Origin of the sequence: Streptomyces cadmiisoli (assembly GCF_003261055.1) — a bacterium.
In the GTDB taxonomy this organism is placed as follows: Bacteria; Actinomycetota; Actinomycetes; order Streptomycetales; family Streptomycetaceae; genus Streptomyces; species Streptomyces cadmiisoli.
Window position 1 is genome coordinate 228,381 of record NZ_CP030074.1, and the last position, 461,373, is coordinate 689,753.

332 protein-coding genes, 1 tRNA gene and 21 pseudogenes (2 of these 354 running past the window's edge) are annotated in these 461,373 nt (G+C 69.7%); 201 read left to right on the forward strand and 153 right to left on the reverse strand.

What is annotated here, in order from left to right; translation table 11 throughout:
* The 6 genes from DN051_RS41870 to DN051_RS41895 all read left to right on the forward strand — a co-directional run.
* Positions 1-81: the final stretch of an ABC transporter substrate-binding protein gene (locus DN051_RS41870; protein WP_053762973.1), read on the forward strand. Its footprint begins 1,260 nt before the window's first position; only the last 81 of its 1,341 coding nucleotides appear in the window; its start codon lies off the left edge, out of view; it ends in the stop codon at positions 79-81.
* 277 nt (positions 82-358) lie between these two features.
* Entirely contained in the window at positions 359-1,285 is a 927-nt protein-coding gene (locus tag DN051_RS41875) for a MurR/RpiR family transcriptional regulator (RefSeq protein WP_199840433.1), read from the forward strand.
* A gap of 208 nt (positions 1,286-1,493) precedes the next feature.
* Positions 1,494-3,245, forward strand: a complete 1,752-nt coding sequence (locus DN051_RS41880) for a glycoside hydrolase family 35 protein (protein ID WP_199315045.1) — start codon at positions 1,494-1,496, stop codon at positions 3,243-3,245.
* A 138-nt stretch (positions 3,246-3,383) separates the two neighbouring features.
* Positions 3,384-5,639: an FAD-dependent oxidoreductase gene (locus DN051_RS41885; RefSeq protein ID WP_053757195.1), complete on the forward strand. Its 2,256-nt coding sequence runs from the start codon at positions 3,384-3,386 to the stop codon at positions 5,637-5,639.
* A gap of 2 nt (positions 5,640-5,641) precedes the next feature.
* Positions 5,642-7,681: a beta-galactosidase gene (locus DN051_RS41890; RefSeq protein WP_079000437.1), complete on the forward strand. Its 2,040-nt coding sequence runs from the start codon at positions 5,642-5,644 to the stop codon at positions 7,679-7,681.
* A gap of 434 nt (positions 7,682-8,115) precedes the next feature.
* Positions 8,116-9,183, forward strand: coding sequence for a spherulation-specific family 4 protein (locus DN051_RS41895; RefSeq protein ID WP_112443028.1), 1,068 nt, complete (start codon positions 8,116-8,118; stop codon positions 9,181-9,183).
* A gap of 156 nt (positions 9,184-9,339) precedes the next feature.
* Here DN051_RS41895 and DN051_RS41900 read toward each other — a convergent pair whose 3' ends face one another.
* Positions 9,340-10,527, reverse strand: coding sequence for an RICIN domain-containing protein (locus tag DN051_RS41900; protein ID WP_053757193.1), 1,188 nt, complete (start codon positions 10,525-10,527; stop codon positions 9,340-9,342).
* A gap of 286 nt (positions 10,528-10,813) precedes the next feature.
* On the opposite strand from DN051_RS41900, the gene DN051_RS41905 reads away from it, so the two are divergent.
* Positions 10,814-11,239: an ATP-binding protein gene (locus DN051_RS41905; RefSeq protein ID WP_063797232.1), complete on the forward strand. Its 426-nt coding sequence runs from the start codon at positions 10,814-10,816 to the stop codon at positions 11,237-11,239.
* Between the two features lie 28 nt (positions 11,240-11,267).
* On the opposite strand, the gene DN051_RS41910 is transcribed toward DN051_RS41905, so the two are convergent.
* The 3 genes from DN051_RS41910 to DN051_RS41920 all read right to left on the reverse strand — a co-directional run bounded on the left by DN051_RS41910 (position 11,268) and on the right by DN051_RS41920 (position 15,928).
* Complete coding sequence (locus DN051_RS41910) at positions 11,268-12,806, reverse strand: DNA primase family protein (protein WP_112443029.1); 1,539 nt, start codon at positions 12,804-12,806, stop codon at positions 11,268-11,270.
* A gap of 1,059 nt (positions 12,807-13,865) precedes the next feature.
* The gene (locus tag DN051_RS41915; protein ID WP_342781609.1) at positions 13,866-15,050 is read right to left on the reverse strand and encodes a sensor histidine kinase; all 1,185 of its coding nucleotides are present in this window, start codon (positions 15,048-15,050) and stop codon (positions 13,866-13,868) included.
* A 206-nt stretch (positions 15,051-15,256) separates the two neighbouring features.
* Positions 15,257-15,928, reverse strand: a complete 672-nt coding sequence (locus tag DN051_RS41920) for a response regulator transcription factor (protein WP_112443030.1) — start codon at positions 15,926-15,928, stop codon at positions 15,257-15,259.
* Between the two features lie 104 nt (positions 15,929-16,032).
* Between DN051_RS41920 and DN051_RS41925 the strand changes: the two genes are divergently transcribed.
* Genes DN051_RS41925 through DN051_RS41940 form a run of 4 tightly spaced genes read left to right on the forward strand, consistent with a single transcriptional unit; the run spans position 16,033 to position 19,679 of the window.
* Complete coding sequence (locus tag DN051_RS41925) at positions 16,033-16,566, forward strand: hypothetical protein (protein ID WP_162625175.1); 534 nt, start codon at positions 16,033-16,035, stop codon at positions 16,564-16,566.
* Positions 16,567-16,591: 25 nt separating this feature from the next.
* The gene (locus DN051_RS41930; RefSeq protein WP_112443032.1) at positions 16,592-17,656 is read left to right on the forward strand and encodes a peptidoglycan-binding protein; all 1,065 of its coding nucleotides are present in this window, start codon (positions 16,592-16,594) and stop codon (positions 17,654-17,656) included.
* Positions 17,653-18,474, forward strand: a complete 822-nt coding sequence (locus DN051_RS41935) for an ABC transporter ATP-binding protein (protein WP_112443033.1) — start codon at positions 17,653-17,655, stop codon at positions 18,472-18,474. The genes DN051_RS41930 and DN051_RS41935 overlap by 4 nt, the downstream gene beginning before the upstream one ends.
* Complete coding sequence (locus DN051_RS41940; RefSeq protein WP_053763441.1) at positions 18,471-19,679, forward strand: ABC transporter permease; 1,209 nt, start codon at positions 18,471-18,473, stop codon at positions 19,677-19,679. Before DN051_RS41935 ends, DN051_RS41940 begins: the two co-directional genes overlap by 4 nt.
* Positions 19,680-19,788: 109 nt before the next feature.
* Here the strand turns inward: DN051_RS41940 and DN051_RS41945 are convergent, their stop codons facing one another.
* The 8 genes from DN051_RS41945 to DN051_RS41980 form a co-directional block, all read right to left on the reverse strand.
* Entirely contained in the window at positions 19,789-20,652 is an 864-nt protein-coding gene (locus DN051_RS41945; protein ID WP_162625176.1) for a hypothetical protein, read from the reverse strand.
* A 247-nt stretch (positions 20,653-20,899) separates the two neighbouring features.
* Entirely contained in the window at positions 20,900-22,402 is a 1,503-nt protein-coding gene (locus tag DN051_RS41950; RefSeq protein ID WP_112443035.1) for a hypothetical protein, read from the reverse strand.
* Between the two features lie 170 nt (positions 22,403-22,572).
* Positions 22,573-23,625 carry a methyltransferase domain-containing protein gene (locus DN051_RS41955; RefSeq protein ID WP_342781617.1) on the reverse strand — a complete coding sequence of 351 codons (1,053 nt, stop codon included), beginning with the start codon at positions 23,623-23,625 and terminating at the stop codon, positions 22,573-22,575.
* Between the two features lie 21 nt (positions 23,626-23,646).
* Positions 23,647-24,627: an MvdC/MvdD family ATP grasp protein gene (locus DN051_RS41960; RefSeq protein ID WP_162625177.1), complete on the reverse strand. Its 981-nt coding sequence runs from the start codon at positions 24,625-24,627 to the stop codon at positions 23,647-23,649.
* Entirely contained in the window at positions 24,624-24,845 is a 222-nt protein-coding gene (locus DN051_RS41965) for a hypothetical protein (protein WP_053763446.1), read from the reverse strand. Before DN051_RS41965 ends, DN051_RS41960 begins: the two co-directional genes overlap by 4 nt.
* Before the next feature lie 92 nt (positions 24,846-24,937).
* Entirely contained in the window at positions 24,938-25,189 is a 252-nt protein-coding gene (locus DN051_RS41970) for a hypothetical protein (RefSeq protein WP_112443037.1), read from the reverse strand.
* Positions 25,186-25,614, reverse strand: a complete 429-nt coding sequence (locus DN051_RS41975; RefSeq protein WP_112443038.1) for a DUF6415 family natural product biosynthesis protein — start codon at positions 25,612-25,614, stop codon at positions 25,186-25,188. The genes DN051_RS41970 and DN051_RS41975 overlap by 4 nt, the downstream gene beginning before the upstream one ends.
* Complete coding sequence (locus DN051_RS41980) at positions 25,611-26,087, reverse strand: ATP-binding protein (protein ID WP_112443039.1); 477 nt, start codon at positions 26,085-26,087, stop codon at positions 25,611-25,613. Before DN051_RS41980 ends, DN051_RS41975 begins: the two co-directional genes overlap by 4 nt.
* A gap of 191 nt (positions 26,088-26,278) precedes the next feature.
* Here DN051_RS41980 and DN051_RS41985 point away from each other — a divergent pair, with 191 nt between their 5' ends.
* From DN051_RS41985 to DN051_RS45565, 3 genes are all read left to right on the forward strand, one after another.
* Entirely contained in the window at positions 26,279-27,541 is a 1,263-nt protein-coding gene (locus tag DN051_RS41985; RefSeq protein ID WP_484420473.1) for an NsdA family TPR-like regulatory protein, read from the forward strand.
* Complete coding sequence (locus DN051_RS41990; protein ID WP_053763451.1) at positions 27,538-28,104, forward strand: N-acetyltransferase; 567 nt, start codon at positions 27,538-27,540, stop codon at positions 28,102-28,104. The genes DN051_RS41985 and DN051_RS41990 overlap by 4 nt, the downstream gene beginning before the upstream one ends.
* A 141-nt stretch (positions 28,105-28,245) precedes the next feature.
* Positions 28,246-28,401 carry a hypothetical protein gene (locus DN051_RS45565; protein ID WP_159054291.1) on the forward strand — a complete coding sequence of 52 codons (156 nt, stop codon included), beginning with the start codon at positions 28,246-28,248 and terminating at the stop codon, positions 28,399-28,401.
* An 85-nt stretch (positions 28,402-28,486) separates the two neighbouring features.
* On the opposite strand, the gene DN051_RS41995 is transcribed toward DN051_RS45565, so the two are convergent.
* Together DN051_RS41995 and DN051_RS42000 are read right to left on the reverse strand one after the other, a co-directional pair.
* Positions 28,487-30,649 (reverse strand): transglycosylase domain-containing protein, encoded by a 2,163-nt coding sequence (locus tag DN051_RS41995; protein ID WP_112443040.1) that lies wholly within the window; start codon positions 30,647-30,649, stop codon positions 28,487-28,489.
* Between the two features lie 326 nt (positions 30,650-30,975).
* A complete protein-coding gene (locus DN051_RS42000) occupies positions 30,976-32,298 on the reverse strand; it encodes an RNA-guided endonuclease InsQ/TnpB family protein (RefSeq protein ID WP_112443041.1) in 1,323 nt (440 codons plus the stop codon).
* Between DN051_RS42000 and DN051_RS48025 the strand changes: the two genes are divergently transcribed.
* Positions 32,257-32,544, forward strand: coding sequence for a transposase (locus DN051_RS48025; protein WP_112443380.1), 288 nt, complete (start codon positions 32,257-32,259; stop codon positions 32,542-32,544). The genes DN051_RS42000 and DN051_RS48025 overlap by 42 nt on opposite strands.
* On the opposite strand, the gene DN051_RS42010 is transcribed toward DN051_RS48025, so the two are convergent.
* Complete coding sequence (locus DN051_RS42010; protein WP_281289084.1) at positions 32,516-33,484, reverse strand: aldo/keto reductase; 969 nt, start codon at positions 33,482-33,484, stop codon at positions 32,516-32,518. The genes DN051_RS48025 and DN051_RS42010 overlap by 29 nt on opposite strands.
* 462 nt (positions 33,485-33,946) lie before the next feature.
* Here DN051_RS42010 and DN051_RS42020 point away from each other — a divergent pair, with 462 nt between their 5' ends.
* From DN051_RS42020 to DN051_RS42030, 3 genes are all read left to right on the forward strand, one after another.
* A complete protein-coding gene (locus DN051_RS42020; protein ID WP_053763454.1) occupies positions 33,947-34,792 on the forward strand; it encodes an endo alpha-1,4 polygalactosaminidase in 846 nt (281 codons plus the stop codon).
* A 386-nt stretch (positions 34,793-35,178) separates the two neighbouring features.
* Positions 35,179-36,051 (forward strand): formylglycine-generating enzyme family protein, encoded by an 873-nt coding sequence (locus DN051_RS42025; protein WP_425471816.1) that lies wholly within the window; start codon positions 35,179-35,181, stop codon positions 36,049-36,051.
* 252 nt (positions 36,052-36,303) lie between these two features.
* Positions 36,304-37,767 (forward strand): RICIN domain-containing protein, encoded by a 1,464-nt coding sequence (locus DN051_RS42030; RefSeq protein WP_112443043.1) that lies wholly within the window; start codon positions 36,304-36,306, stop codon positions 37,765-37,767.
* Positions 37,768-38,025: 258 nt separating this feature from the next.
* Here DN051_RS42030 and DN051_RS42035 read toward each other — a convergent pair whose 3' ends face one another.
* The 3 genes from DN051_RS42035 to DN051_RS42045 all read right to left on the reverse strand — a co-directional run bounded on the left by DN051_RS42035 (position 38,026) and on the right by DN051_RS42045 (position 43,899).
* A complete protein-coding gene (locus DN051_RS42035; RefSeq protein ID WP_053763456.1) occupies positions 38,026-39,936 on the reverse strand; it encodes a LamG domain-containing protein in 1,911 nt (636 codons plus the stop codon).
* Between the two features lie 30 nt (positions 39,937-39,966).
* Positions 39,967-40,869, reverse strand: coding sequence for an MHYT domain-containing protein (locus DN051_RS42040; RefSeq protein ID WP_112443044.1), 903 nt, complete (start codon positions 40,867-40,869; stop codon positions 39,967-39,969).
* Between the two features lie 294 nt (positions 40,870-41,163).
* Positions 41,164-43,899: a LuxR family transcriptional regulator gene (locus DN051_RS42045; protein WP_112443045.1), complete on the reverse strand. Its 2,736-nt coding sequence runs from the start codon at positions 43,897-43,899 to the stop codon at positions 41,164-41,166.
* Positions 43,900-44,768: 869 nt separating this feature from the next.
* On the opposite strand from DN051_RS42045, the gene DN051_RS42050 reads away from it, so the two are divergent.
* The 16 genes and pseudogenes from DN051_RS42050 (at position 44,769) to DN051_RS42125 (ending at position 62,596) form a co-directional block, all read left to right on the forward strand.
* On the forward strand, positions 44,769-45,362 hold the full coding sequence (locus DN051_RS42050) for a hypothetical protein (protein WP_112443046.1): 594 nt from the start codon (positions 44,769-44,771) through the stop codon (positions 45,360-45,362).
* A complete protein-coding gene (locus DN051_RS42055) occupies positions 45,359-46,573 on the forward strand; it encodes a peptidoglycan-binding protein (RefSeq protein WP_112443047.1) in 1,215 nt (404 codons plus the stop codon). Before DN051_RS42050 ends, DN051_RS42055 begins: the two co-directional genes overlap by 4 nt.
* Positions 46,574-46,623: 50 nt before the next feature.
* Positions 46,624-47,334, forward strand: a complete 711-nt coding sequence (locus DN051_RS42060) for an ABC transporter ATP-binding protein (protein ID WP_053763637.1) — start codon at positions 46,624-46,626, stop codon at positions 47,332-47,334.
* Positions 47,331-48,533 carry an ABC transporter permease gene (locus DN051_RS42065; protein ID WP_112443048.1) on the forward strand — a complete coding sequence of 401 codons (1,203 nt, stop codon included), beginning with the start codon at positions 47,331-47,333 and terminating at the stop codon, positions 48,531-48,533. Before DN051_RS42060 ends, DN051_RS42065 begins: the two co-directional genes overlap by 4 nt.
* A 116-nt stretch (positions 48,534-48,649) precedes the next feature.
* On the forward strand, positions 48,650-49,315 hold the full coding sequence (locus tag DN051_RS42070) for a response regulator transcription factor (RefSeq protein WP_053763462.1): 666 nt from the start codon (positions 48,650-48,652) through the stop codon (positions 49,313-49,315).
* The gene (locus DN051_RS42080) at positions 49,312-50,721 is read left to right on the forward strand and encodes a sensor histidine kinase (RefSeq protein WP_162625179.1); all 1,410 of its coding nucleotides are present in this window, start codon (positions 49,312-49,314) and stop codon (positions 50,719-50,721) included. Before DN051_RS42070 ends, DN051_RS42080 begins: the two co-directional genes overlap by 4 nt.
* Positions 50,722-51,081: 360 nt before the next feature.
* A complete protein-coding gene (locus DN051_RS42085) occupies positions 51,082-52,152 on the forward strand; it encodes a Gfo/Idh/MocA family protein (protein WP_079001973.1) in 1,071 nt (356 codons plus the stop codon).
* A 75-nt stretch (positions 52,153-52,227) separates the two neighbouring features.
* Positions 52,228-53,244, forward strand: coding sequence for an NAD-dependent epimerase/dehydratase family protein (locus DN051_RS42090; RefSeq protein ID WP_053763464.1), 1,017 nt, complete (start codon positions 52,228-52,230; stop codon positions 53,242-53,244).
* Positions 53,245-53,403: 159 nt separating this feature from the next.
* Positions 53,404-53,964 carry a hypothetical protein gene (locus tag DN051_RS42095; protein WP_079001975.1) on the forward strand — a complete coding sequence of 187 codons (561 nt, stop codon included), beginning with the start codon at positions 53,404-53,406 and terminating at the stop codon, positions 53,962-53,964.
* Positions 53,934-55,349 (forward strand): hypothetical protein, encoded by a 1,416-nt coding sequence (locus DN051_RS42100; protein WP_112443050.1) that lies wholly within the window; start codon positions 53,934-53,936, stop codon positions 55,347-55,349. Before DN051_RS42095 ends, DN051_RS42100 begins: the two co-directional genes overlap by 31 nt.
* Entirely contained in the window at positions 55,346-56,896 is a 1,551-nt protein-coding gene (locus tag DN051_RS42105) for a vWA domain-containing protein (protein ID WP_246041267.1), read from the forward strand. The genes DN051_RS42100 and DN051_RS42105 overlap by 4 nt, the downstream gene beginning before the upstream one ends.
* Positions 56,897-56,962: 66 nt before the next feature.
* Positions 56,963-58,075, forward strand: a complete 1,113-nt coding sequence (locus DN051_RS42110; protein WP_112443051.1) for an ATP-binding protein — start codon at positions 56,963-56,965, stop codon at positions 58,073-58,075.
* A gap of 131 nt (positions 58,076-58,206) precedes the next feature.
* Positions 58,207-61,021, forward strand: a pseudogene (locus tag DN051_RS42115) (DUF5682 family protein).
* Between the two features lie 199 nt (positions 61,022-61,220).
* Positions 61,221-61,796, forward strand: a complete 576-nt coding sequence (locus tag DN051_RS42120) for a transcriptional regulator (protein ID WP_112443052.1) — start codon at positions 61,221-61,223, stop codon at positions 61,794-61,796.
* 177 nt (positions 61,797-61,973) lie between these two features.
* Entirely contained in the window at positions 61,974-62,099 is a 126-nt protein-coding gene (locus DN051_RS47395) for a hypothetical protein (RefSeq protein WP_281289085.1), read from the forward strand.
* The gene (locus DN051_RS42125) at positions 62,096-62,596 is read left to right on the forward strand and encodes a hypothetical protein (RefSeq protein ID WP_112443053.1); all 501 of its coding nucleotides are present in this window, start codon (positions 62,096-62,098) and stop codon (positions 62,594-62,596) included. The genes DN051_RS47395 and DN051_RS42125 overlap by 4 nt, the downstream gene beginning before the upstream one ends.
* Positions 62,597-62,621: 25 nt before the next feature.
* Here the strand turns inward: DN051_RS42125 and DN051_RS42130 are convergent, their stop codons facing one another.
* On the reverse strand, positions 62,622-64,226 hold the full coding sequence (locus DN051_RS42130; protein WP_112443054.1) for an FAD-binding oxidoreductase: 1,605 nt from the start codon (positions 64,224-64,226) through the stop codon (positions 62,622-62,624).
* Between the two features lie 83 nt (positions 64,227-64,309).
* Between DN051_RS42130 and DN051_RS42135 the strand changes: the two genes are divergently transcribed.
* The 4 genes and pseudogenes from DN051_RS42135 to DN051_RS42150 form a co-directional block, all read left to right on the forward strand.
* Positions 64,310-64,906 (forward strand): TetR/AcrR family transcriptional regulator, encoded by a 597-nt coding sequence (locus tag DN051_RS42135; protein WP_112443055.1) that lies wholly within the window; start codon positions 64,310-64,312, stop codon positions 64,904-64,906.
* 162 nt (positions 64,907-65,068) lie between these two features.
* A complete protein-coding gene (locus tag DN051_RS42140; RefSeq protein WP_053763640.1) occupies positions 65,069-65,464 on the forward strand; it encodes a hypothetical protein in 396 nt (131 codons plus the stop codon).
* Positions 65,461-66,162 (forward strand): nucleotidyl transferase AbiEii/AbiGii toxin family protein, encoded by a 702-nt coding sequence (locus tag DN051_RS42145; RefSeq protein WP_053763472.1) that lies wholly within the window; start codon positions 65,461-65,463, stop codon positions 66,160-66,162. The genes DN051_RS42140 and DN051_RS42145 overlap by 4 nt, the downstream gene beginning before the upstream one ends.
* Positions 66,163-66,176: 14 nt before the next feature.
* A pseudogene (locus tag DN051_RS42150) lies at positions 66,177-66,383 on the forward strand (IS630 family transposase); the annotation flags it as partial.
* Positions 66,384-66,810: 427 nt separating this feature from the next.
* Here the strand turns inward: DN051_RS42150 and DN051_RS42155 are convergent.
* Positions 66,811-67,386, reverse strand: a complete 576-nt coding sequence (locus tag DN051_RS42155; protein WP_112443056.1) for a GNAT family N-acetyltransferase — start codon at positions 67,384-67,386, stop codon at positions 66,811-66,813.
* Positions 67,383-68,693, reverse strand: coding sequence for an NsdA family TPR-like regulatory protein (locus tag DN051_RS42160; protein ID WP_112443057.1), 1,311 nt, complete (start codon positions 68,691-68,693; stop codon positions 67,383-67,385). The genes DN051_RS42155 and DN051_RS42160 overlap by 4 nt, the downstream gene beginning before the upstream one ends.
* A gap of 194 nt (positions 68,694-68,887) precedes the next feature.
* Here DN051_RS42160 and DN051_RS42165 point away from each other — a divergent pair, with 194 nt between their 5' ends.
* The 11 genes from DN051_RS42165 to DN051_RS42215 all read left to right on the forward strand — a co-directional run bounded on the left by DN051_RS42165 (position 68,888) and on the right by DN051_RS42215 (position 79,593).
* Complete coding sequence (locus tag DN051_RS42165) at positions 68,888-69,346, forward strand: ATP-binding protein (protein ID WP_112443058.1); 459 nt, start codon at positions 68,888-68,890, stop codon at positions 69,344-69,346.
* Positions 69,343-69,906 (forward strand): hypothetical protein, encoded by a 564-nt coding sequence (locus DN051_RS42170; RefSeq protein WP_112443059.1) that lies wholly within the window; start codon positions 69,343-69,345, stop codon positions 69,904-69,906. Before DN051_RS42165 ends, DN051_RS42170 begins: the two co-directional genes overlap by 4 nt.
* Positions 69,907-70,286: 380 nt before the next feature.
* Complete coding sequence (locus DN051_RS47400) at positions 70,287-70,421, forward strand: hypothetical protein (protein WP_281289086.1); 135 nt, start codon at positions 70,287-70,289, stop codon at positions 70,419-70,421.
* Between the two features lie 76 nt (positions 70,422-70,497).
* Positions 70,498-70,797, forward strand: a complete 300-nt coding sequence (locus DN051_RS42175; protein ID WP_112443060.1) for a TfuA-like protein — start codon at positions 70,498-70,500, stop codon at positions 70,795-70,797.
* Positions 70,798-70,930: 133 nt separating this feature from the next.
* A complete protein-coding gene (locus tag DN051_RS42180) occupies positions 70,931-71,389 on the forward strand; it encodes a lactococcin 972 family bacteriocin (protein WP_112443061.1) in 459 nt (152 codons plus the stop codon).
* 73 nt (positions 71,390-71,462) lie between these two features.
* Complete coding sequence (locus DN051_RS42185; protein ID WP_112443062.1) at positions 71,463-72,101, forward strand: hypothetical protein; 639 nt, start codon at positions 71,463-71,465, stop codon at positions 72,099-72,101.
* A 729-nt stretch (positions 72,102-72,830) separates the two neighbouring features.
* Positions 72,831-73,679: a hypothetical protein gene (locus DN051_RS42195; RefSeq protein WP_246041269.1), complete on the forward strand. Its 849-nt coding sequence runs from the start codon at positions 72,831-72,833 to the stop codon at positions 73,677-73,679.
* Positions 73,676-75,898 carry a bifunctional serine/threonine-protein kinase/ABC transporter substrate-binding protein gene (locus DN051_RS42200; protein WP_112443064.1) on the forward strand — a complete coding sequence of 741 codons (2,223 nt, stop codon included), beginning with the start codon at positions 73,676-73,678 and terminating at the stop codon, positions 75,896-75,898. The genes DN051_RS42195 and DN051_RS42200 overlap by 4 nt, the downstream gene beginning before the upstream one ends.
* A complete protein-coding gene (locus DN051_RS42205) occupies positions 75,898-78,153 on the forward strand; it encodes a bifunctional serine/threonine-protein kinase/ABC transporter substrate-binding protein (protein WP_112443384.1) in 2,256 nt (751 codons plus the stop codon). The genes DN051_RS42200 and DN051_RS42205 overlap by 1 nt, the downstream gene beginning before the upstream one ends.
* Positions 78,154-78,293: 140 nt before the next feature.
* The gene (locus DN051_RS42210) at positions 78,294-78,809 is read left to right on the forward strand and encodes a SigE family RNA polymerase sigma factor (RefSeq protein ID WP_053763479.1); all 516 of its coding nucleotides are present in this window, start codon (positions 78,294-78,296) and stop codon (positions 78,807-78,809) included.
* Positions 78,799-79,593: a hypothetical protein gene (locus tag DN051_RS42215; protein ID WP_112443065.1), complete on the forward strand. Its 795-nt coding sequence runs from the start codon at positions 78,799-78,801 to the stop codon at positions 79,591-79,593. The genes DN051_RS42210 and DN051_RS42215 overlap by 11 nt, the downstream gene beginning before the upstream one ends.
* Before the next feature lie 185 nt (positions 79,594-79,778).
* Here the strand turns inward: DN051_RS42215 and DN051_RS42220 are convergent, their stop codons facing one another.
* Entirely contained in the window at positions 79,779-80,906 is a 1,128-nt protein-coding gene (locus tag DN051_RS42220; RefSeq protein WP_112443066.1) for an alkene reductase, read from the reverse strand.
* 67 nt (positions 80,907-80,973) lie between these two features.
* On the opposite strand from DN051_RS42220, the gene DN051_RS42225 reads away from it, so the two are divergent.
* Complete coding sequence (locus DN051_RS42225; RefSeq protein WP_053763482.1) at positions 80,974-81,330, forward strand: MerR family transcriptional regulator; 357 nt, start codon at positions 80,974-80,976, stop codon at positions 81,328-81,330.
* Between the two features lie 42 nt (positions 81,331-81,372).
* Here the strand turns inward: DN051_RS42225 and DN051_RS42230 are convergent, their stop codons facing one another.
* From DN051_RS42230 to DN051_RS42250, 5 genes are all read right to left on the reverse strand, one after another.
* Positions 81,373-82,977 carry a transglycosylase domain-containing protein gene (locus tag DN051_RS42230; RefSeq protein WP_112443067.1) on the reverse strand — a complete coding sequence of 535 codons (1,605 nt, stop codon included), beginning with the start codon at positions 82,975-82,977 and terminating at the stop codon, positions 81,373-81,375.
* Complete coding sequence (locus tag DN051_RS42235) at positions 82,974-83,630, reverse strand: hypothetical protein (protein WP_112443068.1); 657 nt, start codon at positions 83,628-83,630, stop codon at positions 82,974-82,976. The genes DN051_RS42230 and DN051_RS42235 overlap by 4 nt, the downstream gene beginning before the upstream one ends.
* Complete coding sequence (locus DN051_RS42240; protein WP_162625180.1) at positions 83,627-84,097, reverse strand: sigma-70 family RNA polymerase sigma factor; 471 nt, start codon at positions 84,095-84,097, stop codon at positions 83,627-83,629. The genes DN051_RS42235 and DN051_RS42240 overlap by 4 nt, the downstream gene beginning before the upstream one ends.
* Positions 84,098-84,402: 305 nt before the next feature.
* Positions 84,403-85,362 carry a hypothetical protein gene (locus tag DN051_RS42245; RefSeq protein ID WP_053763486.1) on the reverse strand — a complete coding sequence of 320 codons (960 nt, stop codon included), beginning with the start codon at positions 85,360-85,362 and terminating at the stop codon, positions 84,403-84,405.
* Positions 85,363-85,822: 460 nt separating this feature from the next.
* The gene (locus tag DN051_RS42250; protein WP_112443070.1) at positions 85,823-86,806 is read right to left on the reverse strand and encodes an SDR family NAD(P)-dependent oxidoreductase; all 984 of its coding nucleotides are present in this window, start codon (positions 86,804-86,806) and stop codon (positions 85,823-85,825) included.
* Positions 86,807-87,068: 262 nt separating this feature from the next.
* Here DN051_RS42250 and DN051_RS42255 point away from each other — a divergent pair, with 262 nt between their 5' ends.
* Complete coding sequence (locus DN051_RS42255; RefSeq protein ID WP_246041270.1) at positions 87,069-87,704, forward strand: TetR/AcrR family transcriptional regulator; 636 nt, start codon at positions 87,069-87,071, stop codon at positions 87,702-87,704.
* A gap of 43 nt (positions 87,705-87,747) precedes the next feature.
* Here DN051_RS42255 and DN051_RS42260 read toward each other — a convergent pair whose 3' ends face one another.
* Together DN051_RS42260 and DN051_RS42265 are read right to left on the reverse strand one after the other, a co-directional pair.
* Positions 87,748-89,172, reverse strand: coding sequence for an MFS transporter (locus DN051_RS42260; protein WP_246041271.1), 1,425 nt, complete (start codon positions 89,170-89,172; stop codon positions 87,748-87,750).
* The gene (locus DN051_RS42265) at positions 89,165-91,078 is read right to left on the reverse strand and encodes a glycoside hydrolase family 15 protein (RefSeq protein WP_112443073.1); all 1,914 of its coding nucleotides are present in this window, start codon (positions 91,076-91,078) and stop codon (positions 89,165-89,167) included. The genes DN051_RS42260 and DN051_RS42265 overlap by 8 nt, the downstream gene beginning before the upstream one ends.
* 205 nt (positions 91,079-91,283) lie before the next feature.
* Between DN051_RS42265 and DN051_RS42270 the strand changes: the two genes are divergently transcribed.
* Positions 91,284-92,927, forward strand: coding sequence for an alpha/beta hydrolase (locus tag DN051_RS42270; RefSeq protein ID WP_053763487.1), 1,644 nt, complete (start codon positions 91,284-91,286; stop codon positions 92,925-92,927).
* A 111-nt stretch (positions 92,928-93,038) separates the two neighbouring features.
* Positions 93,039-93,860, forward strand: a complete 822-nt coding sequence (locus tag DN051_RS42275; RefSeq protein ID WP_053763488.1) for a lipase family protein — start codon at positions 93,039-93,041, stop codon at positions 93,858-93,860.
* A 118-nt stretch (positions 93,861-93,978) separates the two neighbouring features.
* On the opposite strand, the gene DN051_RS42280 is transcribed toward DN051_RS42275, so the two are convergent.
* Entirely contained in the window at positions 93,979-96,156 is a 2,178-nt protein-coding gene (locus DN051_RS42280; protein ID WP_162625182.1) for a DUF8189 domain-containing protein, read from the reverse strand.
* Positions 96,157-96,722: 566 nt separating this feature from the next.
* Between DN051_RS42280 and DN051_RS42285 the strand changes: the two genes are divergently transcribed.
* A complete protein-coding gene (locus tag DN051_RS42285) occupies positions 96,723-98,159 on the forward strand; it encodes a Gfo/Idh/MocA family protein (protein ID WP_112443075.1) in 1,437 nt (478 codons plus the stop codon).
* A gap of 264 nt (positions 98,160-98,423) precedes the next feature.
* On the opposite strand, the gene DN051_RS42290 is transcribed toward DN051_RS42285, so the two are convergent.
* Together DN051_RS42290 and DN051_RS42295 are read right to left on the reverse strand one after the other, a co-directional pair.
* The gene (locus DN051_RS42290) at positions 98,424-99,248 is read right to left on the reverse strand and encodes a DeoR/GlpR family DNA-binding transcription regulator (protein WP_112443076.1); all 825 of its coding nucleotides are present in this window, start codon (positions 99,246-99,248) and stop codon (positions 98,424-98,426) included.
* A gap of 151 nt (positions 99,249-99,399) precedes the next feature.
* Positions 99,400-100,683: a M48 family metallopeptidase gene (locus tag DN051_RS42295; protein WP_053763492.1), complete on the reverse strand. Its 1,284-nt coding sequence runs from the start codon at positions 100,681-100,683 to the stop codon at positions 99,400-99,402.
* Between the two features lie 364 nt (positions 100,684-101,047).
* Here DN051_RS42295 and DN051_RS42300 point away from each other — a divergent pair, with 364 nt between their 5' ends.
* A complete protein-coding gene (locus DN051_RS42300; RefSeq protein WP_162625183.1) occupies positions 101,048-102,064 on the forward strand; it encodes an alcohol dehydrogenase catalytic domain-containing protein in 1,017 nt (338 codons plus the stop codon).
* A 176-nt stretch (positions 102,065-102,240) separates the two neighbouring features.
* Here the strand turns inward: DN051_RS42300 and DN051_RS42305 are convergent.
* Positions 102,241-102,465: pseudogene (locus DN051_RS42305) on the reverse strand (DUF6745 domain-containing protein); the annotation flags it as partial.
* Positions 102,466-102,650: 185 nt separating this feature from the next.
* Between DN051_RS42305 and DN051_RS42310 the strand changes: the two are divergent.
* Positions 102,651-103,022: pseudogene (locus DN051_RS42310) on the forward strand (DUF6745 domain-containing protein); the annotation flags it as partial.
* Positions 103,023-103,065: 43 nt separating this feature from the next.
* On the opposite strand, the gene DN051_RS42315 reads toward DN051_RS42310, so the two are convergent.
* Both DN051_RS42315 and DN051_RS48030 read right to left on the reverse strand, forming a co-directional pair.
* Positions 103,066-103,569 (reverse strand): IS607 family transposase, encoded by a 504-nt coding sequence (locus DN051_RS42315; protein ID WP_246041272.1) that lies wholly within the window; start codon positions 103,567-103,569, stop codon positions 103,066-103,068.
* Between the two features lie 170 nt (positions 103,570-103,739).
* A pseudogene (locus tag DN051_RS48030) lies at positions 103,740-105,087 on the reverse strand (IS701 family transposase).
* A 227-nt stretch (positions 105,088-105,314) separates the two neighbouring features.
* Here DN051_RS48030 and DN051_RS42325 point away from each other — a divergent pair.
* Positions 105,315-106,274 (forward strand): IS5 family transposase, encoded by a 960-nt coding sequence (locus tag DN051_RS42325; RefSeq protein WP_246041273.1) that lies wholly within the window; start codon positions 105,315-105,317, stop codon positions 106,272-106,274.
* Here the strand turns inward: DN051_RS42325 and DN051_RS42330 are convergent.
* Complete coding sequence (locus DN051_RS42330; protein WP_112443079.1) at positions 106,189-106,689, reverse strand: hypothetical protein; 501 nt, start codon at positions 106,687-106,689, stop codon at positions 106,189-106,191. The two genes, DN051_RS42325 and DN051_RS42330, sit on opposite strands and share 86 nt — an antisense overlap.
* Positions 106,690-107,402: 713 nt before the next feature.
* Between DN051_RS42330 and ltrA (DN051_RS42335) the strand changes: the two genes are divergently transcribed.
* Positions 107,403-108,785 (forward strand): group II intron reverse transcriptase/maturase, encoded by a 1,383-nt coding sequence (gene ltrA / locus DN051_RS42335; RefSeq protein ID WP_112443080.1) that lies wholly within the window; start codon positions 107,403-107,405, stop codon positions 108,783-108,785.
* Positions 108,786-108,989: 204 nt separating this feature from the next.
* Positions 108,990-110,363, forward strand: a complete 1,374-nt coding sequence (locus DN051_RS42340; RefSeq protein ID WP_112443081.1) for an IS1380 family transposase — start codon at positions 108,990-108,992, stop codon at positions 110,361-110,363.
* Between the two features lie 204 nt (positions 110,364-110,567).
* Here the strand turns inward: DN051_RS42340 and DN051_RS42345 are convergent, their stop codons facing one another.
* The 7 genes from DN051_RS42345 to DN051_RS42375 form a co-directional block, all read right to left on the reverse strand.
* On the reverse strand, positions 110,568-111,839 hold the full coding sequence (locus DN051_RS42345; protein WP_246041274.1) for a cytochrome P450 family protein: 1,272 nt from the start codon (positions 111,837-111,839) through the stop codon (positions 110,568-110,570).
* 52 nt (positions 111,840-111,891) lie between these two features.
* A complete protein-coding gene (locus tag DN051_RS42350) occupies positions 111,892-113,196 on the reverse strand; it encodes a CaiB/BaiF CoA transferase family protein (RefSeq protein WP_112443385.1) in 1,305 nt (434 codons plus the stop codon).
* 95 nt (positions 113,197-113,291) lie between these two features.
* The gene (gene cimA, locus DN051_RS42355) at positions 113,292-114,962 is read right to left on the reverse strand and encodes a citramalate synthase (protein WP_112443083.1); all 1,671 of its coding nucleotides are present in this window, start codon (positions 114,960-114,962) and stop codon (positions 113,292-113,294) included.
* A 21-nt stretch (positions 114,963-114,983) separates the two neighbouring features.
* Positions 114,984-116,819 carry an asparagine synthase (glutamine-hydrolyzing) gene (gene asnB, locus DN051_RS42360; protein WP_112443084.1) on the reverse strand — a complete coding sequence of 612 codons (1,836 nt, stop codon included), beginning with the start codon at positions 116,817-116,819 and terminating at the stop codon, positions 114,984-114,986.
* Between the two features lie 69 nt (positions 116,820-116,888).
* Complete coding sequence (locus DN051_RS42365) at positions 116,889-118,553, reverse strand: serine hydrolase domain-containing protein (protein WP_112443085.1); 1,665 nt, start codon at positions 118,551-118,553, stop codon at positions 116,889-116,891.
* A 6-nt stretch (positions 118,554-118,559) separates the two neighbouring features.
* On the reverse strand, positions 118,560-119,705 hold the full coding sequence (locus tag DN051_RS42370) for a Gfo/Idh/MocA family protein (RefSeq protein ID WP_112443086.1): 1,146 nt from the start codon (positions 119,703-119,705) through the stop codon (positions 118,560-118,562).
* 79 nt (positions 119,706-119,784) lie between these two features.
* Positions 119,785-121,002: a B12-binding domain-containing radical SAM protein gene (locus tag DN051_RS42375; protein WP_246041275.1), complete on the reverse strand. Its 1,218-nt coding sequence runs from the start codon at positions 121,000-121,002 to the stop codon at positions 119,785-119,787.
* A 677-nt stretch (positions 121,003-121,679) separates the two neighbouring features.
* Here DN051_RS42375 and DN051_RS42380 point away from each other — a divergent pair.
* The 10 genes and pseudogenes from DN051_RS42380 (at position 121,680) to DN051_RS48040 (ending at position 131,830) form a co-directional block, all read left to right on the forward strand.
* Positions 121,680-122,657, forward strand: coding sequence for a Gfo/Idh/MocA family oxidoreductase (locus tag DN051_RS42380; protein WP_162625184.1), 978 nt, complete (start codon positions 121,680-121,682; stop codon positions 122,655-122,657).
* Between the two features lie 264 nt (positions 122,658-122,921).
* Positions 122,922-124,301, forward strand: a complete 1,380-nt coding sequence (locus tag DN051_RS42385) for a phenylacetate--CoA ligase family protein (protein WP_112443089.1) — start codon at positions 122,922-122,924, stop codon at positions 124,299-124,301.
* Between the two features lies 1 nt (position 124,302).
* Positions 124,303-125,280 (forward strand): ABC transporter ATP-binding protein, encoded by a 978-nt coding sequence (locus tag DN051_RS42390; RefSeq protein WP_162625185.1) that lies wholly within the window; start codon positions 124,303-124,305, stop codon positions 125,278-125,280.
* Positions 125,261-126,052, forward strand: a complete 792-nt coding sequence (locus DN051_RS42395; protein WP_162625186.1) for an ABC transporter permease — start codon at positions 125,261-125,263, stop codon at positions 126,050-126,052. The genes DN051_RS42390 and DN051_RS42395 overlap by 20 nt, the downstream gene beginning before the upstream one ends.
* Before the next feature lie 208 nt (positions 126,053-126,260).
* Positions 126,261-126,842 (forward strand): ABC transporter permease, encoded by a 582-nt coding sequence (locus tag DN051_RS45580; RefSeq protein ID WP_162625187.1) that lies wholly within the window; start codon positions 126,261-126,263, stop codon positions 126,840-126,842.
* Between the two features lie 61 nt (positions 126,843-126,903).
* Entirely contained in the window at positions 126,904-128,529 is a 1,626-nt protein-coding gene (locus DN051_RS42400) for a hypothetical protein (RefSeq protein ID WP_112443092.1), read from the forward strand.
* 185 nt (positions 128,530-128,714) lie between these two features.
* On the forward strand, positions 128,715-129,797 hold the full coding sequence (locus DN051_RS42405) for an ISAs1 family transposase (protein WP_246041276.1): 1,083 nt from the start codon (positions 128,715-128,717) through the stop codon (positions 129,795-129,797).
* 13 nt (positions 129,798-129,810) lie between these two features.
* Positions 129,811-130,634: pseudogene (locus DN051_RS42410) on the forward strand (winged helix-turn-helix domain-containing protein); the annotation flags it as partial.
* 280 nt (positions 130,635-130,914) lie between these two features.
* A pseudogene (locus tag DN051_RS48035) lies at positions 130,915-131,271 on the forward strand (IS110 family transposase); the annotation flags it as partial.
* 322 nt (positions 131,272-131,593) lie between these two features.
* Entirely contained in the window at positions 131,594-131,830 is a 237-nt protein-coding gene (locus tag DN051_RS48040; RefSeq protein WP_425471817.1) for a transposase, read from the forward strand.
* A 22-nt stretch (positions 131,831-131,852) separates the two neighbouring features.
* Here DN051_RS48040 and DN051_RS42425 read toward each other — a convergent pair whose 3' ends face one another.
* The 4 genes and pseudogenes from DN051_RS42425 to DN051_RS42440 form a co-directional block, all read right to left on the reverse strand.
* Positions 131,853-132,620: a hypothetical protein gene (locus DN051_RS42425; RefSeq protein ID WP_162625188.1), complete on the reverse strand. Its 768-nt coding sequence runs from the start codon at positions 132,618-132,620 to the stop codon at positions 131,853-131,855.
* Entirely contained in the window at positions 132,596-132,892 is a 297-nt protein-coding gene (locus DN051_RS42430; protein WP_063797263.1) for a hypothetical protein, read from the reverse strand. Before DN051_RS42430 ends, DN051_RS42425 begins: the two co-directional genes overlap by 25 nt.
* A gap of 54 nt (positions 132,893-132,946) precedes the next feature.
* Positions 132,947-133,399, reverse strand: a pseudogene (locus tag DN051_RS42435) (transposase domain-containing protein); the annotation flags it as partial.
* Between the two features lie 173 nt (positions 133,400-133,572).
* Positions 133,573-134,472 (reverse strand): annotated as a pseudogene (locus DN051_RS42440) (IS3 family transposase); the annotation flags it as partial.
* 89 nt (positions 134,473-134,561) lie between these two features.
* Here DN051_RS42440 and DN051_RS48045 point away from each other — a divergent pair.
* A pseudogene (locus DN051_RS48045) lies at positions 134,562-135,101 on the forward strand (transposase); the annotation flags it as partial.
* Between the two features lie 283 nt (positions 135,102-135,384).
* Here the strand turns inward: DN051_RS48045 and ltrA (DN051_RS42450) are convergent.
* The 3 genes and pseudogenes from ltrA (DN051_RS42450) to DN051_RS42460 form a co-directional block, all read right to left on the reverse strand.
* Entirely contained in the window at positions 135,385-137,136 is a 1,752-nt protein-coding gene (gene ltrA / locus DN051_RS42450; protein WP_199314792.1) for a group II intron reverse transcriptase/maturase, read from the reverse strand.
* A gap of 649 nt (positions 137,137-137,785) precedes the next feature.
* Positions 137,786-138,546 (reverse strand): annotated as a pseudogene (locus DN051_RS47035) (IS5 family transposase); the annotation flags it as partial.
* Positions 138,547-139,162: 616 nt separating this feature from the next.
* Positions 139,163-141,103 (reverse strand): N-acetylmuramoyl-L-alanine amidase, encoded by a 1,941-nt coding sequence (locus DN051_RS42460; protein WP_112443096.1) that lies wholly within the window; start codon positions 141,101-141,103, stop codon positions 139,163-139,165.
* A 476-nt stretch (positions 141,104-141,579) separates the two neighbouring features.
* On the opposite strand from DN051_RS42460, the pseudogene DN051_RS42465 reads away from it, so the two are divergent.
* The 4 genes and pseudogenes from DN051_RS42465 (at position 141,580) to DN051_RS42480 (ending at position 146,065) form a co-directional block, all read left to right on the forward strand.
* Positions 141,580-142,378 (forward strand): annotated as a pseudogene (locus DN051_RS42465) (IS5 family transposase).
* Positions 142,379-142,677: 299 nt separating this feature from the next.
* A pseudogene (locus tag DN051_RS42470) lies at positions 142,678-143,509 on the forward strand (transposase); the annotation flags it as partial.
* Between the two features lie 46 nt (positions 143,510-143,555).
* Entirely contained in the window at positions 143,556-144,095 is a 540-nt protein-coding gene (locus tag DN051_RS45585) for a hypothetical protein (RefSeq protein ID WP_162625152.1), read from the forward strand.
* Positions 144,096-145,162: 1,067 nt separating this feature from the next.
* Positions 145,163-146,065: an AfsR/SARP family transcriptional regulator gene (locus DN051_RS42480; protein WP_112443098.1), complete on the forward strand. Its 903-nt coding sequence runs from the start codon at positions 145,163-145,165 to the stop codon at positions 146,063-146,065.
* Between the two features lie 8 nt (positions 146,066-146,073).
* Here DN051_RS42480 and DN051_RS48050 read toward each other — a convergent pair.
* Both DN051_RS48050 and DN051_RS42490 read right to left on the reverse strand, forming a co-directional pair.
* Positions 146,074-146,384 (reverse strand): annotated as a pseudogene (locus DN051_RS48050) (transposase); the annotation flags it as partial.
* 17 nt (positions 146,385-146,401) lie between these two features.
* Positions 146,402-147,331 (reverse strand): IS110 family RNA-guided transposase, encoded by a 930-nt coding sequence (locus DN051_RS42490; RefSeq protein WP_246041279.1) that lies wholly within the window; start codon positions 147,329-147,331, stop codon positions 146,402-146,404.
* A 226-nt stretch (positions 147,332-147,557) separates the two neighbouring features.
* Here DN051_RS42490 and DN051_RS42495 point away from each other — a divergent pair, with 226 nt between their 5' ends.
* Positions 147,558-148,805, forward strand: a complete 1,248-nt coding sequence (locus DN051_RS42495; RefSeq protein WP_112443099.1) for an IS110 family RNA-guided transposase — start codon at positions 147,558-147,560, stop codon at positions 148,803-148,805.
* 21 nt (positions 148,806-148,826) lie between these two features.
* Here the strand turns inward: DN051_RS42495 and DN051_RS45590 are convergent, their stop codons facing one another.
* The 4 genes and pseudogenes from DN051_RS45590 to DN051_RS42510 form a co-directional block, all read right to left on the reverse strand.
* On the reverse strand, positions 148,827-148,997 hold the full coding sequence (locus DN051_RS45590; RefSeq protein WP_162625153.1) for a hypothetical protein: 171 nt from the start codon (positions 148,995-148,997) through the stop codon (positions 148,827-148,829).
* Positions 148,998-149,238: 241 nt separating this feature from the next.
* Positions 149,239-149,538 (reverse strand): annotated as a pseudogene (locus tag DN051_RS42500) (IS110 family transposase); the annotation flags it as partial.
* Positions 149,539-150,403: 865 nt separating this feature from the next.
* Positions 150,404-151,492 carry a DUF6745 domain-containing protein gene (locus tag DN051_RS42505; RefSeq protein ID WP_079001981.1) on the reverse strand — a complete coding sequence of 363 codons (1,089 nt, stop codon included), beginning with the start codon at positions 151,490-151,492 and terminating at the stop codon, positions 150,404-150,406.
* Between the two features lie 204 nt (positions 151,493-151,696).
* A complete protein-coding gene (locus tag DN051_RS42510) occupies positions 151,697-152,026 on the reverse strand; it encodes a hypothetical protein (protein WP_053763494.1) in 330 nt (109 codons plus the stop codon).
* 220 nt (positions 152,027-152,246) lie between these two features.
* Between DN051_RS42510 and DN051_RS42515 the strand changes: the two genes are divergently transcribed.
* The 7 genes from DN051_RS42515 to DN051_RS42545 all read left to right on the forward strand — a co-directional run bounded on the left by DN051_RS42515 (position 152,247) and on the right by DN051_RS42545 (position 159,967).
* Positions 152,247-153,230, forward strand: a complete 984-nt coding sequence (locus DN051_RS42515) for an STM4015 family protein (protein ID WP_112443100.1) — start codon at positions 152,247-152,249, stop codon at positions 153,228-153,230.
* A complete protein-coding gene (locus tag DN051_RS42520) occupies positions 153,227-154,381 on the forward strand; it encodes an STM4014 family protein (RefSeq protein ID WP_112443101.1) in 1,155 nt (384 codons plus the stop codon). Before DN051_RS42515 ends, DN051_RS42520 begins: the two co-directional genes overlap by 4 nt.
* A 301-nt stretch (positions 154,382-154,682) precedes the next feature.
* Complete coding sequence (locus DN051_RS42525) at positions 154,683-155,540, forward strand: STM4013/SEN3800 family hydrolase (RefSeq protein ID WP_112443387.1); 858 nt, start codon at positions 154,683-154,685, stop codon at positions 155,538-155,540.
* Entirely contained in the window at positions 155,537-156,970 is a 1,434-nt protein-coding gene (locus DN051_RS42530) for an STM4012 family radical SAM protein (RefSeq protein WP_112443102.1), read from the forward strand. Before DN051_RS42525 ends, DN051_RS42530 begins: the two co-directional genes overlap by 4 nt.
* Positions 156,971-156,980: 10 nt before the next feature.
* On the forward strand, positions 156,981-157,889 hold the full coding sequence (locus DN051_RS42535; RefSeq protein ID WP_112443103.1) for an STM4011 family radical SAM protein: 909 nt from the start codon (positions 156,981-156,983) through the stop codon (positions 157,887-157,889).
* Positions 157,886-158,596, forward strand: a complete 711-nt coding sequence (locus tag DN051_RS42540; protein WP_112443104.1) for a sulfite exporter TauE/SafE family protein — start codon at positions 157,886-157,888, stop codon at positions 158,594-158,596. The genes DN051_RS42535 and DN051_RS42540 overlap by 4 nt, the downstream gene beginning before the upstream one ends.
* 177 nt (positions 158,597-158,773) lie before the next feature.
* The gene (locus DN051_RS42545; RefSeq protein ID WP_246041280.1) at positions 158,774-159,967 is read left to right on the forward strand and encodes a PP2C family protein-serine/threonine phosphatase; all 1,194 of its coding nucleotides are present in this window, start codon (positions 158,774-158,776) and stop codon (positions 159,965-159,967) included.
* An 86-nt stretch (positions 159,968-160,053) separates the two neighbouring features.
* On the opposite strand, the gene DN051_RS42550 is transcribed toward DN051_RS42545, so the two are convergent.
* Together DN051_RS42550 and DN051_RS42555 are read right to left on the reverse strand one after the other, a co-directional pair.
* Positions 160,054-160,548, reverse strand: coding sequence for a DUF6415 family natural product biosynthesis protein (locus DN051_RS42550; protein WP_112443105.1), 495 nt, complete (start codon positions 160,546-160,548; stop codon positions 160,054-160,056).
* 149 nt (positions 160,549-160,697) lie between these two features.
* Positions 160,698-161,882 (reverse strand): helix-turn-helix domain-containing protein, encoded by a 1,185-nt coding sequence (locus DN051_RS42555; RefSeq protein ID WP_112443106.1) that lies wholly within the window; start codon positions 161,880-161,882, stop codon positions 160,698-160,700.
* A 116-nt stretch (positions 161,883-161,998) separates the two neighbouring features.
* On the opposite strand from DN051_RS42555, the gene DN051_RS42560 reads away from it, so the two are divergent.
* From DN051_RS42560 to DN051_RS42585, 6 genes are all read left to right on the forward strand, one after another.
* The gene (locus DN051_RS42560; RefSeq protein ID WP_112443107.1) at positions 161,999-162,577 is read left to right on the forward strand and encodes a flavoprotein; all 579 of its coding nucleotides are present in this window, start codon (positions 161,999-162,001) and stop codon (positions 162,575-162,577) included.
* Positions 162,578-162,724: 147 nt separating this feature from the next.
* The gene (locus tag DN051_RS42565; RefSeq protein WP_112443108.1) at positions 162,725-165,364 is read left to right on the forward strand and encodes a SpoIIE family protein phosphatase; all 2,640 of its coding nucleotides are present in this window, start codon (positions 162,725-162,727) and stop codon (positions 165,362-165,364) included.
* Positions 165,365-165,510: 146 nt separating this feature from the next.
* Positions 165,511-167,007: a glycoside hydrolase gene (locus DN051_RS42570; protein ID WP_112443109.1), complete on the forward strand. Its 1,497-nt coding sequence runs from the start codon at positions 165,511-165,513 to the stop codon at positions 167,005-167,007.
* Positions 167,008-167,395: 388 nt separating this feature from the next.
* Positions 167,396-167,902, forward strand: a complete 507-nt coding sequence (locus DN051_RS42575; RefSeq protein ID WP_112443110.1) for a SigE family RNA polymerase sigma factor — start codon at positions 167,396-167,398, stop codon at positions 167,900-167,902.
* On the forward strand, positions 167,896-168,321 hold the full coding sequence (locus tag DN051_RS42580; protein WP_112443111.1) for a hypothetical protein: 426 nt from the start codon (positions 167,896-167,898) through the stop codon (positions 168,319-168,321). The genes DN051_RS42575 and DN051_RS42580 overlap by 7 nt, the downstream gene beginning before the upstream one ends.
* Before the next feature lie 24 nt (positions 168,322-168,345).
* Positions 168,346-169,800 (forward strand): DUF2079 domain-containing protein, encoded by a 1,455-nt coding sequence (locus DN051_RS42585; protein WP_112443112.1) that lies wholly within the window; start codon positions 168,346-168,348, stop codon positions 169,798-169,800.
* A gap of 44 nt (positions 169,801-169,844) precedes the next feature.
* Here the strand turns inward: DN051_RS42585 and DN051_RS42590 are convergent, their stop codons facing one another.
* The 3 genes from DN051_RS42590 to DN051_RS42600 form a co-directional block, all read right to left on the reverse strand.
* The gene (locus DN051_RS42590) at positions 169,845-170,774 is read right to left on the reverse strand and encodes an NADP-dependent oxidoreductase (protein ID WP_112443389.1); all 930 of its coding nucleotides are present in this window, start codon (positions 170,772-170,774) and stop codon (positions 169,845-169,847) included.
* 642 nt (positions 170,775-171,416) lie between these two features.
* The gene (locus DN051_RS42595; protein WP_112443113.1) at positions 171,417-172,835 is read right to left on the reverse strand and encodes a DEAD/DEAH box helicase; all 1,419 of its coding nucleotides are present in this window, start codon (positions 172,833-172,835) and stop codon (positions 171,417-171,419) included.
* Positions 172,836-173,257: 422 nt separating this feature from the next.
* A complete protein-coding gene (locus tag DN051_RS42600) occupies positions 173,258-174,004 on the reverse strand; it encodes a TetR/AcrR family transcriptional regulator (RefSeq protein WP_053763509.1) in 747 nt (248 codons plus the stop codon).
* Between the two features lie 113 nt (positions 174,005-174,117).
* On the opposite strand from DN051_RS42600, the gene DN051_RS42605 reads away from it, so the two are divergent.
* The gene (locus DN051_RS42605; RefSeq protein WP_112443114.1) at positions 174,118-175,053 is read left to right on the forward strand and encodes an arginase family protein; all 936 of its coding nucleotides are present in this window, start codon (positions 174,118-174,120) and stop codon (positions 175,051-175,053) included.
* A 301-nt stretch (positions 175,054-175,354) separates the two neighbouring features.
* On the opposite strand, the gene abc-f is transcribed toward DN051_RS42605, so the two are convergent.
* The gene (abc-f, locus tag DN051_RS42610) at positions 175,355-177,007 is read right to left on the reverse strand and encodes a ribosomal protection-like ABC-F family protein (protein WP_112443115.1); all 1,653 of its coding nucleotides are present in this window, start codon (positions 177,005-177,007) and stop codon (positions 175,355-175,357) included.
* A 408-nt stretch (positions 177,008-177,415) separates the two neighbouring features.
* On the opposite strand from abc-f, the gene DN051_RS42615 reads away from it, so the two are divergent.
* Both DN051_RS42615 and DN051_RS42620 read left to right on the forward strand, forming a co-directional pair.
* Positions 177,416-180,208: a helix-turn-helix transcriptional regulator gene (locus tag DN051_RS42615; protein ID WP_112443116.1), complete on the forward strand. Its 2,793-nt coding sequence runs from the start codon at positions 177,416-177,418 to the stop codon at positions 180,206-180,208.
* A 71-nt stretch (positions 180,209-180,279) separates the two neighbouring features.
* Complete coding sequence (locus DN051_RS42620) at positions 180,280-180,897, forward strand: TOPRIM nucleotidyl transferase/hydrolase domain-containing protein (RefSeq protein ID WP_112443117.1); 618 nt, start codon at positions 180,280-180,282, stop codon at positions 180,895-180,897.
* Positions 180,898-181,007: 110 nt separating this feature from the next.
* Here DN051_RS42620 and DN051_RS42625 read toward each other — a convergent pair whose 3' ends face one another.
* Complete coding sequence (locus DN051_RS42625; protein WP_112443118.1) at positions 181,008-181,658, reverse strand: HAD family acid phosphatase; 651 nt, start codon at positions 181,656-181,658, stop codon at positions 181,008-181,010.
* 435 nt (positions 181,659-182,093) lie between these two features.
* Here DN051_RS42625 and DN051_RS42630 point away from each other — a divergent pair, with 435 nt between their 5' ends.
* Positions 182,094-183,056 (forward strand): STM4015 family protein, encoded by a 963-nt coding sequence (locus DN051_RS42630; protein ID WP_112443119.1) that lies wholly within the window; start codon positions 182,094-182,096, stop codon positions 183,054-183,056.
* A 78-nt stretch (positions 183,057-183,134) separates the two neighbouring features.
* Here DN051_RS42630 and DN051_RS42635 read toward each other — a convergent pair whose 3' ends face one another.
* Positions 183,135-183,923, reverse strand: coding sequence for a carbonic anhydrase family protein (locus tag DN051_RS42635; protein ID WP_162625190.1), 789 nt, complete (start codon positions 183,921-183,923; stop codon positions 183,135-183,137).
* Between the two features lie 217 nt (positions 183,924-184,140).
* Here DN051_RS42635 and DN051_RS42640 point away from each other — a divergent pair, with 217 nt between their 5' ends.
* Positions 184,141-185,679: a family 43 glycosylhydrolase gene (locus DN051_RS42640; RefSeq protein WP_112443121.1), complete on the forward strand. Its 1,539-nt coding sequence runs from the start codon at positions 184,141-184,143 to the stop codon at positions 185,677-185,679.
* Between the two features lie 33 nt (positions 185,680-185,712).
* Here DN051_RS42640 and DN051_RS42645 read toward each other — a convergent pair whose 3' ends face one another.
* Entirely contained in the window at positions 185,713-188,328 is a 2,616-nt protein-coding gene (locus DN051_RS42645) for a DUF1963 domain-containing protein (protein WP_112443122.1), read from the reverse strand.
* Positions 188,329-188,691: 363 nt separating this feature from the next.
* Between DN051_RS42645 and DN051_RS42650 the strand changes: the two genes are divergently transcribed.
* The 4 genes from DN051_RS42650 (at position 188,692) to DN051_RS42665 (ending at position 194,275) form a co-directional block, all read left to right on the forward strand.
* Positions 188,692-190,116, forward strand: coding sequence for an MFS transporter (locus DN051_RS42650; RefSeq protein ID WP_162625191.1), 1,425 nt, complete (start codon positions 188,692-188,694; stop codon positions 190,114-190,116).
* 575 nt (positions 190,117-190,691) lie between these two features.
* Complete coding sequence (locus DN051_RS42655) at positions 190,692-191,393, forward strand: thymidylate kinase (protein ID WP_199315048.1); 702 nt, start codon at positions 190,692-190,694, stop codon at positions 191,391-191,393.
* A 237-nt stretch (positions 191,394-191,630) separates the two neighbouring features.
* On the forward strand, positions 191,631-193,895 hold the full coding sequence (locus DN051_RS42660; protein WP_112443124.1) for an FAD/NAD(P)-binding protein: 2,265 nt from the start codon (positions 191,631-191,633) through the stop codon (positions 193,893-193,895).
* 59 nt (positions 193,896-193,954) lie between these two features.
* A complete protein-coding gene (locus tag DN051_RS42665; protein WP_053763523.1) occupies positions 193,955-194,275 on the forward strand; it encodes a MazG-like family protein in 321 nt (106 codons plus the stop codon).
* 117 nt (positions 194,276-194,392) lie between these two features.
* On the opposite strand, the gene DN051_RS42670 is transcribed toward DN051_RS42665, so the two are convergent.
* From DN051_RS42670 to DN051_RS42705, 8 genes are all read right to left on the reverse strand, one after another.
* Positions 194,393-195,922: a glycoside hydrolase gene (locus DN051_RS42670; protein ID WP_112443125.1), complete on the reverse strand. Its 1,530-nt coding sequence runs from the start codon at positions 195,920-195,922 to the stop codon at positions 194,393-194,395.
* 193 nt (positions 195,923-196,115) lie between these two features.
* A complete protein-coding gene (locus tag DN051_RS42675) occupies positions 196,116-196,724 on the reverse strand; it encodes a GTP-binding protein (protein ID WP_112443126.1) in 609 nt (202 codons plus the stop codon).
* Entirely contained in the window at positions 196,711-197,070 is a 360-nt protein-coding gene (locus DN051_RS42680; protein ID WP_053763647.1) for a DUF742 domain-containing protein, read from the reverse strand. Before DN051_RS42680 ends, DN051_RS42675 begins: the two co-directional genes overlap by 14 nt.
* A gap of 1 nt (position 197,071) precedes the next feature.
* Positions 197,072-197,503 (reverse strand): roadblock/LC7 domain-containing protein, encoded by a 432-nt coding sequence (locus tag DN051_RS42685; RefSeq protein ID WP_053763526.1) that lies wholly within the window; start codon positions 197,501-197,503, stop codon positions 197,072-197,074.
* A 108-nt stretch (positions 197,504-197,611) separates the two neighbouring features.
* Positions 197,612-199,948 carry a sensor histidine kinase gene (locus DN051_RS42690; RefSeq protein WP_112443127.1) on the reverse strand — a complete coding sequence of 779 codons (2,337 nt, stop codon included), beginning with the start codon at positions 199,946-199,948 and terminating at the stop codon, positions 197,612-197,614.
* Positions 199,949-200,512: 564 nt separating this feature from the next.
* Positions 200,513-202,417, reverse strand: coding sequence for a ricin-type beta-trefoil lectin domain protein (locus tag DN051_RS42695; protein WP_112443128.1), 1,905 nt, complete (start codon positions 202,415-202,417; stop codon positions 200,513-200,515).
* Between the two features lie 247 nt (positions 202,418-202,664).
* On the reverse strand, positions 202,665-203,000 hold the full coding sequence (locus tag DN051_RS42700) for a hypothetical protein (RefSeq protein ID WP_053763528.1): 336 nt from the start codon (positions 202,998-203,000) through the stop codon (positions 202,665-202,667).
* Between the two features lie 563 nt (positions 203,001-203,563).
* A complete protein-coding gene (locus DN051_RS42705; protein ID WP_053763529.1) occupies positions 203,564-204,169 on the reverse strand; it encodes a hypothetical protein in 606 nt (201 codons plus the stop codon).
* A gap of 933 nt (positions 204,170-205,102) precedes the next feature.
* Here DN051_RS42705 and DN051_RS42710 point away from each other — a divergent pair.
* The gene (locus DN051_RS42710) at positions 205,103-205,561 is read left to right on the forward strand and encodes a MarR family winged helix-turn-helix transcriptional regulator (protein WP_053763530.1); all 459 of its coding nucleotides are present in this window, start codon (positions 205,103-205,105) and stop codon (positions 205,559-205,561) included.
* A gap of 109 nt (positions 205,562-205,670) precedes the next feature.
* Here DN051_RS42710 and DN051_RS48055 read toward each other — a convergent pair.
* A pseudogene (locus DN051_RS48055) lies at positions 205,671-205,940 on the reverse strand (YbaB/EbfC family nucleoid-associated protein); the annotation flags it as partial.
* 1,090 nt (positions 205,941-207,030) lie between these two features.
* Here DN051_RS48055 and DN051_RS42720 point away from each other — a divergent pair.
* The 5 genes from DN051_RS42720 to DN051_RS42740 all read left to right on the forward strand — a co-directional run bounded on the left by DN051_RS42720 (position 207,031) and on the right by DN051_RS42740 (position 214,343).
* Positions 207,031-208,536, forward strand: a complete 1,506-nt coding sequence (locus DN051_RS42720) for a PepSY-associated TM helix domain-containing protein (RefSeq protein ID WP_112443129.1) — start codon at positions 207,031-207,033, stop codon at positions 208,534-208,536.
* A gap of 505 nt (positions 208,537-209,041) precedes the next feature.
* Entirely contained in the window at positions 209,042-211,000 is a 1,959-nt protein-coding gene (locus tag DN051_RS42725) for a multicopper oxidase family protein (protein WP_246041282.1), read from the forward strand.
* Positions 211,001-211,437: 437 nt separating this feature from the next.
* Positions 211,438-211,962: a hypothetical protein gene (locus DN051_RS42730; RefSeq protein WP_112443131.1), complete on the forward strand. Its 525-nt coding sequence runs from the start codon at positions 211,438-211,440 to the stop codon at positions 211,960-211,962.
* Positions 211,963-212,266: 304 nt separating this feature from the next.
* A complete protein-coding gene (locus DN051_RS42735) occupies positions 212,267-213,256 on the forward strand; it encodes a nitrilase-related carbon-nitrogen hydrolase (RefSeq protein ID WP_112443132.1) in 990 nt (329 codons plus the stop codon).
* Positions 213,257-213,350: 94 nt separating this feature from the next.
* Entirely contained in the window at positions 213,351-214,343 is a 993-nt protein-coding gene (locus DN051_RS42740) for a YdcF family protein (RefSeq protein WP_112443133.1), read from the forward strand.
* A 37-nt stretch (positions 214,344-214,380) separates the two neighbouring features.
* Here the strand turns inward: DN051_RS42740 and DN051_RS42745 are convergent, their stop codons facing one another.
* Positions 214,381-216,144, reverse strand: a complete 1,764-nt coding sequence (locus DN051_RS42745; RefSeq protein WP_112443390.1) for a sensor histidine kinase — start codon at positions 216,142-216,144, stop codon at positions 214,381-214,383.
* 74 nt (positions 216,145-216,218) lie between these two features.
* Entirely contained in the window at positions 216,219-216,911 is a 693-nt protein-coding gene (locus tag DN051_RS42750; RefSeq protein ID WP_053763535.1) for a response regulator transcription factor, read from the reverse strand.
* Positions 216,912-217,235: 324 nt separating this feature from the next.
* On the opposite strand from DN051_RS42750, the gene DN051_RS42755 reads away from it, so the two are divergent.
* The 3 genes from DN051_RS42755 (at position 217,236) to DN051_RS42765 (ending at position 220,719) form a co-directional block, all read left to right on the forward strand.
* Complete coding sequence (locus tag DN051_RS42755; protein ID WP_112443134.1) at positions 217,236-218,450, forward strand: L,D-transpeptidase; 1,215 nt, start codon at positions 217,236-217,238, stop codon at positions 218,448-218,450.
* Between the two features lie 128 nt (positions 218,451-218,578).
* Entirely contained in the window at positions 218,579-219,463 is an 885-nt protein-coding gene (locus tag DN051_RS42760) for a L,D-transpeptidase family protein (protein ID WP_246041283.1), read from the forward strand.
* A gap of 116 nt (positions 219,464-219,579) precedes the next feature.
* Positions 219,580-220,719, forward strand: a complete 1,140-nt coding sequence (locus tag DN051_RS42765) for a glycosyltransferase (protein ID WP_112443135.1) — start codon at positions 219,580-219,582, stop codon at positions 220,717-220,719.
* 84 nt (positions 220,720-220,803) lie between these two features.
* Here DN051_RS42765 and DN051_RS42770 read toward each other — a convergent pair whose 3' ends face one another.
* Together DN051_RS42770 and DN051_RS42775 are read right to left on the reverse strand one after the other, a co-directional pair.
* On the reverse strand, positions 220,804-221,445 hold the full coding sequence (locus DN051_RS42770) for a response regulator (RefSeq protein ID WP_112443136.1): 642 nt from the start codon (positions 221,443-221,445) through the stop codon (positions 220,804-220,806).
* Positions 221,442-222,650: a histidine kinase gene (locus tag DN051_RS42775; RefSeq protein ID WP_112443137.1), complete on the reverse strand. Its 1,209-nt coding sequence runs from the start codon at positions 222,648-222,650 to the stop codon at positions 221,442-221,444. The genes DN051_RS42770 and DN051_RS42775 overlap by 4 nt, the downstream gene beginning before the upstream one ends.
* Before the next feature lie 218 nt (positions 222,651-222,868).
* On the opposite strand from DN051_RS42775, the gene DN051_RS42780 reads away from it, so the two are divergent.
* The 3 genes from DN051_RS42780 (at position 222,869) to DN051_RS42790 (ending at position 227,214) form a co-directional block, all read left to right on the forward strand.
* Entirely contained in the window at positions 222,869-223,654 is a 786-nt protein-coding gene (locus tag DN051_RS42780) for an ABC transporter ATP-binding protein (protein WP_112443138.1), read from the forward strand.
* Between the two features lie 2 nt (positions 223,655-223,656).
* Positions 223,657-226,191 (forward strand): FtsX-like permease family protein, encoded by a 2,535-nt coding sequence (locus DN051_RS42785; RefSeq protein WP_246041284.1) that lies wholly within the window; start codon positions 223,657-223,659, stop codon positions 226,189-226,191.
* A gap of 150 nt (positions 226,192-226,341) precedes the next feature.
* Positions 226,342-227,214, forward strand: a complete 873-nt coding sequence (locus DN051_RS42790) for a hypothetical protein (protein WP_053763543.1) — start codon at positions 226,342-226,344, stop codon at positions 227,212-227,214.
* A gap of 70 nt (positions 227,215-227,284) precedes the next feature.
* Here DN051_RS42790 and DN051_RS42795 read toward each other — a convergent pair whose 3' ends face one another.
* From DN051_RS42795 to DN051_RS42830, 8 genes are all read right to left on the reverse strand, one after another.
* Complete coding sequence (locus tag DN051_RS42795; protein WP_112443140.1) at positions 227,285-228,262, reverse strand: pyridoxamine 5'-phosphate oxidase family protein; 978 nt, start codon at positions 228,260-228,262, stop codon at positions 227,285-227,287.
* Entirely contained in the window at positions 228,259-228,945 is a 687-nt protein-coding gene (locus DN051_RS42800; protein ID WP_112443141.1) for a hemerythrin domain-containing protein, read from the reverse strand. Before DN051_RS42800 ends, DN051_RS42795 begins: the two co-directional genes overlap by 4 nt.
* 96 nt (positions 228,946-229,041) lie before the next feature.
* The gene (gene tatC, locus DN051_RS42805) at positions 229,042-229,923 is read right to left on the reverse strand and encodes a twin-arginine translocase subunit TatC (RefSeq protein WP_053763650.1); all 882 of its coding nucleotides are present in this window, start codon (positions 229,921-229,923) and stop codon (positions 229,042-229,044) included.
* A 65-nt stretch (positions 229,924-229,988) separates the two neighbouring features.
* Positions 229,989-230,264: a Sec-independent protein translocase subunit TatA gene (gene tatA / locus DN051_RS42810; RefSeq protein ID WP_112443142.1), complete on the reverse strand. Its 276-nt coding sequence runs from the start codon at positions 230,262-230,264 to the stop codon at positions 229,989-229,991.
* Between the two features lie 188 nt (positions 230,265-230,452).
* Positions 230,453-230,836, reverse strand: coding sequence for a sec-independent translocase (locus DN051_RS42815; RefSeq protein WP_112443143.1), 384 nt, complete (start codon positions 230,834-230,836; stop codon positions 230,453-230,455).
* A 226-nt stretch (positions 230,837-231,062) separates the two neighbouring features.
* Entirely contained in the window at positions 231,063-232,193 is a 1,131-nt protein-coding gene (locus tag DN051_RS42820; RefSeq protein WP_112443144.1) for an alpha/beta fold hydrolase, read from the reverse strand.
* Positions 232,194-232,359: 166 nt separating this feature from the next.
* Positions 232,360-232,833 carry a VOC family protein gene (locus DN051_RS42825; protein WP_053763547.1) on the reverse strand — a complete coding sequence of 158 codons (474 nt, stop codon included), beginning with the start codon at positions 232,831-232,833 and terminating at the stop codon, positions 232,360-232,362.
* Between the two features lie 398 nt (positions 232,834-233,231).
* A complete protein-coding gene (locus tag DN051_RS42830; protein WP_112443145.1) occupies positions 233,232-233,843 on the reverse strand; it encodes a CGNR zinc finger domain-containing protein in 612 nt (203 codons plus the stop codon).
* A 251-nt stretch (positions 233,844-234,094) separates the two neighbouring features.
* Here DN051_RS42830 and DN051_RS42835 point away from each other — a divergent pair, with 251 nt between their 5' ends.
* Positions 234,095-234,649, forward strand: a complete 555-nt coding sequence (locus DN051_RS42835) for a DM13 domain-containing protein (protein WP_112443146.1) — start codon at positions 234,095-234,097, stop codon at positions 234,647-234,649.
* Positions 234,650-234,713: 64 nt separating this feature from the next.
* Here DN051_RS42835 and DN051_RS42840 read toward each other — a convergent pair whose 3' ends face one another.
* The 4 genes from DN051_RS42840 to DN051_RS42855 form a co-directional block, all read right to left on the reverse strand.
* Positions 234,714-235,088 (reverse strand): toxin Doc, encoded by a 375-nt coding sequence (locus DN051_RS42840; RefSeq protein ID WP_112443147.1) that lies wholly within the window; start codon positions 235,086-235,088, stop codon positions 234,714-234,716.
* Positions 235,088-235,327: a hypothetical protein gene (locus tag DN051_RS42845; protein WP_053763551.1), complete on the reverse strand. Its 240-nt coding sequence runs from the start codon at positions 235,325-235,327 to the stop codon at positions 235,088-235,090. Before DN051_RS42845 ends, DN051_RS42840 begins: the two co-directional genes overlap by 1 nt.
* A 102-nt stretch (positions 235,328-235,429) precedes the next feature.
* Positions 235,430-237,907 (reverse strand): SpoIIE family protein phosphatase, encoded by a 2,478-nt coding sequence (locus tag DN051_RS42850; RefSeq protein WP_342781615.1) that lies wholly within the window; start codon positions 237,905-237,907, stop codon positions 235,430-235,432.
* Between the two features lie 176 nt (positions 237,908-238,083).
* Entirely contained in the window at positions 238,084-238,482 is a 399-nt protein-coding gene (locus DN051_RS42855) for a hypothetical protein (protein ID WP_053763553.1), read from the reverse strand.
* A 353-nt stretch (positions 238,483-238,835) separates the two neighbouring features.
* Between DN051_RS42855 and DN051_RS42860 the strand changes: the two genes are divergently transcribed.
* The 4 genes from DN051_RS42860 (at position 238,836) to DN051_RS42875 (ending at position 243,661) form a co-directional block, all read left to right on the forward strand.
* The gene (locus DN051_RS42860; RefSeq protein ID WP_112443148.1) at positions 238,836-240,515 is read left to right on the forward strand and encodes a cytochrome c biogenesis protein CcdA; all 1,680 of its coding nucleotides are present in this window, start codon (positions 238,836-238,838) and stop codon (positions 240,513-240,515) included.
* A 574-nt stretch (positions 240,516-241,089) separates the two neighbouring features.
* Positions 241,090-242,331, forward strand: coding sequence for an acyl-CoA dehydrogenase family protein (locus DN051_RS42865; RefSeq protein WP_112443149.1), 1,242 nt, complete (start codon positions 241,090-241,092; stop codon positions 242,329-242,331).
* Between the two features lie 54 nt (positions 242,332-242,385).
* Positions 242,386-242,637 (forward strand): hypothetical protein, encoded by a 252-nt coding sequence (locus tag DN051_RS42870; protein ID WP_112443150.1) that lies wholly within the window; start codon positions 242,386-242,388, stop codon positions 242,635-242,637.
* 40 nt (positions 242,638-242,677) lie between these two features.
* Positions 242,678-243,661 carry an NAD(P)H-dependent flavin oxidoreductase gene (locus DN051_RS42875; protein ID WP_053763652.1) on the forward strand — a complete coding sequence of 328 codons (984 nt, stop codon included), beginning with the start codon at positions 242,678-242,680 and terminating at the stop codon, positions 243,659-243,661.
* A gap of 152 nt (positions 243,662-243,813) precedes the next feature.
* On the opposite strand, the gene DN051_RS42880 is transcribed toward DN051_RS42875, so the two are convergent.
* From DN051_RS42880 to DN051_RS42895, 4 genes are all read right to left on the reverse strand, one after another.
* On the reverse strand, positions 243,814-244,605 hold the full coding sequence (locus DN051_RS42880; protein WP_112443151.1) for an ABC transporter permease: 792 nt from the start codon (positions 244,603-244,605) through the stop codon (positions 243,814-243,816).
* Positions 244,602-245,645 (reverse strand): ATP-binding cassette domain-containing protein, encoded by a 1,044-nt coding sequence (locus DN051_RS42885; RefSeq protein ID WP_425471823.1) that lies wholly within the window; start codon positions 245,643-245,645, stop codon positions 244,602-244,604. The genes DN051_RS42880 and DN051_RS42885 overlap by 4 nt, the downstream gene beginning before the upstream one ends.
* A gap of 177 nt (positions 245,646-245,822) precedes the next feature.
* Positions 245,823-246,671, reverse strand: a complete 849-nt coding sequence (locus DN051_RS42890) for a DUF4097 family beta strand repeat-containing protein (protein ID WP_053763563.1) — start codon at positions 246,669-246,671, stop codon at positions 245,823-245,825.
* 125 nt (positions 246,672-246,796) lie between these two features.
* Positions 246,797-247,315, reverse strand: coding sequence for a toxin-antitoxin system HicB family antitoxin (locus tag DN051_RS42895; protein ID WP_053763564.1), 519 nt, complete (start codon positions 247,313-247,315; stop codon positions 246,797-246,799).
* Positions 247,316-247,675: 360 nt separating this feature from the next.
* On the opposite strand from DN051_RS42895, the gene DN051_RS42900 reads away from it, so the two are divergent.
* The 7 genes from DN051_RS42900 to DN051_RS42930 all read left to right on the forward strand — a co-directional run bounded on the left by DN051_RS42900 (position 247,676) and on the right by DN051_RS42930 (position 252,862).
* Positions 247,676-248,035, forward strand: a complete 360-nt coding sequence (locus DN051_RS42900) for a DUF6204 family protein (RefSeq protein ID WP_053763565.1) — start codon at positions 247,676-247,678, stop codon at positions 248,033-248,035.
* Positions 248,036-248,512: 477 nt separating this feature from the next.
* A complete protein-coding gene (locus DN051_RS42905; RefSeq protein WP_112443152.1) occupies positions 248,513-248,728 on the forward strand; it encodes a hypothetical protein in 216 nt (71 codons plus the stop codon).
* A gap of 188 nt (positions 248,729-248,916) precedes the next feature.
* Complete coding sequence (locus DN051_RS42910) at positions 248,917-249,774, forward strand: GNAT family N-acetyltransferase (protein WP_112443153.1); 858 nt, start codon at positions 248,917-248,919, stop codon at positions 249,772-249,774.
* 451 nt (positions 249,775-250,225) lie between these two features.
* Positions 250,226-250,843 carry an NAD(P)H:quinone oxidoreductase gene (gene wrbA, locus DN051_RS42915; protein ID WP_112443154.1) on the forward strand — a complete coding sequence of 206 codons (618 nt, stop codon included), beginning with the start codon at positions 250,226-250,228 and terminating at the stop codon, positions 250,841-250,843.
* A gap of 466 nt (positions 250,844-251,309) precedes the next feature.
* Entirely contained in the window at positions 251,310-251,672 is a 363-nt protein-coding gene (locus tag DN051_RS42920; RefSeq protein ID WP_112443155.1) for a hypothetical protein, read from the forward strand.
* A gap of 112 nt (positions 251,673-251,784) precedes the next feature.
* A tRNA-Met gene (locus DN051_RS42925) sits at positions 251,785-251,858 on the forward strand.
* 722 nt (positions 251,859-252,580) lie between these two features.
* Positions 252,581-252,862, forward strand: a complete 282-nt coding sequence (locus DN051_RS42930) for a hypothetical protein (protein ID WP_053763570.1) — start codon at positions 252,581-252,583, stop codon at positions 252,860-252,862.
* 171 nt (positions 252,863-253,033) lie between these two features.
* Here the strand turns inward: DN051_RS42930 and DN051_RS42935 are convergent, their stop codons facing one another.
* The gene (locus DN051_RS42935; protein ID WP_159054293.1) at positions 253,034-253,708 is read right to left on the reverse strand and encodes a hypothetical protein; all 675 of its coding nucleotides are present in this window, start codon (positions 253,706-253,708) and stop codon (positions 253,034-253,036) included.
* A gap of 114 nt (positions 253,709-253,822) precedes the next feature.
* Entirely contained in the window at positions 253,823-254,683 is an 861-nt protein-coding gene (locus DN051_RS42940) for a helix-turn-helix domain-containing protein (RefSeq protein ID WP_234389088.1), read from the reverse strand.
* A 282-nt stretch (positions 254,684-254,965) separates the two neighbouring features.
* Between DN051_RS42940 and DN051_RS42945 the strand changes: the two genes are divergently transcribed.
* The 3 genes from DN051_RS42945 (at position 254,966) to DN051_RS42955 (ending at position 257,591) form a co-directional block, all read left to right on the forward strand.
* Positions 254,966-255,421 (forward strand): hypothetical protein, encoded by a 456-nt coding sequence (locus DN051_RS42945; protein ID WP_159054294.1) that lies wholly within the window; start codon positions 254,966-254,968, stop codon positions 255,419-255,421.
* 142 nt (positions 255,422-255,563) lie between these two features.
* Positions 255,564-256,679: a helix-turn-helix domain-containing protein gene (locus DN051_RS42950; protein WP_162625192.1), complete on the forward strand. Its 1,116-nt coding sequence runs from the start codon at positions 255,564-255,566 to the stop codon at positions 256,677-256,679.
* A gap of 12 nt (positions 256,680-256,691) precedes the next feature.
* On the forward strand, positions 256,692-257,591 hold the full coding sequence (locus DN051_RS42955; RefSeq protein WP_199315032.1) for an alpha/beta hydrolase: 900 nt from the start codon (positions 256,692-256,694) through the stop codon (positions 257,589-257,591).
* Positions 257,592-257,714: 123 nt separating this feature from the next.
* Here DN051_RS42955 and DN051_RS42960 read toward each other — a convergent pair whose 3' ends face one another.
* On the reverse strand, positions 257,715-258,488 hold the full coding sequence (locus DN051_RS42960; RefSeq protein ID WP_112443157.1) for a methyltransferase domain-containing protein: 774 nt from the start codon (positions 258,486-258,488) through the stop codon (positions 257,715-257,717).
* A gap of 578 nt (positions 258,489-259,066) precedes the next feature.
* On the opposite strand from DN051_RS42960, the gene DN051_RS42965 reads away from it, so the two are divergent.
* The 5 genes and pseudogenes from DN051_RS42965 (at position 259,067) to DN051_RS42985 (ending at position 264,993) form a co-directional block, all read left to right on the forward strand.
* Positions 259,067-260,527, forward strand: a complete 1,461-nt coding sequence (locus DN051_RS42965) for a sodium:solute symporter family protein (RefSeq protein ID WP_112443158.1) — start codon at positions 259,067-259,069, stop codon at positions 260,525-260,527.
* A 195-nt stretch (positions 260,528-260,722) separates the two neighbouring features.
* The gene (locus DN051_RS42970) at positions 260,723-261,121 is read left to right on the forward strand and encodes an acyl-CoA thioesterase (protein WP_112443159.1); all 399 of its coding nucleotides are present in this window, start codon (positions 260,723-260,725) and stop codon (positions 261,119-261,121) included.
* A gap of 1 nt (position 261,122) precedes the next feature.
* On the forward strand, positions 261,123-261,956 hold the full coding sequence (locus tag DN051_RS42975; protein ID WP_112443160.1) for a beta-keto acid cleavage family enzyme: 834 nt from the start codon (positions 261,123-261,125) through the stop codon (positions 261,954-261,956).
* Between the two features lie 503 nt (positions 261,957-262,459).
* A pseudogene (locus DN051_RS42980) lies at positions 262,460-263,436 on the forward strand (TauD/TfdA dioxygenase family protein).
* A 108-nt stretch (positions 263,437-263,544) separates the two neighbouring features.
* A complete protein-coding gene (locus DN051_RS42985; protein ID WP_112443161.1) occupies positions 263,545-264,993 on the forward strand; it encodes a WGR domain-containing protein in 1,449 nt (482 codons plus the stop codon).
* Between the two features lie 51 nt (positions 264,994-265,044).
* Here the strand turns inward: DN051_RS42985 and DN051_RS42990 are convergent, their stop codons facing one another.
* Both DN051_RS42990 and DN051_RS42995 read right to left on the reverse strand, forming a co-directional pair.
* Complete coding sequence (locus DN051_RS42990; protein WP_112443162.1) at positions 265,045-267,291, reverse strand: sulfatase family protein; 2,247 nt, start codon at positions 267,289-267,291, stop codon at positions 265,045-265,047.
* Positions 267,292-267,643: 352 nt separating this feature from the next.
* Complete coding sequence (locus tag DN051_RS42995) at positions 267,644-268,543, reverse strand: LysR family transcriptional regulator (protein ID WP_053763582.1); 900 nt, start codon at positions 268,541-268,543, stop codon at positions 267,644-267,646.
* Between the two features lie 108 nt (positions 268,544-268,651).
* On the opposite strand from DN051_RS42995, the gene DN051_RS43000 reads away from it, so the two are divergent.
* Entirely contained in the window at positions 268,652-269,695 is a 1,044-nt protein-coding gene (locus DN051_RS43000; RefSeq protein ID WP_112443163.1) for a zinc-dependent alcohol dehydrogenase family protein, read from the forward strand.
* A gap of 83 nt (positions 269,696-269,778) precedes the next feature.
* On the opposite strand, the gene DN051_RS43005 is transcribed toward DN051_RS43000, so the two are convergent.
* Both DN051_RS43005 and DN051_RS43010 read right to left on the reverse strand, forming a co-directional pair.
* Entirely contained in the window at positions 269,779-270,165 is a 387-nt protein-coding gene (locus tag DN051_RS43005) for a VOC family protein (protein WP_053763584.1), read from the reverse strand.
* A gap of 144 nt (positions 270,166-270,309) precedes the next feature.
* The gene (locus DN051_RS43010; protein WP_112443164.1) at positions 270,310-270,954 is read right to left on the reverse strand and encodes a hypothetical protein; all 645 of its coding nucleotides are present in this window, start codon (positions 270,952-270,954) and stop codon (positions 270,310-270,312) included.
* Between the two features lie 163 nt (positions 270,955-271,117).
* On the opposite strand from DN051_RS43010, the gene DN051_RS43015 reads away from it, so the two are divergent.
* Positions 271,118-271,762 carry a hypothetical protein gene (locus DN051_RS43015; RefSeq protein WP_159054295.1) on the forward strand — a complete coding sequence of 215 codons (645 nt, stop codon included), beginning with the start codon at positions 271,118-271,120 and terminating at the stop codon, positions 271,760-271,762.
* Positions 271,763-271,861: 99 nt separating this feature from the next.
* Positions 271,862-273,124, forward strand: a complete 1,263-nt coding sequence (locus DN051_RS43020) for an RICIN domain-containing protein (RefSeq protein WP_112443165.1) — start codon at positions 271,862-271,864, stop codon at positions 273,122-273,124.
* A gap of 9 nt (positions 273,125-273,133) precedes the next feature.
* Here DN051_RS43020 and DN051_RS43025 read toward each other — a convergent pair whose 3' ends face one another.
* The 3 genes from DN051_RS43025 to DN051_RS43035 form a co-directional block, all read right to left on the reverse strand.
* Positions 273,134-273,787: a response regulator gene (locus DN051_RS43025; protein WP_112443394.1), complete on the reverse strand. Its 654-nt coding sequence runs from the start codon at positions 273,785-273,787 to the stop codon at positions 273,134-273,136.
* A gap of 5 nt (positions 273,788-273,792) precedes the next feature.
* Positions 273,793-275,034: a sensor histidine kinase gene (locus tag DN051_RS43030; RefSeq protein ID WP_112443166.1), complete on the reverse strand. Its 1,242-nt coding sequence runs from the start codon at positions 275,032-275,034 to the stop codon at positions 273,793-273,795.
* Between the two features lie 121 nt (positions 275,035-275,155).
* Positions 275,156-276,316: an ABC transporter substrate-binding protein gene (locus DN051_RS43035; RefSeq protein WP_112443167.1), complete on the reverse strand. Its 1,161-nt coding sequence runs from the start codon at positions 276,314-276,316 to the stop codon at positions 275,156-275,158.
* 323 nt (positions 276,317-276,639) lie between these two features.
* On the opposite strand from DN051_RS43035, the gene DN051_RS43040 reads away from it, so the two are divergent.
* Entirely contained in the window at positions 276,640-277,608 is a 969-nt protein-coding gene (locus DN051_RS43040; protein WP_112443168.1) for a hypothetical protein, read from the forward strand.
* The gene (locus tag DN051_RS43045; protein ID WP_112443169.1) at positions 277,605-278,030 is read left to right on the forward strand and encodes an RNA polymerase sigma factor; all 426 of its coding nucleotides are present in this window, start codon (positions 277,605-277,607) and stop codon (positions 278,028-278,030) included. Before DN051_RS43040 ends, DN051_RS43045 begins: the two co-directional genes overlap by 4 nt.
* Before the next feature lie 80 nt (positions 278,031-278,110).
* On the opposite strand, the gene DN051_RS43050 is transcribed toward DN051_RS43045, so the two are convergent.
* Entirely contained in the window at positions 278,111-279,091 is a 981-nt protein-coding gene (locus DN051_RS43050) for a helix-turn-helix transcriptional regulator (protein ID WP_112443170.1), read from the reverse strand.
* 132 nt (positions 279,092-279,223) lie between these two features.
* Here DN051_RS43050 and DN051_RS43055 point away from each other — a divergent pair, with 132 nt between their 5' ends.
* Positions 279,224-279,964 carry an NIPSNAP family protein gene (locus DN051_RS43055; protein WP_112443171.1) on the forward strand — a complete coding sequence of 247 codons (741 nt, stop codon included), beginning with the start codon at positions 279,224-279,226 and terminating at the stop codon, positions 279,962-279,964.
* A gap of 372 nt (positions 279,965-280,336) precedes the next feature.
* Positions 280,337-281,197, forward strand: coding sequence for a serine hydrolase (locus tag DN051_RS43060; RefSeq protein WP_112443172.1), 861 nt, complete (start codon positions 280,337-280,339; stop codon positions 281,195-281,197).
* A gap of 155 nt (positions 281,198-281,352) precedes the next feature.
* On the opposite strand, the gene DN051_RS47040 is transcribed toward DN051_RS43060, so the two are convergent.
* Entirely contained in the window at positions 281,353-281,922 is a 570-nt protein-coding gene (locus tag DN051_RS47040) for a hypothetical protein (protein ID WP_246041200.1), read from the reverse strand.
* A gap of 269 nt (positions 281,923-282,191) precedes the next feature.
* Complete coding sequence (locus tag DN051_RS43070) at positions 282,192-282,461, reverse strand: hypothetical protein (RefSeq protein ID WP_053763595.1); 270 nt, start codon at positions 282,459-282,461, stop codon at positions 282,192-282,194.
* Positions 282,462-283,171: 710 nt separating this feature from the next.
* Here DN051_RS43070 and DN051_RS43075 point away from each other — a divergent pair.
* The 3 genes from DN051_RS43075 (at position 283,172) to DN051_RS43085 (ending at position 288,764) form a co-directional block, all read left to right on the forward strand.
* Complete coding sequence (locus tag DN051_RS43075) at positions 283,172-286,549, forward strand: S8 family serine peptidase (protein ID WP_246041201.1); 3,378 nt, start codon at positions 283,172-283,174, stop codon at positions 286,547-286,549.
* Positions 286,550-286,962: 413 nt separating this feature from the next.
* Complete coding sequence (locus tag DN051_RS43080) at positions 286,963-287,661, forward strand: RNA polymerase sigma factor (protein ID WP_112443174.1); 699 nt, start codon at positions 286,963-286,965, stop codon at positions 287,659-287,661.
* Positions 287,658-288,764, forward strand: coding sequence for a CU044_5270 family protein (locus tag DN051_RS43085; RefSeq protein ID WP_112443175.1), 1,107 nt, complete (start codon positions 287,658-287,660; stop codon positions 288,762-288,764). Before DN051_RS43080 ends, DN051_RS43085 begins: the two co-directional genes overlap by 4 nt.
* Before the next feature lie 168 nt (positions 288,765-288,932).
* Here the strand turns inward: DN051_RS43085 and DN051_RS43090 are convergent, their stop codons facing one another.
* A complete protein-coding gene (locus DN051_RS43090; protein ID WP_112443176.1) occupies positions 288,933-289,841 on the reverse strand; it encodes a PaaX family transcriptional regulator in 909 nt (302 codons plus the stop codon).
* A 319-nt stretch (positions 289,842-290,160) separates the two neighbouring features.
* On the opposite strand from DN051_RS43090, the gene DN051_RS43095 reads away from it, so the two are divergent.
* Both DN051_RS43095 and DN051_RS43100 read left to right on the forward strand, forming a co-directional pair.
* A complete protein-coding gene (locus tag DN051_RS43095) occupies positions 290,161-291,672 on the forward strand; it encodes an acyl-CoA synthetase (protein WP_112443177.1) in 1,512 nt (503 codons plus the stop codon).
* A 127-nt stretch (positions 291,673-291,799) separates the two neighbouring features.
* The gene (locus tag DN051_RS43100) at positions 291,800-292,939 is read left to right on the forward strand and encodes an acyl-CoA dehydrogenase family protein (RefSeq protein ID WP_112443178.1); all 1,140 of its coding nucleotides are present in this window, start codon (positions 291,800-291,802) and stop codon (positions 292,937-292,939) included.
* Positions 292,940-293,134: 195 nt separating this feature from the next.
* Here DN051_RS43100 and DN051_RS43105 read toward each other — a convergent pair whose 3' ends face one another.
* Positions 293,135-294,133, reverse strand: a complete 999-nt coding sequence (locus tag DN051_RS43105) for an NAD(P)H-dependent flavin oxidoreductase (protein ID WP_053763601.1) — start codon at positions 294,131-294,133, stop codon at positions 293,135-293,137.
* A gap of 248 nt (positions 294,134-294,381) precedes the next feature.
* Here DN051_RS43105 and DN051_RS43110 point away from each other — a divergent pair, with 248 nt between their 5' ends.
* The 6 genes from DN051_RS43110 (at position 294,382) to DN051_RS43140 (ending at position 303,438) form a co-directional block, all read left to right on the forward strand.
* The gene (locus DN051_RS43110) at positions 294,382-295,299 is read left to right on the forward strand and encodes a LysR family transcriptional regulator (RefSeq protein ID WP_112443179.1); all 918 of its coding nucleotides are present in this window, start codon (positions 294,382-294,384) and stop codon (positions 295,297-295,299) included.
* Between the two features lie 212 nt (positions 295,300-295,511).
* Positions 295,512-296,636: a hypothetical protein gene (locus DN051_RS43115; RefSeq protein WP_162625193.1), complete on the forward strand. Its 1,125-nt coding sequence runs from the start codon at positions 295,512-295,514 to the stop codon at positions 296,634-296,636.
* A 330-nt stretch (positions 296,637-296,966) separates the two neighbouring features.
* Positions 296,967-297,518, forward strand: coding sequence for a hypothetical protein (locus DN051_RS43125; protein WP_162625194.1), 552 nt, complete (start codon positions 296,967-296,969; stop codon positions 297,516-297,518).
* A gap of 58 nt (positions 297,519-297,576) precedes the next feature.
* A complete protein-coding gene (locus DN051_RS43130) occupies positions 297,577-298,389 on the forward strand; it encodes a class I SAM-dependent methyltransferase (RefSeq protein ID WP_112443182.1) in 813 nt (270 codons plus the stop codon).
* 637 nt (positions 298,390-299,026) lie between these two features.
* Positions 299,027-302,707, forward strand: a complete 3,681-nt coding sequence (locus tag DN051_RS43135; RefSeq protein ID WP_246041202.1) for a S8 family serine peptidase — start codon at positions 299,027-299,029, stop codon at positions 302,705-302,707.
* A 203-nt stretch (positions 302,708-302,910) separates the two neighbouring features.
* A complete protein-coding gene (locus DN051_RS43140) occupies positions 302,911-303,438 on the forward strand; it encodes a peptidylprolyl isomerase (RefSeq protein ID WP_112443183.1) in 528 nt (175 codons plus the stop codon).
* A 213-nt stretch (positions 303,439-303,651) separates the two neighbouring features.
* On the opposite strand, the gene DN051_RS43145 is transcribed toward DN051_RS43140, so the two are convergent.
* On the reverse strand, positions 303,652-305,226 hold the full coding sequence (locus DN051_RS43145; protein WP_246041203.1) for an ABC transporter substrate-binding protein: 1,575 nt from the start codon (positions 305,224-305,226) through the stop codon (positions 303,652-303,654).
* A gap of 1,137 nt (positions 305,227-306,363) precedes the next feature.
* Between DN051_RS43145 and DN051_RS43150 the strand changes: the two genes are divergently transcribed.
* The gene (locus DN051_RS43150) at positions 306,364-309,159 is read left to right on the forward strand and encodes a helix-turn-helix transcriptional regulator (protein ID WP_162625196.1); all 2,796 of its coding nucleotides are present in this window, start codon (positions 306,364-306,366) and stop codon (positions 309,157-309,159) included.
* Positions 309,160-309,180: 21 nt separating this feature from the next.
* On the opposite strand, the gene DN051_RS43155 is transcribed toward DN051_RS43150, so the two are convergent.
* Positions 309,181-309,816, reverse strand: a complete 636-nt coding sequence (locus tag DN051_RS43155; protein WP_053763609.1) for a helix-turn-helix transcriptional regulator — start codon at positions 309,814-309,816, stop codon at positions 309,181-309,183.
* Between the two features lie 612 nt (positions 309,817-310,428).
* Here DN051_RS43155 and DN051_RS43160 point away from each other — a divergent pair.
* Together DN051_RS43160 and DN051_RS43165 are read left to right on the forward strand one after the other, a co-directional pair.
* Positions 310,429-313,734, forward strand: a complete 3,306-nt coding sequence (locus DN051_RS43160) for a right-handed parallel beta-helix repeat-containing protein (protein WP_112443186.1) — start codon at positions 310,429-310,431, stop codon at positions 313,732-313,734.
* Positions 313,731-314,984: a S8 family serine peptidase gene (locus tag DN051_RS43165; RefSeq protein ID WP_162625197.1), complete on the forward strand. Its 1,254-nt coding sequence runs from the start codon at positions 313,731-313,733 to the stop codon at positions 314,982-314,984. The genes DN051_RS43160 and DN051_RS43165 overlap by 4 nt, the downstream gene beginning before the upstream one ends.
* 83 nt (positions 314,985-315,067) lie before the next feature.
* On the opposite strand, the gene eccCa is transcribed toward DN051_RS43165, so the two are convergent.
* Entirely contained in the window at positions 315,068-318,994 is a 3,927-nt protein-coding gene (gene eccCa, locus DN051_RS43170; RefSeq protein WP_112443397.1) for a type VII secretion protein EccCa, read from the reverse strand.
* 265 nt (positions 318,995-319,259) lie between these two features.
* Here eccCa and eccD point away from each other — a divergent pair, with 265 nt between their 5' ends.
* From eccD to DN051_RS43215, 9 genes are all read left to right on the forward strand, one after another.
* On the forward strand, positions 319,260-320,654 hold the full coding sequence (gene eccD / locus DN051_RS43175) for a type VII secretion integral membrane protein EccD (RefSeq protein WP_112443188.1): 1,395 nt from the start codon (positions 319,260-319,262) through the stop codon (positions 320,652-320,654).
* A gap of 20 nt (positions 320,655-320,674) precedes the next feature.
* Positions 320,675-322,156 (forward strand): type VII secretion protein EccB, encoded by a 1,482-nt coding sequence (gene eccB / locus DN051_RS43180; protein WP_112443189.1) that lies wholly within the window; start codon positions 320,675-320,677, stop codon positions 322,154-322,156.
* Between the two features lie 313 nt (positions 322,157-322,469).
* Positions 322,470-322,805, forward strand: a complete 336-nt coding sequence (locus tag DN051_RS43185) for a WXG100 family type VII secretion target (protein WP_159054298.1) — start codon at positions 322,470-322,472, stop codon at positions 322,803-322,805.
* A 67-nt stretch (positions 322,806-322,872) separates the two neighbouring features.
* Positions 322,873-323,190 carry a WXG100 family type VII secretion target gene (locus DN051_RS43190; protein WP_162625198.1) on the forward strand — a complete coding sequence of 106 codons (318 nt, stop codon included), beginning with the start codon at positions 322,873-322,875 and terminating at the stop codon, positions 323,188-323,190.
* 33 nt (positions 323,191-323,223) lie between these two features.
* Positions 323,224-323,733, forward strand: a complete 510-nt coding sequence (locus DN051_RS43195; RefSeq protein WP_112443191.1) for a type VII secretion system-associated protein — start codon at positions 323,224-323,226, stop codon at positions 323,731-323,733.
* 63 nt (positions 323,734-323,796) lie between these two features.
* Entirely contained in the window at positions 323,797-326,799 is a 3,003-nt protein-coding gene (locus DN051_RS47415; protein WP_112443192.1) for an AAWKG family protein, read from the forward strand.
* Positions 326,800-326,915: 116 nt separating this feature from the next.
* The gene (locus tag DN051_RS43205) at positions 326,916-327,371 is read left to right on the forward strand and encodes a YbaB/EbfC family nucleoid-associated protein (protein ID WP_112443193.1); all 456 of its coding nucleotides are present in this window, start codon (positions 326,916-326,918) and stop codon (positions 327,369-327,371) included.
* Between the two features lie 4 nt (positions 327,372-327,375).
* Entirely contained in the window at positions 327,376-327,714 is a 339-nt protein-coding gene (locus DN051_RS43210; RefSeq protein ID WP_112443194.1) for a hypothetical protein, read from the forward strand.
* A gap of 37 nt (positions 327,715-327,751) precedes the next feature.
* On the forward strand, positions 327,752-353,098 hold the full coding sequence (locus DN051_RS43215; protein WP_112443195.1) for an alpha/beta hydrolase: 25,347 nt from the start codon (positions 327,752-327,754) through the stop codon (positions 353,096-353,098).
* Between the two features lie 113 nt (positions 353,099-353,211).
* Here the strand turns inward: DN051_RS43215 and DN051_RS43220 are convergent, their stop codons facing one another.
* The gene (locus DN051_RS43220; protein ID WP_246041205.1) at positions 353,212-356,913 is read right to left on the reverse strand and encodes a S8 family serine peptidase; all 3,702 of its coding nucleotides are present in this window, start codon (positions 356,911-356,913) and stop codon (positions 353,212-353,214) included.
* 1,271 nt (positions 356,914-358,184) lie between these two features.
* On the opposite strand from DN051_RS43220, the gene DN051_RS43225 reads away from it, so the two are divergent.
* Positions 358,185-360,980, forward strand: a complete 2,796-nt coding sequence (locus DN051_RS43225; protein WP_112443196.1) for a DUF7824 domain-containing protein — start codon at positions 358,185-358,187, stop codon at positions 360,978-360,980.
* A gap of 59 nt (positions 360,981-361,039) precedes the next feature.
* Here DN051_RS43225 and DN051_RS43230 read toward each other — a convergent pair whose 3' ends face one another.
* Positions 361,040-363,460: a SpoIIE family protein phosphatase gene (locus DN051_RS43230; RefSeq protein ID WP_342781596.1), complete on the reverse strand. Its 2,421-nt coding sequence runs from the start codon at positions 363,458-363,460 to the stop codon at positions 361,040-361,042.
* A gap of 212 nt (positions 363,461-363,672) precedes the next feature.
* Positions 363,673-364,116: a hypothetical protein gene (locus DN051_RS43235; RefSeq protein WP_162625199.1), complete on the reverse strand. Its 444-nt coding sequence runs from the start codon at positions 364,114-364,116 to the stop codon at positions 363,673-363,675.
* 433 nt (positions 364,117-364,549) lie between these two features.
* Here DN051_RS43235 and DN051_RS43240 point away from each other — a divergent pair, with 433 nt between their 5' ends.
* Together DN051_RS43240 and DN051_RS43245 are read left to right on the forward strand one after the other, a co-directional pair.
* Entirely contained in the window at positions 364,550-365,194 is a 645-nt protein-coding gene (locus DN051_RS43240) for an SMI1/KNR4 family protein (RefSeq protein WP_112443199.1), read from the forward strand.
* Between the two features lie 390 nt (positions 365,195-365,584).
* Complete coding sequence (locus DN051_RS43245; protein ID WP_112443200.1) at positions 365,585-367,012, forward strand: ricin-type beta-trefoil lectin domain protein; 1,428 nt, start codon at positions 365,585-365,587, stop codon at positions 367,010-367,012.
* Between the two features lie 73 nt (positions 367,013-367,085).
* Here DN051_RS43245 and DN051_RS43250 read toward each other — a convergent pair whose 3' ends face one another.
* Positions 367,086-367,622: a cupin domain-containing protein gene (locus DN051_RS43250; protein ID WP_053763626.1), complete on the reverse strand. Its 537-nt coding sequence runs from the start codon at positions 367,620-367,622 to the stop codon at positions 367,086-367,088.
* A 584-nt stretch (positions 367,623-368,206) separates the two neighbouring features.
* Here DN051_RS43250 and DN051_RS47050 point away from each other — a divergent pair.
* Positions 368,207-368,596, forward strand: coding sequence for a nuclear transport factor 2 family protein (locus DN051_RS47050; protein WP_246041207.1), 390 nt, complete (start codon positions 368,207-368,209; stop codon positions 368,594-368,596).
* A gap of 71 nt (positions 368,597-368,667) precedes the next feature.
* Here DN051_RS47050 and DN051_RS43260 read toward each other — a convergent pair whose 3' ends face one another.
* The gene (locus DN051_RS43260; RefSeq protein WP_246041208.1) at positions 368,668-369,408 is read right to left on the reverse strand and encodes an MmyB family transcriptional regulator; all 741 of its coding nucleotides are present in this window, start codon (positions 369,406-369,408) and stop codon (positions 368,668-368,670) included.
* Between DN051_RS43260 and DN051_RS43265 the strand changes: the two genes are divergently transcribed.
* Together DN051_RS43265 and DN051_RS43270 are read left to right on the forward strand one after the other, a co-directional pair.
* Positions 369,289-369,900 (forward strand): SDR family oxidoreductase, encoded by a 612-nt coding sequence (locus DN051_RS43265; protein ID WP_425471808.1) that lies wholly within the window; start codon positions 369,289-369,291, stop codon positions 369,898-369,900. The two genes, DN051_RS43260 and DN051_RS43265, sit on opposite strands and share 120 nt — an antisense overlap.
* 438 nt (positions 369,901-370,338) lie before the next feature.
* Positions 370,339-371,520, forward strand: coding sequence for a metal-dependent hydrolase family protein (locus tag DN051_RS43270; RefSeq protein WP_246041209.1), 1,182 nt, complete (start codon positions 370,339-370,341; stop codon positions 371,518-371,520).
* A 136-nt stretch (positions 371,521-371,656) separates the two neighbouring features.
* Here the strand turns inward: DN051_RS43270 and yczE are convergent, their stop codons facing one another.
* Entirely contained in the window at positions 371,657-372,367 is a 711-nt protein-coding gene (gene yczE, locus DN051_RS43275) for a membrane protein YczE (protein WP_425471809.1), read from the reverse strand.
* A 61-nt stretch (positions 372,368-372,428) separates the two neighbouring features.
* Here yczE and yczR point away from each other — a divergent pair, with 61 nt between their 5' ends.
* Positions 372,429-373,820, forward strand: a complete 1,392-nt coding sequence (yczR, locus tag DN051_RS43280) for a MocR-like transcription factor YczR (protein ID WP_112443207.1) — start codon at positions 372,429-372,431, stop codon at positions 373,818-373,820.
* Positions 373,821-373,965: 145 nt separating this feature from the next.
* On the opposite strand, the gene DN051_RS43285 is transcribed toward yczR, so the two are convergent.
* From DN051_RS43285 to DN051_RS43295, 3 genes are all read right to left on the reverse strand, one after another.
* On the reverse strand, positions 373,966-377,454 hold the full coding sequence (locus DN051_RS43285; RefSeq protein ID WP_112443208.1) for a tetratricopeptide repeat protein: 3,489 nt from the start codon (positions 377,452-377,454) through the stop codon (positions 373,966-373,968).
* 186 nt (positions 377,455-377,640) lie between these two features.
* Positions 377,641-378,891: a GNAT family N-acetyltransferase gene (locus DN051_RS43290; protein WP_112443209.1), complete on the reverse strand. Its 1,251-nt coding sequence runs from the start codon at positions 378,889-378,891 to the stop codon at positions 377,641-377,643.
* 178 nt (positions 378,892-379,069) lie between these two features.
* Entirely contained in the window at positions 379,070-380,038 is a 969-nt protein-coding gene (locus tag DN051_RS43295; RefSeq protein WP_246041210.1) for a helix-turn-helix transcriptional regulator, read from the reverse strand.
* 259 nt (positions 380,039-380,297) lie between these two features.
* Between DN051_RS43295 and DN051_RS43300 the strand changes: the two genes are divergently transcribed.
* Together DN051_RS43300 and DN051_RS43305 are read left to right on the forward strand one after the other, a co-directional pair.
* Positions 380,298-381,692, forward strand: a complete 1,395-nt coding sequence (locus DN051_RS43300) for an ATP-grasp domain-containing protein (protein WP_246041211.1) — start codon at positions 380,298-380,300, stop codon at positions 381,690-381,692.
* Positions 381,689-382,933: an MFS transporter gene (locus DN051_RS43305; RefSeq protein WP_112443211.1), complete on the forward strand. Its 1,245-nt coding sequence runs from the start codon at positions 381,689-381,691 to the stop codon at positions 382,931-382,933. The genes DN051_RS43300 and DN051_RS43305 overlap by 4 nt, the downstream gene beginning before the upstream one ends.
* Before the next feature lie 146 nt (positions 382,934-383,079).
* On the opposite strand, the gene DN051_RS43310 is transcribed toward DN051_RS43305, so the two are convergent.
* On the reverse strand, positions 383,080-383,568 hold the full coding sequence (locus tag DN051_RS43310; RefSeq protein ID WP_246041212.1) for a sensor histidine kinase: 489 nt from the start codon (positions 383,566-383,568) through the stop codon (positions 383,080-383,082).
* Between the two features lie 161 nt (positions 383,569-383,729).
* Between DN051_RS43310 and DN051_RS43315 the strand changes: the two genes are divergently transcribed.
* From DN051_RS43315 to DN051_RS43325, 3 genes are all read left to right on the forward strand, one after another.
* Positions 383,730-384,296, forward strand: a complete 567-nt coding sequence (locus DN051_RS43315) for a DUF3152 domain-containing protein (protein ID WP_112443213.1) — start codon at positions 383,730-383,732, stop codon at positions 384,294-384,296.
* An 82-nt stretch (positions 384,297-384,378) separates the two neighbouring features.
* Positions 384,379-385,335: a phosphatase PAP2 family protein gene (locus tag DN051_RS43320; protein WP_112443214.1), complete on the forward strand. Its 957-nt coding sequence runs from the start codon at positions 384,379-384,381 to the stop codon at positions 385,333-385,335.
* 417 nt (positions 385,336-385,752) lie between these two features.
* A complete protein-coding gene (locus tag DN051_RS43325; RefSeq protein WP_112443215.1) occupies positions 385,753-386,031 on the forward strand; it encodes a hypothetical protein in 279 nt (92 codons plus the stop codon).
* A gap of 140 nt (positions 386,032-386,171) precedes the next feature.
* On the opposite strand, the gene DN051_RS43330 is transcribed toward DN051_RS43325, so the two are convergent.
* Entirely contained in the window at positions 386,172-386,792 is a 621-nt protein-coding gene (locus DN051_RS43330; protein ID WP_162625200.1) for a VanZ family protein, read from the reverse strand.
* A 238-nt stretch (positions 386,793-387,030) separates the two neighbouring features.
* Between DN051_RS43330 and DN051_RS43335 the strand changes: the two genes are divergently transcribed.
* Complete coding sequence (locus DN051_RS43335) at positions 387,031-387,507, forward strand: hypothetical protein (protein ID WP_246041213.1); 477 nt, start codon at positions 387,031-387,033, stop codon at positions 387,505-387,507.
* A 240-nt stretch (positions 387,508-387,747) separates the two neighbouring features.
* Here DN051_RS43335 and DN051_RS43340 read toward each other — a convergent pair whose 3' ends face one another.
* The 3 genes from DN051_RS43340 to DN051_RS43350 are packed head-to-tail and all read right to left on the reverse strand — an operon-like array spanning position 387,748 to position 389,382.
* Positions 387,748-388,599, reverse strand: coding sequence for a helix-turn-helix domain-containing protein (locus DN051_RS43340; RefSeq protein ID WP_112443217.1), 852 nt, complete (start codon positions 388,597-388,599; stop codon positions 387,748-387,750).
* 23 nt (positions 388,600-388,622) lie between these two features.
* The gene (locus tag DN051_RS43345) at positions 388,623-389,150 is read right to left on the reverse strand and encodes a DUF6879 family protein (protein WP_053757436.1); all 528 of its coding nucleotides are present in this window, start codon (positions 389,148-389,150) and stop codon (positions 388,623-388,625) included.
* Complete coding sequence (locus tag DN051_RS43350) at positions 389,122-389,382, reverse strand: hypothetical protein (RefSeq protein WP_053757435.1); 261 nt, start codon at positions 389,380-389,382, stop codon at positions 389,122-389,124. The genes DN051_RS43345 and DN051_RS43350 overlap by 29 nt, the downstream gene beginning before the upstream one ends.
* 940 nt (positions 389,383-390,322) lie before the next feature.
* Here DN051_RS43350 and DN051_RS43365 point away from each other — a divergent pair.
* From DN051_RS43365 to DN051_RS43390, 6 genes and pseudogenes are all read left to right on the forward strand, one after another.
* Entirely contained in the window at positions 390,323-390,901 is a 579-nt protein-coding gene (locus DN051_RS43365) for a hypothetical protein (RefSeq protein ID WP_112443218.1), read from the forward strand.
* A 44-nt stretch (positions 390,902-390,945) separates the two neighbouring features.
* Positions 390,946-391,515 (forward strand): YrhB domain-containing protein, encoded by a 570-nt coding sequence (locus tag DN051_RS43370; RefSeq protein WP_112443219.1) that lies wholly within the window; start codon positions 390,946-390,948, stop codon positions 391,513-391,515.
* A gap of 80 nt (positions 391,516-391,595) precedes the next feature.
* The gene (locus DN051_RS43375; RefSeq protein WP_246041214.1) at positions 391,596-392,066 is read left to right on the forward strand and encodes a hypothetical protein; all 471 of its coding nucleotides are present in this window, start codon (positions 391,596-391,598) and stop codon (positions 392,064-392,066) included.
* A gap of 235 nt (positions 392,067-392,301) precedes the next feature.
* The gene (locus tag DN051_RS43380) at positions 392,302-392,967 is read left to right on the forward strand and encodes a CHRD domain-containing protein (protein WP_112443402.1); all 666 of its coding nucleotides are present in this window, start codon (positions 392,302-392,304) and stop codon (positions 392,965-392,967) included.
* Positions 392,968-393,178: 211 nt separating this feature from the next.
* Positions 393,179-393,514 carry an ArsR/SmtB family transcription factor gene (locus tag DN051_RS43385; RefSeq protein WP_053757412.1) on the forward strand — a complete coding sequence of 112 codons (336 nt, stop codon included), beginning with the start codon at positions 393,179-393,181 and terminating at the stop codon, positions 393,512-393,514.
* Positions 393,514-393,996 (forward strand): annotated as a pseudogene (locus DN051_RS43390) (cation transporter); the annotation flags it as partial. The gene DN051_RS43385 and the pseudogene DN051_RS43390, both read left to right, overlap by 1 nt.
* A gap of 1,394 nt (positions 393,997-395,390) precedes the next feature.
* Here the strand turns inward: DN051_RS43390 and DN051_RS43395 are convergent.
* Positions 395,391-396,062 (reverse strand): SMI1/KNR4 family protein, encoded by a 672-nt coding sequence (locus DN051_RS43395; protein WP_162625201.1) that lies wholly within the window; start codon positions 396,060-396,062, stop codon positions 395,391-395,393.
* Positions 396,063-396,236: 174 nt separating this feature from the next.
* Between DN051_RS43395 and DN051_RS47650 the strand changes: the two genes are divergently transcribed.
* The 6 genes and pseudogenes from DN051_RS47650 (at position 396,237) to DN051_RS43420 (ending at position 401,576) form a co-directional block, all read left to right on the forward strand.
* On the forward strand, positions 396,237-396,347 hold the full coding sequence (locus tag DN051_RS47650; RefSeq protein WP_324612315.1) for a putative leader peptide: 111 nt from the start codon (positions 396,237-396,239) through the stop codon (positions 396,345-396,347).
* Positions 396,348-396,459: 112 nt separating this feature from the next.
* On the forward strand, positions 396,460-397,668 hold the full coding sequence (locus DN051_RS43400; RefSeq protein WP_112443221.1) for an LLM class flavin-dependent oxidoreductase: 1,209 nt from the start codon (positions 396,460-396,462) through the stop codon (positions 397,666-397,668).
* Positions 397,669-397,689: 21 nt separating this feature from the next.
* The gene (locus DN051_RS43405) at positions 397,690-399,063 is read left to right on the forward strand and encodes an NtaA/DmoA family FMN-dependent monooxygenase (RefSeq protein WP_112443222.1); all 1,374 of its coding nucleotides are present in this window, start codon (positions 397,690-397,692) and stop codon (positions 399,061-399,063) included.
* A 143-nt stretch (positions 399,064-399,206) separates the two neighbouring features.
* Positions 399,207-399,560 (forward strand): annotated as a pseudogene (locus tag DN051_RS43410) (LLM class flavin-dependent oxidoreductase); the annotation flags it as partial.
* Positions 399,553-400,680, forward strand: coding sequence for an LLM class flavin-dependent oxidoreductase (locus DN051_RS43415; RefSeq protein ID WP_112443224.1), 1,128 nt, complete (start codon positions 399,553-399,555; stop codon positions 400,678-400,680). The pseudogene DN051_RS43410 and the gene DN051_RS43415, both read left to right, overlap by 8 nt.
* A gap of 230 nt (positions 400,681-400,910) precedes the next feature.
* Complete coding sequence (locus DN051_RS43420) at positions 400,911-401,576, forward strand: CHRD domain-containing protein (protein WP_112443403.1); 666 nt, start codon at positions 400,911-400,913, stop codon at positions 401,574-401,576.
* A gap of 108 nt (positions 401,577-401,684) precedes the next feature.
* On the opposite strand, the gene DN051_RS43425 is transcribed toward DN051_RS43420, so the two are convergent.
* The 4 genes from DN051_RS43425 to DN051_RS43440 all read right to left on the reverse strand — a co-directional run bounded on the left by DN051_RS43425 (position 401,685) and on the right by DN051_RS43440 (position 406,618).
* The gene (locus tag DN051_RS43425) at positions 401,685-402,620 is read right to left on the reverse strand and encodes a sigma-70 family RNA polymerase sigma factor (RefSeq protein WP_053757703.1); all 936 of its coding nucleotides are present in this window, start codon (positions 402,618-402,620) and stop codon (positions 401,685-401,687) included.
* A gap of 10 nt (positions 402,621-402,630) precedes the next feature.
* Positions 402,631-403,821, reverse strand: a complete 1,191-nt coding sequence (locus DN051_RS43430; RefSeq protein WP_112443225.1) for an NAD(P)/FAD-dependent oxidoreductase — start codon at positions 403,819-403,821, stop codon at positions 402,631-402,633.
* A gap of 164 nt (positions 403,822-403,985) precedes the next feature.
* Positions 403,986-405,764, reverse strand: a complete 1,779-nt coding sequence (locus DN051_RS43435; protein WP_342781597.1) for a sensor histidine kinase — start codon at positions 405,762-405,764, stop codon at positions 403,986-403,988.
* A 113-nt stretch (positions 405,765-405,877) separates the two neighbouring features.
* Entirely contained in the window at positions 405,878-406,618 is a 741-nt protein-coding gene (locus DN051_RS43440) for a response regulator transcription factor (protein ID WP_053757705.1), read from the reverse strand.
* Between the two features lie 483 nt (positions 406,619-407,101).
* Between DN051_RS43440 and DN051_RS43445 the strand changes: the two genes are divergently transcribed.
* Complete coding sequence (locus tag DN051_RS43445) at positions 407,102-408,169, forward strand: NAD(P)-dependent alcohol dehydrogenase (RefSeq protein ID WP_199315050.1); 1,068 nt, start codon at positions 407,102-407,104, stop codon at positions 408,167-408,169.
* Positions 408,170-408,244: 75 nt separating this feature from the next.
* On the opposite strand, the gene DN051_RS43450 is transcribed toward DN051_RS43445, so the two are convergent.
* Positions 408,245-408,931 (reverse strand): acetate uptake transporter, encoded by a 687-nt coding sequence (locus tag DN051_RS43450; RefSeq protein WP_112443228.1) that lies wholly within the window; start codon positions 408,929-408,931, stop codon positions 408,245-408,247.
* A gap of 144 nt (positions 408,932-409,075) precedes the next feature.
* Positions 409,076-409,447, reverse strand: coding sequence for a hypothetical protein (locus DN051_RS45595; protein ID WP_162625202.1), 372 nt, complete (start codon positions 409,445-409,447; stop codon positions 409,076-409,078).
* Positions 409,448-409,643: 196 nt separating this feature from the next.
* Between DN051_RS45595 and DN051_RS43455 the strand changes: the two genes are divergently transcribed.
* Positions 409,644-410,336 (forward strand): type 1 glutamine amidotransferase domain-containing protein, encoded by a 693-nt coding sequence (locus DN051_RS43455; protein ID WP_053764254.1) that lies wholly within the window; start codon positions 409,644-409,646, stop codon positions 410,334-410,336.
* Between the two features lie 70 nt (positions 410,337-410,406).
* On the opposite strand, the gene DN051_RS47420 is transcribed toward DN051_RS43455, so the two are convergent.
* The 6 genes from DN051_RS47420 to DN051_RS43485 form a co-directional block, all read right to left on the reverse strand.
* The gene (locus tag DN051_RS47420; protein ID WP_281289073.1) at positions 410,407-414,045 is read right to left on the reverse strand and encodes a S8 family serine peptidase; all 3,639 of its coding nucleotides are present in this window, start codon (positions 414,043-414,045) and stop codon (positions 410,407-410,409) included.
* Positions 414,046-414,177: 132 nt separating this feature from the next.
* Entirely contained in the window at positions 414,178-417,804 is a 3,627-nt protein-coding gene (locus tag DN051_RS43465) for a S8 family serine peptidase (protein WP_112443229.1), read from the reverse strand.
* Positions 417,805-418,446: 642 nt separating this feature from the next.
* Entirely contained in the window at positions 418,447-419,484 is a 1,038-nt protein-coding gene (locus tag DN051_RS43470) for a helix-turn-helix domain-containing protein (RefSeq protein ID WP_246041215.1), read from the reverse strand.
* A 224-nt stretch (positions 419,485-419,708) separates the two neighbouring features.
* Positions 419,709-421,118: a serine/threonine-protein kinase gene (locus DN051_RS43475; RefSeq protein ID WP_112443231.1), complete on the reverse strand. Its 1,410-nt coding sequence runs from the start codon at positions 421,116-421,118 to the stop codon at positions 419,709-419,711.
* A gap of 521 nt (positions 421,119-421,639) precedes the next feature.
* Positions 421,640-422,197 carry a hypothetical protein gene (locus DN051_RS43480; protein ID WP_112443232.1) on the reverse strand — a complete coding sequence of 186 codons (558 nt, stop codon included), beginning with the start codon at positions 422,195-422,197 and terminating at the stop codon, positions 421,640-421,642.
* A gap of 283 nt (positions 422,198-422,480) precedes the next feature.
* The gene (locus DN051_RS43485; RefSeq protein ID WP_425471810.1) at positions 422,481-423,080 is read right to left on the reverse strand and encodes a CGNR zinc finger domain-containing protein; all 600 of its coding nucleotides are present in this window, start codon (positions 423,078-423,080) and stop codon (positions 422,481-422,483) included.
* 42 nt (positions 423,081-423,122) lie between these two features.
* On the opposite strand from DN051_RS43485, the gene DN051_RS43490 reads away from it, so the two are divergent.
* From DN051_RS43490 to DN051_RS43535, 9 genes are all read left to right on the forward strand, one after another.
* Positions 423,123-423,917 (forward strand): MBL fold metallo-hydrolase, encoded by a 795-nt coding sequence (locus tag DN051_RS43490; RefSeq protein WP_053764251.1) that lies wholly within the window; start codon positions 423,123-423,125, stop codon positions 423,915-423,917.
* A gap of 92 nt (positions 423,918-424,009) precedes the next feature.
* Positions 424,010-424,777, forward strand: coding sequence for an MIP/aquaporin family protein (locus DN051_RS43495; protein WP_246041216.1), 768 nt, complete (start codon positions 424,010-424,012; stop codon positions 424,775-424,777).
* 183 nt (positions 424,778-424,960) lie between these two features.
* Entirely contained in the window at positions 424,961-426,046 is a 1,086-nt protein-coding gene (locus DN051_RS43500; protein WP_162625204.1) for a trypsin-like serine peptidase, read from the forward strand.
* Positions 426,047-426,690: 644 nt separating this feature from the next.
* Positions 426,691-428,964: a M4 family metallopeptidase gene (locus DN051_RS43505; protein WP_246041217.1), complete on the forward strand. Its 2,274-nt coding sequence runs from the start codon at positions 426,691-426,693 to the stop codon at positions 428,962-428,964.
* A 636-nt stretch (positions 428,965-429,600) separates the two neighbouring features.
* Positions 429,601-431,529 (forward strand): maleylacetate reductase and hydroxyquinol 1,2-dioxygenase domain-containing protein, encoded by a 1,929-nt coding sequence (locus DN051_RS43515; protein WP_112443237.1) that lies wholly within the window; start codon positions 429,601-429,603, stop codon positions 431,527-431,529.
* A 16-nt stretch (positions 431,530-431,545) separates the two neighbouring features.
* Positions 431,546-433,309, forward strand: a complete 1,764-nt coding sequence (locus DN051_RS43520; protein WP_053756313.1) for an FAD-dependent oxidoreductase — start codon at positions 431,546-431,548, stop codon at positions 433,307-433,309.
* Positions 433,310-433,311: 2 nt separating this feature from the next.
* Positions 433,312-434,070: a CoA transferase subunit A gene (locus tag DN051_RS43525; RefSeq protein WP_053756321.1), complete on the forward strand. Its 759-nt coding sequence runs from the start codon at positions 433,312-433,314 to the stop codon at positions 434,068-434,070.
* On the forward strand, positions 434,067-434,708 hold the full coding sequence (locus DN051_RS43530) for a CoA transferase subunit B (RefSeq protein ID WP_053756314.1): 642 nt from the start codon (positions 434,067-434,069) through the stop codon (positions 434,706-434,708). Before DN051_RS43525 ends, DN051_RS43530 begins: the two co-directional genes overlap by 4 nt.
* Positions 434,705-435,895, forward strand: coding sequence for a thiolase family protein (locus DN051_RS43535; protein ID WP_112443238.1), 1,191 nt, complete (start codon positions 434,705-434,707; stop codon positions 435,893-435,895). The genes DN051_RS43530 and DN051_RS43535 overlap by 4 nt, the downstream gene beginning before the upstream one ends.
* Before the next feature lie 25 nt (positions 435,896-435,920).
* Here the strand turns inward: DN051_RS43535 and DN051_RS43540 are convergent, their stop codons facing one another.
* Entirely contained in the window at positions 435,921-436,793 is an 873-nt protein-coding gene (locus DN051_RS43540) for a helix-turn-helix domain-containing protein (protein WP_112443239.1), read from the reverse strand.
* Between the two features lie 145 nt (positions 436,794-436,938).
* Between DN051_RS43540 and DN051_RS43545 the strand changes: the two are divergent.
* Positions 436,939-437,074, forward strand: a pseudogene (locus tag DN051_RS43545) (GNAT family N-acetyltransferase); the annotation flags it as partial.
* A 12-nt stretch (positions 437,075-437,086) separates the two neighbouring features.
* Here the strand turns inward: DN051_RS43545 and DN051_RS43550 are convergent.
* Complete coding sequence (locus DN051_RS43550) at positions 437,087-437,551, reverse strand: MarR family winged helix-turn-helix transcriptional regulator (protein WP_112443240.1); 465 nt, start codon at positions 437,549-437,551, stop codon at positions 437,087-437,089.
* A 116-nt stretch (positions 437,552-437,667) separates the two neighbouring features.
* On the opposite strand from DN051_RS43550, the gene DN051_RS43555 reads away from it, so the two are divergent.
* A complete protein-coding gene (locus tag DN051_RS43555) occupies positions 437,668-438,432 on the forward strand; it encodes an SDR family NAD(P)-dependent oxidoreductase (protein WP_112443241.1) in 765 nt (254 codons plus the stop codon).
* A gap of 150 nt (positions 438,433-438,582) precedes the next feature.
* Here the strand turns inward: DN051_RS43555 and DN051_RS47425 are convergent, their stop codons facing one another.
* The 4 genes from DN051_RS47425 to DN051_RS43575 form a co-directional block, all read right to left on the reverse strand.
* Positions 438,583-442,293, reverse strand: coding sequence for a S8 family serine peptidase (locus DN051_RS47425; protein WP_162625205.1), 3,711 nt, complete (start codon positions 442,291-442,293; stop codon positions 438,583-438,585).
* A 541-nt stretch (positions 442,294-442,834) separates the two neighbouring features.
* The gene (locus tag DN051_RS43565; RefSeq protein ID WP_112438039.1) at positions 442,835-444,319 is read right to left on the reverse strand and encodes a dihydrolipoyl dehydrogenase family protein; all 1,485 of its coding nucleotides are present in this window, start codon (positions 444,317-444,319) and stop codon (positions 442,835-442,837) included.
* A 358-nt stretch (positions 444,320-444,677) separates the two neighbouring features.
* A complete protein-coding gene (locus tag DN051_RS43570) occupies positions 444,678-445,148 on the reverse strand; it encodes a VOC family protein (protein ID WP_112443243.1) in 471 nt (156 codons plus the stop codon).
* Positions 445,149-445,476: 328 nt separating this feature from the next.
* Positions 445,477-446,487, reverse strand: a complete 1,011-nt coding sequence (locus tag DN051_RS43575; protein WP_199315034.1) for an NADP-dependent oxidoreductase — start codon at positions 446,485-446,487, stop codon at positions 445,477-445,479.
* A gap of 109 nt (positions 446,488-446,596) precedes the next feature.
* On the opposite strand from DN051_RS43575, the gene DN051_RS43580 reads away from it, so the two are divergent.
* A complete protein-coding gene (locus DN051_RS43580; RefSeq protein ID WP_053756913.1) occupies positions 446,597-447,190 on the forward strand; it encodes a TetR/AcrR family transcriptional regulator in 594 nt (197 codons plus the stop codon).
* A gap of 445 nt (positions 447,191-447,635) precedes the next feature.
* Here DN051_RS43580 and DN051_RS43585 read toward each other — a convergent pair whose 3' ends face one another.
* The 3 genes from DN051_RS43585 to DN051_RS43595 form a co-directional block, all read right to left on the reverse strand.
* The gene (locus DN051_RS43585; RefSeq protein ID WP_112443244.1) at positions 447,636-448,298 is read right to left on the reverse strand and encodes a deoxynucleoside kinase; all 663 of its coding nucleotides are present in this window, start codon (positions 448,296-448,298) and stop codon (positions 447,636-447,638) included.
* A gap of 450 nt (positions 448,299-448,748) precedes the next feature.
* Positions 448,749-449,915: a hypothetical protein gene (locus DN051_RS43590; protein WP_162625206.1), complete on the reverse strand. Its 1,167-nt coding sequence runs from the start codon at positions 449,913-449,915 to the stop codon at positions 448,749-448,751.
* A 311-nt stretch (positions 449,916-450,226) separates the two neighbouring features.
* Positions 450,227-450,610, reverse strand: coding sequence for a hypothetical protein (locus DN051_RS43595; protein ID WP_112443246.1), 384 nt, complete (start codon positions 450,608-450,610; stop codon positions 450,227-450,229).
* Positions 450,611-450,856: 246 nt separating this feature from the next.
* Between DN051_RS43595 and DN051_RS43600 the strand changes: the two genes are divergently transcribed.
* Both DN051_RS43600 and DN051_RS47430 read left to right on the forward strand, forming a co-directional pair.
* Positions 450,857-451,144, forward strand: coding sequence for a hypothetical protein (locus tag DN051_RS43600; protein ID WP_159053909.1), 288 nt, complete (start codon positions 450,857-450,859; stop codon positions 451,142-451,144).
* A gap of 70 nt (positions 451,145-451,214) precedes the next feature.
* Positions 451,215-451,337: a hypothetical protein gene (locus DN051_RS47430; protein ID WP_281289074.1), complete on the forward strand. Its 123-nt coding sequence runs from the start codon at positions 451,215-451,217 to the stop codon at positions 451,335-451,337.
* On the opposite strand, the gene DN051_RS43605 is transcribed toward DN051_RS47430, so the two are convergent.
* The 4 genes from DN051_RS43605 to DN051_RS43620 all read right to left on the reverse strand — a co-directional run bounded on the left by DN051_RS43605 (position 451,327) and on the right by DN051_RS43620 (position 460,159).
* Positions 451,327-453,288, reverse strand: coding sequence for a YncE family protein (locus DN051_RS43605; protein ID WP_053756918.1), 1,962 nt, complete (start codon positions 453,286-453,288; stop codon positions 451,327-451,329). The genes DN051_RS47430 and DN051_RS43605 overlap by 11 nt on opposite strands.
* Before the next feature lie 343 nt (positions 453,289-453,631).
* On the reverse strand, positions 453,632-456,868 hold the full coding sequence (locus DN051_RS43610) for a Tat pathway signal protein (protein ID WP_112443247.1): 3,237 nt from the start codon (positions 456,866-456,868) through the stop codon (positions 453,632-453,634).
* Between the two features lie 265 nt (positions 456,869-457,133).
* Complete coding sequence (locus DN051_RS43615; protein ID WP_112443248.1) at positions 457,134-458,780, reverse strand: MFS transporter; 1,647 nt, start codon at positions 458,778-458,780, stop codon at positions 457,134-457,136.
* Between the two features lie 740 nt (positions 458,781-459,520).
* On the reverse strand, positions 459,521-460,159 hold the full coding sequence (locus tag DN051_RS43620) for a TetR/AcrR family transcriptional regulator (protein WP_053763746.1): 639 nt from the start codon (positions 460,157-460,159) through the stop codon (positions 459,521-459,523).
* Between the two features lie 116 nt (positions 460,160-460,275).
* Here DN051_RS43620 and DN051_RS47070 point away from each other — a divergent pair.
* A pseudogene (locus DN051_RS47070) lies at positions 460,276-460,437 on the forward strand (IS701 family transposase); the annotation flags it as partial.
* Between the two features lie 410 nt (positions 460,438-460,847).
* Here DN051_RS47070 and DN051_RS43625 read toward each other — a convergent pair.
* On the reverse strand, positions 460,848-461,373 hold the 3' portion of the coding sequence (locus DN051_RS43625; RefSeq protein WP_112443249.1) for a DUF4232 domain-containing protein. 203 nt of this gene lie beyond the right edge of the window; 526 of the gene's 729 nt are visible here — the last part of the coding sequence; its start codon lies off the right edge, out of view; it ends in the stop codon at positions 460,848-460,850.

Here is a 461,373-nt window from a genome sequence, read left to right on the forward strand (position 1 = left end):
TCGACGATCCTCAAGGGTCTGAAGAGCTGGGAGCAGGCGCTCGTCAGGTACGGGGAGGAGCAGGGATTCACCATCAACTAGCCCAACCCGCAGGGGAGTCGGCCGCCGTACCACGGCGGCCCTCCATCCCGCCGCGGACCGATCGTCCGGTGCGGGACCCCAGCCCCCAGGAGGGTAGAGTGTCGTGCGGTATGACACCGCCAGAGGTGACCCCTGTGGCGGTTCGACCGAAGCAGCCATTTCGTTCGGCGAGCGTCGAGACCGCGGCCGACCCATACCGCGGGAGCAGCCTGTGAGCCGCGACTCGGACTCGAGCCGTCGCCCCTCCAGGTCCCGGCCGTCCAAGAACGGTGCGGCGGTGCCCGCGGCCCATGGGGACCGGGTGGCCGACGGAGTCGACGAGGCCAGCCCGCTGGAACTGCTGCGATCGTCACTGCCCGGCCTCACCGGCGCCAAGCTCCGGGTGGCGCAGGTCATCCTCAGGGACCCGGCCGTGGTGGGCCGCAGCTCCATCACCTGGCTCGCCGGTGAGGCCCGTACGTCGGCGGCGACCATCACCCGGCTGTCGACGGCGCTGGGATTCGACGGCTTCCCCGAACTGCGCGCGGCGCTCGCCCGCGAGCACGGCCGCGGTGTCCAGGCCGGCTGGGAGAAGGACATCGGCTCGGCCATCACCCCGGACGATCCCGCCGACAAGGTCCTCAGCACGCTGGCGGCCAACCAGTTCAGCGCGGCACGCAACGCCATGGCCTCGGTGGACCTGGACGCCATGGCGCGGGTGGCGGACCGCATCGTGTCCGCCCAGCGTGTGCAGCTGTTCGGCGAATGGGGCGACGCGCCTCCGGCGTACGAGCTGTATCTGCGCCTGTTCCGCATCGGCATCCCCGTCTGGTACGACGAGGGCGCCTACTTCGCCCAGGTCGGGGCGAGCCTGCTGGCGCCGGGCGACGTGGCCCTGGTGATCTCCCGGTCGGGCGACAGCCCCATCGCCATGAAGTTCGCCGAGGTCGCCCGGGAACACGGTGCGATGACGGCGCTCATCACGGGCAACCCGCAGTCCCCCCTCGCGGCCGAGGTGGACGAGGCCCTGCACACCGGCACCGGGGTGGGCGGCTCGTGGACGGACTACTTCGCCGGACGCTCCAGTGACGCCTTGGTGGGCGCGCTGCTGTGGGCGCTCGTCGCCCAGCGGGTACCGGACCGTATCTACGACCGGATGAACCAGGGAGACACGCCCGCGCCGCGCAAGCGCAGCCAGGGCATCTTCGACAACCCCATGCACTGACCGCCCGACCGCCCCGGCTGCCGCACGGCGCCGCGCGCACCCCTTCGGCCGGCACGGCACGCCGCGGCGGCCCGGTCCGTCCCGCCGTACGACGGCATTCCGGCGTTCCCGCCGCGCACCGGCCCTCGGCCCACCGGGTGCCGCCCCCCTCGTGCGCCCCCGCCCCCGTCGCCACCCCCATGCCACAGACAGAGATCGAGACATCCTCATGCCCGAACTGAGCATCGCCGACGACGGCTTCCGCCTCGACGGCCGGCCCTTCCGCATCATCTCCGGCAGCCTCCACTACTTCCGGATCCATCCCGAGCAGTGGGCCGACCGGCTGCACAAGGCCCGCCTGATGGGGCTGAACACGGTCGACGTCTATGTGCCGTGGAACCTCCACCAGCCGCACCGCGACGGCCCCCTCGTCCTCGACGAGGGCCTCGACCTGCCCCGCTTCCTCGACCTCGCCGCCGCCGAGGGCCTGTGCGTACTGCTGCGCCCCGGCCCCTACATCTGCGCCGAATGGGAGGCGGGAGGCCTGCCTGCCTGGCTGCTCGTCGACCCCGACGTGCGTCTGCGCACGTCCGACCCGCGCTACCAGAAGCCGGTCGAGCAGTTCTTCGAGCTGCTGCTGCCGCACATCCGTCCCCGGCTGGCGACCGCGGGCGGGCCGGTCGTCGCGGTCCAGGTGGAGAACGAGTACGGCGCCTCCGGCCTGCGCGACAGGGCTCACCTCGACCACCTCGTCACCCTGCTGCGGTCGGGCGGCGTCGATGTCCCGCTGTTCACCTCCGACCAGGCGCGCGACCTGGCCGACGGCGGCATCCCGGGCGTGCTGCGGACGGTCAACTTCGGCCGCGGGGCGGGCGAGCACCTGCGCACCCTGCGCGAGCACCAGCCGCGGGGCCCGCTGATGTGCGGCGAGTTCTGGGCGGGCTGGTTCGACCGGTGGGGCGGCGGGCACAAGACGCGGCGCGACGAGGAGGTGCGCGACACCCTCGACGAGATCCTGGCCGCGGGCGCCTCCGTCAACATCTACATGTTCCACGGCGGCACCAACTTCGGCTTCACCAACGGCGCCAACGACAAGGGCCACTACCGGCCCACCGTCACCTCGTACGACTACGACGCCCCGCTCGACGAGGCGGGCGACCCCACCGGCAAGTACCGCCTGTTCCGCGAGACGATCGCCCGGTACGCGGACGTGCCCGAGGAACCCGTCCCGTCCGCCGGCGCCAAGCTGACCCTGCGCGGCATCCGCCTGCCGGAGCGCGCGTCCCTGCTCGCGCAGGCGGGCGCGCTCGGCGGCCCCACCCGGCGCGCGGAACGGCCGCTGTCCATGGAGGAGCTGGGCCAGGCCTTCGGCTTCGTCCTGTACGAGACGGAGCTGCCGGCCGCCGGTGACGGAGTGCTGTGCTTCGGCGAGGTGCGCGACCGCGCCCAGGTCCTCGTCGACGGTCAGCCGGTCGGCACCCTGGAACGGGAGAACCGCGAGCAGGCCATCGGCCTGCGGTCACCGGCCGCGGGCGCGCGGCTCACGGTCCTGGTCGAGAACCAGGGGCGGGTGAACTACGGCGCGGGTCTGCGCGACGGCAAGGGTCTCGTGGGACCGGTCACCTTCAACGAGCAGCCGCTGTCCGACTGGACCAGCACACCCCTGCCGCTGGACGCGCTCGGCGCCCTGTCGTTCTCGTCTGCCGCGGCCGGGACGGGTCCGGTGTTCCACCGGGGCACGTTCGAGGTGGCGGCCCCCGCGGACACCTTCCTCCACCTCCCGGGCTGGACCAAGGGCAACGTCTGGGTCAACGGCTTCGCGCTCGGCCGCTACTGGTCCCGCGGGCCGCAGCACTCCCTGTACGTGCCGGGTCCGGTGCTGCGCGCGGGCGCCAACGAGATCGTGGTGCTCGAACTGCACGGCACGCGGGCCGGCGTCGTGGACTTCCGCGACGCCCCCGACCTCGGCCCGGCCGAGTAGCGGAGACCTTCCGGGTGAGCGGGGTTCCCATATCCCGGCTGAAAATGTTTTGCGCAGAAGATTAATATGATCATGTTTCGTGATAATGTCTTTCGGGCGGGGGTTTCCGGGGGCACGAGCACGCGAGAAGGAGCTGGCATGCAGCGGCTATCGGTCGACACCGATGTAACCGTCGTCGGTGGAGGCCTCGCCGGCGTCGCGGCGGCCATCGGCGCCGCCCGCACCGGCGCCCGGGTCGCCCTGATCAACAACCGGCCGGTGCTCGGTGGCAACTCGAGCAGCGAGATCCGGGTGTGGGTCTGCGGCGCCACGGCGCACGGCGCGCAGAAGTACGCGCGTGAGACCGGCGTCATGGGCGAGCTGTTCCTGGAGAACCAGTACCGCAACCCCGAGGGCAACCCGTACCTCTGGGACCAGGTCGTGCTCGACGCCGTGCGCGCCGAGCCCGGGATCAGCCTCTACCTCAACACCGACGTGCGGGAGGTGGAGGCCGACGGCCCCGAGGACGGGCGCGCCGTGCGGGCCGTCACCGGATGGCAGATGGGCTCGGAGCGCATCATCCGCTTCACCAGCCCGGTGTTCGTCGACGCCACCGGCGACGGACTGGTGGGCGAGCAGGCCGGGGCCTGGTACCGCACCGGACGCGAGGCCGCCCACGAGTTCGGTGAGGAATGGGCCCCCGACCAGGCGGACTCCGACCTGCTGGGCAACACGATGTTCTTCTACACCAAGGACACCGGCGAACCCGTCCGGTTCGTACCGCCGTCCATCGCCAAGGACATCGGCTCCACCTCGATCGTCCGCAACCGGCCCATCAGCACCACGGCCAACGGCTGCGACTACTGGTGGATCGAGTACGGCGGACAGCTCGACACCGTCGCCGACTCCGAGGCGATCCGCGACGAACTGTGGGCCGTGATCTACGGCATCTGGGACCACATCAAGAACTCGGGAGAGTACGACGCGGACACCCTCACCCTGGAGTGGGTGGGCTCCGTGCCCGGCAAGCGGGAGTACCGGCGCTTCGTCGGGGACCACGTCCTCACCCAGCAGGACATCATCGAGCAGACCCGCTTCCGGGACGCCGTCGGCTTCGGCGGCTGGTCCATCGACCTGCACCCCGCGGGCGGCATGTACGCCGAGTCGGACGGATCCAAGCACCTGTTCTCGGCCGGCCTCTACCACATCCCCTTCCGCAGCCTGTACTCCCGCAACGTCGGCAACCTCCTGCTGGCCGGCCGCGACATCTCGGCCAGCCACGTGGCGTTCGGCACCACCCGGGTCATGGCGACCTGCGCGGTCACCGGCGAGGCCGCGGGCGTCGCGGCCGGGCTGTGCGTCCGGGACGGACTGACCCCCCGGCAGCTGGCGAACGACCACATCGACCTGCTGCAGCAGACGCTGCTGCGCCACGACGCCTCACTGCTCGGCGTCGCATGGCAGGACCCGGCCGACCTCGCCGCCTCCGCGCACGTCTCCGCCTCCAGCGAACTGCGCACCCTGCGCGTGGCGCCCCGGCCCGGCGAGCGGACCGGCCGGCAGTCCCTCGACGGCCACGACGTCGGGATCGTCCTGCCCGTCGAGCCCGCCCTCGAGGCGGTCGAACTGCTCCTCGACGCGTCGGAGGCGACGTCCGTGGAGCTGGAACTGTGGTCGACCGGCGGCGGGGAGAACCACATACCGGTCGACCAGCTCGGCACGACGCGGGTCGAACTGGTCCCGGGCGAGCAGTGGGTCAGGGCCCCGTTCTCCCACAAGGCCCCCGGCGGGCGGAACGTCGTCCTGGTGGTGCGGCGCAACCCCTCCGTGGCGCTGGTCGTCGTCGACCGGCCCGGCCCGTACGGGGTTCTGGGGCTGGTGAGCCGCACCCCGCGCACCCGCAGCGGACAGCCGCAGTCCAACGCCTGGTCCGCCGAGGAACTGCGCCGCAGGTGCCCGGCGACGGTGGTGCACGGGGACAGCGACGCCTACGGCGCGAGCCAGGTCACCGGCCCCTTGCAGCGCCCCTACGACGGCCCGCGCATGTGGTCGTCGGAGAGCCTCGCCGTCGACCCCGAGCCCTGGATCCGCCTCGACTGGGACCGGCCCCGGACCGTCGCCCGCGTCGACGCCATCCTCAACGACGACGTCGACCTGGACCTCGTCAACCTCCACCACCACCGGACCCCCTTCCCCGTCGTCCCCGAACTCGTACGGGACTACGACATCGAGGCGCTGGTGGACGGTGCCTGGCGCACGGTCGCCTCGGTGCGCGACAACCGCGAACGCCGCCGGTCGCACCTGCTGGACGAGCCGGTGGCGGCGACGGCCCTGCGGCTGGCCGTGCACGCCACCAACGGGTCGGAGTGGGCGACGGTGGTGGCGCTGCGCGTCTACGGGGCGGAACAGAGCTGACCGTGCCCGAGAACACTCCCGCCGCCGGGTCCGCCCGCCACCTCCTGCCGGGACTCGCCTTCGGCGGCGACTACAACCCCGAGCAGTGGCCCGAGGCCGTATGGCAGGAGGACGTCCGGCTGATGCGGCAGGCCGGCGTCAACCTGGTCAGCGTCGGCATCTTCTCCTGGGCCCTGCTGGAACCGAAGCAGGGGGCGTACGACTTCGGCTGGCTCGACCGGGTGCTCGACCTGCTGCACGAGCACGGCATCCGCGTCGATCTGGCCACCCCGACGGTGGCGCCGCCCGCCTGGTTCTACCGCGCCCACCCCGACGCGCTGCCCGTCACACGTGAGGGCGTGCGCCACTCCTTCGGCTCGCGCGGCGCCATCTGCCACAGCAACCCGGCCTACCGCGAGGCCGCCGCGAACATCACCACGAAGATCGCCGAACGCTACGCCGCCCACCCCGCGCTCGCGTTGTGGCACGTCCACAACGAGTACGGCGAACCGGTGAACGCCTGCTACTGCGACACCTGCGCCGCCCGCTTCCGCGACTGGCTCGCCGCGCGCCACGGCACCCTCGACGCCCTCAACGAGGCCTGGGGGACGGCCTTCTGGGGCCAGCGGTACACCGACTTCGAGCAGATAGACCCGCCGCGGCTGACCCCGGCGGTGTGCAACCCGGCGCAGCAGCTCGACCACAAGCGGTTCGCGGACGCCACCATGCGCGAGAACTTCTGCGCCGAGCGGGACATCCTGCACCGGCTCTCGCCCGGCGTGCCCGTCACGACCAACTTCATGGCCGCGCTCAGCCAGTGCGACTCCGTCGACTACTGGGCCTGGGGCCGCGAGGTCGACCTCGTCAGCAACGACCACTATCTGATCACCGACGGCCGCCGGACCCATGTCAACCTCGCGATGGCCGCCGACCTGACCCGCTCGGTCGCGGGCGGCGCCCCCTGGCTGCTGCTCGAACACTCCACCTCGGGCGTCAACTGGCAGCCCCACAACCCCGCCAAGGCCCCCGGAGAGATGGCCCGCAACTCCCTCGCGCACGTGGCGCGGGGCTCCGAGGGCGCCATGTTCTTCCAGTGGCGGCAGTCCCGGCGCGGCTCCGAGAAGTTCCACTCCGCGATGCTGCCGCAGGGCGGCACCGACACCCGCGTATGGCGTGAAGTGGTGCAGCTCGGCTCGGACATGGCGGCACTGGCCGGCCTGCGGGGCACCCGCACCGTGCCGGACGTGGCCATGGTCTGGGACTGGCACTCCTGGTGGGCGCAGAGCCTGGACGGGCAGCCCTCCGTCGACCACGACGCGCGCGAACGCGCGGACAGCTTCTACGAGGCGCTGTACGACCGGCACCTGACCGTCGACTTCGTCCATCCCGAGGCGGACCTGTCGTCCTATCCGCTGGTCGTGGTCCCGGCGCTCTACCTCACCTCCGAGAACGCGGGCGACAACCTGCGCCGCTACGTCGAGGACGGCGGCACCCTGGTCGTCTCCTACTTCTCCGGCATCGTGGACGAGAACGACGCCGTTCATCCCGGTGCCTACCCGGGAGCCCTGCGGGACGTGCTCGGGCTGACCGTCGAGGAGTGGTCACCGCTGCTGCCCGGCGACACGGTCAGGATCGCGGGCCCGGAGGGGGCGACACGGCGTGCGGACGTGTGGACCGAGTTCGTGGTGCCGCGCGGGGCGCGGACGGTGTGGACCTACGCCGACGGCCCGGCGGCCGCGAGACCGGCGGTCACCCGGCACCGTTCGGGCACCGGAACCGCCTGGTACATCTCCACCCGCCTGGACGTCCAGGGGCTCGGGGCGGTGCTGGAGGCGGCGTGCGAGGACGCGGGAGTCCCGCCGCGCGGGGCTCTGCCCCGGGACGTGGAGGTGGTGCGGCGCTCCGGCGAGGGCGGCGACCATCTGTTCGTGATCAACCATTCGCGGGAGCCGGCCATCGTTCCCCTGCCGGACGCCGGCACCGACCTGCTCACCGGTGAACCCGCCGCCGGCCTGCTCACCGTCCTGCCCGGTGCGGTCGCGGTGCTGCGGCTGGGCGGCTGACGCTGCCGGTCTCCCGGTGCGCGCCCGACGATTCGCTCCATAGAGGTTCACGTTCCGTGAGCGTTTCTCGGAGTGTGCCGTGGGCCGCGACCCGGGCGACCTCGTGGGCCGGTGCCCGGCCGGTTGGCCGTCCGGCACTCGATGACACGTGGCCTGACCTGCGAGAAGAGATCGGCCACCTGGTGTGGTGCGACGGGGGTACCGGGGATGCGAGGCAGGCGCGGCGACGCCACGACCGGCCCTCGTTCTCGTCCAACTCCCGTTGAATCGGCAAGAGTTGATTTCTAGTCTCTGAAGCGGAGGGAACCCCACCGCTTCGGTTGCAAGGGTGTCGCCGTCGTCAGGGTTCCCTTGGTGAATCCCGCCGCGCAGGCCCGCGACGCCGGCCCGCGCCGGGCCGCACCTCGAGTTTCCCCCACTCCCGAGGAACCCTCATGCGCCGTTCCACCCGGATTCTCGCCTGCGCCGCCGTCGTCGCGGCCGGTGCCACCTTCGCCGCCCTCCCCGCCATCGCCTCACAGGACGAGACCTCGTCGGCCGCCTCACCGGACGAGACGTCGTCGGCCGGCGCCTCACCGGAGGAGACCGCGTCGGCCAGTGCCTCACCGGACGGCACCCCGTCGGCCACCGCCTCACCGGACGGCACCCCGTCGGCCACCGCCTCACCGGACGGCACCCCGTCGGCCACCGCCTCACCGGACGAGACCCCGTCCCCCACCGCCACCGCGTCCGACCAGAAGGTCTCCGTACCGGCGTACTTCTACCCCGGCACCCCGGGCAGCTCCGGTGGTCCGTACTGGGACCGGCTGATAGCGAGCCGCGACACGGTCGGGCTGGCGGTGGCCAACCCGGACAACGGCCCCGGACAGGCCGTGAACACCGACTACACCGCGAAGATGCGGCAGGCCGAAGCCGCGGGCGTCGACGTCATCGGCTATGTGCGCACGGGCTACTTGGGCACCGCGCCGAACAACTTCACCACCCGGGAGGAGGGCTCCACCGATCCCGGCGTGTGGCTGAACCAGATCAAGAGGGACGTCGACGCCTGGTACACGATGTACGGCGCGGCGAACCTCGACGGCATCTTCTTCGACGAGGGAATGGCGCAGTGCGGTCCCGGCAACAAGTGGGCCGACCACTACGCGGAGCTCAAGAAGTACGTCGAGGGCACCTACGGCGCCGAGGCGATCGTCGTCGCCAATCCCGGTACGGGCACGCAGGAGTGCTTCAAGGACACCGCCGACACCCTCGTCACCTTCGAGGGCGACGAGGACGCGTATCGGCGACACCAACCGGAGGCGTGGGAGGCGAAGGTGCCGTCCGACAAGATCTGGCACCTCGTCTACGACGTGCCCGACGCGGCACGGATGTCCGAGGTCGTGGCCCTGTCCCGGGAGCGCAACGCCGGGCACGTCTACGTCACCCACGACATCCTCGACAACCCGTGGGACACGTTGCCGCCGGCCGCGTACTGGAACTCGCTGACCGGGCGGACCCCCTGACCGGCGCCCGACCGTCCGCACCTTGACGGCGGACGGCCTGCGCGCCGCCAGTGAACGCGGCCTGAGCAGGACATCCCCAGCGAGCGGAGCGGCCCGTGCCCGGCGGGACGGCATGGGCCGCGCCGCACCGCCGTGCCGGGCCCGCGGCGACTCGGATCAGCCGTAGGGCCGGGCCGGGGGCCGGATCAGGATCGGCACATCGGTGGCCCGGTGCCGGAGATGGCCGAAGAGGCCGTATCCGAAGAGGGTTCGCCGGCAGAACAACTGGCCGTCCCCGTCATCCGGTTCGGCGAGGGTGACGGGGCTGCCCGGCACCGGATCGCTCACCTGGAGGGCGAGCCGCGACTCCTTCGCGATGATGCGGTACACCGAGCCGTCCGGTGCTCCGGGCGTCGCGTCCGCCCCGGTGAAGGTGCGCACACGCTGATAGACGCCGTTCCGGTACTGCTGAAGCAGGAACTTCTGCGGGTCGCCGTCGTGCGGTTCGGCCTGGACCAGCGCGGCTCCCGGCTCCCCACCGGCCGTCTGCAAGGCCTTGCCCGAGTGGTGGACCATGATGCGGTGGTAGCCCGCGCCGTCCGGTTCGAAGAGGAAGTGGCCCCAGGTCCGGTAGGCGTCCCCGGTGACGAGCGCCGCGCCCTCGCCGATTCCCCGGTCCAGCGGCGGGCCGGGTCGGGAGAATCCGCGCGGATAGCCGTTCGCGGTGACGGCCCGCTTGCGGTCGTCGCGGCCGGCCCGGGGATTCAGGGCGCCGACGACCTCGTCCGTCAGCGGGCGCATCGCGAGAACGTGCCGGATCGCGCCGGCCAGACGGAAGGACGACCGCTCCACGCCCAGCCGCTCCGACTGCATGAGGGTCCCCGGGGAGGGATCGGTCAGGTCGCTGACCAGCGAGGTCCACACGTCGGACTCGGCGTGCTCCGCGGCGACCTCGGGCGTACGCCATGAGCTGTCGGTGGGCAGGCGCCACATCACGACCGAGAGCCGGGGGAACAAGGGCTGGTGCCCCGAGCGCCACCGGTCGGCGGCGTGGGTGCCGCGCCACAGACAAGCCCGGAGCCTGCCGGGCACCTGTTCCGCGATCCGGCGCCGCTGCTCCTCGCCCGACAGAGCGGGGAGCTCGTCGGCGTCTATGTCCCAGCCGAAAACGAGGGCGCCCGCCGCGCCGTGGAAATGTACGTTGAGCGAGCGCTCACCGATGTTGGGCCTGCGCAATACGGATCCGGGGCCCCGGGGACACCCGGAGCGGATGAACCGATATCCGCTGTCAGGTGGCCCGCCGGTGAGTTCGTCGATCACTCCCAGGGCGCGGCACCGGTCGTACAGCGCGGGCACGTCGGGCATTAGATCGGCTGCTTCTCGTAGGCTCATGATCGGCAGTAAACCAAGGGATTCCGATGCGGCCGAACAGTGCTCATCAGGCTGCGCATTTCTGCCGAAACTGTCGACCGCTGCGTACGGTCATGTGGCCTCTCCGAACAGTGACCGGCGCTTTTCGGTGAACCGTAGGGAAATTCCCTGAAGGAATGGTGGACACGCCGTGTCAGGCTGGGGACCGAGCGCTCCTGAATTGATCTGCTACCAACCGTTGCGTAATGAAACGAGTGGCTGGCGAATGATGGTGAAGCGAATGTCGGCCGGTTCCCTCCCGGCTTTCCCGGTCCGTACCGTGGCCCTGGCGGGCCAAATCCAGGCCTCCCGCCGTGCCCGGCACGCCCTGACGCAGTACCTGAGCCACCGAGGGCTGCTGCGGGGACCCGACGGACACCGCAGCGAGCAGGTGGAGTGCGCTCTTCTGGTGGTCTCCGAACTGGTCACGAACGCCTGCCGGCACACCCCGGGCCCTCGCTATCTGGGGATGGCCGTCAGAGGCGGATGTCTGCTGCTCGAAGTGAGCGACCGGAGCAGGACCATGCCCCGCGTCGTGCCTCCCGAGGAGCGGGGAGCGTCCGGGGGTTTCGGGTTCGGCCTCGTCGCGGCGCTGGCCGAGGACTGGACCGTGCGGACCAACAGCCTTGGCAAGGCGATCCGGGTGACCATCCCGCTGACGGCGTGAGCCACGGCCCTTCGTGTGACGGCGTGCGTCACTCCGACAGCAGGGCGATGCCGGGGTAGTACTTCCGGCCGTTGGATTTGATCATGTCTGCGGGGGTGGTGAGGCCGACTTCTTGTCGGACGCGTTGGGCGAAGACGCGGGCGTTGGCGGGGCGGATGCCTTCGGTGGTGCTGCACCAGGCGCTGTAGGCGGTGTAGAGGTGGCCTTGTTCGGTGCGGAGTTCGGTACCGTGTCCGGTTTCTGTGTTGGTGTTTTGGGTGCAGCATTCGGTGAGGAAGCGTCCGATGTGGTCTTCGGTGGCTGCGTAGGCGTGGGTGGCGATGCGGACGCGGTCGGGGCCGGCGAGGGTGTTGCGGGTGGTGAGGTATCGGTGTGCTCCGGTGAGGAGCCATTGGAGGATGCCGGGTCCTTCGTCGCGGACGAGTTCGAGGGCGAGGTTGTCGATTTTGGCTTCGTCGGGGACGACGCGTTCGAAGGGGATGAGGCGTATGCGGCGCCAGAAGGCGAAGCCGCCGGTGGAGACTTCGGGGCGGTGGTTGCCGAGGAGCCAGAGGTGGTGGGTGGGGGTGAAGGAGAAGAAGTCCTGGCGCATGCGGCGGGCTTTGATTTTGTCGCCGCCGGTGAGGAGGCGGACGCGGGCTTCGTCGAATTTGTCGTTGGGTTTGAGTTCGCTGCAGACGATGAGGCGTCGGCCGTGGAGTTCGGTGAGTTCGGTGGAGTGTTCGGAGAAGGAGCCGCGGTCCATGAGGAAGCCGGGTGGGGCGGCGTCGGCGTAGTCGCCGAGGATCTGCATCATCACGTCGAGCAGGACGGACTTGCCGTTCTTTCCCTCGCCGTGCAGGAACGGGAGCACTTGTGCGCCGACGTCGCCGGTGACGGAGTAACCGAGCAGCAGGTGCAGGAACTCGATCATCTCCCGCCCTTCCGCGTCCCCACCGAACGTGTCCGTCAAGAACCGGTGCCAGCGGGGGATCGGCATGTCCTGGGGAGCGACGCTGGTGGCACGGGAGTGACAGCCCTTCTCCGGATCGGGTGTGCGCAGCCGGCCGCTGTACAGATCCACCACTCCGGCCGGGGTGCACAGGGCGTAGGGGTCACCGTCCAGCTCGTCGGGGTCGATGGACAGGCTGGGAGAGGCCTTCGCCTGGGTCAGCAGGGCCTTCACACCCGCCGTGGAGAGGGTGCGTCGTTTGTGTGTCCGCAACTCCCGTTCGTTGAACACGCCGTTCGGATCGTGGTCGGGCATGGCTTCGGCCATTTCGCCGGCCGCCCACAGTGCGGCCTTCTCACCGCCCGTGCGCTTCCACCGGTAGCCGTCCCACGCGAACCAGCCCAGCCCGTCCACATGCCGGAACCGCCCACGGAACCGCTCCACGAACAGCTTCGCGTTCCCCCGGTCCGTCAACGTCCCGGGCAGCGCCGGGAGTTCCGTTCCTTCCGCCGTGCGTGAGGGCAGCTCTGCGTGGGGGGTGAGCGCGCGCGCAGGCGACCGCCCGGGCTCCGGATCCCGGGCGGGAGGGGCGGCGGCAGTGGCATCGAAAGCGGTCCCGCTCTGGGCGCTGCTCATCGAGATCCTTCGAGATGAATCGGCTGTACGGGTCCCGCGCGTAGACCGTCAGCGAAGGGGTGCGCGTCGTGCCGTCCGCGTCATTGCGGGGCCCGGTCACGGCTGTCGGGGTCTCACCGTGGGAAGGCACGTGATCGTCCTCGGGTCGGCTGGGGCGCAACGTCCGAGCCCCGGGGCCGTACCGCGACCGCGCATGCCGAAACCGCCGGACAGGGACCGTAGGGACTGGTATCCGGGCGAGTGTAGGACCTGTCGCGGGGGAAACGACCAACGCCTGCGACGCGTTCGGGGGGCGGTACGACATGGCGGGACGTCACCGGAAGAGACGGGTGGGGGCCGATGGGCGGATGTGACGGCTGTTCCGTTCGGCGTGTGGTGGTGTCGAACCGCGGCGCGGGGTCCGTTTCCGGTGCCGTGTGCCCGTGCGGGCGGATGGTGCGATGAACCGATTGCCGCGGGCAGGTGCTCGGTGCCCCGTTCCGTGCGGGCATTCGTTCGGTCCCTCACTCCGGTTCCGCGCCTTCTTCGCAGGTGAGAGGGGTTCGCGGGCTCGTTGTAGGGACTTGAGGGACCGGGATCTCGAATTAGACGCGGCGTAAGTTGGCTTGCGGGTGGGGGATCGCGAGTCGATGGGCGGACTTCTGTGCGACTACCGACGGGTAGCGCACGTCATAAGTATCGGATTCCGGTCCCTTCAGTCCCTGTGTCGCCGGGTGGAGGGCGCTGACCTGCACCTCGTCGGAGGGACTGAAGGGTCTGAGCAGGGATCCCCCCTGCGCGCCCGTTACTCATCATCGAGTGTCGACGGCGCCCGCGTGGGGTGGAGCGGGTCCTCGTCGGCGGGTGGGCTTCGGACGTCGTGATGCCGCCGCAGGCGTTCTGAGAGGACCGAAAAAGATTTCACTTTAAACCATAAGAGGGGTCGGGGGGCGATCCCCGCCGAGAGAAGTGCTCATCGAACCTGAGCGTTTCCGGGGCGCGGTCGGCGCTGTGCGGAGTTCAAGGCGGTTGCCCGGCCCGGAATTCAACAGTTTTGCGACGCCGTGTTGAAACCGCTGGTCAAGCCCGGTTCGCCGACGGCAACTGCCGGATCGGTGCCGTGCGTTGGGAGCTGGGCCCCACGCGTACCGTCAGACCGCCCCCGGGGTTGGCCCGCGCCTCGACCGGCAGGCCGTGCGCTCGGGCGATCGCGGCCACGATGGACAGGCCCAGGCCCACGCCCTCACCCGGTGCGTGACGACGTTCCTGAAGCCGGCGGAAAGGCTCGAAGAGCAGGGCGACGGTCGCCTCGGGCACCACCGGCCCGGTGTTGGACACCTCCAGGCCCAGGGCACCGGTGCGCACCCGTACCTCGCCGCCCGGCTGGTTGTACCGCACCGCGTTGCCGACCAGATTCTGCGCCAGCCGGTCCAGCAGTACGGCGTCGCCGACGGCCGGCAGGGACCGCAGTTCGGTGTGCACGCGCACATCACGCTCCGCCGCCAGGGGAGTCAGCGTGTGCACGGCCGTGGTGGCGATGTCCCGCAGGTCGACGGTCGTACGGCGCTGGAGTTCCTGTTCGGACACCGCCAGGAGCAACAGCCCCTCGATGAGCTGCTCCTGCCGCTCGGACGTCTCCACGAGCTTGGCCCGGATACGGGCCACGCGCTCCGGATCCGGTGAGCCCGCCAGCCCGACCTCGGCGGCCGTGCGCTGGAGCGCGAGAGGCGTGCGCAGTTCGTGCGCAGCGTTGGCCGCGAACCTCTTCTGTGCCTCGACCTGGTTCTCCAGCCGGTCGAGCATCTCGTCGAAGGTGTCCGCCAGCACCTTCAGTTCACCCGGCGGGCCGCGCAGCGCGATGCGTTCGTGGAGCGTCGTACCGGTGAGCCGGCGGGCCGTCTCCGTCAGGTGTCGTACGGGGCGCAGCACGCGGCCCGCCGTCCACCACGCGACCGGGACGGAGACGGCGGTGAGGGCGGCGAGACCGACCAGCGCGGCGGTGGCCAGTTCACGCGCCGCGGCGGATCGCAGCGAGTCGGTGAGCTGTTCCTGGGTGCGCTCGTCGAGTGTGCGGACGGTCCCCCCGTCGGGTGCGATCGGTCTCCGGGGGACGGGTGTGCCGGGGGGCGCGGTGAGACCCCGCGGCACGATCCCCCACGCGGTGCCGGACAGTCCTGTCACAGGGGCGCGCGCGACCTGTTGCATGCTCCGGTACAGATTCTGGCCCGCGAACACGTACACCAGGACGATGAGGCCACCCCCCACCACCAGGAGCATCGCGCAGCACAGCGCGGTGAGGCGGGCCCGCTCACCGGTCAGGATCCCCGCCCGTGCCCGTGCCCGTGCCCGTGCCCGTGCCCGTGTCTGTGTCTGAGTCTGGGGCTGTGCCTGAGTCTGGGGCTGTGCCTGAGTCTGCGCGTGTGGGTGTGTTTGTGACGGCGGTCGGCGGGAGCCGAGTCGCGGGAGGCCCGTCATTCGCCGGGCTCCACGGCGACGCGGTACCCCGCACCCGACACCGTCTCGATGACCACGGGCTCACCGAGCTTCGCCCGGAGCCGGCTGAGTGTCACCCGGACCGCGTTGGTGCGGTAACTGACGTGCTCCTCCCAGACCTGCTCCACGAGGTCGTCGTGGCTCACCACGGCACCGCCCGCCCGCAGCAGTGCCTCCAGCACCGCGAACTCCTTCGGCGACAGCCGCAGCGGGCGCCCGTGCCGCCGCGCCTGCCGGGCGGCGGTGTCCAGGGCGATACCCGAGCGCCGGATCACGGGCGGCAGCGCCGGTCGGGCCCGTCGGCCGAGCGCCAGCACCCGGGCCACCAACTCCTCGAAGGCGAACGGCTTGGCGAGGTAGTCGTCCGCGCCCAGGGACAGGCCCTCCACCCGGTCGTGGACCGTCCCGGAGGCCGTCAGCATCAGAATCCGCGTGACAGCCCCGGTGTGCACGATCCGGCGGCAGACGTCGTCGCCGTGCATGCCGGGCAGGTCCCGGTCCAGGACGAGCACGTCGTACACGTCGTCGTTCAGCCGCCGCACCGCCTCCAGACCGTCACCGGCCACGTCGGCGGCGATGGCGTTGGCACGCAGGCCCTCGGCGATCATTTCCGCGAGGAATTCCTCGTCCTCCACAACCAGGACTCTCATACCGCCCGTTGTACAGGAAGGCACCTTTCGGCGAGATAACAGAATCGGTGAGAGCGCTGTAACCGCCGCCTCGGGCATGGTGCCGCCATCCGGCGAGCCGCCGGATGGAAAGCGGCCCGGAGAGCCGGCCACCGGGCCGTGAAAAGGAGGCGGAAATGCGACGGAACAAGTTCGGATTCGCGACGGTCTGCGCGGTGTCCGCGATGACTTTGTGGCTGACCGGGTGCAGCGGTCAGGAATCGGACCAGGAAAAGAACTCCGGCGGGGATTCCGTGAGCGACAAGCGGGCAAAGGCGTATGACTGCCTTCGTGAGAAGGGCGCCGAAGTCAAGAGCGGCGTGTCGGGCGGCCTCGGCCAGATCCTGCCGGGCGAACTGTCGGCGAAGGAATTCCAGCAGGCACTGAAGGACTGCCAGGTCGCCGGGGGCGGGAGCGGGGCCGGGGCCGGTGGCGGCCTGTCGCCGAAGGCCAAGGAGCAGATGCTGGCGTTCGCCGCATGCATGCGCAAGGAGGGCTTCGACCATCCCGACCCGGAGTTCGTCGACGGTGCCGCGAAGATGCCCACGGTGAAGATCCCGGACAGCCGCAGGAGCGAGTACCAGGCGGCGAGCGCCGCGTGCTCCAAGGACTTCGGCTGACGCCGCTCGATCCGAGGACACGACCATGAAGCTCAGGAAACCGCTGCTCGCCGCCCTGGTGGCGGGCCTGGTCGCGACAGGCGGCCTGCTGACGGCCACCCTCGTCTCCGACACCTCCGGATCCACCGCCCAGGACGCCCCGGTACCGGTCCCGACCAGGACCGCCTCGGTCGTACGCCAGACCATGGTCAGCTCCACCGACGTCGAGGGCACGCTCGCCTTCTCGTCCCAGCGCAAGCTCACGGCCGGCGGACAGGGCACCTTCACCTGGCTGCCCGCAGCCGGGTCCACCGTCAAGCGGAACGGCAGGCTCTATGAGGTGGACGGCACCGCCGTGCGTCTGATGTACGGCGACAAACCCGCCTACCGCACCCTGAAGAAGGGCGACGAGGGCGCGGACGTGCGCCAGCTCAAGCAGAACCTCATCGCGCTGGGCTTCGGGTCCGGACTCGTGGCCGACGACGAGTTCACCGAGGGCACCGAGCGCGGCGTCGAGGCCTGGCAGGAGAGCCATGGCCTGAAGGAGACCGGCACGATCGGTCCCGAGCAGATCGCGTTCGCGCCCTCGGCGGTGAGGGTGCAGACGGCGCCGGCCACGCTCGGCGGGCGGTCCCAGCCCGGTGTGACGGTACTGACGACCACGAGCTCCGAACGTGTCGTGCAGTTCGACCTGGAGGTCTCCGAGGCGGACGACATCGGCACCGGGGACGTCGTGACCGTGCGGCTCCCCGACGGCAGGAGTGTGAAGGGCGAGGTCAGCTCGGTCGGCAGGACCGCCGAGGTCGACCGGCAGTCGGAGGACAAGACCCCGAAGGTGAAGATCACCGTCGAGCTGGACCGGCCCGGCCGGGTCGGGGGCATCGACAAGTCGCCGGTCACCGTGACGCTGTCGGGGGAACGCCGCAAGGACGTGCTGTCCGTGCCGGTCGAGTCGCTCCTGGCGCTGGAGAACGGCGGCTTCGGCGTCCGTGTCGTCGATGACGGCGAGGCCAGGGACGTACCGGTGGAGCTGGGCATCTTCGCCGACGGCCGGGTCGAGGTGTCGGGCGGCGGCCTGCGCGAGGGCATGAAGGTGGGTGTCCCGGCATGACGGACACCGGACACGCGGCGAACGCGGACGCCGTGGGCGGGGGTGCCACAGCACGCGACGGCGCCGTCGACAGGGCTGCCGAATCCGACCCGGAGGTCCTTGCTGGGCATACGGCGACGAGTGCGGAGGTGGTCGCCGAGCTGACGGGGGTGACCAAGGAGTACCCGGGCGGGGTGACCGCCCTCGGCGGTGTCGACCTCACCGTCACCGCCGGGGAACTGCTCGCCATCGTCGGCCCGTCCGGCTCCGGCAAGTCCACCCTGCTGCACATCCTCGGCACCCTGGACCGGCCCACCGCCGGCACGGTCGCCATCGCCGGGCACACGGTCGGCGACCTGTCCGACCGCCAGGTCTCCGCACTGCGCGCCCGGCACATCGGGTTCGTCTTCCAGTCCTTCCACCTCGTACCCGCGGCTACGGCGCTGGACAACGTCACCGAGGGACTGCGCTACTCCGGTCTGGCGCGTGCCGAGCGCCGGCGCCGGGGCAGGGCCGCCCTTGAGCGGGTGGGGCTGGCCGACCGCGTCGGGCACAGGCCGCACGCCCTCTCCGGGGGCCAGCAGCAGCGTGTGGCCATCGCGCGCGCGGTTGCCGGGCGGCCGAAGCTCCTCCTGGCCGACGAGCCGACCGGGGCGCTGGACTCCGCGTCCGGCAAGGCGGTGATGGAACTGCTCCACGAACTCAACGCCGACGGGGCGACCATCGCCGTCATCACACACGACCGGGAACTCGCCGAGTCCCTGCCGCGCCAGGTCCGCATCCTGGACGGGCGCGTCGTCGAGGACACCCGCAGGCGCGTTCCGGGCGGTGCCCGGTGAGCCGCGGGGACCGGCGTCTCGCCCCCGCCGGGCTGGGCCTGGCGGACGTCCTCCAGGTCGGGTCGGCGGGACTGCGGGGCCGGCCGATGCGGGTGGTCCTGTCCGCGCTGGGCATCGCCATCGGGATCGCCACGATGATCGCCGTGGTGGGGATCTCCGCCACCGGCCAGGCCGCGCTCATGCGGGAACTGGACCGGCTCGGCACGAACATGCTGGTGGTCAGGCCCGGGCAGTCGTTCGTTCCCGGTGAGGATGTGAAGCTCCCCGAGAGCGCGGTCCGGACCGTCGGCGCGATCGACGGCGTGGAGCAGGTCGGCGCGCTGGGCGGTCTCGACGGCGTGCACGTCTACCGCTCCGAGCACATCCCGAAGACGCAGACCGGAGGCATCGCCGTCCAGGCCGCCACGGAGAGCCTGAAGGAGACGCTGCGCGGCTCCATGGCGGCGGGCACCTGGCTCAACAAGGCCAACGGCCGCTACCCGGCCGTCGTGCTCGGGCACACGGCGGCGAAGCGGCTCGGCATCACCGAGAGCGGCCAACGGGTCTGGCTGGGCGGCCGGTACTTCACCGTCGTCGGCGTCCTCAACCCCCTGCCGATGGCCCCCGAGGTCGACGAATCCGCGCTGGTCGGCTGGGCGGGGGCCCGGACCTGGCTCGGCTTCGACGGTCATCCGACCGCCGTGTACGAGCGGTCCACCGACGACCGGGTCACGGCGGTGCAGGACCTGCTGCCCCGCACCGTCGATCCGCAGGCACCGCACGAGGTCGAGGTCTCCGACCCGTCGGAGGCGCTGAAGGCCAAGGCGGCCTCGGACGCCGCGTTCAACAGCCTGCTGCTCGGTCTCGGTGGTGTCGCCCTGCTGGTCGGCGGGGTCGGCATCGCCAACACCATGATCATCTCGGTGCTGGAGCGGAAGCACGAGATAGGTCTGCGAAGGTCGTTCGGAGCCACCCGGGGACAGATCCGGCTCCAGTTCGTCGTCGAGTCGCTGATGCTGTCCGGACTCGGCGGTCTGGCCGGGGTCGTGCTCGGGGCGCTGGCCACCGCGATCTACGCGATGACGGGCGGCATGCCCTGGACGGTGCCCGCGTGGGCGATGGGCGGCGGGGCCGGGGCGACCCTGGCCATCGGCACCCTCGCCGGGCTCTACCCGGCGGTCCGGGCCGCGCGACTGTCCCCGACGCTCGCCCTGCACGCGCCCTGAGCGCGCGGAGCGGTGCGCCCGGTCCGGGTTCCGTCCCCGCACGGAGGACGGAACCCGGACCGGGACGCCGGACGTCACGCGCAGACGCCCCGGGAGGCTGCCGCGCCGCTCACTTCAGCTTGCCGAGCTGCGCCTCGATCGCCTCCTCGGGCAGCCGGCCCTTGCCCTTGCCGCTGAAGTCGAAAACGACCGAGTTGGTCTTGACGAGCACCGGCCCCTTCTGGACCGCGGCGACCGTGAGGAACATGCTCATGCCCTGCTCGGATATCTCCAGCCGCCACGCGGAGGCGTCGTCGCCCCACTTGGTGGGGACCTTTGTGACGGAGGAGATGGGCATGGTCTCCATGCTGCCCGCCGCCTCCGGCTGGAAGGCCTCGGCGCCCTCCTTCGACATCGTGATCTCGAATCCGCCCGCGCAGGACCGGGCGGCCTTCGACACCGCGTCCCTCTCCTCCTTCGCGCCGGCCTCACCCGCGTAGGAAGACAGGGACAGGACGTCCATACGCATCTTCCCGAGGGCGTCGAAGCCGTCCTCCATCGCCTCGTCCAGCGCGGGCGGGCTGTCGAGTTCCTCCTTCTCCGGTGCTCCGGCCACCCCGGTGGTGCCCGCCGCGCCGACCGCGTCCTTTCCGGGCAGCGCGGCGAGCATCCCGGCCAGCGGCGTGCATTCGGGCTTGTCGGACGTGACGAAACCGCTGGTGTCCCCGCGGTAGGCCTTCGTCACCTTGGCCGAGTCGGAGGCCTTGATGTCGTAGCCGTCGAGTTCTCCCGGCTGGAGCAGCATGGTCGACAACTGCGCGCTGGTCGGCGGCTTTTCCCCGGTTGATTCCTGCGTCCCGGCGGAGGAACTCTCCTGCGTGGCGGCGCGGTCGGATCCCGTCGACTTCTTCTCCGTCTCCGCGCAGCCCGAGACAAGGAGGGCCAGTACCCCCACGGGAACGGCGAATGCTGTCCGGTGCAGCTGCGTTTTCACGAGGCGCCTTTCGCTCGACTTGAATTGCGTATGTGCCGCCACCGGGTGGTGGCGTACATGGCTGGGGACGCTAACGGGACCCACTGACAAAGCCGTCATGCTTCGACGGAGAGAAAGAGGCATTTGTCCGTCGGGGACCTCTGTTTGGTGCGCGTCGAGCCCTGCAAAGGGGTTGGAATTGCTCACGCCCATTGAGCATTTGGAGCCACGGCGGGACCGGTGCTGACGGCTGAATTGCCGGAGCGGTCTACTGCACCGGCCGCTTGAGGTCGTCGGCGACCAGACGGACCCCCAGCCCGAACGCGACGGACGTCGCCGACGCCCTTTCCAGGTGCTCCTTCCCGCTCGCCGCCACGCAGACCGACCCCCCGTCCCGTACCAGCGGCTCCAGCCGCCACAGCATCGAGCCGGGCTCGTCGTACCGCACCTCGGCGCCCACACCGGTCAACGCGTGGCCGGAGCCGTCGAAAGTGACCACGGCGGACGGCCGGGTGGTCCGCGTCCCGCTCGGCGCCGAGGCGACGCGCCGGTCGACCCGGTACCGGCGGCCCGCCACGGTGAAGGAACTCCGCAGACCGACGGCGTACGCGTCCACGGTGCAGGGGTGCGGGAGGAGGTGGTCCTTGGCCCGTACCTCCCAGGACGTCCCGTTCAGCGGGAAGGAGGCCGTGGCCAGGCTGCCCGGTCCGAGAGCCTGCGTCCCGTCGTGCCAGTTCACCCGGAACCCGCCGCCGATGAGGACATGTCCCTCCGGTGCGGCGGCGGAAGCCGACGGATGCGCCGCCACAGTGCCGCGCACGCGCCGGACGCTCAGCAGCCGCGAAGCCAGTTGCGCGGGACCGACACCGTCGACGGCCAGACCGATGGCGTATCCGGTCAAGGTGTGCGGCTGGGCGACGAGATGGTCCTTCGACGAAACCACCCAGGCGCCGCCGTCGGGGGAGGGGCAGGAAGCGGTGAGCAGCGCACCGTGCGGCTCTCCGTGGGTGACGGCACCACCGCCGACCACCACCATGTCGTCCGGCACGCCGATCCGCATGCCGAGGTGGAGGGGGTGACTGCCGTCGGAGTCACGGCGGAAGACGGCGGTCGTGATGAGCCCCGAGTCGTCCCGGCAACGGAACACCTCCTCGCCGCGGTCGTCACCGCGTGCCGGTCCTGTCGGCGCGGGGGTCCCGGAGGGCAGATCGAGCACCTCCCACAGTGTTTCCGCGGGCCACGGGGAGCCGAGCCACTTCAGACCGGGGCCGGTCGGGTGGGCCGTCAGGTCGTGCAGCAGGGCCCGGTCACCCGACAGGGCGCCGGACGGGTCGAGGACGTGCCAGGCTTCGTCACCGGGCCGGCACCAGGCCAGCACGTTGAACAGCTGGCGCGGCAGCAGCGCGCGCAGTTCGGTGGGCAGGCACGGCGTGAACCCGGTGAACTCCTCACCGTGGAACGGCCGGTGCGACGCCCCGCCGGACGGCTCGTCCAGCGCCGACAAGCCCCAGACGAGGGTGCCCGCCTCGCTGAACAGGACGTCGAAGTGGTGTCCGTCGTGGGCCATGGACAGCACCGGTCCGACGGAGACCGGCCGCGGTCCGTAGTGGTGCCGGCTCCCGTCGATCGACGGCCTCAGCGTGTAGACGGGCGGCCCTGACGGCGCGCCCTCGCCACTGTGCACGAGCGCGCTGACGGCGGCCAGCGCACGGCATCGGGCCAGCAGACGAGGGACGGCGGGCAGCATGCCGGTGACCAGGATCGGGTGCATGCCGCCAGCGAACCACCTGCCTCGACGACGGGAGACGGGCGAATCCGGCGAGGGCAGCGGGGCCATGGGGTTGCAACGTCGACTGCTCGTGCCTGATGAGCAATCGCTGGTACAGCGCCGGTTGATCGCTCGGTCGGCGGACGAGTGAAGCCGGTACCTGGACGCGGTGGCTATGGGCTGCTGGGCAGGGCCCAGCTCGGCCCGTCGGTTTCTCCGTACGAGACGGTTTGTCGGGTGGGCGTGATCGTCAGCCGAAAGTCTTCGCGAGCTGGTGCGTCCGCGAAGACCTTCGCCAGGCCCTCAACGACGTCCCAGAGCCTTTGCGGGCCGTACTGGCGGACGGCTCCGGAGACGTCCGCAATGGCGGTCGACCCATCAGAGGTCCACAGCCCTACCGCGCTGAGGTTCCCGTCATCGTCGCGCCAGGAGCACGAACTGTAGCCGGGCAGTGCCAGTGAGGCGGGGAACTTGAGCCGTCCGAAGAGATCCGCCGGCGGAAGGCTGCTGTCGGTCGGCGGCTGCTCTCTGGCCGTGTCGAACCGCGGAGGCGCTCCGTCGACCCGTCGAGCCATGAAGTGCGCTGGAGTGGCCAGGAAGGTGCCGACCGCGTGCCCCTCCCCCGTGACCGTGGCGCGTGCGATGCCGTATCCGAGAGGGGCGACGACCACAGCACCGGGAGCCGCCTGCTGCAGGAGCGGCCGGGGGATCATGTGCAACCCCACAGTGGCGATGATGCGGTCGTACGGCGCTCGTGTCGGGTAGCCCTCCGCGCCGTCGCCGACGGACACGGTCGGCTTCACCCCGACTGTGCGCAGATGCCGGAGGGCGGTCTCGACGAGGCCGGCGTCGATGTCGACGCTCGTCACGTCGGCGTCCGTGAGTCGGTGGCAGAGCAGGGCCAGGTTGTAGCCGGTGCCGGTGCCCAGCTCGAACACTCGGTGGCCCTCGGCGGCGTCCAGGGCTTCGAGCATTCTCAGCATGATGGATGGCTGGCTGGACGAGCTGGTGGGGACACCATGTCCGTCGAGCTGAGTGGTCAGCGCCGCATCGCTGTAGACCGAGTCCAGGTAGCTGGGGTCCCCCCCAGGCCACGGACTGCCATCCTCCTTCGGCGTTCTGCTGGAAGAAGCGGGGTACGAACACGTGGCGGGGAACGGCGGCGAACGCGTCGCTCCAGCGCCCGGCCGCGAGATCCGCGGCCATCTGCTGACGCGCGGAGGCAGAGGTGCCGCTGTCGGGCCAGGTCATTCGGTTGCTCCCATCAGGTATGCGGCGTGCGCCGCTGCGATCGGCAGACCCGTACGGTTCTCAACCCAGCCCCAGGTGCCGCAAGGGTTGTTCTCGAAGAACACCCACTGCCCCGCGGGCGTTACGGCGAAGTCGAAGGCGCCGAACGCGATGCCGTAGTAGGCGAGGAACCGGCGCACCCCGGTGGCGACATCGGCGGGGACGGCCACGGTGTCGTACTCGATGTGGTTGTAGTCGGTCCGCCAGTCGATACCGGCGGCTTTGCTGGTGGTGATCAGCTTGCCGCCGAAAACATCGCCGCCGACGGCGATCAGACGTACCTCGTACGCCTTGGTGATGTCTTCCTGGACGTAGTGGGCCGTCAGGCGGATGGTGTCGTCGAAGTCCTCCGAGTTGACGCGGTGGGTTGCGACCATCAGGCTGCGGTCTTCGCCGACGTCGAGCCGGCCGCCAAGGACGGGCTTGCAGATCAGCGGTCCGTCCACCTCCTTTGCGAAGGCTCGTGCCGCTTCGAGGTCGTTGGTGATGATGCTCCGCGGCACCATCAGCCCGCAACGCGTCGCGGCGACGAGTTGCTGAGGCTTGTGAGCCGCGACCCGGTCCGCGTGAGGGTCGTTGAGCCATCGAGCACCGGACAGAGCACTCAGGAGGTTGAGGATTGCGGCGTCGGCCTGGTTCTGCGCCCAAGTGGCGTAGGGCTCAGGGACGGAAGCGGCGATCTGCGGACGTGCGGGCCGCCTCCAGTAGACGGCCCGCACCTCTTCGAGCCGCACCGTCCGGCGCCCGTCGTCGATCGTCCCCGTCCAGCCCGATTCCTGGGGCAGGTGATTACCGGTGAGGGTGAGCCGCTGGGGGAACTCCGCGACGTCGAAACGCATCACGGGCACGTTGCGCCGGTTGAGCTGGTCGACGACCATGTCGGCCGCAGCGTCGAGCTGCTCAGCGACAACGAGCACAGGGCGGGCGGCGGCACTCATGACGCCGGCGCGAAGTACGGGTCGGAGACGTCGTCGCCCTTGCCGTCCAGGTTGGTGTCGGTCGTCGAAGCGGCCTGCGCCTTGGTGTGCCAGGGCTTGCCGTCGGCGGCCAGGTTGATCTGGCGCTCCTCGTGCCAGCGGACCCCGGCGATCGAGGTGGTCACCAGGCACGGCGGTGCTGCGGCGCGCGCGGCGAAGGGGATTTTCGCTGTGGTCATCATTCTTCCTCTCTACGGTGGGTGTCGGTACGACCTGTCTGGTGGCCCACCGGATCCGCTGGGCCATCGGACAGGGGTCTACGTGGAGAACCTCAGTGCGGATCGGTGTGCCTGGGGCACACCGATGGCCGGTTGGTGCAGATCGTGGCTCGGGTGCGGTCCTCGTCCCTGTAGTACAGCCGCGGTCCCGAGACGTGCGCCACGATCGTGAGCGTGCCGGCAGCCGCCTCGTCTTCCTCCCGCTGGCCGATGAAGGCAACTACGACGGACTCGGTCGGGGGGTGCACGGGACGGTTCTCTCTCGGGCTTCTGGGCGGGCTGTACGGGAAGGGAGGGACGATCACGCTGCCTCCTTGAGGCACTTGATCGCGGCGAGGCGCTCAAGGAGTTCGTTCACAGACCAGGCCATCCGGCGCAGTTGACCGACGGCTTGCCGGTGGTCCCCGGGCAGGTCATGGGCTCGTAGGTCGCGGGCCTGTCGGATCAGCCGGTCAGCTTCGACGTCCTTCTGACCGACTTCGGCGGCGATCGCGATGTCCACGAGCCTCATCAAGTGCCCGCGGAGCCGCCGAGCGTGGTCCTCGAGGTCTTCTTCCAGCGGGACGACGTCGTCCAGGACCGCGCCGACGTCGTCGAGTAAGCCCTCGCCGTCGAAGGGAGTCCACTGCCGCGCCTTGGCTAAGACGTCAGCCAGATCCTCGGGGACAAGAGGTGGCGTCCACGGTGTGGTGCGCTGTGTCCAGCGGGGGAGGGTGGCCGGCGGATTCACGGGCGCTCCTTGGACGGTACGCGCAGACTGCACCAAGTTTCGGCACCGTCCTTGCTGGTTCCCCAGGTCCCGCCGTTCTCGCTGGCCACGGCCTGGACGAGGGCGAGGCCTCGCCCGGATTCGGCGTCGTCGGTGGTCGGCTTGCGGGCGGCGTGACCCGGCATGCCGTCGATGACGGTGACGTGAAGGAATCCGTCCTGAAGTCCGAGGTGGAGGGTGATTTCCGTAGTGCCGCTGTGCATCAAGGCGTTGGTCAGCAGTTCGGAGACGATGAGCGCCACCTCGGTGCTCAAAGCCTCGAGTCCGCAGCTTCTGAGTCTGGCTGCCGCGATCCTTCGTATGGCCCTTACCCGAGAGGCGTCCTCCGCGCAGGGCAGAGCATCGCCGGAGCGGGGTGCGACCGCGATCCGCTGGTGCAGCACCTCGCCATCGCGGTGGACCGGGCGGGGCATCCGTAGGGCTGTCGTCGTCATCACGTCCTCTTGGGGCAGGAGGGGAGTGCGAGCAGGAGATGACCGCTGCCTGCTTGCCCTCCGTGTAGCCAGATAACCGCCGTTGGCCAGGCCATGGGGATGCCGTATTGGCACCCACTTGTGCGCATCGCCCCTGCCGTTTTGGCTGTCCCTTTACTCTTTGGGGACACCCCTCCTCATGACGTTCGGTCATGTCGGTTACACGTAACGACGCGTTAGCTGCGTGGCTGGCCGGGCACATGATGTCCGTCGGGGAGTTGACTTCCCTGGTCAACACGGCAATCGGTGACCTCACGGGCGCTTATGGAACCATCCATGACCGTCACGTGTTCAAGCTGCTCCGTGGCGAGCACAGGTCACCGAACGCCCTGCTGAGAACGGCTCTCGAGACAGTGACGGGTCGAACTGCCACGGAGTTAGGCTTCGTTCCTCGGGGGAGTACGGACCCGAAGCTCTCCCCAGCACCTGAGGACGACCCCGTGTATCGACGCGCTTTCCTGGCCGCGGCTGCTGCCGCTGGCGCATCCCTGACCGCGCCCACGAGTGCGCAACGCCGTCTTGGTTCAGCCGACGTCGATCGGATGAATGCCAAGCTGGCAGCCGTCGTCTCCATGGACAACAAGTACGGCGGCACGCTGGAGCTCCAGGAGCACGCGGCTGCACTCGCTGACGAAGCGGTACACCTGCAGAACACCCATACCGCGTCCAGTCGTATCCGGTCCGAGCTCTACGGGGTCGCCGCAGCATTCACCGCGAGTGCCATGTGGGCGGCCATCGACGGCCAGCGCCTCACGCAGGCTGAGCCCTACCTCAACAAGGCCGTCACGCTCGCCGGCCTCGCCAAGAACCGGTTCGTCCTCTACCGCGTCTGGGGCCACGCCGCCATCATGTACCGGCATCTCGGCCTCCCCACGGACGCCATCGCCGCCGGTGAAGCCGCCCGCGCCACGCCCATCACCCGCTGCGACCCTCTCTACGCTTCGTTGGCTATGGCCCGGCTGGCCACCTTCCATGCCGATCAGGGAGACGAGCGCGGCGCACTCCGCTCGATCGGGCTCGCACAAACCTCGTTCGACAGTGCCGACAGTGCGAAGCACCGCCCGCCGTGGATGGGCTTCTACGACCAGGCCGAGCTCGACAGCCTCGCCACCTTCGCCTTCCTGCGCCTCGGAAAGTGGGACGAAGCCGAGCGCCATGCACACCGATGCCTTGCCGGACTGCGGCCGGACCTCGAGCGGAACCACGCCCTGACGTACGCCAACCTCGCCCTTGCTCAGCTCGGCCAAGGCGACATCGAGCCTGCCGTCGCCTCAGCCCGTATCGTCCCGGCAGCAATGGCACGACACGGCCGCGTATCCATGCTCCTGAACGACTTCACGAACCGACTCACAGCCCTGGCACCGCGCAGCTCCGACACCACTGCGTGGCTCGAGCATCGGAAGGCAGCCGCATGAAGGGCACAACCCCTACCTACCACCGCACCAGCAACGTCTCAGAGGTTCGGGAGCTCATACTCGACATTCACGTGGAGGTGCGTGGCGAGTTCGGGCTGATGGACCGGCCCTTCTACCGGCGTGACCGGTTCGATGAACGCCTCACGGCGTATTCGTCCAGGCCAGGCTGGGAAGCAGTCGTCGCGTACCGTGCTGAGGAGCCGATCGGCTACGTATTTGCCGTGCCTCTCGGAGAGAACACTGGATGGTGGTCGGCGGAGCAGGAGCCCTTGCCGACCGACTATCTGAAGGAGGACGGCAAGCGCACACTCGCTCTCAACGAGATCCTCGTCCGGCGGCAGTGGCGCGGCGCTCGCGGCGCGGGAGTTGCTCGTTCTCTTCACGAAGAGTTGCTGTCGCGGCGCCGGGAGCAGCGCGTGACCCTGCTCGTCAATCCAGCGCTCTCCGATGGGCGACTCAAGGCCGTGTACGAGGCTTGGGGGTACAAGCAGATCGGCCGTCAGCAGCCGTTCGAGGATTCTCCGGTGTTCGCCACAATGATGCGAGAACCCCTGCGTCCGTAGTCAGGTCGACAGCACAGGGGATGCCCACAGCCCGCCTCGTCCTTGCCTGACCAGCACAGAAGTTGGGTGCGTCTTCTGCCCCTGAGCCGGGGGCACGTAGACCTCGCGGGGGACGGATGATCCCTTGGCCAGGTGCTGCGCGTGATCGCGTTCTTCGATTGTCTGGAGCGGCTGCGCGGTCTCACCGCGCCGGTCTCGGCCATCGGCGCCGAGCACGACCAGGTCGCCGGCGCTGCCGCCCAGCCGCTTCCATTTGCTGCGCGACGCTGCTCGAACCCGAACGGGTCGTCGCCCTGATCCACGCCGACGCCCCATGAGCGACGGCCACTTGGCGCCCCCGGACTCAGCGAACCCCCCGGCGGGAGTCCGATCGACCCGGCGGCTACCTTGCGTCGCGCACGCCGTCGTCCCCGCCGCGATCGAGGTCGCGGTCGCCATTGCGGTCGCGGCCACGCTCACGGTTGCCGTCGCCGGCGCCGTCTCCGCGGTCGTCCGGGATGTTCACGAGGGTGAAGTCGGGTGCCGCCTTGCCGGACAGCGCGCCGCTCATCATGTCGCGCCAGATCGGGCCGGGCACCGCGCCACCGAACACCTTGGAGTGCCACTGGCCACCGATCGAGATGTCGATCATCTTCCGCTCGTGGGCGGGGTCGCCGACCCACACGGCGCCGGCCATGTTCGGCGTGTAGCCCACGAACCAGGCGGCGTAGCGGAAGTCGGTGGTGCCCGTCTTGCCCGCGCTGGGACGGCCGTCGAGGCCCGCCTGCCTTCCTGTGCCGTCCTCGACGACTCCCCGCAGCAGGGTGTTGACGGTGTCGGCCGTGGTCTCGGACATCGCGCGTGAGCAGGCCGACTTCGGCACCTTCAAGGGCTCGCTCCTGTCGCCGACCTGCCGGGTGACGGACTCGACGGCGACCGGTGTGCAGTACATCCCGCGCGCCGCGAACGCGGCGTAGCCGCTCGCCATGGTCAGCGGCGACACCTCCTGGGTGCCGAGGGCGATGGACGGGGCCTGCTGCATCTCCCTGCCGTCCGCGCGCTCGACGCCCATCTTCTTCGCCATCCCGGTCACCGGGCAGATGCCGATCTCGCTGATCAGCTGCACGAAGTAGGTGTTGACGGACTTGGCCGTGGCCTCCGTCATGCCGTAGGGGCCGACCTCCGACTCGTTCTCGTTCTCGACCGGGACACCCGGTTCGTTCCAGGTCGCGCCGTCGCAGGCGGAGACCGGGGTCGGATAGTCCATCTCGTACGGCGAGGAATACCTCTTCGTCGCCGGTGTCCCCTGCTCCAGAGCGGCGGCGGCCACGATCGGCTTGAACGTGGACCCCGGCTGGTAGCCCGCGCCGCCGCCCTTGTCGGAGCCGACCGAGAGATTCAGGGTCGTCTCCTGCTTCTCGGTGTCGACGCCGTACGGCCGCGACTGGCCCATCGCCAGGATCCGGCCGGTGCCCGGCTCGACGACGGTGGCGGCCGTCGCGACGTCGTCGCTCTGATAGACGTGCTTGCGGACCGACGCCCGGACGGACTCCTGCGCCTGCGGGTCGAGGGTGGTGCGGATCGTGAGACCGCCCCGGTTCCAGAGCCTGGCCCGCTCCTCCTCGGTCCTGCCGAAGACCGGGTCGTCGAGGAACACCTGGCGTACGTAGTCGCAGAAGAAGCCCGCGTCCCTGACGGCGGTGATGCAGCCGTTCTGCGGGCGGCTGACCTTCAGACCCAGCGGCTGCTTCTTGGCCCGCTCGGCGTCGGCCGGGGATATGTCGCCGACCTCGGCCATCCGCTGCAGCACGAGGTTGCGCCGTTCGACGGCCTGCGCCTCGTTGTTGACCGGATCGTAGCGGCTGGGTGACTGCACCAGGCCCGCGAGCAGGGCGGCTTCCCGGAGTTCGAGGTCCTCGGCCGACTTGGAGAAGTAGCGCTGGGAGGCGGCCTCGACGCCGTAGGCCTGCTGGCCGAAGAACGTGATGTTCAGGTAGTTCTCGAGGATCTTCTTCTTGCCCAGCTCCTTCTCCACCTGGATCGCGAACTTCAGCTCGCGGATCTTGCGGCCGATGGTCTGCTGGGTGGCCTCGGCGACCTTCGTCGGGTCGTCGCCGGCCTCCTCCACGAAGACGTTCTTCACATACTGCTGGGTGAGCGTGGAGCCGCCCTGCGTGACCTCGCCGCTGCGCGCGTTGCGGTCGAGCGCGCGCAGGACACCCTTCAGGTCGACCGCGCCGTGCTCGTAGAAGCGGGAGTCCTCGATCGCGACGATCGCCTTGCGCACGTACGGCGACATCTGCTCGATGCCGACGACCGTGCGGTCACGTGAGTAGACGGTCGCGATCCGGCCGCCGTCGGCGTCCAGGATCGTGGTGCGCTGGCTGAGCGGCGGTGTCTTCATGTTCGCCGGGAGCTCGTCGAAGCTCTCCACCGAGCCCTTCGCCGCCAGGCCGAGGGCGCCCACGGCGGGCACCGCCAGACCGGCCATGACGGCTCCCGCGAGCACACTGGCACCGAGGAACTTGGCGGCTTCCCGCAGGGAGGTCGGGCGAGTGTTGTGCATGGAACGAACCTAAATGCGGTAATACGAACAATTCGTTGGAGCCCGGTTCATTGATCGTCCGCGATGAGCGTTCGCGCAAACCCGGGGCCACCGGTGCGCGTTTCCCCCGGAGCCGGAGCCGGAGCCGGAGCCGGAGCGGGGAAACAGGGCCGGGAATCAGGGCCGCGAAGCGGCGAAGAACGGCATGGAGTCCACCGGCGCTATCTCGACGTTCTTGCCGGTACGTGGCGCGTGGATGGCCTTGCCGTTCCCGACGTACAAGCCGTTGTGCTGCGTGTCGTTGTACCATTGAAGTGCTCTCCCGGCTGAAGCCGGGAGATTCCCTCCTACCTTGCGGTGGCGGGCTTGACGCGAAGAGCGCGCCTGACGACTGCCCTCCCGGCAGCCGGGATTGCCACGAGGCCGATCCGGTACAGATGCAGGATGTTTCGGGCTGCGTTCGAGTCGGCGTTCGCCGCCCAGCCGCAGTCGGGGTTCTTGCACACAAATGTGGCCTGGTCCTCCCGGCTGCCTGGGGTGGTGAAGCCGCATGCGGAGCAGCGCTGAGAGGTGCCGGGAGCGGGGACCTTGTACAGGGTGCCGCCGTGGCGGGCCGTCTTGTACGCCAGCATCGTCACGGTGCGGCCCCATGCCTCTTGGCTGATGGAGCGGTTCAGGCCGGATTTCTGCGCGACGTTCTTCCCTGGTTCTTCGATGGTGCCCTTGGCGCTCTTGACCATGTTGGTGATGTCCAGTTGCTCGACCACAATCGTGCCGTACCTACGGGCGAGCTCGGTGGTGGTCTGGTGCTGCCAGTCGGTGGCCCTGCGCTTGGCTCTCGCGCGAAGGCTTGCGATCTGGTCGTAGGTCCGCTTGAGCCGGTTTGAGGTCTGCTGGCCACTCTTGCGGAAGCTATTGCGGTGCGCGGCCCTGCGCTCCAGGCGAAGCAGCCTGGCCTTTTCATCGGGATTCAGCCACTTGTCTCGGTCGGAGGTTCCGTCGGGAAGCCGGGCCGGACGACCGTGGTTCTGGTGGTTCTCGTCGGACAGGGCGAGTGGGATGTTCACTCCGCAGTCGATGCCGACCTCCGGCCCCGTGTGAGGCTCGGGCTTGGATTCCACGACCTGTACACGGAAGGCGATATGCCAGCCGAGCACGTCCTTGATCAGCCGGGCGCCGGTGATCCGGTTCTCTGCGTTCGCCTTTTTCCCGACCGGGAGGTCCTTGGTCCAGCGGAAGCGGACGCGGCCTACCTTGGGAATGTTGACCATCCCCCAACGGCGGTGCACCCGCTTGATCTGGAGGTCGCGGCCCTGTGGGATGTCCACGGACATGACCGTACGGAAGCGGGCCTTGAAGTTCGGACCGTCAGCGCGGCCTTCCCAGCAATTTTTCCAGGCCTGGAAGTAGGTCTTCAGTACCCCCTGGGCGGCCTGCGCGGGAAGAACGGCGAGCCAGTCGATCTCCTTGCGGGCCTGGCGGATCGCCACGTCAGCCGCGGCAAGCGTGCGCTGGTCCTTCCGCAGCATCGTCCACCAGTCATGCATCAAGTTCCACAACGTGCGGGCGGCGTGGGCCTGACCGAACACGAGTCGGACCTGCACAGGCGTCAGTACCAGCCGGGCACGATGCCCGAACTGCCACCTGACCAGGTCGACTTCCGACGTCACGCACCCACTCTAACCATTGGTTCACGGCACCACGTTGGAATCCAAGTCCCGACGTACGTCCATTTGGTTGTCGTCACGAAGTACCGGCACAGCGTCTTCGCCGACACCATGCTCACCCGCTGCGACGCGATCATGCGCGATATGTGTACCAACTTCGAGGTCGCACGGAAGCAGTACAACGGGGAGGAAGAGCACGTGTATGTTCGTGTCCCGTGCCCTACGGCAACGCGGCGCCGCGGGCGGTGATCCAGAGGCCGTACCACTCCTCGTGGGTGAGTTCCGGCTCCCGTCGCGCGGCGTCGCCGCAGGCGCGGATGCGTTCCGGGCGGGCGCTTCCTATCACGGGCGCGATGCGTGCCGGGTGCCGCTGGAGCCACCAGAGCAGAATCGTTTCCGGGGTGGTGCCCTTCGCTTCGGCGAGCGAGGAGACGAGCCGGGCCGTCGCACGCTCGGCGGGCGTCTCCTCCAGGCCGGTGAAACGGCCCCGCGCCAGGGCGCTCCAGGCCTGGATCCGGATCCCGTTGGCCCGGCAGTGCTCCAAGGTGCCCAGGGGGAAGCCGACGTTCGCCGCTTCCGGGGTGTTCACCAGGACACCGGCCTCCAGCCAGTCCCGGTGATGGAGGCTCATCTCCAGTTGGTCGGCGACCAGGGGGAAGTCCAGATGGGCCTGGAGCAGCGCGATCTGGGCGGCGCTCATGTTGGACACCCCGAAGGCCCGCACCAGTTTCTGCCGGTGCAGTGCGGTCAGCGCGCGGGCCGTGTCCTCGGGATCGGCCAGCGGGTCCGGCCGGTGCAGCAGCAGGACGTCGATGAAGTCCGTACGCAGCCGGCCGAGGCTCCCCTCCACCTGGCGCACGATGGTCTCGCTCCGCAGGTCGTACATGCCCGGCAGGTCGCCGTCGGCCAGCCGGATACCGCACTTGGTCTGCAGGACGATGCGCTCCCGCAGGCCCGGCGCGCGGTCCAGGATCTCCCCGAACACCGCCTCGGACTTGCCGTGCCGGTAGATGTCGGCGTGGTCGAACACGGTGATGCCGCTGTCGAGCGCCGCTTCGACGGCGGCTTCCGCCTCCTTGATCTCCGTGGCGCCGTACGGGGTCGTGTCCCAGCCGCCGCCGAGGCCCATGCAGCCGTACAGCAGCCTTTCGTCGCCCGTGTACGGGCTCGTGTTCTGTCGCGTCGTCACGACGGACAGCCTCGCACGGACGTCTGCGACGCTCGTTCGGGGTGCCCTGAGTTCACGGCACAACGATCACTTCGGTTGTGCGGTGTCGGGAGGGGCCGGGCGGCGTCGTCGGAGGCCGCGTCGGGCGGATGACGGTGAGGCCGTGCCGAGACCGGTCGTGCCGTGCCCCGCGTGCGTCGGTGCCGTTGCCCCAGTTCATCGCTGTGATGGCAGAGGCGTGGGACGTGGCGGGCGGTTTCGTCGCGGCGCCCTTCGAGCCGTTGTTCCACGGGCGGTGCCCCCGGCCGCCGTACCAGTCGGTGATCACGAGATCGCGTGGAGTGACATTTCAGGATCCATGTGCTTTGTGGCCGCCGAACGGCCGCTCCTAGGGTGGCGGCAGCGTTCGCCCGGATCTTCCCGGGACGCTGATCCCCCCAACGCGCCGTCCCCACACGGCTCAACCTCCCGAAGGTCATGCCCATGCGCTCCCATCGCCGTTCCAGGACCGGGGTCATCACGGCCGGCCTCGCCGTCGCCGCCGCCCTCGGTACCGCCGCCACACTCCTCGGCTCCTTCCGGTCCGAGGCCGCCCCCGCCGTCACCCTTCCCCCGGTGAACGCGGGCTTCGACTACCAGATAGGCGGCGCCTACCCGCCAGCCCGTGGCGTGAAGGTCGTCACCCGCGACGTCAAGGAGTCGCCGGCCGAGGGCCTCTACAACATCTGCTACGTCAACGCCTTCCAGACCCAGCAGGAGGGCGACGTCGGCGGGCCGCAGGACTGGGACCGGAACCTGCTGCTGCGCGACGGCGACGGGACTCCGGTCGTCGACCCCGACTGGGACGAGGTGATCCTCGACATCTCCTCGCCCGCGAAGCGCGACCGGATCGCCAAGAAGATCAACGCGCAGATCGACGAGTGTGCCGCGAAGGGCTTCGACGCGGTCGAGCTGGACAACTACGACACCTACACCCGTGACGTGGCCGACGGCAGGATCACCGCCCGGCACGCGCAGCTCTACATACGGCTGCTGTCGCGGCACGCACACAGCAAGGGACTCGCTGTCGGCCAGAAGAACACCGTCGAACTCGCCTGGAACCGCAAGGCCAACGGGCTCGACTTCGCCATCGCCGAGGAGTGCGGCGACCCTCGCTGGACCGAGTGCGGCAAGTACGTCTCCGCCTTCGGGGACAACGCCGTCTTCATCGAGTACACGGACGCCGGGATGGGCAACGCGTGCGACTACGCGGACCGGGTGAGCGTGGTCCGTCGGGACGTCGAGGTCGCCGAGTCCGGCAGCGACGGGTACGTCCGCGCCACCTGCTGACGCGGACGTACCCGTCACTGCCGGCGTGTAGGGCACCGGTGGTGGGCGGGGCGCCGACAGCCCCGCCCACCCCGCACGTCAGACGGCGACTCTGGTGTCCGCCCCGCCCATGACTTCGGGTGCACACCGCGGCCGCCGAGTACGCCCGCGGGAAGCGCGGAACCTCCGCGGCCGCGGCGTCAAGTCGTGGGGGCGATCCTTTGCTGACCTCAGGGCGCGAGCTCGCCATGTTGGAGGTCGTCGGCGAGGATCGGCACGAACGGTGGAGCAGGAGGAGTCCATTGACTGCGCATGACACAGGCGCGACCGCCGACAGGGGCGGCCGCACCGTATCCCCGTGCTGCGCCCCCGCCGGACCGGACCGTCCGCGGCAGGTGACGCCCGCCGTGCCGCGCCCGGTGCGGGCCTCGCACCGGGGCATGGTGACCCTGCCCGGCGGCACGTTCCGCATGGGCAACGAGGACGCGTACGCCAACCCCGGCGACGGGGAGGGGCCGGTGCGCGAGGTCACCGTTTCGCCGTTCCGCATCGACGCCTGCGCCGTCACGAACGCGCAGTTCGCCGCGTTCGTGAAGGACACCGGCCATGTCACGGCCGCCGAGCGTTTCGGCTGGTCGTACGTCTTCGCGGGGTTCCTCACGCCCGAGACGGTGCGCGCGACCAGAGCGGCGGCCGGTACCCCGTGGTGGCGGGGTGTGGAGGGCGCCGCGTGGCGCACCCCCGAGGGGCCGGGCTCCGGCATCGGCGACCGGAACCGGCACCCGGTCGTCCACGTGACCTGGGACGACGCCCAGGCGTACGCCGCCTGGGCGGGCAAGCGGCTGCCGACCGAGGCCGAGTGGGAGTACGCGGCACGCGGCGGTCTCGATCAGGCCCGCTACCCCTGGGGCGACGAACTGACCCCGCGCGGCCGCTGGCGCTGCAACATCTGGCAGGGCGACTTCCCCGTCGTCAACACGGCCGACGACGGTCACATCGGCACCGCTCCCGTCGAGACGTACCGGCCCAACGCGTACGGCCTGTTCAACATGGTCGGCAATGTGTGGGAGTGGGTTTTCGACCGCTTCACCGCGTCCCACACCTCCGCGCCCGGAATCGATCCGCGCGGCCCGGAGGAAGGGGACAGCCGTGTGATGCGCGGCGGCTCCTACCTGTGCCACGACTCCTACTGCAACCGCTACCGGGCCGCCGCCCGCACCTCCAACACCCCGGATTCCAGCAGCGGCAACTGCGGCTTCCGCTGCGCGGCGGACGCGTGACCCACCGGGGTGCCGTTCAGGACGCGGCTGAGGGTAAGAACTGGCGATCATGCCGCTGACTGCTCACGGTTCCTGAGCAGTTGACGGGCTCCGGAGGCCCTTCCTTCTGGGGGCGTTGACGGCGTCCCCGTGCGCCCCTACTTTCTGCGCAAGGTTCAACATGAACTAACAAAAATCAAACTCTGGCGACATCGTGCACGGAGTGCGGGTCCGGGACGACACCCGCTCCGGCACCGATCGAAGGAGCCGCAGATGCTCAGACGCGCCATCATCCGGATGCTGGTCGCCGGTACGGCCTTGATCCCCCTGCTGACCGTGGGACCGTCCGCCCATGCGGCGCCGGTCACGGTGACCAACGCGACCCAGTTCCCCGACACCGACGGCAATCCGGTCCAAGCCCATGGCGGCGGAGTCATCAAGGTCGGCTCCGCGTATTACTGGTTCGGTGAGAACCGCCACGCGAACAACGACTTCAAGGCCGTCTCCGTGTACCGCTCGACCGATCTGAAGACCTGGGAATTCCGGCGTGACGTACTGACCCAGGCCAGCGATCCCGAGCTGGCCCTGGCCGGCATCGAACGGCCGAAGGTCATCTACAACAGCAGCACCGGCAAGTTCGTCATGTGGATGCACAAGGAGGCGAAGGGCGGGGACTACAAGGAGGCGCGCGCCGCCGTCGCCGTCTCCGACACGGTCGACGGTGACTACGACTGGCAGGGCAGCTTCCGCCCGCCGAGCGGCACCACGTCGCGGGACCAGACGCTGTTCAAGGACGACGACGGCACCGCGTACCAGATCTCCTCCGGCGACGGCAACGCCGACCTGATCATCTACCGGCTGAACGCGGACTACACCGGTTACGCGGCGGACGTCACACCGGTCAACCCCTGGGACGGCCGCTTCCGCGAGGCACCCGCGCTGTTCAAGCGCAACGGCGTCTACTTCATGCTGACGTCGGGCAACAGCGGCTGGGAGCCCAACCAGCAGCAGTACGCCACCGCCCGGAACATCAACGGGCCGTGGACCAGCATGTCCTCCGTCGGCGGCCCCACCGCCTACGGTTCCCAGACCGCGTTCGTGCTGCCGGTCCAGGGCACCTCCGGTACGTCGTACCTCTACATGGGCGACCGCTGGGGCAACTCCGGCCTCATCAACGGCACGGTCAACGACTCCCAGTACGTGTGGCTGCCGCTGTCCTTCCCCACCGCCACCACCATGGTCCTGCCGTGGTACCCGCAGGTGTCCATCGACACCGAGGCCGGCACCGTCAAGGGCGTCGGCGGCGGACCGCACTACACCCTCGCCGCCCGCCACAGCGGCAAGTGCGTGGACATCAGCGACAACTCCGCGAACAACAGCGTCGCCGCCCTCCAGTACACCTGCAACGGCGGACTCAACCAGCAGTGGCGCACGATCGACGCGGGCGGCGGATACGTCAGCGTCCTCGCCCAGCACAGCGGCAAGTGTCTGGAAGTGGGCGGCTCCTCCACCGCCGACGGCGCGGCCGTGAAGCAGTACCCCTGCAACTACGGCGCCGGCGGCGACCACCAGGACTGGCTGTTCCAGGACCAGGGCAACGGCCACTTCCGCCTGGTGAACCGCAACAGCGGCAAGTGTCTCGACGTGACCGGCGCCTCCGTCGCAGACGGCGCCCAGCTCATCCAGTACACCTGCGGCAGCGGCGCCAATCAGCAGTTCAAGCGCACCGCGGTGTGACGTCCCGGCACGGGTTCCGCCGCACCGTCCACTGACGACCCGTCAGGGGCGGTGCGGCGGGAGCGGCTCGCCCAGGGCCACATCGGGCCGGCCTCCCAGCGCTTCCGGATCGAGGCGGCACACGGCACGCTCACGTTCGCGCCGGCCGGGCGAGGCACGTCCGTGGAGGTCGGGCTGCCCTGTCCGCCTCTGCGGTGAGCGCAGTCCCTTGTCCGTACGGTGTACGTCCGTACGGCGTTCGTCTTCAGGCGTTCGTCTTCAGGCGTTCGGCCGGGCCTTCGCCAGCGCCGCGACCTCCCACGCGGCCAGCGCCCGGTCGTAGACACGCACGTCGTCGATGCCGCCCCGGAACCGGTCGGACGGCGCGCCCTCCCACTTGCCGCGGCCCACGCTGAAGGGGCCGCCGGCCGACCACGCGGGCGAGTGCTCGTCCATCTCCTGGAGGGAGCCGTCCACATAGAGCAGGAGTTCGTCGTCGTCCGCGTCGAACACCGCCGTCAGCAGCTGCCACCGGCCCACCGCGGGCGGGGCGAGGGACAGCGCGTCGCATTCGTCCTCGTCGACGGAGTCGGCGTGCCCCATGGCCAGGCGCCAGCGGTCGTCGTCGGCGCTGTACTGCAGGAAGAATCCGCTGACGTTCGTCCCGTCCTGCCCGGCGACCGTCTGGAAGGTGGACTTCGAGGTCAGGCGCACCCAGGCGGAGACCGTGAAGTTCCGCGCCGTGTCGATCACGGGTCCGTCGGACTGGACGTAGCCGGTCCCGCCGAACTCCATCGAGCCCTCGCGCTGCCCGCTCGACCGCGCGTCCCCGACGAAGCGGCCGCCGGGAGTGCCTCCCACGCGGCCCCGGCCGTCGTCGAAGTCCCAGCGAAGGTCGGCGCCCGGGACGGCCAGTGTGCGGACGGGGGGAGGGGACTGGCTCGGGCGCGGGCTGGGCTTCGGGCCCGGCGGCTTCTCGCGCGGAGGGTCCTTGCGGATCGGTGTCTTGTCCCTCTTGGTCTCGGGGGACGGCCCCGGGGTGGACGCGGCAGGACCGTCCGTCCCGGAGTAGCGGCGATCGCTGAACTGGGGCCGGGCGGCCACCTGCTCACCCGTTTCCTCGGTACCCGGGACGGCCAGCCAGGCGCCGAGGACGATCAGCGCGGCACCGGCGGACAGCGCACCGAGCGCGACCGGGTTGTTCCGCACCGTCCGCAGCCGGCCCGTAAGCAGGACACCTCGGCTCGGTCGCGTGCCGTGGCCCGGTTCGGGTACCGGCCCAGGTGCCGGCTGACGAAGCGTGCGGGCCCGGGACGCCTGGGCGCTCCGGTCGGAGAAGTAGCGGAAGCCGCCCCAGGGGATCAGCGTTTCGGCGAGCAGCGGGCCGAAGTTCCGCTCGCGCAGCTGGGACAGGTCGCGCAGCGCGTCGGAGCAGTCGAAGCACTCGGCCAGGTGCTCGTCGAGCCCGCTGCTGACGGAGGTGACGGCGGCGCGGCGGTGGTTGGCCTCGGACGCGGTGACGAGGATGCGGGTGAAGGGCCGGCAGGCCGGGGCCGCGTACTCGTCGAGCACCGCGATGAAGGTGTTCCGGAACTTCTCCTCCACGGCGGGTGTCCAGCCCTGGACCACGATCGGTTCGGCCCCCAGATGCCGGGCGACGGTTTCGGGGCCGTCCTGCTCGACGGCGGTGTGCCACAGGCCGACCCGGAGGCGGACCGGCAGTTGGTGGAAGGCCATCAGCAGGAGGGACTGCTCGTCCTCCTGACCGAGGGTGGCGTCCGGGCCCGTCAGCCACTCCAGCAGTTCGGCGCTGAGACGTTCCTGCCGGTTGTCGCGGGACCACTCGGCGGCGGTGCGCAGCACCGCGGCGAGTACATGCGGACGCCATGCCGTTTCGGAGCCGTTGCCCAGGAAGTCCCGTACGGCGGTCCTGTTCGCGGTGGAGGCGAGCAGGGCCGCACCCTGGGGTGTGGCCGTGCACCGGGCGGCGTAGGCGAGAGCGGCGTCGAGGTGACGACCGGTCAGTTCACGTCCGGCGGCATCGGCCTCGGGGCCGCTGCCCGCGGCCGTCCGGGCCAGGGTGAGGTCGCAGAATCCTGACACGGTCGCGGCGGGCTCGGGCGGTGGGGCCGTGCCGTCCCACCAGCCGGTTCGCTCCCGCTCTCCGTTCCGAGGCACGTACCGAGGCATGTGACATCTCCTCATTCGCTGTGCGACACGTCACCGGCGACCACGGTGTCCCGGTCTTTCGAAGGTGTGCGTGCCGGCGCCTCGCGCGGCGTGGTCCGGCTGCGTCGTGAGGTCCGCGGGGGGCGGCGGCACGCCGGGGCCGGGCCGCCGGTGGACGGCCCCGGTGGGGCGAACGGGGGCGGGGCCGAGCTCCTGTTCGTCCTCGCCCCCCACGACCAAGGGGTCGAACATGACGATGCAGGCCGTGAGCAGCATGAAGAACACGGGGCCCGTCAGCATGGGCAGCAGCGTGGACAGCGGGGAGTGCCCGTGCGAGTCGGGCGCGTGGCTGTCGGGGTGGTAGCTCAGTGCGGCCATCGAGGTGTAGTGCATACCGGACACGGCGACGGCCAGCACGAGACCGGCACCGAGAGACGCCCGGAAGCGGCGTGTCCTGACCGACGCCCGCAGCGCGGTGGTGGCGGCCCCGACGGCGATGGCCAGCGACAGCACCACCATGCTGGTGTCGAACCGGAAACTGCCGCTGGTGCGCATCGCGGCCATACCGACGTAGTGCATGCCCGCCACGCCGAGGCCGGTCACCGGCCCCGCCACCCACAGGGCAGGCGAGGTGGCTCCGGCGTACCCGACGACGAACACGCCCATGCCCACCACGACGACCGCGATGACCAGGCTGAGCACCGTCAGGCCCGTGTCGTAGGTGAGGTGGGTGTCCTCGATCGTGAAGCCCATCATGGCCATGAAGTGCATGGTCCATATGCCGCACCCGATGGACGCCCCGCCGAGGGCGAGCCAGCCCGGTTTCCAGCCGCGTCTGTGGTGCAGTGTCCGCACCATGCACCGCAGGCCGAGGGACGATCCCAGCCACGCCATGAGATATGCGGCCACCGGGGTGACCGCTCCGTACCTGAATCCGTCGATCTCGCCGGACATCCCTCTCGCTTCCAACTCGCTTTCCCGGAAGAGACTTTCGCGGGGCCCTGGCCGGATCAAGCCGGAGCCGGCGGCCGGTGCGCGCCTGGAGAAGGGGACGCGGTGCGGGGCCGGGCTGCCCTAGAGGGCATCCCGGCTGCTCACTGCCCGCATCGGATCGGCCCGCCGTGCGCGGGCACCACCCGGGACGCCTCCGGATGCCGTCGAACGGCCTTCGAAGTGATCACCGTTTTGATTGGTTCGAGGCCGGGCGCGGCGCTGCGGGGCCGCCAAGGGTGAGTCGCGCGCCGTGCTTCACATCTGGCGGGACTGCATCAGGTCGCGCAGTTCCCGGCGGCCGCTGATGTCGTTCCTCGCGTAGATGTTGCCCAGGTGGTACTCGACCGTCTTGACGCTGAGGTAGAGCCGCGCGGCGATCTCACGGTTCGTCCAGCCGAGCGCGACCAGGCCCGCGACGTCGCGCTCCCGGTCCGTCAAGGTCTCCCAGAAGTCCGCTCCGGCCACCGGCGCCGCGGTGCCGGCGTCCTCCAGCAGGGTGCCGCACTGCTGCCGGTACGGCTCGGCCCCGAGGCGCGCGAACACCTTCTCGGCGGTGCGCAGATGCTCACGGGCCCGTTCCGTCTCACCGGCCTCCATCAGCAGCGCGCCGAGGTCCTGCCGCATGAGCGCCTTGTACGCCACGGGGTCACCGCCGCGCGGCGGCACGGCGAGCCCTTCCTCGTACGCGGCGGCGCCCGCGGCCGGGTCGTCGGCGGCCGCGATGGCTCCCCTGACCCAGTGGACCACCACCGGAACGAGCGCGCCGCGCGGTTCCGCCGCCTCCAGTTCGTTCAGGACGGACCGCGCCCGGTCGAGATCACCGGTGCGCGCCGACGCCACCCCGAGCAGGGGCATGTGCCGCACGCTGTACAGGCGCGAACGACCCGTGTTGGCCAGCTCGTCCACGGCCGGGGCGAGAGCGGCGATCGTCTCCTCGAAGTCCCCCGCCGCGAACGCCACCGTCGCGCGAGTGGCCGCCAGATGGAAACTCGGCCCCGAGAAGTCCGCCGAGGCCTCCAGCGACAGCGCTTCCCGCAACGCGTCCCGGGCCGCCTCGGACCGGCCGCTGAAAGCGTGCAGCGTGGCGATGAAGCAGTGCAGATTGAAGAAGTCCGCCGGGCGGCCCGTGGTGTGCGCGATGTCCAGTGCGACGGAGAGGTTGCGCCGGGCCTCGTCCCACTCGCCGAGCGCGAGAAGACACCAGAGGCTGTGGGTCAGCGCCGTGACACTGCTGATCCGCGACACTCCCAGTTCGCGCCGCCGGGCCGCCGCCGAGAGATCGGACACGGCGCCGGTCAGATCACCCGAGAGCGCGCGGAACAGCCCGCGGTAGATGAGGGTGTCGGTGTGAGTGGCCGGAACGCGCGCGGGAAGTTCCGGCAGATGGTCGAGATGGCTCAGGCCGCGGCCCGGCCCGCCCAGGAGCGCGTGCGCGTACGCCCGGTTCGCCTCGGCCAGGCCCCGCACCACGTCGTCCGCCGCGTGCCGCAGAGCGAACTCGGAGGTGCTCAGCGCCTCCTGCCCCAGCCCGAGGGAACCCTTCGCCACCCCCAACTCGGCCGCGGCGTAGGCCGCCTGGGCCAGGTCGCCGCGCGCGGTGTAGGTGTCGCGGGCGAGGCTCAGGTAGGTGGAGGCCAGCGCGTCCCTGCCCTTGGCCAGACTCAACAGGCCCAGCGCCTCGTCCCGCTGCGGCCCCGGCGAGGTCCTGAGCACCGCGTCCTCGTGGCGCTGCGCGGTACGCGGCTGGCCCCCCGTGACCTGGAGCCGCACCGCCAGGAGCAGCGCGCCCTGCCGGCGCCGGCTGTCCGGGTCGACCTGGGACGACGCCACCAGATGGTCGGCGGCCAGCGCGGCATGACCGGCTCGCGCCTCATGTGCCGCGGCTCCGCGCAGATCGTCCGCCAGGGAGGCGTCGTACGTCTCGGTCGCCGCGACCCGATGGCGCCATGCCGCTGGCGGCTCCAGCAGTGCGGCGGCGCGCAGGTGCATCCGGTTGCGCTCCGGCCGGGGGATCGCCGCGTACAGCGCGTCCCGCTGGCCGACGTGCACCAGGTGCAGCGTGGGCACCTGGTCCGGCACCCACGTCGCCGCGTGCTGCTCCACCAGGATCTCCGCGTCGGCGCCGACCGAGTCCGAGTCGAGCAGCAGGCTCAGGAGCGGGACCGCGGCCGGGGTGTCGAGGACCGCGAGCATGTTCAGGATGGCCAGGCTTCTCGGAGGGAAGGCGCGGGACCACGCGCCGACGGCGTCGCTGAGGGACGAGGGCACGCGGATGGCGGCCGGATCGTCGGGCAGTTTCCCGCCGTACGCCCCGATCGCGGCCTCCAGGAAGAGGGGGTTGCCGTGGCTCCACACGGCGAGACTGCGCAGCCTCGCCTCGGAGTGCGGGCGCGCGGTGCGGTCCTCGACGAACTCCCGCGTCTCGGACGGCGTGAAACCGGTGAGCTGGATGCGGTCCGATTCCGGCACCAGGTCCGGCAGCCCCATGCTCTGCTCGGTGCGGGCCGCGTGCTGGGTGCAGATGACCGTCAGGATCCGCTCCGCGTCCTGGCGGAGCAGGGCGAACCCGATCGACTGGAGGGATTCGAGGTCGATCCGGTGGGCGTCGTCCAGCCAGAAGAGCACCGGGGAGGTTTCCTGCGACGTGTCGAGCAGGTCGATGACCGCGCCGCCTATGTCGAGCACCGACGACTGCGGGCCGACCGGTTCGTGCTCGTGAGCCGACAGATGCCCGGCTCCGTCGGCGAGGAGTCCGGTGACCGTGTAGAAGGGCAGATCGGCTTTCGGCGGGACGTCCCATGCCCTGAGGACCGTGAATTCCTTGGCGGCCATTTCCGCGAAATGGTCGACGAGCGCCGTCTTGCCCATCCCCGTCGCACCGGAGACCGTGACCACCCGGGGAATTCCACGGGCCGCCATTCGGGCCGCGTTCCGCAGGGTGCGCAGTTCCTCGGTGCGCCCGATGAACCGATGGCCTCGAGACTCGTCCATGCGCACCCCTCGATGCTGAGGCTCGGCGGGCTCAGCAGTTCTTCGCAGTCTACTGAATTCCGCTGTGCAGCCGGTGGAACGGCACGGTAGGGGCCGGTGAGGATCCTCCGATCGGAATCGCCATTCGCTTCCGAACCCTGACGGTTTCCGGACCGGTGCGCGTGATGAATTCCGGAACCCGGTCCCTTTGGTCCCTGCCCACCTGAAGTGAACACCCTCCCACCTGCACTTCTTCTATCGCGGTCGCGGCTGGTGGCCAGGGATTCACCGGCGTATGTCCGGAGCCCCGGCCGATGATGCCGGACCGGGTGTTTCGTGAACGTATGGAAAATCGCTGACCGGGACGCAATGGGCGGTTCGCTGGAATGGTGCCCGCGACCGGCCGCCGGCTTCCCCCTTCCCCCGGACCCCGGCGCCGGTCGCACCACATATTTCTTCTCGGCTCTGCGGCTTCGCGGCTTCGTGTCTGTGCGGTTTCGCGGCTTCGCGGCAGGAGCCGGCCACGGGAGGCTTTCATGAATGCGTCGGTTCACGGGCGAGACGTGACGGGGGACGCGGCCGGCGCCGTCGCGCTGCCGCAGCCGCGCCCCGACACGGGCGGCGAACCCGCACGCCGCAGGCGTCCGTCGGGCTGGCGGCGTTCGGTTCCGGCACTGGTCGCGGTTCCGCCGCCCTGAGAAGGCGGGCGGGCCCGCGCGCCGCACACCTTGCGAAAACGTAAGGAGATTTCCTGACCGGCGCGCAACAGGCGGTCCGGTCCAATGACGTTCGTGACCGGTCGCCGGCGACCTGCATCCCCCCAGGGTTCCGGCGCCGGTCACACCAAGTCGTAGCGGCTCCGTGAGCGGGGCCCGTTTCTGGAGGCATCCATGAATTCGTCGGTCCGCGCCTGGCGTCGGGGCCTGGCCACCACAGCCGCCGTGTTGTTGCTGGGCACGGGCGCGGTCGCCTGTGGTGGCGACGACAAGCCCGCCGCGAACGAGAGCTCGGCGGCCGACGCCGGCTCGAACGACGACGGGGCCGGTGGCGCGAACGCGGGCGCCGCGGACGACACCGGCGACGACGGTGCGTCGGGAAACTCCGACGGCGTCAAGTACGCCGCCTGTATGCGCGAGAACGGTGTGGATGTCGCGGACCCGAAGCCGGGTGAGCAGCCCCAGGTGCCCGAGGGAGTCGCGCGGTCCGTCCTGGACAAGGCGGAGGAGAAGTGCGGTGATGCGCCGGGTGGCCAGGAGGCCGGCAGCGGCGGACTGGCCGACGACCCGAAGCTGGAGGAACTCTCCCTCGCGAACCAGAAGTGCCTGCGTGAGAACGGCTACGAGGTGCCGGAGACCAAGGAAGGCCAGGGCGGTGCGCCGAAGATGCCGGGCGAGGACCCCGTCCTGGACCGGGCGATGGCGGCCTGCAAGGCGACGGGCGATGCGTTGAAGGACTACATCGAGCGGAAGATGGGGCAGAAGTGACGGAGGGAGAGCCGGACACGGTCCTCCTCAGGAAGGTGTCCGTCGACGAGGCGAAGGCCGCCCGGCCACAGGACGAGCCGGAAGCCGAGAACCTGGCCGAATCCCAGGCCGAATCCCAGGACGAATCCCAGGCCGAACCCCGGCGCCGGAAGCGCACGTCCGGGCGCCGCCGTGCCGTCCTCGTCGCGGTCGCGGCGGGCCTGGTCATCGCCACGGCACTCGCCACGGCGCTCGTCCTGGACGACACCGCGCCCGACAGGCCCGCGGCGCGCGAGAAGCTGCCGCCGGGGACCGAGCCGGTCGTCCGCGGCGATCTGGTGACCGAGGTGATGGCCACGGGGTCGGTGCGGTTCACCGGGGCCCGTGTCGTCAAGAACCATCTCACCGGCATCGTCACCTGGGTGCCGTCGGCGAACACCGTCGTCGAGCAGGGCAAGCGCCTGTACTCCGTCGACGACAAGCCCGTGTTCCTGCTGCGCGGCGAGCTGCCCGCCTGGCGGGAGTTCAAGCCCGACATGCCGGACGGCGAGGACGTCCGCATGCTGGAGCAGAACCTCGCGGAACTCGGCTACACCGACTTCACCGTCGACGAGGAGTACACCGAGAAGACCGAGGCCGCGGTGAAGCGGTGGCAGAAGAACAACGAGCTCCCGGCGAACGGGCGGATCGAGCTCGGCCGGGTGGTCTTCGCACCGGGCTCGGTGCGGATCGCCACCGCCGAGGTGCGGTCCGGTGATCCGGTCGCGCCCGCGCAGGACGTGCTCGAGGTGACCGGTTTCCAGCACCGGGTGTCGGCGGAGATCCCCTCGAAAGAACAGGATCTGGCCGTCAAGGGAGCCAAGGCCGAGATCGAACTCCCCGACGGCAAACGCATCGAGGGAACGGTCACCTCCGTCGGCGCCGAGAAGATGACCCAGGACAACACGAAGGTCGTCCCGATCACCGTGCGGCCGGAATCCGCACGGCAACTGGGCAGCGTGCAGAGCGCCGACGTCGTCGTGGTGCTCCAGCGCCTGGAGGCAGAGGACGTCCTGTTCGTGCCCGTCACCGCACTGCTTCCGGCGGAGGGCGGCGGATACGCGGTGCAACTCGTGAAGAACGGCAGGGTCACCGTGGTGAAGGTGAAGACGGGCGCGTTCGCCGAGGGACGGGCAGAGGTCAGCGGCCCCGGCATCGACGAGGACGCCCGAGTGGGGGTGCCGAAGCTGTGACCGCACTCCTCCACGACGAAGGGCAGGTCGCGTCCGGCGCCGCCGAACCCGTGGTGAGCCTGACCGACGTCGGCCGCTCCTACGGCAAGGGCCCGCACCGGGTCCATGCGCTCAGGGAGGTGACGACGGCCATCGCGCACGGTGAACTGGCCGCGGTCGTCGGCCCCTCCGGCTCCGGCAAGTCGACCCTGCTCAACCTGATCGGCACCCTCGACCGCCCCACCACGGGCCAAGTCGTGGTCGACGGCCAACGGGTCGACCGGCTCGACGACCGGAAGCTGTCCGCGCTGCGCGCGCACCGCATCGGCTTCGTCTTCCAGCAGTTCCACCTCTCCGGCGGCACCCGGGCCGTGGACAACGTCGCCGACGGACTGCTGTACACGGGCATGACCCGGCGCGGACGCCGCGACCGGGCCGCCGCCGCCCTGCACCGGGTCGGTCTCGGCCACCGCATGGACCACCGGCCGCACGAACTGTCCGGCGGCGAGCGGCAGCGCGTGGCCATCGCCCGCGCCGTGGTGGGCGATCCGGCGCTGCTGCTGGCGGACGAGCCGACCGGGGCACTGGACACCCGCTCCGGCGCCCTGGTGGTGGAACTGCTGCGCGAACTGAACGCCGCCGGCACCACCGTCGTCGTCATCACCCACGACACCGAGCTGGCGGCAAGCCTGCCGCGCCGGCTGGTCATGCGCGACGGTCGGCTCGTGGAGGACACGGGCGCCCGCGCGAACGGGCCACGACCGGCGCCGGAGTCCGAATGAAGCGCGACGCCACGAAGGGCTCACGGCTGCGGGGCGGGGATCTGCTGCGGCTCGGCGCCAACGGACTGCGCACCCGGCCGCTGCGCGCGGTGCTCTCCGCCGCCGGTATCGCCATCGGGATCGCCGCGATGATCTCCGTCCTCGGCATCTCGGAATCGAGCAGGGCGCATCTCGACGCCGAGCTGGACAAGCTCGGCACCAACCTGCTGACGGTGGTGCCGGGCCAGGACCCCGACACCGGCGAGATCGTGCCGCTGCCCACGACCACGGTGCGGACGATCGCCCGGGTCGAAGGCGTGGACACCGTCAGCGGCACCGGAAAGCTGGAGGACATCAGCGCCTACCGCAACGCGCGCGTCGACCCCGCGGAGTCGAACGCACTGGCCGTACTGGCCACCGACACCCGTCTGCTGAGGACCCTGGAGGCGTCCCTCAGCTGGGGAGGCTGGCTCGACCGGGCTCCGGAGCGCTACGCCACCACGGTCCTCGGCGAGCGGTCGGCGAGCCGGCTGGGCGTCACGGACCCCGGGGAACGCATCTGGATCAAGGACCGGTACTTCACGGTGCTCGGCGTCCTCGAACCGGTGCCGCTGGCCCCCGAACTCGACACGGCCGTCCTCGTCAACAACGAAGCCGCCGGGCGGTACCTCGGCTACGACGGCCACCCGACCACGGTGTACGAGCGCTCCGCCGACGAACTCGTGCAGACGGTGCGGGGCCTGCTGCCGCGCGCCGCCAACCCCGAGGACCCCCGGTTCGTCGCCGTGAGCCGGCCGTCGGACGCGCTGAAGGCCCGGCAGGCCGCCGAGGCCTCGTTCACCGGACTGCTCCTGGGGCTGGGCGCGGTCGCCCTGCTCGTCGGTGGGATCGGCGTGGCCAACACCATGGTCATCGCGGTCATGGAACGGCGCGGCGAGATCGGCCTGCGGCGCGCGCTGGGGGCCGCCCGGCGGCACATATCCCGGCAGTTTCTCATGGAAGCGCTGCTGCTCTCCTGCCTCGGCGGGCTCGGCGGAGCGGCCCTCGGCACGGGCGTGACCGCGGGTTATGCTCTCAGCCAGGGCTGGCCCACCGCGGTTCCCCTTCTGGCGCTGGCCGCAGGCGTCGCCGCCACAGCCCTGATCGGCGCGATCGCCGGACTGTATCCGGCCCTGCGCGCCGCCCGTACCCCTCCGACGGTCGCCCTCGCCGCACCGTAGCCGACGCCCCCGCCGGCCCCTTCCCGCGAGGAGCCGGACGGGGGCGTCCCGTGTCCGCCGGGCCGTACCGCCGGCGCCCAGACCACCTCCGCATCGAACGACCGGGAGGAGAGCACGTGCGCGTGCTGATTGTCGAAGACGAGCCGTTCATGGCGCAGGCCCTGGTGAACGGCCTGCGCCGGGAGGCCATCGCCGCCGACCACGCCCCCGACGGGCAGACCGCCCTGGAACAGATCGCCTCCCACGACTACGACGTGGTGGTCCTCGACCGCGACCTGCCCCGGGTGCACGGCGACGAGGTGTGCCGGCGCATCACCGAACAGCACAGCTCCGTGCGGGTCCTCATGCTCACCGCGGCGGCCTCCCTGGACGACCGGGTCGACGGGCTGCGCCTGGGCGCGGACGACTACCTGCCCAAACCGTTCGACTTCCCCGAGCTGGTCGCCCGGCTGCACGCCCTGCACCGCAGGTCCGGCTCACCGCCCCCACCCGTGCTGGAGTGGGCCGGCGTACGGCTGGACCCCTTCCGCCGGGAGGCGTACCGCGACGGCCGCTACCTGCGGCTGACCCGCAAGGAGTTCGCCGTACTGCATGTCCTGATGAGCGCCCAGGGCGGTGTGGTCAGTGCCGAGACCCTGCTGGAGAAGGCGTGGGACCAGCACGCCGACCCGTTCACCCAGGCGGTGCGCGTCACCATTTCCACCCTCCGCCGCAAACTCGGCGAGCCGGCCCTGCTGCACACCCGGACGGGCGCCGGCTACTTCCTGGGGCACTCCTCGTGAGCACCGCCCCGCGACTGTCCCGCCTGACCATCCGCACCCGCCTCACCCTCACGTACGGCGTGCTGTTCGCGGCCTCGGGCGCGGCCATGGTGGGGCTGCTGTACCTCTTCATGAGATACGGCCCGAACTACTCCGAGGCGCTCACGAAGTCGGCCGTGCCGACCCCGGACACCGGCACGGGCGGGGTGTCGCCGAGCCTGCCGCCCGGTACGGGCAAGGGAGCCTCGGGCGCGGCGACACCGAGCCTGCCGGCGGACCCGGGCGTCGCGGACCCGGGCGTCGCGGCCTCGGCCGGAGCGCGGCCGAGCCTGCCGCCCGACGTGGCCGGCACGGCCGCGGATCACGGCGCCGGCCTGCCGGCGGACGCGAGCACGGCCGTCTCCGGAGCGGGTTCCACCATGTACGCCAAGTCCACGCAGGGCTTCTGGTCGATGGAGGTGTCCACCAAGTCCGACTTCCTGCACGCGCTTCTCGTCTTCAGCGCCGTCGTCTTCCTGATCCTGTTGCTGATCTCCGTGGTCGTCGGCTGGTTCGTGGCCGGCCGGATGCTGGCCCCGCTGCAGAAGGTCACCGCGACCGCGCGCGGCATCGCCGGGTCCACCCTGCACGAGCGGATCGCGCTGACCGGACCGCGGGACGAGATCCGGGAACTCGCCGACACCTTCAACGCCATGCTGCGCCGTCTGGAGCAGGCCTTCGAGGCGCAGCGCCGGTTCGCGGCGAACGCCTCGCACGAGCTGCGCACCCCGCTGGCGAGCATGCGGACCATCCTCCAGGTGGCGCTCGCCTCACCGGAACCGGACGACCTGCGGACGGCCGGAGGACAGCTCCTGAGCCTCAACACACGGTCCACCGAGATCACCGAGGCGCTGCTGACCCTGGCCCGGGCCGATCACGGTGCGATCGAGCAGGAGCCGGTCGACCTGGGGGACGCCGCGCGGGAGCACTGCGCCCAGGTCGGGGCGCAGGCGCGGGAGGCCGGGGTGTGCCTGACCGGGCCGACGGGCGGCGCCCGGACGACGGGTGACGGGCGGCTGCTGCGGCAACTCGTCGGCAATCTCGTCGACAACGCGGTCAAGCACAACCACCGCGACGGCACCGCGACGGTGGCCGTGCACCGCTCGCAGGACGGACGGGTGCGGCTCACGGTGCGCAACTCCGGCCCGGAACTGAGCCGGGAGGAGGTCGACCGGGCCTTCGAGCCCTTCCACCGTCTCGACACCCGCACGCAGAACACCGACGGCCGTCCCGCCGGGCACGGTCTCGGACTCGCCATCGTGCGGTCCATCGTCCGCGCCCACAACGGCACGCTGCGGGCGAGACCGCTGACGCCCAACGGGCTGGAGGTGTCCGTCGATCTGCCGGGCGCGCCGGCAAAGACCGGCCGAACTGCTCAACAGGAGTGAGCAGTGTGGCGGCCCGGCCGCGGGACCGGCGGGCCGCCACAAGCCGCCCCGCCACCGCCCGGAGCATGCGCAGTAGCCCCGGACGGGGCGGACGGTGACGCCCCGGACGCCGTGACCACAGCCACCGGGGCTCCCCAGCAGGCACGCGGGACTCCAGTGGAGCAGCCGTCCCGGCGCGCCGTGTCCACCGACCCTGCCGGAGTCCCCGCGGCGGACACCCTGGGGTTTCTCCCTAGTCCCGCTCGGCGCGCCACCGGACCCGGCACCCGGTTGCGCCGCCGTTCAGTGATCCGCTTGCATGACAAAACCCTGCCCCGGCCCCACTGCCGAAGCCCCCACCTCGTTCGCGACAGGAGACCCATGCCGCAGCCCCGCCCGGCCGACGTCGACGCGCACGACCCCACCCGCCCCGTGCTGCCCGCGCCGCGCACCCCCTCTCCCCGCGACGCGCCGTCCGTGGGCTGGGGCGTGATAGCCCCGGGCGGCATAGCGGCCTCGTTCGTCGAGGCGTTGCGCGTGCACACCGAGCAGCGTGTGGTGGCGGTCGGATCGCGGGACCTCGCACGGGCCCGCGCCTTCGCGGACCGGTTCGGCATACCTGGGGCGTACGGCAGTTACGCCGAGGTGCTCGACGACGAGCGCGTGGACATCGTCTACGTCGCCTCGCCGCATTCCGGCCACTTCGAGCACGCCCTCCAGGCGATCGAGGCGGGCCGGCACGTGCTGGTGGAGAAGGCGTTCACACGCAACGCCCGCGAAGCGGAACGGCTGATCGAGGCCGCCCGGGAGCGGGGCGTGTTCCTCATGGAGGCCATGTGGACGCGTTTCCTGCCGCACATCGACGTCGTACGCCAGGTACTCGATGCCGGACTGCTCGGTGAGGTCAGGACGGTCACCGCGGACCACGGGCAGTACATGACCCCCGACGCGGCCAACCGCCTCTTCGCCCCCGAACTGGCCGGCGGAGCACTGCTGGACCTCGGTGTCTACCCGGTCTCGTTCGCGTCCATGGTGCTCGGCCCGTTCGCCTCGGTGACCGCCGTGGGCACCAAGGCCTTCACCGGCGTCGACGGGCAGGCGTCGATCGTCGTCAGCAGCGAAACCGGCGCGCACGGCGTCCTGAACACCAGCCTCTTCGCCCGCACTCCGACCACCGCGTCGATCTCCGGCACCCACGCCCGCCTGGAGATCGAGGGCGACTTCTACGCGCCCGCCACGGTCCGCCTGATCAGCCGCGACCACGGGCCGCTCGACTCCTACGTCCCCGCGCGGCGCACGGGCGGGCTGTGCTACGAGGCGGCCGAAGCGGCCCGCTGCGTCGCGGCGGGACGGACGGAGTCCGACCTGATGCCGCTCGACGAGACGCTGCGCGTCATGCGCGTCCTGGACAGCGTCCGCCGTGACCTGGGCGTCTCCTATCCCGGCGAGTGACCCGCCCGCGCGGGAGCGGCGCCCTGCGGCGCCGTGGCTCTCACACCCCCACAACGCGAGGAGTACGTACCCCTCATGACCACCAGTCGTCTCGAGGGCCGGAAGGTCCTCTTCATCGGCGGCACCGGCGTGATCAGTTCGGCCTGCGCCCGGCGGGCCGTCGAACTCGGCGCCGACCTCCACGTGCTGAACCGCGGTGTCTCCTCGGTCCGGCCGGTGCCCGACGGCGTCACCCTGATCACGGCCGACGTCCACGACACCGACCGGATGCGCGCCGTGGTGAAGCGCCACGAGTTCGATGTCGTCGTCAACTTCCTCAACTTCACGGCCGATCACATCGCCCGGGACGTCGACCTGTTCGGCGGACGCACCGGCCAGTACGTCTTCATCAGTTCGGCGGCCACGTACGAAAGGCCCGCCGGGCAACTGCCCCTGGAGGAGAGCGCGCCGCTGCGCAACCCCCACTCCGCCTACGCCCGCAACAAGATCGCCTGCGAGGAACTGCTCGCCGAGGCGCACCGTGAGCGGCAGCTCCCGGTCACCGTCGTACGCCCCTCGCACACCTACGACCGTACGGCCGTGCCCTTCGACGGGGGCTGGACGGCGGTGGAGCGCATGCGCCGGGGACAGGAGGTGCTGGTCCACGGTGACGGGACCTCGCTGTGGACGCTCACCCACCACACCGACTTCGCCGTCGGCTTCACCGGTCTCCTCGGCCATCCCGAAGCGCTCGGCGAGACGTTCCACATCACCGGCGACGAAGTGCTCAGCTGGGACCAGATCTACCGGGCGGTCGCCGCGGCGGCCGGCGTGGACGAACCGCGCCTCGTTCACGTGCCCTCCCACGCCATCGCCGCGGCCGACCCGAGGTGGGGCGAGGAACTGCTCGGCGACAAGGCGCACTCGATGACGTTCGACAACACGAAGGTCCGCCGGCTCGTGCCCGGGTTCACGACGTCCGTGCCCTTCTCCCGGGGTGCTCGCGAAATCGTCACCTGGTACGACGCGGACCCCGCCCGGCGCGTCGTGGACGCACGGTTCGACGCCCTCATGGACGTCCTGATCGACGCGCACCGGCCGGGCCGGCCGTAGCGCGACCACCAGCCACCCCGGATCCGGCTCACCGACCCCGCCGCCGGATCCGGGGTTCGCGCCCCGTGCGCGCACCGCCGCACCTGTGGGCGTCCGCCGTACGGCCTTTGGCCCTCTGCTTGATCGGCGTTGTCAGTCCCTCCCAGTAGGTTCTTTTGCATGCCGCCGCGGTCGCGGCGAGGAACGTCATTTCCGTGCAAAGGAGCTGGTGTGTCGTCAGGCTGGGAGCAATCGAGTACGGCGCGGGTGATATCGCCCGCCCGGCCGCGCAAGCTCGCCAAGGTCCCGTTCGTCGAGCTGGCCGACGGACGCCTCCAGGGCGTGGTCTCCAGCGGCTCGGACATCGGGCGGGTCTATGTCTCGTCGGTCGCGGCCGGCCAGTTCGCCTTCGCGTGCAGCACCAACAACAACCGGCCCTGCGGAGGCGCCCGGGGCGGGTTCTGCAACCACATCCGCGCCCTGATCGGTGAGGCCGTCCTCCAGTACGGCGCGGAGCGCGTCGCCCGCTATCTGCGGGCCGAGACCGACAGCGGCCAGGGGCCGGACGCGCACGCCATCGAGGCAGCCATGGCCGCCACCCGTCCCTCGCAGGCGGACAGCACGGCCGCGGCCGCGGTCTTCAACCGCTTCCTGCGCCACCTCGCCTACCTCGAACTCGACGCGGCCACCGCGCCCCTGCCCGAGATGCAGTGGTTCCCGCCGACGAGGGCGGTGGCCTGATGCGCGCCGACCTGCTCACCGAACCCGTCGACGGGCTCGACGAAGCCCTCGCCGCGGTCGACGCCTTCGACGGCGCCCTCGCCGCCGGACTGCTGCGGCCCCAGCCCGCCCAGGGCGCGGACCTCGCCCGGCTCGCGCACGCCGTGGCCGGATCACCGCTCGCGGCCAGGGTCACCGAGGCCGCCGAGAAGGCGGCGGCCGGCGCCGCCGACGAGGACCACTTCGTCGCCCTGGCCGCGGCCCGCGCCGCACTGCTCGGCTCCGTCCACGATGCGCTGACGGCCCGCGCCCACGAGGCGACCGGCCGGATCCCCGGCGACGAGACCGCCCCGGCACCCGCCGGGAGGCAGGAGGCCAACCTGCCGGCCGCCGCCCGCGCCTGGCTGTCCGACCTGGCACGTGCCGGCTGGCAGGGCATCGACCACGACCTGGTCGCCCAGTCGGCCCGCATCGTCGCCGCGATGCTCCCCGAACCGGAGCTGCGCCGCCTGGCCACTCTCCTGGACGGCTTCGCCGCCGAACTCGCCGCGTCCTGCCCGGGAGCGACCCTGGAACGGATCCCGGCACGCCGCTGGGCCGACCTGTGGTCGCGGGCGATGCTCCTCACCCTGTCCGGCTCCGGCACCCCGGCGACCGGCACCGCCACGGGCCGGCTGCTGCCGCTCGGCGTGGACCTGCACGAGCACGCCACCGCCGCCCAGGCCCAGGTCCACGCGGTGTTCGAACCCGCCGACGGCGGCCCGCCGCGCCTGGTGCGGGCGAGCGTGTCGGTACCGAAGCCGGACACGGTCGTCGCCGCCGGTGTGTGGCAGCTGCTGCGCCCGCACATGTCGCTGCTGTCCGCCGTCGGTGAGGGCCGCGCGATGGACGTGACCGACATGCCGCTCACCGTCGAGGGCGACCTGATCTGGAGCGACGAGCGGGCGCACGCCGGGGACGCCGCCGACGCCTTCGCCACCGCCCGAGTCGCCCTGCCCACCGCGGCGATGGCGGCGACCGCGCCCCTGGACCGTCATCCGGCGCGCATCGCGATGCCCGTGTTCCTCGACGGCTACACCGCTCAACAGGTCGACGGCGCCGTGACGTTCACCCTCGCCACGGGCACGGTCACCGTCGACACCGACCGGATCCCGGCCGCGGGGCCCCTGACCCCCGAGGCCGTCGCCGCGTCCGGCGCCTGCATCGGACTGCTGCGCTGGGACGCCGGATCGTTCACGGTCCAGCCGCTCGCCGTGGAGACCACGGTGCGCAAGAAGGCCGTCGCGGTGCACGCCGGGGCGTGGGCCGGAGGTACGACCGACAAGGCGGGCGTGAAGGCGGAGAAGGCCGCCACCGACGCCGTGGCCGTACTGCGGGAGCGGGCGGGAAGGCTGCTGCGCACATGACGAAGCACATCAACGGGCACATCGATGCCCACACGGACGGGCCCGGCGACGGACCCACGGACGGACACACGGCCGGGAACGCCGACGGGAACGCCGACGGCAGCACCGACCCGAACCCGTCCGACGTCGCGGAGGCGGCGGCGGGCGCTGCCGCCGCGGACTCCGACGAGAACCGCCGCCAGGTCCTGTACTGGAGGCTGCTGTCGCACCTGTTCGACCACGAGGAGCAGGCCACGCTGGAGACGGCGAGCCTCGCCGTCGTCGAGGACGTCGGTCTGCCGTCCGCCCTGCTCGACCCGAAGGCCTCCGTCGACTCCGTCGTGCAGCGGCACCCCGACCTGGCCGCCGAGTTCGACGGTCTGATGGCCGTGGAGCCGGACCCCGACGGCACCCGCGACCGGGCCGCCGAGGTGCGGCGCGCGGCCCTCGCGTCGAAGGTCCTGCTCAATGTCTTCGCCGCCGCCTCCGGCACGGTCACCGCCTCGCAGCTGGCCCGCTGGCAGTCGGACGCGGGCTGGCTGGAGCGCGCCCTGGGCTGCCGGCCCGGCGAACTGCGCGGCGGGCGCCGCGCGGGCGGCGACAGCGGAGCCGGCGGCGCGGGCGTCAGCCCCTTCGGCACCGGCGGCGGCACCACCCCCGATCTCAGCCGGCTCATTCCCGAGATCGGCCCGGAACTCGGCTCCATCGAGGCCGACCTCGTCAAGCGGATGCAACTGCGCGAGGTCCTCGCCGACCCGAAGCTCGCCGCGCAGCTCACCCCGAGCATGTCGCTGATCGAGCAGCTGCTGCGCGACAAGGACAACCTCTCGGGCGTCGCCCTGGCCAACGCGAAGTCACTGATCCGGCGCTTCGTCGACGAGGTGGCCGAAGTGCTGCGCACCCAGGTGGAGAAGGCGACGGTCGGTGCGATCGACCGTTCGATCCCGCCCAAGCGCGTCTTCCGCAACCTCGACCTCGACCGCACGATCTGGAAGAACCTCACCAACTGGGACCCCGAGGAGGAGCGGCTCTACGTCGACCGCCTCTACTACCGGCACACCGCCCGCAAGACGACACCGCAGCGGCTGATCGTCGTGGTGGACCAGTCGGGCTCGATGGTCGACTCGATGGTCAACTGCACCATCCTCGCCTCCATCTTCGCCGGGCTGCCCAAAGTGGACGTCCACCTCATCGCGTACGACACGCAGGCGCTCGACCTCACACCCTGGGTGCACGACCCCTTCGAGACGCTGCTGCGCACCAACCTCGGCGGCGGCACGGACGGCACGGTCGCCATGACGCTGGCCCAGCCGAAGATCGCCGAACCGCGCAACACCGTCGTGGTGTGGATCTCCGACTTCTACGAATGGCGCAGCGAGCCGCTGTTCGAGTCCATGGCGGCCATCCACCGCTCCGGAGCGAAGTTCATCCCGGTCGGATCCGTGACCAGCGCCGGCCGCGCGAGCGTCAACCCCTGGTTCCGTGACCGCTTCAAGGACCTCGGGACGCCGGTGCTCTCCGGCCACATCCGCAAGCTCGTCCACGAGCTCAAGGCGTTCCTCACCTGATTCGGCCCACGCCCAGGACGCCGCTTCTTGCTTCGCACCTTCACCTGACCACTGAAAGGCTTTGACATGTCCGAACTGCTGCGCGCCCCCGCCGAGATCAAGTACGCCGAGGAGCTGGACTGGCTGGAGTCGGTCGACGACGGTCCCAAGCCGTTCTCGTGGCGGCTGTCGCCGAAGATGGTCCGGCTGTTCGTCCTCGGGTCGGAGCGCGCCGACGGCCTCGACCGGGAGATCTCCCAGAAGTGGTTCGGCGACCGCAGCTTCGTGGAGCGTGCCATCGTCACCCTCGCCTCCGACCGGGGCCTGCTCCTGATCGGCGACCCCGGCACCGGCAAGAGCTGGCTGGCCGAGCTGCTGTCCGCGGCGATCTGCCGCAACTCCACGCTCGTCGTGCAGGGCACGGCCGGCACCACCGAGGACCACATCAAGTACTCCTGGAACGTCTCCATGGTGATCGCCAAGGGACAGTCCCGCGAGTCGATGATCCCCTCACCGATCATGAACGCGATGGAGACCGGCGCGATCGGCCGTTTCGAGGAACTGACCCGTTCCACCAGCGACGTCCAGGACGCGCTGATCTCGATCCTGTCGGAGAAGTACATCTCCGTCCCCGAGCTGGACAGCGACAACATCGTCTTCGCCAAGCCCGGCTTCTCCGTCATCGCCACCGCCAACAGCCGCGACCGCGGGGTCAACGACCTGTCCTCCGCGCTCAAGCGCCGCTTCAACTTCGTCCGCATCCCGGTGGTGACCAACAAGAAGAGCGAGGCGGAGATCGTCCGCTTCCGCACCGAGGAGCTGCTGCGCCGCCACCAGATCGAACTGGAGGTGCCGCCGACCCTGCTGGACGTGCTGCTGCAGAGCTTCGCCGACCTGCGCGCCTCCGCCGCCGCGGCGGGCAGCGACGACGAGAAACTGGAGTCGGCGCTGTCCACGGCCGAGCAGATCGGCGTCCTGGAGGACGCGATCCTGCACAGCAACTTCTTCGGCGAGCGCGCCCTGACCGCCCGCACCCTGGCCTCCTCGCTGGTCGGCTCGCTGGCCCGGCGCGAGCCCGAGGACCTCGCCATCTTCAACAAGTACCTGCACGGTGTGGTCGAGCCGCGCAGCAAGGAGGAGGGCGGCTCCTGGCCGGAGTTCCTCGACGGCGGCCGCGACGCGATCGCGACCCTGTCGTGAGCGGGCCAGACGTGAGTGGGCCAGACGTGAGCGGGCCAGACGTGAGTGGGCCAGACGTGAGCGGGCCAGACGTGAGTGGGCCAGACGTGAGCGGGCCAGACGTGAGTGGGCCAGACGTGAGCGGCCCTGTCATGAGTGGGCCTGTCGCGAGCGGCCCGCAGGAGGGCACGTTCACCGCGCTGCGCGGCCAGCTCCAGCAGGCCGCAGCGGAGTTCGCCGGCGGGCCCGACGCGCTGGAGGGCATCCTCCTCGGCATCGTCGACGACGTCGACCGCGCCGTACGCGAGCCGCTGGAGATCTTCCCGGTCTGCCACCACTCCCCGGCGTCCGCGCTCGCCATGGCGCGGCGCCTGCGGGAGAAGCAGCCGAAGGTCGTGTACCTGGAGCTGTGCGAGGACATGGCACCGCTGCTGACCGAGCTGCGCAACTGCCGGCTCCCGGTGGCCGTCCAGGCGTTCGCGAGCGAGGTCGACGGCTTCCCCGCCGAATGGTCCCCGCTGTCGGTGGTCGCCCCGATCACCGAGGCCTCGGCGGAGTACCAGGCGATCGCCTACGCCCTGGACACCCCCGGCGTCGAGCTGGTGCTCGTCGACCGTTCCTCCGACCACGTCTTCCAGTGGGACGCGCGGGCACGGCAGTCCGCCGAGCCGGCCGATCCGGACGCGCAGCCCGCCGAGGAGGACGCCGCGCTGCACGGCGACGCCCTCGGCGTGGAGATCGGCGACCTGCGTCCGCGCTTCGCCGCACTGGAGGAGCACCTGCTGCGCCACGGGCGGGTGCGGCACTGGTCGGAGTGGTGGCACCAGTACGTCGAGCTGCCGCTCGGCGACAGCGACCACGACACCTACCGCCAGGTCATGCTGCTGATCGGCAGCCTCTTCCGGCGCCTCGCCCCCGGCGACACCGACCGCGTCCGGGTCGACGAGGACCGCGAGCGCCACATGTGGACCCGGATGCGCGAACACCTCGCGGCCACCGGCACCGACCCCGCCGACTGTCTGTATGTGTGCGGCGCCTTCCACGCGGCCAGCCGGGTCGCGGAGTTCGGCGTCCACGGCACCGACACCTTCGAGATCGGCCCGCAGAGCGCCACCAAGTGGCAGCACGGACTGATCCCCTCCAGCCACGCGGCGATCGAGGCCCAGTTCGGCCTGGCGGGCGGCTCGGTGTCCATCGCCGCCACCCAGTGGACGAAGAACCTCAAACGCACGGGCGTACGGCCCTACCGGCTGGACGGGCAGGCCGGCACGAAGCGGTCGAAGGCCAAGAAGACCGCCGCGCCACCGGTTCCCGCACCCGCGGTCACCCCCGCGGACCGGCTCACCGGATTCCTCCAGCGCCCGCCCGTCCTCGACCACCTGGACGAGGCCGAACTGCTCGGCTGGTCCGTGGAGATCGTGCGCGCCGCCCGCCGCAACGGCTATCTCGCCTCCACCGCCGACGCCATCGCGGTCTTCGAGACGTCGATCCTGCTCGCCGGGATGCGAGACCGCGCCAGGCCCACGCCGTACGACTTCCAGGACGCCGCGGTCACCTGCATCGAGAAGGACGTCGTCCCGGGCCGGCGCGACGTGCGCCGCCTCGTCGAGATCATGATGGGCGGCGACCGCGTCGGCCAGGTCGGCTACGAATCCCTCCCGCCGCTCGCCCGCGACGTGCACGACCGGCTGGCTCCGCTGAACCTCAAGCTCCAGCAGCGCGGGGTGCAGCGGGCGCTGCTGGACATCGCCGGCCGGCCGGAGCTCCAGGCCTGCTCCGACGTCCTGTGGATGCTGCGCCACCTCATGCCGCAGGGCGCAGTACGGCCGATCATGGGCGAGCGCAAGCTCGGCGAACGGTCGATCCAGGAGTCCTGGGACCTGGCGCTGGGCACCCACCAGCGCGCGCTCATCGAGCTGGGCTACGAGGGCGTCAGCATCGAACAGGTCCTGGAGCAGCGCCTGCGCCGCGCCGCGTACGGTCCACAGGCGACCGCCGCCAAGGTGCTCGGGGCCGTCGAGGACGCCACGCTGTACCTGGGCAGCCGCCGCCTCGCCGACGAACTCGGCACCCACGCCCTGGCCGTGCTGACCACGGAACGCGGCGTCGACGGCGCCCCGGAGGTCCTGCAACGGGTCCGCCGCCTGCTGGCGTACTACCGGACCACCGAACCGGTGCTGCCGCCCTGGATCGAGTCCTTCGTCAAGGCCGGATACGCGCACTACTGCACCCTGCTGCCGACCGCGTTCACCGACGACGACGCGAGCGTGCGGCAGGTCGCGGCGATGCTGGGCTTCCTGTTCAGCATGGAGGGCCTGGCCCTGTCCCTGGGCTGCGACCGCACCCAGCTGGAGCTGGCGGTCGCCCAGTCGCACCCCGAGGACCCGTCGAAGGTCGCGCTGCTGTGGGCGGCCCGGACCCACCTGGGCACCCTGTCCCGCGCGGACCTTCGCGAGCGCTGCGACGAACTGCTCGGCAACCCCTTGGTCCTGCCGTCCTATCCGCGCTACCTCAGCGGCTTCCTGCACGCCCTGGTACCGCTGCCGGGTCTCACGGACTTCGTCGTGGAGGCGGTGTCGAACGCGTTCGCGCGGCTGCCGGACCCGGTGCTGCTGCCCTGGCTGCCGACGCTGATCACCACGCTGCGCGGCAGCGGCGCCGAGCTGGCCCCGCTGCTGATCCGGGAGGCCGGACGGATCTTCCCCGGCAAGCTCGCCGCGCTCGACGAGTGGGTGCCGCCGTGGCGCATGCAACAGGGCCCGGACTCCGGATTCGTGGCCCCGGCCGCGGACGGACCCCGGGGCGCCGCACTGCTCGCCGCCCACCCCGCGGCATGACGCGGTGGCGACGCTGCTGGGCTGCGACGGCACGTGGGACACCGCGGCACCCGGCCCGCGCGGCGCAGCCCTGCTCGACCGCCACCCGGACACGGCACAGGCACTGGAGGCGCTGCTGACCGGTCCGTGAACCGACGGAACGGGGGACGGCGGCGGAAGAACGGCTGAAGGTCCGGACCGCCGCCGTGAGCGGGCCTGCCGCACAGCGCGGCGGGCCCGTCCTCGTACGATCCACCACCGGGCACCGCCCCGGAACCACCCGTGGCCTACGATGCACAAGTCCGGCCGCGACGCGGCACCTTGAGCCGACGGAGCGGGAGGAAGCGAGCGTGCCCGAGCGGAACATGGAGTTCGGCAAGTACGGTGCCCGCGGCGTCCGAGGCCATCAGGCCGTCGCCCACCGGCTCGACACACTCGCCGGATTCGTCTCCACCCCGGTCACCGTCCGGCGCGGTCTGCTCGCCAGGCTGCACTACCTCACCCGCTCCGACCGTGCGCGTGCCGCCGCCCGCGAGGCGGGCCTCACGGTCACCGACCGCACCCTCAGGGCGTGGCTGGACGGCAGCCGCAACCCTTCCAGGCAGAACCTCGAACGTATCGAGACCGCCTACCGCGCGGTGCGCCGCCGCAACGTCGCCCGCCATCTCCTGGCGCGGCTGAACCGCCAGGGCCGCGGCACCCGGGTGGAGTTCCACCCCCTGGACCAGTCGCAGGTGGGCGGTCCGCGCCGGCGCGCGGTCACCTACCGGACCCTCAACGTCCGGCGGTGGGACCGCGTCGTGGCGGCCTGGGCGGCTGCCGACGACGGGGCACTCGACGAGGCGTGGATCAACGACGCGACCGTGGACCTCGGTTCGCAGTGGGGCCAGTACGAGTACATCACCGCCATCGGCTTCGCGGCGTAGCTACGACCGCAAGCCGTGGGACGGCGAGGTGCGGCGGCGGTGTGGAACTCCGACCGGGTCGCCTCCGATCGTTCCGTCGACGTTGTGGACGACGGCCCGGCACTGAGACCGCGCACCAGTATTACTGCCAGGTGCGGGTGTGGGACGACACCGCCCGCGCCTCCGCGTGGAGTCCCGGTGCGCTGGTGGGAGACGACGCTGCCCGAGGACGGCTGGCAGGGGCACTGGATCGACGCTCTCGGCGCTCTGCGGCCGGCCAATACGAGGTTGGTTCGGACGGTGGGCCAGGCGTACGAGCGGTGACCGACATCGTGCTCCTCAACGCCCGAGCGGATGCGACGACCGAGACGATCGCGAAGGACGCGAGTGTGGTTGCCGCCTCCGGCAAGGTCGTCGTCTGGCGCGGCGACGCCTGTCGCAAGGGCAGTTGCACACATGTCTACGACGTGGAGAAGCGCAAGAGCACCCGCACGCCCTCCTGCGAGGGCGGCGATCCCGTGGGCGTGGGCTCACTCGATCCCAGCGGACGCTGGTATGCCGGCGATCTGCGCACCGGCGGTCTGGCGATCCTCGACCTGGACCAAGGCACCTGCCGTGTGGTCGAGAACGTGTCCGCGCCTGACTCCGGCGACCTGGAGCAGACGTTCGCCGCCGCCTGGTCGGGGCCGAGCCTGATGTTGCTCGACCAGCGGTCCGGAACGCTCACCGTTGTGAACGCGGCCGACGGCAAGCTCGAGGAGCGCGCCGAACCGCTCCCGGTCGTCAACCAGGCCCAGATCTGGGGCACCGCCACGAACTGAGGGACCTGCCCTCATGAAGGCGGGGTCACCCCGCCGCCAGCAGTACCCCAGGGTTGAGGATGCCCGCCGGGTCGAGAGCGGTCTTCGCGGCGGTGAGGGCGGTGGCGAAGGGGGCGGGGCGCTGGCGGTCGTACCAGGGGCGGTGGTCGCGGCCGACCGCGTGGTGGTGGGTGATGGTGCCGCCGTGCGTCGCGATCGCCTCGGACACCGCGGCCTTGATGTCGTCCCACTGGGCGACGGTGCTGCCCCAGCGGCCGGGGGCGTAGATGCCGTAGTACGGCGCGGGGCCGTCCGGGTAGACATGGGTGAAGCGGCAGGTGACCACGCCCGTGCCGGTGACCTTGTGCATGGCCTGCCGGGCGGCTTCGGTGACGGCGTGGTGGAGTTCGTCGAACCTGTCCCACGTGCAGGCCGTCTCGAACGTCTCCGCGATCATCGCGTGCCGGGCGAGCGCGTCGCGTTGGTACGGCATGCGCAGGAACGACGCGCGCCAGGTGTCGCCGACGGCGTCCCCGCCGGCCGTGCCGCCCGTGCCGTCGTCGCCGTTCCCGCCGCGCTCGGCGGACGGCACGCCGCCGTGGTCGCGGCACAGCTCCAGCGCCCGCTCCAGCCGGTCGCGCACCGGATGGTCCGCGGACTCGAAGCCCAGGACGAGGACACCTCCGGGCGCGTTCACACCCGCGTGGATCAGCGCCTCGGCCGCGTCGAGCAGACGGCAGTTGGCGGGGTTCAGCCCGCTCTGCGCGACGGCCCGGGTCGCCGCCACCGCCGCGGCGTGGTCGGCGAAACGCACCGACGTCCTGGCGCGCCATCGCGGGCGCCGCTGAAGACGCATCCACGCCTCGGTGATGACGCCCAGCGTTCCCTCGCTGCCGAGGAGGAGGCGGTCCGGTGACGGCCCGGCGCCGGAGCCCGGCAGCCGCCGCGATTCGCTGACGCCGATCGGTGTGACCGCACGTATCGACTGGACCAGGTCGTCGATGTGCGTGTACAGCGTCGCGTAGTGGCCGCCGGCCCGGGTCGCGAGCCAGCCGCCCAGCGTCGAGAACTCGAACGACTGCGGGAAGTGCCGCAGCGTCAGATCGTGCGGCGCCAGCTGTTCCTCCAGGTGCGGGCCGAACACCCCGGCCTGGACGCGCGCCGCACGGCTGGTGACGTCGACCTCCAGGACCCGGTTCAGGCGTCCGAGGTCGACGGTGACCACGGGCCGGTCGTCGGAGCACCGCGGCTCGACACCGCCGACCACCGAGCTGCCGCCGCCGAACGCGATCACCGCGATGCCCTCACGTGTGCACCAGTCGAGCAGGTCGACCACGTCGCGCTCGTCGCGGGGGCGTGCCACGAGGTCGGGCACATGGCGCAGATCGCCGTGCAGGTTCCGCACCACGTCCCGGAACGCCTTGCCGTGCGCGTGCGCGGCCCGGTCGCCAGGGTCGGCGGAGCACAGTGCGGCGAGTGACGCCGGAGCGCTCACCCGGGGCTCCGGCAGCCCCAGCGCGGCGACGTCCGGTGGCTCGTGGCCCGCCAGCTCGCCGGGCACCAGGGCTCGCACCCGGTCCAGCAGCGTGTCCAGCTCCGCACCCCGGATCTCGTCCTCGACGTTTCCCCAGCCCCACCACGACCGCGTCATCACCGCTCCTCATCGAATCGGCCCATGAATTGACCCGTGGGTAAATTACCCTCCAGTCACTTCATCGGCTAGAGTTCGGCGCCATGAGCAGGGCCGGCACCAAGGGCGTCTCCCGCGCGGACCGGGAGCGGCAGATCATCGACGTCGCCGTGGAGCAGTTCGGTACGCACGGGTACACGCGCGTGTCCGTCGCCGCGGTCGCCCGGCGCGCGGGGATCTCCAAGCCGCTGATCTACAGCTACTTCGACTCCAAGGACGGCCTGTACCTGGCCTGCGTCCACCACGTCGGCCGCCTGCTGGTCGACTCCGTGGCCGCGGCGCAGATCCGCAGCGGGTCGACGGACCACGCGCTGGACACCCTGTCCGCGATCTTCGGCACGGTCGACCGCTGCCGGCACGCCTGGTCCGTGCTCTACGACCCCGCCCTGCCCTCGTCCGGCGACCCGCACGACGCCGCGCACCACTACCGGCGGCAGCTCTCGGCCATCGGAGCCGCCGGTACCGCCCGGCTCCTGGGCGCCGCCGGCCACGACGACCCGCTCGACCACGACCTGCTCAACCACGTCTGGCAGCACGCCGTCACCGCCGTCATGCGCTGGTGGTACGACCACCCCGAACAGTCCGCGGCCGAGATGACGGACCGCTGCGCCCGCCTGATCGGCGCGCTCGGCGCTCGCTGACGACCGGCTGACCCGGCGGCGTGTCGACCCGGCGGTCCAGGTCGTACGCGGAGGGGACCACGCCGGGGCGGGCCGCCGATGCCCCCGGCCCGCCCCCGAGACCGCCGCCCGAACGGGCGGGCCCGGGGTCCCGGCACCGCACCGGACGCCATAATGGGAGCCATGGCAGCCAGCAGCCCGCGGCCCGCGGCATCCCGGACCGCAGACCTCTCCGGCGCGTACGCCGAGGATCTCGCCCTGTACCGGGAGAAGTTCCGGCGGCGTCTGCCGGCGTCGCTGGACGAACTGCACGGCCCCACGCACGGCGTCGTGGACCTGCCGCTGCACGTCGCCTGGTCGGGGATGACCTCGTACGACCTGGACAAGCCGCGTCAGCGCATGGGCCTGTACCGCACCGTCCTGCACGAGGGACTGCACGACGACCTGCCGCGCCTCCTCGACCGGGACCTGCTCGTGCAGATGTGGCCGGTGCTGCGCACCCTCGTCGGCCGCACCGTGCGCACCGTGTGGGAGGACGCCTTCCCCCAGCTCGCCGACCGCGCCCGAGCCGCCGCATGACGGACATGCCGGAGCTGCACACGCGGCTCCTGGCGGACGTCATCGCCCTCGGCTCCCCCTATCCACTGGTCCTCACCGGCGGCTACGCCGTGCGGGCGCACCGCCTCGTGGACCGTCCGAGCCAGGATCTCGACGTCGCCACCGAGAGCCCGGAGCCGATGTCCGACATCGCGGCCACGCTCCGGGCCGGGCTGGAAGCGCGCGGCTGGCAGGTGCGGTCGCTGGAGACGGCGCCGCTGTCCGCCCGCTTCACCGTGTCCGACCCCGTCACCGGGCAGGAGTGCGAGGTCGACATCCTCAAGGAGATCTTCTGGCGTCCCATCGCCGACAGCCCGTACGGGCCCGTCCTCGCCGAGGAGGACGTCATCGGCACCAAGGTCCGCGCCCTCGGCGACCGGGGCGCGCCCCGTGACCTGATCGACGTGTTCGCGGCCTCCCGCCGCTGGACGACCACGGAACTCGAGGAGTTCGGCCGCCGCCACGCCCGGGGCCGCTTCGAACGCGAGGACCTCCAGGCCAACCTCGCGGGCGCCGAGTGGACCGACGACGAGGCGTTCGCCGCCTACGGCCTGGACGACGCCACCATCGCGGACCTGCGCGCCTGGGCCGTGGAGTGGGCCGACGACTTGGCCATGCGGATCGTGGAGGAATCGGGGGACCCGGAGCCCGACGCGTCCGACGACCCGGAGGCCGGCTGATGTTCTGCGCCAGCAATCCGCCTGAGCGGGCGGTGGTGTTGTGCGTGGACGAGAAGAGCCAGATCCGGGCCCTGGACCGGTCGCAGCTCGTCCTGCCAATGACGCCCGGCTGCCCGAGCGGCGTACGCATGACTACTTGCGGCACGGCATTACCAGCCTATTCGCCGCTTTCAACATCGCCGACGGTCGTCATCGGTGAACTCCACCGCCGCCAACGGGCGGTGAAAGACGGCATCAGTTTCACCCAGTACTCCGTCGGCACCCAGGCACCCAGGCACCCAAGGCGATGCAAGCCCGCCTTCTGGACCGTCAGCTGCCCAACCTTGGTGACGAACGGCAAGGCGGATCAGCGTCCCGGCTGCACCTGCCCGCGCATCGGGACCATCCGGGGTGGAAGACCGGGGCGGGGCGTACCCGTGTCCGGGGGTCAGGCGGCGGTCGTCCAGCAGTCGCAGGGGCAGGAGTCCGCCCACTGTTCCAGCAGCGCCGCCCACTGCTCGGAGTGCTCGCGGCTGGCCGGCTGGTTCATCAGGTTGCGGATGGCGTCGTTGAGGTGGTCCCGCGCAGGGCAGCAGACAATGCCCGCAGATCGGGGGAGTTGGGCATGCCCCCAAGGTACGGGCGGGGCTGACACCGCCCGTACGGTGATCAAGGGTTGGTAAGCGGATGCTGTTGCAGGTCGCGGACCATGCAGTCGTACAGGGGTGCGTCCTCCCACGGGTGGGAGGTGCCGAGGCGGTGGTATCCCCACGCCTGGTAGGCCAGGCGGGCCGGTGCGGCCTCGGGCTCGGGCCGTACGGTCAAGGTGACCCGCTCGGCATATACGTCCTTCAGGATGAGGCCGTGCAGGGTGGCGGCGACCCCGCGGCGGCGCCAGGCCTTGCGGACAGCCAGTTCGATGATCACAAACGTGCGCCGGCCGTCCTCGCGCGCCTGGTCGGGCGGGAGCTGGACGTCCTGGAGATTGGTCCACCACCGGGTGTCCGGGGCGAGGTAGTAGCCGTACGAGAAGGCCACGACATCCTGTCCGTCGTGGCAGAGCACCAGGCGCATGCCAGGGCGTTCGGCCTGGACGGCGTAGTGCTCGATGAACTCGGCGACGTCCCGGGGCCCCTCCAGGTAGGGCGGCTCTGCGTAGATCTCCTCGTACGCCGGGAGGAACGCGTCAATGGCGCTGCCAGCGTCCGCGCCCTCGTGTCGGGTGTAGGTCACCTCGGGCGTCATGCTGCCTTCCTCTCCTGCACGTAGTCCGTCAGTTCCTCAGCGGCCTGGCGGGCTGAGACGGCGTCGACGTCGCCGAGGAGGTCAACGACCTCAGTCAGCCGGCGCAGTACCCGCCCAGACTCGACCTCTTCCAGGTGGCCCAGGCTTTCGGTCGCCTGGGCGGCGCCCTCGTCGACCTCGCCGCAGCTCACCAGGCTCCGGGCCAGGGTGAGACGGTACAGGGCGCGATTGCGGCCGTAGGTGCGGTCCTGGTGGGCGAGGGCCGCTCGCAAGAACGCGACGGCGCGGTCGTGGTGGCCGGTCTCGGTGTAGTGCAGGCCCTGTGCGTAGTCCAGCTCGGCGTGGCCGTGGAAGGCCGCCCAGTCCGGGGAGGGGCACCCGCGGTCTGCTCGTTCCACCAGTCGCATGGACTCAGTGAGGCGTTGGCGGGCGGCGGAGTGGTCCCGCATGAGGGACAGGGCCCGGGCCTCCCGGGAGGCGATGAGGGACTGGATGATGGGCGAGCCGTAGCGGGTGGCCCGTTCCTGGGCGGCCCGGGCCAGGTCGTAACCGTCGCGGGGCCGTCCGGTGTAGCTGGCCTGCATACTCAGGGAGGCGAGCACGAGGATTTCCAGGGAGGTCTCCCGCACCATCGTGGCGGTGGTCAGGGCGTCTCCCCAGTAGGAAGTGGCCGCGTCCTGGTCGTCGGCGTCGTAGTGCAGCCAGGCGCAGTGCTCGGCGGTCTCGCCGGCGAGGAGGCGTAGCTGTCGGCCGATGGTTTCCGGGTAGTCCCGTGTGTTGATGACGCGGCGAACGCGGCACAAGTGCTTGACGGCCAGCGAGAGGACGTCGCCGCCGCCGTACGCGTCGTCCAAGTGGTACAGGGACCGGAGTCCTTCGCGTAGCTCCAGCACGTGGGTGGTGCCGACGGCGCCTGTACTGCTCGGTGGCGTGACGGTGGGCTCTCGGTGAGGTAAGGCGACGGCTGCGGCGGCGCCGATGGAGTCGGAGAGAAAGGCCCGTCGGTGCACGCTGGTGCCTTCCTTTGCGAGGGGCGTTGCTCCTCTCACGGTGACACCGGCTGGGGGGTTGAGGAAACCGAGCTCGGTCGGGTCTACGCCGAACATTGCATGGATGACTCGCCATGTCCGGGCCCTGGGGGTCGGGGGCGGCATCTCGTACTTCCAGCGGCGGACGTGACGCGGGGTCACCGTCATCGGATCGCCCAAGAGGTTGGCAGTCGCCTCAAAGGCCCGGACGAACTTGCCTGTTGTGTCCCAGCCCTGCGCGGTGCACGCCTGCTCGAACAGCGTCAGTTCCTCGGCCACGTCGTAACTCCGCTCGTCCGCCCGTCTACTGACCGTAGTCGGTACTGCGGACCGGGATGTCCTCTCGCGTCAGAATGTCCGCCGGAATGTCCGCCCGGACGTCCGCACGCCGGCATTGACCGGCTGTTGGCTTGTAGGGCGGGCCCCCTGGACCCGCCTCCGTAAATGCACGACAGCCGCTTGGGGGCTTCAGCATGGCGAGCATCACCACCCACGAGAGCGAGACGGTAGACCGGCTACGGCCGACCTGGCGGCCGGTCGCTTCAAGCACCGGTGCCCCGTCCTACAGCGGCGCGCTGCAGAGGGACGACCAAGCCGCGGAGGACGCCCGGAAGATCGTGGACATCGTGCTGGCCGTCTGGCGCCTGGAGCATCTCGCGGACGACGTGAAGCTGATCGCTTCGGAACTGGTGAGCAACGCCGCCCGGCACGCCAGGGGCACTGTGGTGCGGATGGTGGTGACCCGTACGGCCCGCTACCGGGTCCGCGTCGCGGTCACGGACAAGAGCCGAGACCTGCCGCAGCTTCAGATCGCGGACCCCCTGGCAGAGGCCGGCCGGGGCCTGTGCCTGGTCGACGCGCTGGCCAGCAACTGGGGCGTCATCCCCCTGCCCTGGGGCAAGCAGGTGTGGGCAGAGGTGACCGCACCATGACGACCGCCGCCGTCTTACGGCCGCCGTACCTGCCGCGCAAGGACATTCCCCTGGACCTGGTCCCCGTCGACGGCGCATGGAACGCCGTCACCGTGCCCGCCGCGTGGGGGCACCTCGTGCTGGACCTCCTGGCGGACCGCTCCGGGCCCCTCCTGGAGGACGAAACCGGCGGCCACCTGCTGTGGGTGATCCCGCCCGGCGCCGCGGACCGCTGGCCGGACGCCCCGGCGGCCGGGGTGGAGCTCCACCGCGAGGGCGACGAATTGCTGGTGTGCGGCCGGGAGGGCTACCGCTCCGGGATGCGCTGGCTGCGCGTGCCCACGACCAGCCGGTGGGACACAGCGCCCGGCTGCTGCGCCTGGGCCTGGAATGGGTGCTCGGGCCCCTCGCCGGGGCGCAGGCGGTACAGGTGTGCGTCTCCTGCGGCGCCCCGACCCGAGACGGCCGCCTCCTCGCCCGCAGCTTCGGTACTGCTGGGCCCGGCTGGGAGGTGCACGCCTGCCCGACGTGCTGGCGAGAGATCGCCTGCGGCGCCCCTGGCCTCCACCTCCGTGTGGTGAAGAAGGGCCCCCAATGACCCCTCGAACAGCGGTGGTCGTGTGCGCGGTTGCCCTTGTAGCGCTGCTGTCGGCGCTCGTGCTGGCCGCCCCCACCAGACCATCCGACCACCCGCCCCGGGCCGGTAGCGGCAGCTGACCGGCTCCCCATGCCCAGACCCGCGTCCTCGCGTGCGGTCCCCGGCCCGGGGTGGGTCATGCGTCCCGGCTGACCTCTCGGGGAGTGACGGCACCGGGACACCGGTTCCGGCCGCCGCCGACACGGCGGACGGGATCGCGCTCTGGACTCCGCGCCGGCTGGTCGTCATTGAGCAGCCGGCGCGGCAACCAACCCCGGGAGGCACCCGCCTCGCCGGGAGGACGGGATGGAAGGAACACCCGACATGGTGTCGAAGGCAGAGAACGCAGCGAAGACCACGGAGCAGGTCGCCGACGGCGCGGCCGTCGAGGAGTTGGTGGACACCGCCGCGGTCGTCCGCAGCGAGGACGTGGAGCAGGAGGAGTGCTACACGTTCTGACCCGGCTCGACGGCGGGCGCCCGGCCACACGGTGTGGCCGGGCGCCCGTCCCATCTGCGCACCTTTGGAGACCAACGTGATTCACGTCTTCACCGGGCCCACGTTGAGCCCGGACGACCCCGCCCTCCAGGGCGACGGCCTGCGGATCAGGCCTCCCATCAGGCACGGGGGCCTGTTCGACCCGGGGATCGAGGCCGGGGACACGGTCGTCATCATCGACGGCGTTTACCACCAGGCGCCGGCCGTGCGGCACAAGGAGAACGTTTGGACGCTGGGCCGGGGCGTCCGCGTCATCGGCGCGGCGAGCATCGGAGCCCTGCGGGCAGCGGAGTTGGGCGGCTGCGGCATGCTTGGCGTCGCGCTAACTACTGAATGAGCGTGCAAATCTCTCACGCCGATCGGCGGCATTTTTCAGCCAAGTGTTTTGGTGTCTCTTTGCCAGGATGCGCGGGTTGGGGGAAGATCCATTCGCTGCCCCCGTGACGGGGGCATCATGGGAGGGGAATTGCATGAAGGTTTCCGGTAGGTCTATGGCTTTCGCTCTGGCGGGTGGGCTCCTGGCTGCAGGCGTCCTTGCCGTCCCGGCTACTGCGAACGGCACCCAGGTTCCGGCCGTTGGCACCGTCACCGTCACGACTCACATCCAGGGTGATGGCACCCAGCCGCCTGCGGCACTGGGAGACCCCAAGGAATGGGGCGTAGTGGAGTTCACGGCTGACTCCACGGGAGGCGTCACGCCGATGACAGTCCTCGACATTGGTGGCGGAACATGGAGCTATGGAAAGAATCTCACCACTGATGGCCAGTACTGCTACTCGAATTACTACCACCCAACGGTGAAGCATGGGTCGACCGTGCAGGTGGCCAGCTGGGAGGACAAGCAGATAGTGGCCAAGGGCCTGTGGTCCTACGCCAATATCACCGCGGGTGCGGCGTACACGTGCAAGACCTACTACGCTAAGTACTAGTTCCTTCCGCCCCCGGCAGCCACTGCCGGGGGCGGAGTTCCTCTCCCTGAGGAATTGACCAAAGAATAGGGTCATGAAAATCGCACACTTTACGCGTTCTCGCATCGCTCCTATTGCGGCAATTCTCGGGGCAGGTGCACTGCTCGGCACGGTCGGCCCATTCGCAAGCAAATTCGACAATCTAGCCTGTCAGGCTGTAGGCGTCATATTTTCCGTGGGATGGTCGTGGGCATGCTTCGCCTTCCTGGTCGGTTACTCGCGGCGGTCAAGAATTGAGGCATCGCTGCTGGCGTCTTCGGCACTGGCAGTCGGCGTGGCCGTATATTACATTTTCAAGTTTCTGAGCCCCGACGTTCCGGCCGGGGGACACGTCATCTCTGGTGCAGGCGATGGCCTCTCCTCCAGGGCCCTGTTCTGGGGGGTGGCGGCTTTCGTCTTCGGTGCGCCCATTGGGCTCCTGGGGAGTATGGCGAGAACGCCCGGCATCGGCGGTCTCGGGTTCCGCCTGCTAGTCCCGTTGATCGCCTTCTTCGAGGCTTCCCTGCGGCTGACGGCGGAGGTAGACGACTCGCAGGGCCGGGTCGTCGAAATGGTCTGGGCTTCGGTGCGCGCGCTCTCGGCCGTGGCCGTAGTGCTTCTCGTAGGACATACAGTGTGGAACTGGTGGCACGGCCGGGGCACGCGGCAGCCTGCCCCGGCAAAGCGCCTCTGACGCATCACTGATACATAGGCTGGGCGGCCGGTCAGCGGTGGCCCCTGAGATCCCGTCTTGCATGGGACGGCCATGCGGCAACCGAGCTTGGGATGACTACGGTGCTGTGTCGCGCCGTCGGCGCTCTGTGATTGGCCCTGGCTGGGCTGCCCAACGGGTGAGGGGCACGTCCAGCTGCCTGTGCGGGGGCCTTTCCGGGCCAGGCGTAATGGAGGGGACCTCAGTACATCGAGGAGGGCGGAGACGCCCTGACCGAGGTTCTGGCACGGGCGAGGTGTCGGTACCCAGAGTGCGCCCCGTCGTGCGGAGCGCGTTCAGGGCGTGGGATCTGACCGCGGACGACGCGGAGCTGATCGCAAACCCCGTTCAGCACGCACATGACGACGTGGTGTGGCTGGCTGTCCGGCGTCTCGACGAGCAAGCCGTACAGATGGCCGTCATCGACAGATGTCACGCCGGGAACGTTCGAAGGCCCATGGGTCTCCTGGCCGTGAGCGACCGTGGACTCGCCAGCGTCGACCATTTTGCGACCCGCTGGGGAGTCGACCTGTGGCCGTGCGGCAAACGCGTCTGCGCAGACCTGGCGGTGACCCGCGCAATGTGACATCTCGTGTGACAGCCGTGGCACAGCTGTGCCACTTTCCGTCGATCGCCGGCTGCTGCAAGCACTTCGCTGCCTAGCATCGTCGCTGACGCTTCGGATGCCGACGAGCCAGGGGAGTTGCGGTGGTGAGAGGGGAAGTGGCGTGCCTCGGGCTGGTCGTGGCGGTGTGCGGGTCGCTGCTGGCCGGCTGTACTTCCGGCGGAGGTGACTCGTCGGGGGACGACGCCGCGGCAGGCGGCCGGGTCACGGTGACCGCCGATCCGTCGCCCCGCACCAGTGCCGGTCTGGATCCGGCCGGACTTCCGACGACCGCCACCCGGGCCGCCGCCCTCGTCCGGGAAGTCGTCGCGCAGCCCGCCGCGTTCGGTCCGGACACGGTCCGCAGCAGCCCGTACGAGAGCGATCCGCGCCGGTGGGCGGTGCTCGGGGAGGACTGCGTCTGGGAGCAGCGGGCGCGCCCGAGGAGCATCCTCGCCACGCTGACCCGCCACTACGAGGTTCCCGCGGGCGGCGGAAGAGGCCCCCTGCGGCTGACCGCCGTCGTCACGGCGCACCGCACCGCCGAGCGGGCCGATTGGGAGAACGCCGAGGTGCTGGAGGAAATGATGCGCTGCCCCTCCCAACTGCTGCGCGACGGCGAGGTCCTCGGGGAACTCACCGACGTCCCGGCCTACTTCGGTGAGGCCCTCAGCGGCTACGCCGACGACATCCTCACCGAGACCGGCAGCTACGCGAGCGACGAACTCGGCGGCCCCCACGCGTACGTCTGGTCGCAGACCCGGATCGGCCAGTTCACCCTCGCGGTCTCCGCCAAGGGCTCCGAGGGCTGGGCCGAGAGCGACCTCTTCGACCGGCTGAGGGACCCGCACTCCGGTATGCGCGCCGCCCTCAGGGCAGAGGTCGGGCGGGACGCCCCGGACGGCGGCGACCCGCCCTCGGCGCGGCCCGGCGGAACGGGGGACGACCGCCGATGACCGAGCGACTCACCGCGTTCGACCCGGCCCGGATCGGCGGGCACCGCCTGCTCGCGCGGCTCGGCGCGGGCGGCATGGGTGTCGTCTACCTCGGCCGCGCCGAGTCGGGGGACCTGGCGGCGGTCAAGGTGATCCTGCCGGAGTACGCCGACCAGCCCGAGTTCCGGGCCCGGTTCCGCCGCGAGGTGGCGGCCGCCCGGCGGGTTGACAGCCCGTGGGCCGTGCCGGTGACCGGCGCCGACCCGGACGCGGCGGCGCCCTGGCTGGCCACGGCGTTCGTGCCGGGTCCCTCGCTGGCCGAGGCCGTCGCCGCCTGCGGCCCGCTGCCGGTGCGCGGAGTTCTGGTCCTCGGCCGGATGCTGGCCCGCGCGCTGACCGCCGTACACAGGGCGGGACTCGTGCACCGCGACGTCAAGCCCGGCAACGTCCTCCTCGCGGTGGACGGCCCGCGCCTGATCGACTTCGGTATCGCGCGCGCACCCGAGGAGACGGCGCTCACCTCGGCCGACATGGTCGTCGGCACCCCCGGTTTCCTCGCGCCGGAGCAGGCACGGGCGGAGCCCGCCACCGCCGCCAGTGACGTCTTCGCCCTCGGCTGCCTCCTCGCGTACGCCGCCACCGGGCGCCCGCCTTTCGGCACCGGAGCCGTGGACGCCCTCCTCTACCGCACCGTGCACGACGAGCCCGACCTCGACGGCGTACCCGACGACCTGCGCGAGCTGCTGGAGCGCTGCCTCGCCAAGGACCCGGCCGCCCGGCCCACCGCCGACGAACTCGACCCGGCACTGGGTGCGGAGCCGACCGACGGCACCGGCGCGGACCGGGTGGCAGGAACTGCCGGGGGCACCGGTGCCGACCGTCCGGAATACACCGGTGAGGACACCTCCGGCAGCCCGCTCGACTGGCTGCCCGACGACGTCGTACGGCTCATCGCCGACCGCTCCGCCGCGATGCTCGCCCTGCCGGGCATCGAGGCCACCGCGCTCGACGCGGCGCCCGCAGGGCCGGTGACCGTCGAGCCGCCCGCTCCTGTAGCCCAGGACGCCCCGCCGCCGAGGCCCGTAGCGCGTCGAGCCTTCCTGCTCGGCGGCGGTGCCGCGCTCCTCGCCGCGGGCGGTGGTGCCGCGCTCTGGGCGAGCGGACGCGACGGCGACAGCCCTCCCGCGGCCCGCCGCTGGGTGCTCGGGGTGCAGGCCGACCTGACCGGCCCTCAGCAGGCGATCGGCACGGCGCAGGAACGGGCGGTGCGGCTGGCCGTCGAGCAGTTCAACTCCCGTAAGGACAGACCCTTCACACTGAGCCTCGTCGTCGGCGACGACCGGGGCGAGGAGAGCCGCGCCACCGCGATCGCCCGCGCCCTTGCGGCCGACCGCGACCTGCTCGCCGTCATCGGCTCGACCGGCGACGGGACGACCGGGGCGAGCCTCGACGAGTACGACGCACAGCGCGTCCCGCAGCTCACCGCATCCTCCGCACAGGAGGTCTACGGCACCTCGCAGCCCCGCCACTTCCTCCAGGCCGTCCCCGGATACGGGGTCTCGCCCGCCCTGATCGCCTTCCACCTGGACGCGCGGGGCGTCGAGCGCGCCGGGGTGCTGGTCGACCGGGACGGCGGCGTCGGGGCGTGGCAGATCGGCCACACCACGTTCCAGTCCCTCGGCGTCGTCAAGATCCCCGTCCAGCCCCGGGTGGTGCCCCGACTGGCCGAGGACATCGACCCGTTGGTCGCCGAGATGGCCGCCCGCAAGCCCGACGGCTTCGTCTACACGGGCACACCCGCCCGCGCCGCGGCCGTCGCGCGGGCCCTGGCACGGCTCGACTTCACCGGGGTGCGCGTCCTCGGTTACCCGGCCGCCGGCCAGGAGTTCCTCACCGCCGCCGGCCCCGCCGCCGAGGGCTGGGAGGTCTTCGCGCCGTACACCGATCCGCGGGCCGCTCCCGTGCGGGCCTTCGCCACCGCGTACCGCGAGCGCTACGGGTCCGCGCCCCCGTACTGGGCGGTCGAGGCCTACGACGTGGCCCGCATGGTCGTCGCCCGCCTGACCGCGGCCGGCGGCCGTCCCTCGCGGAGCGAGCTGTACGGCCTGCTGGCCAAGGGCACGTACAAAGGGCTCGCGCGGACGTACGCGTTCGAGGACGGCCTGCTGAAGGGCTACGACGTCTTCCGCTACGTCGTCGAGGACGGCCGGTATGCCTTCGCGGGCGAGGCGAGTCTGTGATGCGTGCGCTCACGGCCGACGACCCCGAGGACGTCGGAGGCCTTCAGCCGCTGGCCCGGCTGGGCGCGGGCGGCATGGGCGTGGTCTACCTGGCCCGGACGGCGGGCGGGGCGCTGGTCGCCCTGAAGGTGATCCGGGCCGAGCACGCGGCGGACCCGGCCTTCCGCGCCCGCTTCCGGCGCGAGGTCGCGGCCGTACGCGGCCTGACCGGACCCTGGCTGGTGCCGGTCGTGGCCGCCGACCCCGAGGCCCGGACACCCTGGCTGGCCACCGAGTTCGTCCCCGGGCCCGGCCTGAGCGAGGTGATCGACGGACACGGAGCGCTGCCCCTGGCCGCCGTACGGACCCTGGGATCCCGGCTCGCCGACGCACTGGCCGCCGTGCACGCGGCCGGACTCGTCCACCGCGACGTGAAACCGGGCAACGTCCTGCTCGCCCTGGACGGCCCCCGCCTCATCGACTTCGGCATCGCGCACACCGCGGGCGCCACCGCGCTCACCGCACCCGACGCCGTCGTCGGCACCCCCGGCTTTCTCTCCCCTGAGCAGGCACGGGCCCGCGCCGAGGAGGTGGGCCCGCCCAGCGACGTCTTCGCGCTGGGCTGCGTCCTCGCCCACGCGGCCGGCGCGCGGCGGCCGTTCGGCGCGGGGAACGCGGCGGGGGTCCTGTTCCGGACGGTGCACGAGGAGCCGGACCTCGCGGAGGTGCCCGCCGAGCTGCGGGCGCTGATCGGGGCCTGTCTGGCCAAGGATCCGGGTCTGCGGCCCACGGCCGCCCGGGTCGCGGCGGCGCTGCGGGACCCCAGGACGCGTCCGGTCCGGCACGGAGGGCCGGGGGAGGAGCGGACCGGGAACCACCTGCCGCCCGCCGTGCTGCGCATGGTCGCCGAACGGTCGGCGCGGGCACTGGACGTGCCCGCCCCGCGGCGGACACCCGGCCGACCGGCGGGCGACCACACGGCGCTCGGCCCGCCGCCCCCGCACGGGTCCCGCACCCGTGAGGGCGCAGGGGCGCCAGAAGCCGCAGAAGCCGCAGCGGCAGGGGAGTCCCGAACGGTACGGGAGTTGCGCGACGCACTCCCGCCGAACCGGCGCCGGGTGCTGCTGATGGGCGGCGCTGCGGCCGCCGTGGTGGCGGTCGGCGGCGGGATCACCGCATATCTGGCGGCCGGACGGAGAAGCGCCGGCGGCTCCGGCGACGGCCTCCCCGTGCACACGCTCGGCTTCCAGGCCGACATGACCGGGGACCAGCGGGCGGAGGGGGTGGCGCAGGAGCGCGGGGCGCGGCTCGCGGTGGAGCGGCACAACGCGCGGACCGGCATCACGTTCCGGCTCGCCCTCGACACCGTCGACGACCGGGGCGACGCGACCCGTGCCGAGCGCGCGGCACGGCGGTTCACCGAGGCCGGGGTGTGCGCCGTCCTCGGGCCGGTCACGGAGACCGCCGCGCGCGCCGCCGCCCCGGTGCACCGGGCGGCGGGCACGGCCATGGTGCTGGTCTCCCTGGACGACACCGGACTTGAATCGGCCGGGCGCATCCTGCGCGTCACCCGGGCGCCCGAGTCCCGACTCGCGATCCCGCTGGTCTCGTATCTGAGCGAGGACCGGCCGGTCGACCGAACCGCCGTGATCGACGACCGCGCGGCGGGTCCGTCGGGTCCCTCGCTCACCTCGGCACTCACGCGGGCCCGGCCCAACGAGGGCGCCACCGACGTGCGGTCCGTGGCGGCCGACAGCGACGACTTCCGCCCCGCCGTCCGTGCCGCGCTCGACGGAGGCGCCCAGGCCGTCGTCTTCAGCGGCACGTCGTCCGAGCGCGCCGCGCGCTGTGCCCGCGCGCTCGACGAGGCGGGCTTCACCGGTCCGCGCCTGGGCACCTGGCACATCATGCGGCCGGACTTCCTCCGGCAGGCCGAAGGCGCGGGGCGGGACTGGCTGTTCGCCGCTCCCTTCACCGACCCCGGCGGCGTCTCGCGCGACTTCCGGGCCGCCTACCGCGCGAAGTACGGGTCCGGGCCCGGCCGTTGGGCACCGGAGGCGTACGACGCGGTCGGATTGGTGGCGCGGGCGCTGACGGCCTTGGGCGGTACGGCCGACGTCACCCCGCCGGCCGTGGCGCAGCGCCTGTCCGGCATCACCCACCGTGGTATCGCCAAGACCCTCACCTTCGCGGACGGCACCTTCACCCCGGGGCCGGACGAGTCCTGCTTCCTCTTCGAGGCGCGGGGGAACACCTTCCGCCTTCTCGGGCGTTGATCCTCGCTGATCGATGGATCCCGGGGACCGTGTTCACCGTCTTCTCAGAGGGGTGTGCTTCGATGGGAGCGACCCGTGGGACCCATGGGCGGCAGGAAACGCCCGGGTCGCACGGGAAACCCGAGAATCCGGTGGAGGGCATGACCGAGGACGAGTTCGACGCTTTCTACGCGGCCGCGTTCCCCCGTCTGACCGGGCAGCTCTACGCCTTCACCGGGGACCTCAGCGAGGCCCAGGACGTGGTGCAGGAGGCGTTCGTCCAGGCCTGGGACCGGCGTCACAAGCTCCTGGTGGACGCGGCGCCCGAGGCGTGGATACGGACGGTCGCCATGCGCCTGGCGGTGAGCCGGTGGCGTCGCGCCAAGCGCTGGCTGGAACTGGTGCGCCGTACACCGCTTCCTGAGTCGACCCCCGGACCGGGCCCCGAACGCACCGCGCTGGTCACCGCGCTGCGTCAACTGCCCGAGACACAACGCATGGCGGTCGTGCTGCACCATCTGTGCGACCTGACCGTCGAGCAGGTAGCCTCCGAGACCGACGCGCCCGTGGGGACCGTCAAGGCCCGTCTGTCCCGTGGACGGGCGGCACTGGCCAGGCACCTCGCGGTGGACGAGGCCGCGGAGCCGACGTTGAGGGAGAGCGGCCGTGTCCGATGAACTCGCCAGGATGCTGCGCGAGTTGGCGGCACGGCACCAGCCTCCGCCGCCGGTGGACCCGGCCGAGATCCGGGCCCGCGCCCAGCGCCGCGGCCGACGCCGCAGGGCGAGCGCCGCGCTCGGTGTGACGACCGTGGCGGCTTGTGCGCTGACGGTGGCGGCCGCCCTCACACCGCCCGCCGAGGACGTCGCGCCCACGCGTCGTGTTCCGGCCACGGCGCCGGACACCTCGCGCACGCCCACCGCACTCTCCACGTCGCCGGGCTCCACGTCACCGCGCTCCACGCCACCGCGCTCCACGCCACCGCGCTCCACGTCGTCGTCGCCGCCGGTGGCCGACCTCCTCGACGTGAACCGGCTCACGCTGACGGTCGGAGACCGCGTGATGCGTGTGGACCCGCAGTACTTCGCGGCCCTGCGGCCCGGCCGCGACCTGATGGTGGCCGCCAAGTACGACGTGCTGCCTCCGTCGGCGTACACGACACCCAAGGGCTTGGCGAAGACCAAGATCCCGTACGTGGTCGAACTGCGCGGCGACGGCGAGTCACCCGTCTACGTCGGCGCCCTCCCGGCCGGCGCGAACGCCGCTTCCACGATCGACGGGAAGACCGGCTGGGTCGGACTGACCAGCGTGGACGCCGAGTGGTTCTACGCCCGTGTCCGCAAGGGGGACCACATCCGCGTCGTGGCGTCCGTCGCCGCCGGCACCTCCGAGCCGACCGCCGGCGCGGCGGACCGGGTCCCCGGGAGCACCGACGCGGGATCGTTCGCCGACGGGGGCTGACCGGAGAGGGCGCGGCCGTTCACGACGGGGCGGCCGGAGTGCCGTCAGTGCTGTCCTGACGTGTGTCCGCGGAGTTCCCTGCTGGTGGCCGGTGCCGTCGTCATGAACCCCTGCACCCCGGGGATTGCGGTGCACCGCATCGGCGCCCACGCCGTCCCTGCGGCACCGGCCTTCGTGGAGACCCTTCACCGGGCTTGGCACAACGAAGCCCCGGTCGCGGTGCCGGAACGTTCGTCCGCGAGCGTCGGGTAGTCGGTGTAGCCCCGCGCGCCCTGCGTGTAGAGGTGTTCCGTGTCGACCGGGGTGGCGAGCGGGTCGTCCGCGGCGATGCGGGCGGGCAGGTCCGGATGGGTGAGGAAGGCGCGCCCGTAGGACACCAGGTCCCCGTGGCCCTCGGCCAGCACGCGTTCGCCCTGGTACCGGGTGGTGGGCGCGTGGTTCTCGCCCACGTTGGCGATCAGGGTGCCGCTCCAGCGGGGGCGGAGGTCGGCCAGCGCGGGGTAGTCGTCATTGTCCGTGAGGTGGAGGTAGGCCAGGCCCAGCGGATCCAGCGTGTCCGTCAGCGCGCGGTAGACGGGGGCGGGGTCACGCTCGGACATGCCGAACTGCGGGTTGCCCGGCGAGAGCCGGAGCCCGAGCCGGTGCGCGCCGATCGCCTCGGCGACCGCGGTGACCAGTTCGACGGCGAACCGGGTCCGGTCGTGCCCGTACGCGTCCGTGCGCAGGTTGGTGTTGTCCGCGAGGAACTGGTGTGTCAGGTAGCTGTTGGCGCCGTGGATCTCCACGCCGTCGAACCCGGCTCGCAGGGCGTTGCGCGCGGCGGCCACGTGATCGTCGATCGCGGTACGGATGTCCTGTGCCGTCATCTCGCGCGGTACGGGCGCCTCGGCCGTACCGTCCTTGACGTGCACGGGTCCTGGGACGGGCACGGCGGACGGCCCGGCGGGGATGTCGCCGAGCAGCCGGGAGCGCGGGTGCCCCTGGCGTCCGCCGTGCATGAGCTGCGCGAAGATCCGCCCGCCGCGGGCGTGCACGGCCTCGGTCACCGCACGCCAGCCCGTGACGTGCGCCTCCGTCTCCAGCCCGGGGACGCGCCAGCCGCTCTGGCCCCGGCGGTGCGGCCAGATGCCCTCGGTGATGAGGAGTCCGGCTTCGGCGCGCTGCGCGTAGTAGTCGGCGACCACCGGGAGCGGTGCGCCGTCCTCCCGCGCGCGGTACCGGGTCATGGGCGCCATGACGAGACGGTTGGGCAGGTGGAGGGCGGCCGACGTGTACGGGGTGAGCAGCGGCGATACGGGCGCTGTGTTCGTCATGCGGGGCACCGTAAAATATGACACCGGTGTGAGATTCAACCCCGGCCCTCGTGGGGAAGCTGGATTCATGAAGATCGGCGAGCTGTCCCGGCGGACCGGGGCGAGTGTGCGCTCCCTGCGGTACTACGAGCAGAAGCGGTTGCTCGCCTCCGAGCGCAGCCCCGGCGGCCACCGGGAGTATCCGGAGGCCGCCGTAGACCGTGTGATCCTCATTCAGCACCTGCTGACCGCCGGGCTGAGCAGTGACAAGATCGCGGACGTTCTCCCCTGCATGCGCGACCACGACGGCGGACCGGCGGAGACGGCGACTCCATGGCTGCTCGAGCAACTGGAGGCGGAACGTACCCGGATCGACCGCTCGATCGAGGAACTGCGGTACACGCGCGACGTACTGGACGAGGTCATCGAGGCCGCGGCGGGCTGAAGGACCGCGGCCGGCCGTCGTGATCAGCGGTCGGCCGGTCGTTCAGGAGCGGCCGAGCTGCTCCCGCACCTCCTCCACGGCCGACATCGCGAACTTCTCGAACCCGTCGCCCAGCCGGGCCGGGCGGGGCGGGCGTTTGCCGCGCGCGGGATACTCGGCGAACAGCGACACCGTGACCGACAGCTTCGGGTCGGCCGCCGTGTGCCACAGGGTGCGGGTGCCGGGGCCGGTGCCCGCGCCGCCCGTGTGGGCGAACGTGGGCTGTTCGCCGGGCGGACGCGGCGCGGCCGTCATGACACCCCCACCCTCCGGCAGCACACGGACCGGTTTCGGCCGTGCGGTGTGCAGGGTGCGGCCGGCCCGGGTGACCTTCGAGACCGTGTACGGCTCGGCGTACGTCTGTTGCGCGGCGAGCGTCGCGTAGGCCGTGGCCAGCCGTAACGGCGACGGCGCCGCCGCCTTGCGCAGCGAGCCCAGAGGGCCGTCGGCGGTCAGGGGCGTCACCGGATCGACGGCCGTGCCCGCCTCCACCGCGCCCGACACGGCGTTGTTGAACGGCTGTTTCGTGTAGTCCGCGCCCCCGTACAGCACCCGGACCGCGCCGTCCCCGGGCACCACCGCCACCATCGCCGTGCGCAGCGCCGCCCCCCGTCGTGCGCGGGGCGCGTCGCGCACCCGCTCGGTCGTCGCGTCCTGCGCGGCCAGGTCGAACGTCGTACGGACCGTGTAGCCGCCCCGCGCCAACTCGTCCTGGCTGATGCCCAGCCGTTCGGCCGCCTCCGCCGCGGCGATGTCGATCAGGTACTGGCGCTGCCCCTCCGTCTCGCCCGGCGGGTAGAAGCGGAACGCCGGGAAGTGGGCGGCGGTGCGCTCCGCCGCCGAGATCAGGCCGGTGCCGCGCATCCCGTCCAGGACCCACTCCCAGCGGTTGCGCAGGGTCGCGGTGACCTTCGTGTCGGCGCCCACCCGCTCGTAGTACGACGGCAGGTTGATGACGGCCGCGAGCGCGGCGCCCTGGGCCAGTGTCAGATCGCGTGCGTCGACGCCGAAGTAGTTGCGTGCCGCCGACTGGATGCCCGCCGCGCCCCGCCCGAAGTACACGGTGTTGAGATAGCCCTCCAGGATCTCGTCCTTGGTGCGGGTGCGGTCCAGTTTGATCGCGATCAGCGCTTCCCGGGCCTTGCGGTCGAGTGACTGCTCGGGGCTCAGGAGCGCGTTCTTGACGTACTGCTGGGTGATCGTCGAGCCGCCCTGGCGCCCGCCGCCGCTGAGCGTCGCCACCGCCGCGCGGACCAGGGCGGTGGGTGAGACACCCGAGTCGGTGCGGAACGAGCGGTTCTCCGCGGCGATCACCGCGTCCCGTACCTGCCGGGGGACCTGCGACAGCGGTACGTCCTGGCGGTCCACCGGGCCGCGCCGTCCCAGGTAGTCCCCGTTCCTGTCGAGGAACACGGTGCTCTGGACGGCGGTCTCCGGGTGCGGCTTCGGGATGTCCGTCATCCGGTACGCGACGACGACCGCGCCGCACGCCGCGAGGGTCAGCGCCAGCAGGGTGACGAGCGCCCGCCGCAGCCAGCGCCCCCGGCGCCGGCGGGCGCGGACGAGCCAGTTCGGACGGCGCACCGCCACGCGCCGGAGCCGGATCACCGGGACACCCCGCCGCGGGCCAGGACGGTGCCGTCAGCGGCGTACACGGTGACGCGCGCCGCCTGCCGTTCGCGTGGGTCCGAGGGCGGGCGGCCGGTGGCGTACCAGACCGTCCAGCCGGGCTCTCCGGACAGGGTGAGCAGTGTGCCGGTGAGGGTGCCGGAGGGCGTCACCGTCTCGACGCGGGCCGCCGGCCGCTCGCCCCGGTACACACCGGTGAGCAGCAGACGGCCGTCCACGATCTCCGAGCGGAGGCTGACGGCCGTGCCGCCGCCCGGTTCAAGGGCCCGGGTGCCGTTCCGTGTCGACCACTTCGCCTCGTTCTTGGTCAGCCACACCTCGGCGCCGGGCAACGGCCGCACCCGCTCGCCGGCCGCCACCACCCGCACGGTGCCGGACGGTGCGGGAGTGTCGGGTGCCGACGGTCCGGCACCTCCGGGCAGGGTCAGGTCCGTGCCGGCGATGACCACCGCGGGCACGAGCAGCAGCAGGGAGCAGGCCACCAGCAGCGCCGTACGGCGTCTGCGGCGACGGGTGCGGCCCTCGCGCAGGATCGCGTCCAGCGGCGCGGTTGGCGGGGCGTCGAGGTCACCCACCGCGGCCCGGAACGCCTCGCGCACCCAGGTCTCGTGTGCGGTGTCGACATGGCTCATGGGCGTGCTCCCGCTCCGGAGGGAAAGGTGTCCTCCAGGGCGGCCAGGCCGCGCCGGAGGAGCGACGTGACGGTGCCGGTGGAACAGCCCAGCACCTGGGCGGTCTCCGACTTGCTCAGTCCTTCGCCGTAGCGCAGGACCAGGACCACGCGCTGCCGGGCTGGCAGTCCCGCCAGCGCCCGCAGCAGTGGCGAGGACTGCCCGGCGTCGGCGGGATGCCGCCGGGGCGGGCGCAGGTGGCGGCGTACCAGCGTCCGCCGCACATGGAAGTCCGCGTCGCCGCGCGGAATCCTGCGCCGGCGGGCGTACGTCTCCGCCAGCGTGCCGCGGGCCAGGTCCTCGGCCGCTCGCGGATCGCCCGTCAGGAGGTGGGCGGCCCGCAGCAGCCAGGGCCAGGTGTGCGCGGTGTAGGCGGCGAAGTCGTCGCGCGGGGAGGGCGGTTGCGGTGCAGAGGGTCGGCGGCTCACCTCGGCGGGCTGTTCCACCGGTAGGGCTGGCCGGCGGCCGGCGGCTCCGTGGCTGCGGCTGTCGTGGTCGTCATCGTGTTACCCCTGCGGTGTGTTCCTTGTGCGTGGTGCCGGGACCTGTACGCACGCCGCATGCGGACGGGTTGCACGCGAGACAGTGCAGCGGTCGGCCCACCGACGAGATCCGGCCAGGTCCCGGGTGCCGCGGTCACGCGTCGGTCCGAACCCGCGGGCTCCCGGGTGGTGCGGCGACGCGGAGCCGGGCCCGCACCCCGGGAGGTTCGGGCCCGGCGAGCGGCGGGCGCTTACTTCAGGGTGACGTTCACCTCGGACACCTCCGCCTTGAGGTCGGCGCCCCTGGCGCTGTTCACGACCTGGACGGCCTCGATCTGCGACACCTCGGGGATCGGATCGTTCCGCAGGTAGGCCGCGTACCGTCGCGCGACCTCGGTGAAGTCGACGTTGATCCGGGTCGTCCGGCCGGGTTCGATGCGCTGGCCGTACACGGTGACGCGGCAGCCGCTCGGCGCTCCCTCACCGTTCTTGCAGTTGTTGGTCCACAGCACGCCGTCCCGGTTCGGCCGGGAGAACGGGCCCGGGTCGTGGTGGACCACCGAGATCAGGTTCAGGCCGCGTGCGGTGCGGTAGATGAAGTCCGTGGTGAGGACGGCCCGTCGCTCGGCGCAGCGGAAGTCTCCGGACTGCTCCACCAGCGCGTCGTAGGAGACCTCGGCCCGGCCGTCCGAGAAGTTGTACTCCTTGCCGTCGGCGCGCCGCTTGAGCGAGCTGCCCACGTACTCGTAGGAGAACGCGACTTCCTTGAGTTCGCACTGGTCCCGGAGGTTCCTGGAGTTGTTCTGGAGCACCAGTTTCAGAGGCGAGCCGGACGGGCCCTGCACCTGGTGGTCGTAGCCGGGGTACTGGCGCAGCCTGTTCTCCTCCCAGCCGTACGTGACGAAACGCCAGGTGGGGCACTCCACCCCGCGCCGGGAGGCGTACCCGAACCAGGTGCACGAGCCGTCGACCCGGTTCCGGTTGTCGACGGCATCGCAGTCGCGGGAGTCGTTGCCGTAGTTGGTGCCGCCGGACTCGTTGGAGACGCTGTAGCAGCGCAGCTTGGGGCCCGGGTCGTACACGATCGACGAGGAGGGGGTCGTCGCGGCGGCCTCGCCCTCGTCCGAACTCGCGTAGGGGATCAGCAGCGCCACGAGGGCGGCGACGGCCGCGAGCGACCCGATGTGCCTGGTGCGGCGGTGGCTTCTCATGAGGTCTCCTCGCGTGCCGTTCCAGCGGGGGGTCCGGACAGCCATGACGGTGCCTCAAGCTATCGCCGCCGCGGGCGGCCGATGTGACGCCGACGCTGAACTCCGTCGCTGCCGAAAGCTGTTCGGGCGGCATCCGTGCAGAGCCGCGCAGCCCCGGGATCCGTGCGGACCGTCGCTCGCGATCGGCCCCCGGGCACAGGCGCTGAGCTGTGGTGATGTCGTTCCGGGGGTGCGGCGCGGTGGGTGCCCGGACAGTGCGCGGAAGGTGCGTCGGCGGTGGAGTACCGCGCTCGGAGAGCTGCCGGTGAGGGGACGAGATCGCGCACTCCGGATGATCTCTTCGCCCTCGGGCACGACCGGCCGGACAGGCGCAGAACCGCCGTCGTGGCCGTCCTCGGCCGAGCGCGGCCTTTGGTGTCTGTCGTGCGTCAGGCCTGCTCGCCCGCCGGTCGGCGGCCCTTCACACCGAGGTGGCCGAGGGGCCGGAATCCCGGGCCGCCGCCGCGAGCAGGTCGAGGGAGAGCTGCCACAGGCGGGTCGCGTGCCCGGCGTCCATCGCGTACGCGGCGACTCCGCGGCGGACACCGGGCCGGTGCGGTCCGGCCTTGTTGCAGTCCTCGAAGTACCGTCCGCTCACGCCGTCGACCAGCGGGGACGCGGCGAGCAGCACGGAGGTCGCGGCGCCCTGCTCGATGTCCTTCCAGGACACGTCGGTGCTGGTCGGATCGAACGAGGCCGGGCTGTTGGAGACGTCCCCGATGTGGCGCCCGAGCCGGGTGCTGGTGATCCGGCCGGGGTTGAGGGCGTTGACGGTGATCAGGTCGGCTGCCCAGCGGCGCGCCGCCTCCACCGCGAACAGGACGCCGGCGGTCTTGGACCGGCTGTACGCGGCCCACGGGTCGTACGGGCGCCGCTCGAAGTTGATGTCGTCGAAGTCCACGTCACCGTTGATGTGCCCGACCGAGCTGACGGCCACCACCCGGGCTCCGCGGGCCGCCGTGAGGGCGTCGTGCAGCCCGGTGGCGAGGGCGAAGTGGCCGAGGTGGTTGGTGGCGAACTGCATCTCCCAGCCCTCCTTCGTCCGCTGGAGCGGCGGCGCCATTACACCGGCGTTGAGGACCAGGATGTGCAGCGGCCCCCGCCAGGCATCCGTGAACGCACGCACCGAGGCCTGGTCGGCGAGGTCGAGTGTGCCGGCGCGTACCAGGCCCGCCCCGTTCGACGGCGAGATCTCCTCGGCGACCCGTGCGCCCACGGCCGGGTCCCGGACGCCGATGGTCACCTCGGCGCCGGCGGCGGCCAGCGCACGCGCGGTCTCGCGTCCGATGCCGGAGGCCGCGCCGGTGACGACGGCGCGCTTGCCGTCGAGGCGGACACCGGCCAGCACTTCGGTGGCGGTGGTGCGTGCCCCGAAGGGAGTGGTGATCAGAGGGCGGTCGGGCATGGCGTTCTCCAAGGAGGCGGTGGTGCCGGCCGGTGGGGCGGGGGCGACACGGTGGGGCCCGGTCGGCGAGGCCCGGGATCAGGTGGTGTCCGGCGGGTACGGCAGGTGTGATCGGCCCGTGGCGGCGGCGCTGGGGCCCGTATCCTCGTATCCGGAACGGGTTCCGGTTCTACGTTCGACGGTAAGCGGAACTGGTTCCGTTTACAAGCGGGGTCGCTACGGGACACGGATATGTACGGGACACGGATATGAGGGAGTCGATGTGACCGGGAACGACGGGGACGCCGCGCGGCCACGCAGGCCGCTGCGCGCCGACGCGCAGCGCAACGAGGACCGGCTGCTCGAGGCAGCGGCCGCCGCCTTCGCCCGCGACGGAGCGGGTGCCTCGGTCAAGGACATCGCCCGCCGGGCCGGCGTCGGCGTGGGCACGCTCTACCGCCGCTTCCCCTCCAAGGAACTGCTGATCGAGGCGACGTACCGGCACGACGTGCACCGTCTGTGCGAGGCGGCACCGCACCTGGCGGCCACGCGGCCACCGGTGGAGGCGCTGCGGACCTGGATGGAGGACTTCATCGACTTCATGGCCGCCAAGCAGGGCATGGCCGACGCGCTGCGCGTGGTCCTGACGGACGCCGGCGAGAAGCGGCACACCCGGACCCTGCTCGCCGACGCCCTCACCCACCTGCTCGGTGCCGGACAGGGCTTCTCGGTCGCACGGCCGGGGGTGGACGCCGAGGACGTGCTGATGGCGCTCGGCGGTATCAACCTCATGGCGGCCAGCGAGGAGCAACGCGAGCTGGCCACCCGGCTCATCGACCTGCTCCTGCACGGCATCGTGCAAGAACCGCCGCCGACCGCACCGGACCGGGCGGCGGCGGACAGCGGAGAACCACGCTGAAGGGCCCCACGGGAGTCGGGGCCTCGGCGCTGCGCGGCCGTCGTCAGTGCTGCGCCCGCGGAGCCGTGGTACCGGCGGCGGGCGTGCCCGCCGGGCGCGCTTCCTCGGGGAGCAGGGCTGCCGCGATCAGGCCCCCGACACTGAGGACCGCGAGGACGATCAGGGCCGCGGCGTAGGCGCCCCTGGTCAGGCCCGCGACCAGGATCGTGCCGGCGATGGCCGTGCCGAAGGACGAGCCGAGGTTCGACACACTGCGGGACAGGCCCGAGATCTCACCCTGTTGCGCCTCCGGGAAGCTCGACTGCACGACGTTGACCGAGGGGGTGAGCATGACGCCCAGGCCGAGTCCGACGAGTGCGAGTCCGGGGACGAAGGCCCAGGCGGTGGAGAAGGCGGCGGCCAGGGCGATCAGCACGACCACGCCGGCGATGCACATGAGGAACCCGGCCATGATGAGGGTCCGTTGCGTGTGGCGTGCGGCGAGTCGCTCGGCGCACAGGGAGGAGATCAGCAGGCCCAGCGTGGCGGCGGTGAAGATGACGCCGGTCTCGATGGCGTCGTAGCCGCGAACGACCTGGAGGTAGGCCGCCACCGTGAACGACGAGCCCATGAGCACCAGCCACTGGACGTTCTGGGTGACGAGCCCCAGGTTGGACCGGCGGACGCGGAACAGGGCGAGGCTCAGCAGCGGTTCCCGGCCGGCCGCCTCCTTGGCGCGAACGGAGCGGAAGAACCACCACAGCACGAGCGCGCCGAGCACCAGCAGGCCGATCGTGAGCCAGATGTTGTCGTCCGCGGCCAGGATGCCCATGACCACCAGAACGAGACCCGCGGCGGACAGCACGGCGCCGGCGGTGTCGAAGGAACGGGTCGGGTCGGGCGGCAGCGGATCGTCCATGCGCCGGCTGAGCAGGACGATCACAGCGATCACCAGGGCCTGGAACACGAACGCCGCGCGCCAGCTGATGGCGGTGGTGATCAGGCCGCCGATCAGCGGACCGGCGGCGGCACCGATGCCGCCCAGGGCCATGATGACGCCGAACGCCCGGGCGCGGGACGTCACATCGGGGTAGAGCAGGGTCGTGAGGATGTAGACGGGTGGGATGAGCAGGGCGGTGCCGATGCCTTCGAGGATCGAGTTGCCGAGGATCAGCACCCCGAGGCCCGGAGAGGCCGCGCTCAGCAGCGCCCCGATCGCATAGACGACGAGGCCCGTGAGGAAGCAGCGCTTGCGGCCGTAGCGGTCGGTCAGCTTCCCGCCGGGGATCATCAGCGCCGCCATCACCAGGAGGAACACGGTGATCGCGACCTGCACGCCCTGCACGGTGGTGTCCAGGTCTGCGCTGATGTCGTTGATCATGACGTTCATGTTGGAGCCGGCGAAGCTGCAGATGAACTGCGCGAGGGCCAGGGCGGCCAGCACCCGTCCGTGTCCGGCCGGCCGCCCCGACGGCTGCGCCTCAGGCACCCGGGTCGCCCCCGTCGGGGGCGTCCGCCGGCAACGTGATGCGTTGCAGTGCCAGCGGGCGCAGCGTGGCGGTCCGCGGCCCGGCATGGGCCTTGCTCAGCTCCTCGTCCAGCGCGATGGCCGCGCTGACCAGGGCGAGGTGGGTGAAGGCCTGGGGGAAATTGCCGAGTTGCTCGCCGGTCGGGCCGATCTCCTCGGCGAAGAGCCCGACGTGGTTGGCGTACGTGAGCATCTTGTCGAACGCGTAGCGGGCCTGGACGAGCCTGCCGCTGCGGGCCAGGGCCTCGACGTAGAAGAAGCTGCACAGGTTGAAGGTGCCCTCCGAGCCGCGCAGGCCGTCGGGGCTCGCCGAGGGGTCGTAGCGGTAGACCAGGCTGTCGCTGACCAGGTCCTCGTCCATCGCGTCGAGGGTGCTGAGCCAGGCCGGATCCTGCGGCGAGAGGAACCCGACCTGCGGCATCAGCAGCAGGGACGCGTCGAGTACGTCGCTGTCGTAGTGCTGCACGAAGGCCTGGCGCTTGTCGTTCCAGCCGCGCTCGACGATCTGCCGGAACACCGCGTCCCGGGTCTCGGTCCAGCGAGCGATGTCGGCCGGGCGGGAGAACCGGGTGGCCGCGCGCAGCGCGCGCTCGAACGCCACCCAGGTCATGAGCCGGCTGTACGTGAAGTTCTGCCGGCCGCCGCGGGTCTCCCAGATGCCTTCGTCCGGCCGGTCCCAATTGCCGGCGAGCCAGTCCAGAACGCCGCCGAGCGCGTCCCAGCCGCGGATCGCGCCGACGTCGTCGCCCACGAGGAGGGCGTCCGCGGCCTCACCGTAGATGTCCAGCTGGAGCTGGTCCATGGCCGCGTTGCCCGCCCGGACCGGGCGTGAGCCCCGATAGCCCTCGAGGTGGTCGAGGATCACCTCGTCCAGATGTGGGTCGCCGTCGATCCGGTACATGATCTGGAGCGGGTCGCCCGTGGCGGAGTCGCCGGCCTCGACACGGTCGCGCAGCCAGCGCCGGAAGGCGTGCGCCTCCTCGTGGAAGCCCAGGTTGATCAACGCTCTGACGGACAGTGCCGCGTCCCGGACCCAGGTGTAGCGGTAGTCCCAGTTGCGCTCGCCGCCGATCTGCTCCGGCAGTCCCATGGTGGCGGCGGCGACGGGCGCTCCGGTGGGGGCGTAGGTGAGCAGTTTGAGCGTGATCGCCGACCGGTTCACGATGTCCTGCCACCGGCCCCGGTAGGTGCAGGAGCTCAGCCACGACAGCCAGAAGTCCCGGCACGCCTCGAATCCGCCGGCCAGCGCGTCGACGGTGACGGGCTCGGGGGCGGGCGCGCCGCTCGCCGTGCTGGTCAGCTCGACCGCCGCCGCCTGGCCTGCCGTCAGCGTGAAGCGTGCCGTGATGTCGTCGCCCGACGACCGCAGCTGGACACCTGAGGTGGTCCGCAGGTGCAGGTCGGTGCCAGGACCGTGGAACACCGCCGCGTGGTGGTCGAGCCGGGTGAGGGTGTGCGGGGCGCGGCCGTAGTCGAACCGCGGCCGGCACGTGAAGGTGAACGGCAGGCTGCCCCGCATGACCCGGACGACCCTCACCAGGGTGTGCCGGTCCGTCGGCGTCGTGGAGTCGAGGGGCACCATGAAGTCGGCCACCTCACCCACGCCGTCGGGTGCCATGAACCGGGTGACCAGGATGGCGGTGTCGGCCAGATACAGCTGCCGCACCAGCATGCCGTCGCTGTCGCCGGGCTCCGCCGCGAGATGGCAGAACCCGCCGCGTTCACTGTCCAGCAGCGACGCGAAGACGCTGGGTGAGTCGAAGCGGGGTGTGCACCACCAGTCGACGGTTCCGCCGGCGGAGACCAGGGCGACGGTCTGCAGGTCGCCGACCATGCCGTGGTCGGCGATCGGGGGGTAGCGGTCCACGTGATCTCCCTCGTCGAGCCGGGACACGTCAGCGGCACAGGCGGACGCCCGCCCCCGACCCGCTCCCGTCGAGCGTTCACCGACGCGGTGCGTACCGCCTCACCCACCGGGGGTGAATCCGCGCCGCGGGACCGGCCGGCGGCGGCTCCGCCATTCGGCCCCCTCCGGCTCGCGGGCTCGCACGGCCGGCGGTGGTCTGGGCGGCATGCACATACCTGGACTGCCGGCGGGCCGCAGGAGAAGTGCCGCGGCCATCGCGGTGGTGACCTGCTCCCTGGCACTGGCCTGGCCGGACCCCATCGCCGCCGGCGGCGGGCCCACGCCGCCGCTGCCCGTCCCGAAGCTGGACTGGAAACCCTGTGTCCAGGGCAGTCCCTACGACTGCGCCACCGCGAAGGTGCCCCTGGACTACGACGAACCGGGCGGTCGCACCATCGACCTGGCCGTCATCAAGCGGAAGGCGACCGACCCGGGGCGGCGGATCGGCACCCTGTTCTTCAACCCCGGCGGACCCGGCGGACCGGGCACGATCCAGATGCCGCAGAACTACGACCGCTTCCCGCAGCAGGTGCGCGAGCGCTTCGACATCGTCAGCTGGGACACCCGCGGCGTCGGCAGCAGCACCGCGGTGGACTGCTTCGGGAGCGCCCGGGAGGCGGCGGCCTGGAACGAGAGCAAACCGGCCGGCATCCCGGTGGGCGCGGGCGAGCGGGCAACCTGGAAGACCGCGTACGAGGACCTGGCCCGGCGCTGCGAGAAACGCGACCCCGAACTGCTGCGGCACGTCGCGACCGCCGACACCGCGCGCGACCTCGACCAGCTGCGCCGTGCGGTGGGTGAACCCCGGCTCACGTACCGCGGACTGTCCTACGGCACGTTCCTCGGCGCCACCTACGCCAACCTCTTCCCCGACAAGGTCCGCGCCATGGTCCTCGACAGCAACTGGGACCCGACGGCCTGGACGAACAACGCCTCCGACGACGCCCGGCTCCCGACCTTCCTGCGCCTCGGCTCGGACCGCAGCGCGGCGGCCACCCTGGACAGCTTCCTCGCGCTGTGCGGGTCCGCCGGCACCGAGCGCTGCGCGTTCTCGGCGGGCAGTCCGGCCGCGACCCGGGACAAGTTCGACCGGCTGATGGCGCGGCTGCGCGAGCATCCCGTGGACACATGGACATACGGGCGCACGGTCGACGACCTGGTGAACGGCCTGTACGTGGTCCGGCCCCGCTGGACGGACCTCGCCGGCAGATTGCAGGAGCTGTGGCGGGGACGCGCCCCGCAGCCGACCACGCCTCCGCCGCCGCCACCGGTCCCGCATCCGAATCCGTATCTGGGTGAGGAACAGCCCACGGCGATCAGCTGCGCCGACAGCCCCAACCCGCGCGACCTCGACGCGTACCACCGGGCCGAGGAGGCCGCCGCCGCCCGCGCCGGCGACGTCGGACGCCTGTGGACCTGGGCCACCTACGGGTGCGCCGCCTGGCCGGAACTCGCCGCCGACCCCTACCTCGGCCCGTGGAACAAGCCGACGGCGCACCCCGTCCTGGTGATCGGTACGACCTTGGACCCGGCCACCCCCTACACGGGTGCGCAGGCCATGGCGCGGGAACTGGGCAGCGCCCGACTGCTCACCAACGTGGGGTACGGGCACACCGAACTCCTCAATCCCAGCGGCTGCGTCGCCGCGCACGAGACCCGATACCTGATCGACGGCACCCTGCCGCCGCCTGGTACCGAGTGCCGGCAGGACGGCACGCCCTTCGCCGCCCCCGACCCGCGCGGCGCGGTCGACGCCGGTGTGGGCACGACGGCCCACCTCGACTCCCTGCGGCCGGCGCCTTTCAGGTGAGTCGCGGGTGTGTCGGCCGGCCGGAGGCATATGCCGGAGGTAGGACGGGGGTGGTGCGGGCCCGCACTCGCCGCACCGCACTCTGACCAGCGCCGAGGAAGGGACCCACCCGTGGCCGCACCCGCCGCCATCGACCACCGCGCCGCCGGCTACAGCCTGGCGCACGCCTACAGCCTCGCCCAGGCCTCCGCCCTGGCGTACAAGGACGAGGCCGCCATCGAGCGGCAGGCGCGCGCCTGGGGGTTCGACCGGGTGCGCCACCACGAGACCCGGTTCACGCCGCCGTTCCCCCTCCAGGACACCCAGGCCTACACCATGGCCAGCGACCACATGGTCGTCACCGCGTTCCGGGGGACGGAGCCGATCCAGATCAAGGACTGGCTCACCGACGGCAACACGCCGCCACGCCAGGGCCCCGCCGGCACGGGATACGTCCACCACGGCTTCGCCGAGGCACTGGAGTCGATCTACCCCGACGTGAAGGACACGCTCGCGGAGTTCCGCACCGACGGGCAGAGCGTGTGGTTCACCGGTCACAGCCTCGGCGGCGCGCTGGCCATGCTCGCGGGCGCGCACCTGTACCTGGAGGAGCCCCGCCTCGCCGCGGACGGCGTCTACACCTTCGGCCAGCCCCGTACCTGCGACCGCAAGCTGGCCGCCGCGTACAACAAGGGCTTCGACAAGCGCATGTACCGCTTCGTCAACAACAACGACATCGTGCCGCTGCTCCCGCCGGAGCCCGCCTTCACGCATGTCGACTCGCTCAGGTACATCGACTCCCGTGGCAGGGTGCACGAGTCGATGCCCGTGATCGGGGCCTTCACGGACCGGGTGAAGGGGATGACCGCCGACGTCCTGGCCCCCGCGAGCGACGGAGTGCGCGACCACTTCATGGACAGCTATCTGAACGCGCTGAAGAAGAACCTCGACTGACCGCCCCGCCGAACGCCACACCGTACGGAAATACCGCCCCGCCGAACGCCGCTCCGTACGGAAACACCGTTCCCGGCGCCGCCCGTCGCGGCGCCGGGAACGGTGTGTTCCGGTGAGATCAGCGCGCGCTGACGACGCTGAACGTCCGTCCGTCGGGCAGCCCGGCGATCTTCACGCGGGTGGCGCCCAGGGCACGGCCGTACGGGCCCCACACCTGACCGAAGCGGGTCCAGTTGCCGCTCGGGTCGGCGGCCGCGTGCCAGGTGTTGCCGTCCAGGCCGATGGCCAGCAACTGGGTCGACCCGTCCGGGAGGGCGGTCAGGGCGACACCGGAGCCCTCCATGATGTCGCCCGGACTCCATTCCAGTCCGGTCCAGGGGCCGTTGGCGCCGTGCCGGGTGCGGGTCGTCCGGTAGACGCGGTCGTCGTTGCCGATCGCGGCGATCTGGATGACGTTGTCCCTCGAGACGGTCATCGACAGGTCCTTGCCGGCGAAGACCGGACCGCCGTTCGCGCCGGGCACGGTCTGCCAGCCCTGGGTGGGGATGTCCCACGACCCGTCGGCGCGGCGTTCCGAGATGCGCAGGTTGCCGTCGTTGCCGAAGGCCGCCACCTTGACGGCGCCGTCCGACAGGGCGGCGATGGCCACGTCCTTGGCCTTGAAGACACCGCCGTCAGGACCGGCGGGGGCGGCCCAGCCCGTCCAGGAACCGTCCGTGCGGCGCAGCTGGTGGAACAGGACGCCGTCCTTGTCGACGGCGACCGCCTGCGTCTCGCCGTTGGGCGTGCTCGTCAGGGCGATCGGACCGCCGTTGAACCGCTTGTCCGTCTCGTCGCTGTTGAGCCGGGCCCAGCCCTGCCACGAGCCGTTCGCGCGGCGGACGTTGTGGTACATCTTCCTGTCGGTGCCGTAGGCGAGGTACTGGAGCGAGCCGTCCGGCATCGCCGTCACCGCCTGCTCACCGCCCCCGAACTCCAGGGAGGTGTAGGCACCGGGCAGCGCCTCCGCCGCGGTCCAGCTGCCGTCGGCCCGGCGCTCGGTGCCGACCAGCGTGCCGGCCGCCGTGGTCGGGGTGTTGTTCGCGATGATGGCCGCGCTCATGTCGCCCGAGCCGATGAGCGTGCCGTTGTCGCGCCGGCCACCCATGTCGATCCAGTCGAGCTGGACGATGTTGGTGTTCTTGGCGATGGCGGACGTGCGCCATTCGCCCTCCAGCTTCTCCAGCAGCTCGATGTTGTGTTCGCGGGCCAGGTACAGCATGTACGGGATGCCGTCGGGCTTGTAGTCCATGCCGTTGTTGACGACGTCGTAGGCCGCGTCGGGGATGGCGAGCGTGGAGTCCACGTTCCCCGAGAGCGCGAAGAACTTGTTCGGGTCGCCCGTGCTGGTCTTCAGCACCTCGTCGTTGCGCTGGAGGGCCTTACGGCTGATCAGGTCGATGGCCGGGTTCGACGCGGTGGGGTTCGTTATCGCCTCCTTGATGAGGGAGCCGAAGTCCGCGTTCTCGAGGTAGCTGTTGCGGGTCTCCATCCGGGAGCCGGCGGGCCATATCCAGGGGTAGTCCGTACGGTTCCTGGTGTCGAGCAGAATGACGCTCGCGCCCGCCGCCCGGAACTGGTTGTACGTGGACGTGGGCGAGAGCTTGTCCCGGTCGGCCATCCGTGAGGTGCCGATCTTGTCGCCGAGGAGCCGCACGGCCTCCAGGTGGTCCTCGACGGCGGTGTCGCGCTCCTGCGAGGGGTCGGAGTCCGGCGGGACCGAGGTGCGCAGCTCGATCGTGACGATCTCGTCGGGGTGGTCGCGGATCCACTCGGCGATGTCGTTGATCTCGCCTCTGCGGCCGGTGGCGGGGTCGTCGAAGAACAGACCGCCCAGGGGGCCGCCGTGGTAGGTGTACCACTTGCCGTTCTGCTTGCACAGCCGCAGGTCGAGGTAGCGCGAGCCGCTGTTGAGCTGCTCCTTGATGGGCGTCATCTGCGTGATGGAGATGGCGGCGGCGATCTGCGGGAAGTCCCTGGCGAGCTGGGCCTGGCCGGCGGTGTCGCAGACCCCGGTCTTGTCGGTGATGCTCCAGGACCCGGCGTCGTGGCTGCCCGGCATCACGATCTTGTTGAGCGGACGGTCACCGATGACGTCTCTGATCTGCCACATCCACTGGCGCAGATTCAGGCTGTCGGGGTCCACCGGGGCCGCGGCGGCCGTGCCGGGGACACCGGCGATGGTCAGGCCGGCGGTGAGCGTGGCCAGCATCAGGGTCGTGGACGTCCCACGACGAAGCGAAACGTGACGGGTCATCTGTCTGCGCAATCCGTTCTCGAGGTCAGGACGCCCGAAGGGGCGTCACCGCACCGGCTCCGGAGGCGTCGTGAGAGCGCTCGCAGGGAGTGGGTGCCGGGCGAAACTATGCACCTTCTTACTGGTCAGGACAGTCGTGACCGTCGGCGAAGGATTTCGTGAAGATGGCGTGTCGGAGGGTCAACTCAGGCTCGGCCCAGAGGGCTTGAAAAGCGCTCGGCGCTGGTCGTCGACTGTCCTGAAAAACTGTCCTGCGCCGGACGCTGCGCTCCGCCGCGACGGGGCCGACTGTGCACCCGAGATGAGCACTTCCCTCGGACTCGGCTCGATTCGACCACCCCAGCGGCTCGATTCCGCGACCGTGCGCGCGCACTGAATCAGAGGCTCCGCTTACCGGTGACCCGAACCCCGTCGAACCGGGAAACGCCCGTCTGCGCACATCACACATGCTCGTTCTTGTTCACAACCACCGTCTAATGAACAACTATTGACACGGTAAAGCTGGTCCCGCCAGAGTCTTCAGCACCAGTGATGCCGATTCGCGGACCTGAGGAGCGTGCTTCCCCATGCCCGAAATCCCCGCAGTCTCAAGACGGTTGCTGCTCGGCGGAGCCCTGGCCACCGGCGCGACGGTGGCCGGCGTCGGCGCGGCACAGGCGGCGCCCCATGACGGGGCCGACCTGGCGGCCGGCCCCTCGCCCCGGCGCGGACCGGGCCAGAAGTCCATGATCAACGTCCCCTTCGAGGCACGCAGGACCGTGCGCGTCGGCGTCATCGGGCTCGGCAACCGGGGCTCAGCGATGAGCGAGGGCTGGTCCGTCGTGCCCGGCTGCACCGTCGCCGCCGTCTGCGACATCCGCGCGGACCGCGCCAAGCGCGTCGCGGACAAGCTCGTCTCCCAGGGCAAGCCGCGCCCCGCCGAGTACGGCGGCTCGGACGATTCGTACGAGCGGATGCTGCGCCGCGACGACATCGACCTCGTCTACATCGCCACGCCGTGGGAGTTCCACCACCGCCAGGGCCGGGCCGCGCTGCTCTCCGGCAAGCACGCGCTCGTCGAACTGCCCGTCGCCACCGAACTGGACGAGCTGTGGGACCTCGTCGACACCTCCGAGCGCACCCGCCGGCACCTGATCCTCTCGGAGAACTGCTCCTACGGCCGCAACGAGTTGGCCATGCTGAGGATGGCCCACGACGGCCTGTTCGGCGATGTCACCAACGGCCACGGCGGCTATCTGCACGATCTGCGGGAACTGCTCTTCTCCGACACGTACTACACGGACTCCTGGCGGCGCCGCTGGCACACCCGCAGCACCGGCTCCCTCTACCCGATGCACGGCCTCGCGCCGATCGCCGCCGCCATGGACGTCAACCGCGGCGACCGCATGACCGCGCTGCGCGCCACCGCGACCGAGCCCAGGGGCCTCGCCGACTACCGCGAGCGGTTCATCCCGAAGTCCCACCCCTCGTGGAAGGAGACCTACGTCAACGGTGACCTGGTCACCTGTCTGATCGACACCGCGAAGGGCCGGATCATCCGAGCCGAGCACGAAGTCAGCTCGCCCCGCCCCTACAGCCGGATCAACAGCCTCGCCGGCAGCCGCGGCATCTTCGAGGACTACGCGGGGACCTCGGCGACCGGTGGCCGCATCTATGTGGAACCCGACCACAGCGGCCACGCCTGGCGCGACTTCGACGCGTACCGCAAGGAGTTCGACCACTGGCTCTGGACGAAGATCGGCGACGACGCCGAGAACAACGGGGGCCACGGCGGCATGGACTACGTGCTCCAGTGGCGCACCGTCCAGCTGATGCGCGCCGGCCTCGTCCCCGACATCGACGTCTACGACTCGGCCGTGTGGTGCTCACCGGTGGCCCTGAGCGTGAAGTCCCTGGCCCTGGGCGGCCGTCCGGTGCAGATCCCCGACTTCACCAGGGGCGCGTGGGTGAACCGGCGCCCGGGCCTGGACACCGGACCGTCCGAGATGCCGCCCGTCGACTGAGCGCCGCCGCGCGAGCGGACCGGGGGCGCCCGGCCGGGGGATGCGGAGGCGCCGGGCGCTGCGGGCGTGAGTAGCCCGGCGGCGAGGGCGTCCCCCGGCCGGGTGCGGTCCGTGGGGTGGGGTCCGGGTGGGCGCCGATGTGTCGGGCGGCCGGCCGCGGCGTCACAGGGGCGGGACCGTGGCGGCCTGCCTCGGTGAGTTGGGCCGTCCAGGTGCGTGGAGCGGGCGTCGGGGGACGGGTGTGCCTGGCGGCCGTTCGCGGCGTCAGACGGCGTGGACCTTGATGCCCGCTTCGGTGAGCCGGGCCGCCATCTCGGACGACAGCCCCGAGTCCGTCACCAGGACGTCCACCCGGTCCAGTCCGCAGATCCGCGCGAAGGCGCGCCGGCCCATCTTCGAGGAGTCCGTGACCACGATGACGCGGCCCGCCCGCTCGACGAACAGCCGGCTGATGCCGGCCTCGTCCTCCTGATGGGTCATCACACCCAGGTGCGGGTCGACGCCGTCGACACCCAGGACGGCGACGTCGAGGACGACCTCGTTCATCACCCCGGCCGTCAGCGGGCCGACCAGCTCGTACGTCTGCGAGCGGGCGACCCCGCCGGTCACCACGATCTTGATCTGCGGGCGCACGGCCAGCTCGCCGGCGATGTTGAGCGCGTTGGTGACGACGGTCAGCGTCGGGCCGGCCGGGTCCGACGACTGCCGCCGCCCGCCCCCGGCGGAGCCGTCACCGCCACCCGCGCCCGCGCGCAGCGCCAGCGCCCGTGCCACCTCGGTCGTCGTGGTACCGCCGTTGAGGCCGACGACGTCTCCCTCCCCGATCAGCTCGGCGACGGCCGCGGCGATGCGGTGCTTCTCGGAGGCGTGCCGGGAGGACTTGTAGCGCAGCGGCAGTTCGTACGCCACACCGTGAGCGATGGCGCCACCACGTGTGCGGACCAGCATCTGCTGCTCGGCGAGCTCGTCGAGGTCCCGCCGGATCGTCGCGGGTGACACCTCGAGGGCCGTCGCCGCGTCCTCGACGTCCAGTCTGCCCTCGGCGGCCAGCAACTCCAGCAGTCTGCTCCACCGCTCGGGCTTGGACATCTGTCGGACTCCTTCGGGCATCGGACCTGCGCTGCCGACACGTTAAGCGACCGCGCACGAGCAGCCACAACGACGGAGGGAATCCTGCGCGAAGCTGCTCGCGATCCGGTGCTTCGGCGCAACCGGGCCCACGGGGCCACCCGGTGGCAGGCTATCCGTCGAAGCCGTCCCGGACGATGCGGCGGGCCACCGCGGTGCGGGCCCCGGCGAGTTCCGCGGCGATGCGGCGCTCCCGCTCCTCGTCCGTCACCACGGCGGCGGGCGCGGACGGGCCGACGAGCAGACAACTGCGCCGCAGATGTGTCGGCGGGTGCGTCGAGTCGACACTGTGCCCGCGCCGCGCACCGACCCGCCGCTGCCGCTCGTACTCGTACGGCGGGATCGACGCCATGTGCGCGGTGAGCAGCTCCCAGATCTGCTCCGCGCCCGCTTCGGCCCTGCGGGCGCCGCGCGGTCCGCCGAGGGCGGCCCGGTTGGCCTCCCGCCGCAGGGCGCCGCGGGCCGACGCCGTGACCAGGAGCCGGTCCATCAGCGCCACGGCCGCCTCGGTGGACGCGGCGCGGGCGGCCTCGCGGTCGGCCAGGTACTCGGCCCGCTGCGTGGCGCGCAGCGTCAGGTGGTCGAGCAGCGTCAGGACGCCGTGGAGGAACAGCTGGGGCACGACGTACAGCAGGTTGGTGACCATCTCCACCATGGACGGGTTGGGGATCGGCAGGAAGAAGTACCGCCAGGTGGTCAGGGAGTGGTACGCCGTCGACACGACCAGACTGTGGCGGGTGTCGCCGTTGCTGTAGTGGGCGAGTTCGTGGCCGAGCAGCGCCACTCTCTGCTGCGGGGTGAGGATCTCCCACAGGGGGATTCCCAGCGTCAGCACCCGCTGCCCGCGTACGCCCTGCACCATGACGCTCGCGTTGAGTTCCGCGTCGACCGCGACCCGGTCGACGCCGCGGGTGCCGACCACCTGGGCGACCTCGTCCACGAGCGCGTAGAGCTCGGGAGCGTCGTCGCGGCGCAGGACCGCATCTTCCGTCGGCATCCGCACCGCCCGCGGTCTGAGGGCCCACGCGAACATGAGCATCAGCGGTCCGCCGACCGTGCCCAGGCCGCCCCACCCGCGCACCAGCCACCAGACCCCGCCGAGGGCCAGGGCCACGGTGACGCCGTGCACCGTGAGCGCGATCCCGAAGGCGAGCAGGGAGGAGGCGTCGCGCCGGGCGCGCAGACTCCCCCCGTCCGTCACCTCGGCCAGCAGCTTCTCGCCGTGCCGCCGGGCCAGCGCCCGCCTCACCCGCTCCAGCCGGTCCCGCTGCGGCTCCGGCGGTTCCGGGTCCACGTTCCAGTCACACGCGGCGCACCAGGCGACGAACCTGGAGTCCACGAGGATCTCGGTTCCGCACTCCGGACATGCCTGCGACTTCTCCTCGACAGTGCGCACCGTTGCGCCCTCCCCCCACAGCGACCTCTCCCCAGAAGCCGCCTGTACATGACAGGCCGAAGTTGATCATCATGGCTCGTCGGGGTAAAGACGAGGTGGCCTCGTCGCATCCGTTCGTGATTCAACCGAGACGTCGGCCTGCCCGCCCACGACGAACATCGCGGTCGGCCACGCCGGTGAGCACGGCACGGCGCAGCCCACACAGCACGGCACGGCGCAGCCCACACAGCACGGCACGGCCCAGCCCGCACAGCACGGCGCAGTGCAGCCGCCACAGCACGGCCGGCACGGCGCAAGCGCCGTTCGCCGCAGTGATGACGTCTCCCGCTTGGACGGCCGGGCGCGGCTCGCCGACGCTGGATACATGCACGCAATCACCCTGAACCAGCCCGCACCCCTCGCCGAGAACCCTCTGCACTGGGGTGAGGTCCCCACTCCGTCCCCCGGCCCCGGTCAGCTGCTGATCGAGGTGGCCGCGTGCGGTGTGTGCCGCTCGAACCTCCACATGATCGAGGGCGACTGGGTGGACGGCGGTGTGCCCGGCATCTGCCCGATCATCCCCGGCCACGAGGTCACCGGCACGGTGGTCGCGGTCGGCGGGGACGTGGACGGCTTCACCACCGGGGACCGGGCCGGCGTACAGCCGCTGTGGTGGACCTGTGAGCAGTGCGCGTACTGCACATCGGGCCGCGAGCAACTGTGTCACCGGCGCAGAATCACCGGCGAGCACGTCGACGGTGGCTACGCCCAGTACCTGCTGTCCAACGCCGCCCACACCTACCACGTGCCCGACACCCTGGATCTCACCGAGGCCGCCCCGCTGTTCTGTCCCGGCATCACGGCCTACGGTGCCGTGCAGAAGCTCGACCTCGGCCCCGGCACCACCGTCGCCGTCTTCGGGCTCGGCGGCGTCGGACACATGGCGGTGCAGTTCGCCCGGCTGACCGGCGCGGACGTCATCGCCGTCGGCCGCAGCGCGGACCATCTGCGGGTGGCACGCGAGCTGGGTGCCACCCGGGTCGTGGACGCCTCGGCGGAAGACCCGGGACGGACACTCGCCGACTCGGTGGACGCCGCGATCACCTTCGCCCCGTCCGACACCGTCACCGAGCAGGCCCTCGCGGCGCTGGTCTGGGGCGGGACCCTCGTCGCCGGTGTTCCGCTGTCTGTCTCGGACTTCCCCTTCAACAAGGAGCAGACCGTCAAGGCTTCGCTCCTGGGCAACCGTGCGCAGATGAACGAGGTCCTGGCCCTGGCCGCCGAGGGCAAGGTCCGCTCGGTCGTGGACCGCTTCCCGCTGCGGGAGGCACCCGAGGTGCTCGGCATGCTGGCCGCGGGCAAGCTCCGCTCCAGGGCGGTCCTGGAGAACCGGGCCGCTTGAGGCGGGGCTCCACCGCCGGGGGCAGGGCGGCAAGGCGCCAGGGCGGCCGGAGTGCCCGTCGGGGCGGCACGGCGACAGGTCTGCGGAGGCGGCACGCCGTCAAGTCCGCGGGAGTGGGGCGCTGTCCGGCCCGCGGGAGCCGGCCGACCGCCCGGTCCGCGGGAGCCGGAGCGCCGTCAGGTCTGCCGGACCGGCATGTACTCCTGCGCGGTGACCCCGAAGGTCCACGCCACGCCCTCGCGCGCCGTCCTGGTGCCGGGCGGGACACGAAGCCAGTACGTGCGGAACGTGCCGTCCGGCTCCGCCGTGGAGTTCACGACCTCGACCATCGCCACGTCCTCGTCGCCGTCGAGGGCGATACGCCACAGCACGCCGGTCTCGTCCCGGTGCACGGGCTGCGCACGCGCTCGTTCGGCTTCCCACGGGCCGGTGCGCACCTCCTCGCGCACGCTCCGGCCGAGGTTCCCGGCGGTCTGCAGCGGGGCCACCGCGGCGCACGGGGATTCCGCCCACAGCACCTGGCGCGGCTCGGCGAGCCCGGCGGCCGATGTAGCAGCATCGGACCGAACTCCCCGTGCTCGCCCACCAGGCGCGGGAACCGACGCGAGCGCTGACGGACCGGATCCGGGCCGGGATCGTCGAGGAGTTGGGCGAGGACCCGCGGCTTCGGCTGCTGCTCCTCGACGCGGTCCTCGGCCAGCACGACGCCGCCTGGCTGGCCGCGCTCGCGGGCCGGGGTACCGCCCTGGACGGACTCGCCGAGGTGGCCCGGCACGCGGGCTGGTGGTGGCCTTACGAGGAGACGGTCGTGATCTGCGAGCGGCCGGTGGAGCTGCGCCGGGACGAGGCGGGCCGGCTCGACCGGGGCGACGGTCCGGCACTGGCCTTCCCGGACGGCTTCGCCCTGTACGCCTGGCGGGGCATGCCCGTGCCGGCGGACTTCCTCGCCGGCCTGGCATGGTACGCCTGCACCACGAAACCGGGCCGGGGCTGGAACCTCTTCACTCGGCGGCCTCCCCGGTAGCGACGGCCACCGCGCGGGCGGCCCGGTTCTTCGCCGCCCGCCGCCCGTACAGGCGCGCGCACATCGACGTCAGCACTTCGGTGATATCCAGCACCAGGTCGTCGGCGGTACCGGCGGGGTCATGGACGGCCAGGCGCCGTCCCGACACTGGCAGGAGGGCTTCGTGGAGCTCGACGCCGAACCGGGCCAGCCGGTCACGGTGCTCGCCCACGATCACCGCCGCGTCCGGGTCGGCCAGAGCCCGGTGCAGCTTGCGCGAACGCCCGCCCAACCCGGACCCCACCTCGGCGACGGCCAGGCCCAGCCCGTTCGCATCGGCCACGTCCCGGGCCGCCTGCCGGTTCAGATCGGTCTTCCGGTCGGCGGACGACACGCGGCCGTACGCCACCACCCGCCCGGACGGTTGGACGGCCCGCTTGTCGATCAGCCAAGTCCCGGACGGCGCCTGGAGGAAAGGAACAGGCGTCTTCCTGTATTTCACCTACCGCCAAGCCGTTTGGTAGCGCACGCCCTGCAGATGTGCCCACTCCGAAAGTTTCACGCGATCAAGATAGACAACTAGCGGTGGTTTGTTAGAGCGGGCAGTAGAGATCAATAGGTCTGCTGCTGCCGACAGTGTTGATCAGTTCCTGGAGTGCTGCCAGCGGGGGCTCAGTCGACCATGCCCGCCAGTAGCGTTGCAGCATGGCCCAGGGTGTCAGCCAGCCACGGACAGCCCGGAGTGCCTTGGGTCAGCGAGCCGGTTGGGGCTGCTGGGACCCCGGTTCTCCCCCTCTCTAACGGGCTTGGCAGTGCATCAGGCCCGGGTGGCTGGTCGGTCGCAGGAGGTGGGGGCGGGGCGAACCAGGTGTTCCAGCAGAAGTTGAACGCGCAGTTCAGGAGGGTCTGGTGGCGCCTGATGGCGGCATCGGAGCGGACCTGGAAGTCGGCCCAGCCGAGTTCGTCCTTGACCTGTTTGGAGCTCTGTGCCGGAGCCCGTAGATCCGCACGATCTCGGCAAGGTCAGCAGGCGGGTAGGGGGACTCGACGGCGCGCGGGCTGCCGGGGCGGGGGCAGGTCGGTGGCCAGGTATCAGGTTGCCTTCGCCGGCAGGGTGGCCGGGTCGGCAGTGGGCACCACCAGGCGGACGTTCCCGTCTGGGCCCCACCAGCCCAGCCGGGCCTCGGCGGCCCACCAGGTGGTGGTATGCCCGTCGCGGAAGGTGCGATCGATGCGTGACCAGTCCCCAGGATGTTCCGCATCCTGCCAAGTCAGGAGGCGGGCGGCGTCGGCGGGAGTGTGGGCGTCGGGGCCGTAGGCCCAGGTGCCGTGCCGGGACTTGAGGGCCATCACGAACGGCAGGCCGGCAGCGTGCAGGTCTGCACGGAAGCTGTTCTGGTCGTCGTAGGCGCAGTCGGCGGCCACCGCGCGGAAGTTCAGCCCGGCTGCCTTGGCCTGGGTGGCCAGGTCCGCCGCGATCTGCAGTTTGGTGCGAGAGTCAGGGTCGCTCTTACCGCCGGGGGAAGTGATGGGACGGAGTATAGGGACGGGCGTGCACCGGGTAGTAGACGCGCTCATCCGCCCAGCAGGTGGTCACGGTAACCACGCCACGGTCGATCTTCCCGACCGAGCCGAGATACTGCTTGCCCACATGCGCGGTCGCCGTCCCGTCCTTGCGGTCGCCGGAGTGATGCACCACCAGTACCCCGTCCGGGTGCGGGGCGGTGGCCGGGTCGGCCCGCAGCAGCTCCAGGCGACGGGCATTGACCGCACCCTGGCTCCAAGCCGACTGGGACAGGAAGAACTGCAGCCGCTGCACCGCCGCGTGCTGGGCACCGGCCACCGGTTTGGCGCTGGCCAGGCAGGTCAGCGTCTTGTTGCGCTCCCGGGGCAGCAGCAGCCCGGCCAGGTACTCACGAAACCCACGCTGCTGGGCCAGAGTGCCGAAGAGATCATCGAGGCGGACGGCGTACGCTTCCAGCGGACCGGGCGCGGGCGGACACCGCAGCCGCTTCGTCATCTCGGGCTTTCCAGACCGTAGTTGACGTCTTCACCTCACGGCCTACTCCAGCACGGACACGCCGTCAACAAGCCACCGCTGGCCTAAGAGGGCTTCTCGAAACCGGGTGTGGGCTGGGGGTTCCGTACGGGGGTGCTGTTCGGGTGATTGTGGATGCGCGGGGCATGAAAGCAGGGCCTCTCGGTAGCACAGAGGGTGTCTACGCCACTGCTCACCGGGAGGCCCTGTTGCCGCAGTTGTATCGGTCTCTTGCGAGAGAGTCCATTACGGACACGCGGACGTGTGACTGCTTCGCCCACAAGTACGGTAACGCCGCGGACAATCCGTCCGGCGGGCACTGCTATCCGACCGACATGAGGGAAGCGGAGTGGGTTGCGGTCCGCGACATGATCCCGAAACCGGCGTGGGCCGCGGGCCGGGGCGGCCGGCCGGAGGAGTACTGCCATCGCGACATACTCGACGCGATCCGGTATGTCGCGGACAACGGCGTGAAGTGGCCCGCGTTGCCTGCCGATTACCCGCCGTGGAAGGCGGTGCACCGGTTCTTCACCCGCTGGCGCAACCAAGAGCTGATCAACGAGTTCCACGACCGGCTCCGCGCCGCGACCCGTGAAGCGCAGGGCCGGGATGCGGAGCCGACGGCCGGGGCGATCGACTCGCAGTCCGCGAAGGGCACGTCCACGGTCGAGGCCGCGACCAGCGGCTATGACGGCGGGAAGAAAATCAAAGGACGCAAGCGGCACATCGTGGTGGACACCCTCGGCCTGATCCTCGCGGTCATGGTCACCCCCGCCTCGACGGGGGACCGGGACGCCGCCCAGGATCTTCTGGCTCAGGCCACGAGGCGGCATCACCGGCTCATGCGCGTGTGGGCGGACAGCGGATACACCGGCATGCTGGTGGGCTGGTGCGCAACCGTCCTGAACCTGATGCTCACAGTCATCCGCCGCAGCGACGACCAGAAAGGCTTCGTCGTGCTGCCCAAAAGGTGGATCGTCGAGCGGACCTTCGCCTGGCTGACCCGCTCCCGGCGCCTGACTCGCGACTACGAACGGCTGGCCGCGTCGTCGGAAGCGATGATCCTGTGGTCGATGACCACAGTCATGACCCGCCGCCTCGCCCATCACCCAAGGCGAACCGGCCCGGCACCGGCTCGTGCGCCCATCCCCGCGCAACGAGCCGCTTGAGCTTGCACCGCACACCCTCAACTTTCGCCGGAACCACCTTCAGCCCCAACAAGACTGTGATCTCCCGGCAGTTCAGTGGCTCACCACCGGTGGTCCGGCGCTCGGCCAGCAGGCCCATGACCTGTTGATACTCCGGCGCCAGCACCTCGGCCGACAGCCCCTCCCGCCAGACCGGAACCAGCGACCCGGGCTTCACCACCGCCGGCGTCCTGGCCCTGTTCCCCTCCGGTGTCATCCCCGCCACAGCCTGCTGGTCTGCCGTTTCACGAGCGTCCCACACCTCGCCGACCCGCCTGCGGGCAACCAGCCACTCGTCCCACTCCGACTGCGCCGCCTCCAACTCGGCCTGCAACTCCTCCACCCGCTTCCGGGCCGGACGCTCCCGCTCCTCCAGAAGCCCCAGCACCGACACCATCACACACCTCCAGCACGCCACCTCCACGGACGCACCGGACCTACCTCACCCACCCCGGCACTACGCCTGACCAGCACAAACCCAGCCCCACACTCAGTTTCGAGAAGCCCTCTAAGGCTAGCCTCGCGCTTTCGCGCGCCCAGCAGACTGGAGGTCTTGATGTTGTAAGTGATCTTCGGTCGTAAGCTCGTTGTCGCCTGCCGGTGGGAGTCCGGTCCGGGTAGCTGCCAGGAGGCCCGGTAGCAGACTGGCGGCGTCGGGGGGAAACGCCCGGCGTCGAAGCCCAGTGTCGAAAGCCCTTCAAAGGGGGAGCAAAGCAGCGGTCCGTAGCATGAAGCGAAGCCTGCGGCGTCGTTAGAGGCCCGTCTCTCGGGACGGGGACAGGGAGTGCCGAGCCCCCGAAATCAGGGCGAAGGCCATGGAAGCGGCGAAGATCCTGGAGATGCAGCCGTGAGGGACTCCCCGGCGTATGGGGCATGGAACGCTGCGACGGTGACAGCGGGAACTGGGGAGGCCCTCCCCGGCCCGGCGGCCTGCGGACAGCTGCCGTCGGAAGCTGCGCGTCCTATAACCGGGTGCACCCCGGGAAGTGGACGCGAGCCGGGTGGGCGTCGGAGGCGGCCGTAGTACCGCGATGAGCCGGGGGACAACACAACCCCCGGCCAGGGAAGGGCCGCTGCTTCGTCGATGCGTAGTCTGTCTGGAGGGACTTGGTGAGTGCCGCTACGGCTATTTCCGCCACGTCGGGATCCCTGAAGCTGGATCCGGTCCGAGCCTTGCAGCATGCGCTCTACCGGGCGGCCAAGGCCGAGCCCGGACGGCGGTTCCACGCGCTGGGGGACAAGGTCCACCGCAGGGACGTCCTGCGGCGCGCGTGGGCGATGGTGCGTCGGAACAACGGCGCTCCAGGCATTGACGCGACCACTCTCACGCAGGTCGAGGAGTACGGCATCGACCGGCTCCTTGACGAACTGGCCGCGGAACTCAAGGAAGGCCGCTGGCGGCCGTTGCCCGCGCGCCGGGTGTTCATTCCGAAACCCGGCACGACCGCGGAGCAGAGACCGCTGTCGATCCCTTCCGTGCGTGACCGGATCGTGCAGGCCGCGCTGAAGATCGTGCTCGAGCCGGTCTTCGAGGCCGACATGCTCCCGTGCTCGTTCGGGTTCAGGCCCAGGCGCGGGGCACACGATGCCCTCCAAGTCTTGATCGACGAGGCATGGCGGGGCAGGCGCTGGGTGGTGGAGACGGATATCGCCAACTGTTTCGAGGCGATTCCGCATGAGAAGTTGATGCAGGCGGTCGAGGAACGCGTCTGCGACCGGTCCGTCCTCAAACTTCTGCGCGCGATGCTGCGGGCCGGAGTGATGGAGGACGGGCAGGTCCGTCGGCCGGTGACCGGAACCCCGCAAGGCGGTGTGGTTTCACCGTTGATGGCGAACGTCTATCTGCACCGGCTGGACCGGGCATGGGACGCGCGTCGTCATGGGGTTCTGGTCCGTTACGCCGATGATGCCGTGGTGATGTGCACTACCCGCGAGCAGGCCGAAGCCGCCCCTGGGCAGCTGAAGGTCCTGCTGGACGACCTTGGCCTGAAGGCGAAGGCGGCCAAGACCAGGATCGTGCACTTGCAGGTCGGAGGCGAGGGAGTGGACTTCCTCGGCTTCCATCACCGGTGGGTCACGTCCCGGCCTCGCGGCGGGCGGCGTCCGATCGCCTTCCTCGCTCGCTGGCCCTCGGACAGGGCAGTGCAGCATGCCCGTGACCGGATCCGTGAACTCACGGAACGGCGCAGGATGCTGCGGCCGGTCAAAGTGATCGTGGAGGACGTGAACGCGTTCCTACGCGGATGGGGCGCGTATTTCCGGTTCGGGAACTCGGCCCATCACTTTGACCAGATCAGCTCGTACGCGCGGATGCGGATCGGCGGATTCATCGCCAAGAAGCACCGGCGCAGCCGGAAGTTCGGCTGGTCGGTGGTCGCTTACGCGGCCTCCGACTCGTTGGGGCTGGTCGCCCTGCACGGAACCGTTGTTGCACCCAGACCCTTTCGGGACTGGCGGGGCAGGCCGAATGCCGGCGGTGAACGGCGTCGGTGAGCCGTGTGCGGGAGAACCGCACGCACGGTTCGATGCGGCGGGGGCTGGAAACGGGGCGGACGTACTCCGCAACCGCGCCAGCCCCCGACCCTACACGAGGTGGGGTGTCCGAGGCTTGATCAAATAAGCGGAGAGTGCTCCTGACCTGCAACGATGGGACTTGTCTAGGGTCCTGTCGGCTGCACGGAAAGAAGCACTCTCCAAGTGAAGAAGCGTATCGGGTCGTACCCGCGTGTCCGCATCGAGGGCGGCCGGGCGGTGGTCTCGCAGGCCGGGGGCGTACTGCTGGTCGAGACCGTCCGCAAGGTCGGCTTGGACACCGCGATATCTGCGGCGCTGACGCCGTGGCGGAAGGCTCGGGCGGTGCACGATCCGGGCAAGATCCTGCTGGACGTGGCCTTGGCGGTCGCGTTGGGCGGGGACTGCCTCGCGGATGTCGCCATGCTGCGGGCCGAGCCGACCGTGTTCGGGCCGGTGGCCTCCGATCCGACCGTCTCCCGCCTCATCGACACCCTCGCAGCCTCCGGGGAAAGGCCCTTGCGGGCCATCCGTGCCGCGCGGGCTGAAGTCCGCCAACCTGTCTGGCGGTTGGCTGGCCGGGAAGCGCCTGATGCGGGCGGGACTGTGACCGTGGACCTCGACGGGGTGCTGATGATCGCGCACTCGGACAAGGAGGACGCCGCACCCACGTGGAAGCGAAGCTACGGCCACCACCCGCTGATGGGGTTCGTCGACCACGGACCGGGCGGCACGGGTGAACCGGTCGCGGCCCTGCTCAGACCGGGCAATGCGGGATCGAACGCGGCCACCGACCACATCACCGCCGCCCAACTGGCCCTGGCCCAGCTGCCGAAGGGGTACCGGCGCGGGCGCCGGACCCTGATCCGCACCGACTCCGCGGGCGGCACCCACGACTTCGTGGCCTGGCTCGCCCGGCGGGGACGGTGGCTGTCCTACTCGGTCGGCATGGTGATCACCGAGGCGATCCACCAGCATGTGCTGAAGGTTCCGGCCTCGGCCTGGACAGCGGCCGTCGAGGCGGATGGCGAGATCCGCGACGGTGCCTGGGTCGCTGAACTCACCGGCGACGTCCTGGACGGCTGGCCGGAGGGCATGCGGCTGATCGTCAGGAAAGAACGACCGCATCCCGGGGCCCAGTTGCGGCTCACGGATGCGGACGGCATGCGGCTGACCTGTTTCGCTACCAATACCTTGGGCCGGCCGATCGCCGGGCTCGAGCTCCGTCACCGGCTGCGGGCCCGGGCCGAGGACCGCATCCGCGCCGCGCGGGCCACCGGCCTGCGCAACCTGCCCCTGCACCACACGGCCCAGAACCGAATCTGGCTGGAGATCTTGCAGATCGCACTCGACCTGCAGGCCTGGATGCCCATGCTCGCCCTCACCGGCAAGGCCCGACTCTGGGAGCCCCGCCGCCTGCGGCTCCGCCTGTTCACCACGGCCGGACAACTCGTGACCACCGGCCGCCGGCGGATCCTCCGCCTGGCCCGGCACTGGCCCTGGACCAGCCATATCACCGCCGCCCTCGAACGGCTCGCACTCCTGCCGAACCCCGGATGACCAGCAGCCTTCCCGTCCCTACGAGAACAGCCCGACACCGGAGCAGTGGAACCCGGCGCCACCCCGAGACGACACTCGGGTCTTCAGCCTGCACAGCCTCAGCCCACGGCACGAAAACGGTCCACCGACTCCGTCGGCGGACCGTCACGAAACTTCGAGGCTAGACCAGCAAATTTCACCCAGCAGAGACAGGATGAAGGAGGATCAGTGAGTCTTGGGCAGTAAAGTGGAGCCGCCTGGATCCTTGCGATAGCGAACGGGAATTTTGAGTGCTCCGCGCATGATGCCTTTTGAGATCCAATCGATCTCATCATAGGGTACGGCAAGTTCCAGATGCTGGAGCCTGCGCAAGAGAATCTCCATAGCGACCCCGAACTCGAGCCTGGCCAGAGGTGCGCCCAGGCAATGATGTATGCCATGGCCGAAGGCGAGATGCCGTGACGCTTTACGGGTGACATCCAGGGTTCCTGGGACCCCGCTCCCGGGTACAGGCACATCCCGATTCGCTGAAGCAAGAGCCACCACCACGATGCTTCCCTTTTCGATCAGCGTCCCACCGATCTTAAGATCCTCTGCCGCGAACCGCAGCGTGGAAAGTTCCAATGGGCTGTCGTACCGGAGAAATTCTTCCGCTGCAGAGGCGATCAGGACCGGCTCGTTCCGTAGAATCTCTAGCTGGTCGGGGTGACACATCAACGCCATTATAGCGTTGCCCATGAGATTCACGGTTGTTTCATGGCCTGCGATGAGCAGGAGCTGCAACATGGAAAGGAGCTCCTGATCAGAAAGTCGGCTGTCATCGTCATCACGGGCAGCGATGAGAGCAGACGTGAGGTCATCCTCAGGATTCTTGCTCTTTTCGTCAATCAGTCCGGTCAGGAGTGCGCGAAGCTGCATGAATGCAGGCTCGCTCTGCGGTGTACCGACCGCAAGAGCGTCCCCCGTCAATTTCCGGAATTCATTGCGATGATGCTCGGGAACTCCGATAAGCTCCGCGATGACGGTAACGGGAAGCGGGGCTGTAAACTCGGACACCAGGTCCACTTGGCCCGAAGAAGGCCACGAGTCGATCAGCGAGTTTGCAATCTCTTCGATTCTCTGCCGAAGTTCCTGTACCCGTTTCGTTGTGAATGCTCCAGCTACGAGACGTCGAAGGCGAGTATGGTTCGGGGGGTCGGAGGCGAGCATGTGTCCGCCATTGACGTCATCATGATGAGTGACATAACCAGCGGCTTCGAGCGTAGCAATCGCGGGCGCAGGATGATTGCCCAGCGCTGGGTGGGTCAGGGCTTCACGAGCGGCCGCATAGCTGACGACCAACCAGCCCGGGAGACCTGAGCTCAAAGTGACTGGGTGCACCGGCCCCTTCTTCCGCAGTCGCTCAAATTGACGGATCGCGTCCGCCTTGAAGGCGGCATCCAAGGCAATGCGGTCTTCGGAATCTTCCGTCACTCGAACGTTCCCATAGTCGTTCACGATGGTGTCATTCCTTTCATACTGGATTCTCCACGAGGACATGCTAGAACCGTCAGATCACGTGACAATTCCGGAGACGGGCAAGATTTTGCTCGCTGATTCCCAATTCGCCGAGAACGGCGTCAGTATCCTTGCCCAGGTCGGGGCCAATCCAACGAGTGCACCCAGGTGCGTCGTTCAACTTGGGCACCACTCCGGGGAATGTCACTGGAGTTGGCCGACCATTGATTTCGACGGGATGGGACTCAAGCATTCCGCGCTCGTTGTAGTGTGCGTTCTCCAATATTTCCGCTGCAGTCAGAATCGCGTCTGCGGGAACCTGCGCCTGCTCAAGATCCTGCAGCACCATTTCAGATGATCTCCGAGCCGCCCATATCCCGATCGCAGCGTCCAATTCTTCCGCGCGCGAAACCCGGCCAGCATTATCGGCAAGCGATGATTCGCCAGCCAGGTCAGGGCGTCCTATCGCATCCATCAGACGCTTGAACACAGGTGTACTATTGCCGCTGATCACTACGTATACGCCATCCGCACAGCGGTATGTGTTCGACGGAACGATTCCCGCCAGTGCGCTTCCTGAACGCTGCGGAACAACACCGAAGGCATGAAAATCCGGGATCAGAGATTCAGTCAGCGAGAATACGGCTTCATAGAGCGCCACGTCGACCGACTCCCCCCGGCCTGTCGTTCCACGCTTGATCAGCCCCATCAGCGCACCGATCACCGCATAAAGGCTGGCTACCGAGTCTGCCAAGCTCACGCCGGCCCGCACCGGCGGCCTGTCGGGGAACCCCGCCAGGTTCCGCAGGCCACCGAACGCCTCGGCAACACCGCCAAACCCAGGCTTGTCCTTATACGGGCCCGATTGGCCATATCCAGAGATGCGAACCAGGACAAGGTCGGGACGGACGCCACGCAGAACATCCGGGCCCAACCCCCAGCGCTCAAGGGTGCCGGGCCTGAAGTTCTCCAGAACGATGTCGGATTCGCGCACCAGTCGCAAGCAGATATCCCTGCCCTCTTCCGTGCCCAAGTCGAGCGTCACGGACTTCTTGTTGCGGTTCAGAACGCGGAAGAGAAGCGACGTGTCTGAGGCGTGTAGGCGCCAGCGCCTCAACTCGTCTCCCGTGTTCGGACGCTCCACTTTGATGACATCGGCTCCGAAATCCGCCAGCAGCCGTCCGGCTGAAGGAGCGGCAATGAAGTTCCCCAATTCGAGAACTCGAACGCCATCCAGGGCCCCACTACCGGAATCAGTATTCCTGGTATCATTCACTGTCAGCCCTCTCTTACAGATCACGGCTCTTCCGAGCGAAAGACCGTCATTTAATGCGGCAGGTTTCTCGAACCCACGCATCACCTGATGAGTCCTCGCGGCCCTTCACACAGTTGTGCGTGCTCGACGCCGCCGGAAGTCGAATTTGATTAAGAATTGGATATTGTTTCAAACGTTCAGGCGCCTGGCCTAGGGTGCACTCGACGCGGCTTCCCTGCATTTGCATGACGCACAGTGAGAGCAAAGCAGTACACATCAGTCAATGCCTGACGAGAGGCCTCGGCGATAGTGGCGCCCACGCCCGTACAGCTCCACTCGCTTCCTGCGTCGGCAGCTCGCACATGCACCCGGACCCGAGCCCCAAGCGAATCGTCGGACAGGAACCGGACGGTGACACGCTTGAGGTCGATCCACTCAACAGCAGTGCCGAAGTGCTGCCCCAGCGCCTCGCGCAGTCCCTGATGCACGGACTCGATCGTGTCACTGGACTCGGCAGTACCCGTCACGAGACCCCCTGACGGGGTCCGAATCATTACTGCGCTGGTGATGACTGGTACCCCTTCCTGCACGTCGTGTCGCTCAACCGTGTGCGACTGCTCGACGGAAAACGGTCGTGCAGGTGACGGAAGGATGATGTCGCGCAACAGGAGCTCAAACGATGCGTCCGCATCCTGGTAGTCCTGTCCGCGCCCCTCCCTCTCCTTGACCGCGGCCGCTAGTCTCTGTGCCAAGCCCGGATGACGGCGCGTGTCGTATCCCAGTTGTGCACATTTGAGGTCCATTGTCGATCGACCCGCGAGTTCCGACACCACCATGCGCATGTCGTTGCCGACGCGCGAGGGTTCAACGTGCTGGTACATCTGCGGATCCACGGCGATCGCGGAGGCGTGGAGGCCGGCCTTGTGGGCAAACGCCGAGGAGCCGACGTACGGCTGGTGCGAAGCCGGAGAAATCCCGGCTGCTTCGGCGATGCGACGCGACACTTCCGTCGACCGGGACAGGGCGCCTGCGGGCAGTACCCGTAGGTCGTATTTCAGTTCCAGTGCCGACACCACGGAGAAAAGGTCTGCGTTTCCGACACGCTCACCGTAGCCGTTGGCGGTGCACTGCACATGAGTAGCTCCGGCGTCGACAGCCGCCAGCGTATTGGCAACGGCACAGCCGCTGTCGTCCTGAGCATGGATCCCGATACGCACGGATGTCCCCGCCAAGAGCTCGCGGACGGTGCCCAGTACCGCCCGGGGCAGTGTGCCGCCGTTGGTGTCGCACAGCACCACCACTTCCGCCCCCGCTTCCGTGGCGGTCCCGACGACGGCGGCCGCGTACGCGGGATTCGCGTGATGTCCGTCGAAGAAGTGCTCGCAGTCGACGAAGACGCGTCTCCCCTCACTCCGCAGGTGATCGATCGTGTCCGCGACCATGTCCAGGTTCTCCTGGAGGCTGGTTCCGAGTGCGTGGGTGACATGCCAATCGTGCGCTTTGGCGACCAAGGTCACCACTGGCGCCTCCGACCGCAGTAGCGCCGCGACCTGGGGATCCTGGGCGGCCCGTGTACAAGGCTTGCGTGTCGAGCCGAAGGCCACAAGTTGCGAGTGCCGGAGTAGCGCCCGTTTCGCCGCTTGTTGGAAGAAGGCCGTGTCCCGAGGGTTACTCCCCGGCCAGCCGCCCTCGATATAGCCCACCCCGTAGTCGTCCAGGAGCCGGGCGATGGTTATTTTGTCGCCGACGGTGAGGCTGATGCCGTCGCGCTGTGCGCCATCACGCAACGTTGTGTCCAGGACCTGGAAGCCTTCACCTGACTCCCCGAGGGTCCCGGCTGCAGGTACATGGTCAGGCGGTTTCGCCATGGTGTGAGCTCCAATCCTGGATCAGTCCACCACGACGCGCGGCGAGTAGAGGTCGAACCAGTGGTAGAGATCGAGAATCCGATCGAGGTCGTGGCGAAGCTGGACGGGAATGACATCGGGATCCAGGCTCGTCGCGCGCTGAAGCCACTCTCGGTCGGCCAGGTCGAAGACGGGATGATGACGTTCCAGGAGCAGCTCAGCAGCCTGTTTCTGCAAGGCGCGCGCGTAGGAGGCGTCCTGAACCGAGGGGTAGTGGGCTTTCGTTCGCCCAGCCACCGAAGCGGGGATCACGTGCGCGGAAGCGTGCCGAAGGAGGCTCTTCTCCCTGCCGTCGAAGGACTTCACCGCCCAGGGAGCACCGTGGACATACTCGACCAGTCGGTGATCGCAGAACGGGACTCTGACTTCGAGCCCCACCGCCATGGAAATCCGGTCCTTGCGGTCCAAAAGCATCCGGATGTGACGCGTCATGTTCAGGTGGAACATCACACGCATCGCATGTTCCTCGTTGCCGACTCCGTCGGCTCGTTCCACCTTCGCCGTCGCGGCGGCGTACTGGTCCGCGCTGTAGGCGGCCACGTCTAGTGCCTTGAGTACGTCGGCCCGTATGCCGCGGGTGCGATCCATTACACCGCGCTGGACCAGCCAGGGGAAGGTCTGGGCCTGCAGGGCTTCCGGTCGGTGGAACCACCGGTACCCGCCGAAAAGTTCATCGGCAGCTTCGCCGGACAGCACCACGGTAGAGTGAGCGCGAACGGCTTTGAAGAGCAGGTAGAGGGAGAGATCCATGTCGCCCAGGCCTGCGGGGCTGTCCCGGGCTGTAATCACGTGACGTCGCAGGCCGGGATCACTCAGTTCACTCGAATCGAGCACGATGTCGTGATGTTCCGGCCGCACCTGCCGGACGACGTCCCGGACAAAGGGCCCGTCCGACGACGCACGCAGATCGTCCGGCTCGAACTGCTCCTCCTGGCCGGTGAAGCCGACGGAAAAGGTGCGGAGCTTCTCCCCTTGCTCGGCTAGGGCTTCGGCAGCCAAGCCGGTGATGGCACTGGAGTCGAGGCCGCCAGACAGCAGGACGCCCAAGGGAACGTCTGACACGAGTTGGCGGCGTATCGCCCCGTCGAGCAGGTCCCGGACCCGGTCGATGCTCTTGTGCCGGTCGTCGTCATGTGCCATCGGGCCGAGTCGCCAGTACACGCGTTCGCGCACCCCAGCCCGTCCGACCGTCACCACCGTGCCCGGCGCCACTTGGCGCATGCCCTTCCACAGAGTCCAGTTCGGAGCGTGCGTGAAAGCGAAGATCTCCCGCAGTCCATCCGAGTCCACGAGGAGGGCAACCGACGGATGCGCCAGGAGAGCCTTCGGCTCGGACCCGAACAGCACTCCATTGGGAGTCGATTGGTAGTACAGCGGCTTGACGCCTAGACGGTCGCGGATCATCACCAGCGTCTGTTCACCCTCGTCCCACACCGCGAAAGCAAACATGCCGTCGAGATGCTCGGCCACGCGTTCGCCCCACTGCGCATAGCCGTGGAGCACCACTTCGGTGTCGCCATTCGTCCTGAACCGGTGACCCAGGCTGATCAGTTGACTCCGGAGTTCGCGAAAGTTGTACACCTCGCCGGAGAAGGTCAGTGCAAGTGTGCCCCGCTGAGTGTCGAGCGTCATGGGTTGTCGGCCGCCCGCCGGGTCGAGGACTGCAAGCCGCCTGTGCCCCAGAGCCGCGTGCCGGGCCATCCAGGCTCCCGAATCGTCCGGGCCCCGGCACGCCATGGTGCTCGTCATGGCTTCCAGGACCGAGCGGTTGTGGTGCTGGTCGGACCCGTACGTGGCCCAGCCGACGATGCCGCACATCGTGTCTGTACTCCTTGTGGTCAGGTGCTGAATGACACCGGGTTCTTATGCGGGCCGCCGCTGTCCCCGTCAGCCGGCCAGGTTGAGATCCTCGTAAATGGCATCGTTGACCCGGAACATGCGGGCCATGTGTTCCTCATGCCAGGTTTGTCCATTGAAGTGCAGTGCCACGATCAGGCCTCCGGCGTCGGGATCGGCGAACCCCACATTCGTCCAGAGGCCGTAGTGCCCATAGGTGCGCGCGGACGCGTATCGGCTGAATTGTGTGAATGAGGGGCCCAGATGACGTGACTCGACGCGCACTCCGAGACCCCAGTCCGCGTTTCCGTAGCGGTCGGTGAGCCCTACACGCTGGCGGGAGGTGAGCGCCGCCACAGAGTTGGGTGACAGAACCTGCTTCCCGCCGCTGCTGCCGTCGTGGAGCAGCATGCCCAGCAAACGCCCCAGGTCCGACATGGGGCCTCGGTGACTGGCTCCAGGCAGTGGGGTGGTGCACGCCCTCTTGGTGCTGAACCAATATGAGGGCTGGGCGGCTTTGCCGTCGCCGCTGATGTACCTGACCGGCAGGGTCGCAACTTGCTCCTGGTACTCCTCGGCGGAGAAGCAGGTGCGGCTTGAGGTCATTCCGCACGGCTCAAGGACCTCTTCGCGTACGTACTGGTCGTAATCACGTCCGTCCAGGGCCTCGATGATCTCCGCGAGTAGGTACCAGGCCCACTTCGCGCTGTAATTAATACGCGTTCCCGGACGTTCGCCGACGGGCGGTGCCACCAGCTGCAGGAGTTCGCGCCTCTGTACCCGATTGACCACCAGTCGGCCATGGAAGGGGTCAAACCCACTCGGCACAGCTGTGGTGTGAGTGAGGAGTTGCCGCACCGTGATTGATTCGCGCCGACTACCAGCAAACCACGAGAGGCTGTCCGCGATGGGGGCATCCAGATCCAGGAGTCCACGTTCCACCAACTGCATGGCCGCTACCGCTCCCTGCGGCTTGGCGCAGCAGTTCCACGGGACAAGAGAGCGACGGGTGAACCGAACCTGAGGGCGCGCTTCCCCCATGGCGAGGGACACTTCAAGGTTGGAACTGTCGTGGACGACGTGAAGCTGAGCACCGGGACTACTGAGGGGGATCTCGCGCCGGAGCGCGGCCAGAGTTCGGGGAAGTACCTCCGCCGCGTTGTCCGTCGCGTCCAGGGACCACGGTTCGACGGGCGGCTCGCCCGCGTCGGGCCAGCAAGCCACACCCAGGTCGGGCGGAAGTGCACGAGTCAGAGTGCGGATACGGGCGAGTGCCCCGCCGCGGTCCTGCTGCAGTGCCCGGTCCGCGTAGTAGAGGTACTGGAAGACACCCACCAGGGTGATGCCTTCGTCCTCTAGCAGCGAGGCGCGTTGGGAGCCGCTCCCCAGTAGCAGTGTGGCGGCCTGCTCGGAGTTGAGTGTGATCCCAAGATTGGGGCGAGCAGCACCGTCTGTCGGCAGAATCCGCAGTCCGTCTGTAGATCGGTCGAGCAGCATCGTCACCCGGGAAACAGTGCCGAGTTCCGGGCCATCCGTAACCGTCAGCAGAAACTGCACCGCGGTTTCCTCATCGACCTGGGTGACGGAGAGGAGGCGTTCGGCATGCCGGAACCACTCTGCAGAGAACAGTGTGACCTGATGGGGTCCTGCCGTTGCACCCGTTCCAGGCGGCGCCACGATGGGCGGGGATATACGCACACCAGATGCCTCGGTCATGTGTACTTACACCTTTCCGGCACTTGCAGCGCCGCCTTCCAAGCATGGTGAGGCAACTCGCACAGGCTGCCGTTCACGTGCCGAGCGGTACACGGCCTGCACCACGGCGAGGGTCCGACGGGCCGACTCCCCGTCCACGATCGGGCGTTCACCGGTCTCCACGGCGCGGCAGAAGTCCAGGATTTGGGCACGATGTGGTTGGCGGGGCTGACCGGTGCGGTCTCGGTCGTCATCTCCCGCCCGCTGTTCGGCCGCTAGCTGCGTGAGGCGGGCGACCTGATTCTGCTGGCCGTACGCTCCGTACGCGCCCACGTCACTGCCCTGAGCGTCTTCGAAGGTGTGGAAGTAGGTCAGTCTGTCGCCTTCGATGACCAGAGAGCCTCGGTCGCCCTGGACGCTGACGCGCGATTCCCGACCGGGGTACGCTGCCGTGGAAGCCAGCAGTGTGCCCAAGGCTCCGTTCGCCAGCCGCAGGCTGGCGGAAATAGTGTCCTCCACCTCGATGCCCTCGTGGGCGAGTACGGCGGAATGAGCGCTTACTTCGGTGACCGGCCCCCCCAGCCACTGCGCCAGATCGAGATAGTGCACGCCCTGGTTCGCGAGGGCGCCTCCACCGTCGAGGGACCTGGTGCCCCGCCAGTCGCTTGCGGAGTAGTAGGACATGGATCGCCAGTAAGGCACCTCGATGAGCAGAGAGGTGATTCTTCCGAGCGCGCCGCTGTCGATCGCTCGCTGTGCCGCCATGGCTGCGGGAGTGAATCGGCATTGGGAGATCACCCCCAAGGTCAGCCCCGTTCGCTCTGACGCGGCTATGAGCCGGTCGGCCGCCATGCAATCCACGTCGATCGGCTTCTCCACTAGAACGTGTTTGCCAGCTTCAAGGGCGCGGACAGCGATGTCGGCGTGCGTACCACTGGGTGTACAGACACACACCGCGTCGATGTCAGGCCGGCGCAGGAGATCAGACACGCCTTCTGCGGCCAACCCCAGCTCGTCGGCCAGCTTCTTGGCCGACTGCCGGGTGCGTGCCGCGACTCCCGCCAGCACAGCCCGGCCGGCGAAGGCGGTAGCAGATCGCTCATCGCGGCCGGAGAGTAGACGGCTGGTCAAGCCGCCGATGGATCCGCAGCCGATCACTCCGAAGGACAGCACGAGAGGCCTCCGATCCGTGTTTCGGTTGGCATGTTGCGCCGGGGAGAGGACGGTTCGCCGGGAGCGGGATACAAGCCGGTCATTCGTGCGTCGTCCAACCGTTGCCCAGATTGTTTGGCAGGGCCAGCAGCCTCTTCTCCAGGTCATCCAGATCGACCGGATAGTCCCTGCGGTAGGTATCTGTCACCTGCTTGACTTCGTCCCATGTGGTAGGCATGCGGCCATCGAGATACCGGGGAGCCAGTTCGTCGTAGAGGGTGGTGCCGGGACGCAGGAACAGCTGGTTAATCCCGAACTTAGCGGGCAGTTCGGCCACCCAGTCCACAATGCTGCCAGTCAGACAAGCCGGGTCGCCCGGCAGACCGATGATGATGAACGCGAACGGTTGTATTCCGGCAGCCTCTAGCTTGGCCAGCGCCTCAGAGACGTCGTCCTGCGTCACGCGCTTGTTGACACCAGTCACGGCGACTGCGGGCGATTCCGCGCCGAGCCACATGCCGCGGCATCCGGCGTCGGCCCACTCGCGCACATCGGTTTTCAGAACGATCTCGGTGCGTGTCTGCCCGGTCCAGGTCAGATCACGGTGACGCAGACCCGCGCACACCTCTCCGTAAAAACGCGGATTGATCCCGAAGACGTAGTCGAGGAAGAAGGCAGACTTGACCCCGAGGTCTGTCAACGCGTCCACCTCGGCCAGAACGCGGGAGACCGGCCGAGTACGCATGCGGGTGCCGAAGGGCAGATGGCAGAACGTGCAGCCGTAGGTGCAGCCTCGCGCGGCGAAGATCATACCGCTGGGTCCGCGGTGCAACCGGGTTCCGTCGAACACTTCCGCCTTGTAGTGCTGAAGAGGCAGTAGGTCGAAAGCCGGCACGGGCAGTTCACCCAGGTCGAAGCCGCTGCTGGACGCGGAGCGGTCGAGCACTGCAGGGATAGGGCTGTTCCCCCTCTCGAGCAGTACCTCAGCGGCGAAGACCGCCGCGGCATCCACTTCTCCACGGGAGACGTGATCCACAGCGAGTTCGCGCAGAGTTGCTTCCGGAAGCTGGGTGGCGTGGGGACCACATGCGACTATCCAGGCTCCTGGATGCAACTCCTTTGCGCTGCGCGCTGCTTCGCGGATCGGCCCGATATCCAGTGGGTAGCACTGTGCACGGTCCGCGATCGCGGTCACCAAGATCAGTCCGTCAACAGCAGGACCGTCCGGCGGTGCCACTTCGACGCGACGGTCCCACAGGCTGACTGTGTGCCCCCGCTCCCTGAGTACTGCAGCAGCTGTGGCGATGTCCAGGGGCATCTGGAAAAAGGCTCGGGAGAATTCATCCTCAGGTACGACGAAGCGTATGTGAGACATCGGTGGCCCTTCGATCTGCATAGGGGCGTAGAAACGGTTTTGTCGAACCCCGCGGGTGACCGTCGGTCAGTTACACCCATTCTAAACACGGTTGCCAGCCAAGTGTGCTCCACGTAGGCAAAAATATCGGAGCAAGGCCTGCAACCTTCCGCCGAGCTACCAAGCTGTCGGCGTTTGCCCAGCTTAGAGGTCCATCCGACGGTTGAACAAGCATGACTCGGCAGCGCAGAAAGAATGCGGGCAGAGGCGGGAAAGAGTACGGAAAGAGTCTCTCGCTACTGTGGTTGTCGTCGCACTGAGAACAGCCCCAAAGAGGGCCGCTATATTTCTCCCGTGCGGCACTCAGCAATTCAGACCAGGTGCGGAGGGGTGTTTAGATGACTGTCAAAAACGCGATGCCCGGCGTCCGCCAGGAGGCAGGTAGTGCTGACACTACGTTTGCCTCGACGCCGGCATCTCCCGGACAGTCGTTCTCCTCACCAGGGCAGGCGGGGGCAGCGCGGACGTGGCGCTCGATGCTCGTCGACGGACCGACTACCATGGCGCGGCCTTCAACTTTCACAGCTTGCCTTGTCGGCCACGGGACGGTCGGTTCCCTGTACTCAGGAATCCTGGCGACCATGGGCGCGGAAATCGGCACGGTTGAGCCCGATCCCACCAGATCTGCGAGCAGGCTGCCCGGTTGGTCCTCGATCGAGGAGCTTCCGGCGGAACGCACGTTTGACGTCTGGGTGGTCAGCACCCCGACCGACAAGCATCTGAGCACTCTTTCTGCAATACTCCGGCGGGACCCACGGGCGCGCGTCCTGTTGGAGAAGCCTGCTTGCCGGGCGGGCGAGTTGGATCACCTGTCCGACCTGCTTCGCGCACATCCTCACGCTTGTGTGGCCGTCATGGATCAGTATCTTCATGCAGCCGCACTGTTCGAGCTGGCCCGAATGCGAGAACGGTACGCTCCGGATGAGAAAATCCGCCGAGTGCGGGTCGCCTTCAGCAAGGATAGACGCCCTGACATGGCCCGTGGCAGGTTTATCGATCGGGACCACGGTATCTTCGGCTACGAGTGGCTCCATATGATCGCCGCTTTGCGGAATTTCGTACCAGCAGCTGACTTGACGGATTACCTCGCGGGCCCTCTCGCAGCGGGTTCTCTATGTACTGCCATGGACTCGGATCTTTTCGCTACGGCGGCGCTGGAGCGAACAACTGTCGGAGATACCGAGATCGAACTGTTCTCCACTGTGGTGGGCGATGCCTCCGACGACCAGGTCGAACGGCCAGCCTGGACACGCGAGTTCCCCGTGGCTGTCGGAGAACGGCAACGACTGGTACGTCTTGAGACGGCAAGCTGCACCTTCACTGTGGAACTGGAGCCCCTCGGATCCATCGCCGGTCAGTCCGGAGGACGCAATCTGCACCGGATAACCGCCGACATCGCAGGAGAGCCCCAGCACCTGGTCATCTCCGACTCGCCTTTCGGTAACGCGGTGCACCACCTCATCGCACAACTGCACGAAAGTACCGTTCACAAGCCAGATCTTCTGCCGCTGCGCCGCATCGCCACCCTGGCCGATAGCCTGAGCCTCCACGCGTCCTGATAGCCCCGCTACTAGCCGCGTCCCCAGCGGAGTCGGCACATACTCAGTGGACTCTGCCCCCCAACTCGGCCATGTCGGCCCCTTGGGCCGACATGGCCGCCAACCAATCCCACCGAAATCAAGGAGGTGAAAACCATGACCAAGGAGACGATGATCAAGTCCATCCGCGAGCTGTCCTCGCTGGGCGACGGCCACTGATGCCGGCGGCGGTCCGCAGGTGACTGCGGACCGCCCTGCCGGGACTGTTTCAGAATGTGGAGAACAATGATCGTGCCTGCAGAATCGTATGCTCCAGCCGACACCGAGGTGCTGGCCCATCTTTTGTCCGAGATGGACTACCAGGCCACTCTGTTCCCTGGGGTTCACAGCATCCGCCAGGCCCAAGGCGAGATGACTGCAGGCAGGCTGCGCCAGCTGCAACACGACCTCCTGTCTGAGCAGTTGGCTCATTCCAAGAAGTTCGTCCCCTTCTACAGTGAGCTGCTCGCCGCGTACGACGTCGATGCGGATCCGTTTGAGGCCCTGTCCCATCTCCCTCTCCTGGACAAAGCAACGGTCCGCTCATCCATGATCGATCTCTGCAGTGACGATCTGGATCCGATCACCTGCCGCGCCACGCAGACATCCGGAACCAGCGGCATCCCACTCAAGATCCTCCACGACGAGAAGCACCTGACTCACTCGCACGCTGCACGACTCCGGTACAACCTCGAGCGAGGGCTGACCAACCACTACAAGATGCTCATGCCATTCCAGAACTGGTTCCACGGGTGGGTGGAATACACCGATGCCTCGATAGGTCTTGCTCGTGTTGCGCAATTCGGCACTCCTGGCCTTGATGCGGACCGTGTCGGGGAACTTGTCGAGAAGGCAATACTTTTCGCCCCCGACATGATCTTTGGCCATCCGTCACAGTGTGTGGAGCTCGCTCGCGCTCTTGAGTCGCTCGCTCCAAGGATGGCACCGAGAGTCGTCGTCACCTTTGGTGAACGCCTGCTGCCTGCAGCCCGTGCCCTGATGACGGACGTGTTCCAGGCTCGCGTAGTCGACGCTTACGGGATGCGTGAGTTCGGCACCATCGCCGCCCAATGTGTCGAGAACAGTTACCACGTCACGGGTGAGCGACTCTGGGTTGAAGTCGTCGATGAGGTTGGCTTGCCTGTCGATGACGGGCAAGCCGGCGAACTGGTGGTCACCAACCTCACCAACCGGGCCATGCCGCTACTGCGCTACCGAACCGGCGACGTCGGCGCCCTGGCTGCCGAGCCATGTCCCTGCGGGAGCCCATACAAGACTCTGAAGCTGCTCGAAGGACGTGACCTCCCCGCCATCGAGCTGGTAGACGGCCGATCCGTGGCAATCGGAGTGCTGACCCGGACCGTTCGTGCATACCCAGTTGAGCGGTTTCAGGTCGTTCAGTACGCAGACGACCGCGTCGAAATCCGGCTTGTCGGGGCAGGAAAGTCAGTGGACCTGCAGGCGGTCGCAGACGCTGTCGCCCGGATTACGGGCCCGTCGGTGGCGGTGAGCGCCCGTTTGGTGGCAGTTGACGACTTCATCGGTTCACGGCTGCGCAAGCATGTCGATGCCATCCGCGTGAGTGCCGACACACCTGCACCTCCGGGGCCGGTCGCCAATGCCTGACGTGATCGTCGTTGAGAGCGTGAGTCGGCACTACGGTCGGCATGCCGAAGTTCAGGCGTTGCATGATGTGAGTCTTCGAGTGGCCGAGGGAGAGGTTGTTGCTCTACTCGGCGACAACGGCGCGGGCAAGACCACGCTCAGTAAAATCATCGCCACTCTTCTGCTGCCTTCGTCGGGCCTGGTCTCGGTGGCAGGCCACGACATTGTGCGTTCACCCCGGGCTGTCCGCGCCGTTGTGTCGAGTGTCTTCGGCGGTGAGCGCGGACTCTACGGCCGCTTGAGCGGACGCCACAATCTTGAGTTCTTCGCTGCTCTCAAGGGGATCCCACACAGCCGGATCGAGGCAGCTGTCGATGAGGTGCTGGCGACGACCGGGTTGCGTGACGCGGCCGACCGAGCCGTCCGGTCGTACTCGCGAGGTATGAAGCAGCGTCTTCATCTTGCCGTGAGCAGCCTCACCCGGCCGCGTGTGTTGCTGCTCGACGAACCTACTATTGGCCTCGATCCCTCCGAAGCCGATCGGCTACGCGGGGCGGTTGCCTCCCTACGTGAGTCGGGCGTCGCGATCCTGCTCACCAGCCACCAACTCCTGGACGTGGAACGCCTGGCGGACCGGGTCGTTCTGCTGTCCCAGGGCCAGATCCGCAGCGACACGGATTTGGAGACGTTTCGTCGGTCGGCCGGTTACACGGCTGTCGCCACGGTTTACGGCAGTGGGACTCCGCCCCGTGCACAGGAGGCGGCTCAGCAACTGGGGAGCGCAGAGGTCAGGGTAGAGCCGGAGGGCTGGACTCTGTCCCTGAGGGTCCGCCGATGGGACACCACCACGTTCCGCCGGCTGGCGGCCATCCTCGACGCCGCAGGAGAAGGCCGCGAAGTTCATTCCATCGATGTGGCCCCGCTGCGGCTAGAGGACGTCTATTCCAGTATCGGCGGGCCGCAGAAATCAGTGAATGCGAATGTTCACCATGCTCGTTGAAAAGGGAACCCTGAACGCGGTTCTTGCCGGCTCACGGATGCAGTACCGCGAGGCGCGCGGCGACTGGTTCGCGCCGGTCCTCTGCGTGCTTCAGCCGGTTGCCCTCACGGTCACCTTGCTGGAGGGACACCACACGGCCCCTGACCAACGGATTCCCGTCCTTGTCGGCGCAGTTCTCACCTCGCTCTGGAGTGCGCTGGTTTGGGGCGCGGGCGGGATGCTGCGCCGGGACCAATATCAGGGCACGCTTGGCGCGGTCATCACCGCCGGACCGTACTCGGCGGGACTGGTTCTGTTGGGCCGAGCCTTGGGAGCGGCGGCACGCAATGTGATGGTGGTCTGCCTGACCTCCGTTGCTCTCGCCGCCTACCTCGGCATAATGCCCTCGCTAGGGGGGCTGCCGATGCTTTTCCTCGGGCTCTTTCTGGTGCTGGCTACCGGTTCCGTGATCGGGCTACTTCTGTCCTGTCTCTTTCTCGTCACCCGGCACAGCCAGCATCTCTCCGGTGCGCTGCTGTACCCCGTGCACCTACTGGGCGGCCTGGTGGTGCCCCTGAGCATGCTGCCAGCATGGCTCCGCTGGCCCAGTTCACTGTTCAGTCTTCACTGGATCAAGGAAATTCTGGTGAACGCCCTGAGTGGTGGCGTGCTGGCGGGAGAAGCCCTTGTAGGTTCAGTAGCACTCACTACTGTGTACGCGGTGGCGGCCCTGAGGATGTTCTCCCACATACAGCAACGCAGCCGCCGCGGAGAAGGACTTGACTTTCAATGAGCCCGGGCGGGCACTGATTCCCGCCACATTCACCACAAATTTGCACGCAGTGCGACCTCTTCTCCTCTTCGGGGCAAGGTCGTTTCGCGCATACTATCCATGGCAGCTCCTTTTCACGACAATACTTCCGAGGCAATTTGTCCTCTGCGTATTCCTGACGTCCATCGGTGTAATTTCCGGAGGTCCGGAGAACCAGGCATTCGCTTTCATGGGCGCCACCATATTCGCACAAACGATAGTAATGATCAACGTTGCGGATATTTTGATCGACGACCGAGAACATGCAACCCACGATGCTTTGAATACTGCCATCCCCTCCAGTGCGAGTATTCTTGCCGCACGTTTGGCGCCATACCCCCTGTTCGCACTAAGCTGCTCCCTGGCTGCTTTGGCTGCCGGACCATTTCTAGGACAGGGAGACCATCTTCTAGAGTTTTTGAAATGCGCACCGGTCTACTTGGCCAGCGGCATTTCTATCACTACTGCAGGCGCCGCGTTTGCAATGATGATACGGAATGCCGAGGAGCTTGTGAGCAATGCGATGCTGTGGGTCATGATCCTTTCAGGTGGAATTATCCATCAAAGCGCGGTTGCCTGGCTTGAGCCCCTTAACCTGATACTGCCTGGCAAGCATGCTGTAGCTGCCCTGCAATACCATCTGGCGGGCAAATCAATGATGCCGGGCATTCTGGGTGAAATCACTGTTGCGGGTTTCTGGTTCCTGGTCGCCTGTGTCTTCACCTGGATACGCAGCCAATATGCGAGGAAATGGGGATCAACCTCCGCATAATCGTCCGCCTACCCGAGAAGGATCACGCAGATCGCGTACACCCCACACACTAGGAGACTTGATGACCCCCGGACAGGCGCTGACACAAACGCGGCAGGAACTGCGGCTTCCCTCCTTCAGGACGGCCATGGTGGCCGGCAGCTCAGAGCGCATTCAGCGAGCACTCACAGAATTCGCCGCGGCCTGTGGCTGCACTTACGCGTGCAGGTACCAGTCCAGGGAACTCCTGGAGGCCGAACTGTCCGGCGCGGAGTTCCAATTGACCGTGCAAGCCCGCTCCATACCCGCAGACGGCAGTGGAACACTGGCTCTCCCTGCCGAGGACGCGATGCAGTCCGAAGTCGTGATCACCGGCACCCCCCTCGACGGCAGGTCGGTCGAGGGTGTGCTCGACGACGTGGTGAAATTCTTGCACCGTGAAGCCAGTGCGTACACCGAAGACGATCTCGATCAGATCGTGGAGAACATGCCTCTACTCAAGCGCTACGCTCAGCCGGATGCCGCTTGGAATTCCTGGGCGCTGATCTTCCGCGACCATTACGTCGAGAACAGCGTCGGCTTTCTCCTAGCGTGCGAACGGGCCGGACTGGCGCCTGAGTGGATCTACGCACTCTCCAAGGGAGACCGGACGGCACACCGTGAGCGTGTGCACGCTACCTTCCTCGAACGCGGATACCGTAGCGCGGTGCTGGACAACTCGGTGATCGACGGTACAGCCGGGGAGAGCATGCAGCAGCAGGCACTGCTCGTGGGTGCCGAGGTCAACGCGTTCATCAGACTTGCTCACCAAGCCGGTCGCCGAGTTCTCGTCATCGACGATGGCGGCCTGATCGCTCAGGGACGGGCCACCGGGGGGACCGGCTGGGAACGGATCGACGGCGCGATCGAGTTGACTGTCAGCGGTCTGCGACGCATTTCACGCACGAATGTTGAGGTGCCCGTTGTCAACATGGCGCGGTCCCAGCTCAAGACTCACATCGCTTACGCCGAGATCGCCGATTCCTGCCTGCGCCGGGTGCGCTCGCTGTTGCACGGCCAGAAGTTTATTGGCCGACGAGCGGTATGCCTGGGCTTCGGGACTCTCGGCGCCCGTATCGCTAGGGGGTTGCGGGCGAGCGGGGTTCGGGCCGTCGTCGTGGACACTGACCCCTTGGCGCTAATCCGCGCCGCCGAGGAGGGATTCGAAACGGCACGTGGTCTGCGCGCGGCTTTGGAACGGGAGGCTCCGTTCCTCATCACCGGCAGCACGGGAGCGCAGGCAGTGACTCCGGAGGATCTTACGTCGCTTCCCAATGGCGTGTTTCTCGCAGGTTTCGCGACTAAGGACTTCAGCCTATTTTCCCTCAACACAGAGGATCTCCCCGCTCGTAAGATCGCGGAGACGGGGACCGAGTACGTTCTCCCTCACGGTGGCAGCGTGATACTGCTTGGGGACGGCAGGTCGCTAAACCTCTATGAGGCGGAGGGCATCCCGAACCAAGGCTACGACGCGTACCGCGCTGGCACGTATCTCGTCGCGACAGCCATGTGCCGTACCGCAAAGGATCTCCCACCGGGGGTGCACCTCCAGGCAGCAGACCAAATCATCGAGGATGCAGGGCTGTTCGATGCCTACTACGACACTTACATTGCGACGGACACTACTGACCGTTGCGGCGTGATGTCGTTGGGCGCTGACTATGTGTGATCGTTGCGGTAGGCCTGGTGTGTGAGATATCCGAAGGGTGGTCAGGGCTGATTCAAAGTCGTGGTGATTACGAGAGTGTGCAGGTCGCAGGGGTGTGACGATCCGATGGGAGGCCGTCACGAACGCAACGAAGCTCCGGTTGACGGGGTGACCTTGCCAAGTCGCCCTGCCTTTCCGGAGCTTCGATGTGCCGCCAGTCTGCCACTGTCTGTCTGACCAAACCGCCCAACGCTGCCCAGCGCGCCGCGCACGGCATCGCCGAGCGGCTGGGGGTTCTTCGCGATCCGCGGGATCGGCGCGGACGGCGCCACGCGCTGGTGGCGGTCCTGCTCACCGCCTGCTGCGCAGTACTGGCCGGGGCCTGCTCCTATCTGGCCATCGGCCAGTGGGCCCGCCATGCGCCGCAGGACACCCTGGCCCGCCTCGGCGTACGTGCCGCAGGCCCGCTAGGCGTGCGCCGCGCACCATCGGGCTCCACGATCCGCCGTATTCTGACCCTGGTGTGTCCCGGCGGGCTCGCCGACCTGCTCGGATGCGCCCCCACCGGCGCCCGGACCCTGGCCGTTGACGGAAAGTGCGCCCGCGGCTCGCGCACCGATGCCGCCCCGGCCGCCCAGCTGCTGTCCGCCGTGCTCACCGGGGGACGCACCGTCAGTCAGCTGCGGGTGCCGGACAAGACCACCGAGGTCACTGGTTTCACCCGCCTGCTGGCGCCGTTCGACCTGGCCGGCGTCGTGGTGACCGCCGACGCCCTGCACACCCTCCGCGACCACGCCAGGTGGCTGGTGGAAGAGAAGAAGGCGCACTTCGTGCTCGTGGTCAAGCGGAACCAGCCGACGCTGCACGGGCGGCGCGAGACCCGCTCGGTGCGCACCCTCACTGTCACCGACCTCGGCCTGGACTTCCCGCACGTGGCACAGGCCGCGAAGATCCACCGGCACCGCACCGACCGAAAGACCGGCAAGATCACCCGCGAGACCGTCTACACCATCACCGACCTTCCGGCACGCGCGGCATCGCCGCAGGTCATCGGCGAACTCGTCCGTTCGCAGTGGGGTATCGAGGCTGTGCACCACGTCAGAGACACCACCTTCAGCGAGGACGCCTCGAAGATCCGAACCGGGCACGAGCCGGAGAACATGGCCACGCTGCGCAGCTTCGCGATCAGCACCCTGCGCACCGCCGGGCATCGCGGCATCGTCTCCGGCCTGCGCGAGATCTCCTACACGCCCTTCACCCGCCCGCTAAACCTGATCGGCCTGCCCTGACCAGCAACGCCACATGATCACCACGACTTTGAATCAGCCCTGGCAGGGTGGTGGGCTGACGCCTCAACGGCAGGCGTTTCGCGAGCGGATCCGGCTGGAGGCCGCGGAGCGATTCGCTGACGATGCCTCCAACGCCGAGGTCGCCAAGGATTTACGGGTCAGCGTGCGCTCGATACAGCGCTGGCGCCGGGCCCGGCATGTCGCCGGCACCGAGGGGCTGCGGTCTGCTGGGCCCGTCTCCCGTACCAGACTGAGCGAGGCCCTTTTTTCCGTCCTTGAGCAGGAGCTCGCCAAGGGGCCGGTCGCGCACGGCTGGCCGTACCAGACGTGGACGCGGATCAAGACGCTGATCGGGCGCCGGTTCCACAAGAGCATGACGCTGTCGGCAATCGCATGGATGCTGCACCGGCACGGCTACAGCCACCAGGTACCGGCCCGCCGGGCGGTCGAGCGTGACGAGGCGGCCGTGGCCAGCTGGGTGAAGGAGACCTGGCCGCAGGTGGGAAGGTCCGTGGCGGCGCTCGACGCCTGGTTGTGCTTCGAAGACGAAGCCGGCTTTTCGATGACGCCGCCCACCACACGGACCTTGGCCCGGCGCGGACGCGCTCCCATCATCCGAGTCCGCGGATGTTGCAGCGCCGCTTCTCCGTCGCTGCCCTGGCCTGCTACAAACGAGGTGAACACTCACGGCTGATCTACCGGCCCAAGCAGCATCCCGATCACAAGCGCGGCGGCAGACGCAGTCTCACTTGGACCGACTACCGCGACCTGCTCGTCGCCGCCCACCACCACCTCGGCGCACCCATCGTCCTCGTGTGGGACAACTGTGAGACTCATGGGGCGCCGTCCGGGACCCTGGTCTGACCCGTGGGACAACTGGAGCCTGGCTGCCTTGTTGAGGACCTGTCGGCTTGTGTCCCGGTCGGTGCTTGCTGCCGCCGGGACCAGCGGGCGTGTCCCGATAGCGCCTTGAGGCTTCCCATCGCAGTCTTGCCCGCGCTGCTCCGGCGGGCATCGCCTTCCTGGCGGCACGGTGCAAGGAGCGAGGGTGGGCAAGATCGGAGTGGCAGTGGTTGGCGAGGTCCTGGTCACGGTGGGCATCGACACGCACGTGGACGTGCATGTTGCTGTCGCGTTGGACCAGTTCGGCCGAAAGCTGGACGTGCTCAGTATCAACACCACAGGGCACGGACATCGTCGCCTTCTGGATGGGGTACGCGCGCTGGGCACTCCGCACCGGTTCGGAGTGGAGGGCACGGGTGCCTACGGGGCCGGGCTGACCCGCTATCTGCGCCGCCAAAGCATGGATGTGGTGGAGGTCATCCGGCCGACCCGCCAGACACGGCGCCGGGCTGGTGGCAAGAACGATGCCATCGACGCCGAAGCCGCTGCCCGCGCAGTCCAGGCGGGTACCGTCATAGGCGAGGCCAAGTCCCAGGATGGCCCGATGGAGATGATCCGCACGCTGCGTCTGGCGCGCCGTTCGGCGATGAAAGCCCGCACGCAGGCCGCCAACCAGCTCCACGCAGTCGTTGTCACCGCCCCGCAGGAACTGCGCGATCGCCTGCGCAGCCTGTCTCTGTCCGACTTGGTGGCCACTGTGGCCAGGTTCCGTCCCGGCCGTGTCGACTCTCTTGAGACCGCGGCCAAACTCGCCCTCAAGAGCCTGGCGGTCCGCTATCAGCAACTCGCCTGTGAGATCTCCGAGTTGAACCAGCAGATCGACCGGCTCGCCTACCGGGCTGCCCCGGAACTCATGCAGATCAAGGGGGTCGGACACCGCCGCGGCCCTGCTTGTGGCAGCAGGCGACAACGCCAACCGGCTGCGTTCGGAAGCCTCCTTCGCCCACATGTCCGGCGTTGCCCCGATACCCGCCAGCTCGAGGAAGACCAACCGCAACCGTCTCAACCGAGGCGGCAACCGGGAAGCAAACCGAGCTCTCTACATGCTGGTGAATTTCCCCCAAGGCCGGGTAGTTAGCGTTTTCGCAGGTCACGCAAGAGGTGCCGTTTCCTGTGTGATGGCCGCGTAGCGCCCCGTGCGGACCCTCTTGATCATTCCCTTCTGGTCCAGCGGGCGAGTTGTCGGTAGGTGGCAACGAGAGTGACGTCGCCGAGGAGTTCGGCGATCTCCCTTGAGCGCCATAGCCGTTCGGGTTCTGCCTGCAGGATGGCCAGCACACGTGTCATGCGGGTGCTGGTCCTGCCGGGGCCGGCGTACTGGAGCACTGTGGTCGTGGGCAGTGCGGCCTCCGGCACCGGCAGCGGCAGAAGCGTGATCGCCGTTGAAGTAACGGCTTTGCTGGCGTCGGGGCGGCCGTCCAGTTTCCGTTCCGCGTAGCGGGAGATGGGGGACTTCACCTTGCGGGTGCTGACGCGGGCCCGCCGTGCGGGCGACAGCGCCGACAGGAGCCGTCGGCCGATCTCTCCGATGCCCCGCTCGAAGATGCCTTCCGCACCTACGAGTAGGTCACGGGCTGTTTGGAGGGCAATGGTGAAACCGCAACGGTCGGGATCGGTGCCCGGCTGGGACTCTGCCGCCTGGACCATGGTGCGGCGTAGGAGCTGGTAGAGGGTGAGCAGGGCCCACATATCCTGCTCGACGCTCGCCGGGTCGTGCGAGCGCAGGACGCGTCCGTGCAGGATGATGTGGCGCAGGGCGTAGTAGGCGCTCTCGTGTTCCCAGCGCTCGTGATAGAGGTGCACGAGGCGGTCGGCGGGGTAGCGGCGGGCGTCCAGGAGCGTGGTGGCCAGGCGGTAGGAGCCCTCGAAGGTGCTGCCGTCGGTGCAGGTGATGGTCACCTGGGCTTCGATGATGCGCACCGGGACGCCGCCGATGACCGAGAGGTAGGAGGAGTCGGCGAGAGTTTGAAGGACTGGTGGGCGGCGGCGCTGGGAATGCGGCCCAGGACCTGTGCGCCGGTGGCGTGCGCGGCGGTGAGGAAGTCGTTGCTGTCGAATCCCCGGTCCCACAGCACCAGCATCTCGGGGCTCAGGTGGTGTAACAGCCGGTTGGCGTAGGAGGTTTCGCCTTCCCGGGTGGGGCCGAAGACCGCTGCGATGACGGCCCGAGTGCCGGTCTCGACCAGTGTCATCAGCTAGACCTGGGGATACCCGCCGTGCGGGCACCGCCCCAACCAGCCCGGGTTGCGTTCGCTGTCCGGCACCTTGATCGAGCTGCAGCCGTCGAACGACACCGTCCGGTACGGGCCGAACCGCACCCCCGACGTGGTCGGGCGGGCCAACGGCCCGGCCAGCACCTCGAACAACGCCCGCACCGGCGTGCTGCCGAGCCTTCGGTGCAGGTCACGAAGCGCCTTCGTGCTCGGGCGGACAACCGGCATCCCCGGCAGGCCGGCCGTCAGCTTGGCCCACACGAGCCGATAGCCGACCTCGGGGAAGAGACACATCGCCAGCAGGAAGTAAACGCCGACTCGGGAGGGAAGATCCCGCAGCCGGCGCTGCACGGTCCGCGTCTCCGACAAGACCGCATCGACCAGCTCGAACGGCATGATCGGCGTCAGCTCTCCCAGATGGCCCGGCGCGAACCGACCCGCGGCCACTATGACCGTGCGGGTGATGGTCGCCAGCGGTGGTGGCAGGACACAATGCTCGGGCAACGGAGCTCCTTCGGGAACAAGCTGTCTTGGACGACTGCCTGTACCAACGAGCTCCGTTGCTGCATGTCAGGACTTTCTCAACTCCCTCGCATGACCTGTGAAAACGCTAACTACCCGGCCTTGGAATTTCCCCCTTGAGCGTGGACAGTGGGTGGTTACGCTGCGGGGGCGAGGTCTTGTGCCGTCAGTACCCTGGTTTCGACGGGCGTGACGTACCCGTAGACGGGATGCTTGCGCAGGCGGGTGCGGTTGTAGTCGACCTCTACAAAAAGGAAGATGTCGGCATGGGCGGCCTCGCGGGACTCCCAGACCGTGGTCCCGATCTCCGCTTTCAGCAATCCGAAAAAGGTTTCGACGGCCGCGTTATCGTAACACGAGCCCGTTCTGCCCATGCTCTGCCGCAACCCCAACTCCGTTATCAGCCTGCGGTATTCGTGTGACGCGTACTCCGATCCGCGGTCCGAGTGCGCGATGCACCCTTTCTGCAGGCCGCCGCGGCCTGCGGCCATCTTCAGCGCATCGACGACCAGCTCGGCGCGGTGGTGATCGGCCATCGCGTATCCGACCATCTCGCGTGTGGCCAGGTCGATGACCGTGGCGAGATACCACCAGCCGGCCAGCGTGGGCAGGTAGGTGATGTCCGAGACCAGCCTGGTGCCCGGCTCGGCGGCGGTGAAGTCGCGTCCTACCAGGTCCGGCGACGGGGCCGCCTTCCTGTCCAGCCGGGTCAGGCCGCGGCGCTTGCGGCGCGTGATCCCGCGGATGTCGCGCTCGCGCATCAGTCGCTCGACCCTCTTCCGGTTGATCCGCCGCCCCTTCCTGCGTAGCGCCGCCGTGATCCTGGGGGCACCGTATGCGCGGCGGGACGCCGTGTGGATCTGCCGGATCTCGGCAACCAGCTCGCCCTCCCGAAGGGCGCGTTCCTCGGCCGCCGGCCGGGCGGCGAGGTGCGCGCAGTAGCCCGAACGGGACACCCCGAGCACCCTGCACATCAAGGTGACACCGTGACCACCGGGGTTGTTCTCGGTGGCCTTCTCCGCATCGATGAACGCGTAGCGCGCGGCTACTTCGTCGACTCCTTTGCGAAGAAGGCTGCCCTAGATTCAACCTGTCAGAGCAACAGTGCTGGTTGAGGGCGGTATGCGTGGCGAGACTGGGTCGGCCGGGGATGTCGGACGAGATGAAGGCAGACTTGTGGCGACGGTGGAGGGCCGGGGAGTCAATCAGCGTCATCTTCAGGCAGATCGGCAAGCCGCCGGGCTCGGTGTTCACCGTCCTCAAGCACCACGGAGGGGTCGCTCCCGATTTCCGCAAGACGCGGGCCGGAAACCTGACCAAGGACGAGCGGGAGGAGATCTCGCGCCGGCTCTGTGCCGGTGGAGTCCTACCGGACGATCGCCGGCCTCCTGGAACGCGCGGTGTCGACGATCAGCCGTGAAGTCATCAACAACGGCGGACGCGACGTTTACCGGGCAATCGCTGCACAGGAGCGCGCACTTGATCGCGCTCGACGCCCGAAGCAGTGCCTCCTCGCCCGCAGACCGCGCTGAGGCAGACGGTGGTGAGGCTACTGGAAGAGGAGTGGTCGCCCGAGCAGATCGTCGGCCACCTGCGTCGGCATCACGGTGACGACCCCGTCATGCGAATCAGCCACGAGACGATCTACCGATCGGTCTACACCACCAGCTCCTATCGCGGCGGCATCCACCCATGCGCCCAGGGCGGCGGCAACGTTGAGGGATGCCGCAAGCCTAGGAGTTGTCTTCAAATGTCACGCCCACATCAGGAGTGAGGCGAGGGTGACGGCTGCCTGGTAGGCCTCGGCGGTCTTGTCGTAGCGGGTCGCGATGCTGCGCCACTGGTCGGGTAGCCGGGTCACGTCGCCGTGACCCGGCCCCCTCAGAACCGGACGTGCCTGTTTCCAAGCATCACGGCTCAAGCAAGCCCGAAGGCTTCACAGGTTCTGCTCATTTCCGGTCGCTGTCGCCTGCGTGATGCTGGCGATGGCATTCCGAGTGGACGAGCCGAAGATTCTTGCTCTCATCAGAGCCGCCATGCCGCCGGTAGGTGAAGTGGTGTTTATGCAACCGCTTCTTCACCGCGTCGAACCAGTCAATCCACTCGCGTGGGCTGTCAGGCTCATATTCCGCGCCGGCGATGAGCGCTTGACCGCACAGTGGGCAGACGCCCTTCTGGCGGGCTGCCAGAGTAAGGCTGATCTTGTCCATCGGTGGTGGTGTGCGCGTCTGACGGCGTTGGCTCCAGTAGTCGAGGAGTGCGGGATCGTCAGGTGACGACTTACCCCTGACCAACTGATGCCGCCTGATGTTGGTCCAGGCGAACTTGGGAAGGTGTGCGCCCGTGGCACGGTCACCGAATACCCAGTTGTTCATCTTGGATCGGTTGAGCCTGCCGAAGTACTTGTTCACAATCCAACGCTTCGACTTCTTCGGGTGGGTGCGCTTGGCCCACTTGTAGGTGAGCGTCCACACATAGCTGTCCAGCGCCGAGAACGTCCGGCTGGACACCACTGTCCGGTAATACGCGGACCAGCCCCTGACGATAGGGGACAGACGGCGTAGTACGACTGTGATGCTCTGCCCTAAGAGGGCTTGCATCTCGGATCTCAGTCGCTTCCGGACTCTCTTGACCGCGTCCCTGCTGGGCGTGATGATCAGGCTGTCGCCATGGCGGCGGATGTTGAACCCGAGGAAATCGAACCCGTCCGACAGGTGGAGGATTCGCGTCTTCTCTTCATTGAAGCGAAGTCCTCGGGGTTGCAGCCATTCCGCCAGGCGTGACCTGACGGTCTCCGCCTCCTCCTTGCTCGTGCAGAACACGGCGAAGTCATCGGCGTATCGCACCAGGATCGGAGTTCCTTTCGCAGCCCACATGACCTTTCCTTTGCGGGTGGCGAAGCGGACTCCTGCGGCCTCCTCCATCCCGTGCAGAGCGATGTTGAGCAACAAAGGGCTGATCACGCCGCCTTGAGGGGTTCCCTCCTCGGTCCGGGTGAAGCGTCCGTCATCGACCACACCAGCCTTCAGCCACTGCCGGACTAATTCCCTGGCTGGGAATTGCCCAACGGCTTCGAGCAGGTGGTAATGGTCGATGCGGTCGAACGCGGCAGCCAGGTCGGCGTCCAGTACCCACTGGCGCTTGGCCGCCTTGCCCTTCGCGGTGCTGAAGATCGCCTGGATGGCGTCGTGGCAGCCGCGGCCCGGCCGGAATCCGTAAGAGCGTGATTCAAACCGAGCTTCCCACTCAGGCTCCAACGCGTTCTTCACACGTGCTTGGATGGCCCTGTCACGCATGACGGGGATTCCGAGTGGTCGTTGCTTTCCGTTGCTCTTTGGGATGTAGACCCGCTTGACGGGCTTGGCCCGCCAGGGTTGTGTTTGGCCGTCAATTTCAACTGCCATCCGTGCTCTCGCCTTGGGAGTGAGAGCGCGTTCCCTGTCGATCCCTGCCGTCTTGCGGCCTCTGCTCTGCTGTGTCACCCGCTTCACGCTCACGAGCGTGTTGCTGCGGCTTCTCAGCATGAGCTTTTGCAGATTGCGGACCTTCTTGAGGTCCCCTTCCTGTGTCGCTTTGAAGATCCTCTGTCTCAGACGCCGTACGTTCTCCTCGGCTTCGGCCCAGTTGATGCTGTGCCAGTCGAGATTTCCGCCCTGGGGTCCGTTCGCTATGGAAGTCCGAACAGGATTGGGTAACTCCAACTGTAAGTTCCTCCTTCGCGTCTAACTTGTCCGCCAGGTTCCGGCTGCTTTACTCGGGATACTGCAAAGGCTCACCTGGTCCACGTGGGCACCCTTTCGGGTCGGGTCACTGGGACCCGTATCCGGCGGGTTATGACCGGAGGCGTGAAGGTTGCCTCCAACTTTCCCCTGATCTTTCGATCTACCGGCATTCGCTTCTTGGACCATCCTGTTCCCGCTGGAGAGTTGGGCCTTCCTTGCGGTTGGCTTACCGGGCTGTGGCCCGGACTCCATCGGGGTTTCCACGTTCCACACACGTAAGTTGCGACTGGGGTGGGTGCCCCCTCTATCCCGAAACCGGCGGTGTCCTCCTTCCGGTCTCAAATCTCCGGAAGTCGCCTGACGCCTCTCAGCATCGGGTTCTGTAGCTGCCGACTGCAAACCACCAGGCAGCTTCAACCTTACGAGACATCAACAGGGGTTCACGCGGTTCACCCGTCCAGTCTTTCCCTCGCCTGTTATTTCCCGGCGGCCGGGAAATTCTTGGGCTTGAACGCTCAGCTTCACACCCCGCTGTTACCGGCGACGCATGTGAGCGCGGGAACGGATACGGACACTAATCCGGGGTCAGCACATCTCTCCTTCCTTCGTGGCTTTCCCACTTAACGTGTGCGACTTCGTGTCGCACCTTGAGGCGGTTGAAGCACCGTTCAACGACGTTGCGCTGCTTGTAGAGCTGCTTGTCGAAGACCGGCGGGCGCCTGCCTCGGCTGCCGCGCCGGAGCCGGTTGCGGATCTGGTCGGCTCTCTCGGGGATGGTGTGGCTGATGCCGCGGCGTCGCAGCCAGGTCCGTATCGCGCGGGAGCTGTAGCCCTTGTCGCCCAGCACGTGGGCGGGCCGTACCCGGGGACGGCCCGGGCCCATGCGAGGCACCCGGATCGCCTCCATCACGGTGGTGAACTGGGTGCAGTCGTTGGTGTTGCCGCCCGTGAGCACGAAGGCGAGCGGGCGCCCGAAGGCATCGCAGGCCAGGTGGATCTTGCTGGTCAGACCGCCCCGGGAGCGTCCGAGTGCGGGGCCACGGAGCCCCCTTTTCGGGCTCCGGCGGCATGCTGGTGGGCGCGTACGACGGTGGAGTCGACCGACACCAGCCAGTCGATCTCCCCCGCCGCGTCCGCCCGGGCCTGGGCGGCCTGGAGCATCCGCTCGAAGGTGCCGTTCAGGGCCCACCGGCGAAAGCGGGTGTGCAGCGTGTGCCAGGGGCCGTACCGCTCAGGCACGTCCCGCCAGGCCGTGCCCGTCCGGAACTTCCACACGATCCCGTTGAGCACGGTTCGGTCGTCCAACCGCTTCCGCCCACGCAAAAACTCGGGCAGCAGCGGACGAAGGAACTCCCACTCTTCATCGGACAGTTCATGGCGACGTATCACCTGACCATGATCCACTAATCAAGATCAATTGAAGAAACGGCCTAGGAAATTTTCATGACTCGCGCTTGGGTCAGCCCTCCACTGGAACGAAGGACGATGTCGTAGATGTATGTTTCGCCTTTTCGTGGTTTCGCAATTGCTGACATCCCCGGTTGTATTACGCCGGAGACGGTTTCGTTTCGTTCGCCGGGCCCTGAGCCGCTGATGGTGACAAATTGTAGGGGCGTGTGGCCAGTGTTTTTGAGTTTCACTACATTGGTCAGGGAGCACGGGGCGCTATGCATGTCGGTTGGGCACCGATAGCGCACGTCGCCGAAGCTGGTCAAGCCGCAAGAAACCTCGGTGGGGGAGGGGAAGTCTGTCATGCACACGGCACCGATTTGCAGGCTGATATCCGAGGGTGCCTCCGTGTCGCGGCTGACGGCTATGACGAGCATGATGACTGTCGCAGCGCATGCCAAGAGTCCCGCAAGGGGAGTTGATCTGAATGCTGGGCGGCGCACTTTTGACTCCCGAGGGTCAACGGGTGGAACGCCCCAATCCTGGGGGCGGTGTCTGGCGGCCAGGCGTCGCCAGACACCGATAAGCGATGTGTTGCGGATGTTGGCAATATTGATCAGGGATTGGTCGGGTGAGTGGTCTTGACGTCGTTGGCGTAGACCAGCGCAGTGCGGTGGTTGTACTGGATCGTGTACATGGACTTGCTACCAATGACCACGGTGCCACTGGACTTGAAATAGTCGTCCGTGGGTGCTGCAGGTACGTCTGCAACATACGCCTGACCAACAGGTATCGTGTACATGCTAAGTGGAGCCTGGGTTGAAGGCGAAAGGCCAGCCGGGTACTCAGCGGCGTCAGGGTAGCTAGATCCGTAGACCTTGACGGGCGAGGGACTGACGTCCTGACTGGCGCTGACGATAATTATCCGGCCCCGGGTGGGTACGGTATTGACGCCGTCGGGATTATGGAACCAAACCTTGCTGCCGCTGTACCAGATCGCAGTCCAGTCACCCTTCTTGCCCGCAACAACAAACTTCTGGCCGGATTGAACCGTATTACCCCAGTCATTGATGCGGTCGGTGCCGACACCATCGGAGTGGATGGCTTGGTCCCCAAAGAGCGGCGCGGTGCTGCTGGGCGCGGTCCGTACGAAAAGGAAGTTGGAAGCCTGTGTTCTGTCGGCGCACGCGGTAGTCGCGCCGGTGGGATCGTGGGAGGGGCAGAGTTCGACGGTCTGCTGATTGTTTTCGAAGCCTGGAGCGATGGTGACCACGCTGCCGACACCGCCGACACCGTGCTCACCCGTGATCGGGGCCCCGATCATGGTCATAAAACGCTCCCAGTCCCACGACGGCCCCGGGTCCCAGTGCATGCCGGACACGGTCGCAGAGGTCGGGCCTGCAAAGTTGTCGTGTCCGAGAATGTGCTGCCGGTCCAGCGGAATATCGAGCCGTTCTGCCAGGTACTTCACCAATTCGGCATTAGTCTCGTACTGCGCCTGCGTGTACCAAGTCGCTCCGTGGGCCGCGTAACCCTCGTTCTCGATGCCGACGGAGTGCATGTTCGTTGAGTAGTTGCCCGCGTGGAAGGCCAGGTCCTTCGTGGGCACCATCTGCGTGACCGCGCCGTCCGACGACCGCACAACGTAGTGCGCCGAACCACCGCCAGGTGTCTGGAAGGTATTGATAGCCGACTCGTAGGACGACTCGGTGTCATGGATGATGATCGAGTCGAGCCGGATTCCGTTCGCCGGGCGGTTCGAAACCTGCCCGTTCGACGCGGCGGCAGGCACGAACGTGCAGTCCATTGTGGTCGGGCACTCAGTCTCAACCACCTTCGTCTGCGCGAGACCCAACCGGGACAACTGCTCGGTGGCCGGCTCGACTCGCATGTTCTGGGGGAGCGTCATCCTCTGCCCCTCCACGGTGGTACGGGTGGCACCCTTCTGCAAGGTACGAAAGACCCTGTCGGCGAACATCTGCGCGCCCTGACTCCGGTCGGCTTGGCTGTACCGTGCCACCGCCCCGTACCACTGCCCCGGATCGGCAGAGGTCGCGCCGCTGACCTCCCGCTGGTACGAGGCCAGCAGGGCCGCACCACCACGGATATTGGCCGCAGGGCTATTACGCAACCGTTCCTGAGGCAGCCCCGTCAAATCAGCCGCCTCCTTCAACGTATGCAGCGCGGGGTCGGCGGCTACTTCGGCGACGTCTGCTCGTCCAGCCATGCCTGCGTCGCCCCTGGTCAGCATCGTGGGGGTCACGTCCGTGAGGTGCATCGGACCGTAGCCGCCTCCGTGGCTGTACTCGCCGGGACGTGCATCCCATGCCGACTCCTGGTGCGCAACCGCCAGAAGCAGTGCCTCAGGTACGTCGAACTCCTCAGCTGCAGAGGCAAATGCATGCTGCAGCGCCAACGTCTCAGAAGGGCCTGACCCTGAAGCTTGAGCTATCACTGGGGCGGTAAAAGCCCCCGCCAGCGCAAGACCTACTGCGGCCAGCACCGCGGGCTGCCATCGTGTGGCACGCCTCCGCTGTACCGCTCCTTGTTGTGTCATCGAACAACCCCGAGTCTGCATGAATGGACCGCCTGGTAATGCAGCGGTGCGAAAGGGTGCTACCGGCCTCCAGACGGCCTGCGGGAACAACCCGGCAGAGAACCATGCCGTTTCGGCGACTGACTCAACTCATTCGAGCGTGAGTTGTTGCCCGTGCAGATAGCGGCAAGCAAGCTACCGCGTGATCCGGACAGAGATCAAGCACAGAGATGGATCAATGAAGCACCGGGCCCTTGCACAATGGCACGCAAATTCAAGTTCGCTGAGAGGCTCAAACGGCCCCTGCGCCACGGACTGCAGACCCTAACTGCACTAAACCGGCCGCGGAACGAGGATCAGCCCGCGGCCAAAAAATCGACTCTCAACGCCAACTGCGGCGCGACTCAAGGTAATGGAACATCCTCAGCGAACCCGGCCAGGAGTAGCAACTAAGAAGTCATCTCATTTGGCTGGGTAAGCTGCACGGCGTGGCGAGGATCGTTGAGCGGCTGGTGCCGAACGAGTTGTGGGAGCTGTTCCAGCGAGTGGTGCCGGAGGCGCCGTCGCGGCCCCAGGGGGGTGGTCGGCGTCGGCATGGCGACCGCGAAGTGCTGGCCGCAATCGTTTTCGTAGCGACCTCAGGCTGCACGTGGCAGCAGTTGCCGAGCGCGTCGTTCGGGCCGTCCGGCGTGACGGCTCACCGCCGCTTCACCGAGTGGACGAAGGCCCGAGTGTGGGCCAGACTACACCGCCTGGTCCTCGACGAACTCGGAGCCCGCGGCGAGCTCGACTGGTCCCGGTGCGCCATCGACTCGGTCAACATGCGGGCCCTGAAAGGGGGGAGCTGACAGGCCCGAATCCTGTAGGCCGGGGCAAGAACGGGTCAAAGATCCACTTGATCACGGAGCGGACCGGTCTGCCCCTGTCCATCGGTATCTCGGGCGCCAACACCCACGACAGCCAGGCCCTGATCCCATTGGTCAAGGGCATACCTCTGATCCGCTCCCGCCGGGGACGCCGGCGGCGCAGGCCCCACAAATTTCACGCCGACAAGGGCTATGACTACAACCACCTGCGGCGATGGTCATCCGGCCGAGGCATCAAGCACGCATTGCCCGCAAGGGCATCGAGACTTCGCAACGACTCGGTCGGCACCGCTGGACCATCGAACGCACCATGGCGTGGCTTGCCGGATGCCGACGTCTTCACCGCCGCCACGAACGCAAGGCCGACCACTTCCTGGCTTTCACCAGCATCGCCTGCACCCTGATCTGCTACCGCCAACTCGCCAAATGAGATGACTTCTAAAGGGTCGTTTCCTCTCATTATATTATCCCGTGATGCGACCTTGATTCGGTTATGTTGGATCGCACGAAGAGATGCTGGTCTCGTCGGTGCGGCGGGCCCTCAGGGGCAGGTCAGATCATGGCTTCTGAGCGCCTCCTGGCTGTGACGCTCAGTGAGAGTCCAGCGGATGCACCGCGTCGAGCCTCGTGCTTTCACGTGTAGGGCGTCTGGTACGCGAAGAGTGCTCCTGACCAGCAACGATGGAGCTTGTCTAGGCTAGGTCGTCGCAGCAAAGAAGCACTTTCCAGGTGAAGTGGCGTATCGGGTTCTACCCACGTATTCACACCGATGGCAGTGGTGGCGGGGGGCTCCGCAGGCCGGCGGGGTGCTGCTGGTGGAGACGGTCCGCAAGTCCTGTCTGGACAAGGCGGTATCGGTGGCGTTGGAGCCGTGGCGCAAGCCGCGGACGATGCATGATCCGGGCAAGATCCTGCTCAATGTGGCGCTCGCCCTCGCGCCGGGCGGGGTCTGCCTTGCAGACGACGTCACGCTGCGGGTCGAGCCGGCGGTGTTCGAGTCGGTGGCCTCTGACCCGACGGTGTCCCGGCTGATCGACACGCTGGCAGCGGGCTGGATGCGTCTGCTGACCGCATTGCGCCAGGCCGGCACTCAAGCCCGCGCACATGTATGGACGTTGGCCGGTAACGCTGCGCCGGACGCAGCCGGGCAGGTGGTCGTGGACCTGGACGAAGTGCTGGTGACAGCGCCTTCCGAGAAACAGGACGCGGCCGCGACCTGGAAGAAGACGTTCGGGCACCATCCGCTGATGGGGTACGTCGACCACGGTCGGGGCGGGGCCGGAGAACCAGGGGCCGGGCGTCTACGGCCCCGGAACTCGGGCAGCAACACCGTCGTCGCCTACATCGAAGCCGCCCGACTCGCGCTGGCACCGATGCCGAAGGAGTATCGCCGCGGACGGCAGACACTGATCCGCACCGACTGGGGCGGGGCACCCACGCGTTCGTCGACTGGCTTTCCGCTCGTGGTCGGCGGCTGTCCTACTCGGTTGGTATGACCGTCACCGATGCCATCCACCACGCGCTCCTTCAGGAGTTGGCGGCCCAGCTTGTCCAGGCAATACACATGGCTGACAGAGTCCTGACAATTATGCGCCACACTCCGCGTCATGAGGAACGTCACGCGACCTGGCCGGTCGGACCGGCTCCGCGTCAAAGTGCTTGCTCTGAGTGCTGCTGTGCTGATCGGTGGCGGTGTCCTTCCGGCCTGCTCGTCCGGTACTGACGCCGCGGACAAGCCGCGTGTCGACACTTTGTCCACGCTGTCTCCTGGCGCTGAGGCGACGAAGGGCGAGGGTGACAAGGATCCGTCGGCCGACTCCGCCGTGGAGGCCAAGCGCCCGCAGTTGCGGCTCGATACCTCCGACGAGGAACGCGCGCGGTTGGGCGACGCCTACAACGCGTGTCTCGAGGCTCAGGGGGTGCCCATGGCGACGGAGCGCGCGGCCTCCGCCGGCGCAAAGCAGGCTTCCCCCGTACAGCGGCTCGGCCCCGAGTACGACGACGAGTTCGATGCCTGCCTGGTCAAGCTGCCGCTGCAGCCCCCCGAGACGGCCCCCGACACCAACCCACAGTACGTGTGCGTAGGTGTCGGGTGCACCGGGGGGCGTGTTCTCAGCTCGGTCTCCGCGACGGCCTTGGCCAGCTGATAGACGTTTCCAATAACCGTCACAGCTGTCGCAGGTGAGATGACAGTCAGTTTCATGGTTCGAAAAACATCTGACCGAACGCAGCGATAGCCGCAGAGTCACAGAAATTAGATTTTCTCTGGCATGCGTATCCTACTCCATTCCCGCGGGGGTGAGTATCTTTTAGGTGGATCGACTGAGCGAGTGAAAGGAATGGGGTCGTGAAGATAGCCGAGGTAGCGACTTTTGCTTCCGCAGTGGCTTTGGCCATTGGTGGTGCGCTGATGTCGGCCGGCCCGGCGAGTGCCGCAGGAGAACAATGCACCTCCGGGAAGGTGTGTATTCGGCACAACGGTAACTGGAGCGGTCACGAGCGGCACACGTTTCGCGAAATCTGCGTGTCCGCGGTTAATGGGTCCTGCAACCACCCGCCCCCGAACGACAGTGCGTCGTCGATAGCCAACAAGACGGGTAAGATCATCAACTCTGGGAGAACACCAACTTCGGTGGGCGATATGTTGAGGTGCCGACAAGCAGCCTGCTGGACCTGACGCGGATTAGTCTCCCATCTACCACAACAACGGCACGTTCGCTCACTGGGGCAACTTCAATGACATGATGTCGTGGTTCTGTTAGCAAATTGCAAGATTTGACGGTATAAGATGCGAGTGCCTCATGGCACCACACTATAACGGTCTGCAGAGTCTTACGGCAGACCGTCATAACAATTTTCTAGAAGTGCTGCGTCAATCCTCGAGGAGGTTTTCGGGCGGCAATGGGCTCAAGCAACGATCTTTGATCTTTGCTGTGACTGCTGATCAGTTCGTTCGATACCGTGGTTATGGGTGGGGGCCCTGCTGAGCACGGGCTACACAACTCCACTGGACAGCCTGGTATCGCGAGGTTGCCACGCTCTAAACAAAGCCAGAAAAAATGACACACGCAGCCTCTTAAGTCTCTTTATGACGGATTCGGCGGCTATATACAGGTTCGCCTCTGTAGCGACATCGCAGCGGCAGCGTCTGAATCCCTAACGTTTTCTATTCGAGTCCCGAAACTCGAAACCGGGCGAGTTGGGGACTTCAGACATGCTAGCCATTAGCGAGTTAGGTAAACGGATTTTGAGCACCCGCACGGCATTCCGACGCGAAACTAATCCGCACATCGACTCCGAAGATTCTGAAAAAGATGCTACGCGGTATTCCGTCCTCGGTTCACTTGTGATCAAAATAGGGGGCAATGCTCTGCCCCCAGGGCCGCCACGCCGACAGGAGCTCCTGGGCCTCCTCATCATGCGCCCGGGGCAAGTGGTTCCCGTCGACCAGTTGGTCGACGAATTGTGGGGAGAATGTTTGCCGCTGCGCCCGACGGCATCTCTGCATACGTACGTATCTAAGCTTCGCAAAACACTTGCTCTGTCTGGCAACGGTGAATATGTCACAAATGGTACTAACTTCCAGGATAGTGTGCTGCGATTCTCCCCTCGCGGATATCAACTCATGGTCGACCCAGAGAGTGTGGATTCTCACGTATTCGAGCGCAAGGCCAGCGTAGACCGCTCATTTCGAACGACGACCGATGTGGAGCGATCGTGTATGCGTCTTGAAGAGTCATTGCGCATGTGGCGGGGGGTTGCCTATTCAGGGCTTACGCGGAATCCCACTCTGGAGAGTGAGAGTGACAGGCTTGAGCTACTCCGCATAAATGCAGTAGAATCCCTCGCTGATTTTTACCTACTGGCAAGGAAGCCTGATCTGGTAGCTTCTCATTTGACAAGCGAGGTCCAAAAGTACCCGTTTAGAGAGCATCTGGTGGGATGCTTCATGAGCGCACTTTATCATCTTGGCCGTCAGGCTGAAGCGCTCGATGTGTACGAACAAACCCGCCTGCAACTCCGCTCAGCATTTGGTGTGCAACCTGGTGAAGAGTTGCGAGGAATTTATCAGGCGATCCTCCAGCAAGATCTGCATTTCCGGCAAGCTAATGCGTAAGCTCGGCGTTACGTTACCCAGGTTGAAATCGCGAAGTCCGGTGGTCTGATCGTGTCGTCGTCCATGGTCAGACCGGTGGGTGGCAGACAGCCGTCGACCAGGTGGGGCCGGTACTGGATCTTCTTCAGCTTCCGCTTGATCACGCGGGTGAGGTGCGTGAGGTCGGCGGCGGCGAAGTCGGCCAAGTGCCGCTTGAGGAGCGACCAGATCCCCTCGGCCGAGTTCAGCTCCGGAGCATAGGGGGCAGCTGGAAGATCTGTAACCAGTCCTTGTGCTCCTCGGCGAAGTCGGCCAGCTCCTTGACCAGGTGCACGTTCAGGATGCCCCTATGTTGCGTCAAGTACCAGAAGACGCAGCGACGGTGGTTGCTGCCGGGTTGATCTGCCGGCAGATCTCTCGGGCGACGTAGCGCTTGAGGCAGCCGATGATCTCGCGTTTCGACATATCCTGCTTCGTCTGCCGCGCAACGTAGACACCGGTTCGCGCATCACGGCGGATGCGTGTCACGACGATCCGGTAGAGGGCCGCGTTGGCCTGGCGGTTGCCCCCGCGGTTCAGCCGTCGGCGCCGGGTCTTTCCGGAGGACTGCTCGACCGGGCTGACACTGCACAGAGCCGCGAAGGATGCCTCGCTGGCCAGCCGCTCAGGGTTGTCGCCGGCAGCGATCAGCAGAACCGCGGCGCTGTCGGGTCCAATGCCGACGATGTCCAGGAGCTGCGAGTGGCAGGCACGCACGGCCTGGTTGATCCGGCGGGTGAGTTCCTTCACCTCAGCGGTCAGGTGCTGGATGCGGCGGGCCAGCAGACGGAGCGTGAAGACGGCCGCGCTCCCGCCGCTGGGAAGCTCGGCGCATTGGGCGAACAGCGCCGCGTTGCTGAGGCGGGACAAGGATTCGCGCAGCTCGGGGTCAATGCCGAGGAGTACGGCCTTGAGCTGGTTCTTCGCCTGTGTGCGAGCCTTGACGGCCGACTCTTTCGCCAGTCTCAGTACGCGCATGTCAGCAGCCGGGCCTTCACCCGTCTTGGGCGTGACGTCGGCGCGGCCTGACAGCACCGCGCGGGCGGCGGCTTCGGCATCGACGGCGTCGGTCTTGCCGCGCTTGCGGCGTGTGGCGCGGTCGGGCTGGTTGATCTCAACGACCTGGACGTTCTCCCGGCTCAGGAACCGTGCCAGGGCTGCCCCATAGGAACCGGTGCACTCCACTCCCGCGCGATGCAGGACGCCGAAGGACCGGGCCCAGGATAGGAGTTGGCGGTAGCCAGTCATCCCGCGGCCTGTCGGCCGCACCCCGGGGCCGGGAAAATGGGGCGGGGTGCCCGTCCGGAGGACGTCGTTGCTGCTTGGTGCGAGTGAGCCCGATAGCCAGTCGGACGCGGGGGCCGTATACAGGAATCCAATGTTGTTGCCATGAGCACGCAAGAGAGCGTCTTTGAATCCTGTGGCCCCGGAAGGACGGGTACCCGTCGCGATTCGACTGGGAGGGGCAGGGTTCGTGGACGTGGTGGAAGAGCGATGCGCGGGCATCGACTCGAGCAAGACGGACGCCAAGGTGTGCATCCGGCTGCCGGGTTCGGGGAAGCGGGCCCGTCGTGAGGTGCGGACGTTTTCCACGATGAGCGACGGCCTGCTGGAACTGCGGGACTGGCTGGTGGACAACCAGATCACCCGGGTGGGCATGGAGGCGACCGCGTCCTATTGGAAGCCCCTGTTCTACCTGCTGGAGGCCACCGAGGGGGTCGAGCCGTGGCTGCTGAACGCCCAGCACATCAAGACCGTGCCGGGCCGCAAGACCGACGTGAAGGACTGCGAGTGGATCTGCCGCCTGGTCGAGTACGGCCTGGTCCGGCCCAGCTTCGTACCGCCGCGTGACATCCGGCAGCTGCGGGACCTGACCCGGTACCGCACCGAGACCACCCGCGACCGGGTCCGCGACGTCAACCGGCTCGCGATGTTCCTGGAAGACGCCGGGATCAAGCTCAGCTCGGTGGTCAGCGACATCACCGGCCGCTCCGCGCGCGCCATGCTCGACGCCCTGGTCGCGGGCGAGCGTGATCCCCACGTGCCGGCGGAGCTGGCGTTGGGCAGCCTGCAGGGCAAAGTGCCCCTGCTGACCCGGGCACTGACCGGAGCCTTCAGCGAGCACCACGCGTTCATGGTCGCCTCGATGCTCCGCGCGATCGACGAGGCCGACGCACGGATCGCCCGCCTGAGTGAGGAAATCAACCGGCAGCTGCTGCCCCTGCGTGCGCAGACCGAGCTGCTGATCACGATCCCCGGGATCAGCCTGACTCTGGCCCAGATCCTGATCGCCGAGGTCGGTGTGGACATGGGCCGCTTCGCCACCGCCGGGCACCTCGCGTCCTGGGCCGGGATGTGCCCGGGTAACAAGGAGTCGGCCGGCAAGCGACTGTCCGGCCGCACCCGCCACGGCGATACCTGGCTCAAGACCGCCCTGTTCCTGGCCGGCGCCACCGCCGCCCGAAGCAAGGGCACCTACCTCGGGGCCCAGTACCGAAGACTCGTTCCCCACCGCGGCAGCAAGCGCGCCACCGTCGCGGTCGGCCACTCCATCCTGGTCGCCGCCTGGCACATCCTGCGCGACATGGTCCCCTACCAAGACCTCGGTCCTGATCACTTCACCAACCGGCTCGGCAAGGAACGCCACACCCGCCGCCTCATCGCCCAACTCGCCGCCCTCGGCCTCGATGTCACCGTCACCCCACGCGAAGAGGCCGGTTGAGCTGCACCGATACACGCAAGCTCAGGTCATTTTCAGGAGAGCGGCAGTTGCCGGGAACTCGTGGTGGGCCAGGAACATGCCGAGCCCGGTGATCACTGCGGCGACGTGCACGTCCTTGTGGGTGTTAACGCCGAGGACCACGTCCTCCGTCGGTTGTTGTTCTGCCTGTGGGGGCAAAGTCGTCTGGGGCACGCTGGTGACGGTTACGTGGCTCCTTGGTCGGTATGTGGCTGATGGCCGACGCCGGGTCGGTGGGCGGTCAGAACTGTGATGGTGCCTTGTGCGGCAAGGCCCTATCAGGCCACAGCGCACCCGACCGGCACCGCGAAAGCGGTGTCCTCCAGCTGGCCGACGCGTCGCTAACAAGGCACGAAGCCGATCTGTCTTTGGGTCCGACCAGCCGGAGAACACCGCGACCACGATGATGCTCCCAGTCGCTCTTGCCCTCACCGTGGTAGGTGCCGGACGCGCGGCGGACGGCCAGGCCAGTGAGGTAGGCCATGGGCTGACCGTGGTTGAGCAGCAGACTGATCAGCAGAGCAGCACCGCCGTGATTGACGTCCACCGCCCACAGCACTTCCTGGTCGATGTCCAGGACGTCGCGAATCAGCTCCAGCAGGGCCGCCTTGTCATTCAGGACTCGGCGGGACAGCAGCCGTTCGCCCCGCTCGTTGATCACCACACAGTGGTGGTGCTCCTTGCCGATGTCCATCCCGGCCCAGATCTGGGGCACGGCCACCTCCGTCAGCTCGTCGTCAGTCCATCCCGCAGACGACCTCGCCGACGTAGTCCTACAGAGCGATCAAGTCGCGAATCCCAATTGGCGGTCGAGTCGTCGCGGGGCTCCGGGCGGCTATGTTCTCTGAGCCATCCGATCGGCTCCTCCATGACAGCCATACCCGGAGCCCCTGGGTCCACCGATCCTACGAATGACCAGCGGAAACCCGCGCTTGAAAGGTAGGACTCCATAATCACCATGGCTCGTGCCTGCTCGACTTCCGGGGTCGCCCTCATCAACGACACACGCCTACTGCCGGGCGTTCTCAGGCCGCAGTTCCGTGAAGAGTATGGCTGGGTGAGGTCGGGCCCGGAGGAGTTCGTAAGAGGCCCGGCCATACACAGCCCTCTTGAGAGTCAGCTTGATCGAGAGCAGCGACTTCCGTAGATCCTCCACTGAACTTCGACGATGAGTCACAGCCGAGCTCCAGACCTCCGCACCGCATGCTGAACGGTCAGTAGGCCCGGTGGCTTTCGGTCACGTTGCTGTGGCGGCCCCAGCGAGCGGGTCGGTAACGCGTACCTCGAGGTCAGGGCCCAATGGCGACAGTCGTGTTCCCATGGGAAGACGACTGTCGCCTGAGACGCTCCGAGAGGGGCTGGGACGGTTTCAAGCGGCCGACGTTTCCCCAGGTCAGCGAGAAACCGCTGGTCAGGGTGGGTGGAGAGGGCCCATTGAGGCGGGGCTCCACCGCCGGGGGCAGGGCGGCAGGTCTGCCGGAGTGCCGTCGGGGCGGCACGCCGTCAAGTCCGCGGGAGTGGGGCGCTGTCCGGCCCGCGGGAGCCGGCCGACCGCCCGGTCCGCGGGAGCCGGAGCGCCGTCAGGTCTGCCGGACCGGCATGTACTCCTGCGCGGTGACCCCGAAGGTCCACGCCACGCCCTCGCGCGCCGTCCTGGTGCCGGGCGGGACACGAAGCCAGTACGTGCGGAACGTGCCGTCCGGCTCCGCCGTGGAGTTCACGACCTCGACCATCGCCACGTCCTCGTCGCCGTCGAGGGCGATACGCCACAGCACGCCGGTCTCGTCCCGGTGCACGGGCTCGGCGCCGGAGTCGGCGAGGTAGCGGTCGTAGCCATAGAACTCCAGCATCACGCGCCGTAGTTCGGCGTTCTCCTCCGCGCGTATACGGTCCGGGGTGAGATCCGCCAGGCCGGCGAGGAAGTCCGCCGGCACGGGCATGCCCCGCCAGGCGTACAGGGCGAAGCCGTCCGGGAAGGCCAGTGCCGGACCGTCGCCCCGGTCGAGCCGGCCCGCCTCGTCCCGGTGCAGCTCCACCGGACGCTCGCAGATCACGACCGTCTCCTCGTACGGCCACCACCAGCTTGCATGCCGGGCCACCTCGGCGAGTCCGTCCAAGGCGGTACCCCGGCCCGCGAGCGCGGCCAGCCAGGCGGCGTCGTGCTGGCCGAGGACCGCGTCGAGGAGCAGCAGCCGAAGCTTCGGATCATCGCCCAACTCCTCGACGATCCCGGCCCGGATCCGGTCCGTCAGCGCTCGCGTCGGTTCCCACAGGCGGCCACCGGTCGCCGACCACAGCGCCGCGTACCCGGCGGGTCCCAACTCCTCGTGCGCACGAGCCCTTTCGGCTTCCCACGGGCCGGTACGCACCTCCTCGCGCACGCTCCGGCCGAGGTTCTCGGAGGTCTGCAACAGGGCCACCGCGGCGCACGGGGATTCCGCCCACAGCACCCGGCGGGGCTCGGCGAGCCCGGCGGCCCGGTAGGCGAGGCGGACACCCGCCTCGGCGGCGGCTCGGTCGGCCGCTCCGGTGGCGGCGGCGACCGCACGCCAGTCGTCTGTGCTGAGCGGGGTGAGCTTGGTGAGCCCGGCGGGTGCATCGGCCGCCCCTGCGGCCGCGGCTTCGGGGTCGGTGACGGAGCCGGTGAGGGCATCGGTGGGTGTGGTCATGGGGGCGTCCTCACTGTGTTTCGTACTGAGCTGTTTCGCGCGAGTTGTCTTGCTTGAGCTGTCGTTCGCCAGGGCTGCCTCGCCTGGGCTGCCTCGGTGATTCGTTACCGGCGACGGCGGACTGTGCGGCAGTGAGCGCGTGTCGCGTCTCGTACCTCACACGTCGCGTCTCCTGCCTCGTGCGTCGCGTCCCCCGGGAGAGGGTCAGTCCGCGACGACCCGGGCCACCGAACCCGGCACGTACTCACGCTGCCGGATCACCCGGAACCAGCCCTTGGGCAGCGGTATCGCGGCGTGCTCCTCGTGCACGACCCGTCCGCCCTGCGGCAGATGCAGCAGCATCGGCCCGAACTCCCCGCGCTCGCGCACCAGACGGCCGGGGCCCTGCACCGCGTGAGCGTGTCCCGTGACCTCGCCGAGCGCCAGGACCAGCCGTCCCCGGCCGTCCCGGGGCTCGCCCGCGTCCTCCAGCGCCCGAGCAGGGACCGAGTCCTCCGCGACGGGCATGATCAGCACATCCCCTTGCCTGTACACAACTCTCCCTTCCCACCGGCCCCTTCGGACCGGTCGATCACGTGTTCCACGCTAGGGGGAGGGTCTGACAGTGAGGGTCGGACGCCGCGACGGGGCCGAGCCGCAGTCGACCCGGACTCCCGGCGCCTCGGCCCGGACTCCCTGCCGCCCGCGTCGTTGTCAGTGGGGCTTGATAGAACTTTCGAGCGACAGCAGCCCTTGGCGATTCTGGGAGTCGAACGTGTCCAATGCCGAACGTCCCGCGGAGTGGGGTGGGCTGCCCACCTTCGAGTTCCCCCTTCTCGAAGAGGACCTGCCCGAGTCCCTGCCCGCGGCCGACGCCGTCGCCTGGCGCATCACCGTCGAGGGCTACTACGACGTCGACCTCGGTCAGTGGGCGGCCACCTTCGCCCGGTTCGCCGAGGTGGTGGACCTCTCCCAGGTCCGGGCGCTCATCGTCGGCATCTGGCCCCAGGCGGCCATCCCGGACAACAACAAGCCGAACACGGAGGCCATCGACACCCTGGTCGCCGCGGCCGACCGGCTTCCCGCGCTGCGCGCCCTCTTCATCGGCGACATGACGTGGGACGAGTGCGAGATCTCCTGGATCGTCAACAGCGATGTGACGCCCCTGCTGAGGGCCTTCCCGCGGCTCGAGGAGTTCGGGGTGCGCGGCGGCGGATCGCTCGCCTTCCCTGCCGAGTCCCACTCCGTGCTGCGGCGCCTGGTCATCGAGACCGGCGCCCTGTCCAGGGAGGTCGTGCGCGGCGTGGGGGAGAGCGACCTGCCCGCCCTGGAGGACCTGGACATCTGGCTCGGCGATCCCGAGTACGGAGCGGACACCGAGGTGTCGGACCTGGAACCGTTCATGACCGGTGTCCGGCTGCCCGCGCTGCGCCGGCTGGCGCTGCGCAACAGTGCCATTCAGGACGAGATCGCCGCGGCCTTCGCGTCCGCCCCGGTCGTCGCCCGGCTCACCGAACTCAACCTGTCCCTGGGCACACTCGGCGACGAGGGCGCCACCGCGCTCCTGGACGGTCAGCCGCTCACCCACCTGGCCAAACTCGACCTCCACCACCACTACATCAGCGCGCCGGTCGCCGAGCGCATACGCGAGACACTGACCGCGCAGGGCGTGGCGGTCGACCTGAGCGAGGGCCCGGACGACCGGGGTGACGACTACGACGACGAGGAAGACGGCCGTTACGTCGCGGTGGCGGAATGACGCCCGGCCCGGCGACCGTCGACCCGTCCGCCCCGCCCCCGACAGGCCTGGCGGTCGTGGGTGTCCCGGGCCACCGCCGCGTCACCCTCTTCCAGGCAGCGCTGCGTTCCGCAGGTCTGCCGCCGGCACGTGTCGTGTCCTGGGCGGATGTGCTCACCGGGACCGCCCGCTTCCTGCCGGGCGAGCGGGTGCGCATCGACTCGCCCGGCGAGGACGCGCACGTCGACGAACTGCTGAGAGGCGTCCACGACTCCACCCGGGTCGAGGGCGGCGCACGCTGGTACGCGGCGTTCGTGGCCGCCGTCGAGCGCCTCGCCGACGACGTCCGGGCGGCCGGTGGCAGCCTCCTGGGCGAACCGGCCGAGCTGTCGGTGCTGTTCGACAAGCGGCTCTGCCACGCCAGGCTGGCCGCCGCGGGTGTGCCGGTGCCGCCGTCCCCGACCTCCGGGGCGGACGCGGCGCCGGTGCGAGGCTGGCCGGATCTGCGCAAGCTGCTCGACGAGCCCGGTCTGCGCCGGGTCTTCGTGAAGCCGGCGCACGGTTCCTCCGCCTCCGGTGTCCTTGCCGTCGAGTCCGCGCCGGGAGGGCGGTTGCGGGCCACGACCTCCGTCGAACGCACCCCCTCCGGCGCGCTGCACAACTCGCTGGGGGTGCGCACCTACGACGACGAGGCGACGGTCGGCGCCCTCGTCGACGCGCTCGCCCCGGACGGGCTGCATGTCGAACGGTGGCTGCCCAAGGCGTCGTTGGACGGCCGGTCCGTCGATCTGCGGGTCGTCGTGATCGCGGGCCGGGCCACCCATGTCGTGCCCCGCACGGCGGCGGGACCGATCACCAACCTCCACCTCGGCGGCAGGCGGGGCGACCTGGACGCGGTCCGCGCGGCGGTGTCCTTCGCCGGAGGCGACTGGTCCGAGGCGCTGGGCATCTGTGAGCGGGCCGCGGCACTCTTCCCGGGCACGCCGTGTGTCGGTGTGGACCTGTTGCCGGCGGTCGGCTGGCGGCGGTTCGCCGTCGGCGAGGTCAACGCCTTCGGGGATCTGCTGCCCGGCCTGGCGGGTCTGCCCGGCGGCCCCGCCGAAGGCCTGGACACCTACGCCGCCCAGGTCGCCGCCCTGACCGGCGCGATACCGGTGCTCCCGCCGCCCTGACCGGCGCGAGACCGGTCCTCCCGCCGCCTGGCCCGGCCCGTGCCGCGTCCGCCCGCCCCCTGACCGCTCTCCGTTCGTCCCCCGCCACGTCAGGGGCAGTGCCCCTCGTCCTCCGCCCACCCCCCTGACCGGTGCGGTGCGCGAGCCGTCATCACCCGTCCCTACCGCCCCGCGCAGACAACCCGCTGGACCCCGTCCGGCCTCCGGCCGTGACCGCACGACAGGAAACTCCATGCACACTCACTCCCCGGCCCCGGACCTGCCGCGCGAAACACCGGACCTGAACCGCGAAACACCGGACATGAACGAGGTGATCGGCCGCGACGACCTCCTCCTCATCACCCTCGACACGCTGCGCTACGACGTGGCGGAGCAACTCGCCGCGCAGGGACGCATCCCGAATCTCGCCGCGCACCTGCCCGGCGGGCGGTGGCAGCGGCGGCACGCGCCCGGCAGTTTCACCTATGCCTCGCACCAGGCGATGTTCGCGGGATTCCTGCCGACCCCCGCCGCGCCCGGTCCGCATCCCCGCCTCTTCGCCGCCCGCTTCGCCGGCAGTGAGACGACGGCCGGGCGCACCTGGGTGTTCGACGCCCCGGACCTGGTCTCGGGCCTGGCGGACGCCGGTTACCGCACCGTCTGCATCGGCGGTGTGGGCTTCTTCAACCAGCAGGCCGCCCTCGGATCCGTACTGCCCGGGATGTTCCAGGAGGCGTACTGGGAGCCCTCGTTCGGCGTGACGTCGCCGACGTCGTTCGAGGAGCAGATCGCCCGCGCCGAACGCGTCGTGGCCGACCTTCCGCCGCAGCGGCGTCTGTTCCTGTTCGTCAACGTCTCCGCGATGCACCAGCCCAACTGGTTCCACGCCCCGGGCGCGACGGCACAGGACGGGGACTCGCGGGAGACGCACGCCGCCGCCCTGGAGTACGTGGACCGCCACATCGGGCGCCTCTTCGACGCGATGCGCAGCCGGCGCCGGTGCTTCGCGATCGTCTGCTCCGACCACGGCACCACGTACGGCGAGAGCGGCTACACCGGCCACCGTCTCGCCCATGAAGCGGTGTGGACCGTTCCGTACGCCCACTTCTTCCTCGAACCGGCCACCTCGGCGCCGGCCGCCCCGGCACCGGCCCGCGCCGCCGAAGGGACCCCACGATGACCACACCCACCACGGCGACCACCGCCACCACGCCCACGGCGACGGCCACCACGGCGACGCCCACGGCCACCCCCCGAAGCGTGAGCGACCCCGCGCCCCGCCCGTACGAGAGTTACGTCTACGCCTACCCGCACAAGACGGCCTACCGAAGGCTGCCCGACCGCCCGGCTCTGCGCGACCTGTGGTCCGGCGAGGCCACGGACGCGCTCTCGCTCTATCTGCACATCCCCTTCTGCGAGGTCCGCTGCGGGTTCTGCAATCTGTTCACCCGCATCGGGGCTCCCGAGGGTCTGACCGGGGCGTACCTCGACGCGATGGAACGGCAGGCGCGCGCCGTCCGCGGCGCGCTCGGCGGTCCGGTCCGCTTCGCCGCCGCGGCGTTCGGCGGCGGCACGCCCACGTTCCTGACGGCGGCCGAACTCTCCCGCCTGTGCGACATAGCGGAGGACGCCGCGGGCGCGGACCTGCGCGCCGTACCCCTGTCGGTGGAGGCGTCGCCGTCCACGGCGACCGCCGACCGGCTCGCCGTGCTCGCCGAGCGGGGGACCACCCGGCTGAGCCTCGGTGTGCAGAGCTTTGTCGACGCCGAGGCCCGTTCGGCGGTCCGCCCGCAACGCCGCGCCGACGTCGAGGCGGCCCTCGGCCGGATCAGGGACGCCGGGATCCCCGTCCTCAACGTCGACCTGATCTACGGCATCGACGGCCAGACCGAGACCACCTGGCGCCACTCCCTGGAGGCGGCCCTCGCCTGGCGGCCGGAGGAGCTGTACCTGTACCCGCTGTACGTCCGCCCGCTCACCGGTCTCGGGCGCCGCACCGCGGACCTGCCGGACCCCCTCTCGGACCGGGCCTGGGACGAGCAGCGGCTGCGCCTGTACCGGTACGGCAGGGACCTGCTGCTCGACGCCGGGTACGAGCAGGTGTCGATGCGGATGTTCCGCCAGCCGGGGATTCCGTCGTCGTCCGCCGAGGACTACGCCTGCCAGACCGACGGCATGGTGGGCCTGGGCTGCGGCGCCCGTTCGTACACCTCCCAGGTGCACTACTCCTTCGACTACGCCGTCGACATGCGGGAGATCCGCACCATCGTCGACGACTACGTCGCCCGGCCCGAGACGGACTTCGCGCACGCGGAGTACGGCCGGTGGATGGACGCGGACGAGGCGCGCCGCCGCCATCTCGTGCAGTCGCTGCTCCAGGCGGAGGGCATGGAGACGGCGGCGTACGAGGCCCGGTTCGGCACCGGGCCGTGGGACGACTTCGCGCCCGAACTGACCGCGTTCCGCGCCGCCGGATGGCTCGCCGAGGACGGGGCGGCGGCCGGGCGGCTGCGCCTGGGCCCGGAGGGCCTGGCGCACTCGGACGCCGTCGGCCCTGCCCTGTTCTCGCCGGCCGTGCGTGCCGCGATGACCGCCTATGAGCGCAAGTGAGGGAGGCGGCATGGACCTGACCGTGCTTTATCGCGGTCCCCTCGCGTCCTGCGACTACGACTGCCCGTACTGCCCGTTCGCCAAGCGCCGTGACAGCCGGGCCGCTCTCACCGCCGACCGCGCCGCTCTGGAGCGCTTCACGGCGTGGGCGGCGGGGCAGACCGGTGACCGGCTGTCCGTGCTGTTCACCCCGTGGGGCGAGGGGCTGGTGCGCTCCTGGTACCGGCGGGCCCTGATGGAGCTGTCGCACCTCGCGCATGTGCGGCGGGTCGCGATCCAGACCAACCTGTCCTGCCGTACCGGGTGGACCGCCGAGGCGGACCGGGACACGCTGGCGCTGTGGTGCACGTACCACCCGGGGCAGACACCGTACGACCGCTTCCTGGGCAAGTGCCGTGAGCTGGCCGAGGCGAACGTGCGCCACAGCGTCGGGATCGTCGGCCTCCCCGGCCATCTGGAGCACGCCCGCCGTCTGCGCGCCGCGCTGCCCGAGCAGGTCTACCTGTGGGTCAACGCCGCCGAAGGACACGGCTACACCGATGCCGAGGCGGCCCGCTGGACCGAGATCGACCCGCTCTTTCCGTACAGCCGTCACCCGCACGCCTCCGCCGGACTGCCGTGTCGCACCGGTGAGTCGGTGGTGTCGGTGGACGGCGACGGGACGGTCCGCCGCTGCCACTTCGTCAAGGCCGAGCTGGGCAACCTCTACGACGGCAGCTACCGCGCCGCCCTGCGCCCCCGCCCGTGCCCGCTGACGGTCTGCGACTGCCACATCGGGTACGTGCACCTGGAGTCCCTGCCGCTGTACGACGTCTTTGCCGGAGGAGTCCTGGAACGCGTCCCCACGCCGGAAGCCCGCTCCGGAGCGCGGGGCGGGCCCGTACCGGTCGACATCGCGGTACGTCCCGCGCTGCCATGAGTCCGGGGACGCCGGCGGTCCTCGCCGTCACGGTGGCCGTGGCCGCGTTCGTCCAGGGCAGCAGCGGGCTGGGTTTCGCGCTGATCGTCGCACCCGTCGCCGGGATCCTCGATCCGGGCCTGGTCCCGGTCTTCGTCCTGGCGTCGATGATCCCGCTCAACGCGTACGTCGCCTGGCGTGAGCGGGAATCGCTCGACCTGCGCGGCGCGGCCTGGATCACCGGGGCCAGACTCGCCGCCACTCCGGGCGGACTGGCGCTGCTCTGGCTGATCCCCGAACGCGATCTGGGGCTGTTCGTGGGTATGGCCACCGTGCTCGCGGCCGTCGTGAGTCTGGCGGCGCCGGCGTTCTCACCCGGCCGCGCGGCCTACCTCGGTGCCGGTGCGGTGACGGGCCTGACGGAGACCGCGACCGGCGTCGGCGGACCCCCGCTCGCGCTGGTCTACCAGCACCGGCCGCCCGCCGAACTGCGCTCCACCGTGGCCGCCTGCTTCCTGGTGGGCGAGGTCGCCTCTTTGGTGCTGCTCCACGCGACCGGGAGAGCCGATGCGGGCGAACTCGGCTCGGCCGCCTTGCTGCTGCCCGCCACAGCCGTCGGTGCCTGGCTCAGCCGTCTGACGCACCACCGTCTGGACGCCCGCAGGATGCGCCTGTTCGTCCTCGTCTTCGCGCTGATCTCGGGGCTCGTTCTGATCCTCGGGGCCTGAGGGCCCCGCCTGCGCGTGCGTCGGCCACGAACACCTCGGCCCGGCCCTGCGGCGCGCCCACGAGCACACGGTCACCTACAGCCGACCGACGGCGGACTAGGGAAAATCCATAGCCATTTTTAGGGCGTTTTGCCGCACTCTGGGTGGGTCGTGGATCCGAAGGTCAGAGGTCATGCAGTGGTCACGTTCCCCACCCCCGCACCAGGCATCGCGGGTATCACGAGCGCCGTCCGTCGCGTCGGGCCACCCGGTGACCGTCGCCCCTGGCTGGTGGCCGTGCCGTTCGTACTGATCGTGGTCATCGTGCTGGCCGACCTGCTGACACCGCCCAGCATCCGCTTCACCCCGTTCCTGGCCGCGGCGCCCGCGGTCACCGCCTCGTTCGCCGGGGCCCGGACGACCGCGGGGGTGGGCGCTCTGGCGGTGGCGTCGCAGATCGCCACCGACCACGCGGAGGCGCCGGCCCACCTCAACGAGACCGTGGCCACGATCGCTCTGCTGGCCGTGTCCGTCTTCGTGGCTCTCTTCGCCCGTCTGCGCGAGCACTACGGCCGCCGCTACGACCAGGCTCGGTCCCTCGCGCTGACCGCCCAGAATGCTGTGCTCAGGCCCTTGCCGCTGCGCCTGGGACGGATCGAGATCGCCTCCGTCTACCTCGCGGCCGAGGCGGAGGCCGTGATCGGCGGGGACCTCTACGCGGCCGCCCGAACCGCCACCGGCACCCGCCTGATGATCGGCGACGTGCGCGGCAAGGGACTGGGCGCCATCGGGGAAGCGGCGCTCGTGATGGGCGCCTTCCACGCCGCCGCGCACCAGACCCCGAGCCTGGACGGGCTGGTCTCCACCCTGGACGGTGCGCTCGCCGCCGCGCCCGACCACGCCGACACCCCACGCGCCGGCCACGGAGAGGAATTCGTGACCGCTCTGCTGCTGGACGTGCCCGACCGGGCCGGGCCGATCGGCGTCGCGTCGTGCGGCCACCCCCCGCCCGTCGTCGTACGCCACGGACGGCCGTTCGTGCCCCCACTGCCCGACGCGGCGCCTCCGCTCGGCCTGGGACTCGCGTCGGCGCATGTGCGGACCGGGTCCATACCGTGGATGCCGGGCGACATCGTGCTGCTGTGCACCGACGGCGTTCTCGAGGCCCGCGACAGCGGCGGACGCTTCTATCCCCTCACCGAACGTATCCGCTCGTGGCCCGGCGGCGACCCGCGGTCGCTAGTCGCCTACCTGCGCACGGACCTGCTCCGGCACACCGGCGGCGGAGCCCTCAACGACGACGCCGCGCTCGTGGCGTTCCGCCGCGTCCCGCACGCGGCCCGTACGATCCCGGAACCACGGCAGGCCGTCCGGCCCTCGGCGGGCCGCTGAGCCTCTTCCCGGGCCGGCGCGTGCGGGCATGGCGCGTGGCGATCGGCGTCCATGCGCCCCGGTGCCGCTCCGGGGCGGGAGCCGCCTCAGCGCGGGCCGCGTGGCGCGTGCGCGCAGTGGGTGTGGACGCGGCCGGCCCGTGCGGCGCCGCCGCACGGAGTGACCCTGTCGTACGGCACCCAGGCGTCGCCGGACTCGATCGGCTTGTCGCAGGCCAGGCACATCGCCAGGCCCGTGAGTGCGTCGTAGTGGTCGCACAGGGCCACGACGGATCTCGCGAGCCGTTCGACGCGTTCGACCTCACCGCGCAGCCCCGCGGCCTCGGGCGCCTTCAGGCGCTGCCGCGCCGCACCGACACAGGCCAGCGCTACCTTCGCGGGCACGTCGTCCGGCGGCAGGGCGTCGCAGAGGTGCTCGATCTGCGGGATGAGCCGGCCCAGTTGCCCTTGGAAATCCTCATCGAAAGCCTTCACGATCTGGTGCCGGGGCAGGGACCGCTGATCGATGAACCAGGAGGCCTGGGCACGCAGGAGTCCGGTGGACGACGCGGGGACCGCGGGATCGTCCCGAGTATCACTCACCAAGACCTGCCCGTCGGTGCACGGGGCGGGCGCAGGGTTCGAACCGGGCGGTGTCGCACGACATGTCGACGCTCCTTCTCAGGTCTGGGAGACGTGAGAAAAGAGTGACACTCTGCGCGCAAGAGAACACTCACAGTTCTGTGAGTGCGTCACAGGCCGATCCAGGCCGCCATGTGATGGAGCGTCTCGGGGGTCCGTCGTGACAGATGGACCAGACCGGAGATCGTCTCGCGGGCCGCCGGGTGATACCTGGTCTGCTCGGGTGCCAGCCGCCTCGCCTCGGTCAGGGACTTCAGAGCCGACTCGGTGTGTCCGACCTCCATCTCGGTCCGTGCTCGGTCGATGAGGAAGTGGGCCCGTCGGGACGTGGCCATGTGCGCGGGAAGCCGGATCTCCTTGCCCTGCTTGAGTGCGTCGTCGTACTGACGCATCTCGACGGCGGCGGACATCTCATGCAGCGCCACATTGGCCGGGCCGAAACTGAGCCAGTGCACGTCCGAGGCGTCACCGATGAGCGTCGCGATCCGGCGCGCCTCCGCGATGTGCAGCATCACCGCCCCTTCGTCCTCGGCACGTGCCGAGATGACCGAGGCACCGAGGTGCAGTTGACCGGTGACGGCCAGGGCCTCGCGGGATTCGCCGGCCTGACCGACAGCGCTGTGTCCCGCCGCGACGAGCCGCCTCCCGATCCGGTACTCGCCCTCCCGGAAATACACGAGGGCCCTCATGTACTGCCGTACGGCTCCCAGACACGGATCGGAAGCGCGCTCCGCCGCCCACGCCATGCGATCCAGGGCGACGGAGGACAGGTCGTAGTAACCGAGCTTGACGGTGATGTCGTGCGCGGTCCGGTAGGCGGACGCGAGGGCCTGCCACAAGCGGGTGGACGGTGACGACCACGCGGTGTGGGTGAGTTCAGCGATCAGGTCGGGCAGCTCACGGGCCACGTTCCGCAGGCGGGCCGCGCGCACCTCGGCGCACATCCGGTCCGCCTCGGCCACGAGCCGCTCCGGCGTTCGCACCGTCAGGTCCGCGTCGGGACCCAGGTCGTAAAGATCGAGTGACTCCCGGATCGGGCGCACGAGTTCGGCGAGCCGGTCGCGCTGCAAGTCGGTCAGGTACGGCTGGCCCGTCAGGATCGTGACGTCGACGTTGAGGGCCTTGGCGCAGGCCGCGACAAAGGCGGCCGTCGCGGGGCGGGCGCCGCATTCCACCTGGTTGAGGTAGCTGTAGGAATAGGGCAGCCGGACGGCCAACTGGCGCTGGGTGAGCCGGGCAAGTCTGCGCTGTTCCTTGATGCGTGCGCCCGTGTGGTCGTCGTCCAGTGGCGGCATACCGGCCTCCGTTCTGAGCACCCACGGGGAACGGTACCCGCGCCCCCCGGCGGTTGTGGACGTTCCGTCCCGAGTCCCCCGTGAGCCGTAACGGTCGGGTGTGGTCCGATGGGCGCATGACGACACCAGACCGAGTGCTGTACCTGTTCGGCTCGGCGGCGCCGCCCGTCTTCGACATCGGGGCGGTCGTGCGGGAGGCGCAGTCCCGCGGCTTCGATGTGTGCCTCGGCCTCACCCCCACAGCGTCGCGCTGGATGGCATCACAACTCCCTGAGTTGGAGCGGCTGACCGGCCGTCCTGTGCGCAGCGAGTACAAGATGCCCGGCGAACCGGACGTGTGGCCGAAGGCGGATGTCATCGCGGTCGCACCGGCCACGTTCAACACGATGAACACCTGGGCGCTCGGCCTCACGCACGACTTTGTCGTCGGCGTCGTCGCCGAGGGCATCGGCAAGCGCATCCCGACGGTCACGATGCCGTGCGTGAACGCCGCCTACGTGCAGCACCGGCAGTTCGAACGCAGCGTCGCGGAACTACGGGCCATGGGCGTCTACGTGTTGTACGGCGAAGGCGGCTTCATCCCGAACGAACCTGGTCAGGGCAAGCCGAAGGAGTACCCGTGGCACTTGGTCCTCGACGCCGTCCAAGAGATCGCCGGGGGTGGTGGATCCCCGGAACCGCCCCCGCATTGTTGAAGTGTTAATCAACTTCCACCGCACATTCCGTAGCCGAATGCGCTTCGCCAATGCTAGAAATAGCCCGTAATGAACCATTTGGTGAAGTTCCGACGGTTCTGGCCCAGCTCTTCAGTGGTCAGGCACGTGCGGAGCGTGGCCGGGCAAATGGTTCTCCTCCAGGTCTCGCTGGTGCTCCTGCTCGTGTGCTGCGCCGTGTTGGCGCAGCACGTGATATCGCACCGCTCGGGCAGTGACGAGGCCAAACGGCGTTCCGTCGCCGTCGCGGAGACCTTCGCCCACGCGCCGGGAGTCCTGCCCGCGCTCAAGGGTTCCGACCCGACGCGGGTGCTCCAGCCGCTCACCGAGGCGGGACGCAGATCCGCCGGTGTCGACTTCATCGTGGTCATGGACACGAAGGGCATCCGCTACACCCACCCGCTGCCCAGCCTCATCGGGAAGCGGTTCGTCGGCGACATCGGGCCGTCCGTCGAGGGCAAGGTGCACACCGAACGCGTCGACGGCCCCCTGGGCCACGAGGTGCAGGCCGTCGTTCCCGTCATGGACCGCGACGGGACGGTGGTGGGGCTGGTCTCCGCCGGTCTGAAGAACCAGAACGTGATCAACCAGGTGGACCGGCAGACGCCCGTCATCCTGAGCACAGGAGCGGGCGTGATGGCGGTCGCCACCGTCGGCACGGCCCTCATGGGCAGACGGCTGCGACGCCAGACGCACCGACTCGCCCCGCACGAGATGACCCGCATGTACGAGCACCACGACGCGGTCCTGCACTCGGTGGGCGAAGGGGTGCTGATCGTCGGTGCAGACCGGAGGCTGCTGCTCGCCAACGACGAGGCCCGACGGCTGCTGGGGCTGTCCCGGGAGGCCGAGGGGCGGCCCGTGACGGAGCTGTGCGGCCTCGCCGAAGGCATCCGGGAACTGCTGCTGTCCGGGCGTGCGGCCGACGACGAGGTGCACCGCGTCGGAGACCGTCCGCTGCTGGTCAACCAGCGGCCGGCGCATCACGGCGCCGACCCCGGTGGCACGGTGGTCACGCTGCGCGACTCGACCGAGCTCCACGAGGTGTCCGGCCGGGCGGAACTGACCCGGGAGCGGCTGGAGCTGCTGTACGACGCCGGGCTGGGCGTCGGCACGACCCTCGAAGTGGCCCGGACCAGCGAGGAACTCGCGCAGATCGCCGTACCCCGCTTCGCCGACTTCGTCACCGTCGACCTCGCCGACGCCGTCCTGCACGGCGAGGAACCCTCACCCACGGCCACGGGCATGCGGCGCACGGCCGTGACCGGCATCCGCGACGACCACCCGCTGTACGAGAAGGGCACCCTGATCGACTTCCTGCCCTGCACCCCGCAGGCCCTCGGATACCGCACCGGGCGGGCCGAGCTGGTGGTCGAGCTGTCGGCAGCCCACACCTGGCACGCCCAGGACCCCCACCGTGCCGACCGGGTCCTGGACTACGGCATCCACTCCCTCATCACCGCCCCGATCGAGGCCCGCGGCATCGTGCTCGGCATGGTCAACTTCTGGCGGCGCGAGCCGCGTACGCCCTTCGACGAGGAGGACCTGCTGCTGGCGGACGAGTTGGTGGCCCGTGCCGCGGTCAGCATCGACAACGCCCGCCGCTACACACGGGAACACGCCCTCGCGGTGACCCTGCAACGCAGTCTGCTGCCGCAGGCACTGCCGGAGCAGACCGCCCTCGACGTCGCCTACTGCTACCTGCCCGCCCAGTCGGGTGTCAGCGGCGACTGGTTCGACGTCATTCCGCTGTCGGGCAGCCGCGTCGCACTGACCGTCGGCGACGTCGTCGGCCACGGCCTGCATGCCGCCGCGACCATGGGACGACTCCGTACCGCCGTGCACAACTTCGCCACCCTGGACCTGTCCCCGGACGAGCTGCTCAGCCATCTGGACGACCTCGTCGGCCGTATCGACCAGGACGAGTCGACCACGAAGGACGCCACCGGCGTGGTGGGAGCGTCCTGCCTGTACGCCGTCTACGACCCCGTCACGCGCCGCTGCGCGATGGCGCGCGCGGGCCATCCGGCCCCCGCGCTCGTCGACGCGGACGGCCGCGTCGGCTTCCTCGACCTGCCCGCGGGGCCACCTCTCGGGCTGGGCGGCATGCCGTTCGAGACCGCCGAGTTCGACCTGGCCGAGGGCTCCCAGCTCGTCCTCTACACCGACGGCCTCATCGAGGACCGCAGCCGCGACATCGACGTCGGCATGGAGCTGCTGCGTGCCGCGCTGGCCGACCGCGTCGACGGTTCCCCCGACCAGCGCTGTCGCGACCTGGTCACCGCGCTGCTGCCCGAGCGGCCGAAGGACGACGTCGCCCTGCTCATCGCCCGCAGTCGCGCCCTCCCGCCCGACCAGGTCGCCGACTGGGACGTGCCCTCGGACCCGGCCGCCGTGGCGGGCATGCGCACCGCGGTGGCGGAACAGTTGCGCGAGTGGGGCCTGTCCGAACTCGACTTCAGTGTCGAACTGGCCCTGAGCGAACTGCTCACCAACGCGATCCGGCACGCCTCCGACCCGATCCACGTACGGCTGATCCACGACCGCACCCTGATCTGCGAGGTGTCCGACGGAAGTTGCACCTCGCCGCACCTGCGGTACGCCGCCACCACCGACGAGGGCGGCCGCGGCCTCTTCCTGGTCTCCCAGACGTCCGAACGCTGGGGCACCCGGTACACGGCCCGCGGCAAGGTGATCTGGGCGGAGTACGCGCTGCCCACCCCGGGTGGAGGGGTTCCCCGGCAGGGGGCCCGGGCCGCGGGTAGCTGAGCGGTACCGGTCGGCGCGAATCGACGAGGCTTCGTCAAACGGTTTTAGAAAGGCCTGTCACAACCCTGGACAACCTGCTGATCACCAACCGATGCTTCTCGACAGTCACCACGGGACGGGGCCGTGAACTGGAGCGGAGTATCCACATGATCAGACGCAGAACCCTCCTGGCCGCGACGGGAGCGGGCGTCCTCGGCAGTACCTTGGCGACCGGTACGGCGCGCGCCGACGCGACGATCACCATCGACCCGTCGGCGAACCGGGGTGTCTGGGAAGGGTGGGGCACCTCGCTGTCCTGGTGGGCGCGGGCCCTCGGCGATCAGGACATCTTCGCCGACCTCTTCTTCACGACCGACTGGGTCACGTACCGCAACAAGTCGATTCCCGGGCTCGGCCTCAACATCGCCCGCTACAACGCCGGTGCGAGCAGCTGGAACCAGACCGCGAGCGGCGACAGGATGGTCGTCTCCAGCGGAATCCAGCCCTGGAAGCGCATCGAGGGATTCTGGCAGGACTGGACGAGCGCGAATCCTTCGTCCTCGGCGTGGAACTGGAACGCCGACGCCAACCAGCGCGCCATGCTGCTCAAGGCGGTCCAACGGGGTGCGATCAGCGAGCTGTTCGCGAAGTCCCCGATGTGGTGGATGTGCAAGAACCACAACCCCTCGGGGGCGCAGCAGAGGTTCCAGGACAACCTCCAGGCCTGGAACCAGCGCGATTACGCCTACTACCTGGCCACCGTCGCGTCGCACGCCCGGGAGAACTGGGGCGTGGACTTCGTGTCCGTGGAGCCCTTCAACGAGCCCTCCGCCGAATACTGGCATGCGGGGAACGTGCAGGAGGGCTGCTACACGAGCCGAGGCCTGCAGAAGACGCTGCTGTCCCACCTGCGCACCGAACTGGACAACTACGGTCTGACGGGCACCAGGATCGCGGCATCCGACGAGACCAGCATCACCCATGCTCTCGCGACGTGGGACGCCTTCGACGCGCCCACGCGCGCTCTGGTGGACCGCGTGAACGTCCACGGCTACGAGCAAGGTACGCCGCCTCGTGCGCAGCTGTACCAGAAGATCGTCACCGACGCGGGCAAGGGCCTGTGGAACTCCGAGACCGGCAACGGCGACCACGCGGGCTTCTCGATGGCCCTGTCCATCCTCGCGGACTTCCGTGAACTGCGTCCGACCGCCTGGGTCTACTGGCAGGCGATGGACAACAACCCGAACTGGGCCATGATCGACTACACGCCGCCGACGGGGACGGGCGTCACCCCCACGACACCGGCACAGCCCGGCTACGTCAGGCCCAAGTACTACCTGATGGCCCAGTTCAGCCGGCACATCCGCCCCGGCATGAAGATCCTCGCAACCGGTGACCCGATGTCCGTGGCGGCGCTGGACGAGAAGACCGGCAAGCTGGTCATCGTGGTCGCCAACAGCGGCAGTACGCTCCAGAACATCACGTTCGACCTCTCCCGCTTCTCCGCGGTGACCGGCCGCCCGGACGGCGTGGTGCCCCGGTGGAACACCGGCGCGGGCGACTCCTACACCCAGCGGTCCACGACCCTCAACGGCAAGTCGGTGACCGTCCCGGTCAACGCGCGGTGCCTCCAGACGGTGGAAGTGGACGGCGTGGTCGCGTAGCGCGTCGGCGCCATCCGCTCACCTCGGCTGAGCAGTTCACCTCGGTGGCCCGGGGCGACGCCGTCCGGCGTCCGTCCCTTTGGTTCCGGTTCACACGGCGAACACGGCCCGCCACCAGCCACTTTCGTGCGCGCTCAGCCGGCGGACCACCGTCGGCCCGGTCGGTTCGCCGCCCCTTCCCCTGTCACTGGTGCGTGCTCACATGGGACATGTGCGGGCCGGCCGGTCCGCCGTCGCCGGGTGCGTGACACGCAGGCCTCGGCTCCGTCAGGCCCTCGCGCCTTCACACCTGCCGGACAGGATCCGGAGATTTGTGCGGCCCGATGTCAACCAGGACAGCCGCTCCCGCCCTATACCCGGTGAGACCCGTCCGACCGCTGGGAGCCGCATGACCGAAGAGGAGTTCCAGGAGTTCTACGTGCACTCCGTCTCGCGGCTCGTCGGGCAGCTGTACCTGATGACGGGTGACCTCCACGAAGCGCAGGACGTCGTGCAGGAGGCGTTCGTCCGCGCGTGGGGGCGCCGGTCGCGGCTGACCCAGGACGCAGGTCCCGAGGCCTGGCTCCGCACCGTCGCCTGGCGGCTCGCCATCAGCAGGTGGCGCCGCCGCGGGCGGACCGCCGAGGCGTGGCGGCGGCACGGCAACGGTCTGACGAGCACCGTGCCCGCACCCGACCCCGGCACGGTCGCGCTGGTCGCGGCGCTGCGCCGACTGCCCGACCGGCAGCGGCGTACCGCCGTCCTGCACTACGTGTGCGACCTGAGCGTGGAGCAGATCGCGGCCGAGACCGGCGTGGCGACCGGGACGGTCAAGACCCATCTGTCGCGGGCCAGGAAGGCTCTCGCACCGCATCTGACCGCCGCAGAGGAAGCCGAGGACGCAGCAGCATGGTGACCGAACCACGCGACGAAGCGGTCGCCGCCGCACTCAAGGCCGTCGCGGCGGCCGGGGCGCGGATGGCCGTACCCGAGTCGGCCGACCGCATCGTGGCGCGCGGCGTCCGCCGCCGACGCCGCACGGTGGCCGCCGCCGCTGCCGTCGCCGTATGCGTCCTGACCAGTACGAGTGCGATCGCGGCGCTCTGGCTGCGCCCCGACCCGCTGCCCACGCCCATGGCCCCGCCCCCGACGCTCCACGGCTCCTCGCCGGCACCGGGTTCCTCGTTCCCCCTCTCCGGGTCGTTCTCCACGAACCCGGCGCGGTCCGGGTCCACCGCTTCCGCACCAGGCTCCCCGACGCCCACCGAAACCCCGACCGGTGATGCCTCTCCCTCGCCCGGCACCACGCCCCCCACCGGTTCTCCCACGCCGTAGCCGACCCGAGAAAGCCCCCCACCCATGCGCGCAACCACCCTCGAGGCACCGGCCGACCGCACCGAACCGGTGCCGATACCGGGGGCGCGGCAGCCCGTCGCGCCCCGCACCCGGAAGCGGTCCCGGCGGCGGGATCGCGCCCCGCACCTCCTCGCGCTCGCGCTGTTCACCGCGTACGCGACCCACTCCGCGCTCCGCTACCACCGTATGGAGACCCGCTCCTGGGACCTGGGCATCTTCGAGCAGGCCATTCGCGCCTACGCGCGACTCCAGGCCCCGGTCGTCGACCTCAAGGGGCCGGGCACCAACATCCTCGGCGACCACTTCAGTCCGGTCACCGCGCTGATCGCCCCCGCCTACCGCGTGTTTCCCACGCCCGTCACCCTGCTCGTCGTCCAGGCGGCGCTGTTCGCGCTCGCCGCGATCCCGGTCACCCGCGTGGCCACCCGCCTGCTCGGCCGGGCCCCCGGTCTGGCGATCGGTGTCGCCTTCGGACTGTCCTGGGGCATGCAGCAGGCGGTCGACTTCGACTTCCACGAGATCTGCTTCGCCGTACCGCTGATCGCCTTCTCCCTGGAAGCGCTGCTGTGCCGACGATGGCGCGCCGCCCTGCTGTGGGCCGCGCCGCTCGTGCTGGTCAAGGAGGACCTGGGGGTCACCCTCGCCGCGATCGCCCTGGTCGTGGCGTGGCGGGCCCGCCGTGAGACGTCCCGGGCGACCGTGTACGCGCTGGGCGTCGCCGCCTTCGGTCTGCTCGCCACCGCCGTCACCCTCACGGTCGTGATTCCCGCCTTCAACGGCTCGGGCGGCTACGACTACTGGGAGAAGGTCGACGGCGGACCGTCCCCCTTCGCCGCCGCCGACGTCAAACTCCGCACCCTGGCCTGGCTGTTGCTGCCCACCACGGGCCTGCTCGCCGTCCGCTCCCCGCTCGTACTGGTCGGTGTCCCCACCCTCGGCTGGCGCTTCCTGTCCGGGGAGGAGCACTACTGGTCCACCGACTGGCACTACAACGCGGTGTTGATGCCGGTCCTCTTCCTCGCCCTGGTGGACGCCGTCGCCACCTCCCGGCGCAGCCCGCGCCCCTGGCTGCGCGCGTACGCGGACCGGCTCCCGGCCTGCGCCGCGGCAGCCGCGCTCGCCCTGACCACCGCGCAACCCCTGTCGGCCCTCACCGACTCCGCCACCTATCGCAAGCCGCCGCGTGCCGCCGCGGCCGAGAACCTCCTCGCCCGCATCCCCGACGGCGCGACCGTCGAGTCCGACGTGGGCCCCATCAGCCGACTGGCCGGCCGCTGCCGCGTCCTGTGGGTCGGCGACACCCGGGGCGTCACCCCCGACTGGATCGCGCTGAACAACAACTCCGGCTGGGTGGAGGACCCCCTCGCCTACGCCCGCCAGCTCCACCCGAAGGCGACGTACCGGCTGTCCGGCGAGGCGGGCGGCTATCTGCTGCTGCAACTCGTGGACCGCAGCTAGACGTATGGACCCGCCTGCGGCGAACGCCGGCTGCCGGGCGGAGGTCAGTCCTGCTCGACCGAGAGGACCAGCTTGCCGCGGGTGCGGCCCTCGGCGCTGAGGCGCCAGGCCTCGGCCGCCTCCGCGAGCGGGAGGACCTTGGCGACCGGGACGGTCAGGCGCCCCTCGCCGGCCAGCCGGCCCAGTTCGGTCAACTGGGCGGCGTCAGGCCGTACCCACACGTAGTGGCCGCCGTGCGCGGTGACCTCCGCGTCGACGATCGAGGCGATCCGGGACGGGTCCTTCACCAGACCCTGCGACACCTCGACGGCGTCACCGCCGATGAAGTCGAGGGCCGCGTCGACGCCGTCGGGGGCCAGCGCGGCCACCCGGTCCGCCAGGCCTTCTCCGTACGTCACGGGCTCGACGCCCAGGCCGCGCAGGAACTCGTGGTTGTGCTCGCTCGCGGTGCCGATCACCCGGGCGCCGCGGGCGAGGGCGATCTGCGCGCCGAGCACGCCGACACCGCCGGCGGCGGCATGGACGAGGACCGTCCAGCCGTCGCGCACCCCGACGCGCTCCAGCGCCTGGAGCGCCGTGAGCCCGGCCAGCGGCACACCGGCGGCCTCCTCCCAGGAGAGCACGGCGGGCTTGCGGGCCAGCATGCGCACGTGGGCCGAGACCTGCTCCGCGTACGCGCCGAGCTGCGCGGTGTCCTTGCGGATGTAACCGAAGACCTCGTCACCGGGGGCGAATTCGCTCACGTCGAAGCCCACGCGCTCCACGACACCCGCGACGTCCCACCCGGGGATCAACGGGAAGCGGCTCTCGACCAGGGCGTCCAGCATGCCCTCGGCCAGCTTCCAGTCCACGGGGTTCACCCCGGCGGCCTTCACCCGGACAAGAACCTCACCGGGCGCGACCTTGGGTTCGGGCTGCTCGGTCAGTTCGAGGTCGTCGGCGGTTCCGTAGCGCTTGAGCGTGATGGCCTTCATGACGGCCAGCATACGTGCAGACGCTTAATGGCAGCGTAAACAAATTATGTGCATGCATTCAAATACCCGGGGCGTGTCGGGCTCTGTCGGGCAGTCATGGCGCCGGTCGGCCTGCGCCGGAGCAGTGTGCACCTGCTGGACAGACGCTTGCAGGTGCGCGTTCCGCGAGGGAACTACGCGCTGTTCTCGCGTCGCCTGCCGGAGCGTCGATGCAGCGAACCGGTCACTGCGCGCCCGACCAGAACCACAAGAGCGGCCACCGCCACAAGGCGGACGGCGCTCCAGGTCGCGCCCACCACCGCTTCTTGCGACGAGGCTTCCACTCGGAGCCGTTCCGTCATCTCCACGGCCGCCGACACCGGGACGGGGTTCGCTGTGCGGGCCCCGGCTCGGTGTCGCTTTCGCGCCGCTGCGGCCTCGCGATCGTGATCGGCCGACGCTGCCCCGAGAGCCATCAACTGCCCTTTGTCCACCGGCCCTTGGCGCGCTTGAGGACGGGAGCCGGCTCGGCGAGCGGTGGTCAGCCGGGGGCACCTGCGCTGCCGCCCCCCGGTTCCGAGGGGCGGCAGCGCGGAGCTCTCCGGGCGAGGTGGCCGCCCCCTGCCGCCCGCGTCCCCCAGGACACCGCCCGGCAGTCCGGGATCAGCCGCCGCGGCGCACCCGGGCCGCCTGGCGGGCCTCCGCGAGCTTCCGGGCCTCGCTGCTCTTGCGGGACGACCTGCCACCGGAGCCGGTCTTCGCGTCCTTGGTGCTGCCCAGGCCGCGGAACGGGGCGTTGTGGTTCTTGGGCCGCGGTACGGCCGGCCCGCCGTCCAGAGGCTTTCCGGAGGGGGCCTTGGCGCCGGTGATCCGGCTCAGCTCCGCTTCCCCGGACCGCACTTTGGTGACCTTGGGGGCGACGTCGGCGTCCGCCATGACCTGGCTCGTCTCGCGGCGCTGTCCCGACAGGACGAGTGTCACGACGGTGCCGAAGCGGCCGGCCCGGGCCGTGCGGCCCGCGCGGTGCAGATAGTCCTTGGGGTCGGTGGCCGGGTCGACGTTGACCACGAGGTCGAGGTCGTCGACGTGCAGGCCGCGCGCGGCGACGTTCGTCGCGACCAGGGCAGTGACCTGCCCGTCCTTGAACTGGGCCAGGGTCCGGGTGCGCTGCGGCTGGGACTTCCCGCTGTGCAGGGCGGCGGCGGCCACACCGTTGGCCCGCAGATGCCGGGTGAGCTGATCGACACCGTGCTTGGTGTCCAGGAACAGCAGGACGCGGCCGTCCCGGGCGGCGATCTCCGTCGTCACGGCGTACCGGTCCGGGCCGTGCACGACGAAGACGTGGTGCTCGATCCCGGAGACCGCGTTGGACGAGGGGTCCACGGAGTGGACGGCGGGGTCGCGCAGGTAGTCCCGCACCAGCTGGTCGACGTCGCGGTCGAGGGTGGCGGAGAACAGCATGCGCTGCCCGTCGGGACGCACCTGGTCCAGCGCTTCGGTGACCTGCGGCAGGAACCCCATGTCACACATCTGGTCGGCCTCGTCGAGGACCGTGATGCGCACCTGTCCGAGCCGGCATCCCTTCCGTTCGATGAGGTCGTGCAGTCGGCCGGGCGTGGCGACGACGATCTCGGCGCCGTCCCGCAGCGTGGCGGCCTGCCGTCCGATGGACACCCCGCCCACCACGGTCGCGAGCCGCAGCCGCAGCGCCTGGGCGTACGGGGTGAGCGCCTCGCCGACCTGCTGCGCCAGCTCCCTGGTGGGTACGAGGACGAGCGCCAGCGGCTCCTTGGGCTGAGCGCGCCGCCCGGCCGTCCGGGCGAGCATCCCCAGGCCGAAGGCGAGCGTCTTGCCGGATCCGGTGCGGCCCCGGCCCAGGACGTCCCGTCCCGCGAGCGCGTTGGGCAGTGCCGCCGCCTGGATGGGGAAGGGCACCGTCACACCGTGCTCGTCGAGCGCCCGCAGGATCTCGGCCGGCAGCCCCAGCTCCGCGAAGGAGGCCGCCGGGGGCAGAGCGGCAGTGGCCGACGCCTCGGTCGCCTCGTCCTGCTGCCGGGCATCGGCACGTGCTGATTCGCTCACAGAGAGCCTTCCTCCGTAGGGACCGTACCGAGGAAGGCGCGGCGGGGACGCGGCCACCGGCCAGGGACCGCGAACCGGGCACCGACACAGCGAGGCTGCAAACGGACCACGCTAGCACGGGGCACACCGCCGGGGCAGCCGAGCAGCCCGGCCCGCGGACCCGGCACCGGGCGCCCGTCACCCGTCACCCGCCGTTCAGCGCCCTGGCATCACCGGGCCGGGGGTGCCGCCTCAGGCGGGCGGCGCGTCGGGGTAGAGGTTGTGGTGCACGGCGCGGCAGATGTGCTCGACGGCGGTCAGGCCGTGGTACTTGCCCAGGTGTGCCGGACTGTTTGCCCGGATGACTCTGCCTCGGTCGTCCTGGCGCGTTCCTTCCCCGATGCGGGGCGGCCGCGGGCCCGCGGCCGGACCCGCCTCGGCCGTCAGGAGGGGGAAGACGCGCGGGGGGCGCGCAGGCGCCGGGGGCGGGGGGCCTGGAGGTCGATGCGCTGCGGGCCGGGGTCGGGGAGCGGCCGGAACGGCAGGTCACCGGAGTAGCCGACGGCGAGGGTGAGCTGGCGGGCGGCCAGGCGCCTGGCGTCGGCGAGGGTGAGCCCGCCCGTCTCGGTGATCAGCCGATGGGTCAGGCCCTCCAGGAGGGCCATGGCGACGGCCGCGACGTCGGCCGGGTCGCAGTCGCTGAAGACGCCGTCCCGCAGCCCGGCCTCGACGACGGCGGCGAGCGGTTCGAGGAGGCGTGCGCGGAACTCGGCGAGCCTGCCGCTCATCTCCACCGAACCGGCGGAGCGGATCTTCAGCTCGGCCCACAGCCGGCATTCGAGGACGTCGTCGTGGGTGAGGGGAAGCCCGAAGTCGATCAGATCGGCCAGGCGCTCGGCGGGACGGTCGCGGTGCGACTGGCGGGTGCGGCGTTCGAGCCGGACCTCCTCGCGCGTGAGTGAGTACGCCAGGGCATCGGTGAGCAGCCGCTCACGGGAGTCGAAGTGGTAGTGCACCAGCGCGTTGGAGACCCCGGCGCGGCGGGCGATGTCGGCGAGGCGTACGCCGTCGAAACCGTCCCGGGCGATCAGCTCGACGGCGGCCTGGAGGATGCCCTCCTTGGCCCCGCGTGTCCTGGCTTCCGCGCCCTCGTCGGTGTCCCTGCCGGCACTGCCCGTCCTGTCGTCCACGGCATCGAATCCTGTCACAGGCCCTTGCCTCCCCACAGAGCCTGACCTTAATGTCAGGACCGTCTCCTGACTTTAACATCAGGCGATGCCCTCGGGGAGCTAGGAGAGCCTCAATGAGCCGTAACGCGACGATGTTCGGCCGAGACATGACGTTCCTCGGGGTCGACCCCTGCACGCTGGACGAGCCCGCCACCTACGAGGGCGCCGACGTGGTGATCGTCAGCGCGCCGTCGGATCGCCGCCACGGCGACCGGCCTTCGCTGCCGCTGCGCGTGGACGCGGTCCGGCAACTGCGGGTGCTGGATGCCGGAGACGTGGGGACGCTCCCCGCAGGGACCGAGGGGAGCACGGCCGCCGCGGCGGAGGCGGTGCGGCGGATCGCGAGGTCGGGCGCCGTGCCGTTCGTCCTGGGCACGGACCGCACGATCGGCCTGTCGGCTGTCACCGGCGTGGCGCGGCATCACGGAACGGGCCGGATCTCGGTCGTCCACATCGACGCGCACGCCGACACCGGGACCATCCGCTCCGGGCACCCGCACGGCCACGGCCGCCCGATGAGCCGTCTGCTGGAGGCGGGCGCCGTACGCGCGGACCGCCTTGTGCGGATGGGACCGTGCGGCGGATGGCCGCTCCCCGGGACACAGCAGGACGGCCAGGGCGTGCGCAGCTACCCGATGACCGAGATCGTCACCCGGGGCCTCGACGCCTGCGTGGACGAGGCGATGTCCGGCGCCGTCAGCGACTGCGACGGTGTGTTCCTCTCGATCGACCTCCACGTGAGCGCGCCGGTAACGACCCCCGGCGCCGATCCCCCCGGCGGACTGACCTCTCGCGGACTCCTGGACACGGTGCGCCGGCTGGCGTGCGAAGTACCGCTCCTCGGCATGGACGTCGTCGAGGCATCCACGCCCCACGACTACGCGGACATCACCGCGTTCCTCCGCCACCGCGTGGTGCTGGAAGCCCTCTCCGGCATGGCGTCCCGCCGCCGCGGCGACACCTGGCGGCCCGCCCGCGCGCTGCTCGTGGGACACGGGACGACCGTCTGACCGGGGCCGTCCGTCCCCGAACCGTCCCACGGGTGCGCCCACGCCGACGGCCCGCGCGTCACCACCGGGGCGGTCACGCACGGGCCGCGCGGATCGGTGACGGTCAGACCGAGCCCCGCCCGGCCGCGACCGCCGCCTCGACGGCGGCGGAGGTGCGGTCGGCACGCTGTTGTGGCGTCAGGAAGGTGGACATGGATCCCATGTTTCAGTGGATTGACGGCGTCAGGCGGAGAGTCAGACCTCTGGGCGATGCCATGGCCAATCCTCACTGTCCTGGCGATTCAGGGCGGGCCGGTCCCGGTCAGCGCCTGCGGCCGGCGTGCAGTTCCAGCCGCTCGGCTTCGAAGCGCGCACGGAAGTCGCGATCGTGCGAGACCGCGACCACCGCCCCCGGGTACACCGCGAGCGCCGCCCGAAGGTCCTCGACCAGGTCGAGTGCGATGTGGTTGGTCGGCTCGTCGAGGACGAGGAGGTCCGCGGGCCGGGTCACCAGGGTCGCGATCTGCAGCCGCCGCTGCTGTCCCACGGACAGCGCGGCGACCGGAACGCACAGGTCCTGTTCGCGGAACAGGCCCAGGGACAGGAGCTGTTCGGCGTGCTCGTCCGGCAGCCCGGGCCGCCCGGTGGCGAACGCGGCGAGCAGCGTCAGCCGCGTGGCGTGCGCCGGCAGTTCCTGAGTGAGGTAGCCGATCCGGGCGGGGCGGCGCGCCGTGCCCGCGTCCGGTTGCAGGTCGCCCGCCAGGACGCGCAGCAGCGTCGTCTTGCCCGCGCCGTTCCCGCCCGTGACAAGGAGGCGCCCTCCGGGCTCGATCGCCAGGAGCCCGTCCAGGCGCAGCCGTTCCCCGACCCGTACGTTGTCGAGCTCGGCGAGTGTGCCCTGGACCGGGCCGCCGGCTGCCGACGGCAGCGCCGCCGTGAACCTGAGCGGTACCGGCGGCTTTGCCACCGGGTTGCGCCGCAGCCGATCCAGGCGCTCGCGCACCGAGCGCACCTGCCCGCCGAGCTTCGCCTCGCTGGAGCGGCGGTGCTTGCCGAAGCCCTGCTTCGGGTCGTGGCCGGTGGTGGCCAGCCTCCTGCCCGCGGCCCCCAGCAACTCCTCCGTGCGGGCCACCTCCTCGGCCCAGTCCGCGTACCGCTGCTCCGCTCCGCGCCGGGCGGCGGCCTTCTCGGCGCGGTAGCCGGCCCAGCCGTCGCCGTACCGGCGCACGGTGCACTCGTCCCGGTCGACCTCGAGGATCGTGGTAGCGATGCGCTCCAGGAAGCCGCGGTCGTGGGTGACTGCGACAACGGTGCCGCGGTGTGCGCGCAGGTGTACCTCCAGCCAGCGCACGGCCGCCGCGTCGAGGTGGTTCGTCGGTTCGTCCAGGAGCAGCAGTTCGGGGGCGGCGGCCAGGACGCAGGCGAGCGCGAGGCGCGACTGTTCGCCGCCGGACAATGAGCCGAGCATGCGCTCCCGGGTGATCCGGGCCAGCCCGAGCCCGTGCATGGCGGCATCCACACGGGTGTCCGCCTCGTATCCGCCGCGTTCCTCGTAAGCGATCAACAGCTCGCCGTACGCGGCAAGTTCCGCGTCCGACGCATCGGCGAGGGACTCCTCCGCGGCACGGAGCCTTCGCTCCATATCGCGCAGTTCGGTCAGAGCGAGGTCGACGGCGTCCTGCACGGTGCGGTCCGCATCGAGGGGCAGGGTCTGGGTGAGGTGGCCGGTTCCGCCGGGAAAGCGGACGGTGACCTCCCCGGCGTCCGGCGTCTCGGCCGTGGCGAGCAGCCGCAGCAAGGTGGACTTGCCGGAACCGTTCTCGCCGATGACGGCGGCCTTCTCACCCGGCCGGACGGTGAAGGAGACCTGGTCGAGGATGGTCCGGGTGCCGTACGACTTGGTGACGGACTTGACAGACAGTTGCGCCACCGCGGAGACAGTGGCGGGCAGGGCAGTGTGGGCGCGGTCGCGCATAGGACTTTCCCCGGGCGTACGAAGGGTCTACGGGCAGCAGAAACGGCGGCAGGGGCCGTGCCCGGACTCAGACGAAGAAGAGGAAAGCCATGCCCCCACCATAACAAGACGAACCGTCTCGCCTCAACTCGCGCGGGGCACGGCACCGGGTGCCCCTGGGGCGCCCGGGACGCCGAGAAGCCGTACGTAGCGAGGTCGCCCCAGCCGTCTCCGGCGGTGTTCTGGCCCGCCCGTCGGCTTCCGTCGGTCCGCGCCAGATCTCTCACCACCGTGCGGGACCGGGCCTCCGGGACGATGCCCACGGCGCCGACCTGCGGGGATTGTGCCTCTACCGCGACAGGCGTGCGACGATGACGACGCCGAGGTCACCAAAGGCAGTGTTCGTCGCCCTTGCGAGGATGGTCGCGAATGAATGTGCAGGGCACGTTCGTCGGCAGGGAGCCGGAGCTCGCGCGGTTGCGGGATTGCGCGCGGGCCGTTCGGTGTGGGCGGCCGTGGGTGGTCCTGGTCGAGGGCGAGGCCGGCATCGGCAAGACGCAGTTGCTGCGCCGCTGGCTGGCCGATCCCGCCCTGGAAGGCTTCACCGTGCTGCGGGCACGCTGCGACACCTCGGAGCGGGACTTCGTGTTCGGCGCGGTCCAGCAGCTGATCTCTTCCGTCCCGCGGACGCTGCTGGAGGAGTTCCCCCTGCTCAAAGGGCCGATCCCGGCCGCCGCACCACCGTACGAGGTGGGCAACCAACTGCTGGAGCTCACCAGCGCGCTCCAGACCCGCGAGCCCGTCGCTCTCCTGGTGGACGACCTCCAGTGGGCGGACACGGCGTCGCTGCACGCCTGCGGATTCGTCCTGCGGCGACTGGACGCGGACGCCTTGCTCGCGGTGCTCAGCGTCCGGACGACGGACCGTCCACCCGACCCGGACCTGGCGGACATGCTCCACCGGATGGTGACCGGCGTGAGCGACAGCGCGCGGCTGCCGTTGCGGGGGCTCGCGACCGGGCAGGTCGCCGAGCTGATCGAGCAGACCACAGGCCGGCCGGTGCCGGAAGCGGTCGCGGAACAACTGCGCCGGCACACCGCGGGCAACCCGCTGTATGTGAGCACCCTGCTGGCCGAGATGCCGGAAGGGGAGCTGACCGGGGCGTCCGTGACGACGCTGCCCGTGCCGCCCTCGTTGGCCACGGCCATCCGCAGCCAGCTCCTGCGCCTGCCGGAGCCGTCGCGAGCCCTGGTGGAGGCCGCCGCCGTGCTGGGTACGCCGATGCCGCTCGCGCTGGTCGGCCGGATGGCCGGGGTCGAGGCCCCCACCCCCGCCCTCAGCGCCGCGCTGGAGGCCGGGCTGATGCGCTGGCTGCCCAACCAGCCCTCCGCGCCGGTGGAGATCACCCACGCCCTGCAACGGCAGGCCGTCGTCGAGGCGATCCCGCCGGACCGGCGAAGACACCTGCACGCGAAGGCGGAGCACCTGGTGGACCGGCACACGGCGTGGGCCCACCGGGTCGCCGCCGCCGGACCCACCGATCTCAGGCTGGCCGCGGAACTCGCCGCCGCCGCGGACGAGGAGTACGCCGCCGGTGAGGTGGACCGCTCGGCGACCCTGCTGCTGTGGGCCGCCGACCTGGAGGCGACCCGCGAGAACCGCGAGCACCACCTGCTCACCGCCACCGCGAGACTGTCGACCCACGAACGGTTCGTACGAGCGGCATCGCTGCTGCCACGCGTGCAGGAGACCGCGCCGTGCGCCAGACGCAGCCTGATCCTGGGAGCGCATGCCTTCTCCCGGGGCACCCTGTCGGAGGCGCTGACCCACTACAACGAGGCACGGGCGCGGAGCGAGCAGGAGCAGGACCCCTGGACGGGCGTCAAGGCACGCGTCGCGCTCAGCGGCGTCCTCAACTTCCAGGGCCGCTACGACGAAGGGATCGACGCGGCACGTCAGGCCCTGGCGATGGACCCGGACGACTCGTGGGCCCGGGTGAACCTCAGCACCGGGCTCGCCCTCGCCGATGCCGCACCGGAGGCACTGCGCGAGCTGGCGGAGGTCACACCCGCGGTGCTGCGCTCGGCCGCCGAGGGACGGCCGGTCGGCGTGCATCTGCTCACCTTGCAGGGGCTGATCCGGATCAGCCAGGGCGCGCTGACGGCGGGCATCGAGGACTGCGCCACGGCGCAGGCGCTGAGCCGGTCGCACGGAGTGCCCGCGCTCGCCGACTTCGCGTACGGCGGGACCGCCACCGCCCAGTATCTGCTCGGCGACTGGGAGGACGTCGCGATCAGTGCCGAGCGGGGCCTGGCCATCACCTCCAACGGCGACGGCAAGGCCGCCGCCTACGCGTGGGAGTACTCGGTCGCCTCCTGGCTCGCCGCCGGCCAGGGCGACTGGGAACGCGCGGAGGAGCAACTGCGCGCCGCGGAGTGCCGGTCGGGATCCTCCATCAACGACAGCACCACCACGCTGTGCGCCATCAGCGGGGCGATCCTCGCGCAGGCCCGCGGCGACCACACGGCGATGCTCCACGCCGTACAGCCGCTCGTGACGGCCGAGGCCGGATGGCCCCGACATCTTCAGGTGTTCTGGCTGCCCCTGCACGCGGAGGCACTCATCGGCCTCGGTCACCTGGACCGTGCCGAGGCCGCGGTCGCACACCTGCGGCACACCGCACAGGACATCCCCTGTCTGCGGACCGCGGCATCATGGCTGTCCGGCCGTCTCGCCGAGAGCCGCGGAGATCTCGCCCTGGCCCGCGCGACATACGAACAAGGGTTGGCCGAACTGCCGGAACGCGACGTGGTGCTGCTGCACAGAGCCCTGCTGGAGCACGCCCACGGCCGGGTCCTGCAACTCGGAGGGCGGACGACGGACGCCGCCCAGTGGTTCGACGCGTCACGACACCGCCTGGAGCGGGTACGGGCCCGCCCCTTCCTGGACCGCTGCGCCGAAGGCATCCCCACACCGCCACCGCCCGCCCGCCGGAGAGCCAAGAACCCGCTCCGGCTCACCGCCCGGGAACGGGACATCGCGCACCTCATCGGCCGCGGCCTGACCAACAAGGAGATCGCCGGCGAACTGTTCGTCAGCTCCAAGACCGTCGAGTACCACCTCAGCCGCACCTACGACAAACTCGGCCTCAGCAACCGCCGCGAACTCCGCGACCACGTACAGCGCGGAGCCCTCACCGAGGACGACGAGGACACTCCGTGACCCCATGCGCCGGTCGATACGGCGACGGAAATTGATTACCGCCGAGGGCAGAATCGGCGGAGACTCGTGGCATGGCAGACATGGGGGCGTTCCGGGAGGCGGTCACCGCGTGGGCCGCCGGTGGGCCCGGTGGCCCCGCGCGCGAACTGGCCGAGCGATCGCGGGTGCGGACGGTCGTCCTTCTCGAAGGTCTCAGCGACGCCGCGGCGGTCGGCGCGCTGGCCGGGCGACGCGGCCGGCACCTGGCTTCGGAAGGGGTCTGCGTGCTGCCGATGGGCGGTGCGATGAGCGTCGGGCGCTTCGTCCCCCTCCTCGGACCACCCGGCCTGGACCTGCGCCTGACGGGCCTGTGCGACGAGGCGGAGCACCCCTACTACACCCGCGCCCTCGAAAGGTCCGCGGCGGCACAGCGGGAAATCTTCGTCTGCGCGGCGGATCTGGAGGACGAACTCATCCGCGCACTGGGCGTGGCACGGGTGAGGGAGCTCATCGAGGCGGAGGGCGAACTGCGCCCTCTGGAAACCTTCCTGAGCCAGCCGGCGCAGCGGGGCCGTCCCGTAGAGCAGCAGTTGCGCCGCTTCTTCGGCACGAAGAAGGGCCGCAAGATCCACTACGGCCGCGTGCTGGTCGAGGCCCTGCCACCCGACCGCACACCCGCCCCACTCGACGACCTGCTCAACTGCCTCTGACAGCGGGGCGCGCACGGTCCGGTGCGCCCTCCGCCGACACCGCTGCCGCAGCCGACCGGCGGCCGCGGCGGGTGTGGCGGAGGGGCTGGGTGGACGGCGACCGGCTGCCGCTAGAACAGCCTGCCGTCGTAGTCAGGGAGCTTGAAGGCGCGTTCGGCGTGGCCGCCGGCGAAGTCCCCGGCGCTGTTCCCGATGTTGGCGATGATCTTGTAGCCCTTCGCCTCGATCTCGGCTCGCTTCTCGGTCTTGTAGGCGCTGACCTCGAACAGATCGATGAGGTCGGTGAGATAGAGCCCGTCGATGGGGTAGCCGGTCTGCTTCAGGTTCCATTCCGTGAGGGACCCGACGAAGCCCGGTCGGGCCGTGACGAAGAAGACGGCCACACCCCGGGAGTCGGCATAGCGGGCCAGGTCCCGGACGTCGGCCACGGCCGGGGTGGGCTGCTTCCAGATCGGGTGGAAGTACGTCTCCAGCGCGGTGTTGTCGATGTCGAGGACGATCGCCTGCTTCTCGGTACCGGCGTCGGCGCTCCGGGACTCGATCCACGGACGCGCCTGGGCGACGACGGCCGCGACGTCCTGCTTCCAGGTGGCGTAGTCGACGCCGCTGACGGCGGCGCCGGCCGTGCTCGCTGTACTGGCGTTGCCCGCCGGGGTTGTCTCGGCGGCGGTGGCGGTCGCCGCGGTGGCGGGGACGGCGGCGAGAGTGATGGCCGCGGTGACTGTCGCGGCTCTGCGGGCGATCGTGGCGCGGGCATGCATGTGGGGGTCTCCTGGGGGAGTGCGAAGGCTGCCGGCGGAACGTGCGTCACCACGCACGACGGGGTCTGTCATGCGCGCGCACTCATGATGGAGGGTCAATGGCCCTCGTACTACCGGCCGGTAGGGGCTCTTGCGCGGGTCCGCCCGGTCCGCTGCGCCCCGGCCCACGCCGAACGCCGGAGATCCGAACAAGCCCTTGTGCAGGCAGTTCCGGTGTGGCTGAGGGATCCCGATCGGGCCTCCGCAGGTCGGCCCGAGCCGTACCGGAATCCCGGAACGCTCACCAGGGATGAGCACTTCTGTCGGCGTGCTCCGACGGCCGGCCCGTGCCGGCCCTCGACCGCTCGACGCCCAACGCGTGAACCGGGCGATGTCAGTGGGGCTTGATAGAACTTTCGAGCGACATCGAGCCGCCCGGAACCTGGAGTCAAGCGCATGGCCATTTCCGACCGTCTGAGCGAGTGGGGTGGGCTGCCCACCTTCGACTTCCCCCAACTCGAAGAGGAACTGCCCGAGTCCCTGCCCGCCGACGACGCCGTCGCCTGGCGCATCTCCGTCGAGGAGTACTACGACGCCGAGGCCGGGCGCTGGGCAGCCACCTTCGCCCGCTTCGCGGAGGCGGTGGACCTCTCCCGCGTCCGGTCGCTCGTCGTCGGCGTCTGGCCCGAGGTCAATGACGAAGGACCGACGGAGGTCGTCGAAGCCCTGGTCGCCGCGGCCGACCGGCTCCCCGCGCTGCGCGCCCTGTTCCTGGGCGACATGACGTACGAGGAGAGCGAGATCTCCTGGATCCAGAACGGTGACGTGACACCGCTGCTCAAAACCTTCCCGCGGCTGGAGGAGTTCGGGGTGCGCGGCGGCAGCGGCCTCGTCTTCCCGCCGCAGTCGCACGAGACCCTGCGCCGTCTGGTCATCGAGACCGGCGGCCTGTCCAAGGAGGTCGTGCGCGGGGTGGGGGACTGCGACTTCCCGGCCCTGGAGGAGCTGGACATCTGGCTCGGTGTCTCCTGGTACGGGGCGGACACGCAGGTGTCCGACCTGGAGCCGTTCCTGACCGGCGTCCGGCTGCCCGCGATACGTCGGCTCGCGCTGCGCAACAGCGAGATCCAGGACGAGGTAGCCGCGGCCTTCGCGTCCGCCCCGGTCGTCGCCCGGCTCACCGAACTCGACCTGTCCATGGGCACGCTCGGCGACGAGGGAGCGACCGCACTCCTGGAGGGACAGCCGCTCACCCACCTGGCCAAGCTGAACCTGCACCACCACTTCATCAGCGGCCCGGTCGCCGGACACCTACGGGAGACGCTGGGCAAGCGCGGCGTCGAGGTCGACCTGACCGGCAGCCACGAGTCCGCCAACGGTTCGGCCAACGCCCGCCGGTTCGTCGCGGTCTCGGAATGACCACATCCCGGCCACCGCGATTCCCGTCGGAATCGCGGTGGCCGGGTTCCCGTCCCACTTCGCGTCAGTGAGCGGCACCTACCACCAGCGATGCCGGTCGCTCGCGATGCGCCGGTCCCCGAGGGGCTGCACCGCGCGGGCGTTGCCCCGGGGGAACACCTTCCGGTAGTGGTTCACCGCGGCGGCGGACGCCTGTACGGGGTGGGTCAGCACCGACCAGCGCACTCCCGGAAGGTAGGGGCAGACGGTGGTGGAACCGAGATAGCGGTACGACTCGGTGCAGGTCGGGAGCAGCGCGTCGAGCTCCACTCCGGCCACGGCCCAGGGGTCTTCGCCCCGGCGCGCCGAGCCGAGCAGCCGGTCCAGCGAGGCGTTCGGCTCCCCGGGATGGACGAAGACACCGATCACCGCGTACTCGCTGCCGCTCTCACCGGACACGGTGCCGTCCTCGGCCGACCGTACGTACTTCATGTGCTGCTCCATCGGAAACGCCACCCCGCCGACGGTGTGCTCGGAAGGCGTGTGCCAGTGCACGTCCGCCAGGAGGTAGACGTCGGCGCCGATGGTCAGCCGGCACTCCTGTCCCGGTGGTGGCTCGGCCTTCACCGTTCCCTCGTCGTCCCGGACACAGTCGGGTTGAGCGCTCTTGGCTGCCGGCCCGGCGCTGGTCGGTGTGCCGTCGTGCCGGCGACGCCGCGGGTCGTCGAAGTGCAGACGCATGGTGAGCGATGTCGGGTGGTGGAACCGCAGCGGCGGCAGGATCGAGACGTCGGTGGATTGCGGGCGAATGTCGACCGGGCTCTGCGACAGCGACGGCGCTGGTGAGGGACGGCCGGAAGCGGACGGAACGGGTGCGGTGAGGGACATGGGTGAACACCTTCGATTCGGCAGGTGGACGGCTGGGCTCGTGATCACCGCATACCTCCCCTGCCCGTAGCCCGGAACACCCGAGGTCACCTGGAGTGCTGAGGCCGGACGGTACGGCCTTGACGAGCAGTTGAGAAAATTACTTGCAAGCTTGGAGGCAATTCGCCGTCCCGATGATAAATGTTTGCACCGATAGTCCCGTCGACCGAGGAGAACCATGAGCCTCAATCCCCGTACCAGGCGTTTCACGATCCTCACCGCGGCCGTCGCGCTGGGCCTCACCGGCGGTCTCAGCCAGCCGGTCCAGGCCGCGGAGCCGTCGTCCTACATCGCCAACGACACCGTATGGAGGACGGTCGACGGCCAGGAGATCCTGGCTCAGGGCGGGAACGTCTTCAAGCACCAGGGTGTCTACTACTGGGTCGGCTCGGAGCTGACCAGCGGCCAGCCCAAGGCGATCAACCTGTACAGCTCGACCGACCTCGAGAACTGGCAGTTCAGGAAAGCCATCGTGAAGCAGTCCGGCACGGACGGGCCCCTCTCCGCCGACCCGGCCGACAACATCTGGCTCGGACGCCCGCAGCTCAACTACAACCCGGCAACGAACAACTTCGTCCTGAACTTCGAGGTCAACGACACCTCGGACAAGCGCAACCAGCTGATGTTCGCCACCAGCTCGACGGTCGACGGCACTTACACGCTGACGAGTCAGACACCGATCAACGTGAACAACAACACGATGGGCGATCACTCGGTCTTCGTGGAGGGCAACGACGCGTACCTCGTGTACGTGGGCGACCACGTGGACGCCAGCGGCAAGAAGAGCATCAACCGCACGGTCACCGTGAGGAAGCTCAACGAGGCGTGGACCGGCGTGGCCCCCGGAGCGCCCCTGTTCGACCAGTGGGACTCCGGGAAGGAGGCGCCCGGCCTCGTCAAAGCCAACGGCAAGTACTACCTGTTCGCCTCCGAGAAGCGATGGTGGGACGCGACGGCCACCCACTACCGAGTCAGTGACACCCTCGCCGGTCTGGCGTCGAGCGCGCCGTGGGCGAAGGTCACGCACCGGCCGACCCGGGGTGGTTCGGACGACTCGTTCGGCACGCAGTTCGCGCAGATCATCCCCGTCGTCAGCACGGACGGGGGGACGACGTCCTATCTCTTCAACGGCGACCGCTACTCGCAGTTCTTCAAGGGCGACACCAACAACGCACCCGGCGGCGTCGGCCGCAACGCCTGGTACAAGCTCACCTTCGAGGGCACCGCGCCCGTCGTGCACGGCTGGACGGGCGTCGACGTGAACGCGGCGGCGGGCACGATCACGGGCAACCGGGTCGCCAACGGCCGCTTCGACCAGGAGGCCGCCGGCGTCGGAGTCCCGCTGTGGGATCTGTCCGGTGCCCAGGGTGCGGCCTCCACGCAGAACACCACCGGTGACGGCCGCCGGCAGCTGCTGGTGAACGACGACGTGGCCTTCACCTCGTGGGTGGACCAGGAGGTCGTTCTTCCCAACGGCAGGTACGAACTGTCCTTCGACTACCGGTCCAGCGCCACCATGAACGACCTGTTCTTCGAGGTGAAGGGACACGGTGGCCAGGCGACGAAGCTGCCTCTCAACAAGAACCAGAACGCCTGGGCGACGAAGAAGTACACCTTCGACGTGACCTCGGGCAAGGCCAACATCGGCCTCTGGGCGGACGGCCAGGCGAATGCCTGGACCAACCTCGACAACGTGGCGATCTGGCCAGCGGGCTGACCCGGCGACCGCCACCGCCGCCCGGGATGCGATCTATCCCTGGGCCACCGGTCTGACCTGGTCGAAGCGGCGGGCGGCCAGGTCCTCGCGGCGGATCAGCCAGTACACGATGTTGTCGTGGTGGCGGTCCTCGAAGGAGGCGAGCAGGACAAGGGCGTGTTCCTCCCGGCGCAGGGCTTCGTCCGTCGCGTCCGGGCCGAGGACGCGGCGGGCGACGCGGCCCTGCTCCCAGCGGTCGTACCAGCGGACATGTCCCCCGACCTGCGCCCAGTGGCCGCCGTACAGCTCGTGCATCAGGTCCTCCACAGCCCCGTACGCCTTGGTCCCGCCCTCCGTGTTCGGCAACTCGATGGACGCGTCCTCCAGGATCGGGTCGTAGAAGTCGGGCATGGTGACTTTCACCCGGTTCAGACGCAGCGGTACCCGCTCGAGGACCTCTCGGCCCTCGGGTGCCGGGCGGCGGCGGGTCGGGACCGAAGCGGGGACATAGAGCACCTTCGTCCCGGCGCCCAGCCCGCCATCCTCGTATCCGACGTAGAACTCGCCGGGCTCATCGTGGAGGCCGCTCCCCTGAAAGCGGAAGAACAGGAGTGTGCCGTCCTCGGGCAAGGGAATGTCCAACTCCGTCCGGGGCAGGCGGGCGCAGTCCAGGGAGGCCAGCAGGGTCAGCGGGCGTTCCTGCCACACCGGCCAGGGTGTGTTCTTCGGCAGTTCCGGCAGACCGCCCAGGTGACCGACGACGGGACCCTCACCTTCCCCCTCGTCCAGGGTCACCGCCGGTCGCAGCAGTGAGAGCCACCGTTCCTTCGCTCCGCCGGGCAGGATGCGCAGGATCGGATCGAACACGCTCATGTCGAAGGGAGGGGGGTTGTACCCCTCGGGCCCGGGTTCGTCCGCCGTGGACGGCTCGGCCGTCTCGTCGGCCGGGGGCGCCGCGCCGAAGAGGGCCTCGGCGCGGGCTTGCAGATCCGGCTCCAGTTCTCGGGCCGCGGTGGCCAGCAGCGCGCGGGCGGTGTCGTCGGCGCGCTCGCGGAGTTCGCCGGCAAGGGTCACAGCCTGGTCCTGCACGGCCCGTACGGGGTGCCAGAAGGCGTCGGCGAGCAGGGCCAGGACCGTCCCTGCGCTGTCCGGTTCGCGTTCCGGTCCGCGGCGCAGGAATGTGATCAGTGCGGTCGCGACGTCCTCCTCCGGCCAGGTCAGCGCCTCACGGGCGCAGGCGACGATCTGGTCGGTGGTGAGGCGCCCGTGCTCGGCGTGGCGGATCAGCGCCCGCAGGGTGTGCAGGGGCCGTATGGTCCGGGTGCCCGTGACGAAATGGACCAGGTCGGCGATGTGGTCGTCCCTGAGCAGGTCCGAACCGCTGATCTCGCCGATCGCGACCGCGCAGTTGGGCGAGGTGTCGGTGTCCCCCGTCAGGATGGCCTGGACCCACCGGTCGACCAGGTCCGCCGTGAGCCGTTCCTCGCGCAGGAGCGTCCCCACCGCGCGTGCCGTCAGGGCATCGCTCATCTGTGAGGACAGCGCGACGCTCGCGAGCCTGGCGTAGCTCTCGTGGCAGGCGGTGAACTCCTCCTCGGTCGGCTGGAGGTCTTCGAACAGGGTGGTGTGGCAACTGGCAACAATCCAGCCGTCCTCGTCGGTGACCTGCTGGAGGCTCTGGATCACCTTGCGCAGGAAGAGATCACGGTCGAGCAGACCGTTCTCCAGCAGGAGGCGTACGAAGCGACGTCCTCCGGACGAAGGATCGTTGTCGCCCAGGCGGTTGTAGACGCCGTAGTCGGCAAGGGGCAACTCCGGGAGCACGCGGGGCAGCAACGGGTCCTCGCGAGGGTCGGCGGCGACCGCCAGGCCGTGCGGAGGGCGGTTCTCCCATCCCGCGCCGACGTAGAAGTTCACACAGCCCGCGGCGAGACGGGAGGTCGGTTCGACGGTGATACCGGTGCGGCGGCACAGCACCATCACGAGCGGATAGAGGGCTGCGGCGTGCGGACCTGTCGCGGCTGCCCTGATGAAGTCCGCGACGCGCTCCGGCTCCCAGCACGCGACGACCGCGTCCGCCAGATGTGCCGCCATCTCCTCGGGTCCGGCCGGCCTCCGGCCTGCGAACCCCGGCCGGACGAGCCAGTCCGCCGCCGCGTCGGCGTCGGTGTGGCAGACGAAGCCGACGGTACTCATCCGCACGTAGCGGGCGGCGTTCTGCTCGCCGAGGGAGATCAGATACTCCGCCAGGGCGAGACGCACCAGGGTGGCGCGGGAGATGAGTGACCGGCGTTGCTCCGCGTCCAGCGCGGTGCCGGACAGGTGTGCCTCGACGGACTCCTGGGTGCCGCCCTCCATGGCGGCCAGCAGGGCTTCGTAGGTGTGCTCTGCCGCAGCGTCCTCGGTGGCAGGGCCGGGCGGCGACGTGTCGTCCACCGTTTCGTGGAGGTACCGCTTCCACGCGGATGTGAAGGTCGGCAGGTGCGGGTGGCTGAGCCGTCCGTCGATGTTCGCGGTGTCGGGATGCCGGGTCAGCCACAGGAAGTAGGTGACGCGGTCGCTGATGGTGTGCGGCGGCATGTGCCGGTCCGCCGCGGCGTAGCGGGCGAAGTCGCCCAGGTCGCCTTCGTCGTTGATGAACCGGGCCAGCCACTGACCGAAACCTGACACGTTCGTTGCTTCCTTCCCGCGGCGACAGTCGGACGGCGTCGAACGGTACTTCCGGGTACCGACAGTTCGGCTCACACCGAGCGGCGGACCGGTGACCGTGGGTCCGGCGGTACGGGCGCCGGGGCCGGGCTCGTCCCTGTCGTACCCCATTTGCCCTGCCCCGGTTCGCCGGTGAATCGCTCACGGGTGGTGAGCGGCGTGCGGCCACGGACCGCTCGCCACGACTCCCCTCCGGACCCGGAATGCCCTGCGCGTCCGACCGCGGAACGGGCCGGGGACATGCTGGACTGGCGTGGATCTGTCGTCGGTACGGCCGCGGACGCGCAGGGTGTTCGGAACGCGGCCGGGAGAGCGGGTGCCCGGGTGGCTGGTGACGGGGACTCGGAGTTCACCGCGCGGGAGCGGCTGGCGCTGGGCGGGGCCGCCCTGTCCGCCTTGATCGTCGAGCTGGACTGGCTGGCGGTGAGTGTCGCCCTGCCGCAGATCGCGGACGACCTGCGGCGCACACCGACGGACCTCCAATGGGTGATCACCGCGTTCATGCTGGGTTTCGGCGGGCTGCTCCCGGTGGCGGGATGGGTCACGGACGCGTTCGGCCGGCGCCGTACGACGATCTACGCCATCGAGCTGTTCATGGTGAGCTCGCTGGTCTGCGCGATGGCGGAAGACCTCGTCTGGCTGACGGTCGGGCGGGCGTTGCAGGGTGCGGCCGGAGGGTTCGCGGTCCCGGGCGCCGTGGCGATGACGGCGGGGGCGTTCTCCGGGCTGAAACGGGACCGGGGTCTGGCGATCGTGCTGGCTTCCGCGAGCGGTGGGGCGGCGCTGGCGCCGTTCGTCAGCGGGCTGCTGGTGCAGTTGTTCGGCTGGCGGTCGATCTTCCTGGTGAACTTCCCGCTGGGCCTGGCCGCCATCGCGCTCGTGTACTGGTGCGTCCGCCCCTCCAACAATCCCGAGACCGCGGCCCGCAGACCGCCGTTGCGCAGCGGACTGTGCGTCACGACGGGAGCGGTCGCCCTGACCGTGCTGGCCGACCGCGGAAGCACCTGGGGGTGGGCTTCGGCCCCGGCCATCGTGTGCGGGCTGTGCGGGGTGGGCCTGCTGGTCGCGTTCGTGGTCCTCGAACGGGACGCGTCCCGCGCCATGCACGGCCCCGAGGTCTACGGCGACCGGCCCCTGCGGGCTCTCACCGGTGCCGGTGCGGCGTCGATGACGGGATTCACCATCGTCTCGACCTTCTTCATCCTCTACTTGCAGGAAGTCCAGGGATACTCCGCCTTCTTCGCGGGCTGCGTCTTTCTGGGCCTGTCGGTTCCCAACGCGCTCTCGGCCTACGCCGCCGGGCGGGTGCCGAGCCCCGGGCCGGCCTATCTCATGGTGAGCGCGGCCTTGGCGACCGCCGCTGTGGGAGTGGCGGGACTGACCGTCGGGTCGTCGACGGCACTGTCCGTCCTCGCCCTGGCGGTGTCCGGCGTCGGTATCGGGCTGTCCGGCGGGCTGACGAACGTGCTCACCCAGCAGCGGGTCCGGGCCGAGCAGGCGGGAGCCGTCAGCGGCCTCGCCCTGGCCGTGAAGGCGCTGACGGCCGCCGTCGCCCTGTCACTCGCGGCGACGGTACTGGAGTCGCTGGGCGGGGGTGGCCGGCAGGCATCGAGCGACCAGGGCGCCATCGAGGTCGTACTGGGGGCGGCAGCCGCGATCATGCTCTGCTGGGCCCTGCTGTTCCTGCGCAGGGCGATCCCGGTGGCCCGGCACGGCGTGCCGCCGATCGCCGCTGCCCGGCGCCGATGACATGGCGCATGCCGTGGTGTGCGGGCGGTACGTCGTACCCCTGCCGGCGTCGGGTCAGGGACCGTACCGCCGGGACGTGGCGGTCACGGTGGTGCCACTGCGCACGTTGAACGCGCAATCGGCACCGTCCCGCCACAGGGCTCCCGGCACCCGCACAGCGGTGCCGCCGAGCCTCACGCACCGCTGCTGACCTGCGGGGAAGTGATCCAAGTCCCCCCACTCCACCGGGTTTTGACCCGTCGGGTCGCCCATCCCACCCGATATCGCGAAAAGTTCGCGACTGTCCTGGCGAGGCGACCGCACGTAAATTCCAGGGCGGCGGTGGAACCGCTCCCAGCCCGGCTCGGCCTCGCGACCGGACTGCGGACCACCCCGTTGCCGCCTCGGCGGCCGGTGTCGGAGCCACCCGGCAGACGACCTGACCTTGAGAAACGGACTTTCCGACACATGACCCGTCACGGCTTACCCTGCCGCAGCGCGTCCGCGGCCCCCGCCCGGCCGCAGCCCGGCCCCGCCCAGCCTCGGTCCGACGCAGAGGTGCTTCTCGACCGGGAGCCGAGCCGGGACGGTGCCGGGTGATCGTCTCCCTCGTGGGCTCCGACGGGGCGGGCAAGTCGACCGTCTCCCGCCTCGCCACCGAGCGCCTGCTGGCCGCCGGCAGACAGGTCGAACGGGTGGACCGCTGGGACATCGTGGGCAACCCGGCGTATCCCACCACCCGATTCATGAAGCCGGACGTGCAGCACACGCGGCTGTGTGTCGCGGAGATGCCGACCACGGCCCGGTTCCTCTTCCTGATGTGGTCCATCTCCCAGGCGCTGCTGGGCCGCAGCCCCGCCGCGGTCGCTCCGGACCGGGTCACGCTGCTCGACGGGTACTGGATGAAGCACGCCGCGGGCGAGATCGTCTACGGCCTGGACCGGGCCTGGGTCGAGGGTGTCGTCTCCGGCCTCCCGGTCTCCGAACACGTCGTCTACCTGCGGCTCGATCCCAAGCAGGCCTGGATGCGCAAGGTCGGGCGTGATGTCGTCCCGTACGAGTGCGGCATGGACCCCGCGTGCTCGCAGGACGGCTTCCTGACCCACCAGAGCCGCATCCTCGACGTGCTCGACTCATGGGCCGAGCAGTACGGATGGCTCACCGTCGACGCCGGTGCGCCGCTCGACGACGTGGTCGGCCGGGTCGTCTCCACCGTGTCCGGGCTGCCCGGAGCGGGGCATGCGGTGACCGCACCGGCGGGATCCCCGCGCCGAGGCCGCGCCCCGACCACCGGGTGATCGCTCGCCGCGCCCGGGACCGCGTACACCGCCCCCACACGTGTGCCCCCACGGGCCGCCGCGCGGCGGCCGACTGACGGCCGCCCACCCCGCCCTCAGCCGCAGCCGAAGCTGCCCTGACGACCGCCCACCCCTGAGGTGGCTACGGCCGTGCCGCCATCACCGACCGCGCCGGCCCCGGCGCCCGGCCGGAACGGACCCCGGACGGGCCCTTCCCCGAGCAAGGAGAACACCCGTATGCGTTCCCACCGACTCGCCATCGTCGGTGCCGGTCCCAGTTGCACCTATGTGCTGGACCGGCTGGCCGCGACGGCGAAGGCGGCGGCCGGGCCGGTGCAGCTCGACATCCATGTCTTCGACCGCGCGGGACAGTTCGGCGCCGGGCAGACCCACAGCCCCGACCAGCCGGTCACCAGCGTCCTCAACCGCATCGCCGGGCAGGTCGCGTTCGCGGCCGACGAGAGTGTCGTCGGCGCCGGACCGCTGCTGCCGCGGGAGGAGCGGCCCACTCTGCACGAGTGGTGTCGTACGCGGTTCGAGGAGACCGGCGACCCCGTCTTCGACCTCGCCGCCGAGGACTCGCCGAAGCGCTACGTCCACGGCCTGGCACTCGCCGACCGCTTCCGGCAGTACGTGGCGATGCTGCGGGAAGTGCCCGGCGTGCGGGTCCACTTGCACCACGACGAGGTGACGGACCTGGAGGAATCACCGGACGGCGGCCTCGGCGTCCTCTGCGGCGGCGAGCGTGTCGTGGCCGCCGACCACGTCCTGCTGCTCACCGGGCACTCCTCCAACACCCCCGCTCGTCACTCCCGGCAAGCAGAGTGGGCCCGGTTCGCCGAGAGTCACCCGGCTGCTTTCGTCCCGAGCGTCTATCCGCTGGACCGTGCGTTCGCGCCCGGTCAGGCCGGTCCCGGCGGCACCGTCGGCTGTGCCGGCATGGGACTCACCGGCATCGACGTCATCCTGCACCTGACCGAGGGCAGGGGCGGAGTCTTCGCGCGGGAGCCGGACGGCACCCTGGCGTACCGGGAGTCCGGCCGTGAGCCCGACTCCATCGTCATGTTCAGCGAGTCCGGACTGTTCACCTTCACCCGCCCCTTCAACGCCAAGGAGCGCGACACCGGGAAACTGGAACACCGAGGCGTCTTCCTCACCACGGACGCGGTGCGCCGGCTGCGCCGGTCCGTGGGGCGGCCCGTGCCGATCGGCGGCCGTGAGCAGCGGCAGCTCGACTTCCGTGACCACGTCCTGCCCGTGATGGTGCTGGAAATGGCCCTCGTGCACTACACCACCCTGCTCGGCGGCGACATCGGGCGCCACCTCGCCGCCGCGGCCCGTCCCACGTACGAGGCGTTCCTCGCGGACGGCGGCCGCGGCGCCCCGTCCGACGAGTCCGTGCGGCGCCTCCTCGCCCCCTTGGAGGCCGAGGTCGACCGGGCCGCGGGGACGGTCGACGCGGTGCTGTCCGGCACGCTGCGACTCGCCGACGCCGAGGAGCCGGAGCGCGGCTGGGACGCGGAGGCCGTGCTGCGCCGGGTGCTGGAGGTGACCTTCGGCCCCGAGCAGGCCGGTGCCCTCGCCGCCCGACTCGACGACCCGGCGCGGCTGGCGGCCGCCGTGGCGGCGGCCGAGTCCCCCTGGCGCCACCCGAAAAGCGTCGCGGACCGGCGCTTTTCATGGGAACGCCTGATCCGTCCGATCGACCGCGGCTCGTTCACCACACCCGACGAGTACCGGGCGGCGATGCTCGATTTCCTCGACCTCGACCATCGCTGGGCCGTCCAGGGCAACCTGGCCAACCCGGCGAAGGCGACGGCCGACGGCGTCTGGCGCGACCTGCGGTACGTCATCGCGTCCGCGGTCGACTTCGCGGGGCTGCATGCCGCCTCCCACCGCGACTTCCTGGACGTCTTCATGCGCCACCTCAACCGGCTGGTCAACGGGTCCGCGCTGGAGGTCATGGAGAAGGTGCGCGCCCTGGTCCGGCACGGCATCGTCGACGTGTCGGCCGGTCCCGAAGCCCGCGTCTCGCCGGACGAGCGCAGCGGGCGTTTCGTCGTGCGCGGCGGTGTCACCGGCGCCGTGCTGCCCGTCGACGTCCTGGTCGACGCCCGCGTGCACCCTTTCGACGCCGCGAACGACATACGGCCGCTCTACCCGAACCTGCTCGGGCGCGGTCTGGTCCGCACGTGGCGCAACCCCGGTGCCGACGCGCCGGACTTCGCCCCCGGCGGTCTCGACCTCACCGAGGACTTCCATCCCGTACGCGCCGACGGTGAGGTGGACCGGCGGATCACGGTGCTCGGCTGGCCGAGCGAGGGCGTCATGTTCTTCCAGTACGGCGCCCTGCGCCCGAACCACAACCACCACATCATGCGGGACGTCCTGTGCTGGCTGCGGCAGTTCTGGGGCGATGAGCCCGGCGCACCCGGGCACGGCGGCCCGCCCGCCACCACGGGGGAGCACAGGCCCGCTCCGGTGCCGGCCCCGCCGGAGTGAGTGGCGCACGGCGACCGCGTTCGACCTCCCCGCCCACGTACGACAGGAAAGAGGACCGCATGGACGACACGACCTGGCTCCGGGTGCACCAGCTGCGGAACTGGCTGGACGCGCACGCCGACCCCGAGCTGAGCGGGGACGTACGGCTGTGGCGTGTACTGAAGATCGGCGAGGAACTGGGTGAGGTCGCCGAGGCGATGCACGGCGCGACCGGCGCCAATCCGCGCAAGGGCGCGTCACACACCTGGGACGACGTCCACACGGAACTGTGCGACGTGATCGTGACGGGCATGATCGCACTCGCCACGTGCACCCCGGACGCCGAGAAGCTGCTCGACGAGCGGCTCCAGCGTCTCGTCGACCGTGTGACGTGGTCCTGAGACCTGTCGCGGCAACCCGCCTCGGACGGCGCCGCCGAGTGGCACGCCACCGGGCCGAACGGGCCGGAGTTCACCGGCTGGTTCGGCCCGGGGCGGGACGCTCCGGCGGGCCGGTGTTCAGATGGCGACGCCCTCGATCTCCAGCGTCTGCACACAGTTCGTGTTGATCGGGATGGTCACCTTCTTTCCGGACACGGTCACCTGACGGCGGACGTACCTCTCACCCACACCGGTGTTCCAGCGGTGCACGACGCCGGCCTGCCCGCCCGTCGCCGTCGAGAAGCGGGTCAGGTCGAACGTCATGTTCGTGCGTGGGCCATTGTTGGCGACGACGATGACCAGCTTGTTCGCCGTCTCGTCGAGGGCGGCCGCCGCGTGCTTCACACCGGTGTGGAGCATCTTCATACCGGGCCGGATGTGCCGGCTGAACTGGCCCATCACGGAGAACTTGGTATTGACGGTCTGGGCGAGCTGCACGCCCTGGGTCGGATCCTGCCCGTCGTTGACCGTGAAATGGATCATCGCCCAGTCGGGGTGTGTGTCCAGCGGCTGCCAGTACGCCCAGGCCGTCGGATGCAGGGCGTAGAGGTCGGCCAGCAGGAACTCGGCCATGCGGAAGCCGTCCGCGTCCGCGGTGCCGTTCTCCGAGCTCCACAGCGCCTTGCCGGAGCCGGAGACCACCGAGTTGTAGATCTGCGCCCGCTGGGCGTCCGCGTTCGGGTCGTTTGCACCGTAGCCGTGCACGTTGACACGGTCCACGAACGCGTGACCGCCGTTGTTCTTCAGGTCGTTCCACGTCGCGATGGCCTGCGCGAACGTCGCGTCGTCCGACGCGGCGATCTCCGTCGCCGACAGACCGCGATTGTCGAGTTCCTCGCGGAGGAGGGCGAGGACGGCCTTCTGCTCCGCCGTATTGATGCAGCAGCCCTCCTGGGGGTGGGCGTAGCCCGTCCACCAGTTGCCGGCCTTGGGCTCGTTGAAGGGCTCCACGGACACGAAGTCCACACCCCAGTTGTCCCGGGCGTGGACCGCCACCCTGGCCAGATGGGACGCGTGGTGGCGCCGGTAGGTGTCGTTGAGGTTGTCGCCGTACTGCTGGGTGGCTCCGCACGGGTTGAGGCTGTTGGTCATCCACCACATGGGGGAGTTCGAGAACAGCTCGCTCTTCGCGCCGCGTTGGGTCGCCTTGAGCAGCATGGCCCGCTGCGCCGGGTCGGCGTCCCAGTTCCACACCTCGGATGCGGGAGTGCCGTTCCCGGGATCCAGCCAGAAGCCCGCTATCTGCTTGTGCCAGGGAATGCGGCCGGGGTCCATCCGGACGGTTCCGGACCCCCGCGCCACGGTGTTCCAGCTGCACGCCCCGAGGTTGTAGCGGGCGATGTTCAGATTCAGGCCGGGCACCGCGCTCCCCATGTACGACACCGTCTTGTCGGTGAAGAGGAGGTCGGCGAACACATCGGCGTACTCGGCACTGTTGCCGAAGACCTTCGCCCACCAGGCCAAGGAGGTGCCCCAGCCATCCCAGGTGCCGTAGGTCTTCGACGGATCGACGGTGATCGTCGAGTCGGCGCGTGCGGTGCCGGTCGCGAGGGCGCTGCCGATGGCTCCCGCTCCCGCCGCGGCGAGAAGGGTTCTGCGATTGATCATGTGCTACTCCCGGGTGTGCGCGGGCGCGGGTGAGGAGTCCGGAGGCGGAGGCTCACGGTTCTCCTTGTACGACAGGGGATGTCGACGCAAATAATTATCACGGGTGTGACATGTTGGACCCCTGTGTGCAATAGATTTTCGCAAGTGCGCACCGCGACGAGCACCGTGCCGCGCGACAGCCGTCAACGCCGCTTCAGGCGCTGGACGAACCGCCCGCCCGCGTCGCGCCGATCAACTGGTCGATCAGCGCGACGAGCACGTTGCGGCACGACGACCGCTCCCGCGCGTCGCACAGCAGGACGGGCACACCCGCCGGCAGCGCCAGCGCTTCCCGGACGTCCTCGACCGGGTAGGGGTGCTCGCCGTAGAACCCGTTGACGGCGGTGACGAAGGGGATGCCCCGGCTTTCGAAGAAGTCGATGGCGGCGAAGCTGGACCGGGGCCTGCGCACATCGATCAGCACCACCGCGCCCAGCGCGCCGAGCGCCAGGTCGTTCCACATGAACCAGAAACGCTGCTGTCCCGGCGTCCCGAAGAGATACAGCACGAGGTCGTCGGACACGGTGATCCGGCCGAAGTCCAGGGCGACGGTGGTGGCCCGCTTCTCCTCGACCCCGACCAGGTCGTCCACGTCCAGGCCGGCTTCGGTGAGCGGCTCCTCGGTGCGCAGCGGCGTGATCTCGCTGACCGAGCCGACCAGGGTGGTCTTGCCGACGCCGAAGCCACCGGCGACCAGGATCTTGACCGCGGCCGGCGACGAACGTGTGCCGCTCCTCCCGGCGGTGCTCTCAGAGCCGGCCAAGGCACTCCCTCACTTTCATCAGCAGGTCCAGGTCGGGGGCGGCGTGGGTGACGCGGTACGGCGGGCGCACGGTGACGCGGCCCGCCTCCAGCAGGTCGCAGAGCAGGATGACGACCACGCTCACCGGGAGGTCGAGGCGCGCGGCCAGCTCCACCACCGCGACGGGCCCGGCGCACTGGCGGAGGATCCTGCGATGCTCGGGCTGCGGCCGGGCGACCGCTTCCGGCTGCGGATCCACCGCCGTCACCGTGGTGATGAGGGAGAAGTCGGCGCGGCTGGGCCGGGTCCGGCCGCCGGTCAGGGTGAACAGTCGTACGAGCCGGCCCTCGGGGTCGCCTGCGTCCACCTCAGACGCCGGGGCCGACGGCGGGCCCGGCCGCGCCGCGCGGTGCCGCACTGAGGTGCTCGCCGATCTTCTTCACCAGCATGTTCATCTGGTACGCCACAACGCCGACGTCCGCGCCCCGGCCGGTGAGCACCACCAGATGGGCGCCCGGACCGGCCGAGGTGAGGATCAGATAGCAGTCGGCCATCTCGATCAGGGCCTGGCGGACCGGACCACCGCGAACGTCCCTGCTGACGCCCTTGCTGAGACTCATCAGACCGGCCGCGGTCGCCGCGACGCGTTCGGCTTCCTCACGCGGGAAAGAGGTGGACTTGCTGACGACCAGTCCGTCCTCGGAGAGCACCACGGCCTGGTTGACGTCGGCGACGCGTTCCACGAGTCCGGTCAGCAACTGGTCGAGCTGGGTGTGGGTGGCGGGGCTGGGGCGAGTCATGGCGGTGCTCTTTCGTCAGCGATCGGTGGGGGAGTGGAGAACGCGGGCAGGCGCGGTGCGCCCGGGCCGGTACGGCGGTGCGGCCGTGGTCGCGGCGGTGCGGCGGCGTCACTGCTCGGCGGAGGTGTCGCGGGCCTGGAGGGTGCCGCGCTGGAACCCGGCGAGGGAGGCGCCGGCGGCTTCCGCGGTGAAGGCCTCCGCCGAGTCCTCGGCGGGCGACGGTGCCTCGTCGCGCAGTTCCGCGGCCAGGCTGGTCTGCGGCACCCGGCGGGGCAACGGGGTGAGTCCGTCCCGGCGTGATGACCGCGCGGCTGAGGAGGGCGCGGGGGACGAAGCGCCGGGAGCGGGTGAGCCGGGGGCGGAGGGTGCGGGGGTCGTCGCGGCGAACCACGATCCGGCGGTTTCTGATGCGTCGGCACCCGATGCCGTGGTTCCTGCTGCGGCGGCGCCGGCCGCGGCGAAGGCTTCTGCCGTGCCGACGCGCGGAGCGGGGACCGTCTCGCGGGACAGTGCGTCGGCGGCCTCCCCCACCACGATGTCGTGCGGGATCAGCACGATCGCGGTGGTCCCGCCGTAGGGCGAGGAGCGCAGGGTGACGGAGACGCCGTGGCGGTGGGTGAGCTGGGAGACCACGAAGATGCCGAGCCTGAGGTCCTCGGCGAGGGCCACGACGTCGAACTGCATGGGACGGGCCAGCTGCGCGTTGAGGGTGGCGTAGTCGTCCTGGGACAGGCCGAGGCCCTGGTCCTCGATCTCGACGGCCAGCCCCTTGGCCACCATGGCGGCCCGCACCACCACGGGACTCGGCGCGGGCGAGTACGCGGTCGCGTTGTCGATCAGCTCGGCCAGCAGATGGATCACGTCGGCCACGGCGTGCGGGGCCAGCGCGACCTCCTCGTCGGTGTGCACCTCCACCCGCGCGTACTCGGCGACCTCGCCGACGGCGCCGCGCAGGACGTCGGTCATCGCGACGGGCCGGCTCCAGGACCGGCCGGGCCGCTCGCCGCTGACCACGACGAGGTTCTCCTCGTAGCGGCGCAACTGGCTGGCGATGGAGTCCAGTTCGTACAGATCCCTCAGGAGTTCCGGATCCGTGTGCCGGCGCTCCAGGGCGTCGAGCCGGCCGAGCTGGAGGTTGACCAGGTTCTGGCTCTGCCGGGCGATACCGAGGATGACTTTCTGGAAACCGCTGCGGATGTTGGCGAGTTCGATCGCGGTGAGTACGGCGGTGCGCTGCGCGGTGTTGAACGCCTGGGCGACCTGCCCCAGCTCGTCGTGGCCGTGGTCCAGCGGTGTGGTCGCGGACGCCGCGTCGACCCGCTCGCCCCGCTCCAGCCGTGCCACCACGTCGGGCAGCCGTTCCTCGGCGAGGCTCAGGGTGGCCTTCCGGAGTCCGTGCAGCCGCCGTGACAGCGAGCGCGTGATCCGCCAGGACATCCCCACGCACAGCAGCAGGGCGAGCAGACCGCCGGCGCTCAGCGAGGTGGCCGTCAGCAGCAGTGTCCGGGACTCGTCGCCGCTGCGGGTCAGCAGGGCGTCCACCTGCTGCCGGATCCCCGTCTCGTTGCGTGCGGAGATGTCGCTCAGGGCCACGTCCCACCGCTTCTGCGCGTCCGGCAGTCGGATGCTGTGCCCGTTCCTGGCGGGATGGGCCGCGAGCACCTCGTCCTCGATCTCCCACAACGTCCGCCAATGAGGGCCCTGGAGGCTCCGTCCGGCCTGGAACCCGAGGGTGCCGTTCAGCAGCGGGACGAGCTGGTCCTCGATCAGCCAACGGCGGGTGTGGGCGAGCTTCGCGAAGTCGGTCCAGGCCCGTTCGTCGATACGCCCGGACGGCCAGGCCAGGGTGAGCCGCGCATCCTCCCGGGAGACCAGCTCCGCCGCCTGTTCCAGTGCGAACAGCGGACCCGCCAGGGCCGCCAGCTCGCCGTTGACGGCCTGGAAGAGCCCTTGGAAGGCCTGGATCTGCCGGTTGATCATCGTGTCGTAACGCTGAAGCGCTTGCGCGGGGGTGATCTCGGTCGGTTCGTCCACCTGGTCCCGGGTGAACTCCAGTTCGTTCAGGGCCTCCAGCGCCGAGCCCAGTAGCGTGGAGATCCGCGCAGGTGCCTCGGCGATCGGACCTCTCTGCCGGACCAGTTCCGCCACCGCCGCATCCGTCTTCGCCCGGTGAGCGTCGAGCTCGTTCCTGTCGCCCCGTGGCGAAGCCAGCCACTGGGCGGACAGCCGGCGCTCCCTTTGCAGGGCGAACATGGCTTCTGTGCCCAGCGAGCCCGTGGACCGGCTCAGCTCCGTCTGGGCACGCAGCTCCGAGCCCTCCGAGAACATCTGGATCGTCGTCACGCCCCAGATCGCCGTCAGGGTGATGCCTGGCACCAGCGCCAGCAGGATCAGCGAGGTTCGTATGGAGCCGAGTCGGCGCCGGACACCTGTCCATCGAGACATCGTGGTCCTCAGGCGAATGGGTCGGGGGCGGGCGGTTGACGGAACAGCGAGAGGCGGACGCGGGGATGGGCGTGCGGCCGGCACCGTCACAGGGGTGGCCAGATGCTATCCGCACACACGGACGGCAGGCGCTGCTCCGAACCGGGCGCCGGAGACGGTCCCGCACCGGGGAATGGCCGTCGGCGATTCGCGTAAGGGCATCCTTCAAGACCGCGGACGGCGCCGCCCGCCGGGTGCGTTCACCTCGCCGATGGCGCAACAGCCCAGTACACACGGCGGTTGCGCCCCTTGGCCGACCTCCGCACAGCGCCCCGAACCAGGAGCCGACGACAGCGGAACAGACCCGGGACGGCGAGGCGACCAGCGGTGTCGGGACCGGGATTCGTGCCGCTGAGCGCGGCGCACAACGCGCACCGGTCATGACCAGTTATCCGGCGCTCAAGTCCCCTCGGCTGAAGAGCGGCAGGTGATGTGGCCAGGGTGACGGACCGTCAAATCTGGCCGTCTGGTGAAACGGACGAGCGCCCGGCCGGTGTCTGGGTCGGGCGCTCGCCGTCGGTCAGGTCACTTGCGCGACCACTTCTGGTACGTCTGCCCGTTGCAGGTGTTCAGTTCCAGCTTGGCGCCGCCGACCGCCGTACCTCCGCGTGCGCCCAAGCACAGACCTGACGCGTTGTGCACCATCGCCTGGTCGCTGCTGCGAGAGGTCCATTCCTGCGAGCCGTCGCCGGAGCACTGGGAGAGCTGGACACCCGTGGACGCCACGGCAGGCGACGTCTTGGGTGCGATGCACAGCCACTTCATCCCCAGTTGCCCGTTGACCTTGGATGTCACGTCCTTCGCGCTGCGTACGTATTCCGCTCCGCACGAACCCACGACGAGGTCCGCGCCCTCCTTCGCGGAGTTGCCTTCCACGACGAGGCACAGGCCGGACGATCCAGCCGTCCAGTAGGTGGTGCGGGTGACCGCGCCGTCGCCACCGGCGTCGTCGGTCAGTTTCCAGGCGTAGCGCAGACGTTCGTGGAGCGACGCGTTGGCGACCTTCAGCGTCGCCGCCGTCCCCGTGCCCTCCAACGTCGTCAGGGAGAAGGCGTCCTCTTCGCCGTAGCCGGGCCAGTAAAGGCTTCCGAGCCCGGCCTCCCGGATGATCTCCGTCATGGCGTACATGTAGGAGACGTGCATGTCCCCGTCGCGCGGGCCGTTGTAGTCGATGCCGGATCGCGACCAGTCGCCGAACTCCGTCACGACGGTGCGGGCGGAGCAGTTCGAGCTCGTCTGCCCGGACGGGATGCCGAGACGGGTGCGCATCGTGTTCTTCCAGTCGGTCACATTCTTGTGGAAGGACTCGAACACGCTGTACTGGTGATAGCTCAGCACCGTGCCGTTCAGACGCGAGTCGCTGCAGATCGGGGCCAGGAACCTGTCGTCTCCTGTGCCCGCGACGACGACCTGGTTGCGGGGCAGCTGAGGGTAGCTGTGCAGGAACTTCACAGCGAAGTCCTTCCAGCCCTGCTCCGTGCCCTTCGGCTCGTTCACGATGTCCGCGTAGAACCGGGGGTCGGAGCCGTACTCATTGATGAGAGTGCCCCATACCTCACTGAAGTCGGCGTCGGAGATGTTGTAGTAGTTGCGAGCGTCCGAACCGGTCCAGAGTCCGACCATGACGTTGACGTCCGCTGCGATCGCGGCATCCAGGGCGGCGCGGTAGCCCTCCCAGTCCAGCGTGGCCGCGTTGACACCGAAGCGAATGGTGTTGGCGCCCAACTCCTTGAACTCGCGGACGATGGGAACCGCCTTGGCGTACGTATCCGCGTAGTTGTCCGCCGAGCTGAGCCCGGAAGGAATGACCGCGTCCGCCCTGAAGTTGTCACCCTTCGCCGACCAGTTCACGCCGCGCAGCGCCGAGGGCGCCGCGGCCGGCGTGACGCCGGGCGACGTCCACCGCTGGTTCGCCGTGTAGGTGCAGTTCTCAAGGGTGACCCGGCTTCCGTTCGGCGCGTTGCCGGCGGGCTTGGTCACGCACAGGCCGCTCGCCGAGTGGACGAGGGTGTTGTAGACGCCGCGCGAGAACTTCGGCGAGATGCTCTGTGTCGGCGTGCTCGCGGGCTGGCACGTGGCCGTCCGCAACTGCGTCCCCGGAGTGCGTGCGCCGTCCGCGCTGTTGAGGCACAGCGTCTCGGACATGGCCCGCAGTTCGCCCTTGGGCTGGAACGTGAACTTCTGGTTCACGTCGTTGTTGCAGGTCCAGACTCCGATGATGCCGCCGGCATTCCAGTTCACGGACTGAACGTCGAGGCATTGACCCGACTCCGTGTTGACCAGGGGCACCGCCACGCTCTGTGCGGTGGCCGCGGTGGCGGTCGGGGTGACCGCGGTCGGCGCCATCGCCACGAATCCCGCCGAGACCATCGCCGCCGCCGTCAACAACGGCAGGGCCCGGCGGCGGACACGCCGCGTCATCCTTCTCATTTCCGACTCCTTCTCCGGTCGGTGCCAGGGCGACCGTGGCCGTCGAGGTCGTCGGGCAGGGGGGCACACACTCGGATGTCCATGCAGTTCTCCAGTGAACGGCGGCCCAAAGAGGTGCAACAAATTATCACCGCTGTCATCTGATTGACCTCTGCCTGAAAATGATTTCCTCACCGGTGAACGCCAAGCCGGTGCCGCGCCCCACGCTTCATGGTGGGACGCGGAGCTACGAGGCGGTGGCGACCGATCAGAAGTAGGCGACGGAGCAGCGCGATCGGTGGGGCGTCGGCGTGGGCGCGCCCACCCGCTCGTCACCGCGCAGGAGTTCGCCTTCGAGGGCGAACCGCTCGCCGTGCTTGCTCACTCCGGTGATCGTGGCGACCGCGAGCACCCGGCCCGCGGGGTTCACGATCTGCGCCTCGTCGTGGTTCAGGGCACGGCCCGCGTTGAGCCTCCAGATTCCCCGGCCGCTCTCCCACGCCGCGTCCTCCGTCATCCCTGGATGCCATCCGACCGTCGACCTGCCGAGGCCGTCCTCGTTCGGGTCCACGGGCTGCTCCGGGCCCAGCTGGATTTGAACCACACCCACTCCTCATACTTCGTTCCCCGCACGACGGCGTGGCCGGGTGCTTGCATAGGCGCGGCTTGCAGGTCGGCATCTGGACGACCCCGGCGCCCCCGGGCGGCGAGTTCCTGAGCCTTGGCCGAGCTGGGCGTTCCTGGTCAGCGCGCGCGGCGCGAAGGGCTTCTCGGGGGTGGTGAGGATCGCCAGCGGTTTTCAGTAGATCAATTAATGGTTGATGCGTCAAATATTTTGCGGGGTGGGTTTGTGTGTGGTGGCACACATATGCGAGCTCGGGGTCAGTGTGCGGCGGGGGTGCTAATGGATAAATCGGACGCCTGGTGTCGCGTATTGCCCGTATTGCCCGTGGCGCACAACGGCGCTGACGGGGCAGGGGATGGCCATGAAGTGCCATGGAGTCAGCGGACGTTCCCGACCGTCGGGCCTGAGCGGGAGACCCGACGGTCGGGGTCCGGAACCGGCGGCCGAGGTCCGGAGCCGGTGTGGTGCAAGCGGCTCGTTCAGCGGAAACCCCCGCTGACGAGGCCGGTGCCGACGTGTGCCGGCGGACGGACGCCAGCGCGTCAGATGTCGTCGTCCGGCGCGGCGACTGTGCCCCGCGGGGCTCGCTCGACGAGTGTGTACATGACCGACCGGTCCTGCTTGTGACGCCTGATCCGGCCCTTGGCGACGAGAGACTCCAAGGTATTGCGCACCACCTGGGGCGTCGGTGTCCGACCCGGGTGCTTCTCCAGGAGTTCGTCGCGCAGTTCCTTCGCATGGCGCGGTTCGTCGTACGCGCTGAGCAGTTCCGCCAAGAGGTCCCCGAGCAGAGGCAGGCGCGACTTCCCCTTCGCGCCTTCCTCTACGGGGTGCCGGGCGGACCTCGCACCGGCCTTGGCGTGTGCCGACCGCCGGGAGGCCGGGGCCGCGGTCGACGACGTGGTTTCTGACGTGGCCAGTTTCCCGGTCAGGTCGGGTTCTTCGTGAGCTTGCTCGGGCAATGGCGCGTCCGAGGAACCCACATAGCGTTGTGCAAGAGTCAGGATGTCGACCAGGAGGGCCTCCTCCTGCTGCAACATCCTGATTTTTTCCGCCAGTTCTTCCTGGAGGCGGCGATTCTCCTCCAGGTCCGACGCGGCCTGTTCGACGTACCGCGACCGGAGCGAGGCGGCTGATTGGCTGGGCACAACCGTTCACTCCCTCGTAATGGATGACGTTGGGCATGGTATACAGGTCGGTCACCCGTGCCGAAGTTCGCAAAGGTCAAGATATTCGGGGAGCCACCGCGCGCGCGTCGGGGGAGCGGCGCAGTCCGTGCGGACGCGGTGAGCGGCACCGGGTCCGCAGTCGACCCGGGTCGTGGTTGGGCCGGTCCCGGGCCACCGCACATGTTCGGGATACCGGTATGCGATTCGCGACAGCAGAGGTGTGCGCGCCGGTGCCGGAGCATCCTGCACACATGTTGGTCCGGCCCGTCGTTTGACGCACGCGACAGGCGTTTCGTGAGCGACACCCTGCAAGCTCCCCCACATCAGGCGCCGGCCGTGGTGCGGGAGCGCAGCATGCCGCGGACGAAGGGGCGACGGACGAAATCATCGGGGTCGACGTACCTGTCCCTGCGCCTGGGGGTGCGCGTCACTGATGCCGTGGATGTCCGGCGGTGCTCCCGCGGCCAGATCTTTTCTCCGGCGAGTGAACCTTGATGGTGTTCCACACCGTCTATTGGTAGAGACTCCCGTCGCCGGGTGTTCGATTGGCTGGCGCGGCGACGGGCAAGGGCGGCCGCCCCCATGCTTCCCCCGCTCGGGTGGCGGCCGCCGCTCAGCCAATTCCCGGTATTCCGGAGCCGCTGATGCCGTTCTTCCCGAATTTCACGAAACGTCGCATGCACGCGCGTTTCCCGTGCATAAAAAAGGGTCCTGGCATCTCGGGGGATTGATACCAGGACCCACACGCGCAGCGCGTGGAAGCGGGCTGCGTGCGCACCGCTATTAAACACCAAATCCATTACTTGCGTGAGCAAGGTTTGAGGGAATGTCCGTAATGGATAAAAGGTGGGTGGGAATGTGCGGGGCGGCGGCCGGCGGTCGTGGCCGGTTCGGGGCACTTACACTGTGCCCATGGCAGACGCTGCAACACTCGAGCCCCTTTCCCCCGACGAGGAGGCGTTCCTCCGGGCCCTGGGGAGGGTGATGGCACTTCTGCCGCGCGTCGTGGACGCCGACATGCTCGCGGAACAGGACATGAACGGCAATGAGTACATGACGCTGGTGCACCTGTCAGAGGCGCCGGGCAACCAGATGCGGATGAGCGAACTGGCCAATGCCTGCGGGCTGTCGCTGAGCGGCATGACCAGGGTGGTGCAGCGCCTGGAGAACCAGTCCCTCGTCCTGCGGGTGAAGTCCCCCGACGACGGCCGGTCCTGGCTCGCGGTCCTGACCAGTTCGGGATGGACGCGACTGAAGCAGGCCTGGCCGACGAACCTGGCCGCCATCCGCCGGCATGTCTTCTCGCACCTGGAGGGCTGTGACCTGGCGGCCGCAGCCCAGGTGCTGGAGCGCATAGCGCCGTCCCCCTGAGGGGTTCGGCCGACCGCAGGACGGTCACACCGCCGGACGGCGTGTCACCCGGGCTCTCGCAAGGCGACTGGCTGAAGGTGCGTGCGACGGTGGGCAGCAACTGCTGCGGGGCCAACTCCTGAGCCGCCACGATGGCTTCGCTGACCGCCATGACGATCAGCGCTGCGAGGGTATCCGTGTCGCCCGGGTCGGCGGCCTCGGGCGATATGTCCGGCCCGCGCGACCGGGCAGAGCCGTCGACGACTGCATGTACCGTGCCGTTGCCGGAGGACGCTGCCTGTGCGGGACCACAGTTGCGGGCGTAGACGTCGATCGCGGTGCCACCCGAACGGGAACCCGCCACTGACACCAGCCGGAAGGTCAGCAGGCGTGACGGCACGCCGGGCCCCTCGCGGTCACCCCGGCTGGTGAGATATGGACGCGAAGCCGGCGGTGAAACCAGGTATTCCTGCGGCTTTGGGCTCCTGACGCGGGGACTTGCCCACTGCCGTGAATCCCTTCTTCAAAGAAGGTGGAGCCTGCCCGTTCGCCACGCCGCTGATGCCGGTCGGCGATCAATGAATGAGGAAAGCAATTTCAGGCGATGCTGGTGCAGACCGCACTATTTTTTGACGCGTAAACCTTGCTCCGGGTTACTCCGAGTGAGATTGTTCCGGTCGACTGGATGAGGCTTTCTCGTCCCCGGAGTAATGGAATGGTCAGTATTGGCGGAAGTATCTCGATGTCGGTCGTAATGGCACGTTGGGTGTTGTGTGCCCGGTCGACGCCCAGGCTTGAACGCGATGTGCAGAGGAGACGTGGTCCGTGTCCACGCCCGGTCCTCAGGTGACAGTCGGTGGTATCGAGTGCGACGGCACATCGGTGGAACTCCAGCCGGCCGCCCGTGGCACACGTATTGCCGCACACGAGGTCGCAGGCGGCTTCATGAGCTGCGCGTGTATGTGACAGACCGGCAGACCAAGTGGCAGTGGCCGTCGGCCGAGGAGTTCCAGAAGCTCATTCTCATCGGGTACGGCCGTCCCCGGCGCTCCCGCAACCCGGGCGCGCCGTACATGTTTCATCCGGCCTGGCCGCTTCAACGGCGACGCGGGAGGGGCCGACCGCGGTGTCCCAAGCGGGGGTGTGCACACATCTCCGAAGTCGATATGCGAACATACGCACATCAGCTTGGGGGATCCCGATGAGCGGGCCAACATACGCAACGCACGTCGGCACGTGATCCTCGGTTGCACCTCGTCCGTATGGCCGTGTTCGCGGTCATGTCGGTGACAGCGGCAGCCTCGGGCGCACCATGGTGTCTCGCCAGCGGTATGTGATCCGGCGTACCCACCCCTCGTCGCCGGGCGCTGTCCTCACGCAGCCGCGGACGCGGCCGCCGTTCTGCCACGCCGCGCCACCCGTAGCGGCGGTGCGACCGGTCGCCCTCCTTCGCGCCCGGACCAACACCCGATGCCTCATGGGGGATACGTATGTCTCAGACCCGGAACCAGCCACCGAGTGGCGAGCCCGACGCGGCGTCGCCCTCCGTACGGGAGGTTTCGCAGACACGTGTCTCAGAACATGTGCCGAAGACCGATGGCGCAACCCCGGGCCGGACCTGGGGGAGCCTACGACCACTGCTGCTCCGCCTCCATTTCTACGCCGGGGTGCTCGTCGGCCCGTTCCTGCTCGTCGCCGCGCTGACGGGCCTGGCCTACACCCTCACCCCGCAACTCGACCGCCTCGCCTACGGCGACCGGCTCCTCGTGGAGGACGTCGGCACCGACCCGATGCCGGTGTCGGTCCAGATCGCCGCCGCCCGGTCCGTTCATCCCGAGGGCACCCTGACCTCGGTCGTCGTCCCGTCGGCACCGGAGGACACGACCCGAGTGGTGCTGTCCGTCCCGGGACTGGGCGACGACCGGCAGCGGACGGTGTTCGTCGACCCGTACACCGCCGAGGTGCAGGGTGAACTGACCACGTGGTCGGGGTCGACGCCCGTCACCCACTGGCTCACCGACCTGCACCGCAACCTCCACCTGGGCGAGAACGGCCGCCTCTACTCCGAGGTGGCCGCGAGCTGGCTCTGGGTGATGGTCGCGGGCGGACTCGTCCTGTGGTTGGCGCGATCCCGTACGCGACGTGGTGAGCGGGCCCGCGCCCTTCTCCTGCCCGAGCGTTCGGCGCGCGGGGTTCGGCGTACGCGCAGTCGGCATGCTGTCGTCGGCGTGTGGATCACCGCCGGTCTGCTGGTGCTCAGCATGACCGGGCTCACCTGGTCCCGTTACGCCGGTGACCGCTTCGGGCAACTCCTCGACGCGGCCCAGGCACACGCGCCGGAACTGGTCACCGAGCTGCCCGGCGCGCCCACCGCGACCGGGGACGACCCCGCGGAGCACCAGGACCATGTCGGCCACGAGGGCGGAGCGGACACGGCTGCGGCGGATCCGGTCGCCTTCGACGAGGTCCTCGCCGTCGCGCGGGAAGCCGGGCTCGGCGGCAAGGTGGTGCTGACACCGCCCGCCGACTCGGCCACGGCCTGGACGGTCGCGCAGGACGACGACCGCTGGCCCGTCCACTACGACCGGGTCGCCGTCGACGCCGCCGCCGGGGAGGTCGTCTCCCACAGCCGCTGGGCCGACTACCCGGTCCTCGCCAAGCTCAGCAGGCTCGGCGTGCAGGGTCACATGGGCCTGCTGTTCGGCCCCGTGAACCAGATCGTGCTAGCCGTCATCGCCCTCGGCCTGGTCTTCGTGATCCTGTGGGGCTACCGCATGTGGTGGCAGCGGCGTCCGCGACGCGAGGGCCGTACGGCCCTGTTCGGCAAGGCCCCGGCGAGAGGAGCGTGGCGGTCGCTGCCTCTGCCGGTGCTGCTCATCGGCGTCCCCGCCGTGCTCGCGCTCGGTTGGGCCCTCCCTGTCCTGGGTGTCACGCTGCTCGCGTTTCTCGTCGTGGACGTCGTACTCGGGCTCGCCCGCCGGGCTGGCGCGACGTGACACCGACGTGAGACACGTGTGTCGGCATTCCTCCGGTGTTCCGGGCCGGGGAGTGTCGTACCCGTCACACACACCTAAAATTTGAAGCGTCAAGCAATTGGTGATTTACTTGCCTTCCGGGCAAGGCGTTCGGAACGCGCCGCTCGCTTCCGGTGCTGCTGCCGGCTGATCGCCCGTTTGCATCCGTCGTGCCGCCACCGAAGCCATCTGCACCGCATCACCGCAATGTGCTGACGCAGGCTCAGCCACCCCACACCAGGCGCCCCGCCGACGCCACAAGCGAGGACGGGACCTCCCTGGCAGCGCCCGCGGGAACCCTCCGGCAGCCTGGCTCCCTTGCCCACAAGGCACTGAGGACGCCCCGGTGACGCACACGAGCGGCGCATGTTCCCGCGTGTCACACCGGGTGCGCCGTGCGGCGTGTCCTCGCGCGGGGGATCCCCGAGCCCGCAACGGCGTCGCAGGTGACTCCCGTGCCTCAGTCAACGGACAGAATGGGCAACACATGACAAGCACTTCCCGGCGGTCCCTGTTGGGCATGGCCGGTCTGACCACAGCCGCCGTCGCCGTGGGCGGAACCATCGCCCTCAGGGGGAGCGAATCCCAGGCCCAGGAGCTGACCGGGGCCGCGACCCTGCCGGGCGTCGACACACCGACGCACACCGAGCTGACCCCGTTCAAGGACCCGCTGCGCATCCCTCCGACCCTGCGGCTGAACAGCAGGAGCATCACGGAGATCAACCTCGTCAACTCGCGTCAGCGCCTGCACTCGCAGCTGCCTCCCACCCGCCTGTGGACCTACGGTGGCCACTTCCCCGGCCCCACCATCGAGGTGCGCAGCGGTCAGAAGGCCCGCGTCGCCTGGAACAACAAGCTGGCGGGCACCCTGCCCGTCAAGGCCGTCTGGATACGCCCCGAAGGCCCCGGACCCGGCTTGCTGCCCTACAACCGGCCCGGATCCGAGGGAGGGTTCCCCCGGGCGGAGGTCGACGGGCTGACCCCGTGGACGACGGTGCATGTGCACGGCGGTCACCAGAACGGCCTCAGTGACGGCGCGTCCGAGTACGGAGTGACGCCGGGCGACGCGCAGTTGGCCGAGTTCGCCAACGACCAGGCGGCGGCCCACCTCTTCTACCACGATCACGCCATGGCGATCACCTCGCTGAATGTCGCGGCCGGCCTGGTGGGCCACTACTTGGTGCGCGACGCGGAGGAGTCCCGGCTCCGGCTGCCTCAGGGCGAGTACGAAATACCCCTGATGATTCAGGAGGTCAACTTCGACACCGACGACAAGGGCCGGATCGACGGACGCATCCTGTCCAAGCGGATCGTCCACGGCCCCGAGCCGACTCCCGGAGTCATGCCGCCGGCCCTGGCGTCCCTGTGCCCGTTCACGATGGTCAACGGCGTCGTCTGGCCGCACCTCGACGTGGAGGCGCGCGCGTACCGCTTCCGTGTGGTGAACATGTCGGGCGTTCGCGTCTACCGTCTCGTCGTCGTCGACGAGGAGACCGGCAAGCCCGTCCGCGGCGCCATGAAGCTGATCGGCACGGATCTGGGTCTGCTCGGCAAGCCGCAGACGATCGACGAGGCGCTGTCGCTCGCTCCCGCCGAACGCGCGGACCTCGTCATCGACTTCGCCGCGTTCCCCGGCAAGCGGCTCAAGCTCGTGAACACGATCCCGGGCCAGACTCCCGGCGCGGCCCTGCCGGAGTTCACCATTCCGTACCCGGAGGTCATGCAGTTCCGCGTGGAGAAGAAGCGGAACCCGAAGCCGTACGCGGTTCCGGCGACGCTGTCCCCGAGGTTCCGGAACATCAAGCCGGGTGACGTCCCCAAGGACGCCACCGAGCGCTTCGTGCTGCTGGCCTTCGACAAGTCCGGCGCCATGCCACAGATCTGGGAGATGCAGGAAGTCTCCGCGCAGACGGCACCCGGCGACGGCATCGTGCAGATCGAGATCGACGGCACGACCAGGGCCCTGCGCCGCACGGCGACCGTGTTCGAGGACACCACGACCTTCTTCGCGTCATCCGACACCTGGGAGAAGTGGCACTTCGTCAGCGTCGCGCCGCCCGGTGTGCCGATCTACCACCCGATGCACATCCACCTGATGAACTTCCAGGTCGTCGAGCGGCGTTCGCTGGATTCCACCGGCCTGGACCACGCCGCGGGGAAGACCACGAAGCCCCTCACTCCGGGCGCGGCGCTGCCGATCGCCCCGGAGGAGTCCGGTTGGAAGGACACCGTCAACGTCCAGGCCAACACCATCGTCACGGTCGCGGGACGGCTGGCGAAGCAGAGCGGCAAGGTGATGTACCACTGCCACATCCTCGACCACGAGGACGAAGGCATGATGCGTCCGTTCGTCATCATGCCGGCGGCCGTGCACGAGATCCACGGCATGGTCATGGAGATGAACGGCAAGATGGGCGCGGGCCACGGCGCGCACGCGCATTCCTGAACGAAGCAGGGGCCGGCCCTTCACCCCGCCCCGCGGCGAGGCCTCGCACCGGCATCGGTCCTGGTGCCGGTGCGAGGCCGCCCGGGGCGGGTCCCGGTCGCTCCGCTTCGGGGCCGTCCCGGCGGTTCGCCGCCGGGACGGCCTCCGCCGTCACCCGCCCTACGAGCAGTAGACTATTGACGCGACAAATAACTTCGAGTATCGGCAGCAGAGGAAACCCGACATTCATCATGACGACGCCACTCGATCGCTACTTCGAAATCCTCAACCGCGTCGACGATGATCGGTCCAGCCTCCAGGAAATTCCGGCAATCTTCGCCGAGAATGCGCTACTGCTGGACTGCGGAGAGTTTGTCCAGGGCCAGGAGAGGGCGGTCGCCTTTCTCCACCGGAAAGCGGACCGTCGCCAGGAGGCCCGATATTTTTGGAAATCTTCCGTGGGCGAGGACGGAGTCATCACCGCTCACTGGAGCGAGGTCGGGCAGGACCGGGCCGGGACGGAATTCTATGCGTGCGGCCGTGCCACGGTCGTACCGGACCGGCACGGCAGGATCTCGTACCTCAACCTGACTTTGGCCGGCTCCTCCGACCGCGCCAGGCTTCTCACGGCCAAGCACATGCAGGTCTGGTCGATTCCCGACCGGCGCGAACGTGCCCTGGCCATGGAGGAGGTCTACGCCGAGGACATCACGTTCATGGAACCCGAACCCGACCGTGTTCTCGTGGGCCGGGACGTCCTGAACGACTACATCGGCGCCGCACGGCACCAGGCTCCGCTCGTGAGCATGGAGGTCGAGAGCTTCTACCGGAACCAGGAATCCGCGGTCTTCCGCTGGGACGCGGTCCTGCCGGACGACAGCACGGCGGTCGGCTGGGAGTTCCTCTACACGGCGTCGGACCTGATCGAGAGGGTTGTCGTCTTCGGCCCGAACCGCGAAGCCATGACCGAGGGGCCGAGGTAGTTCGCCCTCGTCCCCGGTGGAACTTCGCGCGGCCTCCGGCGAGTGTGGTCAGCGGCACGTCGCGGCACGGCGCGCGCGGCGGGGTCGTTCGCTAATATAGGAGCATGTACTCCTAATGGAGGATGGCCGGCCCCGGGGCCCCGCCGACCGACAGGCCGGCGGGCGATGCGCGGGGCGGCCGACCGCGCGGGCCGCGGACGCACCGCGCCCGAGCGAACCGCAAGCCCTCCACATCGTGTGCGACCGACCCGGGCGGCGCCGTGCCGCACGCCGCACCGAATCACGTGAGCAGAAGGAGCCCCCCATGACCGTCGTACGAGCAGCCGCAGTGCAGATCAGCCCCGTGCTCTACAGCCGGGCCGGCGCCGTCGAGAAGGTCGTCGGCAAGATCCGCGAGTTGGGGAAGCGGGGTGTCCAGTTCGCCGTGTTCCCCGAGACCGTCGTCCCGTACTACCCCTACTTCTCCTTCGTGCAGCCGCCCTTCAAGATGGCCAAGGAACACCTGCGCCTGCTGGAGGAGGCGGTGACCGTGCCGTCCGCCGCGACCGACGCGATCGCCGAGGCCGCCCGCGAGGCCCGGATGGTCGTCTCCATCGGGGTCAACGAGCGGGACGGCGGCACCATCTACAACACGCAGCTGCTCTTCGACGCGGACGGCACGCTGATCCAGCGCCGACGCAAGATCACGCCCACGTATCACGAGCGGATGATCTGGGGCCAGGGCGACGGTTCCGGTCTGCGTGCGGTGGACAGCGCCGTGGGCCGGGTCGGCCAGCTCGCCTGCTGGGAGCACTACCTGCCGCTCGCGCGTTACGCCCTGATCGCCGACGGGGAGCAGATCCACGCCGCGATGTACCCGGGTGCCTTCGGCGGCCAGCAGTTCGCCGACCAGATCGAGGTCAACATCCGTCAGCACGCCCTGGAGTCGGCCTGCTTCGTGGTGAACGCCACCGCGTGGCTCGACGCCGACCAGCAGGCGCAGATCGCCGAGGACACCGGCGGTCCCGTCGCCGCGATCTCCGGTGGCTTCTTCACCGCCATCGTGGACCCCGAGGGGCGCATCATGGGCGAGCCGCTCACCTCGGGCGAGGGCGAGGTCATCGCCGACCTGGACTTCGCGAAGATCGACCTCCGCAAGCGCCTGATGGACTCGCGCGGCCACTACAGCCGCCCCGAACTGCTCAGCCTGCAGATCGAGCGCACCCCGGCGCCGCACGTCCACCAGCGCGGGGACCGTACGCCGGAGCAGACCGCTCGGGCGGCCGAAGAGGGTGGCTCCGCCGAAGCGCGGTGAGCCGGTGCGGCCGCGGGGCGAAGGGCACACCTCTCACACGTGTGCCGGCTCCGAAGTTCGTTGACGTATCAAACAGTTGCCATATACTGCGGCGGTGTTCGTCTACGCGGCTGCGTTCTTCTTCGTCATATTCTGCCTCTCCGTTCTGTACGATCCCCGCCGCTTCGGCAACGCCGTCCTCCTCGGTATCACGGTGGTCCTGCTGGCCATCTACGCGATTGCGAAGACCGAGGATTCCCCGGCGATGTTGGAAGCGATCGTCATCGGCGCTTGTGTGCTTCTTCTTCTGGGCAGCTTCACATTGGCGTTCTTCCTGATCGCGAACGGTGTGAAGATGCTCCGCAAGGAGGGCAGGCGCCTGGGGAACCTGCTCTCGCTGCTGACCGGACTGGCGACCCTCGGTTTCATCGCGTTGCTCGGCGCGGCCGTCCTCGGCAAGTCCGACATCGTCGTTCGCCTCGCGGGCGCCGCGATCCCGGTGGTCGGCTACGTCTCCTTCCTCTTCCTCTGCTTCCTGGGCTACGCGTTCCTCTACGGGCGGCTCCCGGTGCGGCGGAACGTCGACTTCGTGGTCGTCCTCGGATCGGGCCTCGTCGGCGGCTCCCGGGTGCCGCGGCTGCTGGCCAACAGACTGGATCGCGGGCGCGCCGTGTATGAGGCACAGGCCGCGCGCGGCAACCCGCCGGTCCTGCTCACCTCCGGCGGGCAGGGCCCGGACGAGGATCTGCCCGAGGCCGACGCCATGGCCCGGTACCTCGTCGAACGCGGCTTCCCCGAGGAGCGCGTCCAGCGCGAGAACCGCTCCCGCACCACCGACGAGAACCTGCGCTTCAGCAAGTCGATCATGGAGGAACTCAAGCCGGACTACCGGTGCGTCGTCGTCACCAACAACTTCCATGTGTTCCGCGCGGCCATCACCGCGCGGAAGGCCGGAGTCAGGGGCCAGGTCGTCGGCGCACCCACCGCCGCGTACTTCTGGCCCAGCGCGACGATCCGGGAGTTCATCGCGGTCTTCCTGAGGCACAAGGCGGTCAACCTCGGGATCACCCTGGTGCTCGGCCTGTTGGGCGTCAGCGCCGACCTGTAGGGCCCGCGCCCCGTGCGCCGTCCGGCCGTGGACCCGCTCAGGACGGCACGTTGTCCGGACACGGACCGCCGGGAAGGCGCAGGGTGAACACCGCCCCGGCACCGGGCGTGCTCTCGGCGGTCACCGTGCCGTCGTGCGCCTCCACGAACTGGCGCACGATGGACAGGCCCAGCCCGCTGCCGCCGGTGCGCCGGTTGCGGGACTTCTCGGCCCGCCAGAAGCGCTCGAACACCTGGGGCAGGTCCTCGGCGGAGATCCCGCTGCCCGTGTCCCGGACGGTGAGCACCACCGTGTCGCCGTCCGGCGCGGCCGTGAGCGTGATGGTGCCGCCGGCGGGTGTGTGCCGCAGCGAGTTCGAGACCAGGTTGCCCAGGACCTGGCGCATCCGCACCGGATCGGCGTCGAGCCACAGACCGGGCTCGGTACGACTGTCCAGACGGATGTCCGAGGCGTCGGCCCGGCCGCGGTGGGCGTACACCACCTGCGCCACGAGTTCGTCAGCGCTCACCGGTTCGCGGTGCAGCTCCAGCGTGCCGGCGTCGCCCGCCGCGAGGTCCCGCAGATCGTCGATGATGTGCTGGAGCAGCAGCGCCTCGTCGTGCAGCGAGGCGATCAGGTCCGGGTCCGGGTCGACCAGCCCGTCGCGGGTGACCTCCAGCCAGCCCCGGATATTGGTCAGCGGGGTCCGCAGCTCATGCGCGACATCGCTGACCATGGCCTTGCGCTGGGCCTCCAACTGTTCACGGCGCTCGGTGAGTTCGTTGAAGGCCGCGGCCAGGCGGCCGGTCTCGTCCTTGGTGGTGACGGCGACCCGCGCGTGCAGCTGCGGCGGTTGCAGCGCCGCCGCGGTCAGGGCCCGCAGCGGGCGCACGAGACGGATCGCCACGGCCGCCGTCAGGGCGAGGGTCAGGACGAGGATCGCCGCGGTGACACCGACGATCTTGGCCTTGTTGCCGGTGGACAGGTCGAACACCGAGATCCGCTGGTCCTGATCCTGGCCGCTGCCCAGGTAGAGCAGCGCCCGCGGGGCGACGTACGGTTCGAGCTGACTGCGCTGCGAGCTGTCTATGCAGTCCTGGGTCTTCTGGTGGTCGATTGCCGGGCCGGTGTGGACCTTGCTCCTGGTCCCGAAGTGGGTGATGAGCGAGACGCCGAGTCCGAACTTGGCGACGCCCCCGTCCCGTCCGGGGCCGAGACAGGCCGTCACCAGCTTGTTGAGTTCGTCCAGCGCCTTCGCCTCGGTCTCGGTGGGCGTGTTGAGGGATCCGTCTGCGCACTCGATGGGCACGTCGGCCTCCTCGCCGTCGGCGACGATGACCGTGCGTCCGCTGGGGACCTGCCGGAAGGTGCCGGTGCTGCCGTACCGTTCCATGCACGCCAGACGCTTCTGAGCGACGACACGTACCTGCTTGCGTTCGGTGGCGTCGAGCGCGTACGGGCCCACCGCACGCGGGTCGATGCCGGAGAGCTGGGCGCCCGGTTCGGTGTAGGTGTCGGTCCGCAACGGGTCGATGGTGGCCGAGGCGCGGGCCGGCAGCGCCATCCCCGCCGAGTGCGAGTCGGCGATGACACGGCCGGACGTGGTCGTCACGGCGATACGCCGGCCCGTGGTGTCCGACAGCGCGCGCACCGAAGCCTGAACTCCGTCCCAGTCCTCGTGGGTCGCGGCGAAACCGCTCAGCCGCCGCAGGATGTCGGTGTCGTCGGAGAGCAGCTGACCGCGTTCCTCCTGGACGGCGCGGGTGGTGGTCTCGACCGCCAGCCAGGCCGTGGCCCCGACGGACACGACGATGATCGTCATGGAGGTGAGCAGCAGCCGTACCAGCAGGCTCTGACGCCAGGGCACGCCCAGGCGGGACGCGGCGGGGCGGGCCGTCACGGCGTACCGACCAGCTTGTAGCCGACGCCGAAGACGGTCAGCAGCCGGACCGGCCTGCGCGGGTCCGGTTCGATCTTCTTGCGCAGGTTCATGATGTGCACGTCGATGGCGCGCTCGGTGGACGCGCGGTCGTGGCCGCGGGTGTGCTGGAGCAGCTGGCGACGCGAGAAGACCCGGCCGGGTTCCGCGACCATCGCCCGGAGGATGGCGAACTCGCCCGGGGTGCAGGTGACAGGGGAGCCGTCGCAGGTCGCCAGGTGCCGGATCGGATCGACGGTGACACCGCCCGCGCGCAGCACCGGAGAGGATTCCGCGGCGCGCAGCGTACGGCGCAGCACGGTGCGTATGCGGGCCATCAGCTCCCGGGGGCTGTACGGCTTGGTCATGTAGTCGTCCGCGCCGAGTTCGAGACCGAGGAGCAGGTCCTCCTCGGCCGAGCGCGCGGTGAGCATCAGGATCGGGATCGGCTCGTCCTCGTCGTCGCGCAGCGCGCGGCAGACCCCGTATCCGTCGACCTCGGGGAGCATCAGGTCCAGGACGATCAGGTCGGGCCTGCGGCGCCGGGCCTCCTCGATCGCGGCCCGTCCGTCGGAGACCAGGAAGGCGCAGTGGCCCTCCTTCACCAGGAGCCGGCGAATCAGCTCCGCCTGCATGTCGTCGTCTTCCGCGACCAGCACATGTGCGCACACGTCGTCGACTCTAAACGGGCCGGAACACCGGCGGACGGTGGGTGTTGGCCTTCCCACGACCTGACAACTTCCTCACACCCGGGTGTCAGCATGAGCCACACCCCGAGGCGTGCGCCCGGTGCCGGCGCCGTCGTGCCGTGCCCGCGGGACGCGAGGGCGGTCGCGAGCCGTGACCGCCGCGGCGGACGCGGGCGTGGCCGCGGACGCAGCGGTCCGCGCCCGGCCCGCCGTCGTGGCGCCGAACGGCGCCCGCCGCACGCCGGCCGGGGCCCGCAGCTCCCACCACCGGTGGGGCGTACCGCTCCCGCACACGACGGAGACACCATGCACCGCATCCGCACCGCTCTGCCCCGCCCCGTCCGGGCCGTGGCCGTGCTGTCCGTCTCGGCATGCCTTCTGGCGGGCTGCGGCGGCAGCCCGCGGTCCGAGGACGACAGCGCGAAGAAGCCCCCGGCCGGGGCCGCGGCGCAACCACGCATCGTCCTCAACGCCACCGACGGGCAGAAGGGTGTGTCCGTCCGCAGCGGCGGCCGGATCGAGGTCGAGCACGGCTCGATCGCCAAGGCGTCCCTGGTCACGGCGGACGGCGCCACCGTGCCCGGCAAAGCCTCGCGGGACAACAGGACATGGTCGCCCGACGCCGCCCTCGACCACGGCACCACCTACCGGCTGACGGCCGTCGCCACCGGCGGGAAGGGCGCGAAGGCGACCGAGCGGGTCACCTTCACGACCCTCGACGAGGACGACCGTTTCGTCGGCACGTACGTTCCGGAGCACGGCTCGAAGGTCGGCGTGGGGATGCCGGTCTCGTTCACCTTCGACAAGGCGATCACCGACAAGAAGGCCGTGGAGTCCGGCATCTCGGTCAGCTCCAGCAGCGGACAGAAGGTCGTCGGCCACTGGTTCGGCGCGCAGCGTCTCGACTTCCGCCCGCAGGAGTACTGGGAGGCCGGGTCCACCGTGACGGTCCGGATCCGCCTCGACGGCGTCAAGGGCGCCGAGGACGCCTACGGCGAGCAGGACAAGACCGTCCGGTTCACCGTCGGGCGCAGTCAGGTCTCCACCGTGGACGCCGCCAGGCACCGGATGCGCGTCGTCCGCGACGGCCGAACGATACGGGACATACCCATCACCGCGGGCGCCGCGAGCTCGCCCACCTGGAACGGCCGGATGGTGATCTCGGAGAAGCTGGTCAGCACCCGGATGGACGGGGCCACGGTGGGGTTCGCCGGTGAGTACGACATCCCCGACGTCCCGCACGCGATGCGCCTTTCCACGTCGGGCACGTTCATCCACGGCAACTACTGGGGCGACGACTCGGTGTTCGGCCGGTCCAACATCAGCCACGGCTGCGTCGGCCTCAACGACGTCCAGGGCGGCGGCGACGCGTCCCAGGACGGTGCCTGGTTCTACGCGAACTCCCTCCTCGGCGACGTCGTCGTGGTGCGCAACTCCCAGGACGCGACCATCGCCCCTGACAACGGCCTCAACGGCTGGAACATGCCGTGGAAGGAGTGGGTGGCGGGCTCCGCACGCTGAGGCCGGCCCGCGGCCGGTGTGCGGGAATCCCGGCCGGCCGCGCCCGCACGCACGCCCGCACACGCCCGTTCGACAACGGACCGAAGACGCTGACCACTTCCTCACATGTGTCGTCCAGGCTGATCGACATGGCTTCACGTACTCGCCTCACATCACGGCGTTCCCGCACACCGCGCCCGGACCAGCAGGCGTCCGTGTCCCCGTCCCGGCCGGTGGGCCGCCTGACGGCGCTGGCCGTCACCCTTGCCGCGTCCACGGCCCTCACCGGGTGCGCGGGCGGCGACGCCTGGACGGGCGGCAGCGCCTCGAACCCGTCCGCGGCGGCGGACGAGGTGACGCACACCCCCGCGGACGGGCCCGGCACGGCACAGGGCAAAGCCCTGCCGAAGGACGGGACTTCCGCGGAGAGCACTCCGGAGGCGGCTCCCGAGGAGCTGCCGGGGGTGGGCCCCCGGACGCTGGCACAGATACCGCAGAACACCCGGCAGGTCGTCCTCGTCACCGGCCGTGGCAAGGACTCCTCGGATTCCGAGGCGGTGGTGTACGAGCGGACGAGTGCCGGCTGGCAGCCGGGCGCGACCTGGCCGGCCCACAACGCCCTGAACGGCTGGACCGACGACCACCGCCTCGGCGACGGGCGGTCCCCCATCGGCGTGTTCACCCTCACCGACGCCGGCGGGCTGCTGCCGGACCCGGGCACCGAGCTGCCCTACGACCAGTCGACGGGCTTCACCATCAGGGGCACCGGATCCCTCGGCGAGCCGCTCGCGGGCTCCTTCGACTACGTCGTCGCCATCAACTACAACCGCAAGCCCGGCCTCACGCCGCTGGACTGGACCCGCCCCCTGGGTGCCGGAAAGGGCGGCGGCATCTGGCTGCACGTCGACCACGAGGGCCCCACCCAGGGCTGTGTGAGCCTGAAGAAGGAGCACATGAGGGAACTGCTGCTGACGCTCGACCCCGGCCTGCACCCGGTGGTCGTCATGGGAGACGCCGCATCCCTGCGCCGGTGAGACGGTGGACCCGGACCCCCGGACCGACTTAATTGATACGTCAAGTATAGTCGGGTGCCTGCCCGGCGGCTGTTCGCAGTCGCACAGAGCACGTACGGGAAAACGGGTTCACTGCCATGCGCGTCCTGATGTTCAACAACCCCCTGACCGGCCACTTCCTGCCGCTGCTGCCGCTGGCGCGGGCCCTGCGCGCCCAGGGACACACCGTCGCCTTCGTCACCGCGGCGAGCATGGCCGGTTCCATCGAGCCGGAGGGATTCGTCCACATTCCCGCCGGCCCGACGGTCGAAGCCACGATCGCCGAGGTGAACCGCCGTACGGGCAGCGACATCATGGCGAAGCCGTCGCCCGCGGTCGTGGCGGAGTTCTTCGCCGGGGTACGGGTCGACCTCGCCGCCGACGAGGCGCTGGCCGGGGCGCGGGCGTGGGAGCCGGACCTGGTCATGTCCGAGCACTGCGACTTCGTGGGGCCGCTGGTCGCCGCCGTCCTCAAGGTGCCGTCCGCCGTCATGGCCATCGATCCGGCGCTGGAGCCGGAGGCGCTGGTGGCCATGGCGCGGGTGGCGCGCCCTCGATACCTCGAGCGCGGTCTGGAGGCGCCGGGCGACGCCGCGCCATTCGGACGCTGGCTGGTGGACCTCTGCCCGCCCAGCCTGCAACGCGGCGGTGCGCTGCCGGCCCTGGAGCGCCTGCCGCTGCGGCCGGAACCCCACCAGGGCACCGAAGGCCACTCCGGCGCCGACCCCGTGGCCGCGACCGGTCGCCCCCGGGTCCTGGTCAGCTTCAGTACCGTACTCGCCTCGCCGGCCCTCGGACCGGTGCTGCGGTCGCTGAGCGCGCTGGACGTCGATCTGGTGGCCACGACCGGCAGCAGGCCCACCGACGGTTTCGGTCTGGAGCCGGGACGCGTCGAACTGGTCTCCTTCCGGCCCGCCGCACAGCTGCTGGACGGCGTGTCGGTCGTGGTGCACCACGGTGGTTCCGGCAACACGTTCGGCGCCGCCGCCCGCGGTGTCCCCGCTGTCGTCGTACCGGGCATGGCCGGTCAGCAGCGCCAGGCCGACCGTCTTCAGGCCGCCGGAGCCGGGATCGCCCTGCCCGTCGGGAAGCAGTCGCCGGAGTCGGTCGCCGCCGCGGTCGCCCGGCTGCTCGCCGAGCCCTCGTACACCGAAGCGGCCCACCGCCTGCGCGACGAGATCGCCGCGATGCCGTCGGCCTCCGAGGTGGCCGAGCGCCTCGCCGCCGCCGTCTCCTGACAACCGGAGGGCGTGGGGCGGCCGGTCACCGGACACCGCCGCCCCAGGTACGGCCGTTCCGAGGTGAGACCGGGCGTGCCGGGCTCAGCCGACCAGTGACCGCTCCCACGCCCAGGCGGCGATCTCCACCCGGTTACGCGCGGCCAGCTTCGTCTGGATGCTGCTGAGGTGACTCTTCACCGTCCCGACGGTGATGACCAGTTGCTCCGCGATCTCGGCGTTGGTCCGGCCCCTGGCGACCAGGCGCACCACGTCGAGTTCCCGGGGGGACAGCGCTCCGGTGTCGCGTGCGGGAGCCGGTGCGGTCAGGTTCTGCAGGAGCCGCACGGTGATCGACGGGCTGATCAGCGCCTCGCCGGAGACCGCGGCGCGGACCGCCTCCACCAGCAGGGCGGGGCCGGAGTCCTTGAGCAGGAAGCCGCAGGCGCCGTTGCGCAGGGCGGTGTGGACGTACTCGTCGTGATCGAACGTGGTGGCCATGACGACCCTGATCGGGTCGGTGACGTCCGGTCCCGCGAGCAGCCGCAGCACTTCGAGACCGTCCATGCGGGGCATGCGGATGTCCATCAGCGCCACGTCCGGCCGCAGCCGCCGCGCCATCTCGACCGCCTGGACGCCGTCGGCGGCCTCGCCCACCAGCTGCATGTCCGGCTGCGCCCTGATGATCATGCCGAAGCCGGCCCGGACCATGGCCTGGTCGTCGGCGACCATCACTCGGATCGTCATCGCCCGTCCTCCGCCTCGGCCCCGGTGCCGCCCGCCAGCGGCAGCGCGGCCTCCACGACCCATCCTCCGTCGATGCCCGGTCCGGCCCGGAGCCTGCCCCCGATCGCGGAGACCCGTTCGGTCAGTCCGAGCAGCCCGAACCCCGACCGGGACTCGAACCCGGCCGTCCAGGACCGCTGTCCGGACGGCTGCGGCCCGTCATTGACCACCCGGACGAACAGCCACTCCGGGGTGTGCTGGAGGCCCACGTCCACCGTGCTCGCGGCTCCCGCGTGCTTCCGGACGTTGGTGAGGGCTTCCATCACCACGCGGTACGCGGAACTCGCCACCTCCACCGGCAGATCGCCCGGCACGTCGTCCGCGGCGAGCCGGACCTCGGGCCCGCCGACCGCCGTGAACCCTTCGATGAGCGGGACCAGTTCACCGAGGCCGGGGGACTGGGTGAGCGGCGCCTGATCGTCCTCCTGCCGCAGGACGCCGATCATCCGCCGCATCGCCGACATGGTCTGCGCACCCGCCTGCTCGATCTCCCCGAGCGCGTCGACCGCCAGCTCCGGGTTCGTTCCGGCGACGTAGCGCGCGCCCTGCGCCTGGACGACGATGCCGGTGACGTGGTGAGCGACGAAGTCGTGCAGGTCCCGGGCGAACTCGGCGCGCTGCTCGGCCCGTACGGCCGCGAGTTGCTGCGCGCGGGCGGCCGCCTGGAACCGCAGATACAGGCCGACCACCACGGCGGCGGCGGCCAGCAGGCCCTGGACGCAGCCGAAGAACTGGGCCCAGCCGATCGAGGTGCCCCGCGCCGGCTGGACGCACAGCGCCAGACACAGGGCGGTGGCCTGGACGGGCATGAGCCACCCCTGGCTCCGCCGCACCACCGTGATCAGCAGCATGAGCAGACCGAAGGTCTCCGCCCAGCCCCATGACCCCTCGGAGTCCAGCCCGATCAGCCATACCGTGCCGGCGAGCGAGCAGACGGCCAGGGCCACGACGGCCGGCGCCAGCAGGCGCGGCCCGAGCCGTTCCGCCCTCAGCCACAGCATGGCGGTGGCCAGGGACGGCACCGCGCACACGGACCACCGCAGCGGGTCCAGGCCGTCGACGATGACGGAGACGGCGGTGTCGGCGAGGCCCAGGAGCGCCAGGGCGACGACTCCGCCCGCGCGTCCCGCCCGGTTCCACCGGTCTTCAAGTTGCACGTTCAACATCGCGGTGAACGATACCGGCCGTGGCCGCCGCGCGGGATCCGCCGAAAGTCAGATTCCCACCGCCTCCGCAGCCCCCGAAGACCTGTCCCGAGGCAGATGTGGCGAACAGGTCCGCCCGGCGAGGCTGATGCCCTCAACGCGGCGACCCGCAGCACCGGAACCACTCGTCCTCGGCGTCGCGTACCGACCGACACCCGCGTCCCAAGGAGCAGGCACCCATGCCCAGTCCCACTGCCCACCCGTTCCCGCCCGCCGCACCACCGCACCTCCCGACGGCCGGGGCGGTCACCGCGGTGAACCTGGTCAAGGTGTACGGCAAGGGCGACACCGAGGTCCGCGCCCTCGACGGCGTGTCCGTCGCGTTCGGCCGGGCCCGGTTCACCGCCATCATGGGCCCCTCCGGTTCCGGGAAGTCCACCCTGATGCACTGTCTGGCCGGCCTGGACCGCGCCACTTCGGGTCAGGCGCTGCTGGCGGGCGTCGACCTCACCACGCTGTCGGACCGCGTCCTGACCCAGGTGCGGCGCGAGCGGATCGGCTTCGTCTTCCAGGCGTTCAACCTGCTGCCGCACCTCACCGCCCGGCGCAACATCACCCTGCCGCTCGACCTGGCGGGCCGCCGGCCCGATCACGAGCTGTTCCAGCACCTCGTCACCGAACTCGGCCTCACCGACCGGCTCGGGCACCGGCCCAGCGAGCTGTCCGGCGGGCAGCAGCAGCGGGTGGCGGTCGCCCGCGCCATGGTGTCGAGGCCCGAGGTGGTCTTCGCCGACGAGCCGACCGGCAACCTCGACTCCCGCTCCGGCGCGGAGGTGCTGGCCATGATGCGCAACTCGGTCCACGAACTGGGCCAGACCGTCGTCATGGTGACCCACGACCCGGGCGCGGCCGCCTACGCCGACCGCGTCGTGCTGCTCGCCGACGGCCGGGTCGCCGGCGAGATCGACCGCCCCGACCACGCGTCGGTGACCGACGCCCTGCGACAGCTGGCGGTCGGACGATGAGCATGATGCGCACCCAGCTGACGGCCGCCCTGCACAAGCCCGCCCGGCTGCTGCTGACCGGACTCGCCGTGACCGTCGCCGCGTTCGTGGTGTTCGGCACCGTCCTCGCGCAGCGGGCACTCGAACACACCATCCTGGACACCCACCACGGCACCCCGGCCGCCGCGGACCTCGTCGTCGGCAACGGCGACCTGCCCCCGTCGGCCCCCGCCGTCGCGACGGTCCGCGACGTGCCGGGAGTGGCCGACTCCACGGCGCGGACGAGCGCTTACCTTCCCTTGCGCCGCCCCGCCGGTACCGGGTTGAGCGTGACCTCCGACCCGGGCAAGGGCCCGCTCGCCCTGGTGCACGTGATCAAGGGCAGCTACCCGGACGCGCCCGGCGAGATCGCCCTGACCGAGCGCTCGGCGTCCCGGCTCGACGCCGGCATCGGCGACACGGTCACCGTGCTGACCGGCCCCGAAGCGGACCGCCCGGCCTCCCTGAAGGTCACCGGGGTCACGGACGCGCCGGCCGGCGCACTGGTGCAGGGCTATGACGGTGAGCAGGCGTACGCGCCCGACTCCACCGCGATCAGCCTGGGCGGCCCCGAGGTCTACATCAACCAGGTCGAGGTCCGCCTCGACGCGGACGCCGACGAGGCGAAGGTCGGCGCGGCCCTGCGCACGGTGTTCGCCGACGCGGGCGGGGGCGGCGAAGTGGCCACCGGCGCGGAGACCCGCCGGGAGGAGCAGCAGCGCGCCGTCGACGAGTACCGGCTCCTCTTCCTCATCATCACGGTGTTCGAGGCGGTGGCGGTGCTCGCGGCGATGCTGGTGGCGACCTCGACCTTCCGGATCGTCTTCGCCCAGCGGATGCGCCAGTTGGCCCTGCTGCGCGCGGTGGGCGCCGACCGCAAGCCGCTCGTCCGCGCCCTGGCCGCGGAGGGCGCCCTGACCGGGGCCGTCGCCGGAACGGCCGGAGTCGCCGTCGCGCTGGTGGTCGGGAACGTACTGCCCAGCGTGCTCGACCTCTTCGGGGTCCGCATGGCGTCGCCCGGCCTGCCGCTCGGCCCGGCCCTCGCCGTGCTGGCCGGAGCGGTGGCGATGACCGTGGTCGCGGTGCTCTCACCGGCCGCGGGCGCCGCCCGGGTCTCCCCGCTGGAGGCGCTGCGCAGCGCCTCGACCACCGCCGGGCAGCAGGGCATCTCCCGGACCAGGGCCATCGGCGGCCTCGTGCTGGCCGGGGGAGCGCTGGCGCTGGCCGCCCTCGCCATCAGCCAACTGCCCGAGCCGAACCAGCCGAACTACGACGCCCTGCCGGTCATGCTGCTGATCGTCTTCTCCGGCGCCCTGGCCTACTTCGCCCTGGTCGCCCTCGGCCCCGTCCTCGTCCGCCCGATCCTGCGCGTGGTCGGCTGGCCGCTGCGGAAGGCCGGCCCCATCGGCCGGCTGGCCGTCGGCGGAGTCGGCGGCGCGACCCGGCGGGCCGCCGCGGTCAGCGTGGTCGTGGCACTCGGCGTGACCATGATCGGGGTGCTGCTCGTGGGCGCGTCCTCCGTGCGGACCACGGTGGAGGGCCAGGTCGCGGCGACCGCGCCCAGCGACTTCTGGCTCAGCTCCGACGAGGGCGAGCCGCTCCCGCCGGCCATGGTGAAGAAGGCCCGTGAGGCGAAGGCCCTGACCCGGGTCCTGCCCGAACGCGGCGCCCCGGTCACGGTCGGCGCGGCGCGGCAGGAACACCTGGCCGTCGACCTCGACCTGCGGAAACTCTCGACCTGGGACCAGCTCCAGGCCGGGGACGGCTCCCTCGACGACCTCGGTCCCGGAAAGGCGGCGCTGGCGGAGTTCGCCGCGCAGGACGCGGGTGTCGGCGTGGGTGACAAGGTCACCCTGACGCGCGGCGAGCGCTCGACACAGGTGGAGGTGGTGGCGCTGCTCGCGGCCGCACCGGTCAACGCCGGCATCCTCACCGCCGCAGCCGACCTGGACCGGCTCGGCGTACCAGCGGGCCCGACCGGTCTGCTCGCCGACGCCGCGGCCTCCGGCGAACAGGGCCGCACGGACGCCCTCCAGGTGCTGAACTCCGGCATCGGCCCGAAGGACAAGGTGTCGGTCAGAGTCCTCGCCGACGAGCGCGACGACGTCGACTCCTTCCTCCGTGTCCTGGTGGGCGGCGCCCTGGCCCTCATCTCCCTGACCGTCGCCATCTCGATCACCGGCGTCGGCTCCACCACGGCCCTGTCGGTCGTCGAACGCGTCCGCGAGGCCGGCCTGTTGCGCGCGGTGGGTCTGTCCCGCCGGGGCCTGAGCGGCGCGATGACACTGGAGGCAGCGCTGTACGGCGCGCTCGGCGCCACCATGGGCCTGCTGCTCGCGGTCCCTTACTCCGTACTGCTGCTCGAGGCCACCGGATTCGAAGCCACGATCGACTTCCCCGGCTTCCAGCTCATCGGGGTCCTGCTCGCGCTGACCGCTCTCACTGCCCTCGCGGGCGTCCTGCCGGCCCGCCGCGCGGCTCGTGTCAGCCCGGTTGTCGCCCTCGCGGTGGACGGCTGACGCCGAGGCCGGGCACACGCTCGGCAACCTTCAACCGGACGGCCCGTCGGAACCTGCCCCGCAGGTTCCGACGGGCCGCTCGCGGCACCATGCCCCGGAGAATGTGTCGACTCAGTCGACATGTCGAGTCAGTCGACATACAGTGGTCGCATGACCGAGCGATCCGAAACCGCGCGCATCAACGCACTGTCCGCACTCATCGGCTGGGCCGAGCGAAGGGAACGCCTGGCCTCCGACCGGGCCGACCTGATGGCCGACGCGTGGCGCACCGGCACGCGCAGCGTCGCCGAACTGGCCAGGCTGGCCCGCGTCTCACGCGACACCGTCTACGCCGATCTCGCCGCGCGGGGCATCGACGTGAGCAAGCGGGACGAGCAGCACATCATCGGATCTCTCACCGGCCAGGGCACACCCCTGAACGCGGAATCGGTACGGGCGCTCGCGCGGATCGCGGACGCCGTCACCCGGCCCGCCCACGCTCACGATCCGGCCGACCCCGTCACGCGTGCCGCGCGCGCCGCGACCAAGGCGCTGGAAGCCACCGCCGACGTACTGGACCCGCCGAAGGACCAGGGGCCGGGCTGGGAGCCGGAGGACACCCTCGCCCACCTGGCGCGGGAAGGGCAGGCGGTGTCCCACTACGCCCACTCGGCGCTGGCCGCGACCGCCGGACGGCAACAGCTCGCGGCCTCCGCCGACTTCGACCGCCGCGCGACCCTGCACACCGGCCGGAACGCCGTCGCCGACGCCGTGACGCTCACGGTGACCGTGCCCACGGGGGAGACGGTCAGCGTCGAACTCGGTGACGACGGGACGGGCTGGACCACCCTGTCCGGTGACACGGCGCTGGTCGGCGGCGACGTGGACGCCCTCGACCACCTCGAGGTGCAGGCCGCGTTGCAGACCCTGTCCCGGGTGATCACCCGGCACCTGGACGCATCGGCCCTCCTCCCGCGCCGCACGGACGCCCTGCCGGGCACACCCCCGCCGCGCACCCGGCACCTGCCGGGCAACAACGACTGACGCCCGCGCAACAGGGGCCGACCGCAACGCGGTTCGGCGCCCCGGCGCGGGCGTCCCGAGGAGATCCGGGTCAGTCCACCGGGCCGCGGGTGGCGAGGCGCTCCAGCCGCGCGGCGGTGCCGTCACGACGCGCGCGCCACAGACCGTACTTGGCCAGCAGCCCGTTCGAGACGGTCAGCAGCGTCTTGTACGGCGGCGCGGCCAACCCCTTGGAGGTGTGCGGGGCGTAGCAGGCGCCGTCGTCGGTGACGGTCAGCCATCCGGTGAACGTCCGCATGCCCAACCCGACGCACTGCGGCCGGAAGGCGTGGGCGAGGAGCCCGGCTCGCCTGCCACCGGGCGGCAGCAGCCCCGGGGGCACGTCCAGGCGCAGCCCCGTCCCGTCGTGGCCGGTGACCGCCACCGGGAGGATGACGGGGAAGCCGTCCGCACCGCGGTAGGCCAGCAGCCGGTGCGGCAGCGAGCGGATCTGCCGTACGGCCGCGGTGACGTCGACGCGCGGGCCCGTGCCGTTCTTCGGCGGCTCCTGAGCGGGCGGTGTCCGCGGCCAGGCGGAGCCGGTGACCGTCAGCGTGCCCCGGGCCGCAAGATCGGGCCAGAGCGCGACCCGTTCGACGCCGATGTCGACGAAGACCCGCTCCTGGTGGTACTCGCGCAGCAGCCAGTCCCACACCGGCCCGCGCTTGGTCCTGCCGAGGAACGGCTCCGAGGCGCGCATCAGGTCCGCCAGACGCTCCGGCGACGGGCGCAGGTCGACCGACGCGGTGCCCTGGGCGAGCACGTACGAACTGTTCCCGGCGAAGCCGTGGTCGCGCGTGTGGTACGCGAGCGACACATGCGGGTCACGCAGGATGCGTTCCAATTTCCTCGGGAAGCCGATCGAGGTGGTGAAGCTGAGCCGGCCCGCCTCGCGGTCCACGAGGCCCAGCGGGGAGACGCTGGTGATCACGGCACCGCCGGCGGGTGTGACATAGGCGGCCGCGACCGTCAGGTCGCCCTTCATGACCGCCTGCGCCGCGTCCGGCCACCGGGCGGGCGTCGACGTCATGAACCGGTCCCGCGCAGGATCCGCAGGTCGTCCGCGGCCTGCCGGCGCATGGCGGGCAGGAGCGGGCGCACCGGCTCCGGCAGGCCCGCGAGCACCAGTTCCACCTCGCCGGGCGTGCCCGCCTCGTCGAGGAAGCCGACCATCAGGTGCCCGGCGACGGGCGGCGTGGTCGCGATCACCCGCTGCGCGAAGTCCTGCCATGCGGCGGGGCTGACATGGTCGCGGAGCGCCGGCAGGAGCAGCGGCTCCTCATGGGCGAGGTGGTCGTGCACGATGGCGCGCACCGCCTCGGCCGCGTCCCGGAGCGCCACCCGGACGCCCGCGCCGCCGGCCGCACCGGTCGCGCCGGCCTTGTCGGACTTGCTCTCGTCGTCGCTCAGGTTCACCGCGGCCAGGTGGTCGAGCGCGTCCTCCAACTCCTCGTGCTCCTCGCTCAGATCGTCGAGCGCGGTCGCCATGCCGGGCGCCGCGGCGACGATCTGCGGCCAGAGGTCGTGGTCCTCGGTCTCGTGGTGGTGGCGCAGATTCACGACGAGGAAGTCACGCAGCTGCGCCAGGGCGCCCAGAGGCACCGAGTGCCGGGCGGCCGCCTCGGCGAGCAGGGTGGTGGCCAGGCGATGGACCTCATGCACGAGCCGCGTCTCGACGACCGCCGAAGATTCCGAAGGGGATCCCATTGTCATGAGAGAGAACCTATTGATTATAAGGCTCTACTGTCAATATTGTGACATCTCGTGCACGATGGTCGCAGACGGTCACCAGCGAGCGGGTCGCGCACGTCAGGGCCGGTCGCCGGTGACACCGGCGGCGGATCCCACGGGGACCGGGGTCAGGTCCAGGGAGGAGGCCTCCGTGTCCTCAAGACCCGCGCCCGGCTCGGAGTCGCGCTTGCGCCGACGGCGCCGGTCGTTGCACCAGGAGACCGCACAGGCGCCGAGGTAGAGCAGGCAGATCGGTACGGCCAGCAGCACCATGCTGAGCGGGTCCGTGCTCGGCGTGGCGAGCGCCGCGAACGCGGCGATGCCCAGGAACATCGCGCGCCACCAGCCGATCATCCGGCGCGCGGTGAGCACACCCGCGAAGTTCAGCAGGACGAGCAGGACCGGGAGTTCGAAGGACAGACCGAAGACGAGGACCATCCGGGTGGCCAGATTGAGGAAGTCGTCGACGGGCAGGAGGTTGGTCGCCCCGTCCGGGGTGAGGGAGATCAGCACCTGCGCCGTGGTGGGCAGCACCCCGTACGCCACGGCGGCACCCGCGAGGAACAGCGGGACACCGGCCCCGAGAAAGACCAGCGTGTACTTCTTCTCGCTGCGGTGCAGGCCCGGCGCGACGAACGCCCACAACTGATACAGCCACACCGGGCTCGCGGCCACGACTCCCGTGGTGATCGCCACCTTCAGCGCGAGGGAGAAGGGCGAGAGAAGGCCGTTGAGGGAGATCACACCGCAGCGTTCCCCGTCGCTCTCACCGGTCAGCCCGCCCGGCGCGCAGCCGGGCAGGGGATCGATGAGGAATCCGATGAGTTCCTTGTAGAAGAAGGCCGCGGCGATCGTGACGAGCAGGATCGCTCCGACGGCCTTCATCAGTCGGCTGCGCAGCTCGCGGAGGTGTTCCCCCAGGGGCATTCGCGCGGCGTCGTGCGAGGTACTGCTGGGCATGGACAGTCCCGGTCCCTTCATGTGCGGCACCGGCCGCACATGTGTCGGTCGGTGGTGACGGCGCTTCAGCGCCGGTGCGGGATGTCCGCGTCAGCCGCTTCGGGGGCCGCGTGACGGGCGCCCGCCGGCTGAAGGGCGGGGGCCGGGGCGGGGGCGGCGGCGTGGGCGTCGGCCTGCGGTTCGTCCGCGTGGTCCTTGCGCATGGCCTGGGTCTCGCTCTTGAGGATCCGCAGCGACTGCCCGAAGGAACGGGCCATCCCGGGAAGGCGCTTGGCGCCGAAGAGGAGCATGACGACGACGAGGATGAGGATGATCTCGGGGGCTCCGAGCCTGCCGAACATGGTCGTTTCCTTTCCGCTGGCGACGGCGCGGGAGCGGCGCTCCCGCGCCGTCGGCCCGGCTGCCGGAGGATGCGGCGGCCCGGCCATGGTGGTGATCGGTCCGTTGACGGAGCGGGTCGGCCGGTGGGGCGGCCGACGGGGCGGCCCCGCTGGGCCGGGGCCGGTGGTCTCTCAGGGCTTGGGGATTCTCAGGGCCGCGGGTCGCCTTTCGTGGCGATCGGGCCCGGTCCGGCGGAAGTCCCCGCGTTCGCGGAGGTCTTCGACGGGGCGCGGCGGGGTGTCTCCCCGATGGGATCCAGGTCGGCAGTGAGCTTGTCGAGGCTGAGGCCCTCGTCGTGCAGCAGGTGCTTGGACACGAGGGTCTTCGGGTTGAGGTCCTCGATGTTCAGGTCCTTCAGCTCAGGCGGGAGTTCGTCGCGAATGCTCTCCTGAGCGCTCTGCGAGAGCTGACGGACCCTGCGCAGGACGCGCGCCGCGTCGGACACCAGCTTGGGGAGCTTGTCGGGCCCGACCACGATGACGGCCAGCACGACCAGGGTGACGACTTCGAGCGGCCCGATGTCGTTGAACATCTACGACTCCCGTCTGGATGGTGAGGGGGCCGCCCCGACCGGGACGACGGCGCGGCGGCTTCGTACGAGCGCGTGCCGATGTCCCGGTACGACCCGCGGGAGTGCGGGTCGTACCCGTCCGGGTCCTGCCCGCCGGGGAAGTGGCGGACAGGACCTGCCCGGACGTGAGCCACGGGTCAGGGACGGCCCGACGTCCGGGCGTCTTCGGCCAGTGCCTGCTACGGCACTAGCGAGCCGACCGGGACGCCTTGGCGCGGTACGGCGCCAGGAACTCGGTCAGCGCCGCCAGCATCTGCTGCGGTGCCTGCTCGGCGACCCAGTGGCCGGCGCCGGGGATGACCACACCGCGCACGTCGTTCGCGAGGGGCTTCATGCCGCCCTCGACCCATGCGCCCCAGCTCTTCTCGCCGCCGATCGCCAGGACGGGCATCGTCAGCTTGGTCTTCGCGCGGTCGTCGTTCTGCTCGACCGTCGCGTCCCACGCCCGGTAGAAGCCGAAGCTGCCGCGCAGGGACTCGCGCTCCGAGAACAGGCGGATGTAGTACTCCCGCGCGTACTCGGGCAGCCGCTCCCCGCCCTGGATGTCGAACTCGTAGGTGAAGAAGGCCTCTTCGCGGCCCCGGACGAGCTGCTCGATCAGTTCGTGGTCGACCCGGTTGAACGGGATGTGCCAGAGCCTGTTGTTGAGCGCCTCCTTCTCGAACAGCTTCGGCGAGGCCTCGGTGCTCGGCGGGCCGGGGACGTCGGCGACGGCCAGGTACTCGACCCGGTCCGGGTGGTCCGCGGCCAGCGCGTAGCCGATGATCATTCCGGTGTCGTGGCCGGCCACGGCGAACCGGTCGTGACCGAGCGCGTCCATCAGCGCGACCAGGTCGTTGGCCAGGGTGGCGGTGTCGTACCCGCCCTTCGGCTTCTCGGTCAGCCCCATACCGCGCTGGTCGACCGCGATGACCGTGAAGTCCCGGGCCAGCGCGGGCATCACCATGCGCCACGCGTACCAGTTCTCCGGCCAGCCGTGCACCAGCAGCAGCGGCGGTCCGTCGCCCCCGATGACCACGTGCTGGCGCAGCCCGCCGGCGTTGACGAACCGGCTGGAGAACGTCTTCTTGAACTCCGCGGACAGACGCGGCGCCGTGGCGACCGTGCCGAAGCCCTTGGGCCTGCGGGCGGCGGGGGCCTGCGCGGTGGTGGCGGTGGCGGACGGCGTCAGTCCGGCGGCCACCGAGATGCCGGCGGCCGCGGAAGCGGCGGCGCCACCGACGAACAGGCGTCGCGACAGCCCGCGCCGGGCCCGGTGCGACACCGGCTCACGCCCGGGGCCGTCCTGGGCGTCGGGCTCCGTGGGGGACATGTTCATGGGGTTCGGTTCCTTCGTTGATGAATCTGGAGGTCAGGGGATGGGCGCCGCGTCGGCGGTGCGCGGCGTGCGCGGCCCGCACCGCGTTCTGAACGCCCGCCGTGCCCGAGAGGACGGGCCGGCCGCCGCGAGGCGGGTCGGCCCGTCGCACGCTCGGGTCACCGGTCTAGCGGCCCGGGAAGCGCTGCTGGATCTCCTGAAGCACCCAGCCGTTGCCGTCGGGGTCGCTGAAGGTGGCGAAGGAGGCGTAGGAGGCGCGCTCGGGGTGCAGACCCGGCTTCCGCTCCTGGCCCGGGAGGCGGTGGGTGATGTCGCCGCCCTCGTGGCCGTGGTAGATGATGCCGCCGTTGTCGTGGAAGATCTCGCTCACCTCGATGCCGCGGCTGATGAGCTCGGCACGGGCCTCCTCGATGTCGTAGACGGCGAGGTAGAGGCCCTGGGCGGAGCCCGGCTCGGCGGAGGTCATGCCCGTGCCGAACAGGATCGAGCACTCGGAGCCCGGCGGGGTGAGGTGCACCGCGCGCCATTCGTCACTGACGGGCTTGTCGATGTCCAGACGGAATCCCAGCGCCTCGTAGAAGGCCTTGGCCCGGTCCACGTCGGAGACGGGCAGCACGGTGACTTCGAGCTTCATATACATCTGGGGGCTTTTCCTTCTTGTTCCCTGGCCGAGGTGGGCGGGCGCCCGGCGCGCCGCCGACCGGCTGATGCGACCCGGATGACGACTGTGATCCAGGTGTGGGCGAGACCGTGACCCGTCCGAGTGACGTGGTGTGGTGCGACCGCCTTGTTATGACCGTAGACGGTTAGCTCATAACCACCAAGTTCTGACGGCGAGGGGAAGTTCACAACTTGCGCGCACGCGCCGCCGTCACACTTCCACTTATCGCACTCCAGTTCGAATAATGGGGCGTGGTCCCCCCGGTGGCCGGAGTGGGACCACAGTGGTGTCGTGGTCAGGAATCGAACGGGGGTGAACAGTCGCTCTGCGCAGGTGAGTTCACACCGGAACGCGGGCGCACGGTTGCGCCCGCGGGGTCACTTCGAGGCCGGGCCGTGCTGGGCGGCCAGTGCCTTCTTCCGCTGCCGGTACGCCCGCATCGACGCGCGGGAGCCGCAGCGCGGACCGCAGTAGACGGAGTTCTTGTTCCGCGTCCGGTCGAAGAAGCCGTAGTGGCACGGTGTGTGCCGGCAGGCCCGCAACCGGTCCCAGACGCCCGCCTGGGCGAGTTCGGTGGCGTTCGCCAGCACGGTGCCGAACAGCCCGGGGACATCGGTCTGCGCGGGTGCCAGGAAGGCTCCGGATGCGGTGACGACGGTCACCAGCGGATACCGGGACGCGGCGTGGCGCAGAAACCCCTCCGCCTCGGCGAGCCCGTCGGGCGTGCTGTCCTGGTCGGCGGAGTGGGCGAGCAGCACGGTGATCAAGGCCTCGCGCAGCTCACGGGCGCTGGCCGCGTCGGCCTCCGTGACATGGGTCGACTCCGAGCCCATGGCCTGCTCCAGCAGCCACGCGTGCAGATCCTGCGCGCTTCCGAAGCGCTCGGGCAGCCGGTGGGGTCCCGCGGGGTGTGTATTGACGAACTGCAGGACTACGTCAGCCGACGGCGGCTGCGTCAGCGGACTGGGTTCGGTCGTGCGCGGGGAAATCGTCGGCCTCCTTGATCGTCTCTAGCGTAATCCATCGAGCGTTAACCCCAAAACCGCTACGGTGCCCATTTCCTTCCGGGTGCCGAGGCTCACGGTCACACACGACCCCGCCCTCGGACCGGCGGCGGGCGCGCCCTCACCCACGGCCGGGCGGCACCGACGTAAGGGTTTCGTCATCTCGAAGGTGACGCGTGGCGGGCGGCCCGCCGCGTTGAATGGGGCGGACACGACGCTCGGGAGACGAGGCCGGAATGAAGCGTGTGCGCAAAATGCTCGGCAGGCCGCTGGTGACCGGGGCGCTGGTGGTGGCCGTCGCCGGTGCCGGTCTCGGGCTCTACTGGTTCCAGCCGTGGAAGCTGTGGCAGGACCGGACCGTCGAGGAGGCCCTGCCCGAGGCGGTGGCGACGTCCGCTCCGCCCGCAGCGACGGCCCCCTCCTCCCCGGCGCCGGCTCCCGCCACGGTCGCCGCCGGCGACCTGATCAGCCATGAGCACGCGACCTCGGGCACCGTGAAGCTCGTACGGCTGACGGACGGCTCCCACGTCGTACGGCTGGAGAACCTCGACACCAGCAACGGGCCGGATCTGCGCGTGTGGCTGACCGACGCGCCGGTCAGGGAGGGACGGGCCGGCTGGCACGTCTTCGACGACGGCCGGCACGTGAGCCTCGGCAGGCTGAAGGGCAACAAGGGCAGCCACAACTACGCCGTGCCCCAGGACATCGACCTCGCTCGGTACAGCAGCGTCAGCATCTGGTGCGACCGCTTCGACGTCTCCTTCGGCGCCGCCGAACTCACCGGTGCCTGACGACAGCCCTCGGCGCCCGCCCCGGACAGCACCGTGCCGCCCGCCCGCCTGCCGTCCGGTCCGGTCAGATGCGCCAGGTGCGGATCCGGTCGGCCGCGCGGTACACGGTGGCCTTGCGGGCCTGAATGTCGCGGACGAGTTCGACCAGGGCTCCGTAGGGCGGGTCGATGCCCTCCCCGGAGGCGTCCATGTACGCGACGGTCACCTGGCAGGCGTACAGCGAGTTCCGGTACGGCAGGGGTTCGAGGCGGACGATCGTGTGCAGGAGCGACGCGGCCCGCCACGCGGCGTCCGGCGGGGCGATGCCCGGACGCGGGATGCGCGTCCTGTGCCGGGCGATCGCGGCGACCAGGGCGGAGTAGTCCGTGACGCTGACGTCCTCGGGGACGGCCTGTTCCTGGACGTCGAGCAGCCAGGGGACGTCGATGTGGAGCACCATCAGGCGGCCGCAGCTCCCTGATGCCGGTCGGCCGGGGGGACCTCGTCGGGGAACGCCTCGTCGAACTCGTCCCGGTGCCGCTCGCCCCACGCGACGGCGACACGCACGAACTGGAGACGCTGGCGCTCACGCAGGGGCAGGTCGTGGACGTACTGCTTGAGGGACTTGCCTTCGGCGGCCGCCGCTGCGCGGACCTCCTCCAGCTCCTCCTCGGTGAAGGTGATGTTCAAGGAAGGCATGGCCGTGATGGTACCTGACTGGTACCAGCGCGGGCCAGGAGTCCGCGGAACCGGGTGCCGGAGGCTCACACGAAGCTCGCCCGTGCCATGGGCGGGCTGCCCTCACGGGCTCCCCGGGTGGGGGCCGGAGTCGCGGGGGAGCTCCAGTTCGGCCCAGACGACCTTGCCGTCCGGTGCCGAGCGGCAGCCCCACCTGCGGGACAGCTTGCGTACGAGGAGGAGGCCGCGGCCGTTCTCGTCCGTGCTGCCCGCGCGACGCGGACGCGGGGCGAACGCGTCGGAGTCGGACACCTCGACGGTGAGCACCTGATGCCGCAGGAGCCGCAGCCCGACCGCTCCGGTGCCGTGCCGGACGGCGTTGGTGACGAGTTCGCTGACGATGAGCTTCGTGGCGTCCTCGAGACCTTCGAGCCCCCACTCGGCCAGTTGGCGTGCCGCGAGGTCGCGGGCGCCGCGGACGGCCTCCTGGTCACCGGGCAGTGTCCAGGACGCCACCCGGCTCGGGTCGAGGGAGCGGGTCCGGACCAGCAGGAGCGTGACGTCGTCGCACGGCTCCTGCTCCGCGAGGGTTCGCGTCGCCATGTCGCAGAGTTCGTCCAGGGAGCGGCCCGGTTGCGTGAGAGCGGCGCCCAGCCGGTGCATTCCCTCGTCGATGTCCTGCTCGCGGGTCTCGATCAGACCGTCGCTGTAGAGGGCGAGCACGGTCCCCTCGGCCAGTTCCAGCTCCACGGACTCGAACGGGTCCCCCAGACCGACACCGAGGGGCGCTCCGGTGGGGACGTCGAGGTACGCGACCCGGCCCTGCGGGTCGATCATCGCGGGCGGGGGATGCCCGGCCGACGCCATGGTGCACCGGCGCGTGACGGGGTCGTAGACGGCGTACAGGCAGGTGGCGCCGGACACCGCGGGAGTCTGCTCGGGGACGTCGCAGTCCTCCTCGGCCAGTCGCTGCACCGTGTCGTCGAGGTGGGCCAGCAGTTCGTCGGGGGGCAGCTCCATCGCGGCGAGCGTGTGGACGGCGGTGCGGAGCCTGCCCATGGTCGCGGCGGCGTGCAGGCCGTGACCGATCACGTCGCCCACGACGAGCGCCACCCGGGCGCCGGACAGCGGGATCACGTCGAACCAGTCGCCGCCGACACAGTGGTCCACGTCCGCGGGCAGGTAGCGGGACGCCACTTCGACCGCGGCGCCGCCGCGCAACCGGCGGGGCAGCAGATTGCGTTGCAGCGCGAGGGCCGCGGTGTGCTCGCGGGCGAACTGGCGGGCGTTGTCCAGCGCCTGCGCGGCCCGGCCGACGAGCTCTTCGGCCAGCACCAGATCGGCCTCGTGGAACGGCGCGGGATCCTTCGTGCGGACGAACAGCGCCATGCCCAGCAGGGCACGCCGGGCGCGGATCGGCACCACCATGATCGAGTGCATCCCGTTGTCGCGGACCCGGTGCGCCAGTGCCGGCACGTTGTCCACCCAGGTGCCCGGCGTGGTGTCCAGGACCGGCTCCAGGCGGGACCGCCCGGCGCGCAGGGCGGCGGCGAACGGCGAGGCGGCGGGCACGTCGACCGGCTCGCCGCGCACCCACGGGGATTCCGGCACGCCTCGGTTGATCGAGGCCAGGCCGGCCCGCCGGAAAGCGGGCAGGTGCCGGCCCGTCGCGCCGACCCGGACCGGGGGGCCCTCGCCGAACGAGACCGACTGCTCCAGGTCCACGGCGACGTAGTCGGCGAGCAGGGGTACGGCGAGATCGGCCAGTTCCTGGCCCGCCTGCATCATGTCCAGCGTGCTGCCCAGCCGGGCACTGGCCTCGCTGAGAACGGCCAGACGCTCCCGCGCCTGCCGGTTCGCGGTGACGTCGGCGCTGATGACACACACCCCCAGCGAACTGCCGTCGGCGCCCTGAAGACACTGGAACGACGCCGCGAACTGGTGCTCCGGGCCCTGGCTCGTCGGCAGATACGTCCGGTACTCGTGGACCTTGGTCGCCCCGTTGTGCAGGACCTGCTGCATCACCGCCTCGACCGTCTCGGCATGGGAACCGGTCAGTACGTCGGTGAGCCGGCATCCCAGCCGTCGGGTGTGGGGCAGTCCGTCGTGGCGCTCGGCGACGTCGTTCACGAAGGTGCAGCGCAGCTGCCGGTCCCGAACGGTGACACCGATGGGCGCGTGGGTGAGCAGGGGGCCCGGCGCGGATCCGTTCGTCCCGTCCTCGGTCCGCGGGCCCGTGCCGGTCATCGACGCGAGCCATCGCGTCGTTCCGTCGTGGCCCCGCAGCCTGGTGATCCGCAGGCCGACGTCGAGGACACGGCCGTCCCGGTGGCGCACCGTCTCCGCCCCCGACCAGCCGTTCTCCGCCTGGCACCGCTCGACGAACTCCGAGGTCGTCGCGGCCGTACCGAAGGACGGCAGCACGAGCGCGGCGGCCCGGCCCACGACGTCCCCGGCGGAGTGTCCGACGAGCCGTTCGGCGGTCTGCGTCCACCCGGCCACCGTCCCCTGCTCGTCGAGCAGCGCGATCGCCGTGTCGGATATGTCGGAGGAACTCAACTGCTTGCCGAGCGTCACGGCGCCGAGGCGGGTCATGGTCATCGAGTGCTCTCCTCGTGGTTCTGGGAGGGCCGGAGGCGGGGGAGCGGGGGTTATTGCTCCCTTTTTTCTTGAATGACCAACTAGTGTCCGTTTTTGTGACACGAGAAGGCCCTGCCCCGCCCGGTGGGACCGGGCGGGGCAGGGCCAGTGGCTGTTCGGGCGCTGTCGCTGCGCGCTCAGCAGGGGTAGACGTCGCCCGCGGTCGAGATGTTCCCCTCGTAGATCCAGCCGCGCGTCCAGTTCGGGTAGGCGCTGACGTAGAACCAGGCGTTGCCGTGCCCGTTGATGTAGTAGCAGTAGACCGTCATCGTGTAGTTGCGGTACAGCGTCTCCCTGGTGCCGCAGTCCGCGAACGGCCCCGGCCGCAGGGGCGCTGACGCCTTGTTGACGGTGCCCGTGTCCACCTGGTCGTACCAGGCGGGATTCGGTGACCAGGTGAACTCACAGGCCATGGCGGACGCGTCGCCTGCCGCACGCGACGATTCCGCGGGGGCCGCGGACGCCGGTGTGGCCAGCGCCACAGCGGACGCGATCACGGTCGTGACCATGCCGAGCTTCCTGAACGCCTTGCGCATTGCCTCTCCCCTCAGCGGTGCCTGCAGCCCCGCTTCCCGAAGCTGCCCCGTGCCGGTCGCCGTGCCTCGAACGCCGGGTGTGCCGGTCGGCCCTGATGTCCGCAGGGCCGCGGCCTCCGCCGTCCGCCGATGGGACGAGCGTGCGCGGCAGGGCTTGCGGAAGCCTTGAGGGAACCTTGAATCCGCTGGTGGCGGCCCCTGCGGCGCGATCGGCGGCCGCTCGTCCGGTGCCGTCCGCCGGGACCTCGGAGATGCGCGTCACTGGTTTGACAGGTGTCGCGATGGCGTGTTTATGTCGTCACCGTCCCAACAGGTGACGTAGTCGTCCTCGTTGGTCACGTCTGGAGACTGACTTGCTCACGCTGATACTGATCGGACTGGTCGGCGGCTTCGTCACCGCGATCTCGCCGTGCGTCCTGCCCGTCCTGCCCGTGGTCTTCCTCTCCGGCGGTGTGTCCTCCACACCGGGGGAGCCGGGCCCGGCCCGCAGAAGCAGGCCCTACGCCGTGATGGCCGGACTCGTCGTCAGCTTCAGCCTGATCACGCTGTTCGGCACCCTCGTGCTCGGCGCGCTGCCGCTGCCCAAGGACATCATCCGCTGGGTCGGCCTCGCGGTGCTGCTCCTGCTCGGCGCGGCCATGATGTTCCCGGCGGTACAGGACCTGCTGGAACGGCCGTTCGCCCGGGTCGGACAGCGGCAGGTCGGCGCGCGCAGCGGGTTCCTGCTCGGACTCGCCCTCGGCGCGGTGTACGTACCGTGCGCGGGACCCGTCCTCGCCGCCATCACCGTCGCGGGCGCCACCCAGCGGATCGGCGCCGAAACGGTCGCCCTCGCCGTCGCCTTCGCGGTCGGTACGGCGATCCCGCTGCTGTTCTTCGCCCTCGCCGGGCGGCGCATCGCCGAACGCGTGCGCGCGTTCCGCAAGCGGCAGCGGCGCGTCAGGTTCGTCGCCGGACTCACCTTCGTCGTCCTCGCCTTCGGCCTCACCTTCAACCTCACCGACGTACTCCAGCGTTCCGTCCCCGACTACACCGCCCGCGTCAACAAGGCGATCGCCGGCGCCGACCTCGGCGACGTGCTCGGCACGGGCGGCAACGGGGAACTGGGCCGGTGCGCGTCGCTGGCCTCGACCGAACTGGCCGACTGCGGTCCGGCTCCCGAGGTGTCCGGGATCCAGCAGTGGCTGAACACTCCGGACGGCGCGCCCGTGACCAAGATGTCGCTGGCCGGCAAGGTCGTCCTGGTCGACTTCTGGGCGTACTCCTGCATCAACTGCCACCGCGCCATCGAGCACGTCAACGCCTGGCACGAGAAGTACGCGTCCCAGGGACTGGTCGTCCTCGGTGTGCACAGCCCCGAGTACGCGTTCGAGCACGAACCCCGCAACGTGCGGGCCGGCGCCGAACGCCTGGGCATCAAGTACCCGATCGCCCTCGACAACGAGTTCACCACCTGGGACAACTTCGGCAACAACGCCTGGCCCACCGAATACCTCATCGACGCCCAAGGACGCGTGCGGCACGTCGCCGTCGGCGAGGGCAACTACGCCGACCGCGAATCGCTCATCCGCCAACTGCTGGCCGACGCGCGCCCCGGCGCCCAACTGCCGCCCGCAACGGACGTACCCGACGACACCCCGACCGTCCGGCTGACCCCCGAGATCGGCCTCGGGGCGGGGCGCACCTACGCCCTCGCGAACGGAAGCCTGTCCGAAGGCACCCACCGCTTCACGTACCCGTCGCAGCTCGTGCCGGGCCAGTTCGCCCTGGACGGCACCTGGGACGTCGGACGCGAGTCACTGACCAGCGGCCGGAACGCCGGGATCAAGCTGAACTTCTTCGCCCGCGACGTCCACCTCAACGTCGGTGGCAGCGGCACCGTCACCGCGACCGTCGACGGGAAGACCACCACCCACACGGTCTCGGGCGCGCCCAACATCTACCGCCTGGTCACCGGCAACGAACCACGCGAGGGCGTCGTCACGGTGACCCTCTCACCGGGGCTGAGCGCCTACTCCTTCACCTTCGGCTGACAGGGCCGTTCGCCCGGTCGTTCCGTCCACGGTGGGTGGGCCTGCGAGCATCGCAGGCCCACCCACCGATTTTCTGTGCCGCGGCATCAGGCCACACCACCCCTGCTGCCGTGGTACCGGGGGCCACCCCTGCTGCCGTGGCACCGGGGGACACCCTCTCTCGACAGCACCCGGCGGAGCCTGACGGTGACCCGCCGAAACCTGCCGGATCGGGGCGGCCAGCTCCTCTACCAGCCGCGATGCCACCGCTGGCCCCATCCGTCCAGGGCCTGTTGAGGCCACCCGGAACAGGACGATCAAGACCTGGGCCTCGGCCAGACTAGGACGTGCCGACCAGCACTTCCCCCCCACGCCCTCAGTTCCACCACCACCCAAGGGCGCCGCCGTCCGCCGAAGACCGGGACACCCAGACCGGGACACCCAGACCGGGACACCCAGATCGGGCATCCCTCCCGTGGGCACCCACGTCCGGCTGCGCAAGCCCGTCCCGCGGAGTCCCACCCCGACCGAACGACGGCAGCCACCCGCGCAGACCCCTGAACACGCACACCGAGACCACCTGCAAGGAGTCCTCGTGATCGCCGTCCCCGAACCGGACCTCACCGAGCGCGAACTGATCGAGAGGGCCGTGGCGATGCGGTCCACGCTGCTCGAACGGCAGGCGGAGACCGAGCGGTTGACCGTCTACCCGAAGGAGACCCACGAGGACTTCCTCCGGGCGGGCTTCTACCGGACGCTGCAACCGCGCAGGTACGGCGGCTACGAGTTCGACGTGTCGACCTTCTACCGCGTCGTCACCGAGGTCACGCGCGGCTGCCCGTCCACCGGCTGGGCCCTGTCCCTCTCCTCCGCCCACGTCCTCCAGGTCGCCTCGTTCTTCGGGGAGCAGGCCCAGGACGAACTCTTCGGCGACGACGGCGACTTCCGGGCCGCCAGCACCATCGCCCCCATCGGGATGGCCGTGCCCGACGGCGACGGACACATCACCCTCGACGGCACCTGGCCCTACTCCTCCGGCTCCCCGTACGCCACCCACTACCTCGCGCAGACGTTCCGGGCCCCCGCGAACCCGGGGGACCGGCCGGGACCGCCCGTCCTGTTCGTCGCGCCGCGCTCCGCCTGGACGCTCCTGGACGACTGGTACGGCACCCTCGGCCTGCGCGGCAGCGGCTCCAACAGCCTCCGCTTCGACAAGGCCCGCGTGCCCGACCACCACACCCTGGACGGGGTCCTGCTCGCCCTGCCCGTGGAGGGCGGCACGGTCGGCTCACAACTGCACGGCCAGTCGATGTACGCGGGGTGCCCGGGAAGCTTCTTCCAGGGTGAGATGGCCGCCCTGCTGATCGGCACCGCGTACGCCGCCGCCGACGAGTACACCCGGATCATCTCCGAGCGGCGCCTCGTCATGGACCCGACCCACACCCGCGCCGACCTGCACGACTACCAGCGCCACCTCGGCGAGGCCCTCGCCGCCATCAACACGGCCGACGCCGCGATGCGCGCCACCGCCGCCGACTGGACGCGGGCCTGCGCCGACAACGTGTCGGGCCGGGCCCCCTTCACCACCGCCGACGACGACCGGTTCTCGCTCGTCTACCTCAACGCCGGGCGCATGGCCTGGGACGCGCTGCAAGGCATCCTGTTCCGTACGGCGGGCTCCCGCCACGCGCGCAACGGCGAGCGCATGCAGCGCTACTTCCGGGACGCCGCGACGATGTGGACGCACGTCTGCTCCACGATGTCCGAGCCGCTGGCCCGCCGCGTCGGCCGCGCCCGCCTCGGCCTGCCGACGGAGGACATCCCACTGGTCTCGTGAGCCGCTGAGCCGCCTATGCTCCCTGATCGGCAGGTTCGTGGGAGAGGGCTGGCGATGTGGGACGGGATCGAGCTGTGGCTGCGTAAGGCGGGCGGCTTGCTGCTGCTCGGTGTGGTCATGATCGGATACGCGCTCCATCGCGACGGGTGGTGGCTGCCGTGGCGCGTGACAGTCCTTCTCTCCGGCATCGTGGCTCTGGTGAGTTCCGCTGCCGAGACGCGGAAGCTGATCCGCAGCCGGGAATCGGCCGAGACGGCATTGGATCGCCTCGAGGCAGCCGAACGCGGGGAGGGCGAAGGTCACTGAGTCGGTGGTCGACGACCGAGGGCATCCCCATGATGGGCTCATGGCCTTGTCGACGGAGTTGACGCGGTTGTTGGGAGTGCGGCACCCGATCGTGCTGGCGCCGATGGGCGGTTCGGCCGGGGGTGCGCTGGCCGCCGCCGTGTCCCGGGCGGGCGGTCTCGGTCTGCTGGGCGGTGGTTCCGGGGACCGGGCGTGGCTGGAGCGGGAGTTGCCGATCGTCGCGGACGGCACCGACCGGCCCTGGGGTGTGGGCTTTCTGACCTGGGCGGTCGATGCCGGTGCGCTGGAGCAGGTGCTGGAGTTCGGTCCGGCGGCGGTGATGCTGTCCTTCGGTGACCCGGCCCCGTTCGTCGACCGGATCCGGCGGTCGGACGCGGTTCTGATCGTTCAGGTGACCGATCTCGAGGAGGCCCGGCGAGCGGTGGAGGCGGGCGCCGACGTCATCGTTGCGCAGGGGACGGAAAGCGGCGGTCACGGCGCCCGTCGTGGGCGGTCCACGCTTCCGTTCGTGCCGCTCGTCGTGGACCTCGCGGGACCCGTACCGGTCCTGGCCGCCGGTGGGATCGCCGATGGCCGCGGCGTCGCCGCGGCCCTGGCCCTGGGCGCCGCGGGAGCTGTCATCGGCACCCGGTTCCAGGCCACGACCGAGGCCCTGGTCGACCCGTCCGTCGGCAAGGCCCTTGTCGACGGACGCGGCCAGGACACCGAACGCAGCAGTGTGCTGGACATCGTCCGCGGCGCGAGCTGGCCGATCGAGAAGTACACGGCCCGTACGCTCGGCCATCCCCATCTGGACCGGTGGCGCGGCCGGGAGGCTGAGCTGGCCGGCGACCCCCGGGCTCGTCAGGACTATCAGGACGATGTGGCACGAGGGGTGATTCCGCCCCTGCCCGTCTGGGCGGGTGAGGGCGTCGACCTCATCACCGATCTGCCGTCCGCGGCGGACCTGGTCACCACACTCGCGGCTCAGGCCGAGGACGCGCTGACCTGGGCCGGACGGCTCCGGCCGGACAATCGACCGTGAGCCCGGGGCTGGGGCCGCGAACGCCGTCGAGCTGACAGCCGTCGCCGCCGTCGCCCCGCGTGAGGGACGCCGCCGAAACGCGGAATCCGGGTGACCGACCCCGTATGAACGGAGTCGGTCCCCCGGACCCGTACCGACCGGGCCTTCTCCCGCTACTGCGGGTCGCGGTCGAACAGCGACTTGGACCAGAAGTAGCCGAGTGCGGCCAGCCCCAGGCACCATGCGACGGCCAGCCACCCGTTGTGGCCGATCTCGGTGCCGAGCAGCAGTCCGCGCAGGGTCTCGATGGCCGGGGTGAACGGCTGGTACTCGGCGATCGGCTGGAACCAGCCCGGCATCGCGTCGACGGGGACGAAGGCGCTGGAGATCAGGGGCAGGAACACCAGGGGCAGCGCGTTGTTGCTGGCTGCTTCGGCGTTCGGGCTGACCATGCCCATCCCGACGGCGATCCAGGTGAAGGCCAGCGCGAACAGGGCGAGCAGCCCGAACGCGGCGAGCCATTCCAGGACGGTGGCGTCCGTGGAGCGGAATCCGACGGCGACGGCGACGGCGCCGACGAGGACGACACTGCTGACCGCTTGCAGCACGCTGCCGGTGACATGCCCGATGAGTACGGAGCCGCGGTGGATCGCCATGGTGCGGAACCGGGCGGTGATGCCCTCGGTCATGTCGTTGGAGACGGACACCGCGGCACCGACGAGGGTGCTGCCGATGGTCATCAGCAGGATGCCGGGGACGAGATACGCGACGTACTCGGACCGGTCGGCGCCGCCGCCCCCGATGCCCGCGCTCATCACGTCTCCGAAGACGTACACGAAGAGCAGCAGCAGGACGATCGGCGTGAGCAGGAGGTTCAGGGTCAGCGACGGGTAGCGGCGCGCGTGCAGCAGGTTGCGCCGCAACATGGTGGAGGAGTCGCGCAGAGCGTGGGAGGCGGAGCTCATCGGGCAGTCTCCTTGAAGTTGTTCGGCCGGCTGGGCTCGTGGGGCTGGTTCGGTTCGTTCGCCTGGTTCGGCACGGTGGAGCCGGTCAGAGCGAAGAAGACGTCGTTGAGGTCGGGGGTGTGGACCGTGAGTTCGTCGGCCTCGATGCCGGCGGAGTCCAGCCAGTCGAGGAGGGAGCGCAGCTCCCGCTGGCCGCCGTCGCTCGGGATCCGCAGGGCCAGGGCGTCGTCGTCCCGGGTCGTCTCGTGCAGGGTGTCGGCAGCGGCCCGGTACACGGCGGGGTCGGAGAACCGGAGCCTGATGTGCCCGCCCGGGATCTGCCGCTTCAGCTCGTCGGCGGTGCCTTCGGCGGCGATCCGGCCGTTGCTGAGCACCGCGATGCGGTCGGCGAGTTCGTCGGCTTCCTCCAGGTACTGGGTGGTGAGGAAGACCGTCACGCCGTCGGAGACCAGCTCGCGGATGATCCCCCACATGGTGTGGCGGGAGCGGGGGTCGAGGCCGGTGGTCGGCTCGTCGAGGAAGATGATCCGCGGGTTGCCGACCAGGGTCATGGCGATGTCCAGGCGGCGCTTCATGCCGCCGGAGTAGGTGTGGGCGGGCTTCTTCGCGGCGTCGGTGAGGTCGAAGCGCTCCAGCAGTTCGGCGGTGACGCGCCGCCCCTCCGCCTTCGGCAGGTGGTGCAGGTCCGCCATGAGGAGCATGTTCTCCTCGCCGGTGATCAGCCCGTCCACGGCGGAGAACTGCCCGGTCACACCGATCGCGGCGCGCACCTTGTCCGGTGATGCGCCGACGTCGTGGCCGGCGACCTGGGCCTGTCCGCCGTCGGCGGTGATGAGCGTGGAGAGGATCTTCACGACGGTGGTCTTGCCGGCGCCGTTCGGTCCGAGCAGGGCGAACACGGACCCGGCGGGGATACGCAGGTCGATGCCGTCGAGGACGGTCTTGTCGCCGTAGGACTTGCGCAGGCCGACGGTGGTGACGGCGGCCGGCGAGGAGTGAGTGCCCTTCCGACTGGACGTGGGCATGACAGAAGAAGGCATGGGGCCCTCCGTTGAAGGCTGAAGTGGGTGGGGGTGGGCGCCGCTTGAGGTGCCGTCGTTTGGGGTGACGCCGCATGAGGTGCCGGCACATGAGGTGCCGGCGTTCAGGGGCGTACGCCGCTTGAGGTGGTAGTGGTGCTCAAGGGCTCGCTCGCACGGCGTGAGGTGTGGTGATGCTCAGGGCCTGGCGCGGCGGATGTCGATGTTGCCGTAGCGGGTACGGGCGTGGATCTTGACGGTACCCTCGGTCGTCTCAGGGGCGTCGGACACGTCGAGTGTGTTGCGGACCTGGCCGGAGCTCGCGCTGACGTCGAGCCAGGCGGCCGTGCCCTCGCGGACGCCGACCTGGATGGCCCCGTACGCCGTCTCCAACTGAACGGTGCCGCGGGCGACTTCACCGACACGCAGGGTGCCCTGGGCGGTCTTGGCGGTGACCGAGTCCTCGGCGCGGCGGATGTCGATGTCGCCGTTGGCGCCGCGCACCCGCAGCTCGCCGGTCGCGGCGTCGACGGTGGTGGTGCCGTGCGAGTTCTTCAGTACGGCGGGGCCGTCGACGAAGCCGACGCGCAGACTGCCGGAGCTGCTGGTGATCTCGGCCGAGCCTTCGACGCGGTCGACGGTGATCGAGCCGTGCGCCGCGGTGAGCTTCAGCGGGCCGGTCGTGTCGAGGCGGACGTCGCCGGACGAGATCTTCACACCGACCTCGCCGAGACGGCCCTCGCCGAGCACCTGGACCCAGGCACCGGTCATGTCGACGCTCGATCCCGTGGGCAGTTCGACCGTCACATCGACGGTGCCGGTACGGCCGAGCCCGAAGAGATTGGGCTTGGGCGTCCTGACGGTCAGTACGCCGCTTCCGTACGTGACCTCTGTCTGGTCGGCCGTCCGCACGTCCAGGTCCTTCTTCGGGTCGCGGGGCCGCACCTCGACGACGGTGTCGGGGCGGTCGCCCGCGGTGAACTGGATGGATCCGGCCTCCACGTTCGCCGTGGCCGAGATCGGGGCGGGAGTGTCGAAAGTAGGCATGGCTGTTCCGTCCTCCTGAGTCTGTGCGACGTCCCCGCTGGTGGGACGTGATGTCGGTGAAGTGGTGAGGGTGCCGTGGTGCGGGTGAAGTGGTGGCGGGTCAAGTGGCGCGCGCCGAGGAGCCGTCAGCGCACCCAGCCCGTGAAGCTCTGCCCGACGGACCGGGTCTTCTCCGCCGGCCGCGGCCGGGCACCGCCGTCGACCGCGGCCGACACGGCGCGCACCAGCCACGCGTTGACCGACAGGCCCTCGCGGGCCGCGGCCTCCTCGGCGCGGGCCTTGAGGTGGGCCGGCAGCCGCAGATTGACGCGGGCGGTGCCACCCTCGTCACCGTCGGCCGGCGCCGGGGCGGTGAACGGCTCGACGGGGGCGGCCGGTTCCGCGAGGGTGCCGGTGTCGGCGGGCGGCGGTGTCACCACGAAGTCGGGGTCGAGGCCCCGCAGCCGTACGTCGACCGAGCCGGGGGCGAGTTCGCGGGTGATCTCGTCCATCGCGGCGGAGAGCACGTTGAGCATGGTCAGCCGGGTCGCCGACTCCAAGGGAGCGGTGAGCCTCTCCGCGAGCTCGCGCGCTTCGTCGCCGCCGGCCTCGGCGGCCACCGCGAGTTCGCGGCGGAGAGTGTCGACATACGGGGTGAGGTCCATAGCGCCATCATGGCACCACGGTGGCGCCACATGCAAGCCGTAATGGTGCCGCGCGTGGGGTCATTCGGCGTGCGCTCGCTCTACCTGCGGAAACGTGGCTCGGGTGGCCCTGGCTGCGGGGTCGACAGGCGCATCCGGGGGTCCCCGGAAGCGCAGAATGGCCCACGATGGCGCCACATGACACCGAATGGCACCGCGTGGCGCTGAGGTGATGCCACACGGTGCCACTTGGCGCCGTCCGGTGCCTCCATTGCCCTCCGGTGCCGTACGACGCCACGCGACACACGCGGCGCCCACCCGCAGGGCCACCTGTCGAAAACCTGGTGGAGGCCCGTCGACCTCGCTGGCTAGGGTCGCGGAATGAGTACTCGTACCTTCCGCATCACGGTCCGCGGCGTCTTCGACGGACTCGGCGCCGAGCAGCGGGCCGAACTCCTGGCCCGCGCCGCGGAGCACGACATCCTGCGCGCGGCCTTCACGCCCGAGGGGCATCTCAGCTACGACGTGGCGGCGCGCCCCGCCTTCACCTTCCGATTCGTGGATTCCGGGGAGGAAGAGGAGGACATCCTGGAGGCGTCCGAACGTGCCGAGGAGGCGGCGAAGGCTTGGCTGACCGAACGGGGCTACGGCTACAAGAACCTCAGGTCCCAGGCCGAGGACCTCTCCCAGGCCCCCCTGGGCAAACGGCAGCGCCGCGCCGCGGCCCGGAAGACCGCCTGATCTCGCGGTCACACCTCCGCCCCGATGACGCCGGAGCGTCCCTCTGATCTCGCGGTCACACCTCCGCCCCGATGACGCCGGAGCGTCCCTTCCTCCGGCGTCTCCCGCGCGGCACGCGCCGCTGAACAGGCGGTTTCGACGTGAAACAAGGGTGCCGGCGCCCGCTGGCCTCATTGGGCCGGGGCCCATAGGGGCCACCCGGAGGCGCTTACCACGACCTCGGGGCTCAGTCAGAGTAGTTCTCGCCGGTAGGGCGTCAAGCAGAAGCCGGAGCGCGGAAGTCACCCTCGACCCGATTCGAGCCCTCCACCTCTCAGGTCAGTGCTTTCGCCCGGTCGGCGAAACCACTGTGGGACTGCACGGCTGACCGGGCACAGCCCGGGGCCGCCGACGTGTCGCCCATGAGCCACCACCGCCAGGTGATCGTGGATCTCGGCCGCGAGAGTGAGCAGTCAACCTACTGCCAGGAGGGGAATCATGCTTGACCACCCCGTGTTCAACATCATCCACTGCTTCGCCTACGGCCCGACGGCCGCCGTCGCCGGCGTGGAGCAGGCCGGCCGGGCGGAGGACGGCTCCGGCATCCGCCTGATCAACGTCGACGACATCGATGTCATGGCTTCGGCACCCATGGTCGGCGAGCCCGAGCCGCCGGCCCCTGCGCGCGAGCAGATGCCCAACCTTGTCGAATGACCGGGCGGCCGACCCGCAGGAGACCGGGCAGGAGCCGCCGCGACTCCGGTAGCCGGACCACCCCGATTCCTGCGAACGGGGTAACTCTTCGTCAATCGGTGCTGGTTGGCGCCCTTTCCGAGGCATGACGACCACTCACCTCCGGGCAGTCCCTTCCCCGTGGCCGAGGCCATCGGAGATCATGAAGCATGCTCCCGGACGACTGGCACCTCACCGAAGACGTAGACGATTTCCTGGCCCGAGCCGGAGATTTCCTGCGCTCGCGCCCCGCCCTGCACACCACGCCTCTGTCGCTGACCGAGAAGATCCGCACACTCGGAGCGGCCGCTCACGGCGCCGGAGTCCCCGTCTTCGGGCGACTGGAGCAGGCGGGCGAGGTCCACGCCACCTTCTACCGCTTCCCGTCCCGGGGCTTGAGCGTCACCTCCCTCACCCCCGAGCAGGCCGACACCCTTGCCGCCCGTCTGGTCGCCCTCGGCCACTCCCTCCCTTGGATCACCGCGGATGACAGCACCGCCGGCGCTTTCGCCGAAGCCTGGCAGCGGCACACGGGCGCGACGCCGACGGTCCGGGTCCGGCTCCACCTGTACCGCCTCGACACGCTCACCCCGCCGGAGCCGGTCCCCGCGGGCCGGGGCCGCCTGGTGGGTGAGGAGGAGCACGAGCACCTCATGCGTTGGTGCCGTGAGTTCGCGGCGGACGTGGGGGAGGAGGTCACCATCGACGCCGCGTCCTGGGCCGGCACCCGCTTCGCCGAGAAGCGCTACACGTTCTGGGAGACCCCGGACGGCACGCCCGTCTCCATGGCGGGCGTGAACCCGATGGTCGGCGGCCAGGTCCGGGTGGACCCGGTCTACACCCCGGCCCACCTGCGCGGCCAGGGTTACGCGGGCGCCGTGACGGTCGAGGTCAGCCGGGCCGCACTCGCCGCGGGCGCCAAGGAGGTCGTGCTGTACACGAACGCGGCCAACCCCACCAGCAACGCCCTCTACCAGCGGCTCGGATACCGCCCGGTCACCGACTTCGTCGTGTACGACTTCGGGTAGCCGTACGCATACGCACACCTGCTGACGCTCGGCTGGACCCCCGCCACCCTGGGGCGCGGGGCCGCCGTCTCGGCTTGCCCGCCGCCGGCCTCATGAGGTCGAGGTCTCATGCGGTCGGGTCGGCAGCGCGCACACTGAAGTTGAACTTCGGTCGATATGTGTACTGTGCAGTTTGTTTGGTGCCGACCCCGGCTTCTCGGCCGATCAAGGGGCTGGGCCTGCCGCGAGACCGCGCCGCGCCGCTGCCGCGCACCGCCCTGGGGCCCTGACGTGATCCAGTCGGCTCGCCCGCGTCGGGATTTCGGACTCCGGATGTGGTTGAATGTTGTACCAACGCCCCGCAAGTGGATTACCGTTCAACCACTACCCCGTTGGACGGGTGGCCACAACAAGCTCAACTCGTGGGCGTTGCATACCGCAATCGCACACTGACTTCATGGAGACCGCAGCAGTGAATACCCCTGTCAAGCTTGCCGTCGTCTACTACTCCTCCACCGGCACCATCGCCACGATCGCCCAGGAGATCGCCCAGGCCGCGGAGAAGGCCGGCGCTGAGGTCCGTCTGCTCAAGGCCGCCGAGCTTGCCCCCCAGTCGGCGATCGACTCCAACCCCGCCTGGGCCGCGAACGCCGCCGCGACGGCCGACGTCGCCGTCGCCACCCCCGAGGACCTGGACTGGGCCGACGCGATCATCTTCGGTTCGCCCACCCGCTTCGGCAACATCGCCGCGCAGCTCAAGCAGTTCATCGACACCCTCGGTGGCCTGTGGGCGCAGGGCAAGCTGGCCGACAAGGTCTACAGCGGCTTCACCTCCACCGCCACCACCCACGGTGGCCAGGAGTCGACGCTCCTCGCGCTGTACAACTCCGTCCACCACTTCGGCGGCATCCTCGTGACCCCCGGTTACACGGACCCGGCCAAGTTCGCCGACGGCAACCCCTACGGCACCTCCCACGTGGACGCCCAGGGCAACAACCCGGTCAACGACACCACGCGCACCGCCGCGCGGGTCCAGGCCGAGCGCGTGGTCAAGGTCACCGCCGGCCTCAAGGCCGCCGCCTCCGCCTGAGCGTCACTTCGCTGTACGGCACCACCGAGTCCGTCGGATCCCGCGACACCAGCGCCCGACGGTCCGGTGAGGCCCGACCTCAAGGGCAGCCGCGGAACGGGCACCTGATCGCCGATCGGACCGGCTGCCGCGCAGGGCCCCGCATGGTGGCCCCTGATCCGCGTGGCCGGCAGGACCGGCGTCCATCGCGGCGATCGGGCGGGCCCCGCAAGGGCGATCGCCCACCGGTTCAGCCTTGAGAGCAGGTCCACAAGTGGGGTCGAGAGCAACTCTCGACCCCACTTCTGCGAACAGCTCCGGGCGCACGACCACCATCGACACCCTCCGTCCGAGAGGCGGCGCATCGAAACACGATCCTCTTGGCTTCACGCGCCTCGATATGCGCCCCATCACGCCGTGTCGTCAAACATGCGCACTCCGTAACGTGTCATGTCAGCACCATCCATCCGTACTCACGGAGGCTGAGATGACACGCACCCGCGCCCTTGCCTTTGCCGCCCTCGCCGTCCTCGCGGCCGGCGCGACGACGGCCGGTGCCGCCGCCCACGCGGACGACCCCGGCGACACCACCAAGTCGCAGGTCAGACCGCTGGCCGCGCACGGTCAGTACGAGGGCACCCCCACCACCGTTCCCGCCGGGGGACAGGCCAACGCGGGCGTGAACTGTCCGGCCGGTCAGGTGCCTACGGGCGGCGGCGCCAAGACCAGCGCCTTCGACATCTACCTGACCGACTCCTTCCCGGCCGGTACCGGTTGGACCGTCATCGGCAAGAACATCGGCAACTCGCAGCAGACGCTGCGCGCCGTCGTCGTCTGCACCGTCCCCTGACGGTGCCGGGCCGCCCCCGACCGGCAGCCCCTGCCCAGTTCCGCAACTGCCCCTGCCCCGCTCGCTCGAAAATCCCTCGCGCCGCGCGTACTTGGCGTTCTACGGTCGAGGTCGCCGGGTGGAGCAGGTAGGCAGCTCGCTGGGCTCATAACCCAGAGGTCGCGGGTTCAAATCCCGCCTCGGCCACGAGAACCGGGCCCGTCGCATGGTGCGACGGGCCCGGTCATGCGTTGTGCCGGCGCGGCGACGGCTCGGGAGCCGGGCCCATGACCCCCTGTGCCCGAACCGCGGGGGACGGTGCAGGCAATTGCCGGACGTCACGCGCTTGTCCGGTCGACGGCCATGGAGCACAGGGCGCCCCGCCCTGCCGTTGCTCCGGGCCCCGGCTCACTTGCAAACGGAGGGTCGCAGAAGGGGTTGCGCTATGACATGCCGGCGCCCTTTAAGGCATGATGCCGAGTTTTCTGAACCGGTACGATACCCATTTGCGCCCCTAAACCACCTGTCCGTCCCCGACCATCAAGCACATCCCCGTGTCATGGTTTCGAAATTGCGGAAACAGGGGAGTGCCGGCCTGTTCTGGACTGTGCCAGTGGCATACAAATTGGCCATTCTGGCGAGATGGCGGAAGAGGGCCAACTGACCGATTCTGACCGGTCCTTGCTCGTCAACGCCCTTACTCGGCCGACTGGTGGTCCCGTTCGCCCGACGTGTCACAGAGGCATCTGAGGTCCTTCGGACGGCGCCCTCTTTTGGATGCGAGCGCGCGGCTGCTTTCCTTCAGAATGCCATTCAGGACACATTCAATTCTTGCGCTCCCGATTCTTTTCAGCCGGGAATGCACTTACCTTGTGGGATGTTCCCGGAAGGCCCTTCTTCCGGGATTTCCGCTCACCTCGGGAGGAATCATGAGGCGTCCCCTTCGCGCCCGGCTGGCAGCCGCGGCGGTCACCGCAGCCGCCATCGGCGGCACCATGATCGTGGCCGCGCCGGCGGCCCAGGCCGCGCCCAGCGACTGCACGGCCTACCTGGCGTCGCTGGGCTACTCCAGCACCGACACCAACCTCGCCTGCACGGTCGGCGGCTCCGGCCTGCCGGCGGACCAACTCCTGTGCCGCATCCTGCTGATGAACGTGTCGTCCGTGCCGGCACTCATCGCGGACAACGCCTGCCGCCTCGCCAAGGCGTAGCGTCCAGCGGCACATCACGGCCCGGGGAAGACGCCCGATACGTCTTCCCCGGGTTGTTCCATGTCTTCCCTGCCCGCAGCCCTCCCACCCCCGCCCGGCCGCGCGAGGCCGGCCGGGCGGCAACCCGGTCCGGTACTCCCGTCTGCTCCCGTCCCTGACAGCACGACGGTCTCAGCCCGCCGACCGCCGTGCATCGTCACTCGGGAAGCGCGGCTTGTAGCTGCGGGAGACCTCGTGCACCTTGCGGAGGCCGAGGAACCCGAGGACGGCCACGGTCAGGACGGCCGTGGCGGAGCCGACCAGGGTCCGCACCATGTCCCCGGCGCCGGCGGCCGAGCAGATCACCGCGGCCAGTACGCCGGTGACGACGGAGTTGATGACGCAGATGACAACCGGTGAGCCGGACAGCCAGTGCGTCACCCCGATCCGGCGGCGGAAGCTGTACGTCGTCCAGATCCCCGGCGGGTCGTCGTGGTGGCTGGCGATGAAGTACGGCTCGAGTTCCGGGGCGAGCTCGACGTACGCGTGCCGCAGCCGGTTCATGCCGATGATCAGCCAGGTGTCCTCGATGTCCGCCTCGATCAGCCGGAAGTACGTCCCGAACCCGACGAGCAGGACGACCGGCAGCACCAGCAACGCGAACGTCGTGAACCCGGACCCGAACCCCGTCGCGTTGGCCACCAGCGAGAGCGCCACGACCGCGGCCGACAGCGTCGTCAGATACGTCCCGGTCCGGCTGAAGATCTCCTGCCACGTCATGCCCCGCGTCGCCAGCAGACTCCAGTGCTCGGTTGCCAGAAACTGCGCGTGCGGCGTCCCGGCATCAACACTTTTGAGCTCTTTCATCCCCCGAGTGTGACCTCATTCGTCGGCGAGGCTGAAAGGGCCCGCCGGTGCTCAGCGGTGAGTTCGACGAAGGCCCGATCTGGAGCCCGCGGCCCGGCGGCCCCTGTACACCCGCTAGCCCCACCTCTGGCGGGTGGTGTCCCCGCACTCCGCGGCACGTAGCCCCGACGCGCTGTCCTCCAGACAGGCACCCGTCTCCGTACTGGAGATGGTCACCGCCTCGTCGGCCCAGGTCCTGACCGACCAGGTGGCGGACGCCGCGGTGGCACACGCGCCCGTGCGCAGCGTCATGCCCTCGCTGCGCAGGCAGGCGCCGGTGGCGTGGTTTCTCAGCTGCTGAGTACCGTCGGGCAGCGCGTGCACCGTCCACCGCTGGTAGCTCAGCCCGTTGCAGGCATACGTCCGCAGCCCGTGATCAAGACTGTGGTCGAGGCACTTGCCCGTGACCCGGTTGATGAAGGGCTGAACGGCATCCGACCGTCCCGGCTTGTTCGCGGGGCCCGTCACCGCTGCCGATCCGGACGACGGTCGCGCGGGCTCGGGCCCCGGTGCCGCGACGAGCACGGTGAACAGCGAACCGACGACTCCTCCCACCAGTACGCCGGCCGCGGCGGTCACCCAGCGGCCACGTCGCCACCGCTGTGCGGTCCGGGGCCGGGAATCGCCGCCGTCAACGGGCGGCGGTGCGGCTGCGGATGGAGGGTTCTCGCCGGACGGTGTCTGGGAGAGGTTCGCGGCCTCCCACAGTGCTCGGTACTCCGAGGGGTCCGCCCCCAGCGCCCGGCACAGGTGCGTGACCGTGGCCCAGGGCGGGACCGTGACCCCCTGCAAGTAGCGCGACAGCGACGAATCGCTGATCAGGACCTCCGCTTCCAACGACCGCAAGGTCCGTCCCGAGCGCTGCTGCAAGGCACGTAAGGCCTTGCCCAGTTGCTTGGCCGGAGCCACCTCACCGGCCCGCTCCTCAGCCGCCAACGCGCCTCCGTCTCCCCTGCTCCCCCGGGCCGTCCCGCGTCCCGGGACAACACCGTCCCAGCAGGTCAGAACCATAGGGATCCCGACTTCCAGGAAGCAAACGGGATCAGCTTGAACAAGAGCGGTGGACCCTCACAAACTCCAGACATCCGCCGACCGGATCAACCGACACCTTCATCCGAAAGGACGACCTCCCCAAGACGCGGACCACCCACGCCAACCACCCGCGAGACAACGGAGCAGCACATGACGCACATGAAGCCCATGAGGACGTCGAGGACCGTGAAGACCAGAGAGACCACGAAGTACCCCCTGCGCCCCCTCGCTCTGGCAACCGGTGGCCTGGTGCTGTCGGCCGCCGCGCTCCTGGCCGTCACCGAGCCGGGGCACGCCACCGCCCCGTCCGGCACCGGAACGAGCGGCGCCGGACAACTCACCAGGCAACAGGCCGGTCCCCACGGCGAGCCCGCGTCGCGGCAGGCGCCCGCGGCGGGAACCCGTATCGGGGTCAAGCCCGGCTGGGGCACGGCTCGGGTCCGGCTGAAGCCCGAGAAGGACGCCTACATCGTGTTCGAGCTCAAGGAGGGCGGCACGACGGCGCACTGCACCCTCACGGGATGCGGGACCTTCAACGGGGACACCGTCACCGCCTGCAACACCACGACCAACCAGTGGTACCCGGTCACGGTCAACCGCCAGATGATGTACGTGTCCGCGACGTGCGGCACACCGGTCTGAGCACGGTCTGAGACGACGTACCCCCGGTGGTCGCGCCACTGAGGCGCATCCGGCCACCGGGGCAGTGTCCGGTGACCGGCGCCGTGTTTCATGGTCACGTACGCGGACCACCGGGGGACAGGCGACGCGGGGAGGCGGGCCGGTGAACACGACGAGGGTCGAACACTTCACTCTGGACGGGGTTCCGCCGCAGGAACGGGAGCAACGCTGGCAGGAAGTCGTGTCCGCCACGCACTTCGACACCCGTGTGCGGCTGTCACCCGACCACCCCGGCCAGGCGTTCAGGGCGTCCGCGCGCCGCGTCCATGTCGACGATCTCGCCCTGGTGGACACCCGGTGCGACCCGTGCACGGGTGTCCGCAGCCGGGGCCGGATCCAGGACGGCGGCGCCGACCACGTCATCGTGGTGTTCACGCGCGCCGGGCGGGAAACGGTGGCGCAGGGCGGCGACACCAGGGAACTGCGCCGGGGCGGCGGTGCCGTCTGGGACAGCACGAGTGCGACCCGGTTCCAGGTCTGGGAGCCGTTGGTCAAGCGCAGCCTGATCATCCCGCGGAGTGCGCTGCGCGAGGTCGGCGGACCCCGGGGTCCCGTTCGCGGCGTCCTGGACCAGGCCGAGCCCGCCACGAAGCTGCTCGCCGACTATCTCGACGTACTCGCCCGGACGGCCGAGGAGTTGTCGCCGGCCGCGGTGGCGTCGGCCCGTACCGCGGCGCTCCACCTGGTCTCCGCGGCCCTGCTCGCCGACCGCGGTCGGTCGGGACCGGCAGCGGCAGGGTCCGTCCCGCTGCCGCTCCCGCTCTCGCTGCGTCGCGCGGCCGTCGTGCGATGGATCGAGAGAAACCTCAACCGCCCCGACCTCACACCCGCGCTGGTCGCGCAGGGGCACGGTCTCTCGGTCCGCACCCTGCACCGCCTCTTCGAGGAGAGTGGGGAGACCGTCGCCGGATTCGTCAGGACCCGCCGACTCGCCCGGGCCCGCGCGGATCTGACCGCGGGTGAGGAACCCGTCTCCGTGATCGCCGCGCGCTGGGGCTTCGCCGACCCGAGCCACTTCACCCGGGCGTTCGGCGAGGTGTACGGAACCACGCCGACCCGCTACCGGGCGGACGCGCGCACGCGGCCAGGTGCGCGGGTCGGCGCGGACGGGGCCGACGCCCGCGTGCCATCGGTTGGCGTCGAGCGGCCAGTACCTGGCACGCAGAGGCAGGCGGTGCCCCAGGACGGAGGTCAGGATCGAGGCACCAGACCGATGTGAGGCGGATGACTGATGATGCGCGAGGACGTGGAATTCGGTGCGCAGGGCGCGACGTTGCGGGGCTGGTTCTACCCCGCCGCCGGGTCGGAGGACCGGAAGGCACCCTGTGTGGTGCTCCAGCACGGCTTCTCGGCCGTGAAAGAGATGGGACTCGACCGGTACGCGGAGACGTTCCAGGCGGCGGGGCTCAGCGCACTCGCGTACGACCACCCCGGCCTGGGTGCGAGCGAGTCGCTGCCGGGCTCCCCGCGCCAGGAGATCGACCCCTGGCAGCAGATCCGCTGCATCCAGCACGCGATCACCTACGCCCAGAGCCGCGACGACGTCGACCCGGACCGCATCGGGGTGTGGGGCTCCAGCCTCGGCGGGGGGAACGCGTTCGTCGCCGCCGCGATCGACCGCCGGGTGCGCGCGGTGGTCGGCCAGGTGCCGATGATCAGCGGATCGGCGACCGCCGGCACCGAAGGACAGGACGCCTTCTTCGCCGCCGAGCGCCTGGCCCGGGCGGCGGGTGCGGCGCCCACCGTGATCCCCGTGGTCGCCGAGGATCCGAGCGTGCCGTCCGCGCTGCCCACGCCCGACGCCTGGGCCTGGTTCACGCAGAACGGGAAGGACGAGGCCTCGACGTGGCGCAACGAGGTCACCGTCACCTCGGCGGAGTTCATCCGCGGCTTCGAACCCGGCAGGTATCTGCCGCTCATCGCCCCGACGCCGCTGCTGATGATCGTGGCGCCGCACGACCGGACCACGCCGGGCGCGGGCGCCACGACGGCGTACGAGACCGCCGCGCACCCCAAGAAGCTGGAGCTCATCCCGGGCGGGCACTTCGACGCCTACGACGGCGAGGAATTCCGTCTCGCCTCGCGGGCGGCCCGCGACTGGTTCACCGAGCACCTGCACGCCCGGACCTGAACACTGCAGGCCGAGGGACGGCCGAGCCGCCGTCGGTCCCGCGGTACGCGCGGGGCCGGCGGCCGTCCCGCACCGCGTGCGATCGGCGGCGGACCGGCCCCGCACATCGCCAAACGGTCCCGATCAGCGGACGCAGACCACGCTGACCAGCGTGAATGACGCGTAGAACGGGCCGTCGGAGAGGCTGCTGAACCAGCGTCGGCCGCGGTCCCGGTCGATGTGGCCCTCGTCGACGGCCCTCTGCATGATGCGGCCGAGGCCGAGCGTGTGGTCGGCGTCCTGGAAGTCCCGGAAGACCGGTGTCGTGGCGAGTACCGCTTCCGTGCGGAATCCGGCCTGTTCGGCCAGGCGTGCCAGGCTGCGTCCGATGGTCGCGTTACGCACCACTTCGGCGGTGGTGTATCGGGTGAAGGCGCGGCTTGTCTCAAGGTCCTCGGCGTCGACGATCAGGGTGTCCCAGTCGGGTTCGGCGAGGCCGACCCGCGCGCCCGGCCGGGTCGCACGGTGCAACTGCGCCAGTGCGTCGGCGGGTTCGGCGACATGCATGAGGACACGGTCGGTCTTGGCGCGGTCCACCGTGCCCGGCTCGACGGGCAGGGCGTGGATGTCGCCCTCACGGATCTGCACCTGGTCCAGGCCGTGTGTGCGTTCGCGGGCGTGGACCAGCATGGCCGGGTCGCGGTCGACGCCGATCACGGTGCCATGTGTCCCGGCACGCCGGGCCAGCGCCGGCAGATCGGTACCCGGCCCGCATCCCGCGTCCAGGACGGTCTGGCCGGGCTGGATGTCCAGCAGGTCGAGCAACTGCTGCTTGTAGGCCCGGCCGGCGTCTCCGGCGGCGGCGCGCAACATGTAGGCGGCCTGGTCCGGGACGGGCACACCAAGAGTCGATGACATAGGTGTCAGTCAAGCACCACCGATCCCACCCGACGTCACTCCCGTGAAATCCGCGATCCCCGGGATCACCGAATACCGGACGGCGCGGACAAAACCCCGGTTGCGGGAACTGAACCCCGTCGGAAGTATTTCCCGCGTCGGCCCAGCCGCGAAGCTGTCGTGCCCGCGCCCGCGCTCACGATCGCCCCCACGCCGTGCGCGGGCGGCGCGACCTGGCTCGTTCCCCCGCTGAAGAACACGCCCACGTACTCGTTCGCGACCGTCCTCGCAAGAGCGATGAACAGTGCGGAAATAGTGCTCAGCGGAATTGAGCAATTCGGAATTCGCGTCGCTCGGAAACCCGGGCCGAGGTCACGGCTGCCCTTATGGATGGCAGGCATCGAGTGGACACTTCCTCCATTGTGGTGAGCCCGAAATGAATGAAACGCATGCTTCGCAATTGCTTTTCGGCCACCTACTGTCTGCCCTCACCGGAACCCGGACCGCTGCCGCGGTGACGGGCGCCTGCCCTGCGGTCCGCCGCGGGACCGATCCGGGTGTCCACGACACGCCAAGCACAGTGCGCGAAGGAGTGCCCCATGGCCGTCGACTACATAGTGATCGTCGTCTATCTCGCCGGCATGCTGGCCATGGGCTGGTGGGGCATGCGCCGTTCCAGGTCCAAGAGCGAGTTCCTGGTGGCCGGGCGCCGACTCGGCCCCGCCATGTACTCCGGCACCATGTCGGCGATCGTCGTCGGCGGCGCGTCCACGATCGGCGGTGTCGGCCTCGGCTATCAGTACGGGCTGTCCGGTGCCTGGATGGTGGTCAGCATCGGCCTCGGCATGCTGGCCCTGTCCCTGTTCTTCTCCGCCCGCCTCGCCCGGCTGAAGGTCTACACCGTCTCCGAGATGCTCGACCTGCGCTACGGCGGCCGGGCGGGCGTCATCTCGGGCGTCGTCATGTGGGCGTACACCCTGATGGTCGCCGTCACGGCCACCATCGCCTACGCGACGATCTTCGACGTCCTGCTCGACATGAACCGTACGGTCGCCATCGTCCTGGGCGGCTCGATCGTCGTCGCGTACTCGACGCTCGGCGGCATGTGGTCCATCACGCTCACCGACATGGTGCAGTTCGTGGTGAAGACCGTCGGCATGCTGCTCCTGCTGATGCCCATCGCGGTCGTCAAGGCCGGAGGATTCGGTGAGCTGAAGGCCCAACTGCCCACCTCCTACTTCGACCCGCTGGGCATCGGCGGCGAGGCCATCTTCACCTACGTGCTGGTCTACACGTTCGGCATGCTGATCGGTCAGGACATCTGGCAGCGCGTGTTCACCGCGCGCAGCGACCGCACGGCCAAATGGGGCGGCACCATCGCCGGCACCTACTGCCTCGCCTACGCCGTCGCCGGCGCGATCGTCGGTACGGCGGCCAAGGTGCTCTACCCCAACCTCGCCAACGCCGACGACGCCTTCGCCACCGTCGTCAAGGAGCAACTGCCCGTCGGCGTCCGCGGACTGGTGCTCGCCGCCGCGCTCGCCGCCGTGATGTCGACCTCCTCCGGCGCCCTGATCTCCTGCGCCACCGTCGCCAACAACGACATCTGGTCGAGACTGCGCGGGGCGGTCCGCGGATCCGACGAACCGCAGGACGAGGTCAGGGCCAACCGCGTCTTCATCCTGATCATGGGCGTCGTGGCGATCTGTACGGCGCTGGCCCTGAACGATGTCGTCGAGGCGCTGACCGTCGCCTACAACCTGCTCGTCGGCGGCCTGCTCGTACCGATCCTCGGCGGGCTGCTGTGGAAGCGCGGCACCGTGCAGGGCGCCTTCGCCGCGGTCGCGGTGGGCAGCCTCACGGTCCTCGGCCTGATGGCCGCCTTCGGCATCCTGGCGAACGAACCCGTCTACTACGGGCTCCTGGCCTCCCTGGCCGCCTACGTCATCGCCTCGCTGGCCACCGAGCCCACCGACGCGACCGTGCTCGCCACCTGGCGCGAGCGCCTCGCCGGACGGGACCCCGAAGCCGCGCCCGAACCGGTCGAGGCTCCTCGCTAGCGCGGCGTGCTCCGGGCACCGGCCCCTGCGCCCGTATCCGCCCCTCACTCCGCAGATGGACTGGAGTCACATGCCCCTCTCCCGCGAACCGGGCGACCTCGCCGGGAAGCCGATTCCCGACGTCGGCGCACACACGTCCGGACCGGTCAGCCACCCGCCGATGCCGCGGATGCCCTCCGCACAGGGAACGTCCGGATGACCGCCCCGCCCACCACGCACCAGGTACAGGTCCGCTGGCCCGACGTCGACGCTCTCGGTCACGTCAACCACAGCGCCGTCCTGGCCTACCTGGAAGTCGGCCGTGACGCGGTGCTCTCCGCTTGCGGCATCGCGGCTCAGGACTGCGTCGTCCGGCGCTGCACGATCGACTACGTACGGGAGGTACGTCCCCTGGGTTCGCACGTGGAGTACCGGTTCGACGCTGTCGTACCCGGCCGCACCAGCATCCGGGTCGAGGAGCGCCTCATGCAGGCCGGCGAGACGGCCGTGGCGTCGGCATTCGTCCTGGTGATGTGGAACGGCGCGGAACACGCGCCCCGCGAACTCACCCCCGCCGAGCGGCACGCCCTGCTGCAACTCGAGAAGGAGCTCTGACATGCCGGAGTGGAACGCACACCCCGTCGTCATCACCGCGGCCATCACCGGTGCGGACGTCACCCGCGACACCAACCCCAACCTCCCGTACACCCCTTCGGAGATCGCCGAATCCAGCCTTCGTTCCCTCGCGGCGGGCGCGACGGTCGTCGCCCTGCACGCCCGCGAGGACGACGGCACGCCCAGCGGCCGCCCGGAGCTGTTCCAGGACGCGATCCGGCGGATCCGCGAGAGCGCCCCGAACGCGGTGGTCAACGTGTCCACAGGCGGGTCCAGCGCCATGAGCCTCGACGAACGGCTCGGCGGGCTCGAGGTGTCGCCGGACATGTGCGGCGTGGAGACCGGATCGATGAACTTCGGCGACGGCACGTTCATCACCTCGCCGGCGGCGGGCCGGGAGATCATCACCCGTGCCCGCACCCGGAACATCGCCCTGGAGGTCGAGGCGTTCGAGGTCGGACACGTCATCAGCGCCGTCCGGCTGCTGGAAGAAGGCCTGCTGCCCGGGCCGTTGCGGGTGAACCTGGTCTTCGGGGTGCCGGGCGGAATCGACGCGAGCCCCGAGGCACTCGACGCGATGCTGCGCCCCCTGCCGCCGGACACGTTCTGGTCCGTGACCTGCGTGGGCCGCCACCATGAACGCATCCTCGCCCTGGCCCTGTTGCGCGGAGCGTGCGGCGTACGCACCGGCCTCGAAGACGTCGCCTACATCAGCAAGGGTGTGCTCGCGCCCTCCAACGAAGCCCTCGTCAGCAGGCTCGCCGACCTGGCGGCCACACTCGGCCGGCAGGTCACCACCGTCGAGCAGGCCCGGGAGCTGCTGAGGATCGGTTGACCGACGGCTTCACCGGTGCGCTGCTCGCGGACCCGCCCCGGCCCGAGCGGCTCACCAGCCGAACGCGCCAGGGGGGCGGCCGCAGCGCCGCAGTGGTGGTGTCGGCGGTATTGCAAGGTCGTGAAGCCGGCCGGACGAACCTTGACCGGGCTCCGGACGGGTGGCGATGCTCTTGGACATGCCCGCGATGAATCGCCCCGTTCCGCGGCTCCGCATCGACCGGAGGCGTCCCGCCCCGGTCGAGTGCCCGTGTCCGTGTCCTTGACGGCACCGGTTCGGCATCGGCCGCGCACTCGCCCTCCGTACGAGTAGCGCATCTCCCGTGCGCGGATGTCCGACCGCGACGGACCGCCACGTCCGCACGACCAACCGCCGTGCCGTACGGCGAACAGCCATGCCCGGCACGGCGAACAGCCATGCCGGGCAGGTCGACCAGCATGCCGAGTACGACGAACAGCCATGCCCCGCGACCTCACCAGCCACTCCCGCCGAAGGGACCTCCCATGACCGCCACCGCCACCGCACCCGCCGCCGTCGCACCCGCCACGAAGAACCCCGCTCTCACGGTCGAGAAGGTCGGTGGCCGACTCGGCGCCGTGATCTCCGGAGTCCTCCTCGGCGGGGAACTGGACGAGGCCACCGTGGCCGCGATCCGCGCCGCGGTCCTCCGGCAAAAGGTCGTCTTCTTCCGCGACCAGCACCACCTGGACGCCGAGAGCCACGAGGCGTTCGCGCGTCTCCTCGGCACCCCGGTCGCCCACCCGACCGTGCCCTCCGTCGACGGCCCCTCGGCATCGACAACGACCACGGCGGACGCGCCAACCAGTGGCACACCGATGTCACCTTCGTGCCCGCCTACCCGGCCTTCTCCATCCTGCGCGCCGAGGTGATCCCGCCGTACGGCGGCAACACCCTGTGGGCCAACACGGCCGCCGCCTACGCCGAACTGCCCGAACCGCTGCGCGTGCTGGCCGACAGCGTGCGCGGCGTGCACACCAACGACTACGACTACGCGGCCGTACGCCCCGACGCCCCGTCCGCAGCCCTGGAACAGCACCGCAAGGTGTTCACGTCGACCAAGTTCCGGACCGAGCACCCGGTGGTGCGCGTCCACCCCGAGACCGGCGAACGCACCCTGATCCTCGGCAACTTCCTCCAGAAGCTCACCGGTTTCAACGGCGGCGATTCACGCGCCCTCATCGACGTGCTCCAGTCGCACGTCGAGCGTCCGGAGAACACGGTCCGCTGGCAGTGGCGGGCCGGCGACGTCGCCATCTGGGACAACCGGGCGACCCAGCACTATGGCGTCGACGACTCGGACGACCACGAGCGCACCCTGCGCCGCGTCACCATCGACGGCGACGTCCCGGTCGGCGTGGACGGCCGCCGCTCCCTGCTGCTCGCCCCGGAGTCGGTGCCGGAGCCCGAGTACGGCATCGCCTCCGGGGCTTCCACGGACGGGGCGCTCGCGCGGGAGTGATCAGGCGCCCGCTCGCCCGGAGCTACGTCGATGTCAGTGGCCCCCTCTAATGTTCGATCAACGGACCTGCCGGAACGGCCGGGGGTCGAGTCCGGGGAGGGGCCTGCCATGTCAGCCGGGGCGAGGTCGACGACGTATCTGGAGCTGTCGCAGGAGAACGGCGGCGCGCACAAGTTCTACGAAGTGACGGTCGACGGCCAGACGGTGACGGTCCGCTATGGCCGCATCGGTGCTGACGGGCAGACGCAGACGTCGACGTTCCCGACGGTGGAGAAGGCCCGGGTCGCCGCCGCGAAGAAGGTGGGGGAGAAGGTCCGCAGGGGGTACGCGCCGGCCGTCCCCGGCGGACGGGCCCCGCGCGCGGTCACCCGCCGTCAGGTGGCGTCGGCGCCGTCCACCGCGCGGGCCGTGGCACCGGTGCTGTGGCGTTTCGGCACCGGATCCGCGGCGTTCGGCATCCACGTCGACGGCGACCGGCGCTGGGTCGGCAACCAGGCGGGCGACGTCTACACGCTGGACCACGAGGGCGACGTCCTTGCCCGTTTCAGCCTGCCGGACGGCGTGAAGTGCCTGGTCGCCGACGACTTCTGGATCTACGCGGGCTGCGACGACGGCAAGGTCTACGACCTGTCCTCCAAACTGCCCTTCGCCGCGTACGACATCGCCGCGGACGTCGACATCTTCTGGCTGGACATCCACGAGGGCGTGCTGAACGTCTCGGACCGCGCCGGCCGGCTCACCGTGATCGACCACGAGGACGAACACCAGTGGACCCGCCGCAGCCAGGGGAGCAACGCCTGGATGGTCCGAGCCGACGACCGGGCGGTCTACCACGGCCACCACCAGGGCGTCACCGCCTACGCCCCCGACGGCAGCGGCGAGTTGTGGAACACGCCCACCGGCGGTGGAGTGCTGTTCGGTTGGCAGGAGGACGACACCGTCTACGCGGGCACGGGCCACCACAAGGTGCAGCGGCTCTCGAAGGCCACCGGCGCGATCGAGGCCACCTACGCCTGTGACAGCGCCGTGTACTCGTGCGCGACCTCGCCCGGCGGGCGGTTCGTCTTCGCCGGAGACCTGGCCTCGTCGGTCTACTGCTTCGACCGGGACGGCACCCGCCTGTGGAAGCTCGGCACCGGCAACGGCGCCGCGCTGTCGATGCAGTACCACGACGAACGGCTGTACCTGGTGACCACGGACGGCTCGCTGATCTGCGTCGACGCCACCGAGGCCGCGATCACCGCGGCGCAGCGGGGCACGGTGCCGGTGGTCCGGGACGTCAAGCTCGCCGCGGCGCTGCCGACGTACGCCCCGGCCACGGCGGTGGGATCGGTGACCACGGTCTCCCAGGCACCGACCGGCTCGGTGGTCGTCGAGTGCGTACAGGACGGCGGACGTGTCCGGGTGCACGTGGTGTCCGAGGGCTACGACACCTCGTGGAACGTCCAGTTCCCCCGCGCGATACGTGAGCCCGGAGCGCGCTACGTCGTCGACGCGCTCCACGCGGCGGCCGGCGGCTTCTACCGCGTACGCGGGGACATCCGACGGCTGGTCTGATCCGAGCGGCCCGGGCGGGGCGCCGGGAAGGCCCCGCCCGCCGCCGTTCCGTCAGACGGTGACCCAGGGGCTCGCCCACGACGTGTGGTCCCAGGCGCCATTGCCGTTGGCGTCCTCGACGAGCAGCCGCAGCGCGAACACGCCTGTCACGTCCACGTCGACCCTCTTCGGACCGCTGGACGCGGTGAGCGCGTTGCGGCTGTCGAAGAGGAGCTCGCCGTCTCCGAGGATGCGGGCGCGGACCGAGCCGGCACCGGACTGCTGGGCCGAGTAGTCGTCGATGCCGACCCAGGCGGTGAACCGCTTGGCCATGCCGCCCAGGTTGAAGACGATGTCCGACTTCGCGTGCACGCCCAGTCCCTTGGCGTACGTCGTCCCGGCCAGGCTGATCGCAGGGCCGTCGCCCGCGGCTTGCGTGCCGTTGGACTTGTTCTTCTCGGCCGGCCCCCAGCCGTTGCTCATCGACGCCCATGGCAGATCACTGAGGAAGGTGGACTGCGACGGCGCCGTGGGCCGCGACGCGAAGGCGGTGACGATCCTGTCGTCGGTGAACGTCAGGGGAGTTCCGTCGACCGTCGCCGTGGCCTCCGCCTGCAGTCGGAACGAGGAGCCCACGGTTGTGCCGGCGGGTGGTGTCACCGACCAGGTCACCTGGAAGGAGCCTCCGGCCGCCACGGAGCCGGCGGTCGACGCGGTGGTCGCGGCGGCCGTCCAGCCGCTCGGGACGACGAGGCGCAACGAGGGGTTCGCCCAGGCCGAGTCCGAGGCGTTGCCCAGGGTGGTCCTGACGGTGAAGGCCTGCCCGGGAACGGCGATTGTGGTTCCCCCGATGACCACGCCGTAGCTCTTGCGGTTGTCCTTCGGGTCCCACGCCGCCCGCATCAGGCCCATCAGTTCGTCGACCGCCCTCGTGTTCGTCGCGGCGATGTTGTTGGTCTCGCCCCAGTCCGTCGTGAGGTCGTACAGCTCCACCTCCCAGTCCTCGTCCCGTTCCGGGCGGTCACGCCCGGGGGCGAAGCGGACCGCCTTCAGGCCGTCCTGCTCCCTGCGGACGGCCTCCGCCAACCTGTTGCCGCGACCGCCGTCTTCGTTGTTGGACTTCGTGCCCCAGTAGGGGTCGTTGCGCATCCAGAACAGATACGAGTGCGTTGGTGCGGTGCCGCCGGTCAGCAGGGCAGCGATCGACTTGCCGTCGATGTCACTCGGGACCGGCGCACCGGCCAACTCGGCGAAGGTGGGCAGAAAGTCGATCTGCGGGGTGGGCCGGTCCGTGGTGCCCGGGGTGATTGTTCCCGGCTGCGAGATGATGAGGGGGATGCGGATTCCGCCCTCGTAGAGGTTGCGCTTGTAGCCCCGCAGGGGGCCGTTCGCGTTGTACTTGTCCGGGTTGACCGCGGGAGTGCCTTCTTCGTGCGGGCCGTTGTCACTGGTGATGATGATCAGAGTGTCGCCGGCGACGCCCTTGGCGCTCAGCCGGTCCACGACCCTGCCGACCAGGGTGTCCAGCCGGACGACCTGTGAGGCGTGCTTTTTTTCCGCGGTGCCCCACCCCAGACTGTCGGGGTAGGCGACGGTGTCGGCGTCCGGGATCTCGTTGGGGGCGTGCGGCAGCGTGGGGGTGAGGAGCAGCAGGAACGGGTCCTCGCCTCCGGCGTGGGTGTCGATGAACTCCAGCGCGCGCTCCTCGAACAGGTCGATCACGAACTTGCCGTCCGCGCCGCCGGCGTTCTCGGATATCGGGACCTTCGCGCCGTTGAGCCACATGTAGTCGGGGTAGTAGTTCTGGGCGTGTCCGTGGTTGATGGAGCCGTAGAACTCCTCGAATCCGCGGGCGTTGGGGTGGCTCGACTGGTCGGCCAGTTCGGGTCCGAAGCCCCACTTGCCGATGCACGCCGTGCGGTAGCCGCGCGAGCGCAGCACTTCGGCGAACGTGGTGTCGCCGTCGCGGAGGCTGCCCTGGCCCTGGTCCTCCGGGAAGGGGTTCTGCCGTACCGCCGAATGCCCGGCGTGCAGGCTCGTGAGCAGTGAGCACCGCGAGGGCGCGCACACCGGGGCCGCCGAGTACGCCCGGGTGAAGCGCAGTCCATTGTCGGCCAGGGCCTTGATTCTCGGTGTCTTGATGTTCTGCTGAGGGCTGTAGGACTGGAGTTCGCCGTACCCGAGGTCGTCGGCGAGGATCAGCACGATGTTCGGGCCCCGGCCGACCGCGCGGGTCGCGGCCGCGGCCGGCATCTGCGGCAGGGTCGCGAGGGCCAGGGCCGCGGCGGACCCGGCGAGGAACTGGCGGCGGTTGGGCATGACGCCTCCGTACGGGGTTTGGATTGCGGGGAGATTTGGTGGATCCCGATGTGGGGCTCTGATAATCCATGTTGGATCAGGGTGAGTCCATTGACTGTGCACGACTTTTTCGTGAGCCCCGAAGTGGTCGATCGCACCGGATTCTCTTGCCGCGCCCCCGCTGGACAGAGCTTCCCCGGCAGTTCGCGGCCGGTGAAGCCCGTCATTTCGCGCCCGAGGGTGGCCTTTTCGTGAGGACACCCAAGACACCGCTGACCGCACGAGCCTTCGCCCACGCCCTCAACTGCTCAATGTCCATGAGCATTTGACATGCGGCTCGGCTCGGTGCGGCGCGTTCGCCGATGCGGCCGTTCTACGTGAGCGTCCGGAGCGCCGCGAGGCAGGCGGCGAACGTGGGTTCGTGTGTGGCGCCGGGCCGGGCGGCGATCTCGATCGTGCGGGCGAGCCTGTCGTCGGCCACCGGACGCGCGGTGAGTGCGGGCGGAAGGTGCGTCGCGGCCATGCGGGGGATGAGGACCGGGTGGCCGCCGTTCGCGGCGAGGGCGATCATGGCGGCGAAGTCGGAGCAGGTGTGGCGTATCCGCGGAGTGAATCCCGCTGTCCGGCAGGCCTGGAGGACGGCTGCCCCGCAGGCGGTGTGCGCGGGTGCGGTGATCCACGGGGAGTCCGCGAGTTCGCGCAGCTCGACGGGTGATCCGTCCGCACGCGCCGCGGCGTGGTCCCGGTGCAGTACGGCGACCAGCGGGTCGACGTGCAGGACCTGGGTCTCGAGACCGGGAGTCGGCGGTGTGGCCAGATTCGTGTAGCGGTAGATCAGTGCGACGTCGGCGTGGCGCTGGAGCAGCAGGCGCGCGGCGGCTTCGGGCTCGGCTTCGGTGATGTGCACGCGCAGCCCCGGGTGCGTGCGTTCCAGAGCGGTGGTGAGGGGGGCTGCCAGCGGGGCGAGGGCGCTGGGGAAGCAGGCGAGGTGGAGAGGCCCCGCTGGCTCAGCGGCCTCGCTGTCCAGGTGGTTCTGCGCCTGTTCGAGAGCGGCGAGCACCTTCTCGGTGTCCGAGGTCAGCCGGTGGCCGGCCGCGGTGAGGTGGACGGCGCGGCCTGTTCGCTCCAGCAGGCGGGTACGGGTTTCCTCCTCGAGGAGCCGCAGCTGCTGAGAGACGGCGGAGGGCGTGACGCCGTGCAGCTCGGCCACCGCTGTCACGGTGCCGTGGGCGGCCAGATCGCGCAGGAGAATGAGCCGTCGGACGTCGAGCATCAGTTCATCTTAAACAGATGCTGTAGTTGATGTAGCTGGACAAGTGGGGGCCTCAGCGGTGACCCTGACTCGTTCCGCCCCGTGTCCAGCAGCGTCAGGAGTCCTCTCGTGCGTGCCACCGTGATCCACGGCCCGAACGACATCCGGATCGAGGATGTCCCCGATCCTCGAATACAGCACCCCACGGACGCCGTGGTCCGCGTGATCAACGCCTGCATCTGCGGCAGTGATCTCTGGGCCTACCGGGGTGTCGCCTCACGCGTGCCCGGGCAGCGCATCGGCCACGAGTTCCTCGGCATCGTCGAGGAGACCGGCTCCGAGGTCACCGGCCTCGTCCCCGGTGATTTCGTCGTCGCGCCGTTCGTCTGGTCCGACGGCACGTGCGACTACTGCCGGGCCGGCCTGCAGACGTCTTGCCCGCACGGCGGGTTCTGGGGCGAGGTGGGCTCCGACGGCGGCCAGGGCGAGGCGGTACGCGTCCCGTACGCCGACGGGACCCTGGTGCGGCTGCCCAAGGACGCGGCCACGGACACCAAGCTGCTGCCGGGTCTGCTGGCGCTCTCCGACGTCATGAGCACCGGCCATCACGCGGCCGTCTCAGCCCGCGTCCGGGCCGGGTCCACCGTCGCCGTGGTGGGTGACGGCGCGGTCGGCCTGTGCGGTGTGCTCGCCGCCCGTCGTCTCGGCGCCGACCGGATCATCATGCTCGGCCGTCACCGGACCCGTACCGACATCGCCCGCACCTTCGGCGCCACCGACGTCGTCGCCGAACGCGGTCAGGCGGCGATCGACACGGTCAAGGAGCTGACCGGCGGCCAGGGCGCCCACGCCGTCCTCGAAGCCGTCGGCACCGAGGAATCGATGCGCACCGCGATCTCCGTCACCCGCGACGGCGGCGCCGTCGGCTACGTCGGAGTCCCGCACGGCGGCAGCAGCGGCGTGGACATCAGCCAGATGTTCGACCGCAACGTCGCGCTGGCCGGTGGCGTCGCCCCGGCCCGCGCCTACATCCCCGAACTGCTCACCGACCTGCTGGCCGGCGTCATCGACCCGAGCCCGGTCTTCGACCGCACCGTCGACCTGGACGGCGTACCGGACGGCTACCGCGCCATGGACGACCGGTCGGCACTGAAGGTCCGCATCACGTTCTGAGCGGCACCCCCGGGGAACTCCTGGCACCGCGGCGGTCCGCGTGGCCAGGCACCCCTCAGCAGGTCAGACCGGGTGTGCGGTGATCACGGGTGGCGGCCGGCGAGGACACAGAACTCGTTCCCCTCCGGGTCGGTGAGCACGACCCAGCTCTCACCGCCCTGGCCGACATCGGCGCGTCGGGCACCCAGGCCGAGCAGGCGACGGACCTCCTCGTCCTGCTCCCGGTCGGCCGGGTTGACGTCGATGTGGAGTCGGTTCTTCACGGTCTTGCCCTCGGGCACGCGCGCGAAGGTCAAGGTCGGCGGCACCGGGCCGAGCCGCTCCTTGCCTTCGGGCACCGCGGGGGAGCCGATCGTGACGACTCCGTCCTCCACCTTCTGCACCTCGTAGCCGAGGACCGAGCACCAGAACCGGGCGAGAGCGTCGGGATCGGCACAGTCGATCGCAAGCTCGGTGAACTTGCTGGCCATGTCAGGACCTCCCGGTCACGTAGCGGATCCCTACGAGGCCACACGCCGATGGCAGTGTTCCAACGGCATGGCCCGCTGTCCCCCAGAATGCCGCCCTGACCGGCCCCGTCGTACGCGTTCCGCAGGTGACACGACCAGGTGGCTTCAGCCCTTCGGTCGCCAGGGGCCTCCGGGGGCGTCTTGCACGTACGTGTGGGGAGCGCCGACCGCGACGACAGCGCAGTCGACGATCGGTTGCGAGGTGCCGAACGCGGCGAACACCACCGCTTGTTTCCCGTGCGAGTCAGCGACTTTCCGCAGCGTCTTGCAGGCGTTGATGAACTTCTCCACGTTGTCGTTCTTGGCCGCGCCGCCGACGATGCCGACCAGGTGTTCCGACCAGATGTCGACCTTCACCGGAGCACCCTGCTTGGTGGGACCGGACCCTTGCGCGTACAGAGTGGGATCCTGGCCGCCCGGCGCCAGCTGCGTATCGGCCTGGGCCCAGGTCGGCCACGCGTTGCCGCGGCCGGTCCAGGCACCGACGTGCTGCGCGGCGCTTTCCTCCGTGTTGTCGCCCCCCTGCTGCCGGGCTGCCCCGTTCACCTGCATGTCCGTCAGACTGGCCACCAGCTCCTGGTAGCTCGCGTACAAGTGGTCGGTCGGCGCGAGGATCTGCCGCGACAGGTGCCGACCGAATGCGCCCGACCCCAGACCCGCGGCCCTGAGGGCGGCGACAAGTTGCTCGATCGCCATGCGCGGATTCTTTCCGGCGGGTTCATAACGGACGGTACCGACCACGATGGTCACGAGAGCTCCTCTGCTCGGGCTGCGTCACCACGCTAGAAGCCCTCTGAACGGCCAACGTGTCCTTTGGGGCGGGCAGTCGGGCAGAGCCCCGGACTCCGTGTTCTACCTCGTCGCGCAGGAACCGGTGGAAGTCGCCGCGCTAGGAAGGACGAAGCTTCGGACCATGCAGAAGGGACAACCGATGACGCAGGTGGACGAGATGGCCGCCGGTGCGCTGACCGCCCTGGAGACGACCACGGCGAACGCCCAAGCGGTGCAGGCGGCCCTGCACGCGGCGTTCTGGGGACATCAGAACGCCGACAGCGGGGGAGACTGGGCCGTCTTCACGCAACTCTTCCCGGACCAGGCACTGTCCCACGGCCTCTCCCACCAGACAGTGACGCAGTTCCTGGAGTACGCAGAGGCGTACCAGCTCGCCGCGGTCGAGGCTGTCCTCGCTCTGCCGCTGGACCAGATCGCGGACCACTGCGTCACCACCGGGTGGAACACCCTCATCGCCCACCAGGCACCGGAGTGGGCGCGGTACGACTGCTCGGACGAGCTGTGGCCGGAGTTCCGAAAGTACTTCGTGGACCACGCGGCATGGCTGGACCCTCACGTCGGCACGATCGCCGAGCAGCACATGGCACAACTGGACGCGGCGAGCTGGACGGACCGGTACTCCTACCTGGTGTCGCTGGGCCTGCCGGTGACGCAGCCGGCGGCCGCCGAGTGGGGTGAGCCGGACGGGACCGAGTGCTTCGCGGACATTCCGGAAGAGGAGCTCGCCGCCCTGATCGACCATCTGCTCGACCTCACGGCGGTCTAGGAAGCCCGGGGCCCGGCATCGGCCGTCATCCTCCGCCGGCTCGACGGCGGCGGATTGCGGCGGACCGGACTGTCAGTGGTGGGCTGTTCAATGGCAGGTATGAACGGGACTGCCCACCAGGACGCCCTGTCGGTGCACCATGCCGCGGCGCTGATGCCTGACATCACAGCGCTGGAGGACCGGGCGCGCGCGCTCGCCGTGATCAGTGCGATCGCGGACAGTGGAAGTGAAGGGGAGCAGGGGTATCGGTACGCGCCGTCCGGTTGCCCCCACGGGAGCGGCGCGGTCCTGCATGGCTACTCGGAGGCGCGCTGGCTCCAGGTGCACTTCCACGGTGATGCCGGAGCGGTGGTCTTCCTGTGGGACATAGACGCGGACTTCGCGCCGGAGTTGACCTATGAAGTCGAGGAGCCCTGGGAGGCCGTTCTTCTCCAGGTGCCCGAGGCGCTGCGTCCCTGCCTGTACGGCGGCGACGGAGACTCGTTCGTCACGGACAGCGGAGTGTTGCTGCCGCAGTACATCTCCGCGGTGATGTGGCGGCGCCCTGAGGACCCGGCATGGCAGACAGCCGACATACCCGAACTTGAGAATCCCGCGGACGACTCGGCTCTGTTCGTCCTGACAGACGTGATCGCGCCGTCGCCGGGAACGGTCATGCTGTCCACCGGTCTGGGCGTCGAGCGGGCGTCGTCCGCCCTGGTGGACGCGGTGCGGCACATCCTTGCCCTGCGTCCGCTGACGGAGGGCATCGTGCGCACGCTGAACCCCGACCGGTCACTGGCCGACGTCGCGGAGGTGGTCGATGCGATCGGCTACCGTCCGGTGGAACCGGCGCTGCCGCTGGACCAGGGAGCCGGCGAAGGGGCCCCGCTCGTCACGCAACCGTCCGCCCGGCAGCCGTTCTCGCTTGGGCACTTCCTGCTGGAGCCGGACGGCGACGGCTACCACCGCATCCTGGTGCACCACTCCGGCAAGGCACTGGAAGTCACGGGGACGGCAGCGGGCGGCGGCGTGGTGCAGAGCGAGCCGCACGACCGCGACAGCCAGAGGTTTCTTGTCCAGCACCACATCGAGGGGGAGTTCCGGGACGTGCCCGGGGTTCCCGGCTTCGACCCGGCCTACGACTCCGTGCAGAGCGGCAGTTCCGCGATACCCCACCCCGTGTACCGGATCATCGCCAAGGAGTCCGGGCTGGCACTCCAGGCCGGCGCACACCCCGGCGCCCCGGTCGTCCTGGCCGAAGCCCATGACGGGGACGACCAACTCTTCCGCCGGTCCCGTCTGTTCGGCTACGGATCGTGGATGTGCCTCGCCCGCCGGGACACCGGGGAGTCCATCGTCGTCGACCAGCAGAACGCCTGATCAGCGGCCCTACATCAAGGTGTCGATGTCGATCAGGCCGAGGCGTATCGCCTCCTTGACCGTGGACACGCGGTTGTCCGTCCCGAGCTTTCGGTAGATGCGGATGAGGTGGGTCTTGACGGTCGCCTCGGCGAGGAACAGGGCGTCTGCGATGGCCCGGTTGCTGTGTCCGCCGGCGAGGAGCCGCAGCACTTCGACCTCCCTCGCGCTGAGGGCGGGTTCCGGTCCCGCACCGCGGCCGGCCAGGTGGGTCGTCACCTCCGGCGCCATACCCATGCCGCCGGCCGCCGCGGCCCGTATGGCGCGCAGCAGTTCCTCGGGCGGGCCCGCTTTGAGGACGTAGCCGCTGGCGCCCGCCTCGACGGCGCGCAGGACGTCGTGCTGGCTGCCGTAGCTGGTGAGGATGACGACTCGGGTGCCGGGAGCGGCGGCCAGCATCCGGCGCGTCGTCTCCACGCCGTCGGCCGCGGCGTTGTCCGACAGCCTGAGGTCCATCAGCGTGACGTCGGGCCGGAGCTGCTCGGCCAGGCGGACACCGGTCGCGCCGTCGCCGGTTTCCCCCACGACCGCGAATCCCGGTTCGCCGTCGAGGAGCGCGCGCAGCCCGGCCCGTACGACGGCGTGATCGTCCACCAGCAGGAGCCGCAGCGGCGGTCGGGTCACGTCGGTCACGGCCGGCCGGCCGGGGTGAGTTCGTCGACCGGCAGTGACGCCTCGGCGCACGTTCCTCGGCCCGGCGCGCTGTCGACGGTGAGAGTGCCGCCCAGCGGGCGGAGCCGGTCGACGGCGGCAGCCAGCCCGTATCCGCGGCCACTGTCCGCCTCGGCGGACGTGGCGGACGTGGCGGACGAGGTGGGCGAGGCGGACGAGGTGGGGCGGGCACCGGCCGCAGGGTTGAATCCTCGTCCGTCGTCGCGGACCGCGACTGTCACGGTCGCATCGTCCCCGTAGCCGTAGGTCAGGACGACCTGGATGTGCGACGCGCGCGCGTGCTCGCAGGCGTTCGACAGCAGGCTCCGTGCGACCCGCAGGAGAGCCAGGGCCCGGTCCGTGGGCAGCGGGTACGGCTCGTGCTCGCGGAGGAAGGTGATCCGTGGCGCGCCGGCCGCGTGCACGGTCTGCGCGCACAGGTCGCGCAGTACCGCTTCCAGGCCGTCACGCTCCAGCGCGGGCGGGGTGAGGTCCTCGATGATGGTGCGGGTCTCCGTCAGGTGGGCGTCCAGGGCCGTGACGACCGTTCGTAACCGCCGCCGGGCCGCGTCGGGGTGGCGGTCCCAGTCACGCTCAGCGGCCTGGAGCAGCATGAGGCTGCCGGCGAGTTCCTGCGCCAGTGTGTCGTGCAGGTCCCGGGCGATACGGGCCCTTTCGGCGAGGCGCCCGGCCTCGTGCTGCTGCCGCGCCGACTCTCGCATCATCCGCTGCTGGGTCCGGTGGAGGACGACGGTGGCCCCGACCGCGGCAAGGGGCGGCGCCAGCAGGTCGGGATCCGCGCTCCCGCCGACGCGCACGAGTACGGCCGGCAACAGGGCCGTTACCGCGCAGACCGCCGCGCGGCGAGTCCGTCGGCCGGACACGCGCAGGGCGAGAACGGACAGCGGGACCGCCAGCCACGCGTACCCGGCGGCGTAAGGGGCGGGGACGACCCAGGCGACCCAGCTCCACAGCGCCAACAGACCGCCGAGCCATATCGCTTGGGCGAGGGCGCCGAGCCGGTCCCAGCGCGCCGCCCCGACGGCGTACAGCAGGCCCAGAAGCGCGGTGGGCGGTGCGACGGACCAGCACAGGCCGCTGTTCAGCTCGACCAGCCGGACCAGGGTGCCGACCGCCGCCACCAGGAACACCAGATGGGGCAGACTCTGTGCCCATGCGAACGGCCGGCGTCGCGCTACGGCGGCGAGGTTCGGGAGCACGGCTGAGGCTTCCTGCGGCGGCTGGTCGGGACTCGGCACGACGGCTGGATCCCCTGGATCCTAGGTCGGTCCCCATGTGATCGTCGTAAGCGTCCCGCCGTGCCCGAGTCGGGAGGTGAGTTCACCGTCCCGGGTGGAGTCCGTGCCAGCCGGTGGAGGGGTCGCCCGTGACCTCGCCGAAGTACAGGGCGAAGGTCTGCTTCAGCCGCTCGATCTCGGCTCGGTCCTCCATGAACCGGGGGAAGCCGTCGACGTTCGCGTTCGGCAACTGCCACACCGGCTCGACCGCCGCGTTCGGAACGATGTCCTCGCGGACCGACCAACTGTTGAAGGACGCCTTCTGGCGTGCCTCGGACAGCTGCCAGTTCACATACAGTTGCGCGGCCGCGGGGTGGGCTGCCCGCTTGAGGATCGCGGCCCGCTGGCCCCAGGCCATGAACGGCGCCTCGTCCGGCAGCACCCACTTCAGCGTGGTCGACGTGGACACCGCACTGCCCGAGCCGCCGACCCCGATGACCTTGCGCCCACCGGTGACCGCCGCCGCCGGGGTGTGCGTGCCGCGGGCGAACTGCGGCCGCCGGTCGGCGAAGGCCTTCACCCAGTCCCAGCCGTAGGCGCGCTGGTAGAGGGAGAAGAGGTAGAGAACCGCGTCGTCGTCGTGCGGGTAGGCGGACGCGATGGCGTCGCTCCAGCGCGGGTCGACCAGGTCCTGCGGTGTCCTGGGCGCGTTGCCGCCGGCGGCCGGTATGTCGTACAGGAAGCTGAAGGCGAAGACCATAAGCGCCGTCCACGCCCCGTCCGGGTCCTTGAACTCCCGGTGGACCTCGGAGAACCCGGCGGGCTTGTAGTGCAGGAGCTTGCCCTGCCGCTTCCAGCGGGTGAAGTCCTGAAGCGTCTGGAGCTGAACGACGTCGGGGACGAGGGTGCCGGTCGCGAGCTGATGGTCGACGCGTACGTCGTGGTACTTGCTGTAGTCCACGACGACCGTCAGTTCCACGTCGGGGAAGGCGGCGGCCCACGCGGTCCGTACGCCGGCCGCCTGGCTGTCCACATCCCCGCCCTGGTAGAGGACGAGCTGGCCGCCCTCGGCGACGGCCGCCTCGTACAGGTCGTCCAGCGAACGTGTCTCCTCGCGGACGGTGCCGAAGCCGCCCGCGGCCCGGCCCCGCTGCCCGGTCCGCGCGGCGGCGGTCCCCGCGAACGCCGAGACCGCGGCGCCGCCGGCGAGTGTCAGACCCGCACTCGTGGAGAGAAGGCGGCGCCTGCTGAAGTCCCTGGACATGGAAGTTCCTCTCTGTTTCCTCTGCCGCCTTCCGGAGCGGTGGCAGGGAAAGCCTGCCGGGGCGAGCGGGCACCGTGCGTCGTCCGTCCGTAGCCTCCGACTCAACCGTTCGGTGGAAGCCGTCCCTTGATCTGCTGCATTCACCGGCGCGAGCCGCCCCAGGTCCGGACCGCCCATGTGCGTGCGGGCCAGAGAGCCGCCATGCGTTACCTGCGTCACATCTCACGCGAAGGCTCTGCCCTGCGCGGGGGTCCACCGGGTTGAGGAAGTCGACGGGCTGTATCACCCTGCCCGGCCCTCTCCGACCGACACGATGGAACCAAGTGACTCCCATACCCAGACCGCGTGTTGCCCTGCCGGTCGCCGCCGTCACCGCGGCCGGTGCGCTGGCGCTCGCCGGGTGCTCCGAGGGCGGCAAGGACTCCTCCGAGCCCGACTCGGCTTCGACCGGCTCCACCGCTTCCTCCGCAGACGGCGCGTCGTCCCCGGCGGTCGCCGAGAACGGCGTACTGACGATTCCTCAGAACGTCGACGAGGAGAGCAAGAAGGAGTATCTGCTCGAGAACGCCATCGCGGCCTGCATGCGGGCCAAGGGATTCACCTACACCCCGCACGTGGTGGCGACCACCGACGAGACGACGATCCCGGTGGACGGCGAGAGCTACGACCTGGCGAAGAAGTTCCGAGCGAAGTACGGGTACGGCTTCACCTACGCCCGGGTCGTCTATCCGAACGACGCCAACGTCCCCGGTTCGGAGGCCAATACGGAGCAGCACGCCACGGAGCATCCCGACCAGGCGTATCTGGACGCGCTGTCCCCGGCCCAGCGGCAGGCCTATGACAAGGCGAGGGGCGGCATGGCCCAAGCTGTGAACGGCAAGAAGCGGATGTCCCCGGGGTGTTTGACGGACGCGTTCTCGAAGGTTCACGGGTCGGGAAAGTCCGAGTCCGAGATCGAACGCGAGCGGGCCGCCTCCGAGACGAAGGACCTTGAGGCTCGGCAGGCGCTCGACGGGGACCCGCAGTTGGTGTCCCTGGCCCAGGACTTCGCGTCCTGTCTGCGTGGCGAGGGCATCGTGGTCACCACCACACAGCCGACCGCCATCGGGGACATGGTGAAGTTCCAGGTGAACGAGCAGGCGGATGACGTGGACGAGGTGGACGAGGAGACCGCCAGGGCAAGGCTGGCCCAGGAGATCAACACCGCCCTCAAGGATCTGGAATGCGGCAAGAAGTTCCGCGCCGCGTACTTCCCGAAGCTGGCTGAGAACCCCTTCTTCGGAAACGGATGAGCCGCCCTCGCAGCGGCCCAGCAGGCCGCGGACGACAGGTCGCCGTCGTCCTCGGCGTGGTGGCCGCGATCGGCGCGGGCGGCTGGTTCACCGGTACGCCGACGCAGTCGGCCGCCGACGCCGCGACCGTGGCGTCCCAGGGAACGGGACGTCCGAGCACCCCGGAGCGCGGGTCGCTTCCCGAGGTGGCGGCGCCGCAGGACCGGTACGTGCGGGCGGATCCGGAACGTACCGTCCGGCAGGCGCTGCGGCGCCTGCCGGCCCGGCAGCGGGCCGTCGTGGTGCTGCGGTACCTGGAGGACCGCAGCGTGGAGGAGACCGCGACACTGCTCAACTGCACGCCGGAAACGGTCAGGAGCCAGGCCGCCAACGCCCTGCGCACGCTGCGCGGCACTCTGCCGAATCCGGTCGGTCCACCGTGACCTTGCGCAGTGCTCCGCCCTTCACCGCCTAGGAGCAGCGCACCTTGACCTAGCCCCGACTTCGACTTGACCGCTCGGCGTCAGCGCAATCCGTACGCTCGGGCGAGTACGCCCACCGTCGCGGCCATGGCCTCGCGCAGGTCGACAGGTGACACCACCTCCACATCGATACCGAGCCGCAGCAGCTCCCCGCAGGCGTGGTCGGTGCTCTCGATCGGGATGACAGCCTCGACCCACCCCTCGTCCCCGACGGGGGTCGAGGTGGAGTCGACTGCCCGGACCACCGTCCCGGGGACGTTGTCGGGCAGGCGGCGGCGTCCGCGCGGGGACAGCCGGATGGTGGCTGTGCCCGTGTAGCGGCGTGCCTCGAAGTCGTCGAGATACGAAGTCCAGTACGCCGCCAGGTCGAAACCCTGCGGCCGGTCGAAACACTCGTCACTCAACACCGCGTCAAGGACCTGGCTGACCCGGTAAGCAGCGATCCGACCGCCCTCGGCTGCGGCAACGGCGTACCAGACACCGGATTTGAGGACCAAACCGTAGGGGCGCAGGCGGCGATCGACCTCCTGCGGAGCGCGCCAACGGCGATAGCGCACATCCACCGCACGCCGTGTGAGCACAGCGTCGACGAACAGGGGCAGATGCGGTGTCTGTTCGGTTTCCCGGTACCAGCCGGGAGCGTCGACGTGGAAGACAGCCGCGGTCCGTGTGGCTTCCTCGCGCGGTCCCGTCGGCAGCGCGGCGAGCAGCTTCAGCCGCGCCGCCGTCACCTCCGCCGTCAGGCCCAGGTCGGCGGCGGGACCGGGCAGTCCGGCGAAGAAGAGTGCCCGTGCCTCGCCCTCGGTCATCCCGGTGAGGCGGGTGCGGTAGCCGTCGAGCAGTTGATAGCCGCCCCCCGGGCCCGGCTCCGCGTAGACCGGGACACCGGCGGCCTGCAGTCGCGCCAGGTCACGGTAGGCAGTCCGCACGGACACACCGAGCTCGTCGGCGATCCCTCGGGCGGATATACGGCCACGAGCTTGCAGCAACAACAGCAGCGACAGCAGTCGACCGGCAGACATGGGCGCATTCTCCTCGGAAACCCTGACAGGACGTGGCACACGGACCCCATAGCGTCGATCGGCGTCCGGCCGGTTCGGATCGAGCGGTCGGAAGTCCACACCTGGACGAGAGCAGCGAAGAGGAGTTGCACCGTGTTCCCCACCGGCCCTGTCGACGGACCCGCCGTGATCGAGCTTCGCCAGTACACCTTGCGTCCCGGTCGGCGCGACGAACTCATCGAGCTGTTCGACCGGGAGTTCGTCGAAACGCAGGAGGAGACCGGGATGGCCGTACTCGGCCAGTTCCGGGATCTCGACGATCCGGACCGCTTCGTCTGGTTGCGAGGGTTCCGGGACATGGCGGCACGGCATCGTGCGCTGACGGACTTCTACGGCGGACCCGTCTGGGCCGAGCACGGTCCCCGGGCCAACGCCACCATGGTCGACTCCGACGACGTCCTGCTGCTGCGGCCGCTGTCGGCCGGGAGCGGTTTCGCCGTGCGCCCGTCCGAACGGCTGCGAGCCGGTTCTCCCGCACCGGACCGGATCGTGTCCGCCACCGTCTGGTCCTTCCCGACCGGACGGTCCGACGGTGTCGCACTCATCCGGGACGGTCTAGTGCCTCTGCTCGGCGAGACGGGCCCGGCGCCGCTCGCCGTCCTGACCACCGAACCGGCGCACAACACATTCCCCAGGCTGCCGGTCCGCACCGGCGAGAACGTCGCCGCGGTCTTCACCTCCCATCCCGACGAGCGTGCGTATCGCCTGCACCGTGCCGAGGTGCGGGCGCACCCCCGCGCACGGAACGAGGTACTGCCCCTCATCGAGAAGGAGCAGGCAGCGGCACCCCGGACCCTGCGGCTGGCGCCCACGGGCCGCTCACTCATCTCCTGACCGCCCAGCCCACGACTCGGGTGAGGCAGGCCCAGTCCTACGGGGCTCGATCGGGGGCCCGACATGCCGGGGCAGCGACGAGGATCCGGCCGATCCCGCGTCGAGAGCGGCGATGCGCTCGGGGCGGTCGCGGATCAGCGCGCGGCCGCTTCCGAAAGGTGTGGGCCGAGTCACATGTCGACTGCTCCCGGCGCCGCGCACCGCTCCCGCGGGCACTCCGTGAGCGTTGTGTACGTCACACACCGGGGCCCTCGGCCCGCTTCCGCCGGGGACCGTCCCGTCCGGCATGGTCCACATCACATTCCGATCGACGCCGCCGTGCACCCACAATGTCCGTCAACCATTTGGCGCATATGGGAGCACAGGCGACACATGATGCGAAACCGAATCCCCAGGCGTGCTCTGGCCGTGGCGGCGGCCGCGGGAGCGGTGACGTCGGTGGGCGCGGGCCAGGTGTACGCGGCCCCGTCCGCGCCGTCCGCGCCACGGGTCAGCTGCGTGTCGGCGAAGGCCGGGCTCGCGGCGGAGCTGCAGCGCGACATCACGGCGGCGCTGGACCGGCAGGACGCGACCACCGCGGTGTCGCTGCGGGACCGGACCACCGGGACCCTGTGCACCTTGCGCCCGGACCAGCGGTTCGACTCCGCGAGCACCGTCAAGGTGACCGTCCTGGCGGCACTGCTGCGGGACGTGCACCAGCAGGGACGGCACCTCACCGACCGTGAGGCCCGGCTCGCGCGGGAGATGATCACGGAGTCGGACAACAACGCGACGGCGGCACTGTGGAAGCAGCTGGGGCGTGCCAAGGTCGAGGCCTTCCTCGCCGCTGCCGGGATGAACGAGACCGTACTCGGCGAAGGCCGCTTCTGGGGGCTCACCCAGATCACGGCGCGCGACGAGCAGAAGCTGATGGATCTGGTCTCCACCCGCAACCGCGTGCTGAGTGACGCCGCACGCGGCCACATACTCAAGCTGATGTCCGAGGTGGTCCCCGAGCAGCGCTGGGGCACCCCTGCGGGCGCTCCGGCGAGTGCGACCGTCCACGTGAAGAACGGCTGGCTGTCACGTACCGAGCACGGCTGGCGGGTGCACAGCCTGGGTGTCTTCACCGGTGGCAAGCACGACTACTCCCTGACCGTGCTCACCGAGGACGCCTCGACGATGAAGGCGGGCATCAAGGTGGTCGAGGCTGTGGCGCGTGCCGTGCACGGGGATCTCGCCGCGGCGGTCTGACCGACGCGGCGGGCGAGGGCGCAACGGGCACCGTCCGGCGGAACCGAGTGACCCTGCTCGCCCACCGTAGAGATGCGGGTGTCCTGCTTGCCGGCTGGGTTCTCGACAACTCGACGGCCGCCGGCAACCCCTCCCGAGCCAACTGCGCCCACCGCTCACTCCGCCCCGCTCGCCGTGATCGGTCCGGTCCTGGGGGCCACGCACTTCTCGACGTCGGTCTGCTCACCGGCCGCCGAACCGTCCAGACAGAGCCTGCCGCCGTCCACGCGCAGGTCGAGGAGGAACCGCGTGGTCGTGCCGGAGTGCGCGAGCCGATGGATGCGGTCGTCGATGTAGCCGAGGTTGTTGAGGATCTCGCGGACCTCGTCCGGGGTGGGGTCGTCCACTTCCCAGAGCGCCTGGGCGATCCGCTGCTCGTGGTGGGCGCTCGCGCACCAGTCGCGGGCATCCAGTTCCAGTTCAGCCTCCGTCGTGGGAGCGAGGGGTGCCTCTAGGGCCTCGGTCCTCGGATCGTCGGTCGGCAGCGTCCGCGCCGGCGGGGGGCTCGATGGGCAGGATCGCGCGATTTCTCTCAGCATCGCGGTGAAAGCCGCCTGTTGAGCGGCGTCGGTCGGCGCCTCGGCGTTCCGGGCGCCGACTGCCCCGGCGGGTTCGCCACGCGATCCGGCGGCATCCGTCGTCTCGGTGCCGCAGCCGGCGAGTGCCAGAGCGGCGAGGGCTGTCACCGCGAGAGCTCGCCGCGGCCGGCGCGGAGAGCGGGCAAATATCCTCGTCAGGGCGGGTGTTCGCGTCATGCGCACAGCTTCCGGCCGAGCCGCTCGCCAGGCATGAGTACGCGTACTCAACACGGACTGGTACTCGACGAGGACTGGTACTCGACGAGGACTGGATGCGCCGGTGTGGTCGTAGGGCATGACCGTGCCGAGACCGATCTCCGGTGGGCCTATGAGGCCGCCCGGAAGACCCGTGCCTCCTGTGAGGGTGGCTTCGCGGGTCAGGGCCCCCAGAGGCACACCTTCGCGGCCGACCAGTCGAGCTCCCAGCCGGGTCGCAGTCCGCGTGCGGCCCAAGCGCCGGGTTCCGCGTCGGGGATCTGCCGGCCGGCTTCGAGAGCGGCGAAGGCCTGGTCGTACACCTGGCGGGCCAGTTGCAGCGCGTGCAGGCTGGAAGCCGCCTCGCCGGTGAAGACGTGCACTCCGTGCAGTGCCGGATTCCTGTCGTGGTGCGTCGGTACGTCGACCTGAAAGAGATCTTGATACGGCATGACGGTGTGTCTCCCTTCCGACGCCGTCGGTGAACGTCGCGGTGGTCCGCACCGGGCACGTCAGGGGCGACGCGGCGAGCCGTGCCACCCCGCTGGCCAGGCCATTCGTTCGATCGGGACCACATCTGTGTGGCTGTGCGGTCCAGCATTGCCCTGATCGCGGCATTTCGGATCGGGGGTTCTCCCCAGTCCAGCCGGTTCGCCGGGGGCAGGCACTCACCGTCAGGGGCCGGGACGTCGCGCCTCTCACCAACCGTGGCGTCTCGGTAACCATGTGCAGCGGGGAGCGCTCACCGAAGAGGATTCCAGCGCGTGACGTCAGTGCACGCCGGTGGGGCACTTCAGCGTTCAGCAGACGGTCGACCGCGCCTACCGGCATCGCGGCGCCTGAAGCACAAGGCGACCACACCGCGGCCCGAATCGGCCGCAGCAGCACGGCGGGTGTCAAAGGCCTCAGGTCCCTGGCACCCGCCGTGCCATGTCCTGGGGGCCTGCGAAAACCGGTCCGGGGAGTTCGGGAACCCGGCGGCCCGGATCGACAGGTAAGAGGAGTCCGAGCCAAGAGATCCGGCCTGTGCCGGAAGGAACCGATGGGAGCAGATCAGCGGCGTCCGGCCGCGTGGGGAGCCCGACTCCCCCTTCCCGTTCCACCTCTACCCCTTTTCCGCCGGGACCGGCCGCTTTGCCGTGCCCGGAAAGAAAGGCATGCCGTGAAGCACAAGAGACGAGCGCCGGTCGTGGCGTTCGCCCCGCTCACCGCCGTCGCCGTGGCCACCGCCCTGCTGAGCGGCGCGGCCGTCGTCCAGGCCGCGCTGGGCGACGACGCAACGGGTACCGGACTGCGTTCCGGGCCCGCGTTCGGCGTGGGCCCCGGTTCCGGCGGCACCGCGCGGACGGTCACCCTGGTCACCGGCGACAAGGTGACCACGGACGCGGACGGCAACGTCGTCGGCGTGACGGCGGCCGACGGCCGGGAGGGCATGGCCTTCCGCATCTCCCGAGCAGCCGACGGGCACACCTACGCCGTACCGCGTGACGCCGAGCGCCTCATCGCGGACGGCACCGCCGACCGGCAACTGTTCGACGTGACACGGCTGCTGAACTTCGGATACGACGACTCCTCGCGGTCCGATCTGCCGCTCATCGTCACCTACACCGAGGACGGCCCCGTCGCGGCGCGTGCCCTGTCGGACTCCGGCGCCCGGGTCACCAGGGACCTGCCCAGCGTCAACGGCGACGCCGTGCGCGCCCGCAAGTCCGAGGCCGCGACGCTGTGGCGGACCCTCACCGGCAGCGGCGCGAGCGCGCGGTCGGCGGCCGGTGCCACCTCGGCGAGGGTCGAGAAGATCTGGCTCGACGGCAGGGTCGAGGCGAGTCTGGACCGGAGCACGGCGCAGATCGGCGCCCCCGAGGCCTGGGCGGCAGGCTACGACGGCACGGGCGTCACCGTCGCGGTTCTGGACACCGGTGTGGACGCGACGCACCCGGACCTGAAGGAACGTATCGGCGCGCAGCAGAACTTCTCCAGGTCACCGGACTCCGTGGACCGCGTGGGCCATGGCACCCACGTGGCCTCGACCGTCGCGGGTTCGGGCGCCCGGTCGGGCGGGAAGTACAAGGGCGTCGCACCCGGCGCGCGCATCATCAGCGGCAAGGTCCTCGACGACAACGGAGAGGGAAGCGCCTCCGGCATCATCGCCGGTATGCAGTGGGCCGTCGCCGAGGGCGCGAAGGTGGTCAACCTCAGCCTCGGCGGCGAGGACACCCCGGAGACCGACCCGGTCGAGCAGGCCGTGAACGAGCTGTCGGCGGACTCCGGCGCCCTCTTCGTCGTCGCCGCGGGCAACAGTGGCCCGGCCGCGGCCACGATCGGCACCCCGGGCAGCGCCGCCGCCGCGCTCACCGTGGGCGCGGTGGACCGGGCGGACGGCATCGCCGACTTCTCCAGCCGGGGCCTGACCGCCGACGGTTCCCTCAAGCCCGACCTCACCGCCCCCGGCGTGGACATCGTCGCCGCGAAGGCGGCCGAGGGGGTGGAGGGCGGCCCGGCGTCCGACGGCTATGTGTCGATGAGCGGTACGTCGATGGCCTCGCCGCATGTCGCGGGCGCCGCCGCGATCCTCGCCCAGCGGCACCCGGACTGGACCGGCGAGAGGATCAAGGCCGCCCTCACCGGTTCCGCGGTGGCCACGCCCGGTCTCTCCGGACTCGCTCAAGGCACGGGCCGCACCGACCTCGCGCGGGCCATGGGCCAGCGGGTGACGAGCAGCCCCTCACTCGGCTTCGGCACCGCCCGGTGGCCGCACACCGACGACAAGCCCGTCACCAGGGAGATCACTTACCGCAACGACGGCGACGAGCCCGTCACGCTCGACCTGGCCCCCGAGGCGTTCGGTGAGGGCGGCGAGCCGGCCGCCGAGGGCATGTTCGTCGTCTCGCCGAAGCGGCTCACGATCGCGGCGGGCGGTACGGCGACCGCTGCTGTGACCGCCGACACCCGCGCGGGAACGGCCGACGGCGCGTTCGGCGGTTCCGTGACCGCGACGGACGGCGACATCGTCGTGCGGACCGCCCTCGGCGTGCACCGCGAGTCCGAGTCCTACGACCTGACCATCAGGCACCTGGACCTGCGGGGCAAGCCCACCGGCGACTCCGAGACCGGTGTCTACGGCCTGGACGGCAGCATCTGGCAGGACCACTCCGACCACACGGACGGAGAGTTCACGCTGCGGCTGCCCAAGGGCCGCTACACCCTGGAGGGCCGCGTCTCGACCGGAGCCGACCCCGACGACGGGAAGCTCGCCCTGCTGCTGCACCCGAAGTTCGCGCTGACCCGGGACACCACGCTGGTCATGGACGCCCGCAAGGCAAAGCCCGTCCGGATCACCGTGCCCGACAGCGCGGCGAAGCACACCGACGCCACACTCAACTTCGGCGTCGACATCGGCGGAGCGGGCTACACGTCCACGTACATCATGGGCAGCTTCGGCAACCTGCGCGTCGGGCAGCTCGGAGCGCGCGTACCGGCCCGCGAGGCGTTCGCGCAGTACAACGGGACCTGGACCCGTGGCACGGTGAACTACCGTCCGGCCTGGAACCGCACCGGTGACCTCTCCGGATTCACCGTGAAGCTGCAGCGCCAGAACTTCGCCGAGCTGGAGCTCACCCTCGGCGAGCCCGCCACCGGCAAGACCGGGAGCCTCAGTGCCGCGCCCCTGATGCCCAACGGTGCCTGGGTCGACTTCAACTCGGATAGGGGCGCACTGCCACGCACCGTCGCCGACTACGTCCTGCCGGGCGCGAAGTGGCAGTACGCGGTCAACCAGTACGGCGCTTCGGACGCGGACGGCGAACCGCGGTGGGAGGGCAGCCAGACGGTCACCGCGCCCAGGTCCTACAGCGCGGGCAAGCAGTACACGCAGCGCTTCAACATCGGCGTCTTCGGTCCGCACCTCTACACCGCCGGTCCGGAGTCCTCGGGAGCGGTCCGGCTCGGCGACGGCTTCTCCGCCCATGTGCCGCTGTTCTCCGACGGCGCGGGCCATGTGGGTGTCTCTTACTACACCAGGGCCAAGAGCGCGCTGTACGCCGACGGCACGCCGGTGTTCACCTCGGACGCGCCCCTGAACGGCGCAGAGCACACCCTCTCTGCCGAGCGGCGGACCTACCGGCTCACCACCGACGTCTCCCGCGCCGCGTCGCTCTCCGCGGTCAGTACCCGCGTGACGGCCGAGTGGACCTTCCGCTCCGCCCACGTGACGGGCGACACCCCCGAGCGGCTGCCGCTGTCCGCGGTGCGCTTCACACCCAAGCTCGGGAAGGCCAGCACGGCCGAGGCGGGTACGGCCTTCACCGTCCCGTTCAAGATCGAGGGCGCCGCCACCGCCGCCACCGCACGCAAGCTCGCGTTCTCGGTGTCCTACGACGGCGGCCGGACCTGGAAGCCGGCCGAGGTGACCGACCGCGCACGGCTCGAACTGCGCCACCCCGCCCGCCCGGGCACCGTCTCGCTGCGCGCCGCGCTCACGGACGCCGACGGCAACACGATGAAGCAGACGATCTACCGCGCCTACCGCACGACCAAGTAGGCACTCCGCACCACGAACAGTCCCCACCTCACGCGCAAGCCCCGGGCCCGACGGCCCGGGGCTTGCGTGCTGCCCGGCCCGCCCGCCCGCCCGGCTCGCACGAGAGCGCGACGTATCTCCGTGGCCGACGTGTTTCAGCGTCCGATGTGTCCCCGCGCCTGATGTATCTCCGTGGCCGGTGGGTCATGTGTCCAGGGCGTGCGTGACCCTCGTCATATTTTGCCCTGTGTGATCTCTTCGCGGCCTGAATGGTGAAATCCCCGGGTTGCCCCGATTCCCCTGTGTCGGATGGCCGTTCGGGCCGGTCCCGGCGCTCCGGCCGGCGCTCGGCGACCATCCCGGCCCATACATGTGACGTGGCTCATGGGAACCCGGGGTGGCCGGTGAGACAGGTTAGTGAGGTGACCACAGATATGCGGACCCGGATCCGGGCCGGCGACCCCAGCGCGTTCGCCGAGCTGTACGACAGTTATGCCCGTACCGTCTACAACCATGCCTTCCGGCTCACCGCCGACTGGTCCGCGGCGGAGGACGTGATGGCGGAGACCTTCATGGAGGCCTGGCGGCTGCGCGACCGGGTCGACGCGGAGGGCGGCTCCCTGCGCCCGTGGGTGCTGGGCGTCGCGACCAATATCGCGCGCGCCCACTACCGCAGCAATCGGCGCTACCGTTCGGCCGCGAACGCGGCCGCCCAGGCGGAGACGGCCCTGCCCGATCACGCCGACGAGGTCGCGGGCCGGATCGACGACCGGCGGCGGATCGCCGCGGCCCTGCGTGCGCTGGCCCTCCTGCGCCGTCCCGAGCGCGAGGTCCTGACCCTGTGCCTGTGGGAGGGGCTGGAGTACACGGCCGCCGCGGACGCGCTCGGCATCGCCGTCGGCACGGTCCGCTCCCGACTCTCCCGGGCCCGCACCAAGCTGCGCAAGCTCACCGAGGCCGAACTCGCAGGCCCGCCGGCGGGCGACCCGGCGCGGGTCTCGCCCACCGAGCGGCGGGGCGAGGGGAACTCGGGAATATCCGCCCCCCGAAACATGGAACTCGGCCACCCGGATCGACAGGTAAGAGGGGACCGTATCAACACGATCCGGCCCGTATCGGGAGGGAACCGATGAAAGCGAATCAGTCCCGGCAGAGTCCGGCTGAGTGGGAGGAGAGCGCGTCTCTCCTGCCGCAGACTGGACGCGATCTTCCGACGGGCCGTCACCAGTTCCACAGGGAGCGTCTGATGGCCCACATCCAGCAGGACATGCAGCGGGAAGAGAACCCGGCGAGCACGGGCGCCGCCCGGCCGCGCACACGGGGCTTCCGGCTGCCGCGTCCGGCGATCCTGCTGCCCGCGTCCGCCCTCGCCGTGGCCGGCGCGGTCGTCGCCGGCACGGCGTTGAACAGCGGGACCGGCGCGAACCCCGCTGAGTTCGCCACCGGACCGGCACTGACCACGCAGCTCGGCAGCACGACCACCAAGGGCGTGCCGCAACTGCTCGACCAGGTATCGCTGGTGGCGGGGGAGGGCTCCCGGCCGGAGGTGAAGCCCGGCCAGTACATCTACATCGAGTCCAAGTCGGCCCAGACCTTCGTCAAGACGGTCCACGGCAAGAGCAGTCTTGCCAGCCACCCCCTGCACAGGCGCCAGGTCTGGATGTCCGCCGACGGAACCAAGGGCTGGCTGATCGACCCGGCGGTCAACGACAGCCCCGAGGGCGAGACGCTGAGCCTGCCCGACGAGAAGGGCAACACCCCCAAGGCGCACATGGGTGCCCCGTCGTACGACTTCCTGGCCGCCCTGCCCACCGACCCCGACCAGCTGCTGGAGCTGATCTACAAGAAGACCAAGGGGCAGGGCAACACCCCCGACCAGCAGGCGTTCACCACGATCGGCGACCTGGTCAGTGAAAGCCTGCCGCCGGCCGAGCTGAATTCGGCGCTGTTCAAGGCGGCGGCGAAGATCCCCGGCGTCTTCGTGGTCAACGACGCTCAGGACGCGGTCGGCCGTACCGGGGTCGCGGTGGCACGGCTGGACGAGACCAGCGGCGCGCGCGAGGAGTGGATCTTCGACAAGAAGACCCATGTCTTCCTCGGCGCGCGCATTGTGCAGGTCAAGCAGGTCTCCGAGTACGGTGTCGTGATGAAGCCGGGGACGGTGCAGTACACCGACGCCATCATCAACCGGGCGATCGTCGACGGCATCAAGCAGACGCCCGGGCAGGGTGCCTGACGTTTCATCATCCCGCCCGGGGTTGTCGACGCCCGGCGCGGGCCCGCACATGTGGCCTCCGTCCCAGGACGGAGGCCACACGCGCATGAGCGACAGGCCCGCGGCGGCGCCGTCATCACCACGGCGGGGTGACCGAGGGGGCCGGCGGAGTCAGGCGGCCCGGTCCGCTCAGTCCCGCAGCGGCATCGTCTCCAGCAACCGCTGGGCCGACGCCAGGGCCACCGGGTCCATGCGGGCTTCGGCGCGGCGGAAGACGCCCTGCGCCGCGGCGGCGGGCCAGTCGGCGGGCAGGTGCTGGGCGGGCAGGTACGGGTCGGCCCGGATCACCAGCAGCCACTCCGTCAGCAGGCGCAGTTGGAGCGCGATCGCGTCGGCGTCGGCGGCCGGGATCGTGCCGTCGCGGCCGTCGGCGAAAGCGGACCAGCGATGCCGGAAGGCCCGGTAGCCGGCGGCCGGCGTGTCCAGATCCCAGGTGTCGTGGATCATGCGGTCGGTGTCGGTGGCCGGATCGGCGGTGGACCGGAACACCCGCAAGTAGGAGGCGAGTTCGGTGTCCTCCGTGAGGCGGGTGACGTCCGCGGCGCCGGGCGCGATCCACAGGCCGCCGATCAGCGGGGCGAATCCGGCCCAGGTGAGCCGGGAGCGCAGATCGTGGCGGCGTCGCTGCTCCGCCTCGGGCAGGGAGAAGGCGAGCAGCGTCCAGGTGCCGTCCCAGTCCTTGTTGACGGCGTCGCGGGCGAGCAGCCGCTGCTTGCCGTCTTCGAGGATCGCGGTCGCGCGGTCGGTGAGGCCGAAGTACATACGCCGTCCCGCGCGGCGGCGCCGCAACAGGCCGCGGTCGACCATGCGGCTCAGTGTCGAGCGCGTCGCGCGTTCGCCCACCCCGGTGTGGGCGAGGACGTCGATGATGCTGCCGGAGTAGACGCACAGGTCGCTGCCCAGCACGAAGTTGCCGAGGAAGTTGAGCATGAGCGACTGAGGTCTGAGTGCCGGCCCGCTCCCCGGTTCCGCCCCGGCCGTGTCCTCGTGGGCCGTGTCCTCGTCGGGACCGCCTTTCCCGACGTCGCTCTGGATCATGCGTCCCTCCCGGGTACGTCACCGGCCGACCGACCGCGCTCAATGTTGCGCATTTTCTTGACCATAGTCGAAGAACTGCATAACTTCAGCTCCGACGTACCGGACAGCCTGCCCCTCCACTGGAGCTCCCCTTGGATCCTTCCGGGAAAGTCGCCGCTGCCATCGGCAGCGGGGCCGGTCCCGGAATCGACCGCGCTCGTGCCCTCGCCGAGGTCCGGCTTCTCATGTTCACGGAGGACGCGGCCCGTCCTCCCGGCCCGGCCGAGGTCTGAACGCACCACGCACCCGCTTGCTCCCTGGGACGCAAAGGAGCGTCTACATGCGCAACCACGGCATCGGTTCCTGGACGCGGCGGCGCTCGCGGAAGAACCCCCGCCGCGTCGCCCTCGTCCACCACGACACCCGGATCACCTACGGCCAACTGCACGACCGCACCGTCCGGCTGGCCCATCACCTGCGGCACCTGGGCGTCCGCCGGGGCGACCGGATCGCCTACCTCGGGCCGAACCACCCCGCGTACCTGGAGACGATGTTCGCCACGTCCCTCCTCGGTGCCGTGTTCGTCCCGCTCAACACCCGCCTCGCCGAGCCCGAACTGCGGCAGTGCCTGTCCGACTCCGGCTCCTTGGTCCTCGTCCACTCCCCGGTGTTCGCCGCTTTCGCCGACGCCTGCGGTGTCATCCGGCGGGTGTCCGTGGACGCCTCGTACGAGCGGGCACTGGCCGGGGCCGAGACCACCGAGATCGACGAGCACGTCTCCGGCGACGACCTGGCGATGATCATGTACACCTCGGGCACGACCGGCCGTGCCAAGGGCGCCATGCTGACGCATGCCAACGTCATCTGGAACTGCCACAACATGCTGGTCGACATGGACTTCGCCTCGGACGAGGTGACCCTGCTGTCCGCACCGCTGTTCCACACCGCGTGCCTGAACGTGGCGTGCCTGCCGACGCTCCTCAAGGGCGGAACGGTCGTGCTCGAAGAGACGTTCTCGCCGTCCCGCACCCTCGACCTGATCGAGGAACACGCCGTCACCGCCATGTTCGGCGTGCCGACGATGTTCCAGCAGATCGCCGCCGAGGAGCGATTCGACCGGGCCGACTTCTCGTCCATGCGGTTCCTGATGTGCGGTGCGGCCCCCGTACCGCTCGCGCTGATCGAGACGTATCAACAACGAGGTCTGATCCTGCTCCAGGGTTACGGAATGACCGAGGCCTCCGCGGGCATCGCCGTGCTGGACTCGGAGCACGCCGTGGCCAAGGTCGGCAGCGCGGGGCTGCCGCAGTTCTACACCGACGTGCGTGTCGTCGATGCCGCCGGCCGGGACACCGCCCCCGGCGAGCGCGGCGAACTGCTCGTCGAGGGCCCGTCGGTGATCCCCGGCTACTGGGGTCTGCCGGCGGAGACGCTGGCTGCCTTCACCGACGGATGGCTCCGCTCCGGTGACGTGGCCGTGCGCGACGACGACGGCTACCTCACCATCGTCGACCGGATCAAAGACATGATCATCTCGGGTGGGGAGAACATCTATCCGGCCGAGGTGGAGAACGCGCTGTACCAGCATTCGGCCGTGGCGGACTGCGCCGTGATCGGCGTACCCGACGAGCAGTGGGGCGAGGTCGGCCGCGCCGTGGTCGTCCGCGCGCGGGGCGAGGCGGCCACCGCCGAGGACATCCTCTCCTTCCTCGAAGGGCGGCTCGCCCGCTACAAGATCCCCAAATCGGTCGTCTTCACCGACGCACTGCCCCGCAGCGGCGTCGGCAAGCTCCTCAAGCCCCTGATCCGGAAGACCTACGGGACCCTCTCGTCCTCCGGAACCACCGCGTGACCGTGCCTTGATCCCGTCGACGCCGTCGACGGGATCAAGGCACGCCGGGCACCGGACCCGGCCGCACCGGCGGCCGGCCACCACGCCCGATCACGGCCCCCTTCCTTCTCCGCACCGAGGTGATGTCATGCCTTCCTCCCTGTTCACCGACGACCAAGAGGCGTTGCGGTCCATGGTCCGCGACTTCGTCGACCGTGAGGTCGCCCCGTACGTGGAGGAGTGGGAGCGGGCGGGACTCATCGAACCGAAGTTGCAGGCCAAGGCGGGCGGCCTGGGCCTGCTCGGATTCGCGGTGCCCGAGCAGTACGGCGGCTCAGGCACCGACGACTACCGTTTCCGCTGCGTGATCATGGAGGAGCTCGCCCGGGTCGGCGCGGCGGCGGTGAACGTCGCGTTCGGCGGCTTCGACGACCTCGTGGGCCCGTATCTGACCGACCTCGGCACGGAGGAGCAGAGGCAGCGGTGGCTGCCCGGCCTGTGCGCGGGCGAGTTGCGCACGGCCATCGCCATGACCGAACCCGAGACCGGCAGCGACCTGCGCGGCATCAGGACGACGGCCGTGCGCGAAGGCGGCGGCTGGGTTCTGAACGGCAGCAAGACCTTCATCACCAGCGGCGCCCAGGCCGACGTCGTGGTGACCTTCGCCCGCACCGGGGAGGGAGAGTTCAGCCTGTTCCTGCTGGAGAAGGGGATGCCCGGTTTCACGCAGGGCCGCCGCCTGGACAAGCTGGGGCAGCGTGGCGAGGACGTGTCCGAACTGTTCTTCGACGACGTGCGCCTGCCGCACGACAGCCTGCTGGGAACCGAGGGCGCAGGCTTCCGGTACCTGATGGAGCGGTTGCCCAAGGAGCGCCTGTTCATCGCGTACTACGGCCTGGCCGCCGCCGAGGCCGCGCTCGACTGGACCATCGCCTACACCCGGCAGCGCCGGGCCTTCGGCCGTCCCGTGGCCGACTTCCAGGCCACGAGGTTCACCCTGGCCGAGCTGTCCACGGAGATCGATGTCACCCGTGCCTACCTGGAGCGCTGTGTACTCGCCGTGAACTCCGGGACGCTGACCGCCGTCGACGCCGCCAAGGCGAAGTGGTGGGCCACGGAACTGCAGAACCGCGTCATCGACCGGTGCCTCCAACTGCACGGCGGCTACGGATACATGCGTGAGTACCCGATCGCGCGGGCCTACGCGGACGCCCGGGTGTCCACGGTCTATGGGGGCACCACCGAGATCATGAAGGAGATCGTGGGCCGGGACCTGGTGAGGCCATGAGGGCGGAAGCGGCAGGTCACCGGTGAGCTGCCGCACACACCTCGGGCGGTGACGACACGGCGCCCCCACCCGGCGGGCCGGGTGGGGGCGCCGTGTCGTCGCACTGTTCGCGGGGGCCGCGTTCGCGTACGCCGTCGACGGGGTCGCCGACCGCTGGTGGCCGCCGCGTGCGCCGAAGACGGTGCCGACCGGTGGTCAGGCGGATGCCGAAGGGACGGCGTGGGAGGCTGTCTTCGTGTTGAGGGCGGCGATGGCTTCGTCGTACTGCGTGGCGAGTTCGCCGACGAGGTCGCTGACCGTTGTGACCCGTGTGATGGCGCCGACGCCCTGCCCGGAACCCCAGATGTCCTTCCACGCCTTGGCCTGGATTCCGCCCGACGAGCCGAAGTCCATGGCCGCGGGCCCGGACTCGGGAAGGTCGTCGGGGTCGAGACCGGCGGCGACGATGCTGCCGCGCAGGTAGTTGCCGTGGACGCCGGTGAACAGGTTGCTGTAGACGATGTCCTTCGCCGTGCTGTCGACGATCATCTGCTTGTAGCCGGTCGGGGTGTTCGCCTCGACGGTCGACAGGAACGCCGAGCCGATGTAGGCGAGGTCGGCGCCCACTGCCAGGGCGGCCAGGATCGACCGGCCGTGCGCGATGGCCCCTGACACCAGGAGAGGACCGTCGAACCACTGCCGTATCTCCTGTACGAGAGCGAACGGGGACCGGGTGCCCGCGTGACCGCCCGCGCCGGCGGCCACGGCGACGAGGCCGTCGGCCCCCTTCTCGACGGCCTTGCGGGCGAACTCGTCGGTCGTGACGTCATGCAGGACGATGCCGCCGTAGGAATGGACCGCTTCGTTGATCTCGGGCCGCGCCCCCAACGACGTGATCACGATCGGCACGCGGTGCTCCACGATCACGCTCATGTCGAGGTCGAGCCGGTCGTTGGAGCGGTGCACGATCTGGTTCACCGCGTACGGGGCGACCACGGCGTCCGGGTGGGCGGCCGCGTAGGCGGTGGTCTCCTCGGCGATGCGGTCCAGCCAGTCGGACAGCAGCGAGGCGGGCCGTGCGTTGAGGGCCGGGAAGGAGCCGATCACACCGGCCTGGCACTGGGCGATGACCAGTTCGGGGCCGGAGGCGATGAACAGGGGCGAGCCCACCACAGGGAGCGTGAGCGGGCGGGAGAGCACGGGCGGCAGCGGCATGAGGATCCTTCGGACGAGTGGACGGGACTCCGCTTCCGAGCGGCTGGAGGAAACGCAGCACACCTCGTGAGGCGTTGTCCGGGAGGAGGCGCTGTGCCGGAGGAACGCCGTGAACGCGACGTGACAGGGCCCCAGGACGTCAGCACATCACAGCCGCTCCAGCGGATCATGAGTCGAATCGGTTGCGATCGTGACATGGCCGCCGCCGACCGCCTGAGTCATACTCGCCTGACCGAGGGAGGCGACGGATGGACATCCGAGAGCTTCGGTACGCGGTCACGCTCGCCGAGGAACTCCACTTCGGCCGCGCGGCGCGGCGTCACTACATCAGCGCGCAGCCCTTCGGCCGTCACATCCAACGCCTTGAACGCGAGGTCGGCGTCGCGTTGTTCGCACGCACGAGCAGGCGGGTCACACTCACCGCGGCCGGTGAGCGGTTCATCGGCCAGGCACGATCGATCTTGGCCGCGATCGACGCCCTGCCGGCCGCGGGATCCCCGCAGGACGTGCGGGAACCCGCCCTCACGATCGGCGTCCTCGGCTTCGGCCTGGGTGAACTTTGGCCTCGCTTCGTCCAGCTCCTGCGTGACCGTCTGCCCGCGTGTGCTTTCGTCTACCGGGACCTCGACTTCGTCGACCAGTACGACGCCGTCCGTGAGAACCGGGTGGACGCCGGCATCGTGCACTACACGGGGCCCGTTGAGGGCCTGGCCTTCGAACGGGTGCTCAGCAGCCCGCGCGTCGCCGTCGTCCCGGCACGGTCGGAGTTCGCGGACGCCGAGTATTTGTCCGCCGCCGACCTCGGCGGTCGGCAGAGGGTGCCCGTGGTCTCCGCCAGACCCGGCTCGGCCGCGTGGGCGGGCCGCTGGGGCGTGGCCCCGTCCGGCGCGCCGCCGGTCCGCACTCCCGCCGCACTGCCGGACGCCGTCGCGGCAACGGGACGGTTCTCCGTGCATGCCGCTGCCGCCGCCCGCTTCTATCCGCACCCGGATGTGCGCTTCGTACCCATGGACGGGGCGCCGTGCGAGATCGCCGTCGCCACCCGCGCAGCGGACCGGCGCCCCGTGACGGAGACCGTACGACAGTCCGCGCGTCTCCTTCCGGCACTGGGAGGACCTCGCCCGACGGCCGAGGGTGACCTTGCTTTCGTGAAGCCGTCGATGTGAAGCCGTCGAAGTGAGGCCTCGTTCCGTCGAGGCGCCCATCGCAACACTTTTCGCTGATGATGCGACGGCCACGAAGTGGTTGCCTTGAGGGAATCGCCTCACCGCTCCCTGAACTCGTCGGCAGATCCTGCCTTCGCAGGAGCGTGAAGAACCCCCCTTGAGTGACCGGACTTGGACGACACCGGCTCCGCGCCGGAGGAGGAGCAAGGACTGTGACCACTCCGCTTCACCAGTCACCCCACCCACTGACCTTCCTGGCCCGCAGCGGCGACGGGACGTCTCGCGAGGGAGAAGTGGCGTACCACATAGAGGTGATGGGCCTCGGCGGGTTCCAGAAGGAAGGTCTGGCCCGGGATGTGCGCACCGGTCGCACCTGGCGTCTGGTGTGCGATGAAGGTGCCTATCTGAACGGTGCGAACATGGCGCCGGCGCCGCTCGCGTACTGGGTGGCCGGCCTGCACGGGGACATCACGGCTCGGATCGCCGAAGCGGCACGCGAGGCCCGCGTGGTCCTCGACGAACTCGATGTGGTCGTCACTCAGGGCTTCGGCGTCAAAGGATCGTTCGCCAAGGGGGAGGCGACGGCCCAGGTCCACCACATGACCTGCGATGTCGAACTGGTATGCGATGAGGACGAGACGACCGTGCGAATGCTGGTCGAACAGGCCCTCGGCAGGTCCTCCGCCATGGCCGCCGTGGCCGGCGCCCACCATGGGCGGTTCTCGTTGAGCGCCAACGGCAGGGCGACACCCGTCAGCAACCTCCCGGTGTGCACGGAGCCCCTGGCAGACCCCTTCCTCGAACACGCCCAGCGGCCCGAACCGGTCGAGACGCAACCGGCGGCGGCGCCCGTCCCCCATCCCGAAGGGGACAAGCCGCCCGTCATGCTGACAGATGACGACGACGGCATCGTGAGCTGGCGCATCCGGACCGACGGCGGCCTGGATCCCGCCACGGGTCTGGTCGCCTCCCACGTCTGGTTCTCGGAGAACTCCGCCACCTGGACGTGCTTGAGCGATCCGGCCAACGAGGCGGCTCCCGATCCGCTCGTGCACTTCTCCATCGGTACGGCCTTCTGCTTCCACACCCAGCTGTGCCGCTACGTCAGCATCCGCAGGATCCCGGTCGACGCTCCCCGCCTCGCTCAGCTGAGCCGGTTCCCCACATCGGGCTTCGAGCCCCTGGACACGGGCCTGTTCCTGCACGGCCAGGTGTCGGCCGAGGACGCCACCAACCTGATGTCCGCCGCGGCGAACACGTGTTACGCCCACCGGGCCCTCAGCGTCGAAGTGGAGCAGCGCGTCTCGATCACACACAGGAGGACTCGGACTCCCTGACGCCGGCACTTCGGACGTGGACGGCGCGAGGGCTGGGAGAACCCGAACCCGAACCCGAACCCGAACCCGTTCCCGAACCCGATCCCGAACCCGAACCCGCACCGGTCGACGGGCCGGCGGACTTCGAGCCGCATGGTGATGGCCGAGATCGTTGTGCCCGGCGACCTGGCCGCCGCCGACGCACTGGCTGACGTTGCACCGAGGGGATCAGCCGCAAACTGAGCCGGCCACGGCTCCCACTCGGTGCGTGACTCGCACCCTTCGCACTGAAGTCCGGGTTGTCGGAAAACCGGTTCCACCTCATGGCGCACGGCTGCGAGACTGCCTGGCGTGCCTCGACCTGAACTCTCAGAGCTTGAGTACCTGCGGGAGATCGAGCGCCTTGCCAGGGAGGTGACCACTGCGGCGTCGGCCGAGGGCCGGCTGTCTTACGAGCCCGACCCGGACGATGCAACGCCGCTCCAGCGAGCCGTCAACGCACTGGCACGCGAGATCCGGCACTACCACTTTCCCGGCGACGGTTGCTTGCCCGAGGAGGACCGGCCCATGGTGCGGTTGGCCGGCGTGATGGTGCTGCGGCCGATGCTCCTGCCGTCAGGCATGGAGGAGACCTACGAGGAGGCGTGCGAGCGCCTCGGTGTCGAGGCCCGTGCCGAGGGCTGGGCGCTGTGGAACACCTGGGGCAAGGGTGGGGCGCGGGTCACCATGGTGGTCTCGTCGGTCGACACGACCGAGGGTCTGCTGGCGAACTGGGCGCGCGGCCGACACGTGTACCCGGTGACGCCGGTCCCCTCCCAGATAGCCCGCATCCGACAAGGATGGGCCGGCCCCATGACGTTCTCACCCTTCGGCGCCGAACGATTGGGCCTCACAGGGCAGTGAGATGGCGGTGAGCCCGGCAGCGTAGTGCCCCGGTCCGCCTCCATGTATCGTCCGGATTATGGGGGATCTGGCAGGGCGCTGGCGGAAGTTGAACAGGGCGTACTGGGACGAACGGGTGCCGATTCATCTCGGCGCGGCCCTCTACGACATGGAGGGGTTCCGGGCCTCACCGGATTCGCTGAAGGACTTCGAGACGGCCGAGGTGGGTGATGTCAGGGACAAGCGCCTGATCCATCTGCAGTGCCACTTCGGCCGGGACACGCTGTCGTGGGCGGCACGCGGAGCGCAGGTCACCGGGCTCGACTTCTCGCCGCCCGCGATCGAAGCGGCTGCACGACTCGCGACCGAACTCGGTATCGACGCGCGCTTCCTGACCGCGGACGTCTACGACGCGGTCTCGGCGGTCGAGGGGGAGACCTTCGACATCGTCTATGTCAGCTTCGGCGCGCTGAACTGGCTTCCCGACATCAGCCGCTGGGCGTCGGTGGTGGCCGAACTCCTCGCTCCCGCCGGGTTCTTGTATCTGGCGGAGTTCCATCCCTTCAGCTTCGTCCTCGACGACGCGACGGCGAGCACGGTCACGCACGACTACTTCGACGAAGGCCCGGAAGCCTCGGGAGGCCCCGGCACCTACGCCGACGAGGCCGCGACGACCGAACACGACGAGACCGTCGAATGGCGACACAGCCTGGCGACCGTTGTCTCGGCGATCGCCGGAGCCGGGCTGCGGATCCAGTTCCTTCACGAACACGACCACACGTTCTACCTCCAACGCCAGTCCCTTGCGAGCGACGACGGCGACGTCTACCGGCAACCTGCGGGCGCTCCGCGCATCCCCCTCACATATTCGATCCGCGCGCAGAAGGTGTGAGCAGGCCTCTCCAGAGAGGATCCGGCAACCCGCTCAGGCTCGACGTTCAGCGCCAGGTCGCGGAACAGGTCTCCCAGCCGCCGGCCGCGCAACGGCGGCACAGCGCTCCGAGAACCGATGAAAGCGAATCATTCCCGGCACAGTCCCGCCGACTCGAACTCGGGACTGTTCTGGACTCACACGTGGCGCAGATGTGCCACGTGCCCAAGTGAGCCAGCCGATAAGGCAGTCTGCGCCTGCATTCCTGCCGAATTGTGAGCCGGGCCGGCGACGCCAAGCCCCTTCTCGACGTGGCGCCGGACCTGCGACTTCGGCGTTCCGGCCTCCGGTGTGCCACGTCTCGGACGGATTGGTTGCGGGCCGCTCACGTCGCACTTGGGTCATGTCGCAGTTACGCCCTGCAGAGCCGGATGCCGCTACAGCTTGATGGGTCAATAATCCCAACGGCTTGTGAATCTCAGGTATACGGAAGGCTCTACCTATGCCCAGAAACCGCCTGAGGGCGGCGATAGCGGCTGGACTGATGCTGGTTGGCGGAGGTGTGCCGGCCATGGCCTCGGCTCAACCAACTGCCCCCGGTCAAAAGGCAGTTCGCGCTACTGCTCCCACCGGGACGTCCGAGGTCTCCAACGCGACGGTGCGGCTGATCACCGGCGACCGGGTCACGGTCAGCGACGCGCCCGACGGGAAGAAGACGGCTTCGGTGCAGCGCGCGCCCGGTCGCGACGGGGTCTTCTTCCGGATCACCGAGAAGGACGGCGCCCTGACCGTCATGCCCTCCGACGCGGCGATGCTGGTCCGCGCGGGGCGGCTTGACGCCGACCTCTTCGACGTCACGTCCCTCATCGCCCAGGGGTACGACGAGGCGCACACCGACGCCCTGCCCGTGATCGTGTCCGCGCCCGACGGTTCGGCGCGTGCGGCGGTCAACCGGGTGGACGCACTGGCCGAGTTCCACGACGACTCCGCCGAGCCGCTGCGACTGCCCAGCATCGACGCCCAGGCACTGCGCGTCGCGGACCAGGACCTGGCGGCCTTCTGGAAGAAGCTCGCATCTGCGGCGGATGCGTCCCTGAAGAGGACGCTGGCGGCGACGCCGACGATCTGGCTGGACCACAAGGTGCGCCCCACGCTGGACCGGAGCACCTCCCAGATCAACGCGCCGGCCGCGTGGGCGGCGGGTCACCTCGGCAAGGGTGTCAAGGTCGCGGTCCTCGACACCGGCGCCGACCAGAACCATCCCGACCTCGCGGGCCGTGTATCTGAGGCGAAGGACTTCTCCGGCAGCGGCTCGACCGAGGACCGCTTCGGGCACGGCACACATGTCGCTGCCACCGCCGCCGGCAGCGGCGCCGCCTCCGACGGCGTGCACAGGGGCGTCGCGCCGGAAGCCGACCTGCTGATCGGCAAGGTGCTCGGGGACGGCGGTACCGGCAGTGAGTCCCAGGTCATCGCAGGCATGGAGTGGGCCGTGGCGCAGGGTGCCAAGGTCGTCAACATGAGCCTGGGCGCAGACATGGAGACCGACGGCACCGACCCCATGAGCCAGGCGGTCAACGAGATCTCCCGCAGCAGCGGCTCGCTCTTCGTCGTCGCCGCCGGCAACACCGGTGGCAGAGGCGAGATGACGGTCGGGTCGCCCGGCGCGGCCGATGCCGCCCTGACCGTCGGAGCCGTCGACCGCGACGACTCCCTGGCCGCCTTCTCCAGTCGCGGACCGCGCTTCGGCGACAAGGCGATCAAGCCGGACATCACGGCTCCGGGCGTCGGGATCGTCGCCGCGCGTGCCGCCGGCACGACCATGGGTGTTCCGGTCGACGACCACTACGTCGCGGCGGACGGCACGTCCATGGCCACGCCTCACGTGGCCGGTGCGGCGGCCCTGCTGGCCGGGCAGCACCCCGACTGGACGGGTGACCAACTCAAGGACGCGCTGGTCAGCACATCCCGTACGGTGTCCGGCCAGGTGCCGACCGAGCAGGGCGGCGGCCGCGTCGACGTCAAAGCGGCGTTCTCCGCCCCCGTCACGGCCACCGGCACGATCGCCATGGGCCCGTTCGACAGGGACGGCTCCCCCGTGGAGCGAGCCGGAGTGATCCGCTACACCAACCAATCCGACGACCAGGTCTCGTTGAGTCTGCGCGCCGCGCTGGCGACCAAGGGCGGCAGGGCACTTCCCGCGCAGGCGATCGAGCTGGGTCCTGACCCGGTCCGGATCGCCCCGGGTGCGACAGTGGAGATTCCGGTCGGCATCAACCCCGTGAAAGCGGGCGGCGGTACCTACTACGGCTACGTGACAGCCACGACCGCAAACGGCGTTCCGGTCCACACCACCGTCAGCCTGCGGGTGCGCGCCCCGATGCACAAGCTCACCATCGAGTCCCACGGACCGACCGGCGGCCCCATGGCGTGGAACATCCTGGATGTCTTCGGAGCGGACACGGACGTCCGGTTCACCGACTGGGGGGTCGCCGAAGTCGAGGAAGGCACCTATCTGGTCGGTGGGACGCGGTTGATCGACAGCGGTGACGGCGTCCGATTGATCCAGGTCATCGAACCCGAGGTGAGCGTCACAGAGGACACGACAGTGACCTTGGACGCGCGTGAGGCCAAGCTGATGCGTGTGCGCACGCCCAAGCCAGCCGAGCGCCGCAACAATCTGACGTACCAGATGTACCGGAAGATCGACGGTGTGCCCCTGACCGTGGCCACCTCCTACGTGGAGGGCTACGGTTCGGTGGACCTGTACGTGAACCCCACGCCGAAGGTCACCGAGGGCGAGTTCGAGTTCAACTCCCGCTGGGAGATGACCGCTCCCGAGGTCAGGACCGATGTCCGCGGCTCGGACATCGACCTGCAACCGCACTACGCCAAGAGGTCCACGCCGTTCGACCCGAAGGGGGAGCGGCTCACCGCCGTGGACGCGGGGACGACGGAGAACCCGGACCTGAGGCCCAGCACCGTGCGGGGCAAGCTCGCCGTGATCCGCGATGGCTTCGCGACGGACGGTCTCGAACTCGCGGAACAGGCCGCGAGGGCGGGCGCCAAGGGCCTCGTGACCGTTCTGCCTGAAGGGTTCATGGCCTGGACTCGATGGAAGCCGACGGAGACGCGCACCGCTGTTCCCGTAGTGCGGCTGAGCGCAGCCGACGGTGCTGAGTTGCTGCAGTACATGAACAAGCACAGGGCCGTCGTCGACATCTCCGGGACGGTAAGAAGCCCATACCTGTACGACATCACCGCGAACTGGCAGCAGATCCCGCAGGACGTGACCTACACCGTCACGGACCGCAACACCGCGCCGGTAAAGGCCTCCTACGCGGACACCGGGGCACTGGACTGGACCAGCGAGCAGCGCTTCAGCTGGCGTCCTTACCAGGAGTACAGCTGGGAGACGACACGCTGGGCGCCGACGGGAATGACGCGCACCGAGTACGTCACCTCCGGGGACACGGAGTGGATGCACTACGTCAACTTCATCGCCGGCCCCGACCTGTACCAGCCCGCGCCGATGGTGTGGGGCCTGCGGGATGCCCCCCGCACGTTCAGGGCGGGTGAGAAGGCTGAGGAGGCGTGGTACAAGGCCGTGCTGCGGCCGTCCATCCCCCGAGGCTGGGGTCGTCCTGCCGTCCGCGACGGCGACATCCTGCGCCTGGCGATTCCGGAGTACACCGACGCGGTGGCCGGTCACTGGGCCCGAAAGATCGCCAGGTCGGGGGGAGGCATCGGGAGGGCCGCGGCGCCCGGGATCTCGGAAGAACCGTCCTACGAGGGCGACACCGTGGCGGCCGTTCTCTACCGCGACGGCAAGAAGGTGCAGGAAGCCGACAGCGCTTGGGGGAGCTTCCGGATGCCGGCCGGGAAGGCCGACTACCGCCTGGACCTGACCACCGAGCGCGAGACCGAGTACTGGGAGACGGGCATCAAGACCGCCACGTCCTGGACGTTCCGCTCTGACACCGCAGCAGAGGAGACGCTGCTGCCTCTGCTCCAGGTCGACTACGACGTCGCGGCCGACCTGCGTAACAGGATCGACGGCGGTAAGCGGCACGACCTGGACCTGACCGTCCGGCACCAGGACGGGCTCGCCGCCCCCACCGGGGTCAGGCTCAAGGTCGAGGCGTCCTTCGACGACGGCCAGACCTGGACGGGTCAGGTCCGGGTCAAGGACCGCGGCCACAACCGGTTCACGGCCACCGTCGAGCGGCCGGAGGGCCACCGGCACGCGGAGTTCGTGACCCTCAGGGTCACTGCTTCCGACAAGGCTGGCAACACGGTCACCCAGACCGTGGAGCGGGCTTACCGACTCGGCAAGTGAGTGAATGCCTCCGCGGGAACTTCGCGGAGGCACCGGTCGGACAAGTGCGGCGGGTGCCGGGTCACGTCCCGGCACCCGCCGTTCGACGCCGTACCCGAACTCGGCCCTGACGCCCCACGCGGACATGCCCGGCGTGGACGCGAGCTATTTGTGCCGCCGCGTTCGTAGGGTGAGGTCCACGGCCGTACAAGGAAAGGTGCATCGTGGCTGAACAGCTCTACGCGACCTTGAAGACGAACCACGGCGACATCGAGGTGCGGCTGCTGCCGGACCATGCGCCGAACACCGTGAAGAACTTCGTGGAGCTCGCCACCGGCGAACGCGAGTGGATCAACCCGGAAACGGGCCAGAAGACCACGGACAAGCTCTACGACGGCACCGTCTTCCACCGTGTGATCGAGGGCTTCATGATCCAGGGTGGCGACCCCCTGGGCAACGGGACCGGCGGCCCCGGCTACAAGTTCTCGGACGAGTTCCACCCGGACCTCGCCTTCACCAAGCCGTACCTGCTGGCCATGGCCAACTCGGGCCCCGGCACCAACGGCTCGCAGTTCTTCATCACGGTCTCCCCGACCACGTGGCTGACCGGGAAGCACACCATCTTCGGAGAGGTCAGCACCGACGCGGGGAAGAAGGTGGTGGACACGATCGCCACCACCGAAACCAACCCCCGCAACGACCGCCCGGTCAACGACGTCGTCATCGAGTCGATCACGATCGAGGTGCGGTAGCTGTATTGATCACGGGCGCAGTCGACACTCGCGGGACTACGCAGCTGCTCACCGGTGAGATCGGCGATCCGGAACATCCGCTCGCCCGTCGAGATGTGCGGCGTCGAAGCACCCAGTTTTCATGCGAGCGGGGTGTGACCTGCGCGCTCATGCAAGCCGATGGTGCTCGGCCCGGTACGGCCGAGCACCTCGCTGCCCCGCAGCGAGCGACCGTCACTCGTCGTCGCGGCGCAGCTCCCACATCATCATGATGGAGGCCGGGTCCAGTGCTCGTTCCGCACCGGAGAGTTCCTTGGCCGCCGCGAGGAACTGCTTGCCTTGCCACAGTGGCAGCAGTCGCACATCCCTCGCAAGAATTTGCTGAGCCTCCTGGAACTGCACTTCTGCATCCCTACGATTGCTCTTGCGGCGGGACTGCGGTAGCAGTATCTCGGTGATCTTTGGCGACTCGTAGGGTATGCCAAGGGCATTCTGTTCGCCCACGAAGGGTGCGATGAAGTTGTCTGCGTCCGGGAAATCGGGGAACCAACCGCGACCGAACGCCGGGAATGCCCCGTTCTGATAGCCTTCCTGATACGTCTTCCAAGGGCGGCTTCTCAGCGTGACCTCGAAAAGGCCGGACGCCTCGAGTTGGCGCTTCAGTTCCTGGAACTCCAGTGCAGTTCCCGACCCGTACCGGTCGCTGGTGTACCAGAGCGACAGGGGGACGGGCTGGTCGATTCCCGCTTCGGACAGTATGTTGCGGGCTTTGTCGGCGCTGGGGTCGCCGAATTCTTCATAATAGGAATTGGTGTGACCGGTCAGCCCCGCCGGGACCATTGAGTAGAGCGGCTTGACGGTGTCCTTGTAAACGCCGCTGGCGATGGCGGCCCGATCCACCAGGTGGGCGACGGCCCTGCGCACGGCGAGTTTTCCGGTCCATGGGTCGTTCGGGTTGAACACCAGGTAGCTGATGTCGACGCCCGAACTCTCGGTGACGGAGATGTCCCTGCCGAATCTGCCACGGTGGAGTGCATCGATATCGGAGGCGGCAAGGCCCAAATAGGTGATGTCGATCTTCCGGTTCTTGAGGGAATTTGCCAGAGTGGAGGAATGTGAGAAGTAGCGAATGGTGACGGCGTCGTTCTTCAGTTCAGCATTGCCGTTGTAATGATCGTTGCCGGAGAGGCGTGCCTCCTTGCCCTCTTCGTAGTACTCCAGCGTGTACGGCCCGGATCCGGTGATCTGGCCGTCCTCGCGAACGGCAGTGGCTGGATAGTCGGCGGGATCGACGATGGACATCGCCGGAGTGGCAAGGAGGAACGGGAAAGTAGCGTCCGAGGACTTGAGTTGGAAGACCACCTCGTGATCGTCATTCACCCTGACGCTCTGCAGGTTGCCCAGCAAGCCTGCTGGACCGCCGGGGACATTTATCTCCTTGATCCGGTCGATGGAGTGCTTCACGGCTTGAGCGTCGAGCTTGTTGCCGTTGGTGAACGTCAGGTTGTCACGAAGGACACAGCGGTAGTTCAGGTTCGTCGCGTCGATGAACTCGCAACTCTCGGCTGCGTCGGGCACCGGATTGGTTGCGCCCGGGGGATAACTCAGCAGCGTCTGATAGACGTTGCGGAACAGCTCCCAGGAACTGTCCCAAGAGGCGGCCGGGTCAAGCGTACTCGGGGAACTCGTTGTTCCTACCACGATCGGCTGGCTGTCAGCTGAAAGGTCAGGTAGGAAACCTCCGCATCCGGCTACCAGCGGCACGGAGAGGACCGCCGCCAGGTGACGCAGATTCTTCTTTCGGTTCAAGACGTCTTGCTCCTTCAAATACCACACGTACGGTGGCAAACCAATTGCAGCGTCACAGGAGGAGGCACGGCTCGGGCTTGGTCATGGCCTGATCGCCGGCTGCGGAAAACTCTGCCCAAGGGACAGCGACGGCTCGTTCTCGATAACCGCCGCGGTCGTATGCGTGATGCTCGGCGTGGGCGATGTACTGGGATGCTGACGCGGCTCAACCTAGCGGTGGAGGATGTGCCTAGGCTCGCGCAGCCGCGATTGATGTCCTCTCGGCCCCGGAAGGGTTGCCCTTTCCTACCATCAGCCCCGAACAGCCTGCTGCCGCACGTTCAGGAAGTTCGGAAGCCCCAGGGGGAGCCCCCTGGCCCCGGAGGCAGGTCACATGGGCTTCGTTCCTGAGCGGGGTGAGATACGTGTGACGATGCACCCTATGCAACGTCTACATGGTTGATAGTCCGACATCCCGGGCTTCGTGTGGGCGCGCCCATAGGCACCCGAGGTGTCCCGTGGGGAAGACGAGCCCTGAGTCGGCGCGGGGGAACTGTTTTCTGCCCGATTGTTCCCAACCTCGTCGCATGAGGCGTTCGTTCACTCGTGTCCGGGATATGTTCTTCGCCAGCGGGCTCGTTCTTGTCCCCGTCTTGAGCGGGCCCGCATCATTCCAGGGCACACATGTCCGCCGTCGCGTGTTGAACACGCCTTCCGACGCCGGTGTGGCTCCCGGCCCAACGCGCCTGCGTAAGTAGCCGCCAGGGTGGAGTGCGCGAAGATTACGTAGTGTGTCGTACGTATGCCGCTCCGACCCTCGAAATAATCGCGATGTTGATCAAGCCCGGTCCCGGCGGTCCCGCCTGGACGGCGACACCGTCGGGCGCGTGACACCCCACAAGGCGGCCGCCCCGACGTCGATGTGAACGACCACGACACCTGCGAAGGACGGTCAGTGGCGCGCAGACCGGCCGAGGCCGAGCCGAGGTGTGCCCGGGCGGCGCTCCCGGAGCCGGCCCCGGGCTTCAGGTGTGCATACGAGCACGGCACCCCCCGAAAGGCAGGATGTGTGATTCACCCACTAATGTCGCTGGCAGCCTTCGCGTCGTCGTCGAAGCGGCGATGACAGTGGAAAGGGAGCACAAGGGCAGGACGGGTATGCGTGGTCTTCGGGAGTCTGCCGAACGTCCTGAGCTGATCGGGCGGACGGCCGAGCTGGCGATGCTCGGCAGGCTCATCGAGCAGGTGAGTTGCGGCGGGGCTTCGTCGGTGCTGCTGCACGGTGCGGCGGGCGTCGGCAAGAGTGCCTTGCTGGACGCGGTGGCGGCTCGCGCGAACGGCGCGGGGTTCCAGGTGCTGCGGGCCACCGGTGTGGAGTCCGAGGTCACCCTTCCATGGTCGGGACTTCACCATCTGCTGTACGGCCTGCGCGACGAACTGGACCGGTTGCAGGAGATGCAGAGGGAAGTCCTGGAACGGCTTCTGGGTCTTTCCCCGGGTCCTGCACCGGATCGGTTCGCGGTCTCGGCGGCCGTGCTGGCGCTGCTCCACGCCCTTGCGGAGGACCGGCCCGTGCTGCTGGTCCTCGACGACGCCCAGTGGCTCGACGAAGCCAGCGAACGCATCATCGCCTTCGTGCTGCGCCGCCTCGCACCGAAGCGGATCGGGTGTGTCAGCGCAGTTCGTGCGGAGTCGAAGGTCTGCCTGGACACGAGCGCCGTGTCGCAGCACCGAGTCGAATCCCTGGACGCTGCGGCCGCGGCCGCCCTGCTGGACAGCCGCTCTCCCGGACTGGCGCCGGCCGTACGGCGGCGGATGCTCGACGAGGCGGCCGGCAACCCGCTGGCGCTGCTGGAGCTTCCGGCACACCTGAGCGAGGAGCAGCTGTCGGGTTCCGCGGAGCTTCCCGGCTGGTTCTCCCTGAGCCACCAACTGGAGTCGCTCTACGCCGACAGGGTGCGCAGCCTGCCGAAATCGACCCGGGATCTGCTGCTGCTGGCGGCCTTCGATACGACAGGGAGCCTGCGCGCCATCTGGTCGGCGCTCCCGGGGGGCGGTACGGCCGCCGACTGCGCCGTGGTGCCCGCCGAGCGTGCCGCGCTGGTGAGGATCGACTCCGAGAACGGTCGTCTGGTCTTCCGGCATCCCTTGGTGCGTTCCGTCATCGTCCAGTTGGCCACTCCGGACCGACGCCGCTCGGCGCACCGGGCCTTGGGCGCGGCTCTCGTCGATGAACCCGAGCGGCAGATCGGCCACCTCATCGCCGGCCACCTCGCCCCCGACGACGTCGCGGCTCAGACGTTGGAGAGCGCCGCCCACCGGGCCGCGCGATGCGGTGCCTCGAACGCCGCCATCAGTGCCTTCCGCCACGCCTCGGCCCTCAGCCTCAAGCCCCAGGACCGCTCCCGTCGCCTGGCCATGGCCGCGTTCGCGTCCAGCCATGCCGGACGCCTGGACACCGCCGCGGACCTGCTGCGCAGCCTTTCGGACGAGCAGGCCGAGCCCGAAGACGCCGCACGAGCCGCCACGGCCGCCGCCATCCGGCTGATACACCGCGACGGCGACGTCCTGACAGCCCACCGGCTGCTGGTGCGCGCCCTGGACGATCTCATCGACGCTGCGGACGTCTCACCGGTCGTCGCCCAAGAACTGACCGACGACCTCTTCTACCTGCTGATCGAAGCCTCAACCTACGGCGGCGGCCCGCAGTTGTGGGAGGAGGTCGCCGCCCGGGTCGGACGCGTGTCGGAGTTCGCGAAGCTGGGGTTCGACGCACTGGCCGACCCCGTGCGCTGCGGCCGCACGGTCGGACCGCGGCTGCGCCGAGCGTTCGACATGATCCCGGAGGGCGCGGACCCCAAGCGCGTCACACAGCTGGCGCACATGGCCCTCTACTGCGACGACCTCGGCTGGTACCGCGGCAAGGCAGCGCGTGCCGCCGAAGTGTCGCGCGCCGGCGGCGCGTTCGCCGGCTGGGCGGCGACGACCCTGCTGCTCGCCCTGGACTCGTACCACACTGCCGGCTGGAGCGAAGCGGAGGCGATGCTCCGCGACGGACTGCGGGTGGCCCAGGAGTTCGGCTATACGACGCTCGGCTCCCGCATGCGCTACCAGCTGGCCCTCATCGAAGCCGGGCGTGGCCGGGTGGAGGCAGTCGAGGCACTGGTCCATCGGATCGTGGAGACATCTTTGCCTCAGGGCCTGGCCGCCGGAGAGGTCATGGCGAGGCAGCCTCTTGCGCTGCTCGCCCTGGGAAACGGCGACTACGAGACCGCCTTTCAGCACTGTGCCCGTATCAGCCCTCCCGGACGGTTCCCGGCCTATTCGCCCTGGGTGCTCTGGTCGTTGCTGGACCTGGTGGAGGCCGCCGTCATGACGGGCAGGACGGAGGAGGCGCGCGCGCATGTCGCAGCCGCCGTGAGAGCGGACGTCCGGTCTCTGTCGCCCCGGGTCGCCCTCGTCGTCGCCGGCGCCGTGGCTCTCACCGCCCCCGACGACGAGGCGCAGAAACGCTACGAGGAGGCTCTGGCGCTGCCGGACACCGCCCGTTACGGATTCGAATGCGCGCGCATTCGACTTGCTTACGGCCAATGGCTCATCGAGCAGGGGCGATGTGACGCTGCACGGCACGTGCTCAGGTGTGCCCTGGCGACGCTGGAGAACCTTGAAGCGCGGCCATGGGTGGAGCGGGCTCGCGCGGCGTACGGCGCGGCGGGAGCCGAGGCCGGTGCCCCGGACAAGGCGGCAGGCGTACGTCGCCAGTCCGGCGAGAGCGTCCTGACGTCCAGGGAGCTGGAGATAGCGAATCTGGCCGCCACCGGCAAGAGCAACAAGGAGATCGCTGAGCAGCTCTTCTTGTCGCAGCGCACGGTGAGCACGCATCTGTACAACATCTTCCCCAAGTTGGGCATCAACTCCCGGGCCGGGCTGCGTGATGCCCTCCTGGCCCTGTGACATGCAGACCGTGCGGAAGTTTCACAGGATCCCGATGCGGGCCGCGTAGCCGACCGCGTGGGTGCGGTTGCGGAGCCCCAAGCGGGCGAGCATCCCATGGATCGCGTTCTTTATGGTGCGCTCCGAATAGCTGAGCTTCTCGGCTATCTCCTCCGTGGTCCAGCCTTCCGAGAGGAGTCGGACGATGTCGATCTCGCGCTCCGACAGCGTGAAATCGGAGGATTCGGAGACCTGCATCGCGCGCAGACCTTCGACCAGTTTGCGGACCAGCTCCGCCGGAAGGTAGGCGTGACCGGCCCGGCTGCTGACGATGGTGGAGAGGATGTGCTGCATCTCCGTCTGGCGGCGCGGGAGGAAGCTCACCAGCCCGTGGCTGATGGCCCCCGTCAGCTGGGCCTCGGTGATGCTGTCGGCCACGAGGACCACGCGCATGTCCGGATTACCGGTCTCCAGAGAGGCTTTCCTGATGCCGGCGAGTGTCTGGGACGTCACGTCCGTCGCGAGCACCACCATCACATCCGCCCTGGCCCGGTCCTCGAAGCCGAGCACTTCCACCATCTGCGGCCGGGAGCGCAGATACCCCGTCACGCCCTCGCGGGTCACTGGGTCGTTGGCCAGTACGACGACCGTGGGCGGCCGCTCGGGACCCGTACTCACTTGTGGGAACTCCTCGATGCGTGCACGGTCGGCCGGTCTCCGTAAAGGTGTACGGGATGGGAGTGGGGGTTCCATGGGACGCCTCTGGGATCGGGTTTGCGGGCGACGTCAGGAAGGAGCGGGTGGGTCCGCGCCGCCTGACAGAGAGCCTGCCTGCGAAGGGCGGTCGGATCCATACGTGCAATGACGCAGATCGCCTGGTGCACGGCTCGGCAGCCCTCCACGATGACGTACTCACTCGCCCGCCCGGGACGGGGGTCGGACGTGCCGGGGAGCGTGACCGCCTCCGCGAGCCGGGATGCCCGGAACCGTCACATGGTGGCTCGGCCTCCGGACATGATCGTGCGGCCGGTGTCCGCCATCCAGCCGGTTGCCTCTCTGTACCCTTCGCTCCTGCCCTTATGGCCCCACCGTCGTTTCCGGCATGGTCGAGTGCTCGGAGCAAGGCCGATGCTGAGGCCAGCAATTGGGCCGTCAGCCGACTGTCGCCGCAGGTGGAAGCAGGTGTCAACTCACCTGCAGGCCCGTGGGGATGACCTGGTCGGTGCGTGCATGATGGGCCTGTCACACCCGGCACCGGCTCCGGGCCAAGGGGGGTTCCGCGGTGCCACGATGAGGAGGTTCCCGCTCGTGTCACGCCAGGTACTGCACGTCGGCCCGTCGCGGTCCGATGCCTACCGCACACTCGGCGAAGCGCTCAGCCGGGCCCGCAGCGGCGCCGTGATCAGCGTCGCGCCGGGGCAGTACCCCGAGAACCTGGTGATCACGACACGTGTGACCATCGCCGCGGAGCAGGCGCGCGGTACCGTGCACATCTGCCCGCCGGAAGGCAGCGCGGTGGTGCTGAAGGCGGACGCCATGATGATGACGGACCTCGTCCTGCGCGGACGCGACGAGAACGTGCCGGTGGTGGCCGTGCTGCGCGGCCAACTGGCCCTGGACGGCTGCGAGATCAGCGGCGCGGCGTGGACGGCGGTACTGGCCAGGGACAGTGGCGCGCTGGCCATGAGGGACTGCCGCGTGAGCAACCCGGGCGGGGCGGGCGTGGTGGACACCTCCGGTGAGGAATCCTCCGTCGAGTCCTCCGTGATCGAGAACCTCGGCACGAGCGGGATCGTGCTGTCCGAGCAGAGCAGCATGGTCGTGCGGGGGTGCAGCATCAGGGACGCCCGGGGCAACGGCGTACTGGCGAACGGCTCCGCCCGCGGCTCGGTGGAGGACTGCGACATCTCGTCGACCGACAAACCGGCCATCGCGCTGGAGGAGCAGAGCAGTACGCGGATCCTGCGCACGGTGGTGCATGACACCAGCACCGGCGTGCAACTGTCGAGTGCGGCCCGCAACGAGCTGGAGGAAGTGCGCGTCACCGGAACCGTCTCCGCCGGGATCATCCTGAGCAACGGCACCGATCCCGTGCTGCGCCGCTGCCGCACCGCACGCACCAAGGGCCCGGGCCTGTTGGTGACGGACCGGGCCCGGGGCACCTTCGAGGACTGCTGGCTGGAGTCCTCGGAGGTCGCCGCTCTCCGGGTGGACGGCCCGGCGGCGCCGGTGCTCATCGGGCTGTCGATACGCGGCAGCGCGACGGGCGCCACGTTCACCGACGGCGCCACCGCCGAGCTGGACCGCCTGGAGTTGCAGGATGTCCGAGGCACCGCCATCTCGGTTCGTGGCGCCGCGAACCCGCTGATCCGACGTGCCAGACTGCGCGGGGTCGGCGGTCGCGGTGTCGAGGTGACGGAGTCCGGGCGAGGGCGCCTGGAGGAGTGCCACCTGCAGGAGACCGGTGAATCCGCGGTCCATGTCTCGGACGGAGGCAACCTCTACATCGGTGGCAGCAGGATCGAGGAGCCGCGCGCACACGGGTTGGTGATCGGCTCCGACGCGGCGGCCACCCTGCGGGACTGCGTGGTCGTCGCCGCGAAGAACACGGGTGTGCACGTCGGATCCGGTGGCGAGCTGACGGCGACTCGTCTGCGGGTGCACCGGGGAGCCGAGCACGGCGTCCTGATCGCCGACGGTGCCCGCGCCTCGATCAACTCCTCCGAGGCCAGCGCCTGCGGTGGGGACGGCTTCCGCATCGACAGCTCCGAGTCCGTCTCGCTCAGCGGCTGCTCCGCCCGCGAGAACCAGGGCGGCGGCGTCGTGCAGACCCGGCCCGGTGACCGTGTGTCCGTGGAGAACCTGGCTTCCCTCGACAACGGTGCGCCCGACGCCTACGGCGACGCGGCGCTCGACCATCTCGACCCCGGCCGGCTGGGCCAGGACGCCGGCCCTCTCTCGGAGCTCGACCGGCTGATCGGGCTGGAGAACGTCAAGCACCAGGTGCGCACCCTGGTGAGCCTCGCCCAGCTCGCCCGTCGCCGCGCCGAACTCGGGCTGCCGTCCCCGCCGATGGCCCGCCACCTGGTCTTCGCCGGGCCGCCCGGTACCGGCAAGACCAGCGTGGCCAGGCTCTACGGGTCGGTCCTCGCCGGTCTCGGGGCACTGCCGAAGGGGCATCTCGTCGAGGTCTCCCGGGCCGACCTCGTGGCCCAGGTGATCGGTGGTACCGCCATCAAGACCACCGAGGCGTTCCAGAGCGCGCTCGGCGGTGTGCTCTTCATCGACGAGGCATACAGTCTGCTGTCCGACGGCGGCCGTTCCGGCGCCGACTTCGGGCGTGAGGCCGTGGACACGCTGCTGAAGCTGATGGAGGACCACCGCGAGGAGGTCGTCGTCGTGGTGGCGGGCTACTCCGACCGCATGCAGGAGTTCCTGGCCTCCAACCCCGGACTGCAGTCCCGCTTCTCCCGCACGGTCGAGTTCGAGAACTACACCGTGCCCGAACTCGTGGCGATCATGGAGAGCATGTGCGGGTCGCACCAGTACGAACTCGGTGAGGGCACACGTGAGGCGCTCACGCTGTTGTTCGAGCGGATGCCCCGCGACGCCTGCTTCGGCAACGGCCGCGCGGCCCGGCAGGTGTTCGAGGAGATGGTGGACCGGCAGGCGTTCCGGCTCGCCACGCTGCGCGATCCCGAAGCCAGTGACCTGACCACGCTGCTCCCGGTGGACGTCGGCGAGCGGGAGGCCGCGGAGGTCGCCGGCACCGGCGCGGCGGAGAGCGGCACACCGTTGGAGCGGCTGAACGAGCTGATCGGCCTCGCCTCCGTGAAACGGGACGTCACCGACCTGGTCAACCTGCTCGGCACGGCGCGGCGCCGGGAGGCCGCGGGCCTGCCCGCGCCGAGGATCAGCAACCACCTTGTCTTCACCGGCCCACCGGGCACCGGCAAGACGACGGTGGCCCGCCTCTACGCGGAACTGCTGGTCTCGCTCGGCGCACTTCCTCGCGGTCAGCTCGTCGAGGTGTCCCGGGCCGACCTGGTCGGGCGGTACATCGGGCACACCGCCCAGCTCACCCGTGAGGTCTTCGAACGGGCCCGGGGCGGTGTGCTGTTCGTCGACGAGGCTTACACCCTCACCCCGTCCGGCGCCTCCGGCGCGGACTTCGGCCGCGAGGCGGTCGACACGCTGCTGAAGCTGATGGAGGACCACCGCGACGAGGTCGTCGTGATCGTCGCCGGCTACACCGCGCAGATGGCCGACTTCCTGGCCTCCAACCCCGGTCTGGCCTCCCGCTTCTCGCGCAGGGTCGAGTTCGCCAACTACTCCTCCGACGAACTGGTCACCATCGTGCGTCAGCACGCGTCGGCGGCCCATTACGACTGCGGGCCGGGGACCGCCACGGCGTTGCGCGCCTACTTCGACGCCGTACCCCGAGACCAGACGTTCGGCAACGCGCGGCTCGCCCGCCGGATCCTCGAAGGCATGATCACGAGGCAGGCGGGCCGGCTCAGCACGATGTCGGCGCCCTCCCTGGAAGAACTGCGCACCCTGCTGCCCGAAGACCTGACCGAAGCGGTGGTGTCGTGAGCGCCACCGGGAGGCCGTGGGCCGGCATGCCGTCGGCGCCCGACCCGATGGGGCGGTCGTGCGCCCGCCGCGCCTGCTCGGGCGGCACCGCGGCCGGCCTGGTGTCCGCCGCGGCCGCGCTGTCGCTGCTGCTGCCCTTGCCGGCATTCGCGGCCGGACGTGACACAGCGCGTGCGGAACCGGTGGAACTGCCCGTCATGCCCGCCGTCCTCGAAGACGGGGACCCCTGCACGGGGAGCTCCTCCCGGATGGTGCGGGCCGAGCCCGCCTACCAACGGACACTGAACCTCCAGCAGGCCTGGCGGTTCAGCCGAGGCGGCGGCGTCGAAGTCGCGGTCGTGGACACGGGTGTCGCGACCGGGACCGCCAGGCTGGCGGGCCGCGTCACACCCGTCAGCGGCACCGACGACTGCGTGGGGCACGGCTCGTTCCTGGCCGGCATCGTGGCGGCCGCTCCGGCGACCGCCACGCGGTTCAGCGGAGTGGCGCCCGACGCACGCATCCTGGCCGTGCGGGGTACCGACCAGCGCGGAACCGCCACCGCTTCCACACTCGCGGCAGGCATACGGGCCGCCGCCGACGCGGGCGCTCAGGTGATCCTGGTGGGTCCGGCACTCGCCCGGAAGTCGTCCGAGCTCACCGGTGCGGTGGAGCACGCCGCAGCACGGGACGCCCTGGTCGTGGCTGCCGCGTCACCACCGCTGCGACGCGGCGAGGAACCCGGCACGGCCAGGGACTACTGGCCCGCGGCACAGCGCGGGGTGCTGTCCGTGGTGGGGACGGCGCAGGACGGCTCCCTGCCCGACGGTACGGCCGTCCCGAAGGACGCGGACCTGTCCGCGCCCGGCAGCGGAGTGATCGGTGTCGGTCCGCGCGGCAACGGCTACTTCATCGGCAGCGGTTCGCCGCTCGCGGCCGCCTTCGTGGCCGGTGCCGCGGCACTGGTGCGCGATCGGTACCCGGAGCTGTCCGCCGACGCGACCGCCGAGCGCCTCACGCGGACCGCCTATCCCGCCGACGTACCCAGGATGGACGTCTACGCGGCGTTGAGCAGCGCCGCGGCCGGGCGCGAGCCGGTGGCGGAGCCGCCGCTCGTCCCGGCCCGGATCCCCTCCGACGAACCCACCGAGAACGCGGTGCGCCGCGGCACACTCCTGGCCGGAGCCGGTGCGGTCACCGCGGGCGCGGTGGCCTGGGCGGGGCTGGTGGTACGCCTTCGTCGACGACGTCGCCACGGCACCACCGACTGAGGAGCCGGCGGACGCCCGGCCTGTCTGCGGGCCGGGCACCGGCCCGGCGGGGGCGGTCTGTGAGGCCGCCCCCGCCGGCGCTGTCACCGGTCCTGGTCCCCGTGTGACAGCGCCGTCTGCACCATCACCGGCTTGCGGCGCACGAAATAGTGCCCACGGCCGGCCGGGAGGTTCTTCGGCTTGAAGTTGCCGAACATGTAGCCCTCCGTAGGGGGGCACGACAGCAGCAGACCGGGCGCGTTCGCCTCGTCCATCCGCCGCATGAGCGGATCGGCCATCGCCCGCGAGGCGCCCGTCGCCGATCGGGCCACCACCACGTTCAGACCCACTTCGTGTCCCAGCGGCAGGAACTCGAAGAACGGTGCCAACGGGTGCCCCGTCAGACCGCCGCCCAGCAGCTCGTAGTCGTCGACCAGCACGAACAGACGCGGGCCCGACCACCAGTCGGCCAAGGGCATCCTCGCCGGGGTGATCTCCGGTCCGGGCAGCCGCTGCTTCAGTGCGTCCGCCGCACCGGTCACCAGTTCCTGCAGCACCTGAGCCGATACGGCCGTACCCAGGCGGTACTCCTCGGGCACCGCATCCGCCAGACTGCGACGGAAATCCACGGTGAGGATCCTCGCCTCGTTGGGCGCGTACCGGGCGACGACCGACTGCGCGATCAGCTTCAGCAGGTTGGTCTTGCCGCTCTCCGTGTCGCCCACCACCGACAGGTGCGGGGTGCGGCCGAAGTCGTGCCACACCGGCGCCAGATGGTCCTCGTCCATGCCGATGACCAGCTTCAGCGCCTCGCCGTCCCGCTGCGGGGCAGGCAGGTCGTCGGCCGGCAGACGGGCGGGCAGGGTACGCACCGGCGGTGCACCGGGCCCCTCCCACGCCTCGGACACCCGGGCGACCAGATGCGTCACCCCGTCCGACAGGTCCTCCGTGCTCTCCTGCCCGTCGATGCGGGGCAGCGCACTCAGGAAGTGCAGTTTCTCGCCGAAGGTCAGTCCCCGCCCGCCGCTGTTGGGCACCTCCCTGGCCTTACGGGTGTCGATGAGCGAGTCGATGCCGTCACCGAGGCGCAGCTCGAGTTTGGTCGCCGCCTGGTCGCGCACCTGTGCCGACAGCTCCACCCACCGCGTCGTCGTCACGATCAGGTGGACGCCGTAGTTCAGGCCCTGGGAGGCGATCTGGTTCATCACCGGCATCAGATGGTCGAAGTCCTGCCGGACGGACTGCCAGCCGTCCACCACCAGGAACACGTCCCCGTGCCGCTCGTCGGGGAAGTCACCGCGCGCACGGCGCTTGCGGTAGGTGGCCATCGAGTCGATGCCGTGGTCGGCGAAGAACTGCTCGCGGTGCGTGAGCACCGCCGTGACCTCCGCGACCGTTCGTTTGATCCGGTCGGCGTGCAAGCGCGCCGCCACCCCGCCGACGTGCGGCAGCCCGGCCAGCTGCGCCAGCGTTCCACCGCCCAGGTCCAGACAGTAGAACTGCACCTCGGCCGGGGTATGGGTGAGCGCCAGCGCCGAGATCAGCGTCCGCACCAGCGTCGACTTGCCGCTCTGCGAGCCGCCGCCGATCGCCACGTGCCCACCGGCCCCTGACAGGTCCACCACCAGTGGGTCACGCCTTTGATGGAACGGCTTGTCGACGATGCCGACCGGCACCCGCAGCTGCCCGCTCCCCGGCCAGTCGGCCGCCACCAGCCCCCGCTCCCCGTCGACAGCCGGCCCCGGAAGCATCCCGTCGAGCGTCGGCGGGTCGTTCAGCGGCGGCAGCCACACCTGGTGCGCGGGCGGTCCAGCGTCCCGCAGCCGCTCCACGGCAACGTCGAGCAGCGACTCCGCGCTCTCCTCGTCCTCCCGTACCTCCGGCTGCGGTGCAGCCACGGGTTCCCGGGGCACCACCCAGCCCGTCGTCCACGGCACGATCTGGTGGGCGACGTGCGCCTGGACGGTGGCCGACAGCCGCCGCCGGTAAGGTCCGGACACATACGCGGCCCGGAACCGGACCAGTCCCTCCGTCCCGTGCTTGAGGAACCCCGCGCCCGGCTGGGACGGCAGTTGGTGCGCGTCGGGCACCCCGAGCACACCTCGGCTCTCGATGGCCGAGAACGTCCGCAGACCGATCCGGTACGACAGATGGCTCTCCAGCTGATGCATCCGTCCCTCGTCCAGTCGTTGCGACGCCAGCAGCAGATGGATGCCGAGCGACCGCCCCAGGCGGCCGATCATCACGAACAGCTCCATGAAATCCCGGTGCGCCGCCAGCAGCTCGCTGAACTCGTCGACCACGACGAACAAGCTGGGCAGCGGAGCCAGGTCCGCGCCCTGCGCACGGGCCTTCTCGTACTCCAGCGCCGAGCTGTAGTTGCCGGCGGCCCGCAGCAGCTCCTGGCGACGTATCAGCTCACCCTGAAGCGCGTCCTTCATACGGGCGACCAGGGCCACCTCGTCAGCCAGGTTCGTGATCACCGCGGAGGTGTGCGGCAGCGAATCCAGGCCCAGGAACGTGGCACCGCCCTTGAAGTCCACGAGGACGAAGTTCAGCGTCTCCGAGGAATTCGTCAGGGCGAGCGCCAGGACCAGCGTGCGCAGCAGTTCGCTCTTGCCGGAGCCGGTTGCCCCGATGAGCATGCCGTGCGGACCCATACCGCCCTGGGCCGACTCCTTGATGTCGAGTTCGACGGGCTGACCGTCCACACCGACGGCCACGGGCACCCGCAGCCGGGCCGCGCCGGTCGCACGCTGCCACAGGAGGGCCGGTTCGTGGCGGTGCAGATCGGCGATCGACAGCAGGTTCGTCAGCTCGGTGTCCGTGCTCAGCGGCTCCGAGGTGTCCGTCCCCATGCTCATCCGGAAGGGAGCCATGATGCGCGCCAGTGACTCCGCCATCTGCGGACCCATGGCGTCCGGCCGGCCCAGCGCCGTCGACTGCTCCTTGCGGGACTTGTCGGTGCGCACCAGGGCGACCTTGCCCCGCTGCACGTCCAGCCGCAGCGTGGTGCGCCCGGGCCGCCACTGCAGCTCCCCGGACACATCCACCACCACGACATTGCGATACCCAGATCCGTTGAACCGGTGGTCGGCGGCGAACCGCACGCTGTCGACCACCACGACCGTCAACGGTTCGTCCCTGCCCGGAACGGCATCGGGATCGAACACCGGCCGCTCGAAGACATCGGCGCCCAGCAGATCGTCCAGCTCGTCCACAGTGGACGCGGACATCCGTACCGCTCCGGCCCCGTCGTGCTCGTGCGGATGCAGGTGATGCGGCAGCCACTTCGCCCATTCCCATTCGCTACGCCGCTCCTCCGCGACGCACAGTGCGATCCACAGTTCGTCCGGCGCGTGGAACACCGACAACTGGGCCAGTGTGGCCCGCACCAGGTCACGGCGCGCCGCCTCGTCGCCGCGCAGCAACACCTTCGACCACGACCGCAGATACAGGGCGATGGGTTGCTCCGGAACCGTGGCGTAGGCACGCACGAACCGGCGCAGCGCGTGCGCGCTCAGCGGCTCCAGATCCTCCACCGGCATGGTCGCGGCGGGAGTCATCTGCAACGCCAACTGCTGGTCGCCCACCGCGATCCGGGTCTCGCCGAAGTCGTCGTCGGCAGGCCGCCGTTCCCACAAGCGTGTCGTGCGCACCAGAGTGCGCAGCGTGGCGGGCTCAGGGTGACGCCATGCCAGTGCTTGCTGCTGCTGCACCACGGCACCACGCACCTGCCCGCGCACCTGGGCCAGATACCGCAGGTAGTCACGCCGCTCACCGCGCAGGCGCTGCTTGCGCTCACCGCTGCGACGCGCCCACTGCCCGACCAGCATGACCACCGCGGCGAGGAGCATCATGCCCAGCGCCACATAGCTGAGCATGTTGTTGCTCTGCCCGGGACGCAGGAACATGAACATCATGGATCCGGACATCATCGCCATCGGCAAATAGGTCCACACCGCGGAACTGTCCGGGACCACCTCCGGCAGGCCGGGCGGCTCCTGCAGGCTCAGTTCGCCGTCCGGCATCTCCGGGCCCCGGCGCCGAGCCGGCCGCCGGAAGAGAACCACACTCAACGGAAAGTCTCCTTAACGCGGCGCGCGTCAGCACGCCCGCCTGGGCGAAAGAGGGCCCTGCCCGGAACATGCACATGGGTGAGTGTGGGTGTGAACCGGCAGGCTCGGAAGAAGACTTGGCCCGCTCAACGGACCGAAGTCGGCCCGAGTAGTGTGCAGCCGATCCGCGCGATTCGAAAGCCGGTCTGATGCAGCTCAGAGAAAATTCTTCCTAATCATGCCCGAATCTTCCATTGCAGGGCTGTGCCGTCTTACCGTCCGCACCCCTCACAGTTCCCTCGACCTCGTGGTGCCCTCCGACGTGCCGGTGGCCGACCTGCTCCCCGCCGTCCTGCGCCATGCCGGCCCCGACACCGAAGAACATGGCCTGGAACATGCGGGCTGGGTCCTCCAGACACTCGGCGGCAAGCCCCTGGAGGGCGAAGGCACTCTCACCTCGTCGAACGTCAACGACGGTGAAGTGCTCTATCTGCGCCCCCGCACCGACCAGCTCCCCGAAGTACGGTTGGACGACCTCGTCGACGGCATCGCCGACAGCATGCGCGACCGCCTGCACACCTGGGGCCCGCGCAGCAGCCGCATGCTCCTGCGCGCACTCACCGGATTCGCCGTGTGTGCCGGCCTGCTCATCCTCGCCTCACCGGGGCTGACCTCCTCCACACGTGTGACCGCACTCGCTGTCACCGCCGCACTGCTCCTGGCGGCTGCGGCCACCGCCGGTCGAGCGGCCGACGACGCGGCCTCCGCAGCGGTCCTCGGCAGCTTCGCACCGCCGTGCATCGCCCTGGCCGGTGCCCTGGTGACGGGCAGCGCCGGAGGCCGGGGCGACGAGGCGCTCGGTGCCGCCCTGCTCGCGGCAGGTGCTGCCGGCGCCGGCTCCGCCGCCCTGGCACTGGCCCTGGTCGGAGTACACACGCCGTTCTTCTCGGCGCTGATCCTCGCCGCTCTCGCCGGCACCTCGACCGGCGTCCTCATGGCATTCGCCGGACTGCACCTCGAAGAGGCCGCCCTGGTCATCGCGTCCATCGGCGCCATGGTGAGCCCGTTCGTCCCGTCCCTGGCCTTCAAACTGGCCGGCATGCGCATGCCCTTCCTGCCGTCCACCCCGAGGCAGCTGCAGGATGACATCGAGCCGTACTCCAGCCAGAACGTCGCTTCCCGCACCGAGATCGCCAGTACCTGGATGACGGCCCTCTACGGCGCCGTCGGGGCCGTGGTCACCGTCTGCTTCGCGGCAGCGGCCACCAGCCAGGCCGCACCCGACCGCATCACCGCAGCCGTTCTGTCCCTGCTTCTGCTGCTGCACGGCCGGAGCATCGGAAACGTCTGGCAGCGTCTGTCCATGGTCCTGCCAGGGGCAGCCGGACTGGTCATGCTCGCGCTGTCCCTGGCCACGACCGCGCAGCCGGGAACCAGGCTGCTGCTGGCGGCCGCCGCTCTCGCCACCGGCGGCGTCCTCGCCGTCGCCTCGTGGTTCCTGCCGGGCCGCCGGATCGTTCCGCACTGGGGCCGTGCCGCCGAAATCCTGCACAGCGCCCTCGCGATGAGTCTGCTTCCGCTGCTGCTGTGGGTCCTGGGCGTCTTCGGCCGGCTCCGCGGCTTCAATGGCTGAACGAGGAACGGAAACACACCATGCAGTCCAAGCGTGATCAGGTCCAGGCCCATATGTTCGTCATGGGCCGGCTCAACTCCGGCATGCTCAACGGCGAACCCGACGCTCCCGAGAGCCCTCTGGCCCGCACCAGCCGCGGACTGGTGTTCGGCATCGTGATAGCCCTGGTCATCTCGGCCGGCGCTTTCATCTTCGGACTCCTGTCACCCGGCGGCAACAACTCCTGGCGCAACGGCACCGCGCTGGTGGTGAACAGGGACACCGGAGCGCGCTACCTCTATCTCGACGGCCGCCTACGCCCCGTCCGCAACTATGCCTCCGCCCGGCTCCTCGGTGGCAAGGACCTCACCGCCGTCACCGTCCGCACCCGCTCCCTGGCCGACACACCCGTCGGCACACCGGTCGGCATCGAGGGAGCGCCTGACAGCGTGCCCGGCCAGGATCAGCTGGAACGCGGAGCCTGGCGGGTCTGCTCGGCCCCCGACAGCGACACGGCGACCGCACAGTCTCCGCGGTCGGCAAGCACGTACCGGACGATCCTGGCCGTGGGCGGAACGTCCGCCGGCCGATCTCTCAGCCAGCGACAGGCCGCGCTGCTCAAGGGCCCCGACGGCGCACTCCACCTGATGTGGCGCGGCAGCAGGCTCCGCCTGGACAAGACCGGTGGAGCCGTGACCTCCCTCGGCTACGGCTCGGCCGTGGCCCGTCCGGTCACCGCGGCCTTCCTCGACGCCCTGCCCGCCGGACCGGATCTGGCGCCTCCCCGCGTTCCCGGCCTGGGTGAACCCGGCCCGGAGCTCGGCGGCAGCGGTACACGTGTCGGGCAGCTCTTCCAGGTGCAGGTACCCGGCGGCACCCCCGTCTGGCACGTTCTCGCCCGCGACGGCCTGCGTGCGCTGACCGAGACCGCCGCGGCACTCCTCCTCGGGGATCCCAAGACCCGTACGGCCTACGACGGCAAGGCTCCCCAGCCCCGCGTACTCGGTTCGGACGTCCTCGGACGCCACCTCGCGCCCACTGCCGCGGACACCTCCGACACCCTGCCCGACGCACCGCCACAGCTCGCCGACATCACCACCGGCACGGCTCTGTGCACCGTTGTCGAACCCGGCGGCTCCGGCGGCACCAAGGTCTCGGGCGCTCTCGTGCCCGTCACCGGCCTCGCTCCGCTCGCCCAGCACACGGCGGAACCCACCGCGCCCGCCTGCAACCCCGTCGACGGCGTCGTGGTCCCACCCCGGCGCGGCGCACTCGTGCACGTCCTGGGCGCCGCCGGCGGCCCGCTCGGCGACACCACCTACCTGGTCACGGAGTACGGGATCAAGTACCGCGTCCACGGGGACAAAGCTCTGGAAGCCCTGGGATACACCGGTCGGGAAGCGGTCCAACTGCCCTCCCCACTCGCCGCGATGCTCCCCACCGGTCCTGACCTGACCCCCGAAGCCGCCACCGGTGCCACCTCGCCAAACACCACCACGGCCGCCTGCACGAAGCGCTCCTGACCGACAGTCACCTGCACATGGCCTTACGAGGCCGCCCCGGACTCCATGCGAAGCCGGCCAGGCACTGTCCACCGGGAGACACATGTCGCGGCACCGGACACAGCGGCACGCCTTTGCGGCCTCCTGGCAGGTCTGGGTGATCGGGCATCCTCGGCTGCCCGATCATCCCCAACTCCCGTCCGACGAGCTGAGTGACATGCGCACGGTGCAATAGCGTGCCGCTCAGACCGCCCCGGTGACCGGCGAGCGAGTCCGCTTCCGGCCCCGTCGTCACGGCTGGTTCGGCCGCTCCGGTGTTGAGAAGGAGACAGCAATGACGACGCCCCCAGGGATGATCTCCGGAGACAGCGGTGAGAACCAGCAGGCGATCCAGCGTCTGTCCGAGGCCAGAGCGGCCATCCAGGGGCATGTCGACGGAATCGACGGCCAGGTGGGCAACCTGGAACAACAGTTCCGAGGTTTGGACGGTCTGGCCTACAGCGACCTGCTCAAGGATTGGCTCGGCCACGTGATGAAGATCGTGAACGACCTGAGCCGCATCATCGACACCTACGGGGACACCGCCCGGATGCAGAGCGATCAGACCGCCACGAGCACGGACGCGGTGATCGCTCGGAGGGCCGCCCACAACGCCCTCATGGGCGGTTGACGCATCACACGTTTGCGCGCAGCCCTGATCGATCGAGTTCCTCACCCAACCAAGGAGTGTGCAAGCCGTGTCCACGCCCGCAGGCGGACCAGACATCTACATCGACCCCAACGGGACGATTGTCACCGCTGAGGAACTGCAGGAAGTCAACAACAGGGTTCGTCAGATCGTCACCGATCTCCAGGCCGACATCCGGGCGAGGTTCACCCAGTGGCAGGGGGCGTCCCGCGAGGAGTACGAGGTTGTCCAGGCGCAGTGGGAGGGCGACATGAACGCGGCGTCAGCCGCTCTCGACGGCCACACCGGCCTGCTGATGGACCTCGCGGACGGATGGAACCGGACGGACGCGCGAGGGACGGATCTTTGGCGGGGCGTCCGGGGCTGAACCGCTGACGCCTTATGAAAGGACCATCCACGCATGCCCGTCATCAGTTTTGACGCCGAGGGAATCCGTTCCTTCCGCGACGTCGACGTTGCTGATTTCCTTCGTGAGCTGGACCGCATCAGGCAGGGGGACTGGGCCCCGTCCCTCATCGGTCTGCTGACCGGTGAGGAGGCGGACGACGGCGCTCGGCAGCAAGACCCCATGCTGGTCATCGGCCAGATGACCTCCGGTTCGGTCAACGGAGGGCCCCTGCTGGCCCGGGTGCGCGAACAGGCGCAGGACATCGACGCCATCCTTCAGCAGGACCATCGGGAACTCTTCCCCGAGATTTCCGAGGCACTCGGCGAAATCATCACCGATTTCCTCTCCAACCAGGGGGTCAATCTCCAGGCGATTTCGGCTGAGGACTTCCTGGAGTATCTGGACGGGGTGGAGAGCGCCTTGGGCGGGACCCCCGATCCGAGCGGTGCCGATGCGCCCGGGAACACCTCCGGCTCGTCCGACGACTCGGATTCGTCCAGCGAGTCCGACTCCTCGGTCTGATCCGTCCTGGTCCGGACCGTCCCTTCATCGAGCTCACCCTGAGAGAAACGCCAAGAGAGCGTCATGCCTGAGAATGAGGAATCCGAGGCCGGCGGCGGTGCTTCAGCCGCCAACGACTCCTGGGGCAGGGCCGTCACCCTGCTGACCGGCTACCCCATGCCCAACCGTGAGCGCCTGTTCGAAGACCTCACGAGCCAGCACGGCATTCCTCTCTTCGACATCGTCGGCATCGACCACTGGCCGATCGAGCCGACCACGAGCGTGCAGTGGGGTTGGCAGACTCACGGCTTCGACTTCGTCATGCCGTTCTACGAAACCCTCGGCGGTAACGGCGCACACACCGGGGTCCGGATGCGAGGCGTCAACATCCGGTTCATCGGCACCAACGGCCGCCCGCTCTTGGGTCCCGGCGGCACCCTGTCGGAGGGTGCCGCCGCCGCGGAGGCCGGCTCGCAGTGGGACCGGGGGAGGCTCGCAGGCTACATGACCGGACCCACCGTCGCCCTGGATGCGCTGCTGCGCCCGCCCAACTACTCGACTCGCCGTGTGACGTTCGCCGGGCTCTCCGTCCCCGACTCGAACCACGTCAGCCTCGACTCCTTCCAGCGCACCGGCATGGCCTTCGATCGTGCCACGCTCTTCTTCCAAGGGCGGGCGGAGGTCCTGGAGGCATGGGAGAGGTCCTTCGGCGAGGAGGAGTCTCCGTGGCGGGGCCAGGCGGCCGGTGCGTTCTGGGACTTGGTCCACATCATCCGCCGGAACTACGACGGCTACGTAGATCAAATGGGGGGCCGCGACTTCACTTCCGGGCGTACCTTCATGAACGGTCACGCCCCGCGCTCGCAGATCGCGGACTCGCTGGCCTGGGCGCAGGAGGCGCTGCGGCACGGGGCGGCGTCGCTGCGTGCCGCCTGGGACCACTGGGCGGCCGACGGCTGGCACGACCCGTATCGCTGGGTGCTCGCCGAGATCGAGGAATTCGCCAACTGGATCATCGCCAACAACCACCCCTACATCGTGGTGAACGACAACAGCGCCGGGGCTTCGTACGCGGAGGGCTTCTCCAGCAACGTTCGTACCCTCGAGCCGTTCCGTCAGGATCACGAGTGGGGTCCCCTCGCCTACCCGTCGACCTGGGTGCAGGTGGGCAGGACGGCCATCGCCAAGTGGAACCAGCACGTCGACACCACGATCGGCCTGGTGGCGGAGCAGGTCACGGGCAACCTCAGCAGCAACTGGCGGCAGGCCCAGGAGACCGTGGGCGACCGGGTAGAGAAAGTGGCCACGGAAACGCCCAGTCAGATTCACAACGGAACGGCCGGCGGTGGCCTGTCCCCGGACCTCTTCGAGCTTCTTGGCCTCGATGGCCCACCCGGTGGTGGTGGTCTGTTGAACGGGGATGCCGGTCTGGGTGGGCTTCCGGGTGGTGGCGGTGGTGGTCTGCTGAACGGGGATGCCGGTCTGGGTGGGCTTCCGGGTGGTGGCGGTGGTGGTCTGCTGAACGGGGATGCCGGTCTGGGTGGGCTTCCGGGTGGTGGCGGTGGTGGTCTGCTGAACGGGGATGCCGGTCTGGGCGGGCTTCCGGGTGGTGGCGGTGGTGGTGGCGGTCTCCTGAACGGAGATGCCGGTCTGGGCGGACTCCCTGGCACCGATGGCCCGCTGGGCGGGGACGCAGGTGTGCCTGCCGACGGCGGTGGCGGTCTCCCCTCCATTCCGCTGAATCCCGGACTGCCCCTGTTCCCGGGTTCCGGCGGCGGCAGCAGTGATGGTGGCGGAGCGGTGCTGCCGCCTCCCGTGACGCGGCTCAACCAGGACGGCACCCTGACCACCACCTACGGGAACGGCTCCTCGGTCACCCTCAACCCCCGCCAGGGAACAGCCGTCACGACCAGGCCCGACGGGTCCGTCGTCACCGCGGATCTCGGTGACGGCCCGCTGCTGAACCCCGACGGCAGTGTCACGGTCGCCGGCCCGGACGGGTCGATCACCACAACGGACCGGGACGGAACCGTCCGGGTGCTCGACCCGGACACCGGCACACTCACCGAGCTGGCTCCGGACGGCACCCTGACCACCAGCTTCCCCGACGGCACCGCGGTCGAAGTCGACCCGGACTCCGGGCTCGCCACCGCCACCGACGCGGACGGCGGCACCACGACCACCGATCTCAACAACGGGCCACTGGAGGCGCCGGACGGCAGCACCATGGCGCTCGCCCCGGACACCGGGGCGCTCACCATCACGCACCCCGACGGCACGACCGTCACGCTCGACCCCGCCACCGGCAATCTGGTCACCGAGCATCCCGACGGCACGGTCACCACTCTCAATCCGAACACCGACAGCCTCACCACCACGGATCCGGACGGCACCACCGAGACCACCGACCTCAACGGTCCGTCCCTGCCCGACACCGGCCAGGTCCCCGACATCGCCCTCCCGCCCTCGGCTGCCCCCGGCGGCGGCCTGCACCTGCCGGACGACCTCAACGTCCAACTGCCCGAGTTCGACGGGGGCGGCTCCGGTACGTCCGGTGGCGGCAGTCTCCTCAACAGCGGCCTGGACACGGTGGGCGGTGCCGGAGCCGGTGGCGCCGAGGAGAACGCCTACTTCGACGAGAACCAGGACGGCGCCGCCGGACGAGGTATCGGATCGCCGGCGCCCGCCACCGCCGGGATGGGCGGTGGCGCACTGCTCAACCCGGACGCAGGTAGCGCACCGATGTCTCCCGGCATGATGGGGCCGGGCATGATGGGGCCGGCCGGAGCCGGCTCGGGCGGCGGCAAGGAAGGCGGGGCGGAGCGCCAACGAGAGGTCTACGCGGGCACCCACGGCTCCTCGGGCATCACCCCCCGGCGCAACGGCCGCACCGCGGCGCCGGACGACGAGGACGTGGTCATCACCCGGGGCCGCACCAGCACGAGCTCCGGTGCGTACGGAGGAGCCGGCGGGGGCCCGCAACGGCGTACCGAGAGCGCCGAGCGCACCCGCGACAGCTGGAAGCCCGAGGACGAGGACGTGTGGGGCACCGACGAAGGCGGCGCCCCGGCCGTCATCGGCCGCTGACCGCGTCCCACGGGCGACTCACCGCCTCCCCTGGGCGACCCACCGACTCCCCTGGGCCGCCCTACCACCTCCTGTAGGCGTCCCGGCGCCCGAGCACACGAGGGCAGGAAGATCAGATGACAGGTATGGACTCCATGCAGCAGCGCCTGGCCGAGGCCATGGAGCAGCTCAGCGCGACGGAGACCGCGGTCGCACGGGCCGAAGAAGAGCTCCTGGGCTCGTCGTGCACCGTGAAGTCGACCGACCGTTCCGTGGAAGTCACGGTCGATGCCCAGGGCAGCCTGGTCGCGATGCGATTCCTCGGGGGGCTGTACCGGGACATGACGGCCCCGGAACTGGCGGCCAGCGTCCTGGAAGCCGTGGAACGCGGCAGGACGATCATGGCGCGCCAGGTGATGAGCGTCCTTGACCCGCTCACCCGGGCTCTGCCCGCCATACCGGAGATGCCCGGCCTCACCGTGGACTGGGGGAAGATCTTCGGCCCGGGTGTCCTGGCGGAGCCCGACGACACCGACGTCCGCTACTCCCAGCGCAAGTTGAGGGACGAGATCAGCGAGGACGAGGGGGAGTAGCGGCATGCCCGAGGTCTCCGCGGAAACGGCCCGCATCCGCCAGGCGATCGACACCATCGCCGCGTACGCCGAATACGCCGAAGCGATCGGCCAGAACTTCCGGGCAGGTATCGCTCCCACGCGTGCCTGGCCCGGGGAGAACGACGACTTCGCCCGCCAGATCCGCCCGATCGAACGGCAGGAGGCCGACACAGCCAGGAGCACCAGCGCCGGCCTTGCCGCGGTCGTCGCCGGAATTCAGCGCGGGGTGGACATGACCCTGGGCGCACTGACCGGGATGCAGGGAGACGCCCTCGACGCCATCGACGAGCATGCCAACCGGCAGCGCAACGGCCGCAGCTGACCTTCCGTTCGTACGCAGAGACCCCGACTGGTGAGCCATGGCCATTGAACTGCCGCCCGAGTGGGAGGCCTTCTGGTTGTTGGTGGCGGGCCAGCAGTTCCCGCAGGCGAACGAGGACCTCGCGGCGTTGAGCGAGCGCGCCTTCCGGGACATGGCGGGGGACCTGCGGGAGTTCTCGGATCATTTGCGTGACACCGTCGAGCAGACGGCGCGTGCGTTGCCCGCGTCGATGGGCGCGCAGTTCCTGGCGGGGATGCGGCAGCTGTTCGACGACGGTGGCGTGGATCATCTGCGGGAGTTCGCCCGGCAGATGGATGCCGTGGCGGACGGCAGGCTCCGGATGGCCCTGGACATCACCGAGGGCAAGTGGAGCATGTTCGCCGAGCTGGTGCGGGTGTTGATCGAGATCAAGATCGCCCTGTTGCTGGCCGCGTTCACCGGTGGGGCGACGGCGAGTGCGGTTCCGCAGGCCATGGCGCGGAGCCGGGTGACGCTGCTGACGTATCTGATGATGCTGCTGATGCGTGTGCAGCAGAACATGGGCATGCTGACGGGGGCCGCGGACGAGGCGATCCAGACGCTGCTGGTGCGCTTGCTGCTCATGGAGCTCGGGCCGGAGCGGTACCGTCCGGACGGCGTGGACTGGGGGGCTGTCGGACAGGCCGGTGCGTTCGGCGCGGTCGCGGGCGGACTGGGCACCGGGTTCGGAGCTGCGACGGGTGGCTTGCGGAATCTGACGCCGAATCCGTTCCGTGGCGGTCCTGGCGGCTTCGGCGGTGCCGGCGGTTCGCTGTTCCGGGATCCGCCGCCGGGCGGGCTCGGCCCCGTCAACACGGTGACGTCCGCGGGTGGGAGGCCGGGCCGGGGGCCGGGGAGTTCGGCGGTGGACGCGGGTGACGGGTTCGTCGTCGGCGGTCTGGCGGAGGCCCTGGCCGAGGTGCTGGTCATGGGGGCGTTCGGGCACGGGTTCGTGTGGAACTGGACCACGTTCTGGAGCGCGGGCGCCATGTCGGTGGTCGAGGGCGGCGCGGAGCGGGGAGCCGAGAAGTTCGGGACCTCGCTGCGCGAGTGGTTCAGCCAGGTCACGCCGAACGGGTCGGGGCCGGGCACAGTCTCGGGTGAGGGCGGCCGGGACACGACGGGCGGTGGTTCCGGCGCGGGCGTCCGGGAGGGGGCAGGCGGCCGGCCTGTGCGGACGAGCGCCGATGCGGTGGGTTCGGCCGCCGGGCGTGGCGTCGCCGCCGCCGGCAGCGGCGCGGCGGGTACCGGCCGGGGCGAGTCGCCGGCCGGGTCCGGGACCGGTCGTGCCGGCGCACCGGTGGCGGGAGGCGCTGGTTCCGGTGCCGTGCCCGGTGGGGGGATGGCGTCCGGCCGTCCGGGGCCGTCCGGAGCCATGGAAGCGGGCGGTCATGACGAGCCGCAGTGGCTGCCGGCCGATCCGGACGAGGCGTCAGATGGTCCGGACGGGATCCTCCACGACCCGGACGAGGTCCTCTATGCCTCGGACGGGATCCTCCACGACCCGGACGAGGTCCTCTATGCCCCGGACGGGATCCTCCACGACCCGGGCGCAGGAACCGTAGCGGGCGGTGCGCCGGTGACCGGGGAGAGCATCCGGGCCACCGGGTTCCCCGGTCCCGGTGCGAGCGGCATGCCGGGAGACGCCGGGGGTGTCCCTCGTACCGTCCCGCCCGCACAGGTTTCCGCGTCTCCCGAGGCGACCGCCCGCACCACGACGGGCGCTCCGCAGCCGGGCGTCCGTACCGAGACACCCACTGCCGTCCGTGCCGACGCGCCCACCGGGGTCCGCACCGAGTCGTCTGCCGCCACGGGCCTCCCCGCGGGCAGCGCACACGGCGCCAGTATCGGCACGGACTCGAACACCACGCGCGGTACCGAGGAGGGCGAGGCCGCCGGACCTGGCGGCGAGACGGACGAGCCGGCCGAAGACGACGGCATGGCCGACGCCCCCTCCGTACTCGCACCGGGTGCCACAGCCACGGCGTCGTCGGCACCATCGGTGCGCGGCGCCGCCCTCGGCCCGGACGGGCCGCAGACAGCGGGACCTGCCCCTGTCACGTCGGGTACGCCGGCTCCGGGCACGATGCGGGCCGCCGGGATCGGGCCCCTCGCGCAGCCCGTCGCCGCTGACAGCGGACCCGCCCGGGCGGGCGAGACCTCGGACGCCCTCCAAGCCCCTGACGCGCTCACCGTGGTCTCCGCAACCCCCACCACGCTCCCGATGGCCCAGGGCCGGACCCCCGATGCCGCACGGCCAGCCCTCCTTGTGGACACCCGCTCGTCGGGGACGGGCGGCATCGACGAAGATGCGGACACCGCGGATGACTCCGGCTATGAGTCGGAGGGTTCGGCCTTCAGCGCCGACGATGCGGATGACTCCGGCTACGAGTCCGAGGGCTCGGTCCTCGGCGCCGAGGATCCGGACGCGCGGGCCTGGTCCGAGAATGAGCTTCCGGCGCTGCTCGCTCAGGAGCGGCCTCGCACGGCCACCACGGCTCCCGCTGCTGATTTCCACGCGGCCCCTCAGGCAGATGAGACGTTCGACGGCCTGTCCGGCCCGTCCGCGCCACCGGCACCGGCCGCCCTCGCGCACTCGCCTCGGTCCGTCGACCCTCAAAAAATGCGGTCTTCCCACGACTTTGCCCCGCAGAACCCGGCGGCCGAGCAGGGCGCTTCGCAGTGGTCGCAGCCCTTTGTCGGCATGGTGAACACGGACGATTCCATGGTCTCCGGGCTGCTCGCCGTGTTGCGGGACGCTCTCGACCAGGATGCGCCGGCCAGGCGTCTGTCCAGCCTGGCCGGGCAACTCGACACGTCCGCGGCCGTCATGTCCGAGGCCCAGCGCGAGGAGTTCGCGAAGCTTCAGAAGCGGATGGCCGAGCGATCGGACAATGGAGCGGGCGTCCAAGCCGCGCGGGAGGCCGTGACCGCGAGAGCAGAGGACCCGGCGCTGCTGCCGGGCGACGTCAACGGCATGCCCATGGGCAGGACTCCGAGGGAGAACGCGCAGTGGTGGGCGGCTCTTTCCGACGAGCGACGCGGGCAGTACCTGGAGTCGTCCCCGGTCGGGATCGGGAGGCTGGACGGGCTGCCGTCCTCAGTCCGGGACGCGGCCAACCGCAGGGTGCTTGGGCAGTTGCAGAGTTTGCTTCTGGTGGACCGCGCCGAGGCGCAACTGCGGATCGAGAGCACTTTTCCGTTGGTTCGGCGGTTCGCCGAAGGAGAGTTGCGCCGGATCGACCGGCTGATTGCTGGTCTGGGCGTCGTTGCCGATCAGTCCAACCCGGATTCCCGGGAGCCCGAGCGATTCCTCCTTCATGTGGACATCGAGGGCCCGGGGCACGCCGTCATTTCGATCGGGAATCCGGACACGGCGACGAACGTGGTGACATACGTACCGGGCACAGGCACGTCATTGTCCGGGCTTGAGACGGATATGACGCGGTCGCATGATCTCCGTATCGAGGCGATGAAGCTCTCGGATGTTCCCACGGCCTCCGTTCTGTGGCTCGGCTACGACGCGCCGATCAACGTCGTGGACGCCGCGTACGCGAGGAGGGCGACGGCCGGAGCACCCGGACTCAATCGCTTCCTGCACGGCCTGGCAGCGTCACATGTGGGGACGCCGCCTGCCAGGTTGTCGGTGCTGGGGCACAGTTACGGCTCGCTGGTGGCCGGGAAGGCGCTCGCTCTCGGTGTGGATCGTGGGGTCACCTCGATCTCTGTCGGCAGTCCTGGGATCGGGGTGAACAATGCTTCGGCTCTCGGACTGGATCCGGCGAATGTCTGGGCGGCGAAGTCTCCGAACGACATCATCAAGTTCACGCTCAGCCTGAACCCGTTGAACTGGCGATCCGGCCGTTACAAGCGCTACGGCATCGACCCGGTGTCCCGGAACTTCGGCGGCATCAAGTTCGAGGTCGGCCCCGGGAAGGGCCCTGTGGATGCCCACAGGTCCTACTGGAGTCGGGAGACGGGCGCACTCGAGAAGCTGGCCAGGATCGTCACCGGGCTGCAGGATGCGCCCACGCAGGTCGCGCCTGAGCCGGAGGTGGCCGACGACCTCCGGCGGCACAGCGGCCTTAAGACGTCCTCCGACCCGGAGTCGTCGCCCGGGGTCCACGAACTGCCGCCGGGAGTTGACCTCTACCACGAGGTCAATCAGCGGCTGCAGCAGCTGGAACCGGGTACCGCGCACATCGAGGCGGCGGACGTCGCCTGGATTCGCCGAGATCTGGCCGCCGACGGGTCGCTCGCCCATAGGTCCACGCGCGAGGCTGCTGATGCCATAGCCGCCGTTGTACTCGGCCGCGACCCTCGTCCCCGGCTGCGTGGCGGCGGGTCCGCCAAGCTGCAGGTGAGCGCTGCCGCGGCCGACGTACTGGAGAGGGCCTGGAAGGCCGCGCTCGGTACAGAGAAGCGACTTGCCATCACTGTCGATGACACATCAGTCTCGGGCGCCGAACTGGTGGACCGGATCCTCCGGAAGATCGGTGCCACCGAGCACCGTTCCGACATCACGGTGACGGGCGGCGCAACCCGGTTCAAGATCGGGAACCACAAGCTGCTCTTCTCCTACCAGGGTGCTGACGGGCCGAAGACGCTCAGCTTCGAGGTGACGCTGAGGGAGCCGGCCTCCACCTCCAGCGCAGCCGAGACGGGACCGAGCCTGCTCCCCGGCGCCTCGGCCGACGGCACAGTGACGCTGCCACCGGCAGTCAGCACGGCGAAAACGCTGGAGGTCGGTGCCTGGTTCTCCCGGTTGGTGCACGAGGAACTCGGCAAGCCGGTGCTGCTGACCGGCGGCGCGCAGACCGCCCTGAAGCACGGCAGCCCGCGCCCGGTGGCGGATCTCGACTTCCGGTTCGATGGCCGGGACGTGCGGTCGAGAGCGGACGAACTCAATGAGGCGATCCAAAAGGCACGTCCGCACGCCGATCTCACCCCGTTCGCACCGGACATGAAGATCGAGGGCGCTCTCACCGGCCGGATCGACGGTGTGGGGGTCACCATCGGCCCCGGTGCGACGCACTCCACCGATGTCGTCGCCATCAACGGGTTCCGAACGGCCACCGATCTGGACGCCATGATGGACAAGGCCTTCTCGTTCGCCGTGACGACAGGCGTGAAGAAGCAGGAGCACCTTTTCGACCTGCTGTGGTCGCTGCACCGCAACCCGGCCGGCTCCGTGGCGCTGCGCGACTCGCTGGAGGGAATGCGGGGCGAGGCGTTCCGGCGCATGGAGACCAGTGGCTCGCTGAGCACGACGTTCGTCACCGGACTTGCCGAGACGGCCAGGAACAGGAGGCTTCTCGGTGAACTGCAGCAGCAGTGGGAGAACGAGTTCGGGGCGACATCGGATGACGTCGCCGCGCTGACCGCCGCCCTTGACGACCTGAAGGGCGCCTTCCGGGCCGGTACCGGTCCGCACCGCGCGATGATGGTGACGGCCGGCAACTTCACCGGCGACATGTTCGGGATGTCCGCTGCCCTGGTGCTCAACCCGAAGCTCCATGTCACCGTCCTGACCGGGCCCGAGCACAGCGACCAGGTGAGCGACTTCCTGCGCCGAGGCCTTGGCGCGCGGGTGCAGGCGGAGTACGAGCGGGAACTCGGTGAGCTGCGCGCCACACAGGGGCTGACGCCAGAGGCGCTGGTCACGAAGGAGAAGGCGCTGGAGGAGCAGTTCCGCGCGGAACTGGCCTCTGCGTCCGGCAGGATCCACGTCTTTCACTCCGAGGATCCGCACGGTCTGTACACCGCTGTGACCAGGCGGGGCGAGGCGCTGCCTTACGACCTGGTCCAGCCGCCGGTCCCGGAAAACCTGCGCAGCCCCCACTTCCAGCGGCCGGTCACGCACGCAACTGAGGAGGTGACCGTCCGATGGGGCAGGCAGGGCCATGAGCGGAGGAAGATCCGCGCCGCCTGGGGGCTGGGAGACCGGCCGGATTCGCGCGCCGGGACGTTCCTCGCGGAGCTGGGCGTGCCGGACCGCGGAAGATACGTCGTGCTGTGGTCGCGGTTCAGTGGGAAGAACGGCGGAGCACACCCGCAGCACGACACCAGCCTCACCGGAGTACGCCAGCTGATCAAGGCGCTTCCGGACGACGTGACGGTTGTCATCGCCGGGGACAAGGGGACCGACGGAGCGGACCGCTACACCGAGCTGGCGGACACACATGACAACGTCTTCGACCTGACCGAGTTCTGGAAGAGCGAGGCCTGGCTGAGGCACTTCCCCGACGCGACGCGCGCCGACCAGTTCAAGGTCTTCGACCACTTGGGCCGGCGCGGCGAGAGCAGGCTCAGCCACCTGGGCTTCCGCAGCGGGAACCTCGAGCCGTACGCGCTCATCGGCCATGAGGTGCGCTACCTGGAGGAAGCGGGCAACCTCCAGGCCGGACGGCTGGAGTCCTGGCACCAAACCGTCGGGTACCAGCGGATCGCCCTTTCCAAAGTCCCGACGTTGAGCGGGCAGTGGGTCACCCACATGGTGAAGACCGAAGGCAGCGAACCTGACCTGCCGTGGCGGGCCGGGACCGACTCCGAGGCGGCCAGGGAAGCGAAGTACGAAACACTGAAGCACCACCACATCGAGGCCGCTGACCGCGGCTTCGCGCGTGAGGACCTTGCCAAGATCGGCGAGTACCTCGGCTTCACCGTGCCCGACCTGAGCCTTCCGCGCTCTTTGGACCTGCTCTCCCCGCCGGCCCCGTCGGCCAGGGACGAGGGGCGTGCGGACCTCCCCGGCGGGCCTGTCCTGGAGACGACCGCGGAGGGTCCGGCGCCCGCCGAGGCGGCCGCGGCGAGGCCGAGCTCCGCTTGGCTGCGACTGGACCCCGGGCTGCGCAACGATCTGATGGCAGCGGTCAACCAACAGTTGGGCCCGAACAAGAAATGGCGCCAGCTCGATCACGACGAGCGGACCGCGTGGGTGGGGCGGGTCTACGGCGACGCGGCGCTGGACTCCGTGCGGAACCGGTCGCTGATCCAGCAGGCCCAGGCCTTGGAGAAGTACTTCGTCACCGGCAGTCCCTACGTCATGGTGGCAGGGGCTCGGACACCGCAGGCGGAGACGTCCCCGCCGGCAGGCAGGCTGCCCGGCGGACCGGACCAGGAGACACCGGACCAGCCAGGCCCGTCCTCGGCCCCTGAAGCCGGCCCCTCCCAGGCCCACGACGCCGCCCCGGCCCCGGCTCCGGCACACGACGAGGGTCGGCTCGCGTCCTTCATCAGAGCATTCGGCCGCGGCGGCCACATGGGGCTGGTCCATGTCGAGCCCTTCCCGCCCGAGGTGGTGGACGCACTCCACGGGCAGCTGGTCCGGGACCTCGGCATCGACGCCGACGCCTCACCGCAGGAGGCCGAACAGGCCCTGGAGCAGCTGCGGTACCACCTGAGCGGGGAGGCCCTCACCCGCGACCTGCCCTACTTGTTCAGCCCGCAGGGCCACCGCGTCACCATCGACCACGCGGGCCGTCAGCGCACCGTCGACGTCCGGCTCGTCCTGCACGATCCCGTCCCCTCGCAACGCGACAACGTCGGCGGCGCACCGCCGGAGACCCGCGTCGAGCGGCGTGCCCTCGGCACCCAGGAGTTCTCCGGTTCCCAGATCTCCGGCAACTACCGCACCATCGCGATGCCCTGGACCCCCGAGATCCCCATCGAGGTGGGAGGCCCGGTCAGCCGCGTCAACGTCGCCCTTTCCTTCTCCGTGACGCACAACCAGTTCTCCGCCAGCACCACGGTCACCGATGTCGTCCAGACCATGACCGCGCAGCGCAGCAACGAGCTGTCCCAGCCGGTGGAGTACACCCCCGAATGGCGCTCGTGGATCGACGCACCGTCTCCGGACCGACCCGGGGACGACGACGCCCAACCTCCCCGCGGAGACCGCAACTTCGTCCCCGGCACCCCGCGGGGCGCGGTCACGGCGTGGTTCCCCAACCACCTGGCCACCGATCACACGGGCGAGTTCCCTCCACTCGCGGCCCTCGACGACCTGCCCGTCTGGGGCGTGGACAGCGTGGGCGACCCCGGACGGCTGCTGCGGGAGGCACAGCGAGAGTTCGCCCGCCAACTCTCCGGCTTGTCCGCCGCATCGGCCGCCGAACTGGAGACCTTCTTCTCCGAGGGGACGCTGCGCGGCACCCTGCCGCTCCAGGACGGCGGCCTCTACTCGCCCGTCCTGCTCGACGCGAACGGTGACGCCGTCGGCATGTTCCGGCTCCGGACCACAGTGGAGCCGGGGACGCCCACGCACCGTTCGGAAGACGGAAAAATCAATCTGGAGGCGCATGTCACGCAGACCGTGAAGGTCGAGAGCAGCGCCAAGTACAGCAGCAGCGTGGCCGTCGACGGCAGTGTCGGACCTGCTTTCACCGACGACCACGCTTCCGGCCACCCGAACGCGGACAGCCGTGTCAGCGGATCCGTCGTCGGCAAGGGCGGCTTCACCTCGCAGTCCCACGCCCTCCTCAACCTCGGCGGCAGCGCCTCCCTCGACCACGCCGTGCGCAGCAACCGCTCTCATCTGCTGGTTCCCGCGACGGTCACCCATTCCGTCACCTTCATCGACGCACGCGGAAACACCCGCGAGGGCAAGTTCGGCCCCTGGCCGGCAGGCATGCGCATGCGGATGCTCCCCGCGTCCGACGCGCGCGGCACGACGCACGCGCCCGGCAAAGGCACGCGCGCACTCCCCGACGACCTGGAGGAGCTCGAGGGACTCGGCCTCTCCGCCGCCCCGCTGGCGCACTCAGGGACGGAACAGCTCTTCACCGCAGCCGAGACGTGGCTGCGGGAAAACGGTTACCTGCCGCCCTCTCCGCCGGTCCACGACGACCGAATGGACGCCCACGCCGCCCGGGCCCGGTTGCTCAACCTACGCCGCTTCGAGCAGATGCGGTCCGGCATCGGCCTGCGGGCCACGAGCGACGCGGCCCTGGACGGCGGACACTCCGTCTGGTTCGAGGTCCCCACCCCGGTCACCGGCGGACCGGACCGTGTGCGACTGCGCTTCCACGCCCAGCGCGCCGCCGGAGTGCCCACACGGCACCGCCGCACCCTGGACGGTGTCCAGGTGATGGGTGTGTCCTCGTTCAGCGTCTCAGGCACCGAGGCGGACGGCCGGACCGGCGGAGGGCGCCTCGGCTTCGGCGGCGGGGTCAGCGGACCGCTCGGCACCGCAGACGAGGCCCCGACCCTCGGTCTCACCGGCGACTGGATGTACGCGAAGGACGGCACACGCACCTCCATACTCGGCTCCGGCGTCAACCAGGACCAGTTCTTCATCGGCTCCGGTCAGAGCACCGAGGTCTTCGACGTGCCCGTGCGCTACGGCCTCGACCTCTACACGGACGACGGCAGCGAGCCGGAGCGGTGCTTCGCCGCCGCCGAGGGCAGCCCTGCCGGCTCTGGACAGCAGACCGACCCCGAAGCACAGCCGGTCCGCACCGTCCCGGGGATGCTCACGCTCGCCGTTCCGCACCACCGCACGGTCGCCACCCGCCCCACGCCACCCCAGCCGACGCCGCCACCCGTCATCCGTCCCGTGACCCTCGCCGACAGAGCCCGGCTGGCGGGGAGGGCCACGAACAGCCAGGGCGGTCGCATCCCGGAGATCGTCCGGCTCCCCGACGACGCCGTGATGGACACGCTGCCCGGCGTGAGCAGCGCCCTCCATGAGGCCTTCGAGCAAATTGTCACCGACACCCATCCCGGCCGCCGGGAAACCGGCCGCCAGGAGCAGCCCTGGTACGCGCCGTTCGTCGCCCTGGGAGCCAGGGTGACGAAGGCGGTGACCGACAGGCTCGCCCGGTACGGGCTGATCCCCGCCTCCCCCACCGACTCGACCACTTCCTTCGCCGAGGCGCTGCACGCCACGCTCAGCCCGGCGAACCTCATCGCCCGGTCCCACCAGATCTTCAAGGGCGGCTACGTGATCGAGGGCCTGACGCTGCCCGGTCTGGCCGGCGACCGCGAGTTCTCCATCGAGCTTCAGGGCTATCTCCACGACCCCGAGCACCTGCACTCCGCCAAGCAGTACCTGGAGACCGACGTCGGTACCACCGACACCGCGGCGCACCAGACCGTCGACAGCCAGGGCCCCACGACGGGCGTCACCGTGACGTCTCGTCAGAGGGCCCCCAAGCCGGCGGAGGGCGAACCACAGCCTCGCCCCCGTCCGGCCGCCAACCCCTCGGGCCGCTACGCGCAGTCCCGACGCACGGAGACGGGCGAGACCCACACCACGTCCACCGCCGTCACCCGTACCCCCACCGAGAGCGGTGAGCAGCACCGCATCCGCAGCGGGGCCACCATCTTGATGACGGTCCGTACCGGCGTACGCAGTGCGGCCAACAACCCCATGTTGGACACGCCCCCGGTGACCGTCGCCGTCGAAATGCCCCGCCGCGCCCAGTTCCTCGTCAGCGATCCGCAGGTGACACGCGACGCGGCGTGGTTCACCGCGGTGCCCCGCCTCGGCAAACGTCCGCGGCCCGAGGCGACGCTGCCCCTCCCCGACGGCTTCGTCCGCACCGGCGACCCGGGCTTCGCCGGAGTCCTGTCCGTCCGCCAGCTCGACGAGCAGCCCACCCCTGACAGCGCCACCGACAGCACCCTGTGGTCGGAAACCCGGGACCGACTGCGCACCCGACTCACCGAGCTCGTCGAGGAGAAGGCCGAAGGCATCACCCGCCCGGGAAGCGGCACCTACCTCCCCGGCGTCATGTCCAGGATCGCCGACCTCACCTCGCCCACCGCGCTGCGGGCCCTCCCCGGCCGCGGGCCGGCCGGCGCCCAGCGCTTCCGCTTCCTCCACGCGGGCCTGGCCGGAACGCGGCTCGTCGAGGTCGCCCTCCAGGCCCGGCCCGCGCAGGACGCCGAAGCCTTGCGCACCGTCCGCGGACGCCCTGTCTCCGAGGCGGGCGGCGGCCAGGAACAGGTCCATGTGCACGCGCCCGACAACACATCGTCGAGCGTCACCGAGACCATCCGGCACACCGCCACCGTGACCCCGACCGCCCACTACCCCCGCCCCACCGACGACACCCGCACCGACCGCACCGCCGCTGCCTTGGCGTTCTCCGCCACCAGTGGCGACACCGTCAAGAACGCCACGTCCGCCGAGAACCGCTACTGGATCCGCACCGACAGCGCCGCCGACTTCGACGTCCTCTACGAATACACCGCGACGGTCCGCTCCGAACCATTCAGCGGCCTGCCGTCCTTCTGGAGCGGAACCGACGACACCGTCCGCGCGACCGTGCCCGCCATGGTCACTCTGCGCTTCACCGGCTCGGAGGCGACCACCCTCGCGAGCCCTCCGGTCCCGTCCACGCCCGCCCTCTCCGCGGACAACCCCCTGGACGGCCGGGACGACGGCGGCCGGCTGCGTCTCCTGCCCACCGGCGCCAGTCCCGTCTTCCGCTTCAACGCCTCGAAGCAACTCGCCCAGGCCGTGCGGGACGTCGCACCCGGACTGTCGGCTTCCCGCACGGCGGGCAGGTCCTCCGACTCCGGCGAGGCCGACGCCGTCACCCTCGGCGAACTCCTGCGCTCCGCGGACGTCAGCCTGCATCCGCCCCGGACCACCGGGCTGACCGGAGAGCTGAACCGTCCGGCCTTCTTCGGCTCCGACGAACGGGTCGCCCTCCACATCACCCTGCTCGACCCCCGCCGTATCACCGAGGCCAGGGACGTCGCACTCGACCAGCTGAGGCTTCCCGGACGATCCGCGGCCTACACGCTGACCTCCGGTTCCGGAGGCATGCTGAGTCTGCCGACCGCCTACGCGGTCGACGACACGCATCGTCTGGGATTGGAGATCCCGCTGCTCGGGCGGCCGCCCGTCGTCCAGGGTCACGGCGCGGCCAACGCCGCCGCCCAGCGCGAATGGATCAAGACCGGCAGCACGTCGCAGCCCGCCGACGGAAGCGGCCCCGCCACCTACGAGAGCATGGTCGACGCCGTCATCTCGGTCACCGGACCCGAGGGTGTCCGCTATGTCAGTGGCAGCTTGGACCTCCGCCTCCTCGAACGCGACGTGCTCGGCTACGGCGTCACCGACGCGCGCCCTCGGCCCGGGGTCTACGATCTGCGCTCGCTGGTCGCCGGACAGCAGAACGCGGAACCGCGCGACTGGACGGCTCTTCCGCCGGACAGCTTCTCCTCCCTGCTGGCCGCGGGCCTCGACGCGAACGACCCCGCCCCGGAGGTCTGGCTCGCCCTGGGTGCCGATCCCGGTGATGTCCGTTTCGCCCGCGCGCTCCATGCCGCCTCCAGCGCGGCCTTCCGAGCCGGCCGGCCCCTCACGCTGGTCCTCCGTACCGACGACGGCGGTCTCCAGCGCTGGACATTCGACAAGACCAGTGAGCTGTCGACTTCCGGCCCGGAGGAACAGGCCGCCTGGCAGGCGATGTCCGACCACATCTCCCAGCATCTGGCCGCCCTGCGCGCGGAGGCGGAGGCGCACTGGCGGGTCAGCTGGGGAGAGAATGCGAAGCAGGGCGTCCAAGAGGAGCTTGTCGGCGCCGTGGCCCACCTCTCCGCGGCCATGACCGACCAGGACGTGGCGAGAGCGACCTTGGCCAGGGCCGAGGCCGACCTCATCGCCGCCACCAGCGAACTCTCCGGTGCCGAAACTGCTCCCGATCCCGCCGACACAGTTGCCGCCGGCCCACGGCCCGAGGACGCCGGCGACGTGGAGGTACGGCTGTCGCACCTCCGGCGGGAGCGGGCGGCCGCCGTGGAAGCTCTCGATGCCGCCGACGGACGGCTCCAACACAGCCATGAGACCGTCGGCGCCATCGCGAAGCACTTCGAGGTCCTCGACCGGGACGTCCAGCGATTCCGCAATGCCCAGGCCGGTTACCGCGCCTGGCAGGACCGCCTGATCGCCGGTATGCCCGCTCTCGCCGGGCGGCTCCGCGACCACCGTCTCGGCGATGCCACGGCACCGCGGCCGTCGCCGCCGACGCACCCGGCCGGCGGCGGGACCGGTGCCGATACCCGGTCACGGCCCGCCACCCGACCGTCCACCCCGCTCCCCTCGTCTGCGTCGACCGTCCCCGGGGGGTTCACCGGCGGTCGTCCCCAGGAGACCGTGGCCAACGGCGAATGCCTCCTCCACGCCTTCGTCGGCAGTGCGCCCTGGTCCGTCCGGCAACAGCTGGCACCGTCCGACGACGGCGACGGCCGCACCCGTGACTGGCTCTCCGACATCGGGCGCGTCCGCTCCGACCTCCGCTACGCCGCCCAGGAGTACTCCCACACCGGGGTGCTGCCCGGGAACGAGCCGATGCGCACCGCGACCCGGGCCGTACGGGACCGTGTCCTGGCCTATCTGGACGGGGCGGCGTCCACCGGCGCCGTCCCGGACCAGGTGCTCCGCCAACTGCGCCTGACGGACGAAGAGTTCGGCCGATGGCTCGTGGGTGCCGACCACGCCGCGCTGCACGAGCGTGCGATCGAGTACGGCATCCTCCCCGAGGACATGGACACCTCCCCGCCCACCGACGACGAGCTGCGATTTGAGCTGGGGACACGCCACATCTCACGGCCGCTGAGCGCGCGGGAACTCGCCACTCTGCGGGAGGCCGTGGAGCACTGGGAGACCCGCTGGGCCGGCCACCAGGGAGAGGCGTTCCTGCCCCTGATCGCCCACGCCTTCGGTGTGCGGATCGATGTCGCCGTCCACGACCTCTCCACCGGCAGGCAGCTCGTGTTCGAGGCTGCCGGGCCCGCCGATGCCACCGAGCGCGTCGAGGTCCACTACAACGGCGCCAACCACTACAGCGCGACCGACGCCCCGCTCGACGAGGAGCCCGCCGGACAGGGCCCCGGTTCCCTCGCCGAGCCCTCGGCAGGGCCTGTTCGGCCGGCCGCCCCCGGCCCCCGCGGCGGGGGGCAGGATGTGCCGCCCCCCGTGGACTACGGACTCGTCCGGCGACGGGAGGAGGTCCCGTATGTCACCCAGGTCCCGTCCGTCACCGCCGTGGCGTTCCCGGAGGAAGCCACGCCCCTCTCTCCGGCCGGGACGGGGAAACCGGCGGGACCGGCGGACCGGAGGGTGGATGCCGCGCTCCCGGGCCGATCCGGTGGCGCGGACCCGGCAGCGTACGGTCCCGCCGCGGGGAGCGGAGAGGTCGTCACCGACCGGTGGCGGAGGCTGGAGGGGGACACCGAGCCCTTCCGGATCGAGGAGGACGCACAGGGCCGGCGTCGCCTGGTCCGTCCGCCCGCGTCCGGCGAGAGGACCGGTGTCGGGTACCTGTGGTCGTGGCACGACGGAGCGGCGGACCGGCCCCCGCTCCTGTCGCTCGTCCGGCGCGTCCACCTGGTGGCGTCCGAAGGAGCCGGAGAGGAGGACCTGACCCGGGTACGCGACGGCCTGGTCCAAGGGCTCGGGCGGTACGTCAACGACCGGGGCCACCGGCTCCCCGCCCTGCAGCCGGACGTGCGGCGTTCGGCGGACGCCGCCGTCCCTGAGGGGCCCGCTCTCCATGTGGGCGTGGAGTTCGTCACCGACCCGGAGGCCGCCCACAGCGTCGTGGAGGTCCGGCCGGGAGAGCCGGCCGACGGGCACGGGATGAACCAGGCGACGTGGTTCGCCGATGTGCACCCGCTCGCATTCGTTCATGAGTTCGTCCACGGCCTGGGAGTGCACGACGACCGGGACGGCGGTCAGGGCTCCAGCCTCATGGGCAGGCTGCACGGCGACGATCCGGACGCTTTCGCCCTGACCGACGACCATCTGCGCCAGATCGTTGAGGTCTACGCCCCGTACGCCCACGGCGCGCCTCTGGCCGAAGGCCCCTCCGGTGGCCGCCGACCGCACGGCGTCGCGTCGGAAAGGGAACCGGATCCCGAGGACGGCGCCGCGCCGGCCACGTCCTCTGCCGGACAGGCGGCGGGGACTTCCCGACCCGGTGAGCTGACCCGGGCGGACGACCCCGTGCCGCCGCTGCCCGTCACCGCCCCGTCCGCCCGTATCGACGTCGCAGGCGGGCCGGAGCTCACGGACGACCTTCGGGAGCGCCTGCGCCGGGGACCGCTCGCCGGCGTCCGGGTGACCAGGAACGATCTCGCGGACCTCGGCATCCAGCAGTACAGCAGTGTCGCGGACGCGCACTGGCAGCTCAGCCCCGGTAGCGCGGTGTCCGTCAGGGAAGCGGGCCTGAGCGACCATCATCTGGTCTCCCTGCTCCTGAGCAACACCGACATCGACCCCGATCTCGCCGGTGATCTCCGCCGGCACTACGCTCCCGCACCCGCTCCCCGGGGCATCGGGAACACTGCGGCGGCACGCACGTGGCCGGACAGGGGCGGTGACGCTTATGGTCCCGCACCGTCCCGCGATGCCGTACCGGGGCAGGGCGACGCCACATCCCCGGGGTCACCTGACGAGGCGCCCAGTACATGGCGCGCCTCGACTGCCGACGGAGGCGCGCTTCCGCCGGCAGAAACGGTACGTACCGCCGTCGCGGCGGCAACCACGGCTGCTGCCGACCCGATACCCGCCCCTCTGCCGACGGCGCCCGCGCCCGCACCCGCATCAGGCCCGGCGAGCGAGGCCGCCGGGAGCCGGGCGTCGGCCGGACAGACGGAGGTAGATCCCGACAAGGGCCCGGGCAAGGACCCCGACAAAGATCCGGGGAACGACGTCGGCAACGATCCGGTGAAGAGTGCCGGCAAGGGCGCGTCACCGGCGGACGCCAAGTCCCTGGACGACGCTGACATGGACGCCGCACTCGACCGGCACCGGCCGGCGAGGGTGGACGAGGCCATGCCGCCGCCCGCGGCATCGGCCGGGCCGGTGAGGTTCGACGACGGCACCCGGCTCCCCGAGTGGCTCACCAGTACCACCGAGACGACCTACGGCACGTCCCTGCCCGCCCTGCGGGGGATCGACGAGGCAGTGGCGCACATCGTCGCGCGAGCGGGGGTTCCGGAAGGCGCGGAGCGCAAGCGCATCGCCGCCGAGCTCAGGAAGGCACTGGTGAACACCCCGCGCCGGTTCGGCGGCGACGGATGGGAGTCCTCCCCTTTCACCGCCGCGGACAAGTCCCGGTGCGTCCTGCACGTCGTCACACGCCCGCACCACAACTGGGAGAGGTTCACCGACCCGGCCGCCTCGACGAAGCTGCAGGACGGCCAGCGCAGCCAGATCACCACCGGCGCGAGCCGGACCCAGTCGAGCACCCGCCAGATCGCGCCGGCCGTGGTGCTCGGTCCGCTCGGCGCGCTTGCCGCAGGGTTCGGCCGCCTGGGGTTCGTGTTCGGCCGCACCCGCGGCTACGAGTTCAACCTGACCGACCAGAACGTCAGCCAGGTCGAGACCAGCACCACCGAGACGGCCGGCCTGCACCTGACGGACGTCCAGTACGACGTCGACGTCCGCTCGTACGCCAAGCGCCACCGCTCGGGGTACCAGCGCTTCCTGAGGTTCGGCACGAAGTACCGCTGGGACGCCCCGAGGCTGTCGGGCTTCACCTTCGGCGTCCGCCACGGCCTCTCCGTCCGCCTCACCGACGGCCTGACGACCCACGACGACCGAGACACCCTCAGCCCGAAGGAACTGAAGCTCGGCCCGACGGCGGACTACCGGATGGTGCGGACCGAAGGCGTGCTGTCCGTGAAAGACCTGCGCCGCGACGCGATCGAAGCCTTCGGCGCCGAGCCGGGCAGCAGCGCCTACACGCAGATATCGGAGTTCTTCACCAGCGAGTCCTTCCAGCAGCAGGCGGAACGGCTCCACCGCGGTTCCGTGCCGGGGCCGCCACTGGTCCGGGACGACGCCGACCGCACCCCCATCGGCGCCTTCGTGGTGGATCGTGTGGTGCCGCTGCGCGCACGGCTGCTGTCGGAGACCGAAGCGGCGGAGCTGAGCAACGCCGTGCAGCAGACGGTCAAGAACGAGCGGACGCTGACCCTCGCCAACAGCCAGGAAATGAACGCCACGGCCGGGCCCAGCAGTAGCTTCGGTCCGGACGGCTGGGTCGGGCGTGTGATGGCGGGCCTCTTCGGCAGGATCAGCCGCTCCATCACACACGGCATGGGCTTCGGCGGTTCAGGGGCCCGCAAGTGGACCGTCGGCGTCAAAGGCGCGCCGACCGTCCTCTACGAAGTGGAGAAACAGGTCGTCGTGCGCCGCACCGGCAGCGACAGGCCGAAGACGTACACGGTGCGGACCATCGACCGGATGCCCCGGCACGAGGCGCGCCGCCTCGCGGGCTGGGACGACGGTACGGGATTGCGCAAGGATGCCGGTGCCGTCCCGCAGGCCCCGGTGTACCTCACCGAGAACGATCCGCCGATGCTCGGCGCAGGCCGGGTGGAGGCGTTCAGCTGGGACGACGGCGTGTATGTGCGTCCGGTGCCCGAGCAGTCCGGACGGCCGGCGGCGGACCCCGTGACGGCGCATACGCCGGGTCCGGGTACGGAACCCGCTGCGGGAACCGGCGCGGAGGCGTCCCAGCAGACCCTGCTGGAGGGCTTCACCGACCAGGTTCTCAAGGCGCTCGCGCAGCACCACCCCGGCACCATCGCGCCCCTGGAGGAGCTCGGCGACCCGAAGGACGAGCGGTGGCGCGGCAAACGGCACTACGAGACAGTGCTGCAGAACACACTCAGGGTCATCGGGGCCCTGAGCCACCACAACATGGCCGGGAACCTCGAAGCGCTGATCACCACCGGTATCCGGATCCCGCTGGTCGAACGCGAGCGGCTGGTCGGCGCCCGCCGGTACGTGTGGATCGACGCCCGCATGGTCAACCGCAGATACGAAGGGACCCAGAGCGAGCCGAGTCTGAAGCAGGGCACTTCCGGCAGTGACAAGCTGGACGGGTCGCGCAACGCGGAGCGGGGTACGGAGGAAGGCTTCGAGTTCAGCGCGATGGCGCGGGACCAAGCTTCTTCGAGCGTCTCGCCCAACACCGGCGCGATCAGCGTGGGGCCGCGCTGGGGCCAGCAGCGGTCGGACAAGTCGGGCTACGGGGGCAGCGCCTCCTTCGAGACGTCGTCGACCGGTAGGGCCCCCGATCTGTACCGGTACGACCTCCAGCTCTCCGCGCAGGTCGGCGGATACTCACGGCCGCGCAGCCTGTTGCGAGGCATCGGCATCTTCGGCGGGTTCCTGGGACTCCAGCACTTCGTGCGGAGCGATCCCCCGCAGGCGCTCCTCACGGGACCCGTGAGAGGGCAGGTCCTGATCTCGGTGCCCGGCGAGCACGCGCTGCCGGTGAAGAGGACGGGGACGGGAACGAAGGCGGAAGCATCGCCCGCGGACGCCCGGAAACCGGTGGTCACACGGAAGCAGACGCTGGACGCGGACACGGCCGCTGCCCTCGCCACGGGAGGCGAGTTCGTGCCCGGCACCCCGGACACCACGGGCACCCCGGCCCCGGACACCCCAGGAATCCCCGATGCTCCCGACGCCTCCGCCAACCCCGACGCTTCCGGCATCTCGGGCGGCCCGGACGCCGGACCGTCCCTCGCGCAGCCGTCCCCCGACCCCCGGCCGTTCGGCGGTCAGCACTACCTGAGCATCGGACTCGCCGCACACCGGGACCTCGGGAAGGCAGTGGAGGACGTCATGTCCGAGGCTTCCGGCGGATCGTGGCAGTTCACCCAGCCCGGCGCCCCGGTCCGCGACACGATCGACCGCGCCGTCCATCCGCACGTCCTCAGCGCGGGGATCGACCTCACCACCAGTGCCTCCGGCGTGCGCCTCACCGGCCTCTTCGGGCAAGGCCCCTATGTGGACCGCATGGGCACGCTGATCCAGCGGGTGCGATTGCAGGACGTCACGGTGGTGTCGGAGCCGATCGTCCTGGACATGGACCAGAAGGTCTCGGCTGATGTGCAGGCGTCCGGAGGGCTGACCAAGGGCTCGTCGTTCGCGATCGTCGGCCAGGGGGCGTACACGCGCGCACAGGGCGAGGCAGCACGGCCGGTCATGGGTAGCTACGCCCTGGTCGGGAGGCTCGGCAGTCAGAAGAGCCGTGCCTCCAACGTGGCGCGCAGCGTGAGCATCGAGCACGGTCAGACGGACAAGAACCGCAAGTACCTGGTCATGGCCGACGCCCGGCACGAACTGCTCGCCCTGGTCGAGTCCAGAGGAGTTCTGGGGCCGGCGCACCGGATGCTCCCCGGTGCGGGCAACCGCTGGCACGGACTGCTGCTGACCGTTCCGGACGGCTGGCTCGGCGCCGTACCCGAGCGGGTAGCACACCGCCTGAAGCTGGTCGACGACGGCGCCGGCGACGTTCCGCTCTACACCGAGCGGCAGTGGAGTACCCCTGCCTGGGCGGGCGACGTGCCGTTCCACGCTTTCCCCGTCGGCACGCTCGACGCCTCGGAAGCACTCGCCGCCTTCGACCGGGAACTGGCCGCGAGAGGGGTCGACGAGAACGAGCGGAACCGCGTGCGCAACCTGGCGAGCACGCGGGCCCTGCGGTCGTTGCGTGAGCAGATGACCGCGGTGGGGGTCGCGGCCCGAGCCCGCGCGGACCGGCTGAGCGTGCAGTTCCCGCACGACATGCTGACACTGCACATCGGAGGACGGACCGTCGAGGTGCGCGTCCAGCTCATCGCCGGGAAGCCGGTCTTCGACGGACTCGGGCACAGCGTCGACCTCAGCGACAACCGGACCGCCACGGAGACCGTCGACGCTTCGGTGACAGCCGGCCGGTCGTACGGTCTCGGCACGTCGGCGCGCGAGGGCGGGCCGACCGGCCATTCGGTGCTGGGGTCGGCCGGCGCCGCCTACACGGAGATCGGCAGCGGCCAGCTGAGCACGACGACATCCCGGTCGGAAGAGAGGTCCGACAGCCAGAGTCTCTCCCTCGACGAACCGCACGCCGAGTTCCTCACCCCCTACCGACTGAAGCTCACCATCGGCATCGAAGGGGTGGCGCCGGTGGTGGAGGAGGTCGGCGAGCTGCGTGAGCGGGTGCCTCTGAGCGTGGCGGTGCCCAGGTCCGACGGGGCGCCCGTCCGGCCAGGGCAGGAGGCGACGGGATCCACGGCGCAGGACCCGCTGGCGACGACGTCACTGCCGCACCTCCCGCGTGCCGTGACTCTCTGGGGGAACGAGGTCGCGGCGGAGGACGTCGTCCGGTGGCGTCAGGAACGTCCTGTGCCCTCCGGGCTCACGCTCCGCACCTTCCAGCCCCGCCGGGTCATGGAACTCGAGAACCTCAGGGATGTCTCCGGGCTCGTGCTGGCCACCGCATACGGGCAGGCGGCCGCACGGCCGGGCGAGCTGACCGGCCATGTCCTGGACGCGGCGGTGGAGGAGGCCCGCAGGACGGTGCTGACCCTGCCCGGCATCGCCCCGTCGCTGGCCCGGGAGAACGCCGTCAGCGACGCGGCTCTGTCCGGGTTCTTCATGGACGCCCTGGGGGAGGACGGTTGTCCGGTACCGGGGCAGACCGACGACGCCCTGGTGGGGGACGTCCGCGGGAAGCACCGGTTCTGGGCGAGGCCGGACCTCACCCGTGCGCGACTGGTGACCGTTGCTCCGTCGGCGACCATGAACGGCACCGGCAAGGTGTCGGAGGGGCAGGAGTTCGGCGTCACGCGGGGCGGGACGCACGACACCTCGCTCAACGTGGTTCCCACGGTGGCCTCCCCGGCCACCGGGGCGATCCTGCCCGGCTCCTCGGGAACGCTGCTCAACCATGCGGAGAACGACGGCCACAAGCTGGGCATCAGCCCCTCCTCCTCGACGGCAGGGAAGCCGGAACCCTCACGAGCGTTCCTGTTCGCCGTGCCGACCGACTGGCTCGGCGTCGCCGAGGTGGACCACACCTTGCGCGACAGCAAGGTCGGCGAGTTCTTCCATCGCGGGCTCGGGCCGTTCGGCAAGCTCAACCCGGGACAGCGCGGCGCCGAGACGAAGGCCCACACCCTGGCGTGGGTGCGCGAGGACGCTGCCCGTGCCTGGGGGATGATCGGCGACCGTAACTTCCCCGAGGAACTCGCCGACGCCTGGGACGCGGTCAAGGCTGCGGGTGACGCCTGGGTCAAGGCGGACCAGGCCTACTGGGACAAGCGGCGTGGTTTCGGTGAGGTCCAGGACGAACTCCGGGAACTGGACGAGCAGATCAAGGCGGCCGGTGAGACCCCTGTGGCTCCGCCCGCCGCGGGTGAGGCCCGGGTGGCGCCCGCCGCCGTGGACGTACCGGCCGGAGAGGAGTCCGTCCCCGCCGACGATCCGGCCGCGGAGACGGGCGCCTCCGGGGGACCGGCGTCGGAAGGCACGGTCGGTGACGTCGTCGGTGCGGGTGACGGCGGTACGGCGAGCGCTGCCGAGGCCGAGGGCGTAGCCGGTGTACCCGAAGCCGCGGCCGAAGGAGCACCCGGTGTAACGGCCATGACGCCGGAAAGCGTCCGCCCGCAGGAGGCGGCGGAAGCGGTGCCCGAGCCCGGAGCGCTCGGCGAACCGGACATCCGAAGGGCGGCCAAGCAGAACGAACTGCGCGCACTCGAAGAGGATCTCGCCCGTCTGAAGGAGACGGCCGTGCAGGCCGCCGTCGAGTTCCACCGGGTGCGTCACGAGACGGACCGGCTGACCCGCTGGTACCAGTTGGACCCTACGAAGGCGCAGCACGGGAACCCCGAGCTCCGCGACGGGGTGCCCAAGCCGCCCGCCGTGGTCTTCACGCCCCCGGCGGACGACACCGAGAAGGCCGTCGAGCACCCGCGCTTCACCACCTCCGACGACGGCTCGGCCATCACCTCACCGGAGGGACACACCTTAGAGATACGCGACGTCCCGAAGGACGGCGACGGATTGTTCCACGCCCTCGACGAGGCCCTCATGGCTGCCGTCCCCGGTCACTCCGCACTGCCGGAGAGCGGTGCGCCCGGCGAGCGGGCCGACAGTCTGCGCCGGCTCCTGGCCCGCCGGCTGGCCGACCCGCGCAACGAGGACCTCTGGGCCTACGCGGTGGCCGACGCGCTCGACACCTTCACCCCGGAGGAGCTGTCCGACGCCGGAATCGCCTTGCCGGAAGGATCGCCCGCCGCACGGGAGTTCGCCGACGTCCACAGGCTCTCCCCGTACCTCTCGCTCCCCGAGGACCAGCGCGGACTCCTCGCGGCCGCCGCGCTCCAGCGCTCCGGCCCGGCGTCGGGCAAAGCGAGCTGGGACCAGGGCGCGGCCGACCTGCTGCCCGTGCTCGCGGCGCGCACGTTCGGCGTCCCGGTCACCGTCGTCGGCAAAGAGGGACACTTCGTCACGTTCCCACCAGCCGACGGCGACACCCGTGGTCAGGAGCGCGGTGAACAGGACGAAGCACCGTCAGTGGTGCTCAGGATCGCCGACGAGCACTTCCAGGCCGCCGTGCCCCCGGGCACGCCGCCCGGCATCCGCACCACGCCCGCCGACGGCGGTGGCGACGCGCAGCCGACCGCGGCCCCGAAGCCCGTCATGGTGCCGGACCGTCCCGCGCACAGCGAAGCGCCGTGGAAAAGGGAACGGGGCACGGACGCCTGGCGGGCCTCTGCCGACGGCAGGAGCGTCACCGCCCCCGACGGAACGGTCCACGCGCTGCTCCCGCCGGTCGGCGCGGGCAACGGGTTCTGGGAAGCACTGGACCAGGTCGTGCCGACGGAGGGCCGCCGGTCGCCGCAGGCGTTCCTGGCCGACCGGACACCGCCGCCCGGCACGGTTCCCAACCGGCTCGTGGTCCTCACCCGGCAGCAACTGGAAGCGTTCAGCGACGACCGCGGGTTCAAGGACGCCATGGACGACCGCACGACGGCCTTCAGCCGGGAGCTCACGGACGTCGAGCGCACCGCACTGGTCCGCGCCCAACTCGCGGCGGGCCAGGGCTGGACCCCGGCACTGGCCCGGAGCGCCGCGGCCCTGGCCGCGGAGGAATACCGCGCCCACATCACCGTGGTGCACGAGGACGGCACGTCCGAGACGTACGGCCCCGCCGGCGGGGCCGCGCACCGGGTGACCCTCTACCGGCGCGGCGGTGAATACCTGCTCGTCCGTACTGCGGCTGCCGGCAGGTCCCCGGTGCCGACACCGGTGGAAGGGCCGACTGCCGTGTCCGACGACCCTGGGGCGTTGCGGGAACGCACCGAGGCGCACGCGACCCCAGGTGTGCTCGACATCCTCACGTCCCCGGAGGTTCTGGCCGTACGGGTGACTTCCCAGGAGGTGGCAGGCCTGACCCTCGGGGCTGAGGCCGGCAGTCGGGTGCAGATGGCGGGCAGTGCCACGGTGGGGGATCTCCGGCTGACTCCTCAGGACACGCTCCACTTGGCACGGCGTCATCCGGATCGATTCCCGGGGGTAACGGCAGTGCTGAACGGCCCGACGGGCGGCGCCGCACCGGATCCGGGAAACGCCCTCGCGGCCGATGCCCCGGAGCGAACCGCCTTCCCGGCGGAAGACGTCCCGCGCCGCGCCCTGCGACCTGAAGCGGCCGGTCCGTTGGTCACTCGTGACTACACCGTTCACTCGGACACGGCGGATACGGCGGTGTTCGAGCGGGTGGCCCCGCTTCGGCTGGCTGACAGGGCCGGTGTGACGGTCGACGGCACCGTCATGCACGTGACCACCGTTGAGCAGTCGGTGGGAGGTGCGGACTCCCATCCGGAACTGCGTCTGTCCGAGGACGCCACGCTGGCGATCAACACCGAGAGCGAGGTACGGGAGGCATTCGCGACCCGGGAGGTCTTCGAACGGGCTGCTGCCGCCCTACGCGTCGCGGACAGCAATGTGTCGCTGATCTGGGACGACGAGGTCTCGGTCACCGTGCGGAACGGGGAAACCCACCGCACTCTGCACCGGATCCGCCCGGAGTTCCTGGACAAGCCCACCGACGTCTGCCGCGATCTGGCCAGGGAAGTGATCGGTGGCGATCCCGACCACCTGGTGCTCCGGGGCGGCGAGGGGAGGACTGCCCTGGGCGCGATGCGGGCCTCGGACGGTCTGAGGGTCGAGGAACTGCACAGGCTGGCCGCGGCGATCGTCGAAGTCGCCGCCGGTGACCGCACCCTGCCCGATACCGGCGCCGTGTCGTGGGCTGTCGAGGAAACGGCGGGCCGTTCCGGCGAGAACGGGGCCATGCCGCTGCCCGGCCGGACCTACGGGGCCTACCTCAGCACCGCTCCGGAGTACGAGCGCCGGCACGCCTCGCTGCAGGACACCGCCCGGGCCGTCGGCATCAACGACCACGCCTGGGCCGAGGTGGGCGAGGCCTATCTCACCCAGTCCGTCGGCTCACCCGGCGAAAATGGGCAATTCGTCCTGGAGGACCACGCTCGTGCCGCGCATACGATCGAGCATCCCTTCGGATATCACTACGCCGGCGTGATCCTGGCCAGTGAGGACGGGCGTTCGCAGATCACTCTGGAGAACCACCAGCGTGAGGGGGAACGGCGTCGGATCTTCACGCAGGCCCTGGAACGGAACGTGGAGCGCTTCGGCAACAGCCCGGACGCCTCCGGCCGCGGAGAGGACGACGTTCACGGTGGGGACGCGGAGAGGCGTGCCGTGGAGGCGATCAGGAGCGTGAAGACGGCACGGGAGACGCTGGCGCGAGCCGAGGAACTGGATGCCGGGCCGGATCGCGACAGAACGGTCCGCGAGGCGCAGCAGGCCCTCGCGGACGCTGTACGGTCCGTCAACTGGCCGCTGCAACAACTGTCAGGCGCCCAGGGGCTGTCTTCGCCAGGCCGGCTCTGGTACATGCGGTTCGTCAGCGCCAGGCCGGGCGAGACCTTCCATGACGCTCTGGCGGGTATGCGTGAACAGGACAAGCCCGGCATTGTCGTCAACCCGCTCACCACGGTCGTCGTCGGCGGCAACAACAACCCCGCCGCATCCACCGGCTGGTTCACCTTCGAGCAACAGAAACACGAGCTCACCGACGAGGAGCAGGTCATGCGCCTGGGCCATCTGGCCCGGCGAACCGCCCGCGTCGGACTGTGGAACAACAGCAACGGGCAGCCACTGCCAAGCATCCGTATTTCGGCAGGCGGCAACGGGCAGCTATGGGACGGGGAAGCCGGTGGCAGGCGAACCGGTGAGGCGCGGCTCAACACGCTGATCGGGTTGTTCCGCAAGGAGCTCCAGGAAGCTCTGGACGATTTGCAGCAGGACGTCAGGGCTGCCCTGGCCAGGCTGAGCGCCGACCAGTTCGTCATCACTGCCGACAATGTGGGGAGGTCTCTGCCCACCGGTCCCCGACCGAGCCCGGACCTGCCCGACGAGGTGCTGCGTCGACGGGCCGTCGTCGACATCGTCATGCACCCGTCCGGGCACGAGAACAGACCGCCGGGTGCGTCAGCGGGAGCGCCCGTGCGACGGGACACCGGTCCAGACGCGCTGTAGGGCGCGTTCGCCGGTACCGGCAAGGGGAAGCGACAGAGGCCCGGCCGACAAGCCGGCCGGGCCTCCTGCGCATGATCCGACCCCTCGGACCCGAGGGATGTCGGCTACCTCCGCTACGTCAGCCCGAACGCCCGGACGACGGTCTGCTGCACCGCGTTGCCTCGGTCGTCACGGGCGGTGGCGCGCACCGTGACGTACTTGGCCTGCTTCGGCGCGTCCAGCGTGGTGCGCCAACCGTCCGAGGTGCGGGACAGCGGGGCCTTGCGCCAGGTGGCGCCGTCGTCGTAGGAGACCTCCAGAGCGACGGTACGGATGGCCGAGGTGGGCGGCAGCTCCGCGCCCGATCCGGTCGGCGTCAGGTGCGTCGGCGTCACGGTCAGCTTCGTGTTGCGCTTCGCCTTGCCGGCGGCGTCCGTGTCGACCGCGTAGTCGAGCTGGATCAGCGGGACCGGGGACGTCGTGTCCGGACCGCCGGCCGCCGAGCTGAACTCCCAGGACGTCATGGTCCGCGTGGAGTACGGGTGCTCCCAGCTGCCGCGCTCCGTCTCGACGACGTACCGGTAGGGCAGCCGCTGGGACTTGAGCCCGTCCGCGTACACGAACGTCGAGCCCTCTGACTGGGTCAGCAGCCTGTCGCCCTGGTAGAGCCGGGCGGCGTGCGTCGCGCCCGGGGACGCCGTGTAGCCCTCGTGGGCACGGCCGGAGTCGCCCCAGGCCGGCACGTTCATCATGAGGTAGTCACCGCCGCGGCTCACACTGTCGGCCGAGGACAACCGCGGACGGGTGACCGGGGCGAACCACCGCTCACGCGTCTCGCTGCCCGGACGCAGGGCCTCGGGAGCGCCGACGGAGCGCAGCTCCCCGACGACCACCGCGCTCTGGCGCCATACGACGCCGGGGTCGGCGGTCACCCAGTCGGTACGGGTGCCGCGTGCCGGACGGGGCAGGTGGTAGCCCGCCGTGATCCCGAATTCACCGGGCCTGGCGTCATAGCGGAACTCCGTCGCGTCGGCGTCCCGGTAGTGCTCGAACGAGACGTCCACCGTGGCGAGGTCCTGGGACCTCGGCCGGTACGTCAGGTTGTCCGGGAGCGCCTTCTCCCACGAACCGACGAGGTCGTAGAGGTAGTCGGTCTCGGCGTCGTACGAGATCTTCAGCGGCACCGGGCCGCGTTCGGCCAGACGTATCAGTCGCAGGCCTTCGTCGTAGCCGACGGTGACCACGGTCAGGGGCGGCGTGGCCTCCGTTCGCGGGTCCAGTCGCTGGGGGCCGGGGTCGGCCACGATCAGGGCCTTGGCCCCGGCCGCCGCGGCGGCGGCGCTCTGTTCGGTCAGCGTGACGACGGGGTCGCGCTGGACGAGGGCGACTTTGCCTCGCACCGGGAGTCCGGCGTAGTCGTCCGGCCCGCCCTTGCCCGCGTAGACGGCGTCCAGGTGGCTGGTGCCCTCGGGCAGGGCGCGCTCACCGCGCCGCACGAGGACGGTCTCGACGGTGTCCCGGCCCGTGGCCAGTGTGAGAGTCGGCTCCTCGTTCCGCCAGCGCACCCGCAGGTCGAGAGTCCCCTTCGTCACCTTCCGGGGAGTCGGTGTGGCGAAGAAGCTGTCGTAGACGGGCAGGAGGTTGAAGGAGACCTGAGTGGTGTCCGTCTCCGTCAGCGAGCGGGTGAAGTCGACCCGCGCGTAGGTGGTGACGGCCTTCTTCGGAGTGGCCGCGGTGACCTGCCGGGTCTTGGACGCGTCCAGCGTGATCGGCATGTCGTCGTCGACCCGGACCTCCGGCAGGGTGACGAGGGCGCGGCCGAGGGAGTTCGGGCCCTGGACGCCCTGCACGTCGACCAGTGCGGAGAAGGACCACAGGCCTGGTTCCAGGCGCAGTCGGGCCGATGAGCCCATGGCCACGTCGCGTACGTCCTGGCCGGTACCGCCCGCACGTTGGGCGAACAGCCGGACAGCACCGGTCGCGGGCTTGCCGGAGCGGTCCTTGACCTTCAGATCGACGACGGCCTTCTCGCTCTCGGTGCCGAGACCCACCGAAGTCGTCGCTCGGACAACGCCCTTGTCGACGGCCTCGATCCGGGCGGAGTAGGCGTGGTCCTGGGCCGCCTTGTCCAGGTGGGACGAGACGACGACCGTGCTGGTGCCGCGGGCGGGGACCGTCACCTCGGGAGAGGACAGCGTGAACAGGCCGGAGGGGGCGGTGGCCGCGTCCAACTCGAGGTCCAGGGTGACGGGCGTGGACCCGGTGTTGGTGTAGGTGACCTCGCGGTCGACGGTCTCTCCGGGCGCCGCGGGCACCTCGTGCAGGCCGACGGAGACGACACCGGTGCCGTAGAGGGTGGCACGGGTCGCGGCCACGGCGTCCACCCGCCCGTTGCCGCCGTCGAAGGGGATGTGGTCCGGAGTCGGCTTGGCCGTGCTGACCAGCGCGTCCTTGAGCTGGGCCCCGGTCCAGTCGGGATGTTCGGCCGCCAGCAGGGCCGCCACACCCGCCACGTGCGGGGTGGCCATCGAGGTGCCGCTCATCGTCGTGTAGAAGCCCTCGCCGGGTGCCAGCTGCGAGCGGGCCGCGAGCACATCGACGCCAGGGGCGGTGATCTCCGGTTTGACCGCGAAGTCACCGACGCGGGGGCCGCGCGAGGAGAAGCCGGCGAGCGCGTCGGCGGAGTCGACGGCGCCGACGGTCAGCGCCGCGTCCGCCGCGCCCGGGGCGCCGACGGTGAAGTTCCGGAAGCTGTTGCCCGCGGCGATCGTGAACAGTGCGCCGGTCTCGGCGCTGAGGGTGTTGACGGCGGTGCTCAGCGGGTCGGTGCCGTCGGTCGGGCCGCCGCCCAGACTCATGCTGACGACCTTCGCCTTCTGGTCGCGCGCCGCCCACTCCATGGCGGCGAGGACCCAGGAGTCCTGGCCGGACCCGCTGTTGTCCAGCGCCTTGCCGATGTGCAGCCGCGCCCCGGGAGCGACACCCTTCTCCTTGCCGTCCGAGGCGGACCCTGTTCCGGCGATGGTGGAGGCGACATGGGTTCCGTGCCCGTCGGCGTCGTCGACCGTCTCGTCCGGGACGAAACTCCGCGTGGCGGCGATCTGCCCCGCGAGATCGGGATGCGTCCTGTCGACGCCGGTGTCCAGCACCGCGACATCGACGCCCGCAGCCGTGTTGCCGCCGCGCCACACCTCGGGCGCGCCGACCTGCCCGACCGTGTCGGACAACGCGGCCTTCACCTTGCCGTCCAGCCATACGCGTTCGATGCCGCCCGCGAGAATGGAGGCGTCCGGCCCGCCGCGTCCCGTAGTGGCGGCGTCCCTTCCGCCGGTCAGGGAGGTCCAGAAGGCCGCGGCCTCCGCACGCGGGCGCTCCACGGCGGAACCGCGGATGCTCGTCAGGGTGCGCACCTTCTCCGCGCCCTGCGGCACGACCGCCTTGCGCGCGCCGGCGGCGTCGGCGTACCGGACGATCAGCGGCAGCCGGTCACTGCGGGCGTCGTCGTAGCCGTAGTCGAGCAGCCGTGTGATGTTGAACAGCTGCCTGTCCAGGGTGCCTTCCGCGACGTACGGCAGGACCTCGCTCGGAAACACATAGGTCTCACCGTCGACGACGCTGATGTCCGCCGACACCGGCTCGCCCTGACTGCCCCTCACGTCGATGAGGGGGGAGGTGCCGGAGCCGGTCACGGTCACCTTGTCGCTGTTGATCAGGGTGATGGTGCGGGGGGCGCCGGTGGAACCGGATGCGGTGTCGGCGAGGACCGGAGTATCGGCGGTGGGTGTATTCGGCGCGCCGATCGCCGACGTACTGCCGAGTGATGCCAGAAGGGCCACGGCTATGCCGATGACAGGCACTCTTCGGCCCGGTGCTGGTGATGGAGGCATGGGGCATTCCCTAACTGAACTGAGGGTGCGGTGAATCAAGAACTCGGGTGAATGATGCGTAACCGAGGCGTAGTTCACCTAGAGAATAGGGTGGCGATTCCGAGCCATGGCGCGATGTCGCCACGTGATCCAGGCCATTCAATGGCGCTGTTGACGCAGGACCGAATGTCGTATGCAACGAGATGCGCATGGCAACGCAATAGTTCGTCGCGGCGTGGGATTCGACGGTGGGTTCGGGGTGCGCTGACCTGCGTCTGCCGCCTGATTCTGATCAAAAGGGCAGCGATTTCTGCCCCATAGTGCCCGCTCTGATCGAGGGTGATTCCATGACGCGGCACCCGGCGTTACGTTATGTCTGACCCGGGCGTCCCCTCGTCAACTGTAGGCAACCTTCCACGCGAACCCACTCCGGTGGTGTTCGACCGTGCTTACGGAATGCTGTCCGGCGCCCGGACAGCCGAAGGCGCCCGGGTCGCATGCCGGATGGATGACAGGAAACGAGCACCGGTCGTGGGTGAATTCGTGGCCAGGTCCACGTGCTTGTGGAATTGCGGAATGCACGGAATGCAGGGGCATCGTTCGAGCGGTCAGGACAACTGAGTCCGACTCCATGGCGGAAGCAACAGAGCCGTCGTTTTCCCTGCGCGGACCCATCGCGGCGATCGCCGCCGCATAGTGCGAAGCCGATGGCGCGGCGCTGTACCACCCGCGCTCAGGACCGGACGTCCCCGACCGACAGCCTGGAGGCTGGGTGTCGGAAAGTGCACGGGGACGGTGAGCAGTTGCCTCCTGTCGACCGGACTTGCGGCTGAGTCGGGACGCGCGCCGCCCGGAGAGGTATGGCTGCCAAGAGCGGAGCGGCCCCAGGCAGAGACGCATCGCACTGCACCTCACAACGCAGCCCGAGGGAGTCCACTTCCATGCGGAGACTCCCGTACCACACCGCCCTGACAACCCGCCGCCGTTCGATGCCCGCGCACTGTCGAGGCGGGTACGGTGAGCGGCCGGCGGACCGCTGAGGCCACAGTTCGCCGGCAGAGCGCACCGGGCGGGTGGATCCATCGGCGGCACACCCGTGCCCGACGGCGGCGTGCCCGGCATCAACGTGCACACGGTCCGTGAGTTCACGTCCTCGCGGTATCCGTCGTCCCTTCGCCGCGAACTGCCCCCTGCCGGCTCGCCCGCCCAGGAGGCCGGTGACGAAACAGGAAGGAGCGGAGATGACCGAGGACACGGACGCGCACCCGTACGCCACCATCATCAAAACCATGAAGGCAGGCGAGTTCGCCGTCATACCCGGCCTGCTCCGGGAGCTGGAACTCACCGCCGCCCAGCGCGAGGAACTGCTCGAAAGACTGGAGTCGGTGTACCGGCCGTGGCCCTACTTCGGGGACTGGGCGATCCGTGTCCGCTGCGCCATCGCGCTCGTGGAGATCGCCTGTCGGTGTGACGTCGACGGAGTCGTCCGCGCCCTGGACCACGAATGGTGGCCCAACAACGAGAAGGGGTTCGGGGACGCTCTCGTCGACCTGCTCGACGGATGGCCGCCCGAGGACCTGATCGCGCTGGCTCATGCCCTCAAACCGCTCTGGAGTCATCTCCTACCGGTCAGCGCTCTCGTCCGTGCGGCCGGAAAGCCGTTCGAGATCGACGACGAAGGTGCTGTCGACTGGTTCGAGTACCTGGCCGTTCAGGACACCCCAGAGGCCTCCGCCGACGCGTTGACCGCCTCTCCGCTTGCCGCCGCCGCGCTGTCGCGTCTGCCGGACGCGGAGGGACTGGGCCGCAGCCTCGCGCGGGACGCCGACAGGGGTGGTGCTGCGGCCGCGACCCTGGCCGTACTGGCCCGAGACGGCCACATCGACCGGAGTCGCCTCCTGCGATCCGCGCTGCAAGGACCCTTGGGGGCCGAGCCTCGCACAGTCACGCCCGGGTATCTTGCGCTGCTCACCGCGCTGGAACCGACCATCGAGGAGCAGACCGCGGCGGCGGACACGCTGGTGACCCTCGTCGTCTCCGCGATCAGTACCGCCGCGGTGAAGGACGCGCTCGGCAGGGTACGCAAGCTCGCCGACCTGGGTCGAATGACGGACAAGCAGGTGGATGAGTGCCTCCAGGGCCTCCTGGCCCGCCCTGAGAAGACACTGGCCGCGCCGGCGCTGCCCTTCCTGTGGAGTGAGGCGCGCCGTTCCCCGGCACGCATCGGTGAGCTGGCACCGCTGCTGGGCGAAGCCTTCTCCCATCCTTCGCGGGGTGTCCAGGAGAAGGCCGTCAAGCTGGCTGGGAAACTCGCGGACAGGCTGGACGAGGACACGCTGAAGGATCTCTCCACCGCCGCGGCACAGCTTCCCGCCGACCTGCGGCGTCAGGCCGATGGCCTTCTCGACAGCCCCGTCACCGCACCGCGGCCAGACGCCCCGCGGACGGATCCGTTGCCCCAGCCCGCCGCGGTTCCCGCCTTCCCTCCACCCATGGGAAGCGCGGAGGAAGTCGCCGCGGAACTCGGTGCCGTGCTGGCCGACCCCGTAGCGCAACCCGTCGCCGTCGAACGGGTCCTGGACGGACTGGTACGCCTGGCGCACCGGGACCGGCAAGCACTCGCCCAGGCCGTGGAACCCGTCCTGCGATCCAACGAGCGCCGGCCGCATTCGCCGGGCCGTCTGACCCGGATCTTGCTGGTGGCCAGGGCAGTGACCGGCCGCCGTCCCGAGGACGATGCCTCACCGTATCCGTATTTCAGGTGCCGCGACTGCGGGCATGAGGCGTTCGAAGGCGTACTGGACGCACGCGTGGACGAGGTGGTGCGCCGGATCCTCGACGGCACCTCCCCGCCGTTCCTGCTCGCCACCCCCACTTGTGCCTCGGGTTCGCTGGATCCACATGTCCTGCTGGAACGGCTCACCGAATACCGGCGGACGCGTGTGCGGCCCGGGGAGGCGGACTTCGACCAGGCGTTGTTCCGCGTCAGGCCCGATCCGAGTTTCCCGCCGGCCGCGGCGGAGGAACTCGGCTCAACGGAAGGGCGCCGTCTGGCGCGTTGGCTGTCGGCCGGAGGCTTTCCCGCCCGCGTCTGCGAGCCGACCGTCGTGCTGCCGCTCGAGCGTCCGGACGACCCCGATTCCGTTGCCAGGCACCCGAAGCGCTGGAACCTGGCCGCGATCGGAGAGGCCACCGATGAACGGCAGGACGCACACCCCGGCACACGCGGCCACCGGAACCCCCCGTCGTGGTCGCGTCATCTGAAGGGCGAGTACGAAGCCCACGACGATGTGCCGGCCTGCATCCGACTCGCCGTTGCCGTCGACTCGGCCCGGCTGGTCGATTTCTCCGCCCCGTTTCGTGCTGTGGGCGCCCCGCGCGAGGCGAACCAGGACCTCTGCTCCTGGGAAGGGACGCAGTTCGAACCCTGGCGCCGGATGTTCCCGCTGTGGCTGACTGTCGTGCCCGGCCACCGAGAACTGGTGGTCGCCCGTAATCTGAGGGCGGTGGCCGCAGGCGCGGAAAGCGGCTCACGGTGTGCCGCGGTCCACCTGCCCGCCGTGGCCGAGGCCGAAGGAGAAGCCGGACCGGCCGTGCACCTGGCACTCGCCCACGGGACGGGGGCCGCCTCGGTGATGGAGCGGGTCGCCACCGCTGACGCCCTGCTCGCCCTCGCCGGCCGCGGCGAACTGCACGTCGGCCGACTGGCCCGGGACATCGCGGTGCTGATCGGTATCGACGGCCTCAAGCTCAAGCGGGTGACGGAAACGCTGCGTCACGTCGTGCAGGCGGGCGCCTCGACGACGGTGTACTCGGTGCTGGCGGAGGTGCTCCCCGACGTGCTGCCACAGCCCGGTGCCAGGCCACGGGCGGGGCTGGCGGACCTGCTGTTCCTGGCGGCCGAATGCGCCGAGGCGACACCCGGCCGGCCCCCGGTACCAGGAGTTGCCCTCCTGGCCGAGCAGCGTGGCAGCTCACAATTCGTCAAAGCCGCAAGGTGGTTGAGGGACAGCACCTCGGAGGCACGGACGACATAGGACACCTCACCGGGGAGCCTTGGAGCAGCTTGCAGCAGGAGCGTGCGGGGCCATGTCCCTCACGCCATGGTGCCCTGCTCAGCCCAGATGATCTTGCCGGACTCCGTGTAGCGGGTGCCCCACCGTTCGGAGCAGCGTGCTACGAGGAGCAGGCCTCGGCCGCCTTCGTCGGTGGTGCGGGCGTGCGACAGCCGCGGAGACGTACTGCTGCCGTCCGACACCTCACAGGTCAGAACATGACTGCGGATCAGACGCAGTGTGATGGGTGGTGCGGCGTGCCGAATCGCGTTGGTGACGAGTTCGCTGACGATCAACTCGGTGGTGAACGCCAGCTCGTCCATGTCCCATGACGTGAGCTGCCAGGTGGCGAGGGACCGGGCTTCGGCGACCGTGGCCGGATCGCTCGGAAGGTCCCACGACACGACATGTTCGGGCCCCAGCGCGTGGGTGCGGGCGACCAGAACGGCGACGTCGTCGCGGGCCTGGTCCGGGACGAGTGCCTCGATCACACCGGAGCAGGTCTCCTGCACGGAACCGGGTACGCCGGAGAGCAGGGCGCTCAACCGCTGCGCTCCCGGATCGTCGTGGCCCTGTCCGTACTGCTGGAGGAGGCCGCGGGTGTACAGCACCAGCATCGAGTTCTCGGGCAGTTCGAAGTCCGTCCGGCTGAAAGGCGCGCCCGGGCTGCACAACGCGTCACCGACCGGGCAGTCCACCGTTCTGACAACGCCGTTCGGATGCACGATCACCGGCCAGGGATGACCGGCGCTGGATGCCGAGCAGCGTCGGGACACCGGATCGTAGATGAGGTACAGGCACGTGCCGCCATCCACGGGATCACGGGGCTGCTCGTGCCCCGACGGGGGCCGCTCGCCGCACTCGTCGATGCCACCGACCGTGCCCGACCGGCGTACCACGTCATCGAGCCGAGCGAGGAGTTCATCCGGCTCCAGGTCCAGGTCCGACAGTGTGTGCACCGCGGCGGAAAGCCTCCCTGCCGCTGCCGCGGCCTGAATGCCGCGACTGGGCAGCGTGCCCGCCACCAGGGCCACACGGGCCCCGGAGAGCGGTATGGCGTCGACCCAGTCACCTCCCGTTCCCGCATGCACGGACATGTGAGCCACATCCAGTGCCTGCTGTGTGGGAAGTCCACTGGGACGCAGGATGTGCTGGAGTGCGATCAACGTGTTGTGCTCACGCAGGTGCCGACGGGCGTTGTCGAGGCAGGCGGCGGTGCGTCGCCCCAGTTGCGCGGCCGCGTTCAGATCGTCGGCGTCGAACGGCCTTCGGTCTCCCCAGCGGCAGAACGTGGCCAGGCCGAGAACCCGATCCTGGGCGACCAGCGGCACGATCGCCAGCGAGTGGACGTCCTCGCCCGGCGCCGCGGACATCGACAGATCTCGGAAGGCCCGATGTCCCTCTCGGTCCGAGGGATCGAGCAGGCGGGGTTCGAGGGCGTAGAGGACTTCGACAGCCGACTCGGCAGGCGTGCGGTCGGCGCGCTTTCGGGTTCCGTCACCTCGTGAGCCGGAAGCGGCCCTTCGCAGCGCGGCATCCGGTCCGACCGGCCCGGGGGCGAGTTCTTCGCCTGAGAGCACGGGCTGCAGGAGATCCACCGTGATGCTGTCGGCCAGCGCGGGCACGGACACCTCTGCCAGAGCCTCGGCCGTGTCCAGCACGTCGAGTGTGGAACCGATCCGATTGCTCGCATCGGCGAGCACGGTCAGCCGTTCCTGCGCCAGGTGGCGGTCGGTGACGTCGACGGTGGCGTCCGCGAGGCCGAGGATCCGGCCGTGATCGTCCTCCAGCCGGAAGACCGACGTCGAATAGACATGGTCATGGTGGGGATCGCCCGGCGGGCGCAGCGTCTTCTCCGTTCCGATGATCGGCTGGCCCGTGGCCAGCACCTGTTTCATCACCCGCTCCACCTTTTCGGCGGGAAAGCCCGGCCACACCTCGGAGGGCCGGCGGCCGGCGGCTTCACTGACGGAGGTGCCCTGCATGCCTTCGGCTGCCGCATTGAACCGGATCAGGCGCATCTGGGGATCGAGGAGGTACAGGCCGGTGGGGGAGAGGGTGAACAGCGTCTCGAGAAGCGCGCGCTCGATGTCCGCCGCCCGGGCGAGTTCCGCGGGCTCGAGAGGAGTGATCAGCACCTCCCAGTTCGTGAGTGCGTCCCCCGGGCTCTCGGGGCGCACCAGAAGCCAGCACTTGATCGAGGCGCCGTCACTGCGCTTCAGCACGGTGGCGAATTCGTCGTCGGCCCGGGTCTCGACCTCGGCGGACGCCGTCCCCGCCATCAAGTCTGCCGCTGAACGCCCCACCACCGACTCCGCCGCATGGCCGAGCAGCTTCTCTGCCGCCGGGCTCCACCTGGCGATCACGCCCTGGTGGTCGAGCGAGAACCGAACTCCCTCACCCGCCAAAGGCCCGTCGGCGGAAGCGCTGCGATCAGTGACGTGAGGTGCACCCATAGTCATCAGCTTTCACTCACCACGGATCTCATACGTGGTCAGTGTCCTCCAAAGGGGCGATGTGCGACATCGGAGCGTGTCCCGGTCTGTGACAGCGGCAGCACCCGGTGTGGGCGGGCCCTTGACCGGCGCCGGAACCGCCGTCCCACCGACCGCGGCCAGGACCACGACGTCTGTGGCGGACAGGTCCGCGTCACCAGGGTCGGTAGTAGTCGCGATCACCTCCGCTTGCCGTGAGGATGCCGAACGCCCAGGCGCTCCAGTCCTGGAGCCTGTGTGTCGGCAAAGGACTGCTGCATGGAGGCCAGACTTCGGGAGACTCCCTCGAAAAGCGCGGAGAGTCCCGCCAGAGCGTCATTCATGAGTTGCGCCGGAGGCGCGTACTGGTTTCCGAAAGCGGCACCGAAGGAGTCGTCGCCCCACGGGGCCGCTCCCGTCGCGTGGCCTTCGCCGGTCTGCGGCGCGCTACCAGCGGCCTGCCGCATCGAGTCCGCCGCGCTCTGGAATGTCGCGACAGCACGGAGGAAAGCCTGGTAATCGACCACCAGCACTTCACTGGACGGGTTCCATGCGCTCGGAACGGGTGGCGGTGAATCGATGGTCTGCGCGACAACGGGGGAATTTCGATATCCGCCCGTCGGGCCGTCGAGTGCGGAGGGCATGGAAGTCATACAAACACAGCCGCTGCCCCGTACCGGACCTCTGGTTGATGTCTTGACGCCTCCCTGACGATTCTGGATCCGCGAATACATCCGAGCCGCCGCAGTTCGTAAGTCTCCCTGGGGAGGTGCAAAGGGGCAGAGTTGGTTTCCTGTTCGATCGAGTATGAGACCGGGTGAAGTACGGCATAAGTCCGTTCGTCTACGGTTGTACGTCGCGGGCCCGTCACTGTCGCGATCCGGCGGTGCTCGCGTCCAGAGCCGCGGCCGGCCTCGGGTCCTTCCGTGGCTCGCGCTGTGAGCGGGCGGCGACCTACAGGACGCCGCCGGCCGCAGTGTGCCGCAGTGCCCGGGAGGACCAAGAAATGTGCCCCGATGAACCTGCTCTGCGGGACGCAGGAACAAACATGCACGGGGTGCACTGAGAATCCTGCACATGACGAACTCCTACACATCTGTCCGAACCTCCTGGGCTCGCATCGACGCATGGCTGCAGCGATACGCGCCGGCGACATTCGCCCAACTGGCTCCACCGGCAGACCCGTATGAATACGACCAGGCGCAGAGAGAAATGGGTCTGAGTTTTCCTGCGGGCCTGTTGGAATCGCTGAGCTGCCACAACGGAGCAGAGCCGTATTCCACCGTACTCCCTCAGGAAACCCCTCTCTCGGTGACGGAGATCGTGGAGTTCTGGCGTATGCGAATCGCCGTCATCGACGGGGAGGGGGAGCCAGAAGACTCACTCGATGACGACGGCGAGCACTGGTGGCACCGGCTGTGGATTCCATGGGCCGCCGTCGACGGTGACGCGCAGGTCATCGATATGCGGCCGGGTCCAGGACAGGGAAGAATTGGCCTGGCGCCCAAGGATGACAACGGCGCTTTTGATGGAGACTGGGGTTGGCCCTCGCTGGAAACGTATCTGTTCCAGGTGGCGGAGGCCTTGGAGCTCGGGGAACCCGTGGGGGATTCCGTTCCCCACCTCAAACCCAATGGTGAATTGTGCTGGGCGTACTCCAGCGACATAGAGCTCGACGGCTACGAGCTCACCCCAGCGCCTACCACGCGGTCCCGCTGGTAGGTGCCGAGCGAGAGCGCTGACCACGCCTGCAAGGTCCTCGGGGCAGTATGTGTTGCCCGTTCGCCCCCTCCGCGGCGCACAGTTCAGTTCCCGGGTCCGTCATCGACACTACGCTGAGACCTCGACGAAAGCGGCGGGCTTCCGGCTCAACTCCTCGGAGTGAGACCACGGTTGGGGCGGAGCGGAATCCGTCAATGGGGCGGCGGGGAGCCGTGTCCACCGGGCAGACCGATCCCACCGACCGGGCTGAGCGAGCTGGGGCTGCCGGGCTTGATCCATGAGCAGGCAGCGGGGACACAGGTGCGCCACGCACGCCGGTCGGTCCGGGTGCGGCCCCTACGCGAACGTCGGCCTTCAGATTCTTAATCTGGTTCATATGAAGGAGTACCGATGTCCGCCGACACCTCGACATCCTCCGCCGCGTCAGCCGAGAGCGGGCGCGGGGAGCCCGATCGACTGTCGTCCGAGAGCGTGGCCGCCCGGTCGGCGGAGGAATCCGAGAGCGGTTCCGCGACCGCGGCCGGTGTGCCGGGGCGCAACCGCAGACCCGCAAGCGAGGATTCCTCGGCCACGACCTCCGCTGCCGGCGGAACTCATGGGGGCGCTTCGGAACCGGACGGGGACGAGCCGAGCACCACCACCTCCACGCCAGGTCATGGGGAGCACGACTCCGACGAGGACTCCGACGGCGAGGGCGACCGGGACGGCGACAGCGAGTCCGGCGATGGCGACGCAGCCGACTCCGACGACGACATGAGCACCGCGGAGCCCGTCCATGGTGAGGGCGGCCGACGGGGAAGGCGCTTGTTCGTACTCGGCCGCCGACGTCAAGCGACCGAGGCGGGCGACGGACCCGACACCTCCGCATCCGCGGGTACTGACGTGGCGGTCGGCAGTACCTCTGCCGGGGGCGACACGGAGGCAGTCGGCGAAGCCCGGGCGGCGACAGTGGCCGACATCGCCGCCGCGGGGGAGACGGAGTCTGATGAGCCGGGAGGCATGGACGACCCCGGGCGCGTCAGGAGGAGTCTCTTCGCCGGTGCGGCCATCGCCGGTGCGGCCCTCATCGCCGTACCGTTCCTGGTCGGCGGAGGCGACGACGACAACCGGAACGCCGCGTCCACCCCGACGGACGGCACGGTCCTGAGCGGCGGTGTGGACGGCGGCGGAGCCGAACTCGGCTCGGCCGCACCCACACGAAGCGGTGAACGGCGCGGCGAGGGCAGCGCGGGGGGCACGGGGACCCGGACGGAAGCGAAGGCCGGGAGCACAGGATCCCCCGACACCCCCGAGGAGACGCCCCGCGGCCAGAAGTCCAAGGACGGTCGCAGTTCGGCACCCACGGCGTCCACCACGGCGACCAGAAGCACGCCGCGGTCCGATCCCGCCCCTGCGGCGACTCCGCAGTCACAGCCGAGCACCGCACCGGCCTCCACGGGAGCGGCGGTGTGGAGCCACGCGTCGAACCGCTGCATCACGGTCAGCGGCGGTACGAGCAGGGACGGCGCGCCGCTACAGATCTGGGACTGCAACGGATCGGCCGCCCAGCAGTGGAAGTTCATGTCCGACGGCTCGGTCCGTTCCCTGGGCAAGTGCATGGACGTCGCCTGGGCCTCCCAGCAGAACGGCGCCGCCATTCAACTCGCCGACTGCAACGGCGGGCCTGCCCAGAAGTTCCGGCTCAACGCCGCGCACGACCTCGTCAACATTCAGGCCGACAAATGCGTGGACGTCAGGGACTTGAGGACGGGGAACGGCTCGGCCCTCCAGCTGTGGGACTGCGCCGGCACCGACAATCAGAAGTGGAGCAAGCGCTGATCGCTGCCTGTCCCACAGCCCTCACGGGGACTTGAGGTGCCGCACCGCCGCATCCCCGGTCGGCCCGGGGATGTCAGCCGGCGTCATCCAGTGGGCCCTCGGGCAGGAGCGTCACATGGTGGCGGGTCAGTTCCTCGATCAGTGGTCCGAGTTGGGCGGGATCCCACTCGGGCATGGGCTGACCCGGAACCGCGTCGATGCCGTTGTCCAGCCAGAACCCCTCGTGTCCGCCCGGCAGCATGAACGTGAGCAAGTTCGCCGGTCGAGGACCGATGTTGGTGAAGCGGTGCCGGTTTCCTCGGGGGATGAAGAGGAAGTCGCCAGGGCCGGCCTTCAGCGTCTGATCGCCGTTGAGGAACTCGAAGTCGCCGTTGAGGACGTAGAAGGCCTCGTCCTCGCGGCCGTGGGCGTGAGCGATCGGGCCGCCTCCCGGCAGGACCGTCGTCTCCAGTACTCCGAGGGAGCCGTTGGTCTGCGCCGCTGAGATCTTGACCGTCGTCAGATCGCCGGCCAGCCACTTGGTGGCTCCCTCGTCACGCGTGACAAGGATTCCGTCACGCCGGGTCCAGCGCGGGTCGTTCTCATCCGGGATGGGAACCTTGAACGTCATACCGGTGCCTTTCCCACGGTCCAGCGCGGTGGCGGGCGGGCGGGCACTGATGGCTCTCGCCAGTCCCTGGCTACCCTCCACAGCGTAGGCGTCGGTGTCCTCGGTGGCATGTTGACCTGGCACTTCTCCGACGCGCCGCCGCCCTGAGCTGCCGCACGCACACCTACGGTATTTGTGGAAGATCATCGGCCGTCGTGTTTTCCTTACAACGAGACGACGACATGTGCCACTGACCAGCGCAGTCGGTCCTGACCACCCTGTGCCGGCTCCAGACCCGGGCAGTGGCGGAACAGGCAACGCATGCACGTGCGGCGTCCGCTCGCGTGGAGTCGCATTACGAGGTGAGATCCATGGCCGGTGTGGGCGCTCGTCCCCCGAAGTCGAGGAGAATCTGGCATCGCGCGGTCCCCTTGGGGTCGACGGCTGCACTGATCGTTCTGCTCGGCGGAACGGCGTCCGGCCTCCAGCCCGACGTGAACACGGCTGCGTTCGGCGCCGCTCCCGTGGCAGCGGATGTTCCCTCGGCCCCGAGCCCCTCACCTGACGCCGATGACGGTGCACAAACACCGGAGGAACAGCGCAACTTGGCCGCGGTCCGGGAAGCGTTCCAGCGCTGGGAAGCCGGGGGCAGCTTCTACGACATACTCAGCGATGACGCGGTGTGGACGATCACCGGTACCAGCCCGATCGCCGGCACGTACACCGGGCGCCAGCAGTTCCTGGACGAGGTGATCGCCCCGCTGAGTGACCGGTTGTCCGTCTTCGTGAAACCGACGGTTCGGGGACTGTGGGTCGACGGCGACACCGTTTTCGCGGAGTGGGACGGGCACGGTGTCGCCAAGGACGGACAGCCCTACGACATGACGTATTCATGGATTTTGCACATGAAGGACGGCCGGGTGACACGCGCCGTGGCCTTCCTCGACGACAACGTCGTGACGGATCTGTGGGAGCGGGTGCCGGCCGGCAGATGAGGCAACGGTGACTCTCAACCCTGAGGAGGTGTTGCCGCTGCGGCAGCACCTCCTCAGGTGCCTGGGCTGAGTCAGTGCCCGTGTTCGGCGGCCTCTTCGGGCTGTACGTGTGTGTCGGCGGCGGTCCAGTTGCCGAGCATGCGCAGGGCGCTTTCCGACGGTGATCCGGGTTCGACGGTGTAGAGCCCGAGGGTCTGGTCGGAGTCGCCCACGGGTGTGAAGGCCTCAAACCCGAGGGTGAGGTCCCCGACGAGGGGGTGGTGGTAGCGCTTGGAGCCGTGTTTGGGCTGGTAGACGTCGTGCTCCGCCCACCAGCGGCGAAAGTCCCGGTCGCCGGCGGACAGTTCGCCGATCAGCTGCGCCAGCCGGGGATCGCGCGGATGATGGCTGGCGTACAGGTGGAGCATGCCGACGTTTTCGCGGGCGGTCTCTGGCCAGTCGACGTAGAGATCGCGGGCAGCGGCGTCGAGGAACATGTAGCGGGCCATGTTCCGCTCGCCCGCCGGGAGGCCCTCGAAATCACGGTAGAAGGCGCGGGCCAGGTGATTGGCGGCCAGGACGTCCAGACGGTGGCCCAGGAGCAGAGCCGGAACGTCGGCGATGTTCTCCAGCGCCCGTAGCAGCCCGGGGCGGGCACGCTGGGTCGCCCTGTCATGCGGGCGCCGCTGTGTCGGGTTGGCCAGGGCGAACAAATGGTTACGCTCGGTGTCGTCGAGTTGCAGTGCGCGAGCGACGGCGTCCAGGACGGAGGCGGAGACGCTCGTCGTCCGTCCGCGTTCCAAGCCTTCGTCGCCGGCGCGCTCGACCGCCACGGGCGCGTGGACGTCCTGGTCAACAACGCCGGCGTGATGCCGCTCTCCCTCATGGAGGAGCTGCGCGTCGACGAATGGGACCAGATGATCGACGTGAACCTGCGCGGGGTGCTGTACGGCATCGCGGCGGTCCTGCCCTCCATGCGCGAGCGCCGGTGCGGGCACATCGTCAACGTCGCTTCCACCGCGGCCCACCGCGTGGACCCGACGGGAGTCGTGTACTGCGCGACGAAGTACGCCGTACGCGCCGTGTCCGACGGCTTGCGCCAGGAGACCGCCGACCTCCGCGTCACCGTCGTCAGCCCCGGCCTCACCAAGACCGAGCTGACCCACTCCGGCGGCAACCCCGAGCCGCAGAACGCGATACGGGCTGCGCTCGCAGCAGTCGGTATCGACGCTTCGGCCATCGCACAGGCCATCGGCTACGCCGTCGCCCAGCCGGCCGACGTCAACGTCAACGAGGTCATCGTCCAGGGCACGGCGCAGCTCTGACGCCACCCGGCGGGCCGTCCGCAGGTGCCGTTCACAGCCGCGGCACCTGCGGCGGCCACCGCTGAACCGACTGGCCACCGGGTGAACGGGTTCGCCGTCGGTGGCCATCGGAGGCATCTCGCTCCCCTCGGGTGCGAGATTCACAGGCTGCGCGGCCTCGTCGAGAGAGCCGCTGTGCGACGACCATGGTTTGCCCATTTCAGTAGTTGATGATGTAATCAATTTACGCGGCGGATATTGAACTGCTTCGGGGCCCAGCACGGCCAGAGCCTGCATGGGGCGTCCGTGAGGTGGCTGTGCACAGGTCATGCATGCCTGCTGCCGTGAGAGGGCCGGAATTCAGGAACACACAGCGCCCGGTCCCCGGAGCAGGCACCGGCCGATCGATTCCGGCCGCCTCGCCGAGTGATCCACGCTTTCCGATCCGAAGAGATGCCGATGAACTCCTTTGCCATACACGCCGGTTCGATGTTCGACGGGTTCAGCCTGTCGGGGCCCGCCACCGTGCACGTCTCGGGTGACCGCATCGTGCGGGTGGACCGCACCGGCGCGCTGCCCGCCGACGGCCGCCAGGTCGTCGATCTCGGTCCTTCGGCATGTCTGCTGCCCGGCCTCATCGACACCCATGTCCACCTCGCCTTCGACGCCGGTCCTCAGCCCGTCACCTCGTTGACCTCTGCCTCGGACAGCGATCTGCTGGCGCACATGAGGGCCGCGGCCCGGTCCGCTCTGATGGCGGGCATCACGACCGTGCGCGATCTCGGCGACCGCGAGTACCTGTCGTTGACCCTCGTGGACGAGTTCGCCGGGAACCCGGAGCTGGGTCCGGAGATTCTCCCCGCGGGCCCTCCGCTGACCACACCGGGCGGCCACTGCCACTTCCTCGGCGGCGAGGTCGAAGGCGTCGACGCGCTCCGGGCGGCCGTTCGCGAGCGTCACGCCCGTGGCTGCGCCGTCATCAAGATCATGGCCAGCGGCGGCAACATGACGCCCGGGTCTGTGCCGCCGCACATGTCCCAGTACGGCCTGGACGACCTGCGTGCCGTGGTGGACGAGGCACACCGCCTCGGGTTGCCGGTCGCCGCGCACGCCCATGGCACCCAAGCCATCAGGGAGGCGGTCGAGGCGGGCGTCGACAGCCTGGAGCACGTCACCTTCCTCAGCGCCGATGGCGTCGCCGCCGACTCGGAACTCATCGAGATCATCGTGAGGAAGGGAACCTTCGTCAGTCTGACCCTCGGGCTGGAACCCGGCGAAGCCGTGCAACCGCCCAAGGCCCTGGCCAAACATGTCGAGGCCATCCTGGACACCTACGGCAACCTGCACAAACTCGGTGCCAATGTTGTCATCGGCTCCGATGCCGGTATCGGGCCCGTCAAGCCCCACAACGTGCTTCCCCACGGCGTGGCCGACCTGGCCCGGCTGGGCGTGGCGCCGCTGGACGCGCTGAAGTCCATGACCAGTCTGGCAGCCCGTCTGTGCCGCATGGACGGCCGCAAGGGCCGGATCGCCGCCGGCGCCGACGCCGACATCCTGGTCGTCAACGGCGACCTGGAGCACGACCCCGCGGCCGTCCTGGACGTGCAGGCGGTCTTCCGCGCGGGTGTCCGCGTGCGCTGAGCCAGGCCGGGGGATCGGAGCACCGTTCGCTGCGCCCCGGGCGTGAGGCCGGGGGCGTACGAGTCGCCCGCAGCGGCCTTCAACCGAAAGCGCGGGCGTTCCGGCGGAGCGACCGCGGGCGACCGCGTACTCGCGTTCATCGGTCGTGCCGTTCGTCTGCGGCAACAGCGGGGAGGCGAACCACGACGCGTGGCAGGAAGTAGCCGACGAGTGGCCCCATGCACAGTGCGATGAGCACCGTTCCGACACCGACGGTTCCACCCAGGAGCCAGCCGATGCCGGCGACGACGATCTCGATGCCGGTGCGTACCACCGCAATGGGCAGGCGGGTGCGCCGGACAAGTCCGGTCATGATGCCGTCGCGGGGGCCTGCTCCGAACTGCGCGCCGAGGTAGAGCGCGTCGAAGAAGGGCAGTGCGACGAGGCCGAGTACGAGGTATCCGATCTCGGTGAGTGTCCCGTGGGGGTGGGGGAGCACGGTGGCGGTGGCATCCGCGGCGAAGCCGACGATGGCGACGTTGAGGAGTGTGCCGAGGCCGGGCAGTTCCCGCAGGGGAATCCATGCGAGGAGCACGAGCAGGGAGATCAGGTTTGTCGTCCAGCCGAACGAGATGCCGAGAACCTTCGCGGTGCCCTCCGTGAGCACGTTCCAGCTGGCCGCCCCCAGCCCGGACTCGACCAGCGTCATCACGGCGACCCCGTACCCCACCAGGCCGATCAACAGCTGGGGGATACGACGCGCCTTTCGGCCCGCCCGAAGTTGGGCGAACGCGTTCATATGGGTCACCAGGGGCTGGTCGTGACGAGCCGAGGTGGAGGTCTGCGCGGGGGGAGCGGGAGGTGCCATGGAGTGAGCCTGCGGGGCATCTGGACCTGGGTTCCATAGCCAGATTGGTTATGCTGGCCGAGTGAAAGTTGCTTCGCACGCGGTGGCGCGCATGTTGGGGACCTGGCAGGAAGGGCCTGGCCCGGCGCATCAACGCCTCTCAGACAGGCTGCGGCTGCTGGTACTGGACGGACGTCTCTCCCTCGGCTCGGCCATGCCGAGCGAGCGCGACCTGGCGGTCGCACTCTCCACCAGCAGAACCACTGTCGGCGCCGCGTACCGCACGCTGGTCGAGCACGGATACCTCGCCACCCGGGCGCGCGCCAGGGCGACCGTACGGCTCCCCGACGACACACCACCCGAGCGCCGGGCCGGCACGGACCCGGCGACCATCGACCTGTCCTTCGCCGCGCCACCCGCGCCTGTCGAAATCCTTCACGCCGCGTTCGCGGCCGCTCTCGAACAGCTACCACGACACTTCGAGCGGCACGGCTACGACCGAAGCGGCACCGCCGAGCTGCGCGAAGCTGTGGCCCACTGGTACGAACGGCGCGGGCTGCCCACGCCGCCCGATCACATCCTGATCACCAACGGCGCGCAGCACGCGCTCGCCCTTCTGGCGCGCACACTCGTGTCGCCGCGCGACAAGGTCCTGATCGACCATCCGACCTACCCGCACGCGATCAGCACGTTCACCGCGGCGCGGGCTCGACTTCTCCCCGTCGCCGTGGCGCCTTCAGGCTGGGACACCGCGCAACTCCAAGCAGCAGGCCGAATCGCGAGTCTCGCCTACCTGATACCCGACTTTCACAATCCGACAGGGCTGTGCATGCCCGCGAGCGTCCGCCAAAGCCTCAGACTCGCGTGTCCCACGGTCATCGACGAAACCATGACCGACCTGGCCCTGGACACAGCGAGCCCGGAACCCTTCGCGATGCACATGCCGACCGCCATCAGCATCGGCTCGGTTTCCAAAAGCATCTGGGGCGGCCTGCGCATCGGCTGGATCCGCGCAACACCCTCTCTCCTGGAACGCGTCCAACAGACCCGCTACGCCACGGATCTCGGCACCCCTGTCGTCGAACAGCTCGCCACAGCCGTCCTCCTGAACGAAGGCCGGACACAGCGGCCCGGCGCACTCCAGCAACTGAGGTCGCAACGCGACACCCTGCGCCAGGCACTCACGGAGCACCTGCCCCACGTCCACGCTCCGCAACCCGCGGGCGGCCTGACACTCTGGGCGACATTCCCCCAACCCATCAGCTCACGGCTGGCCGCGATCGCACCCGACCACGGAGTGTCCATCGCAGCCGGACCACGCTTCGGGATCGGTGGCGCGTTCGAACGCAACATCCGACTGCCGTACACGCTCCCTCCGAGTCAGCTGACCCAGGCGATCCGCGGACTCGCACAGGCGGAACAGGCACTCACCCGAGGCGCCACCGGGGCCCATGGCCCGGCACCCGTCGCATGAGCGTCGACAACGTCGTGACCCGAACGCCGACTGTCGGTGCTGTCAGCGACACGCAGCGAAGCCCGTCCCTTCCGTGCCGTTACTCCTGGGCCGACTTGACTGACGAGCGCCAGGCCCAGCCCTCGACCTACGGCCGCCGTACTGGTCACTCGGCGACGTACTCCGCGACGAGCTGTCGGCACCGTCGGGCGCGGTCCGCCAATTCTCCGTCCCCTGTGGTGAGTTCAGCCAGGTAGTGGAGCACGTCGGTGACCGCGTCGTGGTCTGGACTGGTCGCGAGGAAAGCCTCGGTTGCCGCGGCCGCGCCGCGGTCAGGTTCCAGGAGCATGACCCGGAACAGGCTGAAGAACCGGGTTGCGTCTCCCTTCCGTGTCTCTGTCGGAGTGGTGAGCAACCGCGTCCACTGCGGGGAGCATGTCGCGAGGCCTGACATCACCGTCTCCAGCATCAGCCTCTCGAAACGCAGGCCAGGATCACGGCCATCGGCTGCCGCAGCCCGTTCGAAGTCCTCTTGCGCGCGCCGATGGCGCCCTGCCTGCCGGTGGGCGACGCCGCGCTCGGTGGCAGCCCAGGTGTAGGTCGAGTCGAGGTTGAGGGCCGCCGTGAGGTCCGTGACGGCGTCGTCGTAGCGGCCCGCTTGCCGGTGGGCGGCGCCGCGTTCGGCGAGGGCCGACGCGAGGGTGGGGTCGAGGTCGAGTGCGGAGGTGAGGTCGGTGACGGCGTCGTCGTAGGACCCCGCCGACCGGTGGGCCTCCCCTCGGACCTGCAGAGCCATGGCCAGGGTGGGATCGAGCGCGAGTGCGGAGGTCGCATCGGTGATGGCGTCGTCGTAGCGGCCCGCTTGTCGGTGGGCTTCCCCTCGGGCGGCGAGGGCCGGGGCCAGAGTGGGGTCGAGGTCGAGTGCGGAGGTGAGGTCGGCGATGGCGTCGTCGCAGCGGCCGGCTCGCCGGTGGGTCTCCCCGCGCTGGGCGAGGGCCAAGGTGTAGGTGGGGTTGAGGTCGAGTGCGGTGGTGAAGTCGGTGACGGCGTCGTCGTAGCGGCCCGCTTGCTCGTGAGCGATGCCCCGTTGGGCGAGGACCCAGTCGAGGGTGGGGTCGAGGTCGAGGGCGGCGGTGAAGTCCGTGACGGCATCGTCGTAGTGCCCCGCCGAGCGGTGGGCTTCCCCTCGGGCCGCGAAGGCCAAGAGATGTGCGGGATTCAGGTCGAGTGCGGCGGTGAAGTCGGAGACGGCTTCGGCGTAGCGTCCGGCCAGCTGGTGGGCTTCTCCTCGTTGGGCGAGGGTCCAGTCGGGTTCGGGGCTGAGCGCGAGTGTGGCGGTGAAGTCCGTGACGGCATCGTCGTACCGGCCGGCTTGCCGGTGGGCGATGCCCCGCTGGCCGAGGGCCCAGGCGTAGGCGGGGTCGAGTTCGAATGCGGCGGTGAAGTCGGTGACGGCGTCGTCGTAGCGGCCCGCCTGCCGGTGGGCTTCCCCTCGTTGGGCGAGGGCCCAGTCGTGCGCGGGGTCGACGTCGACAGCGGCGGTGAGGTCCCTGACGGCATCGTCGTAGCGCCCGGCCAGCCGGTGGACTTCACCTCGTTGGGCGAGGGCCCAGTCGTGCGCGGGGTTGAGGTCGAGTGCGGCGGTGAAGTCGGCGACGGCTTCGTCGTAGCGGCTCGCCTGCCGGTGTGCAGTGCCGCGCTGGGCAAGAGCCCAGTCGTACGTGGGATCGAGGTCCAGAGCTGCCGTTAAGTCGGTGACGGCATCGTCGTACCGGCCCGCCTGCCGGTTTGCGGTGCCTCGTTGGGCGAGGGCGAAGGCGTAGGCCGGGTCGAGGCCGATGGCTGTGGTGAGGTCGGCGACGGCCTGGTCGTTGCGGTCGTGCCAGGAGTGGAGTCTGCCGCGATAGGCGAAGGCGCGATGGTTTCGAGGGTCGATCGTGATGGCGCGGTTGAGTTCGCTGAGGGCTTCCTCGTCCCGTTCGGCGAGGAAGAGACGCCGGCCGCGGTAGGTGCGCGCCCATGCCTGAGTGGTGGGGGTCAGGCGGTCGTGGGTCAGCAGAGCGGTGAGGGCGGCGAGTGCGGGGTCGTTGTCGTCGGCGGCGGTTTGAAGGCGGTCGGCCCACGACGCAAGCGCAGGATCGGCAGCGTCGCGGGCCGCCTGCCCGCAGGTGTCCGTCCACTCCCTCAGGACCGCTGTGTCCTCCACTTCGGAGGCGTGAGCGGTCAGCTCCAGTGCTGCTTCGAGACCGGCAACCGGGTGTGCGCAGAGGCGATGGTAGGCCTCGCTCAGACGATGCCGGCGCCACCGTGCATCGCGCCACCGCTTCGTCTCGGGAAGGTGCTGTTCGAGGTCGGCTCGCCAGACCGCGTGAGCATCGGCGAGCTGACGGTGCGTGGTGGTCCAGCGCCTGGGGGAATGTGTGCGCTGGTGGCGCACCATGCTGGCGCGTACGACGGCGTGGTACTGCTTGAAATCGCCGTGGCCGTTGACGAAGGGCTGACCGCACAGCCACTCCCACAGATCCCGACCCCCCTGGGGAGCGGTCGCGGTGAACACGTCCTCGTTCAGCTGAAGCGCCAGCGCGCATGTCAGCACCGTCTCCCGCTGATGGGGGTCGGTGATCCACTGCACGAATCGCGCGACCACCGCGTCCACGGCGTCCCCGCCGAGCTCGACGTCGTCGGCGGTCGTGGGACGGGCAAGCGCCAACAGTTCCACCAGCAGCGGCAGCCCCATGGACAGCTGCAGCACGGCTTCCACCGCGCCCCGCTCGGTCACCCCGCGCGCGGCCAGCAGCGCCCGCGTCTCAGTCTCGGTGAACACCTCCAGCGGCAGGTCCTCCACCAGCGCCCTCAGCGGCGCCCAGTCCCGCTCCGACAGCTCGTCACGGCCGGCGAGCACGATCATCACATTCGCGGGCAGCGGCCCGAAGGTGTCCTCGACCAGATCCCGCAGCCACTGGTCCAGATAGCGTCCGGTCTGCTCCCATGTGTCGAAGAACAGCACCACCCACGGGTGCTGCCTGCTCAGCCGGTCCAGCTCAGCGACGAACGCCCGGCACAGGCCCGTCGCGTCAGCCCCGCGCCTTTGACGCCCGCGGGCCCCGCCGCCCCGCAGACGGTCCAGCCCGTGTGCCGCCGCTTCCGGACTCGCCATCGCCGTCACCACCCCGGCACCGGGAATGAGCGACGCCGCTCCCAGGGCAGCCTGCGCCACCACGCGGCTCGACAGCGACGCCTCGCCGTCCGGCGTACCAGCGCTCTCGACGGGGACGGGCTCGGCGGCCGCGGCCTGCTCCCGGCGGAACTGTTCCGCGGCCCGGTCGAACCCCTTCAGCGGTCCGGCCTCCTCGGCCAACTGCCGGGCCAGCTCCGTCAAAGCCTGGGGCACGCCATGTACGTCGTTCTCATCGACCACCGCGGTGACCGCACCCGCGCGTTGCGCCGCAGCCCGCCACCGGCGCAGCAGCGTGGACTTCCCCACCCCGCCCACCCCGTGGACGTGGAACAGGAACACCGCCGGATCCACTTCCGCCAACGGATCCTTCGCCAAGTTCTCCGTGAACAGCGAAACCTGCGCGCGCCTGCCCACGAACTGCGCCTGGGCGTGTTGCCGGATCAGCTCACCGCGTGACCGGCGTTCACGTGCCGACATGCCTCCACCCCCTGCTCAGGCCTGCCACCTTAGGGTTCCACATCCAAAGCCACAGCAGCATGACGAGCATTTGGGTAGCGCAGCGGCCGGAACGGCATACGTCAGCTCTGCTCAGATGCATGCATGCCGGGAGCTTGGAGCCGAAGCCGGCGGAGCGTTGCCCCGGCAGATCTGCGGAGATGTTGATCAGTACGCGGGGAAAGCCCAGCCGCCGGGGTAGAAGGGTTCGTGGTCGGCGCGGAAAGCGCGGGTGGTGTGGGCCAGCGCGCCGGTCCGTAGTTCCTGGACCCGGCCCGCGGCTGCGAGGGAGGCGAGTGTGGTGCCTCCGAGGTAGGCCGCCGAGAGTTCGGCTGCGGTGAGTTGGAGATCGGCGGGTGCCGTCGTGCGTTCGCACACCACCCTGCTTCCGTCAGCCTGGAGCCGATGGTGTCCGGTGTTCCAGGGGCAGAATTCGTCCCGGACGTTCAGGACCACGTCCAGCGGGGTGGAGTACCGGCGTCCGGCCAGGGCGCGCTCGACGTCGACCAGTCGCCCCCACAGCCGGTCGACCACGGTCGAGTGGAGTGCCCGGGGATCGTTCAGCAGGTACGGCAGTGGCTCGTCCGCAGCCGCCTCGTACTCGATCCACGGCACCAGGTCGATCCCGGCGGCAAAGCGCCACAGCGAGGCGTACGCCCGCCGCGTGACGGCAGCCAGCTCAACGATCCGTACCGTGCTCGTGTCGTTGCCCAGGGCATCCCGCTCGCGCCTGATCCGGTAGAGCGCGTAGCCGGTGGTGTCGCCGGCCGCGTCGCGATGCACGGCGCACCGCAGAGCTGTCGCCCCGCCGCGCGAGTGCGGTGCGTCGTCGAGCCGACTGTCCCAGAAGCGCCGGGCACGGTCGGGCCAGCCTATCGAGGTGGTGCGGACCTGGTCGTAGACCCCTTCGATCACAGGCCGGGCCCTGTCGTGGTCCAAGAGTTCGATGGTTCCGTCGCCGAAGTCGGTTCCGGGCCGGAAGGCCATGGCGCGCTTGTCGCACCGGAGGCGGCTCTGGCGGGTGGCGGGGCCGTAGCCGAAGCGGCCGTAGATGGCGGCCTCGGACGGACGGAGAACAGCGATCGGCTCGCCGCCAGAATCGTGCAGGTCGGTCAGCTGCCGGCGCATCAAGGACGTGAGGATGCCGCGTCGCCGGTGGGTGGGAGCCACACCGACCCAGGTGACACCCGCCACCGGCAGTACGGCGCCCGGCACGGTGAGACAGCGGGTGTAGATCGCCGCGCCTCCCACGGGTGTGTGCCCGTCGAACGCGGCGATCGTCCGGTCCAGTTCGACGGCGGCGCGTTCACGGGTGAGGTCCTCGTCGGACAGGTCATTGCCGTAGGTATCGGCGATCATCCGGGCCCATACGGCGAACTCGCCGTCGGCGACGGGGCGCAGAGGATAGGGATCAGGCACGGCGCCTGTGTAGCGGACATGCAGGTGCGGCGCGATCGAATTTACCCGTGGGGCAAGGGCCCGTGCTCGACGATACCGGGCCCATCTGTCCGGGTTGCCCGCATTTACCTATCGCCAAGTGACACATACGCCGCTGCCCCGGGTGGTGAGGTGACGCAGAGGTGGCCGGTCCCGGCTGTCAATCGGTGCTCTGCCCCGAGGCGGCCGCGTTCAGGAGGCGTTCGGCGAGTGAGCGGGCCGCGTGCTGCAGTTCGGGTGGGCCGGTGATGCGGAACGGTGCCTCGATCGCCGTGAGTTGGTGGGCGTACCAGTCGGGGTCCTCCGTCGAGGCGATCAGGCGGCAGCGGCGCGGGCCGAGCTCCTCCAGACGGCCGACGCGGCGCGGGATCCACCGGGCCGCGGTGGTGGCCGGGGCGTCGATCACGACCTCGACCTCGTACTGCCAGCCCTCGGACATGTGTTCCTCCAGCGTGCGCATGGGGTCCAGGTCCGCGGGCGGCGTGAACGTCTCCGCGCGGACGTCCGCGGCGGTCACCCGGTCGATCCGCAGCAGCCGCCGGGCATCGACGGTGTGCGACCAGCACAGCAGGTACCACCGGCCGTGGTGTACGACGACGGCCCACGGGTCGACGTCCATGACACGGTCGCGGCCCGGACCCGAGCGGTAGCCGAGCCGGAGCCGGCGCGAGGCCGCGCAGGCCTGGACGAGGAGCGCCGTCGTCTCCGGGTTCGGGCTCGCGGCGTCCATGTCCTGCTGCCGGGCCAGGACCCTGCGGACGGCGTCGGCGGGCCCGGCGACCGGCTCGGGGAGCACTCGGATGATCTTCCCGAGCGCGCTGCCCGCAGGGTCTTTCGGGTCGCCCGCCGCGCGGTGGCTTTCGAGGACGGCCATGACCAGCCCCAGCGCCTCGGTGGTGCTGAACATCAGGGGCGGTACCCGGTGCCCGCGCCCGACGCGGTAGCCGCCGTACGGGCCGCGGACCGATTCGACCGGCACCTCGGCCTCGCGCAGGATGCCGACGTACCGGCGCACTGCCCGCTCGGAGACCTCCAGCCGCTGCGCCAGCCGTTGCGCGGTGATGCCGGGGCTGTTCTGGATCAGTTCGAGCGTCAGCAGCGTCCGTGCGGTCGGGCTCGCGTCGTGCACGGGCGGCCTCCTGTCGGCGTGAGAATCCCGGAACGCAGGCCGGGCGGAATTCCGGGACGAGACGAAATTCCAGGTCCCACATTCCGGAAGTACTTCGTCCTGAATGCAGGCTAGCGTCAGCGGTACCTGATCCACCCAGCCGTGCTGCCAGGCACCGCTGCGCCCTGGCTTCCCCCGGGGAAGTGATCGTCGCGCCGTCATGCCGCCATTCCCCACTCCCGGCGAGCCGCCCGGAGGAAGCATGAGAAAGGGATCCACGATGTCCGACGATGTCCTGCCCACCGGCACGCCGCCCTCGTCGGTCGCCACTGGCCGGCCGCCCTCGTCGATCGCCGTGGGCCAACCCTCCCCGTCGGCCGCCACCGGCCCCCAGTCCACGCCGGTCGCCGCCAGCCAACCGTCCATGCCGGTCCCCACCCCACGGCCACGCCTCCTTGTCATCGGCGGCAGCCTCAAACACGTACGCAAAGCGCGAGAGCTCGGACTGGACGTGGTGCACGCGCAGTTCCCGGACGAGTACGACCGCGGTCACTGGCCCCACGTCGATCAGGCGCTGCTGCTCGACTACGGCGACATCGACCGGCTCCTGCCCCTGGTCCGGGCGTTGCACGAGGCGTACCCGTTCCAGGCGGCCGTGTCGCTGTTCGAGCTCGGGCTGCTGTCGGCGGCGCGGGTCAACGAGGCGCTCGGGCTGGCCGGTGAGTCCGTCGCCACCGTGGAACTGCTGCTGGACAAGGGGCGGATGCGCCGGTACCTGGACGCGAGGGGCATCAGTCCGGTGGCCAGTGCGGTCGGCCGTTCCGCGCGGGACGTGCGGGAGTTCGTTCACGCGCACGGGTTCCCGGTCGTCGTCAAGCCGGTCAGCGAGTCGGGCAGTCTCGGGGTGTTCCGCATCCGCGACCCGGCCGACATCGACGTCGTCGCCGAACGATTCCGATCCCTCGACGGGCAACTGGCCGCCAAGGACCTGTCCCGCGCCGATTCCTTCGACGAGTTCCTCATCGAGGAGTTCCTGGACGGCCCGGAGATCAGCGTGGAGACCCTGAGCTTCGACGGCCGCCATGTGGTCGTCGCGGTGACCGACAAGGAGTGCGTCGGGCCCGGCTTCGTGGAGATCGGACACGCACAGCCCAGCGGCTGCTCACCCGAGACACTGCGCGAGGTCACCCAGCTCGTGACGGACTTCCTCGACGCGGTGGGACTGCGCAACGGACCGGGGCACACCGAGGTCAAGCTGACCTCGCGCGGCCCGCGGATCGTCGAGTCGCACAACCGCGTCGGCGGCGACCGCATCAACGAACTGGCCGAGATCGCCTACGGCATCGACATGGAGCGCTACGCCCTGGGCGCCGGGTTCGGCCTGGTGGCACCGCTGACCACCTCGCCCGAGCCGCAGGGCGCGGCAGCCATCCGGTTCCTCACGCCCGAGCCCGGCCGGGTCGTGGAGGTGACCGGCGTGGACGCCGTACGCGCGGACCCGGCCTGCGCCGGTCTCCACCTGGACGTGGAGCCGGGCGACGACGTACCACCGCTGACCTGGAACGAGGACAAGGTCGGTCATGTGATCGCCCGCGGCGCCACCGCCACCGAGGCGATCGCCCACGGCAGGCGGCTGGCCGCGGCGATCCACATACGTACGAAGCCCGTCTCGTGAGCACCGCGCCGCCGCACCCGTCACGTGCCGCCGAGCCGCGATTCCGCGACGCGCTGCGCGGCCTGCCCGGACGGGTGTGGATCGTCAGTCTCGGCATCCTGGTCAACCGGGTCGGCAACTTCCTGCCCGTGTTCATCGTGTTCTACCTGACCGAACGCGGCCATTCCGCCGGTGCCGCGGGGTTCGTACTGGGCGTGTCCGGTCTGGGCAACGTGCTCGGCAACGCCGTCGGCGGCCACCTCGCCGACAAGATCGGCCGACGCTGGACCATCATGCTGTCCGGCGTGACCACCGCCGCCCTGACGGCGGCGGTGCCGTTCCTCGAACCGCTCCCGGTCATCGTCGTGGTGGTCGGACTCATCGGTGTGACCTCGCAGATCTACCGGCCGGCCGCGGCCGCGGTGCTGCTGGACTCGGTGACGAACAACCAGCAACGGCTCGCCGCCTTCGGGGTGTTCCGCTTCGCGATGAACATCGGCGCGGCCCTGGGCGGAGTCATCGGCGGCGTGCTGGCAAGCGCCTCGTACGTGGAGCTGTTCCTGGGCAATGCCGTCGCCTGCCTGCTGTTCGGCGTGGTGGTGGCGGTACTGCTGCGCGACGCGCCCTCAGCCCAGGCCGACGCGGGCGATACGGACACGCAGGCGGACGGGGCCGTGGGCTACCGGCAGGCCTTCGCCGACCGCACCCTGCTGCGCTTCCTGCTGATGACCGTGGTGGCCGAGTTCGTCTACATCCAGTCCACCGTCGGCCTGCCCCTGCACGTCGGCGACGTGGGGCTGACCGAGCGCGACTTCGGTCTCCTCATCGGGCTCAACGGCCTGCTGGTGCTGGTGTTCGAGCTGCCCATCACCGGTGCGGTCTCCCGCTGCCGGCCGCAGTACGTACTGGCCGTCGGCAACCTGCTCATCGGAGTCGGCCTGGCACTGACCGGGTTCATGAGCAGCATGGTCCTGCTGTCGGTGACGGTGCTGATCTGGACACTCGGCGAGATGATGGCCAGCTCCGTGGCCCACGCCTACCTGGGAAGTCTGGCTCCGCCGCGGATGGTCGGGCGCTACCAGGGGCTGTACGGCGCCGCATACACCGCCGGTACGGGCGCCGGACCGCTCATCGGCGGCGCGGTGTACGCGGTCGGCCCATGGGCCCTGTGGACCCTGATCGGCACGGCCGGACTGCTGGCCGCCCGGCTCTGCCTGCCGAGCCGCCGCGCGGCGGCCGCAGCGGACAAGCCGGATTCGTGACCGGGGAGTGGGCAGCCGGCCCACAGCCTCCCGCGGTCCGATCACCCACCCACCCGCCACGGCGGAGGGTGCACCGCGATCATGTGACGGACCGCCTCGGCCCGGGTGAGTTCGGCACGCAGGGGGCGTGAGGCCGGCCCGACGGCCTACCGCGCGCACGGCAGCGTCACGGTCACCGTCAGTCCGCCGCCCGTACGCGGTGCGGCGGCGGCGTCCCCGTGGTGGGTGTGGGCGACGGCCCGGACGATCGACAGCCCCAGGCCGCTGCCGCGTGTGGACCCCACCCGGTCGGTCAGCCGCCGGAACGGTTCGAACAGGACCGGGATCTCGTGCGGGGCGAGGGTGGCGCCGTCGTTGCCGACGCCCACGAAAGCGCCCGCCGCCGTCGTCCCGGTCCGCACGTCGAGCACGCCCTCGTCCAGGTTGTATTTGACGGCGTTGTCGACGAAATTGCCGATCATCTGCTCCAGCAGCAGGGGATCGCCGGTGACCGGAGCCTCGTCCAGGTGCGCCCGGACACGCAGGTTCCTGCGCCGGCACCGCTCGTCCATCTGGTCGAGCACCGAGCAGGCAACCTCCGCCAGGTCGACGGGCAGAAGGTCGGACGTGGCGCTCTCCGCGCGGGCGAGCGTCAACAGCGCGTCGATGAGCCGCTCGTGGCAAGCCGCCCACCGGTGACGGCGCGGACGCGGCGTCCGGAACGCGCGCCCCACCCCCGCCGAGCGCCTCTGCCCCGCCGCGTCCGAAAGCGGACGGCGGCTCGCGCACCGGCGGTCCCGGGCGCGACTCCACCTACCTGGAGCGGGGACCGGGCACCTTCACCTGGGCCGTACCCGCGAGCGGCCGGGCCGGCCGGGGCGGGAAACTCGTCCGCTACGGCGTGAAAGTGGAGGACGGTACAGGGCTTGACGCCGCAACCGTGGCCGCCGAGATCGACCGTGTCCTGCGTGACGATCGGGGCTGGACGCGCCGGGGCGTCGCCTCCTTCCAGCACGTCACCGGACCGCCGTACGACATGGTGCTCCAGATCGTCTCGCCCGCCACCGCCGACGAAATGTGCGGCGCCTGGGGCCTGGACACCGGCGGCGAGCTCAACTGCGCCAACGCCCCGGACCTCGTCGTCAACGTACGCCGCTGGGTCGAGCTCAGCGACCAGTACAAGGGCCGCCCGCACGACTACCGCGCATTGATCATCAACCACGAGGCGGGGCACGTCCTCGGCTACGGCCACCGCGGCTGCCCCGGACCCGGGAAGCCCGCCCCCGCCCTGATGCAGCAGATCAAGGGCCTTGACGGCTGCGTGGCCAACCCCTGGGTGAACGACGACGCGGGCGCGTTCATCGACGGCCCCCGTATCCCCTGAGCCGCGCGCCGCATCCCCTGAGCCGCGCCGCATCGCACAACCCACCCCCCTGCGAACCCCCTCTGAGAAACCGGAGAACCGCATGCTCACCGACGTTCGTGCATCCCTGGCGACGCGCAGGAGGGAAGTCGTCGCGGCGGCCTGCACGGCACTGTTCGCCGCCGTCGTCTACGCGACCGCCGTCCTCACCCCGGCCGGGCAGGAGCTGGAGAACGCCCTGTTCCGCTTGCCGGAATTCCCCACTGACCCCGGCGGCACCCCCATCACGCTCGGCCCGCCCCCGGAAATCACCGACACTCCGACCACTGTGATCCTCCGGTCCGGCCACGCCGCGGCCCTCGGCGGGCTTCTGCTGCTGGTGCCGCTGGCCCGCAGGAAGGTGAGCCTGGCGGTGTGGGGCCTGGTGACGCTGACCGGGTCCGCCGTGACAGCGGGCGTTCTGAAACAGCTCCTGCCCCGCCCGCTGCTCGATCCCTCCGCCCTCGACCTGACGGCGGACAACAGCGCCCCCAGCGGGCACGCGACCATGGCGACCTCTCTGGCGCTTGTGGCCCTGGTCGTGTGCCCGGCGGCCGTGCGGTACATCGCGGCGCCGGCAGCGGTCGCCCTGTCGGCCCTGACCTCCTACTTCGTGCAAGGGGCGGGCTGGCACCGCCCCTCCGACATCGTGACCGCCGCCGCCGTCTCGCTGCTGTGGTGCCACCTCGCCTCGGCGCTGGTACCCGGAGCCGCCGAGGACATCGCCGCCACGCGCACGAAGCGCCCGTGGGCGCTGTCCCTGGGAGTGGCGGCGGCGACCGCCGCCGCCCTGTGGTGGGCTCGGGGCCAGGGCACCGAACTGGACGCCCTGATGGTTGCGGCCGCCGCTGCCCCGTGCGCCGCAGTCGTGGTCCTCACACACCACCGCTACCGGACAGAGGGTCCCCACCCCGTGCCCGTGGCCTCGCCGCAGGTCCATGGTGAGGGCGAGATCACGGCGGTGAGTGCGGAGGGCCGGCTGACGCCCGCCACCGAGGCGCCGTCTTCCGGGCACAGGTGAGGTGACGCGCGCACCGTTGCGGTGAACCGCTGGGTCGTCTTCGAGGGCTGGCACAGGCTGCGGACGACTGGCCGATGAGGAGCAGTGACCCCGCAGCACCGGCCCCGGCTGCCGTGCTGCCACGACGTGTTCGTGCCGCCGACCGATCCTGCATGCGGTCTCACCGAAACGTGCTCCAGCCCTGTCCCTCCGGCTGCTTCAGGTCCCGGGACGGAGGCATCCCAGCAGGTCAGAAGGGCAGGTGTCCCGACTTCCGCGAAGCAACCGGGATCAGCTGGCGAGGGATGTTCCACCGCTGCAAACTCTGCGTACCGGCCACGCAGATCGCCTTCAGGGGCGAACGTGCCGGTGGTCATGGCCGTGCGGCACAAGCCGCTCGAGGCCACATCTGCTCCCTCGCTGAAAGGAACCTTCACCATGCGTGTACGCAACGTGCTGCCCGCTCTCGCCGCCCTCGCCGTCACCGGACTGGGCCTGGTGGGTGCGGCGCCCGCCGTCGCCGCACCCACCGCGGTCCCGGCACAGCCGTCCGTAGCCCAGCAGGCGCTGGGGCACGACGTCTACCGTGGCTGGTACATGAGCAAGGGCGGCTGCGAGGAGGCCGGCAACGCCGGCGTCACGCGCGGGCACTGGGACAACTTCAGCTGCGCCCCCGGACGCGGCGAAATCCTGTGGCACCTGTGGACCAACCGCTGATCGTCCAGCCGAATTTGACGCCTGCCGGTGGTCGGCCGCTGGACGGCAGACCACCGGCAGGCGGTGCGGCCGCCGGACGGCTTGTGCGGCACGGGCGCGATGACGTGCCGCACACCGCCTTCAGTTCGGCAGTTGTGCTGCTACACGGCGATCGTATTGACCCTGGTCGGGCTGTGGGGTTCACGCGCGAGTACGGAGTCGGGCAGTGCGAGGCGCGAGAACACGTCCCGGGGGAAGGAGAGCTTGAGTGTCAACTGGATGAGTGAGTAACCCAGCAGGCAGCCGAGAGCGTTGGTGAGCACGTCATTGACATCGGCGCCGCGATAGTTGTTGAAGAGAACGCACCCGAGAATCTGTGCCACCTCGATCGCCAGGCTGAAGGCCGCCCCGTAGGCGAGGGCCCGGCGCGGGGAGGTGACCTTCCCGGAAACAAAGGGCAGCAAGACACCCAACGGCACTGTCATGATCACGTTGAGTACGGCAGTGGGAACGTCCAGGGTCAGTACAGGAATCCAGTTGATCTGGTTGTACCAGGCCATATCGTCCGCCAACTTTCCATACGCGATCTGAAACGGAAAGAAGGTGACGCCGGCGACTCCTGCAATGTAGGTCGCTGTCACGGTCCGGATGGGGATCGACCGCCATCCCCACTGGGGTCCCGAACCATTGCGGATCGCCCGCAGTACGAGGAAGCCGAAGAACAGAACGACGAGCGGGGTGCATACCGGCAGCGCTTCCAACCGGTAGTTGATGTCGCCCATTATCGTTTTCCTCCTGAGGTGCGCAGCGGGTTGCCGGGCTCGATGCGGCCCGGGAATACATGTGATGGCACTGATGTGAACTGCGTGAACGGAGACGACTATCCCGGAGCGGCACCTACGGCGGGATCCGCCGAAGGGCAGATCTTGCGCCATCCCCTACGACTTTCGGCCGACTGCTCCAACCACGGCCGCAGAGCGTCCGGGAGCGTCTGGAACAGCTTGAGCGGGGCAGCAGACCATGGCAGAGCGCCTGGCTATGCTTCCTGGCGGGTTGGCATCGTGGAGCGTCACAGCTTTCACCAAGGGTGGTGGTGAGGGTGCCTCCATACCGATCACCGTCACGGAGGGGGTGTCGATGGATTTCAGGCAGTTGGATCCGGCTTGTGTGAAACGGATTCTCGAACGAGAAGTAAGCCTGCGCGACCTAAGATATATCGCTCAAGTCGAAGTCGATCCGGCGGCGCTGGAGCATTGTTGGGGCAGCCCGGAAGTCGTGTCCGACTATCTCGCCGAGTGGGTCTGCTTCGCCTTTTCGCCTGGCGAGGGACAGGCGTTCTTTCTGCAGCGCGAGGTGCATCATCCTCCCGCCCCCGGCTTCATTCTGAGCGTGACCAGGGGGCTGTTCTTCACCGAGGCAGCTGAATTGATCGTGAGGGCATTGGGGATTGCGGGGGCGCGGGTGGTCCGTATGACCGAAGAGGCCTGGCCTGGGTGATCGCCGATGCAGTAACCACAACAGCCGCAACGTGATCACCCCAGGACCAGCCTGTACTGACTGCGGCACCAAGGCAGGGCGGCTGACACATGCGCCAGGCGGTCTTGTGCGGCGCGGCGAAATGTTTGGCGGGACGCAAGGAGTAACTGTCGTTGTTGATACAGACGCCGCCATGGGCAGTAGCCCAACCCACAGGGCCTGGCAGCGCTCGCACTGTCCGTGCCAAACAGTCCGCTGAGGTCAGTGCAGCGCCTCGATGGCCCTCACGATCAGCGCGCGGGCGTTGGCCCCGTAGACAGCCATGCCGCGCAGTTGCTCGAACGACCTGACGTACAGCGCGATATCGGACGGCTGGGTGACCTGCACGCGGGCCGCCAGCAGCTCGACCGACACGAGGGTGTCGTCGTAGATGTGGAACAGTTCCTGTGGCCATAGGGAGCGCTCAGTCGTGGCACTGGGGATGACACCGAGCGACACCTGCGGCAGGGCGCCGGCGGTGAGGAGGTAGCCGAGCTGGGCGGCCATGTCGTCCTGGTCGCCGAGCCGGTAGTAGAGCACTGGTTCCTCGATGACCATGGCGAATCGGCGGCCCGGTTCATGGATGATCCGCGACCGTTCGAGCCGGGCGGCAACCGCTTCGGCGACGTCGTCGGGGATGTCGCGGAAACGGGTGATCGAGGTCATGAGGCCACGCGCGTAGCCTTCGGTCTGGAGCAGGCCGGGAACCATGGTGGGCGAGTAGATCCGGAACAGCTTCGTCGCTCTGAACAGCGGCACGTAGCTGTGCTGAAGCTGCTTCAGGCCGGTGCGGACCTTGCGCTGCCATTCGATGTACATGGATTCGGCGGTACGCGACTGGGCGATGATGTCCCCGGCCTGGCCTGCGGCGCCACAGGCCTCGCACCAGCGGCGGATGTCGTCGGCGGAGGGCGGGGTGCGGGCGCCTTCGATGCGGTAGGTCTTCGGATGGGACCAGCCGCAGCGTGCAGCCAGTTCTGCTCCGGTGATCCCTGCCTCGGCACGGAGCTCTCTCAGGCGCACGGCGACGGCTTCGCGGGCGGCCTGGGCCGATGAGGACGGGGAGATCGGCATGAGCTGGACTGGCCGCCTTCTCGTCAGGTGATCTGGTAGGTGTCGTGCGGGACGGCGCGTTCCCACACGGCCTCGAATGCTTCGCCGCACAGCTTTGCTGCGGCAGAGTTCGTGCTGACCTCGCCGCCCGCTGAGGCGCCCTCACCGGTGAAGTGGTTCCACCGGATCAGCCGGTCGTCGATCAGCCAGAAGTCGTTGCCCGGCAGCGCGATGTCGGAGGCTCGCCGGCGGGGCAGCCACCGTACCTGCTCGCCCGCGGCGACGTTGGTGAAGGTGCCGTCGTACAGGAACCGGGTGTAGTCGCTGACCGGTTCCGACACGATCCGGGCGCGGCGCACCACGACGCCGCGGCCGACCGTCTCCTGAATGAGGTCGAGCCACGGGCGCCACCAGGAGGCGCGGTCGGCCGGGTCGCGTCGGACACCTGCGCGCCAGTCCGCGAACGGGCCCTTCTCGTAGTCGACCGCGTAGCTGTCCCGCATCTCCAGGTGAACGGCCGAGCGGGATGCCGACGCGAGGAGCTCAGGGAACGTCGGGACGTTCAAGGACATCGCACGCCTCCCTGATCATCGGCACCATCCTGGCGGGGATACGGATCACGGCCTCGTGGTCCGGGATGCCGGCCGCGTGCCCAGGCGCTTCGAACGCGGAACAGGCCGCTTCGAGTTCAGGCCCTGGCTTCCAGCCCTGGAATACGAGTTCGCCCTTCTCCTGGTCGATCCACACGGTGGGACTCTCTCCGTCCCCGGTGTTCGGATCGATTCCGATGAACTGTAGATCCACGACCGCCTCCGGCTCTCATCGTGTTCAGAGATGTACACCACCGTCGAGCGCCCGCCTGTCCTGGTCAAGGTCGCAAACAGGTCACGTGCACATCGGTGCACATTCCTGGCGACGGCAATGTTCACGCTCCTAGCGTCGAGAACACGAAGAAGCCCGGCGGTCGTGCGACCGGCCCCGGGAACGGCCAACGCGCAGATCTGTGAGGGAGCGCCGACATGGCAGAGGGCACGCGCCGCCGAACGACCCCGACCCCGGCCCCTGTTCATCTCCTCGACCCCACGCGCCCGCCGCGGCCGGCACCCGGCTGCGACGTCTGCGCGGCGCTCGACCGGCAACGCGCCCAGGCGGAGAGGTCCGGCAACACTCGCCGCGCCATCATCACGGAGGACGAGATCCGGAAGCACCCGCGGCACAGGAACCGGCCGTGAACGACGGGCCGCCGCAGTTCGAGCCTGAACCCCGACGTGAGTTCCTGCCTCGCCTCGAGACACTGCCGCAGATCGCGCCTGTAGCCCTGCTGACGATCAGCGTGTCCCGTGACAACGGGCGCACATGGGAGGGCACCAGGACCTTCCGCAGCAGCGACAACGTGAGCCCATTGATGGGGTCCATGTGGCCTCCGTGTGCGTGCCGTCGCTGTCGGATGTATTGACCGGGCTCCCGCGCCGGGTACGCCGCCGATCGCGCCGTGTCATGACCGTCCATCCCGTACCCCGTCGTGCGAGGGGGGTTGGGGGACGACGGCGCCCTGGTCCGAGTTCCTCCGCCCGGAGTGAGGCCATCTTTCAGCCACCAGCCAAACCCGCCACCATGCAAGCGAAAGTCCGAGAGTCGGACCCGTGCAACTGGGAGTGGGACATTGGCCGAGCCAGAATCCGGACCGTCAGCGCCGACACCGATTCGCCGACGACACCCACAGAAACCGGGAGTCGCGACGGCCATGGACATGCTGGGTTTTGTGGCTGCGCCGCTTTTCGTCGGCGCGGCCTTGGCCACCATCGGGGTCCTCGGCGCAGACGCCGACAAGTTCCGTTGGCCTGCGCTGTCCATGCTCATGCTGCCGCTGGCCGCCATAGCCCTCGCGGCCAGCATCCAACTCGCCCTCAGAGGCCGCCGCTTCCTGTACAGCGGAGATGAGGTCCGCGCACTCGTCGCCCCTTTGGCTCCTCGGTCGCAGGAGAGCGACCACGGGCCGGACGGACCAGATGAACGGGATTATCTCGACGCTGAGACAGCCGAGTTCACCGCCGAGCTTCAGGCGACCGATTTCGAACTGTGGCTGACGATGAGCAATCGGGCCGCCTGGGCGTATCAGACCGGTCTGGTTCTCTTGGGGCTCGGGCTGGCGAGCATTCTCGTACCTCTGGCGGGGGCCAGTACCGCGGACACCGTCCTGAGATGGATCGCGGTCGGCGCAGTCGTGTGTGCTCTGGTCGTACATGCGGCACTGGTCATCCGCCGGGTGATCACAATGCCCAACGTCGATCTGGTCGCCGCGATGATTCACCACGGGCCGTGAGAATTCGGTGGCTGAGCACGGGTCTTGTACGGGAAGCTGCACCCGTGATCGATCGCGAAACCGCAGTTCAGGCTGTCGAGGAACAGTTGGAGCGCGACTATCAGGAGTGGCGAGCGGTGAGCGGGGACGCGATGCGCATGGCTGTGGTCCGCGTCAGGGAGCACGAGCTGGTGTGGATCGTCTCCTGGCAGTCGGAGGAGTTCATACGCTCTCGGAACCGGGAGTTCATGCTGGTCGGCAGTGGGCCGTATCTGGTCGACCGCGTCGACGGGGGACTGCACAGTATCGGCGTCCTCTCCTGGCAGACCGGCGAGTGGGAGGCCGACTACCGGGCTCGGATACGTGGGCTTCCGCCGCGTACCGCAGTGGACGAGCTGCACGATGCGATACGCGCTGTCGCGGCCGCACGCGGGCGTATGCACGCTGTGCGGACCCTGCGCCGGGGGCTGCCGGTTCTGTCGCCTGCGCAAGCCATCGAGTACGTGCACGCCTTGCTGGACGGTGATCCACCGGCGCGCCTGGTGGCCGTGGCCACCGAGGAACTCGTTGAGCCGCTGGACCCCGTGTTCGCCGTCACAACCATTCGGTCCGGCGCGCCTCGCCGGGCCGGCTGACGACGGCCGCCCATGACGGCGCGCGGCTCCGCTTCACCGTGCGCGACAGGATGGGGCCTTTGGATCTGGGGGGGGTGGGGATGAGTTACGCGTTGCATGCGGTGATCGCTGAAGGCGATGCGCTGCGCGGCATGACGCGGGGTGTGCCTGCTGCTCGACTGGCGTCGGTCGGACAGGGGCTCCCGCTGATGCCCATGACGAAGGCCCTGATCGAGTCCGTCGCCGACGGCAGCGGTGCAGGGGCGTCGGGGTTCTGGCGGTTGCCAGGAGGCTTCGAGAAGACTCTGGCTGACTGGTCGCTCTGCGGGCCGGTGGCCTACGTGGAAGCTGAATATTTCGGCGGTGTGGGTGAGCAGCGGGCTGCCGTGTGGGAGGGCGGCACGATCGTGCTCGGACCGCTGCATCTGGAAGAGGGCCGGCCGTTTCCGCCTGCCGGCAGTCCGATCTCTCAAGCGCTGCGGCGCCTGGGTGTAGTGGCAGGCCCCGGCGAGGACGAGTTCTCAGCCGTGGGACTGGTCCGTCATCGACACGGTGAGGCGTGGCTTGCCTGACACATGGCGTCCGGATTCCCGTACTCACCGGGCGCGTCGGGCCAGGTGGATCGAATCGTCGGTGTCAGGTGTTTCCGGGGTTTGTGTCGGGATCGCGTTGCGAGTGATCTTGGATCGTTTCAGGAGTGTCTCAGGGGTGTCACCGGGTGAGCGGTGCTGGGGGCGTTGTCCGTGCTGAGAGTGAACGCGTCGCGGATCAGCCGCGGGGCGCGCTACTCGAAGGGCATTGACCATCATGAAGTTCACTCGTTTCGGGATGATTGCCGTTTCTGCTGTTGCCGGTGCGCTTCTTCTGACTGCCTGCAACGGTGAGGACGTGGCTGCCGGTGGCAGTGCGAGCGCTGGGGCTGGTGGCACGGCCGCGACCGGGCACGAGTCTGCGGGTTCGGGGCATGCTGGTGGGGGTGCTGCCGATGTGCGTGCGGGTGAGTGGGACAAGAACGCGTCGGATGCGACGTTCTTCGGTTCGCTGATGAACGGTGCCAATGAGGTGCCGGTCGAGGGTGGGCCGGCTGTGGGTGACAGGGACGGGCATGCGCTGGCGCTGATGCGGATCCAGGGCAATGAGGTGTCGTACGCGTTCACGTTCACGGGGGTTCAGACGCCGACTCTGGGTCACCTTCACAAGGGTGTGAAGGGTGTCAACGGTGACGTGAAGATCCCGTTCTTCACGGAGAAGCTGGAGGACGGTACGAAGTTCGCCTACGGCACGGTCACCGTTCGGGACAACGACCTGCTGGAGGGCATCAAGGCGAACCCGGAGAACTGGTACTTCAACCTGCACACCGCCGAGTTCCCCGGCGGCGCGGTCCGTGGCCAGGGTTACAAGCTCTCCTCGGGCATCCAGGTCCCCGACACGATCACGCCGGAGGCCCTCAACTCCGTGATCAGCGGCAAGTAACCACGTCAGCGTTCCGCTGGTCCCTCGCAGCGAGCGGGGGACCAGCGGAACGCGCCAGGTGCAGGTCGGCTGGGCTGGTGCTCGGTTCGAAGCCGCACCCGTTACGGTCGGCGGCGCGAGCGGTCGCCGGGGTACACAGGGTTTCGATGTGTCCGGATCGAGCTCACGATTCAGGCTTTCCTGAATTCAGGAATCTCTGTGTCGTCGTTGTGTGCTGTCCACCGCCTCAGAGATCGACGCCCTGGCCCGTTTCAGCCGGGCACTCGCCGTCCCCATCCGCTGCCGCATCCTTCTGATCCTGTGTCAGGGCCCGGCCCAACCCGCGGATCTGGCGGACGAACTGGAGATCTCCCGCATCCGGCTGTCCAACCACCTCGCCTGTCTGCGGGACTGCGGGATCGTCGTCGCCGTCCCGGAAGGGCGGCGCGTGCGCTACGAACTGGCCGACACCCGCCTCGGGCATGCCCTGGACGACCTGCGCGGCGCGGTCCTGGCCGTGGAGGCCGACCGCACCTGCCCGGACGCCGAGGAGAAGGGCTGCTGCTGATGGCCACGGCATTCTCCCTCGGCCCTGCCCCGCGGCGCCGGGCCCAACTGACCTGGCGCATACGGCTGCTGGTCGCCGCCACCATCACCTACAACATCATCGAAGCGGTCGTCGCGATCACCGCAGGCACCATCGCCTCCTCCAGCGCCCTGATCGGCTTCGGACTGGACTCGGTCATCGAAGTCTCCTCCGCCGCGCAGCGCCTCGCCGGCCCCGAACTCGGCTCCGCCAGCACGGTCGCCGACTCCAGGCAGACGCTCCTGTGCACCCACCTGTCCGCCGTGCTCCTGGTCGGCCTGGTCCTCAACGCCACCCTCGGCCGGTCCTGGGCCGACCCCATCGCCGCCCTGGTCATCGCCGCCCTCGCCGTCAAGGAAGGCCACGACGCCTGGCGAGGAGACTCCTGCTGCACGACACCGGCAGCAGGCTGCGCCCCGCCCGGCCCACACAGCGCCCACTGCGGCGACGGCTGCTCCTGCTGCGGTCCGGGGAACGGTCGACCTGTGACCGGCTCGGCCCGGACGGCCCTCACGCCGCACGCGGCCTGGCTGATCACCGTCTTCCCGGACGCTGCGGACCGATGCGTCACGGCTCAACAACGTACTTCTTCGGTTGCCGTAGTCCCCTCAATACACCTCGCCGCGACCGCCAGGCAAACTCGTACGACCCGCAGCTCAAGTCCCGCTAGATTTCTCCCTCCGCAGCCGCCGACAGAGGGAGGAAGACCTGTGAGTACGTCGGAAGAGGAATCGGTGAGAGAGCGTGACTTGCCGGCGACTCAGGATGTCGCAGCTCCCAGCGCGGCAGGTTCTCCCAGCGCTGCAGGTCATTCGTCGGCACGCGAGGAATCTGCGGGAGCTCAGCCCGGCACGAGCGGAGCGGGAGTTCCCGACAGCGCTCGCCCGCAGCAGGATGAAGGGTCTTCAACCCGTATCGCCCAGGTCGTAGGAGCAGCGGTTCCTGAGTCGACGGAATCAGGAAGAGGCTTGAAATGGGGGGTTGCCCGACTCGTCATGCTGGTGGCGGGTGCAGTGGCCCTGATCGTGATCGGCGCTGAAGTTGACCAGTGGTACTCACATCGTTATGCCGAGGAAGATGCCACCGTCGCGGACAAGGCCGACGACAAGGTGGACGCAGGGAAGGACCCGTTCGTAGCCAAGATGAGCGTAGCGATGGACGACTCGTACGCACATGAGTCGTGGGCGCTCCCTCGTTCGCTCACGCCGAAAGAGAGACAACGGTTGTCCAGGCTGATCGGCGCGGGAGAAGACCCGGAGGCCGTCCGCCGAGCGATCTGGACGGTGGTCTCGGATGCGGGCGCCAGACGCATCATGGGAGCCGCCGCCATCTACGACCTACAGGTGACCAGCGAGAGGAAGAACTCCGTTGTGGTCACACGTATTACGGCCGAAGCCACTCGCTGCTGGAAACCCGAAGGGAAGGTGTGGATTTCCACCGGCACTGGAGGTCTGGAAGGCTGGGAAGACATCTCCTTCGACTTGAAAAAGGGAGTCGAAGCGCCGGCGATGGAGACGACGGGGGATCCGAACAATCCTTCATACGAGAGATTCGAAGATGTCATCTCTGTCGGCGGACAGCAGACGCCGGGATTTATCAAAGTCCTCCCGTTCGCCATCCAGAAGTCATGCGAGTTCAAGGTCAATCTCTACTACAACGTGAACTCCGGAAAGACCCAGAAGAAGACGATCAGCGAAGACGAAAAAGGGGAGAAGCTGGTGTTCCATGCTGCCCCGATGGGCGTGGGCGTGGAGACGTGGACATGGATCGGGGGAGACAACTTCGACGTTGCCGTGCAGTGACTCCCGCGAACTTGGAACATGCCTTCGGCTCGGGGAGGCAGGATCGCCGTTCTTGATCACCCGGCCTCCCGCTCCCGTCGCTCGAGCCATTCGAGATACCAGCTGTGGAAGGTGTGGCGGTTTCCGCGTGCGTCGAGGTAGGGCTCGAAGGGCGGGTTGGTCGCACAGTCCCGGTTGCGCAGCTCCCCGCTGTGCGGTCCGACAACGATGAGCCATCCGGTCATGCCGCACCCGTTGTCGCTGACATGGATCGCACCCCGCACACGCTCCTCGTACCAGACCGATTCACCGGCCTCGCCGAAGACCTCGTAGTAGGCGTCCAGATAGTCCTCTTCTTCGTCGCGGGTGGTGGGCTCGTGGCCGGCCGTGCGAAGGGTCGCTCTCTGCTGGTCAGCCCAGTCCTCCGTCTCGACGAACGGTCCACTCGGGTCCAGCAGCAGGGGCTCGCCCTCGTCCCAGACCCATCCCCATCTCCCGTCGACCCGGCGCAACGATGTCAGCTCGATCGCCGGTCCCGGTCCGCCGGCCCCGACCTCTGCCAAGAACGTGCGGTACTCCTCGGGCAGTGCGACGCCGTACTGCGCCTCGACCTCGGCGATCTCGGCGGCAGTCAGGACGGGTTCGAAGATCGGGTGCGGAGAAGGCTCCGAGCCGTGGGCTCGATGTTCGGCCTCGACCACCGCGATGACGCGTTCTCGGACTCCTGACCAGTCTGTTTGCGTGCCCATGACCTCTCCTGTCGACGCGGCCATGAACATTAGTCCAGGACGAGTCGATCAGGTTCGCTCTGCGCCGTCGGACGAGAATCTTCCAGTGCGCACACCAGGAACACCCCGCGGGCCCGTAGCGTTGTGACTCACGACGAGGTGTGCACCTCGGTGCGGCGGACGGAGGTGAGGCAGATGCGACACCTGCCCCACCCCTGCGCCCTGAACCCGCGCCGTGTCGTCCACCTCCACTCCCGGCCGCACATAGATCTTCAGCGCGTGGCCGGCGCGCTCTGTCGCCCCTGACCTTCCCCCAGCCTTCGGCGGGGGACCTGTCCCGCTGCGCTCGACACCGCCGTGCCCACCCCTGTGGGAGGGCCCGGTGATCTCGTATGGACTTCCAGGAAGGCACCGCATCGTGTCGTCAACTCATCCTTCTCCCTTGCATCTTGCCGTCGCTCTGGACGGCACCGGCTGGCATCCCGCCTCCTGGCGTGAGCCGGTGGCCCGCCCCCGGGATCTGTTCACCGCCGCCTATTGGGCCGATCTGGTCGCGGAGGCCGAGCGCGGTCTTCTCGACTTCGTGACCATCGAGGACGGCCTCGGTCCGCAGTCCTCCCACTTCCTGGACCCGGACGAGCGCACCGACCAGGTACGCGGCCGCCTCGACGCCGTCCTGATCGCCTCCCGTGTGGCACCGTTGACCCGGCACATAGGCCTCGTGCCGACGGTGGTCTCCACCCACACGGAGCCGTTCCACATCTCCAAGGCGATCGCCACCCTCGACTACGTCAGCACCGGACGCGCCGGCCTGCGCGTGCAGATCACCGCCCGTCCCGACGAGGCCGCTCACTTCGGCCGCCGCACCGTCCCGCGTATCCAGGCCTACGACAGCCCGGACGCCCAGGAGCTGGTGACCGACCTCTTCGACGAGGCCGCCGACTTCGTCGAGGCGGTGCGCCGCCTCTGGGACAGCTGGGAGGACGACGCCGAGATCCGGGACGCCGCCACCGGCCGTTTCATCGACCGGGACAAGCTGCACTACATCGACTTCGAAGGCAGGCACTTCAACGTCAAGGGCCCCTCCATCACCCCTCGCCCGCCGCAGGGCCAGCCGATCGTCAGCGCGCTGGCCCACGACAGCGTCCCGTACCGGCTGGTGGCACGCGCCGCCGACATCGGCTACGTCACGCCGCACGACGCCGACGAGGCCCGCGCGATCGTCGCCCGCATCCGCGCCGGGCAGGACGCGGCGGGGCGAGCAGGCGAACCCCTGCACGTCTTCGGAGACCTGCTCGTCCTCCTCGACGACGATCCGGCCGCCGCGACCGCCCGCCGCGAACGGCTCGACGCCCTCGCGGGACAGCCGTACACGAGTGACGCCCCGATCTTCACCGGTACCCCCTGCCAACTCGCGGACCGGCTAGAGGAGTTCCAGGAGGCGGGGCTGACCGGTTTCCGTCTGCGGCCCGCCGTCGCGGGGCACGACCTCCCGGCGATCACCCGGGGCCTGGTCCCCGAGCTCCAGCGACGGGGCGCGTTCCGCCGCGCCTACGAGGCCGACACCCTGCGCCGCCTGCTGGGCCTGTCCCGCCCCGCCAACCGCTACGCCGCCGCGACCGCCTGAGCCGGAGGGACCTCCCCGACCATGAGCAAGCCGCTGAAGCAGATCCACCTGGCCGCCCACTTCCCCGGCGTCAACAACACCACCGTTTGGAGCGACCCGAAGGCCGGCAGCCACATCGAGTTCAGCTCCTTCGCGCACTTCGCACGCACCGCCGAACGCGCCAAGTTCGACTTCCTGTTCCTCGCCGAGGGGCTCAGGCTGCGGGAACAGGGCGGGAAGATCTACGACCTCGACGTGGTCGGCCGCCCCGACACCTTCACCGTCCTCGCCGCGCTCGCCGCCGTCACCGAACACATCGGCCTGACCGGCACCATCAACTCCACCTTCAACGAGCCCTACGAGGTCGCCCGCCAGTTCGCCAGCCTCGATCACCTCTCCGGCGGCCGTTCCGCGTGGAACGTCGTCACCTCCTGGGACGCGTTCACCGGCGAGAACTTCCGCCGCGGTGGATTCCTGCCCCAGCAGGAGCGGTACTCCCGCGCCAAGGAGTTCCTGGCCACGGCGAACGAACTCTTCGACTCCTGGCACGGCGACGAGATCGTGGCCGACCAGGAGACCGGGACCTTCCTGCGGGACGCCAGGGCCGGTTCTTTCGTCCACACCGGACAGCACTTCGACATCCACGGCCGGTTCAACGTCCCGCGCTCGCTGCAGGGACGTCCGGTGATCTTCCAGGCCGGCGACTCCGACGAGGGCCGTGAGTTCGCCGCGTCGAACGCGGACGCGATCTTCAGCCGGTACACCACGCTGGAGGCGGGCCAGTCCTTCTACAGGGACGTCAAGCACCGCCTTCCCAAGTACGGCCGAAGCCCCGACCAACTGCTGATCCTGCCCGCCGCCACCTTCACCCTCGCCGACACCGACGCCGAGGCGGAGGAACTGGCCAAGGCGGTGCGGCGCCGGCAGGTCAGCGGTGCCACCGCCCTCAAGCACCTGGAGTTCGTCTGGAACCGAGACCTGTCCGCCTACGACCCGGACGGGCCGCTGCCCGACATCGATCCGGACGTCGGCGACAACCACATCTCCAAGGGCCGCGCCCAGGTCCGCATGTACCGCGACCCGCTGGCCACCGCCCGCGAGTGGCGCGAGCTCGCCGCAGCCCACAACTGGTCGATCCGCGACCTGGTCATCGAGACCGGCAACCGGCAGAACTTCATCGGTTCTGCGGAAACCATCGCCCGCACCATCAACGAGTTCGTGCAGGCCGACGCCAGTGACGGCTTCATCCTCGTCCCGCACATCACTCCCACCGGCCTCGACGAGTTCGCCGACAAGGTCGTTCCGCTGCTCCAGGAACAGGGCGTGTTCCGCACGGACTACGAGGGCCCGACCCTGCGCGACCACCTCGGCCTCGCCCACCCGGACGACCGACGCGAGGAACGGGCGGCGTCATGAAGTTCCTCGCGATCACCCTGATCGTGCACCGGCCGGACCCGATCACCGGTGTGCAGAAGCCGACCCACGACCGCTTCCGCGAGGTCCTCGACAACGCCCTGCTCGCCGAGGAACTCGGCTTCGACGGCTTCGGCGTGGGGGAGCGGGAAGCGCTCGCGCTGTACCGGCCGATCTTCGAGTCGACGCTCGCGTTCCAGAAGCAGTTCGGCCTGCCGGTCGTCTTCGAGAGTGTGGAGGACTTCGTGGAGCGCAGCTCCGCCCTGATCGGCAGCCCGCAGCAGATCGTCGACAAGGTGCACCGCTACCACGAGCAGTTCGGGCACACCGTGCTCCATGTGCACGCGGACGCGAGCGGGCTCACCCGGGCCCGGCACCGCGCCTCCCTCGAACTCTTCCAGTCCGAGGCCGCCCCCGTACTGCGCCGCCAGATCCCGGACCCGCCCTTCACCTGGGGGCCGGTCCGGCCCGTCACCGAAGAGGAGCCCGCCCATGTCTGACATACCCCTCGGCGTCCTCGACCTGGTGCCGATAGCCTCCGGGTCCACAGCCGCCGACGCCCTGCGCAACTCCATCGACCTGGCACAGCAGACCGAACGCTTCGGCTACGCCCGGTACTGGTTCGCCGAGCATCACCTCAACCCCGGCGTCGCGGGCACGTCCCCCGCGGTCGTCCTCGCGCTGACCGCCTCCGCCACCTCCACGATCCGGCTCGGCTCCGGCGCCGTGCAACTCGGCCACCGCACCGCGCTGAGCACCGTCGAGGAGTTCGGCCTGATCGACGCCCTGCACCCCGGCCGCTTCGACCTCGGCCTGGGCCGCTCGGGCGGCCGCCCGAGCGGACAACCCCCCGAGCATCCGCCGACCACCACCCCCGTCGTGGACGGCCGGGCCCCCAACGGCCTGCTCATCCCGCCCCGCTTCTCCTTCGAACGCCTCCTCGGCTCACCCAGGATCGCCCTGCAGCGCAAGCTGCTCCTGCTGCCCGGCGCCGAGTCGCAGGACTACGCCGACCAGATCGACGACATCCTCGCCCTGCTGGCCGGCACCTACCGGTCCGCGGAGGGCGTCGAGGCGCACGCCGTGCCGGGCGAGGGCGCCGACGTCGAGCTGTGGATCCTGGGCAGCAGCGGCGGCCAGAGCGCCGAGGCCGCGGGTGCGCGGGGCCTGCGGTTCGCCGCGAACTACCACGTCAGCCCGGCCACCGTGCTGGAGGCGGTGGACGGCTACCGGGCCTTCTTCCAGCCCTCCGACGTCCTCGACAAGCCGTACGTCAGCGTCTCGGCCGACGTGGTCGTCGCGGAGGACGACGCGACGGCCCGCGAGCTCGCCACCGGCTACGCGCCCTGGGTCCGCAGCATCCGCACCGCCGAGGGCGCCATCGAGTTCCCGACACCGGAGCAGGCCCGGGCCTTCGCCTGGAGCGACGAGGACAGGGACCTGGTGCGGGACCGCGTGGACACGCAGTTCGTCGGTTCACCAGAGCGGGTGGCCGACCGCCTGGCGCAGCTCCAGGAGGCCACCGGCGCCGATGAATTGCTCATCACGACTGTCACCCACGACCACGTCGACCGGGTGAGGTCGTACGAGCTGCTCGCGAAGGAGTGGAGCCGGAGGTGAGCCGGAGGCCCCGGCAGGCGGGCGAGCGCCTGCCGGGGCCGGACGAGGAACGTGGCCGGCCGCCGTGCAGCGGGGTTTGTGTCGGGATCGGGTTGCGAGTGATCTTGGATCGTTTCAGGAGTGTCTCAGGGGTGTCACCGGGTGAGCGGTGCTGGGGGCGTTGTCCGTGCTGAGAGTGAACGCGTCGCGGATCAGCCGCGGGGCGCGCTACTCGAAGGGCATTGACCATCATGAAGTTCACTCGTTTCGGGATGATTGCCGTTTCTGCTGTTGCCGGTGCGCTTCTTCTGACTGCCTGCAACGGTGAGGACGTGGCTGCCGGTGGCAGTGCGAGCGCTGGGGCTGGTGGCACGGCCGCGACCGGGCACGAGTCTGCGGGTTCGGGGCATGCTGGTGGGGGTGCTGCCGATGTGCGTGCGGGTGAGTGGGACAAGAACGCGTCGGATGCGACGTTCTTCGGTTCGCTGATGAACGGTGCCAATGAGGTGCCGGTCGAGGGTGGGCCGGCTGTGGGTGACAAGGACGGGCACGCCCTTGCGCTGATGCGGATCCAGGGCAATGAGGTGTCGTACGCGTTCACGTTCACGGGGGTTCAGACGCCGACTCTGGGTCACCTTCACAAGGGCGTGAAGGGTGTCAACGGTGACGTGAAGATCCCGTTCTTCACGGAGAAGCTGGAGGACGGTACGAAGTTCGCCTACGGCACGGTCACCGTTCGGGACAACGACCTGCTGGAGGGCATCAAGGCGAACCCGGAGAACTGGTACTTCAACCTGCACACCGCCGAGTTCCCCGGCGGCGCGGTCCGTGGCCAGGGTTACAAGCTCTCCTCGGGCATCCAGGTCCCCGACACGATCACGCCGGAAGCCCTGACCTCCGTGATCAGCGGCAAGTAGTCACGTCAGCGTTCCGCCGGTCCCTCGCAGCGAGCGGGGGACCAGCGGAACGCGCCGGGCGTGCGGCGTGCGACGGCATTGATGCGGCCGACTGCCTCGTGGCGCCGGTCACCATGCGCTGATGACCGGCGCGCCGGGTTCATGCCGCCGCCAGACCTCGTTGAGGCGCACCAGCCGGTCCGCGGCGGCCATGCCGCACAAGGACGCGACCCGACCGTCGCTGACTTCGAACATCACAGCGCCCACGACCCGGTCGTCGACCACGGCGAGGACCGCCGGAGAGCCGTTGACCGCAGCGATATGGATCGCGGGCGAGCCACCGGCCAGCCGCCGCTTCGCCGGCGTCGGCCTGAAGCCGGCCCGCACAAAGGAAGCGACCCGCTCACGCGTCTCGTAGCGCAGCAGCCGCTTGCCCAGCCCGGCTCCGTCCGAGACCGCCGTCACGTCCTCCGTGAGCAGCGCCACCAGCCGTTCGATACGCCCCGAGGTGGCGGCGGCGAGGAACTCCTCGACGACCCGGCGCGCGGACACGGGGTCTGCCGCCCCGCGACGGCGCTCGGCCGCGACCCGGATCCGAGCCCGGTGGACATGCTGCTGGCTCGCGGACTCGGTGATCTCGAGGATCCCGGCGATCTCGGCGTGACTGTACGAGAAGGCCTCACGCAGGACGTAGACGGCCCGCTCGACCGGCGAGAGGCGCTCCAAGAGGGTCAGTACGGCCAAGGACACCGATTCGCGCCGCTCGAACGTGTCCGCCGGCCCGAGCATCGGGTCACCTTCGAGGAGCGGCTCCGGCAACCAGGAACCGGCCGCGCGCTCGTGACGCGCCCGCGCCGAGCGCAGCCGGTCCAGACAGAGATGCGTGACGACCTTGGTCAGCCAGGCTTCCGGCACCTCGACCCGTGCGCGATCCACGGCCTGCCAGCGCAAGAACGTGTCCTGCACGACGTCCTCGGCGTCGGCGGCCGAGCCGAGCAGACGGTACGCGAGCGAGGCCAGCCGGCCCCGGCTGGCCTCGAACCGATCGATGGCTGCACCGTCCATGCGCAACAGCCTAGGCAGAGACCCTCACCCCAGCCCGGTCAGGCGCACCGGCCAGGCGGCGCTGACGCTTCGGCATGCCGAAGGTCGGGTGGGCGACACCCCACCCGGCGCCCTTGAGCACGCCCGACTTGAGCCGAGCGGCGATCCGGCCGCCCAGATACCAGGACTTCGACCGGACCTCCCCGTCCACCATCTGGAAGATCGCGTCCCGTCGTCCGAGGCTGATGTGGTTGCCGTAGTACTTCAGCCCGGTGGTCGGGACCTCGCCGCCCGTCAGCCGCGCGATGATCGCGGCGGTCGCCTGCATGTTGGTGAAACCGGCCGAAGCACAGGACATCGGCAGCGGCCGGCCGTTCTCCCCGATCGCGTAGGCGCAGTCACCGGCGGCGTAGACGTTCGGGTGCGAGACCGAGCGCATGGTGCGGTCCACGACGATCTGGCCGGTCTCGGCGACCTCCAAGCCACTGCCGGCCGCGAGAGGATGCACCGCGAACCCGGCCGACCACACCGTCACATCGGCCGGGATGGACCTACCGCCCGCGGCGATCGCCCGCGTCGGCTCGACGGCTTCGATGCCGGTGTGCTCGTGGACGGTGATACCGAGCCGGTCGAAAGCCTGGTGCAGGTGACGGCGGGCCTTCGGAGAGAGCCAGGCACCCAGTTCGCCGCGGGCGGCGAGGGCTACCGAGAGATCAGGCCGGGACTCGGCGAACTCGGTGGCGGTCTCGATCCCGGTCAAGCCCTCACCGACGACCAGCACGGTACCGCCTGCGCCCAGACCGGCCAGGCGCTCACGCAGACGCAGCGCCGAGGACCGGCCGGCCACATCGAAGGCGTACTCAGCCACGCCGGGAACGCCATGATGCGCCGCGGCGCTGCCGAGCGCATAGAGAAGCGTGTCGTACGCGAGCTCACCGTCGCCGTCGTCGCCGGTCACGGCAACGGTCCTGCGTACGGGGTCGATGCCGGTGACGCGCGCCAGGCGCAGCCGCACTCCGGTGCCCGCGAAGACGTCGGCGAGCTTGCGGAACCCGAGGTTCTGACCGATCGCGAGCTGGTGGAGCCGCATCCGCTCGACGAAGTCGGGCACGGCGTTCACGACGGTGATCTCGACGTCGGCGGGGGAGAGCCGGCGGGCCAGGTTCCCGGCGGCGAAAGCCCCGGCGTACCCAGCGCCGAGTACGACGATGCGGTGCTTCATGGCATGACTCCTGTCTCGTTCGCGTCCCACTTGAACGAGACAGCGCCCCGATCCCTGACAGAAGCCGGATGTGACGCCGGTCACCGGCCAAGACGAGCGGTAGTGCCTCGCCTCCGCGAGACACCGGTGCCTGTCCTGGGCAGCCGAAAGGAGACGTCGGCCGCTTACCGACGATCCACCTCCTGTGCGGTCGGAAGTCGTAGCGTGAACACAGATCCCTTTCCCACGGTGCTGATCGCGGTCACCGTTCCGCCGTGGGCCTCCGTCAGCTTGCGGACGATCGCCAGACCCAACCCGCTTCCACCACCCTGCCGGCTGCGGGATTTCTCGGCACGCCAGAAGCGCTCGAAGACATGGGGCAGTTCCTCCGGTGCGATGCCCGAACCCGTGTCGGCCACGTCGATGACCACGTCACCGTGGTCGCAGCGGGCATCGAAAGTGACGGTTCCGCCTCTCGGGGTGTGACGGATCGCGTTGGAAGCGAGGTTGCCGAACACCTGGCGCAGGCGGACGGGATCCGCGTCCAGCACGGGCAACGACCGGCTGTCGGCAGCGATGGCAGCTGTCAACCGCACACCTGCCGCCTGCGCACCGGCCTGGTGGGCGGTGACGGTCGCCTCGATGAGATCGGTCACCTCAACAGGCTGCTTCGACAAGCGCAGTTCGCCCGCATCGGCCGCGGACAGATCGCGCAGGTCGTCGATGATGTGCTGCAGCAGAAACGCCTGACTGAGCAGCGATGCGACCAGATCCGTATCCGGCTGGGCGATGCCGTCCGCGACGGCCTCCAGCCATCCGCGGATGTTGCTGAGCGGAGTGCGCAGCTCGTGCGCGATGTCACTCGTCATGTTCTTGCGCAGGGATTCCAGTTCCGCTTGGCGTGCGGACATCGCATTGAACGCCGCCGACAACTGGGCGATCTCGTCGTTCCCCGCAACGTTCACGCGCGGGGAGGCCGAGCTCTCTCCCAAGGACTGGGCGGCCGAGGTCAAGGCGCGCAAGGGCTTGATCAGTCGGATGCCGACCAGGGTCGTGATGGCAACGGTCAGCAACAGGACCAGCGACGCGGCTCCGGCGATACGTAGTCGGTTGCCGGCCGACAGATCGAAGAACGCTGTGGGCAGACGTTCGTCACCGCCCACGTACAGCTGGACGGCGGGTGCCACGTAGGGTGCGAGTTGCTGACGGCGGCTGCTCGTGAGGCAGTTGTCGACTTTGACGGAGTCGGTCTCCTGGAACTCCGTCGCCGGCTGCCAGCTGAGGTTGAGAGCCAGCCGCACCGTCCCCGTTTCCTGTTGTGACAGACATGCGTTGACGAGGTTGTTGAGCGCCTGTAGTGCTTTTCGTTCGGTCGGCAGAGGCGTACCGAGCGCCGCGCTGTTGCATCGAGGGCTTGTGGTCGAGTCGGGATCCCGGGTGACCAGGCGTGGTCGTCCGTTGGGTCCGGCTCCGACCTCCGCCGGGACGCCCAGGACGGTGCGGAAGCATTCGACGACGTCGACCGCGGCTTGATGAAGCCGCCGCTTCTCCCATGTCGTCAGTCGGAACGGGCCGATGGCACGCGGATCGATCGCTTCGTTCACCGCATCGGGCGTGAGCTGTGAGTCGACCTTGAGCGGGTCGACCGTGGTCAGGGGCCGTTCAGGTGGGCGCAGAGCGCGACCAGGGGTGGTGGCGGAGTCCCGTACGGCATGCCCTTCGGGATCCGTCAGGAGGATGCGCTGCCCTGTGCTGTCAGCGAGGTCCTCGACAAGTTGGCCGGCGTTGTCCCAGCTGGTGTGCGTGGCTGCATAGCCGAGGAGCGCGTCGTAGACCCTTGCGTCTTCGTCGGCGGCCAGTCCCCGTTCCTTGTCGATGGCGACCGTGGTTGTCCGTACGACGACCCAGGCCGTGGCCGTCACGGAGCACAGGGAAACGAGCGCCGAGACGGCCAACAGTCTCACCAGAAGACTGTGCCGCAGGCACGACCTGTCCCATTGGCGGCGGCGGGGGAGTCTCACTGTGAGCGGTGCTGCTGACGGCCGGGTGCCACCACGGTCCCTGGAAGCACGGCCCATTACCGCCGACTGCCTGGAGCTTCGCTCCCGGGCGCCGCATCCACCTGATCGGAGATCTTGTACCCGACGCCGTAGACCGTCACGAGAAGTCGTGCGCGGCGCGCATCGACCTCGATCTTCTTGCGTATGTTCATCACATGCATGTCGACGGTCCTGTTGGTTATGTGACGGTCGTAGCCGTGCAGATGCATCAGGATCTGAGCACGTGTGAACACCTGTCCCGGGTGCTCGGCGAGCAGTTCGAGAATCCGGAATTCCCCCGGCGTGGAGTCGATCACGCGGTCATGAACCCGAATCTCGTGCCGTGCCTGGTCGACGACGAGGGGGCCGGCTCGCAGTATCGTCTCGGGCTCCGCCGGCGTCTGCCGTGCGCCGCGCCGGAGCAGAGACCGTATGCGTGCCATCAATTCCCGGGGACTGAAGGGCTTGGTCATGTAGTCGTCCGCCCCCAGGTCGAGTCCGAGCAGGAGATCGTCCTCGGCGGAGCGTGCGGTGAGCATCAACACGGGAAGGTCCACGAGAGGCGGTTCGCTCCGGATGATGCGACATACGTCCAGGCCGCCGACGCGGGGCATCATCACGTCCAGAACCAGCAGATCAGGCGTGCGGCTCCGCACCGCTTCCAAGGCCGCCCGACCGTCGTGCACGACGGTCACGTCGTGACCCTCGTGCTGCAGGTACCGGCGAACCAGCTCTGCCTGTCCCTCGTCATCGTCGGCCACCACCACGTGCGCATGCATGCCGCGGAGCATAGGAACCTCCTGTTGATGTTGTGTTGACGTTTGATTGATGGATGAACTCACCGGCGCAGTACGCCTTCTTGACCATGTCCTGACCGGCATACGCCACGCTCCACGTCATGAAGAAGCCCACGCCGGGTCGATCGAACCGGAGTCTGACCAAAATCGCTGCCGTGACCGCCGCCGTGCTGCTCAGCGGGGGTGTCCTGACAGCCTGCTCGTCCCCGGCTCGGCACAACCCGCAGGCGAACTCTGTGTAATTCGACCATCACGCAATGTGCACCAAAGTCGACGTGAGTGGTATCGGCGCGCCGCATATGGGATAGGCGTGCTGATTCCGGGTGCGAAGTGGGGGTGTGCGGGGGATTCTGGTCGTGTCCAAGCGGCCTGACGTGAGTCGGTACGGGCGGATCAGTCCCGCCCGGTGGTTGTTACGCGCGTGCGTGCCGCTCCTGGCCGGTGAAAGCGAGGCGCCCCATGCAGATGCGAGCAGCGCGGATGCACGGGTACAACGAACCTCTTCGGCTTGAAGAGGTACCCGTTCCCGAACCCGCCCCGGACCAAGTTCTGGTGAAGGTCGCGGCGGTAGGTATGTGCCGCAGTGACTTCCAGCTCATCGAGGGCTACTTCAAGGGTCCGTTTCCTGTGGACTTCCCCTACATACCCGGCCATGAGGTTGCCGGTCGTGTGGTGGGGAAGGGCAGCGCCGTCCCGGATTCGCCGGGCTACTCCGAGGGCGACATGGTCGTGGTCCTCACGAGTTGGGGCGACGGCACGTGCCGTCAGTGCCGTGAGGGCAACGAGCAGATCTGCAGCGGCACGGGCCGGTGGGTCGGGTTCGGGCCTCCTGGAGGCTACGCCGAGTACATAGGGGTGCAGTACGCCCATGCCATTCCGGTCTCGGAGGAGGCCGCCCGGCATCCCGAGTTCCTGGCCCCGATGACGGACGCGGGGCTGACTCCGTACCGGGCGATGAAGAAGCTGCGTGACACGGGCAAGGTGGTGCCCGGGCGTGTCATCGGTGTCACCGGTATCGGCGGTCTGGGCAGCTACGGGGTCCAGTACGCGAAGCTGCTGGGCGGCGGTGCGACGGTGGTGGCCCTGACCCGCTCGGACAACAAGCTGGACGTGGCGAAGGACAACGGCGCGGACCACGGGATCAACGTCCGGGACAAGTCCACCGAGGCCATCCAGGACACGCTGGAGTCGCTGACCGGCAGCAGGACGCTCGATGCCGTGCTGGACTGCGTCGGCAGCAAGGACGCCATCGCGATGGCCTTCGACGTGCTCGGCTCGGAAGGCATCGTGGCCTCCGTCGGTCTCATGGACCACCACGTCGAGCTTCCCCAGTTCCCGTTCGTCGGGACGGAGCGCTCCTACTTCGGCTCGTTCTGGGGCAACTACGAGGACCTCGCGGAGGCGCTCGCTCTCGCGGATGCCGGCCTCGTCAAGCACAACGTCACCAAGATCAAGCTGGAGGACGTCAACGAGAACCTGGAGGCTCTCGGCCGAGGCGACGTCGTCGGCCGCCTGGTCATCACCTTCGAATGACATCGAGCCGCGTGTCAGCGGGACGGCCACCCGGTGGGGACCGTCCCGCTGACACGGCCGCTTTCCGGCGGAAACCTATCGTCGGTATCCCGAATATTCGTCGCCGGCTTCCTTCTCACCGGCAGACGCGGTGATGGAGTGCGGCCGGCTCTTGTGGTGTGCCAGGTGGGCCAGCCTCTTGCCCGGGTCCGGGAACGTCGGAACCAGGTGCCGGCCCCAGGTGCCGTTGATGAGAGCGGCGAAGGACGCGTACCAGGCGATCAGCGCGGTCAGGAACCCGAAGCCGCCGGCCCACTGGAACACTCCCGGGGACTGCATGAAGTTGGCGGCCGTGAACAGCGTGAAAGTGACCGTCGCGCACATGAACGCGGCCAGCAGTACGCCGCTGATACGGAGTGTCGCAACGGTCAGATACAGCGTGAGAACCGCCCAGGGGAGATTGAACAGTCCGTTGGCGATGTGAACCTGGTCGGGCGGCAGCCTGGGTTCAACGGCCATGCCGTACACGGCGTACGCGATCCAGAAAGCACCGTACGAGCTGAAGGCGGTGGCGCCGAAGGTGCTGCCCTGTCTGAACTCGACCCATCCGGCGATCAGCTGGATCACGCCGCCGAAGAACAGCGCGACGGGAAACACTGCCGGCGTCAGCGAGGGGTCGATGCCGACATAGAAGAAGCTGAGCATGAATGTGGTGGTCCCAAATCCGGCCAGGCCCAACGGCGCGGCATCCGGACTCGGCAACGGGCGAGCGGGCGCGGCCATGAAACTTCTCCCCATGTGCGGAGGGGCTGGTGGGAGCCGATCGCCTCAGCATGCGTCCGCTGATCGCACCCGGCAACTCGTGGGTCCCGGGCCGTTCCCGGCCGGCGACTCCATCAGGTGGCCCGATGGAGTCGCCCGCCGTCATCAGTTCGACTTCGTCGTCTCTCGTGCCCTCGCCGAACCGAGCGCGCGGAGCCCGTCGACACCTTGCAGGAGCAGGGCACAACCGACGAGCAAGATGAAGCCCTCGAAAACGGTCCACTCTCTCGAAGCCCCGGCCAAGAGAACAGTGACGGCTTGTACCATGACGAGAATACCGGCCAGTATGTGAAGTACTCCCACGCCTCGATTTGCCGGTATGAACCGCCACCAAGGATCGTTGAACTTCCCTTGCTGAGCTGCTCCCATCGGTGTTCCTTTCCTGACGGCTGAAACGGCCAGGGTTGCGTCTTTCCGGATACCCGAGCCGTAAACATGCGCGGGAACAACACGGTTCGGCGTCAGCGAGAGTTTCATGCACCTGTGATCGAAACAGGCGCTCAGGTTCAATGATGTGGCACGCATATTCAGATAGCCGTGGTATGGCGAGCGCCATGCGTTCCACCTGGGCTGCGGCTTCATCGCTCGGTGGCTAATCTGGGGTGAGGCTTTTGACGCTGAGCGGCAGGAGTCCTCCTGTCGTGCGACATCTCAAATGACGGGCGTGACTGACATGGCCAAGATCTTGTTCGTGATGACCGGCGCCGCCTACTGGACCCTCAAGAACGGCCACAAACACCCCACCGGGTACTGGTCCGAAGAGTTCGCGGCGCCCTACAGCATTTTCACCGGAGCCGGTCACCAGATCACCGTCGCCACTCCCGGGGCGGTGATTCCGACGCTGGACATGATGAGCCTGCGGCCCAGCATGAACAACGGCGAGGAGAACGCTCTCAAGCTCGAGAACGTGATTCGGGAAGCGGACGAACTGCGCAGTCCCATCTCCCTGAAGGACGTGCGCCTGGAGGACTACGACGCGGTCTACTACCCCGGAGGACACGGCCCCATGGAGGACCTGTCCACCGACGCCGAGTCGGGGATGCTCCTGCGGCGGGCTCTGGCCTCCGGCAAGCCACTGGCCATCGTGTGCCACGCTCCGGCCGCCCTTCTCGCCACGCGCGACGAGAACAACGAGACGCCCTTTGCGAACTACCGCCTCACAGGCTTCACCAACGACGAAGAAGCCGGAGTCGGATTCGCCGACGAGGCGAAGTGGCTGCTGGAGGACGAACTCAGGAAGCTGCCCACCGACTACTCCCGCGGTCCGACATGGCAGCCCTACATCGTCGTGGACCGAAACCTCTACACCGGCCAGAACCCAGCTTCGTCCACGAAGCTCGCCGAAGAGGTCCTCAAAGTCCTCTGAGCCGAGTCGTCGGAGACGGGCCGCCGTCCGGGCCCCCAGCCAATGGGGCCCGGACGGCACTACGCGCCCGTCACCTCAAGCCGAACGCGCGGATCACGGTCTGCTCGACGCTGTTGCCACGACTGTCGCGGGCTTGGGCACGCAAGGTCACGTGCTTGGCGCCGGCGGGTGCGCGCAGTTGCGTCTCCCAACCGTGCCCCGTCTTCTTCAGTCGCTGCTCCCGCCAGGTGGCCCCGTCGTCGTAGGAGACCCACAGGCCGGCGGACCGGACGGTCCCGGCGTTCGTTGCTGCCGGCAGATGGGACGGGAGGAGTGTCACCTTCGCGGAGCGGGCAGCCTTGTGCTCCAGATCGGTGTCCAGCGCGTAGTCGAGCTGGAGGAGTGGCAGGCGGGCGGTCCTGCCTTGCTCGCCGGAACCGGACACGAACTGCCAGGTCGTCCGCGTCCGGGTCGAGTACGGGTAGAACGCCGGGTCGCGCTCCGTTGTCGCGACGAGCCGGTACGGAAGCAGCTCTGGGCGCAACTTCGTCTGGGTTTCGAGGTAGCCCCCGGGTGTCTCGGCGACGAGGGTGTTTCCTTGGTAGAGGGCCAGTGTCTGGTCGAGCTGGCCAGGAACCGCGATCCCGGCATGATCCGCGCCCGAGTCACCCCAGCCCGGTACGGAGAATATGAACCCGGCGTCCGAGCGCTGCGGAAGATCGATCGAGTCATTGAGGCGAGGTCGCTGGATCGGGCCGAACCACTGCTCCCTGTGAGTGCTGCCCGCCGGATAGGCGATGCTCGCGCCCCACTGAATGACTTCCGGGGTGAACACTTCGGTCATCCACCGTACGGAGTCGTCGGCGGTGACCCAGTCGGTGCGGAATCGCTGGGTGACTTCGATCGGTGCGTTGCCGACCTTGGTGTGCCGGTGGGGCGTGATGTCGAAACGGGAGTCGAGCGCCGTCTCGCCGGACCGGCGGCGGAAGTCGACGTCGACCCGCGCCAGTTGGCGCTGCTGAGGCCGGTAGGTGAGGTTGTCCGGGACACGGCCGTTCCAGTGCCGGACCAGGTCGTAGAGGTAGTCGGTCGTGGGGTGTGAGGTGACGCGGAGGCTGACGCCTCCCTTGCTCACCTGGGAGATCAGGTGTTCTCCCAGGTCCTTGGTCAACGTCGCCACCGTCACCGGTGTGCGGCTGACGCCGTCGAAGTACCGTCCCGGCTCGCCGTTGACGATGAGCAGCAACTTCACGCCGGCCTTCTCAGCGGCGGTCACCTGCTTGTCGAGGTTGCCGCGGCGGACCACGGCGACCTTGCCCTTGGCGTCCAGGCCGGAGTAGTCGGCAGCGGTGCCGGTACCCGCGAAGACCGCGGCCACATGCCTGCTTCCCTCAGGAAGCCGGGCCGATCCGGGCAGCAGCCACAGATCGTCGAAGGACTGGCTCCCCGATTCGACGGAAAGTTCGGGCTGGATCTTGCGCCAGCGCGCGGTGACGGACATTTCGTCGCCGTCCACCCGGTCGCCGGGCTTCGCCCACATGCTGTCGAAAGCCATCGGAACGGTGTAGGCGTCGGTGACGGAAGCCGTGTCGCCCAGGGAGCGGTGGTAATCCATCCGCAGACGCGCGTCGACGCTCTCCTTCGGCGTGACCGCCTTCACCTCACGGAGCGCGGTGCCGTCCAGCGTCACGGTGGTGTCGGTATCGACGACCACCTTGGGCGCGGCGAGCAGGCCCACCCCTCGTGAGCTGGGACCGTGAGCGCCCTCGACCACTCCCCACGCCCACACCGCATAGGTTCCCTCCGGCACCAGCACATCCGCCGTACCGCTTCCGGTCTGGAAGGGGTAGGCGACGCCGGCCGGGTCGTTCTCGCGGATCACAGTGATCGATGCCGGGACGGGTTCCCCGTTCCTGCCGGTGACCTTGATGACGAGGTGGTGAGGCTGGTCCTCGGTGCTGACACCGACGACCGTGTCGGCCAGGACCTGTCCGCCCGGGCCGGTGGCCTCGATGACACCCGTGTACAGGCCCTTGTCCGAGGTCGTGCTCAGATCCGCCGCGACCGTGACCGTCTCGGTACCGCCCGCCGGCACGGTGACCCGGTCGCTGGAGAGCGTGATCAGTCCGTGGGGAACCCCAGGCGCGTCGAGTGCCAGATCGAGGGTGATGTCCGTGCCGGACGTGTTGGTGTAGGTGACCTGTCGTTCGGCCGCCCCGGACAGCTTGTTGTTCCTGGGGTGGATGCCGAGGTAGGCGGTGCCGGTGGCGACCACCGGCGCCTTTGTCGTCGCGGCGATGTCCAGCCGCCCGCTGCCACCGTCGTAGGGGCCGAGCTCCGGGGTCGACTTGGCCGTACTCACCAAGGCGTCCTTGAGCTGCTGACCGGTCCAGTCAGGATGTTCCGCGGCCAGGAGCGCTGCCGCGCCCGCGACATGAGGGGTGGCCATCGACGTGCCGCTCATGGTGGTGTAGTGACCCTCACCGGGCGAGTACTGCGACCGTGCGGCCAGCACGTCCACGCCCGGAGCGGTGATCTCGGGCTTGAGAGCGTGATCCACCAGACGCGGTCCACGGCTGGAGAAGAGGGCGATCTGGTCCTCGCCATTCACCGCGCCCACCGTGAGCGCGGCGTCCGCCGCCCCCGGAGACTCGACGGAGGAAGCGTTGGGGCCGTTGTTGCCCGCCGCGACGACGAAGAGTGCGCCCGTCTCCTCGCTGAGCGTGTTGACGGCCTGGCTGAGCAGGTCAGTGCCGTCCGTGGGATCTCCGCCGATGCTCATGCTGATGATCTTCGCCCGCTGGTCCTTCGCCGCCCATTCCATGCCGGCCAGGAGCCAGGAGTCGTATCCGGACCCGCTGTCGTTCAGCACCTTGCCCACGTGCAGGTCGGCGCCCGGTGCGACGCCCTTCTCCTTGCCCTGGGAGGCGGCACCGGTGCCGGCGACGGTGGCGGCCACGTGTGTGCCGTGGCCGTGCCGGTCGGTGACCGCTTGCCCCGGGACGAAGCTGGCGCTCGTCTCGATACGGCCGTCCAGGTCCGGATGCTGGGCGTCGACACCGGTGTCCAGGACCGCGACGTCGACGCCTTCCCCGGTGTTGCCTTCCGCCCAGACCGAGGGAGCACCGACCTGGGCCACCGTGTCCGCCAGGTCGGCTTCGATCTTGCTGTCCAGCCACACCTTCGCGACTCCTTGAGCGAAGGAGGGAGAGGCGCTCTCGCTACGGCTTCCCGCATCCGCAGCCTGATGACCTGTCAGGGCTGACCAGAAGTCGTCCGCCCGGCCGAGATCCTCGGTCACCGCCTTGCCCCGGACACTGTCGAGCGAGCGCACCTCCCTGGATCCCTCGGGTACCGCTCCCGAACGCTTCGCGGCGGCGTCGTTCTTGTAGGTCAGGATGAGGGGGAGCCGTTCCGCGTCGCCGTAACCCTCGCGGAGAAGCCGCGTGACGTTGAAGAGGCGCTTGTCGATCAGCCCGCGGCCGAGGTACGGCATGGCGCTGTCCGGATACACGTAGGTGTCCGCACCCATGGAGGTCACATGAGCACCGACGGGTTCGCCGTCGGGTCCCTGGACCGTCGTGGTGCCGGGAGCGGAACCCCCGGAACGTACGGTGACCCTGTCTCCGGTGACGAGAGTGACCGTACGGGAAATGACGCTCTCGTCCACGGAGGTGGGCTTGTCCGGTGTGCTCGCCGCGTCCGTGGAAGCGTACGCGTGCGGGATCACTGAGACTGCGCCCAGAACCGCGGCGACGAGACGTCTTGATGTGCGTGGGAACCTGGATATCAATTCAGATCCTTCGTGAGGCTTTGACGGGTCCGTTATGGATCCGGCGATTCGGCGTCCGGGTGCACGACCTCAGCCGATGCCGACCGCCCGTGTGATCGTCTGGGTGACGGCGTTGCCGTGACGGTCCGTCGCATGGGCGCGTACGGTCAGGAACGACGCCTTCGCCGGGGCGCTCAGCCGTACCTCGGTGCCGTCGGCGCCGTGCCGGAGCTGTGCGTTCCGCCAGGTGACCCCGTCGTCGTACGAGAGCTCGACCCTCGTCGTGCGGACCGATGCGCGCGGACCTCCGGGCAGGTGGGACGGTGCGACCGTCAGCGTCGCGTCCCGCTTCGCCGTCCCGTCGAACCTGGTCGGGATGCCGTAGTCGAGCTGGATCAACGGCAACTGCACCTTCTCGGAGGCATCACGTGCCGCCGCCGACCGGAAGGACCATTCGGTGAGCGTCCGCGTCGAGTACGGGAGTGATCCGTTGTGCTCGGTGCGGGTGACGAGTCGGTACCCGGCCGGCGCCGCCACGGTGTCCGCCTCGATCCAGGAGCCGTCGGTCCCGGCGATCCGCTTGGCCCCCCGGTACAGGTCGGTCGACTGAGTGCCATGGCCGTACGTTCCGACGTGGTTCTGCCCGGAGTCGCCCCAGCCCGGCAGGTCAGGAGCCACCATCCGGTTGCCCGTGCGGTACGGCAGTTCGACGATGCTGCCGTTCAGCCTCGGGCGTTGAATCGGGCCGAACCAGGTGACCTCGGAGGTCCGCCCGGCGGAGTAGGTGAGGATGTCCGTGCTCTGCACCGCCGTCGCCGCGGCCACCACGAGGTACTGCCGCCAGCGCACCGACGGGTCCGCGGTCACGTAGTCGGTGCGGTGCCTGCCGGTGTCGGCCGGCACGGCCACGCCGCTTTCCCGGGTGGTGTAGGGCTGGAGGTCGAACCGGTACTCCTCGACCTTGTGCTCCGGATTGTTGCGGAAGTCGTTCTCGACGGTCGCCAGTTGCCCGGTCTTCGGAGCGTAGACCGGCCGTGCGGGGATCTCGTCGCGCCAGGTGTGCGTGAGGTCGTAGAGGTACGAGGTGACGGGGTTGGACACGGCGTGCAGGGTGACGCGGCCGTTTCCGGCCGCCTGGATACGGGAGATCAGCTTCTCGCCCGCGCTCGCGGAGAGTCCGACCACGGTCAGGGGCGTCCTGCTGATAGGGGAACGCAGACGGCCGAAGTCGTCATTCACGATCAGCAGCAGTGCCGCGCCGGCGTCCCTGGCCGCCGGGATCTGTTCGCTGTCGTCACCGCGCCGGACCACAACGGCCTTGCCGGCCGCGTCGATCGAGGCGTAGTCGGCCGGGTTTCCGTCGCCCGCGAAGACGGTCTTCAAGGTCCGGCTTCCCGCCGGCAGCCTGCCCGAGCCGGGCTGAAGCCACAGGTCATCGAACGACTGGTCGCCCGAGGTCAAGGTCAGCACCGGCTGCAGCTTGCGCCACCGCGCCGTGTAGAGCATCGAGCCCTCGGTGACCTTGCGGCTCTGCTGGGCCCAAATGCTGTCGACGCGTGCATCGACCAGAGCCGAGACGCTCACCGTCTCGGCGGGGGCGAAGGACCGGATGTAGTCGATGCGCCCCTCCGTATCGCTGACGCTGGGACGGGGAGTCCGCGCTTCGGTGAGGCGGAGCGTCGGACCTCCGAGCGTGACGTCGGTGTCGCGGGTCAAGGAGATCTCCGGTTGACCGAGCAGCCCCAGGCCGAGCGAGGACTCCCCCTGAACACCCCGGACGTGCGCGAACGCCCATGCCGCGTAGGTACCGGGCGGCAGAATCCGATCCACTTCGCCATCGGAGCTGTAGACGATGGAGTAGGCGTCTGGCCCGCCGTCCTTGCGCAGCAGCTCCACCAGTCCGTCAACCGGCTTGCCCTGCTGGTCTCGCAGTTTGAGCCGCAGGTGGTAGGGCTTCTCCTGCGTGCTGACGCCGATCAGCGTGCGGGTGGTCACCGTGCCGGAAACCGAGGCGATGACGTGTCCCCGGTATCGGTGAGCTGCCGGGGCCTTGTCCAGGTGCGTGGTCATGGTCGCCGACGCGGTGCCGTGGGCAGGGACGGTGAGCCGCGAGGCCGACAGGGTGAACAGGCCTTCCGGAGCCCCGGGTGCCTCGATGGCCAGGTCCACCGTCACCGGCTCACTCCCGGCATTCGTCCAGGTGACCTGCTTGCCCACGGTCTCGCCGGGATCGCCGCCGAGCGAGTGCATGCCCGCGTCGGCGGTCGCCGTCGCGATGAGGGAGGAGCGGACGGCGGCCGCCGCGTCGACTCTTCCGTTGCCGCCGTCGTCGGCGCTGATGGCGTCGGTCGGGGCAGCCGTGCTGACCAGCGCGTCCTTGAGAAGTGTGGCGTCCCAGTCGGGATGCCGGGCGGCCAGGAGGGCCGCCGCGCCCGCGACGTGAGGGGTCGCCATCGAGGTGCCGCTCAGGGCGGCGTAGTCGCCCTCGCCGAACCGGGCATGGCGGGACCGGGCGGCCAGAATGCCGACGCCGGGAGCGGTGATCTCCGGCTTGAGCGCGTCATCACCGAGTCGCGGTCCGCGGCTGGAGAACTGGGCGATCGAGTCGGCCGAGTCGACGGCGCCGACGGTCAACGCGGCGGTCGCCGTGCCCGGTGAGCGGACCGTGTGCTCCGAAGGCCCCGAGTTGCCGGCGGCGATGGTGAACAGGGCGCCGGTCTCAGCACTCAGCTCGTTCACCGACCGGCTGAGGAGATCGGTACCGTCAGCAGGCCGGTCCACGCCCAAACTCATGCTGATGACACGGGCCTTGACGTCCCGAGCCGCCCACTCCATCCCCGCCACGATCCAGGAATCGAGGCCGTAGTCCTCGTCGGCCAGCACCTTGCCCACGTGCAGGGACGCGCCGGGAGCGACACCTCGTTCCCGGCCGTCGGAGGCCGCGCCGGTACCGGCGATCGTGGAGGCGACGTGCGTACCGTGACCGCTTCCGTCGTCGACGGACTGGCCCGGTACGAAGGTCTTCGACGAGGCGACATCCTGCAGATCGGGATGGTCCACGTCGTAGCCGGTGTCCAGGACCGCGACGTCAACCCCCTTGCCGGTGTTGCCGTCGTTCCAGACCTGCGGGGCCCCGATCTGGGCGGTGCTGTCGGCAAGAGTGGCCTTGACCTTGCCGTCCAGCCACACCTTGGCGACACCGTTGGTGAAGGACGCGCTGCCCGCGGAGCGCCGCGATCCTTGGTCGTGTGGCTCATCGGTCAGTGCGGACCAGAACTCGGCAGCGTCGGACGCGCCGACCGTGAGCGCGGCACCGTTGACACTGGTGAGAGGCCGGACATCAGTTGCCTCGTCCGGCAGTCTCGCTGCCTGCCGCCGGGCGTCAGCCGCTGTGTCACCGAGGCCCTTGGCATAGGTGACGATGACGGGTACGCGGCTGACCTGCCCGTCGTCGTAGCCGTCGGCCATGAGCTGGGTGATGTTGAACAGGCGCTTGTCCAGCAACCCTGCCGCCAGGAACCTGGCGGCGGACGTCGGATAGACGTAGGTGTCCTTGCCGACGGTGCTGATCCTCGCGCTGGACTCGCTTCCGTCAGGGCCGCGAACGGCAACGGCCGCCGGACGGCCGTCCCCTGGGGTGACCGTCACCTTGTCGCCGGTGACGAGGGTGACGGAGACCGTGTTCGCGTGGACGGTCGGCGATTTCGCCGCGGCCATTGCCGACCGACCGGATGGATCGGTCCAGGGTTGGGCGCTCACAGCCGCCGACGGGATTGCCGTGACGACCAGCAGAGCCACTCCCACTACTGAAAGGCGTTGTCTGCCAGACAAGTTGTCGCTCAAAGGGATCCCTCTGAATCACAAAGCGGAATCGGGCGGCGGGAGTCTATGTGGCAGTTGACTGCTTGAGGAAGGGGTGTGGATGTCCCGGCGGAGAAATGTGAAACACGCCCTTAACTCATGCCGCGTTCGGAGCGGGGCAAACAGGGTGTTCTGCTCGCTGGGTTTCACGGCATAGCCGGAAAATGCACTCTTACCAACCGGAGGTCAGCAGCCGAAGCGTGACGCGCAATTTACATTGCGGAGCTGGCGCTTATGTTATTGAGGGTGACGCACATTTACTATCCTGTGAGCGGACGGAAATGATACAGCGTCAAAGAATGCGCTGACCGCGGCTACCAGGACAGTGCGCCGGTGAGTCCGCGACGCGGAACTCGAAGGGGGGACGCTCGCGGCACGGCGGGCCGGAACTCATCGGTGCCCGAGGCGAAGACGTGCCGGCGCGCGAACTTGCCGGCCTGTCTTCTCAAGACGGGGGCCGCCGGTCCAGCCGGCCGGTCACGTCTCCGCCGCCGGGACTCAGCCGTCCGTATCCCGGCGGTCCGATCCGCTGTGGTTTCTGAGGTACGCGGCTGGTGTCGCTCCATAGAAGGACTTGAAGTGCCGGATGAAGTGACTTGAGTCCGCGAAATGCCAGCGCGCGGCAATTTCAGAAATCCTGGCCGTGCTTCCCTGGCTCATCATTTCGGCGTGAGCCTTCTGAAGACGCCGCCGACGCGTGAAGGCCATGACGGAATCATTCGACTCAGAAAAGAACCGGTGCAGTGTCCGCACGGACACGCCGACCGTCTGGGCGACCATCACGGGGGAGAGGTCGTGTCGGTCCAGGTTCTTCTCGATGAAGTGCCTCGCCGCCGTCAAAGTCGCGTTCGGGTGTTCCTGCAGCCCGGCGATCGAACGATCGGACAGCATGCTGGAGAAGACTGACGCGCAGGCGTCCAAGGCGATACCTTGGGCCGAATGCGACTGATCCAAGTCGTCACTGCTCTTTTCGATCGCCTCCAGGAAATTGGTCAGGAAGCGCACTTCCGGCGTCTTGACATCGGAAATGAATGCCTGATTGAGTGCAGCCGGTGAATATGCTCGCGAAAACACCAGATGGCGAGGGATCGAAATCACGCGCAGTCGGGTGCCCGGACTGCAGGAAAACTCCCAAGACGCCCTTGTGTCGCGAATGCAAATGCGTCCCGGTGTCACGTCGTGCGATACGCCCTTCGCCGTGAACTCGATACGTCCGGAAGTCACCAGGTCGGCGACGACCGGATCTTGGTCCTGATCGCTTCCGGAAACGCCCGTGAGGGAGTCACAGTAGACCTTTGCGGAAAGTAAGCCGTCGAAGAGAAGGCCGTTCGCAGAGAATCTGAAGCCTCGGTGGGCGGACTGATCTGGAATGGACAGCCCAGTGAGATGCGAGAAGGGTCCGTCTTCCCATTCCTGGAAAGCGCGCGAGGTGTCCTGGACCTGCTGAGGAGTCAAGTGCATAAAAGATTTGAAGTCACTTGCACGTTCCCGATCCTGTGATGAATCGTCGACATGTTCCTGGTTTGCGTCGCTCATATGCGCCTCATTTCGACGCTCTGAAGTGGTCCATGGCAAGAGTGCAGGCGGCACGGTCGGACCGCTGCCTGCTGGGTAAGCTATATCGTTTCAAGGAAAGCTTGCGAACGGCGCCCACGACCTCGGGCGGCATAGGCGGCGGCATCTCGACACCGGCGCATCGTGTGGAATTGGTTGCGGGGACGAGCGTGGCTGTCAAGCCATGGCCACTGACGGGGTGTGCCTCAACCCTCGTCGCACTCAATCACCAGAAGTTCGCTGTCCGACCGGACCGCCTGCGGTTTGCGGACTTCGACGCCTATCAACGTACGGAAAGACTCACCGTAGTAGGTCGAAAAGTCCAGGCTTTTCGATTTCGTCGTTGCGTCACCCGCTGCGAACGGCAGCGTTTGCCACTCGTCGTCGATCAGCGAGTCCTTGTCCGTCACCCACCGGTACGACACCACGGCCGGGGTCCGATCGACGGTGAAGGTCGCGGTGAAGGTGGGAGCGTTCTCGTTGTAGGGCGGGCAGCTGCCCTGGTAGGCACTGCGCTCGCCGGACACGGACACCTCCACCGATCCGCTGGAGCGCGACGGCTCGGACTTCTCCGGCGCCGCCGTACTCTCCTGCCCGTCCCCGTTCGCCGCCCTGTAAGTGAGTCCTCCGCCCACGAGCAACAGTGCCACCGCACTCACGCCCAGCACGGCGGTTCGACGGCGACGTCTGTCGGGCCGGGGGGCGACCGGTGACCCGATGATCGGAGTGGTCACCTGACTTGTGGCCGGATGGGCCGTGACGCCAGTGGTGCGGCCGTCCCGAATCGCGCAGAGCTTCCGGTGCGTCTGCTCCGCGGCCAGACGCTCTTCCGGGTTCTTCTGCAGCAGCCCTTCGATCACGGAGGCAAGTGAGCCTGCTTGACGGGCCGGTGGGAGATCCTCTTCGACGATGGCGCGCAGGGTGACCAGCGGGGTTGTCTGCCGGAACGGCGAGCGCCCCTCGACTGCGGCATACAGCAGGATGCCGAGCGACCACAGGTCCGAGGCGGGCCCCAGCGCTTGGCCCAGTGCCCGTTCGGGTGCCAGGAACTCGGGGGATCCGACCATCTCACCGGCCATGGTGAGCCCGGACGTGCCTTCGAGCGTGGCGATACCGAAATCGGTGAGCACCACCCGGCCGTCGTGGGCCATGAGCACGTTGGCCGGCTTGACGTCGCGGTGCAGCACCCCGGCCGCGTGGGCGGCACGCAGGGCGGCGAGCACCTCCACGCCTACATGAGCCGCTCGTTGAGGCGACAGCGCTCCTTCGGCCTTGAGCAGATCCGCCATGGACGAACCGCGGATCAGCTCCATGACGATCCATGGACGCTCGTCTTCCTTGGCCACGTCATAGACGGTCACCACGTTCGGATGGCAGATCCGTGCCGCGGCCCACGCTTCACGTTCCAACCTGGCGTGCATGCGCTCGACTTCCGACGCCGCCAGATCATCAGGTGCTTTGACTTCCTTGACGGCCACTTCGCGGTGCAGCACCTGGTCGTAGGCGCGCCAGACCGTTCCCATGCCCCCCGTACCGAGGGCGGACAGCAGTTGGTAGCGGCCGGCTACGGTACGTCGGTGACCCTGCCCTGCGGACACGGCGCCCTCATCGAGCATTGGGCGGCCACTCCCCTTTCATGCTCAGTTTCTTCACGCGGAGGACAGGTCAAGCGAAGCTTCGCGATTGTCGGTCGCGCCATCCGTCCGATGATCAGTTTCGGCCAAGCGACTATAGACGCTTTTCGAGTCACGCCGCATTAGTTGGTATCTGTGCGCCACCTCTTTGGCACGGAAATGCGATCCCTCGGCAAAATGGGGCGCTTGCATCCACGAAGCGCTCCTCGAACTCGAGCATGCCAGTCCATCATCTACGCCCAACTCGGGTTCCCACAAAGGCTGTTGCATTCGCCCCGTCGAACAACGGCTCCTCTTGACCGGCAGCCTGCCATTCACACGGTGATGGGCCCGCAGTCGCGGAGTCGGTTGTCAGGGAATCTTCAGCTTTTGGGTGCGCCGCGGTAACTCGTGTCCGTGGTCGGTAACCGGGTCGCGGTGTGACGGTCACCAGAGGGGGTTGGGCCTGGTGGGGCCGGTGGTGATCGGTCCAATGTGGTGATCACGACGGGGAACACGCCCGGTCACCACAGCTGAATGGAGTTCGTCTCATGAAGGTCACCACTGCGCGCCGCGTTGCCATGGGTATTGCCGTCGCGGTCGCCGGGTTCGCTCTGACGGCCTGCGGTCCGGACGGGGGCAACACCTCCGGTGGAGCGGAGCCGTCGTCCACCGCGCCCGCGGGTGCCGCGGCCACGTCGGTCCCTGGCACGGACGGTTCCGCCCAGGGCGACCGTGCCGGTGCTCAGGATGCCGGGGGCGATGAGGACCTCTCGGAGCGTGAGCGTGCCGCTGCTCGTGAGCGTGGTGCCAGTGAGGATGAGGGTCTGTCCGAGCGTGAGCGTGCGGCTGCCCGTGAGCGTGCCGCTGCTGAGGGTGCCGGTGAGGATGAGGGTCTGTCCGAGCGTGAGCGTGCGGCTGCCCGTGAGCGTGCCGCCGCTGAGGGTGCCGGTGAGGATGAGGGTCTGTCCGAGCGTGAGCGTGCCGCTGCCCGTGAGCGTGCCGCCGCCGCCGGAAAGTAGCGGTACACCGACGAGCGGATACGTCGAGTGGGAGGCCGCCTCGACGAGTTCAGGCCCCACGGACCGTGCTGGAGAAGAGGCCCGGAACGGACACGCATCCGGGCCTCTCACCCGCGTAGGCACCTGCGGGGCCGGCGTGGTGGACAAGCCGTCGCGCTCAACCCCCCGGGGAAGGACGGTCACGTCGCATCCAGCGGTGCGCGTGAAAGGCCGAAGCCGCTACTCCCCGCACGCTCGCGGACCGACTGGCTCGGCGCGGGGCAACTGCCGGACGCAGGCCGCGAGTCGATGCCGAGCGCCGACTCCCGCGCGCGGTCCTGCCGACGTCCTCTGCTCGCAAGCGTCATGGGGTCGCCGAACGGGTACGGCGGGCATAGGCGCGGGCCGCGCGGGCGCGGTCGCCGCAGCGCGTCGAGCACCAGTGGCGGCGTCCGTGGCGAAGCAGGTAGCGGTTGCAGGGGTTGGATCCGCACGCCGTGAGCCGTTCGGCGTCCGCTCCCGTCAGCAGGTCGGCTGCGTCCGAGGCCAGGCGGGCCAGGGCGTGGTCGACGATCTCACTGCGCGGTCGGGCAGCTGTGCGGTGCAGCCCGCTGATGGGGTTCCAGCTCAGCAGGGCCGCGGACGGCGCACCGGTGAGGGCGTCGTTGAGGGCGTCGAGAGCGTCTTCGGACGCTGGGCCGCCGTGGATGCTCGAGTCGATCAACGAGCGGATGTGTGCGCGCAGACCGTGGAGGCGCGCTGCGTCGTCGCCGTCCAGGACGGCGGCCGCCGGCGCGAGATCGTGCCCGGCGAGCCACTGACCGGCTGCGACGGGAGTGTCGAGCAGGTCCACCGATTGGCCGCTGGTCAGGGCGACGACGCTGTTGGCGAGGTCGAGTGCCGGGTACTGCGCCGCACCCGGCGCGGGCTGGACGTTGAGCTGCTCTGCTGCGATTGCCTCCATGTGTCTCATGGTACGGCTTGCGGGTATCCGTGAGAGCCGCTTATGGTTGTCACGGATACCCGTTCCCCTATCCGTGAGGTGTCTCCCGTGCAACAGGTTCCGATCACTGTCTTCGGCGGTCCTACGGCTCTCATCGAGTACGGAGGTCTGCGGTTCCTGACCGACCCGACCTTCGACGGCCCTGGCGACTACGAGCTGCCCGGTGGCCTGGTGCTGACCAAGACAGCCCCGTCCCCGATCGCACCGGCTGAGCTGGGTCCGGTCGACGCCGTCCTGCTCTCGCACGACCAGCACGCCGACAATCTCGACACCTCCGGACGAGATTTCCTCGCCGGTGTGCCGCTCACCGTCACCACCGCCGACGGTGCGCAGCGCCTCGGTGGCACGGCTCGCAGCCTTGCCCCCTGGGCTTCCATGGAACTCCCGCGCAAGGACGGCGGCACGGTGACGGTGACCGCCACCCCAGCCCTGCACGGCCCGGAGGGGGCAGAAGCGATCGCCGGTGAAGTGATCGGGTTCGTCCTCACCTCCGACGGCCTGCCCACGGTCTACGTCAGCGGCGACAACGCCTCCTTGGACCTGGTGCGGCGCATCGCCGACCGTTTCGCTCCGATCGACACGGCGGTCCTCTTCGCCGGCGCTCCTCGCCTGCCCGTTTTCGACGGTGCGCTGGTCGTCCTGGACGGTGACGGAGCCGCCGAAGCCGCTCAGATCCTCGGTGCCCGGCGTGTGGTGCCCGCGCACTGCGACAGCTGGGCCCACTTCACCGAGGACCGCGACGATCTTGTCCGGGCCTTCACGTCCGCCGGCATCGCGGACCGGCTCCAGCTGAGCTGAGCTCGCGGCCGGAGCAGCTCGGCCGCGTTCAGCGGGGCTGCGGGCCGACCGTCATCTCCGGACGGGCGGAGAACCCTCCCTCGGGAGGGCTCGTGCCCGTCCCCGTCCGAGGCAACCTGTTGAGCACTTCCCCTGCGGTACTCCGCCACAGTGCCGTAGAGCTGGTACTGACCTTCCTTCTCCTGCTCAGTGTGACGACCGTCGTACGCTGGGTCATCGGTTCACCTGCGGTCTCCTCGGCGATCCCGGAGGTCCGCCTCCAGCTGCTCGCCGTCGGCGCCATAGTCGGCATTCTCATCACGGGACTGGTCCTCAGCCCTCTCGGGAGACAGTCCGGCGCCCATATGAACCCGGCGATCTCCTTCGCGATGTGGCGTCTCGGTCTCCTCCCGGGCGCGGCAGTGGTGCCCTACACCGTGGCTCAGCTCTCCGGATCCTTGCTCGGCGTGTTCGCGGCGCGAGGCATTTGGGGCCGTAGCACGAGCGCTCCGCCGGTGACCTACGCCGCTTTGCAACCCGGGCCCGGCTGGTCGGCCGCCGAGCTTTTCGCGGCCGAGACGTTGTCCACGGGTGTCATCGTGCTGCTCGTGGCGGTGTTCACATCAGTCCGCCGGCTGACGCGCCACACTCCCTACATGGTCGGCACAGTCGTGTGCCTGACCATCACTCTGCTGGGCAACAGCACCGGCGGCAGCACGAACCCCGCCCGGCAGTTCGGTCCGGCGCTGGCGTCGGGACAGTACAGCTTCCTCTGGGTCTATCTGCTGGCGCCCGTTCCGGGAGCCGCCTTGGGGGTCCTGGCAAGGAACCTTCTGCTCAAGCGGACGGCGCGCACGCCGGCCGCGGGTGTCCCGACCTGATCGCCAGTCGCGCCGGAGGAACCCTCGCGAGCACGGCGCGACAGCCCCCGCTGACGCCGCGGCTCGGGCGGTCACGGCGATGGGCAGGCCCCGCAGTTCGGCGAAGCAGCAACGTCGCGAAGCCGAACGATATGTCAAACAAACGCTGACAGGTTGCTGATCTTCGGTGCGTAGGTTGCGCGTATGACGACACCTCACCGTGCAGGACGCGCCCTGCACGAAACCCGCAAGATCGCAGGCACCGCCGCCATGACCGGAGTGGTTCTCAGCATGGGGGCGCTGGTGTCAATGCCGCTCTCGGCCACTGCGGATGTCCCGCGGGCCTCCCGGGCGACGGCGGATGTGGCTACCCACTCACAAGCCGTCAGTGCGGCAGCTCAGAAGAAGGTGCTCGCCTACTGGACGCCGCGACGGATCGCGGCGGTGACCGAGCCGGTCACCGGACAGCGCCCGGTCAAGGGTCCTGACGGCGCGCCCTGGACCAGGCAGAACCACGTCACCAAGACGGTGGGCAGATTGTTCTTCACCGACCATGGCGAGGACAGCAGTTGCACCGCCACCGTCGTGGCGAGCGCCAATCGCAGCACGGTGGCAACGGCCGCCCACTGCGTCAACAACACCAACCTCCTCGGTGAGGACAATCGGTGGGCGACGAACGTGATGTTCGTTCCGGGATATCACGACGGCAGGGCGCCCTACGGGAAGTACACGGGTCGTATGGCGGTCACCGCCGCCACCTGGCTGAAGAACGATCAGCAACAGGAGAAGTTCGGTAAGTACGACCAGGCCTTCGTGGTTCTCAACCACGGCCCACGTGGACAGCGACTTCAAACCGCGGTCGGTGCCGCCCAGAAGATCGGCTTCAACCGTCCGGGCAGTGCGCGGGTCTACCAGTTCGGTTACCCCCGCGCCGCGTCGGATCCGGCTCGGGAGGGCCTGCCCGAATACACCGGAGCGCGGCTTGCCTACTGCACGGGCGAAGCCAAGCAAGCACTCAGCACCGCCGACGTCTCCATCGCCAAGGGCTTGTGGGGCACCAAGTGTGTGATGGGTGGCGGCGCCAGTGGCGGTCCACGGATAAGTGCCTTGAACGTGCGGTCCGGGCTGGGAACGGTGGTCGGCGTCAACACGGAAGGCGGTTACCTCGACCGCGCCAGCAATCACTGCGGCTACGCACCGGCGGCCGGCTGCACCCGGCACCTCATCGGCCCGCAGTTCACCAAGAGCATCACAGAACCGCTGTACAAGCGCGCAGCGCGGGGCTTCTGAGAGCGACTGCCGGGCGGCGCGACGATCAGCCTGACGACAACCTGCGACTCGCGCGGCCGTGACTGCTGAGACCGCGCATCGTCGCTGTGGGACATCCGGCCGGAGCGGCGGTAACGGCACCGCTGACCGTGCTCGGCCGGCTGTCCGAACCGGGCTGCTCCCGAGGCTGTCTCGACCTGGCTGAAACCATCGTCGGTCACAGCGGCGGAGCTGCGCGCCTCACGCCTTGAGCAGGGAATGGTGCACAGATGTGCACCATCCGGGCGGCGCTTCCGGCTTTCGCCATGGCTGAATCTCGCCCCAACGAAGCGTCAAGTCGGCATTTCCGTCCGGTAAATCCGCTTGTTGCCGACAGGCGTCCCGTCGCCCGCCCGACAGGCAGATGACCGGCTTTCGGACATTGATCTCCGAGATGGTGACAGCGAACGGGCCTGCTGAAACGATCCACCACGGCCTGCGAGCACCACGCGCACCTCATCACCCGCAGGCTTCCTCACCCTTCCCTGTCACCGCTCGCCGGTCGCTCATGCGGTCGGGCACTAGGAGTTGCACGAGTGACGAACCATCAAGCCGCCTCTGACGCGACATCGTCGCCGAGACCCGCGCACATTCGCCGCACACGTGGGCCACGCGGCCTTGTCCCGGTGACCGCCGCCGTGGCCCTGGCCGCACTGCTGACGCCCCTCCTCTCGCCCGACGTCGCGTCCGCGGCACCCGAGGACGACGGGACGGCACCGCAGAGGATCGTGGCGAAGGCCATGGCCGGGGCGCGCCCCGTCACCCTTACCGCCGCGCAGCGCGAGCAGTTGCTCGAAGCGGCGGCCGATGCCGGTGCCACCACCGCCGACGCCCTCCGGCTGGGCGGCAAGGAGGCACTGATACCCAAGGACGTCATCAAGGACGCCGACGGCACAGTGCACACACGTTACGAGCGCACGTATGCGGGACTTCCCGTGCTCGGCGGTGACCTCGTGGTCCACGAGAGGGCCGGCGGCCGCACCGTCAGCAAGGCGTCCACCGCGCGAATCGCGGTGCCCAGCACGAAACCCGCCGTCAGCGCCGCCGAGGCGAAGAAGAGTGCCCTCTCCGCGGCCAAGGGCGCCCGGACCCAGGACCCGGCGGCGGCCGGCTCTCCCCGCCTCGTCGTCTTCATGGGCGACGGCAGCCCCGTCCTCGCCTGGCAGTCCTTCGTCACCGGCACGCAGCCGGACGGCGTACCCAGCCGTCTGAGCGTGGTGACGGACGCTGCTACCGGCGCGCGCCTGCAGAGCGTCGAGCAGATCAAGGCCGGTGCCGGCCACAGCCAGTACAGCGGCCAGGTGCAGATCGGGACCGTGAACAACGGTGGCGTCTTCGAGCTGACCGACCCGGAACGCGGTGGCCACGCTACGTTCGACATGACCGGTGTCGGCGGTTCCGGCACCCTCGTCACCGACGATGACGACAACTGGGGCGACGGCACAGTCGCCGACCGCCAGACCGCCGCCGTGGACGCCGCCTATGGCCAGCGTGAGACCTGGGACTTCTACAAGGAGCGGTTCGGCCGCAACGGCATCGCCAACGACGGCGTCGGCGCCCGTTCCCGCGTCCACGCCGGCAACAATCTGGCCAACGCCTACTGGGACGATCTCTGCTTCTGCATGACCTACGGCGACGGCCGGGACAACGCCCACCCGCTCACCGAACTCGACATCGCCGCCCACGAGATGACCCACGGCGTCACGTACGCCACCGCCAACCTCACCTACGCGGGAGAGTCCGGCGGCCTCAACGAGGCGACCAGCGACATCATGAGCACGGCCGTGGAGTTCTTCGCGAACAACACCGCCGACGTGCCCGACTACACGCTCGGTGAGCTCGCCGACGTCCGCGGCACCGGCAAGCCGTTGCGCTACATGGACCAGCCCTCCAAGGACGCCCACCCCGACAAGGGCACCTCGCTGGACTACTGGACGCCCCAGCTGAAGAAGGAGGACGTCCACCACAGTTCCGGCCCGGCGAACCACTTCTTCTACCTCCTCTCCGAGGGCAGCGGGAAGAAGACGATCAACGGCGTCGCCTACGACAGCCCCACCTACGACGCCCTGCCCGTCACCCCGATCGGCCTGCGCAACGCAACCGACATCTGGTACCGGGCCCTGACCACGTACATGACGAGCAGCACCGACTACGCCGGGGCCCGTACCGCCACCCTCCAGGCGGCCGCCGACCTGTTCGGCCAGGGCAGCGCCACCTACGAAGCGGTCGGCAACGCCTGGGCCGCGGTCAACGTCGGCGCCCGCTACGTCAACCACATCGCCGTCACCGCGCCCTCCACCCGCCCCGTCGCCGTCGGCCAGCCCACGAGCCGCCAGATCGAAGCGGTCGGGTCCAGCCCCGGACGGCTGGCCTACTCCGCACACGGGCTGCCCAAGGGCCTGTCCATCAACTCGCGCACCGGCCTGATCAGCGGCACTCCGAAGAAGGCGGGCACCTTCAAGACGGCCGTCACCGTCAAGAACACCGCCCAGCGCAAGGCCAAGCACACGGTGCGCTTCGACTGGCCCGTGCTGGCCTCCGGCGGACGCTTCTTCGTCAACCCGGCCCGCTACGACATCCCCAAGTGGGGCACGACCGAGTCTCCCCTCGTCGTCACCGGCCGCAAGGGCCACGCGCCCAGCGACCTCGAGGTGACCATCGACCTCGTCCACCCGTGGGTGGGCGGCCAGATCGTCACCCTGGTCAGCGAGAACGGGACGGAGATCCCGGTGAAGCCCTGGTACTGGGACACCGGCGAGGGTGAAGTGCACGCCACGTACACCGTGGACGCCTCACAGGTCCCCGCCAACGGCACCTGGAAGCTGAGGGTCACCGACAACACCCCCGGCATCTTCGACCCGGACCCGGGCTATCTCGACCGTTGGAGCCTGACCTTCTGACTCCGATGAAGTTCGATGTGCGGCCCGCGCCGAGCCGGTGCGGGCCGCACATGAACTTCCCTCCCACCCAGGTGGCTGACACTTCATGTGAGAATGCGGCGATGGTGCGGCCGGCGAAGCGTGTGAGGCGGACGGCCATGTTCGTGGCCGACGTCAGCAACGTCGAGGACGACGCTCTACGGCATCGCAGATGCCGCGACACCGACGTATGACCTGGTGAAGGGCGAAGGCCTGTGGGTCTCGCGCGACGGCGGACGCGAGTGGCGACGCCACGAGCAGCGCGAGCCGAGGGACGAGGGCGAACCCACAGGGGCCGGGCAGTTGCGCTGAGAACCGGTAGTTGCTTCTCGAGGCGCCGACCATACGGTCCCTGATCGGGATCAGTGTGCTGTCTTGGACATGATGGCGTTCTGTTGGTGTCCAGACGAGTCCGGCGACGACTCGGAGGCTGTCGCCCCCGTGCTCCTGGCGGCCATGTCGGCAGGCCGGCCGCCTTCGCCACGCGACACCCACCTCCGCCATGCGTCTTTCGTGCAACGGCACGCCCCGATCGTGCAGGAGTTCACGCACCTGTAACCCGCAGACTCGGTGGCCAGGCACAACCGTGATTCTGCCGACACGCGGAGGCGATAGACCATGCGGACGTTCGTGCACACTTCCCATCCGGCACGGGTGATCTTCGGTCCCGGTACCGTCGGTGAACTCGCCGAGGAGGTACGACGGCTCGGTGGCTCCCGGGTGCTGCTGCTCTCCAGCCCGCCGCTCGCCGAGGCGTCCGCGCGGGTCCGGCACGCTCTGGGCGACCTGCTGGCGGCGGAGTTCGACGGCGCCGCCATGCACACGCCGACCGAGGTGACGGACGCGGCGCTCGCCGTACTGAAGGAGGCGGGCGCCGACTGTCTCGTGTCGGTCGGCGGGGGCTCGACCACGGGCCTGTCCAAGGCACTTGCCGTACGCACGGACCTGCCGCAGGTGGTCGTACCGACCACGTACGCCGGATCCGAGGTGACCCCCGTGCTCGGCGAGACGCGTGACGGTCACAAGGTCACCCGGTCCTCGGCCGCGATCCTGCCCGAGACCGTCGTCTACGACGTCGACTTCACGCTCTCCCTGCCGCTGCCCATGTCGATCACCAGCGGTGTGAACGCCATGGCGCATGCCGTGGAGGCGCTGTACTCCGCGGACGCGGACCCGGTCACCGACCGCCGTGCCCTCGACGCGATCTCGCTCATCGCTCGGGCGCTGCCCCGGCTGGCCGCCGACCCCGCCGACCGGGAGGCGCGGGCCGACCTGCTCCAGGCCGCCTGGCTCGCCGGTACGTGCCTGGCCACGGTGGGCATGGGCCTGCACCACAAGCTCTGCCACAGCCTCGGCGGCACCTTCGGCCTGCCGCACGCCGAGACGCACACCGTGATCCTTCCGCACGCGATGGCCTACAACGCGCCCGCCGCTCCGGACGCCATGCGGCGCATCGCCCGCGCGCTGGACGTGCCCGACGCGCCGAGCGGCATGTACGACCTGATCGCCTCGCTGGGCGGACCGACCTCACTGCGAGACCTGGGGATGCCCGAGTCCGAGCTGGGCCGCGCGGCCGGGCTGGCCGTGGCGACGCCGTACCCGAACCCCCGGGAACTGACGGTCGAGGGCATCGAGGCCCTGCTCGCAGACGCCTGGCACGGCCGCCGTCCCCGGAACCCCACCGCCACCGAGACCACGCCGGCCCGGCTCCTGGAGCAGGTGGTCGCGAGTTTCGCGCAGGCGCCCGACGCCCGTGTCCGCACCCTGCTCACCGGCCTCGTACGGCACCTGCACACCTTCGTGTCCGAGCAGGACGTGACCGAGGGGGAGTGGCAGTACGCGATCGACTTCCTCACCCGGACGGGAGAGGTGTGCAGCCCGACCCGGCAGGAGTTCGTACTCCTCTCCGACGTGCTGGGCGTCTCCAGCGCCGTGGACCTGCTCACCAACTCCCGCACACCGGACACCACACCGTCGGCCGTCCTGGGCCCCTTCTACGTGGAGGGACCGCCGGAGGCCGAGCACGGCACCGACATCTCCGGCGGCCTGCCCGGCACCCCGCTGTGGGCGGACGTGCGCGTGACCGACACGGCCGGTGTGCCGGTGAAGGACGCGGTCGTCGACGTATGGCAGTCCAACGAGGACGGCTTCTACGACGTTCAGCTGCCGGAGCTGGAGGGACCCGTCCTGCGTGCCCGGCTGCGGAGCGACGCCGAGGGGCGGCTCACGTTCTGGTCGATCCTGCCCTCGGAGTACCCCATCCCGGAGGACGGCCCCGTGGGACAGATGCTCGCCGCGGTCGGCCGCCATCCCTACCGGGCACCGCACCTGCACTTCATGATCGACGCGCCCGGCCACCGCCGCCTGATCACGCAGCTGTTCGTGGCCGGCGGTTCGTACCTCGACGGAGACACCGTCTTCGGTGTGAAGGACCAGCTCATCGTCGACTTCGTCCCGCAGGACGGTCCCACCCCGGACGGCCGCGGTGTCGCCGGTGAGTGGCGCCGTCTGGACCACACCTTCCGTATCGCCCCTCTGACCGACTGAACGAGGTAGCCCACTCATGACCCGCACGGAGACCTACGACACCGACGTCCTGGTCGTCGGCAGCGGCCCCGCCGGTGGCTCGGCCGCCCTGTTGCTGGCCACCTACGGCATCCGCACCCTCCTCGTCACCAAGTACGGCTGGCTCGCCAACACCCCCCGGGCGCACATCACCAACCAGCGCACGATGGAGGTCCTGCGCGACCTGGGCGTCGAAGCCGAGGCGATGGCGCACGGCAGCCCGTCCCAGCTCATGGGGGACACGGTGCTGTGCACCGCGCTCACGGGCGACGAGATAGGCCGGATCCGCAGCTGGGGCACGGGGCCCGGCTCCCTGACCGAATACACGTCGGCCAGCCCCTGCCAGATGATCGACCTGCCGCAGACCTACCTGGAGCCGATCCTCACCACCAACGCGGCGGCCCGCGGCGCCAAAGTCCGCTTCGACACCGAGTTCCTGAGCCTGACGCAGGACGAGGACGGGGTCACGGCCCTGCTGCGCGACCGGGTCCGCGGCGACGAGTTCACCGTACGGGCCCGCTATGTGATCGGCGCCGACGGCGGACGCAGCGCCGTCGCCGAGCAGATCGCCCTGCCCATGGACGGACGCATGGGCAAGGCCGGCAGCATGAACATCGTCTTCAAGGCGGACCTGGCCCAGTACTGCGCCCACCGCCCCAGCGTCCTGTACTGGGTGCTGCGGCCCGGCGCGGCGACCGGCGGCATCGGCATGGGCCTGGTCCGCATGGTGCGGCCGTGGAACGAGTGGCTGCTGGTCTGGGGCTACGACATCGAGCAGCCGCCGCCCTCGGTCGACGAGGAGGAGGCGCGCCGGATCGTGCGCGATCTCATCGGCGACCCGGACCTGCCCGTGGAGATCACGTCCACCTCGCTGTGGACCGTCAACCACACCTATGCCTCGGCCTATTCGTCGGGGCGGGTGTTCTGCATGGGCGACGCCGTGCACCGCCACCCGCCGTCCAACGGACTCGGCTCCAACACCTCGGTCCAGGACGCGTACAACCTGGCCTGGAAACTCGCCATGGTCGTCCGCGGCGAGGCCGAACCGGGGCTGCTGGACAGCTACTCGGCCGAACGTGCCCCCGTGGGCCGGCAGATCGTCGAGCGCGCGAACCTCAGCCGCGACCAGTTCGGACCGGTCTTCGAGACGCTCGGCGTCGGCGCCGACAGCGACGAGCGGACCATCGCCGAGGGGATCGCCGCACTGCGGGCCGGCACCGCCGAGGGCGCCAAGCGGCGCCGGCAGCTGGAGGACGCGATCCAGCTCAAGAACTACGAATTCAACGCGCACGGCGTCGAGATGAACCAGCGCTACGTCTCCGGCGCGATCGTCGCCGACGACACCCCCGCCGAGCTGTGGGAGGACGATCCGGAGCTGGTGTCCCGTCCGACCACCCGCCCGGGTGCCAAGCTGCCGCACGCGTGGCTCGTGGACAGCAAGGGCGAGCGCGTGTCCACGCTCGACGTCGTCGGCAAGGGTGTGTTCACCGTGGTGACCGGACTGTCGGGCGGGGTCTGGGACGCGGCGGCGGAGGCCTGCCGCGACGAACTCGGCATATCGCTGCCCTGCGTACGTGTCGGCGACGACGACTCCCGTGACGCCTACGGCGAATGGAGCAGGGTGAGCGAGACGGCCGAGGACGGCGTGCTGCTGGTGCGTCCGGACGGCTACGTGGCCTGGCGCCGCGGCACCGCACCGGAGACCGCGGCGCAGGCACGGGACGAACTGCTCGCCGCACTGCGCCGAGTGCTGGGGCGGTGACCATGGACAAGCAAGTGGCCACGGCCGCACAGGCCATGGCGGACGTCACGGACGGACAGTCCTTCGCCGTCGGCGGCTTCGGACTGAGCGGAGTGCCCGAAACGCTCATCGGCGCGCTGTACGAGTCCGGCGCGGCAGATCTCACCGTCGTGTCGAACAACTGCGGTGTCGACGGACGCGGTCTCGGCGTGCTGCTGGCGGCAGGCCGCATCAGCCGGGTCACCGGCTCCTACATCGGTGACAACAAGGAGTTCGCCCGCCAGTACCTCTCCGGTGAGCTGGAGGTCGAGCTGATCCCCCAGGGCACGCTCGCCGAGCGCCTGCGGGCGGGCGGCAGCGGCATCCCGGCGTTCTTCACACCGGCCGGTGTCGGCACCCCCGTGGCGGAGGGCGGCCTGCCGTGGCGGTACGCCCCCGACGGCTCGGTCGCGGTGGCCTCACCGCCCAAGGAGACGCGCCTGTTCGACGGCGTGGAGCACGTCCTGGAGCACGCCGTCACCACGGACTACGCCCTCGTCCGCGCCGCCCGCGGCGACCGGCACGGCAATCTCGTGTTCCACCGGGCGGCCCGCAACTTCAATCCGCTCGCCGCCATGGCCGGCCGTATCACGGTGGCCGAGGTGGAGGAACTCGTCGAGCCGGGCGAACTCGACCCCGACGAGGTGCATCTGCCGGGCGTGTTCGTCCAGCGGGTCGTGGCACTGACCCCGGAGCAGGCGGCGGACAAGGGCATCGAGAAGAGGACGGTACGCGAGCGATGAGCTGGAGCAGACAGGAGATGGCGGCACGAGCCGCACGCGAACTGCGCGACGGCGACTACGTGAACCTCGGCATCGGGCTGCCCACCCTGGTGGCGGACTTCCTGCCGGCGGGCGTGGACGTCGTCCTGCACTCCGAGAACGGTCTGCTCGGCGTCGGACCGTACCCGGCGCCGGACGAGGTCGACCCCGACCTGATCAACGCGGGCAAGGAGACGGTGACGGTACGACCGGGCGCGTCGTTCTTCGACTCCGCGCTGTCGTTCAGCATGATCCGCGGCGGGCACATCGACGCCGCCGTCCTCGGCGCGCTGCAGGTCTCGGCACGCGGTGACCTGGCCAACTGGGCCGTCCCGGGAAAGATGATCAGAGGCATGGGCGGCGCCATGGACCTCGTGCACGGCGTGGGACGGGTCGTCGTGCTGATGGAGCACACCGCCAAGGACGGCAGCTCCAAGATCGTCGAGGAGTGCACGCTCCCGCTGACGGGACGGGCCTGCGTCGATCGCGTCATCACCGACCTGTGCGTGCTCGACGTCACCCCGGAGGGACTCGCCCTTGTCGAGACAGCGCCCGGTGTGACGGCGGAGCAGGTGGTCGCCCTCACGTCCGCATCCCTCATCGTCAGGAGCCCCCGATGATCGAACAACCGCGTGACGTGTACATCGTCGACGCCGTACGCACCCCCTTCGGCCGTTACGGCGGCGCCCTGTCCGGCATACGCCCGGACGACCTGGCCGCCGGCGTGCTGCGGGCCCTCGTGGAACGCAGTCCCGGCCTCGACCCGGCCCGCATCGACGACGTGTTGTTCGGCAACGCCAACGGAGCCGGCGAGGACAACCGGAACGTGGCGCGGATGGCCGTCCTGCTGGCCGGGCTGCCCGTCAGCGTGCCCGGCGCGACGGTCAACCGGCTCTGCGGTTCCGGCATGGAGGCCGTCGTCCAGGCCGCCCGGGCCATCGCCCTCGGCGACGCCTCCGTAGCCGTCGCCGGCGGCGTGGAGTCCATGAGCCGCGCCCCCTGGGTCCTGCAGAAGCCGGACCGGGCCTTTCCCGCCAAGGACCAGCAACTCCACTCGACCACCCTGGGCTGGCGCATGGTCAACCCGAACATGCCGGCGGAGTGGACGATCCCCCTCGGTCAGAGCGCGGAGCTGGTGGGCGCCAAGCACGGGGTGACGCGCGCGGAGCAGGACGCGTTCGCCCTGGCCAGCCACCGCAACGCCGCCGCCGCGTGGCGCGACGGCCTCTACGACGGCGAGGTCGTCGCCGTCGACGGCGTGGACCTGTCGCGCGACGAGAACATCCGCGACAGCACCTCCCTGGAGGCCCTGGCCAAGCTGAAGCCGGCGTTCGCACCCGAGGGCACCATCACGGCCGGCAACGCCTCACCGCTGAACGACGGCGCATCCGCGCTGCTCCTGGCCGACGAGGAAGGGCTCGCGGCGATCGGCCGAGAACCGCTGGCCCGGGTGCGGGCGGCGGCGGTCACGGGCATCGAGCCGCAGTACTTCGGACTCGGCCCGGTGGACGCCATCCGCAAGGTCCTGACCAAGGCCCGGGTCGACGCGGCGGACCTGCGCACCATCGAGCTCAACGAGGCCTACGCGGCCCAGGTGCTGTCCTGTCTGGCGGCGCTGCCCGAGCTCGACCGGTCCCTCGTCAACCCGCGCGGCGGCGCCATCGCCATCGGACACCCGCTGGGCGCTTCCGGGGCGCGCGTCGCGGGCGCGGTCGCCCACCAGCTCGCCGCGGCCGGTTCGGGTACGGGCTTGGCGGCGCTCTGCATCGGAGTGGGGCAGGCGCTGGCGCTGGTGCTCGAGCGCTGACCGGGGGAGGGCGGCCGCCGCCCTCTCACCCCTCGCGGCGCACGACGGCCGGGGTGGTGCCCAGACGGGCGCGCATCACCCTGGTCAGGTGCTCCTGATGGGAGAACCCGCACGCGATGGCCACCTGCCTGATCGGCGCCGACCCGGTGCGCAGCAGCCGGCACGCGTGGTCCAGGCGAAGCCCCAGTACGTACTGGTGCGGGGACTGGCCCGTACTCGCGCGGAACTGGCGGGTGAACTGACTGACGCTGAGCGAGGCGGCGGCGGCCAGGTCCGCGACCGGCAGCGGGTCGGCCAGCCGCGCCGCGATCAGGTCCCGCACGGCGGTGAGCTGCCGGGCGGAGAGCCCGGAGCGGACGGGGACCCGCCCGGCCGCCGGGCGGGCGGCGTGCCGCCGGGCGAGCTGCGCGGCCAGCATGCCGGTCAGGTGGTCCACGTACGTGCGGGCCGACGGCTCCCAGCGGCGCACCACGACATCCAGCGCGATCATGAGCTGTTCGGCGAGGGGATCGGTGGCACCCAGTTCCTCGGACAGCTCGACGGGCCGCCCTTCGTTGGCCTCGCGCAACGCCTGGTCCGTCAGATAGGCGTGCACCGTGTCCAGCGAGCCCCCCAGCTCGACGTTCAGCTCCCGGCCGAGCGGCTGAAGGAACAGTCCACCGGCCGGGACGGTTCGCGACCGTGCCGCACTGCCCTCACCCCGGCACACGGTGACCGGGCCGCTGAGGTGCAGGATGAGCAGATGAGTGGGAGCGGGTTCGAACCTCGCCCGGTAGGCCTGCTCCTTCTGCGCGGAGACGTAGAGGTGCTCCCATCCGAACCCCGCGCTGCTGTACCTCGGCCGCACACCGGGCAGGCGCAGCATGCCCACCGTGTCAGTCAGTCCGAGTTCCGCCACGGTGCGACCTCCTCGGGCACCATCGAGCCAGATCTAGTTGAATGCTAAATCATAGCGAATCGCGGCGCAGAGGTCGCTGCTGTCTTTCTGGCGGTGGCGCCGGAGATCACCGCCGCCGCGCCCGACCAGGGTGACCCACCCGGGCCGGCAGGGCGTGCTCAGCGCGATGATGCGGCATCAACTCGCCGAGCTGCGGACCCGTGGGGACTTCCTCTCCGTGCTGCTGGCCTCCGAGGCCCCGACCTACGGCAGATTCGGCTACGGACCGGCGACCTGCACAGGGGCGCCCGGGTTCAGTGCTCGGGTGACTCCTCCGTGCATCGCACGACGCCGTTCGTGGCCCGGTGCAGCAGGAGGTACAGGGTCTGGCGCTGTTCGGCGTCGAGTGCTGCGAGGACCTCGTCCTCGACCGCCGCCACGGCGGCCTCCGCCTCCGCCAGACGCTCGCGGCCATCAGGAGTGATCTCCACTACATGACGGCGGCGGTCCTGCGGCGAGCGCCGCCGTTCGACCAGACCCGCCGCCTCCAGTTCGTTGAGCAGCCCCACGACGTTCGTCCCGTCCATGTCCAGGGTCTCGGCCATGGCCTGCTGCGCACTGGCTCCCCTGTCCCGCAGCACGGTCAGGGCGACGACATGGCGCGGGCGGAGGTTGAGCGGGGCCAGTGCGACCTCTGCGCGCAGCCGGGTCCGGCGCGCCAGGTAGTCGAGCAGCGGTGCGGACCGCCCCGGCTGCCCCGCCACGAAGTGGAGAGTCATTCATCAAGTATAGCTGTTTGACAATTCATCTATGCAGCACAAACTATTGCCCGATTAGATAAGGCTGATGCTGCACAAGGCACGCACGGCCCGGCATGGAAAGAGGGAGACCGGTCATGGGCCGTTTCGAAGGTCAGACGGTGATGGTCACCGGCGGTGCCCGTGGCATGGGAGAGAGCCATGTGCGGGGCTTCGCCGCCGAGGGGGCCTCGGTGCTCATCGCCGACGTCCTGGACGACGAAGGACGCGCACTCGCGGCGGAGCTCGGCGACCGTACGCTGTTCCAGCACCTCGACGTCACCAGCGAGGACCAGTGGACCGCCGCCGTCGCGGCGGCGGAGGAGGCATTCGGCCCGGTCTCCGTCCTGGTCAACAACGCGGGCATCATGGTGCCCGGCACCATCGAGGAGACCGACCTGGTCACCTGGCAGCGAGTGCTCGACGTGAACCTCACCGGCCAGTTCCTCGGCATCCGCGCCGTGATCCCCTCGATGCGCGCGGCGGGTGGCGGCTCGATCGTCAACGTGTCGTCGGTCGTCGGCCTGACGGGCGCCGCGTCGCTCGGCTCCTACGTCGCCAGCAAGTGGGGCGGGCGGGGCCTGACCAAGACGGCCGCGCTCGAACTCGGGCGTGACAACATCCGGGTCAACTCGGTCCACCCCGGCTTCATCCGCACCCCGATGACCGACCCGAAGCGCTCCGAGGGAACTCCGGAGGGTGTTTCCGCCGACAACCCCACAGCCGCCTTCGCCATTCCGCGCAAGGCCGAGCCTGAGGAGGTCACCCGTCAGGTTCTCTTCATCGCCTCGGCCGAGGCGGGCTTCTCCACCGGCTCCGAGTTCGTGATCGACGGCGGACTGCTGCTGGGACCGGCTCTCTGAGAGCCGCGGATCATGGGCTGCGGGAGCCCGCCGCCCCCGCGAACCACTGAGCAGCAGCCGTACCGACGGCGCGGAAGGACAGAGTCCGCGCCGTCGGCAAGTGATGCTTTCCCGTGCGGGTGGTTCCCGTACGGGGGTCTCTGAGTGTGGTTAGTGTGCGGTGCGCCAGTGCGGCCATTCCGGCGCGTACCCGCACCAGTGGGCGGGGCAGCCGACGCGGTAGGCGCGGGTGACCGTTTCGGTGAGCGACGCTCCGGAACGGTCCTCCGCGGTCACCTTCAGGGAGACCCAGCCGGACTCGAGTGCCGGTACGGTCACCTGCCGCTCGTTTCCGTGGCCGCGGGTGGTGGTGGGCCTCCAGGTGGCGCCGTCATCGGTGGAGTAGCGGACCGTGACCCGGCTGATGTCCGTGCGGCCGTGCGTGCCGGCCTGTGGGGCGAGTGCGAGTCCGAAGGTGTACGCGCGGTCCGCGGGCACGGAGTTGTCGCCGTCGAGCCCGCCCATGTCGTAGCGGGTGTCGAGGAGTGCCAGCGGCCGCTCGCCGGTGGTGTGCTCGGACCGGAACCGCCAGGTGTCGGAGACATGGGTGCCCAATGACCAGTCGGAGTGGTCGCGGTGGGCGGTCGACGTGAGCTCGTACCACTGCCCGCGCGCGGGGACGTCGAAGACCCCTTGCCCCGGCTCGTCGTTGCGGGCCAGCACCCGGCCCGAGCCGTCACGCAGCACTGTCTGTCCGGACTCGAGGTCGCGTGCGGGGTCGGAGCGGTGGCCGGCCGCGTCGGAGAACATCGGCAGCGCGAGCCGTAGCTTGTTCCCGTTGCGGGTGGCTTGTGCCCGCCCGTCGAGACCTGTGACCGACAGTGAGGGGTTGAAGGGGCCGGTGAGCCAGTTGTCGCTGGTGGTGCGACCCCTGCGGTAGACGGTCGGGTCGGTGTACTGGGCGCCGAGGGCTCCGACGTGGTCGAGCATGTATTCGTAGGTGGCCGTGGTCCAGGGCACGCCGGGTGTGTAGTAGGCCGTGATCCGGTCCGGGGCTCTGAACGCCGTGGACTGCTGTGCCAGGTTCAGGCCGTCGTGCGTGGCCCAGGCGTACAGGCTCTTGGGGTCGTTGGGGAAGCCGGTGGTGCGCAGGCTGTGCTCGCCCCTGGCGAGGTCGGCGCGGCGGTCCTGCCAGTGTGCGCCGGCGGGGATGCCGTTGTCGTGGGTGTGGAAGGTGAAGTACGCCCGGTCGGCGTTGCGTTCGCCGTTGATGCGCAGGGTGACATCACCCTGGGCGAGCCGGGCGCGCAGCAGCTGGACACCGTGCGCGCTGATGCCGAGCGTGGGGTCGGCGGGGTCGACCGACGCCGAGCCCGCCAGGAGGATCGCTGCCGGCTGCCGCGCCTTGATCGCGGCATAGCGTCGGTCGGCTTCCTCCCAGGGCAGGCTCCAGTCCGGTTCGTAGAGCACGATCCGGTCCTTGAGGTCGAGTCCTTCGAGGTCCTTGCCGGTACCGGCGTCGGTGACCTTCTCATCGAGGTCCCACTCGAAGCGCTGCCAGGACACGAGCTGTACGGGGATGTCGACGGGGCCGCCGCCCGAGGTGGTGGTGGCCAGGACGTAGGGCTTCTCCCAGGACGCGGCGGAGAAGTACGTCAGTCCGGGGATGCGGCCGCTGCCGACCGCGTGCGTGGTGTAGTCCCCGTTGTAGAGCGGTGCGACGAGCCCGGCGGGGGCGCCCTGGCCGGTCGTCGAGACGAGGCCGGCGGCCGACCCGTATTCGTTGATCCGCATGTCCGGGTCGTCGAGGCCCATCGTGACCGGCTTCGCGGCCGACAGATCGGTCTTCAGGGTCCGATCGCCGGTCAGAGAGACGCGCCGGGCGACGACGACGGACCGGGCGGGCACGCTGACCGTGCCGTGGCGGACGTACTCCCACGCACCGCCGAAAACGCGGTAGTCGCCGACCGGGAGCCGGAGCTGTTGCGGCCCGCCGGTGAGGTCGACGAGTTCTTCCTCGCCGGTCTTCTCGTTCTGCACCACCAGGTTGGTGTACGTCGTGTCGACGCCGGGCCGCTCGGTGCCGGGTTCGAGGGTCAGTGTCGCGCTGGGGCCTTCCGCGTCGACGCCCACGGGCGTGCGTACGGTGGCGCCGTCACTGCCGCGCGCGGTGACCCAGGCGCTGTGGACTCCGGGCTTCGCGGCCGCGGCGTCGACACGGATCACGGCCCGGGCCGAGCCGCCGGCCGGGACCGTGAGCTTGCGCGTTTCGACGGCGACCGGTGCCGTACCGGCGACGGACAGGGCCAGGCGAACGTCCTTGCCGCCGTTGTTGCGGTACGTCACGGTGCGGGTGACGTCGCCTCGGTAGGGCCAGGCCAGTTCGGCGGAGACGGCGGCCGGGACGGCGGTGATCCCGGACGCCAGCGCGCCGGGTACGTCGACGCTGCCGGCGCCCTGCTCGTACACCCCCGCGCCGTCGACCGGGTCGGCCGAGGCGACCAGCGCCGCTTTCAGCTGCCGGGCGTCGAAGGAGGGGTGCTTCTGCTTGAGGACGGCGGCGGCTCCCGCGACGTGCGGGGTCGCCATCGACGTGCCGCTGATCGTCGCGTAGAACTCGCTGTCGGCCGCGGAGTCCAGGGTGCCCGCGGCACGGGCGGCGGTGATCGCGCTGCCCGGCGCGGTGATCTCGGGCTTGACGCCGCCGTCGGTCACGGCCGGACCGCGAGAGGAGAACGACGACATGGCGCCGTTCTTGGTGATCGATCCGACGGTCAGAGCGCTGGGCGCGGCCGCGGGCGAGCCGATGGTGCGCGGCGCGCCCTCGTTGCCGGCGGCGACGACGAACAGCGGCCCGCCGTCGGCCGACAAGGTCTCGACCGCCTGGGACAGCGGGTCACTGCCGTCGCTCGGGCCGCTGGTGCCCAGGCTCATGGAGACGATGTCGGCGCCTTGGGCGACGGCCCACTGCATGCCCTCGAGGATCCAGCTGATGTCCCCGGAGCCGCCCCCGTCGAGAACCTTGCCGACCAGGAGGCCGGCCCCGGGCGCCACGCCCTTGTACCGCCCCGAGGAGGCCGCGCCGCTGCCGGCGACGGTCGAGGCGACGTGCGTACCGTGACCGTTCAGGTCGGCGGCGCTCTCGTCCCAGGTGAAGTTCTTCTCGGCGATGACCTTGTTCTTCAGGTCGGGGTGGTCCGGGTCGTAGCCGGTGTCGAGGACGGCCACCTTCACGCCCTTGCCGTTCAGGCCCTTGGCCCACGCGGCGGGCGCGCCGGTCATGGCGACGGAGCGGTCCAGGCTCGCCTCCACCTTGGCGTCCAGCCACAGCTTGCCGGACACAGCGGCGCGCGACGTGCCGTCGGCGGCAGACAGGAAGCCCCGCCAGGCCGTCGCCGCCTCCGACTTGCGCACCGTGCGCGCCGTCAGCCCGAGCGCCGGGAACGTCTCCCGCTGCGCCGATCCGCGCAAGGCGCGCCCGGCCTGCGCCGTCGCGATGAGCGGGATGTCGGCGCGGGCGGCGTCGTCGAAGCCCTGCGCGACGAGCCCGGTGACGTCGAAGAGCTGCCGGTCGAGCCGGCCGGCGCCGAGCGCCTGCGTCGCGTCCACGGGAATCACGTATTCGTGGCCGCCCGCCCTGATACGGGTGAACGCGATGTGCTCACGTCCTCGGGCCGGGGTGACCCCGGTGACCTGGATGGCGCTGCCGCTGCCGGTGAACGCGACGCGGTCGCCGCTGACCAGGGTGACGGTGCGCTGCCCCGGCGCGGCCGCCGCAGGCACCATCGAACCGCCGGAACCGGAAACGGGGCTGGGGCCGGGTTCGGGCTCTGCTGCGGCCGGCAACCCGGCGGCCAGCATCGCCACTGCAGCGGCCGCCACCACGGCCGCTGTCCTCGATCTGGATCTCATCTGCTGAACCAACTCCCCGAGTCCGCACGGTGAACGGCCGGCATCCGAACCGACTGTTCGTCGAAGCCTTCGTCTACCGGGAGAAGTTGACGCAGCAACAGAGATCAACACGGCGCATCGTCGCCATGTCACATGATCGCCAACGGTGCGCGGGGCCGCAGGGGCTGCGCAGGCGGCTGGGTGTCGTGTCCGATGCGCGGTACGGGTGGTGAGCGGTGGCTGCGCGGAGGGGCACCCGCGATACGACTGCGCCCCCAGCCGCGGTACGTCATGGATGTCGGGGCCGGCTGTATCAGCCGGCCCCGACCGGACCATCGACCACAGAGCCCCGACCAGGGGCACGAGGTGGGCACCAAATTCTTGGTGGGGGTCGTGGTCAGGCCGACCAGGCTGCGCGATGTGCGCCTGCGGTCGAACGGTCAGCCGGGGGAGGCAGTTCGCTGACCCGTAGACGGCCGTGGAATGACCCGGTGGCGGTCGGGACCGCCCCGGATTCAGGCCGAAGTGATGCTCAGCCGCGGTAGGTCTCCAGCAGGCGCAGCCAGATTTCGCCGAGGGTGGGGAAGGCGGGGACGGCGTGCCAGAGGCGGTCGAGGGGGACTTCGCCGGCGACGGCGATGGTGGCGGAGTGGACGAGTTCGCCGACGCCGGGGCCGGCGAAGGTGATGCCGACGACGGTGTTGCGGTCGGTGTCGACGAGCATGCGGGCGTGGCCGCGGTAGTCCTCGCCGTACTGGTGGGCGCCGGCGACGTGGGCGAGGTTGTAGTCGACGGTCTTGATGGGGCGTCCGCTGTGTTCGGCTTCGCGGCTGGTCAGGCCGACGGCGGCGACTTCGGGGGTGGTGAAGACGACCTGGGGGACGGCGGTGTGGTCGGCGGTGGCGACGTGGGTGCCCCAGGGGGTGGTGTCGAGGGGCTGTCGGTTGGCGCGGGCGCCGATGGCGGCGCCGGCGATGCGGGCCTGGTATTTGCCCTGGTGGGTCATCAGGGCGCGGCGGTTGACGTCGCCGACGGCGTAGAGCCAGCCGCCGTCGATGGCGGTGACCTGGAAGGTGTCGTCGACGGTGAGCCAGTCGCCGGGTGTCAGGCCGACGGTTTCCAGGCCGAGGTCGCGGGTCTGGGGGGCGCGGCCGGTGGCGAGGAGGATCTCGTCGGCGGTGAGCTGTCCGCCGTCGGACAGGGTGATCCGTATCTCGCCGCTCGCGCCGCTCTCGCCGTTCGCGCTGTTTGCGCTGTGTGCGCTGTGTGCGTTGTTGTCGCGGGTCAGGGAGGAGACGGTGGTGTTGAAGCGGATGTCGACGCCTGCTTCGCGCAGTCCGTCGGCGACGAGTTCGCCGGCGAAGGGTTCCATGCGCTCCAGGAGGCTGTTCTCGAGGACGAGCATGGTGACCTGGGAGCCGAGGGCCTGCCAGGCGGTGGCCATCTCGACGGCGACGACGCCGCCGCCGACGACGGCGAGGCGGCCGGGGACCTTGTCGGCGCTGGTGGCTTCGCGGCTGGTCCAGGGGCGGACGGTGTCGAGTCCGGGGATGGGGGGCAGGGCTGCGCGGGTGCCGGTGGAGACGGCGACGGCGTGGCGGGCGGTCAGTGCGACGGTGTCGCCTTCGGGGGTCTGTACGGCTACTTGCTTGGGGCCGGTGAGGCGGCCGTGGCCGCGGACGAGGTCGACGGAGACGGAGTCGAGCCAGTCGACCTGGTCCTCGTCCTTCCAGTAGGAGGACATTTTGTCGCGGTGGGCGAGGACCGCGTCGACGTCGAGGGGGCCGGCGACGGCCGGGTCGAGGCCGGGTATTCGGCTTGCGTCGGCGCGGGCCACGACCGGTCGCAGCAGGGCTTTGCTGGGGTCGCAGGCCCAGAACGAGCACTCTCCGCCGAGGAGTTCGCGTTCCACGATCACGGCGCTCAGTCCCGCCGCGCGGGCGCGTTCGGCCACGTTCTCGCCGACCGGGCCACCGCCGATCACGATCACGTCGTAGATGCGGGCGGACTCGTTCATCACTGCTGCGTTGCTCACTGCTGGATTCCTCACTGGTTCGTTCCTCATTGCTTCGGTGACTCGGCCGGGCCTGCCGGCGGTCGCGGCGTATTGCGGGCCGCGTTTGCCGTTCCCCGCCGCCGGACGGCGCCGGGGTTGCCGTACCGCACGGGGCGGGGGCGGTCACCGGACGGGACGGTCCCGGCGGCGACGTCGTCCGCGGCCGCCGGGCCTTCGTCCAAGCCATGCGCACCCCGCGCGCCTACTTGGCGTGCGGTGCCGCCCTTCGGCCCGGACGGCGAGAACCGCCGGTCCGGGCCGATTCCCGTCCGGGCCGGACACGGCCCGTTGCGGCAGTTGGGCGCCGGCTCGTGGGTCGTCAGCGGCCGGGGTGGCGCTGCTTGATCTCCTGGATCACCCAGCCGTTGCCGTCCGGGTCGCTGAAGGTGAGGAAGGAGCCGTAGGAGGCGCGCTCGGGGTGCAGGCCGGCGAGCCGCTGCTGGCCGGGGCGGCGGTGGGTGACGTCGCCGCCCTCGTGGCCGTGGAAGAGGCCGCCTGCGTCGTGGAAGATCTCGCTGACCTCGATGCCGCGGCCGGTGAGCTCCGCGTGGGCTTCCTCGATGTCGTCGACGATGAGGTACAGGCCCTGGAGGGAGCCGGGGGCGAGGGGAGTCATCTCCTCGCCGAACATGATCGAGCACTCGGAGCCGGACGGCGTGAAGTGCACGATCCGGAAGTCCTCGCCGGCCGTGTAGTCGACGTCGAGGCGGAATCCGATCTTCTCGTAGAAGGCCTTGGCCCGGTCGATGTCAGAGACGGGCAGCACGATCATTTCGAGCTTGAGCTTCATGGGGGGTGTCCTTGCTGTGTGCGACGGTGGATCACGCGCAATGCGTCGCCTTTACGACGGTGGATCACGCGCGATGCGTCACCGGTTCAACAGGTGGTGGCGGCGGCCGGGACGTCTTGCTGTCCCACGGCTGCTGCTGTGGCGGACGGCGATGACGGCCAGAGAGGGCGCTCGTCCGTGCGGGAGCTCACCTGCCGTGCGGGAGGTCATCCGCCATGGGGATGGCTCGTCCGCAGTGGGGGCCGAGGTGGGAGGGCCGCGGTATGGGGTCCGCCGTGTGGGGGTGGCTCGTCCGCCGTGTTCCGCGCTTCGGCGCGGTGACTCGCGCTTAGGCGACGGTGAGAACGATCTTGCCCTGGACGTGGCCGCGGGCGGCGCGTTCGTGCGCGGCTCGGGCGTCGGCGAGTGCGAAGGTGCTGTCGATCGCGACGCGGACCGTGCCCGCGTCGAGCAGGCGTCCGAGTTCGGCGAGCTGCGTGCTGTTCGAGCGGACCTGGGTGCCGGTGACGGTGACACCCAGCTTCGCGGTCTCTTCTTCGTCGAATTCGCCGAAGAACACGGGGAACTGGGAGCCGCCCCGCTTGAGCGTGCGCAGGAAGCGCTTGCTGTCGGGCCCGCCGACGGTGTCGAGAACGAGATCGATGTCGTGCACGAGTTCCTCGGGGCGACTCTTGGTGTAGTCGATGAACTCGTCGGCGCCGAGTTCCTTCAGGAACGTTTCGTGCGCGCCCGACGCCACCGCGATGACGCGTGCGCCCTTCCATTTCGCCAGCTGCAGCGCGAAGTGCCCCACACCGCCCGCGGCACCATTGACGAGCACCGTCATGCCTGCGCGGAGCGGCACCGGACGGTGCTGGGCCGCCTGGAAGGGCGAGGGGTGGTCGTGTCCGAGCTCGATCAGGAACTGCCACGCGGTGAGCCCGGCCATGGGCGCCCCGGCGGCATGCACGTGATCGATGCCGGCCGGCTTGTGTGCGAGGTCCGACGCGGGCGCGGCCACGTACTGGGCGTACGTGCTGCCGTCGAAGCCGGGGAAGCGGAGGAGGCCGAAGACTTCATCACCGACGCGGAAGTCGTCCACGTCCGCGGCGACGGCCTCGACGACGCCGGACAGGTCCGTCCCCGGGATCACGGGCAGGCTGAACTTCGGCCTCACGTGCTCAGGCAGGTTGGACATCCCGTCGCGCAGGTACCAGTCGGGGGGATTGACACCGACCGCGTGCACGCGGACGAGCACCTCACCCGGCCCCGGCTCGGGAATCGGCACCTCGTCGTAGCGCAGAACTTCAGGGCCGCCGTGCTCATGGAGCCGGACCGCCCTCATCGTGTGTTTCGGCATCGTTTTCTCCTGCCCGCGCCGCGGGCTAGACTATTCGGATCAGCGATCCATATAAGTGGACCACTGATCCGAATATATGGACCACTGATCCGGAAGTCAAGAGGGACAGATGCGGGCCGACGCCAGAAAGAACCACGACCACCTGCTCGAGGTAGCGGGCGCCGCCATCACCGAGCAAGGCATCGACGTATCACTGCGCGACATCGCCCGCAGGGCCGGCGTCGGCCTCGCGACGCTGCTGCGCCACTTCCCGACCCGCGAAGCGCTGCTCGATGCCCTGCTCCGCACCAACTTCGACGAGCTGACCGCCAAAGCAGCCGCTCTCGAAACGTCCAGCTCGCCCGACGAAGCCCTCGCCTCGTGGCTGCGCGACTGTGTCGCCTGGACAACCGAATACCGGGGTGTGGTCGTGCTCATGGCAGCCGCCATCGACGATCCCGAGTCCGCGCTTCACGCCTCGTGCTCCACCCTGCGCGCGGCCGGCGCCCGGCTTCTCACCCGCGCCCAGGCCGCGGACAAGGCACGGACCGACATCGACGGCGTCGATCTGTTCGCGCTGGTATCGGCACTCGCCTGGCTAGGCGATCAGCGCTCGCTCGCGTCACGCGCCGACCACCTCTTCGACGTCGTCGCAAGCGCGATCCTGACCAGCGCGCCGAGCAGCGATGCCGGGGCGGAACGCGACCCTGTCGCCCGCAACTGAAAGCGCCGCGCACACGGACCGGCGAACTCGGCCACACGCTCGGCACAAGCCGAGCGGCACCGAGTTCGCCAAGGCGCTCACAGCCAGCCAGCCGCACCGAGCCACGAGGCACTCCCAGGAGCGGGTCGCGACCGCCGGGAACGGCTGACGAACGCACAAGCGCGCCAGCCGGTCACACCCTGGCCGCCACCCGACGTTCAGCCCTGCCCCCGGTCGCCGTACTCACCCGGCCCACGAGCAGCGAGCAGGCGCATGACCTGGCCGACGCACCCGCATTCGGCGACCGATATCGACAACTACCGATACCGGCAACTCTCAATTCGGAGCCACTGTCAGGGAGTTCATCCCAAAGCACCGAAGTGCTTCAGCCCCCTCGCCCTCTTCGTGGCCGGGATCACGCACGCCGGCAAGCGGTCAGGGTGGAGCCCCCGGCGTGGAACGCGCTTCAGGCCCGGCGCTCGGCCGCCGCCAGAGCGTCCTTGACCTCCTGCGCCACGCGCGCCGCGTCCTCGGGGTTGTTCACCACATCCGTGTGGTTCATGTCGACGACGAGGACCTCGCTGGCCGAGTAGTGCTTGTGCACCCAGTCGTCGTAGCCGGACCACAGCGCCCGGTAGTACTCGACGAGACTGTCGTCCTGCTCGAAATCGCGGCCCCGCAGCCCGATACGGCGCAGCACCGTATCGAAGTCCGCCTTGAGGTAGACCATGAGATCGGGTGCCTTGCGGTACGGCAGACCGTCGATCTCGCGCATCATCTCGTCGAGCAGCCCCTCGTACACCTGCATTTCGAGGGAGCTGATCCGGCCCAGGTCGTGATTGACCTTGGCGAAGTACCAGTCCTCGTAGATGGAGCGGTCCAGGACGTTGTCGCCCTGCTTGTACGCCTCCTTGATCGAGGCGAACCGCGTCCGCAGGAAGTAGAGCTGGAGCAGGAAGGGGTAGCGCTTCGCCTGGATCTCCTCGGGGCTCGCCGTGTAGAAGAGCGGCAGGATCGGATTGTCTTCCACGCTCTCGTAGAAGACTTCACTGCCCAGCTCCTTGGCGAGCAGTTCGGCCACACTCGTCTTGCCGATTCCGATCATGCCACCGACGCAGATCACGGGCATACCTCACTTCTCCCTGGGGGCCTTCTGTTCACTGGCTGGCGGGCTGAGCGCCCCACACCACTCAGACGCACCCCGGCGGTCACGTGATTCCCCCCGATCTTCATGATCAGCGTCACGTGGTCCCGTCCGGACCAAGGCCCTGACACAAGCCGCTCTCCTCGACCGGCCTGACCGTTCCGCAGCCGCCACGCACAGCGACGAGCCGCAGCCCCGCAGCCGCCCTGAAGCCTAAATGACGATCCGCCCCACCCCGGCCACCCGTGCGGCACCCCCACGGCAACATCTCCTACGGGGGCGTGGCACCACGAGCGCAACCACCCCCCGCCTCCCGCTCCCCGCTTCTGGTGCTGGTGACCGGCCGCGGCGGTCACTGCCACAGCCGGGCCTCCGGGCTCGGGCGCCGGACAGCTGCCGGCGCCCGGACGGAACGAACTCGACCTGCCGCGGTGATCAGCTCACGGCGTCGACCAATCCCTGCCGGAGTTCTGTGAAGAACTCTTCCCTGATGCCGTGGGAGACGCCGCATACCTGCATCCGGCCGGCGAAGGTGGCGACCGATATGATCTCCTGCCCCTCCACATGGCTGGCTATGAGTGGACCGACAACCCTGGTCGGGTGGATCTGTTCGGCGGGCCCCAGATCGACAACTCCCAAGTTGGTGATGCTGAGTTCGTTGCCAGGCCCGTTTGTGACCATTTCAGCCAGTGTGTCGGGATCCACGTCACCCGGGAAAGCTTCGTCGATGGCCGCCACCGCCGTGGCGATACCGGCAAGGGATCCCAGCGGTGAAAGCTCCGCGCGAACGGCTCGGGCCTGCTCCCACAACGGGGTGCCGTCGTGGGGCTGCGATCCTGTACGCCCTGCGCAGCTGTACGAAGCCACTCCTTCGCCCGCGCCGGTGAGGCGCCGGTGGTTGACGGGGGACATCACGCGTACGAAGTCCTTGCCGTCCAGGGTGCCGGTCACCCTCGATGCCACAGCGACGAGGAGTGAGTGGACGGTCGTTCCCTCGATTCTGCAGCGTTCGACGATCCTGCCGGTGCGCTCGACATCCAGCTCGAGATTCTGGACAGGGGGAAGCGGGATTCCCCGCGTCGCTCGGCTCTTTCCTCCCGGTGCAGCCATCCGAGGATCCCCTCCCGAAGGCTCTCCGAGTCGGTCTTCCGCCGGCGGTAGTGAAACACCTGCGATCAGTTTTTCCTGCTGCTCCGGCACCGGAAGCGGTGCCAGTTCCCGGCCGTTGAGGGCCGCAACCAGATCCTTGAGCAGAAAGACCGCACCCATGCCGTCCGCTATGGCGTGATCGAACGTGAGGAGCACCATCGATGATGCCGTGTCCTGTATCAGAACAGCGCGCATCAGCGGGGCGCTCGAAGTCTCGATCGGGCGGCTGAGTTCCGCACTCGCCGCCTGTGTCCAGCCGTTCATCGTCTGCCGCAGGACGGTCAGTTCGATGGGGATTGCCGTTGGCGACCGGTAGAAGCCGAGTCCGGACCCGGGGCAGTCGTCGATATGCGCCGACAGCAGCGGGTGCCGTTCCTGCGCGGCCGACAGGGCAACGCGCAACTGCTCCGGGGTGAGTACAACCGGGAATTCCGCTCCCAGTGTGAAGTTCATGGAATGGCTTTTTGAGAACTGATGAGTGAGGTACTCACTGGTCCCCAGGGGGCGTACCAGGTCTTGCATGGAATTCGTCGGCATTTCGTTGCTCACCCTCGTGCTGTCCAAGGCAAATGCCGGCGGGTTCACGCCGCCAAGCACACCACCGGCGCTCCCGCCGACGGGCACGCCTGGACCCGGACCAAGAAAAAGTCTTCGAGTCAGCAACGATACTCCAACTGATTGAAGCATCAAGTTTCTGTTGGGGTTGGACCGCGACGCACACGGCCGACGCCGGCGGTCAGCGGGCCGGGCCCGCCTGCGCAGCGCTACTGGCAGATCTGCTTGAAGCCCGTCGCCCCGGGCCGGGCGCGGAACACCACCTCGTGCCCCCGGTCGTCCCGGAACACCGCCTCCGTTTGGCTGACCAGGGTCATGGTCCCCTGCTGCGTGGGGTTCTCCCATCCGGCCGGCGGATTGTCCGCGCCGTCCGACAACGGGGGATCGGCCTCGTAGTAGGTGGACCCGATCCGGGCCTCCTCGATGCCGCAGTGTGTGTAGAGGTCGAACGGGATCTCCCGCGGGGGTGGTGCGGTGGAGCGGGCGGGTGCCGTGGAGGGCTTGGGGGCCGCGTTGTCCCCCGACGCCTCGGTGCAGCCCGCGAGCACGCTCGCGGTGAAGATGAGGGCGAGGGTGGCGCGTACGGGATGCATGCCCCTTCGACGGATCACCCGCGCGACCGGTTCCGTGCAGGGATGTGTGCCCGTCAGACCGCCTCCGTGGGCCGGAACTTGAGGGCCGCACCTGACGCCCTGGGTGTCGGGGCCGGTGACGGCCACGACCTACCACCGACCTCCACGACCCCATGGTCACCCGTGGCGGGCCCGGACAGGTCTCGATCAAGCCCGGAAGAGCGTCCGTCACCCGTGGCTTCGGTGCACTCCGAAGGCAGTACACGTGTGCTGGAATACGGAGACCTGGTCGTGCGGGCCACACCGGAAGCCAGCGGTGTGCGTACCGAGATCGAGGTGGCCAACACCTACGAGCGCAATGCAACGTACTCGGTCCAGATCAGCATCGCCGACGGTGAGGGCTGGACCGCGCACAACCGGTTCTGGATTCAAGATGTCCCTGCGGGCGAGACCGGACGGGACGAAGCGATGATCGGCTCCGCGGACATGGGACCGGCTCCGCAGACTCCGAAAATCTACGTCGACGAGTTCACTCCCGTGGTCGACCGGAAGTAGAAGAACAAGCACCGGCCGGCGGTGGCGGCCACGGGGGCCGGCGGCCGGGCAGGCGCCGGAGGTACCCGCCGTGGATGCGGCCGCCGACCGGGCCCACCACCAGCGGGGGCGGATCGGCGACCCGGCGCGGGCCCGCGAACACGGGCCCGCGCCGGCCGACCCCGGTCAGCTGCCGCAGACGCTCAGCTCGTGAAGGTGAAGTACTTCCAGGAGCCGTAGGTCGTGGAGTTCACGCTGTCGCCCGAGCCGCTGATGTAGGAGTTGCGGACCCGGAAGCGGATGCCCTTCGGCGGGGTGCCGGTGAGCTGGACGGCGGACTTGCCCGCGGAGTCGAGCTTGAAGTACTCGTCGTACGAGTTCGTCCAGCTGACGCCCGACCAGTACTGGAGCTGGAGCTTCTGCGTGCGGCCCGGGTACGGCGGCAGCGTCGCCGTGACGACCGGGTCCTTGGACTGGCGGAAGAAGAGATACGTGTGGTTCCACGTGTACTTCGTCTTGTAGTAGCCGCTGACCGACGTGGAGATCGGCACCTTGGCGCCGACCGTGCTCTCCACGGACCGCGGCGCGTAGCGGGCGTCACCCGCGAACTTCGCCGTCAGCTTGGTCTTGCGCTTGAGGTCGACGACGACCGACAGGTTGCCGGCGGAGTTGACCGAGCCGGTCTTCACCAGCTTGTTCGGCTTGTCCGCGCCGTAGGGGTTGGCCCAGATCTCCACCGTGCGGTTCTTGTACGTCGTACCGAGGTGCGCGGTGAACTTCACGTCCTGGCCGTACGAGTAGACCTTGCCGTTGTTGTTCAGCGTCAGGGCCGGCGTGGCCCGGGAGACGTCGACGGTGTCGGTGGCCGAGGCGCGGGTGTGCTCGGCGTCGCCCTCGTACGTCACCGTGTACTTCACCTTGCCGCCCGCCGGCGGGGTGTCCGTGAAGCTGAACTTGCCGCCGGTGCCGAGGGGTTTGGTGCCCAGCGACTTGCCGTTCGGCGACTCCATGTCGGTGCGGGTGACCGTGATCGGGGTGCCGGCGGGCAGGGCCAGGTTGGCGGTGAGCTTGCCGGTCACCGTCAGGGTCTTGGCCCGGGTGGCGCCGGCGGGGGCGTTCACGGTCAGCGTCGCCGCGTACTTGCGGGGCTCGTCGACGACCTGGAACTGGGGCGTGTAGTAGGTGTCGGTGATGACGAACAGCTTGCTGCCGTCCGCCGACCAGTTGGTGGTGTGGCCGCCCCACGGCATCCAGGAATGCGACAGGTTGCGGACGTTGACCGGCTTGCTCGCGTCGGCGGGGAAGACGTAGGTGTCACCGATGTCGTCGGTGTCGAGGACGGTGGCCGCGACCGTGCCGTCCGGGGCGACGGAGACCGTCTCCGGCTCCGAGGGGACGGGGTAGGTACGCACCTCCGCCAGGTCGGAGAGGCGGTACTCGGTGAGCGCCCGGGTGCCGGGACCCGCCACGACCACGCTCTGCCCGTCGGGAGTGAGCGCGGCGTCGTGGTAGAAGCCGCCCTTGTCGTCGGTGACCCGGAGCACCGGGACGCCGGAGGAGATGTCGTAGACGACGATCGGGCCGGAGCTGATGTGGGCGTCGAGGGCCAGCAGCGTGCCCGGATTGTCGGGGTCGGCGTAGAGTTCGGGCGGGCTGGAGAAGTTGTGGCCCGCCGCCAGGTCGAGGGTGACCGTCGGGGTCTCGGCGGTCAGGTCGACCACGCCGAGCCCGGAGTCCCACTGGTCGCCGTAGCCGAACCACAGCTTGCCGTCGGCGTAGGCCAGTCGGGACGGGATGGTCCGGTCACCGGTGGCGTACTCGGCGGTCTGCGTGAGGGTCGCCGTGTCGAAGGCGACGATCTTGTCGGCGCCGTAGACCGCGGCGTACAGCGTGCTGTCGTCGGGGCTGAGCGTGATGTCACGGACCTGGGGCAGGCCGGTGAGGGCGCCGATCACGGTGCCGGTGCCGTCGGTGACGGCGATCCGGTTCGTGGACCTGTCGCTGATGAACACCCGGCCGTGAGTGCCGTCCACCACCATGTCGGTGGCGTCTTCGAGGCCCGTGACGGGCTTGACGGAGTCCGCGGACGCCGGAGTGGCGGCCAGTACCGCCGAGCTGAGGAGGACCGCCAGCGTGGTGGCGGCCGCGAGGGAGCGCTTGCGCACTTGTGTTTCGAACCCCCCGGAACGAATGTGAGTGTCCACACGCGCGGTCCGTTGCCATGTGGGGGACCTGTGCGTCGCGTGTGGCGAGTGAGCGAAGAATAGGTCATGCCACCGACAACGCTGCCAGCGGGTTCCTCACGAGCGGACCAGCGGGTTCCTCATCACGGGAAGTGTGTGAGCGCCCACCAGCGCCCGGACGCCCGGCTCCGCCGCCGACAGGCGGAGACGGCCCGACACCTCCCGACGGTGGTGCTGGAGCCATGACGGTGGTGCTGGAGCCATGACGGAGGGGGGCGGCCACTCGGCCGCCCCCCTCGCTCACTTCTCGGTAGACCGCGACACGTCAGCTCTTGACCGTGCCGGTCGGCTTGCTGACCGCCGAGCCGTCCTTGTGGCCGGTGCGCAGGGCGATCACCTTCACGGTGATCTTCTTGCCCTTCTGCGCCGACTTCAGCACCAGCGACGACTTGGTAGCGCCGGTGATCGCCTTCCCGTTGGCGTACCACTGGTACTTGTACGACGTCGCCGCCGGGCTCCATGTCCCCTTGGTCGTCTTCAGGGTCCTGCCGACCTTGGCCGTACCGCTGATGACCGGAAGCTTGGTCGCCTTGGGCGCGTCACCCTTGGCGACGGTGACGGCCGCCGAGGTGGCCGTTCCGCTCTGCCAGCCGCTCCTGACGGCGGTGACGGTCACGGTGAGCTTCTTGCCGACGACCGACGCGGGGACGGTGTACGAGGCCGCGGTGGCCCCGGAGATCGCCTTGCCGTCGGCCTTCCACTGGTACGTGTACGAAGTGGGAGTCGCCGACCAGCTGCCCGGAGCGGCAGTGACCTTGGCGCCGGCCTTGGCCGTGCCGGTCACCCTGGGGGCGGCCGTGTTCTTCAGCTGGGGCTGGGTCACGGAGAAGGTGCCGCGCGCGTACTCGCAGCAGTTGGTGAACACGCTGACGGACCAGGTGCCCGGCGCCACGCCCGTCAGATCGAGGGTCGCGGTCAGCGTCTTGTGGTCCGCGGAGACCGAGTTCGTCGTGGCGGTCAGCGTCTTGCCGCTCTGGGCCAGTCGTACCGTGGCGTTCGCGGGCAGTGCGGTGCCGGTGACCGTGAGCGTGACCTTGCTCTCGGCGACCCCGGTGTCGGGGCTCACCGCGGTGACGCTGACCTTGTCCGTGCCGCACAGCGTCGAGAAGCACGCCAGCCTGGCGCTGTAGGAGGTGCTGGACGCCTTCTCCGGCAGGCCGAGCAGGAACAGGCTCGGACTGGCCCCCGAGGACGAACCGCCGGCCGAGCACTGGTGCCCGGAGCTCGTCAGCGTGCAGCCGTTGTTCCAGGCGCTGTTGTACAGCGCGGGCACCGCGGTGGTGGTGGCGCCGGTGGTGTCGGTGATCTCGGCGTCGAAGCGGTCGTACCCGGCTGTGGGCAGGACCGCGCACACCGCGGTGTGCTGCTCGTCGAGCGTGCCGGTGATGGGCCCGTAGCCGTACGACACCGACGGCACCTTGGTGCACTCCGGCGCCGGCCCGTCCGCGGTCGCGATGCGCAGCGCGTCCAGGCGGTACGCGGACGCGGCCTTGAGGTTGGCCGGGGTCTGCACGAGGACCTGGTGGGTGGTGGACCCGGTGACCGCGCAGGAGCGGTTGCGGAAGGAGCACTCGGCGGTGCCGTCACCGCCGAAAGCGATGATGTTGGCGGTGCCCAGCGCGTCCCGGACGTCCAGGTGCAGGACGTCGGTGGCGGCGGCGGTGGTGACCTGGTGGCACGTCAGGGTGCCGGGGTCACCGTACGTGCCCGCCAGGGACGGGCCGCCGACCTTCGACGCGCCGGACTTCACACAGCCCGCCGCGGAGGCGCTCGCGGTCACATCGCGTCGGGCGAGCGTGTACGTCGCGGCCGACTCCCGGCCGGTGAGCAGCACGGTGTGGGCCTGCCCCGGGGTCAGCCGGCACAGCCCCCAGCCGTTGGTCGTGGCGATGCGGTCGCAGACCTGCTTGCCGGTGGCATCGAGCACGGAGAACTTCGCGGCCACACCGCCGGAGGTGTTGACCAGCTGGAGGACCTCCGCGTCGGTGTGCGCGTCGGCCGGAATGGTCAGGCACCGTGAGAAGACTCCGTCCCCGGTGCTCAGCGTGGCCTTGGCGCCGTCGGCGGTGAAGCTGCCGGCCGGCAGGACCGGGCAGTCGTTCGCGGCGTCGGTGCGGTGGAAGGCGATCGTGTAGGGGCCTGTCGCGCCGTCGCCTTGGTCATCGGTGTGCACCAGCACCCGGTAGGGGGCCGGGCCGGTCAGCGCGCAGTTGCCGGCCGCCAGCTCCGTCGACGTGCACTGGGCGACGCCGTCCCGGTCGAAGACCGCGAGCTCGGTGTCCACACCCGTGGCGGCGAGCGGGGTGAGCGCGGCGATGCTGGACCCCTGCGGGACGTCCAGCGCCAGACAGTCGTACTGCCCGACCGTGCTCAACTCGCCCCTGTAGAAACCCGTCTCGGTGGCCGCACACCCGGCGTCGGAGGCACGGTCCAGCAGAAGCAGGTCGTCCGGGTCGCTCTCCGTGTAGGGGAAGGGGTACGCGCCGTCGAGGACCGCCGTGTACGTGCCCGCGGCCGGCAGACGGCATGGGTCGCTCTCCCGGCAGGCGATCTTCCCGTCCGTGTCGAACACCCGGACCGCGCTCGCGGAGTAGCTGTCCACGGAGTGCACGAGGTAGTGGCCCGCCTTGTCGACGGTGAACGTGAAACACGGGTTGGTGCCGTAGTCCAGCCCCTCGGGAGGGCCGAACGGGCGGAGGGTCGCGGTACGGCAGCCCTGCGGGTCGGACAGCGACCGCACCTTGACCGCGTACTCGGCCGGGTGGCCAGATCCGGCGTACGTCACTTTGGACAGCACCCGGTAAGGGCCGTCGCCGGGCAGCACACAGCTGCGGGTGTCCTCGTGGTCCCCGGTGACGCGCGGGCAGATCCAGGCCCCGGTCTTGTCGGTGATCCACGCGAGGGTGTCGCCGTAGGCCTTCGTCCCGTGGGTGAGGCGGACGCGTTCGCCCGGACTGCCCTCGAACCTCTGGCAGTCGACCTCCAGCTCACCCGTTGAGGTCCGGCTCACCGGTGCCTGGTCCCAGCCCGTGCCGACGGGGTCGAAGCAGCCCGGGGTGTCCGCACCGAGCGGAACGACGGTGAACGAGGTCTCCCCCTGCGACCAGCTGCCGTTGACCACCTTGAGCGTGTAGGTGCCCGCGGCGGGCACCTGGCACTGGCCCTCCTGGTGGAACCGCTCCTCGTAGCAGTCGACTTCGGTGCCGTCGGCGGCATGCATCCGCGCGTAGAAGTCGATGTGGTCCAGCGTCACCAGATACAGACCGGCCGCGGAAGCGGTCAGGGTGAAGCAGGTGCTGCTCTCGGCCGGGACGGTGGTCTTGGTGACCGCGTCCCCCGGATCGCCGAAGGACGCGAGCGTGAGCGGCGCACACTCCTCGTCGGCGGCGACGGCGGGGCTCGCCCCGGTCAGCGTCAGGAGTGAGGCGAACAGCGAGACGACAACGGCGAAGACGGCCGTTCTTCGGCGTCTTGTGGGTGGACACGAGTGCGTGTCGGACAAGGGATCCCCCCTGGATCAATGGTGTCGGGGCGATAGTCGCACACAGGTGTGACACAGCACTCGTGAGAATCCGGGGACTGCCGGGCACGTCGTCCGCGTTCTCCGCCGGACTTCGGTTCGAACGAACAAAGGGGACGGTGCCGGGGTCCCCTCCCGGCACCGTCCCGAGGCCATGCTCCGCTCAGTGCATGGCCCGTCCTGAGGGAGCAGGGCCGCAGTCGGCCGTTGGTGAACGTCCGGCCCTGCGGCCTCTGCTCCGTGTCTCCTACCGCGACGATGTTCCCTGCGGTGTGCGGGGGTTCAGAGTCGCCGGGATGTCCTGCTGATCGCTCGTCGTCCGACCCGCGTGGTCTTCCTTCCCAGTGCTCTTGCGGCGGGGGAGGAGGGCGAGGACCACCATGGCGCCGCCGGCCATGATGATGCCGCCGACGAGGCTGGTCTGCGCGACGCTGTGGGCGAAGGATTCGTGGACGGCGTCGACCAGGGCTTGTGCCTGCTGCGGGCCGATCGCGGGGATCTTGGCGGCTTGCTCGGCGACTGCGAGGCCGGCGCCCACCGACTGTTCGGCGACGTCCAGGGCGTCGGCGGGCAGGCGGCCGCCGACCAGGTCGCCGAGCTTGTCGCGGTACTGGGTGCCCAGGAGTGAGCCGAGGACGGCGATGCCGAGTGCGCCGCCGAGTTCGATCGAGGTGTCGTTGACGCCGCCGCCCACGCCGAGTTCGGATTCGGGGAAGGAGCCCATGATGGTGTCGGTGGCGGGGGCGACGCTGAGGCCGATGGCGAGGCCGATGAGGATCAGGGAAGCGGCGAACATGGGGTAGGTGGTGTCCTTGTCGACCTGGATCAGGAGCAGGACGCTCGCGGAGGCGACGAGGATGCCGAAGGCGACTGTGGTCTTCATGCCGAGCTTGGGGGTGAGCCAGCCGGTGGCCGCGGAGCCGACGAAGACGGCGCCGGCCATGGGGAGGAGGCGTATGCCGGTCTCGAGTGCGTCGTAGTCGAGGACGAACTGCAGGAACTGGGTGGTGTAGTAGATCGAGCCGAAGGTGCCGAAGAAGAGGAGTGCCACGGCGATGGTGGAGCCGCTGAAGGCGCGGGTGCGGAACTTGCGGACGTTGAGCATGGGGTGGGGGTGCTTCAGTTCCCACAGGACGAAGGTGATCAGGCCGGTTGCTGCGATGACGGTTCCGGCGATGACGGGGCCGGCGCTCCAGCCGCGGTGGGGGCCTTCGATGATGGCGTAGACGAGGGAGCCGAGTGAGGCGATGGAGAGCAGGCCGCCGATGTAGTCGATGCGGCCCATGCCCACGGCCTTGGACGGGGGCACGAGCATCAGGGCGCCGATGACGCCGGTGAGGGCGATGGGGACGTTGATGAGGAAGGTGGAGCCCCAGCCGTGGTCCTGGAGGAGCCAGCCGGCGAGGAGGGGGCCGACGGCGACGCCGAGTCCTGAGGTGGCGGTCCATGCGGTGATGGCGCGTGCTCGTTCGTGCTTGGGGAAGATGGCCACGAGCAGGGAGAGGGTGGCGGGCATGACGACGGCGGCGCCGATGCCCATCATGGCTCGTGCGGTGATGACGAGGTTGGTCTCGTCGACCTGGCTTCCCATGACGGAGCCGGCCATGAAGAGCAGCAGGCCGGTGATGAGGGCGCCGCGGCGGCTGTATTTGTCGCCGATGGAGCCGAGTACGAGCATCAGTGCGGCGAAGGGGACCGTGTAGGCGTCGATGACCCATTGCAGGTCGCTGCTGCTGAGTTGCAGGTCCTTGGTCATGTCCGGGATGGCGACGATCAGGGACGTGTTGGCCATGACGACGATCAGCAGGCTCAGGCACAGCACGATCAGCGCGAACCAGCGTCGTGAGTACGACCCGGTCATCTTCTCGACCGGTGTGGTGACGACGAGTGGCATCCAAGGCTCCTGAGGTGGAGGACGGCTTCGGGCTTCGCGGGTACGGGTGTGGAGCGCGGCCCCGGGTGGACGAGGCAGTTACTTGCTCATCCGTGTGCAACGTTAGCCTCATTGCCCGCCAGTGTGCAAGTAGTACTTGCCCATTGGTGTGCACGTAAAGCGGCGCGCGGCTCGACGAAGAGCGCCCGTGAGGGACCCGCCAGATCTCCCCGGTGCCGCACACGGCGGACGCGCCCGACGAGAACCGGTGTCCGACTCCGGGCGCGTAGGCGACCGTTCGCGCTGCTCGGGGCGTTGCGTAAGGCGCCGCGTAAGGTGCGGTAACGGTGTCGCGGGGGACGGTTCGACAAGCAGTGGCCGTACGCCGGGCACTGCTCGCTCCGGCTTGAACCGGCTCCGCCTTCGAGCTGCTGCGGAACCGACCAGCGGGGGCGGGTCAGACCGGATTCAAAGGCGCGAATAGGTCCAACCTGGACCGGGAGGCATGGTGCCGAATGCACCGAATCGCCACACCGGATGGGAGCGCCCGTCGTTCGCAGGCTCGCAGCCGGTCAGCGACCGCTACCGCATGCTGCGGGGCTCCGGCCGCGCAGCAGCCGTCGGCCGAACCGTGCTCAGCCGCGCCGTGGAGCCGTCCGTCCCGCGGTCGGCGCGGGAACGGTTGGGCGGGGCGACGTCGGTGGGCAGCCGCACCGGGGCTTCAACCGGGCGACGTTCCGCCGCTCACACCGCCCGTCCGGTCAGGAAGCCTCGCGCTTGATGTCCGAGGCGACCGCTTCGACCACCTGGCGGGCCCGTTCGGTCGGCACGCCCGCCGCGACCAGCGCGGCAACAGCCGCCCCGGTGCCGTCGTCCTCCCACATCCCCACATTGACGCACTCGAGGAGGGAGATCATCAGCGCCTCCAGTCCGGCACTGAGCACGGCCGGCGGCAAGTGCGCGGGAAACACGCCGTCATGCTGCCCTCGGTCCATGATGGCCGCGGCCTCATCGCGGGCCGGCGCCAGTACCTCCGACACCCGCTGCGCGCCCAGGTCCTGATGGATCAGCGCCAACAGCAGCCGGAACCGATCTCCCACAGGCCATATCGACAGGACGAACCGCGCCAACTCGTGGGCCGGTGTCTCCGCCGGCTCGGACTGCCCGGACACGGCGCTCAACAGCGCCTGTGACGCCTCCTCCGTGAGTGCCTCGACCAGCGCCGCGCGCCCCGGAAAGTGCCCGAACAACGTACGGCGCACCACACCCGCGGCCCGCGCGATCTCCTCCAGCGTGACATCGGGGTTGCGGCCGAGCTCCTGCCTGGCCGTCGCCAGAATGCGCGCCCGGTTGGAGCGCGCGTTACGCCGGACCGGCTCACGGCCCTTGGGCTCCACCACGACGACACCACCTTGCGGATTCACAGCGGCCAACGGGACGCCGATACGGCGCCCCCATCCTGCCACGCCTGACCAGCCCACTTCCGCCTGCCCATGCCACACCTCGACGGTGCAGTCACCGCAAGTTGCTGATCCGGCGCAACCGCAGCACAGGCGAACTCGCCCACTACAGCTGTCACTCCACCGGGCCTGTCCCGTTGCGCACCTTGGTCAGAACGGCCGGATCCAGACGGCGGGTGGGGAAGATCTTCCAGACCGCGAAGCGCCTGGCCGGGCTCGGGGGCTGCTCATCGGCCGGCTGCTGGTCCTGATCGTGCTCACGGCATAGGTGAAGAGGCTGAAGCCAGGCTGCCACCTGCCGAAGCTGCTGAGCCAAGGTCCGAGTGGGGTGTCCAAGGCCAGCCCCACAGGTACTTCGGCAAGGGCCATGGAGATGGCGCGGTCCTGTTGTCTTTCGCGGGCGAGCCGTCCGGCGTATCCGCCGAGGAGGGTGGCTTTGATCTCCTTGGCGGCCTGACCCGTCATCCGAACCTCGCGGTCCCGTCCTGGGTGACGACGGCTCCGGCCGACCCCAGGTCCAGGCACGTGCCGTACGGTTCGGGAGCGATGGAACCTGCGCCAGTCGGAGCAGGTCGAGCGGCAGCCACCGCGCCGGTCCTCGATCCGGCTCAGGAAACCGGCAACCGGCTCAGCCCATGGGTTCCGCCGTGAACGGGGTGAGTGTGGGAGCGTCGACCGCGCCGCTGTTCGGGACGGGCCCGCCGAGCCAGTCGACGCCGATCGAGCTGGTCTCGTCCGGCGGCGTGACGGCCAGCCCGTCGGGAGTGATGGTCCGGCCCCCGCTCACCTCGGGGTGGGCGAACCTCAAGCCGGCCCAGGCCCGCTTGCCCGGAGCAAGCGTCACCCGTTCCTTGGCCAGTGAGGTGTCACGCTCCGGAGTTCTTCCCACCTCGTCCGCTCCCTTGGTGAAGGCCATCCCCGGGAAGCCGTAGAGGGTGCAGGTGTGGTCGGAGAAATTGACCACCGAGATCGCGTACTCCACTGATCCGGCCGCCCCGTGAGGGTCCCCGACGTAAGCCTTCAGGTCCGAGCTGCGGCAGCGGGTGCCTGTGCCTGCCGCATCGCCGGAGGACGACGAGCCCTTGGAGGCATCCGAGCCACTGTCTGACGTGGACGACGGCCCGTTCCCGGACCCCGCCGAGGCGTCGGACGGT

Excerpts from the sequence above, each read along its gene's own strand:
- DN051_RS41880 (WP_199315045.1), top strand. The coding sequence starts at position 1,494 with ATGCCCGAACTGAGCATCGCCGACGACGGCTTCCGCCTCGACGGCCGG.
- DN051_RS41885 (WP_053757195.1), top strand. The coding sequence starts at position 3,384 with ATGCAGCGGCTATCGGTCGACACCGATGTAACCGTCGTCGGTGGAGGC.
- DN051_RS41895 (WP_112443028.1), top strand. The coding sequence starts at position 8,116 with ATGCGCCGTTCCACCCGGATTCTCGCCTGCGCCGCCGTCGTCGCGGCC.
- DN051_RS41900 (WP_053757193.1), bottom strand. The coding sequence starts at position 10,527 with ATGCCCGACGTGCCCGCGCTGTACGACCGGTGCCGCGCCCTGGGAGTG.
- DN051_RS41905 (WP_063797232.1), top strand. The coding sequence starts at position 10,814 with ATGTCGGCCGGTTCCCTCCCGGCTTTCCCGGTCCGTACCGTGGCCCTG.
- DN051_RS41910 (WP_112443029.1), bottom strand. The coding sequence starts at position 12,806 with ATGAGCAGCGCCCAGAGCGGGACCGCTTTCGATGCCACTGCCGCCGCC.
- DN051_RS41920 (WP_112443030.1), bottom strand. The coding sequence starts at position 15,928 with ATGAGAGTCCTGGTTGTGGAGGACGAGGAATTCCTCGCGGAAATGATC.
- DN051_RS41925 (WP_162625175.1), top strand. The coding sequence starts at position 16,033 with ATGGAAAGCGGCCCGGAGAGCCGGCCACCGGGCCGTGAAAAGGAGGCG.
- DN051_RS41930 (WP_112443032.1), top strand. The coding sequence starts at position 16,592 with ATGAAGCTCAGGAAACCGCTGCTCGCCGCCCTGGTGGCGGGCCTGGTC.
- DN051_RS41935 (WP_112443033.1), top strand. The coding sequence starts at position 17,653 with ATGACGGACACCGGACACGCGGCGAACGCGGACGCCGTGGGCGGGGGT.
- DN051_RS41950 (WP_112443035.1), bottom strand. The coding sequence starts at position 22,402 with ATGCACCCGATCCTGGTCACCGGCATGCTGCCCGCCGTCCCTCGTCTG.
- DN051_RS41960 (WP_162625177.1), bottom strand. The coding sequence starts at position 24,627 with ATGAGTGCCGCCGCCCGCCCTGTGCTCGTTGTCGCTGAGCAGCTCGAC.
- DN051_RS41965 (WP_053763446.1), bottom strand. The coding sequence starts at position 24,845 with ATGACCACAGCGAAAATCCCCTTCGCCGCGCGCGCCGCAGCACCGCCG.
- DN051_RS41980 (WP_112443039.1), bottom strand. The coding sequence starts at position 26,087 with ATGACGACGACAGCCCTACGGATGCCCCGCCCGGTCCACCGCGATGGC.
- DN051_RS41985 (WP_484420473.1), top strand. The coding sequence starts at position 26,279 with ATGTCGGTTACACGTAACGACGCGTTAGCTGCGTGGCTGGCCGGGCAC.
- DN051_RS41990 (WP_053763451.1), top strand. The coding sequence starts at position 27,538 with ATGAAGGGCACAACCCCTACCTACCACCGCACCAGCAACGTCTCAGAG.
- DN051_RS41995 (WP_112443040.1), bottom strand. The coding sequence starts at position 30,649 with ATGCACAACACTCGCCCGACCTCCCTGCGGGAAGCCGCCAAGTTCCTC.
- DN051_RS48025 (WP_112443380.1), top strand. The coding sequence starts at position 32,257 with ATGCCCGAACTGCCACCTGACCAGGTCGACTTCCGACGTCACGCACCC.
- DN051_RS42020 (WP_053763454.1), top strand. The coding sequence starts at position 33,947 with ATGCGCTCCCATCGCCGTTCCAGGACCGGGGTCATCACGGCCGGCCTC.
- DN051_RS42030 (WP_112443043.1), top strand. The coding sequence starts at position 36,304 with ATGCTCAGACGCGCCATCATCCGGATGCTGGTCGCCGGTACGGCCTTG.
- DN051_RS42035 (WP_053763456.1), bottom strand. The coding sequence starts at position 39,936 with ATGCCTCGGTACGTGCCTCGGAACGGAGAGCGGGAGCGAACCGGCTGG.
- DN051_RS42040 (WP_112443044.1), bottom strand. The coding sequence starts at position 40,869 with ATGTCCGGCGAGATCGACGGATTCAGGTACGGAGCGGTCACCCCGGTG.
- DN051_RS42045 (WP_112443045.1), bottom strand. The coding sequence starts at position 43,899 with ATGGACGAGTCTCGAGGCCATCGGTTCATCGGGCGCACCGAGGAACTG.
- DN051_RS42050 (WP_112443046.1), top strand. The coding sequence starts at position 44,769 with ATGAATTCGTCGGTCCGCGCCTGGCGTCGGGGCCTGGCCACCACAGCC.
- DN051_RS42065 (WP_112443048.1), top strand. The coding sequence starts at position 47,331 with ATGAAGCGCGACGCCACGAAGGGCTCACGGCTGCGGGGCGGGGATCTG.
- DN051_RS42085 (WP_079001973.1), top strand. The coding sequence starts at position 51,082 with ATGCCGCAGCCCCGCCCGGCCGACGTCGACGCGCACGACCCCACCCGC.
- DN051_RS42090 (WP_053763464.1), top strand. The coding sequence starts at position 52,228 with ATGACCACCAGTCGTCTCGAGGGCCGGAAGGTCCTCTTCATCGGCGGC.
- DN051_RS42095 (WP_079001975.1), top strand. The coding sequence starts at position 53,404 with ATGCCGCCGCGGTCGCGGCGAGGAACGTCATTTCCGTGCAAAGGAGCT.
- DN051_RS42105 (WP_246041267.1), top strand. The coding sequence starts at position 55,346 with ATGACGAAGCACATCAACGGGCACATCGATGCCCACACGGACGGGCCC.
- DN051_RS42110 (WP_112443051.1), top strand. The coding sequence starts at position 56,963 with ATGTCCGAACTGCTGCGCGCCCCCGCCGAGATCAAGTACGCCGAGGAG.
- DN051_RS42130 (WP_112443054.1), bottom strand. The coding sequence starts at position 64,226 with ATGACGCGGTCGTGGTGGGGCTGGGGAAACGTCGAGGACGAGATCCGG.
- DN051_RS42135 (WP_112443055.1), top strand. The coding sequence starts at position 64,310 with ATGAGCAGGGCCGGCACCAAGGGCGTCTCCCGCGCGGACCGGGAGCGG.
- DN051_RS42140 (WP_053763640.1), top strand. The coding sequence starts at position 65,069 with ATGGCAGCCAGCAGCCCGCGGCCCGCGGCATCCCGGACCGCAGACCTC.
- DN051_RS42145 (WP_053763472.1), top strand. The coding sequence starts at position 65,461 with ATGACGGACATGCCGGAGCTGCACACGCGGCTCCTGGCGGACGTCATC.
- DN051_RS42155 (WP_112443056.1), bottom strand. The coding sequence starts at position 67,386 with ATGACGCCCGAGGTGACCTACACCCGACACGAGGGCGCGGACGCTGGC.
- DN051_RS42165 (WP_112443058.1), top strand. The coding sequence starts at position 68,888 with ATGGCGAGCATCACCACCCACGAGAGCGAGACGGTAGACCGGCTACGG.
- DN051_RS42170 (WP_112443059.1), top strand. The coding sequence starts at position 69,343 with ATGACGACCGCCGCCGTCTTACGGCCGCCGTACCTGCCGCGCAAGGAC.
- DN051_RS47400 (WP_281289086.1), top strand. The coding sequence starts at position 70,287 with ATGGTGTCGAAGGCAGAGAACGCAGCGAAGACCACGGAGCAGGTCGCC.
- DN051_RS42180 (WP_112443061.1), top strand. The coding sequence starts at position 70,931 with ATGAAGGTTTCCGGTAGGTCTATGGCTTTCGCTCTGGCGGGTGGGCTC.
- DN051_RS42185 (WP_112443062.1), top strand. The coding sequence starts at position 71,463 with ATGAAAATCGCACACTTTACGCGTTCTCGCATCGCTCCTATTGCGGCA.
- DN051_RS42200 (WP_112443064.1), top strand. The coding sequence starts at position 73,676 with ATGACCGAGCGACTCACCGCGTTCGACCCGGCCCGGATCGGCGGGCAC.
- DN051_RS42205 (WP_112443384.1), top strand. The coding sequence starts at position 75,898 with ATGCGTGCGCTCACGGCCGACGACCCCGAGGACGTCGGAGGCCTTCAG.
- DN051_RS42210 (WP_053763479.1), top strand. The coding sequence starts at position 78,294 with ATGACCGAGGACGAGTTCGACGCTTTCTACGCGGCCGCGTTCCCCCGT.
- DN051_RS42220 (WP_112443066.1), bottom strand. The coding sequence starts at position 80,906 with ATGACGAACACAGCGCCCGTATCGCCGCTGCTCACCCCGTACACGTCG.
- DN051_RS42225 (WP_053763482.1), top strand. The coding sequence starts at position 80,974 with ATGAAGATCGGCGAGCTGTCCCGGCGGACCGGGGCGAGTGTGCGCTCC.
- DN051_RS42235 (WP_112443068.1), bottom strand. The coding sequence starts at position 83,630 with ATGAGCCATGTCGACACCGCACACGAGACCTGGGTGCGCGAGGCGTTC.
- DN051_RS42245 (WP_053763486.1), bottom strand. The coding sequence starts at position 85,362 with ATGAGAAGCCACCGCCGCACCAGGCACATCGGGTCGCTCGCGGCCGTC.
- DN051_RS42250 (WP_112443070.1), bottom strand. The coding sequence starts at position 86,806 with ATGCCCGACCGCCCTCTGATCACCACTCCCTTCGGGGCACGCACCACC.
- DN051_RS42270 (WP_053763487.1), top strand. The coding sequence starts at position 91,284 with ATGCACATACCTGGACTGCCGGCGGGCCGCAGGAGAAGTGCCGCGGCC.
- DN051_RS42280 (WP_162625182.1), bottom strand. The coding sequence starts at position 96,156 with ATGACCCGTCACGTTTCGCTTCGTCGTGGGACGTCCACGACCCTGATG.
- DN051_RS42285 (WP_112443075.1), top strand. The coding sequence starts at position 96,723 with ATGCCCGAAATCCCCGCAGTCTCAAGACGGTTGCTGCTCGGCGGAGCC.
- DN051_RS42290 (WP_112443076.1), bottom strand. The coding sequence starts at position 99,248 with ATGTCCAAGCCCGAGCGGTGGAGCAGACTGCTGGAGTTGCTGGCCGCC.
- DN051_RS42300 (WP_162625183.1), top strand. The coding sequence starts at position 101,048 with ATGCACGCAATCACCCTGAACCAGCCCGCACCCCTCGCCGAGAACCCT.
- DN051_RS42330 (WP_112443079.1), bottom strand. The coding sequence starts at position 106,689 with ATGGTGTCGGTGCTGGGGCTTCTGGAGGAGCGGGAGCGTCCGGCCCGG.
- DN051_RS42350 (WP_112443385.1), bottom strand. The coding sequence starts at position 113,196 with ATGCGTGGGTTCGAGAAACCTGCCGCATTAAATGACGGTCTTTCGCTC.
- cimA (WP_112443083.1), bottom strand. The coding sequence starts at position 114,962 with ATGGCGAAACCGCCTGACCATGTACCTGCAGCCGGGACCCTCGGGGAG.
- asnB (WP_112443084.1), bottom strand. The coding sequence starts at position 116,819 with ATGTGCGGCATCGTCGGCTGGGCCACGTACGGGTCCGACCAGCACCAC.
- DN051_RS42365 (WP_112443085.1), bottom strand. The coding sequence starts at position 118,553 with ATGACCGAGGCATCTGGTGTGCGTATATCCCCGCCCATCGTGGCGCCG.
- DN051_RS42375 (WP_246041275.1), bottom strand. The coding sequence starts at position 121,002 with ATGCCCCTGGACATCGCCACAGCTGCTGCAGTACTCAGGGAGCGGGGG.
- DN051_RS42380 (WP_162625184.1), top strand. The coding sequence starts at position 121,680 with ATGGGCGCGGAAATCGGCACGGTTGAGCCCGATCCCACCAGATCTGCG.
- DN051_RS42385 (WP_112443089.1), top strand. The coding sequence starts at position 122,922 with ATGATCGTGCCTGCAGAATCGTATGCTCCAGCCGACACCGAGGTGCTG.
- DN051_RS42395 (WP_162625186.1), top strand. The coding sequence starts at position 125,261 with ATGTTCACCATGCTCGTTGAAAAGGGAACCCTGAACGCGGTTCTTGCC.
- DN051_RS45580 (WP_162625187.1), top strand. The coding sequence starts at position 126,261 with ATGGGCGCCACCATATTCGCACAAACGATAGTAATGATCAACGTTGCG.
- DN051_RS42400 (WP_112443092.1), top strand. The coding sequence starts at position 126,904 with ATGACCCCCGGACAGGCGCTGACACAAACGCGGCAGGAACTGCGGCTT.
- DN051_RS42405 (WP_246041276.1), top strand. The coding sequence starts at position 128,715 with ATGTGCCGCCAGTCTGCCACTGTCTGTCTGACCAAACCGCCCAACGCT.
- DN051_RS42430 (WP_063797263.1), bottom strand. The coding sequence starts at position 132,892 with ATGACACTGGTCGAGACCGGCACTCGGGCCGTCATCGCAGCGGTCTTC.
- DN051_RS42460 (WP_112443096.1), bottom strand. The coding sequence starts at position 141,103 with ATGACACAACAAGGAGCGGTACAGCGGAGGCGTGCCACACGATGGCAG.
- DN051_RS45585 (WP_162625152.1), top strand. The coding sequence starts at position 143,556 with ATGAGGAACGTCACGCGACCTGGCCGGTCGGACCGGCTCCGCGTCAAA.
- DN051_RS42480 (WP_112443098.1), top strand. The coding sequence starts at position 145,163 with ATGCTAGCCATTAGCGAGTTAGGTAAACGGATTTTGAGCACCCGCACG.
- DN051_RS42490 (WP_246041279.1), bottom strand. The coding sequence starts at position 147,331 with ATGACTGGCTACCGCCAACTCCTATCCTGGGCCCGGTCCTTCGGCGTC.
- DN051_RS42505 (WP_079001981.1), bottom strand. The coding sequence starts at position 151,492 with ATGACCACACCCACCGATGCCCTCACCGGCTCCGTCACCGACCCCGAA.
- DN051_RS42520 (WP_112443101.1), top strand. The coding sequence starts at position 153,227 with ATGACGCCCGGCCCGGCGACCGTCGACCCGTCCGCCCCGCCCCCGACA.
- DN051_RS42525 (WP_112443387.1), top strand. The coding sequence starts at position 154,683 with ATGAACGAGGTGATCGGCCGCGACGACCTCCTCCTCATCACCCTCGAC.
- DN051_RS42530 (WP_112443102.1), top strand. The coding sequence starts at position 155,537 with ATGACCACACCCACCACGGCGACCACCGCCACCACGCCCACGGCGACG.
- DN051_RS42535 (WP_112443103.1), top strand. The coding sequence starts at position 156,981 with ATGGACCTGACCGTGCTTTATCGCGGTCCCCTCGCGTCCTGCGACTAC.
- DN051_RS42540 (WP_112443104.1), top strand. The coding sequence starts at position 157,886 with ATGAGTCCGGGGACGCCGGCGGTCCTCGCCGTCACGGTGGCCGTGGCC.
- DN051_RS42555 (WP_112443106.1), bottom strand. The coding sequence starts at position 161,882 with ATGCCGCCACTGGACGACGACCACACGGGCGCACGCATCAAGGAACAG.
- DN051_RS42560 (WP_112443107.1), top strand. The coding sequence starts at position 161,999 with ATGACGACACCAGACCGAGTGCTGTACCTGTTCGGCTCGGCGGCGCCG.
- DN051_RS42565 (WP_112443108.1), top strand. The coding sequence starts at position 162,725 with ATGGTTCTCCTCCAGGTCTCGCTGGTGCTCCTGCTCGTGTGCTGCGCC.
- DN051_RS42570 (WP_112443109.1), top strand. The coding sequence starts at position 165,511 with ATGATCAGACGCAGAACCCTCCTGGCCGCGACGGGAGCGGGCGTCCTC.
- DN051_RS42575 (WP_112443110.1), top strand. The coding sequence starts at position 167,396 with ATGACCGAAGAGGAGTTCCAGGAGTTCTACGTGCACTCCGTCTCGCGG.
- DN051_RS42580 (WP_112443111.1), top strand. The coding sequence starts at position 167,896 with ATGGTGACCGAACCACGCGACGAAGCGGTCGCCGCCGCACTCAAGGCC.
- DN051_RS42585 (WP_112443112.1), top strand. The coding sequence starts at position 168,346 with ATGCGCGCAACCACCCTCGAGGCACCGGCCGACCGCACCGAACCGGTG.
- DN051_RS42590 (WP_112443389.1), bottom strand. The coding sequence starts at position 170,774 with ATGAAGGCCATCACGCTCAAGCGCTACGGAACCGCCGACGACCTCGAA.
- DN051_RS42605 (WP_112443114.1), top strand. The coding sequence starts at position 174,118 with ATGAGCCGTAACGCGACGATGTTCGGCCGAGACATGACGTTCCTCGGG.
- abc-f (WP_112443115.1), bottom strand. The coding sequence starts at position 177,007 with ATGCGCGACCGCGCCCACACTGCCCTGCCCGCCACTGTCTCCGCGGTG.
- DN051_RS42615 (WP_112443116.1), top strand. The coding sequence starts at position 177,416 with ATGAATGTGCAGGGCACGTTCGTCGGCAGGGAGCCGGAGCTCGCGCGG.
- DN051_RS42620 (WP_112443117.1), top strand. The coding sequence starts at position 180,280 with ATGGCAGACATGGGGGCGTTCCGGGAGGCGGTCACCGCGTGGGCCGCC.
- DN051_RS42625 (WP_112443118.1), bottom strand. The coding sequence starts at position 181,658 with ATGCATGCCCGCGCCACGATCGCCCGCAGAGCCGCGACAGTCACCGCG.
- DN051_RS42630 (WP_112443119.1), top strand. The coding sequence starts at position 182,094 with ATGGCCATTTCCGACCGTCTGAGCGAGTGGGGTGGGCTGCCCACCTTC.
- DN051_RS42635 (WP_162625190.1), bottom strand. The coding sequence starts at position 183,923 with ATGTCCCTCACCGCACCCGTTCCGTCCGCTTCCGGCCGTCCCTCACCA.
- DN051_RS42640 (WP_112443121.1), top strand. The coding sequence starts at position 184,141 with ATGAGCCTCAATCCCCGTACCAGGCGTTTCACGATCCTCACCGCGGCC.
- DN051_RS42660 (WP_112443124.1), top strand. The coding sequence starts at position 191,631 with ATGCGTTCCCACCGACTCGCCATCGTCGGTGCCGGTCCCAGTTGCACC.
- DN051_RS42665 (WP_053763523.1), top strand. The coding sequence starts at position 193,955 with ATGGACGACACGACCTGGCTCCGGGTGCACCAGCTGCGGAACTGGCTG.
- DN051_RS42670 (WP_112443125.1), bottom strand. The coding sequence starts at position 195,922 with ATGATCAATCGCAGAACCCTTCTCGCCGCGGCGGGAGCGGGAGCCATC.
- DN051_RS42685 (WP_053763526.1), bottom strand. The coding sequence starts at position 197,503 with ATGACTCGCCCCAGCCCCGCCACCCACACCCAGCTCGACCAGTTGCTG.
- DN051_RS42690 (WP_112443127.1), bottom strand. The coding sequence starts at position 199,948 with ATGTCTCGATGGACAGGTGTCCGGCGCCGACTCGGCTCCATACGAACC.
- DN051_RS42695 (WP_112443128.1), bottom strand. The coding sequence starts at position 202,417 with ATGAGAAGGATGACGCGGCGTGTCCGCCGCCGGGCCCTGCCGTTGTTG.
- DN051_RS42710 (WP_053763530.1), top strand. The coding sequence starts at position 205,103 with ATGGCAGACGCTGCAACACTCGAGCCCCTTTCCCCCGACGAGGAGGCG.
- DN051_RS42720 (WP_112443129.1), top strand. The coding sequence starts at position 207,031 with ATGTCTCAGACCCGGAACCAGCCACCGAGTGGCGAGCCCGACGCGGCG.
- DN051_RS42725 (WP_246041282.1), top strand. The coding sequence starts at position 209,042 with ATGACAAGCACTTCCCGGCGGTCCCTGTTGGGCATGGCCGGTCTGACC.
- DN051_RS42735 (WP_112443132.1), top strand. The coding sequence starts at position 212,267 with ATGACCGTCGTACGAGCAGCCGCAGTGCAGATCAGCCCCGTGCTCTAC.
- DN051_RS42745 (WP_112443390.1), bottom strand. The coding sequence starts at position 216,144 with ATGACGATCATCGTCGTGTCCGTCGGGGCCACGGCCTGGCTGGCGGTC.
- DN051_RS42755 (WP_112443134.1), top strand. The coding sequence starts at position 217,236 with ATGCACCGCATCCGCACCGCTCTGCCCCGCCCCGTCCGGGCCGTGGCC.
- DN051_RS42760 (WP_246041283.1), top strand. The coding sequence starts at position 218,579 with ATGGCTTCACGTACTCGCCTCACATCACGGCGTTCCCGCACACCGCGC.
- DN051_RS42765 (WP_112443135.1), top strand. The coding sequence starts at position 219,580 with ATGCGCGTCCTGATGTTCAACAACCCCCTGACCGGCCACTTCCTGCCG.
- DN051_RS42770 (WP_112443136.1), bottom strand. The coding sequence starts at position 221,445 with ATGACGATCCGAGTGATGGTCGCCGACGACCAGGCCATGGTCCGGGCC.
- DN051_RS42775 (WP_112443137.1), bottom strand. The coding sequence starts at position 222,650 with ATGTTGAACGTGCAACTTGAAGACCGGTGGAACCGGGCGGGACGCGCG.
- DN051_RS42780 (WP_112443138.1), top strand. The coding sequence starts at position 222,869 with ATGCCCAGTCCCACTGCCCACCCGTTCCCGCCCGCCGCACCACCGCAC.
- DN051_RS42785 (WP_246041284.1), top strand. The coding sequence starts at position 223,657 with ATGATGCGCACCCAGCTGACGGCCGCCCTGCACAAGCCCGCCCGGCTG.
- DN051_RS42790 (WP_053763543.1), top strand. The coding sequence starts at position 226,342 with ATGACCGAGCGATCCGAAACCGCGCGCATCAACGCACTGTCCGCACTC.
- DN051_RS42795 (WP_112443140.1), bottom strand. The coding sequence starts at position 228,262 with ATGACGTCGACGCCCGCCCGGTGGCCGGACGCGGCGCAGGCGGTCATG.
- DN051_RS42800 (WP_112443141.1), bottom strand. The coding sequence starts at position 228,945 with ATGACAATGGGATCCCCTTCGGAATCTTCGGCGGTCGTCGAGACGCGG.
- tatC (WP_053763650.1), bottom strand. The coding sequence starts at position 229,923 with ATGCCCAGCAGTACCTCGCACGACGCCGCGCGAATGCCCCTGGGGGAA.
- tatA (WP_112443142.1), bottom strand. The coding sequence starts at position 230,264 with ATGTTCGGCAGGCTCGGAGCCCCCGAGATCATCCTCATCCTCGTCGTC.
- DN051_RS42815 (WP_112443143.1), bottom strand. The coding sequence starts at position 230,836 with ATGTTCAACGACATCGGGCCGCTCGAAGTCGTCACCCTGGTCGTGCTG.
- DN051_RS42820 (WP_112443144.1), bottom strand. The coding sequence starts at position 232,193 with ATGAACATGTCCCCCACGGAGCCCGACGCCCAGGACGGCCCCGGGCGT.
- DN051_RS42825 (WP_053763547.1), bottom strand. The coding sequence starts at position 232,833 with ATGTATATGAAGCTCGAAGTCACCGTGCTGCCCGTCTCCGACGTGGAC.
- DN051_RS42835 (WP_112443146.1), top strand. The coding sequence starts at position 234,095 with ATGAAGCGTGTGCGCAAAATGCTCGGCAGGCCGCTGGTGACCGGGGCG.
- DN051_RS42840 (WP_112443147.1), bottom strand. The coding sequence starts at position 235,088 with ATGGTGCTCCACATCGACGTCCCCTGGCTGCTCGACGTCCAGGAACAG.
- DN051_RS42845 (WP_053763551.1), bottom strand. The coding sequence starts at position 235,327 with ATGCCTTCCTTGAACATCACCTTCACCGAGGAGGAGCTGGAGGAGGTC.
- DN051_RS42850 (WP_342781615.1), bottom strand. The coding sequence starts at position 237,907 with ATGACCATGACCCGCCTCGGCGCCGTGACGCTCGGCAAGCAGTTGAGT.
- DN051_RS42855 (WP_053763553.1), bottom strand. The coding sequence starts at position 238,482 with ATGCGCAAGGCGTTCAGGAAGCTCGGCATGGTCACGACCGTGATCGCG.
- DN051_RS42870 (WP_112443150.1), top strand. The coding sequence starts at position 242,386 with ATGTGGGACGGGATCGAGCTGTGGCTGCGTAAGGCGGGCGGCTTGCTG.
- DN051_RS42875 (WP_053763652.1), top strand. The coding sequence starts at position 242,678 with ATGGCCTTGTCGACGGAGTTGACGCGGTTGTTGGGAGTGCGGCACCCG.
- DN051_RS42880 (WP_112443151.1), bottom strand. The coding sequence starts at position 244,605 with ATGAGCTCCGCCTCCCACGCTCTGCGCGACTCCTCCACCATGTTGCGG.
- DN051_RS42885 (WP_425471823.1), bottom strand. The coding sequence starts at position 245,645 with ATGCCTTCTTCTGTCATGCCCACGTCCAGTCGGAAGGGCACTCACTCC.
- DN051_RS42890 (WP_053763563.1), bottom strand. The coding sequence starts at position 246,671 with ATGCCTACTTTCGACACTCCCGCCCCGATCTCGGCCACGGCGAACGTG.
- DN051_RS42895 (WP_053763564.1), bottom strand. The coding sequence starts at position 247,315 with ATGGACCTCACCCCGTATGTCGACACTCTCCGCCGCGAACTCGCGGTG.
- DN051_RS42900 (WP_053763565.1), top strand. The coding sequence starts at position 247,676 with ATGAGTACTCGTACCTTCCGCATCACGGTCCGCGGCGTCTTCGACGGA.
- DN051_RS42905 (WP_112443152.1), top strand. The coding sequence starts at position 248,513 with ATGCTTGACCACCCCGTGTTCAACATCATCCACTGCTTCGCCTACGGC.
- DN051_RS42910 (WP_112443153.1), top strand. The coding sequence starts at position 248,917 with ATGCTCCCGGACGACTGGCACCTCACCGAAGACGTAGACGATTTCCTG.
- DN051_RS42920 (WP_112443155.1), top strand. The coding sequence starts at position 251,310 with ATGACACGCACCCGCGCCCTTGCCTTTGCCGCCCTCGCCGTCCTCGCG.
- DN051_RS42930 (WP_053763570.1), top strand. The coding sequence starts at position 252,581 with ATGAGGCGTCCCCTTCGCGCCCGGCTGGCAGCCGCGGCGGTCACCGCA.
- DN051_RS42935 (WP_159054293.1), bottom strand. The coding sequence starts at position 253,708 with ATGAAAGAGCTCAAAAGTGTTGATGCCGGGACGCCGCACGCGCAGTTT.
- DN051_RS42955 (WP_199315032.1), top strand. The coding sequence starts at position 256,692 with ATGATGCGCGAGGACGTGGAATTCGGTGCGCAGGGCGCGACGTTGCGG.
- DN051_RS42960 (WP_112443157.1), bottom strand. The coding sequence starts at position 258,488 with ATGTCATCGACTCTTGGTGTGCCCGTCCCGGACCAGGCCGCCTACATG.
- DN051_RS42965 (WP_112443158.1), top strand. The coding sequence starts at position 259,067 with ATGGCCGTCGACTACATAGTGATCGTCGTCTATCTCGCCGGCATGCTG.
- DN051_RS42970 (WP_112443159.1), top strand. The coding sequence starts at position 260,723 with ATGACCGCCCCGCCCACCACGCACCAGGTACAGGTCCGCTGGCCCGAC.
- DN051_RS42975 (WP_112443160.1), top strand. The coding sequence starts at position 261,123 with ATGCCGGAGTGGAACGCACACCCCGTCGTCATCACCGCGGCCATCACC.
- DN051_RS42985 (WP_112443161.1), top strand. The coding sequence starts at position 263,545 with ATGTCAGCCGGGGCGAGGTCGACGACGTATCTGGAGCTGTCGCAGGAG.
- DN051_RS42990 (WP_112443162.1), bottom strand. The coding sequence starts at position 267,291 with ATGCCCAACCGCCGCCAGTTCCTCGCCGGGTCCGCCGCGGCCCTGGCC.
- DN051_RS42995 (WP_053763582.1), bottom strand. The coding sequence starts at position 268,543 with ATGCTCGACGTCCGACGGCTCATTCTCCTGCGCGATCTGGCCGCCCAC.
- DN051_RS43005 (WP_053763584.1), bottom strand. The coding sequence starts at position 270,165 with ATGGCCAGCAAGTTCACCGAGCTTGCGATCGACTGTGCCGATCCCGAC.
- DN051_RS43015 (WP_159054295.1), top strand. The coding sequence starts at position 271,118 with ATGCAGAAGGGACAACCGATGACGCAGGTGGACGAGATGGCCGCCGGT.
- DN051_RS43020 (WP_112443165.1), top strand. The coding sequence starts at position 271,862 with ATGAACGGGACTGCCCACCAGGACGCCCTGTCGGTGCACCATGCCGCG.
- DN051_RS43035 (WP_112443167.1), bottom strand. The coding sequence starts at position 276,316 with ATGTCCAGGGACTTCAGCAGGCGCCGCCTTCTCTCCACGAGTGCGGGT.
- DN051_RS43045 (WP_112443169.1), top strand. The coding sequence starts at position 277,605 with ATGAGCCGCCCTCGCAGCGGCCCAGCAGGCCGCGGACGACAGGTCGCC.
- DN051_RS43050 (WP_112443170.1), bottom strand. The coding sequence starts at position 279,091 with ATGTCTGCCGGTCGACTGCTGTCGCTGCTGTTGTTGCTGCAAGCTCGT.
- DN051_RS43060 (WP_112443172.1), top strand. The coding sequence starts at position 280,337 with ATGATGCGAAACCGAATCCCCAGGCGTGCTCTGGCCGTGGCGGCGGCC.
- DN051_RS43070 (WP_053763595.1), bottom strand. The coding sequence starts at position 282,461 with ATGCCGTATCAAGATCTCTTTCAGGTCGACGTACCGACGCACCACGAC.
- DN051_RS43080 (WP_112443174.1), top strand. The coding sequence starts at position 286,963 with ATGCGGACCCGGATCCGGGCCGGCGACCCCAGCGCGTTCGCCGAGCTG.
- DN051_RS43085 (WP_112443175.1), top strand. The coding sequence starts at position 287,658 with ATGAAAGCGAATCAGTCCCGGCAGAGTCCGGCTGAGTGGGAGGAGAGC.
- DN051_RS43090 (WP_112443176.1), bottom strand. The coding sequence starts at position 289,841 with ATGATCCAGAGCGACGTCGGGAAAGGCGGTCCCGACGAGGACACGGCC.
- DN051_RS43095 (WP_112443177.1), top strand. The coding sequence starts at position 290,161 with ATGCGCAACCACGGCATCGGTTCCTGGACGCGGCGGCGCTCGCGGAAG.
- DN051_RS43100 (WP_112443178.1), top strand. The coding sequence starts at position 291,800 with ATGCCTTCCTCCCTGTTCACCGACGACCAAGAGGCGTTGCGGTCCATG.
- DN051_RS43105 (WP_053763601.1), bottom strand. The coding sequence starts at position 294,133 with ATGCCGCTGCCGCCCGTGCTCTCCCGCCCGCTCACGCTCCCTGTGGTG.
- DN051_RS43110 (WP_112443179.1), top strand. The coding sequence starts at position 294,382 with ATGGACATCCGAGAGCTTCGGTACGCGGTCACGCTCGCCGAGGAACTC.
- DN051_RS43130 (WP_112443182.1), top strand. The coding sequence starts at position 297,577 with ATGGGGGATCTGGCAGGGCGCTGGCGGAAGTTGAACAGGGCGTACTGG.
- DN051_RS43150 (WP_162625196.1), top strand. The coding sequence starts at position 306,364 with ATGCGTGGTCTTCGGGAGTCTGCCGAACGTCCTGAGCTGATCGGGCGG.
- DN051_RS43160 (WP_112443186.1), top strand. The coding sequence starts at position 310,429 with ATGAGGAGGTTCCCGCTCGTGTCACGCCAGGTACTGCACGTCGGCCCG.
- eccCa (WP_112443397.1), bottom strand. The coding sequence starts at position 318,994 with ATGCCGGACGGCGAACTGAGCCTGCAGGAGCCGCCCGGCCTGCCGGAG.
- eccD (WP_112443188.1), top strand. The coding sequence starts at position 319,260 with ATGCCCGAATCTTCCATTGCAGGGCTGTGCCGTCTTACCGTCCGCACC.
- eccB (WP_112443189.1), top strand. The coding sequence starts at position 320,675 with ATGCAGTCCAAGCGTGATCAGGTCCAGGCCCATATGTTCGTCATGGGC.
- DN051_RS43185 (WP_159054298.1), top strand. The coding sequence starts at position 322,470 with ATGACGACGCCCCCAGGGATGATCTCCGGAGACAGCGGTGAGAACCAG.
- DN051_RS43195 (WP_112443191.1), top strand. The coding sequence starts at position 323,224 with ATGCCCGTCATCAGTTTTGACGCCGAGGGAATCCGTTCCTTCCGCGAC.
- DN051_RS47415 (WP_112443192.1), top strand. The coding sequence starts at position 323,797 with ATGCCTGAGAATGAGGAATCCGAGGCCGGCGGCGGTGCTTCAGCCGCC.
- DN051_RS43205 (WP_112443193.1), top strand. The coding sequence starts at position 326,916 with ATGACAGGTATGGACTCCATGCAGCAGCGCCTGGCCGAGGCCATGGAG.
- DN051_RS43210 (WP_112443194.1), top strand. The coding sequence starts at position 327,376 with ATGCCCGAGGTCTCCGCGGAAACGGCCCGCATCCGCCAGGCGATCGAC.
- DN051_RS43215 (WP_112443195.1), top strand. The coding sequence starts at position 327,752 with ATGGCCATTGAACTGCCGCCCGAGTGGGAGGCCTTCTGGTTGTTGGTG.
- DN051_RS43225 (WP_112443196.1), top strand. The coding sequence starts at position 358,185 with ATGACCGAGGACACGGACGCGCACCCGTACGCCACCATCATCAAAACC.
- DN051_RS43230 (WP_342781596.1), bottom strand. The coding sequence starts at position 363,460 with ATGACTATGGGTGCACCTCACGTCACTGATCGCAGCGCTTCCGCCGAC.
- DN051_RS43235 (WP_162625199.1), bottom strand. The coding sequence starts at position 364,116 with ATGCCCTCCGCACTCGACGGCCCGACGGGCGGATATCGAAATTCCCCC.
- DN051_RS43240 (WP_112443199.1), top strand. The coding sequence starts at position 364,550 with ATGACGAACTCCTACACATCTGTCCGAACCTCCTGGGCTCGCATCGAC.
- DN051_RS43245 (WP_112443200.1), top strand. The coding sequence starts at position 365,585 with ATGTCCGCCGACACCTCGACATCCTCCGCCGCGTCAGCCGAGAGCGGG.
- DN051_RS43250 (WP_053763626.1), bottom strand. The coding sequence starts at position 367,622 with ATGACGTTCAAGGTTCCCATCCCGGATGAGAACGACCCGCGCTGGACC.
- DN051_RS43265 (WP_425471808.1), top strand. The coding sequence starts at position 369,289 with ATGGTTACGCTCGGTGTCGTCGAGTTGCAGTGCGCGAGCGACGGCGTC.
- DN051_RS43270 (WP_246041209.1), top strand. The coding sequence starts at position 370,339 with ATGAACTCCTTTGCCATACACGCCGGTTCGATGTTCGACGGGTTCAGC.
- yczE (WP_425471809.1), bottom strand. The coding sequence starts at position 372,367 with ATGGCACCTCCCGCTCCCCCCGCGCAGACCTCCACCTCGGCTCGTCAC.
- DN051_RS43285 (WP_112443208.1), bottom strand. The coding sequence starts at position 377,454 with ATGTCGGCACGTGAACGCCGGTCACGCGGTGAGCTGATCCGGCAACAC.
- DN051_RS43300 (WP_246041211.1), top strand. The coding sequence starts at position 380,298 with ATGTCCGACGATGTCCTGCCCACCGGCACGCCGCCCTCGTCGGTCGCC.
- DN051_RS43320 (WP_112443214.1), top strand. The coding sequence starts at position 384,379 with ATGCTCACCGACGTTCGTGCATCCCTGGCGACGCGCAGGAGGGAAGTC.
- DN051_RS43325 (WP_112443215.1), top strand. The coding sequence starts at position 385,753 with ATGCGTGTACGCAACGTGCTGCCCGCTCTCGCCGCCCTCGCCGTCACC.
- DN051_RS43330 (WP_162625200.1), bottom strand. The coding sequence starts at position 386,792 with ATGGGCGACATCAACTACCGGTTGGAAGCGCTGCCGGTATGCACCCCG.
- DN051_RS43335 (WP_246041213.1), top strand. The coding sequence starts at position 387,031 with ATGGCAGAGCGCCTGGCTATGCTTCCTGGCGGGTTGGCATCGTGGAGC.
- DN051_RS43340 (WP_112443217.1), bottom strand. The coding sequence starts at position 388,599 with ATGCCGATCTCCCCGTCCTCATCGGCCCAGGCCGCCCGCGAAGCCGTC.
- DN051_RS43345 (WP_053757436.1), bottom strand. The coding sequence starts at position 389,150 with ATGTCCTTGAACGTCCCGACGTTCCCTGAGCTCCTCGCGTCGGCATCC.
- DN051_RS43365 (WP_112443218.1), top strand. The coding sequence starts at position 390,323 with ATGGACATGCTGGGTTTTGTGGCTGCGCCGCTTTTCGTCGGCGCGGCC.
- DN051_RS43375 (WP_246041214.1), top strand. The coding sequence starts at position 391,596 with ATGAGTTACGCGTTGCATGCGGTGATCGCTGAAGGCGATGCGCTGCGC.
- DN051_RS43380 (WP_112443402.1), top strand. The coding sequence starts at position 392,302 with ATGAAGTTCACTCGTTTCGGGATGATTGCCGTTTCTGCTGTTGCCGGT.
- DN051_RS43395 (WP_162625201.1), bottom strand. The coding sequence starts at position 396,062 with ATGGGCACGCAAACAGACTGGTCAGGAGTCCGAGAACGCGTCATCGCG.
- DN051_RS47650 (WP_324612315.1), top strand. The coding sequence starts at position 396,237 with ATGCGACACCTGCCCCACCCCTGCGCCCTGAACCCGCGCCGTGTCGTC.
- DN051_RS43405 (WP_112443222.1), top strand. The coding sequence starts at position 397,690 with ATGAGCAAGCCGCTGAAGCAGATCCACCTGGCCGCCCACTTCCCCGGC.
- DN051_RS43415 (WP_112443224.1), top strand. The coding sequence starts at position 399,553 with ATGTCTGACATACCCCTCGGCGTCCTCGACCTGGTGCCGATAGCCTCC.
- DN051_RS43420 (WP_112443403.1), top strand. The coding sequence starts at position 400,911 with ATGAAGTTCACTCGTTTCGGGATGATTGCCGTTTCTGCTGTTGCCGGT.
- DN051_RS43425 (WP_053757703.1), bottom strand. The coding sequence starts at position 402,620 with ATGGACGGTGCAGCCATCGATCGGTTCGAGGCCAGCCGGGGCCGGCTG.
- DN051_RS43430 (WP_112443225.1), bottom strand. The coding sequence starts at position 403,821 with ATGAAGCACCGCATCGTCGTACTCGGCGCTGGGTACGCCGGGGCTTTC.
- DN051_RS43440 (WP_053757705.1), bottom strand. The coding sequence starts at position 406,618 with ATGCATGCGCACGTGGTGGTGGCCGACGATGACGAGGGACAGGCAGAG.
- DN051_RS43445 (WP_199315050.1), top strand. The coding sequence starts at position 407,102 with ATGCGAGCAGCGCGGATGCACGGGTACAACGAACCTCTTCGGCTTGAA.
- DN051_RS43450 (WP_112443228.1), bottom strand. The coding sequence starts at position 408,931 with ATGGCCGCGCCCGCTCGCCCGTTGCCGAGTCCGGATGCCGCGCCGTTG.
- DN051_RS45595 (WP_162625202.1), bottom strand. The coding sequence starts at position 409,447 with ATGAAACTCTCGCTGACGCCGAACCGTGTTGTTCCCGCGCATGTTTAC.
- DN051_RS43455 (WP_053764254.1), top strand. The coding sequence starts at position 409,644 with ATGGCCAAGATCTTGTTCGTGATGACCGGCGCCGCCTACTGGACCCTC.
- DN051_RS43465 (WP_112443229.1), bottom strand. The coding sequence starts at position 417,804 with ATGGCCGCGGCGAAATCGCCGACCGTCCACGCGAACACGGTCTCCGTC.
- DN051_RS43470 (WP_246041215.1), bottom strand. The coding sequence starts at position 419,484 with ATGAGCGACGCAAACCAGGAACATGTCGACGATTCATCACAGGATCGG.
- DN051_RS43475 (WP_112443231.1), bottom strand. The coding sequence starts at position 421,118 with ATGCTCGATGAGGGCGCCGTGTCCGCAGGGCAGGGTCACCGACGTACC.
- DN051_RS43485 (WP_425471810.1), bottom strand. The coding sequence starts at position 423,080 with ATGGAGGCAATCGCAGCAGAGCAGCTCAACGTCCAGCCCGCGCCGGGT.
- DN051_RS43490 (WP_053764251.1), top strand. The coding sequence starts at position 423,123 with ATGGTTGTCACGGATACCCGTTCCCCTATCCGTGAGGTGTCTCCCGTG.
- DN051_RS43500 (WP_162625204.1), top strand. The coding sequence starts at position 424,961 with ATGACGACACCTCACCGTGCAGGACGCGCCCTGCACGAAACCCGCAAG.
- DN051_RS43515 (WP_112443237.1), top strand. The coding sequence starts at position 429,601 with ATGCGGACGTTCGTGCACACTTCCCATCCGGCACGGGTGATCTTCGGT.
- DN051_RS43520 (WP_053756313.1), top strand. The coding sequence starts at position 431,546 with ATGACCCGCACGGAGACCTACGACACCGACGTCCTGGTCGTCGGCAGC.
- DN051_RS43525 (WP_053756321.1), top strand. The coding sequence starts at position 433,312 with ATGGACAAGCAAGTGGCCACGGCCGCACAGGCCATGGCGGACGTCACG.
- DN051_RS43530 (WP_053756314.1), top strand. The coding sequence starts at position 434,067 with ATGAGCTGGAGCAGACAGGAGATGGCGGCACGAGCCGCACGCGAACTG.
- DN051_RS43535 (WP_112443238.1), top strand. The coding sequence starts at position 434,705 with ATGATCGAACAACCGCGTGACGTGTACATCGTCGACGCCGTACGCACC.
- DN051_RS43550 (WP_112443240.1), bottom strand. The coding sequence starts at position 437,551 with ATGACTCTCCACTTCGTGGCGGGGCAGCCGGGGCGGTCCGCACCGCTG.
- DN051_RS43555 (WP_112443241.1), top strand. The coding sequence starts at position 437,668 with ATGGGCCGTTTCGAAGGTCAGACGGTGATGGTCACCGGCGGTGCCCGT.
- DN051_RS43565 (WP_112438039.1), bottom strand. The coding sequence starts at position 444,319 with ATGAACGAGTCCGCCCGCATCTACGACGTGATCGTGATCGGCGGTGGC.
- DN051_RS43570 (WP_112443243.1), bottom strand. The coding sequence starts at position 445,148 with ATGAAGCTCAAGCTCGAAATGATCGTGCTGCCCGTCTCTGACATCGAC.
- DN051_RS43575 (WP_199315034.1), bottom strand. The coding sequence starts at position 446,487 with ATGCCGAAACACACGATGAGGGCGGTCCGGCTCCATGAGCACGGCGGC.
- DN051_RS43580 (WP_053756913.1), top strand. The coding sequence starts at position 446,597 with ATGCGGGCCGACGCCAGAAAGAACCACGACCACCTGCTCGAGGTAGCG.
- DN051_RS43585 (WP_112443244.1), bottom strand. The coding sequence starts at position 448,298 with ATGCCCGTGATCTGCGTCGGTGGCATGATCGGAATCGGCAAGACGAGT.
- DN051_RS43590 (WP_162625206.1), bottom strand. The coding sequence starts at position 449,915 with ATGAACTTCACACTGGGAGCGGAATTCCCGGTTGTACTCACCCCGGAG.
- DN051_RS43595 (WP_112443246.1), bottom strand. The coding sequence starts at position 450,610 with ATGCATCCCGTACGCGCCACCCTCGCCCTCATCTTCACCGCGAGCGTG.
- DN051_RS43615 (WP_112443248.1), bottom strand. The coding sequence starts at position 458,780 with ATGCCACTCGTCGTCACCACACCGGTCGAGAAGATGACCGGGTCGTAC.